Here is a 457,658-nt window from a genome sequence, read left to right as displayed (position 1 = left end):
ACGACACCACGCCCGTCGGGCACGGAGTGCACGCCGCCGCGGTAGAACTCCAGCCAGTACAGCACCAGTTGGAGGTAGTCCCGGGAGTAGTTGTAGCTGAGGACCGCCCGCTCCAGACCGGCCGGGGTGGCGAGGTCGCGGTCGCCCGCGCAGAGGTAGCGCCCGGCGCCGAGGGCGGCGTCGAAGATGTTGTTGGGGTCGGAGCGGCCGTCGCCGTTGCCGTCGGCGCCCCAGCGGCGCCAAGTGCCGGGGAGGAACTGCATCGGCCCGACGGCCCGGTCGTAGACGGCGTCGCCGTCCCAGGCGCCGTTCTCGGTGTCGCGGATGAGGGCGAACCCGTCGCCGTTCAGGGCGGGCCCGGTGATGCGGTGGCGTGTGGTGCCGTGCGCGTCGACGTCACCGCCGCGCGCCTGCCCCGACTCGACCTTGCCGATCGCCGCCAGCAACTGCCACGGCAGGCGGCACCCCGGATCGCTGCGGGCGATCGAGGACTCGGCGCGGCGGTAGGCGGCCAGGACGGTGGCCGGGATGCCGGACTGGGCGCGCAACCGCTGCACCGGGTACGCCATGTTCGGCACCGGCGGGCTGTCCAGGGGCGGCAGCTCGGTGTGGTACGAGCCGTCGCCCTGGGAGGGGACGGTCGGCAGCGGCCCGGCGGCGTTGCCGACCGGCTCCCCGTCCAGGGCGGTCGTCGGCGCCCTCTTCCCCTGTAACTCCCGTACGACGTCGGGTGCTTGGGAGGCGGTCAGGAGCGCGGTCGCGGCGACGGCCACGGCGGTGCCGCGCAGGCGGCGGCGCATTCGTTGACGCGGGGTTCGCATGGGGCCCTTTCTGTCCGGTCGGTCCGCCGGCGGGTCAGCCGCCGCCGAAGGTGTCGATCGCGGAGACGAGCCAGCGGCCGTCCCGGCGGACGAGGTCGACGGCGAGCATCGCGCCCGCGTAGTTGGCGGCTTCCTGTGCCTTCGCGGCGGTGCTGGTGCTGCTCTGGTCGGCGAAGACCAGGACGCGGGCGCGGTCGCCGTCGATGCGCTCGACCGCGCTGTCGGTGACGGTCGTCGTGACGACCGTCTTCTGCTTCGCCGCCTGGGCGAGCACGGGCGCGAGGAGCGTCCGGTGCTGGCCGACGGCCTTGCCGGTCAGGTAGGTGGCGGCGGCCTTGCGCTCGGCCCCGGGGTTCGCGTGGTCGTAGGAGAAGAGGGCGTTCACGGCCTTCGCGGCCTGCCCCTTGACCTCGCTGGTGCGGGCGGCGTCGGTGAGCGCGGTGTTGCTCGTGGCCGCGTCGTCCCGCAGGCTCCGCGTCTCGGCGTAGGCCCAGCCGGCGAAGGCGCCGAGGAGAAGGGTGAGGAGACAGAGGGCGACGAGGAGGGGGCGGCCGGTGCGTGCCGGGGCCTCGGGCGCGTCCTGCCCGGCGACCGGGACGGGGCGGGGCCGGGCCCGGAGCTCCGGCGCGGGCGGCTCCGCGGTCCTGGTCTCCTCCTCGCTCGCCTCGTCTGCGACGGAGGCGGGCGGGACCGGGGTCGCAGCGGGTCTCGCCGCCAGCCGGCGCTGGCGGTTGAGGTGGTGGCGGGTCGTCGTCGACATCCCTCGGTCCTTTCCGGTCAGTCGGTGGTCGCGGTGGAGCCGACCGGGGCCTGGCCGAGGGCGCTGAGCTTCCAGTGGCCGTCGGTGCGCGTGAGTTCGCCGAGCATCCGGCTGTCCTTGTCGGTGGCCTTCTGGCCCGACGCCCGTACGGTGACGCGGAGCGCGACCATCACGCGGGCGCGGCCCGCGCGTTCGTCGAGCTCGGTGACCGCGCCGGACAGCACCTTCGCCGTGCTGACCGTCTTCGCGCCCCGCACCTGCTCGGTGAACGCCGCCCGGCCCTTGACCAGCTGGCTGTGCAGGTCACCGGTGGTGGAGGTCTCCCAGAGGTCGAGCCCCGGCTCAAGGTCGCGGTGATCGAGGGTGTTGAGGTTCTGCACGGCCTGCTCACCGGCCTCCAGGGCGTCGTCGCGGGCGGCGGCGTAGCTCGCGGTGTCGTCGTGGGCGGCCCCGTACCAGGACCAGCCGGCCCACGCGGCGACACCGGCCGCGAGGAGGGCGAGGGCCAGCGCGGCGACGGTCAGCGGCTGGGTGAGCCGGTGCATGGACGCCCCTTTCGTTCAGTGCGGTGCTTCATCGGGTGCGGTGCTTCATCGGGTGCGGTGCTTCAACGGGCCTTGAGGTCGACGATCTGCCAGACGTCGTCGTGGAGCCGGGCGGTGACGGACAACTGCGCGGCGGACGTGGTCGGCTTCTTGCCGCCGCGCCGGGCGGTCTGGTCGAGGAAGACGAGCAGGTGCGCGGTGTCGCCCTGGAGACTGACGGTGCCGACCCGCACGGTCTGCGTGGTGAGGGTGACGTGCTGCCCGCGCGCGTTCGCCCGGACCTGCTCGAAGAGCGCGGTGTACTGGCGCGCGGCCTTCCCGGACAGAACGGTGCGGGCCGACCGTTCGGTGGCGTCGGTACCGTCCGGCGTGTACGAGAACACCTTGGCGAGAGCACTGCTCACGTCACCGTTGAGCCGGGTGGTGGCCTCGACATCGGTCAGGGCGGAGTTCCGCGCGGCGGCGGTGTCCCGCAGTTGCTGGCCCTGATAGAAGAGCCCGCCCCCGGCAAGAGCCACGAGAACGGCCCCACCGATGACCCCACCGACCACCCACCGCTGCCGCCGGACGCGGGACGGATCCGCAGCCTCCTTCACCTCTGTGTCCGTGTCCCGGGCGGTGTCCGTGTCCGGGGCCGCGTCTCCGGGCGACGTCGGCTCCGGTTCGGTCCTGGTGTCCGTCTCGCTGGTCATCCGGACACCTCCGCCACCGGTACCGCGCTGAGCGCCTTCACTTTCCAGGTGTCGCCGGAGGCTTTCGTCAGGGTGGCCTCCAGGCGTTTGCGGTCCGTCGTGGGGGACTCGGCGTTCTTCGGGGTCGTCTCGACGCGGACCGTCGCGATGAGCTTGGCCGTGCCCGCCCGGTCGTCGAGGGCGGTGAGCGCCGCGTCGGTGACGACGCCGCGTGTGGACGCCCCGACGGACGGGGCTGCCGCGCGGCCGAGTTCGGCGCGCAGGGGGCCGGAACTGACCGACCTCCAGGCGGCCACGTCGGCCTTCGCGCGGGCCGCCGTCGACGCGTCCAGGGTGGTCAGCGTCGCGACGGCCGCGCGCCCGTCGGCGAGCGCGGCGTCCCGCGCCCGCCCGTAGGCGAGGTCGTCGTCCCCGCGCGCCTGCGCGTACGACCAGGCGCCCGCGCCGCCGAGAGCGACGGCGACGGCGACGGCGAGCCCCACCCCCGCGAGGGCCCGCCGCGTCATGAGGTGCTCCCGAGTCCCAGGAGGTCCCCCATGCCGGAGGACGAGGACGACGCCCCGGACTCCGCGACCGAGGGCAGCGAGAGCGCGCCCGGCCGCGCCGGTTCGGGGACCGCGCCGCTGCCCGGCGCGTGCGCGGAGCCGCGTACGTTGATCCCGCTGGACGCGGGCGCCGTGCAGCGCGCCCCGGTGTTGAGGGCGGGCGCGGGGCTCAGGTCCGTACCGAGGCGGTACCGCGTGCCGGAGTAGCCCGCCGTGCAGGGCAGGGGCTTGAAGAAGGTGACCGCCATACCGAGGTTGATCTTCTTTCCGTCGATGGCCGTGGCGCCCGCCGCGACGGCCTGGGGGAGCTTGACGAGGAGTTCCTCGGTGCCGCGCTGCCGGGTGACGGCGACCTCGGAGGTGGTGAGGAGGTTGGCGAGGACGACGCCGAGTTCGGGGTTCATGTCGCGCAGGACGCCGCTGAGCTGGGTGGCGGCGTCGGGCGCGGCCATGATGAGACGCCGCAGGTCGCTGTCGGAGGACTTGAGCGTCGCCGCGAGGTCCTTGGCGCCGGAGGCGAAGCCCTTGATGGCCGCGCTCTCCTCGGCCTGGGTGCGCAGGACGATCTGCCCGTCGTTGATGAGCCGTGTGGTCTCGGGCAGGGCCCGGTCGGCGGCCTGGACGAACTGGGTGCCGTTGTCCAGGAGGAGCTGGAGGTCCTCGCCGCGCCCTTCGAAGGCTTTGCCGAACTCGTCGACGACCGTGCGCAGCGAGTCGAGCGGCACGGAGGTCGTGAGGTCGTCGACGCTCGCGAGGACGTCGGTGACGGGCCGCGGCACGCTGGCCGCGGTGACGTCGATGCGGGCGCCGTCGTCGAGGTAGGGGCCTTCGTCGCGGTCGGGGCGCAGGTCGATGTACTGCTCGCCGACGGCCGAGAGGCTGGCGACGACGGCCTTGGCGTCGTCGGGGATGCGCGGCGCGGAGTTCTTGATGCGCAGGGACGCCTCGACCCCGTCGGGGGTGAGGTCGAGGTCTCCTACGCGGCCGACGGAGACTCCGCGGTATGTGACGTCCGAGTGGGTGAAGAGGCCGCCCGTACGCGGGAGTTGGACCTTCACCGTGTAGTAGTCGGCCGCGCCCACGAACCGGCCGAGGTCCGCGTACCGGATGCCGAGGAACGCGAGCACGACGACGGCGATGATCAGGAACGCGAGGTTCTTGAGCCGCACGGCGAGAGTGATCATCGCGCACCCCCGCTCGACGGCAGGGGCAGCGGCGACGTGCCCTTCGTGGACCCGGGCCCGGCCCCCTTCCGCAGCGTCGTCCCCTCCTCCTGCGCGGTCGGCGCCGGTGTCGGCGAGGGCGTCCCGGTGGATTCGGTGAGCGGCGGGATCAGCGTCGTCCCCTTCTCGGCGGTGAGGTCGAGGTAGGTGTTGAGGTAGTCGCCCTTGACGCCGCGCAGCACCTCGTCGGTGAACGGGTAGGTGAGCAGTACCTGGAGCGAGTCGGGGAGGTCCTTGCCGGAGTCGGCGAGCGCCTTGACGGTCGGGGCGATGGCCTTGAGGTCGGCGACCATGTCGGCCTGCCCGGTGTCGATGGTCTCGACGGCGACGCCCTTGAGCCGGTCGAGGGAGCGCAGCATCGTCATGAGCGAGCCGCGCTGCTTCTCCAGGGTCTTGAGGCCGGGCGAGAGGTCGGTGAGCACGGTCCCGACGTCCTCCTTGCGGTGCGCGAGCGTGGCCGACAGGCGGTTGACGCCGTCGAGTGCGGCGGTGATGTCGCCGCGGTGGTCGTCGAGGTCGGTGACGAGGGTGTTGACCCGGCGCAGGGTGGAGCGGACCTGGCTCTCGCGGCCGCCGAGGGCGGAGTTGAGTTCGCTGGTGATGGTCTTGAGCTGGTTGACGCCGCCGCCGTTGAGGAGGAGGGAGAGGGCGCCGAAGACCTCTTCGACCTCGGAGTTGCGGCCGGTGCGCGAGATCGGGATGCGGTCCCCGGCGGCGAGGGCGCCGGTGCCGTCCTTGGGTGCGACGAGCTGGACGTACTTCTCGCCGAGGAGGCTGGACTGTTCGAGCCGTGCGCTGGTTCCGGCGGGCAGTTTGACGTCACCGTTGACCTTCATGGTGACGCGGGCGGCCCATTGGCCGCCGCCGGCGAGCCGGATGTCGGTGACGCGGCCGACGGCGACGTCGTTGACCTTCACCGCGGACTGCGGGACGAGGCTGAGCACGTCCTTCATGTCGGCGGTGATCGTGTACGGGTGGGCGCCGAGGTCGGCGCCGCCGGGCAGCGGCAGGTCCTCGACGCCGCCGAAGGACGGGGTCGGCACGGTGACGACGCCGATGGTCCACAGGAAGGCCGTCGTGACGGTGACGGCGGCGACGGCGGCGGCGCCGACCCGGGCTCCGGTGCGCATCACTGATCACCGCCGACCGCGGGCAGCGGGAGGAGCGGGCCGCCCATGCTGATCTCGTTGAGGTTGGCGCGGCCCGCGATCATGCGGGTCTTCGGGTCGTAGGCGTTGATGAGGTTGCCCGCGGCGAGCGGCGCCGTGTCCAGCGCCTCGGCCAGGGAGGCGCGTTGGTCGACGAGGGTCTGGGTGAGCGGCACGAGCCGTTCGACGTTGGCCTTCAGTTCGCCGCGGTTGTCTGCGATGAACGTCTTGACCTGTCCGAGGGCGGCGCCGAGCTGTTTGAGGGCGCCCGCGAGGTCGTCCTTGTTGTCGGCGAAGTAGCTGGTGACGTCGTCGAGGTTCTCCTGCGCGGTGCGCACGCCGCCGTCCTTCTCCTTGAGCATCGTGGTGAAGGTCTGGAGCTGGGAGAGGGTGGTGAACAGGTCGTCGCTGCTGCCGTTGAGCGTCTTGGCGGCTTTGCCGAACTGCTCGATGCTGTCGCCCATCGCGGTCCCGTTGCCCTTGAGGTTCTTCGCGCCGGTGTCGAGCAGTCCGGACAGGGCGCCCTCGGCGTTGGCGCCGCCGGGCCCGAGCGCCTTGCTCAGTTCGGTGACGCTGTCGTAGAGCTGGTCGATCTCGACGGGGGTGCGGTTGCGGGACGCTTCCAGCTCGGCCCCGTCCTTGAGCGTGGGGCCGCTGGTGTAGGCGGGCGTGAGCTGTACGTACCGGTCGGCGACGACACTGGGGGCGACGGCGACCGCGCGGGCGCCGGCCGGGACCTTCACCCCGTCGTCGATGCCGAGGGTGACCTTCACGCGGGTGCCCTCGGGCCGCACCGACTCGACCTTGCCGACCCGGACCCCGAGGACGCGTAGGTCGGATCCTTCGTAGATGCCGACGGCCCGGTCGAAGTACGCGGTGACGCGCGTGCCCTCGGAGCCCGCGGCGCGGACGCCGACGATCCCGGCGGCGATCAGCAGGGCCAGCGCGACCCCGCCGACTAGGAGTTTCCTGCGCACGGTCATGTCATCCACCGGCCTTCACGTCGTACGTCCCGTTCTTCGGTGGCATGCAGGAGGTCTTGGGCAGCGAGGACGCGGGCAGGTAGTTCCGGGGCACGACACCGCACAGGTAGCTGTCGAACCAGCGGCCGTTGCCGAGGGAGTTGCCGACGAGCCGGTAGTAGGGGCCGACGAGCGCGAGGGTCTTGTCGAGCTTGCCCTGGTTCTTCTCCAGGACGTCGGTGACCCGGCCGAGCGCCTGGAGCGTCGGCTTCAGCTGCTTCTCGTTGTCGTCGACGAGCCCGCCCAGCTCACGGCCGAGCGCCTCACTGCCGCTGAGCAGCGCCTTGATGGCGGCGCGCCGCTGCTTCAGCTCGCCGAGGAGCGAGCCGCCGTCGTCGATGAGCGTCTCGAAGCTGGACTGCTTCGTCTGGAGCGTCTTGGTCAGCTTCTTGCTGCCCGCGAGGAGCTGCGCGAGTTCGGTGTCGCGCGAGGACACGGTCTTGGAGAGGGCGGAGAGCCCCTTCACGGCCGCCCGCACGTCCGGCGGCGAGTCCTTGAACGTCTCGGAGATCGTCTCGAAGCTCGTAGCGAGCTGCTTGGTGTCGATCTGGTCGATGGTGCCGCTGAGATCCTGGAACGCCTCGGTCACGTCGTACGGGGAGGTCGTGCGGGAGGCCGGGATGCGGGCGCCCGGGTCCTGCCGCTCACCTCCCACCGGGTCGAGGGCGACGTACTTCTCGCCGAGCAGCGTCTTGATGGCGATGGCGGCGGTGGTGCGGTCGCCGATCCAGGTGGAGTCGTCCTCGATGTCGAAGGAGACCTTGACCTTGTTGCCGTCGAGGCTCACTCCGGTGACCTCGCCGACCTTGACGCCCGCGATCCGCACCTCGTCGCCGTCGCCGAGCCCGGCGGCCTCGGTGAAGTCGGCGGTGTACCCGGTGCCGCCGCCGATGACGGGCAGGCTGGTCGCGTTGACCGCGGCGAGCCCGAGCAGCGCGAGCACCACGAGGCCGGCGACGGCGACGGCGACGGGGTTGCGCTCCTTGACCGGCTTGAGCCGCGGCCTTCTCAGCGCCTTGGTCGGCATCACTGGCACCTCGCTTCGGTGACGGCGATGCCGGTCGGCGGCTTCGACCCGTCGGACATCTTCAGACCGCCGACCTTCGCCTCGCACAGGTAGAGGTTGAACCAGGAGCCGTACGAGGAGAGCCGGGACAGGGCGGTCAGCTTGGCGGGGGTCTTGTCGAGGAAGTTCTCGATCTGCGGGATGCCGTCGCCGAGGGAGTCCGACAGGCGGCCGAGCTGGTGGATGTCGTCCTTCAGCGGCTTGCGAGCGTCCTGCAGGAACCCGGCGGTGACGGTGGTGAGGTCCCCCATCGCCTCGACGGCGTCGCCGAGCGGCTTGCGGTCCTCGTCGAACCCGGAGACGAGCTCCTGGAGGGTGGTGACGAGATCGTCGAACTGCGCCTCCCGGTCGTTGATGGTGGTCAGCACGTCCGTGAGGTTCCCGACGACCTCGCCGATCACCTGGTCCTTGGCGGCGACGGTCGACGACAGCGAGCCGACGTGCTCGATGAGGCTGTCGACGGTGCCGCCCTCGCCCTGGAGGACCTTGACGATGGACGTGGCGAGATCGTTGACGTCGTGCGGCGACAGGCCCTCGAAGAGCGGCTTGAAGCCGTTGAAGAGGAGGGTCAGGTCGAGCGCGGGCGCGGTCCGGTCGAGCGGGATGGTGTCCCCGGACTGCAGGTCTCCCGTCCCCTCCCCCGTGCCGCGCTCCAGGGACACGTACCGCTGCCCGACCATGTTGAGGTACTTCACGGCGGCCGTCGTCGTGCTCGGCAGGTGGCGGTCGTCGGCGACGGTGAAGGTGACCTGGGCGGTGCGCCGGTCGACGACGCGGACGTCCGTCACCTCGCCGACCTTGACCCCGGCGATCCGGACGCCGTCCCCGTCGATGAGCCCGGTGACATCGGTGAACAGGGCTTTGTACGAGCGCGTGTCGGTCCCGACGCCCGTGTTGGCGATACTCAGGCCGAGCACGGTGGTGGTCAGCGCGGTGACGACGACGAAGATCAGCGACTTGACGAGCGGCCCGGCGAGCGAGCGCCGCTTGACATGCGCGAACTGCGGCTCCGGTGCGGTCACTTGAGCTTCACCTCCGTCCCCCGGTACAGCGGCCCGACGAGCGTGCTCGACCAGTCGGGCAGGTCGTCGGGCGCCGCCTTGGCGGAGGGCGCGATCAGCTCGTTCACCAGGTCGTTCTCCTGCGGCGAGTTGGCCGGGCCGAGGTCCTGCGCGGCGGAGGCGGGGGTGGCGGCGGCCTTGGCCGCGGTGCCGCTCGCCGCGCCCAGGTACGGCACCGAGTAGCAGTGCGGCCCGCCGCCGGACCCGTACGACGGGGTGTCGCGCCCGGCGGTGTAGGCGCCCTTCGACGGCACGGTGGTCACCTGCACGTGCAGCCCCGGCTGGTCGGTGCCCTTGCCGAGGACCTTGTCCATGCGCGGCACGAACTCGGTGAGCGCGCGCAGGGTGCACGGGAAGGAGGACGCGTATGTGGCGAGGAGCTGGAGGGTGGGCCGTGAGGTGGCGGAGAGCCGGATGATGTTGTCCTGGTTGGCCCGCAGGAAGGCGTCGAGGTCCTCGGCGGCGCGGGTGGTGGAGCCGTAGGCGCCGGCCAGGTCCCCCTCCTTCTCGGCGATCGTGGCGCTGGTGGTCGTGAGGTCGGTGAGCGCGTCGATGATGCCGGGCGCGGCGTCGGCGTACACGTGCGAGACCTCGACGAGCTGCTTCAGGTCCTCGTTGAGGGCGGGCAGCTGCGGATTGAACTTCCGCAGATGGGCGTCGAGCGTGGTGAGCGTGGAACCCAGCTCGCTGCCGCGCCCTTCGAGCGCCTGCGAGACGGCCGACAGCGTGGACGACAGCTTCTGCGGCTGCACGGCGGTCAGCATCGGCAGCACGTCGTCGAGGACCTGCTGCAGTTCGACGGCGTTGGCGGACCGGTCCTGCGGGATGGTCGCCCCGGCCGCGAGCGTCCGCGCACTGGGCCGGCTCGGCGGTACGAGGGCGACGTACCGCTCGCCGAAGAGGGTGGTCGGCAGCATCTGCGCGCGGACGTCGTCCGGGACGCTGTCGAGGGCGCCGGGCTTCAGCGCGAGGGTGAGCCGGGCCCCGGTGGGCGTGGCGTCGATGTCCCGGACCTCGCCGACGACGACACCGCGCAGCTTCACCTCGGCGCCGAGGTGCATCTCGTTGCCGACGGTGCCGGTCTCGACGACGACATCGTCGGAGTCGACGAAGTCCTTGTTGTAGACGGCGACGGCGAGCCAGATGAGGAGCGCGGGCACGACGAGGAAGACGAGCCCGGCGAATCTGCGGCGAAGGGTCTCCATGTCACCCCGCCACCTTCACGGTCGTGGTGGCGCCCCACAGGGCGAGGGAGAGGAAGAAGTCGGTGACGGAGATCAGCACGATGGCGTTGCGCACGGACCGCCCGACGGCGACCCCCACCCCGGCGGGCCCGCCGGTGGCCCGGTACCCGTAATAACAATGGGCGACGATCACCATGACGCTGAAGATGAGCACTTTCAGGACGGAGAGCAGCACGTCCGTCGGCGACAGGAAGAGATTGAAGTAGTGGTCGTACGTTCCTTGCGACTGCCCGTTGAAGACGACGGTGACCAGGCGCGAGGCGAGGTACGAGGAGAGCAGGCCGATCGCGTAGAGCGGGATGATGGCGACGACGCCGGCGATGATGCGCGTGGTGACGAGGTACGGCATCGACCGCACACCCATGCCCTCCAGCGCGTCGACCTCTTCGTTGATCCGCATGGCGCCGAGCTGCGCGGTGAACCCGGCGCCGACGGTGGCGGACAGGGCGAGTCCGGCGACCAGCGGGGCGATCTCGCGGGTGTTGAAGTACGCGGAGACGAACCCGGTGAAGGCGGCGGTGCCGATCTGGTCGAGGGCGGCGTACCCCTGGAGGCCGACGACAGTACCGGTGGCAGCGGTCATGGCGATCATCACGCCGATGGTGCCGCCGATGACACCGAGCCCGCCGGAGCCGAAGGCGACCTCGGCGAGCAGCCGCTGCACCTCCTTGGTGTACCGGACGAGGGTGCGGGGCACCCACAGCAACGCCCGCAGGTAGAAGAGGAGTTGGTCGCCACCGCGGTCGAGCCAGACGAGGGGGGAGGTCATGACGGTTTCAGCCTCCCTTCGGCGGAACGATCTGGAGGTAGATGCCGGTCATCACCATGTTCACGAAGAAGAGCAGGATGAAGGTGATGACGACGGACTGGTTGACGGCGTCGCCGACGCCCTTCGGCCCGCCGCGCGGGTTGAGCCCGCGATAGGCGGCGACGATCCCGGCGATGAACCCGAAGATGAGGGCTTTCAGCTCACTGATGTAGAGGTCGGGAAGCTGCGCGAGAGCGGAGAAGCTCTGCAAGTACGCACCCGGGGTGCCGTGTTGCAGCACGACATTGAAGAAGTAGCCGCCGAGGGTGCCGACGACGGACACCATGCCGTTCAGCAGCAGCGCCACCGACATCGTGGCCAGCACGCGCGGCACGACCAGGCGCTGGACCGGCGAGACGCCCATGACCTCCATCGCGTCCAGCTCCTCGCGGATCTTGCGCGAGCCGAGGTCGGCGCAGATGGCGGAGCCGCCCGCACCCGCGATGAGCAGCGCCACGATGAGCGGGCTGGCCTGCTGGATGACGGCGAGGACGCTGGCACCCCCGGTGAAGGACTGAGCACCCAATTGCTGGGTGAGCGAGCCGACTTGCAGGGCGATGACAGCACCGAACGGAATCGAGACGAGCGCGGCGGGCAGGATCGTCACACTGGCGATGAACCAGAACTGCTCCACGAACTCCCGGAACTGGAACGGCCGCCGGAACACGGCCCGCGCCACTTCCAGCCCGAGCGCGAAGAGCCTGCCGGTCTGGCGGAGGGGGCCGAGGAGAGGGTTGGGCGTGCGGGGCGCTGCCCGCTTGCCCTTGTCCAGGGGGACGGGCGGGGGCGCCTGGGGCGGGGGCGGCGGCACGGTCGGCCGGGAGTCGATGCTCATATGCTCACTCGCCGGGTGCGGAGCGCCCCGTAGGGGCGCGGGGAACGGCGCGACCGGCCACGACGGATGCCGCACCCGACGACGAGACCGTCCATGACAGCCCCTCCGGCGATTGAGGGGCGGGGGCCGGGGCGGAGCCCCTGGGGCGCACGGTGGCGCGGGGTGCCGTTCACAGGACACCGCCGGAGGTCCGGGGCAACACCGCGGTCGGGGCCATCGCCTCGGCGCCGTACGTGGCCCGGATCGCGGCGGCGGCGGACGGCGGCAGGGTGTCGAGCATCCCGAGCACCCGCGCCCGGCGCCGGGCAACGGCGGCCCGCTCCCCCAAGCCCGGCGAGGGCTGGAGCTGCGGCACGAGCGCCCGGGGCTCGACCACCGGCTGCGAAGCCTCGGCGGCCAGCGTCGCCGCGTCCTTCTCCTCCGACATGCCGATGGGCCCCGCCTTGCTGGCGGTGAGGAACTGCGCCACGACCGGCTCCCGGCTGGTCAGCAGCACTTCACGCGGCCCGAACGTCACGAGGTTCCGCCGGAACAGCATCCCCATGTTGTCCGGCACGGTCGCCGCGATGTCGAGGTTGTGCGTGACGATGAGCATCGTCGCGTCGATCTGCGTGTTGAGGTCGATGAGGAGCTGCGAGATGAACGCCGTACGGACCGGGTCGAGGCCGGAGTCCGGCTCGTCGCACAGAATGATCTGCGGATCGAGGACGAGAGCCCGCGCGAGACCGGCCCGCTTGCGCATACCTCCACTGATCTCGCCGGGCAGCTTCCCCTCGGCGCCGAGGAGGCCGACGACCTCGATCCGCTCCATGACGATGCGGCGGATCTCCGACTCCTTCTTGCGCGTGTGCTCGCGCAGCGGGAAGGCGATGTTGTCGAAGAGGTTCATCGACCCGAAGAGGGCGCCGTCCTGGAACATGAGCCCGAACAGCTTCCGGGCCTCCATGATGTCCCGCTCCGGGCTGCGCGCCATGTCGACGCCGTCGACGAGGACGCGGCCCCGCTCGGGCTTGAGCAGACCGATCAGCGACTTCAGGAAGACGGTCTTGCCGGTACCGGACGGACCGAGCATGACGCTCACCTCGCCGGCGGGCAGGGTGAGACTGACGTCCTGCCAGATCTGCTGCTTGCCGAAGGACTTGGTGAGCCCTTCGACCTTCACTTCGATTCCCATCGCCTCTCACCTTCAGCGAGCGAGCTCGGCAGCGCACGGTAATTCGCTTTGTACGCGCCGGACAAGATCTCGGAGCGGCCGCCCCGAATCTTTCTGAAAACTTGTCATCCGATGACAAGAGACCGATTCGCCTCTGTCGGAGGATGAGTGAAACCACCGGTTCGCGGCGGGGCCCCGCCCCGCCGGGGGTACGACGAGGAAACGGGGCCCCAGCACGGAGACGCCGACCGGAAAGGAGGATTCCGCCCGCACCTCATGCGACTCCTGGCCAGCGGGAGTGCCGTCCGGGAGTGGAGGACTTTCACCGACGTTACGGCCGAGTAACCTCGGCGAGCAAGAGCAATTCGCCAAGTTTTCGACCCGAAGGCCGCTCATTCATTTATCACTTGCCGACAATGCGGTCAGGCGGGTGGGGTGATCGGTTGCCCGGGGATAAGGGTGCGCGTCACTTGACCGCCGAGTGCCAGTACTCGGAGAACACCTTGCCCTGGTTGGGCGCGGTGGCGGTCGGGTCGTTCAGGGTGGCCAGGTAGGTGGAGGCGCTGTTGAGGGTGAGGCTGTTGGTGCCCGAGGCCGCGGGGAGGGCGGACTTGAGGTTGACGGCCCAGTTGAAGGCGCCGAGCCCCAGGGGACCGCAGCCGCTCGCGCCCGGCGCGGCGAAGGTGGTGTCCTGCTGGTTGGCGCCGGTCAGGGCGAGCCGGCCGACCGGCCCCGTCTCGTCGGGCGTGCCGTTGGCGGCGGAACTCTCCGCGCCGACGGTGGGCAGCGCGGCGTTCCCCGGACGCAGGATGACGGGCGCGGACTTGGTGCCGATGTAGCAGTTGTTGCCGATCAGCGGGTTCTGCAGATGGATGCGGACCGGAATGGAGATGATCGGCTGGCCTTCGGAGACCCCGGCGAGCAGCTGGAAGTCGGACGGCGTGCCCACGGACTCGACCGTCGCGACGACCTTGTTGACCGTGCTGTCGGTGATCTTCCCGCAGACGGCGCTGACCACGGGGATGTCGCTGGGACACATCAGTCCGAGCAGGCCCCCCGGCAGGTTGGCGGGGTCGGCCACCAGCGCGCCGCCCGCGGGCGCGATCACCGTGTTGGTGCCGTCGTCGTGCGTGACGACGCCGACCTGGAGGTCGGTCTTCCCCGTCGGGACGACCGAGCTGCCGATCTTGATGACGCCACTGGCGGAGCTGGAGGAGATGCACGTCGCCTGGTGGGTGATGCCGTCGGCGCCCAGCATGGCGGCGTTGTCGACCGGGCAGCGGTTGAACGGCGCCCAGTTCCCGTTCAACTGGGTACCGGCCGCGCTGGACGTACCGATGGAGGCGATCGTCGCCAGGGCGGCCGTCGCGCCGAGGACGGACATGCGTCTGAGGGTGGCCATGCCGGTTTTCCCTTCTGATAGGGGAATGCGAGCCCGGACGTTACTCACCGGAAACCTTTCGCACAATGCCCCTTGCTGACACTTCTTCCACTACTCGCGCGTTTAGCAGGAAGTGAGCATTCGTGGACGCCGATTGCTCGGCAGGTGAGTAGTTTTCGGGACGAGCCGCAAATTCGTCACTCCCGGACAAGGAAAGTCACGCAACCTGTCCCTGCACAGACAAGAAAAACTGCGCGTTTCGATCCTTCCGAGGAACCTGGGGCTTTCTTATTGCGGCCTCCGGTTACTAGCTCGTAACGTCCGTCTGGAAGGCGACGAGATTCGGCCCGCAGGCTGATCCATCGCGTTGCGTTGCGTTGCCTGAAGTTGCGACACGGTCGCGTCGCCGCGAAGCGGTCACGCTCCCCCTTCAATTCACCCCACGATTACGCGGAGGAACCACTGTGCGCAGATTCGCCCGTAACACCGCCATCGCCGCTGCCGCGCTCGCCTCGGCCTTCGGCCTCTCGGTCTCCTCGGCCTCGGCCGGCGCGCAGGCCACGTACACGGTCACGCCCGGCGGGGCGTTCACGGCCAACGCCACCAAGCCCACGATGAAGGTCGGCTCCGCCACCCTCTCCTGTGCCTCCTCGCAGGCGCAGGGCACCCTGAAGTCCGGGTCCGGCCTGGCGGGGGCCCAGATCGGCTCCATCACCAAGCTGACCTTCGCCACCTGCACCGTCGCCGGCATCCCGTTCACGGTCACCACCACGGCCTCGACCGCGACGCCGTTCTATGTCAACGCCACGGGCACGACGGCGAACCACATCGACGGCAACATCAGCAACATCAAGGCCACCATCACCGGTGTCGGCTGCAACGCCACCTTCCAGGGCACGACCAACGGCTGGTACGAGAACACCACGAAGACCCTGCACGTCACCGGCGGCGGCTCCCTCGCCGCGCAGGCCGGCGCCAGCTGCCTCGGCCTGTTCACCGCGGGCGCGCACGCCGACTTCGTGGGCAACTACGTCATGACCGCGCAGCAGACGATCACCTCCCCGTGATCGCGTAGCACCGCCCAGCCCGCCGCCGAGTCCACTCGGCGGCGGGCGCGCGCGTGTTTTCACGTCAGGACCGGCATCGGGTGAGGAAAGACGACCACAGGAGGCATGAGCGGATGAGAGCGAGCGCAAGGCGGACCGGACCTCGGATGCGACGCACGGTACGAGTGGCGTCCGTCGCCTCGGCCGCGCTGGTCGCCGGGCTGTTGTCCGGTTCTGGTTCCCGCGCCGATGAACAACCGCCTGCCTTGGTGGAGTTGGCCTACGAGTGCGCGCTGCCCGCGGCGGCGAACGCGGACGCGAGTCCGGACCCGAGCCAGGACACCACAGCGACGGGCGCGGACACCACGAAGGCGGCGGCGAAGCTGGCCGCCACCGTGAAGGTGACGACCCGGTTGCCGACGACGGCCGTCACGGGGCAACCGATCGAGGCCGGCCCCGTCCAGGTGGAGACCGCGCTGCCGCGTGCCGAGCTCGCCGACCGGCTTCCCGCCGGGGACGAGCTGGCGAGTGAGGCGACCCTCGCGGTCGAGGTCCGGCAGAACGGAGAAAAGGCGGCTGCCACCTGGTCCGGTCTCAGCGGCCGGGCCGACATGCCCGCCGACGGCACGGATCTGGCCCTGCCGCACACCGGGGACGTCCCCTCCATCACGGTCGGCTCCCCCGGTGAGATCGAGCTGATCGCCGGTGATCTCACGCTGACGGTCACCCCTGCCTCCGGCACACCCGTCACCGCCACGTGCTCGCCGGCCCAGGGCGCGGATCGGGGCCTGGCGAAGGTTGCCGTCCCTGACGAGCAGGGGACGGAACCGGAGCAGTCCCCCTCCCAGGACGCCTCACCCGACGAGGGGAGCGAACAGCCCCGCGACGGTGTCACGGTGAATCCCGGGGACGAGCCGAAGGTGGCGCCCGAGGTGACGTGCGGTCCGAAGCCCACCGGCGACCTCGACACCAGCCAGGCCCCGCCGCCGCCCGTACCCCCGGACGTCTCGCAACTGCCGGGGTTCCAGGCGTGCGCGTATGCCGTGGGTCTTGCCACGGTACGCAAGCAGAACGGGTCGATGGTCATCAACGACCCGTCGGCGACCCCGGCGCTCATGGACGTCGCCGCCAATGTCCAGGTCGGGTCGGCCACGGACCCGGTGACCGGCGAGAATTGGTCGCGCTTCGACTCCCTGGGAAGACTCGTGCTGCCAGAGGCCGATTCGACCTTCCTCGGCTTCGGCTTCATGCCCGTGTCGGCCAGGGTCGCCTTCGACACCGGCCCCATCACCATCTCCACCGGTGACACGCGCACCCTGGGCGGAAGCTTCGCCGTCGCGACGTTCTTCCAGACGCTCCGCATCCGCTCGGTCAAGGTGAATGGCACCACACTCCCCGTCGGACCCGACTGCCGCACGGAGAAGGCCTTCCGCGTGACCCTGCGCGGCACCATCAACGACGACGGCAGCGGCTCCTACACGAACGTCCTCGCCGGTGGCCTCCTGACCGGCAAGGTCGACATTCCCGCCTTCACCGGCTGCGGAACCGGCGGCGAGAACCTCAACCGCCTCTTCACCGCCGCCATCAGCGGCCCCGACAACCTGATCGCCATGAATCAGGCCCCGGTCTGCTCACCGGAGCTCCAGTTCGGCTGCCCCCCGGTCGTCCCACCTCTCCCGCCGATCAAGTTGTCGGCCCCCTGACCCCACCCGTCACTTCTCAGCCACATCCCCTACCGAGGGATCATTCTCTGCGCAACTGATGTACAACCCACAGTAGTTGGCCTAACTTCAAAGGCCCCATTGGTACGCACCTGGCGGGCGGAACCGCACACCCTGCGTGGTCCCGCCCGGCCCCCACCCGGCGCTCGGACAAGCGAGGAAAGCGGCTATGCCCCTGCCCGCGCACACGGCGGATGTCGAGGACCCCCTGGGGCCGCTGCCCCGGGAGTTCGCCCGCATCATGCGTCCCGAACTCCCCGGTCTGATCAAGGAGATCGGGGTCGAGGTCACGCGCGCGTTCCCGGAGTACGCCGCACTCCTGAGCGGGCCGAACGAGGCGACGATCCGGCAGGGCGTCGAGCAGAGCCTGAAGGCCTTCGTGGACCGCGTCGCCGACCCCGCCGCCTCCACCGCGATCCGTGACGAACTGCTCCGCAAGTTCGGCCGGGTCGAGGCGTACGAGGGCCGGGACCTCAACACGCTCCAGGGCGCCTACCGTCTCGGCGCCCGCGTCGCGTTACGCCGCGCGAAGGACCTCGGCCGCCGCTTCGACCTCTCCCCGACCCTCCTGCTGACCTTCGCCGAGGCCCTCTTCGCCTACGTGGGCGAGCTGGAGGCCCTCTCGCACGAGGGGTACATGGAGGTGCAGTCGAGGACGGGCGCGACCGGCGAGGTGCTGCGCAGACGATTGCTCCATCTCCTGCTCGCCGGGACCCCGCTGAACCACACCACCATCAGCGAACTGTGCGAGCAGGCCGGCTGGCCGCTCCCGGACCAGGTGACCCTGATCGCCCTGCGCACTCCCGGACCCGAGCACATCCGCGCCGGGCTCGCCCCCGACGTCCTCACCGACCTCGGCGTCCCCCAGCCCCACCTACTGATCCCCGGCCCGCTCACCGACGAACGCCGGACCATGCTGAAGTCGGCCGCCTACGGCACGTCGTACGCGATCGGCCTGACCGTGCCGACCGCGCAGGCCGCCGATTCGCTGCGCTGGGCCCGCCGGGTGCTTCAGCTCGTCGACGACGACATCGTTGCCGACGCTCAAGTCCTGGACTGCGCCGACCACCTGGTGACGCTCTGGTTACTGAGCGACCCCGCGCTCGTCGCGGAGATCGCCCGCCGGGAACTGGCCCCGCTCGACAAGTCCTCCGGAACCCGCCGCGCCCGGCTCATGGAGACTTTGCACGCCTGGCTGACGACGCGCGGCACGGCGGACCATGTCGGCGAGGCGCTGGGCGTCCACGCCCAGACCGTCCGCTACCGGCTGCGCAATCTGGAGGCCCACTTCGGCGACCAACTGGAGTCCCCGGAGCGCCGGTTCGCGATGGAAGCGGCGCTCCGGGCTTTGCAGTTGCACGGCGAGATCACGGCCGGCTGACGAGCCCGTCCCGCAGGAACCGGCCGAACGCCTCCGGCGAGAACGAGATGCTGGGCCCCGCCGGATTCTTGGAGTCCCGCACGGCGACGGCGGCGCACGGGGTCCCGGCGACCTCTACGCAAGAACCGCCCTGGTCGCCGCTGTAGGAGGACGTGCGCCAGGCGAGCGGCCCCAGCGGCGCGCACTCGACGCACTCCCCGCCTTGGTCGCCGCTGTAACTGGACTTACGCCACTGGACGTTCGTCGACTTCGGCATAATGCTCCTCCATCACGTACCGGATCAGCTCCGCCGAGTCCCGTACGGACAGGGCAGTGGCTTGCAGGTGATCGTAACGGAGCGAACAGTCCCTGACGGTGGGCGGATTGGCCGTCATATGCCCCTGCCCATACCCCTCGGTGTACACGATGTCCGGATCGGAGGGGAAGCGGAACAAATCGAACGACCCCTGCACACCCGCATGTGGCCCCACCGGAAACGGCAGCACCTGCACATTCACCCGCGGGTTCAACTCGTACGACAGCAGCCTCTCCAACTGCTCCCGCATCACGCCCCGCTCGCCCCTCCCCATGTCCTGATAGAGCACCGCCTCCCCCAGGACGAGCCACAGCATCGGCGGCTCGTCCTTCTCCAGGATGCGCTGCCGGGCGAGCCGGACCTCCGTGCGGTCGTCCAGGTTCTCCTGGTTCAGCGCGCCGAGCACGGCACGCGCGTAGGCCGGGGTCTGGAGCAGCCCGTGCACCAGGTGCGTGTGGAAGGCGCAGATCTCCACGGAGCGCGCCTCCAACTCCGCCACCTGCTGAAACCAGGCGGGAAGCTGTGACCGCATGACGAGCCCCACGAGGCGCGAGAAGAAGCCGTCGGTGCAGAGCCCGGCGTCGACGCGTTCGCTGAACTCCCGGGTCGGCAGTCTGCGGCCCGTCTCGACCTGGCCCACAAGGGAGCCCGTGTAGCTGATGATGCCGCCGAGCTGCTCCTGGGTCAGGCCGACGGCCTCCCGTTGTCGGCGCAGCTCGTAGCCGTAGTAGTCGAGCGGTGAGGCGCTCGGGTCGAGGACGTTCGCGTTGGCCATGCAGCCCCCTCAGTTGGGCTGCACAGCGTAATCAACTGGCTACCGAAGCACTGGACTTGTCGCCGGATTCCACCTGTGCGGGTGGTTCTTTCGCTGTACGCGCGCGTGGGCCCTGAAGCGCGTACGTCAGGAAGAAGCCGAGCGAGACGACGGCGGCGCCGCCCACCGCGTCGAGCACCCAGTGGTTGCCGGTACCGACGATCGCGGAGACCGTGCACAGGGGGTGGATGAGGCCGAGCGCCTTCACCCACTTGCGGCGTGCCAGGACGACGATGACGATGCCGCACCACAGGGACCAGCCGAAGTGCAGCGAGGGCATGGCCGCGTACTGGTTGGTCAGCTCGGTCAGCGTGCCGTAGTTGGGCTTGGAGAAGTCCTGGGCGCCGTGGACCGTGTCGATGAAGCCGAGGCCCGGCATCAGGCGCGGCGGCGCGAGCGGGTAGGCCCAGAAGCCGATGAGGGCGAGCAGCGTGGCGAAGCCGAGCGCGGAGCGGGCCCAGCGGTACTCGGCGGGGCGGCGCACGTACATGAGGGCGAGCAGGCTGAGCGGGACCACGAAGTGGAACGACGTGTAGTAGAAGTTGAAGAAGTCCTTCAGCCAGGTCGCGTGGTGGACGACGCCGTGGTTGACCCAGTGCTCGATGTCGATGCGCAGGAACTTCTCGATCGAGTGGATCTGCGCGCCGTGGTGCTCGGCGGTGGCCCGGCCCCCGGAGATCGTGCCGCCCGTCGCGGCGAGCCTGACCTGCTGGTAGGCGGAGTAGCCGACGCGGATGAGGAGCAGTTCGAGGATGAGGTTCGGGCGGGTGAGGACGCGGCGCCAGACCGGGACGAGCGGCACCCACTTCCAGCGGGCGGGTACGGGCGCCGCGTAGTCCGTCGGGATCGGCGCCTGGTAGAGCGGGGACTCGCGGGAGAGGAAGGGGACGACGCAGGCCGCCGCGAGCGCCGCGATGAGCACGACGTTGTCCCGGAGCGGCTCCAGGGACGGCATGTTCGGCAGCATCATCTTCGACGGCAGGGTCAGCGCGAGGACGACGAGGACGGGCCACATGTAGCGGTCCGAGGCGCGTCTGCCGACGCGGCCGACGACCGCGAGGAGCACCCAGAGCAGCTGGTGCTGCCAGGTGGTCGGGGAGACGGCGACCGCCACGCAGCCCGTGACCGCCACCGCGAGCAGGAGCTGGCCGTCGCGCGCGTACCTGACGGCGCGGCGCAGGCCGAGGAAGGCGACGCCCGCGCCGAGGACGAGGAACAGCGTCTTCTCCGCGGGCCCCTCCAGACCGAAGCGGAGCAACATGCCGTGCAGCGACTGGTTGGCGTTGGCGGCCGGGTCGGTGGCGAGGCCCGCGCCCGCCAGGTGGTGGACCCAGTACGTCCATGAGTCGTGCGGCATCGCGGCCCAGGCGAGGGCGGTCGCGGCGACGAAGGTGGCGCCGGTGGAGAGCGCGGCGCGTCTGCGGCCCGTGAACCAGAGCAGCGGCGCGAACAGCAGCACCGTCGGCTGCAGCGCCGCGGCGACGCCCACGAGGGCGCCGGATGTCTTCTCCCCCCGTACGGCGAAGCAGCCGAGCAGGACGAGGAGGACCGGCAGGATGCTGGTCTGGCCGAGCGTGAACGCGTTGCGCACCGGCAGGGACAGCATGAGCAGGCTGATCGCGACCGGCGCCGCGAACAGGGACGTCCGGCGGGAGACGGGCTGCGGCAGGGCGCGGGCGGCGACCACGCCGAGCGCGACGACCAGGGCGAGCGAGCCGAAGGTCCAGCCCCAGCCGAGCGCCTGCTCGGCGGCGCGGGAGAACGGTTTGAGGACGAGCCCGGCGAACGGGGTGCCGGTGAACCGGTCGGGCGCGTCGTAGAGCGATCCGTTGACGTGCAGGACGCCTTCGGGGCCGATCCACGTCTCCAGGTCGGTCAGGCGCTCACCGCGCGGTGTGCTGAGCACGACCACCAGTTGACGTACGGCGAGGACGGCGGCGATCAGCCACAAGCCGGCGCGCACGGCACTCACGCGCCCTGTCGCCGTGCCCACCGGTCCGCTCATCGGCCCTCCGTGCTCCACGTTCGCCACGCGCTCTCCCAGCCCGTTCCACAGCTTCTTCGCAGTTCGTCCCCGGGTCCTTCTCGTAGAGGTTCGCACCGCCCCCCGGGTGAGACGCACGCAACCCCTACTTCACCTCCCTGTCCACCCGGTTTTGACCGGAAGACGGCGCCCGGTTCCGCGACAAAGATCACAAAATCGCCGGACCGGAGCGCGCGGGACGCCCGATGTTTGCGCAGGTTAAAGCAGCTTTACCCACGCAGCGCAGGCAATCGGACACTTTACGTCACCTTTGCAAACGCACCTATGGTCGTTTTGAGGCCGTTCCCGCGGGGACGGCCTCTGCCCTTGTCCCCCACGAAAGGCAGGCGAGCGGAGCCTTGGCCAGTGCCACGTCCATCGCAGTCAGTACCGGCAAGGTCTCGGCCCCTCCGCGGGAACGAAACCGCGGACGGACCTCGTCCGACGTCACCGTCACCGACCCCTCGCTGGTCAAGCGCGCGGTGAAGGCCGCAGCGCTCGGCAACGCGATGGAGTGGTTCGACTTCGGCGTCTACGGCTATCTGACCGCGACGCTCGGCCACGTCTTCTTCCCGACGGCGTCCAGCACGGCGCAGGTCCTGTCCACGCTCGGCACGTTCGCCGCCGCCTTCCTCGTGCGCCCCATCGGCGGCGCCTTCTTCGGCCCGCTCGGCGACCGCATCGGCCGTCAGCGCGTCCTCGCCATCACCATGATCATGATGGCGGCGGGCACGTTCGCGATCGGCCTGATCCCGTCCTACAACGCCATCGGCGTATGGGCGCCGGTCCTGCTGATCGTGGCACGCATGCTCCAGGGCTTCTCGACCGGGGGCGAGTACGGCGGCGCCTGCACCTTCATCGCCGAGTACGCCCCGGACAAGCGGCGCGGCTTCTTCGGCTCCTTCCTGGAGTTCGGCACGCTCATCGGCTACGTGGCCGGCGCGGGCCTCGCGACGGCCCTGACCACCCTCCTCTCCGACGGCGACCTCTACAGCTGGGGCTGGCGCCTGCCGTTCCTCATCGCCGGACCGATCGGCCTCGTCGGCCTGTACGTGCGGATGAAGCTGGAGGAGACCCCCGCCTTCCAGAAGCTGACCGAGGAGGCGGAGAGCGCGCAGAAGGCGCGGCCGAAGCCGAAGCTGAAGGAGATGTTCGCCGGCAACGGCAACGCGATGGCGCTGTGCATCGCCCTCGTCCTCGTCTTCAACGTCACCGACTACATGCTCCTCTCCTACATGCCGACCTTCCTGAGCGAGGAACTGGGCTACGACGCCACGCACGGCACGCTCATCCTCATCGGCGTGATGGTCCTCATGATGTGCGTGCAGATCCCGATGGGCCGGGCCAACGACCGCTACGGCCACCGGGCCGTGATCGGCGCCGCCTGCGCCGGCTTCGTCGTCCTCTCCGTCCCCGCGGTGCTGCTGATCCGCGCGGGCTCCACCTGGGCCATCGCCCTGGGCCTCGCCGCGCTCGGCCTGCTCCTGGTCGGCTTCACGTCGTCGATGCCCTCGACGCTCCCGGCGCTCTTCCCGACGAAGGTCCGCTACGGCTCCCTGTCCGTCGGCTTCAACCTCTCGGTGTCCCTGTTCGGCGGCACCACCCCGCTCGTCGCCGCCGCGCTCATCGCCGCCACCGGCGACCTGATGATCCCGGCCTACTACATGATGGCCGCGGCCGTCGTCGGCGGCGTCGCCGCCTGGCGCATGAGGGAGTCGGCGGGCCGGCCGCTGCCGGGGTCACCGCCGGCCGTCTGAGCGCGGCGAGCCGTCGGGCGCGGGGACCGGGGCCGTGTGCCGCCCCGGTCCCCGCGCCTACGCTGATGACCATGAGCACTCAACCCGGCGCCCCGCAGCCCGACCCCGCAGCCGTCGACGCCTACCTCAGTGATCTGCTCGCCCCCGCCGACGAGGCCCTCGCCGGCGCCCTCGCGGACAGCGAGGAGGCGGGGCTGCCCAGCATCGCCGTCTCCGCCACCAACGGGAAACTGCTGAACCTCCTCGCCCGCCTCCAGGGCGCCCGCCGCATCCTGGAGATCGGCACACTCGGCGGCTACAGCACCATCTGGCTGGGCCGCGCCCTGCCCGCCGACGGATCGCTGATCACCCTGGAGTACAGCCCGGTCCACGCCGAGGTGGCCCGCGCCAACCTCGCCCGCGCGGGCCTGGACAAGGTCGTCGAGGTGCGGGTCGGCGCCGCCCTGGACTCGCTGCCGGCGCTCGCCGACGAGGGGCACGTCTTCGACCTCGTCTTCATCGACGCCGACAAGGTGAACAACCCGCACTACCTGGAGTGGGCCGTGCGGATGACGCGCCCCGGCAGCGTCATCGTCCTGGACAACGTGGTGCGCGAGGGCCGCGTCGCGCAGGCCGACGACGACCGGCCCGACGTCACAGGCACCCGCGCCGCGCTCCGGCTCATGGCCGACCACCCCAAGCTGGACGCCACCGCCATCCAGACGGTGGGCGCCAAGGGGTACGACGGCTTCGCGGTGGCGTACGTCCAGGCCTGACCTTCCCCGCCGCCGTCGTTCACTCCTCCGCCGGCGTTCACTCCTCCGCCGGCGTTCACTCCTCGTGGTAGAAGCCCACGTGCACGCTGCGCGGTCCGCTCCGGTCGAGGACGACGACCTCGCCGGAGGCGCCGCGCGGCAGCCGGTACGCCCCGCCGTACGCGAGCGGGTGTCCCGGCCCGGCGCCCGCGCCGAGCCGCACCCGCACCTCGGCGGCGGGGTCGCCCTGGGAGCCCCGCAGCCACAGGACGCTCCACTCGCCCTCGGGCCCGCACCGGAACTCCAGGTGCGCCCGTGACACGAACAGCCAGTCCTCCGGGGTCATGAGGCGGCACACCGCGGCGTCGCGGCCCACCCGCAGCACGGCGCCCGGCGCGCTCGCCGCCTCCGCCATCACCATCCCGGCGGTGGCGCCCTCGTCGCCGCCGCCCACCGCGGCCATGGTCAGTTCGAGCACCGCACACTCCCCCAGCGTCCGTCCGGGCCCAAGCGGACCGTTGGGGCCGCATCCTAGGCGTCCGCACCCGTCCGCCGGGGCGCTCTGCGGGACATCTGCGGGACAATCGACCCCATGACAGCGGCCCACGGCGGTGCGGCAGGATGAACTCCATGAGCATCGTCAAGATCAACGTCCTGAACGTCCCGGCCGAGCAGCGCGAGGTCCTGGAGCAGCGCTTCGCGTCCCGCGCGGGCGCCGTCGAGAACTCGGACGGCTTCGAATGGTTCGAGCTGCTCCGCCCCGTCGAGGGCACCGACGACTACCTCGTCTACACGCGCTGGCGCGACGAGGAGTCGTTCCAGGCGTGGATGGAGGGCCCGATGAAGGCCGCGCACCAGGGCGGCGGCGACCGTCCGAAGCCCGCCGCGAGCGGCTCCTCGGTGTGGTCCTTCGAGGTCGTGCAGCAGGCCGCGCCGAAGACCGCCTGACCCGCGGACACCGCTACGGCGATGCGGCCGGCCCCTTGTGTGGGGCCGGCCGCATCGCCGTGTCCGGGGCGGGCGGGGCGTCAGAGCTTCAGCAGGCGCTCCGCCGTCTCGCGGTAGTCGCGCAGCGCGAGGCGCAGCCGCTCCGTGTCCTCGCCCGAGTCCTGCCAGGACGTGCGCAGGGTGCGGCGGTGGCCCGCCAGCGTCTCGGTGAGGCGGGCCGTCAGGTCCTCCAGGACGTGGTCGGCCTCCTCGACGGCAGCGCGGGGCTGGTCCACGAAACCGGCGACCGCGTGCTTGAGGCGGCCCGTCATGTCCTCGCGCAGGTCGTGCGCGACGAGCGTCGAGTGACCCTCGTGGCGGCCCTGGCCGGTGGTCTCCCCGACGTGGTGGTCACCCGTACCGACCCCGCCGACTGCCCCGTGCGTGCCATGGGTGTCGGGCGTGGCGGGGGTGCCATGGGTGTCGGGCGCGGCGGGCGTGCCGTGTGTGGTGTGGGTGTCGGGCGTGCCGTGCCCGGTGAGCGGGTCCGTGCCGGCCGGGGCTCCCACGCCGGGGGCCTGCTCGCGCGGCTCGTGCCCGGGTTCGTGCCGGGGCTCACGCGGGGCGTGCGCCGCCGGGTCGGTCACCGGCTCCTTGAACGGTTCCTTCGGCCGCTCGTTCAGCGGCGACTCGTTCAGCGGGGCCGCGCCCGGCGCCGTACCGTCCTGTCGCGTGCGTCCGATCTCCGCCATCCTCGATCAACTCCCCTTCGCAAGGCGCCCCTTGAGGGGGCTGTTCGTCCGGTTGTGCCGCGTGTGCGCGTCGTCCGTCACAGCGGTGTCGTCGCCCCGGCCGTCCCGGTGCGCGACGCGCCCGCCCGTACCGGTCAGGTCGTCGAAGAGGGCCCGCGCCTCGACCATCGCCTCGCGCAGCTCCTCCGTACCGGCGCCGATGCCGGTGTGCGCCGCCTCGTGGACGCGCCGGTAGCCGTGCACGTGGTGGCCGTGGTGGACGGAGAGCGCCTCGAACTGCTCGTCGTAGCGGGTGCCGTCCGGGAAGCCGCGCTCCTTCGCGAGGTCCGCGATGAGGGCGTCCGCCTCGGCGACTGCCTCCGCGGGCGACTCGACGAAGCGCTCCTGGGCGGCGGCCCAGCGCGCCCGGTACCGCTCCCGCGCGTCGGGCCGCAGGTCGTGCGTGCGCAGTTCCCCGTGCCGCCGCACCCGCTCCGTCAGCTCGTGCTCAGCGGCTTTCGTGTCGCCGTCGTGCCGGGCGACGACCCGCTCGTACTCGGGCCCGAAGCGGCTCTTGAGGCTCCGCCCGCCGCGGGGCTTGGTCCGCGCGGCGAACACGCCCGCCGCGACGACGACCACGACCCCCACCACGATCAGAGCGATGATCACGCCTGTGGACATGGCTGTCTTCCCGACCTTCCCGGTGTCCGTCGTATCTGGGTCAACTGTCAACCGTGCTTACGATGAACCGGGTTGCCCGCGCCCGCGGGCTCAAACAGGCCGCTCCGACGGCGGTGCCGGGCGACGAAATCCAGTTGCCGCAGCACGCCCCACGGGCCCCACAATGCGCCATGCGCACCCGCTGGACCATCGCCCCCGAGCCGTACGACTCCGCCGTGGCCGCCGCCCTGTGGCGCGCCTACTACACGGAGGTCAGCGACCGCTGGTACCTGCTGCACGAGGGGCACGCCACCGACCCGGCGGACCTGGAACGCGGGATCGCCTCGGAGTCGGGCGCCCAACTGGCCGCACCAAGCGGCGAGTTGCTGATCGGTCGATACGACGGTGAACCCGCCGGAAGCGCCGGGGTGCGGCTCGTGGCGCCCGGGGTGGCCGAGCTGACCCGCGTCTACGTGGCCAGGGAGGCGCGCGGCACCGGCGGCGCGGCGCTGCTCGTGGCGGCCGCCGAGGGAGCGGCCCGCGCGCTCGGCGCCACCCGCGTCCGGCTCGACACCCGCGCCGACCTGGTCGAGGCGCGGGCCCTGTACGCGCGGCTCGGCTACGCGGAGACGGCGCCGCACAACGACGACATGTACGCCGAGCACTGGTTCGGCAAGGACCTGACCTCGTAGCCGCCGGCCGGGCGGCGACGTCCCGCCGGTTGCTGCCCCATGTCGAGGCCGCCCTCGGTGACGACCCAGGAGAGATGCTCCGGACCGCCCAGGTCGCTCTCGGCCCCGGCCCGATCCGTCCGGTCGACTTCGAGCCCACCACTGCGCTCCCGCTCCCCGGGTCTGCATAATGCGCTGCAGTTCTCGGGGAGGGGGCCGCGCATGAGTCTCGGGGAGGGGACCAGGTGGTGAGTGAGGAGACGCGTTCGCTGGGCGGGGAGGGGTCGTCGCCGGGCGGGAAGAAGACTCCGCCGGGCGGGACGCATCCGCCCGCGGGTGAAACGGCCCCGCCGGACGCGGAAGGGCCACCGTCCGGCGGGGATCACTCGGTGGGCGGCCAAGCAGCCCCGCCGGACGCGGAAGGGCCACCGTCCGGCGGGGAGCACCCGGTGGGCGGCCAGACGGCCCCGCCGGACGCGGAAGGGCCACCGTCGGGCGGGGATCACCCGCGCGGCGACGGGAGCCCGCCGGGCGGGGAAGCGCAGGGCCCGGGTGGGGGCGCGCTTACGCCGGTCACCGGGGAAGCGGAGCGGGTGTGCGCGGGGTGCGGGGCCCTGGTCGGGGGTGGTGGGGGGACCGGTTGTACGTGTGAGGCGGAGGGGTTCGGGCCGTTGCGGGTGCGGCCCTATGTCACGCTGCCGGAGCCGTCCCAGCCCCCGCCGCCGCGCGTCCCGGACCCGTACGCGCACCCCCCGCTGCCGCCGGAGCGGCCGGTGCCAGATGACGGCGCCGACGGGAACCCGCACCCCGGGGACGGTGCGCGTCGCACTCCGGTGCTGCTGCTCGCCGCGATCGCGGGGGTGCTGAGCGTGGCGGCGCTGGTGACGGTCCTCATCTCGGCGGGCGACGGCGACACGAGCGTCGCCGCGCAGGAGGCGGGCACCCCGCTGGCCGCCACCTCGACGCCGTCGGGTACACCGTCGACCCCGTCCGCGTCGCCGACGGCACGCTCGGCACCGCCTTCGTCGTCGCAGGTGTCGCGCGCGGCATCGGCCCCCGTGGCGCCCTCCACGTCGGGACCGGCGAGCACGAAGCCCCCCTCCCCGACGCGCTCGGCGTCCACGTCAGCGTCCCCCTCCGCCTCGGCCCCCGCCTCCCCGACACCGCGCCCGTCGCAGCCGCAGGAGCCGCAGGAGCCGCAGGTGTTGCGCCGGGGCGACCGCGGCCCGGCGGTGAGCGAGCTGCAGTACCGGCTGCGCAAGGTGAACCTGTACCCGGCGGACCCGGACGGCAGCTTCGACGGCCGTACGGAGTTCGCCGTGCGCACCTATCAGATGGCGCGCGGGGTCCAGGAGGACGCGCCGGGCATGTACGGCCCGGCGACGCGGCGGCTTCTGGAGGCGGAGACGCGGTGAGCGCCCGCGCCGGGAGGCCACCGCGTCCCGGTCAGCCGATGTGCAGCAGGATCTCCCCGTCGGCGCCGGCCTCGACCCGTACGGCGGTCAGGTCGGGCACGTGCACCGTGGGCCCGTGCTCGCCCGCGCGCGGGCCGACCCCGATCACCCGCATCCCGGCGGCGAGCCCCGCCGTGATGCCCGCGCCGGAGTCCTCGAAGACGACGCAGTCGGCGGGGTCGACGCCCAGCTCGGCGGCGCCCTTGAGGAAGCCCTCGGGATCGGGCTTGCTGGCGCCGACGTTCTCGGCGGTGACGCGGACGGCCGGGTAGGGCAGTCCGGCGGCGGCCATCCGGCCGGTCGACAGGGCGAGGTCCGCCGAGGTGACGAGGGCGTGCGCGACACCGCCGGAGAGCAGCGACTCCAGGAACGCCGCGGCGCCGGGGACGGGCACGACCCCGTCCATGTCGGCGGTCTCCGCGGCGAGCATCCGGGCGTTGTCGGCGTGGTTCTCCGCCATGGGCCGCTCGGGCAGCAGGAGGGCCATGGAGGCGTAGCCCTGACGCCCGTGCACGACGCCCATCACCGTGTCGCCGTCGAGTCCGTGCTCGGCGGCCCAGCGCCGCCAGATGCGTTCGACGACGGCGTCGGAGTTGACGAGGGTGCCGTCCATGTCGAGCAGGAGGGCACGCGCGGGGAGAACGGTCATCGGCGGGCTCCAGAGAAGATGTGACGGCCAGAACGTGTGACACCCGATACGTGTGACGGCCGGCACGTGCGCCGGCCCCTACGTGCGACGGCTGAAACGTGTGAGTGCTCCGCGCGTCGGTCGGGGACAAGGCGGCCCCGCCCACCGGTCAGGGTACGCGGGCGGGGACCACTTTGTTCCTTCACGGTACAAAACGCGAACGGGTCCGCGCCACCCGCCTCCCCCTGACACCCCGCCCGCACAGGGGCCCGCCACCCCCAAGGCGATACGCCTCCCCCAGGGCGCCCCACCTCCCCCACAGAGCGACCCGCCACCCCCAAGGCGACCCGGCGCACCGTCACACCCCCGGGCGCACCTCAGAGAGCCGAACGGCTCAAATTCCGGGCATATCGGCGGAGTTGCCGCGTGGCCCCTTGTCCCGCCCACCACTTTGACGCGACCCTGTCACCAGCAACACACCCCCGCGCAACCTCTTCCCCCCACCATGGCCGCACGCACCCCCCACCGTTCGGCCAACAGCACCCCGCCACAAGGGAGTTCACATGCCCCGCCTTCGCATGTCCAGCCTCCGCACGCCCAGCCTCTACGCGCGTCGATCCCGCGCCGCGGCCCTCGGCACCGGCGCCGCCGCCCTCACCGCGCTCACCCTCCTCACGACCGCCCCCGCCGCGCAGGCGGCCCCGCCCACCCCGGTCAGCGCCGCCACGGCCCGTACGTACCTCGCCGAGCTGACCGTCAAGGCCGAGGGCTCCTCCGACGGCTACAGCCGCGACAAGTTCCCGCACTGGATCACCCAGTCCGGCACCTGCAACACCCGCGAGGTCGTCCTCAAGCGCGACGGCACGAACGTGCAGACCGGCTCCGACTGCGCCGCCACGTCCGGGAGTTGGTACTCCGCGTACGACGGCGCCACCTGGACCGCGTCGGGCGACGTCGACATCGACCACGTCGTGCCGCTGTCCGAGGCGTGGAAGTCCGGCGCGAGCGGCTGGACGACGGCGCAGCGCCAGTCGCTCGCCAACGACCTCACCCGCCCCCAGCTCATAGCGGTCACCGACAACGTGAACCAGTCCAAGGGCGACAAGGACCCCGCCGAGTGGATGCCGCCGCGCACCGCCTACGCCTGCACCTACCTGCGGATGTACGTCCAGGTGAAGCACTACTACGACCTCTCGGTGGACTCGGCGGAGAAGTCCGCGATCCAGTCGAAGCTGAGCGGCTGCTGAGCGGCTGCTGAGCGGCTGCTGAACGGTCGCCGAGCCCTGCTCCCCCACTCGCCCCCGGTGTTCCGTACCGTACGGACGACTACGCAACACCGGCCGAGCGGAAGCGGAGGAGGCGACGTGGCGAAGCTGCGCCTGGGACCCGTGCTGAGGTACGTGGACGAGAAGGCGGCGACGGTCTGGGTCGAGGCGAGCCGGCCCTGTGTCGCCGAGGTGCGGTGCGCGGACGGCGCGTCCGGCACCGCGGAGACCTTCCAGATCGACGGCCACCACTACGCGCTGGTCCCGGTCGGCGGCCTGACGCCCGGCACCGAGACCGCGTACGAAGTGGTCCTGGACGGCGGCACCGTCTGGCCCGAGCCGGAATCCCGCTTCCCGGCGAGCACCCTCCGCACCCCGGCCTACGAGGCTGAGGACGCGCAGGTCCGCGTCACCTTCGGCTCCTGCCGCTGGGCCGCGCCGCCCGCCTCCGGCTCCTCCTGGCGCGAGCGCGGCCGGGAGCTGGGCGGCGAGCACGACCCGGTCGGCCCGGACGCCCTCGACACGCTGGCCGCGCGGCTCGCCGCCGACCCGTCGGCCGAACGCCCCGACGTCCTCGTCCTCCTCGGCGACCAGGTCTACGCGGACGAGACCTCCCCCGCGACACAGGAGTGGCTGGCCCGCCGCCGCGACCTGGAGGAGCCGCCCGGCACACAGGTCGCGGACTACGAGGAGTACACCCACCTCTACTACGAGTCCTGGCTCGACCCGGAGATCCGCTGGCTGCTCTCCACGGTCCCCAGCCTGATGCTCTTCGACGACCACGACGTGATCGACGACTGGAACACGAGCGCCGCCTGGCTGCGCGACATGCGCGCGACACCCTGGTGGCAGGAGCGCATCCTGAGCGGCCTCATGTCGTACTGGGTGCACCAGCACATAGGCAACCTGCGCCCGTCCGAACTCGCCGACGACCCCGTCTACGCGGCGGTGCGCGCGACCCCCGACGGCACGGACGCGCTGCGCGAGTTCGCCGCCCGCGCCGACGCCGACCCGACCTGCGCCCGCTGGAGCTACCGGCGTGACTTCGGCCGCGTACGCCTGGTCATGATCGACACCAGGGCCGCCCGCGTCCTCGACGAGGAGAACCGGGCGATGCTCGACCCGGACGAGGAGCGCTGGGTGCGCGAGCAGGTCCTCGACGGGCAGGACAGCGCGCCCGGCGCCTACGACCACCTCCTCATCGGCTCGTCGCTGCCCTGGCTCCTGCCGCACCTCATCCACGACGCGGAGAACTGGAACGCGGCGATGTGCCACGGCGAGCGCGGCGCCCGCTGGGCCAAGCGCGGCGAGAAGCTGCGCAGGCAGGCGGATCTGGAGCACTGGCCCGCGTTCCCGAAGTCGTTCGACACGCTCACGGACCTGGTGGCGGACGCGGGCCGGGGCCCGGCCGCACCCGCGACGATCTCGGTCCTCGGTGGCGACGTGCACCACGCGTACATCGCGGAACCGACCTGGCCGGCCCCGCCGAAGGACACCGCGGAGGGCGCGGCGGGCCGACCGGCGCCGACCTCGCGCATCCTCCAGCTCACCTGCTCCCCCGTGCACAACTCGATCCCCGGCTACATGCGCCTGGCGTTCCGCTTCGGCTGGAGCCGATGGGGACGGGCCATCGGGCGCGGCCTCGCCCGGCACGCGCGCGCGGCGGCCCCCCGGGTCCACTGGCGCAGGTCGGGCGGCCCCTGGTTCGGCAACCACCTGATGACGCTGACGTTGCGCGGACGCGCCGCCGACCTTTGTCTGGACCAGGCCGACGCGGAGCAGGGCCTGGTCAGGAGGGATCAGCGCAAGATCACGTAAGTCCTGACGGCCTGCCGCAAACGGAACCGGAACTTGGCCGAATGTTGAACTTGCAAGCTCTAGTTAGGCGCACCTAACCTGTGGCTCTTCCATGCCGGTGGCAACGGCGGCGGCGTTGGCGCCGACTCCATCGGTGACATCGGTTCGTCCCCAACCGACCGAAGGAGCCCCACCATGACTGGACGTCTCAACAGCGCCCAGCCCTATGCCCTCGGCCTGTTCCGCATCGTCATCGGCCTGCTCTTCGCCTGCCACGGCGCCGCCTCGCTCTTCGGCGTCCTCGGCGGTTCGGCGGGCGGCGGCACGGTCGACGCGGGCACCTGGCCCAGCTGGTACGCCGCCGTGATCCAGCTCGTCGGCGGCGGTCTGGTCCTGCTGGGCCTCGGCACCCGCGCCGCCGCGCTGATCTCGTCCGGCTCGATGGCCTACGCGTACTTCAAGGTCCACCAGCCCGAATCGCTGTGGCCGCTGCAGAACGGCGGCGAGGCGTCGGCGGTCTTCTGCTGGACCATGCTGCTGCTCGTGTTCACCGGCTCGGGCGCGTTCGGCCTCGACCGGCTGTTCGCGGGACGCGGCGAACGCCAGGAGGAGGCGCAACCGGAGCGGGCGACGGTAGCGGCCTGAGCGAGCCGCTCGCGCGCACCGTGCCGAACGGCCCGGCCTGCCAACGGCCCGGCCTGCCAACGGCCCGGCCGGGCCGGCGAACGGTCGGGCCGTTCGGCACGCACGCACCGCTTCGGCACTCCTAGAACAGCGGCCCCACGGTCCCCAGCGCCATGTTCCGCATCGGCTGGTCGCCGAAGGGCACGGTGAAGCACGCCACCCGCTTCCCGGCGTTGCCCGGCGCGTCGTGGATCACGATCGACCCGGCCTCGCCGTCGCGCAGCCCCCAGTCCTTGTGGACGACGGCCTTGCCCGCGCCCTCGGCGTCGGTCGTGAAGTCGAGCCACACCTCGTTCTCGGCGTTCGCCTTCTCCGGGTCGGCCACGTGCTGGTAGTGCCCGCCCGCCGCCTCCGGGTCCGCGCCGCACGCGCTCTCGTGCACGTGGGCGCCGAAGGCGTGCCCGTGGGCCAGGCCCTCGACGTCCAGGCGCACCGTCATCCGGTCCCCGCTACCGCTCTGCGTGACCTTGACCGACGCGCCCGCGGGCACGAGCTTCGTGTCGTAGGTCATCGCGGGCGACGGCAGGAAGGCGGTGGGCGGCGAGAACGTGGCCTCGCTCTCCACCCAGTACGACCCGCTCCCCGCGGCGGCCCCGCTGACCGCACCGACCGCGCTGACCGCGCCGACCGCGGCGCTCCCCGTCATGTCCGCGGTCCCCGCAACTCCCGTGGCTTCCGCGGCTCCGCCGCCGCCCGCTGCCAGTACGGCCGCCGCGAGCGCGCCGGTCACCATTGCTGCCACCATCGCCAGTCCTCCGCATACGTCGTCTCGTCTTCGCGCTGCATCTCTGCATCTCTGCATCTCTGCTTCTTGCTTCTCTGCTTCTGTACGCGAGGAGTGAGCGAAGCGCCGCCCGGGACGGCGCACCTGGGTTAAGGAGCACCGGGCGCGGCGGAGCCCAAGGGTGAACGTGAGATGGGGAACATCTGTACCCCTTGCGTACCTCCGGCGACACACCAGGCGTACGCTGTACAGCTGTTATGACGCCGCTCCCGCCTGGAGGAACGGTTCCGGGGGAACGTTTCGTACGGGAGTTGGCTAGCAGTGCTGGAGAGCGTGGGGTCGCTGACCGGAAGTCCATGGATCTACGCGATCGTGGCGCTCTCCGTACTCTTCGACGTCTTCGTGCCCGTGCTGCCGAGCGGAGTCCTCGTGATCACCGCGGCGACCGCGGCCGCGGCGGGTTCCGGCGCGGCGACCGGCGCGGTCCCGCACGGCGTGCCCGACCTGCTGGTCCTCACGCTGAGCGCGGCCACGGCCTCCGTCCTCGGCGACCTGGTGGCGTACCGGCTCGCCTGGCTCGGCGGGGAGCGCCTCGACCGTGCCATCGCCCGTTCCCGGCGCCTGACGACCGCGCAGGAACGCCTCGGCGGGGCGCTCGCCCGGTCCAGCGGCGGCCTGCTCGTGATCATCGCCCGCTTCGCGCCCGCGGGCCGCTCCGTGGTCTCCTTCGCGGCCGGCTCCGCGCACCGCAAGGTCCGCGAGTTCCTCCCCTGGTCGGCGGCGGCGGGCGTGGCCTGGGCGGCGTACAGCGTCGCCCTCGGCTACTTCGGCGCGCAGTGGCTCGGCGCGAGCTGGCTCTCTACGGTGGTGTCCCTGCTGGCACTGGTGGGCGCGGGCGTGCTGGCGGCCTACGTGATGCGCCGCCCGCCCAGGGACCCGCAAGAGGCCACCTGACCCGGAGTCCGCTCCGGGGAACGTGGGCCCGCCGGGGAGTGCCGCACGAAGTGCGCATCCCAGGGGCGCGGGGAACCGCGCGCCCAGCCACGACGAGCCCGCATCCGGCCACACTCCCAGCAGGCCGCCTCAGGCCCTCGCCCCGCGCGCGGCAGCGCCCCGCACCTCAAGGCCGTCGAGCAGCGCCGCCGTGGCCCGCGCGATCTCCTCGACGGCCTGTTCGAACACCTCCCGGTTGTGCGCGGCGGGCGCCCGGAACCCGGACACCTTCCGCACGTACTGCAGGGCCGCGGCCCTGATCTCGTCCTCCGTGGCTTCCTCCGGGAGGACTGGCGGGCGAAGGGTCTTGATGCTTCGGCACATACCCCCAGTCTGCTCCGCGGCGGACCCCGCCGTCCCGCACCCGCCCGATCACACGTTCGCGTGAATGGCCCGTAGCCGCTCGCACACCAAATTCGAACAGACGTACCATTGCCGGGTGGCAGCGACCGAAGATTCCGAGTTCGATTTCCCGAGCGACCTCCGCGCCGGCCAGGAGGAGCTGCACCAGATCCGGGCCGAACTCCTGGCCCTCCTCAAGCGGCTCCCCTGGTCCGTGGCGCCCCATGACGCGATCAGCGACACCCAGGGCTGGCGCAAGCTGGAGCGCCCCGCCTCCCCCGGCTGGACGGAGGACGAACAGGCCGAGGTCGAGAAACTCCGCCGACGCGAACTGGAGCTGGCAGTCTTCGTCACGTGCCACCGCTACTGGCGGGACCTGTCGGGCCAGGACTCGGTACGAGCACGGGCCGGCCTCAAGCACGTACACGGGCAGGGGTAGGGGCAGGGGCAGGGACAGACCCGCGCCGCCGAAGCCCCGCACCCGACCCGGCCGCAAAAAAGGCCCCCGGCACACTCGCCGGGAGCCACGACCTGCTGCTTGCCCCTACTTCACCACTGGTGGGCGCGGACGGTTTCGAACCGCCGACATCCTGCTTGTAAGGCAGTACATCTTCCCGGCCAGGGTTTCCGAGTCTCGCCGAGACTCGCCGAGCCCTGATCACGCACCCTCGGTACCGCGCTTTCGAACAACTCCGAGACTCGCCGAGACTCACCGAGGGGGGTGTGTGGACTCCAAGTGGACTCCACCCCCTTCCGATCACTCAACGGCCCGGAGTCCACTACCTTCGCCGCCCTCCCTGGTCAGCGCCGTACGCACACGCTCCTGCGCACCCTCGCTCCCGTGGGTGTAGATCCACGTGACCTTCCCCCCGCGCTTCTGGCCGAGGAACGCCTGCGTATCCACCTCCGCCACACCCGCGTGATGCAGACGGCTCGCGACGTCATGCCGGTACTCGTACAGCCGCGGCCACCACTCGGTGCGTCCCGTCTCCGGGTCGGTCACCTTGCGCGCCACACCGGCCTGCTCGGTCGCCCGCTTCCACGGACGCTGAAGGTTGTTCATGTTCAGCGCCCCGCCCTTCGGGCCGCGGAACACCAGCTCCTCCACGTGCAGGTCGTAGCCGTCACCGATCCCCGAACGCGTGCGCTTGGGCTGCCACTTGGCGACCATGTAGCGGACGGCCTCCATCGCCGTTGGCGTCAGCGGGACCGTGCGGAACCCGGCCTCCGTCTTGGGCGCCTCCTGACGGCACAGCCGCCCCTTGTCGAGAACGAGGATCTCCTTCACCTGAACGGTCATGGCGTCCTCGTCCACGCAGTGCAGCCGCAGGCCCGCGTACTCGCCGGGCCGCATGCCCGTCTCGTACGCGAAGTCCCGCAACACGCGCTGGTAGTACTCCGGCAGCGCCGCGTGGATGAGCGCGTACTGCGCCTCCGTCGGCGGCTTCAGCTCGTCCGGATGCTTGGCCGGCTTCTTCGCGGTGACCTCCAGATGGGCCGCCGGGTTGTCCTTGATCCGCTCCCCATCCTTGATCGCCGCGTCGAGGAGCGAGATGAGGAGACGCCGCACCTGACACTGCGTCCGGTACCCCTTCACCTCATGAGTGAGCCAACGCTGGAGCTCCATGTACTCCAGGTCGATCAGCTTGTACGCGGCCCACTTCGGTTTGATGTGCGCGGTCCACAGACTCAGCTTGCGGTTCCGCGTCTTGACCTTGCCCTTCTTGCCCTGCACTCCCCAGTACTCGTCCCACCACTTCCCGACGAGAACCTTCCCTCGCTCCGGGTCGCGGTAGGTCCGCTGCCGCACGGAGGTGCGGACGTCGTCGAGGAAGGCCTCGGCGGCGCGCTTCCCACCGTCCTTGATGGGGAAGTTGCGGGCCTTCTGCCGTCCGGTGGGGTCGCGGTAGCGGGCCTGCCATGCGCCGACGCAGTCGCGGCGGGGTTTGCGTTCGCCGTGCTCGGCGGGCGGATACGCCTCCATGCAGAGGCCGCACCCGCAGGTCTTCGAGCGGATCTGGCGTGGGTTATTGGCCGGTTTACGCGGCATGCCCTGCCCCCCTTTGGCCTTGCGCGTGGCTGCCACCCTCGCGCGGCTCCTGGCGGGTGCCGTAGCTCGGTTGGTGATGATCGGCACGGAACGCCGCAGTTCGGCTGTTCCTCCGTGGATTAGGCGCCAAGGTTGATCACCTCGTCACTCCTTCGCTGCTGTGGAATGAGAGTGAGGAACCGGATCGGCTCCCCACACCAGCAGCGTGCACCGAACGCGTCTTGTTCTACGTCGAGTTGGCGAAGAACCGCCCGGACCGCGAGATGCGCATAGAGCACGCTTCCGGCCAGCACATCCGGGATTGTGATCAACCGGCGGTCAGCGTCGTACGGTTCGCGAATGAGGTCGCGAGGCGCGTACTGGACACGAATGCACATGGACACTCCCCCGTAATACAGGTGTGGCTGATGCCAACCAGTGGGGGAGGGCACCGGTCGTGTGATCGACCGTACCCCGCGTTGAGTGAATATGCGACCACTCTATGCACAGAAAATCCGCGCCAGTACACGGGGAGTAACTGAGTCCATTTAGCTCAGACTCGCGACTGCCCGCGACGGTTGCACAGGATTCAACGCCGGTTGCTTCAGGGCCGGTTCTTGTTGCTGTCGGCAACGGCGCCAGCCTGGATCATCAGCAGCTTCTGCTGCTCCTTCGTGAGCTGGTCGAAGATTTCCAGCATGGCGGCTCGGTCGTCCGGGTTGGGCGGGGCGGGCGCCTTCCGGCCGACGGCCGCGAAGAGCCGCTCCTCGGTGAACTTCGGGAACTCCCGGGCGAGGGCGCGGATTGCGGCCGGCCGGGGGTTGGCGTCGCCGTTTACCCAGTTGCTGACCGTGGAGTGGTGAGTGCCGATACGCGCTGCGATCTTGCTGGCGTTCGTCTGGTACTCGCTCATGAGGGAGGCAAGTACCTGCGCGAACGTCTCGCGCGCGCTGGCGTCTGGCTCAGATGTCTCCACGCACGCAAGAGTGCCCGCGCCTTCTACATTTCGCAAGTAAAAGTAGAAGCGTGGCGCAAAACCTTGCGGCGCGCGACCTCCCCGCTACGCGCCGTCGCACGACCCTGCATGCACCCACCATAGAACACTCATTCGAACGGCGAGCGCCACCCTCTCAATCTCGGCGAGTCTCGGCGAGACTGTTGACGAACTTCGACTTTCGAATATAGAAATGTCGAAGACGCCCACCCAGGGCGCCAGAGCCCCACAGGCACGAGGTCCCTCCATGCCAAAACTGCACCGCAGACGCGACGGCCAGCCCCTCAGGGACGCCATGACCCGCGCCGGACTCTCCATCACCGCACTCGCCGAGGCGACCAAGAGGGTGGATCCGGCAGGGAAAGGCATCTCAGCCGCGGCAGTCGGCCGACTCGCGGGGCAGGGCAAGACGGCTCGCGAAAGCTGCGAGCTGCGCACGGCCTGGCTCGTCGCCGAAGCACTACACATGGAGACGAGCGCCCCCCTCCAGGACCTCTTTGCCATGCCCACACCTTCGACTTCGAATATCGAAAGGTCAATCCCCGATGCCGAAGAAGAGTGACCGCCAGGTCGGCGCCCTCCCGGCCGGCCTCGTCCCCCTCCTGAGCCAGCGCGAGATCGAGACGTACTACGGGGTCTCGGACTGGCAGATCCTCCAGTGGATCAAGGCAGGTATGCCCACCGTCCCCTACGCCGGGCGCGGTCGGCGCTTCAACCTCCCCGACTGCGAGGCGTGGCACGCCGCGAACGCCGCGCCGGACCCGCAGCTCGCCGCGACCGGCTGAGCAACTCCCCCTGAACGCGCCGAAGGGCCGCCCGCTTCCCGGCCTGGCGACCCCTCGACTACGGCGCCCCACCCCAGAACAAAGAGAGGCCCCGATGGCTCAACAGCTTACGGAACGCCCGCCCATCAGCCCGACCTCCCTCCCCCGGATCTTCCGCAGCGCCGCGCGGATCATCGCCGCGAACGGCCTGCACCAGGGCGACTTCGTCCAGGACGGTTTCGACCGGCAGATGAGGACCCCGCACGCCACGCGGCCCATGTCGATCGTGGCCGCGCTGAACTGCGCGGTGACCGGCGACCCGCACCGGCCGGCGGCCGAGTCCCGTGAGGCGATCCGGGTGCTCGCGCTCCGGCTGACCGTCCGTGGCTCGGACCCGTACGGGGAGGACGAGCGGGCGCTGGCGTTCCACGTGGACGAGTGGGGTGACGTCGAGGACCGCACGACGGAGTCGGCGGTCGCGGTGCTGGAGGCGGCGGCGGACGCGTGCGAGGTGTCGGCATGAGCGCGCTGACCGTGGCGGCCGCCCTGGACGCGCTGCTCAATGAGGCTCCTGCGTGGCTCCCCCCGGTGACGTCGTGGGAGGTCGCGGAGGACGGCGACCACTGGATCCTGTCCGGCGGTATCCCGGACAGCGTCGGTTCGATGACCGCCGCGAAGGCGCTCGGCCTGGTGGCCGGTGAGCACGGCGTCGAGGTCAACGACGACGGCCGGATGATGACGGTGCTGTTCACCTGGCGCGAGGCGCGGGTGCAGCTCTACTACTTCCGCCCGGCGCGGTGGACGGCGCCCGAGCGCTGCGCGACGTGCCCGACGAAGTTGGGTGCGGAGGGTGTGGCGTACGTGCGGCTCGGTGAGGGCCATGAGGCTCCCGTCGTGTGTGTCGCGTGCCGAGACCGGATGCACGCCGCGTGGCTGGCGACGCAACGGCTGCGCGAGCAGCGGGGCTGTGCCCCGTACCCGGCCGAGGCGTCGGCGGACGCGCTGACGGCGATGCTCGCCCCGACGCAGGCACTCACCGTCGACGAGACCGGCGGTGCGTCGTGAACGCGCCCGCCGCGATCTGCCTCGCCACCTCCGCCTACGCGGCCCCCCTGGTCCCGTTCTTCCTCCTCGTCGACGCCGAGCACCTGACGCCCCGCGCTGTCCGCGAGGCCCCGGCCACCGCCCGCGCCGCCGCCGAGCGCGCCGCGCTGACGATCGCCGCTCTCCTCCTCATCCTCACCGCACCGACGGGGGCCACCCGATGAACCGCATCCGCCTGATCCTCCACCGCCTGTTCCGCCGCCCCGCCATCACCCAGCCGTTCCCCATCTACCTGCGGCGCGTCCCCGTCGGCGTCTTCCTCGACCTGGAGGCGTACTTCGAGCACGTCATCACCACGATCGCCGACGACCCCGACCTCCTCGACCTCCTCCTGGAGTTCGCCGAGGACCGTGGGACGAGCGGCCAGTACGACGGGCACGCCCCGGAGAAGCTCCTCGTCGAGCGACTCGGCTCGGCGGTGGGTTACGAGATCCCGCTGTACGGGGACAAGGCGGCGAAGTTCGCTGACCGGCTGCGCGCCGCGGCCCCGGCCCCGGCTGTCGTGGTTCCGGCGCAGCGCGAGGGCGGTGCCGCCGCGTGAGCGCGCCCAACGGCCCGTTGGGCGCCGGCCGCCGCGCCCGCCTCACGGTCCTTCGTCGCGCCGTCACCGACTACCAGGGCGAATGGAACGTCGCCCGCGCCGCGCACCTCTACGCCGGGATCTTCGGCCGCTACCAGTGGCGCGCCATTGCCCGCCGCGACCTCGCGCAGCTCTGCACCGAGGGCCTCCTCGCCCTCCACGACGAGCCGACCAACCGGCACTACAGCCTCGCCACCCGGCCGAGCACCAGAGAGGACGGACAGTCGTGAGTCGTCTCCCACTCCGCAAGTTCATTGACCACGCCTCCGTAGCCGCAGCGGCGCAGGCCCGCCCCGGGGTCTGGCACCTCGTCGGTGAGTACCGGTCGTCGATGTCCGCGAAGGGCACGGCCTCCTGCATCCGCAACGCAGGCGGCAACCAGCTCCGGGCCGCGAAGTACCACTACGGGCCCGCCGGATCGTTCGAGGCCACCACCAAGCTCACCGAGTTCGGCTGCGAAGTCCTCACCCGCTACGTCGGGCCGCCCGACTCCCTCGACGAGGACGCCGCGTGGGCCGACGCGGTCGCCGACCTCGTGCACTCCAGGAAGGACACCGCCTGATGTTCGTCACCCGCCGACGCCACGCCGAGGAACTCGCCGCGGCGCGCGCCGAGACCACCCGCCAGCGCGAGCGCGCCGACAAGGCCCAAGCCATCGCCCGCACCGAGGTCAACGCGCGCCGCCACATCGGCGAGCAGAACGCGGCGCTCCACGCGGCGAACGCCCTTCTCACCGGGAGAAACCGGGCTCTGTCCGACCAGCTCGCTGCGGCGCAGGTCGAGTCCGGGGTCGACGTGGCGAAGGCCAAGAAGACCGCCGGCCGGATCGTCCGCCTCCAGAGGGCCGTCGCCACCGCCCGCGCGGAAGCCGCGGCGGCCCCGGCCAAGGCGCGGGCCGCCGTCGCCGGGGAGCTGTACCGCAGCAAGCAGGCGCGGGGCGCGCTCGAGGAGCAGCTCCTCATCGTGCAGCGGTCCAACGAAGTCCAGGCCGCGCAGCTCCTCGACCGGTCCGACAAGACGTGGGAGACCGTGTGATCGCCACGGGGAACGACGAGTTCAGCCAGACCCTGGCCGAGCGCATCGGCCAGTTCATCATCGACGCGGACGCGAACTCTGCCCGCACCGTGCAGAAGGCCATCGGGCCGAGCGAGGTCGGGGAGCCCTGCGAGCGGCAGCTCGCCTACAAGATCGCCGACTGGCCCGAGTCGAACGAGGGCCGCGACCCGATCGCCGCGATCATCGGCACCGGATTCCACCTGTGGATCGGGGAGAAGTTCGAGGCCCGCAACACCGCACTCGGCGGGCAGCCCTCCCGCTACAAGGTCGAAACCCGCGTCACCGTACGGGACAGCCCCATCGAGACCGCACGGCTCGCCGGGAGCGCGGACCTGTACGACCGGCTCATCCGCGCCAACCTCGACTGGAAACTCGTCGGGACCAGCAGCCACGACAAGTACCGCAGGCAGGGCCCTGGAGAGAAGTACCGCATCCAGGCCCACCTCTACGGGCTCGGCCAGGAGAACGCCGGTGAGCACGTCGACCGCGTCGTCATCGTGTTCATCGCCCGGTACCACGAGCTGAAGGTCCACGTGTGGTCCGAGCCCTACGACCGGAGCATCGCCGAGGCCGCGCTCGCCCGCCTCGACCGCATCCGGGACAAGCTGCTCGCCCTCGACCCCGAGGCCCACCCGGAGCGCTGGCAGCAGTTCCCCACCCCGGAGAAGCCGAACTGCCGGTTCTGCCCCTACCTCAAGCCCGGGAGCACCGACCTCGCGGCCGGATGCCCTGGCGTGCAGAGCAGCGGCGCCGGGGCCTCCCTCCAGGCGCTCATCGCCTGACACCCCACAGATCCGTCGGCCAACAAGCCGACGCGCACCACACCAGCCAAGAGCAACCAGCTCGAAGCACTCAACGCATAGGAGCACCACCGCAATGACGACCCCTCAGCAGTACCAGGCCCCGAGCGCCGACGACTTCCTCATGGGCGGAGGCGTCCCCTCGGCGAAGTTCCCCACCCTCGGAACCACCGTCTCCGGGCGGATCACCGAGCGCCCCAGTGTCGAGCAGCAGCGCGACTTCACCACCGGCGAGCTGAAGTTCTGGGACGACGGGAAGCCGCAGATGCAGCTCGTCGTCACCCTCGCCACCAACGAGCGCGACCCGGAGAACCCGGAAGACGACGGGACTCGGCGCCTGTACGTCAAGGGCCAGATGAAGAACGCGGTCGCCTCCGCAGTCCGCAGCGCCGGAGCCCGCGGCCTGGAGGTCGGCGGCACCCTCACCGTGACCTACTCCCGCGACGGGCAGAAGTCCAACCCCCGCTTCAACGCGCCGAAGAACTTCGACGCGCAGTACGTCGCCGCTGCGGCCAATGAACTGCACACGCCGGACCCGAGCACGCCGGCCGCTGCGGCACCGCAGCCCGCGCCGGTCGCGCAGGTCGCGCAGGTCCCCGGGCTCACCCCGGAGCAGTTGCAGGCCGCGATGGCCAACCCGGCCACGGCGGCGCTCCTCCAGCAGCAGCAGGCGGCCGCGGCGGGCCAGGCGCCCGCGCCGGTCGCGGCGGCTGACGTCCCGCAGTTTTAGCCCACCACCCCACCGAGCACCGCCCGCGGGCGCGCGCCGCTTCCCCTGAGAAGCCGCGCCCGCGGGCGGGCCAACCCCCAACAGAAGGACCAGCACATGAGCACAGCAGCACAGCCCGCGGAGTTCGCCGCGTTCTTCGTCCAGCACTCCCGCGGCGAGGCCCACGAGCAGGCCAGCAACGAGTTCCACGAGCTGCTCGCCGCCGTCCAGGAGCACGGGAAGAAGGGGACGCTCACCCTCACCGTCACCGTCGAGCCCCCCAAGGGCGGCATGGACGGCGCCCCCGTCGCGATCTCCATCGACAGCGTCCTCAAGGCCCCGAAGGCGACCGCGCCCCCGTCCATCTACTTCGTCGACGACGCCGGTCACGCCACCCGCAACGACCCGAGGCAGACGCAGGCCTTCGACGTCCGCGACCTGCCCACCACCACCGAGATCAAGGACATCTGACCGTGACCACCAACGACACCACCACCGTCGCGACCCTCGCGCAGCAGGCCCTCGCCCCGCAGAAGGTCGAGCCGGGCAACATCTACCTCGTCGCCACCGCCCACGGGCTCGTCGAGCGCGTCGACCTCACCGGGCCCGAGTACACCGGCCGCCTGGAGCGGAAGACCGGCACCACCACCGTCCGCGACAGCGACAGCTTCCTCACCTACTACGGGAAGCACCACGACGCGAACACCGAGGTGTACGCCGACGTCGAGAAGCTGTCCGTCACCGCGGTCCTCGACGCGCACACCGACAACACCCCGCGGTTCGGCGGCCACCGCCTCCACCTCGCGCTGCGGCAGACGAAGGCATGGGCCGACTGGCTCCGCCACGACGGGAAGCTCCTCGACCAGGACACCTTCGCGAACTTCCTGGAGGACCAGCTCCCGTACCTGGACACCCCGGACGCCGCGACCATGCTCGAGATCGCGCAGTCGATCAGGGCAACGACGAAAGCGGAGTTCCAGAGCAGCAGCCGACTCCAGTCCGGTGAGCGGAAGCTCGCCTACACCGAGGACACCAAGGCGTCCGCGGGCAGCAAGGGTGACATCGCGATCCCCGAGGTCTTCACCATCGCCGTCCCCCCGTTCGAGGGCGCCGACGCCTACCGGATGACCGCCCGGTTCAAGTACCGCATCGACCGCGGCACCCTCCTCCTCGGCTACAAGCTCGAGCAGCCCGAGGAGCGCGCCAAGGCCGCGTTCGCCGACGTCCTCGCCGCGATCAACACGGACATCGACACGCCGATTCTCAACGGCACCCCCGCGTAGCACCCCCGCCCGCCCCGGTATCCACGCCGGCGGCCCTGGTGCAACGCCACGGCGCGGGCCTCCCCCTCTCTGCTTCACCGCACGGCGGCACACGATCAAGGAGCAACATTGAGAGCCACCACGGACACCCTCGCCGCAGCACTCACGCTGCACGCGGCCGGCTGCTCCGTCGTCGCAGTCCGCGCCGACGGAAGCAAACGCCCCCAGGGGTCCTGGCAGGCTGCCCAAACCGAACGCGCCACCGAAGCGCAGCTCCGCACCACCTTTGCCCACGGGCACCCCGGGGTGGGCATCATCTGCGGCGCCGTCTCCGGGAACCTGGAGATGCTCGAACTCGAAGGCCGCGCCGTCGACGAGGGCATCCTCAACCGGCTCGCCGAGATCTTCCTCGGCTCCGGCCTCGGAGACCTCTGGCAGCGCATCGCCACCGGATGGCTCGAGCGCAGCCCCAGCGGCGGACTCCACTTCCACTACCGCCTCGACGGGACCCCCGTCCCCGGGAACACCAAGCTCGCCTCCCGGCTCGCCCGCGAAGACGAGTACACCGACGACGAGAAAGCCCTGAAGGAGCGCCACCCCCACAAGAAGATCCTCCGCGGGTGGATCGAAACCCGCGGCGAAGGCGGCTTCGTCGTCACCGCACCCAGCCACGGCACTGTCCACCCCAGCGGGAAGCCGTACGAGCTGCTCTCCGGGGGCCCGGAGTCCATGCCCGTACTCAGCGCGGACGAGCACCAGGCCGTGCACGCGATCTGCCGCATGGTCGACGCGGTGCCCGCAGACGAACCGCCCGAGACCCACACCCCGCTCCCCGGGGCCCCGAGTCTCGAGCCCCTCGACGACGCGGCCGCGTTCCTCTTCTCCGGGAGCAGCGGCGACATGGCCCCCGGAGGGGTCAGCCCGGGGGACGACTTCGAGCAGAAGACCTCGTGGGCGGACATCCTCCAGCCCCACGGGTGGAAGCTGATGTTCGTCTCCGGGCAGACCTCGTACTGGCAGCGCCCCGGAAAAACCGGCCGCGAACCCTCAGCCACCACAGGCCGGGCCATGGACCGCGACCGGCTCTACGTCTTCACCACCAGCACCGAGTTCACCCCGGAGAAGCCGTACACGAAGTTCGGCGCCTACGCGCTGCTCAACCACGGAGGCGACCACTCCGCCGCGGCGAGTGCCCTACGTCGACGGAAGTTCGGCCAGCCCGCGCCCGAGCCGGTCCGTCACCTCTCCGCTGTCCCCAACCCGACCCCACACCCTGTGGACGGAACGGCAGCACTCAACGTCGTACAGCACCCGGCCAGTGAGCCCGACACCCCGAACACCTACACGCGCACCGACGACGGAAACGCCCTCCGCCTCGTCGACAAGCACGAGCAGGAGATCCGCTACGTCCCCCAGCGCGGGAAGTGGCTGCGCTGGGACGGGCACCGGTGGGCGTGGGACGACGCGGGCGAGATCCGCGAGATGGCCCGCACCATCGCACGCGCCCTCCCCAACGGGGAAGGCGAGGCCAAGCACCGGGCACGCAGCCTCTCCCACGCGGGCATCAGCGCCATGATCGGCATGGCGCAGACCGACCCGCGCACCGTCGCCCTCGTCGACACCCTTGACGCGCACCCCCTGCACCTCAACACCCCGGCCGGCGTCGTCGACCTCACCACCGGGAAGATCAGCCCGTCCGACCCGGCAGCCATGCACACCCGCACCACCAGCGTCGCCCCCGAGTTCGAACTCCCCACCCCACGCTGGACGCAATTCCTCACCGACACCTTCGGCGAAGACTCCGACATCGCGGTCTTCGTGCAGCGCCTCGCCGGATACTCCGCCTCCGGAGACACCCGATTCCACGTCCTCCCCTTCCTCAACGGGCCCGGCGGCAACGGCAAGTCCGTGTTCCTCGACGTGCTGCGCATCCTCCTCGGCGACTACGCGGCCAGCGCGCCCAACACCTTCCTCATGGCCGGCCAGCAGCAGCACGAGACCGAAGTCGCCCGGCTCCAGGGCCTGCGCCTCGTCGTCGTCTCCGAGGTCAACCAGGACGCCCGCTTCGACGAGGCGAAGATGAAGCTCCTCACCGGAGGCGACGCGCTCACCGCGCGCTTCATGCGGCAGGACCACTTCACCTTCGAGCCCACCCACCACCTGTGGCTCATGGGCAACCACCTCCCCGCGGTGAAGGCCGGAGGCGACAGCTTCTGGCGGCGGCTACGCCTCATCCCGTTCACCCGCAGCGTCCCGCCCGAGCGAAAGATCGAGGGCCTCGCTCGCATCCTCGCCGACGAGGAAGGCCCTGGGATCCTCGCCTGGATCGTCAACGGAGCCGTCGACGTATTCGCCGCAGGGCTCCGCGAGCCGGCCGCAGTCATGGCGTTCACCGAGACCTACGCGGAGGAGGAGGACTCCCTCGCACGGTTCATGAGCGACTGCTGCCACCTCGGCGGCGGCACCCACGTCACCATCAACACCTCCAAGCTCCGCAGCGCTTACGACGACTGGTGCCGCGCCGAAGGCGAGACCCCGCTCAAGCCTCAGGTCTTCGGCCGCGAACTCCGCACCCGCTTCAACGTCGAGCAGATCCGCTCCAACGGGCGCCGCTTCTACGTCGGAGTCGCTCTCCTCACCCGCCCCGGGGACGACGAGGAGGACGACGAATGATCACCGCAATCAGTGACCGCAGTGACAGCCCAGTGACCGTACCCACACCCCTACGGTCACTGCCAAAAACCATCCATGACCAGCGACTTCGTGCGGCCAGTGACCGCAGTGACCGTAAATCCCTAGTTCCAGCCCCGTGCGCACGCAAGACGTTCAATGCCAGAAACCCCCTGATCGGTCACTGCTGTCACTGCCTGCGCCACAGGCCCACCAAGAGCAGCCGCTCATGAACACGCCTGACCAGCCGAAATGGCTCGCAGACCGCATCGATCAAAGCAGTGACCGTACCCGCGAAGGCACCTGCCCGCGCTGTCACTCACCCGTACTCCGCGCCCGCGTCGGCCGCGTCGCCGCACTCGACGTGACCGCCGACCCCACCCCGCTGGACCCGCTCGGCGAACTCCTCGCCCGCCTCGACGGACGACTCACCTGGCACCTCACCACCAGCGCCCTCGGAGCCCAACGCATCACCTGGCGCGACCAGTTCCACATCCGCGCCGGACCCGCCAAACACCCCGTCATCGCCGACCACCGCTGCCCGCCCCGCCCCGTACAAGGAGTCCTCCTGTGACCACCACGGCCACCCGCACCTTCACCCTCACGCTGCCGCGAGGGCTGAAACTCCTCAACGCGAACCAGCGCGTACACCACCGAGTCCGCGCCGACCTCACCCACGAGATCCGCTCAGCCGCCCACACCGCCTGCTCGGAGAACGAGCACATGCGAGCAGCGCTCGCCGCGGCCAACCCCCACCCCGTCCTCCAACAGGCCTACATCCTCGGCGTCCTCCACCCCGGATCCCGCAGGCGCATCGACCCCGCGAACTTCTACCCGTCCTTCAAGGCCGCCGTCGACGGGCTCGTGGACGCGGGCGTCCTCGAGGACGACGACCACACCCACGTCGTCGGACCCGACATGCGCATCGGCCCCATCGTCAAAGGCGGCCAACTCACCCTCGTCATCCAAGAGATCACCCCGGCCACCCACGCCGCGTTCCAGTGGGCCGCGCACCAGCCCGCGACGGCGGTGAACGCGTGATGCCCCGACACGACAACGATGCGCTCACCGTCATGGACTGGTTCTGCGGCGCCGGAGGCTCCTCGCAAGGCGTGCACGCCGTCCCCGGAGTCCGGGTTACCCGCGCGGCGAACCATTGGAAGCTGGCCATCGAGTCGCACGCCGAGAACTTCCCCACGACCAGCCACTACCAGGGCGACATCCGTAAGGCGCCTGTCTGGGACTGGCCGGTGACAGACATCTTCTGGGCGTCCCCGGAGTGCACCAACTGGTCCGTGGCCAAGGGCAAGAAGCGGGACTTCCACAGCGCCATGCAGGGCAGCCTCCTCGACCTTCTCGCCAGCCTTGACGAGGAGGAGAACGAGCCGACCGCAGAGGAGGAATCCCGCGCGCTGATGGAAGAGGTCCCGCTGTACCTGCGCGGCGTCATCGAGCGCGGTGGCCTGGTCAAGGCGGGCATCGTCGAGAACGTCGTTGACGTCAGAGCCTGGGATCAGTGGGACCGGTGGATCGGTGAGATTCACAAGCTGGGCTACCGGACGCGGATCATCGCGCTGAACTCGATGCACGCGAACCCGCGGGCAGTACACCAGGCGCCGCAGTCCAGGGACCGGCTGTACGTCGGGTACTGGCACGAGTCGCTGGGGCGTACCCCGGACTGGGACAAGTGGCTGCGGCCGCGAGCCTGGTGCTCGGGCTGCGACGAGTACGTGCAGGCGATGCAGGTGTTCAAGGACCCGAAGCGGGACATGGGCCGCTACCGGCAGCAGTACGTCTACCGGTGCCCGCACGCGAGATGCCGGAACCAGATCGTCGAGCCGGAAGCCCTGCCCGCGGCGGCGGCCATCGACTGGTCGATTCCGGGACAGCGGATCGGGGACCGGGCCAAGCCGCTCGCGGAGAAGACACTGCGACGCATCGAGGCGGGGCTGAAGAAGTTCGCCCGCCCGGTCCCGATGATGGTGCCCGCCGGCGGCACCTGGCGCGACGCCGCAGTCAGCGTCGACGAGCCGATGCCCGCGCGGACGACCCGCGAGAACGACGCCCTGATGGTGCCGCCGCTGATGATCCCGGTCGAGGGCCGCGACGGCAAGGATGCCGCGTCGGCGAACGGACCGCTGCGCACGATGACGACACGGAACGAGACCGGGCTCGCATGGTTGCCGTTCATCGCAGAGCTCCGCGGCGGCGGCAGCATCGCCCGATCAGTCACCGAGTCCCTGGCCACGGTGACCGCGTCCGGGAACCACCACGGGCTGGTGACCCCGGCGGCGATGGTGATGCGGAACAACGGCAGCAAGGGCGACGGGGGCGAGCACTGCACCTCCCCGGCCGAGCCGTTCCGCACGATGACGACAGCCGGCCACCAGTCACTCCTCACGTGGGAGCACATGCTGGTCCCGTACTACGGCAACGGGGCACCCCGTTCGGTGAACGAGCCGATCGGCGCGCTGACGACCCGCGACCGGTACGCCCTCGTCAAGGGCGACATCAACATCGACGACGTGCTTTTCCGAATGCTCGAGCCGCACGAGATCGGCCGCGCCATGAGCTTCGCCGACGACTACATCGTCCTCGGGAACAAGCGGGAGAAGGTCCGCCAGTACGGCAACGCCGTCACCCCGAACGCCGCCGAGGTCCTGGTCTGCGCCCTCGTCGAGGCGATCACAGGCGAGGAGATCACCCGGCACGAGCACGCACAGGCCGCGGCATGACCGGCCCGGTCCTCATCACCGGAATCCGGCCAGGCCTCCACATCCGCGGCCTCGACCGAGGTGAAACCCCTGTCGCCGACTACCTGTGCGGCCAATGCGGCGCCCACAAACGCGTCGAAGGCCGCGACGACGTCGCCGAGTTCACCGCGACCGACCCGGCAGCCGACCACGCGGGACGTTGCGACCCCGCCACCGGCAGCCACCCACCCACCGCAGACGACGCACCCCACGACGCCGCCTGACCACGCGCGCATCCGGTTAACCCGGCCCTCGCGCGCACAGCCCACACCACCAAAACGCCCTGCCAACCAAGGAGCACCATGACCGACCGCCCCGACGACGAGACCGTCACCCGCATGTACGACGCGATCGAGCAGGCCCACTGGCAGGACCTCGCCGACGCCCTCAACCGCCTCACCGCCTGGGGCGCCGACCCCCTGCTCACCCTGGCTCGCCAGCTCGGCACCAACAAGGTCGTCGCCCTCGACCCCGCCGAGGAGCACCAGACGTACCGGCTGCGCTACCGGCCGCCGTTCAGCGAGGAGCGCGGCGACGGGGACGGCTGGGTCGTGGAGCGCCGCGACGGCATCCCGATCACGTGAGCAGCAGCACGGCCGCTCCTGTTGGAGCCAGGAGCGGCCGGCCCCGCAAGTCCATCACACCGACCCCGGAGACGACCATGACCACCGACCCCACCGCAGCCATCGAGGTGTGGGCGCGCATGCTCTGCGCCGCCGACGTCTACGTGCACGGCACCGATCACCCGACCTGGGAGCAGCTCGGCCGCCTGCCCGGGAATGTGCAGGAGGACTACCGGAAGGCGGCCAGGTGGCTGTTGCCCCGGCTGACGGTCGGGCAGCCCGCCGCACCGTCCGCGCCCTCCGCTGACAACCTCCGCGACCGCATTGCTGCCGCCATCGCCGAGTCCGACGGGGTGCCGTCCTTCAAGTTCGCCGCCAAGCTCCACCGTGCCGCTTGCCTGCGTGAGGCCGACGCTGTGATGGCAGTCCTCCCCGTGACCGTCCGTCGCCACACCGTGCTGCGCGAGACCACCACCTTCATCCACAACGCCTACTTCGAGGACGGCTGGTCCGTCGAGCGGATCGTCACGGTGCTGCGGCAGGCCGCCGACGCCGCCGAGGAGGCCGACCGTGGCTGACACCTCGCGCACCAACACCGACCTCCTCGTCGAACTCGGCCAGCTCCGCGCCCTCATCGCCGACAAGATCGCCACCACCCCCGTACGCCTCGGCCCCGGCGGCACCGACCGGCTGGCCAACGAACTCACCCTCGCAGTCGCCGTGTACGTCGGCCGCCACGTCCTCCCCGCCGACGCCCTCGCACTCGCCAACCCGCCACGCCCCGCCGAGACCCAGTGGGTCGTCGAGACCCGCTGGAACGACGGCCCATGGAGGCCGTACGGCGCCCCGTGGCCGGACCGCGAGGAAGCGCGCAGCGACTTCCACGAGACCGTCCATGCCGCTGGGGGGCGAATGCGGCAGCGCAGCCGGGAGTACCGGCTCGTCCGCCGGTCGACCACGTACGCCGTCGAGGCCGAACACACCCCGGAGCAGCAGGACGAGCCCAAGACGTCCTGGACGCCCGGCCCGGTCGGGCTCGCCCGCGCGGCCGAGATCGCCCACCGGCCGCCCGCACAGGAGCAGCGGGCCGAGCCCGAGAACCCGCGCGCCGTCTGCACCTGCGGCCACACCCGCGGCGAACACGTCACCGTCAGCGGCCGCCTCCTCTGCGACGTCTGCGACCCCGACAGCACCGACAACCTCGTCTGCAAGGAGTTCGAGGAGCTGTGATCGTCGACTTCGCCACCGCCCTTCCCACCGTCATCGGCCGCGCCATCCTCACCGTCGCCATGACGACCGGCCTCGGCGCCGTCGTCCTCGTCCTCGCCGTCGTCCTCCTCACCACCGCGGCGACCGGCGCCTGGCCCGCCCGACGCCGGCGCACCGCCGAGGAGCCCGCCGCCGAATACGACGAAGCCGCGTAACACCCACCACCTGGAGACACCGTGTCCGACACCGAACCCCGCATCGTCGACGTCCGCTACTTCATCCAGTCCCGCCCCGCCCCGGGCCAGCCGTGGCAGCGCCCGCCCGGGGTCGCCACGAAGTGGGCCGACAAGCGCACCTCGTTGCAGCGGCTCGCCGCGCGCCGCGAGCAGCAGCCGTCGTGGGAGCACCGGCTGATGCAGCACGTGACCACCGAGAGCCCGGCCGACGAGACGTAGTGGCCGCCACCCTCGGCGTCGCGCTGCTCGTCTGGCCCGTCGCCTCCGCGCTCCTGCTCACCATCCGGTGGGCAGGGCGCGCCCTCTACCGCCTCCGCAGGCGCCGCTCACGAATCCGCTGGCCCAACAGCGGACCGATCAGCACCCCGCCCGCCACGAACCCCATCCCAGACGGATCACCCGCCTGGAACACCCAGCGCGCAACCACCCACACGAGCACGCCCCACACCAGCGCAAGCCCGAGCACCATCGCCGACCACCGGATCCAGCCCATGACGCGCAACTACCCGCGAACGGAGCCCAGATGACACCGCACCTTCGCCCCGCCCTCGCCCTCACCACGGCCGCCGTCCTCACCAGCGCCGCCGCCGCGTACCTCGCCACCACCAGCGCGCCCTGGTGGGCCGCCCTCGTCGTTCCCGTCGCCGTCGCCCTCGGCTGGTGCGCGGCCTGCGAGTGGACCCGACACCGGGCGGTCCTCGACGACCAGGCCCGCGCCCGCCGCGCTGCCCGCGCCGAGGTGCTCGCCGTCACCCCGTGCTGCCGCGCCGCCGAGCACACCGCCGGCGCCGCGCACACCACCGACTGCCCGACCCGCACGAGGAGCCACACCTCGTGACCGGCCCGAGCAGCACGCCCCGGGGCGAGCACACGCCCCGCCCCGGGGCCACGTGGGAGCAGCACCTCGTCCGCACCGAGCAGCACGTCGACGACACCGCCACCGACCCGGCCCCGCCCAACCGGGCCACACGGCGCGCCATGCAGCGCGCAGCACGGAGGAAGAAATGACCGAACTCCCCGACCTCCACACGATCCTCAGGGCGCAGCTCGGCCGCCCGCTCGTCGACGCACTCAACCGGCACCTGGCGAACGGGCAGCGCGCCGAGGACGCCATCGAGCGGGTGCGTGCCCTGCACAAGACTTGGATCTACAGGGGCCAGCGGATCTGCGGGGCCTGTTCGGACCTCGCCACCTCCACGAATTGCACCGACAGCGCGCCCGTGCCGTACGACCAGTGCCCTACGCTCCGGGCCATCGACGGGCCCGGCCCGGCAGCGACCGAGCAGCAGCTCGACGAGACCGCCCGCAAGCTGTCCGCATCCGAACTCTTGGGACACCGGCTGTTGCAGCGCGCCGAGCGGGCCGAGGCGGAACTCACCGCCGCCCGCGTCCAGCTCACCCGCAGCGAGAACCTTTGCGAGGCCCTCACGTACCGCCTGAACAGCGCACAGAATGCGGCCTCGCTGCTCCGTCGCGGGCTCATCCGCGCCGAGGAGCTGTATGCCGTCGTGGAGGCCGGGTTCGAGCCCAGCCCGGCAGCTACCGAAGCGACCGAAGCCGAGCCCCGCCGGCCCGCCTACGACGCCGCATTCGCGTTCATCCGCAACCGCGCCTTCTACTCCGCCGCCGAGCTGGCCCGGTTCGACGCCCAACTCACGCCGCAGACCGCCGACCAGACCAAGAAGAACCCCATGGACGTTCAGCAGGAGCAGGCCGCGCCCGTCGACTGGCGGGCCCTCGCTGAGCGGCGCGAGCGAGAGTTGAAGGCTGCGGGAGAAGCGCGGTACGCCGCCGGGCAGGAGCGCGACGGCGCGTACCGCGAGCGCGCCCACCTCATCGCCCTCCTCGCCGCCATGACCGACGGTGCCGTCATCGCGCCCGCGCTCGACCTTCCCGAGCCGGGCTGGTGGATCGCCTACCTCCGCATCGGCGGCCGACAGGCCTCGTGGCACATCAGCCCTCGTGACGCGCTGCTCTTCGCCGACGTCGAGCACGTCACCGTGGACGACCCGCGCGCGCAGTGGGACGGCCACACCGCCGAGCAGAAGTACGCCGGGATCGCCGCGCACACGGCCGAGCTGGCGGCGCGCTGCGGGCCCGAGTGCTCCGAGCAGCACACCGAGACCGGACGCTGCGAGATCGCGAGGAACCGATGACCCGCGTGCAGTTCATGGGCGACGACGGCAAATGGCACGACCTCACCGGCTTCCTCTCCTTCGAGGTCCACCACCCCACCGGGCCCGACTTCACCGACGAGGAATGGCGACGCCACGACTCCCTCGACGCCCTGCACTACGCGATGAGCGCGCGCGCCGACGCCGCCCGGCCGCGCGTCATCGACCAGAACGGCAACCCGGTCAGCCCGCGCCCGGACCGGCCCGCCTGGCAGTCCACGTACGGCCCGCCGAGACGGCACTGAACAGCACGAAGGGGCGTCCCCTCAGTCTCCCCAGACCAGGACGCCCCTACCGGTGAGATCACCGTACAGCCCCACGCACCACAGGAGCGCACGATGAACACCACTGCCACCACCGCCCAGCACCTCCGCACAATCGCCCTCCACTGGGGCGACCTCCGCGACGCCCTCGGCCAGCCCGCCATCGCCGGCGCGTTCGGCCTCGGCCTCCGCGGCTACCTCGCCGCCCTCGACGAGGCAGACAACGAGCCCCACGCGCAGCTCCTCGTGACCATCCGCGACGAGGCCGGCCGCACCACCGGCTACCGCTGCGTCCACTGTGGCGACCTCGACCCCGGCCACGCCCACCCGGTCGGAGAGGAACGTGACCCCGGGCAGCTCGGCCAGCGGCCCGTGCCGATCCGGCTGTTCATCGCCGACACCATGCGCGCCGTCGAGGCCGCGCTCCACACCACCGCCGACCAGATCGCCGACTCCGTGCAGCGCCAGCCCATTCGGCCCGCCCCCGCGGCATGGCCGACCGCCGATCGGGCCCGCCGCAACGCGGTCGCCCGCGGGGACGCGCTGGACCCGCGACGCTGGCGGTGGTCTGGCACCCGCCGCCCCGTCCCGTACACGGCGCTGTGGCTCCTGGCCCGGGTCGAGGACCGTCCGGGCCCGTTCCGGAAGCTGACGGTGCGCGAGGTGGAGCAGATCGGCGTGGTCGCGGCCGGGGCCGCCGACCGGATCGAGCGGGCCCTCGACATTGCGGCGCAGCGGCGGACGCTGGCGCAGCGGCACGAGTGCGGTGGAGAGATCGAGATGCACGGCGGTGAGGGCAAGCCGCCGGTCGCTCGCTGCGGAGGGTGCGGGCGGATCTGGACGGAGGGCGGTCTCCTTGCCGCTTAGAAGTCTCCAGCGCCGATGATCTCCGAAGCCTCGGCGTGCCACGAGTCCGTCGGCCAGAATGCACCCATGGATGCAGGTCTGGCGGCGGTACTCGGGGCCGCAGTAGGAGCGATCGGAACGGGCGGAGCGGCGGTCCTCACATCGTGGTGGTCAACGGCCTCACAGGAACGCCAGTCGAATCGGCAACTCCGATTCGAGCACCTACGAGAACGCCGCGAGCCTCGCAGTAAGGCGTACGCCGATGTCGTCGCGCACGTTCAGAGGATGGGCAGACGTCTTGACGCGTTCAATCACAGCCGTTCGTTCCCGGATGAACGACCCGAGGAATATCCAGACCCGGAAGAGCTCGACACGCTAGCGGACCTCTGCGCTCGTGTCGCCGTGGAGGGACCCGCTGAAGTGGCAGAGCAAGTCGCCTTGCTACTGGCATGCGCCCGTGAGGCATGCGAGGCAGCCGCAGTCGTAGACGTGAGCTACGCATTTCGCAACGATGATCAGGAAGACCGGGTGGAACGAAGCTTGTCTGTGACCGCTGCCCTCAGCGAGGCACTCGGCCGTTTCATGGCGCATGCTCGGCTTGCCCTCGACGATGACGGGAGCACCGCACCTCCAGTCAGGCGGCAAGGGACAGCCTCGGCAGGTGCTCACACACGCGGATGACTCTCTCCTTGTCAGTGGACCTCGATACCCTTCGCAACCATGACGGTCAAAGGCACATTCACGATCAACCTTTCAGGCCCGTACGACCGGCGCGCTGAACTTCTAGAAGCCCTCGCCGATGCCTCGATAGCAGCGCAGCCCACAGCTCCAGCAGTCGCAGGTGTCGAGGAGGAGACGAAGGGATGGGTCCAAGCCGAGTTCCACGACGGGACCGACTCGCCGGACTCTGACTTCCAGCAGTCCTGCATGGACAGGATTGCGGTAGTAAGTTCGCAGTTCGGCTACGAGCGCCGTAGCCACGGGGTAGTGCTCGGAGGGGCTGCGGAGTTCCGGGAAATTGTGGATACGCGCACGGGCGAGGTGCTCATGAAGGGGTGGGGATTCCCACCAAATGCGGCCCGCATTTATGCCGAGGAGATGGGCATGCCGATGGAGTTCTTGGAACTGCGCGAGCGCCCCGGTACATGGGATGTGCCCGAGCGCTGAGGCGCAACCGCCGTTACGCCGCTTCGTACTGGTGAGCCCGGCCTCCACGCCACGTCACCCACGATGGGTCGTCGAGGATCCGCTCGGCGTCCGGGAGCCCGGCCCTGCGCAGGAACTCGACGACATCACGATCGGAATGCGCGAGGCCGAGGATCTGGTCGCGCGCGGTGACACGCCGGCCGCCCGACGGGGACGGCGGGTGCACGACTATCGGAGCGGTTGCCACACCTCCAGGGTGCGACGCACGATCACTCCCGGCATGTCGATCATTCACCCGGGCACCTGGGCCATGACTGCAGGGAGGGTGTCGTGATCATCGCCGTGTTCGCAGGGCTGGGCTACAGGGACATGCCGCTGTGGGGCTGGCTCGTCGTCATCGCAGCATTCGCCGTGGTGCTCGTTGCGATGGCTCGCCGCCGCTAGTCCAGGACACCTAGCGCCGTGTCCGGTCGGCAGTGCGGGCAGGCGTCCGTACCGTTCGCGAGCGCGCGCCGCGCCTCATCCTGCTCCGCCCTCCGCGAGCGCTTGCCCGCCATGTGGCAGCCGCCGACGTGCACGTACACGGAGTGGCGGCCCTGGAGGCCGCGCTCGATGAGCCACTCTGGTTCAGGCGGCCTGGCCGCTGCGCCGCGGGCCCGTTCCTGCTCGCGGCGTTCCTCGTCCGCGATCCACCGCTCGGTGCGCGCCAGGTCCCGCTCCTGAACGCGCCGCAGGAACCGCAGCAGGTCGAGGCGGTTAACTGGATCGGACACACGTTCGATTCTATGCTCGGAGTTCACCCCGAGCACGCGAGCCCCAGGAGACCCGGCATGGACGACCCGCTCGCCCGCCTCGGCCTCGACCCCGCCCACCTAGACCCGGCCCCCTCCGCCCGGCCGCCATCCTTGATGAGCCGCGCACGCCTCGCCCCACCCACACCTGCACCCTGCTCCGCATGCGGAGAACCAGCGATCGCCACCCGGATCGTCACCCTCGACGACGAACCCCGCTGGCTCGACCTATGTCGCGAACACCTACTCACGGCCGCGGGACAATCCTGATGAGTGTGACCCCGCCCGGCCGCTACCACGTCACCCTCACCATCGACGGCAAGCCTGTCCTCGACGGCTGGTGGGACGACCCAGACACCGCTGAACGCAAGGCGACCGGGCTCGCCACCGAGCACGAGGACAACCCAGGCGCCCGCGTCACCCTCACCGAGTGGCACGGCGGGCAGGAGTGGCCCCTCCAGGAGTGGCCCACTCCTCCGGCCGCGGAAGCCGAGTGAGCTGACAGCCGGCCGCCGACCCCGACGAGGGGTGATCACCACTACGGGCACGCCGTGGATCAGACCTCCAACACCAGGGAGTACGGCGCAGGGCGCACCTCACTGCCCCGCCGAGGCCCTCCTGTGCGGCCCCGCAATGACGCGTACCGTCGGAATATGACTGAGCCCCGCACGACCCTCGCACAACGCGCGGAACAGGCCGAGGAGCACGGGGCCTACAGCGAGGCCAGAGCGCAACGTCACGAGAACATGGGCAGAGCACGCGACACTGCTCTGCACGCGAGGATGGCCGAGCTACATCACCGGGTCGCCGCGACCCATCGCGCGGCCGCAGCATCGCACCGGCGCGCCGCCGACCTCTGCTGACAACTGCGCCTACTCCTCAACTTGCGGCGGATGCCGGACGAGTTGCCGGAGCGCCTTCTCCACCTCGTACCGGTTGAGGCCCTCGGCCGTGGCGTACTCGGTCACGGCCTTGTGGGCGCGGGCGGCGGCATCGAACCAGATGCTTCGCTGCTGCTCGCGTTCTCCGTTGTCGAGGTGTTCGATCTTGCGTCCCTCGTCGTCGGCCGTCCGCTGCAATTCGATCAGAGATTCTGGTAGGTCCACGAGCGGATCTTAAGCACGACGGTGACGCGAGGGATGACGGGCACGGCGAAGCCCCCGGCCTTGATGGGCCGGGGGCTCGTTCGTGTGCGGCTACGCCTCCCAATCGGCGGACACTTCATGTACAGCCTGCACGACCGCCTCCGCTGCCTGCCGAGCCTGCTCCGCGGAGAGGCCGATCTTCTGTGCCGCGATCCCCGTCTGAAACGACAGCACGTTCGCGAGTCGCTCCCCCTTGGTGAAGTCCGCGTCATCGCTATCGGATGGGCGTAGCTCCGTAACGTTCATGGACGTTCCTTCGTCTCGTGAGGCCAGGTCCGTGCGCTTACCCGGGCTCGGCGGGTTCGCCGCGAAGAACGCGGCCACCTCATCAGCTCGGAATCGGGGCCGCGTGCTGCCCTCGCCCTCGACGGGCTTCGGGAAGGCTCCGCGCTTTCGGTGCGCGTGCACCGTCTGTCGCGTGACCCCGTGCTCTGCCGCGATCTCGGTGGTGGTCATCAAGCGCGGGCTCCCCTCTGTGTCAGGGCTCTTGGGCACGGCAACATCCTTCCCGAACCCCTTGACGTTGTAAAGAGGTTCCTGCCAGTCTGGCACTGCACCAACAAGGAAGCCCCGGCCCGGAGTTGCACCTCCATTGGGCCGGGGCGGACCCACCCACAACGCGAGAAGGAGCAGGTCCGTGGACCACGGTATCGGCCTCATGACCAACCGCGAAGCCTCCGGCAGGAGCGCCCTCGTCGCCCGCGCCCTCGGCTTCCGCCCCGGCTGGACGCCGGACGAGCACCTCGGCGAGACCCTCCACTTCATCACCGCCTGGGACCAGCACGAGCTGAACAGCATCTACGTCCGCGCCGGCGGGACCGTCACCACCCAGCTCGTCACCCGCACCACCAGCAACGGGCAGGCCACGTGGCCCGCCACCGAGATCACCCTCACCATCCCGGTGCCCGGCATCGGCGACGTCCAGGTCGTCACCGACTGGCACGCCGACAACGGCGGCCTCGACCTCCCGATCATGCAGGCCGTCCCGAACGCCGAGCTGATCGCATGAGCGCCGAACACGAGCGCACCAAGCCGCCGCTCCCCGTCCGTCCGCCGCGCCCCCACCCCCAAGGCGTCGCCGCCGCCCTGCACCGCCTGGCCGACCGCCTCGACACCCAGCCCAACCGGCCGGCCGCCATCTACGTCATCCGCGGCTACGGACGGGCGTACGGCCTCACGAGCGACTGGCTCGACCTCCTGCCCACCCCGGACGGCGCCCCGCACTCCGAGTACGCCACCCGCCTGCGGGAGATCGCCGGAGGGGAGCAGCCCCGATGACCTGCTGCGGAAAGCCCATGAGTTGGCAGGGCGGCAAGTGGGTGTGCGGCAAGTGCGGCGCCTGGATCATCCCCGGCGTCACCTTTGTCGCCCGGAAGGTCGGTGCCTGATGGACGCCTTCGACCCCTGGCAGCACCCCCTCGTCACCGGCATCGACGAGGCCGACCAGTACACCGCCGTCCTCAGCGACGACGGCGGCACCACCTGGCGCGAGGACCCCCACCCCCACCCCGTCTGCGGCGGACACGTCCAGATCGAGGCGGGGCAGACCCTCCGCGCCCTGGCCAGCGGAGCGTCCGGCTACCACGTCCGCTCCGAGGACAACGCGGCGACCGTGACCATCCAGCGCGGCGACGCCGTCGTCAAGTGGGCGAGGAGGGACGCCTGATGCGCCTCTTCCCTCGCCGCGAGCAGACGACGCGCACCTACCCCGCCGCCGGTGTCAGCGTCACCGGTGATGCCGGTCGCTTCCGCCGGGCCAAGACGAGCGAGGCCCGCGACGCCGACCGCAAAGCCGAGAAGTGGGAGCAGCAGCACCGCCGCCGCTTCGGCTAGCTCACGCCCCACCACCGACCGGCCGGGCCCCGCGCCCTGCCCCCGCCACCGGGGCCCGGCCCTCTCCGCTCCCGGAGGAGCACCGTGAAGACCCGCCGCATCACCCGGGCGCGCCTCGTCCCACACACCGTCGACGGCAAGACCCGCATGGTCCCCGACGACGAGATCATCGAGGTGCCGCTCCCCCCGCGCGACTGGGACCAGATCGCGCTCAACACGGTCACGGTCATCGTCACCGCCCTCGTCCTCGCTTGCGTGGTGTGGTCCACCGTCTCTATCGGCGACCTCCTCTCACGCGTCGTCATCGAGCCGGCCGCGTACGGGGCCGCCGCCGTCTTCGACCTCGCCTGGATCGCCCTCATGATCATTGAGTGGCTGGCCCGCTACACCCCGGCCCGCGCCCGCGCGGCCCGCTACGGCGGATACGCCGCACTCCTCGTCGCCATGGGCGCGGTCGGAGCGCACGGCTGGCTCGCTGGAGACGCGGCCACCGGCATGGTCGGCGCCGTCGTCTCCGGCCTGGCCAAGGGCACGTGGACGATCCTCCTCGCCTTCCAGGCGGTCCCCCTCGACAAGCGCACCGCCGCGTTCCTGGAGCAGGAACTCAGCGAGGCCGCCGCCGAGTTGTCCCGGATCCCCGTGGACCGACGCGTCAACCGGGCCCGCGCACTGCGCAACGCCGAGCGCCGCGCCCTCGAAGCGGACGCCGGATCCGTCGATCCGGACCGTCCGGACGACGACGCGGACGATCCGGACCCCAACGTCCTGCCGATCAACCCCGGCGCTCCGACCTTGAAGGACGCCGTCCGGACGGCATGGGACAGCGGATTCCGCGACAAGGATTCCGTCGCCCGCTACGTCGGCAAGGCCACCGGTAAGGCGGCCTCCCCGGAGACCGTCGAGCGCTACCTCCGCGCGCTCCGCGTGGGCGCCTAATGGTTGCCGTCGGCGGCCTCCTGCTCGCCCTCGTCTGCCTCGCGATCGTCGGCGCGGGCCTCGCCCTCGCCGTCATCGCCTGGCGCCCGAGCCACCCCGCGCAGCTGCTCGCCGTGTCCGGGGCCGCCGCCGTCGGCGCCTTCGCTTTCCTCCTCGCCGCCCTGCACTGGCTCGCCAACCTCCTGACCTGAAAGCCGCCGTCATGTTGCTGCTCGCCGCTATCTGCCTGGCCGGACTCGCGCCCGGCGTCGCCACCGCATGGCTCCTACGCGGACGCGGCTGGCCGCTCGCCATCGCCGCGGGGCTCGGCGTCACCCTGGTCCTGCCCGCCAGCCTCATCGCCGCGATGATCCTCTGCCCGCCGCTCGGCCTGGCCGTCGCCCTCGCCGCAATCGCCGAGGCCCTCCACGCGTACGACGACGGCCGCATCTGGATCGCCACCGCCTGGGCTGGCACCGCAGCCCTGGCCCTTGCCTGCACGGGGGTGGCCTGGTGAGCACACCGTCCCGCCGCCCGATCACCCCGACCGGCGTCTACAAAGCGGGCACCCCGCTGCCCGCCCCCGCCTCGCCACCACCGCCCGCTCCTCCCGCGCCGCCGGCCTTTCCCCCGGCGGGGCCGGACTGGTGGAGCGTCGGGTCCGGACCGTCCGGACCGCCGCCCCCCGTGCCCGTCGACATCCACGTCACCGTGACCGTTGACCAGGGCGGATGGCTGGCCGTACCGGATCCGGAGCCCCTTCCGCGCTGGTGGCAGCGCGTCCGCATCGGCTACAACATTGCGCTCGCCGTCCTGTCCCTCACCGTCGCCGGACCATGGGCCGCGCTGCTCACCAAGGTGCGCGAGGAGGGCACCCTCGCCGGGGCCTGGGTCATGGCCCTGATCCCGCTCGTCGTCCTCGGCTTCATCGACAACGTCCGCCGCGTCGAGGCCGCGGGCGCCGACCCCGACCTGTGGCCCCCGAAGCTGCGCGCCGCCGCCGCGCGCCTCGCCCTGTGGGCCGCCGTCATCGGCACCGGCCTCGCCCTGCCGGTCGCCACCGCCGTCCAGATCCTCACCGGAGTGAAACCCGCATGAACACCGTCACCCTGGCCGCAGCCAGCCAGTACACGACCATGACCATCTCCACCGCCGGGTTCGCCCTCGGCCTGGCCCTCCTCGGCACCGAGCTCTGGCGCTGGCACAAGGGCGGCGCCAAAGCGCCCGCCGGCGGCCCGCCCGCAGCTGGCGGAGGCGGCGGCGCCAAGGACCCCAAGGCCCTGATCCCGCTCGGCTTCGGGATCTTCTGCGGCATCCTGATGATCGCCTGCCCCGCCGGAATCCTCGGCACCCTCGCCCAGTTCCTGCGCTGGGGCGGCAACTCCGTCGGCGACATGGCCATGCGCTGGACGACCGGTGTCCCCAGCCAGACCCTCGGCACCGCCGCCGCCCCCCGCATCGACGGGTACGGCGCCATCGTCGTCGCCGCCCTGGCCGTCTCCCTGTGGATCCTGCGCAAGACCATCGCGAAAGCGGTCCGCGGCAAGTGGTGGAAGGGCGTCCTCGTCGGCGTCCTGCTCTGCGTGAGCACCGGCACCGCCGCCATGATCGCCGAACAGATCGTGACCGGCGTCAACGGGTTCGGCGCCTGGGCGATCGGCAGCATCGCCGAGGGGAAGCTGACATGAAAGCAGCCCCCACCACGGTGCAGTGGCTGCGCACAGCCGTCCGCCGCATCTCCACCGGATCCGGCCGCCGCGCCACCTACCTCACCACCTGGACCGTGCACCGCGCGCGCCGCATCTGGAAGGGCGGCCGCGACTGGCTGGCCAAGGGGAGCGGCTTCGAGTGGTGGGTGCGCGCCGCGCTGCTCCTCGCCGCTGCGTTCATCGTCCGGAAGATCGCCACCGCTGTCGGCGGCGGCCTGTATCGCCGGATCGAGGACGCCGAGACGCCCTGGCTGCTGTGGGCCGCGGCCGCCTGGTGGATCGTCTCCGCCTACCGAGCCGGAGCCAAGGACTGGAAGCCGAAGCGCCCGGCCATCCCCCCGGAGCCAGCCGAATCGCAGGCCGAACCGGAGGCCGAACCGGAGGCCAAGGCCGAGGAGAAGGACGGCGAGCAGCCCGCCGCCGACGGCGCCCAGGAGAAGGCCGAGCCCGCCGCCGGGGCAGCCCCCGCCGACCCGCCCCGGCCGATCCTGTCCGACCTCCGGATCGCCCTCGCGCGGATCGGCACACCGCACGCCCATCTGGCCGCTCTCGCTGCCGACATCGGCACCACCCCGGAGCGCGTCCGGGAGGAGTTGGACAAGCACCAGGTCCCCGTCGAGGCGGTGCGGATGCAGGGCCGGGGCACGTCGACCGGCGTGAAGGGCGGCGACGCCATCCACCCCGCTCTCGTCCCGGCCCCCGAAGATCTCGCCGTTGTTGCCGCAGGTCAGACCGCCAACAACAACAGCAACAACACGTTCACGACTCTGCCGAGCAAGGAGAAGCCGGAGCACACACGGGTGCTCTGGCACGACTGGAAGGGGTCCGCCATGGAGACCGAGCACCAATCCGTCCGGGACTACATCGCCGCCCGGCAGCGCGGCGACCGAGCCGAGACCGACCGCCTGCGGCGCGAGGCGATCGCCCGTTTCGAGACCCGGCAGACCGACGGCACCGAGCTGCGGGACATGACCGAGGCCTCGATGACCGTCCCCTTCGGCCCGCAGGACTGACCGCCACCCGCCCACCGTCTACAGAACAGGAGTCCACATGTCGTTCCTCGATGACCAGCGCGCCGCCGCCAAGGCCGCCGTTGAAGCAGGCAATCCCGAAGGCGCCGCCGAGATCACCATGCACGCCCTCCTCGAAGGGCCCGGCACGTTCGAGGAGAACCTGACCGAGATGAGCCAGGGCACACCGCCCGAGACCGCCTGACGCGCATCCCGGGGCGGTCGCCCGCCTGGCAGCTGACCGACCGCCCCGGTTCCCCATCCCGAACACGAGACAGGACCGCCATCATGGCATTTTGGAACCGCGGCCAGACCACGTCCGAGACGGAGACCCGCCCCCGTACCCCTTCGGAGCAGGCCCTGTCCGCCACGGTGGACAAGCTGCCGAAGAACGTGAGCGACTGGACCCCCGAGCAGCGCGCCGAGTACGCCGAGAAGTCGAACACCGTCATGCGCGAGCAGCACGGGACGCCCCGCGCCCTTGGGCGCCGCCAGTAGCATTCGGTACCCGGCCCCGTTGCACACCCCCCGGTGCGGCGGGGCCGGCTTCGTTGGAGAGGACTGACGCATGAAGCTCTGGCCGCGAGGCTCAGCCTCCGTGCCCGTCCGCCCGCGCGCGGACCGCGTACGGATCGCCGTTCTCGAGCACGACCTCCTCGGCATCGCGCCCGAGCCCGGGACGGCGGCCGCGCTCACTATCGCCCTGCGCCGCGCCGGCACCTGCTTCGAGCACGACCCTGTGGAGACAACGGACTTCGGTGACACCCGGGCCCACGGCCTATGCGGGCGCTGCGGGGTGACGATGCTCTTGAGCGAAGACGGGGAGTGGCACGCCGTCCGCGCGTGAACCTCAACCTTGCTTGACGTTCCGGCTGATCATGCCCCACACTGGGCCGCAGATTTGGCGTGCCCGAAAACAGCAACCGTCACAGGTTGGCCACAGGAGCACACCCTTCCCTCACACATCACCGATGATGGCCCCTCAGCTCAAGTCCTTGGGGGGACCATGCGTCATCGCCACGCCATCGCCGTTCTGCTCGCCGCTGCGGCCCTTACGCTCACCGCCTGCACGAGCGACAACACCGTCGACGCCAAGCCCAAAGAGACGGCTACCAAGGCTCCGTCACCCGACTGGAGTTCCGCTCGGAAGGCCGCCGGCATGCCGCAGGACCCGACCGGGGCGAAGCGCACCAACCTGCTGAAGGCCCTCAGCGCGGTCAACCCGGACATCGTGAAGTACGAGGACAAGGCCGTCGATGCGGCCGTGAACCAGTGCAGCGCGATCAACGGCGGGGGCAAGCGACAGGACTGGACGGCGTCGCAGCGCTTCACGTACAAGGACGTGACGACGACAGAGGCACAGGGCAAGCAGATCAACGAGGCCCTGAAGAACCTGAAGTTCTGCGAGGTCTGACCCGCAGATTCGAGCCCGGCCGTACGCCGATGCGGCCGGGCTTTTGCATGTCCTGAGGAGGCCCCGATGACGAAGCCGAAGGTCTCCAAGGGGGGCCTCGTCGGTGACGAGGAACGCGCCGAGATCATCCGCCTCCACGGGGAAGGCCTCGGCCGCAACGAGATCGCCCGAGCCACTCAGCGGTCGCAGCGCACCGTGTCCCTTATCTGTGCCGAGGAGGGCCTGGAGTTCGACGTCACCATGACCGAGGACGCCACCCGGCACCGCGTCGCTCAACTCGCCGCCCGCCGGGCCGTCCTCGCTGAGGCCCTTCAGGGCGACGCCGAGCGGCTCACGGAGCAGATGTGGGCGCCCACCGTCGCCTTCAGCTTCGGTGGGAAGGACAACGTCTACCGCGAGAAGCACTTCGATGAGGCGCCGTCCGCCGACAAGCGCAACCTCATGGCCGCCGCGAACGTGGCCATCGAGAAGTCCCTGAAGCTCATCCCACCGAGCGACGACAACGGGGCCGGAGACGCTCGCTCCATGCTCGGCCAGCTGATGGCAGGGCTGAAGGCGGCGTACGACGAGGCCACCAGCGAGGAGGCCGCCAGCGAGGAGGCGGCAGGTGAGTCTCCTTGATGCGCTGCCGCTGTCCCGGAAGCAGATCATCTCTGTCGTCGAGGCAGAGGCGCGCATCAACGCCTGGGAAGGCAGTGTTCGTTCCGGGAAGACGATCGCCTCGCTGATCTGCTGGCTCGCCTTCGTGGCCGAAGCGCCGACCGGCGGCGAGCTGGTGATGGTGGGCCGCACCCGCGACTCGCTGTACCGCAACGTCATCCAGCCGCTGACCAACCCGGAGATCTTCGGCCCGCTCGCGAAGCAGGTCTCGTACAACCCGGGCGCACCGATCGCCTACATCATGGGGCGGATCGTCCACGTCCTCGGCGCCAACGACGCGAAGGCCGAGCCGAAGGTACGCGGCATGACCTGTGCCGGGGCCTACGTGGACGAGGCGACCACGCTTCCGAAGCTGTTCTTCGACCAGCTCGTTGCGCGGTGCTCCGTCAAGGGTGCACGGATCTTCACGACGACCAACCCGGACAACCCAGCGCACTGGTTCCGCAAGGAGTACCTGAAGCGGCCAGCCGAGACCGGGCTGCGGAGTTGGCAGTTCACGCTGGACGACAATCCGTACCTCGACGCGGAGTATGTGGCCTTCCTGAAGACCACGTACACCGGTCTGTTCTACCGGCGGAACATCCTCGGGCACTGGGTGCAGGCCGAGGGTGCGATCTACGAAAGCTTCGACCCCGCCAGGCACGTCGTCACCGAGCTGCCGAGGATCGACCGCTGGCTGTGCGACGCGATCGACTACGGCACGACGAACCCGTACGCCGACCTGCTGATCGGGCTCGGCTCGGACCAACGGCTGTACGTGGTGTCGGAGTACCGGTGGGACTCGCGGGTTGAGCGGCGGAAGATGACCGACACCGAGTACAGCGCGGCCCGGCGCCGCTGGCTGGCGTCGGTAGCGCAGCCGCAGACGAACGTGCTCGGGGTGCAGCCGGAGTGGACGATCGTCGACCCGTCGGCGGCGTCGTACATCGAGCAGCTGCACCGCGACGGCGTGAGTGGTGTGACGGCCGCGGACAACGCGGTCGTCGACGGGATCCGTACAGTCAGCTCGCTCTTCGCGGGCGACCGGCTGCGGATCCATCCCTCGGCCGCCGGGCTGATCGAGGAGATCCCCGGTTACTCCTGGGACGACGACGCCGCTGAGAAGGGCGACGACAAGCCGATCAAGCAGGACGACCACTCCTGTGACGCGCTGCGCTACGGCGTCCGTACGACCGAGGCCCTGTGGCGCCCCTATCTACCGACGCGATTGGAGGTGGCTGCCTGATGCCGCTGCCCACGGGGGACATCGCCTGGCCGCCCCCACACCTCAACCCCGCCCTCGACGCCATGCACACCTGGGACTCCTGGTGGTCCGGCGACCCCGACCGGCTGGAGACCCTCTACGGCGGCAGCACCGGCGGCGGCCCCGACCCGAAACGCATGCAGTACTCGGGCGGCGTCGTCGGCAGGCTCGCCCGCTGGTGGTGGGGCACTCCGACCGGCCCCGGCGAGCGCCGCACCAAGATGCACGTGCCGATCGCAGGCGACCTGTGCGGCGGAAGCGCCGACCTCCTGTTCTCCGAGCCGCCCAAGCTCACCGTTGACGACGACACGACACAGACCCGGCTCGACCTCCTCACCGATGACGGGATGCTCGCCACCCTCCAGACCGCGGCCGAGGTCGGCGCCGCGCTCGGCGGCGTGTACCTGCGGCCCGTCTACGACATCGAGATCGCAGACCGGCCGTGGCTCGTCGCCGAGCACGCCGACAGGGCCGTCCCCGAGTTCACGTGGGGCCGCCTGTCCGCCGTCACCTTCTGGCGCGTCGTGCGCGAGGAAGACGGGCAGGTGTGGCGCCACCTGGAACGGCACGAGCCCGGCGCCATCCTCCACGGCCTGTACCAAGGGACGCGGGAAAAGCTCGGCCGGCCGGTGCCGCTGGAAGACAGCGAAGCCACCGAGGGGTACGCGTCGATCGTCTCCGACGAGGGTGCGATCAAGACCGGGTACCAAGGGCTCGACGTCTCGTACATCCCGAATCAGGTGTCCCGCCGCTGGCGGTGCAAGCCCCGCCTCGCCGACCTCGGCCGCTCCGACCTTGACGGTGTCGAGCCGCTCATGGACGCGCTCGACGAGACGTACTCGTCGTGGATGCGGGACATCCGCCTCGGCAAGGGCCGCATCCTCGTCCCGAACGCCTACCTCCAGTCGAGCGGCCCGGGACGCGGCGCCGCATGGAACCCGGACCGGGAGGCCTACGCGGGCCTGGAGATGCTGGCCCGCGGTGACACCGGCCTTCAGCTCACGGTGGCGCAGTTCCAGATCCGGGTGCAGGAGCACCGGGACACGGCCGAAGATCTCGTGAACCAGATCCTCCGCTCGGCCGGGTACAGCGGGCAGACGTTCGGGCTCGGCGGGGACATCGCCGTCACCGCGACGGAGACCGTGGCCAAGGAACGCCGCAGCATGACGACGCGTGGCCGGAAGATCCTGCGGTGGCGCCCGGCGCTCGCGCACGCTGTCGAGGCGCTCCTCGCGGTCGACGCGTACGTGTTCGGCGGCGGCATCCGACCGCAGCGGCCGACGGTCGAGTTCGAGGATTCCGTCCAGGAGGACCCGCTCAGCCTGGCCAACACGGCGGACGTGCTGCGCCGGGCGCAGGCAGCGTCTACCGACACTCTCGTCCGCATGGGCCACCCCGAGTGGGACGAGGCCATGGTGGCGGCCGAGGTCGCCCGCATCAACGCCGAGTCCGGGCGGACCGTCGAGGATCCGTTCCAGTCCGGAGCCATGCCGTAAGGGGGTACGCACCGTGCCCGTCTCACCGGCCATGGCCGAGGATCTCGCCACCGCCATCGCGGACCTGTACGAAGCCGCGCAGGGCGTCCTCCTGGAGCGAGTCCAGCAGGCGCTCGTCGAAGGCATCGACAGCCCTATCTGGGTCCAGCTGAAGCTCTCGGCGGTCGGCCACCTTCAGACCGCGATCGAGGACGTCATCGCCGCACTCCAGGCCAACTCGGCCGGGGCGATCCAGGGTGCGGTGGCTGAGGCGTACGACCGTGGCGCGCAGGCCGCCGTGGTCGAGCTCGGCGCGCTCGCTCCGACCGTGGCCGCCATCCCCGCGGGGACACAGGCTGTGGACCGGCTCGCGGCCGCGCTGATCGGCGACACGGGGCCAGTGCATCTGCGGATGCTGCGGCAGACGATGGACGTGTACCGCGACGTGGTCGCTCACGCTGCGGCGGCGCCGCTGCTCGGTGCGCAGACCCGGCGGCAGGCCGCGCAGTCCGCGCTCGACCAGTTTGCCACCCGTGGCGTCACCGGATTCGTGGACCGGGCGGGGCGGGCGTGGGATCTGCGGTCGTACGTCGAGATGGCGACCCGCTCGGCGGTGGGCCGGGCCGCGATCGAGGCGCACACGGACCGGCTCGGCGCGGCCGGTGTCGAGTTGGTGATCGTGTCGCAGGCGCCGGAGGAGTGCCCGGTGTGCAGGCCGTGGGAGCGGAAGATCCTCGCCCGCACGGGCGCGCCCGGGGCACGGGATGTGCAGGTTGAGCACGCCACCGATGACGGCGAGATGGTCACCGTGCGCGTGGCCGGGACATTGGAGGAGGCGCGGGGTGCAGGTCTTCTGCACCCCAACTTAGCTGCCGTCACAACGTCTCCGCTTACCTCCCCGGCCTCTCCCGCGTCCCGAAGGAACAGGCGTCACGCGGCACCTACGAGGACACGCAGAAGCAGCGCTATCTCGAGCGTCAGGTCCGCAAGTGGAAGCGACACGCTGCGGTCGCCCTCGACGACGACCAGCGGCGTGCGGCCAACGCGAAGGTTCGCGCCTACCAGGCCCGCATCCGCGAGCTAACCGCAGACACCGGGCTGCCCCGCAAGAGCCGCCGCGAACAGGTTGCAACGGCTCGTTGATCAGGCGTCGGGCTGTTCGGCGTGTTCGCGGTCCCAGGCATCGAGTTGCTGACGGGTGCAGCCGTTCGCGCAGTACGGCGCCGACGGCTTCCGAATGTCGGGGCCGCCCCAAGAGCCCCGAACGATCACTTTGCGACTCATGGGCCCATTGCAGCGGCGGCAGCTACCGGGGACTCGCTCTATCTCAACTGGCATTCCCGCACCGTACTGCCACGCACTGACAAAGGACTTCCGCCCGCCAGGCGCGGGCCGGATTGCACAACCCCCGCCAGGCGCGGGGCCTTTCCCTACGCGCACCAGGAGTGCACGCATGAACAAGCGAACCCTCGCCCGCCAGCGCCTCAGCACCGGATGGGCTCACCCCTACGCCACGGGCCCTTTCGACCCGTACCTGTACGCCGACGGCGGGGACGGAGACGACTCCGGATCCGACAGCGGCGACACAGGTGACGACGGGGCGGACGACGCGGGAGACGCCGACGCCGGCGGGACCGGCGATGACGACTCGGACGACGGGGCGGGCAAGGACGACAAGCCCAAGCCCAAGGCCCCGGCGCGGAAGCCCGCGGACGAGGACCCGGCCGCGACGATCGCCCGGCTCCAGAAGGACTTGAAGACGGCGAACGGAGAGGCCGCGAAGGCGCGTACGTCCGCGAAGAAGGCCGCGGCTGACGAGGCCCGCACGGAGATCGTGCAGGAACTCGGCAAGGCACTCGGCCTGATCAAGGACGACAAGGACGCGCCGCCGGACCCTGCCGCGCTTACCGCGCAGATCGAGAAGGCGACGGCCGCGCATCGGTCGACTGCTCTCGAACTCGCGGTGTACCGGGGTGCGGCCAAGGCGGGCGTCGACCCGGACGCGATCACCGACAGCCGGGCGTTCATGGCGTCGATCACGGATCTCGATCCGGCCGACGACGGGTTCGCGAAGGCAGTGACGGCCGCCATGAAGAAGGCGGCCGAGGACAACCCCAAGCTCAAGGCCGCGAGCCAGGCGCCCGCGCGCAGCAGCAGCGACTTCTCCGGCGGCACCGGGGGTCGCGGCCGCAACGACGACTCCATCGAAGCCCACCGCGAGAAACGACGGAAGAACCGCGGCGGCTGACCCCGTAGAGAGAGGGCCCCATGGCCAACACGTTCCTTTCCCCTGACACCATTGCCCGCCGTGCGCTGGCCACCCTGTACGAGTCCACGCACATGGCGCAGCTCGTCCACCGCGACTACGAGGCGGATTTCGCGGGCCGTGTCGGTGACACGATCACCGTCCGCAAGCCCGCCGTCTTCACGGCCAACGAGTTCAACCGGACGACCGGCATCGTCCCCCAGAACGCGACCGAGTCCGGTATCGCGGTGGTCCTGAACCACCTGCCCGACGTGTCGTTCACCGTCACGACCGAGCAGCTCAACCTGGAGATCGACGACTTCGGCGAGCAGCTCCTCGACCCGGCCATGGAGGCGGTCGCGCAGAAGATCGACCGCGACCTCCTCGCGCTGCGCAACGACGTCTCCCAGGTCGTCGGTGAGGTCTCGGAGAACACAGCCGGCGAGGACTACAACTACCCCGACGGCGAGTACCCGTGGTCTGACTCGCGTGTCCTCATCGAGGCTGGTGCGCTCCTGGACACGAAGAACGTGCCGCAGGCGGACCGCAACGTCGTGGTCGGCCCGCGCACCAAGGCGCGGTGGATGGCGGAGAAGATCTGGCGCGCCTCGAACGAGCGCGGCAGCACCGTCGGTCTGACGGAGGCGCAGTTCGGCGCGAACGCGTCCGGCTTCACGCCGTACATGTCGCAGAACATCGCGGGCCCGGCCGCGACCCCGGCGGCCGGTCAGCCGACCACCGAGGAGAGCGTGGCGTTCCACCGGACCGCGTTCGCGCTGGTCACCCGCACGCTGGAGGTTCCTCCGGGCGCGCAGGACGCCACGATCATGAACTACAAGGGGTTCGCCCTGCGCGTCGTCTACGACTACGACATCAAGTACAAGCAGACCGTGGTCAGCGTCGACTGCCTCTACGGCACGAAGACCCTCGACGCCAACCGTGCCGTCATCATCAAGGGAGCTGACGCCGCATGATCCGTTACCGCAACCACAACACCGGCGACGTCGTCGAGCGCAGCCAGAAGGACGCTCGCCTGGAGATGCTGCCGAACTGGGAGCGCCTCGGCAAGGACGAGAAGGCCGACGCGCCCGTCGAGCGGGACGGCGTCCTCACCCGCCCGCAGGCATCCCCTGGTACGGCGCCGACCGACCCGGACAGCCCGCAGGCCGAGACGGAGGCCGAGTTCAAGGCGCAGCAGGAGGAGGCCGGGGACCCGCCCGCCAAGTCCGCGTCCAAGGACGAGTGGGTCTCCTACGCCGAGAAGCGTGCCGTGTCCGATCAGGAGCGGGAGGAGATCCCGGGGCTGACCAAGGACATGCTGATCGCCAAGTACGGCGAATCGTCCGCCTGACCAGCCCGCCGCGTACGAGGGAGGCCCACCGTGGCCTCCCTCACGCATGTCAGCAGGGGAGGTGCGAGGGATGCCCGCACCCGTGTACGCGACCGTCACGGACCTGGCCGACTATCTCGGCACGGCCGCGCCCGACGACGCGGAGCGGCTCCTGGCGTCCGCGTCCCGGATGCTCGACGCCAGGGTCCTGGCCTACTGCCGATACGACGTCGACACGGCGGGCCTGCCCACTGATCCGGACGTCGCGGCAGCAATCAGCCGGGCTGTGTGCGCGCAGGTCGCCTGGTGGGGCGAGATCGGCGACAGTACGGGCGCGGCCGGCGTCGGCTATGGGTCGGTGTCGATCGGCTCGGTCAGTCTCGGCCGGTCGGTGACGTCGGTGTCCGGCGAGGACTCGGCGGCCCGGCAGATCGCCCCGCAGGTGTGGGACGAACTCCAGGCCCCGCACCTGCACGACAAGATCGTCATCGGCGCTGTAGCGGTGACGTGGTGAGCGCGGTGCCCGGCTGGCTGCTCCGGCACCGCATCACCGTCGAGCCGTACCTCGGCGACTCCAGCACCGGCCCCCTGTACGGGCCGCCGGTCTCGGTGCGCTGCTTTGTCGACGAGCAGACCCGCGCGGTCCGTACGCCCGGCGGCGAGGAGGTCACCTCCTCGTCCACGGCGTACGCCAAGCCCGGCACCGACGTGCCGCCACTGTCCCGCGTGACGCTGCCCTCCGGCCGCACCACCACCGTCATCGCCGCACTGCCCCGCGACGGCGGCGGACTCCCCACGCCCGACCACGTCGAGATTCAACTCCAGTAGAAGGGGGACGCCGTGGCGCTCACCTTCCGCCTCCACTTCAACGGAGCTCCCGCCGAACGGGCCATCCGCCAAGCGGCAGCACACGGCCTGCAACTCGCCGCCGAACACGTCCTCACCGAATCACAGGACGTCGTCCCCCTCGACGAGGGCGAACTCCAGCGTTCCGGGACCGCGACAGTCGACGAGGGCGACCTCACTGCCGCTGTCTCCTACGACACCCGGTACGCCGTCCGGCAGCATGAGGAACTCGACTTCCAGCACGCGCCCGGGCGCCAGGCCAAGTACCTGGAGCAGCCGCTCAACGCGAACCGCGGCCCGGTGCAGCGGATCATCGCCGCCGAGATCAGGCGGGCGCTGCGGTGAGCTACACGAGCAACCTCCTTGACGGCGTCACCGGTCTCCTCGCTGGAGCCGGCGTCGGTGTCTTCCGGCCCGATGCGGTGATCAGCGATCCGGAGACGGGGATCTTCCTCGGTGTCCTGCCGACGGCGCCGGACCGGGCGATCGGCCTGACCGCCTATCCGGTCGAGGACACCGGCCTGACCGACACCACGACCGGAGTGCAGTTCCGCATGCGGGCGGGCCGCGACACGACAGCGGTGGACGATCTCGCCGATCTGGTGCGGGACGTCCTGCACATGCGCGAGCACTACACCGCGGGCGGCGTGCACGTGGCGCTGTCGTGGCGGCAGTCGCAGGCGTGGATCGGGCAGGACGCGCACGGCCGCATGGAGCTGACCAGCAACTTCTACTTCCGGACCGTACGGCCGGGCCCCTTCCAGCACGAATAGGAGCACTCATGTCCACACCTGTGGAGACAAACGTCACCGCTCTGGCCCGCCGGTGGCGGCTGGAGGTCAACGTCGGCACGACCGCGACACCGGACTGGAAACTCTGCCCGGGAATCACGGAGTTCCAGCCCGCGTCGGAGCCGAACATCGAGGACAGTTCGGACTACGACTCCGACGGCTGGGCGGGGAACACGAAGACCGGCCAGAGCTGGGAACTCGGCGTCACGATCAACCGGAAGACCAACGACCAGGTGAAGGTCTTCAACCCCGTTCACGAGGCGATCAGGCTCGCCCACTTCGCCTACGGCTCCGCCAACCTGGTCCACCTGCGCTACATGGACCGCAACGGCCTCCCCGAGGCCTACGAGGGCCACGCCATCCCCACGTGGGAGGAGTCTGGCGGCGAGACCACCGACCTCGGTCAGGTCGAGATCACGTTCACCGGGGACGGTCCGCTCACCCCGATCGACAACCCGCTCGCGGAGGAAACTCCCTGATGGCCGAGGAGTTCAAGCCGCTCAGCCGGTTCCTCGACGACGCGCTCATCCTGCCCGTGCCCTGCCGCGACGGCGAGGAGCGCCGCTTCCGCATCCCCTCGCCCCCGGCCGAGGACGGGCTCCGCGTTGAGATGCTCACCATGGCCGCCGCCCGCCTCGCCCTCGGCGGCTCACCCGGTGACGAGGAAGTCCTGAACGACGAGGACGAGCGGCACATCTACCGACTGTCGCTCGGCGAGATGCACGACGAGATTCTCAAACACGTCGAGTGGACGCTGTTCAAGCACGTCGCGTTGACGGCGATGGTGTGGATCACCCAGGACCGTGACCGGGCCGAGCAGTACTGGAACTCGGCCGGCGACCCTTCTCTCCTAGCCCCGAATCGGGCGGATCGACGGTCGCAGCAACGCGCCTCCTCGGCGTCGGCTGCGGCGAACTCGACCCCGAAACGGGGCTCTACGAATGGTACGAAGGCGGCCTCACGCCGCGGCGGACGCGGCAGGCAGGGACGCAGGTAACCCGCGTCGCCCTGCTCGAACAGTGGCCGCTCGTCGAGGCCGACATGCACGAGGTGTACGGCCTCGACCTGTCCTCTGGCGTCATGCGCGAGCGCACGTGGCGCTGGTTCCTCATCCGCCTGTACGGGCTCCTCTCCGCCGACTCCCGGGTCTCGCGGCACTTCGCGCCTCCTGAACCGTCCCCCAGCACCCCCAGGAGGTAGCCGTGGCGCTCACCGTCGGCGAACTGACCGGGCTCATCACCCTCGACGCGTCCGGCGTCGGTGACGGGCTCCGCGACGCTGAGCGGCTCATGCAGCGCGGCGGACAGCAGATGGGCGACGACGCGGGCCGGGCCGGGCAGCAGGCCGGGCAGCAGCTCGGCGACGGCATCACGCAGGGCGCCACGCAGGGGCTGCGGGATCTGCGCCGCGACATGCAAACCGCAGGACAGCAGGCGGGACAGCAGCTCGGTGACGGCGCCACCCAGGGAGCAACCCAGGGCACGCGGGACCTGCGCCGCCACATGATGACTGCCGGACAGCAGGCCGGGGAGGGCCTCGGCGACGGTGTCCGCCGCGCCGCCCCGGACGTCGGCGACGCTGCGGGCGACGCGGGCGACACCGGCGGCGAGTCGTTCATGCAGCGCATGCGCGGCCGCGCCTCGTCCGGCATCGGGGAACTCGCGGGCAACATCCGCGAAGGCCTCGCCGGGAAGCTGGCACTCGCCTCGGTGGGGGCGGCGGCCGGCGCGATGCTGATGCAGGGCATGGCCGAGGCGATGGACCAGTCCCGCATCGTCGGACGGCTCGGGGCGCAGCTCGGCACCACCGGTCCAGAGATGCAGCGGTACGGGCACATCGCGGGCCGCCTGTTCGCTGATGCCGTCACCGAGGACTTCCAGGGCGCCGCGGACGCGATCAAGGCCGTGGCGTCGTCAGGCCTGATCCCGCCGAAGGCGACGAACCAGCAGATCGAATCGATTGCGACGAACGCGGCGGACCTCGCCAACATCATGGAGGTCGATGTCGGGCAGGCCGCGCAGGCGGCCGGGTCGATGGTGCGCAACGGCCTGGCCCGGAACGGCAAGGAAGCGTTTGACATCCTCACCAAGGGCTCGCGTGGCCTTGGTATCGCGGCCGAGGACGTGATGGAGACGTTCGTCGAGTACGGGCCGATCTTCAAGAGCGCGGGTATCTCCGGGCAGACCGCAATGGGCCTGATCCGGCAGGCGATCAAGGGTGGCTGGTCGAAGGACACCGACAAGATCGCGGACGCCTTCAAAGAGCTGGGAATCCGCGCGACGGACATGTCCACGGGCAGCGTCACCGCGCTGGAGCAGCTTGGTCTCAGCGCGCAGCAGACGGCGGACGACGTCGCGGCGGGCGGAGCGCGCGGCGAGAAGGCGATGGGCCTGATCCTGGAGAAGATCCAGAAGCTGGGACCGGACTCGGCGGAGGCCAAGCAGATCATCTCGGCGCTGTTCGGTGGCCCGGGTGAGGACTTGGGCGCCGCCCTCTTCTCCCTGAACTTGGGCAAGGCGTCCAAGAGCATGGGCGACACCGCGGGCGCCGCAGACGGGCTCGGCGACGCGCTCCGGGACAATGCGGGCACGAAGGTCGAGCAGTTCCGCCGCGGTATTCAGCAGGGGGTCGTGGACTTCCTCGGCACCTACGTGATCCCGTCGATCACGAACTTCAAGTCGGTCATCAGCGGCGCGTTCGGCACCATGTGGGCCGACGCGGGCAAGGGTGGGCAGCAGGGAGTCGACCGGATCATCGCGTTCTTTGGGCTCCTCGGCCCGAAGATCGTGGAGAAGATCAAGGCTCTCGCGCCTCGGGCGGTCGAGGGCCTCATGAGCCTCGGCCAGTCCATGGGTGCATGGATGGCCGCAAACCCCGACAAAATGTTCAAGATCAGCCTGATTGCCGGGGCCATCATCATCGGCCTGGCGGCGCTCCCGCTCCTCATCGCAGGCGCCCTGATCGCCGCCGTCGGCATGATCCTCGTAAACCTCGGGCGGGGCCTCGTCGAGGGCATCCCCGGCCAGCTCAGCAAGCTCGGCGGGGCCATCAGCCGATGGTTCGGCGGACTCTGGTCCCGATACATCTCCGGGCCGCTCGGCCGCCAGTTCGCGTCCCTCGTGCAGTACGTGAGCGGCCTGCCCGGGCGCACGACGAGGGCCCTCTCCTCGCTCGGGTCGACTCTCTCCACCATCGCGTCCACCAGCTGGCAGCGGTTCAAGGACGGCGCCCGCCGCAAGGGCGACGAGTTCGTCTCGTGGGTCCGCGGCCTCCCAGGCCGGGCGGCTCGCGGCATGGGGTCGCTCGGCTCGCTGCTGTACGGGAAGGGCCAGGACATCGTCCGCGGCCTGTACAACGGCGTCCGCTCGATGGGCGGATGGCTCCGCGACAGCCTGATGGGCTTCGCGAGGTCCATGGTTCCTGGCCCGATCGCGCGAGCGCTGGGCATCGCGTCACCGTCCCGGGTGATGGCCGACCAGATCGGCCGGTGGATCCCGGCCGGTATCGCGCAGGGCGTCGAGCAGCATTCCGGCGTCCTCGACAAGACCATGGCGAACTTGGTCGACACTCCGTCGCCGTCCGCGTCGATGGCGTCGACCGTCGGTGCCGCGGTGGCCGGCGGCACGGTGAGCGGCGGGGGCGGCAGTTCTGTGGTGACGCTCCGGTCGGACGGGTCGGCGTACTCCGAGTTCCTCATCGGCGAGCTCCGCAAGGCGATCGCCAGCAAGGGCGGCAACGTCCAGTTCGTACTCGGGAGGGGGTAGACGTGGCGTTCCCGGAAGATGCGCTGCCGCTACGGGTGGAGATCAAGACCGGCTCGGTGTGGGTCGACATCACCAAGGACGTGAAGACCTCGGATCCGATCGTCCACTCGCGCGGCATCCGCAATCGGGGCGTTGTCGCCGAGCCCGCCACCATGCCCATGCGGATCAACAACGCGGGCGGCAAGTACTCGCCCCGCAACCCGATGGGCCCCTACTACGGCTTCATCGGCCGCAACACGCCCGTCCGCATGTCCCTGCACCACGGTCCGACCTACCTGGCCGTGAACGGCACCGGCTTCGGTAACACCGGGGCTTCCACCCCGGACACGGCGGCCCTCGACATCGTCGGGGACATCGACATCCGCTTCGAGGCAACCCTCGACAACTGGCTCGCCGCCGGAACCGTCGAACTGTGCGGCAAGGGCCTTGGCTCCGGGAACCAGCGCTCATGGATGCTGATGATGACCGATCAGCGGCTGCGGCTGCGCTGGTCCACCGACGGCACCGCGTTCACCTTCCGGGACTCCACCGAGCTGCTGACCATGCCGTCACCGACGCTTGCCGTGCGGGCCACCCTGGACGTCAACAACGGCGCCAGCGGGCACACCGTCGTCTTCTACACCGCCCCCTCCATGGCAGGGCCCTGGACGCAGCTCGGCGCCCCCGTCGTCACCTCCGGCACGACCAGCATCTTCAACAGCTCGGCCCCGGTCCGCGCCGGAGACGGCTGGGGCGACGTGGGGTTTCCCAGCGCCAGCGGCCGGGTGACCCGCTTCGAACTGCGTAACGGCATCGGCGGCACCGTCGTGGCCAACCCCAATTTCACTATCCTCACGCCGGGGACGACGACGTTCACAGACCCTGCCGGCCGTACCTGGACGGTCGGTTTCGACACCGAGATCACCAACCGGCGCCCAAGGTTCGTGGGCGAGATCTCCTCGTGGCCCCGCCAGTGGACGCCGTCCGCCGCGATGGCGTGGGTGCAGGTCGAGGCCGCCGGAGTCCTGCGCCGCTACAGCCAAGGGCAGAAGCCCTTGGAGTCGACGCTGCGGCGCCGCCTGCCCTCGCAGGGCCCGATCGCGTACTGGCCGATGGAGGAGGGCGAGAACGCAACGCAGGCCGCGAGTCCGATCGCGGGCGTGCGGCCGCTGAATGTGAGCGGGTTCCGTATGGCCGCCACCGACACCCTGCCCGGCTCGAAGGCCCTGCCGCAGGTGCAGGGCGGCGCGACTCTGTCCGGGCTCGTACCGACCCCTCCGGCGGGCGCCGCCGCAGAGTGGCACACCGAGTTCGTGTGCTTCATCGACAGTCCACCGCCAGCGCCACGGACCATCCTGCAATGGCTGTCCACGGGCACGGTCAAACGCTGGCGGCTCATGATCACTGCGGGCGGCGTCGACCTGCATGGCTACGGCGACAACGACGTGGAGGTGACCTACATCCTGTCCGTACTGCCGCAGATCTTCGGCAGATGGACCCGATGGAAACTGTTCGCCACACAGAGCGGCAACACGGTCACCTACACCATCGCCTGGGTTTTCGTCGGGGCCGGCAGTCTGGCCAGTTCCAACTCGTACACCGGCAGCGTCGGCCGTATCTCCGGCGTCATCGATCCCGGCCCCTACTCGGGGGATCTGTCGAGCGCCACGATCGGGCACCTCGCCGTCTTCCCGACCGCGGACACCTATGCCTTCAACGATGGCGACCACGGATTCAACGGGGAGTCGGCGGCGGCCCGCATGATCCGGCTGTGCCAGGAAGAATCCGCACCCCTGCAAATCACGGGTGCGGCGGCTGACACCCTGCGCGTGGGACCGCAGCGGCCATCGGATCTGCTGACGCTGCTGGCCGACGCGGCAGCTGCCGACGGCGGCGTGTTCGGCGAGGACCAGGGCAGCGCCTCGCTGTGGTACCGGACCCGGGCCAGCCTCTACAGCCAGACTCCGGCCCTGACGCTGCCGTTCGGGTCGCTGAGCCCGCCGTTCGAGCCCGTCGAGGACGACGAGGTCCGCAACGACCGCACGGTGGTCCGCGAGGGCGGCTCATCAGCCCGCGCCGCCCTCACCTCGGGCCGCCTGTCCGTGCAGCCACCCCCGGCCGGGATCGGCATGTACGACGACTCCACCACCCTCAACCTGTACACGGACGGGCAAACCGAGCTGGTCGCCGGGTGGATGCTCCACCTCGGCACGTGGGACGAGGACCGCTACCCGGAGATCACCCTCCTACTGCACCGGCACCCCGAGCTGATCGACGCCGTCCTCGCGCTCCGGGTCGGCGACGTCATCCGCATCACCGACGTCCCCACCTGGGTGGCGACGGGCGACATCCTGCTGCGGGTGGACGGCTGGTCGGAGACGCTGCTGCCCCGCACGTGGGCCATTCGGTTCGCCTGCTCACCGGCCGGGCCGTGGACGGTCGGCGTATACGGGAGCGCGCGCAGGGACAGCGGGGGCAGCGCGCTCGCGGCCGGCGTATCGGCGACGGCCACGTCCCTGTCCGTGGCGACGACGTCCGGCCCGCTGTGGACCACGACCGCCTCCGACTTCCCCTTCGACATCCTCGTCGGTGGGGAGCGGATGCGCGTCACCGGTGTCACCGGGGCCAGCTCGCCGCAGACCATGACTGTGGTCCGCTCCGTCAACGGCATCGCGAAGGCGCAGAGTTCGGGAGCCGCTGTCGGCCTGTTCCAGCCCGCGGTGCGGGCCCTGTAAACGAAGGAGGGCCGTGTGCCTGATCTGACCGCGGGCAGCCGCGTGAACGCGCTGGATGCCCCGCCGACGGTGTACGTGCAGGACACCACGGCGCAGACGAACATCGCTTCCACGAGCTACTCCGTCGGTTCGCCCGAGGTGGGCGTGACGTTCACGGCGCCGACGACGGGCCGCGTGTGTATCAAGGTGGGCGCGAGCATGAGGAACGACGCTGCGAACTCTGACCGCGTCGCGGTGACGGTCGAGGTGTTCCTGGGTACCAGCGGCTCCGGAACCCAGGTAGTGGCGCCGACGGTGTTCCGGGGCGTGGCCTCGCCGGGCACCGCGTCGCCCGGCGACTACGCCACCTACGGCAACGAAACGATGGTGACCGGTCTGACGCCAGGGGCGACGTACTACGCGAGGTGCATGCACATCAAGTACGGGTCCGGCGGCACCACGGTGGACCTCGCGATGCGGGATCTCCTGATCAAGCCCGCCACCTGAGCCCGTTCCGCCCCTGCCCCGAGCCGTCCGGCCGGGGCCTTTCTCATGTCTGGAGACCCATGCAACCCGCTGACATCGAGCACCGGTTCGCCTTCCACGCTGCGACGACGCAGGAGAAGCGCGACGAGCACACGAGCGTCCGGCAGGCGTGCCGACGGCTCGCCGACGAGATGAACGAGCGGCTCCCGGAGGGCCGTGAGAAGGCGCTCGTCGTGACCAAGCTGGAAGAGGTCATGTTCTGGGCGAACGCGGCGATCGCGCGCGCCGGTGCGGACGACCGCTGATGGCCACCTGCCGCGGCATCGACGTGTCCTCCTACCAGGGCGCTCAGGACTGGGCTGCTCATGCGAGGGAGGGCATCGTCTTCGCCTTCGCCAAGGCGTCCGAGGGGCAGCAGACGCACGATGCCCGGTTCGCCACCCACATCAAGGGCATCAAGGCCGCGGGCCTAGTGCCGGGCGCCTACCACTTCGCGTGGCCGAACCAGGACGCCGCGCGGGAGGCGTCGAACTACATCAGCGCCGTCCGGCCGTACGCCGGGAAGGGCTTCACGCACTGGCTCGACTTGGAGCGCTACAGCGACGGCCGGAACTACGCCGGGCGTACGGCCGCGCAGATCAAGGCGTGGGTGGCCCGCTGGGTCGCCCTCGTGCAGGAGGCATTCCCGGGGCAGCGCGTCGGGATCTACACGAGCGGCGATGACATCGCGGCCGGACGCGTGCCCGCGGGGCTGCCGCTCTGGTACCCGGCGTACCCGTGGGGCGCTGCCGCGTACAGCAGGGCCGAGGCTGCCGCGCAGCCGAAAGCTTCCGGGCGGACGCCGCTCATCTGGCAGTTCACCAGCCAGCCCATCGATCGATCCATCGCCTACCTGTCCGCGAGCGAATTCCGCGCGTGGGCGGCTGGTACTGACGTGGAGGAGGACCCCTTGGCGGGACTGAGCAAGCAGGACATCTACGACGCGGTGTGGAAGACGGATGCCGTCCCCGCGCCCAAGACGTCGACCACCATCAAGACGAACCCGACGTGGGCTGCCGTGTCGGTGCTCTCCGACATCGCAAACCGCGTCCGGTCGACCGAGACCACCGTCACCGCGCAGGCCGCCACGATCAAAACGCTCGTCCAGGCCCTCGCCGACCGGGACGACGCGGTCGACGTGGACGCGCTGGTGCAGCGCATCACCGACGCCATCGAATCCGTGACCGTCCGCCTGGACGTCGACCCGAAGAACTGAGGTACCGAGCATGATGACTGCTGCCTTCTGGAAGGCCACCGCCGAGCGGATGATCCGCACCTTCGCGCAGGCGGAATTGGCGCTCGTCAGCGGGGACGGCCTCGGCCTCCTCGATGTCGACTGGGGGTCCGCGCTGTCCGTGGGCGGACTCGCCGCGGTGGCCGCGCTGCTGACCGCGATCGGGACGAGCGGCGGCACCACCGGCCCCGGCATCACCGAGACCGTGGCGACGCCGGACACCCCGCGCGGCCCGACCAGCCTGTAACCCGCACGACCGTGATGGAGGCAGTACGTGGACGCTGCGACGCTCGGCGCCGTCGGAACCATCGTCGTCGGGCTCGCGGTGGCCACGGCCTCCCTGATCGGCCAGCGAGGCGCCAACAGGGCGAACCAGTCCGGGGCCGTGCTCGGCGGCTACAGCTCGCTGGTGGACAACCTCCAGGAAGAGCGCGACAAGCTCCGCTCGCAGCTCGCCGAGAACGAGGTCAAACTCGCGGCGGCCTACGCCGAACTGGCCAGTGAGCGCGCTGAGAAGGCGCGGCTCCTCACAGAAATCTCGGCCCTCTCCGACGAGAACAGCCGACTACGCCGCGAACTCGCTGACCTGGGAGGCCAACCGACGTGAGTGGACGCCACACAGAGCCGCTGCTCGCCCGCCGCTGGCGCTCCCTCATGCTGACCGCGGTCCTTCTCGTCCTGTCCGGGGCGGTGGTTCTGGTCTGGCTGCGGATCGATGCGGAGGCCCGCCGCGCGGATGCGTACGGGGCGGAGGCCGTACGGCGCGGGAATGCGGTCACGACGCTGGCCGAGGATGTACGGATCCTGCGGACGCAGATCAAGGCGAAGGGCGGGACGCCGGCGGCTCCGGATCCGTCCTCGGCCGTCGAGGATCTGCCGGATCGGGTGCGGGTGCCGGTGGTGGTGTCGGGCCCGCGCGGGGAGCGCGGTCCGTCCGGTAAGCCTGCGCCGACGCTCACGCCGTCTCCTGGGGCGAAGGGTGAGCAGGGTGCGCGTGGGGAGCAGGGCGTACCGGGCGCGGATTCGACTGTGTCGGGTCCGGCGGGTGCGGACTCTACGGTGCCTGGCCCGTCCGGGCCGCCTGGTCCTGCCGGGCGGGACGGGACGAACGGGACTGATGGGAAGGACGGTCGAGACGGGACGACCGAGTGCCCTGACGGCTACAGCTGGCAGGTACCGCCCGACGATCCTGACGCTCTGGTGTGCCGCAAGACCGGGGTATCTCCCCCGGAGCAGCCGGGTCCTGGGGAGAGCGTTCCTCCGCTGGCGGCGGCGCTTGATCCTCAGCGTCGGCAGTATGCGCTTCGGCGCGGACGGCGTGCGCCCACGCGGTGACGAGCTGCTCGTACTCGGTGCGCTGCTCTGTGGACAGGAAACCGCCCGAGCGCAGCATGAGTTGCCGGATCTGCTCGTTCAGCTCGTCGGCGGTGGCGGACACGGGCAGGACCGTAGCCTCCTTCGCTGGATCTCGACCAGAGGATAACTGGACAAGCGCGCTCCGCTACGCCCCTGCCGCCCCTTGCCGGGGCGGTGGGGGCCGTTTCGTCATGCCTGGACGCCGCCGAGCCGCTGCGCGTGCAGCATGAGCAGCGCAGCGACTGCGTTCGCCGACCGGATCTCACCGCTCGCAATCAGCGCTGGGACCTTGGCCAGCGGCACCCACTCGCGGCGCGACGACTCGAAGTCATCCTCCGGGACTTCGCGGACCTGGACGGCCGAGTCGGACACGTACACACGATGGTGGGATGTCGAGATACCCGGCATCGGGTCGACGGCGAGGAGCAGCCGCATCGGGCCCGGCCGCCACCCGGTCTCTTCCTCGAACTCCCGGGCCGCTGCCGCCGCTACGTCCTCACCCTCGCCGGTCCCGCCGGACGGCAGCTCGTAGCCCCACGCGTCGGTGATGAACCGGTGCCGCCACAGGAGCAGCACCTCGTTGGCGTCGTTGACAACGGTGGCCACGGCGACCGGACGGAGCCGGATGACGGTGTGATCGAGGTGCCGGCCGTCGGGTAGCTCGACGTCCGCCATGTTCACGGTGCACCACCGGTTCTCGTACACGGTGCGCTCGGACAGGGTGCGCCACACGGACACGGGATTCCTCTCGTCGGGGACAGCATCCATCCGACCACACCGGCTACAGCGGGATGCGGAGGGTGTCGTCGATGCGGGCGACGACGTCCCGAACGCTGGTGCTGCGGGTGGCTGCGAGGCTGCGGCGAACCCCGGCAAGACGGTCATACAACCGGTGGGACTCCATGCCCTGCACGGTGTCGAGCATCCGCTCGGCGGTCCCGCCCGCCAGGTCAACGGCGCCGGCGCGGAGTTCGCAGTCGGCGAGGGTGGCGAGGCGGTGGACGCGGCCGCGGGCATGGGCCTGGATCTCGACGGCCTCGGCCGCGTACCGCTGGGCGGGCCCGGTGTCACCGAGCCGCATGAGGGTGTCGGCGAGCGCGTTCTCCAGGAGGCCGGGCTGCACATAGCCCGTCTCGGCGGGCTCCTCGTCGGGCCGGATCAGCCCGGCGGCAAGTTCGGCCTGCCGCATGGCCTGACGCGCCCCGGCATGATCGCCCATCCTTGAGAACGCCTTCGCCTGCATCGCGTTCAGGTCACAGGCGAGGGCCGGTGAGATGGCGTGCCCTGCGGCCCGTAGTCCGGCCTCGGCGAACGCGACGGCTTGACGGTGCTCGCCAAGGAAGAGGCTGTGATTCACGAGCAGCGCGATCACGTACCCGCCGAACGCCCGGTCCCCGGACGCCTTCGCGAGGCGGAGCGCCTGGTGGTAGTAGCGCTGCGCGAGGCCTTGCGCGTTCGAGTCGTACGCACAGATCCCGGCGACGGCGACGAGCCCGCCGACAGCGCGGTGCAGCTCGCGGCCGGTGCGGTCGGTGTAGGTGCCGCGCATGAGCGGCGCCGTGTCCTGCACAAGGAACCGGAGCACGCGGCCGCGCGTGGCGACACCGCCGGCCTTGCGGTACATCTGCTCGTAGTGGGAGCGGGCCGTGCGCAGCTGCTCAACATCGGGGAGACCCACCTGGATCGCGCCCCTGCTGCTCACGTCTCGGTCTTCTGGCGGGTTCTCCCACTCCCACACGGGCCCGACCGCAGGCAGTCCGGTGATGACCGGCGCCGTTTGCAGATCCTCGCGGTGCTGATGGTCGCCGCGCCACAGTGCGGTCGCCTTGCCGAGGAAGCCGTCCAGCGGTGCGCTGACCGGCTGCGCGTTCTGTGCGCCCATGCCGAGGTCGTCGAGGGTGACTGTGCGGCCGAGACGGCGTCCGAGGATCTCGGCAATGAGGTCCGGCACGACGCCGCGCGGGCGCTCGCCCTTGAGCCAGCGAATCACTGAGCTGTGGTCGTACTTCATCGTCCGTCCTCGCGCGGCCGCGGCCGCGTTGATGTAGGCGGCCAGCCCTTTGCGGGACATCCCCGCCTCGGCGAGCAGCGCGTCGAGCAGCGTGTTGGGTTCCATGTCGTGCCCCCGGGGGTTTCGCTGCTGTAAGCGTAGAGAGATCCGCTTCACACAGTGTGTGAACAGCCCAACGCGGGCAGCCCCTTGCACACACTCCCGCACCCGACTGCGGGGAGCGAAGGATGGTCGTAGATCAAAGCCAACCCGTCCACGCCGGAGGCCCGCATGCCCACCACCACCCCGCCCACCGGCACACCGGAACGCACGATCCCCGAACTGTTAGAGGCCGCGTTCTCGGCAGCCCGCGAACACCCGGACAAGGCGGAGCGTGAAGCGTGCTGCTACGGGCTCAGCGCGGAGATCCACCGGTTGCTGCCGATCGTGCAGGCGCAGATGGATGCGCTGCCGCCTCGGACACGCGACTGGTACGCCCGTGACACGGCGATCCACGACGCGAAGGAAGAGCTGAGGAAAGGCCTCAGCCCGAGCCCGATGGGCGCGTACCTGACGCTCGCCGAACTCGCCCGGCGCCTGACCGCTCTCACCGAACTCGCGGATGAGTCATGAGTTTCGAGGGCGCACGCTTCTGCGCACACTGCGATCAACCACTCCGGTCCGGCGAGCCGGTCGACAGAATGACCGTCTTCAGCGCATCCGGCCCGGGCACGCTGGTCGAACTACACAAGGTGTGCCTGGTCGCTCCACTGCTGACCGCGCGCGGGGTACAAGGCGGACCCACCGCGCTGTGGTTTCGGTAGCTGCCAGAGACTCCCGCGGCCGCGGGCAACGGCGGCGGGTAGCGCGGTCGCTCGGAACCTGCATTCCGGGCGGCCGCTGTAGTTCCCCGCCGCCGTGAGTCCCGTCCCGGCGGCGGGCCACACCCGGCTCGTACCTCGGCAAGGACCCGAGCCGGAGGGGGCGGCCTCGTCCAGTCGACTCGACGGGCCGCCCCTGCGAACGGCCCGCAGACTCGCGACTGCGGGCGGAGGAGGGCGGCGGCGCGACGCGCGAAGGGGCGCCGCCGCCCGACTCAAACCAGGTCTCGGAGCGGAACCTTCAGCGCGTCGGCGATGCGAATCAGGTTGTCGACGACCGCCGCTTGGTGACCTTGCTCGATTCTGTTGATCGCCTGCCGGTCGAGGCCGGCCAGTTCAGCGAGCTTCTCCTGGGTGAGGTTCTGGTGCAGGCGCTCGGCCCTGATGTGGTCTCCGATGGCTCGCCGGGCGGCGAGGATTCGGGGCGTCGGCGGGGCGGGCGGCACCCGCTCAACGCTGGTCGGGTCATGATCGACTGTCTGTATCGTCGACCGTACATTTTCTGATCACTATCCGGCCACGGGCGCAAGCCGTCGTGCGATTACGACGCACGTTCGAGTGAATGCCCGCCCTTGAACGGGCGCCCGAGGCAACGATCCGACACGGTGCATATGACAAGCACCTGCACCCTGGACGGCCCTCATCGCGAGGTGGGGGCCCGCGTCCCCTGCCGATGTACGCGCATCCGTCGAAGGGGACGCAGTAGCTCTGATTCGGTCAGAGCTGGCGCCCTGCCCCATGACCCCGGGTAGGGCGTCTACGTTTTTCGCGTGGCCCCCGTCGATCTGTACGACGGGGGCCACGGCCTGGGGGTGAAGCCTCCCCGCCTCGACACCCCAGGAAAGAACGAGCGCGCATCTGGCGCGCGTGGGGAGACGCACCAGCCCTCGTCAAACAGCGACTCTACGTACTGTCGCCGCATGATCAATACCTCGAACAGGTGATACACGAGGAAGATCGCGTGGCGTTGTGGACTCTATGTGGACTTCGACCACAGGAGAGGCCCCCCGACGATCACGCCGAGGGGCCTCTGACCTGCTACTTAGTACCTGTGGGCGCGGACGGTTTCGAACCGCCGACATCCTGCTTGTAAGGCAGGCGCTCTACCCCTGAGCTACGCACCCCTGCGCCCCCCGCTCACGCGACCAGGACGAGTCGACAGCCTACCTTGCCGCAGACAGTGCACCGCAAACGCGTAACGGGCCGGGTCGCCGCGGGGGTTAACCCCACCCGCGATCCGGTGGCCGGCCGCATCCCGTGGGGGCCTCGCGCCGCCGTACGTTCATGGGGTGCCGGCCACCGGCCCCGCATCACGGGAGCCGGGCGGCAGCAGAGCACGAGCCGAGGCAAGACCAGCCGCCGCAGGGGGAGTTAGCCATGACCGCCCGACCGTCCCGCACCACCCGGGGCACCCGTACGGCCCGGGGCGCCCGTACCGCCCCTGGCACCCGTGCCGCCCGCGGTCTCGCCGCCGCAGCAGCCGTCGCCGCCCTCGCCGCCACGGCCACGGCCTGCGGAGCCGACGCCTCCGACGACGACCACCCGGACCACCGCGCCTTCGCATTGCAGGGCCGCACTCTCACCGTCGACTCGGACGACGCCGCCCTCGAACTGGTCCCGGGCGACAGCGACAAGGTCGAGGTGACCCGCTGGTTCAAGGGCTCCACGGTGATCGGCTCCGATCCGAAGGTGACGTGGAGGTGGCAGGCGGACGAGGACCGGCTGACCCTGCGCCTGCACTGCGGCGGCTTCATCGCCGACTGCTCGGCGCGCCACCGCGTGGAGGTGCCGCGCGGCGTCGCCGTGGTCGTCCGCAACGACGACGGCCGCGTCCGCGCGAGCGGCTTCGACCAGGGCCTCGACATCGCGACGAAGGACGGTTCGGTGCGCGTGGAGAACGTCTCCGGGCCGCTGCGGCTGCGCGGCGACGACGGGTCGCTGCGCGCCTCGGGCGTGGACGCACGGCAGGTCTCGTTGCACACGAAGGACGGTTCCGCGCACCTCGCCCTGCGCACGGCCCCCGACCGGCTCGACGCCACCAGTGACGACGGGTCGCTGACGGTCGAACTGCCCGGCTCCGCGACGTACCGGGTGGACACGCACACCGACGACGGCCGCGTCGACGTGTCGGTCCCCCGCGACGCGGCCAGCGCGCACCGGATCACGGCCCGCACCCAGGACGCGAGGATCACGCTGCGCACCGCGGACTGACCGGCTCGTGTGTTCGCCCTTGACCGGTGGGAGAATGGACATCGGTCAGGGCGGACGACGGCACGGGCAGCACGGGGAGTGGTTGGTGACGACGGCGAAGAACGAGCGCCCCGGCAAGGTGCGCCCGACCATGACCGGGGCCGATCCGCGCGACCGGCGCGACACCCGCCCCCGTTCCCACCCCCGCCCGCGCCCGCGCCCCCTGCACGATCTTCTTGTCCTGACGCTGCTGCCGCTGCCCCTGCTCGCGGCGGCGACGCTCGGCGCCTTCGCCGGTGGCGGCACCCGTAAGTGGTTCGGCGGCCGTGCCGAGTCCCAGCGGGCGGAGGCGCAGGCGGCGAAGGACGCCGCGGCGGCCGCGTTCTACGACCTCGACACCGCCCAGCGGGACCTGCGCATCTCGATAGAGACGATCACCGCGGTCGACGACTCCCCCGCCGCGCGCCGCGCCGTCGGCGACTTCCAGCGGCTGGGGACCCGGATCGACGAGGTCAGCGCGCAGTACATCAGCGCGGTCGACGCCCATGACCTGGACCGGGACGATCTGGAGGCGAGCGTCGCGGCGCGTGCGCGGGCCGATCTGACGCAGGCCAAGGACCAGCTGACCCGGACCAGGCAGGACCTGGACCGGTTCGCGCAGGGGCTCGGCCCGCTGCTCGGCAAGGCGGAGACGCAGCTGGCGCGGCTCGCCCCGTCCGTGGAGCGCGCCCGGCAGGCACTGCTCGCCGCGACGACGGCCCTGGACACGGTCCGCGCGGCCGGGCTCAAGGCCGACGACCTCGCGGGCCGGCTCGCCGCGCTCGGCCCCGAGCTGACCAAGCTGAACCAGGGGGCGGGCCGGCACGGTGTGCCGGAGACGCTGGAGCGTGCCGAGCGGGTCGCGCGGGACGCCGAGTCCGTGCGGGCCGAGGCCGAGCGGCTGCCCGAGCGGGCCGCCGAGATCGACCGGCGCCTCGTCTCGCTGCGCACCCGGGCGCAGGCGCTCACGACGCGCGCGGGGCAGGTCGAGCCGGTCCTCAGCGAGCTGCGGCGCCGGTTCACCGCGGCGTGCTGGCAGGACCTCCAGCGCGTACCGGACCTGGCCGCGGAGAACGTGCGGCAGGCCGAGACCAAGCTCGCCGAGGCCCGCGCCGCGCGCGACGAGCAGCGCTGGCCCGACGCCACGTCACTGCTGTCCACCGTGCGGGCGCTGCTCAACACGACGGACGAGTCGGTCTCCGCCGCCTCCGACCGGCTGCACCGGCTGAACGCGGTGTCCAAGGACCCGCAGCAGGAGATCGAGCGCACCCGGTTCGCGATCCGGGACGCGCAGCGCCTCGCCATGGCGGGCCGCTCCACACCGGACCCGCGCCACGCCCGCCCGCTCGACGACGCCGTGGCCCGCCTCGACCGTGCCGTCGAGGGCCTGGAGGGCCGCCACCCCGACTACTGGCACTTCCTCACGGAGACGGAGGCGGTGCGGGAGACGGCGGCCCGGGTCGTGACGCGGATCCGCGAGGAGCGCGGCGGGGCCTGACCCGGGCGCACCGCCTCCCGGCCAACCAGGCGCTCTCCAGGGCGAATTGATCTCACCCGGGCAGCCGTGCGAGCCTGCTCCGCATGACCAGCTCCCCGCCGCTGCCGCACGGGCACGACGTGCACCGCGCCGCGGTCGAGACGCTGGCCCGCCGCATCACGGACGGTGCGTACGATGTCGGGCGCCGTCTGCGGCCACCGTCGCTCGCCGCCGAGCTGGACTTCATCGAACCGGTCCTCGGCGAGGCGGTACGGGTCCTCGCGGCGAAGGGCGTCGTGGACGCCGCGCACCGGGTCCTGCCCCGCGCCGAGTGGAACGTCCTGGACGCCGACGTCCTGCGCTGGACCCTGACCCACGAGCCGCTCGGCCCCGTCGGCCTCTTCCCCGACCTGTACGAGCTGCGCCGCGCCGTCGAGCCGTCCGCCGCCGCGCTCGCCGCGCAGTTCCGCTCCCCCGACGACCTGGCCGCGCTGGAGGCGTCGCTCGCGGCGATGGCCGAGGCGGAGCGCCTGGCGCAGCCCGCGCACGCGCGGCTGGCCGCGCGCGCCGACGTCGCGTTCCACACCGCGCTCCTCACGGCCTCGGGCAACCGTTTCTTCGCCCGGTTGTCCCAGGTCCTGGCCCCGCCCCTCACCGCCCGCGGCGCACGGGTCCACGCGGGCCCGCACCCCCACCCGCTCCCCGCCCACGCCGAGGTCGCGGCGCGCGTACGGGACCGGGACGCGGACGGCGCCTACACGGCGATGCTGGAACTCCTCGACCTCTCGCTGCGGGCCGACCCGACCCCGTAACCTCGACCCATGCCTCGCTACGAATACCGCTGCCGCACCTGCGGCGACACGTTCGAACTCCGTCGCCCCATGTCCCAGTCCTCGGCCCCGACGCCCTGTCCGGCAGGCCACGAGGACACGGTGAAACTCCTGTCGACGGTGGCGGTGACGGGCGCCGCGACCCCGTCCCCGGCCCCTTCGCCGGGGGGCGGCGGTGGCGGTGGCTGCTGCGGGGGCGGCTGCTGCGGCTAGCCTCCGGCGCACGGGAACCCGGGGCCGGCCCGTACGGCACCCGGGTTCACCTCACAGCTCCGTCAGGAACCCGGGGCCGGTCCGTACGGCACCCGGGTTCACCTCACAGCTCCGCCAGGAACCCGCGCAGCACCGCCTCCCCCGCCAGCACCCCGCTCTCCGCGAGCACCGTCAGGCCGGGCATCGTCCAGCCCACCTCCGCCAGTTCGCCGTGGGCGGGGCGCCAGGCCCGGGTCACCGCTCGCAGCAGGTCCGCGTCCAGGAGGGAATCGCCCGCGCCCAGGGTGCGCTCCGCGCCGGTTCTGCGGGCCACTTCCCGCACCGCCGCGCCCTTGGTCAGCGGCTTCGGGACGGCGTAGACCTTGCGGCCCTGGAGGGAGACGCTCCAGCCGACCCCGTCCGCCCACGCGGCGAGTTCCTTGACCCAGCCGGGCGGCAGCAGGGCCCGGTCGACCACGAGGTAGGCGAAGAGATCCTCGGCGACGCGTTCCTTCAGCAGCCACGCCGGGTCCGCCGAGGCGACCATCCGCGCCCGCACCTCGGCCAGCGGCGCGCACCCCGCCTCGATCCGCGCGGCGACCGCCGCACTCCACTCCGGGTCGGACACCCCGTCGACGAGGAGGTGTCCCCCGTTGGCGCAGATCGCGTACCGGGGCACCGGCCCCGGCAGCCGCACCCGCCCGTACTGTTCCCGCGTCCGCGTGGTCGTCGGCACGAACACCGCCCGGCGCGCCAGCTCCACGAGCAGCGCGGCCGCGTCCTCGGTGACGTACGACAGGGGCCTGGACTCGTACACCTCGACGCAGAGCAGCCGGGGGGCGAGCGCGTCGGGCATGGTCAGGCCGAGCGCGCCGGCCGAGTAGATGAGGGTGCGGTCGAGGTCGCTCGCGACGACCGTCCGCGCGGGGGCAGCACTCACTTCGCCGCCACCGCCTTGCCGTCCCCGCCCGTCGCCCCGCGCGTGTAGCGCGGGTGGATCAGTCCGACGCAGGTGTACGGGAGTTCGGCGACCTCCTCGACCGGCACCCCGCGCTGTTCCGCGAGCAGCCGTACGTGCGCGAGGTCGGCTCCGGCGCCGGCGCGCGCCAGGATCTTCCACGGGACGCGGCGCAGCAGCACCCGCGTGGTCTCGCCGACCCCGGGCTTGACGAGGTTGACGTCGTGGATGCCGTACTCCTCGCTGATCCGCTCGACGGCGGCCCAGCCCTCCCAGGTCGGCGCGCGGTCGGCGCCGAGCATGTCCTTGACGTCGGCGTCGACGGCGTCGCGCACGGCCTCGAAGCGCTCCTCGACCACGTCGAGGAAGTGCCGCGACACGTCCGCACCGGCCAGCTCCGCGTAGAACTTGGCGCCGTGGAAGTCATCGGGGCCGACGAGGTCGGAGCGCAGGACGGTGCGCGATATCAGCCCGGAGACGGTCGAGTTGAGGCAGGCCGAGGGTATGAGGAAGTCCTCGCGCGTCCCGTACGTCCGTACGCAGGAACCGGGGTCGGCGAGCACGGCGATCTCGGGATCGAAGCCCTCGAACCCGGCGACCGCCGCCGCCAGTTCGCGGGTGATCGCCCCCTTCCCCGTCCATCCGTCGACGAAGACGACGTCGGCCGGGTCGTGGTGCGCGGCGAGCCAGCGCAGCGCGTTCGCGTCGATGCCCCGGCCGCGCACGATGGAGACCGCGTAGTGCGGCAGCTCCAGGCCGTGGCGCCGCAGTGCCCAGCGCCGCATGAGCACCCCGACCGGCGTCCCGGCGCGGGCGAGCGAGACCAGGACCGGGCGCGGCGACCGCTCGGCGAGCACGGTCTCCGTGACGACGCCCACCGCGCGGGCGATCCGCTCGGCGGACGCGTCGAGCGCGGCGTGGAACAACTCCTGGTACCGCGGGCTGGGCTGGTACTCGACCGGCAGCGACTCCGCGTAGTGCGCGCCCCCGCTCTGGATGGCCTCCTCGCGCTCCTCGGTCGGCGCCTCCAGGGTCACGTCCGAGAGGTCCTGCAGCAGCCAGCCGACCTCCTCGGGCGCGTACGAGGAGAAGGCGGGGCCGCGCAGCGGCTCGGGCAACGACATCGGGGTCCTTTCCTGCACAGCCGCGTCGGCTGCGCCGGTTCCGCTCGGCACGTACGAGGGCAGCACGACCACGACCACCCGGTCCGCGTGCTCGGCCACCCGCTCCAACAGGCCGCCGGGCGCGCCGAGTTCGGCCCGGTCGCCGACCGAGTCGAGCACGACGACGACCGTGTCGAAGCCGCCGCCCGCCACGTTGTACGCGTACCGTTCGCCGGGCCCGTCGGCCGGCGCGTCGTGTGCCGGGAAGACGAGGCGGGTGCGGATCGCGTACCCGGGGTCGTCGACGGCGAGGACCGGCGAGCGGGTCGTCGTGGAGCAGGAGACGTCGGCACCGGTCGCCTCGAGCGCGGTGGCGAGGCGCAGCGGCGCGTACATCAACTCCTCGTTGCCCAGGACGAGTACGCGGCCGCGCGCGTGCGGCGCGAGCCGTTCGGCCAGGGCGGGCAGCGCCGCTTCGAGGCGGGCCCGGTGGGCCGGGGTGAAACCGTGGCGTCCGCCGTCCGGCACCCCGGCCGGCCAGCCGAGGTCGCCGACGCGGACGATCTCGCCCCGCTCGCGCCGGGCCGCGGGCACGTCCGCCCCTTCATGGGCGGCGACGAGCGCCTGCCCCTTCTCCAGGACGCCCTCGGGCAGCCGCACCGAGCCCTGCGCCCCGACCACCAGGTCGACGCGGGCGCCGATCTCCTCCGCGAAGGCGTCGAGCCGCCCCTGGTCGCCGGGCGAGCGCATGTCGACGAGCGCGACGATGACGTAGTGCGCGCGGGCGTGCAGCCCGTGCAGAGCCCGGATGGTGTTCAGGACCGTGTTGCCGGTGGAGAACTCGTCGTCGACGAGGACCAGCGGCCCGTCCCCGGCGAGCAGCTCCGGGTCCTCGGGCAGCAGCAGATGGGAGGTGGCGTGCGAGTGGGACTCCTCGAAGCCGCCCGCGCAGGCCACCCCGTCGACGGGGCGGCGCGTGGAGTGCAGGTACGGCGCGAGCGCGAGGCCGTCGGCGACCGAGTGGCCGAGGCCCGTCGCGGTCTCGGCGTACCCGAGGACGACGGCGCGGGCCGCCGCCTCCTCACCCAGCAACTCCCTTACCCGCAGGCCCAGTTCACGCCCCGCGTGCCATATCACCGAGGGGCGCTGCGGCACATGCTTGCCGAGGACGTTCGACACGAGCAGATGCGCGCGCTTGGGGTTGCGGCGCAGGGCGAGCCCGAGAAGTTCGGTCAGCCCCTGGTCACCGGCCAGCTCGACGCCGAGCCGCTCGGCGACCCACGTACCCGACCACACGGTGTTCACTTTGTTTTCTATGTCCCTTGCTTCCCTTGCTTCACTTGCTGCTCTCGCTGCCTTTGCTGCCCTTGCCGCCTTTGCTGCCCTTGCTTCACTTGCTGCCCTTGCCTGAATGACGCCCTCGCTCATGCGGGCAGCCCCGCCGTGAGCAGCTCCACGAACCCGACGTCCTCGCGCGCCACCCCGAACGCCTCCGCGCGCTGCAGCGTCCGCTCGGCCCAGGCGCGGTGCGGCTTCACCTCGTTCATCTTGTTCGTGTACGCCGACCTGAGGACCCCGCCGCCGCCCCGCTCGGGCCGCAGGATGTCCTGGGCGTCGCTGTACTCCTCGTGGCTGACGACGGAGAGCGCGTGCACGGGCAGGACATGGGTGGGGTGGATGCAGGTCTTGCCGAGCAGCCCGTTGGCCCGGTCCATCTCGATCTCGCGCAGCAGTCCGTCCAGGTCGTGCTGGATCAGCGCCTCGCGCAGCGGTTCGGCGCCCTCCTCGAGGAAGGGGCTGCGGCGCAGCTGCGGTTTGAACATGCGTTCCTGGTGGCGGAAGTACTCCCAGACGGGGCCGGTCACGGTGAAGCCGGTGCCGTCGGCCCGGCCGAGGCGGTTGACGACGTCGCCGATGACGGAGGCGACGATCTGGACGTCGTACGCGGTCATGTCGGGCGGCCTGCGCAGTCCGTACGCCGAACAGAAGTCGGTGACGCCGAGGCGCAGCGCGAGGACCCGGTCGCGGTACTTGTCGACGGTGCGGGCGATCCCGTCGAGGGTCTCGGTGCGCGTCTCAAGGTGCAGCAGCTCGGGCGACTCCAGGACGGGCATGGCGAAGAGCCTGCGTCCGGCGGCGGCCTCGGCGGCGGTGAGCGCCTCCAGGAACGGAACGCCCCGCTCCTCCGTGAACTTCGGCAGTACGAATCCGGACAGCAGCGCGACGGCGGGGCCGAGGCGGTGGGCCAGGTCGGTGATCTGCCGCGGTTCGCGGACGCGGATGAAGAGCAGCGGCGTCTCGGTCTCCCGCGCGGCGAGGTCGGTGAACTGGCGCACCAGGTTGTCCTCGGCGCCGCTCACCTCCCCGTCGCCGATCGAGTCCTCCAGGCACAGCACCATGGAGACGACGCCGCGCCGGGCCTGCTTGAGCACGTCGTCGGCGAGGCGGGGCCGGGTGGCGGGGCTGTAGAGGGTGGCGCCGAGCGCTGCGGAGAGCAGGCGGGGCGGGGAGTCCGCACCGAAGAGCTGCGGCTCCTGGTGGAACAGGCGTTCCCGCACCTCAGGCGCAATGTGCCCGAAATGACGCATAAGTTCCCCCTGTGATCCCTGGGCCGCCCGGCTTGATGTGGCCGGTAATAGTACGTACAAACGTGTGTCAACAGTTCCCGGGTGCAATGAAATCCTGGTAACCCGTGGATGTCGGACGCCGTGCCGCCCGGCCCGTGCCCTCCCAGGGGCGCGAGAACGCCCCGCACACGCGAGTACCCCGCGTTGTCCCGGCCCACCGCGGGAAGGCAGGATGACCGTATGACGCACGCGATGCTCAAGGGGGCGAACGTCCCGCTCGACGCCACGGCGGTACGCGCCGTGCTCCGCTGGACCCCCGGGCAGGGCGTACCCGCGGTGGACGCCTCCGCGCTGCTCCTCGGCGCCGACGGCAAGGTCCGCTCCGACGAGGACTTCGTCTTCTACAACCAGCCGCGCCACCCCTCGGGCAAGGTCTGGCGGCTCGGCCAGAAGCGCGTGCCCGAGGGCATGACGGACACCCTCCAGGCGGACCTCGCGGGGATGCCGCACGAAATCACCCGCATCCTCTTCACGGCCTCCGCCGACGAGGTCGCGTTCGAGCACGTGCAGGCGCTGCGGATGTTCGTGTACGACGCCACGGCCGAGGGCGCCGAACCGCTCGCCCACTTCGACATCAAGCCGGAGACGGGCGCGGAGACCGCGATGATCTGCGGCGAGCTGTACCGGCGCGGCGACGGCTGGCGGCTGCGCGCCGTCGGCGAGGGCTACTCGAACGGCCTGGTCGGGCTCGCCACGGACTTCGGCATCTCGGTCGACGAGTCGGCCGCCGCGGAGCCCGCGCCGAACCCGCCCGTGCCGAACCCGCCCGCACCGGGCCCGCACCCGCCGACCGGCTCCGCACCGGCCTCCTCCGGCCCCGACACGACCGCGCCGACCGTGCCCGCGGCCCACCCCGCGCAGGCGGCCCCCGCCCCGTCGTTCCCGTTGCCGCCCCAGCAGCCGCCGTCGTACGGGTATCCGCCGCAGCCCGCGGCGCAGCCGGCCCCGCCCTCCCAGCCCGCGTACGGCTATCCGCAGCCGGTCGCGGCCCAGCCCGACCCGGAGTTCCGGCTGCCGCCGCAGGGCCCGCAGTTCATCGGGCGCTGAGCAGCTACGGGTGCCGGGTCGGCGCGACGGGCGCGCGGACGGCTAGCTCTCCCCCACCTTGGACTTGTAGCCGCGGCCCCACTGCAGCCCCCAGCCGTACAGCCGGTCCAGCTCGGCCTGGAACCCGTAGACGAACTTGACCTCGCGCCGCACCACCAGGTCGCCCTTGACGTTCTCGATGGAGACGACGGCGCAGGAGCGGGCCTGCGGCGCGCGCTCGTCGAGGCTGATCTCGATGCGCGGGCCGTTGCTCGGGTACAGCGTCACGATCGCGTGCGTACGGTCGAAGGCCGGGGTCTGGTCGTAGATGTAGACGAAGATCAGCAGCCGTTTGATGGCGTCGCGGTGGTCGAGGTTGACGTAGATGGTCTCGCCGGACGCCGAGCCGAACCGGTCGTCCCCGCTGAGCTTCACGTACGGCGGCGCGTTGAGCGAGCCGAAGAAACTGCCGAGCGGCTGTACGACCCCTTTGTCGCCGTCGGCCAGCTCGTAGAGGCAGCCGAGGTCCAGGTCGACGTTGACCATGGACTGGGTGTGCGCCTGCACGACGTCCGGTTTGAACATGCTGAACGGATGCCGTATCAGGCTGTTCTTCTCGAACCCGCCGATGTCCGAGGTCCGCATCCGCCAGGACAGGTTGACCCGGAGGTTGCCGGTCTCCGCGCCCTGCTTGGAGAGCGAGACGACCGGATGTCGTTTGGTGAGTTCGATGGAATTGGTCGCCGCGCTGCCCGAATCGAAATCGAACTGCGCGGAACCGCCCCGCCAGATCTTGTCCCACAAGGACATGCCGCCCCCAACTGCCGATGCCGCGTCGCCTGTTCATGCCGATCATGCCGTTCACGCCGAACGGGGCGGTCGCGGGAGGACCTTGCCTCGTGCGACCGCCCCGTTCAGAGCGTTCCAGGATTGTGCCCGGACTAAAACCCCGGGCTCATCGTCCCAGGTCAGGGCCGTCTTCTCAGACCCCTGAGGAGACCTCGCTCTTGTCCGGACTGCCCGCGGTGCCCTCCTCGGCCGCGAGGCGCTGGTTGCGGCGCACCGAGGAGAAGAACGACCAGGCGATGAGGACGACGCCGATGAGGCCGGTGATGATCTCGTTGATCTCGTAGCGGATCGTGACGAGCAGGATCACGGCCAGGGCGCCGATCGCGTAGTGCGCGCCGTGCTCCAGATAGACGTAGTCGTCGAGCGTGCCCTGGCGGACCAGGTAGACGGTGAGCGAACGGACGTACATGGCGCCGATGCCGAGGCCGAGCGCCATGATGACGATGTCGTTGCTGATGGCGAAGGCGCCGATCACGCCGTCGAAGGAGAACGACGCGTCCAGGACCTCCAGGTAGAGGAACATGAAGAACGCGGCCTTGCCGGCGAGGACCACCGCCGACTTGGGCTTGCCCTCACGGGCGGCCCGTTCCTCCTCCTCGTGCTCGCGCTCCTCCTCTTCCTCCAGACGGTTCTCGAAGAAGCTGGAGAGCCCGCCGACGACGAGGTACGTGATCAGACCGGCGACACCGGAGATGAGCACCGTGGACTGCTTGTCGGCGTGCACGCCACCGTGCTGGTGGGCGTGGATCGCGAAGGTCATGGAGCAGATCAGGAGCACGATCAGCGCGATGCAGACCGACAGCATGTCGACCTTGCCGAGCTTGGCGAGCGGGCGCTCCAGCCAGCCGAGCCACTTGATGTCCCGGTCCTCGAAGATGAAGTCGAGGAAGATCATGAGCAGGAACATGCCACCGAAGGCGGCGATGGACGGGTGCGCGTCGGTGACCAGCTGCTGGTAGCGGTCCGGCTGGTTGAACGCGAGGTCGACGGCCTCGACCGGGCCCATCTTCGCGCTGATCGCGACGATCACGACGGGGAAGATCAACCTCATGCCGAAGACGGCGATGAGCACACCGATCGTGAGGAAGATCTTCTGCCAGAAGGCATTCATCTTCTTCAGGATTCCGGCGTTGACCACCGCGTTGTCGAAGGAGAGCGAGATCTCCATGATCGCCAGGATCGCGACGAGGCCGAGCGCCGTCCATCCGTCGTAGAACACCGCGGCGATCAATCCGAGCACGGTGATCGCGAACGACCAGCCGAAGGTTTTCAGAACCACTGACTACCCCATCGTGTGTACGGGTTTCCCCGTGCTGGTTGTACGGGGCTCCCCCGCTCCGTGCACGGCTTTATCAACGCTTTAGGAAACGTTGACTCCGAAGTCTAGAGCGATGCCGCGCAGTCCGGACGCGTACCCCTGGCCCACTGCACGGAACTTCCACTCGCCGCCGTACCGGTAGAGCTCGCCGAAGATCATCGCGGTCTCGGTGGAGGCGTCCTCGGAGAGGTCGTAGCGGGCGAGCTCCTGGCCGTCCGCCTGGTTGACCACGCGGATGAACGCGTTGCTCACCTGGCCGAAGGTCTGTCCGCGGTTGTCCGCGTCGTGGATCGAGACCGGAAAAATGATCTTGTCGCAGGTGGCCGGGACCTTGGACAGGTCCACGATGAGCGACTCGTCGTCACCCTCGCCCTCACCCGTCAGGTTGTCCCCGGTGTGCTCGACCGAGCCGTCCGGGCTCGTGAGCTGGTTGTAGAAGATGAACCATTCGTCGCCCATCACCCGGCCGCCGCTGCACAGCAGCGCACTGGCGTCCAGGTCGAAATCGGCCCCGGTGGTGGAACGTGCGTCCCAGCCGAGCCCGACCAGGACCTGCGTGAGGTTCGGTGCGGCCTTGGAGAGGGAGACATTGCCTCCCTTGGCGAGCGTGACGCCCATGATCCCTGGTCCTCCCCGCGTGTATGACGGTGCTGTGGTCGAGCGCGTCCGGCGCCGCACTGCTGGAGTGCGGCGCCGGACGGGTGAGCGTGGTGCGACCGCCCGGGCGGTGACTGCCCGTACGGCGATCGCCCGTGGGGCTGCTGTCGGCTCAGACGTTGACGCCGAAGTCCTGCGCGATGCCGCGCAGGCCCGAGGCGTAGCCCTGGCCGACGGCGCGGAACTTCCACTCCGCCCCGTTCCGGTACAGCTCGCCGAAGACCATCGCGGTCTCGGTCGAGGCGTCCTCGGACAGGTCGTAGCGGGCGATCTCGGCGCCGCCCGTCTGGTTCACGACGCGGATGAAGGCGTTGCGCACCTGGCCGAAGGACTGCTGCCGGTTCTCGGCGTCGTAGATCGAGACCGGGAACACGATCTTGTCCACGTCGGCCGGGACCGCCGAAAGGTCGACCTTGACCTGCTCGTCGTCGCCCTCGCCCTCACCGGTCAGGTTGTCGCCGGTGTGCTCGACCGAGCCGTCCGCGCTCTTCAGGTTGTTGAAGAACACGAAGTCCTTGTCGTTGCGGACCTTGCCCTCGGCGCTGGTCAGGATGGCGCTGGCGTCCAGGTCGAAGTCCGTACCGGTGGTGGTGCGGACGTCCCAACCCAGGCCCACGACGACCGCTGTGAGGCCAGGGGCCTCCTTGCTCAGCGATACGTTGCCGCCCTTGCTGAGGCTGACTCCCACGAGTCCTCCCTATGGTCTGTAGGGGCGGGGAGCCCCGTAGTGCGTCTTGTATCGGATCAACGTCTGGATCCTAGTGAGGGGTTCCCGCCCCGGCGAGGTTCCCACCGGGTGTCGTACCCCGAGAATCCGGAAGAACCGCTTTACAGGGCTTCGAGCGCCTTCGCGTACTCGTTCAGGTCACGGGCGTCCGGGAGGCCGTTCACGACGGTCCAGCGGACCACGCCCTCCTTGTCGATGATGAAGGTGCCGCGCACCGCGCAGCCCTTCTCCTCGTCGAAGACGCCGTACGCGCGCGACGCCTCGCCGTGCGGCCAGAAGTCGCTCAGGAGCGGGTACTCCAGGCCCTCCTGCTCGGCGAAGACCCGCAGCGTGAACGGGGAGTCGTTCGACACCGCGAGCAGCTGCACGTCGTCGTTGACGAACTTCGGCAGCTCGTCGCGCAGGGCGCACAGCTCGCCGGTGCAGACCCCGGTGAAAGCGAACGGGTAGAAGAGCAGCACCACGCTCTTCTCTCCGCGGAAGTCCGAGAGCTTCACGGTCTCGCCGTGCTGGTTCTTGAGCTCGAAGTCCGGGGCCTTGCTGCCGACCTCGATCGCCATGGTGAAGCTTCCCTTCGATGGGGCTGTTCGGGTGGCTTCACCCTAGTTGGCGGGGCCCGACACCGTTCACGACGGCCCGGAGGTCTGGGGATATCTGGGTACGGAGGGCGGGTCCGGAAGGCCGGGTCCGGAAGGTTGGGCATGGAAGGCCGGGCATGGAAGCCGGATACGGAAGGCCCCATGCGGAGGCCGGAGCCGGGAGCCGCGCATGCGGGAGGCCCCGCGGGCGCACGTGTGTGCCCGCGGGGCCTCCTCTGGGGTCTCCCGGGTCCTTCCGGTCCCGCCGGGACGGTCTACCGCTTCTTGGCGGCCGTCTTGGGCGTCACCAGCCTGCTCCCGGTCCAGTCCTTGCCCACGCTGACGCCCTTGGTCTGCGAGAGCCCGGCGGTCGTGGCGGCCTCACCGATCTCGCTCGGCTCGACGTACCCGTCCCGCCCGGTCTTCGGCGTCAGAAGCAGGATGTAACCGCCGTCTTCGATGTACGTGGTGGTGTCCACCAGCGCATCAGTAAGGTCCCCGTCGTCCTCACGGAACCAGAGCACCACGGCATCAGCCACGTCGTCATAGTCCTCGTCGACGAGCTCTGTGGCGGTTGTGGCCTCGATGGCCTCACGGAGCTCCTGATCGACGTCCTCGTCGTAGCCGATCTCCTGGACCACCATGTCGGTCTGGAAACCAAGCCTTGCGGCAAGGTTCGTCTCCGCGTGGTCCGCGGTCGCGCTCACGGATTGCCTCCTGATCATGTTTACGAAGTTGTCTTAGCTTCGCGCACGCGCGAAGCGTTGGCCGTAGTCCACACGTGCGCGACGGATCGCGCAAGTACCCGGCCGTCGAGACCGCCGAAACGGTGACGTTCCAGGCTGTGCCACCACAACTCCTGTCAAGGATTCCCGCAGGCCGGTGATGTACGCCACAGCATTCTGCCGGGTTTGCCCGCCCTGCGCCGACACCGAGCGTAACCGCCCCGCCGATTTGCTTCGCACAGAGATGACGATTCCGATTCCGAGGTACACGATGGACCAGGGTGTACCCCGACGGCGTACGCGACAGTGGGCGACGCACGACCGACCGTGGACGGCCGACCGTGCACCGCCCGAAGCACCGCCCCCGGTGGTGCCGGCAGTGGCATCGTCGGCAGTGCACCACCGAGAGCGGCATCACCGACAGTGAAGGAACAGCGTGGTTTCCGGATCCGATCGCAACCCGATCATCATTGGCGGTCTTCCCAGTCAGGTCCCGGACTTCGATCCGGAGGAGACACAGGAGTGGCTCGACTCCCTCGACGCCGCGGTCGACCAGCGCGGCCGCGAGCGAGCCCGCTACCTGATGCTCCGACTGATCGAGCGGGCCCGCGAGAAGCGCGTGGCCGTGCCCGAGATGCGCAGCACGGACTACATCAACACGATCGCCACCAAGGACGAGCCCTTCTTCCCCGGCAACGAGGAGATCGAGCGCAAGGTCCTCAACGCCACCCGCTGGAACGCCGCGGTGATGGTCTCCCGCGCGCAGCGCCCCGGCATCGGCGTCGGTGGCCACATCGCCACGTTCGCGTCCTCGGCGTCGCTGTACGACGTCGGCTTCAACCACTTCTTCCGCGGCAAGGACGACGGCCGCGGCGGCGACCAGATCTTCTTCCAAGGGCACGCCTCGCCCGGCATCTACGCCCGCGCCTACCTCCTGGACCGCCTCACCGAGGACCAGCTCGACGCCTTCCGCCAGGAGAAGTCGAAGGCGCCGAACGGACTCTCCTCGTATCCGCACCCGCGCCTCATGCCGGACTTCTGGGAATTCCCGACCGTCTCCATGGGCCTCGGCCCGCTGGGCGCGATCTTCCAGGCCCGGATGAACCGCTACATGGAGGCGCGCGGCGTCGCGGACACCTCCGCCTCGCACGTGTGGGCGTTCCTCGGCGACGGCGAGATGGACGAGCCCGAGTCGCTCGGCCAGCTCTCCATCGCCGCCCGTGAGGGCCTGGACAACCTCACCTTCGTCGTCAACTGCAACCTGCAGCGGCTCGACGGCCCGGTGCGCGGCAACGGAAAGATCATCCAGGAGCTGGAGTCCCAGTTCCGCGGCGCCGGCTGGAACGTCATCAAGCTGGTCTGGGACCGCAGTTGGGACCCGCTGCTCGCGCAGGACCGCGACGGCGTCCTGGTCAACAAGTTGAACACCACGCCCGACGGCCAGTTCCAGACCTACGCCACCGAGCCCGGCTCGTACATCCGCGAGCACTTCTTCGGCGACGACCACCGGCTGCGCGCCATGGTCGAGAACATGACCGACGACCAGATCCTCCACCTGGGCCGCGGCGGTCACGACCACAAGAAGATCTTCGCCGCGTTCACGGCGGCCAAGGAGCACAAGGGCCAGCCGACGGTCATCCTCGCGCAGACGGTCAAGGGGTGGACCCTCGGCCCGAACTTCGAGGGGCGCAACGCCACGCACCAGATGAAGAAGCTGACCGTCGACGACCTCAAGGGCTTCCGCGACCGGCTGCACATCCCGATCTCCGACGCGCAGCTGGAGGGCGGCGCCCCGCCGTACTACCACCCCGGCCGCGACAGCGAGGAGATCCAGTACATGCACGACCGCCGCAAGGCATGTGGCGGCTACGTGCCGACCCGCGTCGTGCGCGCGAAACCGCTCCAGCTGCCGGAGGACAAGGCGTACGCCACGGTCAAGAAGGGCTCCGGGCAGCAGTCGATCGCCACCACCATGGCGTTCGTCCGGCTCCTGAAGGACCTCATGCGGGACAAGGAGATCGGCAAGCGCTTCGTGCTGATCGCGCCCGACGAGTACCGCACCTTCGGCATGGACTCCTTCTTCCCGAGCGCGAAGATCTACAACCCGCTCGGCCAGCAGTACGAGTCCGTCGACCGCGACCTCCTCCTCGCCTACAAGGAGTCGCCGACCGGCCAGATGCTCCACGACGGCATCTCCGAGGCGGGCTGCACGGCTTCGCTGATCGCGGCCGGTTCCGCATACGCGACGCATGGCGAACCCCTCATCCCTGTCTACGTCTTCTATTCGATGTTCGGTTTCCAGCGGACCGGCGACCAGTTCTGGCAGATGTCCGACCAGCTGGCGCGCGGTTTCGTCCTCGGCGCGACCGCCGGCCGAACGACCCTGACCGGCGAGGGCCTCCAGCACGCCGACGGCCACTCCCAGCTCCTGGCCTCGACCAACCCCGCCTGCGTCGCCTACGACCCGGCGTACGGCTACGAGATCGCCCACATCGTCAAGGACGGCCTGCGCCGCATGTACGGCCCGACGGCCGACGGCAAGCCCGGCGAGGACGTCTTCTACTACCTCACCGTCTACAACGAGCCGATCCAGCACCCCGCGGAACCCGCCGACGTCGACGTCGAGGGCATCCTCAAGGGCATCCACCGCATCAGCACGGGCACCTCCGGTGAGATCCCCGCGCAGATCATGGCCTCGGGCGTCGGCGTCCCCTGGGCGATCGAGGCCCAGCAGATCCTCGCCCAGGAATGGAACGTGCGGGCCGACGTCTGGTCCGCCACCTCCTGGAACGAACTGCGCCGCGAGGCCGTGGAGGTGGAGCGCCACAACCTGCTCCACCCCGAGGAGGAGCAGCGCACGCCGTACATCACGCGGAAGCTGTCCGGCGCCCAAGGCCCCTTCGTCGCGGTCTCCGACTGGATGCGGTCCGTGCCCGACCAGATCTCCCGCTGGGTCCCCGGCACGTACCAGTCGCTCGGAGCCGATGGCTTCGGCTTCGCCGACACCCGGGGCGCCGCCCGCCGCTTCTTCCACATCGACGCCCAGTCGGTCGTCGTCGGGGTCCTCACGGAGCTGGCCCGCGAGGGCAAGGTCGACCGCTCGGTCCTCAAGCAGGCCATCGACCGCTACCAGCTGCTGGACGTGGCCTCGGCCGACCCCGGGGCCGCGGGGGGCGATGCGTAGGGGTTAGCGGGTTGGTGCCGGGGGCGGGCCGCACGGCTTCGGCCGGGTGGAGCCGAGCGGTTCGCCTCCGGCGAGCGGGTTGGGGCTGGGGCGGGCCGCACGGCTTCGGCCGGGTGGAGCCGAGCGGTTCGCCTCCGGCGAGCGGATTGGTGCCGGGGGCGGGCCGCACGGCTTCGGCCGGGTAGGGCCGAGCGGTTCGCCTCCGGCGAGCGGGTTGGGGCTGGGGCGGGCCGCACGGCTTCGGCCGGGTAGGGCCGAGCGGTTCGCCTCCGGCGAGCGGATTGGGGCTGGGGCAGCCGCTCGACATCGGCCGAACCCGGTTACCCGAACCCGGTCGCCCGACCCCGCCGTTCAGCGCGGCGCGGGCCCCGGCAAGGTGGTCGGGGTCGCGTCGAGCTGGTCGTCGGGAGCGGTCAGTCGGTCGTGCTCGGGGTCAGAACAGTCCGCCCGCGGCGGAGCCGGTCGCCGAGGCGAGCCATACGACCGCGAGCAGCGTGTCGATGGCGCCGAGGACGACGGCGACCAGCGCCGGCACGGACTGCGTGCCGGTCCAGCGACGCCCCATGGCCAGCCAACCGCAGACCAGGGCGACCGGACCCAGCAGGATGCCCAGAGCGAAGAATCCGGCGATCGCGCTGACGAGGCCGATGATCGCGAGCGACGCGCGGTCCGGCCCGCTCCGCGATCCTGTGCGGCCGCGTGAACGGGGGTACTTGCGCGTGCTGTGGCTGAAGCCCGCCATCATCACTCCTCGAGCTCGTCCGGACTCGGGCGATGCTTCGAGTACCCCGTCTGCCCCCGTCAATCACCGGCGCCCCGGTGTCGTCATCTCTCCCACACCTTGAACGCGCGGGCCCGGTACGGCGATTCCGGTTCCCAGGTACCACTGCCGGGGTAGGTCTGGAACTCCCCGGTCTCCCCGCACTCCGCGGACTGGTAGGTGGTGACGGGGCGGCCGGTGCGATTCGCGAGCGACGCCGCGCTGCTCCCCTCCGGCAGCGCGACGCAGCTCTCGATGTCGATCCCGGACAGCTCGTAGGTGTGCCGGGCGCCCTTGAACTGGGTCTTCCCCCAGAGGCAGAGCTCCCCCGCCCCGCAGGCGCCGAGCGTCGGTGGCGCCGCCGCGGCCGGAGCGGCCGGCAGGGCCATGGCCCCGAGCACCGCCGCGGCGACGCCGACGGTGAAGGCGATTGGCATGGTCGTAGGACTGTGCATGAACGTACGCATGTGCTTGAACCCCCGTGTCGTGCCGACCAGTTGCGTTCGCGACTGATCGCCTGACACCCACCTTGGCCCGGAGGATCCGGTTCCGGGAAGGGCTTCCGAGCGACGTCACCCGGATAAGCGAAAGCCCCCGGAAGGTTCCCGGGGGCTTCCCCCACACGAGCGGTTTCAGCGCCCTGTCGACGGCTGAGGGCGGTACTGCCCGACCCCATGAGCTGGGGTCATGGGCACCGGGACCGCCTGCGGATCAGATGTGCGCGGCACCCGCCGCCGCGTCCGCGTTGTCACCCCTCTTGGTGAGCATCGCGACGAGGATCGCGACGACGGCGACACCGGAAGCGACCAGGCAGGCCAGGCTCATGCCGGAGATGAAGGTGTCGTGCGCGACACCCGTGATCTTCTCCGCGAGCGCGGCCGGCGTGCCGGGCGGCACCGGCGCGGCACCGACCTGGACGGCCTCGGACGCCTGGTCCAGCTGCGTCGGGGACAGCGGCGGAAGCTTGGCGTCGGTCCAGTTGCCCGCGAGGTCGCTGTCCACCTTCGACGCCATCACGGCGCCGAGGACGGCCGTGCCGAGGCTGCCGCCGATCTGCATCGCGGCCTGCTGGAGTCCGCCGGCGACACCGGACAGCTCCATCGGCGCGTTGCCCACGATGACCTCGGTGGCGCCGACCATGACGGGTGCGAGGCCGAGGCCGAGGAGCCCGAACCAGACGGACATGATGCCGCTGCCGGTGCCCGCCTCCAGCGTGGACATGCCGTACATGGCGATGGCCGTGCACGCCATGCCGCCCGCGAGCGGGATGCGCGGCCCGACCTTCGTGATCATCGCGCCGGCCAGCGGCGAGGCGACGATCATCATGCCGGTCAGCGGCAACAGGTGCAGACCGCTGTCGATCGGGCTCATGCCGTGCACGTTCTGCAGGTAGAAGGTGACGAAGAACAGGCCGCCCATGAACGCGATCGCCATGAGCACCATCAGCACCACACCGGCCGACAGCGGCACCGAGCGGAACAGACCGAGCGGGATGAGCGGCTCGGCGACCCGGGTCTCCCACAGCGCGAACACCACGAAGCAGAGCACCGCCGCGGCGAGGAACGTCCAGGTCAGGCCGTCGCCCCAGCCCCACTCGGGCGCCTTGATGAGGGCCCAGACGAGACAGAACATCGCGCCGGACAGCAGCGCGATGCCGGGTATGTCGAAGGACCGCGGCGCGTTCTCGGCGCGGTGGTCGAGGAGGATGACGAGCCCGAGGACGAGCGCGAGGACGCCCACGGGGACGTTGATGAAGAAGACGGACTGCCAGCTGACGTGCTCCACGAGCACGCCGCCGAGGATCGGTCCGCCCGCGGTCGACGCGCCGATGACCATGCCCCAGATACCGATCGCCATGTTCAGCTTCTCGGCGGGGAAGGTGGCGCGCAGCAGGCCGAGCGCGGCGGGCATGAGGAGCGCACCGAACAGGCCCTGGAAGACACGGAAGGTGACGACGAGCGCGATGCTGTCGGACAGGCCGATGGCTCCCGAGGCGGCGGCGAACCCGACCACACCGATGAGGAAGGTCTGCCGGTGTCCGAACCGGTCGCCGAGCTTGCCCGCGGTGATGAGCGTGACCGCGAGGGCGAGGAAGTAGCCGTTGGTGATCCACTGGACGTCGGCGAAGCTCGCGCCGAGGTCCTTCTGGATGGCCGGGTTGGCGATGGCGACGATGGTGCCGTCGAGGGCGACCATCATCACGCCGATCGCGACGGAGAAGAGGGTCAGCCAGGGGTGGCCGCGCAGCCCCTTGGCCGGTGCCGGGACGGGGTCGGGTCCCGGAACCCGGTCCGCCTTGTCGACAGTGGTCTGACTAGTCATACGTTCGAGGCTAGTGACAGCGCCTGACAGTTGACAAAGTATTTCACAAGTCGGTAACTGTCACGTCGCTCACACTACGCTGGGCTGCACAAACAGCCCGAAAGAGGATCATGACGACTCGGTTGAACCTGCGTGAACTCAAGAAGCAGCGCACTCGAAACGCCCTGTTGCGCGCCGCACTTGAGCTCTTCACGTCCCAGGGGTTCGAGTCCACCACCGTCGATGAGATCGCCGAGGCCTGCGAGGTCTCCCAGCGGACCTTCTTCCGCTATTTCGCCAACAAGGAGGAGGCCGCGTTCGCCGTCCAGGAGATGGTGGAGTCCCGCTTCGTCGCCGCCTTGCGCGAACGACCCGCAGGAGAGAGTCCGTTCGAGGCGCTGCGCCATTCCGTCCTCGGCACCTGGGAGGCGCTGAGCCGCTCGGTCGAGGAAGTCATCCCGGTCGAACTGCACATGCGGACCTACCAGATGATCGAGTCGACTCCGGCGCTCCTTGCCGCGCATCTGCGCCGCTCCATCGAGCTGGAGGAGGAGATCGCGCGCGTCATCGCGGAACGCGAGGGGCTCGACGTGGACACCGACCCGCGCCCGCGCGTCGCGGTGGCCGCGTTCAGCGGAGTGATGCGGATGACGGGCCGCCTGTGGGGCGCGGGCGAGGACGCGAGCCTCGACGCCATCCGCGCACTCACCGAGTCCTACCTCGACCACTTGAAGCCGTCCCTGGGCGAGCGGTGGGGCCGCGCCGGAGCGTGAGCGGTCGCCACACCGGAGGGAGAGCGGTGGGGCCGCGCCGGAGCGTGAGCGGTCGCCACACCGGAGGTTGAGCGTGAGGCCGCGCGGAGCGCGAGCGCCCTCACGTGGCGCCAGTCGCACGTACGCGCGCGTGGCCAGCCCAAGTCCTCACGCAGCGTGAAGGCAGGCCCGTGACTGCGTCTGCTTTTGCCCAAATCCGCCGATGAAAACGTGATCTGCCTCACCCGTGGTACGGAGCGGTCCGGGCTTCTCCTAGGGTGTCCCGCAGTGACTTCCTTCGACTCCTCCCCCCAGCTCAACGTGTGGCGCGCGCTGCTTGCGCTGGCCGTCGTGTTCATCATGCTGGCGACCACCGGGTGGACCGCGGTGCGGCATCACCGGGGCGCATCGTCGCCGCTCCAGGCCGCGCTCACCTCGTGGGAGCACGGCAGACTCGACGGTCACGCCCTGCCGAGGCCAGACGGCTCCCCGGCCCGCCTCGCGCGCTTCTTCGCCTCGCTCTCCCAACACCAGCGCGGCACGCTCGTCGCGCGCTACCCCCTCGCGGTCGGCAACATGAACGGCGCCCCCGTCGAACTGCGCTACCGCGCCAATCGCCGCGCGCTCGACCAGGCCCGCAAGGTCGAGGCGAAACGCGTGCACGACGTACGACTGTCCTCGGTCGGCCAGGCCAACGCCGAGCAGCGCATGAAGCGCTTCGCGCTCCTGGCCAACCCCGACCGCAAGATCTTCGCCTTCGACCCCATGGGCTCCGGCCGGGTGGCCGAGGTCTTCGGCGACCTCGACAAGGCGGAGCGTGTCTCCGTCGTGGTGCCGGGCGTCGACACGAACGTCCTGACCTTCCAGCGGACCTTCCGCAAGTACTCGGCGCCCGTGGGCATGGCCCGCTCCTTGTACGCCGCCGAGCGCGCGGCGAGCCCGCGGACCCGCACCGCCGTCATCGCGTGGGCCGACTACACGGCACCGGCCGGTCTCGGCGTGGACGCCGCCACGTCGATGCGGGCCGACGACGGCGCGGTCCGGCTCAACGCGATGCTGCGCGGCCTGCCCGGCCGCTCCCCCGTCGCCTTGTACTGCCACAGCTACGGCTCCGTGGTCTGCGGTGTCGCGGCGCACCACATGCCCGCGCGGGTCAGCGACATCGCGGTGGCGGGCAGCCCGGGGATGCGGACCGAGAACGTCGCCGGTCTCGGCACCCACGCGCGCGTGTGGGCCACCCGCGACAAGGACGACTGGATCCAGGACGTCCCCTACATGGAGGTGGGCGGTCTCGGGCACGGCGCCGACCCGGTCTCCGCCGGCTTCGGCGCACGGGTCGTCTCCTCAGCAGACTCCAAGGGCCACACCGGTTACTTCGAACCGGGCACCGAAAGTCTCGGCAACTTCGCCGAGATCGGGACTGGCTCGTACCGATCGGTGCGCTGCGCGGGAGCGGATACGCAGTGCCGGAAAGGATTTTCCGGTAGTACCTCTGCCTGACGCGCGTAGAAATCGGTGAAACAGTGGTCCGACGCAACAGGCGACGGAGGCGCGCATGCCGCATACGATGAGCCGCATGGGTGACGTACTGGCCGGATTTCATGCCGCCTGGGAGTTCGAGTCCGACTCCGTGCTCATCCGCTTCGAACGGGGGATCCGCACACCGAAGCTCCTGCAGGCGCTCGGTGAACGCCGCATCCCTCTGGAAGCGATCGCGGCGGTGACCTTGACTCCTGGTAAGCGCGGGACCGTGGTGCTGCACGCGGAACCGAGACCCGGCGTGGATCCATTGATGGATGCCGCGGCGGGCCAGCTCAAAGATGCTTGCGACCCTTACCGCCTAGTGCTGCCGGCCGAGCGGGAGGCGCTCGCCGAGTACTACGCCGACGAACTGCGCGCCATGCTCGACACCGACAAGGACATGCGGCCGGACGGCTACCTGGTCGCCCCGCCCGAGGCGCCGAAGCAGTTCAAGGCGTACGACGGCAAGGCCTCTTTCGATGGAACCTCGGTGTCCTTCCGCTGGTTCTGGACGGGAGCCTCGTCGGCGAAGTGGAAAGCCGGGGACAAGACCTTCCCCATCGCCGACCTCAGCGGCGTGGAGTGGCGCTCCCCCGAACTGTTCGAGGGCTACCTGCGCCTCGTGCACCGGGCGTCGGCCGAGGAACAGCCCGGGCAGGCCGACCAGGACCCGGCCGCCGTCGTCTTCGGGCTCGGCTACGGGCCCGTGCACGAGTCCCTGCCCTTCGCCGCCTCGGTGCTCGCCGCCGTACGGTCCACGAGTCCCGCGCCCGCGTCGGCCGGGGCGCTGCGCGCCGATTCCGCGGCCGCCGGGCGCCGTGACCCGGCGGACATCGCGGACCGCATCCGCCACCTCGGCGAACTGCATCAGGCGGGGCTGGTGACGGACGCGGAGTTCACGACGAAGAAGGCCGAACTCCTCGCGGAGCTCTGACAGTCGGGCCGCCGCTGGTGATACCTGGGTATGAGGCGGCATTGAGCACCTCGGTATGACGGCACGCCCGGTGCCCTGTGCCTACGCTGAACGGGCGATGAGCACTCCACCGCCCCGATTCGAGTACGCCCCCCGGCCACCGGACGAAGAGTCCGGCCGAGGGGGCCGAGGCCTTGCCCTGGGCCGATGGCTGCGCCGCACCGGCGAAAGGCTGGCCGCGGCCGCTTCGGCGCTCACCACCGCTGTGGGCGGGGAGCGCTCCGAGCCGTTGCTGGCCCAGGCACCCAAGCGCTGGATGCGGCTGCTGCCCTACCTGATCGCACTCGGATTCGTCGCGGCGCTCATCCCGGTCACGACGCAGGTGCTGTCGCACGAATACGGAGTGGACGGCGGCCTCGCAGGTGCCATCGGCGTGGCGCAGGCCGCTCCCCTGCTGCTCGCGGTCAGCCGCCCGCTGGCCGCCTGGTACATCGTGATCGTCGCCGCCACGCTCGGGGCGATCCCCCTGTTCCAGGGCGACGCACACCATCCGTCGCCCTGGACACCCATGGTCGTCGTCGGGTACGTGCTGCTGTGCGTAGCCCTGGCGCTGCGGGAGACCCGCCGCAGACTCATCGCCATCTGGCTGGTCACGGTCGTCGTCAGCATCGTCCTCGGCATGTTCCGCGACGAGTCCAGCCAGGACACGAGCGTCCTGCTCATCGTCCTGAGCGGCGGAGTGCTGCTCCTCGGCGCCCTGCTGAGAGAGCGCGGCGAGACCCAGCGCAAGCTCGTCGAGCAGGAGACGATCAGCGAGGCCGAGCGGACCCGGCGCACACTGCTCGAGGAACGGGCGAGGATCGCCCGGGAGTTGCACGACGTCGTCGCGCACCACATGTCGGTGATCACGGTGCAGGCGGACTCCGCGCCGTACCGGCTGGACGGCCTGACCGGGGAGACCCGCGAGGAGTTCGCCTCCATCGCCGCGGGCGCACGGGCTTCGCTGACCGAGATGCGGCGCCTCCTGGCCGTCCTGCGCAGCGAGGGCACACAAAGCGATCTGACGCCTCAGCCCGGCCTCGCACACCTGGGAGAGCTGGTTGAGGCGACCATACGGGGCGGGGTACCGGCCGAGTTGTCGTATCTGGAGCTGACGCTCGTCGATCAACTGGCCGATGTGCCACCCGCGGTGGACCTCTCCGCGTACCGGATCGTGCAGGAGGCTCTCGCAAACGTGGTGCGGCATGCTCCTGGCGCACAAACTCAGATTTCGATCGGTCTGGACGAGGACGCCTTGCTGGTGATCGTGGTCAACGGTCCGGCCGCCGAACCCGTCTCTCCCATCGAGTCCACCGGTACGGGTCACGGCCTGGTCGGGATGCGCGAGCGCGTACGGTTGGTCGGCGGCACGCTCGACGTGGGGCCGCTGCCCGCCGGAGGTTTCCGTGTCGCGGCCCGGCTCCCGCTGACCCCGCCAGAATCCCCTTCGGCGTAAAGGATCCCCGCACGCATGACCATCCGCGTGATCATCGTCGACGACCAGAGCATGGTGCGGGCGGGGTTCGCCGCCCTGCTGTCCGCGCAGAGCGACATCGACGTGGTGGGTGAGGCGCCTGACGGCAGGCAGGGCGTCGACGTCAGCCGGTCCACACACCCCGATGTGGTGCTCATGGACGTCCGCATGCCCGAGATGGACGGACTGGCGGCGACGCGCGAGCTGCTGACTCCGCCGCCGGGCGTGGTGCACCGTCCCAAGGTGCTCATGCTGACCACCTTCGACGTGGACGACTATGTGTATGCCGCGCTGCGGGCGGGCGCCTCCGGCTTCCTGCTCAAGGACGCGCCGCCGGCGGATCTGATCGGTGCGGTGCGGATCGTCGCGGCCGGGGAGGCGTTGCTCGCGCCGACCGTCACCAAGCGCCTCATCGAGGACTTCGCCAAGACCCGGCCGGCGCGCAGGGACCGTTCACCGCGGCTCAAGTCCCTGACGCCACGCGAGCTCGAGGTGCTCGAGCTGATCGCGCGCGGCCTGTCCAACCAGGAGATCGCCCGGAAGCTGGTGCTGGCCGAGCAGACTGTGAAGACCCACATCGGCCGCGTGCTCGCGAAGTTGGATCTGCGGGACCGCGCACAGGCCGTGATCTTCGCTTACGAGTCGGGCCTCGTCACGCCCGGCGATCAATAGGACCCACGACCCGGGTATGACCGCACCCTGGCGCACGGTGTCCGCCGGGACGTCTCCGCGAGGACCAACGCCCGCGGTATGACGACGACTTCCGAGACCAGCGGACTACGGCCACCTCACCCCCTACTGCGGTATCAGGCACGGATACCCAGGTAGCAGCCGCTAGTTGGCTCCTCGGTGTGACGTGTCGGCCGAGGCCGTCTCCCTACCTTCCCCTCGTCACACCAACGGAGGGGAGACGGGCGATGGGCCTGGGTTCTTGGAAACGACGCGGCCGCCGCACTCTGGTCGCCGCCGCGCTCACGACGACGATCGTCGCGGGCACAGCGGGCTGGGCCTCGGGCCACGAGCAGCGCCCGCTCACCGGCCCGCCGCCCGGCACCGCGTCCTGGATCGCGGACGACATGCTGGGGACTCCCCTGCCCGACCCGGGGACGGCGAGCCCGGCGCACGTGGCCGCCTTCTTCCGCGGGTTGAGTACGAAGGCACAGCATGAGCTGGCGGTCCGGCACCCTTCGGTCGTCGGCAATCTGGACGGTGCGCCGATCCCGTTGCGCTACGAGGCGAACGCGCTGGCGTTGCGGGCGGAGAGGACCCGAGCCTTGGCCGATGCGCGGGACACCACCCTGACCGCGCACACCCGGGCGGCGGCTCAGGCCCTCGCCGACCGGTGCGCGCAGCTGCTCGCTCCCGAGCGGCGGATACTTGCCTTCGACCCGCGCGGCCGAGGACAAGTGGCCGAGGTGTACGGCGACTTGCAGGCCGCCCGCCATGTCTCCGTGGTCGTTCCCGGCTCGGACATGGACCTGGGTTCGTTCGACCGGGCCAAGGACGTGTACGGGACGCCCACCGGGATGGCGAAGTCCCTGTACGCGGCGGCACGGGGCCGGACGGCGGTCGTGGCGTGGGTCGGGTACACCACGCCGGTCGGGCTCGGCCCGGACGCCGCCACCGGCCGACTGGCCGAGGCGGGGGCGCCTCGTCTCACCCGCTTCGTGCAAGGACTGGTCGCGGCGGGCGGCCCGAGACCAGTCGTCTTCTGTCACAGCTACGGCTCGGTGGTGTGCGGGCTCGCCGCCTCCCGGCTGATCGCCTCCGACCTGGTGGTCTTCGCATCCCCCGGAGTACGCGCGGACAGCGTCTCCGCTCTGCGCACCAGCGCCCGCGTGTGGGCGGCGCGGGACGACAGCGACTGGATCGCCAAGGTCCCGCACGTCGAACTGCTCGGCCTGGGACACGGGACCGACCCTGTCGACCCGTCCTTCGGAGCCCGCCGCATCCCGGCCGAGCGGGCCCACGGCCACACCGGCTATTTCGCACCCGGCACGGACTCGCTGCGTGCCTTCACCCGTATCGCCACCGGAGCGTCCACATGACCCTCACCACCCTGCGGGCGTCCGCCGCCTCGGCGGTCGCCGCGATCGACGCGAAGACCCCGGCCCACCGGGACCGGGCGGTCGACGGACTGCGTGCCATGGCCCTGCTCGCCGTTCCCACCGGGCACTGGCTCCTCGGCGGATTCACCCTGGACGACCACGGCGCCCTGCACAATGCGAGCCCGCTGTCCGCGTTCGGCTTCTTCGCGCCCGTGAGCTGGATCCTGCAGATGCTCGGCGTCTTCTTCCTCGTGGGTGGATACGCCTCGGCGCTTTCCTACCGGCGAGCCCGGGAGCGCGGCACTTCGACAGCTCGCTGGCTGCAGGGCCGGCTGGCACGACTCGGCCGTCCGGTGCTGGGAGTGATGGCGGTGTGGGCCGCGCTGATCCCGGTGCTGTATGCCGTCGGCGTACCGGCCACGACTCTGCGGACCGGGTCCACTCTGGTGATACAGCCGCTCTGGTTCGTCGGGATCTACACGTTGATCACCGCGCTCACCCCGTACTGCATCCGGGCTTCCGACCGGTTCGGTGCCTGGGCCGCCGCGCCTCTGCTCTGCGCGGTCGCCGTGGTCGACTTCCTCAGGTACGGGCCCTGCGCATCGGCGATGCCGTCGTGGCTGAGTCTGCTGAACCTTCTGCCGGGTTGGATGTTCGCCTACCAACTGGGCGTCGGCTGGGCCGGGAAGAGGCTCGGCAAGCGGAGCGCCTGGGTACTGCTGGCGGGTGGGATCGCACTGTTCGCGATGCTCCTGCTCGTCTTCCACTACCCGGTGTCGATGGTCGGGGTGCCGGGCGAGACGCGGACCAATTCGCACCCGCCGTCGCTTCTGGTCCTGGCTCTGGCCGCCGCACAGAGCGGCGCCGCGATACTCCTGCGGGAGCGTATCGGCCGCCTGCTGCGTCGCCCCGCTCTGTGGGCACCGGTCGTCGTGATCAACCTTTCGGCCATGACGATCCTGTGCTGGCACCAGACGGCGATGCTCGCGGCGGCGGTCCCCGCGTCCTTCGCCGGAGCGATACCGGGCCTGACCACCGCGCCCGACTCTCCGGTCTGGATAGCCGCTCGCATCGCGTGGCTGCCACTGTTCGCGGCGCTGCTCGTCTTGGTAGGCCGCCGGACGCGGGGGTTCGAGGCACCGTGGACCCGGGTCGGCCGGCACCGCCGGGCGCTGGCCGGACTGCTCGCCGCCGGGTTCACGGTGTTCGCACTGGGGCTGGCATGAGGGGCAGGACAAGGTCCCCGGGCCTCGCAGCGCTCTCCCCTGCCGCCTGCCCGCCCGCTCCGACGCCAGCCGGTCGCCGGGGCGGGGAGGCACCGGTCCCGTGGCTACTCGCGCCCCGCCGAGGTGAAGCTCATGTCGGCGTAGCGCTCACCCGAGACCCGGGAGGCGATCGGTTCCAGGAGCGCCAGGTCCTCATCGGTGAGGCGGATCCGGGTCGCGGCGGTGTTCTCCTCGACCCGGCTGCGCTTGCGGGTGCCGGGGATCGGGACGACGGGGAGGCCGAAGGTCTCCGACTGCCGCTGTACCCAGGCCAGGGCGATCTGCCCGAGGGAGGCGCCATGGCGGTCGGCGACCTGGCGGACGGGTTCGAGCAGGGCCGCGTTGGCGGCGGCGTTGTCGCCGGTGAACCGGGGCTGCTGGCGGCGGAAGTCGTCCTCGGACAACTCCTTGTCGGCACTGACGAAGGCACCGGTGAGGAACCCGCGGCCGAGCGGCGAATAGGGGACCAGCGCGACACCGAGCTCGGCGGCGGCCGGCACCACCGACCGCTCGATGTCCCGGCTGAACAGTGACCACTCGGACTGGACGGCCGCGATCGGGTGGACGGAGTGCGCGGCGCGCAGTTCGGCGGCGGTGACCTCACTGAGGCCGAGGTGCTTGACCTTGCCGGCAGCGACGAGTTCGGCCATCGCGCCGACCGTCTCCTCGATGGGGACCGCGGGGTCCCGGCGGTGCATGTAGTACAGGTCGACCGAGTCGGCGTCCAGGCGCTGGAGGCTGGCGTCGATGCAGGTCCTGATGTAGGCGGGGTCGTTGCGGATGGTGCGCTTGTAGGGGTCGTCGGGATCGGAGCCGATGGCGAACTTGGTGGCGAGGGCGATCTCGTCCCGGTGCGCCTTGACGAAAGGAGCAAGGAACTTCTCGTTCTCACCGGCGCCATAGACGTCGGCGGTGTCGAACAAGGTGACGCCGAGTTCGAGCGACCGCTCCAGGGTGGCTCGTGCCTCCTCGGCGTCGGTCGGACCGTAGGCCCAGCTCATCCCCATGCAGCCGAGGCCCTGAACGCCCACCACGGGCCCGTTGTTTCCCAACTCAACAGTGGAGAGAAGTACTTCGTCGGCCGACGGCGTCCGTTCGGTGTGGGCCATGTGGTTCAGGTCCTTTCCGACGCCTGCTGGGCGCCCGCATAGAAGTGGATCTTGTGGTCGAGCACCGCGAGGGTGTCCTGCAGCTCGGCCATCCGGTTCAGGACGTCGCGGCGGGTCGATTCGAGGAGTTCACGGCGCTCGTCGAAGGTGTCCTCGCCCAGGCGAACCAGTTCGGCGTAGCGAACCATGTGGGCGACCGGCATGCCGGTCAGTCGCAGTTTGCCGACGAAGGCGAGCCAGTCCAGGTCGCGGTTGCTGTAGCGGCGCTGGCCGGTGTGCGAGCGGTCGACATCGGGCATCAGCCCGATCCGCTCGTACCACCGCAAGGTGTGCGCGGTCAGTCCGGTGAAGGCGACGACCTCGCTGATCGTGTACCGGTCCTGGCCGTCGGGGCGTGGGTGCGCGCTCGGCGCCGAGGCGCAGGCGTCGGCCTTGGTCCGCTCGGGCTCGGTCCGGTTGGGTGCGGGCGTGGTCTCCATCACCGTCATGGCCCCCACGCTAGAACCTTGGAGTGCGCTCCAAGCAAGCATCGTGGGGGAAATCTCCGGCGACGTCACGGCGGTGCTCGCGCTACGGTCCGGATCATGAGCCTCGTCCGCCGCGCCGTCCCCGAGGATGCCGAAGAGCTGGTCCGGCTGCGCAAGATCATGCTCGATTCGATGCGCCCCAGCACCGACGTGAGCTGGCAGCCTGCGACGATCGCGGCCCTGCGCGCGTATCTCGCCGAGCCTGAGGGGGAGTTGACCGCGTTCGTCATCGACGCCCCGTTGCCGGGGGCCGGGCTCGCGGCCTGTGCCACGGGGGCGATCCATCGCGGTCTGGGCGGTCCGGGCAACCCCTCCGGCAGCTCCGGGCACGTCTTCAATGTGTGCACCGACCCGGAGCACCGGCGCAAGGGCTACTCGCGGGCCTGCGTGGAAGCGCTCCTGGCCTGGTACCGGGCGCGTGACGTGCGCCGGATCGACCTGCACGCGACGGCGCAGGGTGAGCCGCTGTACGCCTCGCTGGGGTTCACCCGCACCCCCTCACCCGCGATGCGGCTGACGTTCTAGGCTCGTGCACATGCAGAGCCTCGCCTTGATCGAGAACTGGCCGGTCCCGACCGCCGCCGCAGCCGTCGTCCGAGCGGACGGCACGGTACTGGGCGCGCACGGTCCCACGGCCCACCGTTTCCCGCTGGCCTCGGTCACCAAGCCGCTCGCCGCCTACGCGGTGCTCGTCGCCTACGAGGAGGGGGCGGTCGAGCTGGACGAGCCGGCCGGGCCGGAGGGGTCGACGGTGCGGCACCTGCTCGCGCACACCAGCGGCCTCGCCTTCGACGAGCACCGGACGACGTCGGAACCCGGGACCCGGCGGCTGTACTCGAACGCGGGCTTCGAGGTGCTCGGGGACCACATCGAGAAGGCGACGGACATCCCGTTCGCCGAGTATCTGCGGCAGGCCGTGCTCGAGCCGCTCGGGATGACCGCCACGTCGCTGGACGGCTCGCCCGCCAAGGACGGGGTGTCCACGGTGGACGACCTGGTGCGGTTCGCCGCGGAGCTGCAGGCGCCCCGGTTGCTCGATCCGCGCACCGTGGCCGAGGCGATGACGGTGCAGTACCCGGGTACGAAGGGGGTGCTCCCGGGGTACGGGCACCAGAATCCGAACGACTGGGGGCTCGGGTTCGAGATCCGCGACCACAAGTCGCCGCACTGGACGGGGAGCCAGTCGTCCCCGCGCACGTTCGGCCACTTCGGTCAGTCCGGCACATTCCTGTGGGTAGACCCGGCGGCGGGCGTGGCCTGTGTCGCGCTGGCTGACCGGGCGTTCGGCCCGTGGGCGGCGGAGGCATGGCCGCCCTTCACCGACGCGGTGCTCTCCGAGCTGTGACCGGCAGCGAGTGAGGGGCGCTGCACACCTCGCCGGGTCCGGTCCGCAGGGGTGTGCGGCGCCTCCCCAGCCCGAAGCGGGTCCGACATGGACCCGGTCCGACCCGGCACCGGCCCAGTCCGGACCCGCTACCGCCCCAGTCCGGGCCCGACACCTGGCCCAGCCCGAACCCGTAACCGGCCCGGCGCGGGGCCAGTCCTGACCCGGCCGTCTGGAGCCCAGCGCCGACCACGCCTCAGAGCGGCTGCTCAAGGCTCCCCGGGCCGCCCTCATTCAACTGCCCGCCCTCACCCGTGATGCCGACCCGGTACCGCCCGCCCGGGGCGCCCCACCCCGCACCACTGCCACCCCGAGTCACCCCTCAGCCCCGCCCCGTCCCGGCAGGGCCCCCGTTCCCATGTCCCATCTCCCAGATCAGCAGATGCGTCCCCTTGAGCGCGACTAGCTCGACGGCCGATTCCTCCGTGACGCGGACGGCGTCGCCCTGACGCAACTCCGTGGTGTGCAGCCGTGCTTCGCCGCGGAGCACGTGGACGTAGACGTGGGGCGCGGAGGGGAGTTCGGTTCGTTCGCCGTCGGCCAGGCGGCGGATGTGGAGGGTGGCGTCCGCCGCGGGGACGTCGTAGGGGGTGGAGTCGGCGATGCCGTGGACGACGTCGTAGGCGGGGTCGCCGCCCGGGGCGCGGGGGGCGAGCCACATCTGGAGGAAGACGAGGGGCTTGGTGCCGTCGTTGCGTTCGACGTGGCGGACGCCCCCGCCGGAGCTCAGGTGCTGGACATCGCCGGGGTGGACGACGGACTCGTGGCCGGTGGAGTCCCGGTGCGTGAGTTCGCCGGAGATGACCCAGGTGACGATCTCGGTGTGGCTGTGGGGGTGTTCGGCGAAGCCGGCGCCGGGGGCGAGGTGCTCCTCGTTGCAGGCGAGGATGGAGCCGAAGCGCAGGTTGTCCGGGTCGTAGTGCGGGCCGAAGGAGAAGGCGTGGAAGGACTCGATCCCGGCGTCGGGTTCACCGCCCGGATAGCGGTCGGCGGAGCGGCGGACATCAATCACAGCATCCACGGTAGCTGTCGGTAGCCGCTGGCAGCCGCCGTTTCCGGCCGTCCCGGGCGCCCGGCGCGGACCCTCCACTCCGCCGAGCCGTCCCGGTAAGGCAGTCTTGTCCCCGTGCCCCAATCGGAATCAGCGCAGACTTCAGCGAACGAACCGGCGGACCGCCGCCCGAACCCCCGTGCGGACCCGCACCCGCACTCGGCGACCCTGAAGCGCCTGGAGAAGTCATCCGGGGCGCTCGCCGCGCAGGCGATCACGCGCATGGACGAGACGCTGTCCTGGTACCGGGCCATGCCGCCGGAGAACCGGTCGTGGATCGGGCTGGTGGCGCAGGCGGGTATCGCGGCGTTCACCGAGTGGTTCCGGCACCCGGACACGCCGCAGGCGATCTCGACGGACGTGTTCGGCACGGCGCCGCGGGAGCTGACCCGGGCGATCACGCTGCGTCAGACCGTGGAGATGGTACGGACCACGATCGAGGTCATGGAGTCGGCCATCGACGAGGTGGCCGCGCCGGGTGACGAGAGCGTGCTGCGGGAGGCGCTGCTCGTGTACGCGCGGGAGATCGCGTTCGCGACCGCCCAGGTGTACGCGCAGGCGGCGGAGGCGCGGGGTGCGTGGGACGCGCGCCTGGAGTCGCTCGTGGTGAACGCGGTGCTGTCCGGGGAGGCCGACGAGGGCGCGATCAGCCGGGCCGCGGCGCTGGGGTGGAACTCGCCGGAGCATGTGTGCGTGGTGCTCGGGACGGCGCCCGACGGGGACAGCGAGCTGACCGTGGAGGCGATCCGGCGGGCGTCGCGCCACGCCAAGCTGCAGGTGCTGACCGGGGTACTCGGGGACCGGCTCGTGGTGATCGCGGGCGGCAGCGACAATCCGCTGGCGGTGGCGAAGTCGCTGATCGGGCCGTTCGCGGCGGGGGCCGTGGTCGCGGGGCCCGTGGTGCCGGACCTGCTGGCGGCGACCCGTTCCGCGCAGGCTGCGGCGGCCGGGCTCAAGGCGTGCGGTGCCTGGCAGGACGCTCCGCGTCCGGTTCTGGCGGACGATCTGCTTCCGGAGCGCGCGATCGCGGGCGACCCCTCCGCGCGGGAGCAGTTGGTGGAGGAGATCTACAGACCGTTGGAGGAAGCGGGTTCGGCTCTGCTCGAGACGCTCAGCGTCTATCTGGAGCAGGCGAGCAGTCTGGAGGGCGCGGCCCGGATGCTCTTCGTGCACCCGAACACCGTCCGCTACCGGCTCCGACGTGTGACGGACGTCACCGGGTGGTCGCCGTCGGACGTCCGCTCGGCGTTCACGTTGCGCATCGCCCTCATCCTGGGACGCCTGGCCGACGCGGATCCCCAGTCCTAGCCTTTTGTCGGGGGTCTACAATTCCCCTTCGGGTTCTTCGTCCCTGTCCCCACGGGCGGCCAGCACCGTCCTCAAGAGAGAGTGTGAGAGTGCTCGTACTCGTCGCTCCCGGCCAAGGCGCCCAGACGCCCGGCTTCCTGACTCCCTGGCTCGACCTCCCCGGCGCGTCGGACCGCATCGCCGCATGGTCCGACGCCATCGGACTCGACCTTGCCCACTACGGCACGCAGGCCGACGCGGACGCGATCCGCGACACGGCCGTGGCCCAGCCGCTCCTTGTCGCGGCCGGGCTGCTCTCCGCGTCCGCGCTCGGCGACGTCACGCCCGGCGCTGTGGCGGGGCACAGTGTCGGCGAGATCACCGCGGCCGCGTTCGCGGGCGTGCTCGACGACGCGGCGGCTCTGCGGCTCGTGCGCCGTCGTGGTCTGGCCATGGCCGAGGCCGCGGCGATCACGGAGACCGGTATGGCGGCGCTGCTCGGCGGCGACCCCGAGACCACCGTGGCGCACCTGGAGAAGCTGGGCCTGACCCCGGCGAACGTGAACGGCGCGGGCCAGATCGTGGCCGCCGGCACGCTCGAGGAGCTGGCCGCGCTCGCGGAGGACAAGCCCGAGGGCGTGCGGCGCGTGGTGCCGTTGAAGGTGGCGGGCGCGTTCCACACCCGGCACATGGCCCCCGCGGTGGCGAAGCTGGAGGAGGCCGCGAAGGAGCTGACCCCGGCCGACCCCACGGTCACGTACGTCTCGAACAAGGACGGCAAGACGGTCGCGACGGGCGACGAGGTGCTGGCGCGCCTGGTCGGCCAGGTCGCGAACCCGGTCCGCTGGGACCTGTGCATGGAGACGTTCCAGGAGCTCGGCGTGAGCGCGCTGATCGAGGTCTGCCCCGGCGGCACCCTCACCGGCATCGCCAAGCGGGCCCTGCCCGGCGTCAAGACCCTCGCCCTGAAGACCCCCGACGACCTCGACGCAGCCCGCGCCCTGATCGCCGAAGCAAGCGCCACGGCCTGACAAGGAGATCCGAGCAGCATGTCGAAGATCAAGCCCAGCAAGGGTGCCCCGTACGCGCGCATCCTCGGTGTCGGTGGCTACCGGCCGACGCGGGTCGTGCCGAACGAGGTGATCCTCGAGAAGATCGACTCGTCCGACGAGTGGATCCGTTCGCGCTCCGGCATCTCCACCCGGCACTGGGCGAGCGACGAGGAGACCGTCGCGATGATGTCCGTCGAGGCGTCCGGCAAGGCTGTCGCCGACGCGGGCATCCGGCCCGAGCAGATCGGTGCCGTCGTCGTGTCGACCGTCTCGCACTTCGCGCAGACGCCGGCCATCGCGACGGAGATCGCGGACAAGCTGGGCACGCAGAAGGCGGCGGCGTTCGACATCTCCGCCGGCTGCGCGGGGTTCGGTTACGGACTGACGCTGGCCAAGGGCATGATCGTCGAGGGCAGCGCGGAATATGTGCTGGTCATCGGCGTGGAGCGGCTGTCGGACCTGACCGACCTGGAGGACCGGGCGACGGCCTTCCTGTTCGGTGACGGTGCCGGCGCGGTGATCGTCGGTCCGTCCCAGGAGCCCGCGATCGGCCCCACGGTGTGGGGTTCCGAGGGCGACAAGGCCGGGACGATCAAGCAGACCGTGCCGTGGGACCAGTACCGGGTCGGCGGCGACGTGTCGCAGCTGGCACTCGACTCCGCGGGCAACGTCAAGTTCCCCGCGATCACACAGGAGGGCCAGGCGGTCTTCCGCTGGGCCGTGTTCGAGATGGCGAAGGTCGCCCAGCAGGCGCTGGACGCGGCCGGGATCAGCCCGGACGACCTGGACGTCTTCATTCCGCACCAGGCCAACGAGCGGATCATCGACTCGATGGTGAAGACTCTGAAGCTGCCGGAGCACGTCACGGTCGCCCGTGACGTACGCACCACCGGCAACACGTCGGCCGCCTCGATTCCGCTCGCGATGGAGCGGCTCCTGGCGACCGGCGAGGCGAAGAGCGGCGACACCGCGCTCGTCATCGGCTTCGGGGCGGGTCTCGTGTACGCCGCGACGGTCGTTACCCTCCCCTAGGCATCCCCGTCCGGATCACCCTGATCCGGACGGTCGTCAACCTGCCGCTGACGCGGCGGGCGCCACACCCTCTGGATACACACCGAAGGAGCGCCACAATGGCCGCCACTCAGGAAGAGATCGTCGCCGGTCTCGCCGAGATCGTGAACGAGATTGCCGGGATCCCCACCGAGGACGTCCAGGAGGACAAGTCCTTCACCGATGACCTGGACGTCGACTCGCTGTCGATGGTCGAGGTCGTCGTCGCCGCCGAAGAGCGCTTCGACGTCAAGATCCCGGACGACGACGTCAAGAACCTCAAGACCGTCGGCGACGCCACGAAGTACATCCTCGACCACCAGAGCTGAGCCACAAGCGCAGCCTGAAGGTCAGTCGCTCCGCCACCCGGCGGTGGCGCCGCTGAATCCCTCGCATCCGTTGGAGAAAGAATTCCTGTGAGCTCGACCAATCGCACCGTGGTCGTCACCGGTATCGGCGCAACCTCACCGCTGGGTGGCGACGCGACAACCACCTGGGAGGGTCTGGTCGCCGGACGTTCCGGTGTCAAGCCCCTGGAGCAGGAGTGGGCCGCCGAGCAGGCGGTCCGCATCGCGGCGACGGCCGCTGTGGACCCGAGCGAGGTCATTCCTCGCCCGCAGGCCCGCAAGCTGGACCGCTCGGCCCAGTTCGCGCTGATCGCCGCCAAGGAAGCCTGGGCCGACGCCGGTTTCACCGGTAAGGCAGGCGAGGACACGGCCGTCGAGCCCGAGCGGCTCGGCGCCGTCATCGCGTCCGGCATCGGCGGCGTCACGACGCTGCTCGACCAGTACGACGTGCTGAAGGAGAAGGGCGTCCGCCGCGTCTCCCCGCACACCGTGCCGATGCTGATGCCCAACGGCCCGTCCGCCAACGTGGGCCTTGCGGTGAACGCCCGCGCGGGCGTGCACACCCCGGTCTCCGCGTGCGCGTCCGGCGCCGAGGCCATCGGCTACGGCATCGAGATGATCCGCACCGGCCGCGCCGACGTCGTCGTCTGCGGTGGCACCGAGGCGGCCATCCACCCGCTGCCCATCGCCGCGTTCGGCAACATGATGGCGATGTCCAAGAACAACGACGACCCGCAGGGCGCCTCGCGCCCCTACGACACCGCGCGGGACGGCTTCGTCCTCGGTGAGGGCGCCGGCGTGATCGTTCTGGAGTCGGCCGAGCACGCCGCCGCGCGCGGTGCCCGCGTCTACGCGGAAGCCGTCGGCCAGGGCATCTCCGCCGACAGCCACGACATCGTGCAGCCGGAGCCGGAGGGCCGCGGCATCGCGCAGGCCCTGCGCAACCTGCTGGCCAACACCGACCTGGACCCGGCGGAGATCGTGCACGTGAACGCGCACGCGACGTCGACGCCCGCCGGTGACGTGGCCGAGCTGAAGGCGCTGCGCAAGGTGTTCGGTGACGACACCGACCACATCGCCGTCTCCGCGACGAAGTCGATGACCGGGCATCTGCTCGGTGGCGCCGGCGGCGTCGAGACCGTGGCGTCCGTCCTCGCCCTGTACCACCGGGTGGCTCCGCCGACGATCAACGTGGAGAACCTGGACCCCGAGGCCGAGGCCGCCGCGGACATCGTCCGCGGGGAGGCGCGCAAGCTGCCCGTCGAGGGCCGCATCGCCGCGCTGAACGACTCGTTCGGCTTCGGTGGGCACAACGTGGTGCTGGCGTTCCGCACGGTCTGAGCCAGGCGCCCTGGGGCCCGCGCCTCGGGGCAGCCGCCCCCTGAACGAACGAGGGGCCCGCCCGGGATATCCCGGGCGGGCCCCTCGCGCATCACCTGACCAGGTCAGACCACCTGGTGCAGCCAGCGGACGGGGGCGCCCTCCCCGGCGTAGCGGAAGGGCTCCAGTTCGTCGTCCCAGGGCTTGCCGAGGAGCTTGTTGACCTCGGTCTCCAGGTTCGTCTCGCCGTCGATGGAGCGGGCCAGTGCGGCGCGCAGCCGGTCCTCGGGGATGAGGATGTCGCCGTGGATACCGGTGACGGCGTGGAAGATGCCGAGTTCGGGGGTGGCGCTGTAGCGCTCGCCCTCGGCGTTGGCACACGGTTCGGCCGTCACCTCGAAGCGGAGCAGCTGCCAGCCGCGCAGCGCGGAGGCCAGCTTCGCGGCCGTGCCCGCCTCGCCGCGCCAGGAGAACTCGGATCTCCAGGTGCCAGGCGCCGCGGGCTGCCTGATCCAGTCGAGGCTGACGCGCGCGCCGAGTACGCCCGCTACCGCCCATTCGACGTGCGGGCACAGCGCGCGCGGCGCGGAGTGCACGTACAGAACTCCACGTGTCGTCACCGGACCTCCAGTGTGGGTCGAGGTTCGCCTTCCCCAGCGGCCTCGCGCCCGTGCCGAGCCTTCTTCCCTTCGCGACCGGACCAACGAGCCCAGACAAAAAGGGACACATCTGACGTGTTGTAATTTAGCGGAACCGGTACAGCGGGGTCTCACCGGGTCGACCGGGGACCCCGGGGCGAGGCTATCGCGCAGTGCTGCAAGGAGTGTGTCGTACTGTCGGTCCCGGGGCGTACAAACGCCGACCTTTCACCCGGCGGGGCGCAACCCCGGCCCCGCGTACGGTGGGCGCGGGGGCCGCAGTGGACGACGGAGGGGAGCACGGGATGCGTGAGCGGAGCCATCGGCGGGTCGGTGTCCGGCCCCTCGTCGCCACCGTGTCGGCCGCCGTGCTGGGCATCGGCGCGCTCACCGCGTGTGACGCCTCCGGGGGCAACTCCCCCGGTCCCCGCGGGTCGACGGCCGCCGTGAAGCCGTCGCCGACGCCGGTGTGGGACAAGAGCCCGCGCTCCCTCGCCGCCGTGGGGGACTCGATCACGCGCGGGTTCGACGCCTGCTCGGTGCTCTCCGACTGCCCGGAGGTGTCGTGGGCGACGGGCACGGACGCGCAGGTCAAGAGCCTGGCGGTACGGCTGCTCGGGAAGAGCCGGGCCAAGACGCACAGTTGGAACTACGCGCGGACCGGGGCGCGGATGGCCGATCTGCCGGCGCAGATGGAACAGGCCGGCGCGGAGCGGCCCGAGCTGGTGACGGTGATGGCCGGGGCGAACGACGCGTGCCGTCCGACGGTCGGCGCGATGACGCCGGTGGCCGACTTCCGGGCCGACTTCGAGGAGTCGCTGCGGCAGTTGCGGCAGGCGGCCCCGAAGGCGCAGGTGTACGTGTTGAGCGTGCCGGATCTGAAGCGGCTCTGGTCGCAGGGGCGGATGAACCCGCTGGGCAAGCAGGTGTGGAAGCTGGGCATCTGCGCGTCGATGCTGGCCGATCCGGACGCGATGGACGCGGCGGCGACCGCGCGCCGTGACGAGGTGCAGCGGCGCGTGGAGGCGTACAACGAGGTGCTGAAGGACGTGTGCGCGAAGGACCGGCGGTGCCGCTCCGACGACGGCGCGGTCTTCGGGTACCGGTTCGACGGCGATCAGTTGAGCCAGTGGGACTGGTTCCACCCCAGCAAGAACGGGCAGGCGCGGCTCGCGGCGCTCGCGTTCCGCGGGGTGACCACCGCCGAATGAGACGGCCGTGACGCCGAATGAGACGGCCGTGACCACCGCCGAATGAGGCGGATCGGCAGGGCGTAGGGTCTCGATCATGCGCAGCGAACTCTTCGACGCCCTCCCCGACGGCACCGACGTCCACCGCTGGACCCTGGAACGGGACGGGGTGCGGGTACGCGTCCTGACGTACGGCTCCATCCTGCAGTCGGTCGAGGTGCCCGACCGTGAGGGGGCCCGCACGTCCGTCTCCCTCGGTTTCGACGATCTGGCCGGCTATCTGGCGCACCCGGAGCCCTACTTGGGCGCCCTGGTCGGCCGGTACGCGAACCGGATCGCGGGCGGCCGGTTCGAGCTGGACGGACAGGTGCACCGGCTGGCGCAGACCAACGGGCCGAACTCACTGCACGGCGGCGAGCGCGGCTTCGACAAGCGGGTGTGGGACGCGGAACCGGTCGGGGAGCACGCGCTGCGGCTCACCCTCGTCTCCGCCGACGGCGAGGAGGGGTTCCCCGGGCGGCTCGCGGTCACGGCGACGTACGCGCTGGAGGAGGGCGGGGTGCTGCGCCTGTCGTACGAGGCGGTGACCGACGCGCCGACCGTCGTGAACCTCACCAACCACACCTACTGGAACCTGGGCGGGGCCGCGTCCGGGACCGCGGTGGGCGGGCACGAGCTGCGGATCGCCGCCGGGCGGGTGACCGCCGTGGACGCCGATCTGATCCCGGCCGGTGCGCCGCAGGAGGTCGACGGCACGCGGTTCGACTTCCGGGAGAGCCGGAAGGTCGGCGCCGGGTACGACCACAACTACGTGCTCGACAAGGGCGTCACCGGCGCCCCCGAGGAGATCGCGGAGCTGCACGACCCCGCGTCCGGCCGGGTCCTGACCATCGCGACGACCGAGCCGGGCATCCAGCTCTACACCTCGGACGGCTTCGCCGAGGGCCTGCCGTTCGCGCCGGGCGACGGGATCGCGCTGGAGACGCAGCACTTCCCGGACTCGCCGAACCGGCCCGACTTCCCGTCCACCGTGCTGCGGCCGGGCGAGGTGTACCGGTCGCAGACGGTGTACGGATTCGGCGTGCGGGCCTGATCACGCCTTCGCAGGCCGGGCCCGTGCGGTCCTGACCGCCCCCCGTGGCTCAGGCCACGATCGTCTCGCTCACGCGCCCGTCGGTGAGCGAGCGGCCGGCCGTCAGCTCGTACCGGCCCGCCCGGTACGCCCACGCGTCCGCGTCCTCGTCCCAGATCTCGAAGGCGCGGCGCGGGAGTTCGACGACGGCCTCGACGGTCTCGCCGGGGGCGGCCGTGACGCTCGCGAAGCCGACCAGCCAGCGGGCGGGCCGGTCCTGGTCGGGCTCGCTCGGCGCCAGGTAGAGCTGGACGACCTCGCGGCCGGGCCGGGGACCGCTGTTGCGGACGCGGACGGTGGCCGTCATGCCTCCCTCGTCGTCGCCGGTGACGTCCAGCGTCTCGTAGGTCCAGTCGGTGTAGCCGAGACCGTGTCCGAACGGGTAGGAGGGCGTGGCGCCCGCCTTGTCCCAGGCGCGGTAGCCGATGAACACGCCCTCGGCGTAGTCGAGTCGGCCGTCGGCCGGGGTGACCCGGGTGACCGGGGCGTCGGCGAACGCGCCCCAGGTCGTGGGCAGTCGGCCGCCCGGCTCCTCCGCGCCGAGGAGCACGTCGGCGAGGGCGTCGCCGCCTTCCTGGCCGGGGAACCAGGACAGCAGGACCGCCGCCACGTCGTCGCGCCACGGAAGCTCCACCGGGGAGCCGGAGTTGACGACCACGACGGTGTTCGGGTTGGCGGCGGCGACGGCGCGGACGAGGTCGTCCTGGCGGCCGGGCAGGCGCAGGTCGGCGCGGTCGAAGCCCTCGGACTCGACACGTTCGGTGGTGGCGACCACGACGACGGCGACCTCGGCGTCACGCGCGGCCTCGACCGCCTCCGCGATGAGCGCGTCCGCGTCGCGACGCGGTTCGAGGTGGGTGAGGCTGAAGATCACGGCGGGCAGCGGCAGGACGAGGGACTTGTCCAGCGGGTGGAACAGGGAGACCTCGACCGGCTGCCCCTCGGTGAGCGTGACCTTGCCGCGCTCCAGCGGGGCGCCGAAGAACGCCTCGAAGGGGTCGGACTCGTCACTCATGGCCTGGACGCCGTCGTAGAGGACGGTGCCGTCGACGGTGAGGGTGAACGCGCCGAGGCCGCGGGTGCCGAAGGCGTGGTCGCCGCTGACGCGCGGGGTGAACGTGCCCTGGATCTCGATGCTGTGCAGCGCCTCGTGGGTGACCCCGGCGGGCAGGTCGTCGCCCATCCACTGGAGCTGGCCGCTGGGCAGGGAGCCCTCGCCGATGACGGTGCCGTCGGCGTCGCGGCAGACGGCGCGCAGCTCGAACCCCTTGTCGGCGGCGGCGAGTTCGTCGCTCGGGTCGGCGCCGAGGGCGTACGTGACGGAGTGCGTCGCGGCGCGCAGGCCGTCGAGCGGGGAGACGACGCGCTCGGGGAAGACGGTGGCGGAGCCGCCGCCGAGGACGCGGGCGTCGCGGGCGGCGGCGCCGATGAGCGCGATCCTCGCGTCGGGGCGCAGCGGCAGGGCACCGCCGGAGTTGCGTACGAGGACGAAGGCGCGGCGGGCGACCTCGCGGGCCAGTGCCACACCGTCGATCTCGGCCGGGCGCCTCGAAGCGGACACGGCGGGTTCGGCACCGTCCAGGGCGCCGACGCGGGCGGCGAGGCGCAGCACGCGGCGCACGGCGTCGTCGACCTCGGACTCCTCGGCCTCCCCGGCGCGTACGGCGGCGGCGAGCGCGGGCCCGTACACGGTCTGCGGGCCGGGCATGGCGACGTCGAGGCCGCCCTTGAGGGCGCCGGTGGTGGAGCGGGCGGCCATCCAGTCGGAGACGTTGAAGCCGTCGAAGCCCCATTCACCGCGCAGGATCTCGTGCACGAGGTGGCGGTGCTCGGTCATCGTCGTGCCGTTGACCGTGTTGTAGGCGGTCATGATCCCCCACGGGTGGGCGCCCGCGACGATGGTCTCGAACGGCGCCAGGTACAGCTCGCGCAGGGCGCGCGCGGAGACCAGGTTGTCCACGGTGAAGCGGTCGGTCTCGGCGTCGTTGGCGACGAAGTGCTTGACGGTGGTGCCGACGCCGCCCGACTGGACGCCCCGCACGTAACCGGTGCCGATGGCGCCCGTGAGCAGCGGGTCCTCGCTGTAGGCCTCGAAGTGGCGGCCGCCGAGCGGCGAACGGTGCAGGTTCACGGTCGGGGCGAGCAGCACGTGGACGCCCTTGCGGCGGGCCTCCTGGGCGAGGAGCGCGCCTGCCCGGCGGGCGAGCGCGGGGTCCCAGGTCGCGGCGAGCGCGGTCGGGGAGGGCAGGGCGATCGACGGGTCGTCGGCGGTCCAGCGCACGCCGCGCACCCCGATCGGGCCGTCGGACATGACAAGCGAGGCGAGGCCGATCTCGGGGAGCGCGGGCAGCGACCACATGTCCTGTCCGGCGAGGAGTCGCGCCTTGGCGTCGAGGTCGAGCTTGCCGAGCGCGGCCTCGACCACCGCCTCGCGGGCCTCGGCCCCCGTGTCGTCACCGGTGAAACCGTCTGCCTGGGTGGCCATGCCGGCCCTCCTCATCGAGTCATCGATCCATCGAGATCGCGGTCGAGAACACGGTCGCCTTCGAGAACGCGGTCGCGGCCACGGTCGTCGCGTACGTGGCTGTGCCTGAGCGCGTCCATCCTGCACCCGTATACCTGTAGAGCGGTAGGTTTCGTAACCTTGCCGTTATCCAGACTACCCAGCAGGGCCCTGACCATGTCGTACGGTGACCGCATGAGCAGCACCAGAGCCGCCCGCGGCGAGGAGCGACGGGCCGAGATCCTGCGCGCCGCGCTCGAAGTGATCGCCGAGCGCGGCTACCGGGGCGCGAGCCTCGCCGCCGTCGCGGAGCGCGTCGGGCTCACCCAGCAGGGGCTGCTGCACCACTTCCCGACGAAGGAGGCGCTGCTCGTCGCCGTCCTCGCGGACCGGGACCGGTGGGACGCGGTGCCGGACAGCCAGTGGCGTCTCGACCTGCTCGGCTCACTCGTCGAGTACAACGCGATGCGGCCCGGCATCGTGCAGACGTTCTCGGCGCTGCTCGGCGAGTCCGTCACCGAGGGGCATCCGGCGCGTGACTTCTTCACCCGGCGCTACGGCGACGTCCGCGCGTCGATGGCGGAGGTGCTGCGCGCGGAGTACGGCGAGCGGCTGCCGAACGGGCTGACGCCGGAGCGGGCGGCGCCGCTGCTCGTCGCCGTGATGGACGGGCTGCAGTACCAGTGGCTGCTGGACCCGGGGGCGGTGGACATGGCGACGGCGTTCCGGGACTTCCTGGCGCTGCTGGGCGAACCCGAACCCGAACCCGGATCCGAGCCCCGGCCCACACCCGGGCCCGGCCCTCAGAACTGAGCCGCAGCCCTGGCCTCGGCCCCGGGATACTGCTGCCAGCGCACCGCCAGCGCCTTGCTCACCGCGCACACCGCCGCGAAGACGGCCGCCCAGACGTACGCGCCGGAGAGCGCCAGCGCCGCGACGCCCGCGCCGAACCAGACGGTCTCGAAGGCGACGCGCGCGGCCCCGCGCGTCCCGTAGCGGGCCTTGGGCGACCCGAGAAGGGCCCAGGCCGTGATCATGACGGCCAGGCCGAGGACACCGTAGAGCCAGGCGAGCGGCGCGGCCACGTCGCGGGTGAAGCCGTAGGCGCCCACGGCGCCCAGGGCGACGAGTTCGACGGCGAAGAGGACGGCGGCGTTGGCGGTCTTCATGCGGTCATCCCCCGCGGGCTCTGGTCCGCCGCGCCGCCGCCACCCGCCGCGCCGCCGCCACCCGCCGCGCCGCCGCCGCCCGCCGCCGGAAGCGGCCCGCCGGCGTCGAAGTCCGCATCGGCATCGGCGTCGGCATCAGGCGCCTGCGCGAGCTCGCCCCGAAGGTCCCGCACCATCAACGTGGCCCCGGCGACCGCCCCCGGCATCAGGAACACCGCCACCACCGGCACCAGGAACGCCACCGCGAGCGGCGCCCCGAACCCCCACGCGAGGCCCTTGCGGGAGCGCAGCAGGGCCAGCCGTTCCCGGAGGTCGACGCCTCGCCGCTGCAGGGCGACCCCCGTCAGTTCCTCCGTGAGGAAGAAGCCGGTGACGAAGAAGCCGAGGACCGGGATCACCGTCTGGCCGACGAAGGGGAGGAAGCCGAGCGCGAAGAGCAGGATGCCCCACAGGGCGGCGCGGACGAGGATGCGCAGGCTGTCACGGGCGGAGATCCACAGCTCCCGCCAGAGCGGCAGGCCGGACTCCGGGGCGTGGCCGCCCTCGGCGATGTCGACCTGTTCGGAGAGGGCGTCGTAGAACGGCTGGCCGATCAGGAGCGTCACCGCGGTGAAGGTCAGGACGGCGAGGAGCAGGGCCAGGGCGAAGAGGACGGCCGTGAGGAAGCCGCGGAAGAGCCCGCGCCAGGGCGACGACCAGTCGTCGGCGAACGGCGTCGACCAGCCGACGAAGTCCTGGCCCCAGACGGCGAGGCAGACGAGGGCCGCCGCGTACAGGACGAGGGTGATGAGGCCGGGCAGCAGGCTCCAGCCGTACTTCTTGCCGTGCCGGGCAACCCAGCGCTGCCCCTTCATCAGATAGCCGAAGCCCGCCCCGAGATCACGCATGGCGCAAACCTTACGGGACGGGCCTGGGCCGCGAAGATGGTCAGACCGAGAGCGTGACCGTGATGTTGCCGCGGGTCGCCTTGGAGTAGGGGCAGACCTGGTGGGCCTTCTCGACCAGGGACTTGGCGGTGGCCGCGTCCGTGTTCGGGATGGCCGCCGAGATGTCGACGATGAGGCCGAAGCCGTCGTCGTTCTTGCCGATGCCGACCTTCGCGGTGACGGTCGAGCCGGTGATGTCGATGCCCTCCTGGCGGGCGACGACGGCGAGGGCGCCCTGGAAGCAGGCGCTGTAACCGGCCGCGAAGAGCTGCTCCGGGTTGGTGCCGGCGCCGGAGCCGCCCTGCTCCTTGGGCGGGTTGACGACGACGTCGAGCTTGCCGTCGTCGGTGGAGACGCGGCCGTCGCGGCCGTTCTCGGCGGTGGCTACGGCGGTGTAGACGACGTCGGACTGCGTGATGGCCATGGCTCGTACTCCCTCATTCGTTTCCGGCAAGCGGAGTTTTAGATCCGCAGAACGGAAACAGGCTATCGGATGCCGAAAATCACCGGGCGCCCCGCACCGGGCACCCGGCCGCCGGAGGTCAGAGCTTCACGACCATCTTTCCGGTGTTGTCGCCGCGCAGGACCCCGAGGAACGCCTCCAGGTTGTTCTCGATGCCCTCGACGACCGTCTCGCGGTACTTCAGCTCGCCCGAGCGGACCCAGGCGCCGACCTCCTGCACGAACTGCGGCTGCAGGTCGTAGTGGTCGCCGACGAGGAAGCCCTCGATGCGGCCGCGGGTCTGGATGAGGCGGGAGAGGTTGCGCGGGCCGGGCGCCGGCTCGGTGTTGTTGTAGACGGAGATCGCGCCGCAGATGGCGATGCGGCCGTCGCGGTTGAGGCGGGCGATGGCGGCCTCCAGGTGGTCGCCGCCGACGTTGTCGAAGTACGTGTCGATGCCGTCCGGGGCCGCCTCCTTCAGCAGCTCGTGCACGTTGCCCGACTTGTAGTTGAACGCGGCGTCGAAGCCGTACTCGTCGAGGAGCAGCTTGACCTTCTCGTCCGAGCCGGCCGAGCCGATGACCCGCGAGGCGCCCTTGAGCTTGGCGATCTGGCCGACCTGGCCGCCGACCGCGCCCGCGGCGCCGGAGACGAAGACGCTGTCGCCCTCCTTGAAGGAGAGGGTGCGCAGCAGCCCCGCGTACGCGGTGAGGCCCGTCATGCCGAGCACGCCGAGGTAGGTCGAGAGCGGCGCGGCGTCCGGGTCGACCTTGACGGCCTGCTTGGCGTCGAACGTCGCGTACTCGCGCCAGCCGAAGAAGTGCAGCACGTGGTCGCCGACCGCGATGCCCTCGTCGTTCGAGGCGATGACCTCGCCGACGGCACCGGCCTGCATGGGCTTGCCCAGCTCGTACGGGGCCACGTACGACTTCGCGGCGCTCATGCGGCCGCGCATGTACGGGTCGACGGAGACGTACAGGTTCTTGACGAGGACCTGGCCGGGGCCGGGCTCGGAGACCGGGGCTTCGCGCAGCTCGAAGTCCTTCGGCTCGGGCCAGCCGACGGGACGGTCGAGCAGGACCCATTCGCGGCCGGTGGCGGGGATCTGGGGGGTGTCGGCGGACATGCGGTGATCCTTACGTCGCTAGTACTTCAGTATGTGAAACAACCATGCTTCTGAATATTTCATGATGTCAAGCAACTGGGTACCCTGGACCCATGACCGCCACCCGTCCGCACCGTTCCGCCGATCCGCTCACCCTTGAGGTGGTGGAGCTGATCGGCGCCGTCGTCGCGCGCTACCACCAGGAGTACGAGGACGCGGCCGCGCGGCACGGGCTGACCGGGGCACAGGCACGGGTGCTCAGTCTGCTGGCGCTCGAACCTCTTCCCATGCGGCAGATCGCGCACCGGCTGAAGTGCGAGCCGTCGAACATCACGGGGATCGTGGACCGCCTGGAGGCGCGGGAGCTGGTGGAGCGGCGGCCCTCGCCCGGTGACCGGCGCGTGAAGGTGGCCGCGCCCACGCAGGAGGGCGCGGCGGTGGCGCGGAGCCTGCGGGAGTCGCTCGATTTCGCGCGGGAGCCGCTGGCCCGGCTCGACCGGGACCAGCGGCTCGCGCTGCGGGACATGCTGAGGACGATGATCGGGGCGGATTGATCCCGCTCGCCGCGTCCGGTCAGGTGCACCACCACAGGAAGCGGTCGCACGTCTTCGTCGGGGTCGGCTCGGGCGTCGGGGACGCGGCGGTGGGCTGCGGGTCGGCGCTGGTCGTGGGCGCGTCGGACGGGGAGTCCGCGGGTGAACCCGCGCTGTCGGAGGGCGGGTTGTCCGGGGTGCCGCTCTCGTCGTCCGCCCGCGCCGAGGACGCGTCGGCGCTCTCCGTCGCGCTCGGCGACGCGGACACGGACGCCGAGGCGCTCGCCGTGGCCGTTCCCGTGGCCGTCGGGGACCCGGACGCCCCGGGCGAGGCGCTGGAGGCCGGTGCCGGAGCGTCCGCGGGCGGGGCCTCGTCCGCCGAGGACGCGCCGTCCGCCTGCATGTCGGCCGTGTCCGGCGCCGCCTGCGCGTCGCCCCCGCCCGACGACTCCATACCGAGTTCCGCGAGGCTGAGCCCGCCCGCCGCGAGCGCGATGCCCGCCGTGATCAGCAGGATGCGTCTGCGCCGTCTGCGGTGCGCCCGGCGGGTGCGCGGGCGGCGTCTGCCGCGCGGGCGGCCGGGTTCGCCGTCGCCGCTCTCCTCCACCGCCGCTTCCTCGGCCTCCCCCTGCGCGGCGAGCGCCTCCGCGTAGGTGCGCACGGCGTCGGCGGGGGTGCCGCACCCCGGGCAGGCGAGGGCTCCGTTGAGGTGCCTGCGGCACGGGTGGCAGTAGTCCATGACGTAGGGAGGCTAAGGGCCCGGGCGGTAACGGAGAAAGCCGGTGCTGTGAAACTTCTGTGCGAAACACGGCGGAGCGAACCTCTACGAAGCCCGGCCAACCTCTGCGCAGACCATTGACACCCTTGTACGGCCGTCCTTACTGTCACGCCAGCATTTCGAACGAGTGACGAAATATCGAACGGCACCAATCGGCACAGGGGGCAATTGCCTTGCGCATCACGGGAATCAGCACGCATGTGGTCGGGACGCCCTGGCGGAACCTGACCTACGTCCAGGTGCACACCGACGAGGGCATCACGGGCGTCGGCGAGACCCGCATGCTGGGCCACACCGACGCGCTCATCGGCTACTTGAACGAGGCGCTGGCCAACCACATCGTGGGGTCCGACCCGTTCGCCGTCGAGGACCTCGTACGCCGCATGAAGTACGGCGACTACGGGCGCGCGGGCGAGATCGTCATGTCCGGCATCGCCGTCGTCGAGATGGCCTGCTGGGACATCAAGGGCAAGGCGCTCGGCGTCCCGGTGTGGCAGCTGCTCGGGGGCAAGGTCACCGACAAGGTGAAGGCGTACGCCAACGGCTGGTACACCACCGAGCGGACCCCGGAGGCGTACCACAAGGCCGCGCAGACGGTGATGGAGCGCGGGTACAAGGCGCTGAAGATCGACCCGTTCGGCACCGGGCACTTCGAGCTGGACCATGAGCAGTCGCTGTACGCCGTCTCGCTGATCGAGGCCGTGCGGGACGCGATCGGGCCCGACGCCGAGCTGATGCTGGAGATGCACGGCCGCTTCTCCCCCGCCACGGCGGTCCGGCTCGCCCGCGATCTCGCGCCGTTCAAGCCCGCGTGGCTGGAGGAGCCGGTGCCGCCGGAGAACCTCAAGGCGCTGGAGAAGGTCGCCGCGAAGGTGGACATGCCGGTCGCGACCGGTGAGCGGATCCACGACCGGATCGAGTTCCGGGAGCTGTTCGAGAGCCAGGCCGTCGACATCATCCAGCCCGACGTCGGCCACCTCGGCGGCATCTGGGAGACGCGCAAGCTCGCCGCCACCGCCGAGACCCACTACATGCTGGTCGCACCGCACAACGTGGGCGGTCCCGTCCTGACGGCCGCCTCGCTCCAGGTCGGCTTCACCACCCCCAACTTCAAGATCCTGGAGCACTTCAACGACTTCGCGGACGCCGAGATCAAGAAGGTGGTCAAGGGCGCGCCGCAGGTCGTGGACGGCTACTTCGAGCTGTCGCACGAGCCCGGTCTCGGGGTCGAGCTGGACGTGGACGCCGCCGCCGAGTTCCCGCAGCAGCAGGCCCGGTTCGACCTGTGGGCCGAGGGCTGGGAGAAGCGCGCGCCAAAGGGCACCCAGTGAGCTCCGCGGTCGTCGTCGACGGGCCCGGCGCGCACCGGGTCGTGGAGCACGAGCCCGCGCCGCCATGGCCGGGCGAGGCCCGGGTGCGGGTGCACGCCGTGGGGATCTGCGGCAGCGACCGCGAGGTCTACCAGGGCAACCGGCCCGAGGGGTATGTCCGTTACCCGCTCACCCCGGGCCACGAGTGGTCCGGGACCGTGGAGGCCGTCGGCGCCGGGGTGCCGGACGGGCTCGTCGGCCGCAAGGTCGTCGGCGAGGGCTTCCGGAACTGTCAGGTGTGCGACCGGTGCCACGCCGGTGAGACGACGCTGTGCACCGCCGGGTACGAGGAGACCGGCTTCACGCAGCCGGGGGCCATGGCCGCCACGCTCGTCCTGCCCGCCCGGCTCCTGCACGTCCTGCCCGGCGACGCCGATCTGAGCGCCGCCGCCCTCCTGGAACCGGCCGCGTGCATCGCCGCCGCCGCGCTCAAGGCCGAGGCGCGGCCAGGGCAGCGGGTCGCGGTGGTCGGGACCGGGACGCTCGGGATGTTCGCCGTGCAGTTCCTCGCCGCGAACTCCCCGGCCGAGCTGCTCGTCGTCGGCACGCGGGACGACCGGGAGGCTCTGTCGCGTCGGTTCGGGGCGACGGACTTCCGGCTGCGGAGCGGACCCCTCCCCTCCGACATCGATGTCGTGATCGAGACGGCGGGCTCCGCCTCGGCCGCACGGACCGCCGCCTCGCTCCTTCGGCGCGGCGGACGCCTCGTGCTCACCGGCATCCCGGCGGCGGGCGCCGACGGCCTCGACCCGACCGACCTGGTGGTGCGCCAGCTGGAGGTGCGGACCGTCTTCGGGGCCGCGCCCGACGCGTGGGCGCACGCGGTGCGGATGTTCGGGGCGGGGCTGCTCGATCCCCTGCCGCTCGTGACGCACGAGGTGGAGCTCGAGCGGTTCGCCGAGGCCATCGAATGGGTCGGGTCCGGCGACCCGAAGGTCGGGAAGGTGCTGCTGCGGCCCTAGGACCTGTCCTGGAGCCCGCGCCCTCGCCGGACACATACCTCAGCGACTTCGTACAAGACAAAGGACGAGCGTGACCGACTCACCCCGCCGCCCCGGCGAACCCGCCCTCTCCGCCCTCGGTCTGAGCGCTCCCGCGCCCGACCCGGCGGACGCCTCCCCGCACACGTTCCCCGACGGCGGGACGTGGCGCGTGGAGATCCCCTCCGTCGAGGGCCCGGAGGCCGTCGGCGTCGTACTGAAGGAGGCCTCGCGGCTCGACGTGCCGATCCACCGGATCAGCCAGGGCAGCGGCGTCTGGATGCTGCGGGACACCGAGATCGTGGAGATGGTCGAGGCGACCGCCGAGCGCGACATCGAGCTGTGCCTGTTCACCGGGCCGCGCGGCACCTGGGACACCGGCGCCTCGGTCCGCACCGACTCGCGCGGGGCCGGGCTGCGCGCCCGAGGCCACGACGCGGTCGCCGGCTGCGTCGAGGACGCCGTACGCGCGACGGAGCTGGGCGTGAAGTGCCTGCTCGTCGCCGACGAGGGGGTGCTGTGGACGCTGCACAGGGCGCGCGCGAAGGGCGTGATACCGGCCGACACCACGCTGAAGGTCTCCGCGCTCATCGGCCCGGTGAACCCGGCCTCGTACGCCGTCTACGAGGGGCTCGGCGCCGACTCGCTGAACGTGCCGTCCGACCTGACCCTCGCGCACCTCACCGAGATCCGGCGGCTCTCGGCGGCGCCGATGGACATGTACGTCGAGGCGCCCGACGACCTCGGCGGCTACATCCGGATGTACGAGATCGCCGAACTGGTGCGCCGCGGCGCCCCGTTGTACCTGAAGTTCGGGCTCGCCAAGGCGCCCGCCATCTATCCGTACGGCACGCATCTGCGGGACGTCACCCTCGACACCGCCCGTGAGCGGGTGCGCCGGGGCCGTCTCGCGCTCGACCTGCTCGCGCGGCACGGAGCCGGTGGCGGCATGTCGCCGCTGGGCTCGCGGCTGCCGGGGACACTGCGGCGCTTCAGCACGGGCCAATAACGTTCTGGCCACGCAACTTCACAGAACACGACAGAGCCGCGCACAATCCAACGCACTTCGGTTCTCGGTCAACCCCCGCACTCCGCACGGGACTTCGCTCCTCCCGACCGGGCCCGGCACTCACACATCAAGGATGATGACCATGCGAAACCGCCGCACCGCTGCAGCCGCGATAGCCGCGACCGTCTCCCTCGCGCTCACCCTGACCGCCTGCGGCCAGGACAGCGAGGGCGGCAAGGAAGAGGGCAAGAAGGACGTCAAGGGCTCCACGGTCGGCGTCGCGATGCCTACCAAGTCCTCGGAGCGCTGGATCGCCGACGGCAACAACGTCGTGAAGGCCCTGGAGTCGAAGGGGTACAAGACCAAGCTGGTCTACGGCGAGGACGACCCGGACCAGCAGGTCTCGCAGATCGAGAACATGATCACGCAGGGCGTCTCCGCGCTCATCGTCGCCGCGATCGACAACAAGTCGCTGAACTCGGTGCTCCAGCAGGCCGCCGACGCCGACATCCCCGTCATCTCCTACGACCGGCTCATCCTCGACACCAAGAACGTCAGCTACTACGCGACGTTCGACAACGAGAAGGTCGGCCGGCTCCAGGCCACGTCCCTGGTGGACAAGCTGGGGCTGAGCAAGGGCGAGAAGGGCCCGTTCAACGTCGAGCTGTTCGCCGGCTCCAACGACGACAACAACACGCGGTACTTCTTCGACGGCGCGATGAAGGTGCTCCAGCCCTACATCGACAAGAAGCAGCTCGTCGTCAAGTCCGGGCAGACCAAGCTCAACCAGATCACCACGCTGCGCTGGGACGGCGCCACCGCCCAGAAGCGCATGGACGACATCCTGACCTCGACGTACAAGGGCAGCAACCGCGTGGACGCGGTGCTCTCCCCGTACGACGGCATCTCCATCGGCATCATCTCGGCGCTGAAGTCGGACGGCTACGGCTCGGGCTCCAAGCCGCTGCCCGCCATCTCCGGACAGGACGCCGAGGTCGCCTCGGTGAAGTCGATCATCGACGGCCAGCAGTACTCGACCGTCTACAAGGACCTGCGCAAGCTCGCCAAGGTCGCCTCGACCATGGTCGACGACGTGCTGCACGACAAGAAGCCCGAGGTGAACGACGTCAAGAGCTACGACAACGGCGCGAAGGTCGTCCCCTCGTACCTGCTCAACCCGGTCCTCGTCACCAAGGAGAACTACGAGAAGGAGCTCGTCGACAGCGGCTTCTACTCCAAGTCCGACCTGGGCCAGTAAGCACCCCTGCGGGAACGACCAGCACCGAACCACTAGCTGAAGGGCACGACCATGGCGGGACCCGTCCTGGAAATGCGCTCGATCGTCAAGACCTTTCCCGGTGTGAAAGCGCTCTCGGACGTCAACCTGGCGGTACGTCAGGGCGAGGTCCACGCCATCTGCGGGGAGAACGGCGCCGGCAAATCCACCCTGATGAAGGTTCTCTCCGGCCTCCATCCGCACGGCAGCTACGAGGGGGAGATCCTCTTCGAGGGGCAGTCCTGCCAGTTCAAGGACATCAACGCGTCCGAGAAGCGCGGCATCGTCATCATCCACCAGGAGCTGGCGCTCGTCCCCTACCTGTCGATCGCCGAGAACATGTTCCTCGGCAACGAACACGCCACCCGCGGCTTCATCGACTGGCGCGAGACCTTGATGCACGCCACCCGGCAGCTGCGCCGGGTGGGCCTCGCGGAGAACCCCAACACCCGGATCTCCGACATCGGCGTCGGCAAGCAGCAGCTCGTCGAGATCGCCAAGGCGCTCGCCAAGGACGTGAAGCTGCTGATCCTGGACGAGCCGACCGCGTCGCTCAACGACGAGGACTCCGGCAAACTCCTCGACCTGATCCTGGAGCTGAAGGGTCAGGGCATCACCTCGATCATCATCTCCCACAAGCTGAACGAGATCCGCCGCGTCGCCGACTCGGTGACGATCCTGCGGGACGGCCGCACCATCGAGACCCTCGACGTGCACGCCCCGGAGACCACCGAGGACCGGATCATCTCCGGCATGGTCGGCCGCGACCTGGAGCACCGCTTCCCCGAGCGCACCCCGCACCACGCCGAGGAGGGCGCGGCGCCCGCCCTGGAGATCCGCAACTGGACGGTGCACCACCCCCTGGACCGCGAACGCAAGGTCGTGGACGACGTCTCCCTGCACGTACGGCGCGGGGAGATCGTCGGGATCGCGGGCCTGATGGGCGCGGGCCGCACCGAACTCGCGATGAACGTCTTCGGGCGGACCTACGGCCGGTACGCGGCCGGCACCGTGCTGAAGGACGGCACCGAGATCCGGACGAAGTCGGTCGCGGAGGCCGTCGGGCACGGCATCGCCTACGCGACCGAGGACCGCAAGCACTACGGCCTCAACCTCCTCGACACCATCAACCGCAACATCTCCCTCGCGGCGCTCGGCAAGGTCGCGCGGCGCGGCGTGGTCGACGAACACGGGGAGCGGCAGGTCGCCGAGGAGTACCGCAAGTCGATGAACATCAAGGCCCCGACGGTCTTCGAACCGGTGGGCAAGCTGTCGGGCGGCAACCAGCAGAAGGTCGTCCTCAGCAAATGGATCTTCGCGGGGCCCGAGGTGCTGATCCTCGACGAGCCGACCCGCGGGATCGACGTCGGTGCCAAGTACGAGATCTACACGGTCATCGACAAGCTCGCGGCCGAGGGCAAGGCGGTGGTGTTCATCTCCTCCGAACTGCCCGAGCTGCTCGGCATGTGCGACCGCATCTACACGATGAGCGCGGGCCGGCTGACCGGTGAGGTCACCCGCGCGGAGGCGACGCAGGAGTCCCTGATGCGCCTGATGACCAAGGACAAGAACGGGACAGAAGAGGTAACGCGATGAGCACGGACGTGATGGACAAGTCCCCGGCCCCCGCGCCGCCGGGCAAGGACGGAGCCGCCGGCGACGGCGGGCTGCTGCGCCTCGTGCTCGACGGGATGCGCCGCAACATGCGCCAGTACGGCATGTTGCTCGCGCTCGGCCTCCTCGTGATCGTCTTCGCCGTCTGGACCAACGGCGACCTGATCCTGCCGCGCAACGTCTCCAACCTGGTGCTGCAGAACAGCTACATCCTGATCCTCGCGATCGGCATGATGCTGGTCATCATCGCGGGCCACATCGACCTTTCCGTGGGATCACTGACCGCGTTCGTCGGCTCGACGGCCGCCGTCCTCATGGTCAGCCACGACCTGCCCTGGCCCCTCGCGGCGGTGATCTGCCTCGCGATGGGCGGCGCGGCCGGATGCATCCAGGGCTGGCTGATCGCCTACGGCGGCATACCGTCCTTCATCGTGACCCTCGCGGGCATGCTGGTCTGGCGCGGCCTGACGGAGATCCTGCTGAAGGGGCAGACCCTCGGCCCGTTCCCCGAGGGCCTCGGCAAGCTCGGCAACGGCTTCCTGCCCGAGGTCGGCCCGGACACGAATTACCACAACCTCACCCTGCTGCTCGGTGTCGTCCTCGCCGCCGCCGTCGTCATCCAGGAGCTGCGGGACCGGCGCCGCCAGCAGGAGTTCGCCCTCGACCTGCCGCCGTTCAACCTGTTCATCCTGAAGCTCATCGCGATCGTCGCCGCCATCGCCGTGGTGACGATGCTCCTCGCCAGCTACAAGGGCGCCCCGATCGTCCTGCTCATCCTCGGCGTCCTCGTCGTCGGCTACGGCTACCTGATGCGCAACTCGATCTTCGGCCGCCACATCTACGCCATCGGCGGCAACCTGCCCGCCGCCAAGCTCTCCGGCGTCAAGGACAAGAAGGTCTCCTTCTACGTCTTCCTGAACATGGGCGTCCTCGCGGCCCTGGCCGGTCTGGTCGTGGCCGCCCGGCTGAACGCGGCCTCGCCGAAGGCCGGACTCAACTTCGAGTTGGAGGCCATCGCCGCGTCCTTCATCGGCGGCGCCTCCATGAGCGGCGGTGTCGGCACCGTCCTCGGCGCCATCATCGGCGGTCTCGTCCTCGGTGTGCTGAACAACGGCATGAACCTGCTCGGCGTCGGCTCCGACTGGCAGTCGGTGATCAAGGGTCTCGCCCTGCTCGCCGCGGTCGGCTTCGACGTGTGGAACAAGCGCCGCGCCGGTTCCTGACGGCGCCCGCTCCCCACCCGTACCTCGCACGTCGCACGTCGCACGTCATCAGGCACCACTCCCCGCATTAGGAGCGTCAGATGGACACGACCAGACGTACGGTGCTCGCGGCGACCGCCGCCGCGGGCATCGCCGCCACGACCCCGGTCACCGCCCGTGCCTCGGCGGGGCGGGGGGCCAGAAAGGAACTGTTCGGCAAGCTCGCCGACGGGACGAAGATCTACCGCTGGTCCCTGTCGAACGGCGGGACCCGCCTGAAGGTCCTCTCCTACGGCGGCATCGTGCAGTCCCTGGAGCTCCCGGACCGGCGCGGCCGGTACGTGAACGTCTCCCTCGGCTACGACCACATCGAGGGCTACGTCACCGGGACGACGTTCTTCGGCGCGACCATCGGCCGGTACGGGAACCGCATCGCGAACGGCCGCTTCACCCTGGACGGCACGACGTACCAGCTCTCCGTGAACGACGGCGCCAACTCGCTGCACGGCGGCGCGAAGGGCTTCAACACACGGGTCTGGGACGTCGAGCCGTTCACGGCCGGTTCCGACACCGGCCTCCACCTGCACTACACGTCGATCGACGGCGAGATGGGCTACCCCGGCACGCTCAAGGTGACGGTCACGTACACGCTCACCGCGCGCGGCGACTGGCGCATCGACTACAAGGCGACGACGGACAAGGCGACCGTCGTCAACCTCACCAACCACACCTACTACAACCTGGCGGGCGAGGGCAGCGGCGGCGTCTACGACCACGAGCTGACCCTCGCCGCCTCCCGCTACACGCCCACGGACGCCGGGCTGATCCCGACCGGTGAGCTGGCGAAGGTCGGGGGCACGCCGTTCGACTTCCGCCGCCCGAAGCCGATCGGCGACGACATCCGCGCCGGTCACCCCCAGCTCATCACGGCGAAGGGCTTCGACCACAACTGGGTCCTCGACAAGGGCCTCACCTCCCGCCCGGTGCACTTCGCGACCCTGCGCGACCCGGGCTCGGGCCGCACGCTGAAGATCGCCACGGACCAGCCCGGGGTGCAGTTCTACTCGGGCAACTTCCTCGACGGCACGCTCGTCGGCCCGTCCGGCCGCACCTACCGCCAGGGCGACGGCCTCTGCCTGGAGACCCAGCACTTCCCGGACTCCCCGAACCATCCGGCGTTCCCCTCGACGGTGCTGCGGCCCGGGGAGACGTACCGGTCGACGACGGTGCACTCGTTCGGCGTGTGAGGTTCAGCCGCTTCAGCGGTTGCGGGCGAGGCCCCCACGCACTGCGCCCATCGCGTCCCGGCAGGCCGAGCGCAGGCCGGGAACTCACGCCAGCCGGATCACGTTCCAGGACAGCGGTTCCAGGGTCGCCCGCAAGGTGCCGTCGGCGATCGTCGCCCCCGTCCCCTCATGCGGCTTCACCCGGTCGGGGTCGGTCAGCGTGTTGCGGGCGTCCGGGTCCGTGTCGGAGAGGACCGAGTGCTCGGCGATCTCGCTCAGGCGCAAGCCTCGCAGGGCGACTTCGAGCGGCAGCGGCCGCGTCTGGCCGCGGTTCACCGCGAACACCGTCACCGTGCCGTCCGCCGCTCGGACCGCCGTCGCGTGCAGCAGGGGCGCCGTGCCGTGGCGCCGGGTCTCGTACGTCGGGCCCGACACCCGTACGTCCAGGACCTCGCCGCGGCCGTACTTCGACGCCTGGGCGAACGGGTGGAACGTCGTCTGGCGCCAGGCCGGGCCGCCGGGCTCGGTCATGATCGGGGCGATGACGTTGACGAGTTGGGCGAGGCAGGCCACCGTGACGCGGTCCGCGTGGCGGAGCAGGGCGATGAGGAGGGAGCCGAGGACGACCGCGTCGGTGACGGAGTAGACGTCCTCCAGAAGGCGTGGCGCCTGCGGCCAGTCCAGGGCCGAGACCTGGGCCTCGGTGCGGGACATGTACCAGACGTTCCACTCGTCGAAGGAGAGGTTGATCTTCTTCGGGGACTTGAGGCGGGCCCCCACGTGGTCGCAGGTCGCCACGACGTTCTCGATGAACGACTCCATGTCCACCGCGGAGGCGAGGAAGGAGTCCCGGTCGCCGTCGTGCTCCTCGTAGTAGGCGTGGAGGGAGATGTGGTCGACGAGGTCGTAGGTCTCGGCGAGGACCTTGGCCTCCCACTCCGCGAAGGTCTCCATCGCCTGGCTGGAGCTGCCGCACGCGACCAGTTCCACCGTGTTGTCGATCTGGCGCATCGCCCGCGCCGTCTCCGCCGCGAGCCGCCCGTACTCCTCGGCCGTCTTGTGGCCGGTCTGCCAGGGCCCGTCCATCTCGTTGCCCAGGCACCAGAGCTTGATGCCGAAGGGGTCCTTGTCGCCGTGGGCGACCCGCAGGTCCGAAAGGGCGGTCCCGTGGGGGTGGTTCGCGTACTCCTGGAGTTCTATCGCCTCGGCCACGCCGCGCGTGCCCAGGTTCACCGCCATCATCGGCTCCGCCTGCGGGCCGAGCTTCTTGACGAACGCGATGTACTCGGAGAGGCCGAAACGGTTCGACTCCGTCGTGCGCCAGGCCAGGTCCAGGCGGCGGGGGCGGTCCTCGACCGGGCCGACCGAGTCCTCCCACTTGTAGCCCGAGACGAAGTTGCCGCCGGGGTAGCGGATCGTCGTCACGCCCAGTTCCCGGATCAGGTCGAGGACGTCCGTGCGCAGGCCGGCCTCGTCCGCCGCCGGGTGGTCCGGTTCGTGGATGCCGGTGTAGACGCAGCGGCCGAGGTGCTCGACGAAGGAGCCGAAGAGGCGCGGGCTGACCTTGCCGACAGTGAACGCAGGGTCGAGTGTGAAGCGTGCGGTGTGCAATGTGCCCCCTTCTAAGCGGTGTGCCGTGCTCCGGTCCGTCGCGAGTGCGGCTTGTTCGTGGTTGCGCGCGCAGTTCCCCGCGCCCCTAGCGGGGCTGTCCGAAGGGAGGCTGGGACACTCCCTGGCCCGCTCCTCTCAGCACCAGCAGTGAACCCGCCAGCGGTGACGGGGTGTTCAGGCCCACCCTTGCCGTCGTCACGTACAGGTCCGTCATGTCGCGGCCCCCGAACGCGCACGCCGTCGGGCGCTGGACCGGGAGCCGCACCACACGGTCCAGGGCGCCGGTCGGCGTGTAGCGGCGCAGGGCCGCGCCGTCCCACAGGGCCACCCAGATACAGCCCTCGGCGTCGACGGTCAGGCCGTCGGGGAAGCCCGCGCCCTCTTCGATCGTCGCCAACTCCCGGCGCCCGACGACGCCTTCGCCGGTCACGTCGAAGACGTCGATGCGGCACGTCGGCGTGTCCACGTAGTACATGAGCGTGCCGTCGGGGCTCCAGCCGGTGCCGTTGGAGACGGTCACATCGTCGAGGACGGTGGTCACCGTCGTCCCGTCCGCCGCCACGCGGATCAGGTTGCCCGCGCCGGGCGTCTCGTCGTACGCCATCGAGCCCGCCCACAGCGCGCCGTCCGGGGCGACGGCCGCGTCGTTGCCGCGTCGTCCGGCGACCGGCTCGCGGTGCAGCCATGTGAAGGTGCCGTCGGGGGCGTAACTCCCCACGCCGTCGCGGAGGTTGACCACCAGGCCGCCGCCCGCGCGCGGTTTCGCCGCGCCCACGTGCTGCTCGGTGGCCATGACCGTACGGCGGCCGCTCTCCGGCTCGTAGGTGTGGACGCGCGAGCCGAGTATGTCGACCCAGATCAGCCGGTCGCCCTCCGCGTCCCAGGTCGGGCCCTCGCCGAGCAGCGCCGACTCCCGTACGGCCACCTCGACGGCGCTCATATCGTGCCCCGGTGGCCGAGCCGCTCCGACAGGTCGGCGGCGCCCTTGGCGGCGAGCTGGGTGAGTTCGTCCAGGCGGTCGTCGCTCCAGCGGATCATCGGTACGGAGATGGAGAGCGCGGCGACGACCCGGTTGGTGCGGTCGCGGACGGGGGCGGCGACGCACGACACGTCCGTGTTGGACTCGCGGCTCTCGACGGCGATGCCGCGGCGGCGGATCTCGGCCAGGTGGGCGAGGAGGGCGGCCGGTTCCGTGATGCTGTTCTCCGTCATGGCGATCAGCTCGGCGTCGGCCGGGATACGGGCCGCCAGCTCGGCCTCGGGCAGGGAGGCGAGGAGCATCTTGCCGACCGAGGTGCAGTGCGCGGGCAGCCTGCGGCCGGCGGCGGAGACCATGCGCACGGCGTGGGTGGAGTCGACCTTGGCGATGTAGATGACGTCGGTGCCCTCCAGGATCGCCACGTGCACCGTCTCGTCGCAGGTCTCGGCGACGCTGCGGGCGACCTGCTGGCCCTCGGCCGCGAGGTCGAGCTGTTCCGCGTACCGGCTGCCGAGCTGGTAGGGGCGGACGCCGAGGCGGTAGCGGCCGGGCTGGCCCGGGACCTGCACGATGTACGAGCGGGCGGCGAGCGTCGTCACCAGCTCGTGGACCGTGGTGCGGGGCAGCTGTAGCTTGCGGACGATGTCGGGTGCGGACAGCGTGCCGTCCCCGTCCAGGAAGAGCTCCAGTATGTCCAGAGCCCGTGTCACGGCGGGTACGAGACGTCCCACGACCGGCCCCCTCCCATGCTCGGCAAGTTCCACGTGTTCGACATTTCAACTGTCGGTCGGTATCGCGAACATAGGCTACGCATAGCCCGTCGGGCCGGGCAATAGGGGTCGGAGGCCGCCTCAGGCGCCCAGTTCGCCGCGCAGGCGCCGGGCCCTGAGCACCAGTTCCAGTTCGAAGCGGCGGTCCGGGTCGTCGACCTCGGCGCCCCACAGTTCACGGATCTGGCGCAGGCGGTAGCGGACCGTCTGCGGGTGGACGCCCAGGCGGGCGGCGACCTCGGGGGCGCCGCCGCGCGTCTCCAGCCAGGCGAGCAGCGTCTCCGCGAGGCGCCGGGCGTGCGTCGGCCCGCAGTGGGCGAGCGGGGCGAGGGCGCGCCGGGTGAGGTCGTCGACGAGTTCCTCGGGCTGGAGCAGGACGAGGGCCTGGGTGTGCTCGGTGCAGTGCAGGACCTCGTCGGCCGGGAGCAGCCCGCGCTCCATCAGGGCCACCGCGGACTCGGCCCAGCGCAGCGACTTCGCGGCGGCGGGCGGGGCGACGGGCGGTCCGATCGCGCCGCTCCAGCCGGTGAGGGCGCGGCGCAGCAGGTCGGGGCGGCCGGCCGCGTCGGGGTCCGGGACGACGAGGCGGGGCCGTTCGGTCTCCATGTCGAGCAGTACGTCGGGGCCGACGGCCGGGGCGACGGCGTCACGGGCGGGGCGCACGAGGACGCCGACGGCGACGCGCTCGGGCACCGGCCAGCCGATGCGGGCGGCGCGTTCGGTGAGCGCCTCGACGGGGTCGGGCGGCGCCGCGGTCCGCCCTTCGAGCATGAGGTCCATGAGCTTGCGCTCCAGGCGGAGACGTTCTCCGGCCTGCCGTGCGGCGGCCTCGGCGTAGCCGCGGACCGACTGGTCGACGAGGCCGTCGAGGTACTCGTAGCCCGCTTCGGCGAGTTCGTACATGGCCGGGGGCGGGATGCGCAGGCGGGTGCCGAGGTCGGCGAGGCGGCGCCAGGCGAGTTTCACGCCGAGCCGGTACATGGCCTGGAGGGAGTCGAGGCTGCGGCCGTGCAGGCTCTGGCCGCGGCCGAACTCCTGGAAGACGGAGGGCGGGCGGCCGTCCGGGGCAGGTCCCGTGCCGGTGGGCGAGACGTCGGCGAGGCGGCGTACGAAGCCCTCGATGGCGCGACGGATGCCGACCAGGGCGAGGGGTTCGCCGGACGCGTCGTGGACGAGCGGCAGGTGGGGGAACTCGCGGCGGATCTCGTCGAAGATGTCCTGGGCGAGCCGGGGCGCCTCCTCCATGGCGAGCGCGGCGAACTGTTTGACCTGCAGGCGCGGTACGTCGCACCAGGCGGAGCGGGTGGCGGCCGGCACGGGTCAGCGCCCTTGACCGGGGGTTTCGGGGGTCTCGTAGGTCACCAGCGGGGTGTTGGGCTGGTCCGGTGTCGCGTTGATCAGCGCGAGCGCGCCGAAGGAGGCGGCGACGGCGAGCGCCGCTCCGGCGGCCGCGGTGAGCGCGGCGGCGAGCAGTCGGTTCATCGCAGGGTCAGCCCTTCGTCGATGGCCGGGTCCCCACCCTGTGCGTACCGTCAACTCCCCAGTTTTGACGTGTGATTGACACTCCGTCAAGGCGCGTCTACGGTTCCCGGCCCATGAAGAGCCCGAAGAACCCTCCCGCGAAGTCACCCTTCGTCTGTGTGGGTCTCGGCACGTTCCTGCTCGTCCTCGCGGGGATGCTCGCCTGGTACGTGGAGCCGCGCGCCGAGCGCACCAGCATCGACACCGACGTGACGACCGTGTTCACCGGGACCGGCAGTTACTTCGACACCGACCGGATCAGAACCGTCGGCGACCGGCGGCTGACGATCACCCGGCAGGTCCGCGGCGACGTCGCCGAGAGCGAACGCAGCGGCCGGGCCGTGTGGGACGTGGTGACGTCCGTCGACACCGACGGAACGCTGCCCGCCGCCGATCCGCACGACGCGCTGCAGTGGACCAAGGAGCGCTGGGTCACCGACCGCGCGACCAACGCCCCGGTGCACTGCTGCGGCGAGGATCCGGAGTTCGCGGGCGAGGCCTACCTGAAGTTCCCCTTCCGCGTCGAGAAACGCACCTACACCTGGTGGGACAACACGCTCGGCGCGACCGTGCCGCTCCGCTACAGCGGTGAGGCGCGGATCCAGGGCCACAAGGGCTACCGGTTCACGGGCAGCGTCGCCGCCACCAGGACCGGTTCGCGGCAGGTGCCGGGGCGCATCGTCGGGCAGCCCGACAAGGGGCAGGTGCTCGCCGAGGAGTGGTACGCCAATCACCGCGTCGACCTGGTCGCGGACCCGCGCACCGGCCGGGTCGTCTACGCGGCCGTCGGCCCCCGCCTGACGCTGCGCGCGCCCGGCACGGCGCGGGACGCGGCGGTGCTCCTGGACAGCCGGAAGATCGCCTTCACCCCACGGACGCAGCGGGCCCAGGTGGCGCTCGCCCGGGACGACAACGACCTCCTGCGCCTGGTCGGCACCGTGCTGCCCGTCGTGGCGGGAGCGCTGGGCGCGTTCCTCGTGGTGGCCGGGGCGGTGTTCGTCGTACGGGGCGGCAGGGGCAGGCGTGAGCCGGACGGACAACCGGGACGGCCCGGACCCGGCGCGTCGCCGACAGCGCTGGAGAAAAACATGATGTGACGGCATGTCAGCTCGGATCGGGGTCAAACTTGTCACGCGCGTGAGTAGCCGCGGCGCACAGCGCGGCGAAAACTGTCGAACCCCACTTGTGCAACCCGTCGAACGCCACCTGTGCAACCGGCAAGTTCTTGTGCAACGGACAAGTACGGCCCCGCTCGGCCGACCGCACCCCGCCGAGCGTCCCCCCGCACGCGTTCGGAGACGTACGGGCCCAAGGACGTACGCGCTCGCGGACGCACGCATCTTGAGACGAGTTGGAGCACCCATGCCCCAGCACGTACCGCGCCGCATCGTCTTCCTCGCCCACCGCGACCTCGGCAACCCGGCGGCGGGCGGCTCCGAACTGCTCGTGGACCGCCTCGCCGACGGGCTCACCGGGCTCGGCCACCAGGTGACGCTGTTGTGCGGCGGACCGGCCGGGTACGGCGCCTTCCGCGACTACCGGGTGGTGTCGGCGGGCGGACAGACCGCCCACTACCTGCGGGCCCGCTCGGCCTTCGCCCGCCAGGTGGGCGACTGCGACCTCCTGGTCGAGGTCTGCAACGGCATGCCGTACCTGACACCGCTCTGGCACCACGGGCCCACGCTCTGCCTGGTCAACCACGTCCACACGGACCTGTGGCGGATGCGCCTGCGCGGCCCTCTCGCGCCCGCCGCGCACGTCGGCCGAAGACTCGAACAGTGGGCGCTGTCCGGCGCCCAGCGCCGCAACCTGCTCGTCACCGTCTCCCCCTCCACGGCGCACGCCCTGCACACCCTCGGCGTCGACCAGGACCGTATCCGGCTCGTCCCGAACGGCGTCGAGGAGCCGGGGCCACGCGCCGACCGCTCCCCCGACCCGCTGTTCCTGGCGATGGGCCGCCTCGTCGAGTACAAGCGGATCGATCTGCTCCTGCGCCTGTGGGAGCGGGTGCGGCCGGTCACCGGCGGGCGGCTCGTGATCGTCGGCGACGGCCCGGAGGGCGCGCGCCTGCGCCGCCTCGCGGGCCCCGGCACCGAGTTCACCGGCCACGTGTCCGAGGCCGAGAAGCACCGGCTGCTCTGCGAGGCGTGGCTGCTCCTGCACCCCTCGGCGGTCGAGGGGTGGGGCCTGGTCGTCACCGAGGCGGCGGCGCGCGGCACCCCCGCGGTCGGCTTCGACGTGCCCGGCGTCCGCGACTCCGTCGAGAACGGCGCCACCGGCCTCCTCGCCGACAGCCCGTCCTCCTTCGCGGCGGCCTGGTGCACCCTCGCCCTCTCCACCCACCGCCGCGAACTGATGGGCAAGGAGGCGGAGGAGCGCGCCTCCGCCTACCGCTGGACGCAGACGGTCCGCCAGTTCAGGGCGGTGGCGGCGGAGGCGGTGAGAGGCCGTGGCTGAACGCCGGTGCGGGGGCGCGGGGCCATGACGCCGACCGGGTTCCGGGACCCGTCGCCGGTCCGGTCCCTCACGCTGCTGCGGGCCTTCCTGCACGAGCGGGAGGACCCGGCGGCCTGCTACGCGCTGCTCGCCCGGGACGCCGCCGACCAGGTCGAGGCGTACGGGAAGGTCGCGGGGAAGATCGTCGTGGATGTGGGCGGCGGCAGCGGGTACTTCACGCGGGAGTTCCGGGAGCGCGGCGCCCAGGGCATCCTCTTCGAGCCCGACCCGCGCGAGTTCGGCCCCGACCCGCCGCCGTGCACGGTCGTCGCCGACGGCTATCTGCTGCCGCTCGCCGACGCGGCGGCGGACGTCACGTTCTCCTCGAACGTCCTGGAGCACGTCGCCGACCGCGACACCTTCCTCGGCGAACTCGTCCGCGTCACCCGCCCCGGCGGCCTCATCTACGTCTCGTTCACCAACTGGCTCTCCCCCTGGGGCGGCCACGAGTGGGCGCCCTGGCACTACCTCGGCGCCCGCCGGGCGCAGGCCCGCTACCGGCGCCGCACAGGCCGGGCCCCCAAGCACACCCTCGGCGTGAACCTCTTCGTCCACCACGTCGGCCCGACGCTGCGCCACGTCCGCGCCCGCGACGACGTGACGGTCGTCACCGCGCGCTCCCGCTACTGGCCGTTCCTCACCGAGGCGGTCGCGCGGGTGCCGGGGGTGCGCGAGTTCGTCACCTGGAACCTCCTCCTCATCCTCCGGCGGTGCCCCTCATGACGACCACGGCCTTGGCCCCACCCGCCGCGCCGGCGCACCCGGACCCCGGGCCGGGCCCGCGCTCGCGCCGCTGGCTGCTGTCCTTCTGGGCCGTGCTGTTCGTCCTGTTCTGCGCGGTGCACCCGGGCCGGACGACGTTCGAGACGAAGCTCGGCGTCGTCCTCGACCCGTGGCGGTTCATCGGGGACCTGGGCCAGCTGTGGCACGACCGCGCCGGGTTCGGCGGCATCACGGACCAGTACATCGGCTACGCGTTCCCGATGCTGCCGTACTACGGCCTCGCGGACCTGGTGCGCCTGCCGGTCTGGCTGGCCGAACGCCTGTGGATGTCGCTCGTCGTGACGGCCGCGTTCTGGGGCGCCCTCAGACTCATGGAGCGGCTCGGCGCCGGCTCCTCGCGCGGCCGTCTCCTGGCGGCGGTGGTGTACGCGCTGTGGCCGACGTACACGATCGTCATCGGCTCGACGTCGGCGGCGGCGCTGCCCGGCGCGTTCCTGCCGTGGGTCCTGCTCCCGCTGACCAACCCCCGTAAGTCCCCGCGCGTCTCGGCGGTCCACTCGGCGCTCCTCATCCCGTTCATGGGCGGGGTGAACGCGGCGGCGACCCTCGCCTCGCTCCTCCCGGTGGGCCTCTACCTCCTCTCCCGCGCCCCGTCCCCGCGCAAGCGGCGGCAGATCGCCTGGTGGTTCCCTTCGATGGTGGCGGCGACCCTCTGGTGGACGGTCCCGCTCCTCCTCCTCGGCGTGTACGGGGAGAACTTCCTGCCCTACATCGAGGACGCGCGGACCACGACCGACACCATGGCGGCGACGGAGAGTCTGCGCGGCGCGGGCAACTGGGTCGCCTATCTGCGTCTCGGCGAGGCGTGGCTGCCGGCGGGCTGGACCGTGGCGACCTCCGCCGTCGTGATCGTCTGCTCGGCGCTCGCGGCGGCGTTCGGCCTCGCGGGGCTCGCCCGCCGCGATCTGCCGGAGCGCCGCTGGCTGCTGCTCACCGTGATGGCGGCCGCGCTCGTCACGCTCGCCGGGTACGGGGGCGCGGCGGGCGCCCCCTTCCACGCCACGGTCCAGTCGTGGCTGGACGGCGGCCTGGCCCCGTTCCGCAACATCTACAAGTTCCAGACGGGCCTCGCCCTGGCCCTGGTCATCGGCCTCGCGCACCTCGTGGGCGTCGCCACGCGGACGCGCGGCGCCAGACCCCTGCGCGGGCGCCGGTTCGCGCCCCTCGTCGTCGCGGTCCTGATCCTGCCGGGCCTCGCCTGGCCGTACCTGAACGGCTCGATCCTCCAGCCCGGCTCGTTCCGGAAGCTGCCCACGTACTGGCAGACGACGGCGGACTGGCTGCACACGTACTCCCCCGACTCGCGCGCCCTCGTCGTCCCGGCCACCGCGCACGGCATCTACACCTGGGGCTCCCCCATCGACCAGCCGCTCGACGTGCTCGCGGACTCCCGCTGGGCACAGCGCGACTACGTCCCGTTCGGGACGCCGGGCAACCGCCGCGCCCTGGACGCGATCGAGCAGGCGCTCATGTCGGGCGGTGAAGTCCCCGGCCTGCAGGACTACTTGTCGCGCAACGGCCTCTACTACGTGGTGGTCCGCAACGACCTGGACCCGGACCAGTTCGGCTACGTCCCCACCGCCACGGTCAAACGGGCGCTGACCGAGTCCGGCTACCACCGCGTCACCGGCTTCGGCCCGGCCGTCACCGGCGGCCGGATCGCCGAGAACACCCCGGTCCAGGTCGAGGGCGTCTACCCGCGCTCCCGGGCGGTCGAGATCTACGCGCCCGCCGCCGACGCCCGCCGCCCCCGGCAGGCGGGCCTGTTCCCGGCCGACGCCACGGTGGAGGTCAGCGGCGGCCCGGAGGCCCTGCTGCCGCTCTCCTCGGACCCGGCGCTCCGCAACCGCCCGGCGGTCCTGGCCGGCGACAACCACCCCGGCACCGGAACGCCCGCCGCCCGCATGGCCGTCGACGGTCTGCGCCGCGCCGACACCCGGTTCGGCCTGGTCAACACCAACACCTCGTACCCGTACACGCCGACGGAGCGCAACAGCCCCTACGCCGAACAGAACCCGGGCGAGAAACCGAAGCAGATCCTCCCCACCCGGGGCCTCACCCATCAGACCACCGCCCGGATCGAGGGGGCCCGCTCGGTCACCGCGTCCTCCAGCGGCAACTGGCTCCTCCACCTCCCGCAGTTCGACCCGGTGAACGCGTTCGACGGCGACCCGGACACCGCGTGGACCGCGGGCACCCCGGACGCGGCGGACGCCGCATGGGTCCGCGTCGACTTCACCCGCCCCACCCGTGTCCCGCCGACGCTCCGCGTGACACCGCTCCCGCAGGAACAGGTGCGGGCGGCGCCCACCCGCGTCCGGATCGAGACGGACAAGGGCAGCACGACGTCCGACATCCTCCCGAACGGCAAGCGCCAACGCGTCGGAGCGCCCGCGGGGGAGGCGAAATGGCTGCGGGTCGAGATCCTGGACACGCAGGCCCGGCGCCCCTCCCTGACCGGCGCGGGCTTCGCCGAGATCAGCGTTCCCGGCGTACGGGTCGTGCGCGCGTTGCAGATGCCGACGGACTCCGACGAAGCCGACCGGTACACGTTCCGCCGGGCGACCGGCGACGGCTCCCTCACCCTCACCGACCTGGCCCCGTCGATCCACCGCGCCTTCACCACGTCCACCGCCGCGCCCTACACGTTCGAGGCGACGGCGGTCCCGGCCCCGACGGAGGCCCTCGACGAACTCCTCTACTCCATCGCCCCCGACCAGCGCCGCGCCATCACGGCCACCGCCGACTCCACGGCCCGGATCGGCCCCAACACCACGGCCCGCAACCTCACGGACGGGGACCTCACCACCGCCTGGATCGCGGGCGATGAACCGACGATCCATCTCCGCTGGCCCGACAAGCAGCCTGTCTCCCAGCTGGTCCTGCCCGCCGCCGGCGGCCTGTCCAGCCGCCCCGAGAGAATCGAGATCAGCTCCCCCGACGGCGCCGCGGTCGCCGGCGTGGACGAGAACGGGGTCGCCGACTTCGACCCCATCACCACCGACCGCCTCAACATCACCATCACCGAGACCGCCCCGCTGACACTGCACAACCCGGTCGCGGACGAGGACCTCCAGCTCCCCGTGGGCCTCACCGAGGCGTACATCCCCTCGCTCGACACGTACCGGGTACGGCAGCCCACACCCGAGCGGCCGTTCAGCCTGCCCTGCGGCGAGGGCCCGGCGGTCACGATCGACGGCGTCCGCCACCGCACGTCGGCCCGCGGCACCCTCGCGGACCTCACCGAGCGCCGCCCCGTCACCCTGACCCTGTGCGACCGGCTCACCCTCGACGCCGGACCGCACACCCTCGGCACGGACACGGCGGGACCCCTCGCGCCGACCAGCGTCACGCTGACCCGCGCGGGCGCCGACACGGACGCCGTCCCGCCCGCCGCGCGCGACCTCACCGTCGAGGACTGGCTCGGCGACCACCGCGCGGTGCGGGTGAGCGCGGGCCAGGCCGCGTACCTGACGACGTACGAGAACGCCAACGACGGCTGGCGGGCGACCCTCGACGGCAAGAAGCTCTCCAGCCTCCGCCTCGACGGCTGGCAGCAGGCGTGGCTGATCCCGGAGGGGGCGGCGGGCACGGTCAAGCTGTCCTACCAGCCCGGGACCAGCTACGACGTGGGCCTGATCGTCAGCGCGGCGGCGCTGGTCCTGCTCATCGCCCTGGCCCTGTGGCGCCGCGAGCCCACCGACCCCGAGGAACAGCCCGAGCCTCCGCCCCCGCCCGGCCGGATCCTCGGCACGCTGTCCCTCACGGCCGTCGCCGTCGTGATCGCGGGCCCCTGGGCGGCCCTGGTCCCCGCCCTGGCCCTCCTCGCCTGGAAACGCCACGCACTCCTCGTACCGCTCGCGTTCCTGGCGATGACGGCGGCGGGCGCGGTGGCGGCGACGGGAGCGGGGGTTCCGGTGCGGGACGGGGAGGGGGCGTTCAGCGGGGCGGCGCAGGTGCTGGCGCTCCTGGCGTTGTTCGCGGCGCTGGTGACAACCCAAGCCCCTCCAGCGCCTGAGCAACGAAATCCGGAGCAGAGCCCAGCCCCACCAGCGCCCGAGGAACGAAACCCGGAGCAGAGCCCAGTTCCTCCGGCGCCCGAGGAACGAAACCCGGAGCAGAGCCCAGTTCCTCCGGCGCCCGAGGAACGGAATCCGGAGCAGAGCCCCGCTCCTCCAGCCCCTCCGGCGTTTGAGGAGCGGGGTCCGGGGCGGAGCCCCGGGACGGCCACCATTGCCCAGAGTGCCAAGAAAGCGGGGCCCCAGCCATGACGGCCACGACAACCCCGGGCCCGGGCGCCAGAGAAACACACCCCTTCCCGACCGTCGACGAGATCGCCCGCCACTGCGAACAACACGACGAACCCGAAACGGTCCACATAGAGGTACACCTCACCGGCCACCTGGACCCGCCCCGACTGACCACCGCCTTCGACCGGGCCCTGCGCAGACACCCCCGCATCCTCATGCGCGAGTCCCCCCGCCACTGGTACACGCGCCGCTACACGTGGGAGCTGACGGACACCCCGGACGTCCCCCCGGTGTCATTCCCCGAGCCGGGCCCGAACGCGCTGAAGCGGGCCCGCACCCGGGCCCTGACCGAGGCCCCGCCGCTGACCGCGTCCCCACCCGTACGCCTGGAGTGCGTACCGCACCCCGAGACCGGCAACTCGGTCCTCTTCCTCACCATCAACCACACCGCGCTGGACGGCCCGGCCTGCCTCCGCGTCCTGGCGACGGCGGCGGACCTGTACGGCGGCCGGGACAACAGCCCACCGCCCCCGCCCGCACCGCCGACGCGCAGACCGCCCCTGCCCGACCTGCCGCCTTCCTGGGCGTGCCCGGCGCGGGTCGCCCCGGGCAAGCCCGAGCCGCGCCCCGGCAACGGCATGCTGGTCTGCGAGCTGGCGGTGCCGCGCCGCCCGAAGGGCGCCCCGTACACGGTGAACGACCAGCTCATGGTGGTGACGGCCCGTACGGTCGCGGACTGGAACGACGAACACGGCGCACTGCGGCCCCGCCGCCCCCTGCGCATCACGATGCCGGTCGACGACCGTCCGAGGGACGCGACGATGCCGATCGGCAATGGAACCCGCTTGGTCGAAGTCCCGCTGACCGCCGCAGAGTTGCAGCTCCCCACCCCGACCCTCCTCCGCCTCACGGCCGACCGCACCGCCGCCCTGAGATCCCTCGTACGCCCCCAACTCGGCCACGGCGCAGCCCTGTTGACCGCCCCCTACGCCCCCGTGGCGTGGCGCGCCGCCGCCACCCGCGCCCTGCGTACGGCAGCCGCCCCCTGGACCTCGACGACGCTGCTCAGCAACATCGGCCGGGTCCCCTACCCCCTGGACTTCGGCGACGGCGGCCGGGCCAGCGCCGTCTGGTTCTCGGCACCGGCCCGTATGCCGCGCGGCCTGACCGTCACGACGGCGTCCACGGCGGGCCGTCTGCACCTGGCCCTGCGCTGGTCGCGCACGCTCCTGAGCCACGGCGACGGAGTGCGCCTGCGCGACCTGTTCGAGCACCACCTCCACGCGACACAGGAGGAAGCATGACGACGACGATGCCGCCCCCGCTGGACGGCCTCCGGGACTTCTACGAGAACCCGGCCGTCCCCGTGGCCTCGGGTGCGCCTCGCACCCTGCGCCAGACCCGCGCCCTGGCCGCCGCCCTCTCGGGCACCCACGGCGCCACCGTCCTGGACGTGGGCTGCGGTGACGGCAGCGCGGCGGCGACGGCGGCCCGCCTGCTGCCGGGACACCACCTGATCGGCGTCGACTGGTCCCAGGACGCCCTGCGCCGCGCGGCAAGGCGGCTGCCCGATGTCGTACGGGGCGAACTGACGGGCGGCGGCCTGCCTTTCGCGACCGGAGCGGCGGACGCGGTCCTCTTCTCCGAAGTCCTGGAACACCTCGTCGACCCCGACGCCGCCCTCGACGAACTCCGCCGGGTCCTGCGCCCCGGCGGCCATCTGATGCTGTCCACCCCGAACCTCGCCGCCTGGTACAACCGGGCGCTGCTCCTGGCCGGCGTGCAGCCCGTCTTCTCGGAGGTGAGCCTGCGCGCGGTGCACGGCCGCCCCGGCAGCGAGGTGGTGGGCCACCTGCGCCTGTACACGCGGCGCGCGTTGTGCGCGTTCGTCGCGGCGTCGGGCTTCGGGGTCGTACGGGTGACGGGCGCCCCCTTCCACGGTGTGCCCCGCGCCCTGCGCCCGCTGGACCGTCTGGCCTGCGGGGCCCCGTCGCTCGCCTCGATCCTCCTCCTGCACGCCCGAAGGACGTGAGGCGCGATGCCCGCCGTGGCATGGGGAGTCGGCGCGGCCCTGCTCGCCAACACGCTGTACAGCGTCGGCTTCGTCCTGGAGAAGCGGGCCCTCACCCGCCTCCCGGAGGTCAGCGTGCGCCGCCCGGCGCAGTTGCTCCGCCACGTGGTGACGAGCCCGTTGTGGCTGGCCGGTTCGATCGCCCTGGCCTCGGGGTTCGGCGCCCAGCTGGTGGTGTACCGGACCCTGCCGATCGCGGCGGCGCAGGGCATCTTCATCGCGGGCCTGGTGCTCCTCCTGCTGCTCTCCTCCCGGATGCTCGGCGAACGCACGTCCGTCCGGGAGCGGTACGCCATCGCGGGCATCCTGCTCGCGCTGCTCATGGTGGTGCTCTCCCTGCGCGACACCGGCCACGGCCAGGACACGGTCGGCGGCGGCGCCCCGGCTCCGCTGATCCTGACGGTCAGCCTCCCGTCGCTCGCGGCGGGCCTCTACCTGTACGCGGCGGCGGAACGCAGGGCGGGGCACCGGCACCGGCACCGGCAGCCGACGTCGGGCGTCGAGTACGGCGTGGCGGTGGGGCTGCTCTACGGGGTCAGCTCCCTGGCGATCAAGGGCGTCTCCGGAGCCCTTCCGCACCTCCCGGCACTGTTCCGCACTCCGTACCCGTACCTGCTGCTGTGCACGGGCGCGTTCGGGTTGGTGATGTCGCAGGCGGCGCTGCAACGCTGCCGGGCGTCGCTGATCGTGCCGGTGTGCACGACGGTGACCTGCGTGTTCACGGCGGTTCTCGGCACGGTGGCGTTCGGCGAGTCACTGCCGTCGGAGCCACTGCGGCTCGGTCTGCGGGTGGCGGGGACGGCGCTCGCGGTGGCCGTGCTCCTGCTGATGCCCAAACACGACCCGCAGCCCGTCGTCACTCCATCCACCCCACCCCCGAGAGAGTTGCTGCCTCATGTGCCCCACGAACCCGAAGAACCGCATGAGCCCTGACGACCCGCTCCTGCGCATCCTCGTCTGCCCCCTCGACAAGGGCCCGCTGGCGCTGCTCCCCGACGGGTCCGCGCTCTACAACCCGCGCCTGCACCGCCGCTACCCGATCGTCGACGGCATCCCGCAACTGCTGCCGTCGTCGGGCGAGCAGGTACCGGAGGACGAGCACGAGCGGCTCTTGAAGGACCTTCAGACATGACCACGCTCGCGGCCCGCCTCGGCCCGTACCTCCCGCCCCGCCTGACCGCCGCGACGGCGAGAGCCCTCTACCCGCGCTTCGAACCGGAACTGGCCCGCCTCGCAGACATGCTGCCCGCCCCGCGCGGCCGGTGCGGCACGGCGATCGACGTGGGCGGCTGGTACGGCCCGTGGACCCACCGCTTGGCGACCCGCGCGAGACGCGTGGTCACTCTCGAACCGGTCCCGCACCTGGCCCGTACGCTGGCCGCATCGGCACCGCCGAACGTCCGGGTCGTCCGCGCCGCCGCCAGCGACCGCCCCGGAGCCGCGCCGCTGTGGCAGCCCCCCGACGACGAACGCGGTGAACGCGGTGTCTCGTCGCTGGTCCGCAGGGAGGGCCTGCACGCGCGGATCCCGCACACGGTGCCGTGCGTCACGCTGGACGCGTTGTCGCTGCGCGAGGTCGACTTCATCAAAATAGACGTGGACGGAGCGGAGCTGCCCGTCCTGCGAGGCGCCGATGAACTGCTGCGCCGCGACCGCCCGGCCCTCTTCGTCGAGCTGGAGACCCGCATCCAGCCGGTCGCCCCGGTAGTGGCCCACCTACGCGCGCAGGGCTACGAGGGCTGGGTCCTCCCCGCCACCCACTGGCTCCCCCTCTCCGGCTTCGACCTCCAGGCCCACCAGCGCGCCACGTCCCACATCGCCTCGCAAGGACTCCTCCGCCGCGCCCTCACCCCGACGGCACGCCGCCCGCGCTACGTGAACTCGGTCCTGTTCCTGCCGGAAGGGCGTCGCCCGGGACCTGGACCGGTGCGCAACCATGGAGAACATGCCAGCCGCTGACCCGTTCACGCCCCTCGACTTCCAACTGGTCCTGCTGCGCCGCATGGCCGATCACAACCCGGAACGGGTGGAAACGGCCCGCGCTGACCTCGGCGTCTCCGTGGCCGACATGCGTGAGGCGAATCGCCGCTGGCAGGCGATGCGGCATGCCCGGGGCGGGCGTTCCGGGGTATCCCAGTACCGCTCGGTCCTGGGCGCCCCCGAACAACGCCTCGTACGCAAGATCGGCGACCTGACCTGCGAGGCCCTGCTCTGGCCTGTCCCCCTCTGGCCCGACCTCCGCTTCGAGGTCCTCCTGGCCCCGACCGGCTCGGTCTGGAACGAGTGGCTGATCCGCACGCCGGGCGTCCCGCCGCCGCCCCTCCACACCCTGGCCGACCTGACCCCGTGGTCCTGCACGGTCGACGAGGCGACCCGAGCGTTCGCCCCGGCCCGCCCCCTGGAGGGCTCGGCGCCGACGCGCTGGGGGTTGGAGTTCATGGCCCCGGACGACGTCTCCGGTACGCCGCGCCGGGTACGGGCCGAGTTCACATGGGGCTTGCTTCAGCGCTGGCAGGAGGTATGACCTTGAGGTCTTCGAGGAGCGCGGTGAAGGCGCCGTGGGGGATGGTCAGGGTGTCGCGCCCCGGGTTCTTCGAGTCGCGGATGCCCATGTGAGTGGGGAAGACGGCGATCTCGACACAGTTGTTGCCGTCTCCGCCGCCGGAGTAGGACGACTTCCGCCAGATGCCGGAGCAGCCCATGGCATGCCTCCCTCAGCTGGTCGGTACGGTCCGCGTCTTGAGCCCCTCGACGAAGGCTCCGAAGACGGCACACGGAACGGTAAGGAATCCACCGTCCGGGGCCTTCGAGTCGCGGACGGCTACGCGAGTGGGGAGCGCAGCAACCTCGACACAGTTGTTGCCCTCGGCGCCGCCGGAGTATGACGACTTCCGCCAAGTGTAGGTGCGGGCCATTACTTACCTCACAGTTCCTTCGCCAGGGCGTGGATGAAGTCACGGGAACGCTCAGGTTCGAGCGCCACTGCCTCCACCTTACGCAAGAGGGTTCTGAAGGCGCCGAGTTGAGCCTCAGAGTCGATGAACGCTGTGCCGTTCGACGAGTCACAGACGGCAGTGTCCAGTTTCGGTACGGCACCACCCACGTACATCATGGCGCTCCAGGCACCGGCGAACCCGTCGATGTCGAACGGGATGACACGCACCGTGATGTGGTCAGCCTCAGAGAGTTCCAGCACGCGGTTGAGCTGCGCCCGCGCAGCAGGGCGGTCGGCCACACGTATACGCAGAGCCGCTTCGTGGATCACGGCCCTGTACGTGATGGGGTCGGGCCCCTCGATGACCACGCGGCGATGCACCCGATGCCGAGCGCGCAACTCGACGTCGTCCACGGCCAGGGGCGGGACCTGGTACGAGAAGACCGCGCGGGCGTAGTCCTCCGTTTGAAGCAGCCCGGGAATGTGCAGGAACTCTGCGTCGTGCCGGTAGACGGCGTGGTGCTCCACCTCTGCGAGGTCCAGATACATCGTGGGCAGGAGGCCGCGATACTCCTCCCACCAGCCATTCGTCCGGTCTGTCGCCATCGCCACCAGCGCTTCGACCAACCGCTCGTCCTCGCAGGCGTATTGCGTCGCCATACGCCGTAGGCGTGCCTCACTCAGGCCCGCAAGACCGGCCTCGGTCTGGCTCACCTGCGCGGAGTCCGTACCTAGCAGCGCGGCAGCCTCCCGGCCCTTCAGCCCTGCCGCCTCGCGCAGTTTCCGCAGCTCGGCGCCTAGCCGCTCCTGGCGTGCGCTCGCCTGGCGTCTGCGTGGCATGACGTGCTCCTCGGCTTCAACCGCTGAGCCGGAACGGCTCGTTCGGGGGACAGATAACGCACCGGCTTGCGCGGGCCCAAATTTGGCCCCTACCTTCGGTGACGCGCCGCACACTCTACGGCTTCGCGGCGTGTGACCCAATGCCTCCCCATGTCATCGAACGGAGCGGCCACATGCCCGAATGCGAACCCTGGGAGTACTCCCTCTACATCCCCAACGACCTGCGCGCGGTGACGGTCAGCCGTCGCACTCTGCGCCTGATCCTGACCATGCACGGCCTGATCCGCCTGGTGGACGTCGCGGAGCTGCTCGCCGCCGAGCTGGTGGGCAACGCCGTACGGCACACGAAGGGCCCGGCCGCGCTGAGGGTGCGATGGTCCGTCGGAGTACTGCGCATCGGCGCATGGGACACCGCCCCGGAACCACCCGACCCGCCCTGCGCGAACGCGTGGACCGCTGACGCGGAGGAGGGCCGGGGCCTGATGCTGGTCAAGGCATGTGCCAACGACTGGGGTTGGCATGCCCTGGGGAGCGGGGCGAACCGGGGCAAGTACGTGTGGTGCGAGCTGGCAGCCGCCTGAGAAAAACAGTCAGCCCGCAGCCTTCAAGATCGCGGTAGCCACAACCGGCAGCGACGCCGGATGCACAGCCTTCAAGAACAGGTTCGGCTCGACCAGCTCCAGCTCCATCACACAGGGCTGTCCATCCACCCCGTCCACCAAGTCGACCCGCGCATAGAGAAGCTGCTCCACCCCACCCGGCACCGCATCCAACGCCGCCCGCGCCACCGCGAACTCCGCGTCGGTCGGCTGCCAGGCCTCAAGCGCCGGGTGGGCCACCTTCTTCTCGTCGTAGGGAACTCCCGCCGCAAGGACGGCTCCCTTGCGGATCGAGTGCAGGAAGTCGCCGCCGTAGAAGAGCACGGCCCGCTCCCCCGTCGCCTCTATCCCGGCGACGTAAGGCTGGATCATCGCCGTGAGCCCCTCGGCGTGCATCCGGGCCAGATGGCGCAGGGCCGTATCCCGCTCGGCGTCCGTATAACGCGCCGCATACCTGGCCCCCGCGCCCGAGGCAGGCTTGATCACATACTCGCCGTCGACCGGCAGCTCGGGCACCTCGCCGGGCGCGATGTACCGGGTCGGCACCGTAGGCACCCCCGCCCGGAGCAGATCCCCGAGATACCGCTTGTCGGTGTTCCAGCGCAGGACCTCGACCGGGTTCGCGAGCCGCGTCTCGGCGGCGCACCGCACGGCCCAGTCGAGGAACTCGTCGCGCCGCCAGCTGTAGTCCCAGGTGGAGCGGATGACGGCGAGATCGTAGGAGCCCCAGTCGACCTCCGGGTCATCCCAACAGGCCACCGTGACGTCCGCCCCGCCCCGCTCCAGCTCCTCGGCGATCAGGGGCAGATCGAGATCAACGGATATCTGGGGTGCGGGTCGGCAGGTGACGAGGGCTATGCGGGACATTCGGGTTCACTCCTTCGGCCTTCGGGCTCCTCACGTGCCCCGAGGCTAACTCGACACCCTCAGCCCCCTTCCGCGCCCCGCGAGCACCACCATCCCCAGCGTCGCCACCGCCCCCACCGCGAACCCGGCGTGCGGCCCCGCCCCGTCCACCGCCCGCCCGGCAAGGGCCGCCGCCCCCGCGCTCCCGGCGGCGCTCGCGGAGCCGAGCCACGTGAACGCCTGGGTGAGGACGGCCCGCTCCACGGTGTTCTCGGCCAGGACGGAGAAGACGACCAGCAGCACCGGCACCGCGAGACCCGTCAGCGCGAGACAGACCGCCACCGCCGGCACACCCTCCACGACCGTCAACGGCGCACACGACAACGCCAGCCCGATCGCCGCCACCGCCCGCTGCCGCTCAGGCGACGCACCACCCCAGGACCGCGCTCCGTACACCCAGCCGCCCACCAAATTCGTGCAGTTGGACACCGCGTACAGCAGTGGGGCGACGTCCGGCGTCCCGCGTCCGACCGCGTACGCCGTCACCGACACCTGCATGGCGCCGAAGAAGACGCCGAGCGCGGCATTGAGCGCGACGAGCCGTACGAAGGCGGGGCGCAACAGGCTGCGCCCGGCTCCTCGGCGCTCGGCGCGCCCCACCACTGGCGGCGCCGTGGCGCGCTGCGCCGCGAGCGCGAGGCCGCCGCCGACCACGAGGGCCGCCGCGAGCAGGCTGCCGAGGCGCGGATGCCCGGCGGCGCCGACCGCGCTGACGAGCGCCGGTCCGGCGAGGAAGGAAACCCCGTTGGCGAGCGCTTCGAGGGTGTAGGCGCGGGGCAGCTCGGATTCGTGCGGAGTACCTCGCAGCAGGGCGGACCAGCGGGCCGCCGAGACCGCACTGAGCTGCGGAAGGCTGGCGCCCGCGAGCGTCGCCCCGACAACGGTCAAGAGGTCGCCGCCCGCGAACAGCAGCCCGACCGCCCCCGCGTGCACGGCCGGCGCGCACACCAGTACCCGCGCCTGCCCGAACCGGTCGACAAGGCGCCCGACCTGCGGCCCGCCCAGCGCCTCCGCGACGGCGAAACAGCCCGCCACCACGCCCGCGTCGCCGAACGACCCGGTCCGCGCGTGCACCAGCCACACGATGCCGACCCCGGTCATCGCGAGCCCGATACGCCCTACGACGCCGGAGAGGAAGAAGGCAGCCGCACCCGGAATGCGGAGAAGTGCCTGATAAGTACGTCGATTCGCCGTCGCCACGGCGCGTCCCTTTCGCCGCCCGGCGGGGCGCGCTCACCCGGGGTCGCCGGCGTCCGGAGTGTGCCGACCCGTGAGCGCGCCAGTAGCCGTCCAGTGCGGGCGGGAGGCGGGGACGCGCGCCTGCCGCCGACTCTGTCACCGGGCAGAAGTGTGAGTACCAGCAAGGATGATGCCGTCAGACCTTAACGCACGGGACACGGAAAAGCACCGGCGAAGAATGCGCGCGATCCCCACGCGCATTTCTCGCCGGTGCTTTTCGTTCCGTTTCGCTCCCGACCGGCAATCCCGCCGGCCTGGGGTCATCCGCCGACGTACCAGCTGAATCCGCCATTGGCCGCGACAATCATCAGCACGATGAAGAGGACCACGTCGATGATGCCGAGGATGAGGCCCGCCTTCGCCATGCCCGCACCGCCGCTGGCGGCCTTCTGCTTGAGGGCGAGCGCGCCGAAGATGATCGCGAGCGGGCCGAGAACGAAGCTGAGGAAGAACAGTCCGACGATGCCGCATACGAGTCCGGCTATCGCGAGGCCATTCGTCCGGGTACCGGAAGAAGCAGCAGGACGGCTACCGTAGGCCGACATGGTCCACACCCCTCAGATCGTTTCGCACGACGTCTTTACGATCCTCCGGGTGCCCCGGAATTCCGCGCACACGCTGCCCGAATTCCGAGATTAAGCGGAACCACCTACTCCGGCGTACCTTCTCCGGGCTCCGGTTCCCACTCGAGCAGCCGCACCTTCGCCACCGACCGCACATGCCTGCGCATCGCCGCCGCGGCCCCGCGCCCCTGCCCCGCCTCGATCGCGTCGAGGATCGCCCGGTGCTGGGCGAGCGAACGGCCCGGCCGGCGCGGCTGGCGCAGCGACTCCGTACGGGACTCCGCGATCGGCTCGTCGATCTCCCGCATGAACGCGGCGAGCAGCGCACTGTGCGCGGCCGCCGTCACCGCCGCGTGGAACAGCCGGTCGCCCTCGATGCCGAGGCCGCCCGCCTCGATGTCGCGCGCCATGGTGTCGAGCGCCGTACGCAGCGCGGCGAGGTCGGCGTCCGTCCTGCGCTCCGCCGCCAGTTCCGCGAGCTTCGTCTCCAGCGCCTCGCGCGCCTCAAGGACGTCCGGGAGCCGCTTCCTGCGGGCGACGAGGCTCTCCACCGGTTCGACGACGACCGTGTCGAGGCTGTCCCGCATCAGATACGTGCCGCCGCCGTGCCGCGCCTCCACCAGGCCCTGCACCTCAAGGACGACGATGGCCTGCTTGACCGAGGCGCGGCTCACCCCGAGCCGTGCGGCGAGGTCGCGCTCGGTGGGCAGCCGGTCGCCCGCGCGCAGGCCGCCCTCGGCGACGTAGGCGCGCAGCCGGTCGAGCACCTGCTCGTACAGGCGCGGGCGCGCCGCCATCGGCCGCAGTGCGTCGCCCATCCCGGCCCGCCCCCCTTTTCGCCCTGGTCGTGTGCCGGGCAGCGTACGTCCTTGACGTGGGCGCCTGCCAGACGGCACGCTCGGATTGGCTCAGCCACTGAACCAATCGCAGCCCTTAACTCATCGCAGCCCTGAGCCCATCGCAGCCCTGAAGCAATCCGCCGCAGATCAGGAGTGTTCACGTGCCCCGACTCCTCCCGGCCCTGGCCGACACCCCCGACCGTCCGGCCCTGCGCTTCGGCGACCGCTCCCTGACCTACGGCGAACTGGCGGCGGTGGCCGCGCCCCTGGCGTCCCGGCTGAGCGGTTCGGCGCGGGTCGCCGTGTGGGCGACGCCGACCCTGGAGACCGCGGTGGGCGTGGTCGCGGCGCTGCTGGCCGGGGTCGCCGCCGTTCCGGTCAATCCGAAGTCGGGCGGGAGCGAGCTGGGGCACATCGTGGCCGACAGCGCACCCGACGCGGTCCTCGCGGCGCCGGGCGCGGAACTGCCGCCCGCGCTGGCCGAGTTGGACCGCGTCGACATCACCGTAGGCACGGAGGCGGACCAGCCGGTCCCCCTCCCCGACGAACCCGCCGACCCGGCCACCCCCGCCTTCATCGTCTACACCTCCGGCACCACGGGACCGCCGAAGGGCGCCGTGCTCCCCCGCCGCGCCGTCTCCGCCACCCTCGACGCGCTACGGGACGCCTGGCAGTGGACGGAGCGGGACACCCTCGTGCACGGGCTTCCGCTGTTCCACGTGCACGGGCTGATCCTGGGCGTCATCGGCCCGCTGCGCAGGGGCGGCGCGGTGCGCCACCTCGGCCGGTTCGACACGGACGGGGTGACGCGCGAGCTGGCGTCCGGGGCGACGATGCTGTTCGGCGTGCCGACGATGTACCACCGCATCGCCGAGGCGCTGCCCACGGACCCGGCGCTCGCGAAGGCCCTCGCCTCGGCCCGGCTCCTCGTCTCCGGCTCCGCCGCGCTGCCCGTCCACGACCACGAGCGGATCACCGCCGCCACCGGCCGGCGCGTCGTCGAGCGGTACGGGATGACCGAGACCCTGATGAACACCAGCGTCCGCGCCGACGGCGAGCCGCGCCCCGGCACGGTCGGCGTCCCGCTGCCGGGCGTCGAGCTGCGGCTCACCGAGGACGACGGCACGACCGAGGTCCCGGCCGGTGATCCGGAGGCCGTCGGGGAGATCCAGGTGCGCGGGCCCAACCTGTTCCTGGAGTACCTGAACCGGCCCGACGCGACGGCTGCGGCGTTCGCGCCGGGCGGCTGGTTCCGCACCGGCGACATGGCCGTACGGGACCCCGACGGCTACGTCCGCATCATCGGCCGCAAGGCCACCGACCTCATCAAGAGCGGCGGCTACAAGATCGGCGCGGGCGAGATCGAGAACGCCCTCCTCGAACACCCCGGCGTCAAGGAGGCCGCGGTCACCGGCGCCCCCGACGCCGACCTGGGCGAACGCGTCGTCGCCTGGATCGTCCCCGCCGACCCCGCCGACCCGCCGGGCGCCGACGCCCTGGCCGACCACGTCGCCGCCCGCCTCTCCCCGCACAAGCGGCCCCGCGCGGTCCGCTACCTCGACGCGCTCCCCCGCAACGACATGGGCAAGATCCTCAAGCGGGCCCTCCCCGATGGCTGACGGCGCCCGCGCGCGCGACGTCCTCGCCGCCGTCTGCGACCCCGGCACCTTCCGTGAACTCCCGCCCCCGGCACCGCCCGCACGCCCCGACCCGCTCCGCTGGCCCGGCTACGGCGACGCCAGGGCGCGCGCCGCCGAGCGCACCGGCGAGGCCGAGTCCGTCGTCACCGGCAGCGCCGAGATCGACGGGGCGCCCGCCGTCGTGCTCGCCTTCGAGTTCGGCTACCTCGGCGGCTCCCTCGGCCAGGAGACCGGCGACCGCATCGAGGCCGCGCACGTCCACGCCCGCGCCCACCGCCTCCCCGTCGTCCCGCTCATCGCCACGGGCGGCAGCCGGATGCAGGAAGGCATGATCGCCCTCACTCAACTCCAGCGCGTGGCGCAGCAGTCGGCGCTCACGCGGGCCGCCGGGCTGCCCCAGATCGCCGTCGTACGGGACCCGACGACCGGTGGCGGCTGGGCGACCCTGGGCGCGGGCGCCGACCTGACCCTCGCGCTGCCGGGGGCGCAGACCGGGTTCGCCGGGTCCCGGGTACGGCCGCCGGACGCGGACCCGGCGGCGTACACCGCACAGGCGCAGTGGGCGGCGGGCTCCGTCGACACGCTCGTGGCGCCGGACGAGCTGCGCGCCGCGCTCGGCCGCCGCCTGCGCCTGCTGACCCGGCCGTCCGCGGCCCCGGCACCCGTGCCGTACGCCCTGGGCCGCACGGACCTGCCCGCGACCGGCTGGGACGCGGTCGGCCGGGCCCGCGCCCCCGAACGGCCGCGCGCCGACGCCTACTTGGACGCCTATTTCGGTGACCGCGTCGAGCTGCGCGGCGACCGCGCGGGCGGCACGGACGACGGCATGATCTGCGGCTTCGGCGACCTCGCGGCCCGGGGCGGGGCCGAGGGCGGCGGGGGCGCGGGGGGAACGGTCACCGCCGCAGCGCGGGGCGCGTCGCGGACCATCGCCTACGCCGCCCAGTGCGGCACCGCCACCACCCCGGCCGGCTACCGCACGGCGACCCGGCTCGTCCGGCTCGCGGGCCGCCTCGGCATCCCCGTACTCACGCTCGTGGACACACCCGGCGCGGCGAGCGGGGACGCCGCCGAACGCGCGGGAGCGGGCGCCGCCATCGCCGAACTGTTCCTGGCGCTCGCGGAGTCGCCGGTGCCGGTCACCACCCTGGTGATCGGCGAGGGCGGTTCGGGCGGCGCGCTGGCACTGGCCGCGCCCGGCAGCACGTGGGTGGCGCCGGACGCGTACTTCTCGGTGATCGCCCCCGAGCTCGCCGCCGCGATCCTCAAGCGCCCGGCCGGCCGGGCACCGGAGACCGCCGGACAACTTCGCGTCCGGCCGCAGGACTTGGTGGAGCTGGGCGTCGTCCGGGGCATCGCCGAGCCGCCACCGACCGCCGCGGCCCCATGATCTGAAACGAACAGGCGCGCAGTTGTTCCCACGAACAGGTGATCGTCCCGCCAAAAATTGCATGAGGCACGAGTGACCAACGATGCTTACGGTGCGCAAGCAACGGGCTGCAGACCGTAGTTGGCGCACCCGGTCCATGTCCCAACAGGGCCGGGGTGTTTGTCCCACACACATGCACCATCGCAAGGAGAACGTTTCACCATGAACCTGCTCACCGACATCCTCGCCGGCCTCGTCCACTTCGTCGGCTGGCTCGTGTAACTCAGTCGGACACCAGCGCGGCGCCGCCTCCCCCGGTCCCACGGGGAGGCGGCGCCGCCGCGTTTCCCTGGTCCTCGGCGAGCAACTCCCGCAGCCTCGGGACCACTTCCTCCCCCACCCGCAGGGCGTCGTCCGCGTCCGGCCCTCCCGAGAGCACGAACTCGTCGACGCCCGCGCGACAGTAGGCGTGCAGGCGCCGGGCTGCCGCCTCGTAATCCCGGCCCGCCTCATGGTCCCGGCCCGCCTCGACGGGCAGCCGCAGCGCGAACCGCAGCGCCGGATTCCGGTCCCGCACCCGGGCGATCCGCGCCGCGACCTCCGCCGGGGACGGCTCGGACTCGCCCGACAGCAGATGGACATCGGCCCGCCGCGCGGCAAGGTTCTCCGCGGCCCCCGACACACCCCCCAGATACAGCGGCACCTTGTGCTCGACGGCCGGATCGGTCAGCCGCGCACCCTCGACCTGCACATGCTGCCCCTGGAAGTCGATGCGCCGGCCGTCGAGCAGGTCCCGCACCACCGCCATCACCTCATCGGTACGGCCGTAGCGCTGGTCGTGCGCCAACTGCTCGCCCGCGGAACGCCGTTCGGCCCGGTCGTCGGCCGTGACGACGTTCAGCCGCAGCCGCCCGCCCGTGAACCGGCGGAACGCGTCGGCCTGTTGCGCGAGCAGCGTCGGGCTGACCGACCCGGCTCGCACCCCGACCAGGAACCCGATCCGCTCGGTCCGCCCGGCGAGCACGGACGCCAGGTGCCACGGGTCGGCGCGCCCGCGCCCCACCGCGGCGGACAAGGACGCGAACCCGGCCCGCTCGGCGGCGCGCGCGACCCGCACGGGCCCGGCGGTGTCGCCCCGGTCGCCTCCGGCGGTGGGCAGGAACCAATGCAGCAACGGCACGTTCTGGGACATGGGCACCTCGGGCCTACGACAGGGGTGGCAGGGTCAGGGCGGCGCCGCCCCGGGAGAGGAAGGGGCGCGAACGCCGGAAGTCGCCGCTACGGGCGGGGCGAGCCCGGCCGGAACCCGGGCGACCGGCGAAGGTCCTCGGCCGGGAAGGGACCGACGAGACGGCTCGCGGCGAGGCCGCTGTTCAGCAGCCGGCCGTACGGCGACGCGCGGAGGCCCGACAGAGCATCGTCGCGACACGCAGCAGATCCACGTGTCGGCGGGAGACGAGTACGGGGGCCATGCGGGCATCCTTTCCGGGCCCCGCCCCCACCACAACCCAGGGTCCGCATCCCGGACGTCGACGTATCACCCCTTGACACGCCGACGACATGCCGGAGCCCGGCGCGGCAGCACGCCGCACCGGGCTCCCGCCCACGAACGCGCTACTTGATCCCGACCGCCCGGATGATCTCCTGCGTCACGGACCCGCCCTTGTCGTCCTTGGCCGACGCCCGCAGCGACACGTACTCCGCGTGGCGCGGAACGCTCAGGCTGCCCTTCCACGAGGCGCCGCGCCCGCTCAGCGCCACCGGCCGCCAGGTCTTGCCGTCGTCGTAGGACACGTCGAGCCGGCCCCCGCCGATCGTCCCCGTACCGGCCGCGTCCTTCACGTACTCGCCGAAGATCCCGACCGGAACGCGCGAGCCGCCCCGTACGTCACCCGCCAGATCGGTGTCGAGGTCGAAACCGAGGTTGATCAGCGGCAGGTACGTCCACCGGTCGTCCGGCGTCTCCGCCGACCTGAACGTCCACGCGGCGTGGCCCTCGGTCGACAGTTCCCAGCGTGCGGGGTCGAGCGTGGTGTCCGTCTCGACCTTGTACGTGTGCGCCGCCGGATCGGCGTCCCACACGTACACACCCGAGCTCTTCTTGCGGTCGACCTCCACCCCGTCCACGGACACCGACGTGTACTGGTCGATGCCGTTGGTCCCGCTGCTCCACGCGTCGCCGAAGCCGGTGTGGTCGGGCCCCGAGTCGCCCCAGCCGGGCGTGTTGAACTGCAGCGTGGAGCCGGAGCGCTGCTGCCCCCAGCCGAGCCCGGTGCCCAGCCACGGATGCCAGACCGGCTTGAACCAGTCGAGGTCCGTCCGCGTCCCGCCCTCGTACGTGACCAGGCCGCTGCGCTGCTCCAGGTCGGTCGGGCCGGTCTGCACGGACTCGTGCCAGGTCTGTCCGGCGCCCGTGGAGACGTACTCCGTGCGCTCGGCCGGATAGGCGATCTGCTCCAGGAAGCCGAGCCCGACCGGGAACGTGTCGGTGATCGAGTACCGGAACTCGCCCCCGTCCTGCGGCTTCACGGCATGGAACTTGGTGTCGAGGACCGCCAGTTCGCGCTTGCCCGGCCGGTACTCCAGGCTCCCCTTCGGCACGCCGCCCTTGTGCTCGTCCGTGAGGTCGTACACCCAGGGCGTGTACCGGGTGCCCGTCATCGAAAGGGTGCGGCCCTTCTTCGCCAGCCCGGCCAGCGCGGCGCCGCCCGCCGCGTCGACGGAGGCGATCTGCAACGGCCGGTCGCTGCCGTCCTCGGGGCCGAACCAGGCGCTGAGCCGGCCCGGCGCGTCGTCCGTCACGAACAGCGCCTTGGCGCCCGCGTCCTGCGCGGCCTGGGCCAGCTGGTCGGGGGCGACGGCGTCGGTGCGGCGCACGAGAACGGCCTTGCCGCGCACGTTCCTGCCCGCGTAGTCGGCGGGCGCGCCGTCCCCCGCGTCCACGACGCCCAGCCGGCTGCGGCCCTCGATCAGCGTGCCGCCCGCCTGCACGGTGGCCTCGCGCACCCCGTCGACCTGGAGCGTCGGCTTCCCGAGACGCCACACCGTGCGGTACTCGAAGCTGCCCTCGCTCACCTTGCGGGTGGGCGCGGCGAAGACACTGTCGTACGTGATGGGCAACTGCACGGCGCTCATGTAGTCGGCGCCGCCCGCCTTGCGGTCGGCCTCCATGACGAGTTGCCGGGTCTGCGTGGTCCGCCCGACGTCGGCGGTGATCTCCTTCAGCTGCCGCCCGTCGAGCGTGATCTCCCGGTCGCGGTCCAGCTTCACCTCCGGCTCGGCGAGGTAGCCGAGCCCGAGCGAGTCCGCACCGTGGCTGCCGCGCACGTCGAGGTAGGACTCCAGGTGGTAGGAGCCCGGCTTCAGCCGCAACGTCAGCGTGCCGGACGCGTCGACGGCGGCCGGGAACGGGTCCGTGTTCGCCGTGAGTCGCTGCACCGCCAGGTCGGCGGCGGTCGGCGCCCCCGACCGGTCCTTCACATGGACGGTCAGCGTGTACCGCTCCTCCTCCTTCACCAGGCCGAACACCGTGTGCGCGACGGCCTTGCCGCCCGCGCTCGCGACGATCTGCCCGCTGAGGTCGCCCACCGGCGCCTTCGCGCCGTCGCCGGTGACGGTGGTGGAGGCGGTGCCGTGCGCCGGAACGGTCAGCGTGGAGTCGGCGAGCGCGGCGACACCGTCACCACCGCCCTGCACGGCGAGGTCCAGCCGCACGGCCTCATCGCCGGAGTTGGTGTAGGTGACGGTCCGCGTGACCGGCTTGTTCTCCTCGTACGGCCACGCGTAATAACCGAGGTCCGCGCTGCCGGTGGCGGTGATGCGCGCGCCGATCGCGTCCGGCACGCTGACCCGCCCGGCGCCCAGCACGTAGGCGGAGGCGTCGGTCAACTCCTTGCTGCTGGACATCAGCGCGTCCTTGAGCTGCCCGCCGGTCCAGTCCGGGTGCTCCTGGGCGAGCAGCGCGGCGACACCCGCGACGTGCGGCGTCGCCATCGACGTACCGCTCATCTCCGTGTACGCGCCCTCGCCCTCGGACAGCGAGGAGCGCGCGGCCAGGATGTTCACGCCGGGCGCCGAGACGTCGGGCTTGAGGGCGTTGTCGCCGAGGCGCGGGCCCTGGCCGGTGAAGTAGGCGGCCTGGTCGGCGGAGTCGACGGCGCCGACGGTCAGCGCGGAGTCGGCGGCGCCGGGCGCGCCGATGGAGCCGGGCGCGCCGGTGTTCCCGGCGGCGATCACGAAGAGCGCGCCGGTCTCAGCGAAGAGGGTGTTCACGGCGGCGGACATCGGATCGGTGCCGTCGCTCGCCACGTCCGAGCCGAGGCTCATCGAGACGACCTTGGCCCCGATGTCCTTGGCGGCCCACTCCATACCGGCGATGATCTGCGACTCGGTGCCGGAGCCCGCGTCGCCGAGCACCTTGCCGACGGCGAGCGTGGCGTCCGGGGCGACCCCCTTCTCCTTGCCGTCCGACGCGGCGCCGGAGCCGCCGACGGTCGAGGCCACGTGCGTGCCGTGCCCGTGCCGGTCGGCGACCTCCTCGCCCTCGATGAACGACCTGGACTCGCTCACCCGCGTCGCGAGATCGGGGTGGGAGGCGTCGTACCCGGTGTCGAGGACGGCGACCTTCACGCCCTTGCCGGTGAGCCCCGCCTCCCACGCCTGCGGGGTGCCGATCTGCTCGTTGCTCCCGGCCATGTCGGCCTCGACGCGGCCGTCGAGCCACACCTTGCGGATGCCGTCACCGAAGCCCGCCCCGGTGGTGGCGGCGTCCCAGAAGGTCCGTCCCTTGGCGGCGGCGAGAGCGGCGCCGCGGACGCTGGGCAGCGCGCGCGTCCGCTCGGCGCCCCGGGGAACGGCGTGTGCGCCGAGGGCCGCCTTGCCGTTCCCGTAGGTCACGATGAGGGGCGTCGCGTCGGCCTTGCCGTCCGCGAGGCCCTGCCGTATCAGCTCGCTGACGTCGAACAGGCGGGCGTCGAGGGTGCCCGCCGCCAGGAAGGGCCGGGCCTCGTCGGGTACGACGCTGATGTCGCCGCCCGCCACCCGCGTACGGACGGCGCCGCTCGCGCCCTCGGCCCGCTCCACGGTGACGGTCCGCTTGCCGCCGCCCAGCTCCGTCACGGTCACCTTGTCACCGGTCACCAGGGTGACGGTGTGCGCGGCGTCCGCGGCCCTCGCCGCCTTCGTGTGCGCTGCGGGCACGGGGGCGGCCTGCGCGCCACCGGCGGGCAGCAGCGCGCACGCGATGCCGGCCGACAGCAGGGCCGCGCCGCGTCTCGTGGCAGGTCCTCTGGTCATCGTCGCCTCTCTCCACAGGGCTCGGACCGGGGGTCACCCGAGCGCTCAGAAGAGTCTCAAGCTCCGTACGTCACAGGGGAGTTAACGGGAGCTGGCGGAAATCTGCCCTGGCACGTTCCCGCCACGGACCGGTGCACCGGAGGCCCGGCCGGTCGGCTCATCGAACTTTTCACCCGTTCGGCTCCGCCCCGGCCGGCCCAGTCCAGCGCGCGGAATCGCGATCTTGCCCGCACGCTGCCAAAAGGGCCGCGCCCGCGGCCCCGTCCACGGTCTGCGCTCTCGGGAGGAACTGCCATGACCGTCAGTCTGGAGCAGCTGTATCGCTGCCACTTCGCCGTCGATCTGGGTGCCGCGCGCACCCGCGTCTACGTGAAGGGCCTCGGCCTCGCCGTCGACGAGCCGAGCGCCGCCGCGGTCAACACCCGCACCGGCGCCCTCATCGCGGTCGGCGAACTCGCGGAGAAGATGACGGGCCGCACGCCCGAGCACATCCGCGTCGTCCGCCCGATCTGCGGCGGCAGCGTCGTCGACATCGAGATGGCCCAGCGGATGCTGCGCCACCTCCTCGGCGACAAGCTCCGCCGCGCCCTGCGCCGCAAGCCCCGGCTGCGCGCCGCGATCTGCACGCCGCACGACGCGGACCCGCTGGCGCGGCGCGCGGCGGTCGAGACGCTGGTCGGGCTCGGCGCACGGCGCGTCGAGATGGTCGACACGCTCATCGCGGCGGCCGTCGGCTGCGGGCTCCCGGTCGAGCAGCCCGAGGCCACGATGGTCATCGTGTGCGGCACGTCGTCCACGCAGATCGCGGTGCTCTCCCTCGGCGCGATCGTGACGTCCCTCCGCGTCCCCGTGGGCGGCGAAGCGGTCGACGCGGCGGTGGTTCAGCACCTGCGCCAGCAGCACGCGCTCCTGCTCCCCTCCCAGACCGTACGGCCCCTGCAACTCGCCCTCAGCGGCAACGGCCTGACCCCGCACGGCCCCGAGCACGCCGAGATCCACGGCCGCGACGTGACGACGGGCCTCGCCCGCTCGGTCCAGGTCGAGACGGCGGCGGTCCGCGACGCCATCCACACCCCGCTCACCGCCGTGCTCGACGGCATCAGCAAGGTGCTCCGCGACTGCCCGCCCGACCTCGTCGCCGACCTCGCGGAACGCGGCATCATGATGGTCGGCGGCTCGGCCCGCCTCCCCGGCCTCGACGCCATGCTCAGCGAGGCCACCGGCATGCCGGTCCACACGGCGGAACGCCCCGACGTGTGCGCGGTGCAGGGCCTCGGCGCGATGATGGAGGGCAAGATCCAGCCCATGGTCCTGGACCCGACGGGCAGCTGACCCGAACCTCTACGGCGAGGCGTCGGCACGAGAAGAGCACGCCACCAGAAGGCCCTGAGCACCCGCCCCGCTCAGGGGCGCGAGGAACTGCGCCCCCAGCCACGCACACACCGCGCCCACAGCCCAGCCCCCTCACCAACCGCCCCGCTCAGGGGCGCGAGGAACTGCGCGCCCAGCCACACACAACCCGCACCCGCCATACGACCGCACGAGGCAGACGCGCCTGCGCCCCGCGGGGGCCCGAGCGCACGACTCCCCGCGCCCCGCCCCCGGGAAGCCATGACCCCAGACCCCGACCCCCCGACCCCCGACACCGGCCTGACCCTCCTCCTGGACGCGGTCCTCGACGTCGGCTCGGAGCTCGAGCTGCGCCCCACCCTCCAACACCTAGTGGACAGCGCCGTCACCCTGACCGGCGCCCACCACGGAGTGCTCGGCGTACTCGACCCGGCCCACGGCGGCCTGGTCGAGGCGATCGGCACGGGGGACGTCCACCCCGCCCTGCCCGCCGAAGAGGCCCCGGACGCGGTCATCCACACCCCCCACACCCTCGCCGTCCCGGTCCACGTACAGCAAACGGTCTTCGGCCGCCTCCGCCTGACCAGAGAACCCCCGGGCGAGGGCCACCCCGGATTCACCGCCGACGACCTCGCCCTGCTGCGCATCCTGGCCACCCAGGCGGGCATCGCCCTCGGCAACGCCCGCCTGTACGACACCGCCAGGCAGCGCGAACGCTGGATCGAGGGCGCCGCCGCCGTCACCACGGAGTTGCTCACCGGCCGCGCGGGCGACGCCCTGACGACGGTCGCGGAGCAGGCGCGGCTCCTCGCGGGGGCCGTCGCCGGGGTCGTGCTGCAGCCGACGGAGGCGGGCGGCATGGAGATCGTCGCGGCGGCCACGACGGACGACCCGGAGGCGTTGCTCGGCGCGACGATCCTGCCCGGCAGCGCGGTCCTGGAGCAGCTCCTGACCGGTGAGCCCGTCTTCATCGAGGACTCGGCGACGGACCCGCGCATGACGACGGAGGTGCGGGTCCGGTTCGGCCCGAGCATGATGCTGCCGCTGAAGGCCGACGGGAAGCTGATCGGCACGCTGGCCCTGCCCCGCTCCCCCGGCGCCCGCCCGTACACCTCGGTGGACCATCTCCTGGCCACCCAGTTCGCCACGCAGGCGGCGCTCGCCCTGGTCCTGGCGGAGGCGCAGGAGGGCCGCGAGCGCCTCGCCGTCTACGAGGACCGCGACCGGATCGCCCGGGACCTGCACGACCTCGTCGTCCAGCGCCTTTTCGCGACGGGCATGATGCTGGAATCGACGCAGCGCCGCACCCGGGCCGAGGACGTCCGTTCGACGCTGGCGCACGCCGTGGACGAGCTGGAGTCGACGATCCAGGAGGTCCGCACGACCATCTTCGCGCTGCAACAGCCCCCGGCGGACGCCCCGACGACGTTCCGCGGCAAGGTGCTGCGCGAGACGGCGGGCGCCGCGGCGATCCTGGGCTTCACCCCGTCTGTGCACTTCCTGGGCGCGGTCGAGGCGGCACTCGCCGACCCGGTGCAGTCCCGTCTCCTGTCGCACCTGCGCCGCGCCCTGGCCACGTCGTCCCGCCGCCCGGGGGTCTCGCGCGTCGATGTGACGATCGACACCCGCACGCCGCTGCCGGACGGCCGCGCCGGGGTCCGCCTCACGGTCTCGGACGACGGCACCCGCGAGGACACCGAACCGGCAACGCTGGTGTGGCACGCGCCCCGCTGATCGGCCGCTGCGGGCGGCCGTCGCGCTGATCGGGTGACGAAAAGGCCGCCACGGTTTCCGTGACGGCCCATCAGGTTACGTACGTCCTGGTCGCATCGTTTCTGCGCCAGGATGGTGGTGGGGCGGGTGGGACTCGAACCCACGGCCGACGGATTATGAGTCCGCTGCTCTAACCGGCTGAGCTACCGCCCCGTAACGGCGCGCCGCGCACATATGTGCGCGCCGTCTGCCGCAGCATAGCCGCTCATACGATCTCCTGCCTCGAATGGTCCGGCTCTGCACGACCTTGAGGACTCCGCGCACGCGCGCATGGTTCCCCGGGGTGCGAAAAAGCCCTCCGGAGTGTCTCCGAAGGGCTTGTTCCGCAGCTCTCCCGACTGGACTCGAACCAGTAACCTGCCGGTTAACAGCCGGCTGCTCTGCCAATTGAGCTACAGGAGATCGAGCTCCCCCGACTGGACTCGAACCAGTAACCTGCCGGTTAACAGCCGGCTGCTCTGCCAATTGAGCTACAGGGGAATGCTTCATCTGCTTCGAACGCACCTACCTGGGTACTTGCCAGGCGGCGGGCGCTCGCTGCGACACATACATTAGCGCAAGCAGGGGGGTGCTCCGCCAATCGGTATCCCCTCAGTGATCACGACGAGCTACGGAAGGGTGGCCGCCATGCGCTACCGGCTCACATTCATCGCCGGTCTGGCCCTCGGTTACGTGCTGGGTACGCGCGCCGGGCGCGAGCGGTACGAGAAGCTGAAGAAGACCGCGCGCGAGGTCGCCCAGAACCCCGCAGTGCGCAACACCGCGGAGTCCGCGGCGCAGCAGACGCGCACCTACGCGGGCAAGGCGTTCAGCACGGTCAGCGAGAAGGTCGAGGGCCGGGTGCCGGACGCGGTGGCCGACCGGGTCCGTTCGCTGCGCGAGCGCACGGGGGCGACCGGCGAGGACGACTGGGGCACCAGCAACACCTAGGCCCTGCGAGAGCCCCGGCGCGGAAGCGTCCCGGGGTGCGGCAGAATTTCTGTCATGGGGATAGTCGCAGGGCTGGACAGTTCGCCCGATTTCACGCGCATTGTGGTTTGTGACGCCGACACCGGGGCCGTACTGCGGCAGGGCTACGCCCCGCACCCGCTGGACCCGGTGGAGGGCGGCGGCCGCTCGTCGGACGTCGATCCCCAGGCCTGGCTGCTCTCGCTCGGCGAGGCCGCGGGCGGCGGGCTGCTCGAAGGCGTGCAGGCCATCGGCGTCTCCGCCCAGCAGAACGCGCTGGTGCCGCTCGACAACCAGGGCAACACGGTGCGTCCGGCGCTGGTCGGCGGCGACAAGCGGGCGCAGTCGGCCGCCGCGGACCTGATCGACCGGTTCGGCTCGCGCGGGGCGTGGGCCGACGCGGTCGGCTGTGTCCCCCAAGCGGCGCATCCGGTCACCAAGCTGCGCTGGCTGGCCCGCGCCGAACCGGAGAACGCCCAGCGGGTGGCGCTCCTTCTCCAGGCCCACGACTGGCTGGTGTGGCAGCTCCTCGGCCGGCCCGCGCGCCGCACGACGGACCGCGGTGGCGCCTCGGGCACCGGTTACTGGTCCGCCGCCGCCGGTTCCTGGCGCCCCGATCTCGTGGAGCTGGCGCTCGGCCGGCAGGCGATGCTGCCGGAGGTGCTCGGCCCCGGTGACGCGGCGGGCACGACCCCGGAGGGTCTGATCATCTCGGCCGGGACCGGCGAGACCATGGCCGCCGCCTTCGGGCTCGGCGTGCGGGCCGGGGACGCCGTGGTCTCGCTCGGCGCGTCCGGTTCCGTGATGGCCGTGCACCACGAGGCGCTGGTCGACTCCAGCGGCGCCATCACCTCCCTCGCCGACGCGACGGGCATGCATCTGCCCGTCGTCCACACGTCGAACGCCGTACGGGCGCTGCGCGGCACCGCCGAGATGCTGGGCCTGGACGGAGGGCTCGATGAGCTGTCCGAGCTGGCCATGAAGTCGACGCCGGGCGCCCACGGACTCGTACTCCTGCCGTATCTGGAGGGCGAGAAGACCCCGAATCTGCCGCACACCGCCGGGACGCTCAGCGGCCTTCGGCGGGAGTCCATGCGGCCCGAGCACCTGGCGCGGGCCGCGTTCGAGGGCATGGTGTGCGGGCTCGCGGACGCCATGGACGTGCTGCGCGGCCGGGGCGTGGAGATCCGGCGGGTGTTCCTGCTCGGCGCCGCCGCCGAGCTGCACGCCGTGCAGGCCGTGGCGCCGATGCTGTTCGGGGCGCAGGTCGTGGTGCCGCAGCCGGCGGACTACGCGGCGATCGGCGCGGCGCGGCAGGCCGCGTGGGCGCTGAACGGGCAGCTGCCGCAGTGGCAGGGCGCGGCGGCGCAGGTCTTCGAGGCGGGCGAGGAGGCCCCGGTCGGGCAGGCGGTGCGCCAGCAGTACCGGTCGGTGCGGGAGCAGATTCACCCGGGCGCGTTCGCGTAGGCACACGCGTACGAGGCCCGGTCTTTGGCTCTTCTTGGGTTAATCGGTTGAGGTAACGCGGGTGGAGTGTCGGACGATGAGGGTCCATGCGTCCGCACTCCGGTGCGGGCGCGACACTCCCCGCCCCACCGCTCACACTCAACGACCGCCGACACCGAGAGACCGAGCGTGCTCATACGACTCCTGCGGACCCATCTCCGTCCGTACAAGAAATCCATCGGGCTGCTGGTGCTGCTGCAGTTCCTGCAGACCTGCGCCGCGCTGTACCTGCCCACTCTGAACGCGGACATCATCGACAACGGTGTCGTGAACGGCGACACCGGCTACATCCTCCAGTTCGGCGCCCTGATGCTGGGCGTCACCGTCGTCCAGGTGGTGTGCAACACGGGGGCCGTCTTCTTCGGCGCCCGGACCGCCGCCGCCCTCGGCCGGGACGTGCGCGGCGCCGTCTTCGACCGGGTGCAGTCCTTCTCCGCGCGCGAGCTGGGCCAGTTCGGCGCCCCCTCGCTGATCACCCGGACCACCAACGACGTCCAGCAGGTCCAGATGCTGGCGCTGCTCTCCTTCACGCTGATGGTGTCGGCGCCGATCATGTGCGTCGGCGGTGTGGTGATGGCCCTCGGGCTCGACGTGCCGCTGTCCGGCGTGCTGCTCGCGGTGCTGCCGGTCATGACGCTCGTCCTGTCGCTGATCATCCGCAGGCTGCGGCCGCTGTTCCGGTCCATGCAGACCAAGCTGGACACCGTGAACCGGGTGCTGCGCGAGCAGATCACCGGCAACCGTGTGATCCGCGCCTTCGTCCGGGACGACTTCGAGAAGGGCCGCTTCGGTGAGGCGAACCTCGACCTGACCGAGACGTCCCTCGCGACCGGCCGGACCATGGCACTGATGTTCCCGTTCGTCATGACGATCGTGAACATCGCCTCCATCGCCGTCGTCTGGTTCGGCGCGCACCGCATCGACAGCGGCCACATGCAGATCGGCGACCTGACCGCGTTCCTCGCGTACCTCATGCAGATCGTGATGAGTGTGATGATGGCCACCTTCATGTTCATGCAGGTGCCGCGCGCCGAGGTCTGCGCCGAGCGCATCCAGGAAGTCCTCGCCACCGAGTCGAGCGTCGTCCCGCCGAGCGCGAAGGCGGCCGTACGGGAGCTGCGCCGCCGCGGCCACCTGGAGATCCGGGGCGCCGACTTCGGCTACCCGGGCGCCGAGGAGCCGGTCCTGCGCGCCATCGACCTGACCGCGCTGCCCGGCGAGACCACCGCGATCATCGGCTCGACCGGCAGCGGCAAGTCGACGCTGCTCGGCCTGGTGCCGCGCCTCTACGACACCACCGCGGGCGCCGTGTACGTGGACGGCGAGGACGTCCGCACGATCGACCCCGAACTGATGGCGAGAACCGTCGGACTCGTTCCGCAGAAGCCGTACCTGTTCTCCGGAACAGTCGCCTCCAACCTGCGTTACGGGCGGCCCGACGCGAGCGACGAGGAGTTGTGGCACGCGCTCGAAGTGGCGCAGGCCAAGGACTTCGTCGGCAAGCTGGAAGGCGGCCTCGAAGCGCCCATCACCCAGGGCGGCACCAACGTCTCCGGCGGTCAGCGCCAGCGCCTGGCCATCGCGCGCACCCTGGTGCAGCAACCGGAGATCTACCTCTTCGACGACTCGTTCTCGGCGCTCGACTACGCCACCGACGCCGCCCTGCGCCGGGCGCTCGGCAACGAGACGGCCGACTCGACCGTGGTGATCGTCGCCCAGCGCGTCGCCACCATCCGCGACGCCGACCGGATCATCGTCCTCGACGAGGGCCGGGTCGTCGGCGAGGGCCGCCATCACGCGCTGATGGCCGACAACGAGACATACCGGGAGATCGTCCTCTCCCAGCTGACGGAAGCGGAGGCCGCCTGATGAGCGGGCCGATGGCGGCACGAATGGCGGCCGGTGGCCCCAATTCGCGGTCGATGGACTTCAAGAACTCCGGAAAACGGCTGCTCAAGCGGATGGCGGCGCACCGCTCGGCGGTCGCCGCCGTGCTCGGCGCGGTCGTGGTCAGCGTAGGTCTCTCGGTGGTCGGGCCGAAGATCCTCGGCCACGCGACCGACCTGCTCTTCGGCGGGATCATCGGCGGCTCGCTGCCCGCCGGGCAGACCAAGGACCAGGTCATCGAGGGCCTGCGGGCCAAGGGCGACAACGGCATGGCCGACATGCTCGGCGGCGTCGACTTCACCCCGGGCCAGGGCGTCGACTTCGACGCGATCGGCCGGGTCCTGCTGCTCGCCCTCGCCGTGTTCGCGGTGGCCGGCTTCGCCATGACGATCGGCACCCGCCTCGCCAACCGGGTCATCAACCTGGCGGTGTCCCAGCTCCGCAAGGAGATGCAGGCGAAGCTGGCCCGGCTGCCCCTGTCGTACTACGACAAGCAGAAGCGCGGCGAGGTGCTGAGCCGGGCGACCAACGACATCGACAACATAGGGCAGACCCTCCAGCAGACGATGGGCCAGATGCTCAACTCGCTGCTGACCATCGTCGGCGTCCTCGTGATGATGTTCTGGATCTCGTGGCTGCTCGCCCTGGTCGCGCTCGTGACGGTGCCGCTCTCGGTGTTCGTCGCGGCGAAGGTCGGCAAGCGCTCGCAGCCGCAGTTCGTGCAGCAGTGGCGGACGACCGGCGTGCTCAACGCGCACATCGAGGAGATGTACACCGGCCACAACCTGGTGAAGGTCTTCGGCCGCCAGAAGGAGTCGGCGGAGCAGTTCGCCGAGCAGAACGAGGCGCTGTACGAGGCGTCGTTCAAGGCGCAGTTCAACAGCGGCATCATGCAGCCGCTGATGTTCTTCATCTCGAACCTGAACTACGTGCTCGTGGCCGTGGTCGGCGGCCTGCGGGTCGCCTCCGGCTCCCTCTCCATCGGCGACGTGCAGGCGTTCATCCAGTACTCGCGCCAGTTCTCCATGCCGCTGACGCAGGTCGCGTCGATGGCGAACCTCGTGCAGTCCGGCGTCGCCTCCGCCGAGCGGATCTTCGAACTGCTCGACGCCGAGGAACAGTCCGCCGACCCCGTACCCGGGGAGAAGCCGGCCGACCTGCGCGGCCGCGTCCAGTTCGAGCACGTCGCCTTCCGCTACGAGAAGGACAAGCCCCTCATCGAGGACCTGTCCCTGACGGCGGAGCCCGGCCACACCGTCGCCATCGTCGGCCCGACCGGGGCGGGCAAGACCACGCTCGTCAACCTGCTCCTGCGGTTCTACGAGGTCACCGGCGGGCGGATCACGCTCGACGGGGTCGACATCGCGAAGATGGACCGGGACGAACTGCGCGCCGGGATCGGCATGGTCCTCCAGGACACCTGGCTGTTCGGCGGGACCATCGCGGACAACATCGCGTACGGCGCGGCGAAGGACGTCTCGCGGGCCGATGTCGAGGAGGCGGCGAAGGCCGCGCACGCCGACCGGTTCATCCGGACCCTGCCCGACGGGTACGACACCGTCATCGACGACGAGGGCACGGGGGTCAGCGCCGGTGAGAAGCAGCTCATCACCATCGCGCGGGCGTTCCTGTCGGACCCGGTGATCCTCGTGCTCGACGAGGCGACCTCCTCCGTCGACACCCGGACCGAGGTGCTGATCCAGAAAGCGATGGCGCGGCTTGCCTCCGGGCGGACCTCGTTCGTCATCGCGCATCGTCTTTCGACGATCCGCGATGCGGACACGATCCTCGTGATGGAGAACGGGGCGATCGTCGAGCAGGGCTCGCATGAGGTGCTGGTTGCCTCCGGCGGGGCGTATCAGCGGTTGTACGAGGCGCAGTTCGCGCAGGCTGTCGCCGAGGTCGACTAGGCGCCGTGGGGGGCGTGGGGTCGTTCGTCGTGTGCCGGTCCCGTGGTGGCTGGTCGCGCAGTTCCCCGCGCCCCTGGCGGGGTCCTAGTCCAGGTAGCCCCTCAGTTGGTCTGCGAAGGCGTGGTCGCGCAGTTTGTTGAGGGTCTTCGACTCGATCTGGCGGATGCGTTCTCGGGTGACGCCGAAGATGCGGCCGATCTCCTCCAGGGTGCGGGGCCGGCCGTCCGCCAGGCCGTAGCGGAGCTGGACCACTTTGCGTTCGCGTTCGCCGAGGGTGGAGAGCACGGCTTCCAGGTGCTCCCTGAGCAGGAGGAACGCCGCCGATTCGACGGGGCTCGTGGCGTCGCCGTCCTCGATGAGGTCGCCGAGGGCGACGTCGTCCTCCTCCCCCACCGGGGCGTGCAGCGAGACCGGCTCCTGGGCGAGGCGCAGCACTTCGCTGACGCGCTCGTGCGGCAGGTCGAGGTGGGCCGCCACCTCCTCCGGGGTCGGCTCGTAGCCGCGCTCCTGGAGCATCCGGCGCTGGACGCGGACGACCCGGTTGATGAGTTCGACGACGTGCACGGGGACGCGGATGGTCCGGGCCTGGTCGGCGAGGGCCCGGCTCATGGCCTGGCGGATCCACCAGGTCGCGTACGTGGAGAACTTGTAGCCGCGGGCGTAGTCGAACTTCTCGACGGCGCGGATCAGGCCCAGGTTGCCCTCCTGGACGAGGTCGAGCATGGTGAGGCCGCGTCCCACGTAGCGCTTGGCGACGGAGACGACGAGGCGCAGGTTCGCCTCGATGAGGCGGCGCTTGGCCATCCGCCCCATGACCACCAACTTGTCGAGGTCGAGCGCGAGTTGGGAGTCCAGGTCGGGCGCGTGGGTGAGCTTCTCCTCGGCGAACAGGCCCGCCTCGACGCGCCGCGCCAGCTCCACCTCCTCGGCGGCGGTGAGCAGCGGGATGCGACCGATCTCGCGCAGGTACTGGCGGAACAGGTCGGAAGAGGGGTTCCCGGTCTCCGTACGGGTGCCGCGCACGGGCTCGGGCGGCTCGACCGACTCCGCGTGTTCGGTGGGCTCGGGTTCCTCCGGCGTCTCGGCGTGGTGCGGCGCGCGGGCCTGCGGCGGCACCGTGGCGAGAGCCTCCCCGTCCGTGGCGTCGGGGTCGGCGGGAGCCTGCGCTGTGCTGTCGCTCTGGGTGAGGGTCTGGGTCTGCACGGGGGCGACCTCCATAGTGATCGCTGCTGAGGCGTGCGGCTGGGGGGCGGGAGCGGCGGCCGCGCCGCTGTCCGTCCCGTACGCGATGAGCGGAACCGCGGGGGTGTCGGACCCGGTGTCCGGGCTCCGGCCGCGCTCCGAGGACTCAGGCACCGCAACCCAGTGTGGAGTACGACACAGCGCCGCTACGAGGGGCGTGCGTTGACTTTTTGAGTCCGGTGCGTGACCGAGCGGTTACCGAGCTGTACGAGTGCCCGCTCTTCCCGCGCCCGAACACCGCGAAACGGCGCGCGGCAGTACGGTTCGGCGCTCGGGCCCGTCCTAGAGCGCGCCCGCGCCCCGCTCGCGCAGGGCCTGGTCGTACTGCTGGAGCACCCACAACTCGTTCTGCACGGCTGCCAGTTGGGCGGGGTCGCCGCCGGAGCCGAGGCGGGTGAAGGTGCCCTGCATGTCGCGGATGCGGCGCTCGACGGCGCGCCTGCGGACGGTGACGAGCTGGTCGCCCGCGTACACCTCGTCGACCGTCTTGCGGTGGATCGCCTCGACGGCCAGCTCGGTGACCATGGCGCGCACGGCGTCGTCCGGCGCCGCGTCACGGACGCGGACCAGGTACTCGTGCGGGTCGCTCGTACCCTGCTCGGCACCGCCCGCCTCCAGGATCGCGAGGCGTACGGCGGCGTAGGGCGGGGCGGTGAACTCGTCGACCCCGTACGCGTCGAACGCCGGGGAGACCAGGTGGGGGTGTTGCAGGGCGAGCTTGAGCAGTTCGCGCTCGGTGGCGAAGACGGGGTTGCGCAGGGTGAGCGCGGGGCCGCCGAAAGCGGGGGCGGCCGGGGCGGCCATCTCGGGCGCGGGGCGTCCGCGCCCGGCCGGGGCCGGGCCCTTGCCGCCGCGGTCGCGGGCCCAGCGGGCGAGCTGGCCGACGCGCTTGACGACGAACTGGGTGTCGAGGATGCCGAGCATCCCGGCGAGCTGCACGGCGACCTCGTGCTGGGAGGCGCTGTTCTTGATGCGGGCGACGACGGGCGCGGCCTCGTCGAGCGCGGCGGCGCGCCCCGCCGGGGTCTCCAGGTCGTACCGGCTCACGATCTGGCGCAGCGCGAACTCGAAGAGCGGGGTGCGCGGCTCGACCAGCTCGGCGACGGCCTCGTCCCCCTTGGCCAGGCGCAGGTCGCAGGGGTCCATGTTGTCCGGCGCGATGGCGATGTACGTCTCGGCGGCGAACTTCTGGTCGTCCTCGAAGGCGCGCAGGGCGGCCTTCTGCCCGGCGGCGTCGCCGTCGAAGGTGAAGATGACCCGTGCGGAGCCGTTGTCCATGAGGAGCCGGCGGAGGATCTTGATGTGGTCGCCGCCGAAGGCGGTGCCGCAGGTGGCGATGGCGGTGGTGATCCCGGCCAGATGGCACGCCATGACGTCGGTGTACCCCTCGACCACGACGGCCCGCGAGGTCTTGGCGATCTCCTTCTTGGCGAGGTCGATGCCGTAGAGGACCTGCGACTTCTTGTAGATGGGGGTCTCGGGGGTGTTCAGGTACTTCGGCCCGTTGTCGTCCTCGCGCAGGCGGCGGGCGCCGAAGCCGACGACCTCGCCGCCGATGTCGCGGATCGGCCACATGAGCCGCCCGCGGAACCGGTCGATGGGCCCGCGGCGGCCTTCCTGGGAGAGCCCGGAGAGGGTCAGCTCCTTGTCGGTGAAGCCCTTGCCGCGCAGGAAGCGGGTCAGATGGTCCCAGCCGGCCGGGCTGTAGCCGACGCCGAAGTGCGCGGCGGCGGCCTGGTCGAAGCCGCGCTCGGCGAGGAAGGCGCGGCCGATCTCGGCCTCCGGGGACTCCAGCTGATCGACGTAGAACTGGGCGGCGATCTTGTGGGCCTCGACCAGGCGGATGCGTTCGCCGCGCTGGTGGGAGGGGTTGTAGCCGCCCTCCTCGTAGCGAAGGGTGATGCCCGCCTGGCCGGCCAGGCGCTCGACCGCCTCGGAGAAGGTGAGGTGGTCGATCTTCATCACGAACGTGATGGTGTCGCCGCCTTCCTGGCAGCCGAAGCAGTGGAAGAACCCCTTGCTCGGGCTGACCTGGAAGGACGGTGACTTCTCGTCGTGGAACGGGCAGAGGCCCTTCAGGTTCCCGCCGCCCGCGTTGCGCAACTGGAGGTACTCGGAGACCACGGCGTCGATCGGGACCGCGTCCCGAACAGCCTTCACGTCCTCGTCGTTGATCCTGCCAGCCACGGATGAATTCTACGGCCCGCCACTGACACCCTCGTCACTCCGGCGCCCCGCGGAGCGGAGATCACAGAAGGTCGCCGAGGGGGACGGTCGGGTCGGAGAGCCGCTCGGTGCCGGGCCGTACGCCGGAGCGGATGAGCCGCTGGATGTCCTCCGTGACATCCCACACATTCACGTTCATCCCGGCCAGGACCTGCCCGTCCTTCAGCCAGAAGGCGATGAACTCGCGCTTGCCCGCGTCACCGCGCAGCACGACCTGGTCGTACGAGCCCGGGGGCGCCCAGCCCGAGTACTCCAGGCCGACGTCGTACTGGTCGGAGAAGAAGTAGGGCACACGGTCGTAGGTGACGTCCTGGCCGAGCATGGCGCGGGCGGCGGCGGGGCCACCGTTCAGCGCGTTGGCCCAGTGCTCGACGCGCAGCCGCTCCCGGTAGAGGGGGTGCTCCAGGGCGGCCACGTCACCGGCGGCGTAGATGTCGGGGTCGGAGGTGCGCAGGGAGGTGTCGACAGCGATGCCGCCGCCGTGCTCCCTGCCGACCAGGGTCAGACCGGCGTTCTCGGCGAGGGCCGTGCGCGGGGCGGCGCCGATCGCGGCGAGGACGTCGTGCGCCGGGTGCTCCTCACCGTCGTCGGTGTGGGCGGCGAGAACAAGCCCGTCCTGGCCGCTGATCTCGGTGAGCCGGGCACCGAAGTGGAAGCGGACGCCGTGGTCGCTGTGGAGCTCGGTGAAGATCTGTCCGACCTCGGGCCCGAGCACGGCGTGCAGCGGGGTGGCCTCCGGCTCGACGACGGTCACCTCGGCGCCGAACTCGCGCGCGGCGGCGGCGACCTCCAGGCCGATCCAGCCGGCGCCCGCGATCACGAGGTGCCCGTTGTCACGGCCGAGCGAGCCGAGCACGTTCTTCAGCCGCTCGGCGTGGGCGAGGCGGCGCAGGTGGTGGACGCCGACGAGGCCCGTACCGGGGATGTCGAGGCGGCGCGGTTCGGCGCCGGTGGCGAGGAGGAGCTTGTCGTAGCGGATGACGGTGGAGTCGCCGAGCCGGACCGTCTTCACGTCGCGGTCTATGGCGGTGACCGTCTGCCCGAGGTGCAGCTCGACGTCGTTGCTCGCGTACCAGGCGGGCTCGTGGACGTAGACGCTCTCCCGCTCCTCCTTGCCCTGGAGGTACCCCTTGGACAGGGGCGGGCGTTCGTAGGGGTGGTCCAGCTCGTCACCGATGAGGATCACCCGCCCGGTGAACCCTTCCGCGCGGAGCGTCTCGGCGGCCTTCGCGCCGGCGAGCCCTCCTCCGACGATGACGAACGTCTGGTCCGCGTCGACCACTTGATGCCTCCTCGTTGCGCTGCCGTCATATGCGAGCGTCCCGCACGCAGCGTGATGCGGGAAGGGGGCGTGACCCGATCAGGGCACTTGGACCCGGTGCCCCGCGATCGGTCCGTCACACCCCGTGTCCGACCGACAATCGGGCGTGCAGGGAGCGCGCCGACGCGTCCGTCAGGGACGCGATCTGGTCGACGATGACGCGCTTGCGCGTACGGTCGTCGGGCGCGTCGTCGAACAGGGCGCGGAACTGCGGGTCGAGCCCGTCCGGCGCCCGCGCCGTCAGCGCCTCGGCCAGCTCGGCGACGACGACGCGCTGGTCGGCGCGGAGCCGCTCCTGCTGGGGCCGCTGCATCACATACCGGTCGGCGACCGCCTTGAGGACGGCGCACTCGTACCGGGCGGCGCGCGGCACGACCAGCTCGGCGGCGTACCGGGTGAGGCGCCCGGTGCCGTACCGCGCGCGGGTCGCGGTCTCGGCGGCGAGGCAGAACCGCCCGATGAGCTGGCTGGTGGCGTCCTTGAGCCGGGCCTGGGAGACGGCGGTGCCGTCGTACCCGTGCGGCCACCACTCCTGGTCGAGGAGGCGGTCGAGGGCGGCGGCGAGCTCGGCCGGGTCGGTGTCGGCGGGCACGTACCGGCCGAGGGCGACGGTGAACACGTCGGCGCGCTCGGGCTCGGCGTGCAGCATGTTCGGGTCGAGGTGCCCGGCGTGCAGCCCGTCCTCCAGGTCGTGCACGGAGTACGCGACATCGTCGGACCAGTCCATGACCTGCGCCTCGAAGCAGGTGCGGCGCCCGGGCGCGTCCTTTCTCACCCAGTCGAAGACGGCCCGGTCGTCCTCGTAGACACCGAACTTGACCGACCCTGGATCGCTCGGATGCCCACCGCGCGGCCACGGGTACTTGGTGGCGGCGTCGAGGGCGGCCCGGGTCAGATTGAGCCCGACGCTGACCAGCTCCCCGCTCTCGGCGGAGCGCACGAAGCGCTTGGGCTCGATCCGGGTGAGCAGCCGCAGGGACTGCGCATTGCCCTCGAACCCGCCGCAGTCCTCGGCCACTTCATTGAGAGCCTGCTCCCCGTTGTGCCCGAAGGGCGGATGCCCCATGTCATGGGAGAGGCAAGCGGTCTCCACCAGATCCGGATCACACCCCAGAGCCGCCCCCAGCTCCCGCCCCACCTGCGCGCACTCCAGAGAATGCGTGAGCCGTGTCCGCGGGCTGGCGTCCCAGTGCAGGCTGCGGGTGCCCGGCGTGACGACCTGCGTCTTGCCCGCGAGCCTGCGCAGCGCCGAGGAGTGCAGGACGCGGGCCCGGTCGCGCTGGAACGCGGTGCGCCCCGGGCGCTTGTCGGGCTCGGCGGCCCAGCGCTCGACGTCCGCCTCGCCGTACGTACCGGGGCCTTCGTCCGTGGTGTTCATGCCCCGACATTAAGGCCAGGCACCGACAAAGGTCGGGTGACCGGCGAGGTCAGGCGGGCGCGAGCTGCCGCAGGGGGCGCGCGGGCCCGAGCAGGGCGCGGTCGTAGCGGTGCAGGACGAGCCGGGCGAGAGCGGGGTGGGCCCCGAGCGGCGCGGCGACGCACCCGCCCCCGAACGCCTCCGCCGCCTCGGTGGCGAACCGCCCGGGAGCGGTGAAGTAGGAGGCGAGGGCGGACGGATGACACCCGCGCCCGGCGAGCTCCCGCCGAGCGGCGACCACACCGTCCCCGCCCCCGGACGCGTAAGCGGGCACGACGGGCACCCCGAGCCGCGACCCGAGCGAAGTGGCGACCCGCCGCACGTCCACATCGGCGTCGGGGTCCCGCGACCCGGAGGCGGCGAGCACGATGCCGCCGCGCCCGTCCCACCCGCTCTCCACCAGCCGGTCGCGCAGGACGTCGACGAGCAGCGGATGCGGCCCGAGCGGTCCCGCGACGCGGGTGACCACATGCCCGGCGGCGTCGGCGGCGCGGGGCAGATCGGACTTCACGTGATGGCCGCGCGACAACAACAAGGGCACAAGGACGGCGCGTCCGGCCAACTTGCCCAGCACGTCCCCGACCAGAGGCTCGTTCAGCTCGATGTGGGCGAGGCGGACGTCGAGGAGCGGCCGCTGCTCCCGTACACGGGCGACGAGTTCACGGACGGTGGCCAGGGCGCGCGGATCACGGCTGCCGTGCGCGACCAGGACCAGGGTGGGGCTGAGATCCGTCATAAAGCGATCGTGCAGGGGCGTGGTTGCGCCCCCGTTGCGCACAGGATGACGCCCCGTTGCACCGACATCACGCCACAGGACATTCAGCGGTGAGCACGAACAGCGCACCGTTGGCGAACCGTTCCGCCCCGGCCACCGTCTTGCACCACGGACGGACACCAATCTCCTCCGCGCCCCCTCTGCCACGCCTCTGCCATCCCTCTGCCACCGGGAACTCCATGCGCCTGCACCACCCGTTCCGCCTCCGCACCCGCCGGGCCCGGCGGCGCGCCCTGCAAGCACTCATGGCGCTCTGCGCGCTGGCGCTGCTGCCCTCGGCGTGGCTGTTCACGACGACCGGCGACCGGCTGCGCTCGGCGGCGGACGTGCCCGGCACCGAGGTGGCGATGGTGTTCGGGGCGGGCCTGTGGAAGGGCGAACCGTCCCCGTACCTGGCGCACCGCCTGGACGCGGCGGCCGAGCTGTACCGGGCGGGCAAGGTCCGCGCGGTCCTGGTCACGGGCGACAACAGCCGCACGGACTACGACGAGCCGGACGCGATGCGCACCTACCTGACGGAGCACGGAGTGCCGGACAAGGCGGTGGTCAGCGATTACGCGGGCTTCGACACGTGGGACTCCTGCGTACGGGCGCGGAAGATCTTCGGGGTGCGGGAAGCGATCCTGCTGAGCCAGGACTTCCACATCCGCCGGGCGGTGGCCCTGTGCAGGGCGGCGGGGGTCAGCTCGTACGGCGTAGGGGTGGCCGAGAGACGCGACGTGACCTGGTACGCGGGCGGAGCGCGCGAGGTGCTGGCGGCGAGCAAGGCGGCGCTGGACGCGCTGCTCCACCCGGACCCGCACTTCCTGGGCCCGAGGGAGAGGGGAATGGACGCGGCCCTGACCGCGCACCCGTGATCTCACACGGCTGCCGGAGCCCGTGCGAGATGTGCGTACCGCCGACGTAACGAGGCCCGCCCGCACCGCGTAACAAGCACGACGGACCCTTCGGGTATGCACCCGCACACCGCGCCTCCGGCGACCCCGACCCACTGCCCGTACTGCGCGCTGCAGTGCGGGATGACGCTCACGCCGGACGGAACGGGCGTGACGGTGGCCGGCCGGGAGGACTTCCCGGTGAACAAGGGCGCCCTGTGCGGGAAGGGCCAGAACGCGGCAGCGGTCCTGGCGCCCGGGGCCCGCCTGACGACGCCGCTGATCCGCTCGTCGGCAGGCACCCTGGAACCGGCCACCTGGGACGAAGCACTCGACGCGATAGCCGCGAACCTGACCCGGGTCCGCACGGAGCACGGCAACGACGCCTGCGCGCTGTTCGGCGGCGGGGGCCTGACGAACGAGAAGGCGTACGCGCTGGGCAAGTTCGCCCGCACGGTGCTGCGCACGTCGCAGATCGACTACAACGGCCGTTTCTGCATGTCGTCGGCGGCGGCCGCGAACCAGAAGGCCTTCGGCCTGGACCGCGGTCTGCCGTTCCCGCTGGAGGACATCGCGCACACGGGCTGCGTGATCCTGGTGGGCTCCAACCCGGCGGAGACGATGCCGCCGGCGATGCGCTACCTGACCGAGCTGAAGGCCAACGGCGGCAAGCTGATAGTGATCGACCCGCGCCGCACCCGCACGGCGGACCAGGCGGACCTGCACCTGGCCCCGCGCCCCGGCACCGACCTGGCCCTGGCGCTGGGGATGCTGCACCTGGTGGTGGCGGAAGGCAAGGTGGACGAGGAGTACGTACGAACCCGCACGCAAGGCTGGGAAGAGGCACGTGCAGCGGCGATGGCGCACTGGCCGGAGTACGTGGAGCGAGTGACAGGAGTCCCCCTCCCCCACATACGAGAAGCGGTGAGCCTCTTCACCACACCCGCCCACGCGATGATCCTGACGGCGCGCGGCCCGGAACAACAGTCCAAGGGCACGGACACGGTGGGCGCCTGGATCAATCTGGCCCTGGCCACGGGCCGCCCGGGCCGCCCGTTGTCCGGCTACGGCTGCCTGACGGGCCAGGGCAACGGGCAGGGCGGCCGCGAACACGGCCAGAAGGCGGACCAGCTCCCCGGCTACCGCAAACTGACGGACCCGGCGGCGCGGGCCCATGTGGCGGCGGTCTGGAACGTACCCCCGGAATCCCTCCCCGCCCCCGGCCGCTCCGCGTACGAACTGCTGGACGCCCTGGGCACGGACATCCACGCCTTGCTGGTCATGGCGTCGAACCCGGTGGTGTCGGCGCCAAGGGCGGCCCACATCGAGGAGCGCCTGCGCAGCCTCGACTTCCTGGCGGTGGCGGACGTGGTCCTCTCGGAGACGGCGGAACTGGCGGACGTAGTGGTCCCGGTGACCCAGTGGGCGGAGGAGACAGGAACGACGACGAACCTGGAAGGCCGGGTCCTGCTCCGCCGACAAGCACTGACGCCCCCCGAGAACGTCCACTCGGACCTGCACGTACTCCACGCCCTGACAGCCCGTCTGTCCCCGGACCCGAAGCCCGACTTCCCCACCTCCCCCGAGGAGGTCTTCGACGAGCTGCGCCGCGCGTCGGCGGGCGGCCCGGCGGACTACGCGGGCATCAGCTACGACCGCCTGGCACGGGGCGAGGCCCTGCACTGGCCGTGCCCGGAGACGGACCACCCGGGCACTCCCCGCCTCTTCCTGGACCGCTTCGCGACCGAGGACGGCAGGGCCCGCTTCACCCCGGTGACACACCGCCCGGCAGCGGAGGAGCCGGACGCGGACTACCCCCTTTATCTGACGACGGGGCGGGTGGTGGCGCAGTACCAGTCCGGAGCACAGACGCGCCGCGTACCGGAGCTGAACAGGGCGTCCCCATCCCCGTACGTGGAACTGCACCCCCGCCTGGCAGCACGTCTGGGCATCACCGAGGGGGCTCCGGTGACGGTCACCTCACGCCGCGGCACAGCACAGGCACCGGCCCGTCTCTCCCCGGCCATCCGCCCGGACACGGTGTTCATGCCGTTCCACTGGCCGGGCAAGGGCAGAGCGAACACGTTGACCAACCCGGCACTCGACCCGACGTCCCGTATGCCGGAGTTCAAGGTGTGCGCGGTGAAAGTGCGGAGGGCCACGTGACCCGACCACCGTCGATCAGCCGCGTACGAGACGGGAGGGGCCGTCCGGGGCATGTGCGCGCGCAGCACGGTGCACGCGGTGGCGGCACCGAAGCGAGCGGCGATGCCCTCAAGATGGCGAGCACGGACATGCCCCGGGCGGCCCCGTACCCACCCACGCACCTGCCACATCGAAGAAGAGGCCGCTGACGGGTCCTCAGACACCCACCCTCCATTCAGGCGTACTCAGCATGCGAAGACCCCGCCCTGCCACTTACCTCGTCCTTGCAGGGGCGCACCCGACGCCCGCGAAGGAGCGAGGACGATGCGCACAGGCCGATCCCTGGCAGCCGCCGCGTTCGCCGTGATGGCAGCCGCGTTCACGGCATCACCCGCCACAGCGTCGCAGGGCGGCCTGGAGGTGTACCCGGCGACGGCGGCCCCCGGCACGACGGTCACCCTCTCCACGACGGCCTGCGGCGCACAGGGCACGGCGGCCGCGGACGCGGGTGCGGTGGGCCCCGGCCCGTTCACGCTGGCCCCGGACCGATCGGCCGGACAGGCGACGGCCCACTTCGAGGTGCCCGCGTCGGCACAGCCGGGCACGTACGAGATCAGGGCCCGCTGCTCGGGCGGCACGGTGGTGACCGGCGACGTGATCGTGTCGATGGCGCAACAGGCGGCGGCCCCGGCGCCGGGAGCGCAGATGCCGCGCGGCCACGTACCGACGGGCGTGGGCGGCGCGCTGGGCCCGGACCCGGTGAAGACGACGGCGGGCGTGGCGGCGCTGGCCGTGGCGGCGGCGGGCGGGACGTGGCTGCTGCACCGCAGGACGAGGGACGGCAGGCTCTGAGGCGGTGCGAGTGAAGCCGGTCAACACGGTCAACGCGGCCATAGGCGTGATGACGCTGCTGGCGTCGGCGACGGGCGCGTGGCTGCTCGCGGGCGGCGCGGCGGGCCACCCGCCGCCCCAGCCGCCCCCGGACCAGGCGGGCGCGGCGAGCGGGCACGCCCGGAGGGCGGAGGCGCCGCCGATGCGGAAGTCACCCCCGACCCGGATCCGTATCCCCTCGCTGGGCGTGGACGCCGAGCTGACGGGCCTGGGCCTGTCCCGGAGCGGAAGCCTGGAGGTGCCGCCGCCGCAGAAGGAGAACGTGGCGGGCTGGTACGAGGCGGGAACGAACCCGGGTGAGCGGGGCACGGCGGTGGTGGCGGGCCATGTGGACAACGCGGAGGGCCCGGCGGTCTTCTACGGGCTGGGCGCGCTGAAGCGCGGCGGGACGGTGGAGATCGACCGGCGGGACGGTTCGGTGGCGGTGTTCACGGTGGACGCGGTGCGGATGTACGCGGCGAAGGATTTCCCGGACGAGGAGGTGTACGGCCCGGCGGACCGCGCGGAGCTGCGGGTGATCACGTGCGGGGGCCCGTTCTCGAGGCGTACGGGTTACGAGGGCAACGTGGTGGTGTTCGCACACCTGTCGAGGACCGCCAGCCCCTGAGCCCGCTCAGGCAACCCACTGCTCATAGGCCATCTTCAGCACCAGAGCACACACCACACTCAGCAGAACGACCCGCACGAACGAGGCCCCCCGCTTCAACGCGGTGTGCGCCCCGATCATCCCGCCGGCGAGGTTGAAGACGGCCATGAGCCCGGCGAGCTGCCAGTACACGGTGCCTTTGAGGCCGAACGTGATGAGCGCCCCCGCGTTGGTGCAGCAGTTGACGATCTTCGCGGTGGCGGAGGCGACGACAAGATCAAGATGCAGGAGGGCAGTAAGAGCGAGAACAAGGAAGGTGCCGGTGCCGGGCCCGATGAGTCCGTCGTAGAACCCGATGCCGAGCCCGGCGAACCCGATGGCGGCGAGGATGCGCCGGGGCGGGAGCGGCTCGGCGGTGGGGGCGGTGCCGAAGGCGGGCCGGAAGAGGACGAAGGCGCCGACGCACACGAGTACGACCATGACGACGGGTTTGAGGACGTCGGTGCTGAGCCCGGCGGCGAGCAGGGCACCCAGGGTGGACCCGGCGAGGGCGGCGACGCCGATGCGGGCGGCGAGGCGTACGTCGACGGGGGCTTTGCGGGCGTAGGTGATCGCGGCGCCGGTGGTGCCGACGATGGAGACGGCTTTGTTGGTGCCGAGGGCGTAGGGCCCGGCGCCGGCGGTGTTGGGAAGGCCGAGCAGGAGGGCGGGGAGAAGAAGGAGTCCGCCACCGCCGACGACGGCGTCGACCCAGCCGGCGGCGAGGGCGGCGAGGCAGAGGACGACGAGGGCGGTCAGGGATATGTCAGGCATGCACATGACTTTATGAGCCAAAAGATGGGTGGCTAACCACACTTGGCTCCCACCACAGCGCACCCTCACACCACAACGCACTCGCACCCGCACCCGCACCCGCACCCCACAGCGCACCCTCACACCGCCCCCCACCCCCCGCTGAGCCCACCGTTCCCCCGGGGAAACGGACGGGACGCCACGGAGAAACACCGCCCCCGCACGCTACGAGGCATGAAGCGCGTCGTGGTCATAGGCACCGGCCTGGCCGGCATCAGGGTCGCCGCCCGTCTGGGCGGGGACGCGGTGCTGATCGGGGAGGAACCGCACGCCCCGTACAACAGGGTCCTGTTGGCGGAGGTCCTGGCGGGCAGCTACGGCCCGGAGGTCATCGCACTGCCGGCGCCGCGGGGCCGCCGGCTGCACACGAGGGCGGTCCGGGTGGACCGCGCCGACCATGTGGTGCGGTGCGAGAACGGCGCGGAGGTGGAGTACGACGCGCTGGTCCTGGCGACGGGCGCGAACCCGGTGCTCCCCCCGCTCCGGGGCCTGTTCGAGCCGGGAGCGACGGACCTGCCCGGCGGGGTGCACGCGTTCCGCACGATGGACGACTGCGTGGCGCTGTCGGCGGCGGTACGGGAGGGCACGCGGGCGGTGGTGATCGGCGGCGGCCTGCTCGGCGTCTCGGCGGCGCGGGCGCTGGCCCGCCGCGGGGCGCAGGTGGTGTTGGTGCAGCAGGCGGAACGCTTGATGGAACGCCACTTGGACCCGAAGTCCTCAGCATTGGTGGAACGCCACCTGGCGTCGCTCGGCGTGGAGATCCACACGGAGTGCAGAGTCAAGGCGCTCAGAACAGCGAACGCGCAGGTCAGCCACGTAGAACTGCACGACGGCTACGTACTGGACACGGACGTGACGGTCCTGGCCTGCGGAGCCCGCCCCCGCACGGGCCTGGCGAAGGCGGCGGGCCTGGAGGTGCGCCGCGGCGTCGTCGTGGACGACGAACTGCGCACGAGTGACCCGCACATCTACGCCGTGGGCGACTGCGCCGAACACGCGGAGAAGGTCTACGGCCTGGCGACCCCGGCGCTGGAACAGGCCGACGCGCTGGCGAACGCCCTGACCGGCACCGGCGCCCCGAAGACCTACACCGGCACCCGGACCCTGACCCGCCTGACGCTGCCGCACGCGGCGGACCCCCTGGACCTGGCCGCGTTCGGCGAGACGGAACCGCTCCCCGGCGACGACGTGGTGCAGCTGACGGACGCGACGCGGGGCACGTACCGCAGGGTCGTCGTCCGCGGCGACCGCCTGGTCGGCGGGGTCCTGGTGGGGGCGCTCGGCGGCGTCGGCGCGCTGGCGCACGCCTGGGAATCGAACGAAGCGCTGCCCGCCGACGACGGCGCGCCGCTGCTGCATCTGCTCACCCACGACGGAGGCCTCTGACATGGCGACCTCGAAACCCACCCTCGTCCTCGTCGGCCACGGCATGGTCGGCCAGCGCTTCCTCGAAGCGGCGGCCGAGCGCGGCCTGACCGGGACGCACCGCGTGGTCGTCCTGTGCGAGGAACCCCGCCCCGCCTACGACCGGGTCCATCTGACCTCGTACTTCTCGGGGACGACGCCCGAGGAACTGTCGATGACGGAACCGGAGTTCATCGAGCGGCACGGCATCGAGCTGCACGTGGGCGACCCGGCGCTGGCGGTGGACAGGACGACCCGGACGGTGACCGCCCGCTCGGGCCTGACGGTGGAGTACGACACGCTGGTCCTGGCGACGGGCTCGTACCCCTTCGTCCCCCCGGTCCCGGGCAAGGACACGACGGGCTGCTTCGTCTACCGCACGATCGAGGACCTGTACGCGATCGAGGAGTACGCGAAGAACCACGCGACGGTCGGCGCGGTGGTGGGCGGCGGCCTGCTCGGCCTGGAAGCGGCGGGCGCGCTCCAGGGCCTGGGCCTGACGACGCACATCGTGGAGTTCGCCCCGCGCCTGATGCCGGTGCAGGTGGACGAGGGCGGCGGCGCGGCGCTGCTGCGCACGATCACGGAGATGGGCCTGACGGTGCACACGGGCGTGGGCACGCAGGAGATCCTGTCGGACGGGGCCGAGGAGAACGCCGTACGAGGGATGAGGCTGTCGAACGGCGCGGAACTGGAGACGGACCTGGTCGTCTTCTCGGCGGGGGTCCGCCCCCGCGACCAGCTGGCCCGCGACATGGGCCTGGAGGTCGGCGAGCGCGGCGGCGTCAAGGTGGACGAGGTGTGCCGTACCAGCGACCCGGCGGTGTTCGCGATCGGCGAGTGCGCGCTGGCGGCGGACGGCAGGGTCTACGGCCTGGTGGCGCCGGGCTACGAGATGGCGCTGACGGCGGCGGCGGCGATAGACCGCGCCGAGACGAACAAGACGAACGAGACGGACGGACGGACGGGACGGACGGGACGGACGGGACGGACGGGACGGACGGGACGGACGGGACGGACGGGACGGACGGGACGGACGGGACGGGCACGACGACGTTCACCGGCGCGGACCTCTCCACAAAGCTGAAGCTCCTCGGCGTGGACGTGGCGTCGTTCGGCGACGCGCACGGGGCGACCGAAGGCTGCCTGGACGTCGTCTACTCGGATTCGCGCTCGGGCACGTACAAGAAGCTGGTGATGGGCGCCGGGGGCGAGTTGCTCGGCGGCATCCTCGTGGGCGACGCGGAGGCGTACGGGACGCTGCGCGCGCTGACCGGGACGGTGCCGCCGCTCGCCCCGGAACAGCTGGTCCTGCCGGCGGGCGCGGGCGCCCCGGCGCAGCTCGGCCCGGACGCGCTCCCCGCCGACGCGGTCGTCTGCTCGTGCCACAACGTGACGAAGGGCGAGATCTGCGCGCACCCGACCCTGCCCGAGGTCAAGAAGTGCACGAAGGCGGGCACGGGCTGCGGGAGCTGCGTCAAGCTCATCACCCAGCTCCTCCCGGCGTCCGGCGACGACGGCCTGTGCGGCTGCTTCGGCCACACGCGCCAGGAGCTGTACGAGATCGTGCGCGTCAAGCGGATCACCACGTTCACCCGTCTCCTGGACGAGCACGGCCGCGAGGAGGCGCGCGGCGGCGAGGGCTGTGAGGTCTGCAAGCCGACGGTGGGTTCGATCATCGCCTCGCTGGCCCCGTCGATCGGCGCGGACGGCTACGTCCTGGAGGGCGAGCAGTCGGCGCTGCAGGACACCAACGACCACTTCCTCGCCAACTTGCAGAAGAACGGCTCGTACTCGGTGGTGCCGCGCATCCCGGGCGGCGAGATCACCCCGGAGAAGCTGATAGTGATCGGCGAGGTGGCCCGCGACTTCCACCTCTACACGAAGATCACGGGCGGTCAGCGCATCGACCTGTTCGGCGCACGGGTCGACCAACTCCCCTCGATCTGGGCACGGTTGGTGGACGCGGGCTTCGAGTCGGGCCACGCGTACGGCAAGTCGCTGCGCACGGTGAAGTCGTGCGTGGGGCAGACGTGGTGCAGGTACGGCGTACAGGACTCGGTCCGCATGGCGATCGATCTGGAGCTGCGCTATCGCGGGCTGCGGGCGCCGCACAAGCTGAAGTCGGCGGTGTCCGGGTGCGCCCGCGAGTGCGCGGAGGCCCAGTCGAAGGACTTCGGCGTCATCGCCACGGCCAACGGCTGGAACCTGTACGTCGGCGGCAACGGCGGCATGACCCCGCGCCACGCCGACCTCCTCGCCCAGGACCTGAGCGACGCGGAGCTGATCCGCCTGATCGACCGCTTCCTGATGTTCTACATCCGCACCGGCGACCGCCTGGAACGGACGGCGGCCTGGCTGGAGCGGATCGACGGCGGCCTCGACCACGTACGGGATGTCGTCGTGCACGACTCGCTCGGCATCTGCGACGAACTGGAGGCGCTGATGGCCGCGCACGTGGCGCACTACCGCGACGAGTGGTCCGAGACGATCGAGGACCCGGAGCGCCTGGCCCGCTTCGTCTCGTTCGTGAACGCGCCCGGCACCCCCGATCCGACGGTCCGCTTCGTGCCGGAGCGCGACCAGATCAAGCCCGAACCGCCCCTGATCCCGATGCCCTCCCTGGAAGGACTGGCTGTCCGATGACGACCTTCGCCCCGGAGCAGACGAAGCAGACGAAGCTGCTGGTGCGGCTCGACGTACAGGACGGCTGGTTCACGGTCTGCGACCTGGACCGGCTGACGCCGGGCCGCGGGGTCGCCGCGCTGCTCCCGGACGGCGGCCAGGCGGCGGTCTTCCTCGACCGCGCGGGCCGGGTGTACGCGGTGGACAACACGGACCCGTTCACGGGGGCGGCGGTGCTCTCGCGCGGCCTGCTCGGCTCGGCGCGGGGCCGCCCGTTCGTGGCGTCGCCGCTGCTGAAGCAGCGCTTCGACCTGGAGACGGGCCGCTGCCTCGACGACGAGACGGTGGCGGTACGGACGTACGAGGTACGGACCGCCTGAGGTCGGCGGTACCGGAGGTCGGCGGTACTGGACGAACGGCGATCACTGCGCCAGGGCGTCGTACCGCACCCCGGTCGCCTGTTCGGACGCCGCCCACAGCCGCTCCCCCGCCACGTCGTGCCGCGTCCACGAGGCACGCCAGGACCGGGCGGGCGCCCCGCGCCACATGAGCACGCGCGGCCCGTAGAAGTCGTCGGGCCGGACACCCGGCGCGGTCGCCGCGTACAGCGTGGGCAGCGCGCCCGCCTCGGCGGACTGCCCGAAGAACCGGTTGCCGATCTCGTAGAACCGCTGGACCCCCGTGCGCCCCTCCATGAGCGCCTTGCGCGTCTGCAGGGACGTGGCGGCGTACCCGGGGTGCGCGGCGGCGGCGACGAGGAGGACGCCCGCGGCGGCGGCGCGCCGGGCCAGTTCGTGGACGAAGAGCAGGTTGGCGGTCTTGGAGCGGGCGTAGGCCGCCCAGGGCCGGTAGCGCCGTTCGTTGTTGAGGTCGGCGATGTCGATGTCGGCGAAGATGTGCACCATGCTGGAGACGGTGACGACGCGGGCGGCGGGCGCGGCGAGCAGGCTCGGCAGGAGCAGCCCGGTCAGCGCGAAGTGCCCGAGGTGGTTGATCCCGAACTGGTTCTCGAACCCGTCGGCGGTGCGGCCGAACGGCATCGCCATGATCCCGGCGTTGTTGACGAGGAGATCGAGGGGGCACCCCTGCCAGCCGGCGGCGAACTCGTGGACGGAGTCGAGACAGCCGAGGTCGAGGGAGAGGAACTCGACGGCTGCGCCCGGCAGTTCGGCCCGGATCCGGTCGAGCGCGGCGGCGGCCCGCCCCGCGTCACGGCAGGCGAGCACGGTACGGGCGCCGGCGCGGGCCAGGGCGCGGGCGGTGGCGTAGCCGATGCCGCTGTTGGCGCCGGTCACCACGGCGGTGCGGCCGCGCAGTCCCGGCATGTCGCGGACGCTCCAGCCGCTCATCGTGGATCCCCCTGCGCGCGTTCGGTTCCCTGCGGGTCGGGCCGCCCGGCCGGAGCGGGGCGGGTCGCCCGACAGTAGAACGGTCACCCACATACCGAAAGAGCGGCACCCCCCGCACAGGGGTGCCGCTCCTCCGTCTCGCGCCGGAGCCGCCGCCGATCGGTGAGGGTCGGGGACCGACGGCGACTCCGAGTACCGGGGGGTGTCAGCGGTGGTCGCTGCCCGCCGAGGTGGACGCGGCGCGCCCCGCCTCAAGGCGGGCCACCGGGATACGGAACGGCGAGCAGGACACGTAGTCGAGCCCGACCTCGTGGAAGAAGTGGACGGACTCGGGGTCGCCGCCGTGCTCACCGCAGACACCGAGCTTCAGGTCGGGCCGCGTGGCCCGCCCCGCCTCGACGGCGTTGCGCACCAGGGAGCCCACGCCGTCCTTGTCGATCGTCTCGAACGGCGACACCCCGAAGATGCCCTTCTCCAGGTACGCGGTGAAGAACGAGGCCTCGACGTCGTCGCGGCTGAAGCCCCAGACGGTCTGCGTGAGGTCGTTCGTGCCGAACGAGAAGAACTGGGCGGCCTCGGCGATCTGCCCGGCCGTGAGGGCGGCGCGGGGCAGCTCGATCATGGTGCCGATGGCGAGCTTCAGCTGGACGCCGGTCTGCTCCTGGACCTCGGCGATGACCCGGTCGGCCTCCTCGCGGACGATCTCCAGCTCCTGGACGGTGCCGACGAGCGGGATCATGACCTCGGCGCGCGGGTCGCCCTTGGCGGTCTTGCGGGCGGCGGCGGCCTCGGCGATGGCGCGGACCTGCATGGCGAACAGGCCGGGGATGACGAGCCCGAGCCGCACACCGCGGAGCCCCAGCATGGGGTTCTGCTCGTGCAGCCGGTGCACGGCCTGGAGCAGCCGCAGATCGTTCTCGTTGCTGTCCTGCCGGGACTCGGCGAGGGCGACGCGCACCGACAACTCGGTGATGTCGGGCAGGAACTCGTGCAGCGGCGGGTCGAGCAGGCGGATGGTGACCGGGAGGCCGTCCATCGCCTCGAACAGCTCGACGAAGTCCTGCTTCTGGAGCGGCAGGAGCTGCTTGAGGGACTCCTCGCGCTCGGTGTCCGTGTCGGCGAGGATCAGCTTCTCGACCATCTCGCGCCGCTCGCCGAGGAACATGTGCTCCGTGCGGCACAGGCCGATGCCCTGGGCGCCGAACCGGCGGGCGCGCAGCGCGTCCTCGGCGTTGTCGGCGTTGGCCCGTACGCGCAGGCGGCGTACGCGGTCCGCGTAGGCCATGACCCGGTGGACGGCGCCGACCAGCTCGTCGGCGTCGTCGGCCCCGGCGTGCATGCGCCCCTCGAAGTACTCGACGACCGGGGACGGCACGACGGGCACCTCGCCGAGGTACACCTTGCCGGTGGAGCCGTCGATGGAGACGACGTCCCCTTCCTCGACCACCACGCTCCCGGCGGTGAGCCGCCGCCGCTTGGTGTCGACTTCGAGATCCTCGGCGCCGCAGACACAGGTCTTGCCCATGCCGCGCGCGACGACGGCCGCGTGCGAGGTCTTGCCGCCGCGCGAGGTCAGGATGCCCTCGGCGGCGATCATGCCGTCGAGGTCGTCGGGGTTGGTCTCACGGCGGATCAGGATGACCTTCTCGCCGGAGCGCGACCACTTGATGGCGGTGTACGAGTCGAAGACGGCCTTGCCGACAGCGGCACCCGGCGACGCGGCGATACCGCGCCCGAGCTGCTCGGTCTTGGCCTCGTCGTCGAAGCGGGGAAACATCAACTGGGCGAGCTGGGCGCCCGTGACCCGCTGAAGAGCCTCGGCCTCGTCGATGAGCCCCTGGTCGACGAGTTGCGTGGCGATGCGGAAGGCGGCACCGGCGGTGCGCTTGCCGACCCGCGTCTGGAGCATCCACAACTGCCCGCGCTCGATGGTGAACTCGATGTCGCAGAGATCCTTGTAGTGGTTCTCCAGGGTCTCCATGATCTGCATGAGCTGGTCGTACGACTTCTTGTCGATCTGCTCAAGCTCGGCGAGCGGCACCGTGTTGCGGATACCGGCGACGACGTCCTCGCCCTGCGCGTTCTGCAAGTAGTCGCCGTAGACGCCCTGGTGGCCCGAGGCGGGGTCGCGGGTGAAGGCGACGCCGGTGCCGGAGTCGGGGCCGAGGTTGCCGAAGACCATGGAACAGACGTTGACGGCGGTGCCGAGGTCGCCGGGGATGCGCTCCTGGCGGCGGTAGAGCTTGGCGCGGTCGGTGTTCCACGAGTCGAAGACCGCGTGGATCGCGAGGTCCATCTGCTCACGCGGGTCCTGCGGGAAGTCGCGCCCCGCCTCCGACTTGACGATCTTCTTGAACCGGGTGACCAGCTTCTTGAGGTCGGCGGCGTCGAGATCGGTGTCGACCGCGACCTTCTTCGCGCGCTTGGCCTTCTCGAGCTCTTCCTCGAAAAGGTCGCCGTCGACGTCGAGGACGGTCTTGCCGAACATCTGGATGAGGCGGCGGTAGGAGTCCCACGCGAAGCGCTCGTCGCCGGCCTGCTTGGCGAGGCCCTGCACCGACTTGTCGGAGAGACCGATGTTGAGAACGGTGTCCATCATGCCGGGCATCGAGAACTTGGCGCCCGAACGGACCGACACGAGGAGGGGGTTGTCGGCCTGCCCGAGCTTCTTGCCCATCTTCTTCTCGAGCGCGTCGAGGTGTGCACCGACCTCGTCACGCAGTGCCACCGGCTCGGCGCCGCTGTCGAGGTAGACCTTGCAGGCCTCGGTGGTGATCGTGAAGCCCGGCGGGACGGGAAGGCCCAGGTTGGTCATCTCGGCGAGGTTGGCGCCCTTGCCGCCGAGGAGGTCCTTGAGGTCCTTGTTGCCCTCGGTGAAGTCATAGACGAACTTCACGCCCTGCTCGGTGGCCTGATCGGTTACCTGAGGATCTTTGTTTTCCGACACGGGTCTCGACTCCTCGAGGCTCGGTGGCTGCCCTGACGGCGAGGAACATACCCAGATCCAAGGCACCTGGGTACGTCCACTTTGCCGTCATGGGGCCGTAACCACCCGTCCGCCAGGAGATCGAAAGTGACTGCGGGGTACGGGGATCGGGGTGTGTGCGTTCACTTCGTGAAGCGGGAGCGTTTAGGGCTGGCAAAATACGCTCACATGAGCGGGCAGTGCTCTCATGTGCGTTCAACTCGTAAATGATCGAGCGATGGCACTGAGTGCCACGTCTTGAAGGGGTGCAATCGCGCTGGCCGCGCTCGTTTGAGCGTGAGGGTGATCAGGGGTGGCGAGAATCACGCCGGTGCGCGGGGTGTGTGAACGGGCAGATGTCACCATGCGGACACCCTCCGGGGGTTGACCGGGGGATTCGGGCGCGGCGACGGAATGATTCGGGCCATCTTCGGACCCCGACCATCCGCGCCACCGTCGTGGCTGGTCGCGCAGTTCCCCGCGCCCCTGAGACGCGCACTCCGTGCGCCCATCTCAGGGTCGCCAGCACGAGCAAGGAAGGCGCGGCGCAGCCGCAGGCCTCCAGGGGCGCGGGGAACGGCGCGAGCAACCACGACGAGACGGGCACCCGCCAACGCACACCAGGCCATCGCGGCGCAGCCGCGTGCCTTCAGGGGCGCGGGGAACTGCGCGAGCAGCCACGACGAGACGCGTGCCCGGCGACGTGACAACAGGGCATCGCGGCGCAGCCGCATGGCTCAGGGGCGCGGGGAACTGCGCGAGCAGCCACGGCGGAGGGCGCGCCCGGCGATGCGAGGGTCAGCCGCCGGAGGTGTCCTGTTCCGCGTCCTCGGAGAGCCCCGCACAGTCGTAGGGGTCACGAAGCCACCCGTCCGGCAGAACGACCCGGTTGTTGCCGGACGTCCGCCCCCGGGGCCCGTCCGCGCCCGCGGGCCAGTCCTGGTCCAGGTCCAGTTCGTCGAGCCCCGCCCGAAGCTCGTCCAGCGACGACGTGACGGCCAGCCGCTTGCGCATCTCGGACCCGACCGAGAACCCCTTGAGGTACCAGGCGACGTGCTTCCGGAAGTCGATGACCCCGCGCGTCTCGTCCCCGATCCACTCCCCGAGCAGCGCGGCATGCCGCACCATCGCGTCGGCGACGACCCGCAGGGTGGGCCGGACCCGGTCGGGCCGCCCCTCGAACGCCGCGACCAGATCGGCGAAGAGCCAGGGCCGCCCGAGGCAGCCCCGTCCGACGACGACTCCGTCGCACCCGGTCTCGCGGACCATGCGCAGCGCGTCGTCGGCCGACCAGATGTCGCCGTTGCCGAGGACGGGGATCTCGGGGACGTGTTCCTTGAGCCGGGCGATGGCGTCCCAGTCGGCGGTGCCGCCGTAGTGCTGGGCGGCGGTGCGCCCGTGCAGCGCGATCGCGGTGACGCCTTCCTCGACGGCGATGCGGCCGGCGTCGAGGAAGGTGATGTGGTCGTCGTCGATGCCCTTGCGCATCTTCATCGTGACGGGCAGGTCACCGGCCCCGGTGACGGCTTCGCGCAGGATGGCGCGGAGCAGCGGCCGCTTGTAGGGGAGGGCGGAGCCGCCGCCCTTGCGGGTCACCTTGGGGACGGGGCAGCCGAAGTTGAGGTCGATGTGGTCGGCGAGGTCCTCCTCCGCGATCATGCGGACGGCCTTGCCGACGGTGGCGGGGTCGACCCCGTACAGCTGGATCGAGCGGGGCTTCTCGCTCGCGTCGAAGTGGATCAGCTGCATGGTCTTCTCGTTGCGCTCGACCAGGGCGCGGGTCGTGATCATCTCGCTGACGAAGAGACCTTTGCCGCCGGAGAACTCCCTGCACAGGGTGCGGAAGGGCGCGTTCGTGATCCCGGCCATGGGCGCGAGGACCACGGGAGGGACGACGGTGTGCGGTCCGATGGCGAGGGGGGTGGTCGTAGCGGTCATGCCCCCTATTGTCGCGTACGCCGAACGGGGGTCCGCACGGATTACGCTGCGGCCATGACCGCCGACACCCCCGCCGACACCCCCGCCGCACAGCCCGACCCGGACCAGGAGAGCGCCCGGGAGGACACCCGCACCCTCGACACCCGCAGCCTGCGCGCCCTGGCCCACCCGCTCCGCATCAAGATCATGGATTCACTGCGCGGCGACGGTCCGGCGACCTCGGCGGTCCTCGCCGCCCGTTTCGGCGAGAGCACGGGCACGCTGAGCTGGCACCTGCGCCTTCTCGCGGAGAACGGGTTCATCGTGGAGGACGAGGAGCGGGGTACGAAGCGCGAGCGCTGGTGGAAGGCGGCCCACAAGACGCACGTGCTGCCGACGTCCAAGCTCCGCAAGGACCCGGAGGCCCGCGCCTCCCTGGACGTCTACCTGGGGCAGATGGTCCAGGACATGTCGGACCAGGTCGGCGCGTACCTGGCCGGTGATTTCGGTGAGGAGTGGGAGGGCGCCTCGCTGCTCGGCAACTGGAACGACCTGCGGCTGACGCCCGCCGCTCTCACCTCCCTGCGCGAGGAGCTGATGGCGGTGATCGACCGCTACGCCGAGGCCTCGCAGGAGCCCGGCGCCCTCCCTGTGACGGCCCAGATCCAGGTGTTCCCGCGCCACGATCGCCCCTGAGCCCTGCCGCCTGCCTCCCCCTCTCACAGCAATGCAGAGGAGTCTCTGCAGATACCACTTTGCAGAGACTCCTCTGCAAGCTACGCTCGTTCCATGCCTGCCTTGCTGCGCCACCATGCAGATTTCCGAAGCCTGTGGATCGCCTCCACCACCGGCCGCACCGGCGCCTCCGTCTCCTCGGTGGCTCTGCCGCTGACCGCGCTCACGCTGCTCGACGCCTCCCCGCTCCAGGTGTCGCTGCTGACCGCCGCCGCCTGGCTGCCGTGGCTCCTGATCGGTCTCGTCGCGGGCGCGTGGGTGGACCGGCTGCCGCGCCGGCCGCTGATGCTGGTGTGCGACGCGCTGTCCCTCACCGCGATCGCCGCGATCCCCGTGGCGGCGGCGATGAACGCCCTCACGTACTCGCAACTCCTGGTGACAGCGCTGGTCACCGGGGCGTCCACCGTCTTCTTCAAGACCTCGTACGAGGTGCTGCTCCCCCGCATCGTCGACGGCGCCGACCGTGCCGAGGCCAACTCGACGCTGCACGCCAGTGAGCAGGCCGGGCACCTCGCCGGGTACAGCGGCGGCGGCGCGCTCGTGACGCTGCTCGGCGCGGCGGGCGCGATGTGGGCGCAGGCGGCGGCGTTCGCGGTCTCGTTCCTCGCGGTGCTCGGTCTGCGCCACCGCGAACGGCCCGCCGCGCGGCCGGTGACCGGGGGCACGAGCATGGTCCAGGAGATCCGGGAGGGGCTGTCCTTCACGTTCCGCGACGGCTACATACGGGCGTTCGTGCTGTGCGGCGCCGCCGCCAACCTCTCCCTGATGGCCTACCAGTCGATCCTGGTCGCCTTCCTGGCCCGCGAGGTCCATCTCGCCGGGGGCGCCATCGGCCTACTGATGGGCGTGGGCGGGCTCGGCGGGATCGCGGGCGCGTTCGCCGCGCGGCGGCTCGGGGCGCGGTTCGGCACGGCCCGTTCGGTCTATCTGCTGACCCTGGGCACCCCGTGTCTGGCGCTGCTGATGCCGCTCGCCTCGCCCGCGCCGCTCGGGGTCGTCCTGTTCGCCGCCGGTCACACGGCCGTCGTCTTCTCGGTGGTCGCGGAGAACACGCTGACCGCGACGTTCCAGCAGGACTACACCCCGCCCGCGCTGTACGGCCGCTCCCGCACGGCGTCCTCGTTCGTCAACTACGGCACGATCCCGCTCGGCGCGCTGCTCGGCGGCGTCCTCGCCGAGGCCCTGGGCCTTCGCCCCGCGATGTGGGTGGCCGTGGCGCTGCTTCCGCTGTGCGGCCTGATCCTGCTGGCCTCGCCGATGCGCCGCCGTCGCGACCTGCCCACGGTGACCGCCGATGCCGGGCCCGTACCCGGGCCGGTCGTCACGTCAGTGCGTGGCTGAGGCCGCCAGCCGCTCCAGGCGGGTCTCCGTCTCGTCGTCCGCGGGGACGTACACGACGACGCGGTACGCGTCCATGTCCGGGGCCAGCCACATGTGCCGGTGTTCCAGGTTCAGCAGGCCGATCACGGGGTCCACGTGCTCGTAGCGCTTGACGTGCGAGACCATCGACGCGACCTCGCGCCGCTCCCACAGTGCGCGGAACTCCGGTGAGACGGTGAGGAGTTCGTCGACGGGGGCTTTCCAGGCCGGGTCGGCGACGTGTGCGGCCATCGCCTTGCGGTACTTGGCGATCAGCTCGGGCAGCATCACGTCGCGGTCGAGGAACCGGACGCGCCAGCGGTCGTTCATGAACATCATCCACAGGGCGTTGCGGTGCGCGGGGGCGAGTTCGGCGGGGTCGCCGAAGACGTCGACGTAGGCCCGGTTGTGGGCGAGGACGTCGTAGCGCGCGCTCTTCACCTCGGCCGGGTACGGCTCCAGGCGCTTCAGCAGGCGCAGGACCGTGGGCGTGACGACCGGGGACAGCGTCTCGGCGCGCGGGTCGGCCGCCCCGGCGAGGGCGAAGGCGTGGGCGCGTTCGGTGGGGTCCATGAGGAGGGCGCGGGCGATGGCGTCGAGGACACCGGCGGAGACGTTGATGGCGCGGCCCTGTTCCAGCCACGTGTACCAGGTGATGCCGACGGAGGCGAGGTGGGCGACCTCCTCGCGGCGCAGTCCCGGGGTGCGGCGGCGGGCGGTGGGCGGGAGGCCGACCTGGTCCGGGGTGATGCGCTCGCGGCGGCTGCGCAGGAACGCGGCCAGTTCGGCGCGGCGCGCCTCGGCGCCCGGCACGGTCCCCGTTCCGCTGCTCATGCCTCCAGGATGCCCGCGTCCGCAGCCTGGTGCCAGGTACTGCCTGTAACACGATAAGGAGACTCTGGTACCCGGCTGAGCCGCGGACGACGCTGAGGGCATGAGTTCACGTGCCCGCCCCCGCCCCGCTCCGGTTACCGTCGATCACATGCCCGAAGCACCAGAAGGCCCGACCCATCGCCGGCGCATGCTCGTCCTGGCGATCTGCTGCATGAGCCTGTTGATCGTCAGCCTCGACAACACCGTCCTGAACGTCGCCCTGCCCTCCATGGCGAAGGACTTCGACGCCACGCTCTCGGGCATGCAGTGGACGATCGACGCCTACACGCTGGTGCTCGCCGCGCTGCTGATGCTGGCCGGTTCGACCGCCGACCGGATCGGACGGCGCAAGGTCTTCATGACCGGCCTCATCGTCTTCACGGCGGCGTCGGTGGCCTGCTCCCTCGCGCCGAACCTGGAGTTGCTCGTCGTCTTCCGGATGGTGCAGGCGGTCGGCGGCTCGATGCTGAACCCGGTCGCGATGTCGATCATCACGAACACCTTCACCGACCCGCGCGAGCGGGCCCGCGCCATCGGCGTGTGGGGCGGTGTCGTCGGCATCTCGATGGCCGCGGGGCCGCTGGTGGGCGGCCTGCTCGTGGATTCGGTGGGCTGGCGCTCGATCTTCTGGATCAACCTGCCCGTCGGCCTCGCCGCGCTCCTGCTGACCTTCCGCTACGTCCCCGAGTCCCGCGCCCCGAAGGCCCGCCGCCCGGACCCGGTCGGCCAGGTCCTGGTCATCGCGCTGCTCGGCTCCCTGACGTACGCGATCATCGAGGCGCCCTCGGCGGGCTGGACCTCGGCCCGGACCCTCGCCTGCGCGGCGGTCGCGGTCGCCGCGCTCATCGGCATCCTGCGCTACGAGCCGCGCCGCACCGAACCCCTCATCGACCTGCGCTTCTTCCACTCGGCGCCGTTCAGCGGGGCGACGGCCATCGCGGTCAGCGCGTTCGCGGCGCTCGGCGGCTTCCTGTTCCTGTCCACGCTCTACCTCCAGGACGTACGGGGCCTGGACGCGCTCCACGCGGGCCTGTGGATGCTGCCGATGGCGGCGATGACGTTCCTGTGCGCGCCCCTGTCCGGGCGGCTCGTCGGCAACCGGGGCCCGCGCCTGCCCCTGCTGATCGCGGGGGTGTCGATGACGGTGAGCGGCGTGCTGTTCGCGGCGTTCGACGCGGAGACCTCCAACGTGACGCTGTTCCTCGGCTACGTCCTGTTCGGCCTGGGCTTCGGCTTCGTGAACGCGCCCATCACCAACACCGCCGTCTCCGGGATGCCGCGCGCGCAGGCCGGTGTCGCGGCGGCCGTCGCCTCCACCAGCCGACAGATCGGGCAGACCATGGGCGTCGCCGTGATCGGCGCGGTCCTCGCCTCGGGCGTCGCCGGATCCTCGTACGCGCGCAGCTTCGTCGAGGCGGGGCGGGCCTGCTGGTGGATCATCGCCGGGTGCGGGCTCGCGGTGCTGCTGCTCGGCGCGCTGACCAGCGGACGCTGGGCGCGGGAGACGGCGCGGCGCACGGCCGAGCGCCTGGAGGAGCCGGAGGACGCGGAGGCGGCACGCGCGGCGGCCGGCTCGTAGGGTTCACAGGGCGCCACTGAGCACCAGCTCTTGGAGCCGCTCGAGCCGCTCCCGCGACACGTCGTCCGCCGCCGTGTACGTCACGAGGCGCGCCCCGCTGTCCCGCCCCAGCCACAGATCGGTGTGCACGACGCGGACGAGACCGACGTGCGGGTTGAGGAACTCCTTGACGTTGCTGGTCTGCGACCGCACCACCTCGTGCCGCTCCCAGACCTCCCGGAACTCGGCCGACTCGTCGAGCAGCCGGTTGAGCACCAGCTTCCAGGCGGGCTCGGCGAGGTGGGCGGCCATGTTCGCGCGGAACTTGGCCGCCATCAGCCGCAGCACCTCGTCGCGCTGGACGATGGCGGACCGCCACGGCTCGTGGGTGAACGCCAGGAACATCATGTTGCGGTCCTCGGCCGGTACCGCGTCGAGGTCGCAGAGCAACCGCCCGTAGGTGCGGTTGTAGGCGAGGATGTCGTACCGGCTGTTCTGCACGCAGGCCGGCATCGGCTCCAGCTTGTCGAGCATCTCCCGCAGTTCGGGGGTGAGCGTGGGGCAGGTCGCCGCCGGCGTCGGGTCGACCGCCCCGGCCAGGCCGAAGAGGTGGGCGCGTTCGCTCCCGTCGAGCCGCAGGGTGCGGGCGAGGGCGTCGAGGACCTGCGCGGAGACCTGGATGTCGCGGCCCTGCTCCAGCCACGTGTACCAGGTGACGCCGACCGCGGAGAGCTGCGCGACCTCCTCGCGGCGCAGCCCGGGAGTGCGGCGGCGCCTGCCGCGCGGCAGCCCGACCTCCTCGGGCGCGATGCGCTCGCGGCGGCTGCGCAGGAACCCGGCCAGCTCGTGGCGGCGGATCTCGGCGGGCCGCGCCTCCGGCGTCAAGGTCGTCATGAGACCGGCCCCGCATTCGTGGTCATGGGTCCAGCCTGTACCCATGTGCGGCCCCCCGCCAAGCTGTTTCCGGGTAGCGGTTCTACCAGGATAAGAAGACTCTGGTACCAGCCTGAGCGGCGGCGGACGCTCGGTGCCATGACCACCCACACGCAGTCCCCGCCGGTCGCCCGCACCCCGGCGCCCGGCCACTCGCTCGGCGGCGCGGGTCTGTTCACCGTGCTGCTCGGCGCCGCCCTGCCCCTCATCGACTTCTTCATCGTCAACGTCGCCCTGCCGACGATGGCCCGCGACCTGTCGGCGAGCGAGCCGGTCCTCGAACTCGTCGTCGCCGGGTACGGCATCGCGTACGCCGTCCTGCTCGTCCTGGGCGGCAGGCTCGGCGACCAGCTCGGCCGCCGCCGGATGTTCGTCGGCGGCATGGCGGCGTTCGGCCTCACCTCCCTGGCCTGCGGCCTGGCGCCCACCGCCGGGACGCTCGTGGTGGCGCGGATCGCACAGGGCGCGGCGTCGGCGGCGATGCTCCCGCAGGTGCTCGCCACGATCCAGGCGACGACGGCGGGCCCGCACCGCGCCAAGGCCATGAGCATGTACGGGGCGACGGCGGGCCTGTCGATGGTGGCGGGCCAGGTGCTCGGCGGTGTCCTCGTCTCGGCGGACCTGTTCGGCTCGGGCTGGCGCTCGGTGTTCCTGGTCAACGTGCCGGTCGTCGTCGTGGCCCTCGTCCTCGCGGTGCGGACGGTCCCGGAGACCCGCTCGGCGCACCCCGAGCGTGTCGACGTGCCCGGCACCCTGCTCCTCGCCCTCGCGCTGATCGCACTCCTCGCCCCGCTGACCGAGGGCCGCGCGGCGGGCTGGCCGCTGTGGACGTGGCTGTCCCTCGCCGCGTTCCCGCTCCTCGCGTACGCCTTCTACGAGGTCGAGCGCCGGGCGGACCGGTCGGGCGGCGCCCCGCTGATCCCGCCGTCCCTCTTCGCGCTCCTCTCCCTGCGCCGGGGGCTCGCCCTGGTCGTCCCCTTCTCCATCGGCTTCAGCGGGTTCATGTTCGTGATCGCGGTCGCGCTCCAGCAGGGCGAAGGGCTCGGCGCGACCTCGGCGGGCCTGGCCCTGGCCCCGATGGCGGCGGTCTTCTTCGCGACCTCGCTCGCCGGTCCGCGTCTGGTGGCCCGCTGGGGCACGCGGGTCGTCACGGCGGGCGGTCTGGTGCAGGCGGCCGGGGTGGCGCTGATCGCGCTGGCCGCACACGCGACGTGGCCGCACTTCGACGTGCTGCCGCTCCTGCCGGGCGCGGCGCTCGCGGGCGCGGGCCAGGCGCTCCAGCTGCCCATCCTGTTCCGGATCATCCTCTCCGAGGTCCCGGCGGCACGGGCGGGCGTCGGCAGCGGTGTGATGACGACGCTCCAGCAGGCGTCGCTGGCCCTGGGCGTGGCCACGCTCGGCACGCTCTTCCTCTCCCTGATCCCGTCGCTCGGGACGCGGGACGCGCTGGTCACGACGTTGCTGGTGCAGCTCGGGGCGGTGGCGCTGACGGTGGGTCTCAGCCTGCGACTACCGCGCAAGGTGGCCTAGGGGCACGGGGCAATGACACATGACAGGTGACAAGTAACAAGTGACAGGTAACAGATATTGAAATCTGTCACCTGTCATGCCAAGGTGGAGGACATGAACCTCCCCACCGCTACGCAGCGCACCCTCGGCACCACCGGCCCCCGCGTCTCCGCCCTCGGCCTCGGCTGCATGGGCATGTCCGCCCTGTACGGAGAAGCCGACCGCGCCGAGTCGATCGCCACCATCCACGCCGCGCTCGACGCGGGCGTCACCCTCCTCGACACCGGCGACTTCTACGCCATGGGGCACAACGAGATGCTGATCGGCGAGGCTCTGCGCAGCGCCCCCGCAGCAGCCCGCGCATCGGCCCTGACCAGCGTGAAGTTCGGCGCCCTGCGCGACCCGGACGGCGGCTGGAGCGGCTACGACGGGCGCCCGGCGGCGGTGAAGAACTTCGCCGCGTACAGCCTCCAGCGCCTCGGCGTCGACCACATCGACGTGTACCGGATCGCCCGCCTCGACCCGGACGTGCCGATCGAGGAGACGGTCGGCGCCATCGCCGAACTGATCGAGAAGGGCCACGTCCGCCACATCGGCCTGTCCGAGGTGGGCGCGGAGACGATCCGCCGGGCCGCCGCCACGGCCCCGATCTCCGACCTCCAGATCGAGTACTCGCTCATCTCGCGCGGGATCGAGGAGTCGATCCTGCCGACCGTCGGCGAACTCGGCATCGGCATCACGGCCTACGGCGTCCTGTCGCGCGGCCTGATCTCCGGCCACTTCACCGAGGACCGCACCCTCGGCGCGGGCGACTTCCGCGCCATGAGCCCCCGCTTCCAGGGCGACAACCTGCGCCACAACCTCGGCCTCGTCGAGCAGCTCCGCAAGATCGCCGAGCAGAAGGGCGTCAGCGTCGCGCAGATCGCCATCGCCTGGGTCCTCGCCCAGGGCGAGCGGCACGACGCCGCCATCGTCCCGCTGGTCGGCGCCCGCACCCGGACCCGCCTGACCGAGGCGCTCGGCGCGGTCGACGTCACGCTCGACGCCGGCGACCTCGCCGCCATCGAGCAGGCCGTGCCCGCCGACGCCGCGGCCGGCGAGCGCTACCCGGCGGCCCAGATGGCACACCTCGACAGCGAACGCCGCTGACCCGCCCGGTACGGTCACGTACATGGCAGCGACCGAGACCCTGACCCCCGAGCGCATCCTCGCCGCGACCGAGGAGGTGCTGCGCCGCCACGGTGCCGCGAAGGCGACCGTGGTCGACGTGGCCCGCGCGCTCGGCGTCAGCCACGGCTCGGTCTACCGCCACTTCCGCACCAAGGCCGAGCTGCGCGGCGCGGTCACCAGGCGCTGGCTGGAGCGCACGACGGGCGTCCTCGCCGAGGTCGTCGCGGGCGACGAGGCGCCCCCGGCCAAGCTGCGGCACTGGCTGGCGGCGCTGTTCGAGGCCAAGCAGCACAAGGCGGGCGACGACCCCGAGCTGTTCGCCACGTACACGGTCCTGACGACCGAGAACAGCGACGTGGTCGACGAACACCTCGACGAGCTGCTCAGCCAGATCGGCGCGATCCTCCAAGAGGGCGTGGAACAGGGCGAGTTCGAGGCGCCGGACGTCCCCGTGACGGCCCGAGCGGTCCTGGAGGCCACCGCCCACTTCCACGACCCGGTGCACGCGCCGGAGTGGTCGAAGCCGGACAGCGAGGCGTCGTTCGACGCGGTGGTGACACTGGTCCTACGCGGCATTGAGGCACGCTGACCCCTCTGCAAGCCCCGCCTATCAAGCCCCTCCGGCGATTGAGGAGCGGGGTCCGGGGCGGAGCCGCCTTCAAGCCCCTCCGGCGATTGAGGAGCGGGGTCCGGGGCAGAGCCCCGTGACCAGCACAAAGGCCCCGGCCCACCGGAAACCGGCGAACCAGGGCCTCAGCGACGTAGCCGACTACACCGACGTCAGCAACCGATCAGGCGGCTGGCCAGGTACCCCTCGATCTGGTCGAGAGACACCCGCTCCTGCTTCATGGTGTCGCGCTCGCGCACCGTCACCGCGTTGTCCTCAAGCGTGTCGAAGTCGACCGTGACACAGAACGGCGTGCCGATCTCGTCCTGGCGGCGGTAGCGGCGGCCGATGGCACCGGCGTCGTCGAAGTCGATGTTCCAGTGCTGGCGCAGCGCCTGCGCGAGCCCCTTCGCCTTCGGGGACAGCTCCGGGTTGCGGGACAGCGGCAGAACGGCGACCTTCACCGGGGCGATGCGCGGGTCGAACCGCATGACCGTGCGCTTCTCCATCTTGCCCTTGGCGTTGGGCGCCTCGTCCTCGAAGTAAGAGTCGAGCATGAAGGCGAGCATGGTGCGGCCGACACCGGCCGCGGGCTCGATGACGTACGGCGTGTAGCGCTCGCCCTTCTCCTGGTCGAAGTAGGAGAGGTCCTGGCCGGACGCCTTGGAGTGCGCGGAGAGGTCGTAGTCCGTGCGGTTGGCGACGCCCTCCAGCTCACCCCACTCGCTGCCGCCGAAGCGGAAGCGGTACTCGATGTCGGCGGTGCGCTTGGAGTAGTGGGAGAGCTTCTCCTTCGGGTGCTCGAACCAGCGCATGTTCTCCTCGCGCAGGCCCAGGCCGGTGTACCAGTTCCAGCGCTGCTCCATCCAGTACTCCTGCCACTGCTCGTCCTCGCCCGGCTTGACGAAGAACTCCATCTCCATCTGCTCGAACTCGCGGGTGCGGAAGATGAAGTTGCCGGGCGTGATCTCGTTGCGGAAGGACTTGCCCATCTGGGCGATGCCGAACGGGGGCTTGCGCCGCGAAGTCGTCTGGACCTGGCTGAAGTTGGTGAAGATGCCCTGCGCGGTCTCAGGGCGCAGGTAGGCGACGGAGCCGCTGTCCTGCGTCGGGCCGAGGTGCGTGGAGAGCAGGCCGGAGAACTGCTTGGGCTCGGTGAACGTGCCCTTGTTGCCGCAGTTCGGGCAGGTGAGGTCGGCGAGGCCGTTCTCGGGCGCGCGGCCCTTCTTCTCCTCGTACGCCTCTTCCAGGTGGTCCGCGCGGTAGCGCTTGTGGCAGGAGGTGCACTCGGTGAGCGGGTCGGTGAACGTGGCGACGTGGCCCGACGCCTGCCAGACCTCGGTGGCCAGGATCACCGACGAGTCGATACCGACGACGTCCTCGCGCGAAGTGACCATGTAGCGCCACCACTGGCGCTTGAGGTTCTCCTTCAGCTCCACACCCAGCGGACCGTAGTCCCAGGCGGCGCGCTGACCACCGTAGATCTCGCTGCAGGGGTAGACGAAGCCACGGCGCTTGCTGAGGCTGACGATGGTGTCGATCTTGTCGGCGGCCACGGTGCTCTCTTCATTACGACGACGTTGAAGCTCGCTGGATACGCGCTCCGGGAGCGAATGCCTCAGGTTACCGGCGGGCCCACCCCTGCGACCAAATCGGTTTGGGGGTACAGAGCGGGACCGAGCATGACGAACTCGTTGTTGACAATCGTTTCCAGTTTTGTTGAAAATGACTGTCATGAACGTACGCAACGCCCGTCGCCCCCGCCGCCGCCTCATATCCACCGCCGCCACCGTCGCCGCCACGGCGGTCGGCCTGGTCGGCCTCTCCGCCTGCTCCTCCTCGGACGCGGCGGACGGCAAGGGCGGTGGGAACGGCGGCAAGCTCGACGTCGTCGCGTCGTTCTACCCGATGCAGTACCTCGCCGAGCAGATCGGCGGCGACCACGTCTCCGTGCGCAACCTCACCGAGCCCGGCCAGGAGCCGCACGACCTGGAGGTCAGCGCCAAGCAGCGCGCCCAGCTCGAGGAGTCCGACGTCGCGGTCTACCTCAAGGGGCTCCAGCCCTCCGTCGACGAGGCGATCGACCAGTCCGGGATCTCCACCAAGGTCGACGCGGCCTCCCTGACCGAGCTGGAGAAGCACGGCAGCGAGGTCGGCGGCCACGCCGATGAGCACGACGACCACGATCACGACCACGGCGGCGAAGAGGGCACCGACCCGCACATCTGGCTCGACCCGGTGAAGTACACCGAGGTCGCCGAGGGCGTCGGCAAGGCCCTGGAGAAGGCCGACCCGGACCACGCGGCCGACTACAAGAAGAACACCGCGGCCCTGGTGGCGAAGCTGGACGCCCTGAACACGAAGTTCGAGGACGGCCTGAAGAACACGGACAGCAAGGTCTTCATCACCACCCACGCCGCCTTCGGCTACCTCGCCGAGCGCTACGGCCTCACCGAGGAGGCCATCAGCGGCCTCGACCCGGAGAGCGAGCCCAGCGCCGCCCGCGTGAAGGACCTGCAGAAGATGGCGAAGGCCGACGGGGTCACCACCGTCTTCTACGAGACCCTCGTCAGCGACAAGACGGCGAAGACCCTGGCGGGCGACGCGAAGTTGAAGACTGATGTACTCGACCCCATCGAGGGCATCACCGAGAAGTCCAAGGGCACGGACTACCTCCAGGTCATGGAGGCGAACCTGAGCGCCCTGCAGAAGGCGCTCGGCGCCAAGTGACGTATGCAGTACCTGAGTTGAAGGGCGGCAGTGAGATGACCGAACCCGTCATCACCCTGCGCAAGGTGACGGCCGAGCTGGGCTCGCGCCCCGTGCTGCGCGGCATCGACCTGACCGTGGGCCGCGGCGAGGTCGTCGCCCTGCTCGGCGCCAACGGCTCCGGCAAGTCGACCGCCGTGCGCTCGATCATCGGCCAGGTGCCGGTCACGAGCGGCGAGATCGAGCTGTTCGGTACCCCACGCCGCCGCTTCAAGCAGTGGGCCCGCGTCGGCTACGTGCCGCAGCGCACCACCGCCGCGGGCGGCGTGCCCGCCACGGTCGCGGAGATCGTCGCCTCCGGGCGGCTCTCCCGCTCCCGCTTCGGCATCCTGCGCGCCGCCGACAAGGACGCGGTGCGCCGCGCCCTGGACCTCGTCGGCCTCGCCGACCGCGCCAAGGACTCGGTCAACACGCTCTCCGGCGGCCAGCACCAGCGCGTGCTCATCGCCCGCGCGCTGGCCGCCGAACCCGAGCTGCTGATCATGGACGAGCCGATGGCCGGCGTCGACCTCGCCAGCCAGGAGATCCTCGCCGCGACCCTGCGCGAGCAGGTCGCGGCGGGCGCCTCCGTCCTCCTCGTCCTGCACGAACTCGGCCCCCTGGAGCCGCTGATCGACCGCGCCGTGGTGCTCCGCGACGGCTGCGTCCTGCACGACGGGCCGCCCCCGAAGGCCGTCGGCCAGCACGCGCTGCCCGGCCACGACCACGTCCACCCGCACGCCGCCGTGGACGCCGAACCCCTGCGCACGGGACTGCTGAGCTGATGGAAATCCTGAGCTACGAATTCATGCAGCGGGCGCTGCTCGCCGCCGTCCTCGTCGGCATCACCGCGCCGGCCATCGGCATCTACCTGGTCCAGCGCCGCCAGGCCCTCATGGGCGACGGCATCGGCCACGTGGCGATGACCGGCGTCGGCCTCGGCTTCCTGCTGTCCGCGTCCCCGGTGTGGATGGCGACGCTGGTCTCCGTGCTCGGCGCCGTCGTCATGGAGCTGATCCGCTGGTACGGCAAGACGCGCGGCGACATCGCGCTCGCCATGCTCTTCTACGGGGGCATGGCGGGCGGCGTCATGTTCACCAGCCTCGCCCCGGGCGGCTCGACGGCCAACCTCACCTCGTACCTCTTCGGCTCGCTGTCCACCGTCTCCTCCGAGGACGTCACCGCGATCTGTCTGCTCGCGGCGTTCGTGGTCCTGGTCACGGTCGGCCTGCGCCGCCAGCTGTTCGCGGTGAGCCAGGACGAGGAGTTCGCCCGCGTCACCGGGCTTCCCGTGCGCGCCCTGAACCTCCTGACCGCCGTCACCGCCGCGGTCACGGTCACGGTCGCGATGCGCGTCGTCGGGCTGCTCCTGGTGTCGGCCCTGATGGTCGTCCCCGTCGCGGCGGCGCAGCAGCTCACCCGCAGCTTCAAGGCGACCTTCGTCATCGCCGTCGCCATCGGCGTCGCGGTCACCCTCGGCGGCACCGTCACGTCCTACTACCAGGACGTGCCGCCCGGCGCGACGATCGTCCTCCTGACCATCGGCGTCTTCATCGTCCTCACGCTCCTCGCCACCCCGCTGGCCAGGCGCAGGGCGCGAGCGGCGGCGGCGACGGTGCCGGGCGATCCGGCGGAGTGCGCGATCCCCGGGCAGGCCCCCGCCAAGGTCTGACCCGGGCCCACTGCCGCCTGGCACAATGGCGGCGGTACGTACGTGGCAGGGATGTGAGGAGAAACCCGTGGCAGCCCCGGTTCGAGGCAGGTCGACCCGCCAGCGCGCGGCCGTGGCGGCAGCGCTCGACGAGGTGGACGAGTTCCGCAGCGCGCAGGAGCTGCACGACGTCCTCAAGCACAAGGGTGACTCCGTCGGCCTGACCACGGTGTACCGCACGCTGCAGTCCCTCGCGGACGCCGGTGAGGTGGATGTGCTGCGCACGTCCGAGGGCGAGGCGGTGTACCGGCGGTGCTCCACCGGTGACCATCACCATCACCTGGTGTGCCGGATGTGCGGCAAGGCCGTTGAGGTCGAGGGACCGGCTGTCGAGTCCTGGGCGGAGACGATCGCCTCCGAGCACGGGTATGTGAACGTGGCCCACACCGTGGAGATCTTCGGCACCTGTGCGGATTGCGCTGCCGCTGTGTGAGCCCCTTGTCGTGCGTTGCCGGGTGCGGCGTACGTCGTGGCTGGTCGCGCAGTTCCCCGCGCCCCTGAAATGCGCACTGCGTGCGCCATTTCAGGGGCGCGCCCTCATGGAGCTGCGGCGAAGCCGCATGCTCCAGGGGCGCGGGGAACTGCGCGACCAGCCCCCGCCGGCCTGCGGACGTAACGGCGCCTTCGTCAGGCCTTGCCCTCAAGCTGCAGCAGGACCTCGTTCGGGGTGGCACCGCCGAAGCGCCGGTCGCGGGAGGCGTACTCCACGCACGCCCGCCACAGATCCCGCCGGTCGAAGTCCGGCCACAGGACGTCCTGGAAGACCATCTCCGCGTACGCGCTCTGCCAGAGCAGGTAGTTGGACGTGCGCTGCTCACCGCTGGGCCGCAGGAACAGGTCGACGTCCGGCATGTCCGGGTAGTACAGGTACTTCGCGAACGTCTTCTCGCTGACCTTCGACGGATCCAGGCGGCCCGCCTTCACGTCCTCGGCGAGAGCGAGCGCCGCGTCGGCGATCTCGGCCCGCCCCCCGTAGTTCATGCAGAAGTACAGCGTGAGCCTGTCGTTGTCCTTGGTCTGCTCCTGGGAGATCTCCAGCTCCCTGGCGACCGACTTCCACAGCTTGGGCATACGGCCGACCCAGCGCACCCGGATGCCGAGCGCGTCGAGCTGGTCGCGGGTCTTGCGGATGAAGTCCCGGTTGAAGTTCATGAGGAAGCGGACCTCGTCGGGCGACCGCTTCCAGTTCTCGGTGGAGAAGGCGTAGAGCGAGATCGCGCCGACGCCCATCTCGACGGCGCCCTGGAGCACGTCGAGGACGCGTTCGGCGCCCACCTTGTGCCCCTCGGTGCGGGGAAGCCCGCGCTCCTTGGCCCACCGCCCGTTGCCGTCCATGACGATGGCGACGTGATTCGGCACCAGCTCGCCCGGGATCTTCGGCGGCCGCGCGCCCGACGGGTGCGGTTCGGGCGTGACGTACTCCCGGCGGGACCGTCCGAGGATTCCGCGACGTGCCATGTTTCCGGCCTCTCCCCTAGCTCAGTTGCAGCTCGCCGGCGCTGTCGCCGGCGTTTGTCAGCTCTTCTCGACGTAGCGCAAGGACCGCAGTCCGCGCTCAAGGTGCCAGTGCAGGTAGGCGGAGACCAGGCCGCTGCCCTCCCGCACGAAACGTGGCTCGCTCGCGTCGGCCGTCGCCCAGTCCCCGGTCAGGAGCGCGCCGAGGAGGGTGAGGGCCTGCGGTGAGGGTACGACGCTGCCGGGCACCCGGCAGTCGACGCAGACGGAGCCGCCCGCGCCGACCGAGAAGAACCGGTTGGGTCCGGGCAGGCCGCACTTGGCGCAGTCGCCGAAGGTGGGCGCGTACCCGTTCACCGCGAGGGAGCGGAGCAGGAACGCGTCGAGGACGAGATGCGGCTCGTGCTCGCCGCGGGCGAGGGTGCGCAGGGCGCCGACGAGCAGCAGGTACTGCTGGACGGCGGGTTCGCCCTCATGGTCGGTGAACCGTTCCGCCGTCTCCAGCATCGCGGTGCCCGCGGTGTAGCGGGCGTAGTCGGTGACGATGCCGCCGCCGTACGCGGCGATCGTCTCGCTCTGCGTGCACAGCGGCAGGCCGCGGCCGATCAGTTCGCTGCCGCGTGCGAAGAACTGCACGTCGACGTGGGAGAACGGTTCGAGCCGCGCCCCGAACTTGGACTTGGTGCGGCGTACGCCGCGGGCCACCGCGCGGACCCGGCCGTGGCCGCGCGTGAGGAGCGTGATGATGCGGTCGGCCTCGCCGAGTTTCTGGGTCCGCAGGACGATCCCGTCGTCCCTGAAGAGACTCATCGCACACCCCCGGGGGCGGCGGCGTCGTCTTCACGGGGCAGGGTCATGTCCTCCATTCTGCCTTGCCCCGGCGACTGCCCGGTGCCCGGTCAGGGGACCTCGCCCCGGCTCCTTCTGTTCGCGTACGCCGTGGCCGCGCGCAGCCGCTCCGTGGTGGTGGCCTCCCGCACTATGTCGGGCGCGCAGTCCCATTCCCGGCCGCCGCCGAACGGTCGCAGCTGTACGTACGGGCCCTCGTGCCCCATCACCCGTCCCACCCGGCCGGTGCTCATGTCGACCGCGTACGTACCGATCGCTGGCTTCATCGGGTGGCGCTCCTGTCCGGTAGTGCGTCCTGCCGCGCGGGGTGCGGCGGCCACGGCGACCAGGGGGCGCGCCGCGCGTCAACCGGACAACGCCACGGTTCCACCGATGGACACGGGGCAGGCCCGGCGACCTGCGACCGGCACTCCGTTCGCCTCATGCGCGGGCCGGCGGGCACAGGTCCCGGGCGGTCGCTTCGAGGCGGCGGCGCCGGCCCGCGGCGACCCGGTGGAGCACGATGCCGGCGGCGCCGAGCGCGAGCCCGAGGAGGAGGCCGAGCCCGCCCGCGGTGAGCAGCAGCGGGTTCAGCCCTTGCGCGCCCTCCGTGACGAGGACCCGGCGCAATGCCTCGCCCGTCTCCCCCGACGGCGTCCCGCGCAGCGCCGCGGCGGCGCCGCGCGCGAGCGGGAGCACCGTGGCGAGGGCGGCGAGGTGCAGCACCAGGGAGGCCGCGAGCAGCCGGCGGGCTCCTCGCCGGGTGGCCCGGATGTCGTGGAGCAGGGTGTCGCGTGCGCGGCGGACCTGCTCGACGCAGAGGGCGTGGAGTTCGTACGCGGGGTCCTGCGGCAGCCGCGCCGCGGCCGAGGGCAGGGCCGTGACCGTCTGGAGGGAGGCGTTGCGGGCGGCCTCGTCCTGTTCGTAGCGGGCCTCGACGGTGCCGAAGGCGATGATGTCGCCGTGGCGGAGCGGGCGGGCCGCGGTGACGGGGGCGCCGTTGACGCGGGTGCCGTTGCGGGAGCGCAGGTCCTCGACGACGACCCGGCCCTCGACGGGCCTGAGCACCGCGTGCCGCCCGCTGACGCACGGGTCGTCGAGGCGCAGCCCGCACGCGTCCGCGCGGCCGACCACGAGCGGGCCGCCAACGACGTCGACGACCGCGCCGCGCAGGGGCTCGGGACCGAGGAGGGTCAGACGGTGGGCGCTGCTCGGCGTGCTCATGGTCGGTGCCTCCCCGTCGGCACTGCTGCTTCTCTGCGCCCAGGACGTACCGGTGACGGCGCCCGGTTTCGGCGGGTTGACACGGGGCCTCGATGTGTCGGGCGCCGGAACCGTCCGGTGACGAAGGCCGGGAGGCCGGCAGGAGGGACGGCTCACCCGGACTCGTGCCGCTCGGGCCCTAGGTCTGCGTCCACCCGGTGGCGGCGGGGGTGCCCGTCCGGGTGGGGACCGGCTCCGGTGGCGGGGTCGGCCTGCTGGCACAGGACGAGTGCCACGTCGTCCAGGAGCGGCGCGCCGGTGTGGGCGGTCACCGCCTCGTACAGGGCGTTGAGCGCGTCGCTGGGCAGGATGGCCGAGAGCGGCTCGGCGCACCGTTCGAGGAGCGGGAACTCCGTGCCGTCGGCGTCCCGCGCCTCGGTCAGGCCGTCGGTGTAGAACAGGATCCGGTCGCCCGGCTGCAGCCAGCACCGGCGACTGACGGGCCGGGCGCCGAGCCCCAGCGGCAGCGCGGGCTCGACCGGCTGGAGCAGCTTGGGCGAGGAGCCCGTACGCAGTGGCGGCGGGTGGCCGCAGTTGACCAGGCGGACCTCGCCCGGGGCGAACTCGGCGAACAGCGCGGTGACGAAGTTCTCGGGGCCCAGCTCCATGGCGAGGAGATCGTCGAGGCGCGCGGCGACGTCGGTGAGGTCGGGGGTCACGTAGGCGAGGTCGCGGAATCCCGCGAGGGCGGAGGCGGCGGTCTGCACGGCGTCCAGGTCGTGTCCGCGGACATCGCCTATGAACACCCGCGTGCCGTACGGGGTGTTGACGATCTCGAAGACGTCGCCGCCGACCGTCGCGGGTTCGAGGGGGCAGTGGTGGCGGGTGCAGACGTCGATCTCGCCGACCCGCGCGGCCAGCGGGCGCATGAGCGCGCCCTGGGCGACCTGCGCCACCTCGGTCGCGTGCTGGAGCGCGACGGTGCGCGCGGTCTTCTCCCCGGCGATACGGACGGCCACGGCGCCGCCGGCGAGGAGCACCAGGTACTCCACGATGAACGGGGACGTGCCCATCAGGTGTCGTACGGCTCCGGTGGACAGGGCGAGGACCGCGCTCCACCCGACGACGGTGAGCGTGCCGCGGACGCCGAGCCGGGAGCAGGCCAGGACCGGCCCGATCAGCAGCGCCGTCACCGCGGGCCGCCATCCGGCCTGAAGTCCGCCCAGGACGGCGAGCAGGAGACTGACCCCCGCCGGCAGCAGCAGGTCGCCCGCCCTCGCCCAGCGCATCCGCCTACTTTCCCGCACCGTCATGCGGGAGCCTCCCGCCTGCTCCGCCCCGCTCCGCCCCGCGCGCTGAACGGTCCACTCTGGCCGAACGTCCGTCGCCTTCCGGGCGGTTGGCCGCTTCGCACATCCGGGTGACCGCAATCGCCTCCTGCTGCCCCCTTCTGTTCGCGCGGGCGGGTCGGGTGCGCGGGCCGCGCTCAACTTGTGTCATCGGGCGGCGCGCGGCGCGCGGCGGAGCAGACTGTCCCATCGACGCCGCGAGCGCGCGGCGGACGAGGCCGGGAGGGCGGTGCGGGTGGAGAACTTCCCCGCTGAGACGACGAGCTTCATCGGGCGCGACCGGGAACTCGACCTGCTCGGCGAGGCGGTGGCCCGGCACCGCCTCGTCACCCTCACCGGGGTCGGCGGCGTCGGGAAGTCCCGGCTCGGGCTACGGGCCGCCCGCCGCGCGGCCGGGCTCTTCGGCGACGGTGTGCGCCTGGTCCCGTTGTCCCCGCTGCGCGAGCCCTCCCTGCTCGGCCATGTCCTGTTCGAGGAGCTGGGCCTGGTCGACCAGTCGGCCAGGGCCCCCGAGGACCTCATCGCCGAATGGCTCGCCCCCCGCCATCTGCTGCTCGTCCTGGACACCTGTGAGCATCTGATCGGGGAGTGCGCGCGCCTGGTGTCCCGGCTGCTCGGCGCGGCCCCCGGGCTGCACATCCTGGTGACGAGCAGGGAGCCGCTCGGCGCGCCCGGCGAGTGGTGTCTGGAGGTGGAGCCGTTGCCGGTGCCGCCCGACGCCGGGGCGGCCGAGGCGGCGTGGGCCGGCCGCGGTGACGCCCTCGCCCTGTTCGCGGACCGGGCGGCCGCCGCCGTCGACGGGTTCCGGCTCGGCCCGGCGGAGCGGGAACCGGCGCTCGCCGTGTGCCGCCGCCTCGACGGGATCCCGCTGGCCATCGAACTCGCCGCGGCCCAGCTGCCGGGGCTGTCCCTGCGCCAGCTCGACGAGCGTCTGCTGCACCGGTTCGACACCCTGGTCGCGCCGGCCGTGCCGGGGTCCCCGGCCGCGCCCCGCCACCGTACGCTGCGCACCACGATCGGCTGGAGCCATGAACTGTGCGCCCCGCTGGAGCGGTTGCTGTGGGCGCGGCTGTCCGTCTTCGCGGCGGGTTTCGACCTGGCCGACGCCCAGGCGGTGACCGCGGGCGGCCCGCTGTCCGCCGACGCCGTGCCCGGCCTCGTCGACAAGCTGGTGGCGAAGTCCCTCGTGCGTCCGGTCGCGGGCACGACGGGGCCGACCCGCTACCGGCTGCTCGACACCGTCCGGGAGTACGGGGCGCACTGGCTGGGCGAGCTGGGCGAGGAGACGGTGGTGCGCCGGGCCCATCTGGAGCGCTACCGCGACCTGGCGGTGCAGGCCGACCGCGAGTGGCTGACCGACCGGCAGACGGCGTGGGGCGCGCGCGTCAACGCCGAGCACGCCAACATCCGCGCGGCCCTCGACTTCGCGCTCCGCGACGGCGCCCGCCGTACGGCACTGGAGATGACCGGCGCCCTGTGGTTCTTCTGGTTCGCGTGCGGGTTCGCCCGCGAGGGCTGCCACTACCTGGACCGGGCGCTGTCCGGCGGCCCGGAGCCGGGGCCCGGTTACGCCAAGGCCCTGTGGGCCCGCGCCCTCGTGGCCGTCGGGCAGGGCGGTCTGGAGACGGCGTCGCGGTGCGGCGACGAGTTCCGCGCGGTGACCGCGGCGTCGGCCGACCCGACCGCGCGCGTGGCGGCGGACTATCTCGCGGGGACGATCCTCACTCAGCGGGGCGAGCACGAGCGGGCGCTCGTCGTCTTCGACGCGACCGCGTCCGAGACCCGCCAGGGCGCCTACGAGGCCGCGTGCTTCCTGCACCGGCTCTCCTGCTCGTTCTCCCGGGTGTACCTCGGTGACCTGCGTCCGGCGAAGGGCATCGCGTACGGCGTCTCCACCGAGCTGGCCGCGCGGGGCGAGTGCTGGGGCCGGGCGTACGGCGACTACTTGCAGGCGCTGGCCGAACTGGGGCTCGAGAACTGGACCGAGGCCGCCGGGCACGCCCGCGCGAGCCTGCGGGGCAAGGCCGAGCTGCACGACACGCTGGGGGTCGCCCTCGCCGTCGATGTGCTGGCCGCCGCGACCGTGGCCGGCGGGCAGGGCGAGGCGGGGGCCCGGCTGCTCGGCTCGGCGCAGCGCCTGTGGCAGGCCTTCGGCCGTCCGCAGATGGGCAACCCGGCGCTGATCGCGGTTCGCGTGAACGCCGAACAGTGCAGCCGCGCGGCGCTCGGCTCGGCCGCGTACAAAGAGGCGTACGAGGGCGGCCTGCACGACGAGAGGGTGGACGGGATCGTCTACAGCCTCGACACCGGCATCGGCTCGTAGGTCCCGCTCGGCGGCGGGCGGGAGTTCACCCGACGCCGCGGGTCTCCTGCTCCGCCCGTTTCCCGATGCCCCGGAAGTGGGTGGCCATGGCCCGCTGCGCGGCGTCGGCGTCCCCGGCGCGCAGGGCGGTGACGATGGCGCGGTGCCGGTCGACGGTGACGTCGGGCGCCGGGTCGCCGGCCCATGCGCGGACCCCGGCGACGCGGTCGAAGACGTTCCAGAACGCGCGGAGGAGCTGGGGTATCAGCTCGTTGCCGAGCGAGCGGCAGAGCGTCTCGTGGAACTCGCGGTCCAGGTCGGCGAAGGGTTCACCGGCCTCGCCCGCCTCGCTCATCCGCCGTACGAGCGTGTCGAGCCGGTCCAGGGTGTCGGTGTCGGGCGGGGCGGTCGCGAGGCGGCGGACGAGCCCTTCCTCCAGGATCTCGCGGACCTGGAGGATCTCGGCGAGGGCGTGCGCGTCGTCGGCGGGGCGCAGCAGGGTGCGGAAGGTGAGGCCGTCGGCGAGCGGGGTCAGTGAGGCGTGGCCGACGTAGGTGCCGTAGCCGTGTCTGATCTCGACGATGTCGAGCGCCTGGAGGGCCTTGAGCGCTTCGCGCACGGAGTTCCTGCTGACGCCGAGCGAGTCCATCAGCTCGGTCTCGGTGGGCAGGAGTTCGCCGGGCCGCAGCCCGGCGTCGAGGATCTGCTGCGTCACCGCGTGCTGCACCTGCCGGCTGACACGGCGGTGGCGGACGGCCGGATTCGTGGGCTCCTCTGACATGCGCCGCATCGTAGGCGCCCTGGACATCCCACGTCCCACGTCCGGGCGAAAGTCCCTGCGCGATCTCTTGACCGCCCCTCCCTGTCCTCTTATGGTCGCGTCGCTGCCCAAGACGTAGGACGTTGGATCTCCGGGATACAGAGGTCATGTGAAGTCACCACAGCCACGTTGCGAGTCATTGGAGGCACCATGAGCGACCACGACGCGACCGGCCGCCGTTCCTTCCTCAAGTACACCGGCGCGCTTGGCGCGGCGGCCGCCGTCTCCGCGTCCCTGTCGGCCTGCTCCTCCGGGCCGAAGTCGACGAACGACACCGGGGACGACGACGGGAGCGGCTCGGCCTCCCTGACCGCCGTCATCGGCTACGGCAACGACGGGAGCTGGGACCCGACGCAGACGGCGTCCGCGTTCGCGATGGCGGCCAACCACCACATCTACGAGGGGCTCGTCGACACCGACCCGATCACCCGGGCCCCGTACGCGGCGCTCGCGACCGAGGTGCCCGACGCAGCGCAGCTCAAGGGCACGACCTGGAGATTCACCCTGCGCCGGGGCGCCACATGGCACGACGGAAAGCCGGTCACCGCCGACGACGTGGTCTTCGTCTTCGACCGCATCCTCGACCCGAAGACGCAGACGCTCGCGAAGGGCTTCTTCGAGAGCTGGCTGAAGGAGGTCAGGAAGACCGGGGACTCCTCGGTCGAGCTGGTCCTCAGGTTCCCCTTCCCCGAGGGCGTCGCGCGGCTGACGCTCGCGAAGATCATGCCGAAGCACGTCTTCTCACAGCCCGGCGCCTGGGACGACGCGACGAAGGGCAAGGCCGTCGGCTCGGGACCGTACCGGCAGACCTCGCACCAGCCGAAGACGAACACCACCTTCGCCGCGTTCGACGACTACAACGGGCCGCGCAAGCCGGCCTTCAAGAAGATGAACTGGCTGACCATCGTGGACGCGGCGCCGCGCGTCGCGAAGATCTCCGGGGGCAGCGCGGACGCGCAGATCTCCGACAACATCCCCTACGCCAACATCCAGCGCCTGAAGCAGGACGGGCTCACCGTCGAGGGCGGCGCCGGGATGAACAACCTGTTCCTGATGTTCAACACCGCGCACAAACCGTTCGACGACGTGCGCGTGCGACAGGCGCTGCACTACGCGATCGACACGAAGAAGATGATCGAGGTCGCGCTCAAGGGCCATGGCAAGGCGGCCCGTTCGTTCCTCAACGAGGGCAATCCGGCGTTCCGCCCCGCGAAGACCGTCTACGACTACGACCCCGAGAAGGCGAAGAAGCTCCTGAGGGAAGCGGGCGTCAGCGGTCTGCGCGTCAACCTCATGGCCGTCAACGTGTCGTGGATCGTCGACTGCCTGCCGACCGTCAAGGCATCCTGGGACGCGATCGGCGTCCGGACCACGCTCGACCCGCAGGAGACCACCGCCGTCTTCACCAAGATGGACCAGAAGAAGGACTACCAGGTGGTGGCGGCCGCCTCGAACCCGAACCAGTTCGGCCTCGACGCGGACCTCATCATGCGCTACAACTACGGCCCCGAGAACCTGTGGATGGGCTACGCCCGCTGGGCCGACGACCCCACCGCCAAGCAGCTCTTCCGGCAGATGGACCAGGCCACCCGGGAGCCCGACGCCGCCCGCAAAAAGACGATGATCCAGGACTACCTCGACACCGTCGCGGCGCAGGCCGTCATCTACCCCGTCGTGCACAACGAGCTGATGACCGCGTGGGACGCCCACAAGATCACCGGCGTACAGGCGCAGCCGTACCCCGGCATCAACGTCCTCAAGGCGCACCCCGCGTAAGCACCCCGTGTAAGCACCCCGCGTGAGCACCCCGCGCAAGGCCCCTCCCCGCTCTAGGAGTTCATGCCCGTGGCAGTGATCGCCAGAATTCTCGCCCGGCGGCTCGTGCTGCTCGTGCCGCTGCTGCTCGGCATCGCCGCGTTCGTGTTCCTCGTGATGCGCTTCGCCGACATCGACCCGGCGTCCGCGTACTTCCAGGGCGCCAACCCGACACCGCAGCAGCTGCACGAGTTCCGCGAGCGCAACGGGCTCCTCGACCCGCTGCCCCTGCGCTACCTGCACTTCGTCGGGGACCTGCTCCAGGGCGACCTGGGCATCAGCGTCCTGACCCGGCAGCCGGTCGTGGAGCAGGTGACGACGGCGCTGCCGCTCACCCTGCAACTGACCTTCCTCGGCCTGGGCATCGCCGTGATCGTCTCCCTGGTGCTCGGGATCAGCGCCGCCATCCACCGCGACCGGGCCTGGGACCAGATCGTCCGCGTCGTGTCGCTGACCGGTGTCGCCGCGCCCGGCTTCTGGCTGGCCCTGCTCATGATCCAGTACCTGGCGGTGGACCGGGGCTGGTTCCCGACCGGCGGCTACATCAACCCGGCCGACTCCTTCACCGGCTGGCTGCGGTGCATGACGCTGCCCGCGCTCGCCCTGTCGCTGCCGGTCGCCGCGCAACTCACCCGCATCGTGCGGACGGCGGTCGTGGAGGAGCTCGACAAGGACTACGTGCGCACGGCCGTCGGCAGCGGACTGCCACCGGTCGTCGTGGTCGGCCGCAACGTCCTGCGCAACGCCCTGATCAACCCGCTCACCGTGCTCGGCCTGCGCGTGGGCTATCTGCTGGGCGGGGCGGTGGTCGTGGAGACGATCTTCTCTCTTCCCGGGATGGGAAAGCTGATGATCGACGCGGTGAAGAACGGTGACCCGGCGGTGGTCCAGGGGGTCGTGCTGACCACGGCCGTCGGGTTCGTCGTGATCAACCTGGTGATCGACGTGCTGTACCTGCTGGTCAACCCCCGGCTGCGGGCGACGTCATGACCGGTCCCCTCGACGTCCTCACCAAGGTGCGCGGGCTGCGCCGCCTGCCCGTCCTCTCGCGGCTCGCCCTCGGCGTCCTCACCGTCGTCGTCCTCATGGCGGTGTTCGCCCCGCTGCTCGCGCCGCACGACCCGCTCGACCAGCAGCCGCAGGTGGATGGCGTCGGCCACCCCTCCGCCCAGCACTGGATGGGCCAGGACAGCCTCGGCCGCGACATCCTCAGCCGGCTGATGTACGGCGCGCGCTGGTCCCTCGCCATCGGGCTCGGGGCGACGCTGCTCGCGCTCGTCGTCGGCGCGGTCCTCGGCGCCGTCGCCGCGACCTCCCGCAAGGCGGCCGACGAGACGGTGATGCGCTGCCTCGACGTCGTCATGGCGTTCCCGGGCATCGCCCTCGCGGCCGTCCTCGTCGCCGTGTTCGGCGGCGGCATCCCCGTCCTGATCTGCGCGCTCGCCTTCCTCTTCACGCCGCCCATCGCCCGAGTCGTCCGCGCCAACGTCCTGGACCAGTACGGCGAGGACTACGTCACCGCCGAGCGGGTCATCGGCGCCCGCACCCCGCACATCGTGCTCCGGCACGTCGCCGTCAACTGCGCGGCCCCGATCCTCGTCTTCTGCACCGTGCAGGTCGCGGAGGCCATCGTCTTCGAGGCGTCGCTGTCCTTCATCGGCGCGGGCGTGCGGCCACCGGACCCGTCGTGGGGCAGCGTCATCGCCGACGGCAAGAACATGGTGCTGATCGGCGGCTGGTGGGCGACCGTCTTCCCCGGCCTCCTGATGCTGGTCACCGTCCTGTCCCTGAACGTCCTCAGCGAGGGCGTCTCCGACGCCTGGGCGGCACCGGCCGCGCGCGACGTCCCCACGACGAAGGAGCCCGACCGCCTGGAGACGGCGGCGCCCGGCACCGGCAAGGTCCTCGAACTCCCCGGCCTCACCGAGGCGGCGGCCCGCCTGCGCGCCCGGGCCCGCCCCCTGCCGGACGGCGCGCCCGTCCTCTGCGTACGGGACCTCGCCATCGGCTTCGACGGACGGCACGGCGGGGTCGACATCGTCGACGGCATCAGCTTCGACGTCCGCCCCGGCGAAGTCCTCGGCCTGGTCGGCGAGTCCGGCTGCGGCAAGTCGCTGACCGCGCTGACCGTGATGGGCCTGCACCCCGCCGGCGCCCGGATCGGCGGCCACGTCACCTTCGACGGCCGTGAACTCGTCGGCCTCCCGCCGGGCGCCCGGCGCCGCCTCCTCGGGCACGACATGGCGATGATCTACCAGGACGCGCTGTCGTCCCTGAACCCGGCGATGACGGTACGGGCCCAGCTCAAACAGGTCGTCCGGCGCGGCGGCCACCGCTCCCCCGCCGCACTCCTCGACCTCGTCGGCCTCGACCCGGCCCGCACCCTGCGCAGCTACCCGCACGAACTCTCCGGCGGCCAGCGCCAGCGCGTCCTCATCGCCATGGCGCTCTCCCGCGACCCGAAGCTGATCATCGCCGACGAGCCGACGACGGCGCTCGACGTGACGGTGCAGGCCCAGGTCATCGAGTTGCTGCTGCGGCTCCGCGCCGAACTGGGCTTCGCGCTCGTCCTCGTCTCGCACGACCTGGCGCTCGTCGCCGACGTCACGGACCGCGTCGCCGTCATGTACGGCGGCCAGATCGTGGAGACCGGCGTGACGGCGGACCTGGTCGGGGCCCCGCACCACCACTACACGCGCGGCCTCCTCGGCTCGGTCCTCTCCCTGGAGGCGTCGGCGGACCGCCTGACCCAGATCAGGGGCGTCGTCCCGTCCCCGGCGGACTTCCCCCCGGGCTGCCGCTTCACGGACCGCTGCCCGCTGGCTTCGCAGGTGTGCAGGGAGCAGGTTCCCGCGCTGGCAGGCGGCCCCGCGCACGCGACAGCCTGCCACCACCCGGTCTTCGCCAGGGGCGCGGGGAACTGCGCGACCAGCCACGACGAGCCGGTGGCCGTCGACGCATCCTCCGTCCCCACGGCGCGCCGTGCGACCCCCACGAACACGGAGCCGGAATGAAGCCCCCCATCCTCGAACTGACAGACGTACACGTCGTGCACAAGGCCCGCTCAGGCGGCCTCTTCACACCCGACCACGTCTACGCCCTCACGTCGGCGGACCTGAGGATCACCCCCGGCGAAACACTGGGCGTCGTGGGCGAATCCGGCTGCGGCAAGTCGACCCTGGCCAAGGTCCTCGTGGGCGTCCAGCCCCCGACGACCGGCACGGTGACCTACCGGGGCGACGACCTCTGGACCATGCCCCCCGCGGAGCGCCGCGCAGCGCTCGGCACCGGCGTGGGCATGATCTTCCAGGACCCGTCGACGGCCCTGAACCGCCGGCTGACCGTACGCCAGATCATCCGCGACCCGCTGGACGTGCACCGCCGCGGCACTGCGAGCGAACGGGCCGACCGCGTAGCGGAGTTGCTCTCCCTGGTGGGCCTGCCGAGAGCCCTGGCGGACGTGCTCCCCGGCCAGCTCTCCGGCGGCCAGCGGCAACGCGTCGCCATCGCCCGCGCGCTGGCCCTGGAACCGGACCTCGTGGTGGCCGACGAACCGACGAGCGCCCTCGACGTGTCCGTACGCGCCCAGATCCTCAACCTCCTCCTCGACCTCAAGGAGCGCCTCGGTCTCGCCCTGGTCTTCGTCTCGCACGACATCCAGACGGTGCGGAGGATGAGCGACCGGGTCATCACCATGTACCTGGGCCGCATCGTGGAGGAGACCCCCGCGGCCGACGTCCTCGACCGCTCCCGCCACCCCTACACCCGCGCCCTGTTCTCCGCCACGCCCGGCCTCCTGGACCCCATCGACCCGATCCCGCTGACCGGCCCGGTCCCCTCGGCCACGCACCCGCCGTCCGGCTGCCCGTTCCGCACCCGCTGCTGGCGGGCGGACGTGACGTGCGCGACGACGATGCCAGAGGCGCGGGGCGCGCACGACCACGTCTTCCGCTGCCACCACCCGGTGGACGCGGACCAGTCGACGCACGACTTGGTACACGAGGCGTAGCGCCCCCGACGCCGGGGGCTGAGCCCACGGTTCCCCACCCGCCTGGGCACCCCAAGCCCCTCCGGCGCTTGAGGAGCGGGGGCCGGGGCGGAGCCCCGGGGCCGGGCGCCATCGCCGGGTGCGACACCGTCGTGGCTGAGCGCGCAGTTCCCCGCGCCCCTAGGCCGATCAAGCCCCTCCGGCGCTTGAGGAGCGGGGGCCGGGGCGGAGCCCCGGGGCTGGGCGGCGTCGCCGGGTGCGGGACCGTCGTGGCTGAGCGCGCGGTTTCCCGCGCCCGCGCCCCTGGGTCGGCGATCGCGTCAGCTGGGGGTGCGCGCGGCCACCGCCAGCAGCCGGCTCACCTCGTCCGTACACATCGTCAGCGCAGCGCCCACCGTCCCCAGAACATCCCGCTCGGCGGCCGAGTAGGGCCCGTCGGCCAGGGCGATCCGGGCGCCTTGCAGCAGGATCGATTCGCGTCCGGCCGGGGCGAGGTGCTGGGCGAGCGGGTCGAGGGCCTCGTGCAGCTCTATGGCGAGCCCGGCACCGGGCCCGCAGTGCTCGGGAAGCCGCCCGGCGTCGGTGACCAGCCCTTCGACGAGTGCGGCGAGTTGCACATCGGAGCAGTCCTCGAACCCGGCTGTGCGCAGCACCCCGACGGCGCACTCGAGCGCGGGACGCGACGTGGCGCCGCCGGCCGCGAGCACGGCGAGGACAACCGTGTGCACGGCGTCGCGCAGCATCCCGGAGAAGCGGTGCGTGGTCGGGTGGTCGAGCGCGTCCGTGCCGAACCGGCCCTCGCAGGCGGCGCACTGGACGACGGGCCCGGTCTCACCGCGCGGCACCACGGGGACGCCGAGCACGGTGAAGCGGCGGCGGCCCGTGCACCGCTGGAAGTTGCGGTCGCCACCGCAGCCGGGGCAGAAGAACTCCCCGTCCCCCACGGTGGTCCATGTGGTGTGCACGCCCAGAACCCGAGAAGTCCCGGTTCGTCGCATACGTCCCCAGATCGGCAGCACGTCGCACACCTCCTTCATGGCGCCGCAACATCGCGGCGTTGGCGTGATGTTAGCCACATTGCCCGCGTGGCGTCAGCACCTTGGTCACGCCGAGGTCACGAAGAGGCGGCCCGCTGGCCGAGACATGACGCGGCCCCGCACACCCCCAAAAGGCGTACGGGGCCGCGAAAGAGCAGCTCAGCCGGTTCAGCGGGCGGCGCGGTTGACCGCGGAGACGACGGCCTTCAGCGACGCACGTGTCGTATTCGCGTCGATGCCGATACCCCACAGAACCTTGTCGCCGATGGCGACCTCGATGTACGAGGCGGCGACGGCGGAGGCGCCCTCGCTCATCGTGTGCTCCTGGTAGTCCAGCAGGCGGGCGTCGATGCCGATGCCCTGCAGCGCGTGGAAGAACGCGGAGATCGGGCCGTTGCCGGTGCCGACCAGGACCTGCTCGACGCCGTCGACCTCGGCCTCGACGGTCAGGGTGTCGACGCCGTCGGTGTCCGTGGTCGTCTGCCCGGCCCTGACCTGGATGCGGCCCCACGGGTTCTCGGGGTTCGGCAGGTACTCGTCGCGGAAGATGTTCCAGATGTCCTTGGGCGTGACCTCGCCGCCCTCGGCGTCCGTCTTCACCTGGATGACCTTGGAGAACTCGACCTGCATCCGGCGCGGCAGGTCCAGGCTGTGGTCGTTCTTCAGGACGTAGGCGATACCGCCCTTGCCGGACTGCGAGTTGACGCGGATGACGGCCTCGTAGGAGCGGCCGACGTCCTTGGGGTCGATCGGCAGGTACGGGACGGCCCACTCGATGTCGTCGACGGTCTTGCCGGCCTTCGCGGCGCGGTTCTCCATCGCCTCGAAGCCCTTCTTGATGGCGTCCTGGTGGGAGCCGGAGAAGGCGGTGTAGACCAGGTCGCCCGCGTAGGGGTGGCGCGGGTGGACCTCCATCTGGGTGCAGTACTCGGCGGTGCGGCGGATCTCGTCGATCTGGGAGAAGTCGATCTGCGGGTCGACGCCCTGCGAGAACAGGTTCATGCCCAGCGTCACCAGGTCGACGTTGCCGGTGCGCTCGCCCTGGCCGAACAGGCAGCCCTCGATGCGGTCGGCGCCGGCCATCAGGGCCAGCTCGGCGGCGGCGACGGCGGTGCCCCGGTCGTTGTGCGGGTGCACGGACAGGCAGACGTACTCACGGCGCGTCAGGTTGCGGCTCATCCACTCGAAGCGGTCCGCGTGCGTGGACGGCGTGGAGCGCTCGACGGTGGCGGGCAGGTTCAGGATGATCTCGCGGTCCGGGCCCGGCTGCCACGTGTCGCAGACGGCCTCGCAGACCTCCAGGGCGAAGTCCAGCTCGGTGTCGGTGAAGATCTCCGGGCTGTACTGGTAGCCGAAGACCGTCTCGGGGCCGAGCAGCTTCTCCGCGTACTCCATGACCAGCCGCGTGCCGTCGACGGCGATCTGCTTGACGGCGTCCTTGGAGCCGCGGAAGACGACCTCGCGCCAGACCGGCGCCGTCGCGTTGTACAGGTGGACCGTGGCGCGCTTGGCGCCGACCAGGGACTCCACGGTCCGCGCGATCAGCTCCTCGCGGGCCTGGGTCAGTACGGAGATCGTGACGTCGTCCGGGATGGCGTCCGGGTCCTCGATGATCGACCGTACGAAGTCGAAGTCGGTCTGCCCGGAGCTCGGGAAGCCGACCTCGATCTCCTTGTAGCCCATGCGGACCAGCAGGTCGAACATCTCGCGCTTGCGCGCCGGGGACATCGGGTCGATCAGCGCCTGGTTGCCGTCGCGCAGGTCGGTGGAGAGCCAGCGGGGCGCCTCGGTGATCCGGTTCCGCGGCCAGGTGCGGTCGGCGATGTCCACCTGCTCGTACTGGCCGTACTTGTGGACCGGCATAGAGGTGGGGCGCTGGAAGTTCGGCATGATGCGTGGGCTCCTCGAGGGTGGCCTTGGAAGGCGGCCGACGGCGCAACGCCGAACTCCGCGGGGAGGGGGTCGGCCTCGACTACAGGCCCTCGCCGCGGCAGCTAAGGAGAAGCAACCCGAAACGCATGATGCTCCGCACTCTAACCGAGACGCGCCGGACGCGAAGACCCGTTCCAGTATGCGGGACCGGCCATAGCGGAGATCGGCGCCGAGTGTCGGTTAAGGGGTGATCCATACCTCTATTTCGCTAATCATGGTGGCAGGTAGTGACAGCGGCATGACCCAGTGCCACATTGCTGCGCATGACCGCCAACCCGACGGGGAACCCGAAGGGGTTCGAGCCCGTCTTCTGCACGATCGTGCCGCCCCACCTCCAGGACCAGCTGGCCCGGTCCGACAACCGCGCGGTCGCGGCCAAGGCCCGCAAGAGCCTCGAGCGCGACGCCTTCGAGCGCACCCACCGCCGGATGACCACCGTCCTCGGTGCCCCCACCGTGGCCCCGCCGCCCACCGCGGGCGCCGACCAGTCACCGCGCCGCACCCTCTACGACGCCCAGCACCGCACGGACCTGCCCGGCCGCAAGGTCCGCGGCGAGGGGGACCAGCCGGGCCAGGACGCGACCGTCAACCGCGCGTACGCGGGTCTCGGCGCGACCTTCGAGCTCTATCTCCAGAAGTACGGCCGCTTCTCCATCGACGGCGACGGCCTGCCGCTGAACGCGACGGTCCACTACGACCGGGACTACAACAACGCGTTCTGGAACGGCGAGCAGATGGTGTTCGGCGACGGGGACGGGGAGATCTTCCTCGACTTCACCATCCCCATCGACGTCATCGGCCACGAACTGACCCACGGCGTCACGCAGTACACGGCGAACCTGACGTACTTCGGGCAGCCCGGCGCCCTCAACGAGTCGATGTCGGACGTCTTCGGCTCCCTCATCAAGCAGTACTCGCTCGGCCAGACCACCGCCGAGGCCGACTGGCTGATCGGCGCGGGTCTGCTCGCCCCGGACGTCACCGGCGTCGCCCTGCGCTCGATGAAGGCCCCGGGCACGGCCTACGACGACGACGTGCTCGGCAAGGACCCGCAACCCGCCGACATGGCCCACTACGTGCGGACAGGCCGGGACAACGGCGGCGTGCACATCAACTCCGGCATCCCCAACCACGCCTTCTACATCCTCGCCGAGACCCTCGGCGGCAACGCGTGGGAGCGGGCCGGACAGATCTGGTTCGACACCCTGACCGGCGGCGGACTGAAGCAGGACGCCCTCTTCCCCGACTTCGCGAAGGCGACGGTGAAGAGCGCGCAGGCCCGCTTCGGCGGCGGCGAGGAGTACCAGGCCGTCCTGAAGGCGTGGGAGCAGGTGGGCGTCCCCACCCACTGACCGGCCGGGCGGATATGGAGTAGACAGGGATCCATGCGTATCCACGTCTCACGCACGGGTGGCTTCGCCGGGATCGACCGCCACGCGGAGGTCGACACGGCCGGCCGCGCCGACGCCCATGAGTGGCATGTCCTGGCCGAGAAGGCGCTGGCCGCGGGCCGGGGCACGCCGCCCATAGGGGTTCCCGACGGGTTCAGCTACACCCTCACCGTGGACGGGCGGACCGTGTACTGCGCGGATCCCCGGCTCACCGACGAACAGCGCAGGCTGATCACGCGCGTACTCAAAGAAGGAGCGTAAGTCCCGTATCCCGCCTGGGCGTTGACTTCGTACTGACCGGTACGGATGATCGCGCCCATGGCAGCTACCGCAGGCGCGCTCCCTTCCTTCCCGCCCGGCTTCCAGTGGGGCGTCTCCACCTCCGCCCACCAGATCGAGGGCGCCGCCGACCGGCGCGCACCCTCGATCTGGGACCGGTTCACCGCCGGGCCGGGCCGCATCAAGGACGGCTCGACGGCGGAGACGGCCTGCGACCACGTGACCCGCTACCAGGAGGACGTGGCGCTCCTCCACGACCTGGGCGTGGACGCCTACCGCTTCTCGGTCAGCTGGCCGCGCGTACTGTCCCCCGGCGGCCTCGACTTCTACGACCGTCTCGTCGACGAGCTGTGCGCGCGGGGCATCCGCCCGGTGCCGACCCTCTTCCACTGGGACCTGCCGGTGAGCGTGGCGGAGGCGGGCGGCTGGCTGGAGCGGTCGACGGCGACACGTTTCGCCGAGTACGTCACCACGGTCGCGGCCCGCCTCGGCGACCGCGTCGAGCAGTGGATCACCCTCAACGAACCGGCCGAACACACCCTGCTCGGCCACGCGCTCGGCGAGCACGCCCCCGGCGAGAAACTCCTCTTCGACGCCCTGCCGGTCGCCCACCACCAGCTCCTCGCCCACGGGCTCGCGGCGCGGGCGCTGCGCGCGGCGGGCGCCCGGTCGATCGGCATCGCCAACTCGCACGGCCCGACCTGGCCCGCCTCCGACGACCCGGCCGACACGGCGGCGGCCGACCTGTACGACACGATCCTCAACCGGCTCTTCGCCGACCCGCTGCTGCTCGGCACCTACCCGGAGGGCTTCACGGAGCTGATGCCGGGCGACGACGTGGCGGCCGACCTGGAGGTGATCTCCGGGTCCACACTCGACTGGTACGGGATCAACTTCTACCAGCCGACGAAGGTGGGCGCCCCGGCCGCGACGGAGACGGAGTTCTCCGGCCTGACCCTCCCCGCCGAACTCCCTTCTCCGTACGGGAGATCACCGGACACCCGGTGACGGACTTCGGCTGGCCGGTCGTCCCGGAGGCGCTCACCTCCCTCCTCACCGGCTTCCGCGACCGCTACGGGGACCGGCTCCCGCCCGTGATCATCACCGAGAACGGCTGCGCGTACGAGGGCATCGACGACCAGGAGCGGATCGCGTACCTGGACGGCCACCTCCGGGCGCTGCACCGGGCGGTCGAGGCGGGCGTGGACGTCCGCGGCTACTTCGTCTGGTCGCTCCTGGACAACTGGGAGTGGGCCGAGGGCTACAGCAAGCGGTTCGGGCTCGTGCACGTCGACTTCGCCACGCTGACGCGCACCCCGAAGGCGTCGTACGGCTGGCTGCGGGACGCGCTCCGCGCCCAGCGGGCATGACGGACGCGGGCGGCGAGGCGCTGAGAGAACCCGTCGACCGGGTCGGACCCGGCTGGACGACGGCCCTCTCCCTCGCCAACGTCGCGATCTGGGTCGGCTGGTACGGCCCGCTGCAGATCCTGCTCGCCAGACAGTCCGAGCACTTCGCGCCCGGCACGGGCATGTCGAAGGAGTCGCTGCTCGCCTGGGTGACGGGGGCCGGAGCGGCGATCTCCCTGGTGGCCAGCCCCCTGTTCGGCGCCCTCTCCGACCGCACGGTCGCCCGCCACGGGCGGCGTACACCGTGGATCGTGGCGGGCACGGCGGGCGGCGCGCTCTCGCTCCTGCTCCTCGGCGGCGCGGACACGGTAGGGGGCCTCTTCGCGGGCTGGTGCCTGGTGCAGCTGACGCTGAACGCGGCGTTCGCGGCGGTCACGGCGGCCGTCCCCGACCGGGTGCCCCGGCTGCAACGGGGCGCGATCGGCGGCTGGATCGGGGCGGCGCAGCTCCTGGGCGCGGTCGTCGGCACGGGGCTCGCGACCGTGGCGGGCGGGGTGGGGGCCGGATACGCGGCGTGCGCGGTGTTCGCCGTGGCGGGCGTGGCCCCGTACGTGCTGCTCCACCGGGACCCGCGCCTGGACCGGGCCGACCGCCCGGCATGGTCGTGGCGCGGCTTCGCGGCGGGCTTCCGGCTGAGCCCGCGCCGCCATCCCGACCTGGCCTGGGCCTGGCTGACCCGCTTCCTGATCAACCTCGGGAACACGCTCGTCCTGCTCTACCTCTTCTACTACCTGCGCGACCGCCTCCACCACGACGACCCCGACACCGGCGTGCTGATCCTGACCGGCGTGAACGGGGTGACACTGCTCGCCACCGTCGTCGTCGCCGGTATCCGCTCCGACCGGGCCGGCCGCCGCAAACCGTTCGTCCTCTGGTCCGGCGTGCTGATCGCGGTGGCGACGGCGCTCCTCGCCGGCTGGCAGACCTGGCACGGGGCGATCGTCGCGGCGGCCCTCCTCGGCGTCGGCTTCGGCGTCTTCACCTCCGTCGATTTCGCGCTGATGACCGACGTCCTGCCGACGGCCCTCGACCGCGGCAAGGACCTGGGCGTCATCAACGTCGCGAACTCCCTCCCCCAGGTCGCCGCGCCCGCCCTAGCGGCACCCCTCGTGAACCATCTCGGCGGCTACCGGACGCTGTATCTGGTGGCGGCGGCGGTCGGTCTGCTCGGGGCACTCCTGGTCCGGAAAATCCAGTCGGTGGATTGACGGGTTTCGCGTACTGTCCGCGCTCATGACCGAAGCCGACACACCTCACCCCGCCCTCCTCGGCCGCCTGGAGCGGTACTACGACACCGTGCCGCGCGCCGCCGCCCGCGTCGAGGAGCACGGCTCCCTCACCCTCTTCGTCCGCGAAGGCCCCGGCTGGCCGTACTACGCGCGGCCCGCACTCCGCCCCGACGCGCCACCGCCGAACGCCGCCGACGTACGCGCCGTACGCGCGCGGCAACGGGAACTCGGGGTGCCCGAGGCGTTCGAATGGGTGGCGGAGACGACGCCCGCCATGCGGGCCGCCGTCGAGGAGGCCGGACTGACGGTCAGCGCGCATCCGCTGATGGCGCGGGACGCGCACGCTCCGCTGCCCGACCCGCACCCGCTGGTCCGGGTCCTCGGCGCGCGGGACCCCTTCCTCGCCGCCGCGCTCGCGCTGCCGTACGTGGCGTTCGCGCACCCCGGCACGGCGGTGGGCGCCGCCGGGGCCGCGGAGCTCTCGGCGCTGGTCGCGGAGCGCGCCGGGGACGGCAGCGTCCCCGCACACCAGGACCGCATCCGCACCGGCCGCCTCGCCCTCGCCGCCGCCGTCGAGGACGGGGTCGTCCTCAGCTCCGGCATGCACGTGCCGGTCGGCGACGTCACGGAGGTCGCGGGCGTCGGAACCTTGCCCGCGGCGCGGCGGCGGGGCCTCGGTCTGGCGGTGACGGCGGCCCTGGTCACCGACGCGGTGGCCTCCGGCGTCTCTACGGTGTTCCTCTCGGCCGGGGATGATGAGGTGGCCCGGGTGTATGCGCGGCTGGGTTTCGCCCCTGTCGGCACAGCGCTGATCGCATCCGCGTCTGTCCCCAGCCCCTCCGGCGATTGAGGAGCGGGGGCCGGGGCAGAGCCCCGGGGCCGGGCGCCGTCGCCGGGTGCGGCACCGTCGTGGCTGGCCGCGCAGTTCCCCGCGCCCCTAGGGGCGCCGAGCCACTTCGGCACCCCCAGCCCCTCCGGCGATTGAGGAGCGGGGGCCGGGGCAGAGCCCCGGGGCCGGGCGCCGTCGCCGGGTGCGGCACCGTCGTGGCTGGCCGCGCAGTTCCCCGCGCCCCTAGGGGCGCCGAGCCACTTCGGCACCCCCAGCCCCTCCGGCGATTGAGGAGCGGGGGCCGGGGCGGAGCCCCGGGGCCGGGCGCCGTCGCCGGGTGCGGCACCGTCGTGGCTGGCCGCGCAGTTCCCCGCGCCCCTAAGGACCCCGAGCCACTTCGGCACCCCAAGCCCCTCCGGCGATTGAGGAGCGGGGGCCGGGGCGGAGCCCCGGGGCCGGGCGCCATCGCCGGGTGCGGCACCGTCGTGGCTGAGCGCGCAGTTCCCCGCGCCCCTACGCGCCCCGGGCCTTACAGCGCGCCCATGTCGCGGGCGACCCAGACCGAGGGGTAGAACGGCCGGTACCCCAGTTCGCGCCGGATACGGGACGTGGAAAGCACCGCCCGCCACGGATCCGGATCCACCTTCTCGTACAGCTCACCCGGCACCGGAACACCGTTCAGGCCGTACACATCAACGGTAGTGAGCGGAGCGTCATCCGCGATGTTGTAGACGCCCTGAGCCCCCGGCGCGTAAAGAAGCCGCTGAAGCGCCTGGGACACGTCCGCGTGGTGTCCCATGTGGAGCCGCTGGGTGGCGGGCCAGTGCGGGGCCCATTCCATGGCGTTGGCGAGGTGCGGGTCGCCGTCGCCGTAGACGAAGGGGAGCCGCCCGATGCGGAGGTCGGAGAGGCCGTCCAGCGCGGCCAGTGCCTGTTCCGCCTGCCACTTCGACTCGGGGTAGGCGCCCCACATGGCCCCGCCCGGCACGGTCTCGTCGGACTCGATGAGGGGCCTGCCCCGCCCGGCCCCGTACACGAGCCCCGTGCTGACCTGCACGAAGCGCCGCACGCCCGAGGCCACCGCGGCGCGGCCGAGTTCGATCGCCGCGTCCCGGTTGACGGCGCGGGCCTCCTCGTCCGGCACTCCGCGGAACGCCGCGGCGACGTTGATCACCGCGTCCGCCCCGGCCGTCGCTTTGCCGAGCACCTCGGCGTCCCGCAGATCGCCGAGCACGACCTGCGCGCCCAGTTCGGCGAAGCGTTCGGCGCGGGCGGCGTCCCGCACCAGGACCCGGACCTCGTCGCCGGGCGCCGCGCTCTGCAGCAGCCGGGGCACGAACCGCTTCCCGACCTGCCCTGTCGCGCCTGTCACCAATGTCAGCATGGCCGCCTCCTCGTCGTCGTAGCCATGCACACCACCTTCGGCGCGGCGGCGCTCACGTGGGAGAGACGCGTTTATCCAGGGAGCGGCGCGCCCTGGATAAGCCGGGCGCCGCGCGCGACCCTGGAGAGGTGAACCGTGATGAGCTGGCCGATTTCCTGCGCCGCGCCCGCACCCGCCTGACCCCGTCGGACGTGGGCCTGACGCCGGGCGCCCGGCGCCGCACGCCGGGCCTGCGCCGCGAGGAGGTGGCGCAGCTGGCGGGGATGTCGGTGGACTACTACACGCGCCTGGAGCAGCGGCGCGGCTCGCACCCGTCCCGCCAGATGCTGACCGCGCTCGCACGGGCGCTGCGTCTGACGGCGGACGAGCGCGACCACCTCTTCCATCTGGCGGGCGAGGAGCCTCCGCGCGCGGGCGGTTCCTCGGCGCACGTACGCCCTGGCCTGCTGTTGATCCTGGACCGGCTGCACGACCTGCCGGCGCAGGTGCTGAGCGACTGGGGCGAGGTCCTCGCGCAGAACACGATGGCGGTGGCGCTGTCGGGCGAGCACACGGGCGAGAACCTGGTCCGCCGCTATTTCACGGATCCGGCGTTGCGCGCCATGATCCCGCCGGAGGACTACGCGACGCACGCCCGCGCGCACGTGGCGCACCTGCGGGCGGTCGTCGGGGCCCGTCCGGACGATCCGGGCCCGGCCGCGCTGGTGGCCGAACTTCGCGCGAGCAGCGCCCGGTTCGAGGAGTTGTGGGCGTCGCACGTCGTGGCGGTGCGGCACGCGTCGACGAAGCGTTTCCTGCATCCGGTGGTCGGCGTCCTCGACCTGGACTGCGAGGTGCTCCTGAGCGACGGCCACGACCAGCAGCTCGTGGTGCATTCGGCGCGGCCGGGCACGGACGCGTACGAGCGCCTGGAGCTGTTGAGGGTGATAGGCCTCCAGGACCTCACCCCCACGAGCGGCTAGAAGCCGAGCTTGCGGAGCTGGCGCGGGTCGCGCTGCCAGTCCTTGGCGACCTTCACGTGCAGGTCGAGGTAGACGGGCGTGCCGAGGAGCGCCTCGATCTGCTTGCGGGACTTGATGCCGACGTCCTTGAGGCGCTTGCCCTTGGGGCCGATGATGATGCCCTTCTGGCTGGGCCGCTCGATGTAGACGAAGGCGTGGATGTCGAGGAGCGGCTTGTCGGCGGGCCGGTCCTCGCGCGGCAGCATCTCCTCGACGACGACGGCGATGGAGTGCGGCAGCTCGTCGCGTACGCCTTCGAGCGCGGCCTCGCGGATCAGCTCGGCGACCATGACCTGCTCGGGCTCGTCGGTGAGGTCGCCCTCGGGGTAGAGGGCCGGGCCCTCGGGGAGGAGCGGCACGATGAGGTCGGCGAGCAGGTCGACCTGCTGGTCGGCGACGGCCGAGACGGGGATGATCTCCGCCCATTCGAAGCCCAGCTCCTTGCCGAGCTGGTCGATGGCGATGAGCTGCTCGGCGAGGGCCTTGCTGTCGACGAGGTCGGTCTTGGTGACGATGGCGATCTTCGGCGTCTTCTTGATGGACGCGAGTTCCTTGGCGATGAACCGGTCGCCGGGGCCGAGCTTCTCGTTCGCGGGCAGGCAGAACCCGATGACGTCGACCTCGGCCCAGGTGGTGCGCACCACGTCGTTGAGCCGCTCGCCGAGGAGCGTGCGCGGCTTGTGGAGCCCGGGGGTGTCCACGAGGATCAGCTGCGCGTCCTCGCGGTGCACGATGCCGCGCACGGTGTGCCGCGTGGTCTGCGGCTGGTCTGCGGTGATCGCCACCTTCTTGCCGACCAGAGCGTTCGTGAGGGTGGACTTGCCCGCGTTGGGACGGCCGACGAAGCAGGCGAAACCGGCGCGATGGGCGGATCCGGCGGCGGGGGTGTGAACGCTCATGGCGCCCATTGTCCCTGATCCGGAACGCGGGCGAGCACCGAGAGGTCCCGGTAACACTCAGGCAACACGAAACACGGCGGAAACCCCGGGGTACGGATTACGAAACGCGCAGCGGTGACGCTGAGGCGCATGCCTGCCACGCCTGCCATGTCTGGCCCCCTCGCGGCTCCCGCCCTGGACACCGGCGACACCGCCTGGCTGCTCGCCGCCACGGCCCTGGTGCTCCTGATGACGCCCGGCCTCGCCCTCTTCTACGGCGGCATGGTCCGCGCGAAGAGCGTCCTCAACATGCTCATGATGAGCTTCGTCTCGATCGCCCTGGTGACGGTGGTCTGGCTGGTGGCGGGCTATTCGCTCGCCTTCGGCGACGACACGTTCGCGGGCCTGATCGGCGGCCTGGAGCACGCGGGCATGGCGGGGATCGGCCCGCAGTCCCTCACCGGCACGGTCCCCACGTTCCTCTTCACCACCTTCCAGCTGACGTTCGCGATCATCACGGCGGCGCTGATCAGCGGCGCCGTGGCGGACCGGACGAAGTTCGCCGCCTGGCTCGTCTTCGTCCCGGTGTGGGCGCTGCTCGTATACGTCCCGGTGGCGCACTGGGTCTGGGGCCCCGGCGGCTGGATCGGGCAGCACCTGGGCACGCTCGACTTCGCGGGCGGCCTGGTCGTGGAGATCGCGTCGGGCGCGTCGGGCCTCGCCCTGTGCCTGGTGCTCGGCCCGCGTGCGGGTTTCAAGAAGGACGCGATGCGCCCGCACAACCTGCCGATGGTCGTCATGGGCGCGGGCCTCCTCTGGTTCGGCTGGCTCGGCTTCAACGGCGGCTCGGCGCTCGGCGCGAACGGCCTGGCCGCCGCCTCCCTCTTCAACACCCTGATCGCGGGCTGCACGGGCCTGCTCGGCTGGCTGTTCGTGGAGCAGCGGCGGGACGGCCACCCCACCACGTTCGGCGCCGCGTCCGGCGCGGTGGCGGGCCTGGTGGCGATCACCCCGGCGTGCGGCGTGGTGGGCGTCGTGGGCGCGGCGGTGGTCGGCCTCGCGGCGGGTGTCATCTGCTCGTACGCGGTGGCCTGGAAGCTCAGGCTGCACTACGACGACTCGCTGGACGTCGTAGGCGTCCACTTCGTCGGCGGAGTCGTGGGCACCCTGCTGATCGGCCTGTTCGCCACGTCGGCGATGACGGGCTCGGCGGCGAAGGAGGGCCTGCTGTACGGCGGCGGCCTCGGCCAGCTCGGGAAGCAGCTCGTGGCCGTCCTGGTGGTGGCGGCGTACACCTTCCTCGTCACGTACGGGATCGGGAAGGCGCTGCACAAGCTGATGGGCTTCCGGGCGTCGGCGGAGGAGGAGCTGACGGGCCTGGACCAGACGGTGCACGCGGAGAGTGCGTACGATCACGGCGTCCTGGGCGCCACGGTCCACCCCGCGTCCGCCCCCGCCGCCCGAAAGGTCGCGCCATGAAGCTGATCACCGCGGTCGTCAAACCGTTCCGCCTGGACGAGGTCAAGACGGCGCTGCAGGAGCTGGGCGTGGACGGTCTGACGGTGACGGAGGCCAGCGGCTACGGGCGCCAGCGCGGGCACACCGAGGTGTACCGGGGCGCCGAGTACCAGGTCGACCTCGTGCCGAAGGTGCGGATCGAGGTCGTGGTCGACGACGCGGACGCCGAACCGGCGATGGACGCGATCGTCCGCGCCGCCCGCACGGGCAAGATCGGCGACGGCAAGGTGTGGGCGGTGCCGGTGGACAGCGTGATCCGCGTCCGGACAGGCGAAAGGGGCCCAGACGCGGTCTGAGCCCCTCTGCCGAAACGGTCGCTTACAGGCTGGCGCCACAGACCGGCCAGGCGTTCTGGCCCTGGGCGGCGAGCACCTTCTCGGCGACGGAGATCTGCTCGGCCTTGGTGGCGAGGTGCGCGGACGCCGCGTACTGGGTGCCGCCGTACGCGGCCCAGGTGGACGGCGTGAACTGCAGGCCGCCGGAGAAGCCGTTGCCGGTGTCGGCTGCCCAGTTGCCGGTGGACTCGCACTGCGCGACGGCGTCCCAGTTGTGCGCGGGGGCGCTCGTCGCCGCGGAGGCCGAGCTCGTACCCGCGAGCACCATGGCACCGGCGGCGCCGGCGAGCGCACCGGTGGCGGCGAGACGGCGGACGCGGGAGGTACGGGCAGCGGAGTGACGGGCGGAGAAGATCACGAGAAACCTTTGCTTCGGGGACGGTGAGGGCCACGGCGCACTCCCCGGACCGGGGACGCTGTCGAGCGCTTGCTGCGCCGGGCGACTGCTCCACCATGGCCCGTGCACCGGGCCCGTTCCCAGGGGTCGCAGGCCCTGCGGAAGGGACCTCCGCCCTCACTTCGGCCCCGCCCCTCGCGGGGCCGGAAGCCCCGGGCCGAACGTCCTGTCAGCCCCTCATGGCGCCCCGGGACGGAAGCGCCCCCCGTCACCGCGGGCCATGACCGAGGCCCCGGCCCGCGGCGCGTGTGAGGGTCGCCACAGTTCTCAGCGGGAGTAAACGGTCTCCCGCACGGTCCCGTCGGTCCCGGCCAGGAAGACCGGCGTCCCCGCGCCCCCCAGATCGCGCACGGCGGCGACGTCCTCCTCGGGCAGGGCGTCCGCGCCGGAGACGACGGCGGCGGCCTCCAGGGACTGCGCGCCGGACGCGACGGCCATGGCGACGGCGGTGCGCAGCGCGCTGAGCTTCAGCGAGTCGAGGGCGACGGTGCCGGCGACGTAGGTACGCCCGGTCTCGTCGCGGACGGCGGCGCCCTCGGGCACACCGTTGCGGGCCCGCGCGGAACGGGCCAGGGTGACGATCTTGCGGTCCTCGGGGCCGAGGTCGGTGCTCTCAGTCATGGGGTGAGCATAAGGAGAAGCACGTGGCCGGTGACGCTCAGGGCCGGTCGAGCCGGAGCCGCTCGGCGCGCGGCAGCCCGGCGACGACGAGATCGTAGGAGTCCTCGACGAGCTCCCGCACGAACGCGTCCGGGAGCCGGCCCACCGCCACGGTGTTCCAGTGCCGCTTGTTCATGTGCCAGCCGGGCACGATGACGCCGTCGTACTCGTCGCGCAGCCGGACGGCGTCCTCGGGATCACATTTGAGGTTGACGGTGAGCGGGTCCCCGTCGAGGGAGCTGAGCGCGAAGACTTTCCCGAGCACTTTGAAGACGGACGTCTCGGGGTTGAAGGGAAAGTCCTCGACGGCCGCGTTGAACGACAGGCACAAGGCGCGCAGCTCCCGGGCGTTCATTCCGCGCCCGCCTCCTTCTCGTCCTCCGCCGGAACGGGCTCCACCAGGACGGTCACGATCTTGTTCCGCCGACCGGCGGCGGCCTCGGCAGTGAGCCGCAGCCGCCGCTCGTCGGGCAGCGTGACCACCGACGAGGCCCCGGCGATGGGAACCCGCCCGAGCGCCTTGGCGAGCAGGCCGCCGACGGTCTCCACGTCCTCGTCGTCGTACTCCTCGATGCCGTACAGCTCGCCGAGGTCACCGATGTCGAGCCGGGCGGTGACCCGGAACCGGTCGTCGCCCAGCTCCTCGACGGGCGGCAGCTCACGGTCGTACTCGTCGGTGATCTCGCCGACGATCTCTTCGAGGATGTCCTCGATGGTGACGATGCCGGCGGTGCCGCCGTACTCGTCGATGACGACGGCGACGTGGTTGCGGAGCTGCTGCATCTCCCGCAGCAGATCACCGGCGTTCTTCGTGTCGGGCACGAAGGTGGCGGGCCGCATGGCACTGGAGACGAGCTCGGCCTCGGAATCCCGATTGATATGGGTCTTCCGGACAAGGTCCTTCAGATAAACAATTCCAACGACGTCATCCTCACTCTCTCCCACCACCGGAATCCGGGAGAACCCGGACCGGAGGGCGAGCGTGAGAGCCTGCCGAATGGTCTTGTACCGCTCGATGACGACGAGATCGGTACGGGGCACCATGACCTCGCGCACCAGGGTGTCGCCCAGCTCGAAGACGGAATGCACCATGCGGCGCTCCTCGTCCTCGATGAGGGACTCCGCCTCGGCGAGATCGACCATGGCCCGCAGCTCGGCCTCGGAGGCGAAGGGCCCGCGCCGGAACCCCTTACCGGGCGTGAGCGCATTACCGATGAGAATGAGCAGCGGCGGAATGGGCCCCATGACGCGAGCGAGCGGCAGCAGCACATAAGCGGCAGCGGTAGCGGTGTTGAGCGGATGCTGCCGCCCGATGGTCCGCGGCGAAACACCGACGGCCACATAGGAGACGAGCACCATCACACCGATGGCGACGAGCAGCGCCTGCCAGGTAGCGGCGAACTCTTCGAGGCACGCATAAGTGACCAGAGAAGCAGCGGCCATCTCACAGGCGACGCGCACCAGCAACGCGACGTTGAGATAGCGCGTCGGGTCGGCGGCGACCTGGGCGAGCTTGGCGCTGCCGCGCCGCCCGGACCGTACGGCTTCTTCGGCGCGGAAACTGGAGGTGCGGGCGATACCGGCCTCGGCGCACGCGGCGAGCCAGGCGACGACGACCAGGGCGACGGCGCCGGCGATCAGCGAAAGACTCATGACACGGTCGGCGCCGGGGACGGCCCGCTCAGCCCCTTCTCCGCACGCCAGCCGTCCACGATGGCGGCCTGAAGCCCGAACATCTCGGCCTTCTCGTCGGCCTCCTCATGGTCGTAGCCGAGCAGATGCAGCACCCCATGCACGGTAAGAAGCTGAAGCTCCTCGTCCATGGAGTGCTGCGTGGGCGCCTCCGCGCCCTGCCGGGTGGCCACCTCAGGACACAGCACAATGTCCCCGAGCAGCCCCTGCGGCGGCTCGTCGTCGTCCTTCATGGGCGGCCGGAGCTCGTCCATGGGGAAGGACATGACATCCGTCGGCCCCGGCAGGTCCATCCACTGCACATGCAGCTGCTCCATGGCGTCGGCGTCCACGACGATCACCGAGAGCTCGGAGAGCGGGTGGATACGCATCCGCGCGAGCGCGTAGCGGGCGATGTCGAGGATCGCCTGCTCGTCGACCTCGGTTCCGGACTCGTTGTTGACGTCGATCGACATGGGGCTCTCGAACTACTTTCCTTGGGTCCCTCTGGAGCGGCCCTTGTGGGCGCCGTTCTCCGTACCGTTCGCGGTGTCGTACTTCTCGTACGCGTCGACGATACGGCCGACCAGCTTGTGCCGGACGACATCCTGGGACGACAGCCGCGAGAAGTGGACGTCCTCGACGCCTTCCAGGATGTCCTGGACCTGACGCAGCCCGCTCCTCGTCCCGCTCGGCAGGTCGACCTGGGTGACGTCACCGGTGATGACGATCTTCGAGTCGAACCCGAGCCGGGTGAGGAACATCTTCATCTGCTCGGGGCTGGTGTTCTGCGCCTCGTCGAGAATGATGAAGGCGTCATTCAGAGTGCGCCCACGCATGTAGGCGAGCGGCGCCACCTCAATGGTCCCCGCGGCCATCAGCCGCGGAATGGAATCCGGATCGAGCATGTCGTGCAGGGCGTCGTAGAGCGGCCGCAGATAAGGATCGATCTTCTCGTACAAGGTCCCCGGCAGGAACCCGAGCCGCTCCCCGGCCTCGACGGCGGGCCGCGTCAGGATAATGCGGTTGACCTGCTTGGACTGAAGGGCCTGCACGGCCTTGGCCATGGCCAGATAGGTCTTGCCGGTACCGGCGGGCCCGATCCCGAAGACGATGGTGTGCTTGTCGATGGCGTCGACGTACCGCTTCTGATTCAGCGTCTTCGGCCGAATAGTGCGCCCCCGAGACGACAGAATATTCTGCGTGAGCACCTGAGCGGGCGTCTCGGTCCCGTCACCCTGACCACTCTCGGTGGCCTTCAACATGGCGATGGACCGCTCGACGGCGTCCTCTGTCATCGGTGCCCCTGTCCTCAGGACCAGCATCATCTCGTCGAACAGGCGCTGCACCAGGGCGACTTCCCCCGGCTCGCCCGTCGCGCTGATCTCATTGCCCCGGACATGAATATCGGCCTCCGGGAAAGCCTCCTCGATCACACGCAACAAAGCATCACCGGAGCCCAGTACCTCGACCATCGGGTGCTTGGCCGGGACGGTGAACTGCGCGCGTGCGCTGGATGGTGTCTGCGTCATGGGCGGGCTCTGAGGGCCGCATTCTCCTTGTGACAGCCGATGTCTGATGTGCCTCCCAGCGTACGACGCTCCGCTGGGTGACCCGAAGCGTTTTAGCGCCGCTGCTTATCGGTGCCCTGAGTACTTACCTGGCCGCCCGGCCTCGCTCCCGGCGCTGGGCATCAGCCCCGGGGCTCCGCCCCGGACCCCGCTCCTCAAGCGCCGGAGGGGCTTGATGGGGCCACCGGTCGTCGGTTGGTGTCGAGACGGGAGGGGGTGGGCGGGGTATGTGCGCGCGCAGCACCCGGACACGCGGTGGGGGAGTTCGAAGCAGGGGGCGATGCCATCAAGATGGCGAGCACGCACATGCCCCGACCGCCCCCGCACCCACCCCCGCACCTGTCGGATCGAAAGGGATGGCCGCCAAGACGCCCCCGGACGGCCACCCTCCCTTCAAGCGGATCACGCGGACCGCCCGAACCCGATGGTCGGTACCGCACGACGGAGCGGCCAGGGCCGCCCCACCTCCGGCAGCAACGGCTCGAGAAAGGCGTACCGCTCAAGCGCCGCAGGATCCTGCTCCCCCCGCTCCTCGTACGCATGGATCTGCCGCCACCACGCCGCCACCTCCGACCACCCGGGCGCCGACAACGACCCCCCGAACTCCTGCACGGACAGCGCCGCCGTCAGCCCCGCGAACGCGAGCCGGTCCGCCAGCGGCCACCCCGCGAGCGTCCCCGTCACGAACCCGGCGACGAACACGTCCCCCGCCCCGGTCGGATCGAGCGCGGCGACCTCGATGGCCGGCACGGACGCGGTCTCCCCGGTCCGCCCGTCCACGGCGTACGCCCCCTCCGCCCCGAGGGTGACGACGGCCAGCGGCACGTACTCGGTGAGAGCGTGCGCGGCATCCCGGGGACAGGACGTACGGGTGTACCGCATGGCCTCCTCGGCGTTGGGCAGGAACGCCTCGCACGACCGCAGGTCCCCGAGCGCGGCGAGATCCCACCGCCCGGTCTCGTCCCAGCCGACGTCGGCGAAGATCCGGGTCCCGTTCCGCGCCGCCTCCGCGACCCAGGGAGCCGCGACCCCGGGCACGAGCGAGGCCACGGCGGCCCGGGCCGGGGGCGGGCAGCGGGGCGCGGGTTCCTCGGGCGGCGGCTCGTGCCCGTGGCTGACCATGGTGCGTTCGCCTTCGTACGCCATGGAGACGGTGACGGGCGAGTGCCAGCCGGGCACGGACCGCGAGTAGCCCAGGTCGATCCCCTCGCCCCGCTCCAGGGTGTCCCAGCAGTACTCCCCGTAGTGGTCGTCCCCGAAGGCGGCGGCGAGCGACGTCCGCAGCCCGAGCCGGGCGAGCGCCGCCGCCATGTTGGCGACACCGCCGGGGCTGGACCCCATGCCGCGCGCCCAGGACTCGGTGCCGCGTACGGGCGCGCTGTCGAGCCCGGTGAAGACAATGTCGAGGAAGACGGTGCCGGTGAGGTACACGTCGCAGGCGGGGTCACCGGGCGCGCGAAGGGCCGCGAGAGGGTCCGTGTGCGCCGTGTCGGGCCGGGCCGGTTCGGGGTGGGTCACGTCCTTCTCCCTGCAGAGGTACGGGTCCGGACAGTGTGCACGAACGGACCCGTCACCAGGGCGGTCGACATGACGCGGCCGGGCCTACCGGCGGGCGCCTACCAACGCGGCACCGAGGGCGTCACCCACTCCGGATCGAGAACCCGCATGGCGGCGGCGTCGTCGCGGTCCCGCAGCCCGGAGAACCGCTCGTCGAGCCACCGCCGGTGCAAAACGCGCAGCTTCTCGGGGTCGAGCTCGACCCCGAGGCCGGGGGCGTCGGAGACAACGACCCGCCCGCCCTCGAAAACGAGCCGTTCGGTCAGCACGTCCTCGGACTGCCAGGGGTAGTGCGAGTCGCAGGCGTGGTGGAGATTCGGCACGGTGGCGGCGACGTGCGTCATGGCGGCGAGGCTGATGCCGAGGTGGGTGTTGGAGTGCATGGAGATGCCGACACCCCAGGTACGGCATATGGCGGCGAGGGCCTGGGTGTTGCGCAGCCCGCCCCAGTAGTGATGGTCGGAGAGAACGACCTGCACAGCACCGAGACGAAACGCCTCAGGAATCTCGTCGAAGGTGGTCACGCACATATTGGTGGCGAGCGGCACACCGGCACGGGCGGCGACCTCGGCCATGGCAGGAGTCCCGAGCGCGGGATCCTCCAGGTACTCCAGAACATGCCCGAGTTCCTCGGCGACCTTCACCGAGGTCTCGACGGACCAGGCCCCGTTGGGATCGAGCCGCAGCGGTTTCCCGGGAAACGCCTCGGCCAGCGCGAGCACGGCGGCTGTCTCTTCTTCGGGCGGAAAACATCCCCCCTTCAGCTTGAAGCTCTGGAACCCGTACCGCTCGTGGAAGAGACGGGCCTGGGCGACGACCCCGGCAGGATCGAGGGCGGCCCCCCAGTCGTCACGCTCCCCGACCGCACCGGGATGTTCGGCATGCTTGTAGAAGAGATAGGCGCTGTACTCCACGGAGTCCCGCACCTTCCCGCCCAACAGGGCGTGCACGGGAAGCCCGACCGCTTTGCCCAGCGCATCGAGGCAGGCGACCTCGAACCCGGAGACGACGGACAGCCGCAGTTTGTCGGCGGTCTGCACACCGCGCAGCCCTCCGACGTCGACCTGGTGGCTGACACGGGCGTCGTCGACGGCGACGGCGTCACTCAGGCCGGACAACCCGTTCACATCGCTGACCGACCGCCCGACGAGCCGCTCGGCGAGGGGCCGGGCGAGCTCCAGATACTTGGCGTCCCCGTAGGTCTCGCCCACACCGGTGACGCCGCCCGCGGTGACGACTTCGACGATGAGCCGGGGCGTATAGGGCTGGTGCAGCCCTTGCGTGTTCAGGAGCGGCGGATCCGCGACGAGGATCGGCGTGAGGCGGACGTCGGCGATGGTGAGGTCGGTCATCGGGCGGCTCCTGCGTCGACGGGACTCGGCACAACCTGACGTCCGAATACGTGGACGCCATCCACACATGTAGATGGAGATTAGGTAGGCGAACGGAAGCGCGTCAACGCGCCGGGGTGAAGAGAACCGGAACACCACGGCACCTCAGAACGAACACCACGGCACCGCGGAACGAACGCCACCGCACCCCAAAACAACGGCAGCTACCCGACACCCCCACCCACAAACCAAATGTGTCACAGGTCACACAGCCCCGACTTCTGTGGACCCCCCGCGCCTTGATACAAATTGGCCGCGCCCAACGTCCCCGGTTCGGTCCCGTTCGCAAAGACGTCGCGCCCCCAACCCCCTTTCCTTACCACCCCCTTGCCCGGAACCGGCCCAGCGCGGCGTCCGAAGGCAGGGGGGTCCGTTCACAGGACTGCCCGTGTCTTCGCGCGCTCCCCGGCCCGCACTGATCGCCCTCTTCACGGCCGGCTATCTCGCTGCATACCTGCTCCCCACCGTCGTCGGCCGACTCGCCGACAGCCTGCGGCTTTCCCCGACGCAGGCGGGCCTGATCGGCAGCGCGCTGCTGCTGAGCTCGGCCAGTGCGGGCTTCACGCTCGCCGCCCGCGTCGAACGGGTCGGCGCCCGCCGCGCCGCCCGCGCGGGCCTGCTCCTCGCGGCTGTCGGCTACGGCACGGCGGCGCTCTCCACGTCCATCCCCCTGGTCGTCGCGGGTGCGATGATCGGCGGCTTCGGCTCGGGCACGGCGACGGCGGTCGCCGCCACCGGGATCGCCGCGCAGAAGGATCCGCACCGCGCGTCCACGCTCGGCCTGCTGAGCGTGTCGGCGCTGGCGGGCGCCCTGTACCTGTCGATCCCGCGGATCAGCCCGACGGGCCACGCGCTGCCGTTCGCGGCGCTCGCGGTCACCGCACTCGCCGTGTGGCCGGCGACGCACCGCCTCTCCGCCCCCGCGGGCCCGGACACCACACAGACGCACACCCACACGAACCCGTCCCTGAAGAGCCCTCTCCCCTACGCGCGTTCGGGCGCGGCGCTCGCCGCCGTGATCGTCTGCTGGTCGATGGCGCAGAACTCGCTGTGGGGTGTGAGCAGCCGCATCGGCACCGTCCAGGCGGGCCTGAGCGAGGTGACCGTGGGCAGTGTGTTCGCGATCGCGCTCGGCACGGGCCTGCTCGGTGTGGTCGCCGCGGGCGCGCTCGGCACCCGTATGGGCCGGGCGCTGCCGATCGGCGTCGGCACGGCGGCGATCGCCTGCTGCATCGCGCTGAGCGCCCGCGCCGACGGTCTGGCCACCTTCGCGACGGGCGAGATCGCCTGGAACACGCTCTACCCGGTGGTGCTGTCGTACCTGCTCGGTCTCGCCGCCTCGCTCGACCCCCGGGGCCGCTGGGCGGTCCTGGTCGGTTCGGCGTCGTCGCTCGGCACGGCCTGCGGCCCGCTGGTGGGCAGCTCGCTCTCGCAGGCGGTGGGCTTCCCGGCGATGGGCGCGGCGCTGGCGGTCACGCTGCTGCTGCTCGCGCTGCCGCTGACGGCGGTGGCGCTGCACACGGGCGGCCGCCCGCTGTTCGCGGGTGCGGCACGGCGCCGCAGCGGCGCCCCGGTCGGGGCGATGGTCCCGCCGTCGGGCCTGCTGGAACAGCCGGTGGTCGAGGTGGAGCTCTACCCGCTGGAGACGCCCGCCGCCACCGTCCACACGAAGGACGAGTTCACGACGGCGGGCCCGGACGGCCTTCAGCCCGAGATGTCGTCCAGCGGATACGCCGCGACCTCGGCGAGGTAACGGGCGCGCCGCGCCTCGTCCTCCGCGCTGCCGTCGAGGAAGGACGCCACGAACGAGTTGCGGGCCAGCTCCCGCACTCGTTCGTGGTCAAGCGCCAGCGCCTCGTGGACGGCGTGGAAGGTGTCGCCGGCGTAGCCGCCGAAGTAGGCGGGGTCGTCGGAGTTGACGGTGCACAGCAGCCCGGCGTCCATCAGCTTGACGAGCGGATGCTCCTCCAGGATGTCGATGGCGCGCAGCCGCACGTTCGACAGCGGGCAGAGCGTCAGCGGAATCCGGTCCCGTACGAGACGCGCGACGAGCTCGGGGTCCTCCAGGGACCGCAGCCCGTGATCGACGCGCTCGACACCCAGCACGTCGAGGGCCTCCCACACGTACGACGGGTCGCCCTCCTCCCCCGCGTGCGCGACCTTGCGCAGCCCGAGCGCGCCCGCGGCCTCGTAGACCTCACGGAACTTCGCGGCGGGGTTGCCGACCTCGGCGGAGTCGAGGCCGACGCCCACGATCCGGTCGAGGTACGGCTTCGCGGCCTCCAGGGTCTCCATCGCCGACTCGGCGGACTGGTCGCGCAGGAAGCACATGATGAGCTTGGTGGAGATGCCGTGCCGCTCCTCGCTGCGGGCGAGCGCCCGGCCGAGGCCCTCGATCACGGTCCCGATGGCGACGCCGCGCGCGGTGTGCGCCTGCGGGTCGAAGAAGATCTCGGCGTGCCGGACGCCCTGGTCGGCGGCGCGCGCCAGATAGGCGTCGGCGAGCGCCTCGAAGTCGTCCTCGGTGAGGAGGACGGCCATCAGCTCGTAGTAGAGGTTCAGGAAGGACTGCAGGTCGTCGAAGAGGTAGGCCTTGCGCAGGGCCTCGGTGTCGGCGTACGGCAGGGTGATGCCGTTGCGGTCGGCGAGGGCGAAGGCCAGCTCGGGTTCGAGGGTGCCTTCGATGTGCAGGTGCAGCTCGGCCTTGGGGATGCGTGCGAGTGGTGCGAGGGACATCCGGGCATCGTACGCATCCCGTGCGGTTCCCCGAGGTCAGCGCCGCTTCGGCACCGGTACGCGGTCCAGGTCGCGGGCGACCGTCAGCTCGCCCTCGAACCCGGCGGCCCGCGCCTGCCGCGCGAACTCCTCCGGGTCGGTGTAGCGCTGGCTGAAGTGGGTCAGGACGAGGTGGCGCACGCCGCCGTCACGGGCGACGCGGGCGGCCTGACCGGCGGTCAGATGACCGTGATCGGAGGCGAGTTGACGGTCCTCGTCGAGAAAGGTCGACTCGATGACGAGCAGATCGCAGCCCTCGGCCAGCTCCGTCACGCCGTCGCACAAGCGGGTGTCCATGACGAACGCGACGCGCTGCCCGCGCCGCACCTCGCTGACGTCCTCGAGCGTGACGTCGCCGATCCTGCCCTCGCGCTGGATCCGGCCCACGTCCGGCCCCCCGATGCCGCGCGCGGCGAGCCGCTCGGGCAGCATCCGGCGCCCGTCCGGCTCGACGAGGCGGTACCCGTACGACTCGACGGGGTGCGACAGCCTCCGCGCCTCCAGGCGGTACGCGGGGGTGTCGGCCAGCACGGCGCCCTCGCCGCCGACCGGCTCCTCCGCGATGTCGACGGTCTCCCGGTAGGCGGTGGCGTACCGCAGCCGGTCGAAGAACCGCTGCCCGGACGCCGGGTAGTGGGCGGTCACGGGGTGCGGTACGCGGTCCAGGTTGATGCGCTGGACGACGCCCGCGAGCCCCAGCGAATGGTCACCGTGGAAGTGGGTGACGCAGATCCGGTTCAGGTCGTGCGCGGCGACGCCGGCGCGCAGCATCTGGCGCTGCGTGCCCTCGCCCGGGTCGAAGAGGATGCCCTCGGCGTCCCAGCGCAGCAGATAGCCGTTGTGGTTGCGGTGGCGTGTCGGCACCTGGCTGGCGGTGCCGAGCACGACGAACTCCCGTACGGACACGACGGGTTATCCGGGGGGCCACTGGAGGCCGCGGCCGCCCAGGACGTGGGCGTGCGCGTGGAAGACGGTCTGGCCGGCGCCGCTGCCCGTGTTGAACACCAGCCGGTAGCTGTCCAGCTTCTCCTCCTTCGCGACCTCGCCGGCCTCGCGCAGCACGTCTGCGGCCACCTCCGGTTCGGCGGCGGCCAGGGAGGCGGCGTCCGGGTGGTGGACGCGCGGGATCACCAGGACGTGCGTCGGGGCCTGGGGATTTATGTCCCGGAACGCGACGGTGGTCGGGGTCTCCCTCACCAGGGTGGCGGGTACGTCCCCCGCGACGATCTTGCAGAACAGGCAGTCCGCCTGGGGTTCGCCGGTCACGTCGGGCTCCTTTGCGGGTGGTTGCGTACGGCGCATCGTATCGATCACCCCGACAGGACTCCCCCACAAGGTCGCCCCCGGCACGGTCGTACCCGGGTGCGACACCGTCGTGGCTGGTCGCGCAGTTCCCCGCGCCCCTGGAATGCGCACTACGTGCACCATTCCCCCCAGTTCTCAGGCGCGACTCTCGTCGTGGCTGGTCGCGCCGTTCCCCGCGCCCCCGAGATGCGCACTTCGTGCGCCATCTCAAGGGGCGCGTCGCCCCGGGTGCGCCCCTATGGGGCTGCGGCGAAGCCGTATGCCTCAGGGGCGCGGGGAACTGCGCGAGCAACCACGACGCGACCCGCACGCGCAGACGACGCGAGGGGGCAGCCTCCCAGGGGCGCGGGGAACTGCGCGACCAGCCACGACGAAGCCCGCGCTCGGAGACGACGCCTGGGGGCACGGCGGTGCAGGCCGCGGCCCGCGACCCGCGGCCCGCGTCACCCCGTGGACGGGCGTGGCAGGGGCGGAGCCGACTTCGCCGGGGTCTCCTCCAGCGCGGCCAGCGCGATGCGGACCGCCTCCTCCAACTGCGGGTCACGCCCAGCGGCAGCGTCCTGCGGCGCGGCCACCACCTCCACGTCGGGGTCGACGCCGTAGTTCTCGACGCCCCACCCGGCCCCCTCCATCCAGGTCGCGTACTTCGGCTGGGTGACGAGCGTCCCGTCGACCAGCCGGTACCGGCTGTCGATCCCGATGACGCCGCCCCAGGTGCGCACCCCGACGACGGGCCCGATCCCGAGCGCCTTGATCGCCGCGGTGACGATGTCGCCGTCGGAGCCGGAGAACTCGTCGGCGACGGCGACGACGGGCCCGCGGGGCGCGTCCATCGGGTAGCTGAAGGGCCGGCTGCCGCGCGGAACGTCCCAGCCGACGATGCGCCGGGCGAGTTTCTCGACGACGAGCTGCGACGTGTGCCCGCCCCGGTTCTCCCGGATGTCGACGACGAGGCCCTCGCGCGCGACCTCGGCGGCGAAGTCGCGGTGGATCTGGGCCCAGCCGGGCGCCTGCATGTCGGGGACGTGGAGGTAGCCGAGCCGCCCGCCCGAGCGTTCGTCGACGTAGGCCCGCCGGTCGGCGACCCACGCGTGGTACCGCAGGGGTTCCTCGTCGGCGACGGGCACGACGACCACATGGCGTGGTTCGCCGCCGCCGGCCGGTGAGACGGTCAGCTCGACGGGGTGCCCGGCGGTGCCGACGAGCAGCGGCGCGGGCCCCGCCACCGGGTCGACGGGCCGCCCGCCGACCGCCACGATCGCGTCCCCGGCGCGCACGGCGACCCCGGGCGCGGCGAGCGGTGAGCGGGCGCGCGGGTCGGACGTCTCCGAGGGCAGCACCCGGTCGACGACCCAGCGGTGCGCACCGCCCGGCCCGTCCTCGTGCCGGGAGATGTCGGCGCCGAGGAGCCCCAGCCGGCGCGCGGCGGAGCCGCCTCCGCCGCCGGGGACGACGTAGGCGTGGGACGTCCCCAGTTCGCCCTGCACCTCCCACAGCAGGTCGACGAGGTCGTCGTGGGTGGCGACCTGGTCGAGGAGCGGGCGGTAGCGTTCGAGGACGCCGGCCCAGTCCACCCCGTCCATGTCGGGCCGCCAGAAGTTGTCCCGCATGAGGCGGCCGGCCTCGTCGTACATCTGACGCCATTCGGCGGCGGGTTCGACGCGCTGGCTGATCCGGGCGAGGTCGACGGTGATGTTGGTGTCGCTGTCGTCGTCGTGGGAGGGGCGCCGGTCGCTCGGTACGACCTTGAGGATCTCGCCGGTCCACAGGAGCAGCCGTTTGCCGTCGCCGGTGACCTCGAAGTGGTCGGCGTCGGAGCCGATCTCCTCGATGCGCTGCTGAGCGAGGTCGTAGCGTTCGAGGCGGGTCTTGGGGTCGGGGTCGCCGCGCTCCGCGCGGGAGTCGCCGAGGACGCCGCGGACGGGGTGACGCAGCCAGAGCACGCCGTCCTTGGCGGTGCGCAGCGTCGAGTAGCGGGCGGCCTCGACGGGGAAGGGCACGATCCGGTCGACGAGCCCTTCCAGGTCGACGCGGGTGACGGGGGTGCCCTCGCTGTCGGGGGTCTCGGCGCCCGCCGCGTCGGCCGCCTCGAAGGGCCGGCCGTGCCGCTGCGGCCCGAACGGTGAGGGGGTGGTCGCGGCGAGCGCGAGCAGATGCGGCCGCGAGCCGCTGAGGAACGCGAGGTCGAAGGCGTGCTCGTCGTAAACGGGGTCGAAGGAGCGGGCGGAGAGGAACACGAGGTGCTTGCCGTCGAGGGTGAACGCGGGCGCGTAGTCCTTGAAGCGCGGCGGGGTCGCCTCGGTGACGGTGAGGTCGGCGGTGTTGGCGAGCTTGAGCTGGCGCAGGCCGTGCGGTCCGGGGTGCGACCAGGCGAGCCAGGCCGAGTCGGGGGAGAAGGCGAGCCCGGTCGCGTGGCCGTCCTCGCTGCGGTCGACCTCGCGCACGTCGCCGCTGTCCCGTTCGACGAGCAGGATCCGCCCGTCGTGCGCGGCGACGGCGACCCGGCCGCCGTCCGGCGCGACGGTCAGCCCGAGGACGCGGCCGAGCCGCCCGGCGCCGAGCCGGCGTGGTGTGCCGCCCGGTGCGGCGCCGGTCGCGGGGGCGAACTCCAGGGCGTCGTCGCCCTCGGCGTCGGTCACCCAGACCACGTGTTCCTCGCCGTCGACGCGGAACGTGTGCGGGAGCCGGGCCCGTACGCCCGGCTCCGCCGCGAGCGCGCGCGCCGGGCCGCCGCGGTGGGTCACCCAGTGCACGGCCCCGCGCACGGCGACCGCGCTGCCGCGCCCGGTGTGGTCGGGCGAGGCGGCCCCGAACCAGTGCGCGGCGTCGACGGGGCGCGGTTGCAGGTGTGCCCGCTGTCCGCCGAGCCGTACGTCGACGGGGCGGGGTTCGGCCGCCTCCAGGTCGTCGACGACCCACAGCCGCCCGGCGCTCGCGTAGGTGACGCGGGTCCCGTCGGTGGCGGCGTGCCGTGCGTAGAAGCCGTCGAGGGGGGTGTGGCGCCGCAGGTCGGAGCCGTCGGGCAGGGAGGAGTACAGGGCGCCGGTGCCCTCGTGGTCGCAGAGGAACGCGATCCGCTCCCCGACCCACATCGGGTGCTCGATGTTCCCGGCGAGGTCGGCGTGGACCCGGCCGAAGTCGCCGCCGCCGTCCCGGTCGATCCACAGCTTGCCCGCGGTGCCGCCCCGGTACCGCTTCCAGTGGGCGGCCTCGCGGCCCATCGGCGCGGAGACGAGGAGCACGGCGGCGTCGGGCCCGTGGGCGACACCGCCGACGGGCCCGTACGGGAGGGTCTCGGCGGGGCCGCCGTCGAGCGGCACGGCCCGCGCCCAGCTGCGGCGCCCCGTGGCCTGTCCGTGCGCGCTGGTGGCGAGGACGCGCCCGTCGGGCGTCCAGCCGCGGACGCCGGTGGTCCAACTGCCCCAGTAGGTGAGGCGGTTGGACGCTCCGCCGTCGAGCGGGGCGACATGCGCCTCGGGCGCGCCGTCGCGCCGCGACGTCCAGGCGACGGTCGTGCCGTCCGGGGAGATCCGTGGGTGGCCGACCGGCACGTCGTCGGCGCTGACGCGCCAGGCGCGGCCGCCGTCGAGGGGCGCGGCCCACACGTCGTTCTCGGCGGTGAAGACGACCGTCTCACCGTGCGGATGCGGGAACCGGAGGTAGGCAGGGCTCGTCACCCGGCCCACTCTATTTGCCTGTCATCGCTCTTTGCCGGTCATTTCCCTTCAAAGCACGAGCAGTTGGGGTCGGGAACCCGGACCGTCCGGGTCGCCGTCGCCGTCTCGGTCACGGTGCGCGTCGCCCCCGGCTGCTGCGGCTGCGGCTTGTCCGACGGCTTCGTGTACGTGCCCGTCGGCTTCGTGTACGTGCCCGACGGCTTCGTGTACGTGTACGTGGGCTGCGAGCTGCTCATCGCCGCGCAGTTGCCGAGGACCTGAAGGCGGAACCACACCTTGTCGTCGACCCGGGCGATCGTCGTGCCGCGCACGCACTTGCCGGGCACGACCCCGTAGATCCACCCCTCGATCTTGATGTCCTTGCCGTCCTGGGTGCGGCCCCGGCAGTCGACCTTGACCTCGTCCGGTGTCGAACCGCCGGACGGGGAACGGCCGCTCCACGCCGCGGTGCAGCTGATCCAGGAGACTTTGGCGTGCGTCCGGTTCAGCTCCTGGGTGGCCTGCGCGTCGGTGGTGGCGGCGACGTCGGCCGGGTCGAGCTCGCCGTCGACCGGCTGGCACGCGAGAGCTCCCCCGGCCAGCACGGCCACCGCACCGCCCACGGCGAGCACACGCGGGGCCCGTAACCGCCCCAAACCCCTACTGATCCGTCTCAGATCCCCCATGGACGGCAGAATGCCACCGGCTCCCCCGCACGGGTAGAGCCGTTGCAGCCAGTGTCGGCGCGGGCGGCTACGCCCAGCGTCCGGTGCGGCCGAGCAGCAGCGCCACCGCCGCCGTCCCCGCCGTCGAGGTCCGCAGCACACTGCGTCCGAGCCGGTACGGGTGTGCTCCCGCGGCCGCGAACACGGCCAGCTCCTCCGGCGACACCCCGCCCTCCGGGCCCACGACCAGCACGATGTCGCCGTCCGTCGGCAGCTCGGCCGAGGCGAGGGCGGTGCTCGGCGCGTCCCGGTCCTCGTGCAGGACGACTGCCAGATCCGCGTCCGCGAGCAGTGCCGCGACCTCCTTGGTGGACGCCGCCTCCGCCACCTCGGGGAAGCGGACCCGGCGCGACTGCTTGCCCGCCTCGCGCGCGGTGGCCCGCCACTTGCCGAGGGCCTTCGTGCCGCGCTCGCCCCGCCACTGCGTGATGCAGCGCGACGCCGCCCACGGCACGATCGCGTCGACGCCCGTCTCGGTCATCGTCTCCACGGCCAGCTCCCCGCGGTCGCCCTTGGGCAGCGCCTGCACCACGGTGATCCGGGGCCGCTCGGCGGGCTCCGAGCGCACCGGGCCGACCTCCACGACCAGGCGGTCCTTGCCCTCGGCCGCGACGACGACGCCCTCGCTCCACTCCCCGCGCCCGTCCGTGAGGACGAGCGCCTCCCCGGCCCGCAGCCGCTTCACGGAGACGGCGTGCCGCCCCTCGGCGCCGTCGAGCACGTACGTGCGGTCGCCCGGCACCGGGCCCTCGACCACGAACACCGGGGCGGTCACGCGCCACCCCGCGATCCGCCCCGCTGCCCGAGCGTGGCCTCGGCGGCGCCCAGTTCGGCGGCGAGGACCTCGACGAGCTGCCCGGCGGGCAGTTCACGGGCGAGCCGGTGGCCCTGGCCCGCCCAGAGCGCCATGGCCTGCGGGTCACCCGCCTTGGCGGCGGCCTTGCGCAGCGGTGACGTCATGTGGTGGACCTCCGGGTACGCGGCGGGCGCGTACGGCCCGTGCTCGCGCATGAAGCGGTTGACGAGGCCGCGCGCGGGCCGCCCGGAGAAGGCCCGGGTCAGCTCGGTGCGGGTGAACAGCGGATCGGTCATGGCCTGTTTGTGGAGTGCGGGGGCGCCCGACTCGGGGGTCACGAGGAACGCGGTGCCGAGCTGGGCGAGGTCGGCCCCGGCCGCGAGCACGGCGGCGATCTGGGCGCCGCGCATGATGCCGCCGGCCGCGACGATCGGGAGCTGCACCGCTTCCCGTACCTGCGCGATCAGCGCGAGGAGGCCGATGCCGCTGCCGTCGGCCTCGGGGTTGTCGCGGTGGGTGCCCTGGTGGCCGCCCGCCTCGACGCCCTGGACGCAGACGGCGTCGGCGCCCGACCGCTGCGCGGCGAGCGCCTCCTCGACGGTGGTCACGGTGACGGCGGTCAGGGTGCCGACCTTGCGCAGCGCCTCGACGACCTCGCGGGTGGGGCAGCCGAACGTGAAGGTGACCAGCGGCACCGGCTCGTCGACGAGGACGGCGAGCTTGGCGTCGTAGCCGTCGTCGTGTCCGCTGTCGGGGTCGCCGAGCGGCGTCTGGTACCAGCCGGCCTCACCGGCGAGCTGGTGGCGGTAGACCTCGACCGCCGCGGGGTCCGCGACGTCGGGCTGCGGCATGAACACGTTGACCCCGAACGGCCGCCCCGTGAGCCCCCGCACCTGCTTGATCTCCTGGTACATCCCGTCGGCCGTCTTGTACCCGGCGGCGAGGAACCCGAGCCCGCCCGCATCGGACACGGCCGCCGCGAGCGCGGGCGAGGACCCGCCGCCCGCCATGGGGGCCTGCACGATCGGACAGGGGCAGAGAGCGGTCAGAGCGGAGGACATGACGGCATCGTGCCACGTACGGGACGGGCGGCCGAATCGGCGCTTCTGCCTGGCATGTGCCACCCCGGACGGGGTGGCACATGGGACACGCACTCGGGCGTCAGCGCCCTTTGAAGACGCGCCCGCCCTCTGCCGTCACCGCCCGTTGAAGGCGTCCTTCAGGCGCGAGAAAAGCCCCTGCTGCCCCGGCTGGAACTGGCCCGTGGGGCGTTCCTCGCCGCGGAGCTTGGCCAGTTCCCGGAGCAGGCGTTCCTGCTCGGGCTCCAGCTTCTGCGGGGTCATCACCTCGACGTGCACGATGAGGTCGCCGCGACCGCCGCCGCGCAGGTGCGTGATGCCGCGCCCGTGCAGCGGGACCGACTGCCCGGACTGGGTGCCGGGCCGGATGTCGACCTCCTCCATGCCGTCGAGCGTCTCCAGGGGCACCTTGGTGCCGAGGGCCGCCGCCGTCATGGGGATGGTGACCGTGCAGTGCAGGTCGTCGCCGCGCCGCTGGAAGACCGGGTGCGGCAGCTCGTGGATCTCCACGTACAGGTCACCGGCAGGGCCGCCGCCGGGGCCGACCTCGCCCTCGCCCGCGAGCTGGATCCGCGTCCCGTTGTCCACACCGGCCGGGATCTTCACCGTCAGGGTGCGGCGCGAACGGATCCGGCCGTCACCGGCGCACTCCGGGCACGGGGTCGGCACGACGGTGCCGAAGCCCTGGCACTGCGGGCACGGCCGCGAGGTCATGACCTGGCCGAGGAAGGAGCGCGTGACCTGCGAGACCTCACCGCGGCCGCGACACATGTCACAGGTCTGCGCGGAGGTCCCGGGCGCGGCGCCCTCACCGCTGCACGTCGAGCAGACGACAGCCGTGTCGACCTGGATGTCCTTGGTGGTGCCGAAGGCGGCCTCGTCCAGCTCGACCTCAAGACGGATCATGGCGTCCTGGCCGCGACGCGTGCGCGAGCGCGGCCCGCGCTGCGACGCCGTCCCGAAGAACGCGTCCATGATGTCCGAGAAGTTCCCGAACCCGCCGGCGCCGAAGCCACCGGCACCGCCGCCGCCCGACTGGGACAGCGGGTCGCCGCCGAGGTCGTAGACCTGCTTCTTCTGCGGGTCCGACAACACCTCGTACGCGGCGTTGATCTCCTTGAACCGCTCCTGTGTCTTCGGGTCCGGATTCACGTCCGGGTGAAGCTCACGGGCGAGCCTTCGGAAGGCCTTCTTGATCTCGTCCTGGGAAGCGTCGCGGCGCACGCCGAGTACGGCGTAGTAGTCCGTGGCCACTTACGACTCCGCCAGGATCTGTCCGACGTAACGTGCCACTGCGCGTACTGCTCCCATCGTTCCCGGGTAATCCATGCGGGTCGGTCCGACCACGCCGAGCTTGGCTACTGCCTCGCCGCCCGAACCGTAGCCGACCGACACGACGGACGTGGAGTTGAGTCCCTCGTGGGCGTTCTCGTGGCCGATGCGTACGGCCATGCCCGAATCGCCCACCTCACCGAGCAACTTGAGGAGCACGACCTGCTCCTCCAAGGCTTCCAGCACGGGCCGGATGGTGAGGGGAAAGTCATGTCCGAAGCGGGTGAGATTGGCGGTGCCGCCGATCATCAGCCGCTCCTCGGTCTCCTCGACGAGCGTCTCCAGGAGAGTGGAGAGCACCGTCGCGACCGTACCGCGGTCCTCCGCCTCGAAGGCCTCGGGCAGATCCTGCACCAACTGCGGCACATCGGCGAACTTGCGGCCCGCGACACGGCTGTTGAGCCGGGCCCGCAGATCCGCGAGGGACGGTTCGCCGAACGGCGCCGGGCAGTCGATCATCCGCTGCTCCACGCGCCCGGTGTCCGTGATCAGCACGAGCATCAGACGGGCGGGCGCGAGCGAGAGCAGCTCGACATGGCGCACGGTGGACCGGGTCAGGGACGGGTACTGGACGACCGCGACCTGCCGCGTCAGCTGCGCGAGCAGCCGCACGGTCCGGCCGACGACGTCGTCGAGGTCGACGGCGCCCTCGAGGAAGTTCTGGATGGCGCGCCGCTCCGGCCCCGTCATCGGCTTCACCGCGGTGAGCTTGTCGACGAAGAGGCGGTACCCCTTGTCGGTGGGGATGCGCCCGGCACTGGTGTGCGGCTGGGCGATGAACCCCTCGTCCTCCAGGGCGGCCATGTCGTTGCGCACCGTCGCCGGTGAGACGCCCAGGCTGTGCCGCTCGGTCAGCGCCTTGGAGCCGACGGGCTCCTCGGTGCCGACGTAGTCCTGGACGATGGCGCGCAGCACTTCGAGCCTGCGTTCACTGAGCATCGGGCGCACACCTCCAGCAACCGTCTCCGAGATCATCGCGATGGTCGTCGCGGTGATCGATGCGATCTTTCCGTTTTGGCACTCGCTGCGCGCGAGTGCCAGTCGTCCCCGGCTCAGTGTACGGCCGGTGGGTACGGACCAGGCAAGGCCGCTAGCGTCGACCCCATGAAAAGCACGGCGGACATCGACTGGCGGTCGGCGGGCTGGGAAGGGCTCGCGCCGCGCGTGGGCCGGGTCCGGCTGCCCGGCTGGGACTGCACGACCGGCCTGGTCGTGGGCGACGACGCGGCCCTGCTCATCGACACGGGCTCCTCCCTGTGCGAAGGGGCCCGGCTGCGCACGGACACCCGCCGCCTGCTCGGTTCGCGCGCGCGGGTGGCGCACATCGCGCTGACGCACCCCCACTTCGACCACGTCCTCGGCACGGCCGCCTTCGCGGGCGTCGAGGTGTACGGGGCCGCGGGCATCGACACCGTGTTCGCGCGGGACGGCGCGGACGCCCTGCGCGCCGACGCCGTACGCCACGGGGTCGATCCCGACGCGGCGGCCGAGGCGGCGGACCTCCTGGTCACCCCGGCCCACCGCATCTGCGGCGAACGCACGCTCGACCTGGGCGGCGGCGTCCAGGTCCTGCTCGCGAACATCGGCCCCGGCCACACGGCCCACGACCTGGCGGTTCTGGTCCCCGGGCCGGAGATCGTCTTCTGCGGCGACCTGGTCGAGGAGTCCGGCGAGCCCCAGGCGGGCACGGACGCGGCCCCACGCCTGTGGCCGCAGGCGCTGGACCGGCTCCTCGCCCTGGGCGGCGAGGACGCCCGCTACGTCCCCGGGCACGGATCAGTGGTGAATGCGGCGTTTGTCCGCGAGCAGCGCGCCACACTGGCGGCGCGATCCGGCGTGTCGTAGCCCGTACGCGACGGCTTCTCCTATCGTCGGCCGAATGCGCCAGTACAGCCCTGACCTCACGCCGCCGTGGAAGCGGAAGACCTCGGTGCCCGAGGTCCCGGCCGAGCCGGATCTCGTGGTCGAGGAGGTCACGACCGGCTTCTGCGGCGCGGTCGTCCGCGTCGAGAAGACGGCGCAGGGCCCGACGGTGACCCTGGAGGACCGCTTCGGCAAGCACCGCGCGTTCCCGATGGAACCCCGCGGCTTCCTCCTGGAGGGCAAGGTCGTCACCCTGGTCCGCCCCTCGGCGGGCGGCCCGGCGCGCCCCACCCGCACGGCATCCGGCTCACTCGCCGTCCCCGGCGCCCGCGCGCGCGTGGCCCGCGCGAGCCGCATCTACGTCGAGGGCAAGCACGACGCCGAGCTGATCGAACGGGTCTGGGGCGCCGACCTGCGCATCGAGGGCGTGGCGGTGGAATTCCTGGAGGGCGTCGACGACCTCCCGGCGATCGTGGCGGAGTTCGATCCCGGCCCCGACGCGCGCCTCGGCGTCCTGGTCGACCATCTGGTCCCCGGCACGAAGGAACACCGCATCGCCCAGTCGGTCACCAGCCCGCACGCCCTGGTCGTCGGCCACCCCTACATCGACATCTGGGAGGCCGTGAAACCGTCCTCCGTGGGCATCGACGCCTGGCCCCGCGTCCCCCACGGCCAGGACTGGAAGACGGGCGTCTGCCGAGCGCTGGGCTGGCGCGTCGCCAACACGGGCGAGGCCTGGCAGCACATCCTGTCCCGGGTCCACTCGTACAGGGACCTGGAACCGGCGCTGCTGGGCCGGGTGGAGGAGCTGATCGATTTTGTGACGGGCGGAGAAGCTTAGATCGCCGGACGAAACGCGCCCCGAGAGGGGCGCGGGGAACTGCGCGACCAGCCACGACGAAACCCGCACCCGCGGTGAAGAACACCACCCCTACGGCGCGTAGGCGCTGTCAGTCGACCAGATCCCGCACAACCCCGTCGGCCAGCAACCGCCCCCGCAGGGTCAGAACCGCCCGCCCCGCGTCGAACGGCCCCGCCTCAAGCAACCCGTCCCGCACAGCCTTCCGCGCAGCGCTAAGCCCGGCGGGCTTCAGCAAGGACACCGGGCACCCGTCCCGGAGCCGTAGCTCCAGCAGAATCCGCTCGACCCGCCGATCCTCATCGGCCAAGATCTCCCGCCCCGCGCCCGGCGAACGACCCTCCGCCAGCGCAGCGGCATACGCCCCGGGATGCTTGACGTTCCACCACCGCACCCCGCCCACATGCGAGTGCGCCCCGGGCCCGGCCCCCCACCAGTCGGCCCCGCGCCAGTACAGCTCGTTGTGCAGACACCGCCCCGCCTCGGACGTGGCCCAGTTCGACACCTCGTACCACTCGAACCCGGCGGAGCGCATCGCCTCGTCGGCGATGAGGTACCGGTCCGCGTGCACGTCGTCGTCGGTCATGGGCACCTCGCCGCGCCGGATGCGCCGGGCGAGCTGGGTGCCCTCCTCGACGATGAGCGCGTAGGCGGAGATGTGGTCGGGCCCGGCGCCGAGGGCGGCGTCGAGGGAGGCCCGCCAGTCGTCGTCGCTCTCGCCGGGGGTGCCGTAGATGAGGTCGAGGTTGACGTGGTCGAACCCGGCCGCCCGCGCCTCCGCGACGCACGCCTCGGGCCGCCCGGGGGTGTGCGTGCGGTCGAGGATCTTGAGGACGTGCTGCCGGGCGCTCTGCATCCCGAACGAGATCCGGTTGAACCCCCCGGCGCGCAGCTCGGCGAGGTAGGCGGGGTCGACGGACTCCGGATTCGCCTCCGTCGTCACCTCCGCGTCGTCCGCCAGCCCGAACTCCTCGCGGATGGCACCCAGCATCCGTACGAGGTCCGCGGCGGGCAGCAGCGTGGGCGTGCCGCCGCCGACGAAGACGGTCCGCACGGGGCGCGGGTCGTCGCCGAGCACCTTGCGGGCGAGCCGGACCTCCTCGATCAGGGTCTCGGCGTAGTTGTCGCGGGAGGCGAGCACGCCGCCGGTGGAGCGCAGCTCGGTCGCGGTGTAGGTGTTGAAGTCGCAGTAGCCGCAGCGGGTGGCGCAGTACGGGACGTGCAGGTAGAAGCCGAGGGGCCGGGTGGCGGCGCCGGCGAGGGCGGAGGCGGGCAGCGCCCCGTCGTCGGGCACGGGCTCACCATCGGGGAGGGCGGAAGGCATACCCCCATTGTCCAGCAGCCCGGCCCGAGCCGGGCCGCCCGCTCACATGGCCTGGAGCACGAGCAGCGCCAGATCGTCGTCCGGTGGCGCGTCCGCGTACGCGTGCACGAGCCGCCGGATGCGCTCGGCGAGCAGTTGCGCGGTGAGTCCGGCGCAGCCGGAGAGGGCCTGGGCGAGCCCGTCGTTGTCGTCGAACTGGCGGTGTCCCGAGCGGCGCTCGGTGACGCCGTCGGTGACGCAGAGCAGGGTGTCGCCGGTGAGCAGCTCGAACGTCTCGCTGGTGTAGTCGGGGTCCTCGACGACGCCGAGCAGCACTTGGGGGACGGCGGCGGTGAGGACCTCGCCGCCGGGCCGCATCAGGAGGGGCAGCGGGTGTCCGGCGGAGGCGAGGGTGCAGGTGACGGCGCGGCCGTCGTCGGACGGGGTGAGTTCGCCGTAGAGGAGCGAGAGGAAGCGGGAGCTGGAACCTTCCGCCGGAATGCCCTGGCCGCCCGCCGCGGCGAGGGCGCGGGCGGCGGCGTCGGCGGCCTCGGTGGCGTCGTCGAGCAGCAGCCGGTTGAGCCGGTCGAGGACCTGGGCGACGGGGTAGCCCTCGCGGGCGAGGAGCCGCAGCCAGGGCCGGACGAGGCCGATGACGACGGCCGCCTCCGGACCCTTGCCCTGGATGTCGCCGAGCGCGAAGCACCAGCGGCCGTCGCCCGCGGGGAAGACGTCGTAGAAGTCGCCGCCGGGGCCGCCCGCCTCCTTGGGTTCGTAGACGAGGGCGCTCTGGACGCCGGGGATCTCGGCGATGGCGGTCGGCAGCAGCCCGCGCTGGAGGATGCGGCTGATGGTGGCCTGCCGGGTGAAGCGGCGGGCGGCGCTGACGGCGAGGGCGACCCGGCGGGCGAAGTCCTCGACGAGCCCGGTGACCTCGTCGGGGAAGCGGAGCAGGTTGGCCCGCCCGATGACGAGGATGCCGAGGCTGCGGCCGCCGACCATGAGCCGGTAGGCGAGGGCGGACCCGGCGTCGTCGGGGCCGGTGTCGCCGCGGGACTCGAACGGCCAGTGCACGGGGACGGCGGCGGTGCGGGCGGCGGCGGGCAGCCGCGGGGGCTCCTTCTCCAGGCGTCCGCGCAGTTCGTCGGTGCGGTTCTCCTGGGCGTGCCAGACGCGGGCGAGCCGGGGCGTGGGCAGCGGGTCGCCGTCGCCGCGCGCGTCGGGGTCGGGGGTGCCGGGGGTGGAGCGGCCGTCGTCGTCGTAGAACCAGACCGCGCACCAGTCGGCGAGGCGGGGCACGAGGAGCTGGCCGACGAGGGTGGCGACCACGTCCTCGTCGAGCTGTCCCGCGAGCAGGTCGGAGGCCTCGGCGAGGAAGGAGAGCGCGCCGCGGTTGATCCAGTCGCGGTCCTGGGCGGCGCGCCGGGGCATGGGGGCGAGGAGGTCGGCGGCGCGCAGGCCGCGCTCCAGGGCGCGTACGGCGGACTGCACGGAGGGTTCGGCGGGGATCTCGCCGGCCTCGGCGCGTTCGGCGGGGAGCCGGGCCCACACCGTCTTGGTGCCGGGCCGGTAGGTGATGCCCCATGCCTCGGCGAGGGTCGCGACGAGGTGGAGGCCGCGCCCGTACTCGGGGGTCTCGACGGGGCGCGAGGGCTGGTGGCCGCGGACGGCGCGGGCCGGGTGCTGGTCGGTGACCTCGACGACGAGCCCGGCGGGGGTGCCGTCGGGGGTGCCGTCGGGGGCGGCCTCGTCGAGGCGGCACAGCAGGTCGACGCTGGTCCCGGCGTGCACGACGGCGTTGGTGACGAGTTCGCTGACGACGACCACGGCGTCATCGGTCAGCCGGTCGACGAGGTGGACGGCGCCGGGCAGGCCCTGCTCGGTCCAGTCGGTGAACGCCGCGCGGACGAAGCGGCGGGCGGCCGCGGGCGCGAGTGGGTTCCCCGGCAGCGAGGTGCGGACCATGACCGGTCCGACGAGCGGTTGGTCCGCTACGTCCCCGCCGCCGAAGGCGGTGTCCCGCTGGATAGGAATGGACCCCACGTTCGGCTCCTGAGCAGTTCGGGCAAAGACGCCTCAGGCGACACGAACAGAGTGACAGACTGACCACGCCCATAAGCACCGAGTTACCGAAGTGGGCCGCCATGAGTGAGAACAGTGCTATGCGTGTGCATCCAAGCGGGCCCGGCAGCGATGTGATCCGCCCGCCCGACCTCCGGCCGCTCCTCGCCGCGCTGTCGGCCGCCCGCGACGGGAACTTCACCCGCCTTCCCGACCGCGGGGAGGGCATGGTCGGTGAGCTGGGTGCCGTCTTCAACCAGCTCATAGACCGCAGTGTGCACTACAACGCCGAGCTGACGCGGGTACGCCGCGAGATCGTCCGGCACGGCCGGCTCGACGAGCGGCTGGAGGCGAGCCCGGGGCAAGGCGCGTGGGCGACGCGCACCGCCGACGTCAACACCATCATCGGCGCCCTGGTCGCACCCACCGCCAATGCCACGCGGGTGCTCGACGCGGTGGCGGGCGGCGACCTCACTCAGCGTGTCGACCTGCACGACGGGAACCGTCAACTACGGGGCGATCTGCGGCGGTTGGGCCGCGCGGTGAACAAGATGGTGGACCAGCTCTCCTTGTTCACCGGCGAGGTGACCCGGGTGGCCCGCGAGGTCGGCACCGAGGGCCGGCTCGGCGGCCGGGCCAAGGCGCAGGGTCTTTCGGGCAGCTGGCGGGACGTGACCGAGGCGGTCAACACGATGGCGTCCCGGCTTACGGCGCAGGTGCGGGACATCGCCCTGGTGACGACGGCGGTGGCGCGGGGCGACCTGACGCGTACGGTCACGATCGAGGCGACCGGCGAACTGCTCGAACTCAAGCTGACCGTCAACACGATGGTCGATCAGCTGTCCGCGTTCGCCGACGAGGTGACCCGGGTGGCGCGCGAGGTCGGCACCGAGGGCCAGCTCGGGGGCCGCGCCCAGGTCCGCGGTGTGTCGGGTGTCTGGAAGGACCTGACCGACAACGTCAACTTCATGGCGTCCAATCTCACCTCTCAGGTGCGCAACATCGCGCAGGTCACCACGGCCGTGGCCAACGGCGACCTGAGCCAGAAGATCATGGTCGACGCGCAGGGCGAGATCCTGGAACTCAAGTCGACGATCAACACGATGGTCGACCAGCTCTCCGCCTTCGCCGACGAGGTCACCCGCGTGGCGCGCGAGGTCGGCACCGAGGGCCAGCTGGGCGGGCGCGCCCAGGTCCGCGGCGTCTCCGGCGTCTGGAAGGACCTGACCGACAACGTCAACTTCATGGCGGACAACCTCACCTCCCAGGTCCGCAACATCGCGCTCGTCTCCACGGCGGTGGCCCAGGGCGACCTCGGCAAGAAGATCACCGTCGAGGCGAAGGGCGAGATCCTCGAACTCAAGTCGACGATCAACACGATGGTCGACCAGCTCTCCGCCTTCGCCGACGAGGTCACCCGCGTGGCCCGCGAGGTCGGCACCGAGGGCAACCTCGGCGGTCAGGCGCAGGTCCGCGGGGTCTCCGGGGTCTGGAAGGAACTCACCGACAACGTCAACTTCATGGCGTCGAACCTCACCTCCCAGGTGCGCAACATCGCCCAGGTCACCACGGCCGTCGCCCAGGGCGACCTGTCGAAGAAGATCTCGGTCGACGCGCGCGGCGAGATCCTCGAACTGAAGGACACCGTCAACACGATGGTGGAGCAGTTGCGCGGCTTCGCCGACGAGGTCACCCGGGTGGCCCGCGAGGTCGGCACGGACGGCCGGCTCGGCGGCCGCGCGACCGTGCACGGCGTCTCCGGCGTCTGGAAGGACCTGACGGACAACGTCAACTACATGGCGGACAACCTCACCTCGCAGGTCCGCAACATCGCCCAGGTCGCCACGGCGGTGGCCCAGGGCGACCTCTCCAAGAAGATCGACGTCGACGCGCGCGGCGAGATCCTCGAACTGAAGACGACCATCAACACGATGGTCGACACCCTGTCGTCGTTCTCCTCCGAGGTCACGCGCGTGGCCCGGGAGGTCGGCTCCGAGGGCCAGCTCGGCGGCCAGGCCCGGGTCGAGGGCGTCTACGGCACGTGGAAGCGCCTGACGACGAACGTGAACGAGCTGGCGTCGAACCTGACCACACAGGTCCGCGCGATCGCCGAGGTGGCGTCCGCGGTGACCCAGGGCGACATGTCACGGTCCATCACGGTGGAGACGCGCGGCGAGGTCGCCGAGCTGAAGGACAACATCAACCTGATGGTGGCCAACCTGCGCGAGACGACCCGCGCGAAGGACTGGCTGGAGTCGAACCTGGCGCGCCTCGCGGCCCTGATGCAGGGCCACCGGGACCTGATGGAGGTCGCCGATCTGATCCTGCGCGAGCTGACCCCGCTGGTGAACGCGCAGTACGGCGCCTTCTTCCTGGCGGAGCCGGACGAGGGCGACACCCCGATCCGTACGTCGATCCCGACCAAGGGGCTCGCCTACATCGCGGGCTACGGTTCGGCCGCCGCCCTGGTCGTGGACACCGGGGGTATGCCCGTCCACGGTCTCGTACGGCAGGCGGCCCTGGAGAAGAAACGCATCCTGGTGGAGGAGGCGCCGCCCGACTACATCAAGATCAACAGCGGGCTCGGGGAAGCCGCGCCCGCGTCCGTCGTCATCATCCCGATCCTGTTCGAGGACAAGCTGCTCGGCGTCATCGAACTGGCGTCGTTCTCCCGTTTCTCCGACGTCCACCTGGCCTTCTTCGACCAGTTCGTGAACACGATCGGCGTCGCGATCAACACCATCATCGCCAACTCCCGCACCGAGTCCCTGCTCGGCGAGTCCCAGCGCCTCGCCACCCAGCTCCAGGAGCGCTCGGACGAACTCCAGCGCCAGCAGGGCGAGCTGCAGCGCTCCAACGCCGAACTGGAGGAGAAGGCGGCGCTGCTCGCGACCAGCTCGCAGTACAAGTCGGAGTTCCTGGCGAACATGTCGCACGAGCTGCGCACCCCGCTGAACTCGCTGCTCATCCTCGCGCGGCTGCTCTCCGACAACCCGGACGGCCACCTGAACGAGCAGGAGGTGCAGTTCGCGACGACGATCCACCGTTCGGGCTCGGACCTGCTCCAGCTCATCAACGACATCCTCGACCTGTCGAAGATCGAGGCCGGGCGCATGGACGTACGCCCCAAGAAGCTCCCCCTCATCAAGCTCCTCGACTACGTGCACGCCACGTTCCGCCCGATCACCCTCGACCGGGGGCTCGCCTTCGACGTGTCGGTCGGCGAGGACGTGCCGCGCGAGGTGTTCTCCGACGAGCAGCGCATCCAGCAGATCCTGCGCAACCTGCTGTCGAACGCGATCAAGTTCACCGCGAGCGGCAAGGTCGAGCTGCGCGTCGAGCGGCTCAAGGATCCCGAGCACCAGTTCGTGCGCGACAGCGACGACCTGATCGCGTTCGCCGTCTCCGACACCGGCATCGGCATCGCCCGCGACAAGCTCCCCGTCATCTTCGAGGCGTTCCAGCAGGCCGACGGCACCACCAACCGCAAGTACGGCGGCACCGGGCTCGGCCTGTCCATCAGCCGGGAGATCGCCGGGCTGCTCGGCGGGCGCATCATCGCCGAGAGCGAGCCGGGCAAGGGCTCCACCTTCACCCTGTACGTCCCCGTCGCGCATCCAGGGCACGAGCCGCTGCCCGAGACGGTCCAGGCGCAACCGGCGCCCGTCGTCCCCGCGCAGCAGGGCGCGCGGCAGGACGGTGCCCCGGACTCGTACCCGCTGCACGAACAGGAGGACAACTGGCCGACGCCGACGAAGCTCGAGCGCTGGAAGACCGGCCTCGCGGGCCAGGTCCTGCCGGGGCGCCGCGTCCTCATCGTCGACGACGACATCCGCAACGTCTTCGCGCTCACCCATGTCCTCGGCCGCGTCGGCATGCCCGTCCTGTACGCGGAGAACGGCCGCGAGGGCATCGAGACCCTGGAGCGCAACCCCGACATCGGGCTCGTCCTGATGGACATCATGATGCCCGAGATGGACGGCTACGAGACGATCTCCGTCATCCGCGGGACCCCGCGCTGGGCCGGGCTGCCCATCGTGGCGCTCACCGCGAAGGCCATGCCCGGCGACCGGGAGAAGTCGATCGCCAAGGGTGCCAACGACTACGTGCCGAAGCCGGTGGACGTCGACCAGCTGCTGACCGTCGTCTGCGACCTCCTGGCCCCTGAGGCCCGCGACACGGACGAGCCCACCGCACCAGACGAGCCGGAGAGCGCGGCCGAACCCGTCGCCCCGCCGGCGACCGATTGAGGGACCGGCATCATGACCACTGCAGAGCTGACAGAGCCGACGTCGGACGAGCGGGCGAGCATCCTGCTCGTCGACGACATGGAGGACAACCTCGTCGCCCTCGAAGCCGTCCTCGGATCGCTCAACGAGCCGCTCGTACGGGCCCGCTCGGGCGAGGAGGCGATGAAGGCGATCCTCCGCCGCCGCTTCGCCGTCATCCTGCTCGACATCCGTATGCCGGGCATGGACGGCTTCGAGACGGCGACGAACATCAAGCGCCTCGACCAGACGAAGAACGTGCCGATCATCTTCCTCACCGGCACGGACTCCGACGACACCGGCTACGCCTTCCGCGGCTACGCGACGGGCGCCGCCGACTACCTCACTAAGCCCTTCGACCCCTGGGTGCTGCGCGCGAAGGTCACCGTCTTCCTCGACCTGCACCGCAAGAACCAGCAGCTGGAGCGGCTCCTCGCCCGCGAGCAGCAGCAGTTCGACGCGCTGGCGGCCCGGATGACGTCGATCGAGCGCATGCTGTCGCAGGCCACCGACCCGGACGTACGGGAGCTGCGCCACCACCTGACGCGGATGGAGGAGACGATGCGGACGATGAGGCGCCCCTGAGCCTGCCGCCCTCGCGACCTTCAGAGCCTGCTGGGCGCTCCGGGTCTTCGGGCTCTCGGCGGGGCGCCTCCCCGGGTCAGCCCTCGCGGGTCCCGGCGTACATCTCGTCGAGCAGCCCCTTGTACTCGCGCTCCACGACGGGCCGCTTCAGCTTGAGGCTCGGCGTCAGCTCGCCGTGCTCCACGTCGAGGTCGCGGGGCAGCAGCTTGAACTTCTTGATGGTCTGCCAGCGCTGCAGGCCCTCGTTCAGCTCGCGCACGTAGCCCTCGACGAGCCGCACGGTCGCGGGGGCGGCGACGACGTCGGCGTAGGACTTGCCGTCGAGCCCGTTCTCCTTCGCCCACTCCAGGATGGCGACCTCGTCGAGGGCGATGAGCGCGGTGCAGAAGTTGCGGTCGGCGCCGTGCACGAGGATGTTCGACACGTACGGGCAGACCGCCTTGAACTGGCCCTCGACCTCGGCCGGGGCGATGTACTTGCCGCCCGACGTCTTGATCAGGTCCTTCTTGCGGTCGGTGATGCGCAGGTAGCCGTCGACGGACAGCTCGCCGATGTCCCCGGTGTGGAACCAGCCGTCGCTCTCCAGGACCTCGGCGGTCTTCTCGGGCAGCTGGTGGTAGCCCTCCATGATGCCGGGGCCGCGCAGCAGGATCTCGCCGTCGTCCGCGATCCGCACCTCGGTGCCGGGCAGCGGCTTGCCGACCGTGCCGGTGCGGTACGCCTCGCCCGGATTGACGAAGGAGGCGGCCGAGGACTCGGTGAGGCCGTAGCCCTCCAGGATGTGGACGCCCGCGCCGGCGAAGAAGTAGCCGATCTCGGGGGCGAGCGCCGCCGAGCCGGAGATACAGGCGCGCAGCCGCCCGCCGAACGCCTCGCGGAGCTTGCTGTAGACAAGGGCGTCGGCGACCTTGTGCTTCGAGGAGAGGGCGAAGGGGACGGAGGCGACGCCGGTGCGGCGGAAGTTGTCCTGGCTGACCTTCGCGTACTCGCGGGCGACACCCACCGCCCACTGGAAGATCTTGAACTTGGCGTTGCCGCCGGCCCGCGCCTTGGCCGCGACCCCGTTGTAGACCTTCTCGAAGATGCGCGGCACGGCCGCCATGTAGGTCGGCTGCACGATCGGCAGATTCTCGATGATCTTGTCGACGCGGCCGTCGACCGCCGTCACGTGCCCGACCTCGATCTGGCCGCTGGTCAGCACCTTGCCGAAGACGTGCGCGAGCGGCAGCCACAGGTACTGCACGTCGTCCTCGCCGACGAGACCGGTCGCGGAGATCGCCTTCGCCATGTACGACCAGTTGTCGTGCGGAAGCCGGACCCCCTTGGGGCGGCCGGTCGTCCCGGACGTGTAGATGAGGGTGGCCAGCTGCTCCTTGCGGATCGCGGCGACGCGCTCCTTGACGACGTCCGGGTTCTTCTCCAGGTACGCCGTGCCGCGCGCCTCCAGGTCCTCCAGGGTGACCAGCCAGCCGTCGGGGTCGGACGCGTCGGGCTCGACCCCGGTCGCGTCGATCACCACGACGTGCTTCAGCTCGGGCAGGTCGGCGCGGCGCTCCCGCGCCTTGGCGAGCTGCGCCGCGTCCTCGGCGACCAGCACCTTCGACTCGGAGTCGGCCAGGATGAACGCCGACTCCTCCGCGTTGGTCTGCGGGTAGACCGTGGTGGTCGCCGCGCCGGCGCACATGATGCCGAGGTCGGCGAGGATCCACTCGACCCGCGTCGAGGAGGCGAGCGCCACCCGCTCCTCGGCCTTGATCCCCAGCTCCACGAGCCCGGCGGCGATGGCGTAGACCCGCTGCGCGGCCTGCGCCCAGCTCAGCGACTTCCAGTCGTCGGGGCCACTGCCCGCGGGCGCCGGTACGGGATAGCGGTAGGCCTCGGCGTCCGGTGTGGCCGCGACGCGCTCCAGGAAGAGAGACGCCACGGAGGGCGGACGGTTCTCGATCAGGGTCTGTGTGTCGCTCACGACGTCCTCCGGGCCCGCGACTGTTGAAACGCGGCTTGTTTAACTGGCGAGTAACCATTGAGCAGTGATCAGGGTAAAGCGCGCTCGCCCGGCGCGTAAGGGGCTCCGGCCTTCGACTTTGTCCTGGTCGCCCCCGTGGCCCCGGCACACACAGGGCCCACACAAAAGCGGTGGGCCCGCCACGCGTGTGCGTGCCGGGCCCACCGCTTTCGGGCCACCCGAGGTGTGTGCGACGGTCGCCCGGGGGTTACTTCTTGCCCTTGCCGCCGCCGCTGTCGTCGCTGGACAGGACCGCGATGAAGGCCTCCTGAGGCACCTCGACGGAGCCGACCATCTTCATCCGCTTCTTGCCCTCCTTCTGCTTCTCGAGCAGCTTCCGCTTACGCGAGATGTCACCGCCGTAGCACTTGGCGAGGACGTCCTTGCGGATGGCGCGGATCGTCTCGCGGGCGATCACCCGGGAGCCGATCGCCGCCTGGATCGGCACCTCGAACGCCTGGCGCGGGATCAGCTCGCGCAGCTTCGCGACGAGCCGCACACCGTACGCGTACGCCGCGTCCTTGTGCGTGATCGCCGAGAAGGCGTCCACCTTGTCGCCGTGGAGCAGGATGTCGACCTTGACGAGGCTGGAGGTCTGCTCGCCGGTGGGCTCGTAGTCGAGCGAGGCGTAACCGCGCGTCTTGGACTTCAGCTGGTCGAAGAAGTCGAAGACGATCTCGGCGAGCGGCAGCGTGTAGCGGATCTCGACGCGGTCCTCGGAGAGGTAGTCCATGCCGAGCAGCACACCGCGCCGGGTCTGGCACAGCTCCATGATCGAGCCGATGAACTCGGAGGGCGCGAGGATGGTGGCCCGCACGACCGGCTCGTAGACCTCGCCGATCTTGCCTTCCGGGAACTCGCTCGGGTTGGTGACGATGTGCTCGCCGCCGTCCTCCATCACCACCCGGTAGACCACGTTCGGCGCGGTCGCGATCAGGTCGAGCCCGAACTCTCGCTCGAGGCGCTCGCGGATCACGTCCAGGTGCAGCAGGCCGAGGAAGCCGACGCGGAAGCCGAAGCCGAGCGCGGCCGACGTCTCCGGCTCGTAGACCAGGGCGGCGTCGTTGAGCTGCAGCTTGTCCAGGGCGTCGCGCAGCTCCGGGTAGTCGGAGCCGTCCAGCGGATACAGACCGGAGAAGACCATCGGCTTCGGGTCCTTGTAGCCGCCGAGCGCCTCGGTCGCGCCCTTGTTCAGGCTGGTGATCGTGTCACCGACCTTGGACTGGCGGACGTCCTTCACGCCGGTGATCAGATAGCCCACCTCACCGACGCCGAGGCCGTCGGCCGGCAGCATCTCGGGCGAGTTGGTGCCGATCTCCAGCAGTTCGTGGGTGGCGCCCGTCGACATCATCCGGATCCGCTCACGCTTGTTGAGCTGACCGTCGACGACACGGACGTACGTGACGACACCGCGGTACGAGTCGTAGACCGAGTCGAAGATCATCGCGCGGGCCGGGGCGTCGGCGACGCCGACCGGCGCGGGGATCTCGGCGACGACCTTGTCGAGCAGCGCCTCGACGCCCATACCGGTCTTCGCGGAGACCTTGAGCACGTCGGAGGGGTCGCAGCCGATGAGGTTCGCCAGCTCCTCGGAGAACTTCTCGGGCTGCGCGGCCGGCAGGTCGATCTTGTTGAGCACCGGGATGATCTTGAGGTCGTTCTCCATCGCCAGGTACAGGTTGGCGAGGGTCTGGGCCTCGATGCCCTGGGCGGCGTCGACGAGCAGGACCGTGCCCTCGCACGCGGCGAGCGAGCGCGAGACCTCGTACGTGAAGTCCACGTGCCCCGGGGTGTCGATCATGTTGAGGATGTGGGTACTGCCCTGGTCCGGGCCCTCGGTGGGGGCCCAGGGCAGCCGCACCGCCTGGGACTTGATCGTGATGCCGCGCTCGCGCTCGATGTCCATCCGGTCGAGGTACTGAGCACGCATCTGCCGCTGTTCGACCACTCCGGTCAGCTGGAGCATCCGGTCGGCGAGCGTCGACTTGCCGTGGTCGATGTGCGCGATGATGCAGAAATTGCGGAGCAGCGCCGGGTCGGTACGGCTCGGCTCGGGCACATTGTTAGGGATCGCGGGCACGCAGGGTCCTGTCTCTTGAGGCGCCTTATGCCTCGGGTCGGATCGATACGTAGCTTCCATGGTCCCACGGCCGGGGTACCGGTACCGGTCTGGGCCGGTGAGGGGTGCGATCGGGCTGGCCGCCGGGATTGGTTTGGGCCGGTCGAGGGGGCGTATCGGTGCCCGTCCGGGGTGGTCGAGGGCGGGTATCGGTGTCCGTCCGGGGCGGTCGAGGGGGCGTACCGGTGTCCGTCCGGGCCAGCCGGTCGAGGGCGGGTATCGGTGTCCGTCCGGGGCGGTCGAGGGCGCGTATCGGTGTCCGTCCGGGCCGATCGAGGGCGGGTATCGGTGTCCGTCCGGGGCGGTGGGCGGTGTGCGTCGGGGCCGGTTTGGGCCGGTGGGCGGTGTGCGTCGGGACCGGTTTGGGCCGGTGGGACTGCGGCTGATACCGTGGGCAGCTGTGTCTCATGCCCTCTAAGCCGAGGCACACACTCAGTGAAAATCACCGGTACGGGACTGTCACAGGCCCCGTGCCAGAACCTGCAAAGGCTCATTTCGTGGCGAACATCAAGTCCCAGATCAAGCGGATCAAGACCAACGAGAAGGCGCGCCTGCGCAACAAGGCCGTCAAGTCTTCCCTGAAGACCGCGATCCGCAAGGCCCGCGAGGCCGCTGCCGCGGGTGACGTCGAGAAGGCCACCGAGTACCAGCGCGCTGCCGCGCGCCAGCTCGACAAGGCCGTCTCGAAGGGTGTCATCCACAAGAACCAGGCCGCCAACAAGAAGTCGGCGCTTGCTTCGAAGGTCGCCGGCCTCAAGGGCTGAACCTCTGTCTTGACCTGACGCCGGAAGGACCCGGGCGGGCCCTCTCTCATCCGCCCCCGACCGGCACCCCGAGCCCGCACGCGACTGCGTTCGCCACGCGGGTGTGGGCTCATCTGAGCGTGAACGAAACCCCGTCCTGATGTTGTCGATCAGGACGGGGTTTCGGCTTTCCAGCGCCTCCAGCGCCTCCAGCCCGTCCGGCGCTTGAGGACGAGGCCGAAGGCCGACGGGGGTCTGGGGGCGCAGCCCCCAGGGACGGGACGGGAAGGGGCGGCGGGGACGATTCCCTGCCGGGGGGTGGCGGACGATTGCCTGCCGGGGCGCGGCAGACGATTCCCTGCTGGGGCGCGGCAGACGCTTTGCTGCCGGGGCGCGGCGCGCCGTTCCCTGCCGGGGTGGGGCAGGCCATTCCCTGCGGGGTGCGGCAGGCCATTCCCTGCGGGGTGCGGCACCGGGGGCGCGATGGACCCGGGCGTCGCGGAGCGATCAGCCCCGCCCCCGGGACCGAGCGGCCCGCGCAATCGTGACGACGGCCTTCTCCAAGGCGTACTCCGGATCGTCACCGCCCCCCTTGACCCCCGCATCCGCCTCGGCCACGGCCCGCAGGGCCACAGAAACCCCGTCCGGGGTCCAGCCCCGCATCTGCTGCCGCACCCGATCGATCTTCCACGGCGGCATCCCCAGCTCCCGCGCCAGATCGGCGGGACGCCCCCCGCGCGCGGAGGACAGCTTCCCGATGGCCCGCACCCCCTGCGCGAGCGCGCTGGTGATCAGCACGGGCGCGACCCCGGTCGACAACGACCACCGCAGCGCCTCAAGCGCCTCCGCGGCCCGCCCCTCCACGGCCCGGTCCGCAACGGTGAAGCTGGACGCCTCGGCCCGCCCCGTGTAGTACCGCCCGACGACGGCCTCGTCGATGGTCCCCTCGATGTCGGCGGCGAGCTGCGTCACGGCCGACGCCAGCTCGCGCAGATCACTGCCGATGGCGTCGACGAGTGCCTGGCACGCCTCCGGCGTCGCGGACCGCCCGAGCGCCCGGAACTCCGCGCGCACGAACGCGAGCCGGTCCGCCGGCTTCGTCATCTTCGGGCAGGCGACCTCCCGGGCCCCGGCCTTGCGCGCGGCGTCGAGCAGCCCCTTGCCCTTGGCGCCCCCGGCGTGCAGCAGCACCAGCGTGATCTCCTCGACGGGCGAGCCGAGATACGCCTTCACGTCCTTGACGGTGTCCGCCGACAGATCCTGCGCGTTGCGCACGACGACGACCTTGCGCTCGGCGAACAACGACGGGCTCGTCAGCTCGGCCAGCGTGCCGGGCTGCAACTGGTCCGAGCTGAGATCGCGCACGTCCGTGTCCGCGTCAGCGGCCCGCGCGGCCGCCACCACCTCCTGCACGGCACGGTCGAGCAGGAGGTCCTCCTGGCCCACCGCGACGGTGACGGAGGCGAGAGGATCATCGTTTGCAGTCTTCCTGGCCATCGCGGACAAGCATCCCACGGGCCACTGACATCACGGCCGGGGCTGCCGCGCACCTTCCCGACCGGTGCGGGCGGCTACTGCTCCTCGCGCCAGCCGTCCCAGCCCGCCGCGAACTCGTCCAACTGCTCCGCGTCGAGCCGCCCCTGCGGGTCCTCGACGACGACGAGCCACTGCGCGTCCTCCGCGTCGTCCTCACCGGCCAGCGCATCCCGTACGAGCTGGGGCTCCTCGGCCACGCCGAACCGCTCCCCCAACGCCTCGGCGACCTCCTCCGCCGCGTCGCGGTCGGGCAGCACCAGTACGTGTCTCACATCGCTCACGCCCCTATTTTCCGACACCGGCGAAGTGCTGCCGCACCATGCCCACGCGGCTGGTGGCGTGCGCTCAGCCCTTGGGCACGATCGAGCTCAGCCCTTGGGCACGACGGCTCAGCCCTTGGGCACGATCTGCACGTCGAGGTCGATCCTGACGCTGGAGCCGACGACCGCGATGCCCCGCGCGAGCATGGTCTGCCAGCTGACGGTGAAGTCGTCCCGGTGCAACTCCGCCGTCGCGCGGCAGGCGGCACGGGTCTCACCCTCCATGCCGTTGCCGAGCCCCAGGTACTCCGCATCGAGCGTCACCGTGCGCGTGACGCCGTGCAACGACAGCGCCCCGGTGACCGCCCAGCGGTTGCCGCCCCGGTGCGCGAAACGGTCGCCGTAGAACTCCAGCGTCGGGAACCGGTCCACGTCGAGAAAGTCCGCCGACCTGAGGTGGTCGTCACGCATCTTCACGTTCGTGTCGATGGACGAGGCGTCGATCACGACGTGCATCGCGGACTCCTCGATCCGGTCGGCCAGCCGCAACGCCCCCGCGAAGCTGTTGAACCTGCCGTGGATCCGCGCCAACCCGATGTGCCGCGCCGTGAACGCGATCGAGGAATGCGTCGGCTCGATCTCCCAGTCCCCCGGCTCGGGCAGCTGCGGCGGCGGAGAGACCTGGAGCGCGACGTTCCCCATCGAGGCGTGCCCGCTCTCGGTGACCGTGGCACCGCCGTGGTGCGGCGCGTACCCCTCCGCCGAGACGGCGAGCCGGTACTCCCCCGCGGGCACGGTCGTCATGAACGAGCCGAACGGGTCGGTCCCCCCGCTCACCACCTTGCGCCCCATGGCGTCGCTCACCGCGAACTCCGCGTCCCGCACCGGCTCGCCGACCGGGTCGAGCACCCGGCCGCTCAGCACCCCCGCGCCGGTCGGCACGGTCACTGCCGCCAGAGGACTTGTCCGTTGAGCCCGGTTCGTACGGTTTCCCAGCAAGCGGCCGAACATGACCTACCCCACCCCAGTGCGCCTCGGCATCGACCGCCGACCGCGATCGTTGCTGCTTGAACGAAAGAGTATTCGATCACCGATGCGTCTTTTCAGGCAACATGAACCCTTCTTCTCAGAGAACACACAGCTGGGCGGTACGAGCGGTACGGGTGTGGGTTGTTCGGGCTCTTTGGGCGGGGCTGGTTGTGCGGGCGGGACTGCTTGGGCGGGTTGTGCGAGCGGGGCTGGTCGTGCGAGTTGTGCGGGTGGGGCGGGTTGCACGGGCGGTGCGGGCTGGTTGGCGTTGCCCGGCGGGGTGGCGTCCGGGGTTGACGCGCCCCGGCAAGGCAGCCCGGGTGCTCCTCCGCACCGGGTCAGCGCTTCAGGTGTGCTTCGTGTGCGCCACCTCCAGACCTGGCCCACCGGTTCCGTCCGGGCCGCCCGTCTTGCCCCGCCCCACCACAGCGACCGCCCCGTCCTGGTCCGTGCGGAGCACCGCCGCCCCGCCCTGCCGCAACGCCTCCACCGTGCGCGGCGCCGGGTGCCCGTACGGGTTGTCGGCCCCGCACGAGATGAGCGCGAGCCGGGGAGCGACCCTGCGCAACAACTCCGGGTCTTGAAACGCCGAGCCGTGATGGGCGACCTTGAGCACGTCCACCCGCGACAGCCGGGCCCCGTCGGCGGTTCTCAGCAGGGCGCGCTGCGCGGGCGGTTCGAGGTCCCCGAGCAGCAGCAGGGTCAGCCCAGCGGTGCGTACGAGCAGGGTGACGCTCGCGTCGTTCGGCCCGTCCGGTTCGGGAACCGGCCTCGGCGGCGGCCACAGCACCTCCCAGGTGAGCGGCCCGGCCCGGCGCCGCTCCCCCGCTGCCGCCCGCACCACCGGCACCCCGCGCCGCGCGGCGAGCCGCCGGACGAACGCCACTTGGTCCACCGGCTCCTGCAACCCGGTCGTCCCGATCGCCCCCACGGAACGACCCCGCAACACTCCGGGCAGACCCGCCACATGGTCCGCATGGAAGTGCGTGAACAGCAGCAGCGGCACCTTCGTGATGCCGAGCGCACGCAGACACCGGTCCACCGGCACCGGATCGGGCCCGGCGTCCACCACCACGCCCGTCCCGGCCCCCGCCGCGAGCACCAGCGCGTCCCCCTGCCCCACGTCGCACATCACCATGCGCCAGCCCGGCGGCGGCCACCCCGTGATGATCCGGGTGAGCGGAGGCGGCTGCACCACCGCCAGCAGCAACAACACCGCACAAGCGGCTACCAACCAGGCCGACTTCAGCACTCTGCGTCCCACCAGAACGGCCGCCACCGTGGCGACCGCGAGCAACGCCCCACCGCGCCAGCCACCCGGCCAGTCCACCCCATTGCCCGGCAGCGCGGCCCCCGTCCGTGCGATGCCCGCGATCCATCCCGCGGGCCAACCGGCGCACCACGCGAAGAACTCCGCGACCGGCATCGCCACCGGCGCCGCCGCCAGGGCGGCGAACCCGAGCACCGTCGCCGGTGCCACGGCGAACTCCGCCAGCAAGTTGCACGGCACCGCCACCAGGCTCACCCGCGCCGCCAGCACAGCGACGACCGGCGCGCACACCGCCTGCGCCGCCGCGGCGGCACCCAGCGCCTCGGCGAGCCGCGCCGGAACCCCACGGCGCCGCAGCCCCGCGCTCCACCTCGGGGCCAGCGTCAGCAGCGCCCCGGTGGCGAGCACCGACAGCAGGAACCCGTAACTCCGCGCCAGCCACGGGTCGTAGAGGACCAGCACCAGCACTGCCGTGGCCAGCGCCGGGATCAGCGATCTGCGGCGCCCCGTCGCGATGGCCAGCAACGCGACCGCCCCGCACGCCGCCGCCCGCAGCACGCTCGGCTCCGGTCGGCACACCACGGCGAACCCGAGCGTGAGCGCGCCGCCCAGCAACGCCGTCATCCGGAGCGACAGACCGATCCGGGGCGCGAGGCCCCGTCGCTCCACAAGGTGTGCGGTGCCCGGCGGTCCGATCAACAGGGCCAGCAAGATCGTAAAGTTCGCCCCGCTGACCGCCAGCAGGTGCAGCATGTCCGTCGCCTGGAACGCCGCGTGCAGCTCCGGTGTGACCCGGGCCGTATCACCGACCACCAGGCCGGGCAGCAGCGCCCGCGCGTCCTCCGGTAGCCCGGCCGTGGCCTCGCGCAGCCCCGCACGCAAGGTTGCGGCCAACCGCTGAGGACGGCTCGGCGGCGCCACGATCCGCGGCCCGTCCTGTTCCGCCTGTCCGGTTACCTCAGCCCGCCCGGTTGGACCAGCCTGCCCGGTCGGACCGGCCTGTCCAGTTAGATCAGCCCGCCCCGTTGGACCAGCCTGTCCGGTTGGATCAGCCTGCCCGGTCTGACTCGCCCGAGCTTCCTGTCCGGTCCACCACCTCCGCTCCCCCGCTCCCTCCTGCTGTCGGACCCGGAGCACCGCCGCGATCCGGTCCCCGTCCCTGAGCGGCGGCGCGAGGCTCCCCTCGACCCTGATCCGCGTGCTGGGCAGGAGCGACAGCCACGCGCTGCCGCGCCCCTCGACGAGTGCCAGGACCGGTGCCCGGGTCCGCTCGACCGTCCCGTCGGTCGCCGTCACCCGGACGAGATCCGCCTCGATAAGCACGATGGTCGGCGCCTGGTGATCCCCCGTGACCCGGGGCCGGCTGACCCGGGGGTCGGCGGTCACCTCCAGCTCCGCCTCCACCCGCGCATAGCGGTCGGCCAGCTCGGGCACGGGCCCGCGGCGCAGCTCGGCCCCGTGCAACCCCGCGGAAAGCGCCGCCGCGGCGACACAGAGCAGCAGCACCGCGGTGGATGGTCGCCGCCACGCGCGACGCCCTGGGCGGCCTGCCGTACGGCGCAACGGCACCAGCAGCGCTATTCCGGCGACCCCGCACGTCACCGCAAGCGCCACGACCCAGTGGCCCGGCACGGTCAGCGTCACCGCCGCTGTCAGCCACACCACCAGCGCGGGCGGCACCAGTCGCAGGTCCAGGGGTTCGGTCTGTTCCGCGCCCCGTGCCGGGTTCATGGCCGCACCAGGTCGTGCAGATCCTCGAAGCGGCGGTCCCCAATCCCGTTGACCTCGCGCAGTTCCTCGACGGAACGGAACCCACCGTGCTCCGTGCGGTAATCGACGATGTGCTGGGCCAGGACGGGGCCGACGCCAGGCAGCGTGTCGAGTTGTTCCAGCGTGGCGGTGTTGAGCCCGATCGGAGCCGCGGGCGCCGCCCCCACCGCCCCTCCCGCACCGGCACCGGCACCCGCACCCGCACCCGTCGGTCCGCTCGGCACTCCCGCGGCCGGGGCGGTCGGCGCTCCCACCAGCACCTGCTCCCCGTCCGTCAGGAGCCGCGCCCGGTTCAGCCCGGAGGTGTCCGCACCTGGGCGGACCCCGCCCGCCGCCCGCAGCGCGTCCGCCACCCGGGCCCCGGCCGGCAACCGGCGCACCCCGGGCCTGCGCACCTTGCCGCCGACATCGACAACGATCATGGCGGCCCCGCTCGACACCGCCGGGTCCGGTCCGGCCGGGCTGCCTACGGCCCCGGGCGGCTCCCCCACCGCGGACGGCACCGCCGCGCGGACCGTCTCCGGCGCCCGCACCGACTGCGTACGCCCCGCCCAGAAGTGCTGCACCGCGAAGAGCGCCACCACGCCGAGGACTACGACCAGGGCCAGCGCGCCCCGCCGCTCGATCCCGCACCGCTTCTGCAACCACAGCGGCAGCCGGTCACGCACGGCGGGCGCCGCCCGCTCGCGCCAGGTCCTGGCCCGCTCTCGGACGGGCTCAGCTCGGACGGGCTCAGCTCGGACGCGCTCGGCTCGGACGGGCTCGGTAGCAAACGCTGAAGGGCGTTCAGGCGCGGGCGGAGGCGGCGGTGGAGGTTCGGGCTCGGGCGCCGGACGTGCGGCGTACGGCCGGGGCGGCGCAAACAATGCCTCCGCCCGCGACCGTGTCCGCTCCGCCGCGAGCTGCCTGCGGCGGGCGCTCCGCCGCACGACGTGCCGGTGTCGGGCCCGACCGTCGGAGGCGGGGCCGCGGCCTGGCCCGCTGGATACGTGTGCTGTCCGTGACAGTGATCGAAGTGCCATGCCACGAGACGGTAGACATTCCGCGCCGCATCGGTGGATCTTGGTCAATTCCCGGGGACAGCCCCGCACTTGTGGAAAACCTGGTCACCCACACGAGGCACCCACACCAGCCGACGGACTCCGCCCAGCAACCCCGCCCCCGCCCAACGCCAAGCCGCAAGCCGCAAGCCGCAAGCCGCAAGCGCCCAGCCCCGCCTCACCCCCGAGGCGACACCACAGCCCCCACCAACCCGGGCCCGGTATGCGCCCCGATCACCGCCCCCACCTCGCTGACATGCAGCTCACCGAGGCCCGGCACCTGCTCGCGCAGCCAGCCGGACAGCGCCTCCGCCCGCTCCGGCGCCGCGAGGTGGTGCACGGCGATGTCGACCTGCCCGCTGCCCGCCCGCTCGGCGACGACCTCCCGCAGCCGCGCGATCGCCTTCGACGCGGTGCGGACCTTTTCCATGAGTTCGATGCGGCCGCCGTCCAGCTGAAGCAGCGGCTTGACGGCGAACGCGGAGCCGAGCAGCGCCTGCGCCGCCCCGATCCGCCCGCCGCGGCGCAGATAGTCCAGGGTGTCGACGTAGAAGTAGGCGGAGGTGCCCGCGGCCCGCTTCTCCGCCGCGGTGACCGCCTCGTCGACGGTGCCGCCCGCGTCGGCCGCCTCCGCCGCCGCGAGCGCGCAGAAGCCGAGGGCCATGGCCACCATCCCGGTGTCCACGACCCGCACCGGGATCGGCGCCTCCTTGGCGGCCAGTACCGCCGCGTCGTACGTCCCGGAGAACTCGGCGGACAGGTGCAGCGAGACGATGGCGCTCGCGCCGGACTCGGCGACCTTGCGGTAGGTCTCGGCGAACTGCTCGGGGCTCGGCCTCGACGTCGTCACCGAGCGGCGCTTGCGCAGTGCCTCCGCGACCGAGCGGGCGGAGATCTCCGTGCCCTCCTCGAGGGCCCGATCGCCCAGGACCACGGTCAGCGGCACCGCGGTGATGCCGTGGTCCTCCATCGTCCGCTGCGGCAGGTAGGCCGTTGAATCGGTGACGATCGTGACATGGCGGGACATGCACCGGAGGTTACCCGCCGGGGCCGCCCCGCGGCAGTCCGGGCCCCCGCCGCCTTCGTGGGGCCGGCGAGGTCAAGTCGTGCTCTCGGGGCGGGGATTCTTCTGCCACGGATAGGTGGGTCGCACACCTGGCGGCGTGATCGCGGGCCGTGCGGGCTCCTGGACCGGCGGTGCGGGCTCGGCGGCCGAGGACGACGGGGCCGACGACGAGGGAGCCGCCGAAGCCGAGGGAGCCTCCCCGGCCGGGGTCCAGTGCCGCAGCGCCCCCGTCTCCACGTCGATCTGCGCGCCGAGTACGTACAGGTCGTCGTCGGCGAAGTGCCCGGCCCGCTCCCGTGCCGCGTGCCGCAGGTCGTCGGCGGACGCCGTGATCTTCTCCGTGCGCGCCTTCAGCTGGGGCAGCAGGCCCCGGACATGCGCCTTGTCGGGCTCGCGCTCCAGGCGCTTGAGCTCGTCGTCCAGGGCGCGCCCGTGGACGCTCAGGCGCTCGAAGAGGCCGAGGGCCTCCTTGAGGGAGTCGTCCTCGCGCACGCGCGTATGGAGCGTGTCCTGGGTGGCCCGCATGGAGGTGCGCAGCTTGAGCCGCAACTGAGCCAGGTCCGCCGCAGCGCCGGGCTGCGCGAACGTCCTTGCGCGCAGGGTGGTGTCCTCCACCGCCCGCCGGGCTTGGTCGACCTTGCGGTCCACTCCGCGCTTGGCGGCGCCGACCGCCTTCACCGTCGCGTACACGCCGAGCACCAGGCACAGGATGAAGATCAGCGCCACGATCGTCAGCACAACTTCCACGGCGCTCCTCCAAGTCGTCGGCCCGCTCCCCTCCACCGTAAACGGAGCGGGCAGGCCGAGGGTTCCTGCGGAACCCCCAACCTGCCCGTAGGGAACAACCCTGAGCGCGTTTACGCGGGCACGATGTTCACCAGCTTCGGCGCCCGCACGATCACCTTGCGGATGCCGGCGCCGTCCAGTGCGGCGACGACCTTCTCGTCGGCCAGGGCGACCTTCTCCAGCTCCTCGTCGGAGATCGACGGGGAGACCTCCAGGCGCGCCTTGACCTTGCCCTTGATCTGCACGACGCAGGTCACGGACTCGTCGACGACGTACGCCGGGTCGGCGACCGGGAAGTCCTGGTGGACGACCGAGTCGGTGCGGCCCAGCTTGCGCCACAGCTCCTCGGCGACGTGCGGGGCCAGCGGCGCGATCAGCAGCACCAGGCGCTCGGCGACCGAGCGCGGCAGGGCGCTGCCCGCGTACGCCTTGACCAGGTGGTTGTTCAGCTCGGTGACCTTGGCGATGGCGGTGTTGAAGCGCATGCCCTCCAGGTCGCCGCGGACGCCGTCGATCGCCTTGTGCAGGGCGCGCAGGGTGGCGACGTCGATGTCCGCCTCGGCGACGTCCGCGACGGTGACCTCGCCGGTCGCCTCGTCGACGATGTTGCGCCACAGCCGCTGCAGCAGGCGGAACTGGCCCACCACCGCGCGCGTGTCCCACGGCCGCGAGACGTCCAGCGGGCCCATCGCCATCTCGTACAGGCGCAGGGTGTCCGCGCCGTACTCGGCGGCGATCTCATCGGGCGTGACGGCGTTCTTCAGGGACTTGCCCATCTTGCCCAGCAGGCGCGTGACCTTCTGGCCGTCGTAGTAGTAGGCGCCGTCGCGCTCCTCGACCTCGGCGGCCGGTACGGCGATCCCGCGCGCGTCCCGGTAGACGTAGGCCTGGATCATGCCCTGGTTGAACAGCTTGTGGAACGGTTCGGCCGACGAGATATGGCCCAGGTCGAACAGCACCTTCGACCAGAAGCGCGCGTACAGCAGGTGCAGCACGGCGTGCTCGGCGCCGCCCACGTACAGGTCGACGCCGCCGGTGGGCATGGTGTCGCGCGGGCCCATCCAGTACTGCTCGACCTCGGGGTCGACCAGCTTCTCGCTGTTGTGCGGGTCCAGGTAGCGCAGCTCGTACCAGCAGGAACCGGCCCAGTTGGGCATGGTGTTGGTCTCGCGGCGGAACTTGCGCGGGCCCTTGCCGTCACCCAGGTCCAGGGTGACGTTGACCCAGTCCTCGTTGCGCGACAGCGGGGTCTCGGGCTGCGTGTCGGCGTCGTCCGGGTCGAACGTGCGCGGGCTGTAGTCCTCGACCTCGGGCAGCTCCAGGGGCAGCATCGACTCGGGCAGCGCGTGGGCGACGCCGTCCTCGTCGTAGACGATCGGGAAGGGCTCGCCCCAGTAGCGCTGGCGGCTGAACAGCCAGTCGCGCAGCCGGAAGTTGACGGTGCCGTGGCCGATGCCCTTGCGCTCCAGCCACTCGGTCATCCGCGCCTTGGCGTCGGCGACGCCCAAGCCGTCCAGGCTGATGTCGTCGCCCGTCGAGTTGACCAGCTTCGCCTCGTACGCGACGAACGCGTCGTCCCAGGTCGACGGGTCGGTGCCGCGGTCGTCCGACGGCTCGACCACGCAGCGCATGGGCAGCTCGAAGGCGCGCGCGAACGCGAAGTCGCGCGCGTCGTGCGCCGGTACGGCCATGATCGCGCCGGTGCCGTAGCCCATCAGGACGTAGTCGGCGATGAAGACCGGGACCCGCTCGCCGCTGACCGGGTTGACCGCGTACGCGCCGGTGAAGACGCCGGTCTTGTCCTTGGCCTCGGCCTGGCGCTCGACGTCCGACTTCGAGGCGGCCTGCTTGCGGTAAGCGGCGACGGCCTCGGCCGGGGTCGCGTGCCCGCCCGTCCACACCTCGTGGGTGCCCTCGGGCCAGGCGGCCGGGACGATCCGCTCGACCAGGTCGTGCTCGGGCGCCAGGACCATGTAGGTGGCGCCGAACAGGGTGTCCTGGCGGGTCGAGAAGACGGTGATGGCCTCGGTGGCGTCACCGGAGCCCGTCGGGACCGCGAAGTCGATGCGGGCGCCCTCGGAGCGGCCGATCCAGTTGCGCTGCTGCAGCTTGATCGCGTCGGGCCAGTCCAGGCCGTCCAGGTCGTCAAGCAGGCGGTCGGCGTAGGCGGTGATGCGCATGTTCCACTGGCGCAGCTTGGCTTTGAAGACGGGGAAGTTGCCGCGCTCGGAGCGGCCGTCCGCGGTGACCTCCTCGTTGGCCAGGACGGTGCCCAGGCCCGGCGCCCAGTTGACCGGCGCGTCGGAGGCGTAGGCCAGGCGGTAGCCGCTCAGGACGTCGGCCCGCTCGGTCTCGCTCAGCTCGGCCCAGGCGCGGCCGCCGTCGACGGCGCGCTCACCGGACTCGAACTGCTTGACCAGGTCGGCGATGGGCCGCGCCTTCTTCAGGTCGTCGTCGTACCAGGAGTTGAAGATCTGCAGGAAGATCCACTGCGTCCACTTGTAGTACTCCGGGTCGATCGTGGCGAACGACCGGCGCTTGTCGTGGCCCAGGCCCAGGCGGCGCAGCTGCGCCTTCATGTTCTCCATGTTGGCCTCGGTCGACGTGCGCGGGTGCGTGCCCGTCTGCACGGCGTACTGCTCGGCGGGCAGGCCGAACGCGTCGAAGCCCAGGGTGTGCAGCACATTGTGCCCGGTCATGCGCTGGAAGCGGGCGTAGACGTCCGTGGCGATGTAGCCCAGCGGGTGTCCGACGTGCAGGCCCGCACCCGACGGGTACGGGAACATGTCCATGACGTACTTCTTGGGGCGTGCGGCCAGGCCGGAGTCGTCGGCCAGGTCACCGGTGGGGTTGGGCGCCTCGTAGGTGCCGTGCGTGTCCCAGAAGTCCTGCCAGCGTGCCTCGATGTCGGCAGCCATGGCCGCCGTGTAGCGGTGCGGCGCGACCGCCGCCTCGGAAGCGGCGGCGGTGTTCGTCTCGCTCATGATCCTCAAAGCTCCATCGATCGTCTCTGCCGGCGGCCCGTGCTCGAAAATGAAAAAGCCCCTCGCACAGGAGGGGACGCCGCGCCGATTCCGACCTCACGCCCAGGGGGCGGGTCGGGACTGATCAGCGCGGCTCACTAAGCAGAAGGCATACGGCACGCATGGCGTCAGGGTACCGCAGGGCCCGCGCGAGCCGCGACGGGCTTCCTCGCGCCCCAGCCATGACCAATGGTTACTCCGCGTACCGGCCGCTATCGGGGCAACACCCGTGCCGGATCGCCGCAAGATAACGGCGGGATAACTCAAACCTCGTACTGGCCGGTATGCGCCGACCTAGAGTGCGGGCTGTGGGTCCACTGTGCCGAACCTTTCGGAGTCGCCCCCATGTCTCCTCGAACCCCTCACACATTGAACTCCCCGCACTTCCCCGGGAGTTCGCGTCACTTCAGTCACAGCCGCCGCGCGAGAACGGGGGTGGTGAGCGCGGCGGCCATCCTCCTCATACCCGTGGTCGTGGTCACAGGGAGCGACGCCTTCCGCGCGGCGCTCGACTTCACCACGGGCGTGCTCTCCCTGGTCGCCCTCACGGCGTCCGTCGTCTGGGGCCTGGTCGCCTCCGACCGCCTGTTCCTGACCTCCAGGCAGCGCCTGCTCGCCCAGGGCGTCCACCGCGCCACCGCGGTCGCCTCGCTCGGCTTCCTGCTGCTGCACGTCAGCGTGAAGCTGGCCCTGGCCCACGTCACGCTCGTCGAGGCGCTGATCCCCTTCGGGGCGGGCGCCACCGGCAGCAGCGGGCTCATCGGCCTCGGCGTGCTCGCCGGTCTCCTCATGGTGGCCACCGGCGTCACCGGCGCCCTGCGCAGCTCCATGGCCTCCCCCGCCGCCCTCGCCGCCCGCTGGCGCGCGACCCACATGCTCGCCTACCCGGCATGGTGCCTGGCCCTGCTGCACGGCCTCTACGCGGGGCGCCAGCCCAAGACGTACGTGGTGGTCCTGTACGGCCTGTGCCTGCTCGGGGTCGCCGGAGCCGTGGCTCTGCGGGCGGCGCCGCGATCGGTCAAGCGCAAGGTCGCCGCCCGCATCCTCGCCTTCCTCGACCCGGGCCCGCGAGCACCGGGTGCGCCCGAGGGGGTGTTACGTAACACCCGGGCCGACTCGCGTGTGCCTGACGAGGTCATACGTAACACGCCGCCCGGCCCGCACGTGCCCGGCGAGGTCATACGTAACACGTACCCCGAGGCTCCGCCCCGCCCGGCACCACCGCCGCCCTCGGCACCCGCCTCCGCCGGCGTCGGCTTCTCGGCCGCCTATCGCGCCGTGTCCGCCGGCCCTCGCATCGAGACGCCGCCCGAGGTCGCGCCCGCGCACCGCTGGCCCGCGCCGTCACCGCCACCTCCGGCCCAGGCCCCGCGGTCCTCGTACAACCCTCTGCACGAGACCCCCTACGAGGGTGTCCCCGCCGTCCCCGCTTACGAGGAGCTCCCCTCCTACGAGGGCGGCGCCCCGCACAGCGTCTCGTACGGCGCTCCGCACAGCACCACCCACGACGTCTCGTACAGCACCACCCACGACGTCTCGTACGGCGCCCCGCACAGCACCGTGTATGAGCCCGACGCGGCCTACGAACCCCCCACCGAACCGCTCCCCGGCCCCTTTCAGGCCCCCGCGCCGGGTGAGCCGTGGACCACGCCCTACGGAGGCCCGCAGTGAACACGGCGCTGCCCGATGTGCCCGAGGTCCGCGTCGTCGGGCTTCCCCAGCTCACGTCGGGGTTCGACCTCGTGGACCGGCTCGACCTCGACATGCACCTCAAGGTCCACGGCCCGCTGAAACCCATGGCGGGCGAAGCGCTCGCGCAGCTGGCGCAGGCGGTGTCGCTGCGCGGCAGGGGCGGCGCGGGTTTCCCGTTCGCCAAGAAGCTGCGCGCCGTCGCCGAGTCCGCGATCCGGCGCGGCGTACGCCCGGTCGTCGTCGTCAACGGCAGTGAGGACGAGCCCGCCTGCCGCAAGGACACGGTGCTGCTCAACCGGGCCCCGCACCTGATCCTGGACGGCGCGCTGCTGGCCGCGGAGGCGCTCGGCGCGCGCACGCTCGTCGTGGGCGTGACCCGCGACTCCACGGAGGCGTCGATGCAGGCGGCCCTCGCCGAGCGCGGCCTGTCGAACCGGCGGAACGCGCCGCTACGCGCGCGTGTGCAGCGCAACCCCGTCCGCATGGTGACGGGTGAGTCCTCGGCCCTGATCCGCTCCGCGGACGGCGGCCCGCCGATGCCGCCAGGCCGCAAGGTGCGCGCCTCCGACACCGGGGTGGGCGGCGCCCCCACGCTGCTGTCGAACGCGGAGACGTTCGCCCAGCTCGCCGTCGCCGCCCGGACGGGCCCCGAGCGCTACTGCCGCACCGGCCTGCACGACGAGCCCGGCACGCTCCTGCTGACGCTCTCCGGCGCCGTCACCCGCCCGATGGTCCTCGAGGTGCCCTCCGGCGTCCCCCTGCGCTACGTGCTCCAGCTCGCGGGCGCTCCTCCGCTCCCCCAGGGCGTCCTCACGGGCGGCTATCACGGCAAGTGGCTGGACGGGGTCGGCGCGCAGGACGCCATCGTCTCCCGCGCCTCCCTGGAGGCGAGCGGCGGTGCGCTCGGCGCGGGCGCGATCCTGCCGATCGGCCCGGACACCTGCCCGCTCGGCGAAGCCCTCAAGGTGGCGCAATGGCTGGCCTCCGAGAGCGCGGGCCAGTGCGGCCCCTGCTACCTGGGGCTGCCCGCCGCCGCGCGCGGCCTGGAGGACGTCCTGAACGGCGGCGGCCCCACGGCCCTGGAGGCGCTGCGCGAGGTCACGCGCGCGGTGAAGCGGCGCGGGGCCTGCAAGCACCCCGACGGTTCGGCGGCGTTCATCGAGTCGACGATCTCCGCGTTCACCGACGACCTGGCGGCGCACGTGCTCGGCGCCGGGTGCGGCCGTCCGGTGCGCGGGGTGCTGCCGCTGCACACGCAGGCACCGGCCGGGGCGGCGCCGAGCGGCAGGCGGCTCGCGGTCGACTGGACGCTGTGCAAGGGGCACGGGCTGTGCGCGGACATCGTGCCGGAGCTGATCCAGCTCGGCCCGGACGGTTTCCCGGCGGTGGCGGACGTGGCGGTCCCGCGCTACTCGGAGGCGAACGCGGTACGCGCTGTGCGGCGGTGCCCCGCGCTCGCCCTGCGCCTGGAGGAGGACGGGTCGGCGCCGCCCCGGCCGGCGCTCCCGCCCGCCCTGCCGCCGGGCCGCAGCCGCGCCCGCAGGTGATCCCGCGCAGGTGACGTGCGCATACGAAAGCGGGCCATCCGATCGGATGGCCCGCTTTCTTACTGCTTCCAACTCTTGTGGAGCTAAGGAGAATTGAACTCCTGACCTCCTGCATGCCATGCAGGCGCTCTACCAACTGAGCTATAGCCCCTTGCGGTGTTCCGGCCGGTTCCCCTGGCGGTTTCCCCGGCGGCGACGCCAACATTACACGGTCACCCAGGTGCATCACCAAATCGTTTCCCTTCTGACCTGCTCTGGGCGGAAAGAGGCGGGTTGCTGCCGCTAGGGTCGCCTGACGTGACCGCGCTCGTCCTGTCCCGCGCCCCCCACCGTGTGCCCGTGGCTCTGGCCGTCTGCCTGCTCTCCTTCGGGGGCTTCTGGCTGGCCCAGCGCGCCGCCCACGTGTCGATGATCGACTTGATGGTCTACCGGGCGGAGGGCGCGACCGTACGGGCCGGCGGCGACCTGTACGCGCTGCGCACGACACACGCCCGGCTGCCCACCACGTACCCGCCGTTCGCGGCGCTCCTCTTCGCGCCGCTGACGCTCCTCGACGTCGCCGCCATACGCGCCGCCGCGACCGTCGCGAACCTCGCGCTCCTTGTCGCCTTCGCCCAGTTGTCCTTGCGGCTTGTGGGACGCCCCGCGCGCGTGGAGCACGCCCTGTGGGTGGCGGCGTTCGCCGTGTGGTGCGAACCGGTGTGGACGACGCTGCGCTACGGGCAGGTCAATCTGCTCCTGGCCGTGCTCGTCCTGTGGGACCTGACGCGGCGGCCCGGAAACCGCTGGGTGGGGGTGGGCATCGGGGTGGCCGCCGCGATCAAGCTGACGCCTGCCCTCTTCGTCGTCCTCCTGCTGGCCACGGGCGCCGCGCTGGCCCTCACCGGGCAGGGTGCCTGGCGGCCGTGGCTGCGGCACGCGTGCGTGGCGGTGGGTACGTTCCTCGGTGCCACGGCGCTGGCCGCCGCCGCGCTGCCGTCCGACTCCTGGCGGTTCTGGACCCGGATGATCTTCGACGCGGGCCGGGTCGGGCACGCCGAGAACACCGCGAACCAGTCGCTGCGCGGCGTCCTGGCCCGCCTCCTGCACACCGGCGACCCGGGCCCGTGGTGGGCGCTCGCCGCCGCCGTGACGGTCCTGCTGGGGCTCGCTGTCGCCGTCGCGGCGGCGCTGCGCGGACGGCGGGCCGAGGCGGTGGTGGCGTGCGCGACGACCGCGCTCCTGATCAGCCCGGTCTCCTGGTCGCACCACTGGGTGTGGTGCGTGCCGCTGGCCCTTCTGCTGTGGGAGGCGGGCCACCGACACGCCGTCGCGCTCCTTGCCGCGGTTTTCTGCTCGTACGCCCTGTGGTGGGTGCCGCACGGCAGTGGGCGACCCGAACTACGTCAAGGCGGAGCGCAGTTAGTACTGTCCGCGCTCTATGTGGGCGCGGGCTGCGCGTTCTTGGCGTACGCGGCATACGCCGTGAAGGCGCGCACGGCGGTCAGGCGCGGGCGAACGAATAGAACCGTTTGAGCGTGCAGTGCTCGTCGAGGAGGCGGCCGTAGATCGGCTCGCCCTCCAGCTCACGGTACGTCTCGATCGGGTCGCCTTTTATGATCAGCGCCCGCGCGCACTCCTCGCACCAGTACTGGTAGTTCGGGTTCGTCGGCTCCATGTCGCGCACGATCGGCGTACCGCTGCCGCACCAATCGCACTTCCGCCTGTGTGCACCCATGTCTATCCGCTCAGCTCCAGCTGTGGCCGCAGGCCGTGCACACGTACGAGATCCCGCCGTTGTCACCCAGCATCTGGGCGACATGGAGGGAACCGCAGGACGGACAGTCGAGGAGAACGTCCACGAAGGGGAAGGCGTCACCGGAGGATCGGGGCGGGAACCGCAGGGCCGACGCGGACTTCGCAGGTGACACGGGGACGCCGAGGAGACGGTCGGTCTCCTCGATGATGCTCAAGGGCATCGTGCGGTTCCTCCCCTCGGGCCGTTCTCACCGGTCGGACTCGGCCCCCTTCCGGCCGTCCGATTCTGCCACGGCCGGAGCAATACGGTCAGCGACGCCTGCGTACCAGTCCGGATACGGCGCCCAGGGCGGCCGCCCCCGCCAGCGCATAGGTGCACATCAGGAGCGCGTCCGCAGAGGTATACGCCCCGGGGGCGCCGCCCGTCTCAACGCGTTGCAGGAAAAGTGCGCCAAAAGCGGCCACCCCGAGAAGTTGGCCGAGTTGTGTCACTGTGGCGAGCAGTCCGCTGGCGTCGGCCGCCTCCTCCGGCCGCACCGTGGCGAGCGCCCGCGTGAGCGTCGGGCTGAATCCGAGGGACAGCCCGGCGCCGAGCGTCATGAAGGACACGTAGAGCCAGAGCCCGCCGTCCCCTCCGCCCCGCAGCGCGAACCCGGTGCCGAGCGCCCCTGCCGCCGCGAGCACGAACCCGCCCGGTGTCAGCACCCGCTGCCCCCGCGCGGGCCAGCGCCGCCAGGTCAGCCCGACCGCGCCGAACACGACAGCGGCGGGCGCGAACGTCAGGCCGCCGCGCAGCGCGCTGTACCCGAGGCCGCTCTGCAGGTGCAGCGTCAGCGTGAACAGGAAACCGGCGTTCACGGCCATCGCCGCGAAGATCTGGAGGACGGCCGGGCCCATGCCGGGCACGCGCAGCACCCGCGGCGCGATCAGCGGGGCGCCGCCGCGCCGGGCGAGAGCGGCCTCGTAGGCGCAGAACAGCGCGAAGACCACGACGGAGCCGGCCAGGCACAGCCAGGACCACAGCGGCCAGTCCGCCTCCTCGCCGAGCACGAGCGGCACCGTGAGCAGGCAGACGGCGCCGCCGAGCAGGACGAGTCCCGGCAGGTCGAGCGGGCGCGCCCGCTCCGCGCGGCGAGCGCCGTCGCGGGGCAGTTCGCGGTGGCCGAGGGCGAGCAGGGCTAGGCCGACCGGCACGTTCACCAGGAACACCGCGCGCCAGCCCGTGCCCAGGAGGTCGGCGCTGACCAGAACGCCGCCGAGCACCTGCCCGGCCGCCGCGCCGACGGCGAGGACCGCCGCATAGGCGCCGAGCGCGCGAGTGCGGGCCTCGCCTGCCGAGTGGCGCTGGATGAGGCTGAGCACCTGCGGGATCATCAGCGCCGACCCCGCGCCCTGCGCCATGCGGAACGCGATCAACTGGCCGCTGCTCCCCGCCAGTCCGCAGGCGAGCGAGGCGGCGGTGAACAGCGCGAGCCCGGCGAGCACGGCCCGCCGGTGCCCGAACAGGTCGCCGAGGCGCGCACCGGTGATCAGGAGCACCGCGTAGGTGATGGTGTAACCGGCGATGACCAGCTGCAACGCGGCGCCCGACGCGTGGAGTTCGGTGCGCAGGGTGGGGGCGGCGACGTTCACGATGAACACGTCGAGCACGGCCATGAACTGGGCGGTGAGGACCACCGCGAGCAGCCTGCCGCGGCGGCCCGCGGTGCCGTTGTCAGTGGCGGCGGCTTTACTGGAGTCGGAAGTGGGGGAGCGCGGACTTTCCGGGGTGGTTGTCGTCATGGTGCGAGCCTGGCGGCGGCCGGGGCCGGGTCGTGAGAGCCCGCTGATGCTGGTACCGGCAGCACCCGGTACGCGCCTTCCGGGGTGCGTGGCCGGCGCGCAGGATGGGGGATGTGAGGACGATGACCGCGACGGACCGCACAGCGAAGCCCGGGGCGGAGCACCCGGCGAGGGACACGGCCGGGCGCACGACCGACCGCCGCAGGCCCGAGCTGGCCGCTTTCCTGCGCAGCCGCCGCGCCAGAGTGAGCCCGCAGGACGTCGGCATGGCGCCGGGCCCGCGCAGGCGCACCCCGGGCCTTCGCCGCGAGGAGGTCGCCCAGCTCTCCGGCGTCGGCGTCACCTGGTACACGTGGCTGGAGCAGGGCCGCCCCATCAACGCGTCGCCGCAGGTCCTGGACGCGGTGGCGCGCACGCTGCGCCTGGAGCGGCCGGAGCGGGAGCACCTGTACCAGTTGGCGGGGGTGGCGTACGACGCGGCGCCGGAGGCCGTCGCGCAGGCGGTCGCGGCGGATGTGCAGGGCATTCTCGACGCCATGGACCCGCTCCCGGCGGTGGTGTACAACGCGCGGTACGACCTGCTGGCCACGAACCTCGCCTACCGCCTGCTCTTCCGGGTCCGCGAGGATCTGCGGGACAGCGGCACGGGGCGGGTGGCCAACGCCATGTGGACCTTGTTCGTGGCCCCGGAGGAGCTGTGCCCGCTGCTCATGCGGGAGGACGAGCTGCCCGTCATGGTGGGCATCCTGCGTTCGGCGTACGGGCGGCATGTGGGCGAGCCGGCCTGGGAGGAGTTCATCCGCGCCCTGTCCGGGGCGAGCGACTCCTTCGACGGGCTGTGGCGGGGCGGTGACGTCGCGCCGCCCGGCCGCTACGTCAAGACGTTCCGCCACCAGGCGCTCGACGGGGAGCTGCGCATGACCTCGACGTCCCTGTCGATCGACAACATGCCGGAGTGCCGCATCGTCGTCTATACGCCGGTGGACGAGGAGACCCGCGTGCTGCTCGGCACCTTGCGCGCGGACAACGAAAGATCCCGCCCCTGACGGGACGGGATCTTCGGTACCTCTGGGGTACTTGCTGTGGAGCTAAGGAGAATTGAACTCCTGACCTCCTGCATGCCATGCAGGCGCTCTACCAACTGAGCTATAGCCCCTTGCCGTGTTCTTTCCCCCGGTTGTTTTCCCGGCGGCCCGAACAAGAAGAACTTTAGCCTGCGACCTGCCGGAAAGTGAAATCCGGCCCCCGCTGCCGACGGGGACCGGCTCAGTCGTCGTCGCCGAGGACCGGCTCGGGCAGCGTGCCCGCGTTGTGCTCGAGCAGCCGCCAGCCGCGCGCGCCCTCGCCGAGGACGGACCAGCAGCAGTTCGACAGGCCCCCGAGCCCCTCCCAGTGGTGGGACTCCAGACCGAGGAGGCGACCGATGGTGGTGCGGATGGTGCCGCCGTGGCTGACCACGACGAGGAGGCCGTTCTCCGGGAGCTTGTCCGCGTGCCGCAGCACGACGGGGGCGGCCCGGTCGGCGACCTCGGTCTCCAGTTCGCCGCCGCCGCGGCGCACGGGCTCGCCGCGCTTCCACGCGGCGTACTGCTCGCCGTACCGGGCGATGATCTCGTCGTGCGTGAGGCCCTGCCACTCACCGGCGTACGTCTCGCGCAGGTTCTCGTCGTGCGTGACGTCGAGGGCGGTCAGGGCGGCCAGCTCGGCGGCGGTGGCCGCGGCCCGCTTGAGGTCGGAGGCGACGATGGCGTCCGGCCTCAGCGAGGCGAGCAGCCGGGCCGCGCGGCGGGCCTGGGCGACACCGGCCCCGGTCAGCTCGATGTCCGTGCTGCCCTGGAAGCGGCGCTCCAGGTTCCAGGACGTCTGGCCGTGCCGCCACAGGATGACGCGGCGGCCCCGGGTGGAGCCGCTGGTCAAAGCACCTCACCGCCGAGGTCGCGCATCTCCTCGGCCTCCGCCGCGGCCTGCTCGCGCTGGGAGTGCTCGGCGGCCTTGCCGCGGGTGGCCTTGGCGTCGGCGGGCAGCTCCAGCTCGGGGCAGTCCTTCCACAGCCGCTCCAGGGCGTAGAAGACGCGCTCCTCGCTGTGCTGGACGTGGACGACGATGTCGACGTAGTCGAGCAGGATCCAGCGGGCGTCGCGGTCGCCCTCGCGGCGAACCGGCTTGGTGCCGAGCTGCTTGTTCAGCTGCTCCTCGATCTCGTCGACGATCGACTTGACCTGGCGGTCGTTGGGCGCGGAGGCGAGCAGGAAGGCGTCCGTGATGGACAGCACGTCGCTGACGTCGTAGGCGATGATGTCGTGCGCGAGCTTGTCGGCGGCCGCCTGCGCGGCGACGTTGATGAGCTCAAGGGAACGGTCAGTGGCGGTCACTACATGGCTTTCGGTCGGCGGTCAGAGCCCCGGAGATGTCACGGCCGGGGGTACCTCAAGGGTCTCACGGACCGCCGGATGGCCTTACGGCTTTCCCCGCGGCCCCGGGCGGCCCCGGCCCGTACGGGTCACGGGGCCGCCCGGGAGGCGACATGAGCCGCGCGACACGGGCCGGACGTCACGGGCCGGGCGACACGGGCCGGACGCCACAGGCCGGACGTCACGGGCCGGGCGTCACGGGCCGGGCGTCAGCCGGTGTAGTCCTGGCCGAGGACGACGGTCACGTCGGCGTTGGCGGCGGCCTTGTCCTTCTTCACCGCCGAATCCGGCAGGCCGAGCGTCTTGGCGACCTCGACGGCGTCCTGCTTGCGGGCGTCGTCACCGTAGGTGACCTCGGAGGCGGCGACCGAGCTGCCGTTGCCGCCCGCGACGAAGGTGTAGCCGCCGTTGACCAGGGCGACGCGGGCCTTCTCGGTGCGGGAGTCGGCGCCGGTCGCGTTCTTGACGGCGACACGCAGCGAGTCGCCGGCGGCGGGCGCCTTGACGGTACCGCCGAGGACGTCCTTCACCACGGAGTCCGCGGTCGCATCGGAGAGGGTGCCATTGGCCTGGACGGGCAGCAGGGCGGTCTTGTAGTCGCCCTCCTTGGCGTGGTCGGCGAGCTTGGCGAGGAAGGCGCCGAGGTCCTTCTCGGTCAGCGACGGGTCGAGGATCTGCGCGAGGGTCTGCACCGTGGTCGTCGCGGCCTGCGGGTCGGACGACAGCTTGCGCAGCACGGCCTGCATGACCTGCCCGAACCGCATCAGCTGCGCCGTGTCGGCCTCGCCCTTGCCCCGGTAGGTGGCGTACGCGACGGCCATCGGGCCGCTGAGGGTCTGCGCCTCGCCCTGGTGGACGAGGGTGGTGCCCTTCTTGGCGGGGTCGGGCACGTCGGTGTTCGTGTCGACGTCGATGTTGCCGACGAGTTCGACGAGGTTGTTGAGGTAGGGGGTGTCGAGCCGCCAGGTGCCCTCGATCTCCGTGCCGAGCAGGGTGTCCACGGCGCCGCTGGTGCCGGAGGAACCGTCCTCGTCGACGGACTTGCCGAGGGTGGTGGCGGTGCCGTCGTCGCCGCTCAGGGCAAGGGAGTTGGGCAGCAGGACGGTGCTGCCCTGCTTCGTCGTGGTGTTGTTCACGAGCAGCGCCGACGAGGTGCCGCCGCCCTTGGTGTTGTGCAGGTGGACGACGATGACGTCACGGTTCTGCGGTCCTGTCGCGGCGGCGCCGCCCGACTTCGCGCCGTCCTTCGACATGAACGGCAGCTTGCCCGCGTAGGCGAGGTAGCCGACGCCGCCGACCAGGCACAGGGCGAGGACGACGATGAGCGCGATGACCCTGCCGCGGGCGCGGCGCCGCGCCTCCTCGCGCCGCTCGCTGCGCGACTCGGTGAACTTCAGCCAGTCGATGACGTCTTCGGAGTTCTCGTCCGGCTCCTCGACGAAGGAGAACTGCTCGGTGCGGTAATCCCGGTCGTCCCCGTGGACCCCCTGGCCCCGGTCGTCGAGGCCGTCCCGGCCCTGCGGCTGCCGCTGCCCCTGCCCTTGCCCCTGCCCCTGCCCCTGCCGCGGCTCGGGCTCCTGCGGGGGTGCGGCCTGCTGCGGGATGTAGGCGGTGGCCTGCTCGGTCTGCTGAGGCACCTGCTGCGCTTGCTGCGCCTGCGCCTGCGCCTGCGCCTGCGCCTGCGCCTGCGCCTGCCCATACGGGTCGTAGCCGCCGGCGGCCTGCTGCCCGCCCGCGGCGTACGGGTCCCCCGTCGCATAAGGGTCGTACGGCTGCACCGGCTGCTGGTGCACCGGCTGCTGCTGCCCCGTCGCGTACGGGTCGTAGCCGTACCCGTACCCGTAGCCCGCGTTCTGCGCGTTCTGCGCATTCTGCGTGCTCTGCGCGTTCTGCTCGTACGACGGCGGCTGCTGGGCCTGCCGGTACACCGGCCGGCCGAACTCGTCGTAGCCGACCAGCTCGTAGTTCTCGTCGCGCTGGTCGTAACCGTCGTAGCGGTCGTTCACCGATGCCCCTCTCGGCGGTGCAGGGTCATTCGCCTCGGTACAGCCGGCGTTTGTCGATGTAGCGCACCACACCGTCCGGCACCATGTACCAGATGGGGTCCCCCTTGGCGACCCTGTCCCGGCAGTCCGTGGACGAGATCGCGAGCGCGGGCACCTCGACGAGCGAGACACCGCCCTCGGGGAGCCCCGGGTCGGTGAGCGGGTGGCCGGGCCGGGTGACGCCGATGAAGTGTGCCAGGGAGAACAGCTCTTCGGTGTAACGCCAGGTGAGGATCTGGCCGAGGGCGTCGGCGCCCGTGATGAAGAAGAGGTCCGTGTCCGGGTTGAGCGCGCGCAGATCGCGCAGGGTGTCCGTGGTGTACGTCGGACCGCCGCGGTCGATGTCGATGCGGCTCACGGAGAACTGCGGGTTCTCGGCGGTCGCGATGACCGTCATCAGATAACGGTCCTCGGGCGGGGACACGTTCTTGTCGCTCTTCTGCCACGGCTGCCCGGTCGGTACGAAGACCACCTCGTCGAGGTGGAACTGCGCGGCGACCTCACTGGCCGCCACCAGGTGTCCGTGATGGATCGGGTCGAACGTTCCGCCCATGACGCCGAGGCGTCGTTTGACGGGCGTCTCCCGCTCGTGGTCCGGGCCGCCGGCCGGGCTGTTCACCGGGCCGGTAGGCATGTCCTGCGCTCCCATGCGTGCAGAGCCTACTGGCCCGGTCCGGGTGGTACGCGCCGTGGGCCTGAGCGGTCCGCTCAGCGGTCGCGGTTGAACCGGGTGGTGATCCACAGCAGGAGCATCAGGATGACGAAGGCGGCACCACCCGTCATGAGGGGGCTGATGCTCTCGTGGTTGCCGCCGTGCTCGCCGCCCTCGGCAGCGAGAGTGGCCAGCTGGGCAGCGGTGCTTTGGAGGCTCATCGTCAGCAGGACCTATCCGGTGTGGGATCGGGTGTGATCGGGATAAAGACTTCACGACCATCGTAAGCGGGGGCCCTCGCGGCGCTCACGCCGACTCTGCCGTACGGGTCCAAAACCCGCGAACCCGAACCCGAACCGGAGCCGGACCAGAACCAGAAGCCGGACCCGGGCGTCGCGGCTCAGTCGTCGCGCTTGTAGCCGCGCAGCAGGAACCAGGCCATGAAGACGGCACCGAGTATGGCCACGACGAGCACGATGCGCAGCAGGCTGCCGGGTCCCTGGTCGGACGCGGCGGCGACGGCGTGGCCGAGGCCCGCGCCGACTGAGTGGTGATCCATCACGGTTCGCTCCTTCTTGTGTGCTGCCCCGCCACGGTAACTCCGCCTAATGTGGATCCCGCCTCGGGGGCACAACCGAACACAGCGACATGCGCGTCCACATAGGCACAGAGCCATTCCGACACGCGCATCGACATGCCATCGACATGGGGGGCCGCATGCCCGACGTACCGAACGAGCAGAACGACCACGTACCCAGCAGGCAGCGCAGGCGCTTCCCCGGAATCTCCTCGCGCGCGTACGAGCACCCGGCGGACCGCTCGGCGCTGGTGGCGCTGCGCAAGCTGACCGGCTTCGACACCGTCTTCAAGGCGCTCAGCGGCCTGCTCCCGGAGCGCAGTCTGCGTCTGCTGTTCCTGTCGGACTCGGTCCGCGTCTCGGACGATCAGTTCGCGCACCTCAACTCGATGCTGCGGGACGCCTGTTACATCCTGGACCTGGAGAAGGTCCCGCCGATGTACGTGAACCAGGACCCCCAGCCGAACGCGATGTGCATCGGTCTGGACGAGCCGATCATCGTCGTCACCACCGGTCTGGTGGAGCTGCTCGACGAGGAGGAGATGCGGGCGGTCGTCGGCCACGAGGTGGGCCACGCGCTCTCCGGCCACTCGGTCTACCGGACGATATTGCTGTTCCTGACCACGCTCGCGCTGCGGGTGGCATGGATCCCGCTCGGCAACCTCGCGATCATGGCGATCGTGACGGCGCTGCGCGAGTGGTTCCGCAAGTCCGAACTCTCCGCGGACCGCGCGGGCCTCCTGGTCGGCCAGGACCTCCAGGCCTCCATGCGCGGCCTGATGAAGATCGCGGGCGGCAACCACCTGCACGAGATGAACGTGGACGCGTTCCTCAAGCAGGCCGAGGAGTACGAGGCCGGGGGCGATCTGCGCGACTCCGTCCTGAAGATCCTCAACGTGATGCCGCGCTCCCACCCCTTCACGACGGTGCGCGCCGCCGAGCTGAAGAAGTGGGCGGAGACCCGCGACTACCAGCGCCTCATGGACGGGCACTACCCGCGCCGCACGGAGGACAAGGACACCTCGGTGACCGACTCCTTCCGTGAGTCGGCCGCGCACTACACCGACCACGTGAAGAACTCGAAGGACCCGCTGATGAAGCTGGTCAGCGACATCGCGGGCGGCGCGGGCGACCTCGGCGGCCGGGTCCGGCGCGGCTTCGGCGGCTTCGGCGGCGGCAGCGGCGGCGGGGGCAACAACGGCAATCACGGCTCGGCGGACGACACCGAGAAGTAGCCGTAGCCCGTACAGCAACCCCAGCAGCCGTAGCCCGTACAGCAACCCCAGCAGTGGTCCGAGAGCGGCGACCCGATCGGCAGTCCGCGCAGCAGTCCGCGCGGCAGGCGGTTCAGACGGACGGCTGGGCGCTCGGTGCGAGCGCGCCGCACAGCGCGGTCGCACTGCCCGTCGCGTACGGGTCGGTGCCCGCCGGGCCGTCCTGGGCCGCCGTGTCGCCCGCCAGCAGCGGGTGCAGATGTTCGGACTGGTCCGTGGAGCAGGAGAGCGGGCCCGCCTGGACGTAGGAGACGAGCAGCTCGGTCTGGTGGTTGCGCAGGTCCTCGCGGTCGAAGCGGAAGTGCAGCGCTCGGCGGACGGTGAACAGGGAGGCTTGCGCCTCGTCGTCGACGGCGGCGCCGACCGGGCGCAGCGCGTAGACGAAGGTGTGGTCGGAGGTGACCTCCAGCGTCTCCGCGGTGGTCTCCTCCGCGTTCAGCGTGCCGTGTACGCGGATGTGCGGGTCGGCGAGTTCGGCCTCGGCCGGGTCGAAGCGGATCAGCCAGCCGGTCGCGGCGTGCCGTCCGTCCATGGCGGGCCGGTCGAAGCTCTGGTCGAACTGGTCGAGCTGGCCGGGGTCGACGAGCATACGGACGGGCCTGACCGCTCCCCCGGTGAGCACGTCGGGGTCGAGCGAGGAGTCGACGAGGTAGTCCTTGACGGTGGTCAGGGCGGTGACGACCTGGCTGTCGGAGAAGTGTGCGGTGCGCTGCCCCGCGGGCGGCAGGGTGATGCCGTCGGCGGCGGTGCCGAACCTGGCGGCCGGGCTGTGCCGGTACAGCTCGCGGGCGGAGGCGGCGCCGGGCACCTTGGCGCCCGGGGCGAGCGGGATCACCGTCATCCGCAGCTGTTCGGGGTCGCGGGCGGACGGGGTCCCGCGGTACGGGGTGCGGACGCCCATGTAGACCGCGGTGCCGAAGGCGACGACGATCAGGACGACGAGGATGACGGCCTGCCGGGTGAGGCCGCGGCGCAGCGCGGGCATGCGGCGCACGGCGGGCGCGTGGTCGGAGATGCGCTCCTGGGCGGAGAACTCCTGGAGCCGGGCGGCGCGGACGAAGGACTCGTCGAACACGACGGACCCGTACTCGTCCTCGCTTCCGCCGCCGCCGGCGGGGCCACCTTCCGGTGTCCCCTCCGGGGGGTCTCCAGGGCCGCCCATACCTTCAGGTTAGGTCCGCGGGTCGTTGCGTAAACGCCCTCGTGCGCGACAAGTTCCGCCGTCCGTGGACGACGCCGCTCAAGGGGTCCGCGGGACGGCCGAAACCGCAGGCCGGGAATGGTCCACCGAGGCGGAGGGCGGGCCGGGCAGCCCCTTCTCCAGTTCGGTCGTGGCGGGCGGCGGCACCTGCTCCTGGCGGCCCGAGGAGGCGCCCCGGTAGACGGCGGTGAAGGCGAGGGCGACCATGCCGACTCCCATGAGCAGGGCGAGCGCCCAGGCGACGGGCCTGCGCCAGCGGACCAGGCCCGGGTGCGGGCCGCCCCGTCCGTCCTGTTCCAGGCCCTCTTCGTACAGGGCGTCGGCGTCGTCGTGCAGGCGGCCGAATCCGGCCGCGCCGTACCCGTCGCCCGCTTCGTAGAGATCGTCGTCGTCGGGGCCGCGGCGGGTGCGGGCCCTGCGGGCCTCCGCCTCCTGGGCCTCGGCGCGCGCCTCGGCGGCGGCGAGCAGCCGCTCGACCGCGGTGGGCTCATGGACCTCGGCGGCCTGCACGAAGTCCTCGTCGAAGACCACGGAGGCGAACTCTTCGTCCCAGCCCCCGCGGTCGTGGTCGTCGTCGGGCTCTCCGCCGTCCGGGAACGGCGCGCCCCCCACGTCCTCCGGCACCTGTCCAGAGTAGACCTGAGGGGTCATTTTGGGCAGACGGTACGGAAATTCCCCGGGGAAGTGGCTGCTCAGCGGGTGTGACCGTCGCCGGTGACGATGTACTTGGTGCTGGTCAGCTCGGGCAGGCCCATGGGGCCGCGGGCGTGCAGCTTCTGGGTGGAGATGCCGATCTCCGCGCCGAAGCCGAACTGGCCGCCGTCGGTGAACCGGGTGGAGGCGTTCACGGCGACGGTGGTGGAGTCGACCAGTTGGGTGAAGCGGCGTGCCGCGCGCTGGTCGGTGGTGACGATGGCCTCGGTGTGCCCGGAGGACCAGAGCCGGATGTGTTCGACTGCCTTGTCGAGGTCGTCGACGACGGCGGCGGCGATGTCGTACGAGAGGTACTCGGTCTCCCAGTCCTCGTGCGTGGCCTCGACGACGGTGGCCTTGGAGCGGTCGGCGAAGGCGAGGATCCGCGGGTCGGCGTGGACGGTGACGCCGGCGTCGGCGAGGGCGTCCAGGGCGCGCGGCACGAAGGTCTCGGCGATGTCCTGGTGGACGAGGAGCGTCTCGGCGGCGTTGCAGACGGAGGGGCGCTGCGCCTTGGAGTTGATCAGGATGTCGACGGCCATGTCGATGTCGGCGTGGGCGTCGACGTAGACGTGGCAGTTGCCGGTGCCGGTCTCGATGACGGGGACGATCGAGTTCTCGACGACGTTCTTGATGAGGGAGGCGCCGCCGCGCGGGATGAGGACGTCGACGAGGCCGCGGGCGCGCATCAGCTCGGTGACCGAGTCGCGGCTCTCGCCGGGCACGAGCTGCACGGCGTCGGCCGGCAGGCCGCTGCCGCCGACGGCGTCGCGCAGGACGCGCACGAGCGCGGTGTTCGAGGCGTACGCGGAGGAGCTGCCGCGCAGCAGGACGGCGTTGCCGGACTTGAGGCAGAGGGCGGCGGCGTCGACGGTGACGTTGGGCCGGGCCTCGTAGATGATGCCGACGACGCCGAGCGGGACGCGGACCTGGCGCAGGTCGATGCCGTTGGGGAGGGTGTTGCCGCGGACGACGGTGCCGACCGGGTCGGGCAGGGCGATGACGTCGCGCACGTCGGAGGCGATGGCGCGGACCCGCTCGGGGGTGAGGGTGAGCCGGTCGACGATCGACTCGCTGGTGCCTGCCTCGCGGGCGCGGGCGATGTCCTCGGCGTTGGCCTCGACGATCTCCGCGGTGCGTACTTCGAGGGCGTCGGCGATCGCGGCGAGCGCGTCGTCCTTCTCCGCGCGCGGCAGCGGGGCGAGGTCGTTGGCGGCGCCGCGGGCGCGGTAGGCGGCCCGGGTGACGGGGGTCATCGAGTCGTACGGGTTGAGCGAAGGCGACGTCATGCACCGCAGGGTAGCGGGGCCCCGGCGGGCGTCCAGATCCTGTTCCGGGAGGTGAGACATGGCCGAAAAGGGGCAGGTCGGCGCCGGAGAGCCGTTTGAAACGGGTCGGTGCCCGAAATGTGGCGCCCGTCAAGAATGTGCACGTTCAACAGTCGGTCCGGGCCGGATCGCTCAGAACGGATGCACGCCCACCGGGGTCGCCGGGAGCGGACCGTGCCCCTCCGCGATGCGGAGGTGGTACGTCTCGCGGTCGATGACCTCCAGGCCGACGATCTCCCAGGGCGGCAGCTGCGAGGTCTGGCGGTGCTCGCCCCACAGGCGCAGCGCGACGGCCGCCGCGTCGTGCAGGTCCCGGGCCTCCTCCCAGTACCGGATCTCCGCGTGGTCGACGGCATAACGGCTGGTCAGGAGGAAGGGGTGATCGTGAGCGAGCTGTTCGAGACCGCGGCGGACCTCGGCGAGGGGGGTCTCGGCGCCGGAGACGGTGAGCGTGATGTGCCAGAGCCGGGGGCCTTCTTCGGCCACGCCCCTGCTGTCGGCCCCCGTCTCCCCCGCGGCCTCCTCCTCGTACGCGTCCCCGGCGGCCACGCTGGTCAGTGCCCGCTCCGCCGACGCTCGGGGCGTCGCCCCCGGGCGCGCTCGTCTCACGACGGCCTCCTTTGCGCAATGGTCGTGCGGAACTCTCCGCATGTCCGCGTGCGTGCGCACTGCGTGAACATGCTCTGCATGAACTGCCTGCATCAAGAGTTGAGCAGGACGCGAGTCGTCTTGGGGTGGTTTTACGGAAGGTCCCCCGCGGGTGGCAGGCTTTCGGCCGATTGCACAACGCTTTCGAAGGCGATCGACCCCCGGATCACGCCCGGAGGAGGACCAGATCGTCCGCGTGTACGACCTCGCGTTCGTAGGCGGGGCCGAGGGCGCGGGCCAGTTCGCGGGTGGAGCGGCCGATCAGTTGCGGGATCTCCTTGGCGTCGAAGTTGACGAGGCCGCGGGCGACGGCGCGGCCGTCCGCGTCGCGCAGCTCCACCGGGTCGCCCGCGCTGAACTCACCCTCCACGGCGGCGATCCCGGCCGGCAGCAGCGACGTACGGCGCTCGACCACGGCCCGCACGGCGCCGTCGTCCAGGGTGAGGGAGCCGCGCGGGGTGGAGGCGTGCTGGAGCCATAGCAGCCGGTCGGCGCTGCGCCGGCCGGTGCGGTGGAAGTAGGTGCCGGTGTCGCGGGCGGCGAGGGCGTCGGCGGCGTGGCTGGCGCTGGTGAGGACGACGGGGATGCCGGCCGCGGCGGCGATCGAGGCGGCCTCGACCTTGGTGACCATGCCGCCGGTGCCGACGCCCGCCTTCCCGGCGCTGCCGATCTTGACGTGCGCGATGTCGGCGGGGCCGCGCACCTCGGCGACGCGGGAGGTGCCGGGCTTGCTCGGATCGCCGTCGTAGAGGCCGTCGACGTCGGAGAGGAGGACGAGCAGGTCGGCGTGGACGAGGTGGGCGACGAGGGCGGCGAGCCGGTCGTTGTCGCCGAAGCGGATCTCGTCGGTGGCGACGGTGTCGTTCTCGTTGACGACCGGCAGGGCGCCCATGGTGAGGAGCTGGTCGACGGTGCGCGAGGCGTTGCGGTGGTGGGTGCGGCGGGCCATGTCGTCGCTGGTCAGGAGGATCTGACCGACGCGGACGCCGTAGCGCGCGAAGGAAGCGGTGTAGCGGGCGACCAGGAGGCCCTGGCCGACGCTGGCGGCGGCCTGCTGGCGCGCGAGGTCCTTGGGGCGCCGGGAAAGGCCGAGCGGGGCGAGTCCGGCGGCGATGGCGCCGGACGAGACGAGGACGATCTCCTTGCCCCCGCCGCCCGGGGCGCCGCCCGAGGCGCCGCCGTGGTGCTTGGCGAGGACGTCGACGAGGGCGTCCACCCGGTCGGCGTCCAGGCCCCCCGCGGCCGTGGTGAGCGAGGACGATCCGACCTTGACGACGATCCGGCGTGCTTCCGCCACGCCCTGCCGTACCGCACGCGTTGCCCCTGACATGGAGCGCAATCTACGTGACGTGACCACACGAGTGCCGCCGGGTTTCGAGGGGCGGACAGGGCGACGGACGGGGAGCGGTCGGGCAGCGGTCGGGCAGCGGGCGGGGGCCGACGGCCCCCGATGGGATCTTGGACCTCCGAGTTGCATGGCTTTTGACCCTATTTCGGGTGATTGCCGTCACGGAGGATTGCTACGGGACCGCTCGAAGTCATACGGTCAGTGGTCAGCCTTTTCACGGCCGACCCCTTACCGTTCCGCCCTGTTTCCCTCCTAGTCCCCTCCTATCTCTGCCAGGAGCCCAGCCCGTGCCCTCCGCCGGACTTGCCCCGCGCCGCATCGTGCAGCTCTCAGCGCTGCTGGCGATGTTCGCGCTCTTCGTGGCCCAGCTCGTCAGCGCGTCCCTCCCGAACGTCCCGGTGTTCGTCGCCGCGAGCGCGGCCGGACTCGCCCTCGACACCTATCTGCAGTACCGGCAGCCGGGCCTGCTGTCCCTCCTGGCCAAGGTGCGTTTCGACGTCACCGTGCGACAGCTGCTGCGCGACATGCTGATCTTCGTCGGCCTGCTGCGCATCGACGGGATCGACCCGACGGGCGAGCAGGCGCCGCTGCTCTTCGCGCTCCTCGCCGTCTACGTGCTGCACTTCGGATGCCAGGCCGCCGCGGTCCTCGTGCGCCGCACCCGTACGCTGCCGATCCTCACCCGCAACATCGACGCCTCGGCGCTGCGCCTTTCCGCCGCCCCGCCGCGCATCCTGGCCCGGCGCCCCAGCCACCGCCTCCTCGCCTTCTCGATCCCGGCCACCGCGGGCCTGCTGATCACGGCCGCGACGACCGACGCCTACTGGGGCGGCATCGGCATCGGCCTCTCGGTCGTCCTGTTCGGCGGCGGCATGCTCTACCTGGCCACCTGGCTGCTGCCCAGGAAGCGGTCGCTGACCGAGGCCAAGGTCATGGAGTGGCTCGACGCGTGGCTCGCCGAGTACAAGCCGACCGTCGCCATGTACTTCTCGGGCGGCACGACCTCCGCGTACCAGGCCAACATGTGGCTCCCCACCCTCGCCGAGGTGGAAGGCAAGCCGCTGATCGTGCTGCGCGAGCGCTTCATGGTCAACAAGATCGACGCCACCGACGTGCCGATCATCTGCTTCCCGAAGGTCGCCACGATGTTCTCCCTGGAGAACTCGACGCTGAAGATGATGCTGCACCCGGCGAACGCCGCGAAGACCTCGCAGGTGCTGCGCATCCCGACGATCAAGCACGCGTTCATCAACCACGGCGAGTCCGACAAGCTCTCGTCCTGCAACCCGTACGCCAAGGCCTACGACGAGGTGTGGGTGGCGGGCCCCGCCGCCCGCGACCGATACCAGCTGGCCGACGTCGGCGTCGAGGACAAGGACGTCGTCGAGGTGGGCCGCCCGCAGCTCTCCCCCATCAGGACCGCGTCCGGCCCCGCCACCAAGCCCTACACGACCGTCCTGTACGCCCCCACGTGGGAGGGCTGGGACGGCAACCCGGGCAACACCTCGGTGATCCTGGCCGGTGAGAACATCGTCCGCCACCTGCTCGCCGACGACCGTGTGCGCCTCGTCTACAAGCCGCACCCGATGACCGGTTCGCAGGTCCCCGCCGCGGGCGCCGCCAACGAGCGCATCATGGCGATGATCCGCGAGGCCAACACGCGCCGCTCCGGCGCCCGGCCCGGCCCCGAGGCCGCCGCCGAGCTGGCCCGCCGCACCGCCGCCCTGGACAAGCTGACCTCCACGGCGTTCCGCACCAGCGCCGACGACATGGAGAAGATGCTGCTCCAGGGCAGCCCCGACGGCGACCGGCAGGCGGCCGTGGCCGAGGCGACGGCGGCGTGGGAGGAGGCGTACTGGGCCTCGTTCCCCGAGTGGGAGCACCTCGTCGTCACCGAGGCCCGGCCCGCGATCTTCACCTGTTTCAACCAGGCCGACGTCCTCGTCTCCGATGTCTCCTCGGTCGTCTCCGACTGGCTGGCCAGCGAGAAGCCGTACGCCGTCGCGAACACCTCGGGGCTCACCGAGGCCGAGTTCCGCGCCGGTTTCCCGACGGTGAGCGCCGCGACGATCCTGGCGCCGGACGCGCACGAAGTGCCCGCCCTCCTCGCGGCCGTGCGCGGCGAGGAGCACGACGCGTACGGCACGGCCCGTCTGGAGCTCAAGGAGCAGCTCCTCGGCCCCTCGGACCCGCCCTCGATCGACCGCTTCAACGGCGCCGTGCGCGCCCTGTGCGAGCGGGCCGACGAGCGCCGCGCCCGGATGGCGGCGCGCGGCGAGACGGACATCCCCTCGCAGCGTGAGGACTCCGTCGAGGAGCAGGTGGCCGACGCGATCGCCTCGGAGGCGGCGCCGGAGTCGGAGGACGCGGACGCGCTGACGACGTGACCGCCGCCGCTCCACGCGGTTCACGCAGTCCGAGCAATGAGCGGTACGGGTGAGGGCCCGGGGAGATGATCTCCCCGGGCCCTCACCCGTACCGGCTCAAAGCCCTCAGAAGGGCTTGAACTCGTCGTACGCCTGCTCCGCCTCGTCCCGCTCCGCCTGCCGGTCGCGGCGGCGCTGGGCGGCCGGACGCGGCGCCTCCATGCGGTGGTCCTCGCCACGGCGGCCGAGCATCTCGGCGCCCGCCATCATGGTGGGCTCCCAGTCGAAGACGACCGCGTTCTCCTCGGGGCCGATGGCGACGCCGTCGCCGTTGCGCGCACCCGCCTTCATCAGCTGGTCCTCGACGCCGAGGCGGCTGAGCCGGTCGGCGAGGTAGCCGACGGCCTCGTCGTTGTTGAAGTCGGTCTGGCGGACCCAGCGCTCCGGCTTCTCGCCGCGCACGCGGAACAGCGGCTCGCCGTCGACCTCTTCGCGGGTGACGGTGAAGCCCGAGTCGTCCACGGCCTTCGGGCGGATGACGATGCGGGTCGCCTCCTCCTTCGGCTTCGCGGCGCGCGCGGTGCCCACCAGGTCGGCGAGGGCGAAGGACAACTCCTTGAGGCCCTTGTGTGCGACGGCGGAGACCTCGAAGACGCGGTAGCCGCGCTCCTCCAGGTCGGGCCTGACCATCTCGGCGAGGTCCTGGCCGTCGGGCACGTCGATCTTGTTGAGGACGACGAGGCGCGGCCGGTTCTCCAGGCCCGCGCCGTACTCGCGCAGCTCGGCCTCGATGGTGTCGAGGTCGGAGACGGGGTCGCGGTCGGACTCCAGGGTCGCCGTGTCCAGGACGTGCACGAGGACCGAGCAGCGCTCGACGTGGCGCAGGAACTCCAGGCCCAGGCCCTTGCCCTGGCTGGCGCCGGGGATGAGGCCGGGGACGTCGGCGATCGTGTAGACCGTCGCACCGGCCGTGACGACGCCGAGGTTCGGGACAAGCGTCGTGAACGGGTAGTCGGCGATCTTCGGCTTGGCGGCCGAGAGGACGGAGATGAGCGAGGACTTGCCGGCGCTCGGGTAGCCCACCAGGGCGACGTCGGCGACGGTCTTCAGCTCGAGGACGACGTCGCGCAGGTCGCCGGGGACGCCGAGGAGGGCGAAGCCGGGGGCCTTGCGGCGGGCCGAGGCCAGCGCCGCGTTGCCGAGGCCGCCGCGGCCGCCCTGGGCGGCGACGAAGGTCGTGCCCTCGCCGACGAGGTCCGCGAGGACATTGCCCTGCTTGTCGAGGACGACCGTGCCGTCGGGGACGGGCAGGACCAGGTCCTCGCCGTCCTTGCCGGAGCGGTTGCCGCCCTCGCCGGGCTTGCCCGCGGTGGCCTTGCGGTGCGGGGAGTGGTGGTAGTCGAGGAGCGTCGTCACCGACTGGTCCACGACCAGGATGACGTCGCCGCCACGGCCGCCGTTGCCGCCGTCCGGGCCGCCGAGCGGCTTGAACTTCTCACGGTGGACGGAGGCACAGCCGTGGCCTCCGCTACCCGCGGCGACATGCAGTTCGACGCGGTCCACGAAGGTGGTCATTGGTCAGTGCCTCCAGAAACGAACGGATGTTGCTGATACTGCTTCAGCGTGCTGTACCCAGGGACAACACGCGAAAGGCGGACCCGCTTCCCCAGGGGGAAGTGAGGTCCGCCTCGCGAAAAAAGAACTGGTCGGCTACGCCCGTCAGGCGGCGACCGGAACGATGTTCACGACCTTGCGGCCACGGTGGGTACCGAACTCCACCGCACCGGCGTCGAGCGCGAACAGCGTGTCGTCCTTGCCACGACCCACGCCGTTGCCCGGGTGGAAGTGGGTGCCGCGCTGGCGGACCAGGATCTCACCGGCGTTGACGGTCTGGCCGCCGAAGCGCTTCACGCCGAGCCGCTGAGCATTGGAGTCGCGCCCGTTCCGAGTGGACGATGCGCCCTTCTTGTGTGCCATGTCTCAGTCCCTACCCTTACTTCGCAGCCGCGGGGATCTCAGTGACCTTGATCGCCGTGTACTGCTGGCGGTGGCCCTGACGACGGCGGTAGCCGGTCTTGTTCTTGTAGCGAAGGATGTCGATCTTCGCACCCTTGTGGTGGTCCACGACCTCGGCCTGGACCTTGATCCCGGCCAGCACCCACGGGTCGCTGGTCACGGCGTCGCCGTCGACAACGAGCAGCGTAGAGAGCTCTACGGTGTCGCCAACCTTGGCGGTGGGAATCTTGTCAACCTCAACGATGTCGTCGACAGCAACCTTGTGCTGGCGACCACCGCTGCGCACGATGGCGTACACGCGGATCTCTCTTTCGCTCGGAACGGGACCCCCGCAGTCCAGCCGCACGGGTGCGGCCTCTCCGGTCGATCCCAGGGGGATGCGCCCGGAGGAAAAAGGTTTACGGGAGTGCGGCGTCTCGATGGACACGCCGACGGTCAAGATTACGGGTCCGCCCCGACAAGGGTCAAACCGGCCCTTCACGAAGCTCCGAGAAGCACGGCCGGAGGGGCGGGAGAAGGGCGGCGCCCCCGTACAGCGGTGTGCTGTACGGGGGCGCCGGTGCCTCGGACCTCGCCGGATCAGCCCTCGTCGGCCGACGCGGTGACGCCGGACGGCGGCTGCTGACCGGCCGCCGCGGTCTTCTTCGCGGCCGTCTTCTTGGCGGTGGTGGTCTTCGCCGCCTTCTTGGCCGTCGTCTTCTTCGCGGCCGTCTTCTTGGCCGCGGTCTTCTTGGTGGCGGCCTTCTTGGCCGTCGCCTTCTTGGCCGTCTTGCGGGCCGTCTTCTTGGCGGCGGGCGCCTCGTCGGCGGCCTCCGCCCCGGGCTCGGCCTCCGGCGCGTCCTCCGTGGCCGACGGGACGACCAGGACGGCCGCCTCCTCGGACGCGGTCGGCGCGGTGGCCTTGCGGACGGCACGGCGGCGCGGACGCGGCGCGGGAGCCTCCTGCTGCACGGGCTCGGCCTGCACGGGCGCCTCGGCGACCGGCTCCTCGGCCTGGACCGGCTTCGCCGGCTCCGTGACGGTCACCTCGGCGGCCTCCTCGGAGGACGCCTTCGGGGAACCGGCGGGCGCGGACGCCTTGCGCGTGGCACGACGACGCTGACGCGGCGCCGGGGCCTCCTCCTGAGCGGGCTCCGGCTGTACGGGCTCGGCCTCCTTCGGGGCCTCCGCCTCGACGGCCGGCTCCGGCGCGGGGGCCGGGGCGGGCGCCTCGGCGACCACCGGCTCCTTCGGCGCGCCCGCGGGGGCCGACGCCCGGCGCGTGGCGCGGCGGCGCGAACGGCCGCCACGGCTCGCCGCGGCCTCCGCCTCGGCGGCGCTGGAGTACAGCTCCTCGTCCGGGGCGAAGTCGGGCTCGGCCAGCGCCTTGGGGGCGGCGGCCTCGGCGGCGACCTCGGCCTCGGTCTCGACCGGCCCGGCGGTGGTCCGGGCCTCGTGGTCGTGACCCTGGTCGTGGCTGTGCTCGTGAGCGTGGTCGTGGCCGTGGTCGTGGCCCTGCTCGCCGCCGTTGCCACCGCGGCCGCGCTTCTTGCGCTTGCCGCCGGTCGAGCCGCCGGAGACCGGCTGCTCCATGTGGACGATGACGCCGCGCCCGTTGCAGTGCACGCAGGTCTCGGAGAAGGACTCCAGGAGGCCCTGGCCGACGCGCTTGCGGGTCATCTGGACGAGGCCGAGCGAGGTGACCTCGGCGACCTGGTGCTTGGTGCGGTCGCGGCCCAGGCATTCGAGCATGCGGCGCAGGACCAGGTCGCGGTTGGACTCCAGGACCATGTCGATGAAGTCGATGACGACGATGCCGCCCAGGTCGCGCAGGCGCAGCTGGCGCACGATCTCCTCGGCCGCTTCGAGGTTGTTCCTCGTCACGGTCTCTTCGAGGTTGCCGCCCTGACCGGTGAACTTGCCGGTGTTGACGTCGATGACGACCATCGCCTCGGTCTTGTCGATCACGAGGGAGCCGCCGGAGGGCAGCCACACCTTGCGGTCGAGCGCCTTGGCGAGCTGCTCGTCGATCCGGTACGTCGCGAAGACGTCGACCTCGCTGGTCCACCGCTGGAGGCGGTCGGCCAGGTCGGGCGCCACGTGGTTGACGTAGCCGTGGATGGTCTCCCAGGCGTCGTCACCGCTGACGATGACCTTGGAGAAGTCCTCGTTGAAGATGTCGCGCACGACGCGGACCGTCATGTCCGGCTCGCCGTACAGCAGGCTCGGCGACGACGTCGAGATCTGCTTGGACTTCTTCTGGATGTCCTCCCACTGGGCCTGCAGACGCTCGACGTCGCGGCGCAGCTCGTCCTCGCTCGCGCCCTCGGCGGCGGTGCGCACGATGACGCCCGCGTCCTCGGGGACGATCTTCTTGAGGATGGTCTTCAGACGCGCCCGCTCGGTGTCGGGCAGCTTGCGGCTGATGCCGGTCATCGAGCCCTCGGGCACGTAGACCAGGTAGCGGCCGGGCAGCGAGATCTGGCTGGTCAGGCGGGCGCCCTTGTGGCCGATCGGGTCCTTGGTGACCTGCACGAGGACGGACTGGCCGGACTTGAGGGCGGTCTCGATGCGGCGCGGCCCGTTGGCCATGCCGAGCGCCTCGAAGTTGACCTCACCGGCGTAGAGCACCGCATTGCGGCCCTTGCCGATGTCGATGAAGGCGGCCTCCATCGACGGCAGCACGTTCTGGACCTTGCCCAGGTAGACGTTGCCGACGTACGAGGTCGACTGCTCCTTGTTGACGTAGTGCTCGACAAGGATGTCGTCCTCGAGGACGCCGATCTGGGTGCGCTCGCCGTTCTGGCGGACGACCATCACGCGCTCGACGGCCTCGCGGCGCGCCAGGAACTCGGCCTCGGTGATGATCGGGACGCGGCGGCGCCCCTGCTCGCGGCCCTCGCGGCGGCGCTGCTTCTTGGCCTCCAGACGCGTGGAGCCCTTGATGGACTGCACCTCGTCCGAGGAGGTCGACGAGCGCTCACGCTCGGCGAAGCTGTCCTTCTTGCGGGGCTCACGGACCTTGACGACCGTACGCTCCGGGTCGTCGGAGCCGTGCTGCTCGCTCTCGGGCCCGGCGTCACCGGCGCGACGGCGACGACGACGGCGACGACGGCTGCTGCTCGAACCGGAGCCGGAGTTGTCGTCCCGGTCGTCGTGCCCGTGCTGCTCGTCCTGCTCGTCCCGGCCGTCGTGCTCGGCGCCGTCCGTGCTGTCGGCGGTGGCGTCGGCCGTGTCGGCCGCGTCCTGCTCGGCGTCGGCGTCCGGGTCACCGGACTCGTCCTGGTCGTTGTCGGCGTCGGCGGACTCGCCGCGACGACGGCGGCGGCCACCGCGACGGCGGCGGCGGGCCGGACGGTCGCCGTTCTCGTTGTCGTTCTCGTCCTGGTCGTCGCCCGGCTCGTCCGCCTCCGCGGGCTCCTCGGCCGCGACCTGCGCCTCGGCCTCGACGGGCTGCTCGACAGGCTGCTGCTCGTCGCTCGCGCGCCTGCGGCGGCGACGGCGCGGGGCCTGCTCCTCCTCGGCGGCGACGACGGCGGCACCGGCGGCGGGCTCGGCGGCCGCGGGCTTCTCCTCGGCGGCCTCGGCCGCGGCAGCGGCGGCGGCGCGCTCCGGCGTCTGGAACATCGGCTCGGTGAAGACCGGCGCCTGGAAGACGGCGACGGACGGCCGCTTCGGACGGCCCCCGCCCTCTTCCTCGCGGGCGGCCCTGGACGCGGACCGCTGGGCCTTCGGCTCGGCGAAACCGCCGGCGGCCTTGCGGGTGGCACGGCGACGGCCGCGCGGCGCGGCGGCCTCGGGCTGCTCGGCCTGCTCGGGCTGCGCCTCGGCGGGCGCGGCGGGCTCGGCAGCCTCGGCCACGGGCTCGGCGGCCTGGGCCTCCGGGGCGGCGACGGCGCGGGTGGCGCGGCGGCGGGAGCGGCGCGGGGCGGCGTCCTCGGCCGGCTCCCCGGCTGCGGGCTGCTCGGCGACAGGCGCCTCGACGGTCTCCTCGGCGGCCGGGGCCTCGGTGGAGGCGGCGGGCGCGGAGGCCGTACGGGTGGCACGGCGACGGCGGCGCGGCGCGGACTCCTCCGCGGCGGCCTCCGGCTCGGCGGCGGCCGGCGCGGCCTCGGCCGGGGCCTGCGCCTCGGTCTCGGCAGCGGGTGCGGCCGCGGCGCGGGTGGCGCGGCGGCGACGCGGCGCGGGCGCCTCGGCGGCCTCCGGCGCGGAAGCGGGGGCGGCGGGCGCGGCCTCGGTCTCGGCGGTCGGCGCGGCCGCGGCACGCGTGGCGCGGCGACGACGCGGCGCGGGCGCCTCGGCGGCGGGCTCGGCCTCGGCGGCCGGCTGCTCGGGTTCGGCGGCGGGCGCGGCCTGCTCGGTGCTCTGGCCCGGCTCGGCGACCGGCGTCGACACGGCGCGGGTGGCGCGGCGGCGGGAGCGGCGCGGGGCCGGCTCCTCGGCGGCGGGCTCGGCAAGTTCCTGGGCGGACGCGGCGGCGGCGACGGGCTGCACGGTCTCGGCCGTCGCGGTCGCCTCGTCCACCTCCTCCGTCTCGTCCGTCTCCTGCGTCTCGTCCGGCGCGGACGCGGCGGCGGGCGCACCGGCCGGTGCGGAGGCGCGGCGCGTGGCGCGGCGGCGCGGGCGGGCGGCGGGGGCGGCGTCCTGTGCGGGGGCCTCGGCGGCCGGGGACGCGGCGGGCTCGGACTCGGCGTCCGCGGCGGCGGCCGGTATGGCCGGCGCGTTCTCGACGGCGGCCTGTCCGGCGGGCGGGCCCGCGGGACGCGACGCGGCCCGGCGCCTACGGCGCGGGGGCAGGGTGTCGCTGGGGCTGTCCCACTCGGGGCTGGTGGCTTCGTTCTGCTCGGGCATGCGGGTGTGTCTCCCGTCGGCCCCCGGGCGCCGCGCCTCATCCGGATGACCGGTGACGCCTGCGGCTCGCGCGAGTGGCGCGGTGCCGCCGGTCCGGGGCGCGGGCGCCGCACGGGGGCTCTCTGTCTGTTCTCGCCGGTTCCGGTACGCGAGGTACGTACGGCCTGGCGAAAGTCCTTGGGTGGGTGCGCTGCCCGACCCAGGTGGCTCCCGAGTACGAGGGCGGCGCTACGACGACCGCCTTACGCGGGACCTTCCACGGCAGACGCCGTCGCGGCGGCAGCTCCGGCGGCCTCCGGTCGGGGGGCCTGGACTGCCTCGCGGTCGGGCGCGAGCGGGTCGGTCACCGTGCCGGTCTCTTCATCGAAAGGCCCCTGCGCCAGCCTGGTCACCGCTGCGGGGACCGGCGGCGCCAGGTCAGCCACGGCGCGGAGACCGGACAGGACGTCGTCGGGTCGTACGGCAGGCGTCACGTGCCGAACAACCAGCCGCAGTATCGCACAGGCCCGCTCACCGGGCCTATCGACCTGCGCGTCGGCGGCGTCGAGACTGACGACGGCCTCGCGGGCGTCGAACGTGCGGATGCCGTTCTTCGTCCGGCGCTGGACCTCGACGGTCTCCGCCGCGCGGAACGCCTCGGCGGCGCGCGCGGCCTCCTCGACGCTCACACCGTCGAGCCGCAGCTCCCACACGGAGGCGGCGAGCCGGTCGGCGAGGCCCGAGGTACGGGCCTCGACGGCGTCGACGATGTCGAGGCCGACGGGCATCGACTCGTCGAGCAGTTTCCGCAGCGTGTCGGGGTCCCGCTCCGCGGTGAGCGCGATCTCCAGGTACTCGGCCTCACTGCCCGTGCCGGTGGGTGCGGCATTGGCGTACGACACCTTCGGGTGCGGCGTGAACCCGGCCGAGTACGCCATGGGCACCTCGGCGCGGCGCAGGGCCCGCTCGAAGGCGCGCTGGAAGTCTCGGTGGCTGGTGAACCGGAGGCGGCCGCGCTTGGTGTAACGCAGTCGGATGCGCTGCACCGCGGGTGCGGGCGGCGGGCCTACGGGCTGTCGCTTGCCCAGTGTCCTGATCCTTCGTGAGTACGGTCGTGCTGCTTACCAAGACTACGTCCACGTCACTCGTCCGGTTCCCCCAGGACGGGCACTCATGGGCGTACATGGACGTTGACTCTCTCGAAAAGGCAAAATCAGCGCTGTCATCAGCGCCACTACGAGGGGGCTCCTCGCATGATCACGCTCACGAAGGAAGACGGCCCGGCGGACCTGAACGGGGTGACGCACCTGTCCATCGGGGTCTCGTGGGACCCCACCTCCGGGAGCAGCGGCGGCGTCCTGGGCGCACTGCGCCGCAAGCAGGGCACGGACCTGGACCTGATCGCCATCGCGATGCAGGGCGCCGACCCGGTGCGCCTCGCGGGCCTCGACTCGCTCGACCCGCTGGCCAACGGCTCGCTGGTGCACAGCGGTGACAACCAGACGGGCAAGGGCGACGGTGACGACGAGACGGTGACGGTCGAGTTCGCGCGGATCCCGCAGAACATCACGTCGATCGTCTTCATCGCGGCCGCGTTCAAGAAGGGCAGCTCCTTCCAGAAGGCGCGCAATGTCAGCATCAAGGTCTACGACGCGACGGGCGGCAGCAGCCAGCAGGTCGCCGACATCTGGCCCTCGATGCTGAGCACGGACAACGGGTGCGCGGTGGCGAAGGCGGTGCGCGCCCCGGGCGGCGCCTGGAAGCTGCAGGTCATCAATGAGACGGGCAAGATCAAGCAGGGTGACGAGGTCGCCCTGATGCGGTTCGCCGTGAGCAAGTAGCGCGCGGGCACAGGGCGTACGCCGAAGGGGCGGCCGGTTGTGGTCAACCGGCCGCCCCTTCGCGTGCGTAGGCCCTACTTACTTCACGACCGTCAGCGGCAGCAGCTTCTTGCCGGTCGGGCCGACCTGGATGGACGTGTCCATCGCCGGGCAGACACCGCAGTCGAAGCAGGGCGTCCAGCGGCAGTCGTCGACCTCGGTCTCGTCGAGCGAGTCCTGCCAGTCCTCCCAGAGCCAGTCCTTGTCGAGGCCGGAGTCCAGGTGGTCCCAGGGCAGGACCTCTTCGTAGGTGCGCTCGCGCGTCGTGTACCAGTCGACGTCCACGCCGTGCGCGGGCAGCGTCTTCGCGGCGCACTCCATCCAGCGGTCGTAGCTGAAGTGCTCGCGCCAGCCGTCGAAGCGGCCGCCGTCCTCGTAGACCGCGCGGATGACGTCGCCGATGCGGCGGTCGCCACGGGAGAGGAGGCCCTCGACGATGCCGGGCTTGCCGTCGTGGTAGCGGAAGCCGATGGAGCGGCCGTACTTCTTGTCGCCGCGGATCTTGTCGCGGAGCTTGGTGAGCCGGGCGTCCGTCTCCTCGGCGGAGAGCTGCGGCGCCCACTGGAACGGGGTGTGCGGCTTGGGCACGAAGCCGCCGATCGACACCGTGCAGCGGATGTCATTGGCGCCGGAGACCTCGCGGCCCTTCTGGATCACGTTCATCGCCATGTCGGCGATCTGGAGGACGTCCTCGTCGGTCTCGGTGGGCAGGCCGCACATGAAGTACAGCTTCACCTGACGCCATCCGTTGCCGTACGCCGTGGCGACGGTACGGATGAGGTCTTCCTCGCTGACCATCTTGTTGATGACCTTGCGCATGCGCTCACTGCCGCCCTCGGGGGCGAAGGTGAGGCCCGAGCGGCGGCCGTTGCGCGTCAGCTCGTTGGCCAGGTCGACATTGAAGGCGTCGACGCGGGTGGAGGGCAGCGAGAGGCCGATCTTGTCTTCCTCGTACCGGTCCGCGAGGCCCTTGGCGATGTCGCCGATCTCGGTGTGGTCGGCGGAGGAGAGCGAGAGCAGGCCGACCTCCTCGAAACCGGTCGCCTTCAGGCCCTTCTCGACCATTTCGCCGATGCCGGTGATGCTTCGCTCCCGCACGGGGCGCGTGATCATGCCGGCCTGGCAGAAGCGGCAGCCGCGGGTGCAGCCGCGGAAGATCTCGACGGACATCCGCTCGTGGACCGTCTCCGCGAGCGGCACGAGCGGCTGCTTCGGGTACGGCCATTCGTCGAGGTCCATGACGGTGTGCTTGGAGACCCGCCACGGCACGCCCGACTTGTTCGGCACGACGCGGCCGATCCGCCCGTCGGGCAGGTACTCGACGTCGTAGAACGCGGGGACGTAGATGTTGCCGGTCCTCGCGAGGCGGAACAGCACCTCCTCGCGGCCGCCGGGACGGCCCTCGGCCTTCCACGCGCGGATGATCTCGGTCATGTCGAGGACGGCCTGCTCGCCGTCGCCGATGACCGCCGCGTCGATGAAGTCCGCGATCGGCTCCGGGTTGAACGCCGCGTGGCCGCCCGCGAGGACGATCGGGTCGTCGAGCGTACGGTCCCTGGACTCCAGCGGAATGCCGGCCAGGTCGAGCGCGGTCAGCATGTTCGTGTAGCCGAGCTCGGTGGAGAAGCTCAGGCCGAAGACGTCGAACGCCTTGACCGGGCGGTGCGAGTCGACCGTGAACTGCGGCACCTTGTGCTCGCGCATCAGGGCTTCGAGGTCCGGCCAGACGCTGTAGGTGCGCTCGGCGAGGACGCCCTCGCGCTCGTTCAGGACCTCGTAGAGGATCATGACGCCCTGGTTGGGCAGACCGACCTCGTACGCGTCCGGGTACATCAGCGCCCAGCGGACATCGGCGGACTCCCACGGCTTCACCGTGGAGTTGAGTTCTCCGCCGACGTACTGGATCGGCTTCTGCACATGCGGGAGCAGCGCTTCGAGCTGCGGAAACACAGACTCGACCACTTGGGGTGCCGCGGCGGCGGCTTCGGCAGGCATAACCGTGGACCTTTGTGAGCTGGCAGGGGTGACCCTCAAGCCTAACCCGCCGACAAGCGCGGCTTCGCCGCCCGCTTCCACACCTCCGGCAGCGCGCGCTCCCCCTCGGTCGCCGCCGCCTGCTCCTGCCCGTACAGCACACCCCAGGCGAAGGCGGTCTCCCCCGCGGCGTGCGCCTGGATCGCCAGGTCGCGCAGCGCCTCGCGGGCGACGACGGAGTCCTGGTGGTCGCCGAGCAGCGACTGCACCTTCTTGACGCGCTTCGCAAACTTCTTCGACTGCTTGCCGAGCGCGGGGACACCGGTCTCCCCCGCGTAACGGGCTCGTTTGGCCGCCTTGCGGGCGTCGTGCAGGGCGTGGTCGCGGTCGGTGCCGGGTGCGAGGGAGAGGGCGTGCTCGATCCGGGCGGCGAGCCGGGCGTGATCCTTGCGAGCCGCCTTGACCAGCACCTTCGCGGCCGGGCGGTCGGCGGCGGGCAGCAGCGGCGGGTCGGCGAGCAGCGCGTCGAGCGTCTCCAGGAGCGTCAGATAGCGCCTGCCGTCGAGCACGGCGACGGTGCGCCGGCGCGAGCCGAGGCGGCGGGCGACGGCCCAGATCCGCAGCCGCCCGCGGACGGGGCCGAGCAGGAGGGTGCGGGGCAGCGCGTCGATCCGGGCGGTGAGCCGCTCGGTCAGGACCTCCCGGTCACGGTCGACGCCCAGCTCCCCGGCGAGCCATTTCAGCTCCTCCCCGACCGGCCCCGTCACGGCCGGGTCGAGGACCTTCTTGTACGTCTTGAACGCGCTGCGCAGGCGCCGGGTCGCGACCCGCATCTGGTGCACGGCGTCGGGCAGGTCGCGGCGGACGGCGGGGTCGAGGTCGACGAGGGCGTCACGCTGCGCGCGCAGCCGGGCGAGGACGTGCTCCCCGGCGGTGACGGGCTGTGCCTTCGCCGGGGTCTCCGGGCTGCGGATACCCGTCTCGTCCATGGCGCGGGACAGCTTCGACGCGGAGGCGGAGCGTTCGACCCCGGCCTTGCGGAGCCGCTTCTCGACCTTGCCGAGGAACGCCGGGTCGCCGTCGTCGGCCAGCTCGACCTCGATCTCCGTCCACTCGGTGGCCTGCTCGCCGCCGATCCGCTCCGCGCGGACGGCGTCGACGCAGACCTCGGCGAGTACGGTGCCGTCGGCGTCGGCCAGGTGGGTGACGTCGCGGGACGAGCGCAGCCGCACGACGGGGACGAGCTGCGCGCCCCGCACCCGGGACCGCACCAGGCCGGTGAGTGCGCGCGGCACCTCGTCGGAGAGCGGCGCCCGCACCTCGTCCCGCACCCCGTCGGCGACCCCGACCGGCAGCTTCAGATGCCAGCCCGCGTCGTCGCCGCCGGTGCGGCGCCGCAGCGTGATCCGCTGCGCGGCGAGCCGTTGGTCGGGCGTGTCGTAGTACACGGCGTCGAGTTCGACGACGCCTTTCTCGATGACCTCGGCCACGCCCGGCACCTTGTGCAGATCAGGCAGGTGAAAGTCCTCGTCGGGGGCGTCGTACTTCCGCTCGATCTCGCGCTTCGTCTCCGCCATGATTCGAATCTAGACGTCACGTGGGGCCCCGGATAGGGGGCGTGGCGGGGCCCCGGGCCGCGTTCGGTCCTTCGGGGGGCGGTTCTTCGGGTGCGGGTCACGTCGTGGCTGGTCGCGCAGTTCCCCGCGCCCCTGAGATGCGCACTTCGTGCGGCATCTCCCCGGGGAAAGGCTGCGCGCAGCGCATGCCTTCGGGGGCGCGGGGAACTGCGCGACCGGCCACGGTGAACGCGCACCCGCGAGAGAACGGCCACCCGCTACGGCGAAGAGGCGGACAGGGGCGCAGCCCCGTCCCGAAAAACCGGCTAAGCCGACAGCGGTCTTTGCACCCGGATCGACTGCAACAGCCCCACCGCCACCCACACCGCGAACATCGACGACCCTCCGTAGGAGACGAAGGGCAGCGGCAGGCCCGCCACGGGCATGATGCCCAGCGTCATGCCGATGTTCTCGAACGCCTGGAAGGCGAACCAGGCGATGATGCCGGCGGCGACGATCGTGCCGTACAGCTCCGTCGTCTCGCGGGCGATGCGGCAGGCGCGCCAGAGCACAATGCCGAGCAGCAGTATGATCGCGCCCGCTCCGACGAAGCCGAGCTCCTCACCGGCGACGGTGAAGACGAAGTCGGTCTGTTGTTCCGGGACGAACTGGCCCGTCGTCTGGGAGCCGTGGAAGAGGCCCGCGCCGGACAGGCCGCCCGACCCGATCGCGATGCGCGCCTGGTTCGTGTTGTAGCCGACGCCCGCCGGGTCGAGCGCCGGGTTGGCGAACGCGGCGAAGCGGGCGATCTGGTAGTCGTCGAGGACGCCGAGCTGCCATACGGCCACGGCACCCGCCGCGCCGACCCCGATGAGGCCGAGCACCCAGCGGTTGGACGCGCCGGAGGAGAGCAGCACGCCGAGCACGATCATCACCATGACCATGACGGACCCGAGGTCGGGCATCAGCATGACGACGGCCATGGGGACGGCGGCGAGCCCGAGCGCCTGGAGGACGGTCCGGTGGTCGGGGTGGTCCCGGTCACCGGCGTCGACGCGCGCCGCGAGCAGCATCGCCATGCCGAGGATGATCGTGATCTTCACGAACTCGGAGGGCTGGAGCGAGAAGCCGCCGCCGATGATGATCCAGGCGTGCGCCCCGTTGACGGTCGCGCCGAGCGGGGTGAGGACGAGCAGCACCAGGAGGACGGAGATGCCGTAGAGGATCGGGACCGCGCCGCGCAGGGTGCGGTGGCCGAGCCAGATCGTCCCCACCATCAGGGCGAGCCCTATGCCGGTGTTGAGCAGGTGCCGGAGCAGGAAGTAGTACGGGTCGCCCTGGTTGAGCTCGGTGCGGTTGCGCGTCGCCGAGTAGACGAGCGCGGCGCCGATCATCGACAGGGCGAGGGCGGAGAACAGTATCGGCCAGTCGAGGCGCCGCACCATGGAGTCGCGGGCGAGCAGCCGCGACATGGTGGAGCGCTGGGGACCGTACCCGGAGACGGAGAAGCCATTGGTGCCGGCCATGCGGGTCAGTCCCTTCTGCCGTACGCGCCCGCGGCGGGGGCGCCCGCCAGTTGCTGCTGCTCGGGCGGCACTTCCTTCTGCGGCTTGTACGGCTTGATCTCCGGGGCGTCGATCGAGCCGTCCCGGTCGATCTTCGGCAGCGCGGTCTGCGGCTGGGGAAGCAGCGCCTTCTTGAGGTCCTGCTTGCCGTTGCTGTCGAGCCCGTACATGGCGTCGTAGATCTTGCGGACGGCGGGCCCGGACGCGCCGGAGCCCGTACCGCCCTGGGAGATCGTCATGACGATCGAGTAGTCCTTGGTGTACGTGGCGAACCACGAGGTGGTCTGCTTGCCGTAGACCTCGGCCGTACCGGTCTTGGCGTGCATGGGGATCTTGTCCTGCGGCCAGTTCTGGAAGCGCCAGGCGGCGGTTCCGCGGGTCGCCACGCCCGCGAGGGCCGAGTCGATCTGGTCGCGGGTCTTGTGGCTCATGGGGAGCTTGCCGTTGGACTGCGGCTTGATCTCGCTGACCTGCTTGCCGTCGGCGCTGACGACGGCCTTGCCGACCTCGGGCCGGTGCAGGGTGCCGCCGTTGGAGATGGCGGCGTAGATCGACGCCATCTGTATCGGCGTGACGAGGGTGTCGCCCTGGCCGATGGAGTAGTTGACGGCGTCACCGGCGCGCATGAGGTTGCCTTCGAGGCAGTTCTCGTAGTTCAGCTTCTGGACGTAGTCGCCGTCCTTCTTGCCGGACTTGCACCAGGAGTCCTTGTTGGCCTTCCAGAACCGCTGCTTCCACTGGCGGTCGGGGACCCGGCCGGTGACCTCGTTGGGCAGGTCGATGCCGGTCTCCTTGCCGAGGCCGAACTGGTGGGCGGTCTTGTAGAACCAGTCCTGGGTGTCCTTGTTGCCCCGGAGGCCGCCGTCCTTCTTCCACTCGTTGTGCGCGAGGCCGTAGAAGACGGTGTCGCAGGAGACCTCCAGGGCGCGGCCCAGGCTGATCGACCCGTGGTCCGCCGACTCGAAGTTCTTGAAGACCTGGCCGCCGATCGAGTACGAGCTGGTGCACGGGTAGCTCCCGTTGAACTCGTAACCGGCCTTGACCGCCGCCGACGTCGAGACGACCTTGAAGATCGAGCCGGGGGCCGCCTGGCCCTGGATGGCCCGGTTCAGGAGCGGGTAGTTGGACTTCTTGCCGGTGAGGTCGGCGTAGTCCTTGCCGGAGATGCCGCCGACCCAGGCGTTCGGGTCGTAGGCCGGGTTGGAGGCCATGGCGACGACGCGGCCGGTCTTGGCCTCCAGGACCACGACGGCGCCGGAGTCGGCCTTGTAGTTCGTCCCGGTGTTCTTGTCGAACTCCTTGCGGGCGGTCTTCATCGCCTCGTTCAGCTCGTACTCGGCGACGGCCTGCACGCGTGCGTCTATCGACGTGACGACGTTCGCCCCGGCCTCCGCCTTGTCGCTGTCGGCGCGGCCGATGACGCGGCCGAGGTTGTCGACCTCGTACCGGGTGACGCCCGCCTTGCCGCGCAGCTCCTTGTCGTACGTGCGCTCGAGGCCGGAGCGGCCGACCTGGTCGGAGCGCAGGTACGGCGAGTCGGAGTCCTTGGCCTTCTCGATCTCCGCGTCGGTGACCGGGGAGAGGTAGCCGAGGACCTGTGCGGTGTTGGAGCCGCCGGGGCCCGCGTAGCGGCGTACGGCGGTCGGTTCGGCGGTGATGCCGGGGAAGTCCTCGCTGCGCTCGCGGATCTGCAGCGCCTGCTTGGGCGTGGCCTCGTCGGTGATCGGGATGGGCTGGTACGGGGACCCGTTCCAGCAGGGCTGCGGCGTCTTGGCGTCGCACAGCCGGACCTTCTCCTCGACCTCCTTGGCCTTGAGGCCGAGGACGGCGGCGAGCTTGGCGAGGACCGCCTTGCCGTCGTCCTTCATCTTCATGAGGTCGGTGCGGGAGGCGGAGACCACGAGCCGGGTCTCGTTGTCCGCGATGGGCACGCCGCGGGCGTCGAGGATCGAGCCGCGGGTGGCCGGGCTGACGACCTGCTGCACGTGGTTGCCGGAGGCTTCCTTCGCGTACTCGTCGCCGTTGCGGATCTGGAGGTACCAGAGGCGGCCGCCGAGGGTCAGCAGGAGGGAGAGGACGAGGATCTGAAGGACGATGAGCCGGATCTGGACGCGCGGCGTCCGGCCCGTCTCGGGGATGTTGGTCACGGTGGCGGGCTCCCCCTCTCAGTACGAGTACGAGTACGTGTACACCTGGAAGCTGTGCGCCAAGTGCCTGGGCGGCAGCGGGTTCACAGGCGCTTGACCCCCTTGATGCGCCCGGCACGGGCGGCGCGCGCCTTGGCGGTCTTCATGCGCAGCCCGCCGCGCTGGTTGCCGATGCGCAGCCCGGTGCCGGCGGAGAGCCAGCCGGCGGAGACGTCGGCGGTCTTGGCGGAGCCGCCGGAGGTCTCGGCGAGCGGATCGTGCTCGGCGCGTCTGGCGAGCGCCATCACGCCGGGGACGACGAAGGGCGCGAGCAGCAGGTCGTAGAGCGCGGCGGTGAACAGCAGGGAGCCGAGGCCGACGTGGCGGGCGGCGGTGTCGCCGACGAGGGCGCCGACGCCCGCGTACAGCAGGGTCGTGCCGATGGCGGCGCCGACGACGACGAGCATGGGGCCCGCGGCCGAGCGCAGCTTCCCGTTGTCCGGCTTGGCGAGGCCCGCGAGGTAGCCGATCACGCAGAGCACCAGGGCGTAGCGCCCGGCTGCGTGGTCGGCGGGCGGGGCGAGGTCGGCGAGCAGGCCGGCCCCGAAGCCGACGAGGGCGCCGCCCGTGTGCCCGTAGACCAGGGCGAGGCCGAGGACGGTCAGGAGCAGCAAGTCCGGTACGGCGCCGGGCAGTTGGAGCCGGGCCAGAACACAGACCTGGATGACGAGGGCGACGACGACGAGGCTGACGGAGAGCAGCATCCGGTTGAAGCGCATGGTTGTTGCTCCTCCTACTCGAAGCCGTTGCCGGCGGCGCCGTCCGCGGGCGCGGACGGGGTGACGGTGACGGTGACCGTCGGCGCGGGCTTGGGCTTGGCGGGCTTGGACGGCAGGACCGTGTCGCGCGGGTCGGAGCGCGGGGGCTGCACGACGACGCCGACGATGTCGAGTTTGGTGAACCCGACGTAGGGCTGCACGTAGACGGTACGGGTCAGGTCGCCGCCGGACGGATCGACGCGGACGACCGTGCCGACGGGCACGCCGGGCACGAACGGCTTGTCGGCCTGGGAGCCGAAGGTGACGAGCCGGTCGCCCTTCTTGACCTTGGCCTTGCCGTTGAGCAGCTGGACGCGGAGCGGGCGGTCGCCCTGCCCGGAGGTGAAGCCCAGCTCGTCGGTCTTCTCCATGCGGGTGCCGACGGTGAAGTCGGGGTCGTTGGCGAGCAGCACCGTGGCCGTGTCGGGGCCGACGGTGGTGACGCGGCCGACGAGCCCGTCCCCGTTGAGCACCGTCATGTCGCGCTTGAGGCCGTCGTTGGCTCCCGCGTCGATCGTGACGGTCCAGGAGAAGCCCTGCGCCGACCCTATGGCGATGACCTGGGCGCCCTTGATGCCGTACTGGCCGGCGCCCGCCGTCTTCAGCATGGTGTCGAGCTGGCGGATCTTGCTCCGGTTGCGGTCGTCGCTGCCGAGCTTGGCCTTCAACGCGGCGTTCTCGCGCTCCAGTTGGCTGATGCGGTCGTGCCGCTCGCCGGAGTCGCGGACCGCGCCGATGGCGTTGCCGATGGGGTCGACCGCACCGGCGACGCCGCTCTCCACCGGGCCGAAGACCTTGGCGGCGGCCTGGCGGGCACCGTCGACCGGCGAGTCCTCACCGCCGCGGATGTCCATCGTGATCAGTGCGAACGCGATGGCGACCAGCAGCACCAGGAGCAGCCGGCTCTCTCGTGTGTCCCTCACGTGCGGCGGCGTGCCTTCCTCGAGCGAATTCTGGGTGATTCTGCGGATTTATGCTCTGCCTATATATCAACGATCCGCCGCACGAAGTGGCAGGCACTCGTACGGCGGACCGCCCTTTCGGGTGTACGCACCCGGCTATCTGCGGGGCGAGGCGTCCAGCACCTGCTGGAGCGCCTCGAACTCCTCCACGCACTTGCCGGAGCCGAGCGCCACGCTGTCCAGCGGGTCCTCGGCGATGTGGATCGGCATGCCGGTCTCGCGGCGCAGCCGCTCGTCGAGGCCGCGCAGCAGGGCGCCGCCGCCGGTCAGCACGATGCCGCGGTCCATGACGTCGCCGGACAGCTCCGGCGGACACTTGTCGAGGGTGGTCTTGACCGCGTCCACGATCGCGTTGACCGGTTCCTCGATGGCCTTGCGGACCTCCGCCGCCGAGATGACGACGGTCTTGGGCAGCCCGGACACGAGGTCGCGGCCGCGGATCTCGGTGTGTTCGTCGGAGTCGAGGTCGTACGCGGAGCCGATGGTGATCTTGATCTGTTCGGCGGTGCGCTCACCGAGGAGGAGCGAGTACTCCTTCTTGATGTGCTGGATGATCGCGTTGTCCAGCTCGTCGCCCGCGACGCGGATGGACTGTGCCGTGACGATTCCGCCGAGCGAGATGACCGCGACCTCGGTGGTGCCGCCGCCGATGTCGACCACCATGTTGCCGGTGGCCTCGTGGACCGGGAGGCCGGAGCCGATGGCGGCCGCCATGGGCTCCTCGATGATGTGCACCTGGCGGGCACCGGCCTGCGAGGAGGCCTCGATGACCGCGCGGCGCTCGACGCCGGTGATGCCGGACGGCACGCACACGACCACCCGGGGGCGGGCGAGGTAGCGCCGCTTGTGGATCTTCAGGATGAAGTAGCGGAGCATCCGCTCGGTGATCTCGAAGTCGGCGATCACGCCGTCCTTCAGGGGACGCACCGCCACGATGTTGCCCGGCGTACGGCCGATCATCTTCTTGGCTTCGGCACCGACCGCGAGGATGCCACCGGTATTGGTGTTGATCGCGACCACGGACGGCTCGTTGAGCACGATTCCTCGACCCCTGACGTACACCAGCGTGTTGGCGGTCCCGAGGTCGACAGCCATGTCACGGCCGATGAACGACATTGAGTTCCCCATCAGGATTCGTCTGGCCTTCCCAAGTGGAGCGTTTGATTGCTTGTCAGGTAGGCGAGAGGTGGACGCGTGTGGCGTGGAGGCTTCCATCGTAGTCTCGCCTGCACGGGCACGGCGCGAGGGTCTTCGCCATTGTCAGCAGATGAACCCCCGCCCCGCTAATGGGGACGTGCCGATGGAGGGTTGCGTTCCCCCGATCGGGCCGCATATGCCAAAGAGCGGCCCAATTTCTCGGGCCGCTCCAGGTCAGTCGCGGCAGGCGACTGACGAGGCGTCAGAAAGTTGTTACGGGCCGTCTCAAGGGGCGAGACCGGACCGCCCGAACAGGGCTCAGACCAGGCCCGGGAAGAAAATCTTCAGCTCGCGCGCGGCGGACTCCTCCGAGTCCGAGGCGTGGATCAGGTTCTCCCGGACGATGACACCGAAGTCGCCGCGGATCGAACCCGGGGCCGCCGCGATCGGGTCCGTCGGACCCGCCAACTGGCGTACACCCTCGATCACGCGCTCACCCTCGACGACGAGGGCGACGACCGGGCCCGACGACATGAACGCGACCAGCGGCTCGTAGAACGGCTTGCCCTGGTGCTCGCCGTAGTGCTGCTCCAGCGTCTCCTGGCTCAGGCTGCGCAGCTCCAGGGCGCTGATCGTCCAGCCCGCCTTGCGCTCGATACGGCCGACGATCTCGCCGATCAGGCCGCGGCGGACCGCGTCGGGCTTGAGCAGGACGAGCGTGCGCTGGGTCATGTTGGCTGGACTCCTTGTGCGGCCTGTTGGTGCGGTGCGCCCGAGATTACAGGCCACGCGCCGTGCCCCTGCCGGGAGGTTGCCGGGTGCGGGTCTCGTTGAGGCTGGTCGCGCAGTTCCCCGCGCCCCTGGAGCATGCGGCTTCGCCGCAGCTCCCCAGGAGGAATGCCGCACGTAGTGCGCATTCCAGGGGCGCGGGGAACTGCGGGACCCGCCACGACGCAACCCGCACCCCGCGACGGACAGTCGCTACGCGGCGCTGGATCCCTGCTCTGCCCAGCGGGCCTTCGCCTCGTCGATCTTCCGACCGAAATGGACCGAGGCCCACCAAAGGGCGGCGAACACGACCCCCATGAAGAACATCAGCGGCACCCAGAACCCGCTCAGGACCAAGGCGACCTGAAGCGCCCACCCCGCCTGCACACCCCCGGGCCGCGACAGCACACCGCACAGCAGCACGCTCACCACCATGGCCACCCCGCACACCGTCCACACCACACCGGAGGACAGGTCAGGGTCCTTCATCGCCACGAGCCCGGCGAACCCGATGACGAAGAACTCACCGATCAGGGTCGAGGAACACAACGTACGCACAGCGGATCAGCCCTTCCCCAGCAACAGCCTGGCCTCGCCGACCGTGATCACGGACCCGGTGACGAGCACTCCCCCGCCCGCGAACTCGCCCTCTTCCTCGGCAAGAGTGATCGCGGCCTCCAACGCGTCGTCGAGCCGCGGCTCGACCTGCACCCGCTCGTCCCCGAAGACCTCCACGGCGATCCCGGCCAGCTCATCCGCGTCCATCGCCCGGTGGCTGGAGTTCCGCGTGACGACGATCTCCGCGAAGATCGGCTCGAACGCCTCCAGGAGCTCCCGTACGTTCTTGTCCGCGCTCGCCCCGACGACGCCGATGAGCCGGCTGAAGTCGAAGACCTCGCTGATCGCCTCGGCGGTGACCCGCGCCCCCGCGGGGTTGTGCGCGGCGTCGAGGACGACGGTCGGCGAGCGCCGCACGACCTCCAGGCGGCCCGGCGAGGTGACGGAGGCGAACGCCGTGCGGATCGTGTCGATGTCGAGCGGCCGCGCGTGCTGCGAGCCGATGCCGAAGAACGCCTCGACCGCGGCGAGCGCCACCGCCGCGTTGTGCGCCTGGTGCGCGCCGTGCAGGGGAAGGAAGATCTCCTCGTACTCCCCGCCGAGCCCGCGCAGGGTCACGAGCTGGCCGCCGACGGCGACCTGGCGCGCGACGACGCCGAACTCCAGGCCCTCGCGCGCGACCGTCGCGTCCTTCTCGACGGCCTTCTTGAGGATCACCTGCGCCGCGTCGACCGGCTGCTGCGCCATGATCACGGTCGCGTCCTGCTTGATGATCCCGGACTTCTCGCCCGCGATCTCGCCGGGCGTGGAGCCGAGCCGGTCCGTGTGGTCGAGGTCGATGGGGGTGATGACGGCGACGGAGCCGTCGATCACGTTCGTCGCGTCCCAGCTGCCGCCCATGCCGACCTCGACGACCGCGACGTCCACGGGCGCGTCGGCGAACGCCGCGTACGCCATGCCCGTCAGGACCTCGAAGAAGGAGAGCCGGTACTCCTGCTGCGCGTCGACCATCTCGACGTACGGCTTGATGTCGTCGAACGTCTCGATGAAGCGCTCGTACGGGATCGGGGCGCCGTCCAGGCTGATGCGCTCGGTGACCGACTGGACGTGCGGCGACGTGTAGCGGCCGGTGCGCAGGTCGAAGGCGGCGAGGAGCGCCTCGATCATGCGGGCCGTGGACGTCTTGCCGTTCGTGCCCGTGATGTGGATGGAGGGGTACGCGCGCTGCGGCTCGCCGAGCACGTCCATCAGGGCGGCGATCCGGGCGACGGACGGCTCCAGCTTCGTCTCGCCCCAACGGGTGGCGAGGTCGGCCTCGACGGCGCGCAGCGCCTTCTCCACCTCGGGGTCCTGCGGGCGCGCGGGAACGTCGTCGCCCTGCGGGGCGCCGCCCCGGGCGCGCAGGGTGCGGCTGCCCGCCTCGATCACCGCGAGGTCGGGGTCGCGGTCGGTCTCGGCGCCCACGATCTCCTCGAAGGCGTCCAAGGCGTCGGGGCCGGGCTCGCCGGCGGGCTCGTCGTCGCTGCTGTCGCGCGGGGGGAGGTCACTCACGTACGCCAGTCTACGGAGGCGTCGGCAGCGCCGACCGCACCACCCATGGCAAACTTGGCGATCATGGACATAGGCATTGATCTCGGCACCGCCAACACACTTGTCTACGTACGCGGTCAGGGCATCGTGCTGAACGAGCCCTCCGTCGTAGCCGTCAGGGAGGGCGGCCGCGGCGGCGTGCTCGCCGTCGGCAGCGAGGCGAAGGAGACCATCGGCCGGACCCCCGGCACGATCACCGCCATCCGGCCCCTGCGCTCCGGCGTCATCAGCGACTACGAGGCCGCCGAGGAGATGATCCGGCACCTGGTGCGCAAGGCCGTGCCGGGGCGCCGTCCGCGGACCCGGATGGTCGTGTGCGTGCCCAGCGGCGTCACGCCCGTCGAGCGGCGCGCCATCGTGCACGCCGCCCAGCGGTCCGGGGCGCGCGCCGTGCACCTGATCGAGGAGCCGATGGCGGCGGCGATCGGCGCGGGTCTGCCGGTGGCCGATCCGCGCGGCTCGATGGTCGTCGACATCGGCGGCGGCACGACCGAGGTCGCCGTCATCTCGCTGGGCGGCGTCGTCACCGCGCAGTCGCTGCGGGTCGGCGGCGACCGGCTCGACGAGGCCGTCACCGACCACGTACGCAAGGCGCACGGCCTGCTCATCGGGGAACGCACCGCCGAGGACGTCAAGGTCGCCATCGGTTCGGCGTGGCCCGTGCCCGGCGAGGAGGCGTTCGAGATGCGGGCGTTCACCGTGCGCGGGCGCGAGAAGGTCCGCGGGCTGCCGAAGACCGTCGACCTGAGCGTGCAGGAGGTGCGGGCCGCGCTCGACGAGCCGGTCGAGGCGATCATCGCCGCCGTCCGCGCCACCCTGGAGGAGTGCCCGCCCGAGCTGTCCGGCGACATCATGGAGCACGGCATCGTCCTGACCGGCGGCGGCGCCCTGCTGCCCGGCCTCGACCTGCGCCTGACGTCCGCGACCGGCATCCCCGTGTTCGTCGCGGAGGATCCGCTGCACAGCGTCGCCATGGGCTGCGGGCGCTGCGTCGACGACTTCGACGAGTTGCAGCGGGTGATGAGCGCGGCCTAGGCCCCCGCCGGGCGACGCGGGATCCGCCGGGCGACGCGGGTCCCGCCGGGCGGCGTAGGGCCCATCGGCGGATCTTCGCGCGGGCGTTCGGCGCGGTGACCCGTTCGGCCCGCGCGCCCGGTGTACCCATCGGGCCATGTGGTACGCACATCAACCCGGCCGCCGCGCACGGCAGATCATCGGCGACGGCGCGGCCCTGCTCTGGATCGCCCTGTGGGCGGGGGCCGCGGTGACCGCGCACCGGCTCATCAGCCTCCCCGACGGGCCCGCCCCGCACGACCGCGCCGAGCTCCCGCTGCTCGGGCCCCGGATGACCGGCACCCTGCACGAGGCAGGGGGCCGGCTCGCCGACGCCGCGCCGAGCGGGACCGCGCCCGTGCAGGCCCTCGCCGTGCTGGCGGCGGCCGCGCTGTTCGTCGTCCCGGTCGGGCTGCTGCTCGCGCTGTGGCTGCCCCGGCGCGTCCGCTGGACCCGGCAGGCCGCCGCCGCCCGCGAACTGGCCGCCACGGAGGACGGCCGGGAACTCCTCGCCCTGCGCGCCCTGGTCCGCCCCCTCGACGAACTAGCCCGCTTCACCGACGCGGGGCCCGGCCGCCTCGCCGAGGGGTGGCGGGAGGCGGACCCGGCGGTGCTCGCGGCCCTCGCGGACGTGGAGCTGCGGCGCCTGGGGCTGAGCACGGCCTGACGGCGGCACGGCACAGCCGAAGGCCCCGGAACGGTTCGGTTCCGGGGCCTTCGGTCACACAGCTACTTGTTACTTGTTACTTGTCACGTACTTGTTACTTGTTACTTGTCACGCCTGCGGCAGGCGCTCCAGCTGTGCCTGGATGCGGGCGATGTCCTCGTCCGCCTTGGCGAGGCGGGCGCGGATGCCCTCGACGACCTTCTCGGGGGCCTTGCCGAGGAACTTCTCGTTGCCCAGCTTGCCCTCGGCCTGCGCCTTGTCCTTCTCGGCGGCGGCGAGGTCCTTGGCGAGGCGCTTGCGCTCGGCGGCCACGTCGATGGCGCCGGACAGGTCGAGCGCCACCTCGGCACCGGCCACCGGCAGCGTCGCCGTCGCCTGGAACTCCTCGCCCTCGGGCTGGAGCTTGAGCAGCTGGCGGATGGCCGTCTCGTGCGAAGCGAGCGCCGTGCCGTCGAGCGTGAGCCGCGCCGGGACGCGCTGGCCCGCCTTGAGACCCTGCTCACCCTTGAAGCGGCGGACCTCGGTGACGACCCGCTGGAGCGTCTCGATCTCCCGCTCGGCGGCGTCGTCCCGGAAGCCACTGTCCTCGGGCCAGTCGGCGATCACGATGGACTCGCGGCCGGTCAGCGTCGTCCACAGCGTCTCGGTGACGAACGGCACGATCGGGTGGAGGAGGCGCAGCGTCACGTCCAGGACCTCGCCGAGGACCCGGCTCGACACCTTCGCCGGCTCGCCGCCCGCCATGAACGTCGTCTTCGACAGCTCGACGTACCAGTCGAAGACCTCGTCCCACGCGTAGTGGAACAGCGCGTCCGAGACCTTGGCGAACTGGTAGTCGTCGTAGAACGCGTCGACCTCGGCGACCGTCTTGTTCAGGCGCGACAGGATCCACCGGTCGGTGGCCGTCATCCGCTCCGGCTCGGGCAGCGGGCCCTCGATCGTCGCGCCGTTCATCATCGCGAAGCGCGTGGCGTTCCAGATCTTGTTGGCGAAGTTGCGGGACGCCTGGACCCAGTCCTCGCCGATCGGGACGTCGGTGCCCGGGTTGGCGCCGCGCGCGAGCGTGAAGCGCAGCGCGTCGGAGCCGTACTTGTCCATCCAGTCCAGCGGGTCCACCACGTTGCCGAACGACTTCGACATCTTCTTGCCGTTCTCGTCGCGGACGAGACCGGTCAGGGCGACCGTCTTGAACGGGACCTCGCCGTCCATCGCGTACAGGCCGAACATCATCATCCGGACGACCCAGAAGAAGATGATGTCGTGGCCGGTGAGCAGGACATCGGTCGAGTAGAACTTCTCCAGGTCCGGCGTCTGCTCGGGCCAGCCGAGCGTCGAGAACGGCCAGAGCCCGGAGGAGAACCAGGTGTCGAGGACGTCCTCGTCCTGCGTCCAGCCCTCGGCCTCGGTACCCGGCGGCTGCTCGTCGGGCCCGACGCAGACGACTTCACCCTCGGGCCCGTACCAGACCGGAATCCGGTGGCCCCACCACAGCTGGCGCGAGATGCACCAGTCGTTGAGGTTGTCGACCCAGTCGAAGTACCGCTTCTCCATCTCCTTGGGGTGGAGCGTGACACGGCCGTCGCGGACCGCGTCACCGGCGGCCTTCGCCAGCGTCTCGACCTTGACCCACCACTGCAGCGACAGGCGCGGCTCGATGGTGGTCCGGCAGCGCGAGCAGTGCCCCACGGAGTGGACGTACGGGCGCTTCTCGGCGACGACGCGGCCCTGCTGACGCATGGCGTCCACGATGGCCGAGCGCGCCTCGAACCGGTCGAGGCCCTGGAACGGGCCCGGGACCGTGATGACCCCGCGCTCGTCCATGATCGTCATGGTCTCGAGGTCGTGGCGCTGCCCGATCGCGAAGTCGTTCGGGTCGTGGGCGGGCGTCACCTTGACGGCGCCGGTCCCGAACTCCGGGTCGACGTGCTCGTCGGCGACGACCGGGATCGTGCGGTCCGTCAGCGGCAGCTTGATGCGCTTGCCGATGAGGTGCGCGTACCGCGCGTCGTCCGGGTGGACGGCCACCGCGGTGTCACCGAGCATCGTCTCGACCCGCGTGGTCGCGACGACGACGCTCTGGTCGCCCTCGCCGTACTTCAGCGAGACCAGCTCGCCGTCGTCGTCCTGGTAGTCCACCTCGATGTCCGAGATGGCGGTCAGACAGCGCGGGCACCAGTTGATGATGCGCTCGGCGCGGTAGATCAGCTCGTCGTCGAAGAGCCGCTTGAAGATGGTCTGGACGGCGCGCGACAGACCCTCGTCCATCGTGAACCGCTCACGCGACCAGTCGACGCCGTCTCCGAGGCGGCGCATCTGGCCGAGGATCTTCCCGCCGTACTCCTGCTTCCACTGCCAGACACGCTCGACGAACTCCTCGCGGCCCAGGTCCTGCCGCGACTTGCCCTCCTCGGCGAGCTGCTGCTCGACCTTGTTCTGCGTCGCGATACCGGCGTGGTCCATGCCCGGCAGCCACAGCGCCTCGAACCCCTGCATGCGCTTGCGGCGCGTCAGGGCGTCCATCAGCGTGTGCTGGAACGCGTGCCCGAGGTGGAGCGAGCCCGTCACGTTCGGCGGCGGGATGACGATCGTGTACGGCGGCTTCTCGCTCTTCGCGTCAGCGGTAAAGTAGCCGCGCTCTACCCAGCGCTCGTACAGCGCCCCCTCTACCTCGGCCGGCGCGTACTGGGTCGGCAGTTCGGTGGTGGGCGCTGGGTTCTGCTGCTGAGAGTTCTCGGTCACGGGGTCAGTTTAGAGGGGTCACAGTCCCGTACTGAAACCGATTCCGGGGGAACGAACCGCACGCGCGTACGTCAGGATGTCGGGAGCACATAAGCAGCGGGGAGGAACCCAGACGATGAGCTACAACCAGCCGGGCCCCTACGGAGGCCAGCCGCAGCAGCCCCAGCAGCCCGGGCCTTACGGCCAGCAGCCGCAACAGCCCGGACCGTACGGACAGCAGCCGCAGGCTCCGCAGCCCGGCTACGGGTACCCGCAGCAGGCACCGCAGCCGGGATACGGCTACCCGCAGCAGGCCCCGCCCGGGGTCCCGCCGCAGCAGCAGCCCTACAGCCAGCCGCAGCAGCCGGGCCCCTACGGGCAGCAGCCCGGCGACCCGTACGGCCAGTACCCGCCGGCCCCGCCGCAGGGCGGCGGCAACAAGAAGACGGGCCTGATCATCGGCGTGGTCGCGGTGGTCGCGGCGGTCGGCGTGGGCGCGTACTTCGTGTTCGGCGGGGGCGGTGGCAGTGGTGTCTCGGTCGCCGACGACGGCCCGCACAAGCTGACCGCTCCGGCGACGGTGCTGAGCGAGTACCAGAAGGACTCGTCCTCGTCGGGCGGTTTCGACGCGGACGACATGAAGGACGCCGAGAAGGACGGCCTGAAGAACGGCAAGCCGGTCGACGGCTCCTACACCGTCAAGGACGCCTCCAACCCGCTGGGCGGCAAGGTGCTGCAGTTCCGGGGCGCGTACGGCGAGATCGACGACCCGGGCAAGCTCGTCGACGGCATGTTCGAGAAGGGCGCGCTGGAGATCGCCAAGGGCAGTGGCGGCAAGGACGGCAAGGCCACGCTCGTCGGCAGCCCGACCAACTACAGCACGGACGACTACGTCCTGAAGTGCCAGGAGATGAAGTTCGAGCCCGGCGAGAATGCGGCCGCCGGTGCCGCGGCGCCCAAGGAGATGCGCATGCCCGTGTGCATCTGGAGCGACCACAGCACGCTGTCGACCGTCGTCTCGATGGAGATCGCGGACGTGATGAGCGGTAAGGCGCCCGACCTGAAGTCGTCCGCCGACATCGCCGCGAAGCTCCGCAAGGAGATCCGCGTCCCGGCGTGAAGCCGCTGAACGCGCAGAAGAGGGGCCCCGTCCGGGGCCCCTCTTCGCATGTCTGCCGGTGCGGCGGCTACGCCGACTTCTGCTCGCCGCTGCCGCCGCCCCGCGCATCCCGCGGAATCAGCGTCGGGTTCACGTTCGAGTGAACGGCGTCCGCGGTGATGACGACGCGGGCGACGTCCTTGCGGGACGGGACCTCGTACATCACCGACTGGAGGACTTCCTCCATGATGGCGCGGAGGCCACGCGCGCCCGTGCGGCGCAGGATCGCCTGGTCGGCGATGGCTTCCAGGGCCTCGCGCTCGAAGTCCAACTCGACGCCGTCGAGTTCGAAGAGGCGCTGGTACTGCTTGACCAGCGCGTTGCGCGGCTCGACGAGGATCTGGAGGAGCGCTTCGCGGTCGAGGTTGTGGACCGAGGTGATCACGGGGAGGCGGCCGATGAACTCGGGGATCATCCCGAACTTCACCAGGTCCTCCGGCATGACCTCCTGGAACTGGTCCTTCTCCTCCAGCTCGCGCTTGGAGTGGATGGTCGCGCCGAAGCCGATGCCCTTGGCGCCGGCCCGCGACTCGATGATCTTCTCCAGACCGGCGAAGGCGCCGCCGACGATGAACAGCACGTTCGTCGTGTCGATCTGGATGAACTCCTGGTGCGGGTGCTTGCGCCCGCCCTGCGGCGGCACCGAGGCCGTCGTGCCTTCGAGGATCTTGAGGAGGGCCTGCTGGACGCCCTCGCCGCTCACGTCGCGCGTGATCGACGGGTTCTCCGACTTGCGGGCCACCTTGTCGATCTCGTCGATGTAGATGATGCCCGTCTCGGCCTTCTTGACGTCGTAGTCGGCGGCCTGGATGAGCTTCAGGAGGATGTTCTCGACGTCCTCGCCGACATAGCCGGCCTCCGTCAGCGCGGTCGCGTCGGCGATGGCGAACGGCACGTTCAGCATCCGGGCGAGTGTCTGCGCGAGGAGCGTCTTGCCCGAGCCGGTCGGGCCGAGGAGCAGGATGTTGGACTTCGCGAGCTCGATCGCGTCGTCACGGCCCGCCGCCCCGCCGTTCTCGCCGGCCTGGACGCGCTTGTAGTGGTTGTAGACCGCCACGGAGAGCGCCTTCTTGGCGGCCTCCTGGCCTACGACGTAGCCCTCGAGGAACTCGTAGATCTCGCGCGGCTTGGGAAGTTCTTCCCAACGCACTTCGCTGGTCTCCGCGAGCTCTTCCTCGATGATCTCGTTGCAGAGGTCGATGCACTCGTCGCAGATGTATACACCGGGGCCTGCGATGAGCTTCTTGACCTGCTTCTGGCTCTTTCCGCAGAACGAGCACTTGAGCAGATCGCCGCCGTCACCGATGCGTGCCACGAGGTGCTTCCCCTTCGCCTGGGAGACGCCACGTTCAGCGGCTCCTGGTGCCTGTATCCGACGGTACCTTGCCGGGCCCCCCGTTCGGGCCCCCCTTGGCACGGTTCACTTCTTACGTGAACCGTGCCGGGGAGTGGCAGACGATACAACGCCTTGTCAGGCGATTGCCTCGTTGTTCATCTTGCGCGTCGAGATGATCTGGTCGACCAGGCCGTACGCGAGTGCGTCCTCGGCCGTGAGGATCTTGTCACGCTCGATGTCCTCGCTGATCTTCTCCAGCGGGGTCGTCGAGTGCTTGGCCAGCATCTCCTCCAGCTGCGTCCGCATCCGGAGGATCTCGTTGGCCGCGATCTCCAGGTCGGAGAGCTGCTCACGGCCTGTGCCGCCGGAGGGCTGGTGGATCAGCACGCGCGCGTTCGGCAGGGCCATGCGCTTGCCGGGGGTGCCCGCGGCGAGCAGCACGGCGGCGGCCGAGGCGGCCTGGCCCATGCAGACCGTCTGGATGTCCGGCTTCACGAACTGCATCGTGTCGTAGATGGCCGTGAGGGCCGTGAACGAGCCACCGGGGCTGTTGATGTAGATCGAGATGTCGCGGTCCGGGTCCATCGACTCCAGGCACAGGAGCTGCGCCATGACGTCGTTGGCGGACGCGTCGTCGATCTGCACGCCGAGGAAGATCACGCGCTCCTCGAAGAGCTTCGCGTACGGGTCGTACTCACGCACGCCCTGCGAGGTGCGCTCGACGAAGCGCGGGATCACATAGCGGTTGTCGACCTGCGGGCCGGTGTAGAGGCCGCTGCCGGGGATGTTGTTCATGTCTCGGTGTTCCGTCCTGGTGAGGGAGGCAGAGGGCTTGGGGGCCGGCGCTGAGTTCGGTCCGGACCGAATCAGGCGCCCGTGCCGCCGCCGCCCGGAACACCCGTAGCGGCAGAGATGATCTCGTCGATGAGGCCGTACTCCTTGGCCTCCTCGGTGGTGAACCAGCGGTCGCGGTCGCCGTCCCGGATGATCGCCTCGACCGTCTGGCCGGAGTGCCGGGCGGTGATCTCGGCCATCCGCTGCTTCGTGCGCAGCAGGTACTCGGCCTGGATCTTGACGTCCGAGGCCGTACCGCCGATGCCCGCGGAGCCCTGGTGCATCAGGATGTCGGTGTGCGGCAGCGCGAAGCGCTTGCCCGCCGTGCCGCCGGTCAGCAGGAACTGGCCCATCGAGGCGGCCATGCCCATGCCGATGGTGATGACGTCGTTCGGGATGTACTGCATGGTGTCGTAGATCGCCATGCCGGCCGTCACCGAGCCACCGGGGCTGTTGATGTAGAGGTAGATGTCCTTGTCCGGGTCGGCGGCAAGGAGCAGCATCTGGGCGGTGATCTTGTTCGCGATGTCGTCGTCGACCTGCTGGCCGAGGAAGATGATCCGCTCGCCGAGCAGTCGGTTGTAGACATGGTCGCCGAGGCCACCACCGATGGACGGCTCGCCGGCGGCGGAAGGCATCAGATTCGTCACGTATCCACCTGCTCGTCTCTGACGGCCTCGTGCCGTCTCGCGTCTCTTACTGAGGCCGGGGCCCTCGCTCGGGGACTCCCCTGCCCTCGTATTCATGGACCCTAACGCGCGGGGTCCTTCGGGGAATCCCGCGAAGTCAGCTGTTCGCTGTGAGCGCAGGGTGTACGTGCCCCGCCCGGGGCGCGGGGAACTGCGTGCTCAGCCCCCACCGGGCGCGCGGACGCGTCTGCCCCTCTGAGCGCCCACGGCGGGTGCGGGTTGTACGTGGCCGGTCGCGCAGTTCCCCGCGCCCCTGGCGGGGCGCGACAGGCCCCCGGGACCGATGTCCCGGGGGCCTGTCACATGGTGCTGGTGCGAAGATCAGGCCTCGGACTTCTCCTGGGCCTCACCGGAGGTCTCGGCGGCGGCCTCGGTGGCCTCAGCGGCCTCCGTGGTCTCCTCCTCGTCGTCCTCGAGGTCGACGACCTCGCCGTTGGTGTCCTTCACCGTGGCGGCCTCGACCACGACGGCCAGGGCCTTGCCGCGGGCGACCTCGCCGACGAGCATCGGGACCTGGCCACCCTCGACGACGGCCTGGGCGAACTGGTCGGGGGACATGCCGGAGGAGGCGGCGCGACGCATGAGGTGCTCGGTGAGCTCCTCCTGGTTCACGTTCAGCTTCTCCTTGTTGACGAGCTCGTCGAGGACGAACTGCGTCTTGATGCCCTTGACCGCCTGCTCGCGGGTCTCGGCGTCGAACTCCTCGGCCGTCTTGCCCTGGATCTCGAGGTACTTCTCGAGGTCGAGGCCCATCTGGCCGAGCTGGTGGTGCTCCAGGTTGTGCTTGCGGGTGTTGACCTCGTCCTCGAGCAGCTTCTCGGGGACGGGGACCTCGACCAGCTCGAGCAGCTTCTCCAGGACGCGCTCCTGGGCCTGCGTGGCCTGGTCGTACTGCTTCATGTTCTCGAGGCGCTTGCGGCTGTCGGCCTTCAGCTCGTCGAGGGTGTCGAACTCGGAGGCGAGCTGGGCGAACTCGTCGTCCAGGGCCGGGAGTTCGCGGGCGGCGACCTGGGTGACCTTGACGGTGACCTCGGCCTCCTTGCCCTCGGCGGAGCCGCCCTTCAGCTCGGAGGTGAAGGTGGCCTCGCCACCGGCCTCCAGGCCCTTGACGGCGTCGTCGATGCCGTCGAGGAGCTCGCCGGAGCCGATGGTGTAGGAGACGCCGGAGGCGACGCCGTCCTCGAGGACCTCGCCCTCGACCTTGGCCTCCAGGTCGATGGTGACGACGTCGCCGTCCTCGGCGGCGCGCTCGACCGGGGAGGTCGAGGCGAAGCGGTCGCGGAGCTGCTCCACGGACTTCTCGACGTCCTCGTCGGTGACCTCGACGGCGTCGACCTCGACCTCGATGCCGGAGTAGTCCGGGATCTCGATGGCCGGGCGGACGTCGACCTCGGCGGTGAAGTTCAGCGTCTCGCCGTCCTTCAGCTCCGTGATGTCGACCTCGGGCTGGCCCAGGACGTTGAGCTCCGCCTCGTTGACCGCGTCGGTGTAGAACTTCGGAAGCGCGTCGTTGACCGCCTCCTCCAGGACCGCACCGCGGCCGAACCGCTGGTCGATGACGCGGGCGGGGATCTTGCCCTTGCGGAAGCCCTTCACCGTGACCTGCTGGTTGATCTTCTTGTACGCCGCGTCGAGGCTGTCCTTGAGCTCCTCGAAGGGCACCTCAATGCTGAGCCGAACCCGGGTCGGGTTCAGGGTCTCGACGGCGCTCTTCACGGTTCGGTCTCCTTGGGGGCTGACTTTAGGGATCGTGCCCGGCTTAGAGACACACGGGCATGCAGCTTGCATAGTAACGGCACGCCGGAGCACACCCACAATGCGATCTTGGGGTTCGTTCCGGCGAGGACGCCCGTGGAGGATCCGCGGTCGTCGTGTCGCCGCGGCAACGCTGGTCGGGGTGGCGGGATTTGAACCCACGGCCTTCCGCTCCCAAAGCGGACGCGCTACCAAGCTGCGCCACACCCCGTCGGTGCGACACGTAGGGTACATGCCCGCAGGCAGTGCGGACGCCGTATTACGGCGCGCAGGGGGGTGTGCGCCGGTGCGCGGGAACGGGGTGTGCGGGAGGGTCCGCCGACCCGCTACGATGCCTGGTGTGCCGCGGGTCGACGACTTCGCCGACCTGGGTACGCGCTGTGCGGGCGTAGCTCAATGGTAGAGCACTAGTCTTCCAAACTAGCTACGCGGGTTCGATTCCCGTCGCCCGCTCTTCATGCTTCAGGGCCAGGTCAGAGATTCGCTCTCTGCCTGGCCTTGAGTGCTTTCCGGGATCCGCCGCCGGCGCTCAGAACTTTATGGCGCTGATGCTGCTCGCGACGGAGTTGAGGAAGTTGTTGATCGCGGGCGCCATTCCGGTCGAGGCCAGGAAGAAGCCGAAGAGGACCGCCACCACGGCGGGCCCCGCCTTGATCGAGCCGCCGCGCATCAGCACCACGAGGACGATCGCCAACAACAGCACCACTGACAGCGAAATGGCCACACTGATCACACCCTAGGTCGGTCCGCTCTCCCGGCCCGGGGGGCTCAGCCCCACACTCCCCCCGCCAGAACCATCGTGCCACCAACAGAGCTTCTGTATGCGGTCGGTGACGTAACGTCGGCCACGCGCGCGCGGGTGCGCGGGGCCGTACTGCCCTTGTGGCATATGAGCCGCGCACGTCGAGGGGGCTGCCGAGGGGGGTGGGGCGGCGCCGAAATCGGCTTGATCGTTTCCATGGCGGCGCGGGCGACGGGCGCCCGCCGTCCGCATATCGGTCCCGGTTCTCCCGCATTTCCTCCGCTTCGCGGTCACAGGAAATCCCAGGAGGGCGCGGCCGAATATGGACGTTGCGGGCGGGTCGTGAGTGCGTCGCATTCCGAGAGAGATCTCCGGATGCGGCCCTGGTCCGATTTGTGGTGCGGTCCGCAGTGCGATCCGTCCTTTTTCGCACTGCTCATCCCCTGTAAATGCCCGTAGGGGCCTAGCGGGCGTTCCGCAGGGCCACGCGCGCGGGCAGTGCCGTCGCCGCCAGGCCGAGGAGGAGGGCGGTGCCCGCGAAGGACGCGTACAGCAGGGGCGGGACGTACGGGTTCTCACCGGTGAGGCCGTTCATCATCGGGACGAGGGTGGCGAGGGCGATGCCCGTGCCGAGGACGATGCCCGCGCAGGCCACCAGGAGCGCCTCCCAGCGGATCATGCGGAGCACCTGGCGGCGGGTGGAGCCGATCAGGCGGAGGGTGCCGAGTTCGCGGCGCCGGTCGAGGACCGTCATGACCAGGGTGTTGACGGCGGCGATCGCCGCGAACCCGCCGAGAACGGCGGCCATGGTGGTGTTGGCCCAGGCATTGAGTTCCCGGTCCAGGGACTGGGCGGTCGTGTAGTCGGCGCGGGCGAGCGGGGTGCCGAGCGCGGCGAGCGCCCGGGTCGTGCCGCCCTTCGTCCAGACCTCGGTGTCGTAGGGGTTCGTGAGGTGCCCGGTCAGGGCCGCACGTCCCAGGGTGACCTGGGAGAAGCCGAGGCCGCGCTCGTACGTGGCCGAGACCTTCGGGGACGCCTTCGTGCCGTCGGGCAGGCGCAGGGCGAGGCGGTCGCCGACGTGGACGTGGGCGGAGCGCGCGAGGGAGGCGTCCAGGGCGACGGTGTCCGGGTCGGCGAGGTCGACCGCCCCGTCGGTGATCCTGAGGTCCTGGACGCGGGCGAGGTCGCGGGCCGTGCCGGTGACGGCCTGCGCCGACGCGGTCTCCAGCCAGCGGTCGCCGCCGGAGCCCGCCGGGACGAGGACCGAGGTCTTGAGCAGGCCGACGGCGGAGGTGACGCCGGGCGTCCTGGCGGCCCGGGCGACCGATCCCGGGGCCAGGCCCCCGTCCGCCGTGACGATGTGGTCGGCCGTGATGCCCGCCCTCTGCTGGCCCGCCGCCGCGTGGTCCTCGCTCGTGTGCATGAAGACCAGGACCGAGGCGAAGGCCATCGCGAGGACGATCGGGGTGATCGCGGAGGCGAGGCGGCGCGCGTTGCTGCGGGAGTTGGCGGCGGCGAGCGCGGCGGGCGCGCCGCCGCCGCGCAGCGGGAGGCCGAAGAGCGCGGCGGCGAGGCGGGCGACGAGCGGGCCGAGCAGCGCCACGGCGAGCATGAAGCACATGACGACGCCGAGCGCCGCGTTGGCCGCGTCGTCGCCGCTCAGACGGGCTGCGAGGAACGCGAGGAAGACGCCGCCGACCGCCGCCGCGACGCCGAGCGGCGTGCGGATCCAGCCGGGCCGCAGCCGCTCGACGGACGCCTCGGCCAGGGCCTGCCCCGGCTTGATGCGGGAGGGGCGGCGGGCCGCCATGTACCCGGCGAGCAGGCCCGTCAGGACGGCCGTGCCGACGGCGGTGACCAGCGGGATCCACGAGACGGAGAGCTGGACCGCGGCCGGCACCGCGCCCTTCGCCTGGAGCTGGCCGAACCACCAGCGGGCGAGCGCGGCACCGGGCAGGCAGCCGAGCGCGCCCGCGAGCGGGGCGACGAGGAGGGTCTCGGTGGCGATGGTGCGGCGGATCTGGCGCGGGGTGGTGCCGATGGCGCGCAGCAGGGCGTATTCGCGGGCGCGCTGGCCGACGGAGAGGGCGACCGTACCGGCGGCGGTGAACACGGCGACGGCCGTGGCGACGCCGCCGAACGAGCCGCCGAGGCCCATCAGCGCCTCCTTGCCGTAGGCGAGCGTGGCGTCCTCGGCGGCGCCGCGGTCGTCGCCGGTGTGCACCTGGGCGGCGGGGGTGCCGGCCAGGACCTTCGCCACCTGGGCTTTCAGTTCGGCGGCGGCGACGCCGTCCTCGGGCAGGACGGCGATGGCGTCGATGCGGCCCGGGTGTCCCGAGACGGCGAGGGCCTCGGCGTCCGTGAGCCAGACCGTCGCGCGGGCACCGCCGGTGGTGCCGGAGACGCGGTACGTGTGGGGCCCGGTGGGGGTGGTGAGGCTGACGCGGTCGCCGGGGCGGGCGTGCGTGCCCGCCATGACGATCTCGCCGGGGTGCGGGGCGCGGCCCGCCGTCAGCCGCTCGCCGGTGAAGGCGGTGGAGCCCCAGTTGTGGGCGGTGACGGCCGCGCCGTCGTGGTGCACGGGGTACGTCAGGTCGGCGACGGCCGTACGGGCGCCGGGCGCCGAGGCCGCCGTCGCCAGGAGGGAGTCGGCGAGACGGGCGTGGTCCGGCAGCGGAACCGCCTCGTCCGAGCGGTCCTCCCCGGAGCCGACGACGTAGTGGGCGCGCTGGTCGGCGGCGACCACGACGGGGGCGCCCGCGTACCGGTCGGCGGGGACCGAGGCGCGGATCCCCGTCTCCAGGAGGATGCCGCAGGCCGAGACGATCAGGGCGGACATCAGGAGGGCGACGAACGTGCCGGCGAACGCCGCCGGTTTGAAGCGGACGGCAGCGCGGGCGAGGCCGTTGGGACGGAACATCAGGCGGCCGCCTTCACCGGGGCGGGCCCGTGGGCGGGCGCCGCCAGGGTGCGCATACGGGCGGCGATGCGGTCGGCTCCGGCACCCTCCAGGTGGTCGACGAGCGCGCCGTCCGCGAGGAAGAGGACGCGGTCCGCGTGGGCGGCGGCCACCGGGTCGTGCGTGACCATGACGACGGTGGCGCCCATCCGGTCGACGGCGGAGCGCAGGAGGCCCAGGATCTCGGCGGCCGTGGTGGTGTCCAGGGCGCCGGTCGGCTCGTCGGCGAAGATCACGTCCGGCCTGGTGACCAGGGCGCGGGCGATGGCGACGCGCTGCTGCTGCCCGCCGGAGAGCTGGCCGGGGCGACGCCGCCCCAGGCCGTCGAGGCCGACCTGGGCGAGCACCTCGGCGGCGCGCCGCTTGTCGGGACGCAGGCCCGCGAGGCGCATCGGGAGCAGCACGTTCTGCTCGACGGTGAGGCTGGGCAGCAGGTTGAACGCCTGGAAGACGAAGCCGAGGCGGGTGCGGCGCAAGGCGGTGAGCCTGTTCTCGCTCATACCGGTGATCGTGGTGCCGCCGAGGGCGACGGTGCCGTCGGTGGGCCGGTCGAGCCCCGCCGCGCACTGCAGGAAGGTCGACTTGCCGGATCCGGAGGGACCCATCACGGCGGTGAACGTGCCGCTGGGCAGGGCGAGATCGATTCCGCGCAGCGCGTGGACGGCGCCCGCCCCGCGGCCGTACGTGCGGCGCACTCCGCGCAGCTCCACGGCCCGGTCCGGGGCGGTGGTCGCGGGGGCCGGGTCCGCCGGGGGCCGGTCGTGCCGCCGCTTCTTGCGCAGGCCCATGGGGTCCGCCCTTCGTTTCCTCGTCGCCGAGTGGATCGCTTCGGTGCTTCGACGCTACGGAGACGGGGCCTGCGGCGACCATGAGGGCGGCTGGCGGATCGGGGGTGGGGAGAACCCCACTCCGTCGATGGCGGAGACCCCGGAGAACTCTTTTGGTAAGCTAAGTATTGACGCTTTCTTGACCTTCCCTTTGCCCAATACCAAGAGAGGAACGGGCCCATCGGACACGCGGACACCCTGATAGCCATGGGCGGCGCCTTTCTCGCCGCCGCCGTCCTCGCGCGCCTCGGCGGGCGCATCGGACTCCCCACCATCCCCCTGTTCATCCTGGCCGGGATCCTCCTCGGCCCGCACACACCCGGCGTCGTGCTCGTCTCCGACCCGCACGAACTGGAGATGCTCTCCGCGCTCGGCCTGGTGTTGCTGCTCTTCTACCTCGGCCTCGAATTCCACCTCGACGATCTCAAGGCGGGCGGCCGCAAGATGGCCGTCGCCGGAGCGACGTACCTCGCGCTGAACGTCGGCGCCGGCCTCGGTTTCGGATTCGCCCTCGGCTGGGGCACCTCCGAAGCTCTGGTCCTCGCCGGGGTGCTCGGCATCTCCTCGTCCGCCATCGTCACCAAGGTCCTCGTGGACACCGGGCGGCTCGGCAACCCCGAGACGAAGCCGATCCTCGGCATCATCGTCGTCGAGGACATCTTCCTGGCGCTGTACCTCGCGGCGCTCCAGCCCATCCTGTCCGGCGCGGACTCGCTCGCCGCGGCGGTCATGGACGGCGGCAAGGCGTTCGGGTTCCTGCTGCTGCTCGCCCTCGCGGCGCGGTTCGGCACGCGCGTCGTCGGCACCCTCTTCAACACCCGGGACGACGAACTCCTCGTCATCTCCTTCCTCGGCGCGGCGGTCTTCGTCGCCGGTGTCTCGGAATGGTTCGGGGTCGCCGACGCCATCGGGGCGTTCATGGTCGGCCTCATGCTCGGCTCCACCACGTCCGGGGAGCGCATCCTCAAACTGGTGCACCCGCTGCGGGACGCCTTCGGCGCCATCTTCTTCTTCGCGTTCGGGCTCTCCATCGACCCCGGCGACCTGCCGACCGTCGTCTGGCCCGTGCTCGCCGCTGTCGCGGTGACGCTCGTGATGAACGTGCTGGCGGGGCTCGGGGCGGCCCGGGTGTACGGGTTCGGGGCCGGGCCCGCGGCCAACATCTCCACGACGCTTCTGGCGCGGGGGGAGTTCGCCCTGATCCTGGCCACCATGGCCGCCGGCGCGGGGCTCGACGAGCGGCTGTCGCCGTTCATCGCGGGGTATGTGCTGGTGCTTGCGGTGCTTGGGCCGCTGGCGGCGGGGCGCTCCGCTTGGTTGGCGCGGGTGTTGCCCGGGGGGCGGGAGGTTGCGGCCGAGCCGGAGCTTGACCCTGTCCGGGCGGGGGTGTGAACGGCCTCCCGCCGTGGGGGCGGGGTCTCGTTGCCGGGTGACGCGTGCGTCGTGGCTGGTCGCGCAGTTCCCCGCGCCCCTGGAGGCATGCGGCTTCGCCGCGCCTCCCCCGAGGACGCTCCCGCGCCCCTGAAATGGCGCACGCAGTGCGCATTTCAGGGGCGCGGGGAACTGCGCGACCAGCCACGACGCGACCCGCACCCGGCGACGGAGACGCACCCCCGCGGCGCTGTCAATCCCGGCAGATCAGCAGCAGCGCCCTGTCGTCGTTCACGTCCTTGGCGACCGCCTCGATCAGATGCCAGGCGGCGCCGTGGAAGCCGCCCTGGACGTACCGGTCGGCCTCGCCCGTCAGCCGGTCGATGCCCTCGGAGATGTCGCGGTCGGACGTCTCGACGAGGCCGTCGGTGAAGAGCATCAGGACGTCGCCGGGGCGCAGCGTGCCCTTGGTGGCGTCGAACTCCGCCCCGTCGTAGACGCCGAGAAGGGGGCCTTCCGCCGCCTTCTCCTCCCAGCGGCCCGTCCCGGCGCTGAGCTGGAGGCCCGGCGGGTGGCCCGCGGAGTACAGCTCGTAGTCGCCGGATTCGAGGTCCAGGACGAGGTGGATGGAGGTGGCGAAGCCCTCGTCCCAGTCCTGGCGGAGGAGGTACCCGTTGGCCGCCGGCAGGAACGCGTGCGGGGGCAGTGAGCCGAGCAGGCCGCTGAAGGCTCCGGCGAGAAGCAGGGCCCGCGACGCCGCGTCCATGCCCTTGCCGGAGACGTCGGTGAGGACGACTTCCAGGGTGCGCCCGTTGTGTGTGCGGGCGGCCACCACGAAGTCGCCGGAGAAGGACTGTCCGCCGGCCGGCCGCAGCGCCATCTCACGGTGCCAGCCGGCCGGCAGTTGCGGCAGGCGGCTCTGCGTGCGGATGCGTTCGCGGAGGTCGAAGAGCATGGTGCCGCCGCGCCGCCAGGGCACCCCGACCCGGCTGCGGAACTGCGCTATCAGGAGGCCGAAGAAGCCGCAGGCGGCGACCGTGAGCACGGTGCCGGGGGTGACGCCCGCCGCGCGCTGCGAGTACGGGCCGAGCTGGACGGACTCCACGATCAGCGCCGCCGCGGCGGCCGCGTACAGGCCGAGCAGGCTGGCCGGGCGGAGCACGAGGCCGCCCGCGACGATCGGCAGGACGAGGACGGTGGGCGTGCACCAGACCGGGTCGAGGATCGTGAAGAGGGTGATGAGAGGGATGGTGAGGAGCAGCCCGGCGAGGGCGATCCAGTCCGAGCCGTCGCCGCGGAAGTAGTCGACGCCGGATTTGCGCACGGCGGTGCGGACCCGGTGCACACGCATCTTCAACCGGGCCGGGAACGTCTCCGCCGCCGAGCGCTGTTCGCCCGCGCGCCGCTCTCTTCGTACGGCCATTGCTCGTGGACCTTATCCACCGGGCCCGGATCTGTGCACGGGTGGTCCCACTTGTCCCCCTTTTCGGGCACACCCGGGCACGGGTCACCAGCCGGGAAATTCGCTCGCTCCTGTCCGGCTCGTCCTGGTAGGGATGGCGCATGACGACGGACTTACGGGTGCTGCGCAAGGACGAGTTCGAGCGCTGGTACGGCCGCCTGGAGCTGGCTTTCGGCGGGGTCGCCGAGTCGCCGCCGGAGCGGCGGCTGTGGGAGGACCTGACCGTTGTGGACCGCTCGGTCGGGGTGTGGGACGGCGCGGAGTGCGTCGGTACGGCGGGCGCGTTCGCGTTCCGGGTCGCGGTGCCGGGCGGCGCGTTCGTGGACGCGGCGGGCGTGACGATGGTGAGCGTCGCGGCGACGCACCGCCGACGCGGCATCCTGACGTCGATGATGCGCCGCCAGCTCGACGACGTGCGGGCCTGGGGCGAGCCCCTCGCCGTGCTCACCGCGTCCGAGCCCGAGATCTACGGCCGGTTCGGTTACGGCGTCGGCACCCGGCAGGCGGCCCTGACCATCGATTCGACGCGGGTCCGGATCGAGGCCCCGGCCGGGGCCGACGACGTACGGCTGCGGTTCGTCGACGCCGCCGAGGCGGCCGAGCGGTGCGAGGCGGTGTACCTGCGCACGGTCGGCGCGCGGCCCGGCAACCTCGCCCGGAACCCCGGATGGGAGCGGTTGCCGCTGCTCGACGCGCCGGAGGAGCGCGGCGGGGCGTCGCCGCTGCTGTGCGTCGTCGCCGAGCGGGGCGGGGAGACCGTCGGTTACGCCCGGTTCCACAACAAGCCGGAGTCGCAGTGGGCGGGGCCGAAGGGCCGCGTCCGGGCCCGGGACGTCACGGCGCTCGACCCGGCGGCGTACGCGGCGCTGTGGCGGTTCCTGTGCGACATCGACCTGACGGTCGCGGTGGAGGCGCGCAACCGTCCCGTGGACGATCCGGTGTTCTCCCTCGTCTCCGACGTCCGGCGGTGCGAGGTACGGGTACGGGACTCGATGCACGTACGTCTGGTGGACGTCGGGGCCGCCCTCGAAGCGCGTACGTATCTCACGCCCGTGGACGTCGTGATCGAGGTCGAGGACCGCTTCTGTCCGTGGAACGGCGGACGGTGGCGGCTGTCCGGCGACGCGAAGGGCGCGTCCTGCGAGCGTACGGAGGAGACCGCCGATCTCGCCCTGTCCGTACGGGAGTTGGGCGCCGCCTACCTCGGCGACGTGTCCCTGGCCGAACTGGCCGGGGCCGGGCGGGTGCGCGAGCTGCGCGAGGGCGCGCTCGCGGAGGCGACGGTGGCCTTCGGGTCACCCGTCGCGCCCTGGCTCCAGCACGGGTTCTAGCCCCTGGCGGCGGGCGGCTGGCAGGCCGGGCACCAGAACAGGTTGCGGGCCGCCAGCTCCGCCGTGCGGATCTCCGCGCCGCACAGGTGGCAGGGCTGGGGCGCGCGGCGGTAGACGTAGACCTCGCCGCCGTGGTCGTCGACGCGGGGCGGGCGGTTCATCGCCTCGGGGGTGTGCTCCGGGCGGACCGTGTCGATGCGGTTGAGGCGGACGCCCTCGCGCATCAGCGTCTTCAAGTCGTCCCAGAGGGCGGCGAGTTGGGCCGGTGTGAGGTCCTTGCCCGGGGTGTACGGGTCGATGCCGTGGCGGAAGAGGACCTCGGCCCGGTAGACGTTGCCGACGCCCGCGATGACCTTCTGGTCCATCAGCAGCGCGGCGATCGTCGTACGGCTGCGGGAGATGCGGGCGTAGGCCCTGGCCGGGTCGGCGTCGGGGCGCAGCGGGTCCGGGCCCAGGCGGTCGTGTATCGCGTCCTTCTCCGCGTCCGTGATCAGGGCGCAGGCCGTGGGGCCGCGCAGGTCCGAGAAGGACGTGTCGGTGAGCAGGCGCAGGCGGACGGTGTCCGTGGGGGGCGGGGCGGGGGTGTCGCCGAGGGTGTACTTGCCGAAGAGGCCCAGGTGGATGTGGACCCAGTGGGCTCCGTCGCCGTCCCCGTCCGCGTCTCCTCCGCCGCCGAATCCCAGGAACAGGTGTTTGCCGTGGGCTTCCGTGCGGGTGAGCTCTTGGCCGGTGAGGAGTGCGGCAGCGTCGGAGAACTTGCCCTGCGGGCTGCTGACCTGGATTTTTCGTCCCGCGAAACGGGTGGCGTGGTCCTGGGCCAGGCGATGGATGGTGTGGCCCTCGGGCACGGCTTTCCTCTCGGGGCGGGCACTGCTGCCGGCGATTGAGGAGCAGGACACGGGGCTCCGCCCCGGACCCCGCTCCTCAATCGCCGGAGGGGCTTGGAGGTGTCTTCGGAGGGGCTATGCCTGCTTCGGGTGGTGCGGGGGGATCTCCGGGAGTTCGCCCGTCTGCTCGTAGCGCGACAGCATGTCGATGCGGCGCTGGTGGCGCTCCTCGTTGCTGTACGGGGTGGACAGGAAGATCTCGACGAACTTCGTCGCCTCGTCCTGGGTGTGCATCCGGCCGCCGATGGAGATCACGTTCGCGTCGTTGTGCTCGCGGCCGAGCGCGGCGGTCTGCTCGCTCCAGGCGAGCACCGCGCGGACGCCCTTGACCTTGTTCGCGGCGATCTGCTCACCGTTGCCCGAGCCGCCGATCACGATGCCGAGGGAGTCCGGGTCCGCCGCCGTCTTCTCCGCGGCGCGGAGGCAGAACGGGGGGTAGTCGTCCACCGCGTCGTAGATGTGGGGTCCACAGTCGACGGGCTCGTGGCCGTGGGCCGTGAGCCATTCGACCAGGTGGTTCTTGAGTTCGTAGCCGGCATGATCCGAGCCGAGGTACACGCGCATGGGTCCGAGTGTGGCACGCCGCGCGCCGGGTAGCGGTGACCGGGGGCACACCATGGCCGGCCGGGCCCGGCCGGTGCCGGGGTGCGCGTAACGAAGGCAACAATCCGGAGTCAGGTCTTCCGCGCCGAGCGGTTCTGCGCTTTGAATGCCAGGGCTCGTACCCCGAGAACCTAAGGATCCGTTCATGACTTCGCAGTCATCCCTTGCGACGGAAGACACTTCGCCCGGTGGCCCCGAAGGGTCAGGAGGTGGCGGTGGCGGCCTGCAAGCCGGGCTGAAGAACCGCCATCTCTCCATGATCGCCATTGGCGGCGTGATCGGCGCGGGGCTCTTCGTGGGCTCCGGCTCCGGCATCGCCGCGGCGGGACCCGCCATCCTCGTCTCGTACGCCCTGGTCGGCGCCATGGTCGTACTGGTCATGCGCATGCTCGGCGAGATGGCGGCGGCCCGGCCGACCTCCGGGTCCTTCTCCGCCTACGCCGACCAGGCGCTCGGCCGCTGGGCCGGGTTCTCCATCGGCTGGCTGTACTGGTTCTTCTGGGTCGTGGTGCTCGCCGTCGAGGCGACCGCCGGGGCCAAGATCCTGAACGGCTGGATACCGGGCGTGCCGCAATGGGGCTGGGCGCTGATCGTCATGGTCGTGCTCACCGCGGTGAACCTGGCGGCGGTCGGCAGCTACGGCGAGTTCGAGTTCTGGTTCGCGGGGATCAAGGTCGTCGCGATCGGCGCGTTCGTGATCGTCGGCCTGCTCGCCGTGTTCGGCGTGCTGCCCGGCTCGGACAACCCGGGCAACGGGTTCGGGCACCTCACCGACGCGGGCGGATTCTTCCCCGAAGGACCCGGCGCGATCCTCACCGGTGTGCTGATGGTCGTCTTCTCCTTCATGGGCAGCGAGATTGTCACGCTCGCCGCCGGTGAGTCCGAGGACCCGCAGAAGGCCGTCACCCGCGCCACCAACTCGGTCATCTGGCGCATCGGCATCTTCTACCTCGGCTCGATCTTCGTCGTCCTCACCCTGCTGCCGTGGAACGACGATTCGATCGTCAAGGACGGCTCCTACGTCGCCGCGCTCAACTCCATCGGCATCCCGCACGCCGGGCAGGTCATGGACGTCATCGTGCTCACCGCTGTCCTGTCGTGCCTGAACTCCGGGCTCTACACCGCCTCCCGCATGGCCTTCTCGCTCGGACAGCGCGGCGACGCGCCGAAGGCGTTCGCCCGGACCACGTCGCGGGGCGTGCCGCGCACCGCGATCCTCGGCTCCGTCGTCTTCGGGTTCCTCGCCGTCTGGTTCAACTACCAGTGGCCGGACACCGTCTTCGACTTCCTGCTCAACTCCTCCGGCGCCGTCGCCCTCTTCGTGTGGCTCGTCATCTGCTTCACGCAGCTCAAGATGCGCGGCATCATCCTGCGCGAGCAGCCCGAGAAGCTCGTCGTGAAGATGTGGCTGTTCCCGTACCTGACGTGGGCGACGATCGCGATGATCTCGTTCGTGCTCGTGTACATGCTGACGGACGACGCCGGGCGCGAGCAGGTGGTCCTCTCGCTGCTCGTGGCGGTCTTCGTGGTCGCGTTCTCGCTCGTACGGGAACGGGTGCGGCCCCGCGGCAAGTCCGCGCAGTAGGCGAGGCGCGCGGGGCCGTCAGGCGCCGGACGGGCCGAGCACCGTGAACGTCCGCTTCACCTGCTCGTACACCTTCCGCGCCGGGCCCTGCGTCCGCGGGCGGTACCAGGTGCCGATCTGGTAGGACCGCGAGCCCTGCTCGAACCCGAGCAGCTCGGCGTGCCAGCGCTCGCCCCGCAGGGTGAAGAGGTACTCCCAGACCACGGCCGGGCGGCCCCTGAACGTCGTCCGGTCGAGGCGGATCTTCCGGTAGTCCTGGCCCTGGTGGGCGCCCAGCTCCGCCTTCTTCCAGGTCGCGAGGAGGTCGTCCTTCGCCAGCGCCGACTGGGCGACGAGTTCCTGGGTGCCGTCCGGTGACGTGTAGTGCACCTCCGACGCCGTCTTCACCACCCGCTCCCACCCCTTCGGCGGCACCCACGCGTACCCGGCCTCCCGGCGCGCACCGGGCGGCAGCGACGGGCCGCCCGGGGGACGCGACGTGCCCTCGACGGTGGGCGCCTGCGCGGTCGCTGCCCCTCCCCCGCCGCCCTCGCCCTTTCCGCCGGACGAGTCGTTCCCCGGCAGCGTCAGCGCTAGGGCCACGACGACCCCGGCGGCCAGGACACCGACGAGGGCGACGAGGGGGGTGCGGCGCCGTGCCCTGGCGGGGGCGGGCGCCAGGGCGGGGGCGGGCTCCGGAGATGGGGCGGGCTCCGGAGCGGGAGCGGGCTCCGGAGCGGGAGCGGGCTTCTGGTGCTGCGGCGGCGCCACGGGCGGGGTCAGCGCCCGCACCACCGTGTCCAGGTCCGGGCGGTCCTGCGGGTCCTTGGACAGGAGGGCCGCCAGGAGGGGAGCGAGCCGGCCCGCCTCGGGCGGGAGGTGGGGCTCCTCGTACAGGACGGCGTGGAGCGTCGCCAGGGTCGTGTCGCGGCTGAACGGGGAGCGGCCGCCGAGCGCGGCGCACAGGGTCGTGCCCAGGGACCACAGGTCGGAGGGCGGGCCCTGCGGGCGCCCCGCAACCCGTTCGGGCGCCATGTAGTCGGGCGAGCCGACGAGCATCCCGACCATGGTCAGGGCCGTCTGGTCCTGGATCGCGGCGATCCCGAAGTCGGTGAGCATGACCCGGCGCCGCCCGCCCCGCTCCAGCATGACGTTGCCCGGTTTGATGTCCCGGTGCAGAATGCCGCCCGCGTGCACGGGCCGCAGCGCCTCGGCGAGGCCCCGCCCGATATCGGCGACCGCGTCGACACCGAGCGGGCCGTCCTCGACGAGCACCTGTTCCAGGGAGCGGCCGTCGACCAGCTCCATCACGATCCACAGGCGTTCGCCCTCGTCCACGACGTCGTAGACGCGCACCACGTTGGGGTGGTCGATGCGGGCCGTCGCGCGCGCCTCCCGCAGGGTCCGCTCGCGGCGGGTGCGCGCGTCCTCCGGGCCGAGCCCGTCGATGCGCATCTCCTTCACGGCGACGGGCCGGTCGAGTATCTCGTCGACCGCCCGCCACACCCGCCCCATTCCGCCCTGGCCTATGGACGCGTCCAGGCGATAGCGCGCCGCCACCATCAGCCCCTGAACGCCTCCGCTCGCATTCCCCGCATTCCCCGCACTCCCAGGCAATCGACTGCACCCCCGAAACACCCGACACAGAATCGACACTTCGCGCCGTCTCAGCATAGTGGCGAGAAATCTTGTGGTAACTCTTCATGTACTGCGAATCAGGGGGACGGATATGAATTCAGGGCGTCAGGCCACATTAGCCGCGACACTGTTGATCGCGACGATCTCGACGGTGATGGTCCTGCCTCTCACCGCCACCGCCACCACCAGCGCGTCCGCCTCTGCGGACCACGGCCCCGGCCCTGGCAGCAGCGAGGGCGGCAAGGTCGTGGACGAGGCGCCCGCGGGCGTGAAACTTTCCACGGGCCTCTCCGAGAAGATCTCGGTCGACAATGCGACCATGGAGACCAGTAATCTTGTCGCCGGCGTCAGCAATCAGGGCACCAAGGACAGCGGCAAGGTCGATCTTCTCGTCATCGGTTTCGGCGGAATGGCGATCAAGGAAGTGCCGGGCTGCACCGCGATCGGCACGGCCGATCTCCCGGAAGGCTCGAACAGCGGATTCGCCTGCGCGATCGACAATATCGCGGCAGGGAAATCGAGGTCGTACAAAGTCGCCGCGACATTCGATCTCACGAAAACGGGAAAGATCTGCCTGCCCATCGAGAGCGCGGACGGCAAGCAGAGGTTCTGGCAGCAGGGCCCGGTGCCGTTCGGTACGACGAGCCCTTCGCCGAACGCGCCCGTCACCCCGCTGCTCCTCGGCACCGAGAACAAGCCCGCGTCCCCGGCCGGGGACCAGGGCGGCGGGACGGGCAGCGGCAAGGGCGGCAGCGGCAAGGGCGGCGGCGAGAAGACGCTGCCGTCGACCGGTGCCGGGCGCGACGTGCTGCCGCTGGGTGCGACGGGCGCGGCACTGATCGCCGCGGGCGGGGCCGGGCTCTGGTGGACCTCCCGCAAACCGACCGCCTGAGCCGAGCACCCGCAGCGGAATCGGGAACGGAAGCGAAAACGGAAACAGAAGCGGAAGTGGAAGCGGAGAAGCAGGCCGTAGAAACCTGACGGCAGTTGTCATATTTCGCGGGGACAGTACGCGCCATGACGACGACGCGCCCCACCCCCGCGACCGGCCGCACACTCCGCCCCGGCGACCCCGGCTACGACGACGAACGCGCCGGGTTCCAGACGGGGTTCGCCCAGCGGCCCGCCGTCATCTACGCCGCGACCGGCCCCGGCGACGTACGGGACGCCGTGCGCCACGCGGCGGCCGAGGGGCTGCCCGTCGGGGTCCAGGCGACCGGCCACGGCCTGCCCGGCGACGCCGACGGCGGGGTCCTCATCAGCACGCGCCGGATGGCCGCGATCACCGTGGACCCGGTGGCCCGCACCGTACGGGTCGGCGCCGGGGCCCGCTGGGGCGCCGTCGCCGAGGCGGCCGCCGCGCACGGACTCGCCCCGCTCAACGGGTCGGCCCCGAGCGTCGGCGTCGTCGGCTACGTCCTCGGCGGCGGGCTCGGGATCCTCGGGCGGGAGTTCGGGTACACCGCCGACCACGTCCGCTCCGTCGACGTCGTGACCGCGGACGGCACCGCCCGGCACGTCACCGCCGCCACCGACCCCGAGCTGTTCTGGGGCCTGCTCGGCGGCGGCGCCCAGCTCGGCGCGGTCACCGCCCTGGAGATGGACCTCGTCCCCGTCACCCGCCTCTACGGGGGCTTCCTCGCGTACGACGGCCGGGCCACCGACCCCGCCGGCATCCTGCGCGCGTACGCCGACTGGACGGCGACCGTCCCGGAGACCCTGACCTCCTCGCTCGCCGCGCTCGTCCACCCCGACCTGCCGCAACTGCCGCCCCACCTGCGCGGGCGGTACATGGTCTCCGTGCGGGTCGCGTCGACCGGCGGCGCCGAGGAGGGCGAGCGGCTGGTGGCGCCGCTGCGGGCCGCGCTCGGGCCCGCCGTCACCGACACCCTGCGCGCGATGCCGTACGGGGAGAGCCACACGATCCACAACGATCCGGCCTTCCCGCACGCGTACTACGGGGACAGCGTGTTCCTGCGCGAGCTGGACGTCACCGCCGCCGCCGAACTGCTCGCCCTGTGCGGGCCCGCCGCCGACGCGATGCATGTCGTCCAGATCAACCATCTCGGCGGCGCCCTGTCCCGGCCGGCGCCGAACGCGGTGCCCTACCGGGAGGCGGGGTGGCTGGTGCGGGTCCTGTCGCCGCTCGACGGGTCGGCGTCGCCGCTCGACGGGTCGGCGAAGGAGGCGGCGCGGGATCGTCACGCCCGCGCCTTCGCCGCCGTCGCCCTCCACGCGCTCGGGCGCTCGCTCAACTTCGCCTTCGGCGGCGGCGACCGTACGGACGGGCTGTACGACCCGGGAACGCGAAAGAGGCTCGCCGAACTGAAGGCCGCGTACGACCCGGCGAACCTCTTCCGGAGGAACTACGGCGTGCTGGGGTGAGCCCTACTTGTCGGCCTTGTCGGCGAGCTTCCACGCCGTCGGCAGCGCGCCCATCGCCAGGGCCGCCTTCACCGCGTCGCCGATCAGGAACGGGGTGAGGCCCGCGGCGATCGCCGCCGTCAGGTTCATGCCGGTGGAGAGGGCCAGGTAGGGGACGCCGATCGCGTAGATGATCGCCTCGCCGAGCAGCATGGTGCCGACCGTGCGCAGCGCCGAACGGTCGCCGCCGCGCCGGGCCACGGCGCCGACGACGGTCGCGGCGAGCAGCATGCCGAGCACGTAGCCGAACGACGGCATCGAGGCGCCGGAGCCGCCCTCGGCGAACCACGGCATACCCGCCATGCCCGCGAGCGCGTACAGGGCGATCGAGAGGAAGCCGCGGCGGGCGCCGAGCGCGGTGCCGACGAGGAGCGCGGCGAAGGTCTGCCCGGTGACCGGCACCGGCGAGCCCGGCACGGGGACGGCTATCTGCGCGGCGATGCCGGTGAGCACGGCGCCGCCGACGACGAGCGCCGCGCTTTTCGCAGCACCGGCGGACTTGGTGCGGGACGCCGGGAGGAGGTCGGCCAGGACCTTGCCCGGCCGGGCGACTGCTGCGGTGGAGGTGGCGGTGCTCATGGGGGACTCCGCGTTCGTGAAGGCGCCTTGCGGGCGGGCAGGGTGGGACTCCGTGACGCTATCCCAGGGCGGTCGGGCCGATCACGGTCACCGGTCGACAAAGGCTCGGGGCGCGACTTGGTGGGCTCCGTACAAAGAGGCGCGCGTACACCTCGTGGGGGGTGACGCTCGTCACTGACGACACGGGCGCTCAGGGCCGCTTTGCGCGGGGAGGTGCCCGGCGGGGAGACTGTAGGTTCCCGCCAATTCATCTGTGAGTCCCGAGAGCCGGCCGATCACCTCATGCACGACCGAACCACCCCAGCCGAACCTGACGAACCTCTCGCCGGCGGGCTCAAGCAGCGCCATCTGACCATGCTCGGGCTCGGCGGCGTCATCGGCGCCGGTCTGTTCGTCGGCTCGGGCGCCGGGATCGCGGTCGCCGGGCCCGGGATCGTCGTCTCGTACCTGATCGCGGGCGCGCTGGCGATGTGCGTGATGCGGATGCTCGGCGAGATGTCGGCGGCGATGCCCGCGTCGGGCTCGTTCTCGGTGCACGCGGAGCGGGCGCTCGGGCGGTGGGCCGGGTTCAGCGCGGGCTGGCTGTACTGGTTCCTGCTGGTGGTCGTGCTCGCCGTGGAGGCGACGGGCGCCGCGCAGATCGCCCACGGCTGGGTGCCGGCGGTGCCGCAGTGGGCGTGGGTGCTGCTGTTCATGGTGGTGTTCACGGTGACGAACCTGGCCGCCGTGAAGAACTTCGGCGAGTTCGAGTTCTGGTTCGCCACGCTCAAGGTCGTCGCGATCATCGCGTTCCTGGCCCTCGGCACACTGGCGATCTTCGGGCTGCTCCCCGACACGGACGCCGTGGGCCTCTCCCATCTGACCGGCGACGGCGGGTTCCTGCCGCGGGGCTGGCAGGGCGTCGTCTCCGGGGTGCTCGCGGTCGTCTTCGCGTTCGGCGGTCTGGAGGTCGTCACGATCGCGGCGGCGGAGTCCGAGGATCCGGTGCGGTCGGTGGCGCGGGCGGTGCGCAGCGCGGTGTTCCGGATCCTGTTCTTCTACGTCGGCTCGATGCTGGTGATCGTGACGGTGCTGCCGTGGACGGCGCAGAAGGCGGGCATCAGCCCGTACGTGACCGTCCTCGACTCCGTCGGGGTGCCGTCGGCGGGGCAGATCATGAACATCGTCGTCTTCGTGGCGCTGCTCTCGGCCCTGAACGCCAACCTCTACGGCTCGTCCCGCATGATCTTCTCGCTCGCCGAGCGCGACGAGGCGCCGAAGGGGCTGCTGAAGGTGGCGGGCGGGGTGCCGCGCCGGGCGGTGCTCGCGTCGGTGGCGTTCGGTTTCGTCTCCGTGCTGCTCAATCTGGAGTGGCCGGACACGGTGTTCCTCTACATGCTCAACTCGGTCGGCGCGGTGCTCCTCTTCGTGTGGGCGCTGATCGCCGTGTCGCAGCTGCGGCTGCGGCGGCGCCTGGAGGCCGAGGCGCCCGAGCGGCTCGTGCTGAAGATGTGGGCGTATCCGTGGCTGACGTGGGCGGCGCTCGCCGCGATGGGCGTGGTGTTCGGGCTGATGCTGACCGACGACACGGCGCGCCCGCAGCTGCTGTGGTCGACGGGGGCGACGGCCCTCGTCCTCGCGGTCGCGGGCGTACGGGAACTGCGCGCGCGGCGCGCCTGAGTCCGGGTGTCCGGGGTCCGGGTGTCCGGGGTCCGGGTGTCCGGGCCGGCGGGTGGCCCAGAAGGGACAGGCGGACCGGAGCCCGTACGCCCCATGGCCCACAGAGGACATCGGGAGTCACGCGTCTTGACGGCTCAGGGGCCGTCGCAGAGCATCGAGCCTCACAGATCGTGAACGTGAACGTCGCAATGTGTGAGCTTCGTGTCCGTATAACGGAAACGTATTCCCACTGAGCGGCGCGTCCGCTCAGACTGTGGCCGCTTTACGTGGGCCTTATGAGGCCGACTCTCTCCCCGTCTCAGCTACTGAACAGGGCTTATCCATGTCTCGGACGTCCGCGCAGCCACCCGCAGAAGACACGGCCGCGTCGCCCGGCACCCAGCCGGCCGCCGACGCGTCGTCGCTCACGCCCGGTCTCAAGCAGCGCCATCTCTCCATGATCGCGCTCGGCGGCGTGATCGGTGCCGGTCTCTTCGTCGGCTCCGGCACCGCCATCGCGGCGGCCGGACCGTCGATCATCCTCGCGTACGCGATCTCCGGCGCCCTCGTCATGCTCGTGATGCGCATGCTGGGCGAGATGGCGGCCGCGTACCCGGCGTCGGGTTCGTTCTCCGTGCACTCCGAGCGGGCGATCGGGCCGTGGGCCGGGTTCACGGCGGGCTGGGCGTTCTGGTTCCTGCTCTGCGTCGCCGTCGGCCTGGAGGGGATCGGCGCGGCGGGCATCGTACACGGCTGGATACCCGGCGTGCCCGAGTGGGCCTGGGTCGCCGTGTTCATGGTGCTGTTCACGGGCACGAACCTCGCGGCGGTGAAGAACTTCGGCGAGTTCGAGTTCTGGTTCGCGGCGCTCAAGGTCGGCGCGATCGCGCTCTTCCTCGTCATCGGCGTCCTGGCGATCTGCGGCGTCCTGCCCGACGTCGACGCGCCCGGCATGTCCAACCTCACCGGCAACGGCGGGTTCATGCCGAACGGCACGGAAGGGCTGATCGTCGGCCTGCTCGCCTCCGTGTTCGCGTACGGCGGCCTGGAGACGGTCACCATCGCCGCCGCCGAGTCCGAGCACCCGATCCAGGGCGTCGCCAAGGCGGTCCGTACGGCGATGTGGCGCATCGCGCTGTTCTACGTCGGCTCGATGGCGGTCGTCGTGGTCCTCCTGCCGTGGACCGCGGAGGAGATCCCCACCAAGGGCCCCTACGTCGCGACCCTCGACCACCTGGGCATCCCGGGGGCCGGACAGATCATGAACGTGGTCGTCCTCGTCGCGCTGCTCTCCGCCATGAACGCCAACATCTACGGCTCCTCGCGCATGGCCTCCTCGCTGGTGGCCCGCGGCATGGGCCCGAAGGTGGTCGGGAAGGTCTCCGGCGGGGTGCCGCGCGTCGCCGTCCTGCTCTCGGCGGTCTTCGGCTTCGTGTGCGTACTGCTCAGCTACTGGCGCCCGGACGACGTCTTCGCCTGGCTGCTCAACACCATCGGCGCGATCATCCTCGTCGTCTGGTTCTTCATCGCCTTCTCGCAGCTGATCCTGCGGCGCAAGCTGGAGCGCGAGGCGCCCGAGAAGCTCGTCGTGAAGATGTGGGCGTACCCGTACCTGACGGTCGCGGCGCTCCTCGCGATGGTGGTCGTCTTCGTCCTCATGGCCCGCGAGCACGACACGCGGGTGCAGCTGTACTACACGGGCGGCCTGACCGTGGTCCTGGCGATCGTCGGGTACGTCCGGCAGAAGTCGGCGGAGAAGGCGGGCGTACGGCGGTAGCCCCGCTTCGCAGCTCCCGTGCAGGGCCCCGGCCCTAGGTCGAAGGGCTGATCAACTCCGGACCATTCCTGCTGTTAGCCTGCACTTGCACATTGATTGCAATAAGCTCTGCACTGCAGCACCTTCAGCCGGAGGACTCGGACGACATGGCGATCTACACGCTTCCTGAACTCCCGTACGACTACGCGGCTCTCGAACCGGTCATCAACCCGCAGATCATCGAGCTGCACCACGACAAGCACCACGCGGCGTACGTGAAGGGCGCGAACGACACCCTCGAACAGCTCGCGGAAGCCCGTGACAAGGAGGCGTGGGGCACGATCAACGGCCTGGAGAAGAACCTGGCCTTCCACCTCTCCGGCCACATCCTGCACAGCATCTACTGGCACAACATGAACAGCCCCAAGGACGGTGGCGGCGGCGAGCCGCTCGCCGCGGACGGGGTCGGCGACCTCGCCGACGCGATCACCGAGTCCTTCGGCTCCTTCGCCAAGTTCAAGGCGCAGCTCACCAAGGCGTCGGCGACGACGCAGGGGTCCGGCTGGGGCGTCCTCGCCTACGAGCCGCTCAGCGGGCGCCTCATCGTCGAGCAGGTCTACGACCACCAGGGCAACGTCGGGCAGGGCTCGACCCCGGTCCTCGTCTTCGACGCCTGGGAGCACGCGTTCTACCTGCAGTACAAGAACCAGAAGGTCGACTTCATCGAGGCCATGTGGCAGGTCGTCAACTGGCAGGACGTCGCCAAGCGGTACGCGGCCGCGAAGGAGCGCGTGAATTCCTTGCTGCTCGCCCCCTGAGGGGCGGCACCCCTACGTCCCGCCTCGTGATCGTCTTCTCAACCTTCACGCAGGGCGGGCGGCGAAAAGACAGACCCCCGTGAGGACGTGACTCACGGGGGTCTGTCGGTACGCGGGATTCCGGGGGACCGTGACCGGCATGGTTGCCAAGAACTGTCCCACGTGCCCGGGGCCGCGCCTGCAGGAGTTCGTTCCGCTGACCGAAGGGGAACTGGCCATCGCGGCGGCCCACCCAGACGTCGAACGCGGCATGGCAGGCCGCTACAAGAGGTGCAGCGGCGAGGGCTGCCGCCGGGTGCAGCGGCACTTCGACGGCTCCAAGGGCTTCAACCTCCCCGAAGAGCTCCGCTGGCCCCGGAGGGGGTAGGTGCCACGCCCGCCGGGCACGACTAGTCGAAGATCGGGCCCTGGGTCCGGGTGCGCTTGATTTCGTAGAAGCCCGGGACCGAGGCGACGAGAAGCGTGCCGTCCCAGAGCTTCGCCGCCTCCTCGCCCTTGGGCGCGGGCGTGACGACGGGGCCGAAGAAGGCGATCTGGTTGCCGTCCGCGCCGGGGACCGCGATGACCGGGGTGCCGACGTCCTGGCCGACCAGGTCGATGCCCTCCTTGTGGGAGGCGCGCAGCTCGTCCTCGTACTTGGTGGCGTCCCAGTGGTCGAGGAGCGACGCGGGCAGGCCGACCTCGTCGAGCGCGCCGGCGACGGCTTCCTTGGTCGGGCCCTGGCCCTGGTTGTGGATGCGGGTGCCGAGCGCCGTGTAGAGGTCGCCGAGGACGTCCGCGCCGTGCTCCTGCTGCGCGGCGATGACGACGCGGACCGGGCCCCAGGCCTGGGTGCGCATCATCTCCTGGTACTCCTCGGGGAGCTCCTCCAGGCGCGGCTCGTTCAGGACGGCGAGGCTCATCAGGTGCCAGCGGACCTTGATGTCGCGGACCTTCTCGACCTCCAGGACCCAGCGCGACGTCATCCAGGCCCAGGGGCAGAGCGGGTCGAACCAGAAGTCGACGGGGGTCTTCTCGTCCACAGTGGACATTGCTCTCCTCAGAAGTCGCGAAGTCACTAAGTCACGAAGTCACCGGGTGGTTGTGCCTGCGGCAACGCGACCGCGGCCGTGCGCATTCCCGGATACCCGGCACGGGGACCGCGTGCGAGGATCGTAGGCGTTCGAACAGCCCCACAAGGGCGCGGACAGGCCGTACAGGTCAGGCCATACGAGAACGTCACGAAGGAGTGCCGCCGTGCCCGGAGAGAATCTGTCCCGCGACGAGGCCCGCGAGCGGGCGGGTCTGCTGTCCGTCGACGGGTACGAGGTCGCGCTCGACCTGCGCTCCGCGGTCGGCGAGGCCACCGGCGACGGGCCGCGCACGTTCCGCTCGGTGACGACGATCCGGTTCCGCGCGAGCGAGCCGGGTGCCTCCACCTTCGTCGACCTGATCGCCCCGTCCGTCACCGCGCTGTCCCTGAACGGCGAGGACCTGGACCCGGCCGCCGTGTTCGACGGCAGCCGCATCCATCTGGAGAACCTGGCCGAGGAGAACGAGCTGGTCGTCGACGCCCAGTGCGCGTACTCCCGCACCGGCGAGGGCATGCACCGCTTCGTCGACCCCGAGGACGGCGAGGTCTACCTCTACACGCAGTACGAGCCGGCCGACGCCCGCCGCGTCTTCGCCAACTTCGAGCAGCCGGACCTGAAGGCCCCGTACCGCTTCAGCGCGCAGGCGCCCGAGGGCTGGACCGTCTGGTCGAACGGCGTCGGGGAGCTGGCCGACGGCGTCTGGCGGTTCGCCGAGACGAAGCCGATCTCCACGTACATCACGGCCGTGGTCGCGGGCCCGTACCACTACGTCACCGACTCCTACGAGCGCACCCTCGACGACGGCTCCCGGCTCGTCGTGCCGCTCGGCGCCATGTGCCGCAAGGGTCTCGCCCCCTACTTCGACGCCGACGACATCTTCCTCGTCACCAAGCAGGGGCTCGACTTCTTCCACGAGAACTTCGACTACCCGTACCCGTTCGGCAAGTACGACCAGGCGTTCGTGCCCGAGTACAACCTCGGCGCGATGGAGAACCCGGGCATGGTCACCTTCCGCGAGGAGTTCATCTTCCGCGGCAAGGTCACGCAGGCGTCGTACGAGCGCCGGGCCAATGTGATCCTGCACGAGATGGCCCACATGTGGTTCGGCGACCTCGTCACCATGCAGTGGTGGGACGACCTGTGGCTGAAGGAGTCCTTCGCGGACTTCATGGGCACCTTCTCGATGGTGGAGGCGACCCGGTTCACCAACGGCTGGATCACCTTCGCCAACAACCGCAAGGCATGGGCGTACCGCGCCGACCAGCTGCCGTCCACCCACCCGGTCACCGCGGACATCCGCGACCTGGAGGACGCGAAGCTCAACTTCGACGGCATCACCTACGCCAAGGGCGCGAGCGTCCTGAAGCAGCTCGTCGCCTACGTGGGCCGGGACGCGTTCCTCGAAGGCGCGCGCCGCTACTTCAAGCGCCACGCGTACGGGAACACGCGCCTCGGCGATCTGCTCTCGGTCCTGGAGGAGACGAGCGGACGCGACATGGGCACGTGGGCGCGGTCCTGGCTGCAGACGGCCGGGGTCAACTCCCTCACGCCGCAGGCGATCCTGAACGGCGAGGGGCGGATCACCGAGCTGGCCGTGGTCCAGGAGGCCGCCGAGTCGCACCCCGAGCTGCGCCCGCACCGCGTCGCCGTGGGCCTGTACCGCCGCTCCCCCGACGGCGCTCTGGAGCGCTACGCGCGCGCCGAGGTCGATGTGGAAGGGCCGCGCACCGTCGTCACCGAGCTGGCCGGGGCCGACGCCCCCGAGCTGATCCTCGTCAACGACGACGACCTCACCTACTGCAAGATCCGCTTCGACGAGAACTCCCTCGCCACCCTGCGCGAGCGGCTCGGCGACATCACCGACCCGCTGGCCCGCGCCCTGTGCTGGTCCGCCCTGTGGAACATGACGCGGGACGCGCTCATGCCCGCCCGCGACTTCGTCGACCTGGTGCTGCGGTTCGCGGGGCGCGAGTCGGACATCGGCGTGCTCCAGATGCTGCACGCCTGGGCCCGTTCCGCGCTCACCCACTACGCGGTCCCGGCCTGGCGCGAGGAGGGCGGGCGGCTGCTCGCCGAGGGGGCGCTGCGCGAGCTGCGCACCGCCGAGCCGGGCAGCCAGCACCAGCTGACCTGGGCGCGTTTCTTCACGTCGGTCGCGTCCGGCCCGTCCGATCTCCAGCTCCTCGAAGGGCTGCTCGCGGGCAGCGCGAAGATCGACGGCCTGGAGATCGACCAGGAGCTGCGCTGGTCGTTCCTGGACACGCTGGCCACGTACGGCGCCGCCGACGAGGCGCTGCTCAATGCCGAACTGGCCCGCGACGACACCGCGTCCGGCAAGCGCCACCAGGTGCGATGCCTGGCCGCGCGCCCCTCGCAGGCGGTGAAGGCGCAGGCGTGGGCGCAGGTCGTGGAGTCCGACGCGCTGTCGAACGCGCTGGTGGAGGCGGTCATCGCCGGGTTCCAGCAGCCGTCGCAGCGGGAGCTGACGGCGCCCTACGCGCAGAAGTACTTCGACGTCATCGAGCGCGTCTGGGAGGAGCGCTCGATCCAGATCGGCATGGACGTCGTACGCGGTCTGTTCCCTGCGCTCCAGGACTCCCCGGAGACCCTTGAGCGGACCGACGCGTGGCTCGCCGCGCACGAGGACGCGGCGCCCGCCCTGCGCCGTCTCGTCCTGGAGGCGCGGGACGACCTGGCGCGCGGGCTGCGCGGACAGGCGTGCGACGCGACGGCCGCCGGGCAGTAGGCGCATCACGGGTGAGGGGGTGGCGCCGGGTTGACGAAACCCCGGCGCCGCCCCGTCCGGCCGGTGTTACGGAATGCGGGTACGACTGCCCGTAACCCGTCTGCCGCCTGGCCCTTTCGGCATCCGAACACCCGGACTTTAGGGCGAACTTGTCCGGTTTTGTCGACGGCCTTGTAACAGCGGTTAGCGGAGGCGTTCGGTCCGGGAAGGTCCGGGTCATGAACCACGACACCACCCCCGCCACCCCGGGCACCCCCACCACCCCCGCCCCCCTCTCCCCGCGCCCCCTCGGCGACCTCGTCGACTCCCAGCGGCGCGTCATGAGCGCGGCGCAGCTCAAGGCCCACGGCGTCACCCACGCGGCCGCGCAGGGGCAGTGCCGCCCCGGCGGCCCCTGGCAGCGGGTCCTGCCGGGGGTGTTCCTGCTGCACCCGGGCCCGGCGACCGGCGAGGAACGGCTGCACGCGGTGCTCCTGTACGCGGGCCGCACCCAGGAGCAGCCGCGCCGCACGGGCGGTGTCCCGGCGCAGCCCCGTACCGGCGACCCGCACGCCGCGCCCGCCGTGGCGTACACCGAGGCCATGGTCACCGGCCTCGCGGCGCTCGCCCTGCACGGCTTCGTCTCCGCTCCCCCGCTGCTCTCGCTCGACCACGTCGACGTCCTCGTACCGCGCACCCGCCGGCTGCGCTCCACCGACTTCGCCCGTCTGGTCCGCACGACCGCGCTGCCGACGCCGGTCCAGCTGAGCGGAGTTCCGGTCGCGCCCGTGCCGCGCGCCCTCGCGGACGCCATCGGCCAGCTCTCCGACGCGTCCGCCGTACGCCTCCTGATGACGGAGGCGGTACGCGGCGGGCACTGCGAACCGGCAAGCGTGGTGCGGGAGTTGACGCAGGCCCGGCTGCTCACCCGGCCGCACGTCGTGGACGCCGTGGACTCGCTGCTCGCGGAGGGGCGGGCGATCGCCGAGGACCGGCTGTACCGCATGGTCGTCGAGTACGGGCTCCCCGACCCGCTGTGGAACGTGGACCTGCGCCTGCCCGGCGGCCCGCACCTCGGCGGCGTCGACGCGTACTGGCCCGAGCACGCCGTCGCCGTGGAGCTGGACACCCGCGCCCCGCGCCAGGACGAGGACGCGCTCTGGAGCGAGTACGCCCGTAAGCGCGAGTACCTGGAGCGGCTCGGCATCACCGTCGTCCACCTCACGCCGCGCAAGCTGCGCGAGGCCCTCGAACAGCAGGCGGCCGTGGTCCGCACGGCGCTGATGGCGGCGGACGACCGGGACCCGGCCGCCTATGTCGTGGTGCTGCCGCGCTAGCTCTTCTTGAGGACCAGCTCCGTGTTGCGGTCGCCCGGGGTGCCGGAGAGGGTCGCGCGGGAGCCGGGGGCGTTGAAGGCGAGTTCGCGGTAGAGGGCGGCGAGGCCGGTCTGGCTGAGGTCGGTGACGTCGGCGCGGTGGGGGGCGGCGGACTCGACGCAGGTGGTGAAGAGGGAGAGCGTGCCGTCGTGGTTGTCGGCGATCTCGATGACGCGGGCCAGCTGGGGGAAGTCCACGTGCGAGGCGGTGGAGACCTCCCAGTAGCCGCCGGTGCCGTGCTCGCCGGAGTGCGGGGTGATGGCGTTCTTGTGGCTGTGCCCGTTGACCCAGGCGAGCACCGGGCGGTGGCGGCCGAGGACGGCGGCCAGTTCCTTGCCGCCGTGGCGCTGCTCGCCGGGGTGGTGCGGGTCCTCGCGGAGGTTGCGCATCGACTTGCTGGTGTGGTGCGAGAAGACGACGACGTGGTCGCCGTTCCTCTCGGCTGCCTCCAACTGGGCCACTAGCCAGCGCAGTTGGGCGGTTCCGAGCGAGCCCTCGTAGTGGCCGCCGGGGTCGGTCGTGTCGAGGCTGATGCCGAGGACGTCACCGGAGATACGGAACGTGTAGTACTGGGTGACGGCGGCGAGATTGGCCTGCGTGTACCCGTGGCCGACCGGGCCAGGGCCGGTGTGCGCCGGGTCGAGGTGCGCGGCCAGGTACTCGGCGGGGGTGAACGGGGCGCGGGCCTCGTCCGGGGTGACCCGGCGCATGGCCCGCGTGTTGGCCTTCAGGAGGTCGCGGAAGGCGGTGCCCTTGGGGTCGCCGCCGTGCTTGACGTTGTCCCAGATCGCCTTGCCGGCCGATCCGGGCAGCTCCATCAACTTGCGCCCGCCGACGGCGAACTCGGCGAAGAAGGAGTCGCCGGGCGCGTAGCAGCCGCCGGGCAGCGCGTCGTGGTTGCCGACCGTGGAGTACCAGGGCAGGTTCAGTCCGGGGCTGCGCAGTTCGGCGATGGCCGCCGCGAGGAAGCCGGGGATGCGCGGGAAGCCGTGGCCCTGCTTGTCGGCGTCGCGCCGGTCACTGTCCGGCTGCCAGTAGAGCGGGACGCCGCTGTTCTGGACGCCCTCGTAGTGGCGGGGGTCGCCGCTGTTCGGCGTGATGCGGCCGCCGCTCATCGTCTTGAGGAACCAGTCGAGTTCGGTACGGGAGTTGTTGTCCGTGTTGTCGCCGGTCGTCATCACGAAGTGGAGCGGGGACGCGGTGACGGGTGCGCCGCGCAGCGCGTTGACCCGCTCGACCAGGGACACCGCGCCGGCCACCGACAGCGCCTCCTGGGGGCGCCAGGCGCTGGCGGTCTGGGCACGCAGGTACTCGTAGCGCAGCGGGTGTTGTACGTCGACCAGGTGCAGGTCGGTGAATTGCACGAAGGCGGCCAGCGCGGTGCGGCGGGCCGCGCGCCCCGAGCGGGCGGACGCGAGGTCGGCGCGGACGACGCGCTCCCAGGCCGGTCCGTCGCCGAGGTGGCGGTAGCCGGGCCCGGCCGGTCCGGTGGCGACGGAGCCGAGGGTCGTGCCGCGCGTGTACGGCATGAGGGGGGCCGCGGGCGCGCGGCGGGAGGTGAGGGTGCGGGCGGGTGCGGGCCCGGCGGCGGCGGCCGAGCCGTCCGGGGCGAGGGCGTAGCCGAGTCCGGCGGTGAGGGTCGCCGCGCCGGTCGCGGCCAGGAGCGTACGGCGGTCGAGTGCGGCGGCTGCTTTGGTGACAGAGCGTAGGCGCGACATGGCGCGGTCTCCCCGGGTGCGAACGCGTCGACAGTGGCGTACTGGATCGTTGGCAGCGGGGGTGGCGTGCGCGTGAACGGGGACGCAACGCGCAACGCCGATCGCGGTACGTGGATCACCGGCCGGGCGTGGGCACCCTGGGTTGTCATGCGCGGGGAGGAACTCACCCCCCGCACCGTCACCCTGAGTTCATCTTTCAGGGAAGCAAGTGCCCCGACGCCGGGCGCTCGCGCCACAGCCGCAGACCCACGTCGACGAGTTCGACGCGCGCCAGCTCCTCGACGGCGCCGAGGTCGTGCCACGCGGCCATGTCCGTGGAGCCGTTCTCCTCGTGGCGCAGGGTGCCGCCGGTGACGGTGGCCTCGTAGACGAGGCGCAGCCCGTGGAAGTCGGCGACCGAGCCGAGCTTGCGGGGGTAGCGGCGCAGGACGGAGTGGACGCCGAGGAAGGTGCCGGGGTCGACGGTGTAGCCGGTCTCCTCGTCGACCTCGCGGACGACCGTGTCGTAGGGGTCCTCGCCGTGGTCCATGCCGCCGCCGGGCAGGGTCCAGCGCTTGCTGCCGTCCCCGGCGACCCAGCGGGCGAGCAGGATCCGTCCGTCGCGCACGCACACGGCGTACGCCGCCACCCTCAGCTCTTTGTGCATCCCCCGACGCTAACGGAGAGTGCGAGCTCTCCACCGAGGGTTCGGGGACGGGCCGTACTACGTCCGGTTAGCGACTGGTTCGTCCCCGGTGGCGTATGGCGGAAGTACGCCATGGCTCCATCCCGCCCCGGGCAACTCTCCCCAAACTATGTCCTCTTAGATAAAGCTGAGCGGTCATCCGGCACCGAATTCCGGAGCCTTACGAACAAGTTGTACGCACGACACCCTCGTTGTCCCACTTCACGTACAGGGATGCTGATGACCCCCGATCCCCAGCGCGCACCCATATCCGGTGCGAGACGCGCGGCCCGGCTCGCGGCCGCCGCAGGTCTGGTGGCCGCGCTCACCGCGGCCGGGCCGATACCCATGGCCCTCGCCGCCGACGCGGACCCGGCAGGCACGACTCCGGCCGCCGACCCCGCCGTCAAGTCCGCCGGTGAGAAGCTCGGCGCGCACGACGCGCAGCTCCTCGCCGAGGCGAAGGCCGACGGCGAGAAGAACGTGACCCTCATGGTCGCGACCGCCCCGGGCGCCACCGAGCAGGTGGCCGAGCAGCTCGACGCGGTCAAGGGCGGCTCCGTGGGCCGCACCTACGACAAGCTCGGCTACGTCCGGGCGACCGTGCCGACGAGCCGCGCCGACGCCGCCATCAAGGCCGCCGCGAAGCTCTCCTCCGTGCACGGCATCGACCTGCGCCAGGAGATCCAGCTCGACGACCCGACCCCGGCGGGCGACACGGCCAAGGGCGCGGCGAAGAAGGGCAGCGGCTCCTACGGGGCGCCCGGCGCGAACACCCCGGCGAAGAACCCGTACAACCCGTCCTTCGAGACGGGCGCGGTCGACTTCGTGCAGGACAACCCGAAGGCCGACGGCCGCGGGGTCACCATCGGCATCCTCGACTCCGGCGTCGACCTCGGCCACCCCGCGCTGCAGAAGACCACGACCGGCGAGCGCAAGATCGTCGACTGGGTCACCTCGACCGACCCGATCGTGGACAGCGACGGCACCTGGCGCCCGATGGTCACCTCGGTGTCCGGGCCGACGTTCACCGCGGGCGGCCGTACGTACAAGTCGGCGGCGGGCACCTTCGGCTTCAGCACGTTCGCCGAGTCCACGACGGCCGGCGGCGACGCCAAGGGCGATCTGAACCGCGACGGCGACACCACCGACAAGTGGGGCGTCCTCTACGACGCGAAGGCCGGCACCGTCACCGTCGACCTGAACGACAACGGCGACTTCACCGACGACACCCCGATGAAGCCGTACAAGGACGGCTACCAGATCGGGTACTTCGGCAAGGACGACCCGAAGACCGATGTCGTCGAGCGCATCCCGTTCGTGGTGGAGATCCGCAAGGACGTCCCCATGGACCCGTACGGCGGTGACTGGGTCGGCCAGAAGCGCGACTTCGTCAACATCGGCGTCATCGAGTCCGAGCACGGCACGCACGTCGCGGGCATCACCGCCGCCAACGCGCTGTTCGGCAACAAGAAGATGAACGGTGCCGCGCCCGGCGCCAAGCTCGTCTCCTCGCGCGCCTGCACCTGGTCCGGCGGCTGCACCAACGTCGCGCTGACCGAGGGCATGATCGACCTCGTCGCCAACCGCGGCGTCGACATCGTCAACATGTCGATCGGCGGCCTGCCCGCGCTGAACGACGGCAACAACGCGCGCTCCGAGCTCTACACGCGTCTCATCGACACCTACGGCGTGCAGCTCGTGATCTCCGCGGGCAACTCGGGCCCCGGCGCCAACACCATCGGCGACCCCGGCCTCGCCGACAAGGTCATCTCGGTGGGCGCCTCCATCTCCAAGGAGACCTGGGCCGCCAACTACGGCTCCCAGGTCGAGAAGGAGTACGCGATGATGCCGTTCTCCTCGCGCGGCCCGCGTGAGGACGGCGGCTTCACCCCGACGATCACCGCGCCCGGCGCGGCGATCAACTCGACGCAGACCTGGCTGCCCGGCGGCCCGGTCGCCGAGGCGGGCTACTCGCTCCCGGCCGGCTACTCGATGCTCCAGGGCACGTCGATGGCGTCGCCGCAGGCCGCGGGCGCCTCGGCGCTGCTGCTCTCCGCCGCCAAGCAGAAGCACATCGCGCTGACCCCGGCGAAGCTGCGCACCGCGCTGACCTCGACCGCCAAGCACATCAAGGGCGAGCAGGCGTACGCCGAGGGCTCCGGCCTCATCGACATCGAGGACGCCTGGCGCTCCATCCGCCTCGGCGCGCTCGGCGCGGGCGCCCACACGTACACCGTGAAGGCGCCCGTCGACACCGCGATCGACTACGCGCTGAAGACGCCGGGCTTCGGCACCGGCATCTACGACCGCGAGGGCGGCCTCAAGGCCGGGCAGGCGAAGACCTACGACGTGACCCTCACGCGTACGTCGGGCTCGTCCGCGCCGCGGCTGCACACGCTGTCCCTGAAGAACAACTCGGGTGACACCTTCCGCATCGTCGGCTCGCGCCTCGTCCTGCTGCCGCTGAACAAGGCCGTCACCGTCAAGGTGCAGGCCAAGCCGGGCTCCGCCGGGCTGCACAGCGCCATCCTGGAGGTGAACGACCCGCTGACCGTCGGTGTCGACCAGCAGGTCCTGGCGACGGTCGTCGTCGCGAAGCCGCTGGCCAAGCCGTCGTACTCGGTCAGCGAGAAGGGCTCGGTGCAGCGCAACAGCACCAAGTCCTACTTCCTGACGGTGCCCGAGGGCGCCAAGGCGCTCCAGGTGCGGATGAGCGGGCTGAAGGCCACCAGCCAGACCCGCTTCATCTCCATCCACCCGTACGGCGTCCCGGTCGACGAGACGTCCACGCCGAGCTGCTACCCGAACTACGAGAACCCGGCCAACACCTGCCGCCCGGACCTGCGTTCGTACGCGGACCCGCAGGCCGGTGTCTGGGAGATCGAGGTCGAGTCGCGCCGTACGTCGCCGCTGCTCGACAACCCGTACACCCTCGACGCGTCGGTCCTCGGCGCCACCTTCGACCCGGCCGTGCAGACGCTGCCCGAGGCGAAGGTCGGCAGCCCCGCCACCGTGAACTGGAAGGTCACGAACAACTTCGCGGCCATCGACGGCGGCAAGCTGGAAGGCGGTCCGCTCGGCTCGTCGAAGTCGGCTCGTCCGTCCATCGCGGACGGTGCCACGCAGACCTCGACCGTCGAGGTGCCCGCGGGCGCCGAGAAGCTCGACGTCTCCATCGGCAACGTCTCCGACCAGGCCGCCGACCTCGACCTGACCGTCAAGAACGCGGCCGGTGCCGTCGTCGCGACGTCCGCCGACGGTGACTCCGAGGAGTCCGTCAGCATCGCGAAGCCGGCCGCCGGCACGTACACGATCGAGGTCGCGGGCTACTCGGTGCCGTCCGGCTCGACCGCGTACGACTACGTCGACGTGTTCTACTCGCCGGCGCTCGGCACGGTGAAGGTCGACGACACCAAGACCGTGACCCTGGCCAACGGCGCGTCCACGGACGTGGCCGCCCAGGTCACGGCCGCGGCCGCCGCGCCGGAGGGCCGTGAGTTCTTCGGCGAGGTGCGCCTGCTGAACGAGCGCGGCATCGCCGCGGGCGTCGGCAGCGTGAAGATCGAGAAGGTCACCGAGTAACCACTCGGAGGGCTTGAGCGCGGGGGCGGACGCCGGTGGCGTCCGCCCCCGCCGCCGTGTTCAGTCCGCGTGCGGGCCCGGACAGGTCAGGCCGCGGGCCTCGGGCAGCGCCGCGAGGATGTCCTTGCGGGCGTCGCCCACACCCCGCCCCGTCTCCCAGTCCTGCCGGTCCTGCGCGTGCAACGGGACCGCGATCAGCGTGTACGTGCCGGGCTTCAGGTCCGTGCGGGCCGCCCCGTCCAGCGTCACGCTGACCGTGGGATGCCGCGCCGCCGACCGCTCGGGCCGGTAGTACCGCTTCACCTCCAGGACCACCTGTACGTCGCCGTCGGCGCGCGGCGTCACACTCCGCACGGTGCCTTCGAACGACCAGCGCAGGCAGGCCAGGCGCTGGGCGCCCCGGTGCGCGCCGGACCCGTCCTGCGCCTTGGCGGCCGCGCTGTCGGACCCTGCGCTCTTGTCGCTCGCGCCGCCGGGCGCCTGCACCCCGAGCCACACCAGGCCACCGAGGACGGTGGCGGCGCAGGTGGCGACGAGGCCGCCGAAGGCGATCCGCAGCGGTCCGCGGCGGCGGACCGGGGCGGGCGAGGGCGCGGGTGCGCGTACGGGCTCCGGGGCGCGGTGGGTCGCCAGCGTGTCGCCGAGTGCCTGGATCCGCTCGCGCAGGAGCGTGACGTCCGCCACGACGGCCGCCGCGTCCGGACCGTCGTCGCCGGGCACCGGCTCACCCGTGATCGCGAGCATCAGGAGCCGGTCCTCGCGCGCGTCGTCCTCCACGTCACACCACCTCCTGTTCGCGCAGCCGCGCCCGCAGCAGGCGCACGGCCGTGTGCAGCCGGCTCTTGACGGTGCCCTCGGGCACGCCCAGCTCGGCCGCGATGTCCCGGACCGGCAGATCCGCGTAGAAGCGCAGCACGACCACCTGCCGCTGCTGGTCGGGCAGCTCGTCGAGGCCCTGGGCGACGGCGAGGGAGAGGACGCGGGTGTCGGCGGCGTCCCCGGTCTCCTCCTGGCGCAGCGAGGCGAGGCGCTCCCCGAGCCGCTCCTGGCGGCGGCGCGCCCGGTGCCAGTCCATGGCGAGGTTCGAGGCGACGACCGCCGCCCAGGCCGCGACGTCGCGCGGCGCGTCCTGCCCCTTCGCCGCCCGTTCGAGCAGCCGCAGCCGGACCTGCTGCACCCCGTCGGGCAGGTCCGCGTACGGCACCCCGCCCAGGGACAGGACGGCCCGCACCCGGTCCTCGACGGCGGCGTCCAGCGGGTCCGGCACGTCCTGTGACCGTCTCCATGGCTTTCCGCGCAGCAATGCCCCTCCCCTCCCGCGTCCGTCCTACGACGCGGCAGGAGCCCGGAACGTTCGACTCCGTCTGTGGGGAATCCCACGCGTCCCGTACCTCGGACAATCGATTGGACAAGGCGGCCCTGGACAGACACATCATGGACACACCCGCAGGCCGGATGGCCGCTCGCAAACTCGGAGGAACCCCTGTGAAGGTCGGAATCGTCGGAGCCACCGGTCAGGTCGGCACGGTCATGCGCAAGATCCTGGTCGAGCGTGCGTTCCCGGTCGACGAGCTGCGCCTGTTCGCCTCGGCGCGCAGCGCGGGCACGGTGGTGGACGGCGTGACGGTCGAGGACGCCTCGACGGCCGACTACACGGGCCTGGACATCGTCCTCTTCTCCGCCGGTGGCGCCACCTCCCGGGCGCTCGCCGAGAAGGTCGCCTCGCAGGGCGCCGTCGTGATCGACAACTCGTCGGCCTGGCGCAAGGACCCCGAGGTCCCGCTCGTCGTCTCCGAGGTGAACCCGCACGCGATCGCGGACCGCCCCAAGGGCATCATCGCCAACCCGAACTGCACGACGATGGCCGCCATGCCGGTCCTGCGCCCGCTGCACGACGAGGCCGGTCTGGAGGCGCTGGTCGTCGCCACCTACCAGGCCGTCTCCGGTTCGGGCCTCGCGGGCGTGGCCGAGCTGCACGGGCAGGCGCAGAAGGTCGTCGCCGACGCCGACAAGCTGACCCACGACGGCGAGGCCGTGGACTTCCCCGAGCCGAACGTCTACAAGCGCCCCATCGCCTTCAACGTGCTGCCGCTCGCGGGCAGCATCGTCGACGACGGCCTGAACGAGACGGACGAGGAGCAGAAGCTCCGCAACGAGTCCCGCAAGATCCTGGAGATCCCGGCCCTCAAGGTCTCCGGCACCTGTGTCCGCGTCCCGGTCTTCTCCGGCCACTCGCTCCAGGTCAACGCCCGCTTCGCCCGCCCGATCAGCGTCGAGCGCGCCACCGAGCTGCTCGCCGGCGCCCCCGGCGTCGAGCTGTCCGACATCCCGACGCCGCTCCAGGCCGCGGGCAAGGACGCCTCGTACGTGGGCCGCATCCGCGGGGACGAGACGGTCGAGAACGGCCTCTCCCTCTTCATCTCCAACGACAACCTCCGCAAGGGCGCCGCGCTGAACGCCGTGCAGATCGCCGAGCTGGTGGCGCGGGAGCTCAGCGCCAAGTAGGCGCCTCGGCGTCCGCGGGGTTCTCCGCCGCTGCCGGGTGCGGCGTGCGTCATGGCTGGTCGCGCAGTTCCCCGCGCCCCTGCGAGGCGCACTTCGTGCGCCGTCTCCGTCAAGGGCGCCGCACCTCGAAGTGCAGGCAGCCGTACTCGACCGCCCGGACGTGCACCAGCGCCACGTCCGGGTCGGCGAACGCCTCGTCCAGCGCCGCGTCGAAGGCGGCCGTCGCGTCGGCGGGGATCTCCAGGAGCCGCCCGCCCGCGATGCGCCCGCGCGCGTCGTAGCGGCGCAGGGTGCGCAGGGCGCCGGTCCGGTCGAAGGGGTAGCGGCCGGGGTCGGCCACGTAGCCCGCGCAGTCCCCGGCGTCGGCGTGCAGGAAGACCGGGCCCTGTTCGTCGTAGGCGCCCGGGTCCGCGCCCGTCGCGGCGGCCCAGCGGCGCAGCGGCGCGTACGAGACGAGCGCGATGCGCTCCCCCTCCCGGACCGGGGTCAGGCAGCAGCGCAGGGGGGAGCCCGCGTCGTCGGCGGTGGCGGTGTACGGGCGGCAGGGGCGGCCCGCGTCGTCGGTGGTGCGGAGTTCTTTCAGAGCGGCGTCCTCGACGGGGCGCGCGGTGTACCTGGTCATGGCCTCAGCCTCGTCCCGCGCGCGGGTGTTCACCGGCGGAAAACGGACATCGCGCTCGTACGCCCCCACGTGGAAGGATGACCGGAAACGTCACAAGCGTTGATCACGTATCCGCACTAGGACCGCACTAGGAGATGACCGCGTGCCTGGCACCAATCTGACCCGCGTAGAGGCGCAGCAGCGGGCGAAGCTGCTCACCGTTGACTCGTACGAGATCGATCTCGACCTCTCCGGCGCGCAGGAGGGCGGCACCTACCGTTCGGTGACGACCGTGCGCTTCGACAGCGCGGAGGCGGGCGCCGAGACGTTCATCGACCTCGTCGCGCCGACCGTGCACGAGGTGGTCCTCAACGGCCGCGCCCTCGACGCCGCCGCCGTCTTCCAGGACTCGCGCATCGCGCTGGCCGGTCTGGAGCAGGGGGCGAACGAGCTGCGGGTCGTCGCCGACTGCGCGTACACGAACACCGGCGAGGGCCTGCACCGCTTCGTCGACCCGGTCGACGAGCAGGCGTACCTGTACACGCAGTTCGAGGTGCCGGACGCGCGGCGCGTCTTCGCGAGCTTCGAGCAGCCGGACCTGAAGGCCACGTTCCAGTTCACCGTGAAGGCGCCGAGCGGCTGGACGGTCATCTCGAACTCGCCCACCCCGGAGCCGAAGGACGACCTCTGGTCCTTCGAGCCGACCCCGCGTATGTCGACGTACGTGACGGCCCTCATCGTCGGCCCGTACCACGCGGTCCACTCGACGTACGAGAACGCCGGGACCGGGCAGTCCGTCCCGCTCGGCATCTACTGCCGTCCCTCGCTCGCCGAGCACCTCGACTCGGACGCGATCTTCGAGGTGACGCGGCAGGGCTTCGACTGGTTCCAGGAGAAGTTCGACTACGCGTACCCGTTCGCCAAGTACGACCAGCTCTTCGTGCCGGAGTTCAACGCGGGCGCGATGGAGAACGCGGGCGCGGTCACCATCCGCGACCAGTACGTCTTCCGCTCGAAGGTGACGGACGCCGCCTACGAGGTGCGGGCCGCGACGATCCTGCACGAGCTGGCCCACATGTGGTTCGGCGACCTCGTCACCATGGAGTGGTGGAACGACCTGTGGCTGAACGAGTCGTTCGCCACCTACGCCGAGGCCGCCTGCCAGGCGTACGCGCCCGGCTCGAAGTGGCCGCACTCGTGGACGACGTTCGCCAACTCGATGAAGACGTGGGCCTACCGGCAGGACCAGTTGCCCTCCACCCACCCGATCATGGCCGAGATCAACGACCTCGACGACGTGCTCGTCAACTTCGACGGCATCACCTACGCCAAGGGCGCCTCCGTCCTCAAGCAGCTCGTCGCCTACGTCGGCGAGGACGAGTTCTTCCGGGGCGTACAGGCCTACTTCAAGCGCCACGCCTTCAAGAACACCCGCCTGTCCGACCTCCTCGGCGCCCTGGAGGAGACCAGCGGCCGCGACCTGAAGTCCTGGTCGAAGGCGTGGCTGGAGACGGCCGGCATCAACATCCTGCGCCCCGAGATCGAGACCGACGAGCACGGCGTCATCACGTCGTTCGCCGTCCGGCAGGAGGCCCCCGCCCTGCCCGAGGGCGCGAAGGGCGCGTCCACGCTGCGGCCGCACCGCATCGCGATCGGTTTCTACGACCTGGACGACGCGAGCGGCAAGCTCGTGCGCGTCGACCGGGTCGAACTCGACGTCACCGCGAGCGAGTCGACGACCGTGTCCGAGCTGGTCGGCAAGCGCCGCCCCGCCGTCGTCCTCCTCAACGACGACGACCTCTCCTACGCCAAGGTCCGCCTCGACGAGCAGTCCCTCGCCGTCGTCACCGAGCACCTCGGCGACTTCGAGTCCTCCCTGCCGCGCGCCCTGTGCTGGGCCTCCGCCTGGGACATGACCCGCGACGCGGAACTGTCCACCAGCGCCTACCTCGACCTCGTCCTCTCCGGCATCGCCAAGGAGTCCGACATCGGCGTCGTGCAGTCCCTGCACCGCCAGGTCAAGCTCGCCATCGACCTGTACGCGGCCCCGGCCCACCGCGACACCCTCCTCGGCCGCTGGACCGAGGCGGCGCTGACCCACCTCCGCACGGCCGAGGCGGGCAGCGACCACCAGCTCGCGTGGGCCCGCGCGTTCGCGGCGACGGCGCGTACGCCGCAGCAGCTCGACGTGCTGGTCGGGCTGCTCGAAGGCACGCAGACCATCGAAGGCCTCGCCGTCGACACCGAGCTGCGCTGGGCGTTCGTACAGCGGCTCGCGGCGGTCGGGCGGTTCGACGAGTCCGAGATCGCCGCCGAGTACGAGCGTGACCGCACCGCCGCGGGTGAGCGTCATGCGGCGACCGCGCGGGCGGCGCGGCCGACGCCCGAGGCGAAGGCGGAGGCGTGGGCCTCCGTCGTCGAGTCGGACAAGCTGCCCAACGCCGTGCAGGAAGCGGTGATCGGCGGGTTCGTGCAGACCGATCAGCGGGAGCTGCTGGCGCCCTACGCGGAGAAGTACTTCTCCGTGCTGCGTGACGTGTGGGACGCGCGGTCCCACGAGATGGCCCAGCAGATCGCGGTGGGTCTGTACCCGGCGGTCCAGGTCTCCGAGTCGACGCTCGCCCGCACGGACGAGTGGCTGGCGTCCGCGTCGCCGAGCGCGGCGCTGCGCAGGCTGGTCTCGGAGTCCCGCGCCGGGGTCGAGCGGGCGCTGCGCGCGCAGGCGGCGGACGAGTAGGCACATCGCCGACCGCGGGTGAGTCGTGGCTGGTCGCGCAGTTCCCCGCGCCCCTGAGATGCGCACTGCGTGCGACACCTCCCCGGTTTCGTCGGGTGCGACGCCGTCGTGGTTGCTCGCGCCGTTCCCCGCGCCCCTGAGGTGCGCACTTCGTGCGGCATCTCGGGGGCGCGGGCGCCCGGCGGGGGAGAAGGCGCGGCGGAGCCGCTGGCCTTCAGGGGCGCGGGGAACTGCGCGACCGGCCACGACGGCGCCGCGCCCGGCAACGCACGTTCCAGGACCGCGGCGCGGGGAACCGCGCGACCAGCCACGGTGAGAGCCGCCCCGTGTGACACTCCCCCTATGGACGGCATGACAGAGCGCGAATCCCGCTGGGAAAAAGACGCCATGACGGTCGAGATCGGCTTCGCGCTGTTCACCGGCGCCCTGCTCGGCGGCGCCCTGTGCGCCCTGATCGCGGGCCCCACCTGGATCTGGCACCTGCCCCCGGGCGCGGAGGACCTCCTGCGCATGGCCGGATCCGTACTGGGCTGCGGGGCGGGCGTATGGCGGGCCGTGACCGTGCTGGTCCGCTTCGACCGGGCCCGCCGCCTGGGCCGCTGAGAGTCTGTGTCATATCCCCGGTCGGGCGTGCCAGGCGTCGCGCGCCCGACCGGGGATATGACACAGGCTCTGAAACCCCGGGCCGCGGCTACCCCGCGAACCGCTCCCGCAGCACCGTCCGCCCCGCCTCCGTCAACACGCCGTGCAAGCGCATCCGGGCCACACCCCCGTCGGGGAACGCGTCGAGCCGCACATGCGTGGCCACCGCCCGCTCCCCCAGCGGGAACCGGTGCAGGGTGTCGGGCTGGAGCCGCGTACGCGGGATGATCTCGAACCAGTCGCCGGACTCGCCGTCGCGCCCGCTCAGCGCGATCCACCCCGCCGAATTGCCCTTCAAGTACGCCGTGTCGATCTCGACCGCGCGGATCTCCCCCTGCGCGGCGAGCCGGAAGCGGACCCAGTCGTTGGTGCCGTGGACGCGGCGGCGCCGGTTCTCCCAGCCGTCGTCCATCTTGCGGGAGGTGCCGGGCAGGATGATCTGCGTCGGCGAGGAGTAGAAGCGGTCCGACGCGTCCTCGTACACACCCCCGTTGAGTACGGAGACCAGGTCGAACGTGCCGAGCAGGCCGAGCCACTCGGGGTCGGGCACGACCTCGCCGTGCACGCGGAGGCGGGCGATGCCGCCGTCGGGGTGCTGGCAGACCCGCAGGTGCGTGAAGCGCCGCTCGCTGGTGACGGCGAAGGCGTTGGCGGCGTGCCCGCGGACCTGGCTCGGCGCGATCAGCTCCTCCCACTTCACGTCGTCGGCGAGGAGTTCCCCGGGGGACGGCGCCCCCGGTACCGCCGCCGCCTGGACGCTGACGCGCTGCGGGTAGTTGCCGCGGAAGTGCGCCGTGTCGACGACGATGCCGCGGATCACGCCGGGCGCCCCGAGCCGGACGATCGCCCAGTCGTGGTCCTCCGGCGCGGGGAACGGGGAGTCGGCCGTGCCCCGGCGGCGCCGTGTCTCCCAGCCGTCCATGATCTTGCCCTTGTGCCCGAAGTGCTCGGGGTCGAAGACGGCCCGCTCGCGGACGAGGAGGTTCTCGCGCTGGGCGAAGAACTCGTCGTTGGCGGCGACGACCCCGGCGCCGAGCCGCCGGTCGGCGAGGTCGACGAGCTGGTCGAATCCGGCGGGGTCGCCGAAGGTGCGGTAGTCGGCGTAGGGGTCGCCTCCGGCGTAGGGGGCGGCGTCGTTGGCGTGCGGGTCCTCATGGGCGGGAGTCGTGGTCATGCGAGTACTGTCGCCCGCGCGGACCGCACAGGTCCATCGAAAGTTTTCGGGGTACGTGTTCAGCTCAGCTGAACGATTACGGCCGCAGCGCGTCCAGCACCCTGCGCACCGCCGCCCCCTCCTCCGCCCCCTTGCGCACCGCCGCCACCACATGCCGTACGGGCCGGTCGGCCCCGAGCGCGCACATCGCGACGCCGTCCCGCCGCGCCGCCGCCATCCGGGGCACGAGGGCGACCCCCATCCCGGCCTCGACCATGGCGAGGATCGCCGTCCATCCGGCCGCGCTGTGCGCCTGCTCGGGGACGAACCCTGCGGCCTCGCACGCGGCGATCGTGATCTCGGACCAGGGGCCCGAGCCGCCGAAGATCCACGGTTCGCCCGCGAGGTCGGCGAGGCGCAGGCCCGGCTCGGCCGCCAGCGGATGGCCGACCGGCAGGGCCACGTCCAGGGGGTCGGCGAGCAGCGGCACCCGGGTGAACTTCGGGTCGCGGGCGGTCGGCGCGTGCGCGGCGAGGGAGAGGGCGAGGTCCACGTCGCCGGAGGCGAGCAGTTCGTACGCCTCCCCCGCCTCGGCCTCGCGGACGCGGACGGTGATCCCGGGGTGCGCGGTGCGCAGCGCCCGTACGGCGGGTACGACGAGGGCGGGCACGGCGGTGGAGAACGCCGCGACCCGCACCTCTCCGGCGTCCCCGTGCACGTACTGCTCCAACGCGGCGTCGGCGCGCTCCAGTTGGGCAAGGACGGCGTCCGCGTGCGCCAGGACGAGGTGGGCGGCGTCGGTGAGCCGGACCCGCCGCCCGTGCGCCTGGAGGAGGGGGACGCCGAGCTGTTTGGCGAGGTTGGTGAGCTGCTGCGAGACGGCGGACGGCGTCATGAGGAGCGCCTGCGCGGTGGCGGTGACGGTGCCGCGCTCGCGCAGAGTCCGCAGGATCACCAGCTTCTTGACGTCCCACCGGTCGGGCGTTCTCGGCACTGCCCTCCGTGCGGGCCCCGGCTCGTTCTCGCTCATGCGCCACAACGTAACGCGACGGCCTACGCTGGCGTCATGCGGCAGACGGTACGGACGGTGGAGACGGCGGGGCCGGTACGGATCCGGGCGGCCCGCCCCGACGAGGCGGCGGAGCTGAGCGCGCTGGCGCTGCGCTCGAAGGCGCACTGGGGGTACGACGAGGCGTTCATGACGGCCTGCGTCGACGAACTGACACTGCGGGCGGAGGAGGTGGAGGCGCGCAGGACCGTGGTGGCGCAGGCCGCTGACGGGCGCCTTCTCGGCTTCGCGACGCTGGAGGGGCAGCCGCCGCGCGGTGAGTTGGGCCTGATGTTCGTCGACCCTGCCGCGATCGGCGGCGGCGTGGGCCGGCTCCTCTTCGACCATGTGCGGGAGGCGGGCCGCGCCGCCGGTTTCGCCCGGTTCGGCTGGGCCGCGGACCCGCACGCGGTCCCGTTCTACGAGGCGATGGGCGGCCGCCGGGTCGGCACGGTCCCCTCCGGTTCGCTGCCGGGCCGGGTGCTGCCGCTGATGGAGCTGGCTCTGTAGGCCCCGGACGCCGACGCGAGAACCACGCCGGCCAGGATCAGCCCCATGCACCCGACCTGCGCCGGGGCCATCGCCTCGCCGAGCACGGCGTACGACAGCAGCGCCACGCAGACCGGTTGCAGGTAGTAGACGGCCCCGGCACGGGCCGCCCCGACGAGCGCGATCGCCTTGTTCCACGCGAAGAAGGCGAGCGCCGAGGAGACCACGCCGACGTAGAGCAGCGGCCCCACCGTGCCCGGCCGCACCTCGAAGCCGCCCTGCACCGCCACGCTCACCGCGTACGCGGGCAGCAGCATCAGCGCGCCGAGCACGAACGTCGCGAACAGGAACGCCACCCCGCCGATCTCCGGCGGCCTGCGCCGCAGCAGCGCGCTGTACGAGCCGAAGCAGACGGCGGCGCCGACCACCCAGAGGTCACCGGCCGCGAAACCGGGGCCCACCGACCCCTTGCCGACGAGCAGGACGACGCCCGCGCAGGCGACGAGCGTCCCGGTGACGCGACGGGCGCCGAGGCGGGCGCCGCCGAGCCGTTCGTACAGCGCCATGAGGACCGGCGACGCCGCCATGATCATGCCCATGGTGCCGGCGGAGGTGGTCAGGCCCGCCTGGTTGACGAGCGTGTTGTAGACGGTGACGCCGAGGAGCGCGGCGAGCGTGAGGTGGCCCGAGTGGCGCCGCAGCAGCGCCCGTTCACGCCAGGCGGCCCGTGCCCCGAGCGGGGCGAGCGCCGCGATCGCGACGATCCACCGCCAGAACGCGTGCTGCACCGGCGGCACGCTGTCGTGCAGCGCCCGCGCGGTGACGAAGCTGCCGGACCAGACGACGGTGGCGAGCGCGGCGAGGGCGAGCCCGGCCCCGAGAACGCGCCCTGGCGCGCTCGGCTCGGCCGACGTACGGGGGCGGGAGCGGTCCAGGGCCGTGGCGGTAGGCATGGGGCCAACGTGACAGGGTCCGACCCATCACGTCCATCGAAAGTTTTCGGCATCCGTGTTCAGCTGAGCTGAACTCTCAGCCTTCCAGGTACGCCAGCACCGCGAGCACCCGCCGGTTGTCGCTCTCCCCTGGCAGCAGCCCGAGCTTGGTGAAGATGTTGCCGATGTGCTTGGCGACCGCCTTCTCGGTGACGAAGAGCGCCTCCGCGACCCCCGCGTTCGAGCGTCCCTGCGCCAGCATCCCGAGGACCTCGCGTTCGCGCGCCGTCAGCGATCCGAGCCGGCGGTCGCGGACCTTGCGGGCAAGCAGCTTCGAGACGACCTCGGGGTCCATCACGGTGCCGCCGTCCGCGACCTGCCCGATGGTGCGCAGGAACGCGGCGCCGTCGGTGACCCGGTCCTTGAGGACGTAGCCCACCGCGCCCGCCCCGTCCGCCAGCAACTCATGCGCGTACAGGGGCTCCACGTACTGGGAGAGCAGCAGCACGGGAAGGCCCGGGACCCGTTCGCGGGCGGCGAGGGCCGCGCGCAGGCCCTCGTCGCTGAAGCCGGGCGGCAGCCGTACATCGACCACGGCCACGTCGGGCCGTTCGTCGACGAGGACCTTGCGCAGTTCGTCGCCGTTGTCGACGGCGGCGACGACCTCGTGGCCGTAGGCGCCGAGGAGCCGTACGAGACCGTCCCTCAGCAGGAAGTGGTCTTCGGCGACGACAATGCGCACGGCACCTCCAGCGAGATCTGGGTCGGGCCGCCGGCCGGGCTGTTCACGGCGAGCACCCCGTCGAAGGTGGCGAGGCGGCGCTCGATGCCGGCCAGGCCGCTGCCCAGGGCGGGGTCCGCGCCGCCGCGCCCGTCGTCGGTGACGCTGACGCGCAGGACGGCGCGGGCGGGATCGTGGCCGATGTCGATCCACAGCCGTTCGGCGTCGGCGTGCTTGGCGGCGTTCGTCACGGCCTCGGCGACGGCGAAGTACACGGCGGACTCGACGGGCGCGTCGGGGCGGCCGTCCAGGTCGACCGTGACTTCCGCGTCCAAGGGGCTGAGCAGCGCCAACGACCGTACGGCGTCGGCGAGTCCGCGGTCGGCGAGGACCGGCGGATGGATGCCGCGCACGAGGTCGCGCAGTTCCTGGAGCGCGGCGACGGAGGAGGCGCGGGCCTCCGCGAGCAGGGCGCGCACGGCCTCCGGGTCGTCGGCGAGCCGGTGCTCGGCCGCGTCGAGGGTCATGCCCATCGCGACGAGCCGGGCCTGCGCGCCGTCGTGCAGGTCGCGTTCGATGCGCCGCAGTTCGGCCGCCGAGGTGTCGACGGCGTCGGAGCGCGTCGCCGACAGGTGCGCGATGCGGGCGGCCATCAGCTCCTGCTCGCTTGGGGCGAGCGTGGCCCGCACGAAGCGGGCGTGCCGGTCGACGGCGCCGGGCGCGAGATACAGCCCGGCGCGCGCGACGGCGAGCCCGAGCAGGCCCGCGAGCACGCCCGTCGGCAGGTTGCGGACCGGGACGAACCCGTACCAGAGGCCGTCCCAGCCGGCGTCCCGCGACAGGTCGGGGCCGAACACGGCGAGGAACAGGCCCCACGCCCCGTACAGCAGGAGCGCGCCGGGGACGCAGGCGATGAGGCCGCCGACGAACGAGTACATCGTCGTCCAGCGCCACTCGCGGAACCGCTGCGCGTCACCGAACAGCCACCGGTAGCGGGCGAGGAGGCCCCGGCTCTCCTTGTCGCGCGCGGCCGGGGCGGGCGTCGCCTCCACGGTGATACCCGACCATGCGGCGGCGAGCGCCCGTTCCCGGTCGACGAGGCGGCGCATCCCTCCGGCGGCGCGCGGCAGCAGCCCCGGGACGGGGGTCCACACCGCGAGGTGCACCATCGTCGACCAGTGCACCGCCACAAGAGAGAGCCACCACAGGCGCGTGCTGCGCCGCACCGCCTCCAGCTGCCGTCCGATGTCCCCCGTGCCCGCCATGTCCCCCAGCTCCCCTGCTCGTCCGGCTACCGCAACGAGTATGAGGCGAAGTCCCCGGGCATGTCGGTGGACTTATCTCCCCCATTCCCCAGCTCCCCGGGCACGTCCCGCGCCGCCCACGCCGCGTATCCGTCGGGCCGCACGAGCAGCGCGGTGCGCCGGTCGCTCGCCCAGTGCGCGACGCGCAGCCCGTCGTTCTTGTACGCGGTCCCCTGCGGCAGGATCAGCACGAACTGGCCCGCGCGCAACGCCTCGTAGAGCCGGGTGCCGCCCGCGAGGGCCACGTCGGGCACGCGCCTGCCGACCAGCGGGTGGGCGCCCCTGGGCGCCGGGTAGGCGACGCCGAGGCCGGTGATCTGGCCGGTCGCGCGGGCGCGGGCGGGGCCGACCCGGCCGAGGACGCCGGTGGCGGCGGCCCGCGCGGCGAGCGTCCAGGGCCGCTTCGCCATCGCCATCCGGACGATGCCGCCGCTGCTGCGCAGCACCGCCTTGCCGACGGGGTGGCGTTCGGCCTCGTACGTGTCCAACAGGGCGTCCCGCGCCCGGCCGTTGACGACCGCCGCGAGCTTCCAGCCCAGGTTGGCGGCGTCCTGGAGGCCGACGTTCATGCCCTGGCCGCCCGCCGGGGTGTGCACGTGCGCGGCGTCGCCCGCGAGCAGGACGCGGCCCACGCGGTAGGCGGGGGCCTGCCGTTCGTCGCTGTGGAAGCGGGACATCCAGCGGGCGTCGTACATGACGTAGTCGCGGCCGAGGGCGAGCCGGGTGATCTCCTTGATCTCGTCGAGTTCGAGGGGTTCGCCGTCGGGCACGTTGCGCGCCCGGTGCCAGCCGATGACGCGGTGGTAGCCGTCGCCGAAGGGGGCGATGAAGGCGAAGGCGTCCCCGACCGCGTTCACGGTGAGCAGGTTCTCCGGCTGCTCGGCCAGGCGGACGTCGGCGAGGACGACGGAGCGGATCACGGACCTGCCCGGGAACGGCAGCCCCACGGCGCCCCGTACGACACTGCGCATCCCGTCGGCGCCGACGACGTAGGCGGCGCTCATCTCCGCCCGCTGCCCGCCTTTGCCGCGCACCTGGAGCGTGACCCCGTCCGCGCCCTGGACCAGGCCGAGCACCTCCGTCTCGTACGCGAAGGCGACCCCCGCGTCGACGGCGCGCCGCTCCAGCGCCCTCTCGACCTCGTACTGCGGGACGACGAGGAGGTGCCGGAAGCGGGAGTGGAGCCGGTCCAGGTCGACGGAGAGGCTGCCGAACAGGCGGAGCCGGTCGAGCGGCCGCCCCTTCTCCTCGATCCCGTCGGCCAGGGCGCGCGCGTCGAGCTGCTCCAGGGTGCGGGCGTGCACGACGAAGGCGCGGGAGAGGTTGCTGATCTCGTGGCCGCGCCGCTCCACGAGGGTCACGGAGACCCCGGCGGCGGCCAGGTCACCGGCGAGCAGCAGCCCGGTGGGGCCCGCGCCGACGACGATGACGGAACGGTCGTACGGGGTGCCGTGCGGTGCGGAGCCGGTGCCCTGGTGCGCGGTGCCGTTCATGGTGGCCTCCTGCGAGTCTCCGGGTGGTGCCCGTAGCGGCTAGCGGCCCGTCCATGGTGGGGTGCCGGGGCCGGGTCGAGGAAGGCCCGTTCGCCGCGCGAACGCGTCGAGGGCACCCGCCGCGCCTGCGCGACGGGTGCCCTCGACGGGGAGACTCTGCGGGTCAGCCCTGCTTCGGCTGCTTGCGCGACTTGTCGCCGAGCGCCACGAGGCCGGCGATCACCAGGAAGATGACGATCGGGGCGGCCACGTAGAGGCCGAGCGTCTCGATCACGCTCAGGCCCTTACCCGGGTCGTCGCCGTCGTCGCGCGTCAGGGCGAGCGCGGGGGACGACATGAGCAGCATCATCAGCGTCGTACCGGAGGCCAGGGCGCCGGCGCGCAGGGCGTTCTTCTTGTCCACGATGCCAACGTAGCGAACGCTTCCGCGCCCCGCGCGCCCGGGGGCCTGTTAGGGCCCGCCGGGCGCTGTCCGGGAGGGGGGCTCCTCCTCCGTGAAGACGGACAGCAGCGCGTGCGCGCGCGGCGAGGCGGTCAGCTGCTCCAGGGTGACGGGGCGTCCGGTGGCGTCGGCGAGGGGGAGCCGCCAGTTGGGGTACTCGGCCCAGGTGCCGGGCAGGTTCTGCGGCCGCCGGTCGCCCACGAGGTCGGGCAGCCAGACGCCGACGAGCCGGGCCGGGGTGCGCAGCAGGAAGCGGTGCACCGCCCGCACGGCCTCCTCCTCGTCGTCCTGGCAGCCGCGCGGCAGCAGGCCGAGCCGCGCGAACAGGGCGAGCCACTCGGCGACTTCCGCCGCCGCCTCGGCGGGCGTCGCCGTGGACAGCGCGAGCCGCTCGCGCAGGCGTACGTCGTCGCCGGAGAGCCGGGCCGCGGTCGACGGCAGGTCGTGGGTGGTGGCCGTGGCGACGCAGTCGGTGCGCCACTCCTCGGCCGGGACGGGGCTGCCGTCGCCGGCGGGCGGGTAGTCCCGCTCGAACCAGAGCACCGACGTGCCCATCACCCCGCCCTCGCGCAGCCGCTCCCGCACGCCGGGCTCGACCGTGCCCAGGTCCTCCCCGATGACGTACGTGCCCGACCGCGACGCCTCCAGGAGCAGCACCGCGAGCATCGCCTCGGCGTCGTAGTGGACGTACGTGCCCTCGGTCGGCTCCTCGCCCTCGGGGATCCACCAGAGCCGGAACAGGCCCATCACGTGGTCGATGCGGACGGCGCCCGCGTACCGCATCAGGTTGTTCAGGAGGTCGCGGAAGGGCGCGTAGCCGGTCTCGGCGAGCCGGTCGGGGCGCCAGGGCGGCAGGCCCCAGTCCTGGCCGCGCGCGTTGAACGCGTCCGGCGGCGCGCCCACGCTCATGCCCTGCGCGAAGACGTCGCGCTGCGCCCAGGCGTCGGCGCCGCCCGGGTGCACCCCGACCGCGAGGTCGTGGACGAGCCCGACCGGCATGCCCGCGTCACGGGCGGCCCGCTGGGCGGCGACTAGCTGCGTGTCCGTCAGCCAGGCCAGCCAGGTGTGGAAGTCGACGCGGTCCATCAGTTCGCGGCGCGCCCGTGCCGTCTCGGGGGACCGCGGGTCCTGGAGCGCGGCCGGCCAGGTGCGCCGGTCGGGTCCGTGCACCTCGGTGAGCGCGTTGTAGGTGGCGTGGTCCTCCAGGGCTGTTCCCTGCGCGGCGAGGAAGTCCCAGTAGGCGGCGCGGCGGCCGGGCGTGAGCGGAACGGCGTGCACCGCTTCGAGCGCCTGCCGCTTCAGCGCCCAGACGGCGTCCCGGTCGACGAGCCCGTCCTCGCCGCGCAGCACGGCGTCGCGCAGGCGGGTGGCCTCGGCCGCGTACGACGGCACGTACGCGTACTCGGGGATGTCCTCGATCCGCAGGTGCACGGGGTCGGGGAAGCGGCGTGACGACGGCCGGTACGGGGAGGGGTCGGTGCCGAGGTCCGGGCCGCCTGGCACGGCCGCGTGCAACGGGTTGACCTGGAGGAATCCGGTGCCGTGCGTGCGCCCCGACCAGGACGCCAGATCGGCGAGGTCGGCGAGGTCGCCCATGCCCCAGGAGCGGCTGGAGAGTACGGAGTAGAGCTGGACGAGCAGCCCGTGCGTCCGCCCGGGCGGCAGCGGGGCCTTGCGCGGGGCGGCGATCAGATGGGCCGTGGCGGTGGCGCCGGCCGGGGTCTCGGCGGTGAGGGTGTGCACGCCGGGCGGGGGTTCCTGCGGGGCGTCGCTGTCGGGCCGGTAGGTCCAGCCGCCCGGCGCCGTGCCGGGGCCGAGGGTCAGCCGGGTGCCCCGCGGAAGCCCCTCCAGCCACTCCGGGCTCCGCGGCCCGGGGCGGCCCAGCCACCACACCACGGTCGGCGGCAGCAGGCGCGCCGCGGTCTCCGCCTCCCGTGCGGCCAGGGCGCCCCGCACCGCGTCCGGCGTGCCCGCGTCGACGCCGAGGGCGGCGAGCGCGGCGGTGACCGCCTTGTCGGAGGCGCGGACGGTGGTGCCGGGTGCCGGGGAGTAGGAGGTGGCGACGCCGTACAGCTCGGCGAGCCGGGCCAGGCTCATCCCGCGGCCAGGCCGCTCGGCGTGGGCTCGGAGGTCAGCGGGGCCGCGTCGGTGAGGGGCGGCTCGGAGGTCAGCGGCGCGTAGTCGGCGAAGGGCGGTTCGCTGGTCAGCGGGGGCTCGGCGGAGCAGGTGGTGGTGTCGGCACCGGTCATGGTGGTGTCCGCCTGTTTGGAGAGGGCCGAGAGCAGAAGGTGTGCCGATGCGGCCACGAGGGCCTCCTTCGGTAGAGGGCTGCTGAGTCCGGAGTCCTACCCAAAGGACACGGACGCAGACCTGTACGGGCGGACAACGTGTTGCTGCTCACATTGTGGGCGGCGAGAAGAAGTTGACCAGGGGGCACGGAAAACCGGAAGAACTTCACCCACTCCATCGGGCTATGTCCGCAGTACTGACGTAGCTGCGTGACAGCTATGTACTCAGTACCTATATGCAGTACATACTGAGCCGCATGAGCACCCGTCACGTTCTGCTCGGTCTGCTCGTCGCCGGTCCACGCCATGGCTACGACCTGAAGCGACGCCACGACGAGCGGTTCCCGCAGGCCCGCCCCCTGGCCTACGCGCAGGTCTACACGACACTGCAGCGGCTGGTCCGCGACGGCCTCGTGGAGGTCGACGGCACCGACTCCGGCAGCGGCCCCGAGCGCACCCTGTACCGCGCCACGGACCGCGGCCGCGACGAACTCCTCGGCTGGGCCGGTGAGGTCACGCCCCCCGCCCCGCACATCACCAACGAGATCTTCGCCAAGGTCGTCGTGTCGATCCTCGTGGCGGGACAGGGCTCCGGCCCGCACCCCGTCGACCCCGCCGCCCATCTGCTGGCCCAGCGCGCCGCGCACATGGCGCGGATGCGGGAGCTGACCGCCGTGAAGAGCGCGCCCGGCGCCGACCTCACCACCGTCCTCTCCGCCGACTACGCCCTTGCCCACCTCGACGCCGACCTGCGCTGGATGACCACCACCGCGGCCCGGCTCGCCACTCTGACCGCGGAGGTCACCGGCACATGAGCACCCTCACGTCCCCCCTGCTGAGCGCCGAAGGGCTCACCAAGTCCTACGGGAGCACGCCCGCCCTGCGCGGCGCGAGCGTCGACGTGCGCGGCGGCGAGATCCTCGCCGTCACGGGCGCCAGCGGCAGCGGCAAGTCGACGCTGCTGCACTGCCTGGCCGGCATCGTCCGCCCGGACGCGGGCACGGTCGCCTACGAAGGACGCGGCCTGGACCGGCTCGACGAGGAAGCGCTGAGCGAACTGCGCCGCACCGACTTCGGCATCGTCTTCCAGTTCGGGCAGCTCGTCCCCGAGCTGACGGCCCTGGACAACGTCGCCCTGCCGCTGCTCCTCGCGGGCCGCCCCCGCGTGGCGGCGCGCGACGAGGCCGATGCCTGGCTCGAACGGTTCGGAGTACGCGGCCGCCGCGAGCTGCGGCCCGGCGAGATGAGCGGCGGCCAGGCCCAGCGGGTCGCCCTCGCACGCGCCCTGGTCACCGGCCCGAAGGTGGTCTTCGCCGACGAGCCGACCGGCGCGCTCGACTCCCTCGCGACCGAGCAGGTGATGACCTCCCTGGTCCACACCGCGCGCGAGACCCACACCGCGGTGGTCCTGGTGACGCACGAGGCACAGGTGGCGGCCTACGCGGACCGGGAGGTGAGCCTGTGCGACGGGGGTGTGCGGGACGCCTCCGGCGGTTTCGCGTTCCCGGCTCCCGCCGCCGCGTCCGCGGAGGTGGCGCGATGAGGCCCGGCCGGCTCCGCTCCGACCTGCGCCTCGCCTGGCTGCTGACCCGCGGCGCCGACCGGCTGGAGCGGCGGCGGGCCGCGCTCACCGCGCTCGGGGCGGCCGTCGCGACAGGGTTCGCCTCGCTCGCCGTCGCCCTCCTCGGCATCCGGGGCGGGCACTCCTTCTCGTACGGCCACGGCCTCCTCGACCAGCCGGGGACCCGGCGCGGGATCGTCGCCGGGCTGCTGCTCCTCCTCGTCCCGGTGCTCGGCTTCCTCGGGCAGTGCGCCCGGATCGGCGCCGTCCACCGCGACCGGCGCCTGGCGGGCCTGCGGCTCGCGGGCGCCGGGCCGCGGCAGGTGCGGCGGATCGCGGCCCTGGAGGCGGGGCTCGCGTGCCTGGCGGGGACCCTGGCCGGGTCCGCCGCGTTCGCCGTGGCGCTGCCGGTCGTGGGCTGGACGCCGCCGGGCGTCGTCTGGCCGCTCCTCGCCGCCGTCGTCGTGCTGATCCCCGTGCTGGCCGCGCTGGTGAGCGAGGTCGCGCTGCACCGGGTCATCGCCTCGCCGCTCGGCCACGTCCGCCGGGAGCGGCCCCGGCGCGGGCCCCGGCCGCTGACCGCGCTGGTCCTGCCCGCGCTCGTCGTCGTCCTCGGCGTCGTGGCGCTCATGACCGGCGGTGCCCGTGCCGGTGTCGCGGGGCTCCCGCTGTTCGTGCTCGGCGCGGTCGTGCTGAGCGGGGCGGGCGCCATCTGGGTCGCGGGCGCTTCGGCGCGGGCCGTCGGCCGTCGCCTCACCGGCCGCACGGACGACCCCGCCGTGCTGCTCGCCGCGGCCCGCCTCCAGGAGGACCCGTGGGCGGCGGCCCGCAGCCATGCCGCCGTCGTCCTCGTCACGGTCGTCGGCGTCGCCCTCGTCGGTGTCCGCCTGGTCCTCCTGGCCGACCTGCGCCGGATCGCGCGCGAGGGCGAGACCGCCGCGCCGATGGACTACTACGCCTTCGGCCTCGACCTCACCGCGGCGGCCGTCCTGATCGCCCTGCTGATCAGCGTGGCCGCGGTCGCCGTGGGCACGGCCGAGTCCCTGTCGACCCGGCGCCGTGCGCTCGCCGCGCAGGTCGCCGCCGGGGTGCCGCGCAAGGTCCTGACCCGCGCGCTGCTCCTGGAGACGGGGCTGCCGCTGGCGCCCGCCCTGGTCCTGGCCACGATCGGCGGCACGGCCGTCCACGCGGCGTACGCCGTCGCCTCGGACCAGGCCGTCCCCTGGGCACCGCCCCTCCTCGTCCCGTGCGCGGTGTACGCGGTCTGCCTCCTGGCGGCGGCGACGGCGCTGCCGCTGCTGCGCCGCTCGGTGCGGCCGGAGCGGCTGCGGACCGCCTGACCGGCGGCCCCGCCCGGGGCTGCCCCGGGGCTACTTCGCCAGGTTGGTCGGCGGTATCGGGGAGGCGGCGAGGGACTGCGGTGAGGTGGTGGAGGCGTAGGCGGAGGGCGCCGACATGCCCGCGGTCGGATCGGCGACCGGCGGCTCGCCGTCCACCTGGACCGGGACGCCGCCGACGATCCGGATGCCCGCCTCGTCGAAGGCCCGCTTGATCCGCCAGCGCAGTTCGCGTTCGACGGTCAGGGACTTGCCGGGCATGGTCTTGGCGGTGACGCGGACGACCATCGAGTCGAGCAGCACGCTGTCGAGGCCGAGTACCTCGATGGGGCCCCACAGCATCTCGTTCCACGGTTCGGCCTTGCTCATCGCCTCGCCGGCCTCCGCGAGCACCGCCTTCACCCGGTCCAGGTCCTCCTCGGCGCGGACGGTGACGTCGACACCGGCGGTGGCCCAGCCCTGGGAGAGGTTGCCGATGCGCTTGACCTCGCCGTTGCGCACGTACCAGATCTCGCCCTTGTCGCCGCGCAGCTTGGTGACGCGCAGGCCCACCTCGATGACCTCGCCGGAGGCGACACCGGCGTCGATGGTGTCCCCGACGCCGTACTGGTCCTCCAGGATCATGAAGACGCCGGAGAGGAAGTCGGTGACGAGGTTGCGGGCGCCGAAGCCGATGGCGACGCCCGCGACACCGGCGGACGCGAGCAGCGGCGCCAGGTTGATCTCGAAGGTGCCGAGGATCATCAGCGCGGCCGTGCCCATGATCAGGAACGACGCGACCGAACGGAGTACGGAGCCGATCGCGTGCGAGCGCTGTCTGCGGCGCTCCACGTTCACGAGCAGGCCGCCGAGCGCGGTGCCGTCGACGGCCTGCGCGGTCCGGTTCATCCGGTCGATGAGCTTAGTTATGGTGCGCCGGATCACGACGCGCAGCACGCACGCGATGACCACGATCAGCAGCACGCGCAGGCCGATGCCCAGCCAGGTCGACCAGTTCTGCTCGACCCAGCTGGCGGCCTGTCCGGCCTGTTCCTGGGCGTCCTCGAAAGTGGGTTGCGGGGAGTCGGACGAGGAGTCGCTCGCCCCCACGGCCGGCAGGACGGACAAGATCACGGCAGGTACCTCCAGATGTAGCCATCCGCCCGCCGCTCGGGACGGCTCTGGGACAGGAGCGGGCAGACCCACCACACTAACGGGGCATTGTGTGGGGATCGTTGTGATGTTCGAGGGAGAGACGGTGCTCACCGGGGGATGAAGGACGTGTGGTCGAAAACACTCCAAGGCCGTTACGTGGAGATGGTGGCGCCACGACCAGCCAGGAGGGGAGACTGGCTACGAGATCGTCCCGGCGCGAGCCACGCGCCGCCGGCGTACAAGGAGGCATCCGTGCCGCATGTCCTGGTCCTCAACGCGTCGTACGAGCCACTCGGCGTCGTACCGCTCCGCCGCGCGCTCGTACTCGTCCTCGAGAACAAGGCCACGTGCCTCGAGGAGTCCGGCGCCTTCATGCACAGCGCGACACGCACCGTCCCCGCTCCCAGCGTGGTCCGGCTCAAGCGGTTCGTCAGGGTCCCCTACCGGGGGCCCGTTCCTCTGACCCGGCGTGCACTGTTCGCCCGTGACGGCGGCCGGTGCATGTACTGCGGTGGCGTCGCAACCAGCGTCGACCACGTGATCCCGCGCTCCCGCGGGGGTCTGCACGCCTGGGACAACGTGGTGGCGTCGTGCCGCCGCTGCAATCACACCAAGGCCGACCGCCACCTCGTGGAGATCGGCTGGCGCCTGCGCCACAAACCGGCCCCGCCGTCCGGTCTCGCCTGGCGCATCATCGGGACCGGACATCGCGATCCGCGCTGGCTGCCGTACTTGCAGCCGTTCGGCGCGGACGAGGCCCTGGCCCGGATCGAAGGCGTGTCCGCCTGATCTTCGATCCGGGTTTTTGCGGTCTTGGAGGGGTTCTCGCAGTGCGTGAGGGGGCGGCCGTACGCCGAGGGCGGGCCGCCCCTTCGGCGTACGGGCCGCCGGCCACCGCCCGATAACGACTTGGCCCCCTCGCGTCCTCCCCCTATTGACGCCCCCGTCACCCGGGACTTACGTTCCTCGCACCCGATAGGAAAGTTTCCTAACAGTGCTGCGAGGAGGCAGAGCGGCGATGGTGACGACCCCCGGCGGCCCCGGCATCCCCGGCACCCCCAGCGTGCTGCGCGTCATGAACGACCGTGCCGCGCTCGACCTCCTCGTCGCCCACGGCCCGCTCACCCGCACCCGGATCGGCGAACTCACCGGCCTCTCCAAGCCGACCACCTCGCAGATCCTCGGGCGGCTCGAAGCCGCCGGGCTCGTGCGCACCACCGGGAGCCAGACCGGGCGGCCGGGGCCGAACGCCCTGCTCTACGAGATCGACCCCGGCGCCGCCCATGTCGCCGCGCTCTCCGCCGACCCCACCGGCATCACGGCCGTCGTCGCCGACGTCACCGGCGCCGAGCGCGGCCGGTGCCGGATCGAGGCGCACGCCGTCGCCGAGGACGTGCGGCACCGCACCGCGCAGCTCGTCGCCGAAGCGGTGGACGGGGCTCTCGGCCAGGCAGGGCTCGGGCACGACGATCTCACCGCCACCGTCATCGGCACGCCGGGCGCGATCGACCCCGGCACGGGACAGCTCCGGTACGCGCCCCACCTGCCGGGCTGGCACTCGCGCACCCTGCGCGCCGAACTCGCCGAAGTGCTCGGCACCCCCGTCTCCATCGAGAACGACGTCAACCTCGCCGCCCTCGCCGAGCAGTACGAAGGCGCCGCGCAGGACCATGACGACTTCGTCCTCGCCTACGTGGACGAAGGCGTCGGCGCCGCCATCGTCCTCGGCGGTGTCCTGCTGCGCGGCGCCACCGGCGGTGCCGGGGAGATCGGGTACATGCCGCTGCCCGGTGCCCCGCTGGCCCGTGGCGGTGACGCCGTCGCCGCCCGTACCGACGCGGGCGGCGGGTTCCAGAGCCTCGTCGCCGCCCCGGCCGTGCGGCAACTCGCCCCGGACGCGCCCGATCTCGCCGGTGCGCTCGCGCGACCGCTCGTCCTCGACGAGGTCGCCCGGCGCCTCGCCACCGGCCTCGCCGCCGTCGTCGCCGTCGTCGACCCCGAACTCGTCGTCCTGTCCGGGCAGGTCGCCCAGGCCGGCGGCGACGCCCTGCGCGAGCGCGTCGAGGCCGAACTGACCGGACTCGCCCTCCCCCGGCCCCAGTTGCGCATCAGCGAACTCGACGGCGACCCCATCCTCACCGGCGCCCTGCGCACCGCCCTCACCCAGGCCCGCGACACCGTCTTCGACACCAGCGACGCCTGACGCCCACCCGCCCCAGAAGTCACCTCCCCGACCCCCGTACACGTAAAGGACGTTCGCCATGCCCCGATGGCGTATACCCCTGCGCGCCCCCGTCGTGCTCGCCGCCGCCGGGCTGCTGCTCGCCGGCTGTGCCAACCCGAGCACCGGCAGCGCCGACGACGATCCGACCGAGCCGGTGACCATCAAGTTCTGGCACGGCTGGTCGGCGCCCGGCGAGGTGAAGGCGATCAACGACTCGATCGCCCGCTTCGAGAAGGCCCACCCGAACATCCACGTGCAGGCCACGGGCAACGTCTCCGACGCCACCGTCAACCAGGCGCTGCGCGCGGGCGGCGACGAGGCGCCCGACGTCGTGTCGTCCTTCACCACCAACAACGTCGGCCAGTACTGCGACTCCGGCATGTGGGTCGACCTCGACCCCTTCATGAAGAAGACCGGGCTCGACAAGAAGAAGGTCTTCCCGCAGTCCCTTCTCGACTACACGAGCTACAACGGCAATCAGTGCGCCCTGCCGCTCCTCGCCGACGCCTTCGGGATGTACTACAACAAGGACGCCTTCGAGGAAGCGGGCATCACGCATCCGCCGAAGACGATGTCCGAGTTCATCGCCGACTCCAAGAAGCTCACGCGGAAGGACGGGAACTCCTACAAGCGGGTCGGGTTCATGCCCAACTTCCGGCTCTACCAGAACAGCCCCGACCGGCTCTTCTCCCAGTGGGGTCCCACGTATTTCGACAAGGACGGGAAGGCGCGGCTCTCCGACGAACCGGCCACGTACGCGTTCTTCGACACCGCGAAGAAGCTGATGGACGCGCAGGGCGGATACAACGCTCTTGAGCGGTTCCGGACCTCCTTCGGTGACGAGATGTCCAATCAGAACGCCTTCCTCAGCGGAAAGCTCGCCATGCATCTCGACGGTGAATGGCGCGGCCTGATGCTCAATGATTCCAAGGCGAAATTCACCTGGGACGTCGCGCCGCTGCCCGTCCCCGACGATCAGGTCGAGACGTACGGGCGCGGGTATCTGACCGGCACCGTCGCCGGTATCGCGCACAGCAGCAAGCACCAGAACGCCGCCTGGGAGCTGGTGAGGTTCCTGACCGCCGACACGGACCAGGTCGTCGCTTTCGCCAATGCCATTCACAACGTGCCGTCGACGAAAGCCGCGCTCACCTCGCCGAAGCTCGACGCCGATCCGACGTTCCGCACGTTCCTGGACATCGCCAAGAACAAGTACAGCCAGGCGCTGCCTCCGTCGACCAACGGCGGCATGTACGTAGTCCAGCTCCAGGACTTCTCGTACACCGAGGAGGCGGGGAAGGTCCCGGATCTGAAGAAGGGGCTGCAACGCCTCGACAAGCTCATCGACGCCGACACCCTGCAGTCGCAGAACTGAGGACCCGCGCATGGCACTCACCCTCTCCCGGCCCGCGCGGCGCAGACTGCGCACCCTGGGCTTCCTGTCCCCCTGGCTGATCGGGTTCAGCGTCTTCTTCGCTTATCCGCTCCTGGCCACCGTCTATTTCTCGTTCATGCACTACAACCAGATCAAGGCGCCCACGTTCGTGGGGCTGCGGAACTGGAAGTACGTGTTCCAGGACATGCCGCTGTTCGGCCCCGCGCTGTGGAACACGCTGTGGCTCGTCGTGGTGATGGTGGCGTTGCGGGTCGTCTTCGGGCTCTCGCTCGGGCTGCTCGTCACGAAGATCAAGAGCGGGGTCGGGTTCTTCCGGACCGCGTTCTACCTGCCGTACCTCGCGCCCCCTGTGGCCGCCACCGTCGCCTTCGTCTTCCTGCTCAACCCGGCGACCGGGCCCGTCAACGAGGTCCTCAGCAAGATCGGCATCGAAGGGCCCAACTGGTTCAACGACGCCGCCTGGGCCAAGCCCTCCCTCGTCATGCTCTCGCTCTGGGGCATCGGCGACCTCATGGTCATCTTCATGGCCGCGCTCCTCGACGTACCGAAGGAGCAGTACGAGGCCGCCGAGCTGGACGGGGCGGGCGCCTGGAGCAAGTTCCGGTTCGTGACCTGGCCGTCGATCACGCCGATCGTGATGTTCGCCGTGGTGACGGGCGTCGTGCAGACCATGCAGTACTACACGCAGGCGCTGGTCGCCGGAAAGATCGCCTCCGGTGTCTCCATCGGCCCGGGATCGGTGATCCAGCCCGGCTACCCCGACCACTCGACCCTGACCGTCCCCCAGCTCGTCTACTCGATGGGCTTCCAGAACTTCAACACCGGCGCGGCGTGCGTGCTCTCGCTCGTCCTGTTCGTCATCGCGATGGCCGTGACCATGCTGCTCATGCGCAAGCGCTCGGGCCTGCTCTCGGCGGAGGACTGATCACCCATGACCACCACGACCCTGCGCCCGGCGGCCACCACGGCCGGTGCCGCCGCCCCCGGGAGAGGCCCGGCCGGCGCCCGCGCCCGCCGCAAGCGCATCCTGCACTGGATCGCCGTGCACAGCATCGCGATCGCCGTCGCGCTGCTCTTCGTCCTGCCGTTCGTCTTCGTCTTCCTGACGTCCGTGATGAGCGACGACCAGGCCATGAGCGGCGACCTGTGGCCCGCCTCCTGGCACTGGGAGAACTACACGACCGTCTTCCGGACCGACGGCTTCCTGGACTGGTGGAAGAACTCCCTCATCTACGCGGGCCTCGGCACCCTCTTCACCGTCTGCTCGGCGATCCCCGTCGCCTACGCCCTCGCCAAGTTCCGCTTCCGCGGGCGGCGTACGGCGATGCTCCTCGTCATCTCGACGATGATGCTGCCGCCGCAGGTCATCGTCATCCCGATGTACCTGGTCTGGGCGCAGCAGTTCCACCTCTCCGGGACGCTGTGGCCGCTGATCATCCCGATGGCGTTCGGCGACGCGTACTCGATCTTCCTGCTCCGTCAGTTCCTGCTGACGATCCCCAAGGAGTACATCGAGTCGGCGAAGGTCGACGGCTGCGGTGAGCTGCGCACCCTGCTGAAGATCGTGGTGCCGATGGCCAAGCCGGGCATCGCCGCGATCGCGCTGTTCCAGTTCTTCTACTGCTGGAACGACTACTTCGGGCCGCAGATCTACGCGGCCCAGAACCCGGCGTCCTGGACGCTCAGTTACGGGCTCGAATCCTTCAAGTCCGCGCACAGCGTCAACTGGAACCTGACGATGGCCGCGACGCTCCTCGTGATGGCGCCGGTCTGCATCGTCTTCTTCTTCGCACAGAAAGCCTTCGTCGAAGGCGTCACCCTCACCGGGGTCAAGGGCTAAGGCCAAGGACTAAGGACGGTTATTCGCTCATGAAGCTCGCAGTGGTCGGCGGAGGATCGACCTACACCCCCGAACTCATCGACGGTTTCGCGCGGCTGAGGGACACGCTGCCGATCGAGGAGCTCGTGCTCGTCGACCCCGCCGCCGACCGCCTGGAACTGGTGGGCGGCCTCGCCCGCCGCATCTTCGCCAAGCAGGGCCACCCCGGCGCCATCCGTACGACGTCCGACGTGGACGCGGGCGTCGCCGACGCCGACGCGGTACTGCTCCAGCTGCGCGTCGGCGGCCAGGCCGCGCGCAACCAGGACGAGACCTGGCCCCTGGAGTGCGGCTGCGTAGGCCAGGAGACGACAGGGGCGGGCGGTCTCGCGAAGGCGCTGCGCACCGTGCCCGTCGTGCTCGACATCGCCGAGCGCGTGCGCCGCGCCAACCCGAACGCCTGGATCATCGACTTCACCAACCCCGTCGGCATCGTCACGCGCGCGTTGCTGCGAGCCGGGCACAAGGCCGTCGGGCTGTGCAACGTGGCCATCGGCTTCCAGCGCAAGTTCGCCAAGCTGCTCGACGTGGCGCCGGGTGACGTGCACCTCGACCACGTCGGCCTCAACCACCTCACCTGGGAACTGGGCGTCCGCCTCGGCGGCCCGGACGGCGACAACCAGCTGCCCCGGCTCATCGCCGAACACGGCGACACCATCGCCGAGGACCTGCACATGCCGCGTGCGATCGTCGACCGGCTCGGCGTCGTGCCCTCGTACTACCTGCGCTACTACTACCAGCACGACGCCGTCGTACGAGAGCTGCGCACCAAGCCGTCCCGCGCCGCGCAGGTCGCCGAGATGGAGCGCGAACTGCTGGCCATGTACGGCGACCCGACGCTCGACGAGAAGCCCGAACTGCTCGCCAAGCGCGGCGGCGCCTTCTACAGCGAGGCCGCCGTGGACCTCGCCGCGTCGCTGCTCGGCGGGGGCGGCTCCGCCCACCAGGTCGTCAACACGTACAACAACGGCACCCTGCCCTTCCTCCCCGACGACGCCGTCATCGAGGTGCAGGCCGCCGTCGACGGCAAGGGCGCGCGCCCGCTGCCCGTACCGCGCCTCGACCCGCTGTACGCGGGCCTCATCGCCAACGTCACCGCCTACGAGGACCTCGCCCTGGACGCTGCTTTGCGCGGCGGACGGGACCGCGTCTTCAAGGCGCTGCTCGCCCATACGCTGGTCGGCCAGATCGAGTACGCCGAGCAGCTCACGGACCAGCTGATCGCGCACAACCGGGAGCATCTCGCGTGGGCATGACCGTCCTTGCCATCGACGCGGGGAACAGCAAGACCGACGTCGCGGTGGTCGCGGCCGACGGCAGTGTCGTCGCCATGGCCCGCGGCGGCGGGTTCCAACCGCCCTACGTGGGCGTCGAGACGGCCGTCGACGTCCTCGCCGAGGCGGTCGGCCGGGCGTTCGCGCAGGCGGGCATCGACACCGTCGACCACGTCTCGGCCTGCCTCGCCAACGCGGACCTTCCCGTCGAGGAGGAGCAACTGGCGCGGGCCGTACGCGCGCGCGGCTGGTCCGGGTCCGCGAGCGTCGACGTACGCAACGACACGTTCGCCGTGCTGCGGGCCGGGCTCCTTGAGGACGCCGAGCCGCGCGGGGTCGCCGTCGTGTGCGGCGCCGGGATCAACTGCGCGGGGATGCTGCCCGACGGGCGGACCGCGCGCTTCCCCGCGATCGGGAAGATATCCGGGGACTGGGGCGGTGGCGGCGGCCTGGCCGACGAAGCCCTCTGGTACGCGGCGCGGGCCGAGGACGGGCGGGGCGAACCCACCGCCCTGATGCGCACGCTCCCCGAACACTTCGGGCTTTCGTCCATGTACGCGCTGATCGAGGCGCTGCACCTCGGGCGGCTGCCCGCTGCGCGGCGGCACGAGTGCGCGCCGGTTCTCTTCGCCACGGCGGCGGACGGGGACCCGGTCGCGCGGAGGGTGGTCGACCGGATGGCCGAGGAAGTGGTGGCCATGTCCACGGTCGCCCTGCGGCGGCTCGACCTCCTTGCGGAGGAGGTGCCCGTGCTGCTCGGCGGCAGTGTGCTAGCGGCGCGCCATCCTCAGCTGGACACCCGTATCGCGGAGCTGCTCGCGGTGCGGGCGCCCAAGGCGGTGATCCGGGTGGTGTCCGAGCGGCCTGTGCTGGGGGCGGGACTGCTGGGCCTCGACGCGATCGGGGCTCCCCCCGAGGCCCACGCGAGGCTGCGCCGGGCTTTCGCGGGGGTGGGGGTCGCGCCGTAGACCTGGCGGACCATCGCCGACTGCGGCTCCCGTCGTGGCTGGTCGCGCAGTTCCCCGCGCCCCTGGAGCGCCCCGGGCGAAACGGACGCTCGGGAACCGAACACTTCCCCAGTTCGTGTTCAAGTAAGGGGCCGTAGAACAAGATCAGGGCAATGGCTGTGCGGATGTCCGGCGCGGCAGCGATACTTGCGGCCGACGTACGACTCCATGGGGGAGGGTCGAGTGACATACCCGCCGAACGGGGGCGCCGCGCCGCCGAGGCCGAGCGTGCCTCCGCAGCAGCAGCACCAACCGCAGCCGCCCGGGCCCGCCGAAGCCGCGCCCGCACACCCCGCACCCGCACCCACCCCCACGCCGGCAAGGCGCACCGCCTGGGCGGAGGGTGTGGACCGCCTCCGCGCGGCGGCCACCACGGAACCGGGCCGCCTGCGGATCATCGGCGCGCTCCTCGCGCTGCTGGTCGTCGCGTTCGGGGCGACGACGGCGTGGCAGATGACGGACCGGGCGGCGGCGGCGGACGACGTGCTGCGTTCCAGCCAGCCGCTGAGCGCGGACGCGGCCGACATCTACCGTTCCCTGGCGGACGCCAACACCGCCGCGTCGAGCGGATTCCTGGCGGGGGGCCAGGAACCGGCGGCGGTGCGCGACCGGTACGAGAGGGACATCCGCAGGGCCGCGGACAAGCTGGTGACGGCCGCCACGAGCACCGATCCGGGCTCGCCCTCCGCCAAGACGATCGCGAAGCTGAACACGCTGCTGCCGCAGTACAAGGGCCTCATCGAGCGGGCCCGCGCCAACAACCGGCAGGGTTTCCCGCTGGGCGGCGCCTATCTGCGGTACGCGAACGAGAAGATGCAGACGGAGATGCTCCCCGAGGCGGAGAACCTCTACACGACGGAGAACCAGCGGCTGCGCGACGACTACGACGCGGCGACCCCGTATCCGTGGATCGCGATCGCGCTCGGCGTGCTCGCGCTGGGTGTCCTGGTCTGGGCCCAGCGGCGCAACTACCGGCGCACCAACCGGGTGTTCAACCACGGGATGCTCGCCGCCACGGCCGCCTCCGTCGTCGTCCTGCTGTGGCTCGCCGTGGGACACACGGTCGCGCGGAGCGGGCTCAACGCCTCGTACGACCACGGCGTGCGGTCGTTGAACGTGCTGCACGACGCGTCCATCGCCTCGCTGAAGGCGCGTGGGAACGAGAATCTGACGCTGGTCAGCCGGGGCGCGGAGACGACGACCGTCAAGGGCGTGTCCAAGGACAAGTACGACGTCGACTTCCAGAAGCAGATGGACGTGCTGGCGACGAAGCTGACGGCGGCGGACGGGCTGGCGGACGACGCGGCGGGGCGTACGCCCGTCGGCGGGGCGAATGCCAGCATGAAGGAGTGGCTCAAGCGCCACACGGACGCGCGCGAGCAGGACGACGCGGGTAACTATCAGGGCGCACTCGACAAGATCATCGGGTCGAAGCAGTCCAAGCCGACGGGTGAATGCTTCGATCTGGTGGACCAGAATCTCGACAAGGCGCTCGCGCACGAGCAGCGTCAGTTCAGCAGCGAGGCGGGCGGCGGCCGTGACGCGATGACGGGGCTGCCCGTCGGCGCGGCCCTGCTGGCGGTGCTCGCCGCGGTGGGCGCGGTGCTCGGCATCGGGCGCAGGCTGTCGGAGTACCGGTGAGAGGGGGTGCGGCGATGAGGGACCGAGGGGCACGGGAGCGTCGGGCCGTCCGCGGGGTGAGTCTGCGCGGCTGGGGCGGCGTGGCGTCGATGGCGGTGGCCTGCGCTCTGACGGTGGTGTTCGCGCTGCTGCTCCCCCTGGCGCAGCGCGGCGCGGGCGGCGTCGGGCACGGCGGGGCGGGCGCGGACGCGGGGGCCGGTGGTGTCGCCACGGGCGTCCAGGCGGCGGCCGGCGACTGCGATCCGAATGTGCCGGGCAAGGAGCCGGAGCGCAGTGTGAGCCGGTCCGGCAGTGACAGCGGCGGCGCGGTGCGGGACATCGAGGACCGGGGCTATGTGTCGGTCGGCGTCGACCAGAACAGCTACCGCTGGGGCTACCGGGACCCGAACAACACGGACGAGTCGAGCGAGCTGGAGGGCTTCGACATCGATCTCGCGCACGAGATCGCCAAGGAGATCCTGGGCAGCCCGGACAAGATCCGCTTCAAGGCCATCCCGACGAACCAGCGCATTCCGGCGATCCGGCGCGGCGACGTCGACATGGTGGTGCGCACGATGACGATCAGCTGCGACCGCCTGGACGACGTGGACTTCTCCACGGCCTACTTCCAGACCGGCCAGCAGGTGCTCGCCCCGAAGGCGTCGAAGATCGACGGGTTCGACGACACGCTCGGCGGCAAGCGGGTCTGCTCGGCGGCCGGTTCGACCGCCGAGTCCGCGCTGAAGCTGGGCCGGGAGGACCACAGGATCCCCGGGGACACGGACATCTCCACGACGGTGCCGAACCAGCTGGACTGCCTGGTCCGCCTCCAGCTCGGCGAGGTCGACGCGGTGGTCACCGACGGCGCCCTCGCGGCGAGCCAGGCCGCGCAGGACCCGACGGTGCAGCTGAAGGGCGAACCGTTCACGAAGGAGTACTACGGCGTCGCCATGAAGAAAGGTTCGGACGACCTGGTTCGCCGGGTCAACGAGGTCCTGGAGGACTACCGCAAGCCGGGCGGCGGCTGGCAGACGTCGTACGACCGCTGGCTGAAGCCGGCGCTCGGCCCGTCCGAGGGGCCGCCCGCACCCAAGTACAAGTGACAGGACCGGCACCGCCGGCCGTGGTGGATCCGTGGGAACCGAAAGAAGCGAGAGGTGATCGATGGGCGTCGCGGGACCCCCTGGTCCGGTGATGGACCGGGACGAGGTGGACCGTGCCCTGGCCCGGCTCGGTGCCGAGCACGAGGCGATCGAGACGTCGCTGCTCGCGCTCCAGGACCACGCCGGGCGACGCCTGCTCGAAGGCGCGCGGCTGACCGGGGCGACCCGGGAGCGCTGGGCCGCCGCCGAGCAGGCGATCACACTGCTCTGGACGTACTTCGACGCGTACACGGGCGCGCTGCGCACCGCGCGTGAGGTCCGTTCCCGGCGCAAGTGGCCGAACCGGGAGGACCTGACACAGCTGACGGAGGTGTTGCGCGGCGAGGCCGTCACGGTCGCCCCGGGCGCGGGCACCGACGGCGGGGCGCAGTCGATCACCGGCCCCGCCAAGCTGTCCGAGCACTTCACGCTCGCCGCGCTGGTGGAGCGGATGAACGAGCTGTACGCGTCGTCCCTCGACATGGTCGTGGCCGCCGACGCGGTCTGGTCGGCGCTGCCCGCCCGCATCGACCTGCTCGCCGCCGAGCTGCACCGCACCCGCCGCCTCGCGCACAGCGTGGGGGTACGGCCCGGCGAGCATCCGTCGGGGGACGACCTGGAACGGATCACGTCCGCGCTGACCCGGCTGCGCGAGGAAGTGGTGTCGGACCCGCTCACGTACTGGCGCAAGGCCGAGGGGAGTTCGGCCCCGGGCGGCGGGCGCCCCGACACGACGGCGTACGACCGGCAGGCGCGCGCCCTGGAAGAGGTGCGGCGCGAGATCGAGGCCGTGCTGACGGTGCGGCAGGACGCGGAGGCGCGGCTCGGCCGGCTGCGGGACGTGCTCTCACGCGCGGACCGTACGCTCGCCGAGGCGAGATCGGCGCGCGGCGAGGTCCTCGCCAAGATCGCCGCGTCGGAGGTGCCCGCGGTGTCGGGGCCGCCGATCGCCCTTCAGGAGCAGTTGGCGCGGGCCGCCGAGTACCGCAGGCACGGCCAGTGGCACCGGCTCTCCCCGCTCCTCGAATCCCTGGAGACGAAGGCCGACGACGAACTGCTGCGCGCCCGCGAGTCGTTGACGGCGGTGACGGCGCCCCTGGCCGTCCGCGCCGAGCTGCGCGGCCGCCTCGACGCGTACAAGGCGAAGGTGGCCCGGCTCGGTTTCGCGGAGGACCCGTTCCTCGTCGAGCGGTACGACGCGGCGCGCCGCATGTTGTGGAGCGCGCCCTGCGATCTGCGGGTGGCGGGTGAGGCGGTGCTGCGCTATCAGCGGGCGGCCGCCGAGGTGGTGGCGGCGGGCAGCCCGGAGCGGGCGGCGCCCACCGACCGGAGGGGGGAGGCGTAGGCATGGCCGAGGGACAGAAGTGCACGCGGCCCGGGTGTTCCGGGTCCTACGAGGACATGGGCGGGGAGCTGTACTGCGACACCTGCGGCCTGAAGCCGCAGGGCGCACCCGTGCGGGTGCCCGCACAGCCGGCGAACAGCGGCACGGCCAAAAGCGGCACGGCCAACGGCGGCACGGCCAACGGCGGCACGGCGAACAGCGGCACGGCGAACGGGTCCGCCGCACAGGCCGCGACGGGGAGCGCGGCGGACCGCACCTGTCAGCGCCCCGGCTGCACCGGCTCCTACGAGGACGTCGGCGGCGGCGAGCTGTACTGCGACACGTGCGGGCTCGCCCCGGTCGTGTCGCCGACCGGCATGGTGGTGTCGCCCGCGACCGGCATCGCGGGCGGCGGCTCGCGCGGCTCGCAGAGTTCGGCGAGTTCCCGGGCGTCGTCGCGGGCCTCGTCGCGGTCGTCGCAGTCGCGCCGGTCGGTGTCGGGGCGCCTGTCGCGCTCCCTCTCCGGGAGTGCGACGTCGCGGTCGGTGTCGGTGCGCAGTTCGGGCACGTCGGCGAGCGGTTCGGGCCGGGCCCGGCTCGGCGCGGGCCTGGTGCGGGTGCCGGACGTGCCGCGCCCCGACCCGCGCGTGATGGTGCAGGAGAACCCGGAGGTCCCCGAGCGGAAGCGGTTCTGCTCGCGCTCGGACTGCAACGCCCCGGTGGGCCGCGCGCGCGGCGGGCGCCCGGGCCGCACCGAGGGGTTCTGCACGAAGTGCGGGCACCCCTACTCGTTCGTGCCGAAGCTGGGCCCCGGTGACGTGGTGCACGGCCAGTACGAGGTCGTGGGCTGTCTGGCGCACGGCGGGCTCGGCTGGGTCTACCTCGCCATAGACCGGGCCGTCTCCGACCGCTGGGTCGTCCTGAAGGGCCTGCTCGACACGGGCGACCAGGACGCGATGGCGGCGGCCATATCGGAGCGCCGGTTCCTCGCGGAGATCGAGCACTCCAACATCGTCCGGATCTACAACTTCGTCGAACACCTCGACCAGCGCACCGGCTCCATGGACGGCTACATCGTCATGGAGTACGTCGGCGGCAAGTCGCTCAAGGAGATCGCCAACGAGCGGCGCACCCCGGACGGCAAGCGGGACCCGCTCGCGGTCGAGCAGGCGTGCGCGTACGGCATCGAGGCTCTTGAGGCGCTCGGCCATCTGCACAGCCGCAACCTGCTGTACTGCGACTTCAAGGTCGACAACGCGATCCAGACCGAGGACCAGCTCAAGCTCATCGACATGGGCGCGGTCCGGCGGATGGACGACGACGAGTCCGCGATCTACGGCACGGTCGGCTACCAGGCGCCCGAGGTCGCCGAGGTCGGCCCGTCCGTCGCCTCCGACCTCTACACCGTCGCCCGTACGCTCGCGGTCCTGACCTTCGACTTCCAGGGCTACACGAACGTCTTCGCGGACTCCCTGCCCGACCCGGACACCATCGAGGTCTTCCGCCGCTACGAGTCGTTCTACCGGCTCCTCGTGCGCGCCACCGACCCCGACCCGGCGCGCCGGTTCGCCTCCGCGCAGGAGATGAGCGAGCAGCTGACGGGCGTGTTGCGGGAGGTCGTCGCGTTGCAGACGAACCGGCCGCGCCCCGCCCTGTCGACGCTGTTCGGGCCGGAAGTGAAGGTCACCGACACGGAGTTGTTCGGCCGCCTCGACGGCGAGGTGTCGCGCCTGGGGGCGCGGGCCGTCCCGGTCCGCGCCGCGAAGCCCGGACGGACCCGGCAGAAGGCCGCCGCGCTCACCGCGCCGGTCGTCCCCGCGCTGCCGCCGTCGCCGACAGCGCTGGTCAAGCGGTTGCAGGCGCCGCTGACCGCGCTCGCCCTGCCGGTGCCGAGAGTGGACCCGGGCGATCCGAACGCCGGGTTCCTCGCGGGCCTGATGGCGTCCGCGCCCGCCGAGCTGATCGCCGCCCTGCACGCCGCGCCGACCGGGTCCCTGGAGCTGCGCCTGCGCGAGCTGCGGGCCCGTCTGGAGATGGGCGAACTGGACTCCGCCGTGCGGGGTCTGGCCGCTCTGGAGGCCGACCGCCCCGACGACTGGCGGGTGGTCTGGTACCGGGGCGTCGCGGCGCTCGCGACCGGCGACCACGAGAGCGCGGCCCTGTCGTTCGACGCGGTCTACGACGCGTTCCCCGGCGAGCCCGCGCCGAAGCTGGCGCTCGGCGTGTGCGCGGAGGTCCTCGGCCAGCTGGACAACGCGGCGGAGTACTACCGCCTCGTCTGGTCCACCGACCCGAGCTACGTCAGCGCCGCGTTCGGGCTCGCCCGGGTGCAGCTCGCGGCGGGCGACCGGGGCGGCGCGGTGCGCACCCTGGAGTCGGTCCCGGAGTCGTCGATCCACTACACGGCCGCCCGCGTCGCCTCGGTACGGGCGCGCCTGCGGGGACGTATGACCGAAGGGGTCAACGGGGACCCACTGCTGCACGATCTGACCGCGGCGGCCGGACAGGTGGAGGCGCTCGACTCGTTCGGGCTCGACGCGGTGCGTCGCGAGCAGTTGTCCACCGAGGTCCTCGGCACGGCCCTGGACTGGGTACTCTCCGGTAGGCAGGGTTCCGGTCAGCCTCAGGGTCCCGGGCGCGCGGTGGTGCTCGGCAATGATCTGGACGAGCGCGGTCTGCGTCTCGGCCTGGAGCGCTCGTACCGGACACTGGCCAGGCTCGCTCAGCGCGGCGAGGAGAGGATCGAACTGGTGGAGCGGGCCAACCGCTACCGCCCCCGGACGTGGGTGTGAGTTGATGGCGCAGACGCACAAGGCGGCCGCTATGTCCGTGTGTCCCAGCTGCGAGGAGCCGCTCGACGAGGGCGACCGCTTCTGTGGCGCGTGTGGATACGACCTGTCCACGGCGGCCCCGGCCCCCGCCGACCATCCGACGCTGACCATGGCCGCCCCGCGCCCGGCGGAGGAGGCCCGGGCCGCCGAGGTGGAGTGGCCCGACGCGCCCGAGCCGGGCAGCTCGGACACGCCCGCCCCGGTGCACCTGCCGGCCGAGATCCCCGGCATCGAGTCCGGCGGCGCCGAACTGCCCGCCGCCGTACGGCTCGACGACCCGGTGGACGCGGGCGGTGACTTCGAGCTGGCCGCGCCCGATCCGCGGACCGTGCCGCCGGAGGTCCTGGAGGCGGCGACACCGCCCGCGGGCACGAAGGTGTGCGTGGCGTGCCGCGCCGGGCAGGTCGACGCGGACGGCTACTGCGAGAACTGCGGGCACGCCCAGCCGCGCGAACGCGACCACATGGAGCAGGAGTTGGACGCGGTCGCCGCCGTCAGCGACCGGGGCCTTCGCCACCATCGCAACGAGGACGCGTTCGCGATCTCCTCGGCGGCGCTGCCCGACGGCTCCCCCGCGGTCGTCGCCGTCGTCTGCGACGGCGTGTCCTCGGCGACCCGCCCCGACGACGCCTCGCTCGCCGCGTCCCGCGCCGCCAACGAGGCGCTGCACGCGTCGCTGCCCCGCGGCACGCACCCGCAGCAGGCCATGCACGAGGCGATCGTCGCGGCGGCCGAGGCGGTCAACGCGCTCGCCGAGGAGCCCGAGACGGCCCGCGAGCACCAGCCGCACCAGAACGCCCCGGCGTGCACGATCGTCGGCTCGATCATCACGCGCGAGCTGCTCATCGTCGGCTGGATCGGCGACTCGCGCGCCTACTGGGTCCCCGACGACCGCGGCGCGCCCGCCGCCCGGCTCACCGAGGACGACTCGTGGGCCGCGCAGATGGTCGCCGCGGGCCTGATGAGCGAGGCGGAGGCGTACGCCGACGAGCGCGCCCACGCGATCACCGGCTGGCTCGGCGCGGACGCCTACGAACTGGAGCCGCACACCGCTTCCTTCAAGCCCGACCGGCCTGGTGTGGTGGTGGTGTGCACCGACGGGCTGTGGAACTACGCGGAAGGCGCGCAGGAGATGGCGCGGGTCGTACCCGTGGACGCGGCGCGGCGCCCGCTGCACAGCGCCCAGGTGCTCGTCGGCCACGCGCTCGACGGCGGGGGCCACGACAACGTAACAGTGGCGGTGCTGCCGTTCCCGGTTCCGGGACAAGGGGCAGGATCGGCCTAGACCGGGCGACACCGTCCGGTCGTTCGGTTCAAACGGTGGTTTGGTTCAGGGGGGACTTACCGTCATGGCGAACTTCTCGAAGTCGAACGTCCCGCAGTTCTCGGTCGAGGTGTACCAGAACGAGTATTTGCCCGAGGGCGGCCGCGAGGTCAACGCGATCGTCACGGTGACCTCCACGGGGGGCGGCACCATCGGCACCGCCGTGGGCGCCCCGCACCTGTACAGCGCGGGCGCCGGCCCGGACGCGGCGGTGGCGCTCATGGTCGACTGCTCCGGATCCATGGACTACCCGCCGACGAAGATGCGCGGCGCCCGTGACGCCTCGGCGGCCGCGATCGACACCCTGCGGGACGGCGTCCACTTCGCGGTGATCGCGGGCACGCACGTCGCCAAGGAGGTCTATCCGGGCGCCGGGCGGCTCGCGATCGCCGACGCCACCACCCGCGACCAGGCCAAACAGGCGCTGCGCAAGCTCACCGCGGGCGGCGGCACCGCCATCGGCACCTGGCTGCGCCTGGCCGACCGCCTCCTGTCCTCCGCGGACGTCTCCATCCGCCACGGCATCCTGCTCACCGACGGGCGCAACGAGCACGAGTCGCCCGAGGACCTGCGCGCCACGCTCGACGCGTGCGCGGGCCGCTTCACCTGTGACGCGCGGGGCGTCGGCACGGACTGGGAGGTGAAGGAGGTCACGGGCGTCGCCTCGGCGCTGCTCGGCACCGCCGACATCGTCGCCGACCCCGCACATCTGGCGTCCGACTTCACGCAGATGATGGAGACGGCGATGGGCAAGGAAGTGGCCGATGTCTCGCTCCGTCTGTGGACGCCGCTCGGCTCCGAGATCAAGTTCGTCAAGCAGGTGGCGCCCACGGTCGGCGACCTGACCGGCCGCCGCAGCGAGGCGGGCCCCCGCGCGGGCGACTACCCGACCGGCTCGTGGGGCGACGAGTCCCGCGACTACCACGTCTGCGTCCAGGTGCCGAACGCCGAGGTCGGCCAGGAGATGCTCGCCGCCCGCGTCTCCCTGGTGATCCCGCAGCCGGACGGCACGGCGCAGACCCTCTCGCAGGGCCTCGTCCGCGCCGTGTGGACGGACGACATGGCCGCCTCCACCTCGATCAACCCGCAGGTCGCGCACTACACCGGGCAGGCCGAACTGGCGCAGGTCATCCAGCAGGGCCTGGACGCGCGCAAGGCCGGGGACGCGGACGGGGCGACGGCGAAACTCGGCCGCGCGGTCCAGCTCGCGGCCCTGTCCGGCAACGCGGATACGGCGAAACTGCTTTCGAAGGTGGTGGACGTGGTCGATGCCGCGGAAGGTACTGTTCGATTGAAGGCGAAGGTCGCGGAAGCCGACGAGATGACTCTCGAAACTCGGTCCACCAAGACGGTTCGCGTGAAGAAGTAGCAGCTCGAACCACGTAACAGCGCAGACTGAACGTACGGATACGAACGGATACGAGTACGTGCGAAGGAGAGGGGGAAGCGCCGACATGCCGACCTGCCCGAACGGACACCAGTCGGGTTCCGACGACTGGTGCGAGGTCTGCGGTCACCGCATGACCGGTGCCGTGCCCCCGCCCCCGCCGCCACCGGCCGCCGGTTACGGATATCCCGGACCGTCCGTGCCGCCGGCGCCGGGGAGCGCGGGCGGCGCGCCCGAACTGTGCCCGCAGTGCCGTACGCCGCGTGAGGGCGGCGCACCGTTCTGCGAGGAGTGCCGCTGGAACTTCCTCACGAACACGGCGACGTCGTACACCCCGGCGGCCCCGAACCCGCCGCTGCCCACGCAGGGCGGTCCCGGTGGCCCCGGGGGGCATGGTGGACCTGGTGGACCTGGTGGTCCGAACCCGGCGCTGCGGTTCCAGCAGCCGCCGCAGGGCCCGGACCCGTACGAGTACCAGGGCTCGCGCCCCTCGCAGATGAACCGGCCCGCCGAACCGATCCCGCCGAGCCCGTTCGGCAACGAGCCGTCGGGCCCGTCCCCGTTCCCGCCGCCGCCCGGTCCGAACGGGGCGGGGGGCGGTGTCCCGCAGGCGTTCCAGCAGCAGCCGCCGGCCCCCGCGCCGCCGCAACGGCCTGGCCCGCCGCAGCCGTTCCCCGACTTCGGGCGGCCGCAGTCGCCGCAAGGGCCTCCGCAGGGGTCGCCGCAGGGGCCTCCGCAAGGTCCGCCTCAGGGTCCGTCGCAGGGCCAGGCGCCCGCGCGGCCGGGTCCGCCGGGCCCCGGGGGTACCAACGGGGACGACTGGGTGATCTCGCCCCCGTCCTCCGGGCCCGCGCCTGCCCCGTCGACGACGGCACCACCGTTCCAGCAGCAGCCGCCGCAGGCACCTGAGCAGCAGCGACCGCAGTACGCGGTGAGCTGGTCGGCGACGATCGGCCCGGACCGCGAGTACTTCATGGCGATGATGCACCGCAGCGGACCCGAGGCGTCGGGCCTCAACCTGCCCGCGTACTCGCCCGAGCAGCAGCGCCAGCTCACCGGCAACCAGGTCACGATCGGCCGCCGCCGCCACTCCACCGGCGACACCCCCGACATCGACCTGTCGGTGCCGCCGGAGGACCCGGGCGTCTCGCACTCCCACGCGGTGCTCGTGCAGCAGCCGGACGGCACGTGGGCGGTCGTCGACCAGAACTCGACGAACGGCACGACGGTCAACGGCGGCGAGGAGCCCATCCAGCCCTTCGTCCCGGTCCCGCTCCAGGACGGCGACCGCGTCCACGTCGGGGCCTGGACCACGATCACCATTCACCGGATCTAGGCGCTCGGGCGGTCATTGAGTCGTCTGCGGCCCGGTGGGGGCTGGTCGCGCAGTTCCCCGCGCCCCTGAGACGCGCACTGCGTGCGCCGTCTCAGGGGCCGCGCCATCCTCGATGGAGGCCGCGGCGCAGCCGCATGCCTCCAGGGGCGCGGGGAACTGCGCGACCAGCCACGACGAGACCCGCACCCGGCGACGGACACGCCCCCTACGGCGCGCCCCCCAGCCCCCACACATACGGCCCCGAGGGATCATCCAGCCACGCCCACTCCCGCCCCCCGCTCACGGTCACCCCGAACCGCTCCCGCCCCGGCCGCCCCTCCCGCTCGAACAACGCAAGCGCCTCCCCCGCATCCATGGCCCCGGCCGTGAGCGTCACCAGGAACCGGAACAGCTCGTCCCGCAGAGCCCGCCGAGGCAACCCCCCGACCTGCTGAACGGGCGGAGCCCCCTCGCCGCGCAGGGCGACGAAGTACGCCGGGGTGTGCAGGAAGCGGCCTTCCGCGTGCGCCGCGTCCCGCACGCTCAGGGCGAGCAGCCCGGTCGACAGCGGGGCAAGGATCCGCGCCCCGGGCGCACATTGCCCCAGCCACGCCACGGGCACCGACCGCAGCGCGCAGGTCACCAGGATCCGGTCGTACGGGGCCCGTTCGGGGCAGCCGCGCGTCCCGTCCCCGGTGACGACGGCGGGCCGGTACCCGGCGGCGGCGAGATGGTTGCGGGCGGATTCGGTGATCTCGGGGTCGAGGTCGACGGTGGTGACGTGGTCGTCGCCGAGCCGGTGCGAGAGGAGCGCCGCGTTGTAGCCGGTGCCCGCGCCGATCTCCAGGACCCGGTCCCCGTCCCGTACGTCGAGGTCGGCGAGCATGCGGGCCATGAGCGATGGCTGGCTGCTGGAGGAGACGAGTTCGCCGTCGCGCAGCCGGGTGGCCAGGGGCTGGTCGGCGTAGACGCCGCGCAGCCAGCGGGCCCGCCGCTCGGGGTCGGGGTGCTCGCCCCAGAGCCGTTCGTAGCCGCCGGGTACGCCGAGGAAGTAGTACGGCACGAAGAGGTGGCGCGGCACCTCCTCGAACGCGGCGCGCCAGCGGGAGCCCGGGTCCCCGCTCGCGTCCCACACCCCGCTGCGCGCGATCTCGCGCGCGAGCGCGGCCCGCGCCCGTGCGGCGGGCAGGTCGGGGTCGCCGACGTCGTCCGGTCCCATATGTCCACTGTGCTGCGGCGGCGCCGGATCGGCGAGACCTAAGCCCCGAGTCCTCGGTCCGGCCGTCTGAGAGCATGGACGGGTGACTGAGATCCCGCGCGACACGCTTCAGGAGCAGACGTTCTACGAGCAGGTGGGCGGCGAGGAGACGTTCCGCCGTCTGGTGCACCGCTTCTACGAGGGCGTCGCCCAGGACCCGCTGCTCCGCCCCATGTACCCGGAGGAGGACCTGGGCCCCGCGGAGGAGCGTTTCGCCCTGTTCCTCATGCAGTACTGGGGCGGCCCGCGCACGTACAGCGACAACCGGGGGCACCCGCGGCTGCGGATGCGGCACGCCCCGTTCCAGGTGGACCGGGCGGCGCACGACGCGTGGCTGGGCCACATGCGGGACGCGGTGGACAGCCTGGGGCTCAGCGAGGAGCACGAGCGGACGCTGTGGAACTACCTGACGTACGCGGCGGCGTCGATGGTGAACACACCCGGCTGACCTGCGCCCCCGTAGGACGGTGAGCGCACCGCCGACCGTGCGCCCGGGCCCGGCGACCGGTCCAGACCTCTTCCCCAATCCCGCCTCCTTCTGACAGCATCCGGACAGACTTTCGGGGGAGCACGACCAGCGCGTGCAACATGAACGGGGATGCGGGGGCGGCACGGGTGTGGGGTTTTGTCCTCCTACGGGTACGGGCGCACCGCCTGCTGCTGACCGCGGCGGTGCTCGCCGTCCTCCTGGCGACCTCGGTGCTCGCCATGCTCAGCTCCTTCTCGGCGGCGATCGGCGACGCCTCGCTGCGCCACTCCCTGCGCACCCGGGACGCGGCGACGACCGCGCTCGTGGTCCGCGCCGACGTCCCCGCCGAGGGGCGGGAAGCTGCCGTCGCCGCGCTCGACAAGGGCGCCCGGCACACCTTCGACGGGCTGCCCGTACACCGTGCGTCGTTCCTCACCTCCGGCCCGTACGCACTGCCGCACACCCCGCGCGGCCGGCAGCCCGACCTGACGAAGTTCGCGGCGGCCGAGCGCGCGGAGGTGCGGATCACCGAGGGCCGGATGCCGCGCGCGCCCCGCGGGGCGGTGATCGAGGCGGCGCTGCCGGTCGTCGCGGCGCGGCAGTTGGGGCTGGAGCCGGGCGACCGGCTCGCGCTCACCGACCGGCTCGGCGGGCCGGGGGTCACCGTCGTCCTGACCGGGATCTACCGCCCGGCCCGGCCGCAGTCCCCGTACTGGACGCTCGACGAGCTCGGCGGGCGCGGGGTGCAGAAGCTGAGCTACACGACGTACGGGCCGCTGCTCGCCGACGCGTCGGTCCTGACGGGCGGCAGGGTCAGCGACGGGACGTCGGCGTGGCTGGCGTCGGCGGACTTCCGGACGGTGACGACCGGGCGGATCGACGCGTTGCGCGAGGCCGCCCGCTCCGGCACGCGTGAGCTGCTGCGCAGCAAGGCCCTCGCGGGTACGACCGCGGTCGGCACGGGTCTGCCGGACGTGCTGGACCGGGCCGAGCGGGCGCTGCTCGTGGCGCGTTCGACGCTGCTGATCGTCGCCCTGCAGCTGGTGCTGCTGGCCGGGTACACGCTGCTGCTCGTCGCGCGGCTGCTCAGTGCCGAACGGGCGGGCGAGACCTGGACGTTGCGGGCGCGCGGCGCCTCCCGGGCCCGGGTCACCGGGCTCGCGGCGGCCGAGGCGCTGCTCCTGGCGCTGCCCGCCGCGCTGGTCGCCCCGCTCCTCGCGGGCCCGCTGACCCGGCTTGTCGCCTCGCAGGGCGCCCTGTCGCGGATCGGCCTCCGCCTGGACGGGGCCGGTACGGGCGGTGCGGTGTGGCTGGTCGGCGCGGCCGTCGCGGTGGGCTGCGCGCTCGTCGTGACCGTGCCCGCACTGACCTCGCAGGCCCCCGAGCGCGGCCGGGCCCGCGCGCTGCCCGCGCCGCTGCGGGCCGGGGCCGATGTGGGGCTGCTCGTCCTCGCCGGTGTCGCGTACTGGCAGCTGGACCGGCAGACCGGTGGCTCGGGCGCGATCAGCACCGACCGCGGCGGCCATCTCGGTATCGACCCGCTCCTGGTGGTGGCCCCGGCGCTGGCCCTGCTCGCGGGCACCGTGCTCACGCTGCGGCTCCTGCCGCCGGTGGCGCGGCTCGCGGAGCGGCGGGCGGCGGGCGGGCGCGGGCTGCCCGCGGCGCTCGCGGGCTGGCAGTTCAGCCGGCGTCCGATGCGCGGCGCGGGACCGGTCCTGCTGCTCGTCCTCGCCGTCGCCCTGGGCATGCTGGCGATCGGGCAGGGCGCCTCGTGGGACCGTTCGCAGGAGGACCAGGCGGACTTCCGCTCCGGCGCCCCGGTCCGCGTCCTGGAGACGGAACCCGGCATGGACCAGGCCGCCCGGTACGCCAGGACGCCCGGGGTCCGTGACGCGGCGCCCGGCTACCGGCTCCCGGTCTCCCTCGGCGACGGCAGCGTCGCGACCGTCCTCGCCCTCGACACGGCCCACCTCGGGGACGATCTGCTGCTGCGCGACGACCTCACCGGCGCGTCGCCGCGCGAGGTCGTCGCGGCGGTCCGGCCGAAGGACGCGGCGGACCCGGGCATCCGCCTCCCGGCGAACGCCTCGCGCGCCCACTTCGCCCTGCGCGCGACGGACGCGTCCGGCTCACGCCCCCGCTGGACCACCTCGGTCTCCGTGACCCTCCAGGACCGCTACGGGTTCGGCTACCGGCTGCACGTCGGCGACCTCCCGGTGGACGGCCGTGTCCACCGGCTCGGCCTGGACCTCGGTCCCGCGGCGGGCCCGCTCGCCGTGACGGGCCTCGACTTCGACACGGACGAACGCGTCGGCAAGGGCGCGCGGCACCGCATCGCGCTGGAGGGCCTGAGCACCTCAGGACCCGGCACGCGGGCAAGGGCGGTGGACCTGGAGGGCACCAGGTGGACGACGTCCATGACGGAGCGCCGCACCTCCCCGGCGGGCAGTTTGGGCGCGCCGACCCAGCCGGAGCTGGACGAGAACCGGCCCGGGAACACGATCGCCCTCGTCTACGGCACCGGCTTCGTGCCTCCGGAGGACGAGTCCGGGGGCGCCCCGCCCGGCGTGAACGTCCGCCTCGACCTCCTCCGGCCCGAGGTCACGGAGGTCACCGCGGTGGCCACCGACCGCTACCTCGACGCCGCGAACACCCGCGCAGGGCAGCGCGTCGACGTGAACCTGAGCGGCGCCACCGTACGGGTGCGCATCGTGGACAGCGTCCGCGCGCTGCCGACGACGGGCCCCGAAGCCGGTGCCGCCGCCACCGGCACGGACCCGGCCGCGGGCGGGACGAAGGACGGCGGCGCGCTCCTGCTCGACCTGCGCGCCCTCAACAGGGCCCTCGCCACCAGCGGCAGCGACCAGGTCGCCCCGAACGAGTGGTGGCTGTCCACCGTCCCCGGCGGCGCCGAGAAGGCCGCCGCCTCCTTGCGCGCCCGGCCCGACACCGATCCCTCGCAGGTCGTGGTGCGCGCGGAGACCGCCGAGCAGTTGCGGGACGACCCGCTGGGCGCGGGCCCGCAGTCGGCGCTGGTCGCGGCCGCGCTCGTGGCGGCGCTGCTCGCGGCGGTCGGCTTCGCGGTGAACACGGCGGGGTCCTTGCGGGAGCGGACCGCGGAGTTCGCGATCCTCGGCGCGCTCGGAACGTCGCGCCGCCGCCTGGCCCGCCTGGTCGCGGCGGAACAGGGCGTCCTCGTCGCGCTCGCGCTGCTGGTGGGGGCGGCGCTCGGCACGTTCCTGACCCGGGCCGTGGTGCCGCTGATCGTGCTGACCGGCGAGGCGACCAAGCCCGTACCGGAGGTGCTCGTGCACGTGCCCGCGCACCAGGTGGCGTTGTTGCTCGCGGGCATGGCCTGCGCCCCCGTACTGATCACGGCGGGGCTCGCGCTGCGGCGGCCGCCGCGCGCCGCGATCACGCTGCGCGTCCAGGGAGGCGAGTGAGATGGCCGCTGCGACGAGAGCCGTGGCGCCCTGGGTGCGGACCCGGCTGCGGACCGCGCCGGGCGCGGCGGCGGGCCTGTTCCTGCTCGTGCTGCTCACGTCGTGCCTGGCGGCGGCGTTCCCGCGGGCCGTGGACCGCTACGAGGACCGCGGGCTGCGGCAGGCCGTCGCCGACGAGGCGCCGGCCGGCATGGTCCTCGGCATCACCACGAACGAGCCGGGCATCGACCTGCCGCCCGACCAGCGGGGCGCCACCCTCACCGGGGCCCTCACCCGGGCCGCCCACCGGAAGATCGCCGCCACGCTCCCGGAGCCGTTCGTCACCGACCCGCGCGAATCGTCGTCCGGGCTGCGCACCATCGCGGAGGAACTGCCCGCCAGGGACGGGTGGCTGCCCCGACCGGGCGGCCTGGAGCCGCAGATCGAGCTGTACGCGCAGAACGGGATCGCCGGCCACGCGAAGGTCGCCGCGGGCCGGCTTCCGGGCCCCCGCTGGACGGCCACCCGGATGGAGGCGGCCGTCACCCGGGAGACCGCGCGGGCCCTGCGCCTGAAGCCGGGCTCGGTCGTGCACGTGCAGGGACTGAACGCGCGGCTGATCGCCGTGCACATCACCGGCATCGTCGTCCCCCGCCACGCCTCGGGCGCGTACTGGTCGGCGTCGCCGCTCCTGCGCACGCCGCAGGAGCGCCTCACGAAGGAGATGCCGCCGTCGCGGTTCTGGGCCGCCGCGTTCCTGCTGCACCCGGACGCCGCCCCGGCGCTCCTGAACGCGGGCCCGGTCGAGCAGTACTGGCAGATGTCCCCGGACACGTCGGCGCTCAAGGCGCGTCAACTGCCCGGCCTGCGGGCCATGCTGGCGTACACGGAGGACGGCCCCGGCCTCGTCGACCTGCGGGCGGCGACGGGGAACGCGACCACGACCGTCAGCAGCGGCCTCGTCGACGTCATCGACCGGTTCGACGCGCTGCGCTCCGGCATCACCCCGGTCGTCTCCGTCGCCGCGTACGGCACCGGCACCGTCGCCTGCGTCGTCCTGTTCATGGCGGCCGGGCTGACCGCGGACCGGCGGCGCGGCGAACTCGCGCTGCTGCGGGCGCGCGGCGCTTCGCTGCGCGGCATCGGCGGACGGCTGCTCGCCGAGACGGCCGTGACCGCCGTGCCCGCGGGGGCGCTCGGCTGCCTCCTCGCGGTCGCGGCCCTGCCGGGCGGGCGCCTGTCCCCCGCGCTCTGGGCCACCGGTGCGGTGGTGCTCGTGGCGTGCGCGGCGCTGCCCCTTCGCGCGATGGCCGCGCACCGCCGCGCGCGGCTGCACAGCGCCCGCGACGACGTGGCGACGGCCCGCCCCACCGCCCGCCGCACGGTCGCCGAACTGACCGTCCTGGTCCTCGCCGTCGGCGCCGTCGTGGCGCTGCGCCGCCGGGGCGCGACGGACGGCGGCGACAGCCTCGTCGCCCTCGCGCCCGTCCTGGTCGGCGTGGTCGCGGCGTTCGTCCTCGTCCGGGTGTACCCCCTGGCGCTGCGCCGCCTCGTCGGTCCCGCCGGCCGGCTGCGCGGCGCCGTCGGCCACCTGTCGCTCGCCCGCGCGGCCCGCGCCGAGGCAGGCACGGGGACCACCGTCCTGCCGCTGCTCGCGCTGCTCACGGCGCTGACGACGGCGGCGTTCGGCGGCAGCGTGCTCGCCGGGATCGACGCCACCCGCGACCACGCGGCGCTCCTCGCGACGGGCGCGGACGCGCGCGTGGACGGCGACGCCCCGCTCTCCGCGGCGCGTGTCACCCAGGTCCGGCGGGTCCCCGGCGTCACCACCGTCACCCCGGCCACGCTGCGCGACGCGGAGGTCAGGGAGGGCTCCCGCCGCCTGCCGCTCGCGGCGGTGGACCCGGAGTCGTACGCGCGCCTGTCGCAGCGGACGGGCCTCGGCGCCTTCCCGGCACGGCAGTTGAAGGCGCCGAGGGGCGACGAGGCGCTCCCGGCCGTCGTCTCCCCCTCCATGGCGGCGCTCTTCACGGACGGCCGCCTCGGCCTGTGGATGAACGGTGAGGACGTGACCCTGCGCGTGGCCGCCGTCCGCACCACGACCCCCGCGCTCCCCGACGACTTCCTGATCGTGGACCGCACGGCGCTCTCCCGCGCGACGGGCGCCCCGAACCACCCGACGACCCTGCTCCTCACCGGGGCGGGCACCGGCGCGGGGATCGACGCGGCGGCCCTGCGCGCGGCGGCCGCCCCCGACCGGCTCTCCGTCACCCTGCGCGCCACCGAACGCGCCCGCTACGTCGGCTCCCCCCTCCAGACCGGCGCCACCGGCATCTACGTGGCCGCCGTCGCCGCCAGCGCGGGCTTCGCCGCCCTGGCCCTGCTCCTCGCCCTCGCCCGCGCCGCGCCGGAACGCCTCGCGCTCCTGGCCCGCCTGCGCACCATGGGCCTCACCCGCCGCCAGGCCCGCCGCCTGCTGATCCTGGAGGCGCTGCCGCAGGCCCTGCTCGCGGCGGCGGGCGGCGCCCTGACCGGCTGGGCCGCGATCCGCCTGCTCTCCCCCGGCCTGGACCTCACGAGCCTGGCGCTGGCCCAGGCCCCGGGCGCGACGGCGCACCACCTCGCCACGGACCCGCTGTCGCTGCTCCTGCCCGCCGCGGCCGTGGTGCTGCTCGCGGTGGCAGTGGCGTCGGGGCAGGCGTGGTGGGCGGGCCGGGCGGGGTCCGTACGGGAGCTGCGGGCGGGTGAGGGGGCGTGAGCACTCCGACGCACACCGGCGACGGCGAACGCACCACCTCGGGAGAGAGGACGTCATGACGACCGAACACACCGGCACCCCGACCCTCGCGGAGCTGGAGGCACGGGCGTCCGCCCACCGGGACCGCCCCGCCTACGGCCACTCCGCGCTGATCAGCTGCGACCGCCTGGTCCGCGTCTTCACGACGGACGGCGTCGAGGTGCAGGCGCTCCAGGGCCTGGACCTCCTCGTGCAGGAGGGCGAGCTGATGGCACTGGTGGGCGCGTCGGGCAGCGGCAAGTCGACGCTGATGAACATCCTCGCGGGCCTGGACGAACCCACGGCCGGCGCCGCCAAGGTCGCGGGCTACGACCTGCTCACCATGGGCGCGAAGGACCGCCTCCGCTACCGCCGTGAGGCCGTCGCCTTCGTCTGGCAGCAGACCGCCCGCAACCTGCTCCCCTACCTGACGGCCGCTCAGAACGTGGCGCTGCCCATGCAGTTGCGCGGCCGTACCCGCCGCGCGAAGAAGGCGGAGCGCGCCACGGAGCTGCTCGGCCTCCTCGGCGTCGCCGACTGCCGCGACCGCCGCCCCCAGCAGATGTCCGGCGGCCAGCAACAGCGCGTCGCCATCGCCGTGGCCCTGGCCAACGAGCCGAAGGTGCTGCTCGCCGACGAACCCACCGGCGAACTCGACTCCCACACCGGGGAACAGATCTTCGCCGCGTTCCGCACGGCCAACGAGGAACTGGGCACGACCGTCGTCATCGTCACGCACGACCAGACGGTCGCGAACGAGGTGCGCCGCACGGTCGCCATCCGCGACGGCCGCACCTCGACGGAGGTCCTGCGCCGCACCCATGTGGACGCGGCGACCGGCCAGGAGTCCCTGGTCTCCCGCGAGTACGCGATGCTCGACCGCGCGGGCCGCCTGCAACTCCCCACGGAGTACACGGAGTCACTGGGGATGCGGGACCGGGTCCTGCTCGAACTGGAGGAGGACCACATCCAGATCTGGCCTGACGACCAGGAGAGGTAGGCGGCGGTCTTCGGGGGACTGGGCGGCCTTCGCGGGCGGGGTGGTTTCTGGGGGGCGGGGCTGCTCAGACAGGTGTGACGAACAGCCCGCCGAGCCCTCCGGAGGTACCCCGGCGCAGCGCCACCGACCCGTACGGCGTGCGCAGCCGCACCCACGGCCCCGCCGCGAGGACGTCGACGAGGTCGCCGCGGAGGAAGCCGAGCGAGGCCGCCGCGTGGGCGAGCCGGACCGGGACCCCGGTGGCGCCGATCTCGCGGGACCAGATCTCCCGGCCGAGCCCGTCGAGCCCGGCCCGGGTCCGCGCCTGCGGCGCCAACTCCTCGACCCGAACCTTGAACTCCCGTACGGCGGCCCGCACGAGGCCGCGCAACGCCTCGGCCCCCGGGAATCCGGCGAGCCGCTCCCAGCCGCCGCGCGGCGGCAGCATCCCGGCCCACGGCGGACCGGTGACGGCCGCCGGGACGCGGGCCGTGGCCTCGCCCTCGTCGACGGATTCGAGGAGTTCACCGGCCGAGACGGTCACGTCGAGCACGTCGTCGATCCCGTTCTCGTACGGCTTGAGGAGCCGCGCCGTACGGATCGCGAGGACCTCGAACGACGGCGGGCGCCCGAACACGGCGAGCGCCTGCCCGCCGGCCTGGGCCTGCAGCCGTACGGCGGCCGCCTTGTCGTAGTGCACGAGCCGGCCGAGGAAGGCGGCGACGTCCGCCGCCTCCCCCGCGTCGGCGAAGTGCAGTACCGCGGAGGGTGCGGGCGCGCTCATGCGGCGAGCGCCTCCGCGCCGTCGTCGAGGTACTCCCGCAGGAAGGACTTCTCGTCGTCGGTGATCCGGCGGGGCCGCTGGGCCTCGAAGTCGAACGGCACGATGACCGTCGACGCCCGGACATACACGGCGTCCGCGTCCTTCACCTCGTAGGTGAGGGTGAAGGAGGCGGCCCTTATCTCGGAGACCCACAGCTCGATGTCGACCGGCGCGTGCCGGTGGACGAGCTGCCGCTTGTAGTCGATCTCATGACGCGCCACGACAGACCCCTGCTGGAAGTCCTTGTCCGGGCGGAACAGGAAGTCGATACGGGCTTCTTCGAGGTAGCGAAGAAAGACCACATTGTTGACGTGGCCGTACGCGTCCATGTCCGCCCAGCGCAGGGGGCAGGCGTATACGTGGCGAGCCATCAGCCGCGGGTCAGCTTCTTGTACGTGGCCCGGTGCGGGCGGGCGGCGTCGGCGCCGAGCCGCTCGACCTTGTTCTTCTCGTACGACTCGAAGTTGCCCTCGAACCAGAACCACTTGGAGTCACCCTCGTAGGCGAGGATGTGCGTGGCGACCCGGTCGAGGAACCAGCGGTCGTGGGAGACGACGACGGCGCAGCCGGGGAACTCCAGGAGCGCGTTCTCCAGGCTGGAGAGCGTCTCGACGTCGAGGTCGTTGGTCGGCTCGTCGAGGAGCAGCAGGTTGCCGCCCTGCTTGAGGGTGAGTGCGAGGTTGAGGCGGTTGCGCTCACCGCCGGAGAGCACACCGGCCGGCTTCTGCTGGTCCGGGCCCTTGAAGCCGAAGGCGGACACGTACGCGCGCGACGGCATCTCGACCTGGCCGACGTTGATGTAGTCAAGCTCGTCGGAGACGACGGCCCACAGCGTCTTCTTCGGGTCGATGTTGGCGCGGTTCTGGTCGACGTAGCTGATCTTGACGGTGTCGCCGACCTTGATGGAGCCGGAGTCCGCCTCCTCCAGGCCCTGGATCATCTTGAACAGGGTGGTCTTGCCGGCGCCGTTCGGGCCGATGACACCCACGATGCCGTTACGGGGCAGGGTGAAGCTGAGGTCGTCGATGAGGACCTTGTCGCCGAACGCCTTGCTGAGGTGCTCGACCTCGACGACGATGCTGCCGAGGCGCGGGCCCGGCGGAATCTGGATCTCCTCGAAGTCCAGCTTGCGCATCTTGTCCGCCTCGGCGGCCATCTCCTCGTAGCGGGCGAGACGCGCCTTGGACTTGGCCTGACGCCCCTTGGCGTTGGACCGCACCCACTCCAGCTCTTCCTTGAGCCGCTTCTGCCGCTTCTCGTCCTTCTTGCCCTCGACCTTGAGCCGCTCGGACTTCTTGGTGAGGTAGGTCGAGTAGTTGCCCTCGTAGGGGATGGCGCGACCGCGGTCGAGCTCCAGGATCCACTCGGCGACGTTGTCGAGGAAGTACCGGTCGTGGGTGACGGCCACGACGGCGCCCTTGTACTGGGCCAGGTGCTGCTCCAGCCAGTTCACGGACTCGGCGTCGAGGTGGTTGGTGGGCTCGTCGAGGAGGAGCAGGTCGGGCGCCTCGATGAGGAGCTTGCAGAGCGCGACGCGGCGCTTCTCACCACCGGAGAGGTTGGTGACGGGCCAGTCGCCGGGCGGGCAGCCCAGGGCGTCCATGGCCTGCTCCAGCTGACCGTCGAGGTCCCACGCGTCGGCGTGGTCGAGGTCCTCCTGGAGCTTGCCCATCTCCTCCATCAGCGCGTCCGAGTAGTCGGTCGCCATCAGCTCGGCGACCTCGTTGAAGCGCTTGAGCTTGCCCATGATCTCGGCGGCGCCGTCCTGCACGTTCTCCAGGACCGTCTTCGACTCGTCGAGCTTCGGCTCCTGCATGAGGATGCCGACGCTGTAGCCGGGCGAGAGGAACGCGTCACCGTTCGACGGCTGCTCCAGGCCCGCCATGATCTTCAGGACGGTCGACTTACCGGCACCGTTCGGACCGACGACGCCGATCTTCGCCCCCGGCAGGAAGTTCAAGGTGACGTCGTCGAGGATCACCTTGTCGCCGTGCGCCTTACGCGCCTTGCGCATGGTGTAGATGAACTCAGCCAAGAGAAACCGTCCGGCAGTCGAGTGTGGCAGCGAGGGGCCCGCGAAAAGCGGCTCCACCGCGTGAGGGCAGATACACCCCATCTTGCCGCATCGCCAGTGCTGGGCGGAAACCCGTATCGAGGGGCGGGCTTGAGCTGGGGGTTCTGTGCGGGTGTGGGGGCCGGCGGCGGGGCGGACTCTGGGTGTGGGGGCCGACGGCGGGGCGGGCCTGCGTCCGGGTGAGCGGCTGAAGGGCCGGACCCGCGCCGGGGAGGCGGCGGGGCGGCCCTTCAGGTGGCTGGTGCGGCCTGGTCAGTCCGTGCCGAACTCCATCGCGGCGCGGTCGAGCAGCTCCGCGTCGGCGTCGGAGACGTCGCCGCGGGAGGCGATGGCCTCGGCGCCGCCCTCGGGCATGGTGCCGATGAGGCCCGTCGCGGCGGCCTGGGCGGCGCCGATCGCCGGGCCCGCGGTACCGATGAGGCCGATGCCGGCGTACTGCTCCAGCTTGGCGCGCGAGTCGGCGATGTCGAGGTTGCGCATGGTGAGCTGGCCGATGCGGTCCACGGGGCCGAACGCCGAGTCCTCGGTGCGCTCCATGGACAGCTTGTCCGGGTGGTAGCTGAAGGCCGGGCCGGTCGTGTCGAGGATCGAGTAGTCCTCGCCGCGCCGCAGCCGCAGGGTGACCTCGCCGGTGACGGCGGCGCCGACCCAGCGCTGGAGGGACTCGCGGACCATGAGGGCCTGCGGGTCGAGCCAGCGGCCCTCGTACATCAGGCGGCCGAGGCGACGGCCCTCGTTGTGGTACTGGGCGAGGGTGTCCTCGTTGTGGATCGCGTTGACCAGGCGCTCGTAGGCGGCGTGCAGGAGGGCCATGCCGGGCGCCTCGTAGATGCCGCGGCTCTTGGCCTCGATGATCCGGTTCTCGATCTGGTCGGACATGCCGAGTCCGTGGCGGCCGCCGATCGCGTTGGCCTCCATCACCAGGTCGACGGCGGAGGCGAACTCCTTGCCGTTGATCGTCACCGGGCGGCCCTGCTCGAAGCCGATCGTGACGTCCTCGGTGGGGATCTCGACCGACGGGTCCCAGAAGCGGACGCCCATGATCGGCTCGACCGTCTCCACGCCCGTGTCCAGGTGCTCCAGGGTCTTCGCCTCGTGGGTGGCGCCCCAGATGTTGGCGTCGGTGGAGTACGCCTTCTCCGTGGAGTCCCGGTAGGGCAGGTCGTGCGCGACCAGCCACTCCGACATCTCCTTGCGGCCACCCAGCTCGGTCACGAAGTCCGCGTCGAGCCACGGCTTGTAGATCCGCAGGTTGGGGTTGGCGAGCAGGCCGTAGCGGTAGAACCGCTCGATGTCGTTGCCCTTGAACGTCGAGCCGTCGCCCCAGATCTGGACGTTGTCCTCGAGCATGGCGCGGACGAGCAGCGTGCCGGTGACGGCGCGGCCGAGCGGCGTCGTGTTGAAGTAGGCGCGGCCGCCCGAGCGGATGTGGAACGCCCCGCAGGTCAGCGCCGCGAGCCCTTCCTCGACGAGCGCCTCGCGGCAGTCGACCAGGCGGGCCACCTCGGCACCGTAGGCCTGCGCGCGGCCGGGGACCGAGTCGATGTCGGGCTCGTCGTACTGGCCGATGTTCGCCGTGTAGGTGCAGGGGACGGCGCCCTTGTCACGCATCCACGCGACCGCGACAGAGGTGTCGAGGCCGCCCGAGAAGGCGATGCCGACGCGCTCGCCGACGGGGAGAGAGGTGAGGACCTTGGACATAGGAAGAGTATGCATGATTACGCATGACCATGCAATGGGGGTGGGGGGAAGGAACGGCGAACAAGACGGGGGGACCGGCAGACAAAAGCGTCCCCGCCCCGCTCATCGGCGGGACGGGGACGCGGGCGCAGCCGCACGGCTGCGTCCAGGCAGTGCGCCTGGCGCCTGACTACTTACCGACGCTCGGCTTCTTCTTGCGGACGAGCACGACGGCGACGCCGCCGAGCAGGACCAGCACGATGGCGACGCCCGCGATCACCGGGGTGGCGTTCGAGCCACCGGTCGCGGCGAGGTCCTGGTCCGAACCGGAACCGCTGCCGGTGCCGCCGACCGAGGCCGGGCTCGGCTGCGTGCCGGTCTGCGGGGTCACTCCCTCGTCGTCACCCTTGGGGGCCGTCTCGGCGGCCGTCTTGCAGTCGAGGACCCCGCGCAGACGCGTCTCGAAGCCGTTGGGCCCCGTGATCGTGAAGTCGTACGCCTGGTCCTCCTTCAGCGGGATCGTGACCGTGCGGGACTCGCCCGCCGGGGTCGTGTACTCGGTGCCCATCAGCGTGTACGTGAAGGGCTCGTCGCCCGTGTTCGTCGCCGTGATGTCCACGCCGCCCTTGGCGCAGTTCTTCTGCGCGGACACCGCGGGCACCGGGCCCGTCTTCGCCCAGTGCGCCGTCGCGGTGGCGGAGACCGTGGACTCGCTGGAGCCCGCCAGGATCTGCGTCTGGCTGCGGCTCTCGGAGGCGAAGGCGCGGCCGACCGGCACGGTCGTCGACGCCTGGACCGTCAGCGCGGCCGAACCCGGCTCCGCGTCCTTCGGCACGTCGAAGTAGACCTGGCTGCCGTCGGCGGCGGTGGTGACCGGCTTGCCGTCCTTGTCGACGACCTTCACACCGTCGGCGCCGACCGAGGCCGACGGCGCGACCGAGACGGACTGCGCGTTGGTGTGCACGGTGACCGGGCCGAGCCGCTCGCCCGGCGCGCCGGACACGGCGTTCGGCGACAGGGTCAGCGACGCGCCCGGCTCGGTCAGCTGGCCGGCGCTCTTCTGCAGGTAGTCGGCGAGCTTCTCGGCGGCGGGGCTCACCGCGTCGACGTCGGCCTTGTCGGAGTAGCGCCAGATGGCGACCTGGGTGCCGGCCGCGGCCTCCTTCTCGGTGAGGCTGCCCGCACCGGCCTTGCTCGCGAGCGCGGCCAGGTCGTTGACCTGCGGGTAGGAGTTCTGCAGGATCCAGCGGATCCGGCCCGCGTCCGCGTTGCCGCTCAGGGACGTGCCGCTCCAGGGCGTCTCCTGGTACTTGGCTTCCGTCTGGGTCGGGTTGTGGATGTCGATGCAGTACGTCTGCAGCGTGCCGCCGCCGTCCACCGTCATCTTGAAGAGGCCGGCGGAGACCTCCTTGTCCTTCCCGCCCTCGTGGATCACGGCGGTCCCGAACGTCTCCAGACCACCCAGCGTGGCGCTCGCGCCGCCCGGCTGCTTGGCGACGTCGTCCGCGTGGGCCGTCCCGGTGGTGGCTATCGCGCCGGTCATCGCGAGACCCGACACCAGGGCCGCCGCTGCGAGGCGAGCGGTGCCTCGGTCACGGCGCCCGGTCCGTGAGAACAGAGAAAACACGTAATCCCCTTCAGGCAGGACGTGATGGCACTGGGGGCGTCCCGCCGACAGAATCGCTGAGTCTGTGGAGCCGCTGGGGCTTCCAAGCTCGTGACGGCCATGCGCTTCTGAGGGCCCGTCAACCTCAGGAATCCCTCGAAGCTCATGGAGCTACGCCCGGCATCCTAAGGAAACGGCTCATCTCGGTGCCCGGAGCTGCGCCCCGGCAACCGATCCGAATCGCAATCGTTATCGCCAATACCGTTCATGAACTGGGCTTATCGACAAATCACCGGAACGCAGCCGTCGATAAGCCACACTTCGGTCACCGCCTCATCCCACCGGCTCCGGCTCCGGCTGGCCCGCCCCCACGTCCGGCTCGATCTCGAACGAGGGCTCCTGCGCGCCCTGTTGCCGGGCGCTCTCCTGTGCCGCAGGCGGGGCACCGCCCCGCGTGCGCCGGAACGCCGAGGTCCCGCGCGACAGGTCGTGCCCCACCGACGTCGCCTGGATGTCCGCCGACGTCCAGTGCTGGCCGCCCCGCTCCTCGTCGCGCACCTTCAACCGGCCCTGCACGATGACCGGTTCGCCGATCGACACCGACCCCTGCACATTCGCCCCGAGCATCCCCTTGGCCCAGACCGTGAAGAAGTTGGTGTGCCCGTCCACCCACGTGTTCTGCACCGCGTCGAACCGGCGCGGGGTCACCGCGAGCCGGAACCGGGCCACCGGCCCCGTCGGCAGTTCCCGGTAGACCGGCGTCGTCGCCACATTTCCCACAACCGTCAGCAGCGTCTCGTTCATCTCGTGCATCCCTCCCCGTCCGCACAGCGGCTCGGGCCTCCCCGTCCGCATCGCGGCCCGGGCCCTTCCCCGAACCGCGATCCCAGACTGCACCCGCACCGCGCACCCCGCTGACGGCTGTGTCCTACCGGCCGGTTGTGGAAAACCCGGCCACTCGTGCGTACTGCTCGCGCACCTCCCGGTACCGCAGCAGCTCGGCCGCCACGGGGTCCAGGACCCGGGCCCGGCCGCAGGCCGCTGCCGCGTCCCGCAGGCGCCTCTCCGCCTCCTGCCCGTACCGGCGCGCCGGGCCCTTCGCCGCGAGGCGGCAGGACCATTCGACGCACGGGCCGCCGACGATCCCGACCAGCACCATCAGCGCGGGCACCCACCAGTTGGACGGCAGCGCGCCGGTCGCCTGCGTCACCAGCCACACCACGCCGAGCACTTGGAGCGCCGTCATCGCCGTCTGGGTGAACACGGCGAGGGGCCACCATCCGGGCCGCGGCGGCCTGCCACCGCCGCCCTGCACCGCGCCGGGGGCTTGCCTGCCGTGCCGGCCGCCGTCCAGCACCACGTCGCTCTCCGGCGTGATCTCGTCCAGCGCCTCCGGCAGCCCGCTCGCGCCCCGCGTCGCGGCCTCCCGTACGGCCAGCCCCCACGCGGTGGGCAGCCCCGTCGCGGCGGCCTCGCCGACGGCGCGCACGGCGTGCTCGACGCGCTGGCGCGCCGTGACCTGCTCCTCGTCGCCGGGCTCGGTGGACGCGGGAACCGCCGACGAGAGGGTGCGCTGCGTCTCGTACCAGCGCCAGAGCCGGAGCCAGGGGGTGCCGCAGGCCCGGTTCGCGGAGCGGGACCAGGCGCGTTCGGCGGCCTGTCCCGCGGCGGCCGCGCCCACCGCGTCGGCGAGCCGGTCGGCGAACTCCTCACGGGCCTCCTCGCTCAGCCCGGTCTGCCGCCCGGCGCCGTACACGGGCCGCAGATTCTCGGCGGCGGCGTCGACGTCGGCGGCGATCCGGCGGGCGGCGGCCTGCCGTTCCGCGGTGAACCGGCCGAGCGCGTGCCGGAGTTCGCCGACGCCTTCGCCGCTCAGGGCCGACAGGGACAGCACGGTGGCGCCGAGTTCACCGTGCTCGCCGAGCGCGACGCCGTCCTCGTCGAGCAGGCGCCGCAGATCGTCGAGGACCTGGTCGGCGGCGTCACCGGGCAGCCGGTCGACCTGGTTGAGGACGACGAACATGACCTCGGCGTGCCCGGCCATGGGCCGCAGGTACCGCTCGTGCAGCATGGCGTCGGCGTACTTCTCCGGGTCGACGACCCAGATGACGGCGTCCACCAGGGCGAGCACCCGGTCGACCTGTTCGCGGTGGGCGGGCGCCGCGGAGTCGTGGTCGGGCAGGTCGACGAGGACGAGCCCGTCCAGGGGCGCCTCCTCCTGCTGCCGTTGCAGGGGGCGGCGCCGGGAGCGGCCAGGGATGCCGAGCCGGTCGAGCAGCCCGGCCGCTCCGTCCGTCCAGCTGCAGGCGATCGGCGCCGAGGTGGTCGGGCGGCGCAGTCCGGTCTCCGAGAGCGGCACCCCGGCGAGGGCGTTGAACAGTGTCGACTTGCCGCTGCCGGTCGCCCCGGCGACGGCGACGACGGTGTGCCTTGCGGAGAGCCGCCGCCGCGCTGCGGCCTCGTCGAGTACGTGCCCTGCCTCGGCCAGCGTCTTCCCGTCGAGCCGGGTGCGCGAGAGGCCGACGAGTTCGCGCAGCGCGTCGAGCCGCTGCGTGAGGTCCTGGTGCAGCTGCCGGTCGGTCAGCGCGTCGGGGCGCGGGGTGAGCCGCGGCGCGGGGGGCGCGGTCGAGGGCGGGGCGGGCTCCGCCGGGGGCGGCGCCATGGTGCGGTGGTGGTCGTAGGCTGCCGGGGCCGTCTCCGGCGCCTGGGCGGGCAGTCCGGCGGCGCGGCGGGCGATGAGGCCGTCGTCCCAGGGGGCGGTGCGTTCGTCCGGTGCGGCGCTGTGCGCGTCTCCCGCGCGCGCGGGGCGTTCGGCGTGGGCCGTGCGCTCCGCCTGGTCGGTCCGACCGGCGCGACGGGCCGCTGGACGCGCGTCGCCGGGGCGGCCCGTGTCGTCGGGACGGTGGCCGGTGTCGTCGGGGTGGGGTCCGGTGTCCTTGGTGTGATCCGTGACGGCGGTCATGCCCTTCCTCACCTCTCCTTCTGCAGCAGCGACAAGGCCGCGATCAGTGCGGCCTGGGGTTCGGGTCCGATGCCGAGGGCGTCCACGGGCGCGAGGCGGCGGTCGCGCTCCGCGTCGAGGACGGTGTCCAGGTACTCGCCGAGCAGCCGTCCGCCGCGGTCCTGGAGGCGCAGGGCGCCCTGCGCGCCGATCCGCTCGGCCAGCGTCTCCCCCGCGGCCCTCGCCCGCCGTCCGCCGAGCAGGGCGGCGGCCACGAGGGCGGCAACGATCTCCGGGTCGGGGGGCGACGCGCCTTGCGCCTCGCCGGCGGCCCGCACCTCGTCCTCGGCGTACTCCTCCAGGACGCGCCGCCAGCGCCGTACGGCCATCCCGATCCGGTGCTCGGCACTGTGCGGCTCCGGGGCGGCGGCGGTGAGTTCGGGGGCGCTGCCGGCCGGTTCGCGTCGCCATGTCTCGTCGATGCGTTCCTCGGCGGCGGTCACCGCGCACAGCAGGAGCGCGCCCAGGCTCTCGACCAGGGCGTCGAGCAGTTCGCCCGCCGAACAGTCCAGCGGGTAGCTCTGCCAGCGCTTCAGGGCGTCGCCGGTCAGCACGGCGCCGCCTTCGAGCCTGGCGCCCACGCGCGCGTGCTCGCTGTCGTAGGCGTCCTCGACGGCGGCGGTGAGCCGGACCGCGGCGGAGTACTGGGCGGCGAGCGCGGCGGCCAGTTCCGGCATCCGGGCGCGCAGCGAGTCGAGCACGCCGCGCGCGGTGCGCGCCATGACGCGGGTACGGGCGTCGCGGTCCTGCGCGCGGTGGCCGAGCCAGGCCCGCAGCGGCGCGACGGCGGTGGAGGGCAGCAGGCCGCCGTTGCCCGTCGATTCGGGCAGCTCGGGCACGGTGAACCGGGGCACGTCGCCGAGGCCGGCCTTGGAGAGCAGGGCGCCGTACTGGCGCGACACCTCGGCGAGGACCTGGTGGGGCACGCGGTCGAGCACGGTGACCAGGGAGGCGTCGTGCTCCTTGGCGGTGCGCAGCAGGTGCCAGGGCACGGCGTCGGCGTACCGGGACGCGGTGGTGACCATCACCCACACGTCCGCGGCGCTGATCAGCCGGGCGGCCAGCGACCGGTTCTCGGCGACGAGCGAGTCGACGTCCGGCGCGTCGAGGAGCGCGAGGCCGCGCGGCAGCGTGTCGGCGGTCTCGATGCGCAGCGCCCGTTCCTCGTCCTCCAGGAGGGGCGTCAGGGGGTCGTCCTCGTCGCCTTCGCACTCGTCCGTCCCGCTGTCCGCCTGGCGGGGGACCCACACGCGCGTGAGGTCGGGCAGGACGCGCATCCCGGCGAACCAGTGGTGGTCGTCGGGGTGGCAGACGAGGACGGGGGTGCGCGTCGTCGGCCGCAGCACTCCCGCCTCGCTCACCACACGCCCGACGAGCGAGTTCACGAGGGTCGACTTGCCGGCTCCGGTGGAGCCGCCGACCACGGCGAGCAGCGGCGCTTCGGGGGCGCGCAGGCGGGGCACCAGATAGTCGTCGAGCTGTGCGAGCAACTCGTCGCGATTGGCACGCGCGCGTGGAGCCCCCGCGAGCGGGAGCGGAAAGCGCGCGGCGGCGACACGGTCGCGCAGCGCGGTAAGTGCGTCGAGCAGCTGAGGCCGTACGTCCAAGGTCACCACATGCGAAGAATGCCCAATTTTGGTGGCTTTCTGAAGCATATGACCACCCCTGCGCGCCGATAACACACCCTTCGGCAGGCACGGGACCCCGAACAAGGTGTCCGATACCGCACAGGAAGCACACAGCGGGACGGAAGGGGAGGCAGGGGGCGCAGGCATAACGAGTGCACAACACCCGGGGCGTGAGACGCCAAAAGCGCTGCAGGATTCGCACCTGCCTGCGATTATCGGGATCGCTTCACTGAACCTCCACATCGTGGCGCGGAGGCGAAGCAACAAGGACGGGGAGTCGGGAGCCCTATCCTTGTCCCCGGCAAGGTCACGGATCACCCACCCCCTCATCCGTCCAAGCCACCGGCCACACACCGGCCCCCGTAGCTCAGTGGATAGAGCAGGCGCCTTCTAAGCGCTTGGCCGCAGGTTCGAGTCCTGCCGGGGGCGCCTCCGATCGGCTCCGCTTCGGCGGGGCCTTTTTGCTGCCCCCATGCGCGCGTGGCCCTCCCGCGCGGGCGCCCGGACATGACGAAGCCCCGGGGGCTTCCCGGGGCTGTCTCGCTCGCTGGGCGCGAGTGTCAGAGTTTGTCCATGTGGGTGTACGGGCTGCTGATGCGGGCCTGGCGGGAGCCGAAGTCGACGAGCATCGCGACGCCGTTCTCGACGCCGATGATCCTTCCCAGGCCGTACCGGTCGTGCGTGACGCGGTCCCCGAGGTCGAAGTGCTTGGGGGGAGCGGCGGACGGAGCGTTGAAGGGGCTTGTCGGCAGGTGGCGCCGCGGCGCGGAGGGCTTCGTCATCGTGCTGCCAGTATGCGCCCCCCGGGCCGCGAAATGTCAGTCGTAAGAAACCAGTAAGGCAACGAAACAGGTCTCGCCGGGAGCGCCCCCTCGACACGTCCCGGATCCTCGCGGGGAAGATGGGGCACCGGCGCGCGCGGGCCGCCGGCCCGGCGATCAGGGGGAGAGCATGACGGCGCAGGTACCAGGCGGCATCCACGACCAGGGCGGCTCCGAAGCCGTCGACCAGGAGCTCATCGACGCCGCCGCCCATGTCGCCCGCACCCACAGCCGCGACGACAACCACACCGTCGCCGCCGCCGCCCGTGCGCGAGACGGCCGGATCGTCACCGGCATGAACGCGTACCACTTCACGGGCGGCCCCTGCGCCGAACTGGTCGTCATCGGCGCCGCCGCCGCCCAGGGCGTGTACGAACTGGACACCATCGTCGCCGTCGGCGACCGCGAGCGGGGCGTCGTCCCGCCGTGCGGACGCTGCCGCCAAGCGCTGCTCGACTACTTCCCCGAGATGCGCGTCATCGTGCGCGGTGACGGTGGACGCGCGCGGGCCGTCCCGGTCAGGGAGCTGCTTCCCTTCACGTACGTGTGGGCCGATCACCAGCTGGAGGAGTGACGGCGCGCCGCAGCTCGCCGAACGCGCCCTTCGGGACCGCGGGAGCCTTCGGAGGCACCGGTTCCAGGCGGCGGTAGGCCGCTCCCTGCGGCGGGCGCGGATCCTCCTCCCCGAGGTTCGGCCAGTACGACATCGCGCGTTCGGCCTGGGCCGTGATGGTCAGGGACGGGTTGACGCCGAGGTTCGCGGAGACGGCCGAACCGTCGACCACCGAGATGCCCGGGTACCCGTACAGCCGGTGGTAGGGGTCGACGACGCCGCGCTCGGGGCTGTCGCCGATGGCGCAGCCGCCGAGGAAGTGGGCGGTGAGGGGCTTGCCGAGGAGTTCGCCGAGGTTCGTGCCCGCGAAGCCGTTCAGGGACTCGGCGATCAGCCCCGCGGCCTGCCAGCCCTCCGGGATGTGGACGGGGTTCGGGCTGCCGTGGCCCTGTTCGGCGGTGAGGCGGCCGCGCCGGGTCAGGCTCGTCGTCAGCGAGTTGTCGTGGGTCTGCATGACGAGCCCGATGATGGTCCGCTCCGACCAGCGGCGCAGGAGGGCGGTCCGGGCGACGAGGACCGGGTGGGAGGCGAAGGCGAGCACGGCGGCGACCGGTTTCGGCAGGTTCTGCCTGTATTGCGGTACGCAGATCAGGGCCATGAGATTGGAGCCCTTGCCGTAACGCACGTTCTCGATGTGGGTCGTGGGGTTCGGGTGGATGGACGACGTGATGGCGATGCCGCGCGTGAAGTCGATGTCCTTGCGGCCCAGGCGACGCGGCCACGTCAGGGCGCCGACCAGCGCCTCCGAGTTGGTACGGGTGAGCACGCCGAGCCGGTCCGAGAGGCGGGGCAGGGTGCCGTCGGCCTTCATGCGGTGCAGGAGGGTCTGGGTGCCGTACGTGCCCGCCGCCAGGACGACGCGGCGGGCACGCAGCACGGTGCGCGGGCCGCGCCGGAGACGGTTCGTGGGGACGGTCGTCACTTCGTAACCGGCCTCCCCAGCGTGCCTGGTCTCGCCCTCGTGGCCGGTCTCCCCCGCGTGCCCGGTCTCCCTCTCGTAGCCGGTCTCCCCCGCGTGCCCGGTCTCCCCCTCGTAGCCGGTCTCCCCCGCGTGCCCGGTCTCCCCCTCGTAACCGGTCTCTCCCGCGTGGTCGTCCGCCTCGCGCACCGACGTCACCGTGGTCATGGCACGTACCTCGGCGCCCGCGCGTTCGGCCAGGTAGAGGTAGTTCTCCGTGAGGGCGTTCTTGGCGCCGACCCGGCAGCCGGTCATGCACGAGCCGCACTCCGTGCACGCGGCACGGGCCGGTCCCGCGCCGCCGAAGTACGGATCGGGAACTTCCTTGCCGGGCTCGGCCGTTGTACTGCCGTCGGCGTCCCGCCCGTCGCCGAAGAACACCCCCACGGGGGTCAGCCGGAAGATGTCCGCCGCACCCATCCGTCCGGCCGCCGCCCGCAGCAGCTCGTCGGCCTCGGTGGTCGTCGGGTTGGTGCGTACGCCGAGCATGCGCCGCGCCTGGTCGTAGTGCGGGGCGAGTTCGGCCTGCCAGTCGGTGATGTCCGCCCACTGGCGGTCCCGGAAGAAGGCCGGTGGCGGGACGTAGAGCGTGTTGGCGTAGTTCAGCGAGCCGCCGCCCACCCCCGCGCCCGCCAGCACCATCACCTTCTTCATCAGGTGGATGCGCTGGATGCCGTACATGCCGAGGCGGGGCGCCCACAGGTACGCGCGCAGTTTCAGGGACGTACGGGGAAGGGTGGCGCGGGTGTGGCGGCGGCCCGCCTCGATGACCGCGACCCGGTAGCCCTTCTCCGTCAGGCGGAGCGCCGAGACGGAGCCGCCGAACCCGGAGCCGATGATGATGACGTCGTAGTCGAAGGCGTCACCGGAGTCTGCGGCAGGGACGGTTTCACGCACCGTACAGCTCCTCGATCTCCCGTTCGTACGCCGCCATGACCGCCTGCCGTTTGATCTTCAGGGACGGGGTCAGCAACCCGTTGTCCTCCGTGAACTCGCCCTCGACCAGCGAGAACTTACGGATGGACTCGGCGCGCGAGACAGCCTCGTTGGCGAAGTCGACGGCCTTCTGCACAGCCGCGATCATGCGCGGGTCGCGGATGACGTCGGACAGCGGGGTGTCGGCGGGCAGCTTGCGCACGCTCAGCCAGTGGGCGACGGACTCCGGTTCGAGGGTGATGAGGGCGGCGACGTAGGAGCGGTTGTCGCCGACGACGATGCACTGGCCGACCGGCGACCGGCTGCGCAGGCGGTCCTCCAGGACGGCGGGCGAGACGTTCTTGCCGCCGCTGGTGACGAGGATGTCCTTCTTGCGGCCGGTGATCGTGAGGTAGCCGTCGTCGTCGAGGGCGCCGAGGTCGCCGGTGCGGAACCAGCCGTCGGCGTCGAGCGCCTCGCCGGTCGCGGCGGTGTTCTGCCAGTACGAGCCGAACACGATCGCCCCCTTGACCAGGACTTCTCCGTCGTCCGCGATGCGGATCGCGGTGCCCGGGACCGGCAGGCCCACGGTGCCGGGGCGGGGCCGCAGCGGCGGGGTGATGGTGGCGGCGGCGGTCGTCTCGGTCAGGCCGTAGCCCTCGTAGACGACGATGCCGGCGGTGTAGAAGAAGAGGTTGAGGCCGCGGTCGAGAGGGGAGCCGCCGCTGATCGCGTAGCGCAGACGGCCGCCGAGCTCCTTGCGGACGCGGCGGTATACGAGGAGGTCGTAGAGGCCGGTGGCGAGGGTGAGCCCGAGCCCGGGGCCCTTCTCGCCCGCCCCCTTCCCGCTCTCCAGGAACTTCGCCAGGCTGCGTTCGCCGAACCGCACCGCGATCCGGTCGGCCCGGTCGAAGGACGCGCCGCGCCCGATCTTCTCCGCCGTGGCCCGCCCCGTGTCGTGGATCTTCTCGAAGAGATACGGCACGCCGACCACGAACGTCGGCCGGAACGAACGCAGTTCGGGCCGCAGTTCGTCCGGCTTGATGCTCGGGCAGTGGCCGAGTTCGATCCGGGCGAGCAGGCAGGCGATCTGGATGGTGCGGCCCAGGATGTGGGCGAGGGGGAGGAAGAGAAGGGTGGAGGCGGTCTGGCCGGTGATCGCCTTGAAGATGGGGTGCAGCAGTTCGACGGTGTTGGCGGCCTCCGCGTGGAGGTTGCCGTGCGTGAGGACGCAGCCCTTGGGGCGGCCGGTGGTGCCGGAGGTGTAACAGATGGTGGCGATGGTGTCGGGGGTGAGGGCGGCGCGGCGCTTGGTGACCTCGTCGTCCGGTATCTCCCGGCCGAGCGCGGCGAGTTCGGCCATCGCGCCGCCCGCGGCCTCGGCGGCCGGGGTGGGCGCGGGGGCCGGGGTGGGCGCGGGGGCCGGGGTGAGCTGCCAGACGCGGGGCCGCTCCGCGTCGGGGAGCGCGGCGAGTCCGGCCTCGGCGGTGACCGCGTTCTCCAGGGTCTCGACGATCAGCAGCCGGGCGCCCGAGTCCCGCACGATCCATTCGATCTGCTCGGGCGAGGAGGTCGCGTAGATCGGCACGGTCTGGCCGCCGGCCGCCCAGATCGCGAAGTCGAGCACCTCCCACTCGTAGCGGGTGCGGGACATCAGGGCGACGCGGCCGCCCGGTTCGAGGCCGGCGGCCAGCAGGCCCTTCGCGGCCGCGGTGACTTCCCGGGCGAACTGCGCCGCGGTGACCGGCCGCCACTCCCCCGCGCCGGGCCCCGTCTGACCCGTCTGACCCGTCTGACCCGTCTTACGCCGGAGGACCACGGCGTCCGGCGCCTCCGTCGCGTTCACGAACGGGATGTCGGCGGGCGTCGAACCGTCCGACGGGGGCGTGGCGAGGGGCGCGGTGCGGGCCTCGCGGACGACGCCCCGTTCGTCCCTGACGAGTTCGGGCTTCGCGCGGTCGGCCAGGTCGCTGCGTTTCCTGGCCCGTTTCAGATCCTTGCGTACGCCCATGACGGCTCCCGGTCGCGCGGCGGCTGGCGGTCGGTGCAGGTGCTGTGCAGGTGCTGGTGCTGGCGGTCGGTGCAGGTACTGGTGCTGGTGCTCGCGCAGGTGGTGGTGCTCGTGCTGGTGCTGGTTCCGCGGCGAGCTGTACTTACTCGGGAGTCAACTTACCCACGCGTAACCAAAAATCAATGGGTCGCGCAAAGATCGCCGCGCTCACTCCTCCGGCAGCCACACCCCGCCGTCGAGGACGTCCCTCATGCCCATCCACACCATGTTCATCAGCCGCAACGCCATGCTTTCCGGCCCCTGACCAGGGTTGCGCTCCATCCAGTCGGTGAGCGAATCGGCCGCGCCGACCAGCGCGTGCGCCACGAAATCGGCGTCCTCCGCGCCGAGCCGGCCGCCCCTGCCGCTGTCCGAGATGCCGTCCCTGACCAGACCCGCGACCTCTGCCATGACCGCGCGCCGCGCCTCCGCGACCGCCCCGGCGATCGTCTCGGTCAGCTCGGAGGCCTGCCGGTGCAGGACGACCCAGCTGTCACGGTGTTCGGCGACGAAGGCGAAGAACGCCGACAGGCCCGCGTAGAGACGCAGTTCGGGCGCGGCGCCCGCACCCCGCGCCGCCTCCTGGAACGCGACGACCAGGCGCTCGGCCTCGCGGCGCAGGCAGGCGAGGAAGAGACCTTCCTTGGATTCCAGGTACAGATAGACCATCGGCTTGGAGATGCCGGCGAGTTCGGCGATCTCGTCGACGGACGCGGCGTGGTAGCCCCGCTTGGCGAAGACCCCTACCGCCACGTCGATGATCTGCTGCTCGCGCACGGGGCGCGGCACACGCTTGCGACGTGCTCCCGTGTTGCCTGGTGTCCCCGTCACTCTTGTCAGCCTACCTACGTAGCCGTAACCTTACCAAGAAGTAATCTTACCCTTCAGTAAGTTGAGTGCGTCAGCACGCAAGGGCAGCCCCGACCCCAGGCAGAACTAGGAGAGTTCCATGAGCGGTGCCGACGACATCGCGGCCCTCGACTTCGCGAGCGTCACGCCCGAGGAGTTCGCGCGGCTCGTGAAAGGCCTGTCGACCAAGGAGATCAACGAGATCGCCCAGGACGCCGCCTTGCGCGCCCGCGTCCTGAAGGAGGTCTTCGGGCGCATGGAACGGCAGTTCAAGCCCGACGTCGCCGGATCGCTCGAGGCGCTCATCCGCTGGAAGGTCACCGGCCAGGGCGACGTGCCCGACGCCGTCTACGAGACGAAGATCAGCGGCGGTACGTGCACGGTGACCGAGGGCCGCTCCGACGCCGAGCCGCGCACCACCCTCGTCATGAGCGACCCCGACTTCCTCAAGCTCGTCTCCGGCAACTCCTCGCCCGTCACCATGTTCATGCTCCGCAAGGTGAAGATCGCGGGCGATGTCGCGCTCGCGGCGGGCCTGACCCGCTACTTCGACATACCGAAGGCATAGGGGCGGCGACGACATGGCTTTCTCTCTGGAACTGGACCAGGACCAGCGCGATCTGCGCGACTGGGTGCACGGGTTCGCCGTCGACGTGGTGCGGCCCGCCGCCGCCGAGTGGGACGAGCGCGAGGAGACGCCCTGGCCCGTGATCCGGGAGGCCGCGAAGATCGGCCTCTACGGGTTCGAGTCCCTGGCCGAACTCTTCGGCGACCCGAGCGGCATCTCGTTGCAGATCGCCAACGAGGAGCTCTTCTGGGGCGACGCGGGCATCGGCATGGCCCTGTTCGGCACCTCCCTGGCCGTCGCCGGGATCTTCTCCTCCGGCACCCCCGACCAGCTGGCCGAATGGGTGCCGCAGTGCTTCGGCGACGCGGACGACCCGAAGGTCGCGGCGTTCTGCGTGTCGGAGCCGCAGGCCGGATCCGACGTGGCGGCGATGCGCACACGGGCCCGCTACGACGAGGCCAAGGACGAATGGGTGCTCAGCGGCCAGAAGGCCTGGATCACCAACGGCGGCATCGCGAACGTGCACGTCGTCGTCGCCTCCGTCGACCCCGGGCTGGGTTCCCGCGGGCAGGCCGCGTTCATCGTGCCGCCCGGGACGCCCGGTCTCGAAGGCGCCAAGAAGATCCGGAAGCTGGGGCTGCGGGCCTCGCACACCGCGGACGTCTTCCTCGACGACGTCCGGGTCCCGGGACACTGCCTCCTCGGCGGAAAGGAGAAGCTCGACGCGCGGCTGGCGCGGGCCCGCGAGGGTTCGAGCGGAGGTGGCCGCGGTCAGGCCGCGATGTCGACCTTCGAGGTCAGCCGGCCGACCGTGGGCGCACAGGCGCTCGGCATCGCGCGCGCCGCATACGAGTACGCCCTCGAATACGCCGGTGACCGGGAGGCGTTCGGCCGCCCGATCATCGAGAACCAGGCGATCGCGTTCGCCCTCGCGGACCTCCGTACGGAGATCGAGGCGTGCCGGCTGCTGATCTGGCAGGCGTCCTGGATGGCCCGCAACGACAAGGTCTTCGACGCCGGGCAGGGCTCGATGTCGAAGCTCCGGGCCGGTGAACTCGCCGTCGCCGCCAGCGAGAAGGCGATCCAGGTCCTCGGCGGCGCCGGATACAGCAGGGAGCATCCGGTCGAGCGGATGTACCGGGACGCGAAGATCTACACCATCTTCGAGGGGACGAGCGAGATCCAGCGGCTCGTCATCGCGCGGGCGATCTCGGGGCGCCAGATCCGCTGAACCGCTGAACCGCTGAACCGCCGAACCGCTGAACCGCTGAACCGCTGTAGCGCCGCCGGGCTGCCGGGTTGCCGGGTTGCCGGGCGGGCCTGCGCCGGAGCGGGCCCGCGTCGCGCCGGGGCGGGGCCGCCCGGCCTCGAGCGCTCCCGCCCCGGCTCGACGCGCTACCCCTCGCTCCGCAACCCGGCCGCCTCCCGTACCGCCTCCCCCAGCGCCCGTACGTCGCTGTCCTCCGTGGTCGTCGTCAACGTCCGGGCGTGGCGCGCCAATGCGGGGAGGTCCGGTTCGCCCGGCCAGCGGTCCGCCGGATCGCTGCCCAGGCGGTGGGCGAGGTACGCGGCGATCGCCGCCACCCGCAGCCGGGGCGGTGTGCCGGTGGACCAGAGGGGGCGGGCCGACAGGGCCGCGGCCGTGATGGTGCCGGAGGTCTCGCGCGGCGCCCGGCTCTCCGGGTCGAGCCAGCGCACCGTCGCCCTGGCCACCCGGCCCTCGGCGCCTTCGCGGAGCTTGACCGCGTAGAGCGCCGTCACCGTGTGGCCGGGGCCGACCTCGCCGCCGTCGACGCGGTCGTCCCGGAAGTCGTCGTCGGCGACGCGGCGGTTGTCGTAGCCGAGGAGCCGGAAGTCGGACACCGCGTCCTCGTCGAAGGTGACCTGCGCCTTCGCGTCCCGCGCGCGCAGCCCGACGTTGGCCGGGAGTTGTCGCACGAAGACCTTGCGGGCGTCGGCGGACGTGGAGACGTAGCTGGTGTGGCCGTCGCCCTTGTCGGCGAGGCGTTCCATGAGCGCGTCGCCGTAGTCACTGCCGACCCCGACCCCGAAGAGGGTGATGCCGTGGTCGCGGCGGGCGTCCGCGATGCGTTCGAGGAGGGCGTCGGCGGAGGTCTCCCCGTTGTTGGCGAGGGCGTCGGACAGGAGCACGACGCGGTTGGTGGCGCCGGGCCGCACGCCCCCGACCGCCGTCGCGTAACCGGTGCGGATGCCCGCCTCCAGGTTGGTGGAGTCGGTGGGTTCGAGGGTGTCGACGGCGTCGTGGACCTCGGCGCGCACCTCGCCGCCGCGCGCCCCGAGCCGGGTCATCGGCAGCACCGTCTCCGCCTCGTCGCTGAAGGTGACCAGGGCGATCGAGTCGTCGGGGCGGAGCTGGTCGGTGAGCGTGGCCAGGGATTCCCTGACCAGGTCGAGGCGGCCTGGCTCTCCCATGGAGCCGGAGATGTCGACGACGAACGTCAGCGCCGCGGGCGCCCGTTCGCCGCTCGTGGGGGCCTGCGCCGTCGCGAGGCCGACCCGCATCAGGCGCCAGCCGCCCCCGCCGCCGCTGTCGTCCCCGTCACCGATGTCGTCCCCGCCGCCGCTGCCGTCCCTGCCGCCGCTGTCGTCCCTGCCGCCGGTGCGGGCGCCGTCCACCGTCACCGAGAAGCCGTTGCCCTCCGGGCGCGGGTAGCCCTGGCGGAAGCTGTTGACGAACTCCTCGGGGCGCACCGACGTGGGGTCCGGCAGCCGCCCCTCGGCGAGGGTGCGGCGCGCGTAACCGTAGGAGGCGGTGTCGACGTCGAGGGCGAAGGTGGAGCGATAGTCCGCGCCGCCGTCCCGTTCGCCGCCGTCGCGGTCGTCGCGGTCGGCGCCGTCCGGCGCCACGGACGCGGCCGGGCCGTTCGCCGATCCGCCCCCGCCCGTGAACCCCTGGCCGCCGCGCGGTGCCCTCTTCTGCGAGGCGTCCGACGCCGTACCGTCCGCACCGCACCCGGTGAGCAACAGCCCCCCGGCGAGGACCGCGGCCACCCACATCCCTCCCCCTCGGCGTGTACCGCTCCGGCCACCTCGCATGATCGCCCTCCCGTTTCTCCCGCGTCCATGTCCTGGAACTGTGACGCGGGAGGCGGGCGGAATGTTCGTCCCGGGCGATTGCGCCTTGGCCTCAAAGGGGTTACGGCGGGCGGCGGTTGTGACCGGTGGGTAATCCTCCGGAGACCCCCGCGCCATCTACGAAGCCATCTACGACGCCACCTGTGACGCTGTCTGCAACGCCCACCTGTGACGCTGTCTGCGACGCCACCTGTGACGCTGCCTGCGACGCCGTCTACGACACCACGTCCTTCCGCGCGAACCCCCGGAACGCCAGCGCGAACAGCACCACCGCGTACGCCACCGACACCGACGCCCCCTGCACCATGCCGCTCCACTCGGGCTGCGCCTGGAACAGGTCGGCCCAGGCGAACTGCCAGTGCGCGGGCAGGAAGTCGCGCCAGTGGCCGAGGGCGGTGACCGCGTCCAGGACATTGCCCACGATGGTCAGGAAGACCGCGCCGCCGACCGCGCCCAGCGGGTTGTCCGTCTTCGTCGACAGCCAGAACGCGAGGCCCGCGGTGACCAGCTGCGACACGAAGATGTACGCGATCACGACGAGCAGCCGCTGCGCCGCCGTCCCGGACGGCAGGGCCCCGCCGGTCGGTATGTCCAGGGGACCCCAGCCGTACGCGACCGCGCCCACGCCGAGTGCGACGACCGGCAGCAGCAGCATCGCGCCGAGGCTCATCCCGAGCGCGACGGCCAGCTTCGACCAGAGCAGGCGGGCGCGCGGCACGGGGGCGGCGAGCAGATAGCGCAGGCTCGACCAGTTCGCCTCGGAGGCCACCGTGTCGCCGCAGAACAGGGCGACGGGGATGACCAGCAGGAAACCGGCGGACACGAACAGGCACGTCGCCGCGAAGTTCGCCGCCGACGCGGTGGCCGTGTCCATCAGCGTCACCCGGCCGTCGCGGCCCTCCGGCTGCCCGCCGATCGCGAACGCGGCGACCAGCACGAACGGCAGCAGCGCGAGCACCGCGCCCATGACGAGGGTGCGTCGCCGCTTCACCTGCCGGGCGAGTTCGACCCGCAGGGGGAGGGTGCGGCCGGGCCGGTAGCCGTCGGCGTGCCCGGCGACGGGCGGGACCTCCGGGGGCGGGGCGGGCGCGGTGGCCCCGGTGCTCGTCCTGCTCATGCGGAGCCTCCGATCAGCGTGAGGAACGCGTCCTCGAGTCGCCGGTGCGGGCCGAGCGCCTTGACGGGCACGTCGAGCCGGACCAGGTCGGCGAGGAGGCGGGCGGCGGGGTCGGTGCCGGGATCACCGGAACCCCCGGGAAGCGGGGGCGCGGGCGCGAGCCGCACCAGCAGCCCCTCCTCCGCGTGGACCACCGACTCCACCCCGTCAAGCGCCGCCACCTTCTCCAGGAGCGGGTCGGAGATGTCGGCGGCGAGGCCCACGAGCACCGTGTCGCCGGAGCCGACGATGTCCTCGACCCGGCCCGCCTCCACGAGCCGGCCGCGGTCCATGACGACGAGGTGCGTGCAGGACTGCTCGACCTCGGCAAGGAGGTGGCTGGAGACGATGACGGTGCGGCCGCCGCGCGCGTACCGGATCATGACCTCGCGCATCTCGCGGATCTGCGGCGGGTCGAGCCCGTTCGTCGGCTCGTCGAGGATCAGCAGGTCCGGCAGGCCGAGCATGGCCTGGGCGATGGCGAGGCGCTGCCGCATGCCCTGCGAGTAGGTGCGGACCGCGCGGGCGAGCGCGTCGCCGAGACCGGCGATCTCCAGCGCCTCGTCCACATGGGCGTCGCCGGGCGGGCGGCCGGTGGCCCGCCAGTACAGCTCCAGGTTCTCCCGGCCCGACAGGTGCGGCAGGAAGCCCGCGCCCTCCACGAAGGCGCCGACCCGGGAGAGGACGGGGGCGCCGGGGCGGATCGCGTGGCCGAAGACCCGGATCTCGCCCTCGTCGGGGCGGATGAGGCCCATGAGCATGCGCAGGGTGGTCGTCTTGCCCGCCCCGTTCGGCCCGAGCAGGCCGAGGACCTGGCCCTTCTCGACGCGGAAGGACAGGTCCCGGACGGCGTACCGGTCCGTCGACTTGGCGTACCGCTTGCTCAAGTCCGTGATCTGGAGCGGCACGTCGGCGAGCGCCGGGTCGGGCGCGGGCGCCGTCGTCCGCCTGCGGGCGGTCAGCAGCAGCGCCGCCGCGACGACGGCCGCGGCGAGCGGCAGCCACCACACCCAGGCGGGCAGCGACGCGGACGCGGTCTCGACGGCGGGCGCCGTCGGCAGGCTCAGCGGACCCTTGACCGAGACCTGGTAGGTCGCGGGCTCGGCCGGGGACGCGTAGCCGAGGTCGGTCGCGGACAGGACGAGGCGCAGCGTGTGCCCCTTCTGCACCTGGTGGTCGACGGCCGGGAGCGTGAAGGTGACGTCCTTGCCCGCGCCGCCCGCGCCCGTCACCCGTACCGGCGCGACCAGTTGGGAGGGCAGCACCTGGCGGGCGCCGCCGGGCCCGGCGTCGTAGACCTTCGCGAAGAGGACGGCGGTGCCGGTGGAGGACTTCACGTGCGCCGTGACCGTGGGCGAGCCGGTGACGCGCACCGACTTCTTCAGCGGCGCCGATGCGAACCGGGCGAACTGCCCCGGGAAGTCCAGCGAGAGCCCGACGCCGAGGGACGACGACAGCTGCGACGCGCTGCCGAGACCCGGTACGGAGGAGATCGACGGCGGGGCGCCGCCCGGCGGGTTCTGGAACGTCTCCGTCGCGGACTTCAGCGGCACGGACACCCGCTGCTCGCCGCGCAGCCCCGGGTACGTGTCGCCGCTCGCGCCGCGCAGGGTGGCCGCGCCGTCCGTGGAGTCGACGCCGCCGGTGCGGGACACGCGGAACGCGGGCCCCGTGTCGACGTCCTCGTCTTTCAGGTACCGGTCGAACCATGACGTCACACGGGCCGCGGTGCGGTCCGACTCCATGGCGCCGCCGTCGTGGCCGCCCGCGATCCAGTCGACGTCGACAGGAGCGCCGTTGGCCTTGATCTGCTTCGCCATCGCGTCGCTGTGGCTCAGCGGGAACAGGGAGTCGGTCTGCCCCTGCGAGATGAGCGTGGGCACCTTGATGCGGTCGCCGACGGCCGACGGGCTGCGCTCCTCAAGGAGCTTGCGCGCCTGCGCGTCCGGCTTCCCGGCGACGGCGACCCGCTGGTACATGTCGCACAGCTCGTCCTCGAAGCGGCCGCAGTGCAGCCCGGCCTCGCTGGTGCGCGCGCCGATGTCCGCGGAGCCCGTGGTGAAGAAGATGCCGGTCCACAGCTTCTTGAAGACACCGTCGGGGAACAGGGCGTCCGCCAGGTTCCAGTAGGTGATGTGCGGGGCTATCGCGTCGACCCTCTTGTCGTACGCGGCCGCGAGCAGCGAGACGGCGCCGCCGTACGACGCGCCCGTGACGCCCACGCGCGGGTCGCCCGCCTTGTCGAGCCGTACCTCGGGCCGGGTCGCCAGCCAGTCGATGAGACGGGACACGTCGGCGACCTCGCCGCGCCTGTCGTTCAGCCCGATCTTGCCCGTGGAGCCGCCGAAGCCGCGCGCGGACCAGGTCAGTACCGCGTACCCGTGCCGGGCCAGCTTCTCCGCCTCGCCCCGCACGTCCTCCTTGCTGCCGCCGAAGCCGTGCGCGAGGAGGACCGCGGGCCGCTTCCCTCTCTCGTCACCGGCCGTGAAGTACGAGGTTTTGATCCGGACGCCGCCGCCCATCGGCATCGTCCGGTCCTGCCGGTGCACGGCCGGTCCGTCCCCGCCATCCGTCGCCGCGGCGACGGACCAGCTCCCGGCCCCGACCAGCACGGCCAGGACCGCCACGACGGCCGCCCACCGCCACGGCCTCCCGCGTACCCGCTCGCGCCATCCGCGCCATCCGCGCCCTGGGCGCCCTCGCAGCTCCATGACACCCACCGTAAGCGCCGCCACTGACAGTCACCGCACCCCCCGGTCGGAACTGGCACCCCTCCTCCGGGAGTACGCGGCGCGACCCGCGTACCGCAGGCGTGGTACGACACCCACATGCCTGTCCCTGCCGAGCCTCCTGTCGAACCCCCTGCCGAGATCCGCCGCGCACGCTCCGTCACCGAACTCCTTGCCGCGGCCCCGCTGTTCGACACCCCGCCCCGCCCGGAGGTGGCCCGCGACTTCCTGACCGCACCGGGCCACCACCTCTACCTGGCCTACGCCGACGCCACCCCCGTCGGCTTCGTCAGCGGCGTCGAGACCGTCCACCCCGACAAGGGCCGCGAGATGTTCCTCTACGAACTCGCGGTGGCCGAGCCGTACCGCCGCCGCGGGATCGCTCGCGCTCTGATCCGTACGCTGGCCGACCTCGCGGCCGAGCTGGGCTGCTACGACATGTGGGTCGCGGTGGACGCGGACAATGACGTGGCGCTGTCGGCGTACCGGAGCGCGGGCGGCACTGATGAGGGGGTGTGCGCGGTGCTCACGTGGGACTTCAGCTGACGATCAGCTCGGCTGGTCGAGCCCGTCGATGAACGCGGAGAAGGAGCGGGCGCTCAGCACCAGGACATCACCGCCCGGGTTCTTCGAATCGCGGACGCCCACCCCCGCCCGCACGCGCACGACCTCGACGCACTCGTTGTCGGCGGCGCTGTAGCTGCTCTTGAACCAGCCGGTGGCCATCGCCTGCTCGAAGACCTGTATCTCGCTCATTCGACGAACTCCCGTCGTGCCGCTGCCAGCAGGTCAAGACTTGCCGAGGTGTCGGCAGCCTGAGATCTGAGGTAGTCAAACATGAGCTTGTAGCTCTGCACCTCCGCGGGGGCGTCCAGGTACAGGCCACGCTTGTGGAGTTCCAGGTACACCACGTTCATGCTGCTGAGCGGGTCGCCCTCGTCCTCGCGGCCGAGGAGAAGGAAGTGGCCGCCCGACCCTGCCGCGTGAGCGCCCGCGTCGAAACGCAACACCTGTACATCCACATTGGGGCGCTGCGCCACAGTGCGGAGATGATCGATCTGCTCGACCATCACGGCTGCGCCTCCCACCGGCCTTCGCAGCACCGCCTCGTCGAGGACGACCCAGAGGTGCAGGGCCGGAGTCCTCTCCAGGATGGCTTGGCGCCTGATGCGGGCATCCACCTTGTCCGCGATCACATCCGGTCCGGTGCGGCTGTCCTGTGCCTCGTGCAGAGCGAGTGCGTAGCCGGGTGTCTGCAGCAGGCCCGGGACCAGGGCATTGGCGAAGACATGCTCGTACGTGGCGACGTCCTCGAACGACATGAGTGGGTCCATCACTTCAGGCACGGCGGGGTGATCCATCCACCAGCCGTTCTCCTGATTGCGGACGAGCTGGACCAGGGTGTCCTGTTCCTCCGGCGTGGCGCCGCACGTGTCGGCCAGGGCGCGGACCGTGGGGACCCTGAGCTTCGCCCGGTCCTGCCAGGTCTCGTACCGGTTCACGGTGCCCACCGAGACGCCGGCGCGTCTGGCCACCTCGGACTGGGTGAGCTCCGCCCTGGAGCGAAGCACCCTGAGTCCGCGTGCGATCTGCATACGTCCGGCGGGCCCCGCCGATCCTCGGACTGTCACTGGTTCGTCTCCAACTGGGCTGAGATAGCGATGCGTTGCCTGTCGCTCGCTCGCGCCGCCTCGCGCTTGAGCCAGGACTGCTTGAGCCAGGACGAGCGTACGCAGCGCATGCGCCGTCACCCCCTCCACGCGGGTCACTCGTTCGGAGGGCGGCACCCCTAGCGACTACCAACCATTGAAATTCAATGGCAGCGTACTCGATGGCCTCCCGGGGGCTGAGCGGACACCGATGGGGTGCGCCGCGGCCCCCGGTAAGAGCCATGGAGGAGTTCCATGCCCTCACGCTCGCCGAGGAACTCGCCGCAGCGTCGTCGCGCCGAGCCCCGCGCCCTGCTTCGCCGGATCGTCGACTGGCTGCACGAGTTCGCGGCACCGTCCGGGCGGCACAGGTCCGGACCGCACAGCCTCGCTCCCGCACCTTCTTTGCTTTCATCCGCCCCGCAAGGGCCGTGTAGCCCGCACCACACCGTCCGCCCCCACCACACCCCCATCGACGGCTCCACCAGCCCTCTCGTGCGCCCCTACCTCCGCGACGACGTTCTTGGAAGGGCGGCGTGATGACGCGCAACCTCATCGAGCGGCACACCGACCGCATCGACGACGTACAACTCGGCCTGGCCGCCCTGCTCTTCGACCGGGTGTGCAGCCGTCTCAGCCATGAACAGCAGGGGCAGGGGCAGGACCCGGTCGTACGGGATCTGGTCACCGCCCTGGGTGACGTGCTGCTGATCGCCAGGTCTCGCGGGACTCGGCTCGACACGGGGCGCACGCCCGACGACGAGGGAGCCGAGCTGCGCACTTTCCCCGGAGACACGTTCGCCTCCGCACAAGACGCGCGCCGCTTCGTACGGGACGTCGCCGTCTCCTGGGCGCTACCGGCGCAGGCGGTGCACGACTTGGAGGTCGTCGCCGGTGAGCTGGCCGGTAATGCCGTGGTCCACGGCGGCGACGATGTCGTGGCCGTCTCGGTCACCCGCCGGACGGGCTTCGTGACGGTATGCGTGACGGATGGTGGGGGCAGGGTCGGCGACCCCGTTCAGCCCGTTGCCGCCCGGGACGACGACGAGTCCGGGCGCGGGCTCGTCATCGTGGAGGCCCTGGCGGAACGGTGGGGGTGGCGGCGTACCGGCCGGGGCGGGCTCGCCGTGTGGGCCCGGGTCGCGGCCGCCGCGCCGAGCCGGTGACGGGGCGCCCGGCCCGTGTCGGCCCGGGTCGCGGCCCCCGCGCCGAGCCGGTGACGGGGCGCCCGGCCCGTCACTCAGGAGACTCGCGAGCCCCGGTCAGGCAGCCGCCTCCTCGTCCTCCGGGATCGAGATCACCCAGCGCTCCTCCGGGCGCGGGCGCAGGTACAGCGCCCAGTACGCCGTCGCCGCCGCGGTGATGCCGCCCGTCCACAGCAGGTACGACACCTCTTGCTGGCTGAGGACGTAGGCGAGGACCACGATCAGGAGGACGGGGACCGCCGGCCACAGGGGCATGCGCCAGGCCGCGCGGTGGCGGTGGGCGCCTCGGCGGGCCAGGAGGGCGGCGATCGCGACCAGGATGTACATGCCGGTCACCGAGACGCCGGTCACGCCGTACAGGGTGTCGAGGTTGACGAAGCAGAGGGCCGCGCCGGGGACGCCGACGACCAGCGTCGCGACCCACGGGGAGCCGAAGCGGCCGAGCCGGGCGAGGCCGCGGTTGACCGGGCCCGGCCACGCCTTGTCGCGGGCCGAGGCGAACAGGACGCGGGAGTTCTGGATGACCATGACGATGCCCGCGTTGATGATCGCGAGGGCGACGCAGAGGGAGACGAACGTGCCGACAGCGGAGTTCGACCATGCCTCGACCATGGCGCCGATGTCGCCCGAGGTGAGCGCCGCGAGGTCCGGGGCGCCCATGGTGATCGCCACGACCGGGACGAGGATGATGACCGTGGAGATGGCGAGCGTCGCCAGGACCGTGCGGGAGACGGACGTACGGGGGTTCTCCAGCTCCTCGGAGAGGTAGACGGCCGTCGAGAAGCCCTGGGTGACGAAGAGGGCGATGGCCAGGCCGGAGACGATCAGCATCGCCGTCACCGTGTCGGGGTGGGCGGCCCCTCCGCTGCCCGCCACCTGCATCGAGACCAGGGAGCCCGCGCCGCGTTCGGCGTGGGTGAAGCCCAGGATCGCCACGACCGCCGCCGCTATGACCTCCAGGACCAGGAAGACGCCCGTGATCCACGCGTTGGCGCGCAGGTCCAGGAGGCCCGCCAGGGTCGCCAGGATCATGACCGCCGCGCCCGCCACCGACGGGTCCAGGTGGACGAGCGGGGCCAGGTAGTCGGCCGTGCCCATCGCGATCACCGGCGGGACGATCATCACGACGAGGAGCGAGAGGACGAAGACCAGCCAGCCGGCGAGGCGGCCCGCGAGCGTGGAGACCATGGCGTACTCGCCGCCCGCGCTGGGGATGAGCGTGCCCAGCTCCGAGTAGCAGAACGCCACGCCGATACAGAGCAGCGAGCCGATCGCGATGGTAAGGGCCGTCGCCGTGCCCAGGCTGCCGAAGAGGTCGGGGACCACGACGAAGAGCGTCGAGGCCGGGGTCACGCAGGACAGCGTGAGCAAGGTGCCGCCGACGACGCCGATGGAACGCTTGAGCGCTTGGGGAGAGCCGAGGCCCTGGGCCGCCGCGGCCGGGTCCGGGGACGGATCCGCCGCCGCGGGGGCGTGGGCGGAGGCATCGGCGGTCGGTGGGCGAAGCGTGTCGGTCATCCAGTGGTTCCGATCGGCTCGTGCGGCAGAGGGTTCTCGGGCGGGAGCGCTATCGCCTCCGAGGGCTGGTCGATGGGGGTGTGCATCCGCTCCTGGCGCGTCATCGAACCCCGTGCGTATCCGGAACGTCAACGCCCGTTTTCCTGCGGATTCCGTAGCTGACAGGCCGTCCAACTACCGGCGCATCTTTAGCCGTTCGACTCGGCGGCCGAGTTCACTACACCGAGTGCGCATGATGACCTTGGATTGATAGGTCGCAGCCGCACATTACCTTCGGCGCCCGTTTCATCCTCTACGTACGGGAACCGCAGCGCCGCCTCCGAACTTCGCCGAAAAATAATGCGCCCCGGCCCGCCGGGAGGGATGGCGGACCGGGGCACTCACCCGGACAGAGGGGGCGACGGGCTCAGTGGTTGCGCGGGAAGCCCAGATCGACGCCGGCGGGGGCGTCCGCCGGGTCGGGCCAGCGGGTCGTGACGACCTTGCCGCGTGTGTAGAAGTGCGTGCCGTCGTTGCCGTAGATGTGGTGGTCGCCGAAGAGGCTGTCCTTCCAGCCGCCGAAGGAGTGGTAGCCCACCGGGACCGGGATCGGGACGTTGACTCCGACCATGCCCGCCTCGACCTCCAGCTGGAAGCGGCGCGCGGCGCCGCCGTCCCGGGTGAAGATCGCCGTGCCGTTGCCGTAGGGCGAGTTGTTGATCAGCGCCACGCCCTCGTCGTACGTGTCCACGCGCAGCACGCAGAGGACCGGGCCGAAGATCTCGTCCTGGTACGCCTTGGCCGACGTCGGCACGTTGTCGAGCAGCGAGAGGCCGATCCAGTGGCCGTTCTCGTGACCGTCGACCGTGTAGCCGGTGCCGTCGAGGACGACCTCACAGCCCTCCGCCGCCGCGCCCGTCACGTACGAGGCGACCTTGTCGCGGTGCGCGGCCGTGATGAGCGGGCCCATCTCCGACGACGGGTCGTTGCCCGGACCGATCTTGATCTTCTCGGCGCGGTCCTTGATCTTCGCGACGAGCTCGTCGGCGACCGAACCGACCGCGACCACGGCCGAGATCGCCATGCAGCGCTCGCCCGCCGAGCCGTACGCCGCCGAGACCGCCGCGTCCGCCGCCGCGTCCAGGTCGGCGTCGGGCAGCACCAGCATGTGGTTCTTGGCGCCGCCGAGCGCCTGCACGCGCTTGCCGTTCGCCGAGGCCGTCGTGTGGATGTGGCGGGCGATCGGCGTCGAGCCGACGAAGGAGACCGCCGCGACGTCCGGGTGCTCAAGCAGTCGGTCCACCGCCACCTTGTCGCCGTGGACGACGTTGAAGACGCCGTCCGGGAGGCCCGCCTCGGCGAGCAGCTCCGCGATCTTGATGGAGGCCGACGGGTCCTTCTCCGACGGCTTCAGGACGAACGTGTTGCCGCACGCGATGGCGATCGGGAACATCCACATCGGCACCATCGCCGGGAAGTTGAACGGCGTGATGCCCGCGACGACCCCGACCGGCTGGCGGATCGACGCCACGTCCACCCGGCTCGCCACCTCCGTCGACAGCTCGCCCTTCAGCTGCACGTTGATCCCGCAGGCCAGATCGACGATCTCCAGGCCGCGCGCCACCTCGCCGAGCGCGTCCGAGTGCACCTTGCCGTGCTCGGCCGTGATCAGCTCGGCGACCGCGTCGCGGTTGGCGTCGAGCAGCGCGCGGAACCGGAACAGGATCTCCGTGCGCTTCGCGAGCGACGACGTGCCCCAGCTCGCGAACGCCTCCTTCGCGGCGGCGACCGCGGCGTCCACCTCCTCGACGCTCGCGAAGTCGACGTGCGTCGTGACGGCGCCGGTCGCCGGGTCCGTCACCGGGCCGTGGTTGCCCGAGACGCCCTCGACGGTCTTGCCGCCGATCCAGTGGTGGACGGACTTCGTGTCAGACATGGGCAACTCCTGTTACATCCTGATACGTCTTGATACGTCTTGGCTCAGGCTGATACGGCTCGGTTCAGACTGGTACATCGCGGCTCAGAGGTGGCGGCGCCGGGTGGCGGCCTGCCGGTCGTACTCCTCGCGGGCCTTCGCCGCCGACGGCGTCGCCCCGGCGTCCGCCGTCTCGGCCACGGGCACATCCCACCACGCCTGAGCCGGAGGCGGGCCCGACACTGTGTCTGCGGTTTCTGTCTCCACATAGACACATGTGGGGCGGGTCGCCGCGCGTGCCACGGCGAGCGCCGCGCGCAGTTCCGCGATCGTCCTCGCCCGGTGTACGTCCATGCCGAGGCTCGCCGCGTTCGCCGCGAGATCCACGGGGAGCGGCGGGCCTGTGTACGGGCGGCCGTCCGCGTCCGGGAGGCGGTACTGGGTGGCGAAGCCCTCCGCGCCGACCGATGCGGACAGCCCGCCGATCGACGCGTATCCGTGGTTCTGCAACAGCACCATCTTGATCGGCACGTTCTCCTGCACCGCCGTCACGATCTCCGTCGGCAGCATCAGGTATGTGCCGTCGCCGACCAGCGCCCACACGGGGCGGCCCGGCGCGGCCAGGGACACGCCGATCGCGGCCGGGATCTCGTAGCCCATGCAGGAGTAGCCGTACTCGACGTGGTACTGGTCGCGTGACCGGGTCCGCCAC

415 protein-coding genes, 10 tRNA genes and 4 pseudogenes (2 of these 429 only partly in view) are annotated in these 457,658 nt (G+C 71.7%); 222 read left to right on the top strand and 207 right to left on the bottom strand.

Annotated features, from left to right (window positions below):
• From C1N81_RS31175 to C1N81_RS31105, 15 genes are all read right to left on the bottom strand, one after another.
• Nucleotides 1–821 carry the 5' portion of a lytic transglycosylase domain-containing protein gene (locus tag C1N81_RS31175; protein WP_394434627.1) on the bottom strand. 409 nt of this gene lie to the left of the window's left edge, so the window shows 821 of its 1,230 coding nt (coding positions 1–821); its start codon is at nt 819–821; the stop codon falls past the left edge of the window.
• A 34-nt stretch (nt 822–855) separates the two neighbouring features.
• A complete protein-coding gene (locus C1N81_RS31170) occupies nt 856–1,581 on the bottom strand; it encodes a hypothetical protein (protein ID WP_394434626.1) in 726 nt (241 codons plus the stop codon).
• A 17-nt stretch (nt 1,582–1,598) separates the two neighbouring features.
• Nucleotides 1,599–2,126 carry a nuclear transport factor 2 family protein gene (locus C1N81_RS31165; RefSeq protein ID WP_394434624.1) on the bottom strand — a complete coding sequence of 176 codons (528 nt, stop codon included), beginning with the start codon at nt 2,124–2,126 and terminating at the stop codon, nt 1,599–1,601.
• A gap of 62 nt (nt 2,127–2,188) precedes the next feature.
• Nucleotides 2,189–2,818, bottom strand: a complete 630-nt coding sequence (locus tag C1N81_RS31160; RefSeq protein ID WP_394434622.1) for a hypothetical protein — start codon at nt 2,816–2,818, stop codon at nt 2,189–2,191.
• Entirely contained in the window at nt 2,815–3,324 is a 510-nt protein-coding gene (locus tag C1N81_RS31155; protein WP_394434620.1) for a hypothetical protein, read from the bottom strand. The genes C1N81_RS31160 and C1N81_RS31155 overlap by 4 nt, the downstream gene beginning before the upstream one ends.
• The gene (locus tag C1N81_RS31150) at nt 3,321–4,547 is read right to left on the bottom strand and encodes an MCE family protein (protein ID WP_394434619.1); all 1,227 of its coding nucleotides are present in this window, start codon (nt 4,545–4,547) and stop codon (nt 3,321–3,323) included. The genes C1N81_RS31155 and C1N81_RS31150 overlap by 4 nt, the downstream gene beginning before the upstream one ends.
• Nucleotides 4,544–5,716, bottom strand: a complete 1,173-nt coding sequence (locus C1N81_RS31145; protein WP_394434617.1) for an MCE family protein — start codon at nt 5,714–5,716, stop codon at nt 4,544–4,546. Before C1N81_RS31145 ends, C1N81_RS31150 begins: the two co-directional genes overlap by 4 nt.
• A complete protein-coding gene (locus C1N81_RS31140; RefSeq protein ID WP_394434615.1) occupies nt 5,716–6,717 on the bottom strand; it encodes an MCE family protein in 1,002 nt (333 codons plus the stop codon). Before C1N81_RS31140 ends, C1N81_RS31145 begins: the two co-directional genes overlap by 1 nt.
• Before the next feature lies 1 nt (nt 6,718).
• The gene (locus tag C1N81_RS31135) at nt 6,719–7,783 is read right to left on the bottom strand and encodes an MCE family protein (RefSeq protein WP_394434613.1); all 1,065 of its coding nucleotides are present in this window, start codon (nt 7,781–7,783) and stop codon (nt 6,719–6,721) included.
• The gene (locus tag C1N81_RS31130) at nt 7,783–8,844 is read right to left on the bottom strand and encodes an MCE family protein (protein WP_394434611.1); all 1,062 of its coding nucleotides are present in this window, start codon (nt 8,842–8,844) and stop codon (nt 7,783–7,785) included. Before C1N81_RS31130 ends, C1N81_RS31135 begins: the two co-directional genes overlap by 1 nt.
• Nucleotides 8,841–10,088, bottom strand: a complete 1,248-nt coding sequence (locus tag C1N81_RS31125) for an MCE family protein (protein ID WP_394434609.1) — start codon at nt 10,086–10,088, stop codon at nt 8,841–8,843. Before C1N81_RS31125 ends, C1N81_RS31130 begins: the two co-directional genes overlap by 4 nt.
• Nucleotide 10,089: 1 nt before the next feature.
• A complete protein-coding gene (locus tag C1N81_RS31120) occupies nt 10,090–10,896 on the bottom strand; it encodes an MlaE family ABC transporter permease (RefSeq protein WP_361074043.1) in 807 nt (268 codons plus the stop codon).
• A gap of 7 nt (nt 10,897–10,903) precedes the next feature.
• Nucleotides 10,904–11,770: an MlaE family ABC transporter permease gene (locus tag C1N81_RS31115; RefSeq protein WP_394434607.1), complete on the bottom strand. Its 867-nt coding sequence runs from the start codon at nt 11,768–11,770 to the stop codon at nt 10,904–10,906.
• Between the two features lie 169 nt (nt 11,771–11,939).
• Nucleotides 11,940–12,944 (bottom strand): ABC transporter ATP-binding protein, encoded by a 1,005-nt coding sequence (locus tag C1N81_RS31110; protein WP_394434605.1) that lies wholly within the window; start codon nt 12,942–12,944, stop codon nt 11,940–11,942.
• Nucleotides 12,945–13,389: 445 nt separating this feature from the next.
• On the bottom strand, nt 13,390–14,325 hold the full coding sequence (locus tag C1N81_RS31105) for a hypothetical protein (protein ID WP_394434603.1): 936 nt from the start codon (nt 14,323–14,325) through the stop codon (nt 13,390–13,392).
• A gap of 443 nt (nt 14,326–14,768) precedes the next feature.
• Here C1N81_RS31105 and C1N81_RS31100 point away from each other — a divergent pair, with 443 nt between their 5' ends.
• The 3 genes from C1N81_RS31100 to C1N81_RS31090 all read left to right on the top strand — a co-directional run bounded on the left by C1N81_RS31100 (nt 14,769) and on the right by C1N81_RS31090 (nt 18,452).
• On the top strand, nt 14,769–15,371 hold the full coding sequence (locus C1N81_RS31100; RefSeq protein ID WP_394434601.1) for a hypothetical protein: 603 nt from the start codon (nt 14,769–14,771) through the stop codon (nt 15,369–15,371).
• Between the two features lie 146 nt (nt 15,372–15,517).
• Nucleotides 15,518–17,053: a DUF6801 domain-containing protein gene (locus C1N81_RS31095; protein WP_394434599.1), complete on the top strand. Its 1,536-nt coding sequence runs from the start codon at nt 15,518–15,520 to the stop codon at nt 17,051–17,053.
• 187 nt (nt 17,054–17,240) lie between these two features.
• Entirely contained in the window at nt 17,241–18,452 is a 1,212-nt protein-coding gene (locus C1N81_RS31090) for a helix-turn-helix domain-containing protein (protein ID WP_394434597.1), read from the top strand.
• On the opposite strand, the gene C1N81_RS31085 is transcribed toward C1N81_RS31090, so the two are convergent.
• From C1N81_RS31085 to C1N81_RS31075, 3 genes are read right to left on the bottom strand one after another with little or no spacing between them, the layout of a single operon-like run.
• On the bottom strand, nt 18,439–18,708 hold the full coding sequence (locus C1N81_RS31085) for a DUF397 domain-containing protein (protein ID WP_394434595.1): 270 nt from the start codon (nt 18,706–18,708) through the stop codon (nt 18,439–18,441). The two genes, C1N81_RS31090 and C1N81_RS31085, sit on opposite strands and share 14 nt — an antisense overlap.
• On the bottom strand, nt 18,677–19,522 hold the full coding sequence (locus C1N81_RS31080; RefSeq protein ID WP_394434593.1) for a helix-turn-helix domain-containing protein: 846 nt from the start codon (nt 19,520–19,522) through the stop codon (nt 18,677–18,679). The genes C1N81_RS31085 and C1N81_RS31080 overlap by 32 nt, the downstream gene beginning before the upstream one ends.
• 31 nt (nt 19,523–19,553) lie before the next feature.
• Entirely contained in the window at nt 19,554–21,593 is a 2,040-nt protein-coding gene (locus C1N81_RS31075) for a bifunctional glycosyltransferase 87/phosphatase PAP2 family protein (RefSeq protein ID WP_394434591.1), read from the bottom strand.
• A 350-nt stretch (nt 21,594–21,943) separates the two neighbouring features.
• Here C1N81_RS31075 and C1N81_RS31070 point away from each other — a divergent pair, with 350 nt between their 5' ends.
• Together C1N81_RS31070 and C1N81_RS31065 are read left to right on the top strand one after the other, a co-directional pair.
• Nucleotides 21,944–23,341: an MFS transporter gene (locus tag C1N81_RS31070; RefSeq protein WP_394434589.1), complete on the top strand. Its 1,398-nt coding sequence runs from the start codon at nt 21,944–21,946 to the stop codon at nt 23,339–23,341.
• Nucleotides 23,342–23,412: 71 nt separating this feature from the next.
• Entirely contained in the window at nt 23,413–24,096 is a 684-nt protein-coding gene (locus tag C1N81_RS31065; RefSeq protein ID WP_394434587.1) for an O-methyltransferase, read from the top strand.
• A 55-nt stretch (nt 24,097–24,151) separates the two neighbouring features.
• On the opposite strand, the gene C1N81_RS31060 is transcribed toward C1N81_RS31065, so the two are convergent.
• Entirely contained in the window at nt 24,152–24,553 is a 402-nt protein-coding gene (locus tag C1N81_RS31060; protein WP_394434585.1) for a hypothetical protein, read from the bottom strand.
• A 152-nt stretch (nt 24,554–24,705) separates the two neighbouring features.
• On the opposite strand from C1N81_RS31060, the gene C1N81_RS31055 reads away from it, so the two are divergent.
• Nucleotides 24,706–25,023 (top strand): antibiotic biosynthesis monooxygenase family protein, encoded by a 318-nt coding sequence (locus C1N81_RS31055; protein ID WP_394434583.1) that lies wholly within the window; start codon nt 24,706–24,708, stop codon nt 25,021–25,023.
• Between the two features lie 80 nt (nt 25,024–25,103).
• Here C1N81_RS31055 and C1N81_RS31050 read toward each other — a convergent pair whose 3' ends face one another.
• Together C1N81_RS31050 and C1N81_RS31045 are read right to left on the bottom strand one after the other, a co-directional pair.
• Nucleotides 25,104–25,754: a hypothetical protein gene (locus C1N81_RS31050; RefSeq protein ID WP_394434581.1), complete on the bottom strand. Its 651-nt coding sequence runs from the start codon at nt 25,752–25,754 to the stop codon at nt 25,104–25,106.
• A gap of 6 nt (nt 25,755–25,760) precedes the next feature.
• Entirely contained in the window at nt 25,761–26,414 is a 654-nt protein-coding gene (locus C1N81_RS31045) for a hypothetical protein (protein ID WP_394434579.1), read from the bottom strand.
• A 170-nt stretch (nt 26,415–26,584) separates the two neighbouring features.
• Between C1N81_RS31045 and C1N81_RS31040 the strand changes: the two genes are divergently transcribed.
• Both C1N81_RS31040 and C1N81_RS31035 read left to right on the top strand, forming a co-directional pair.
• Nucleotides 26,585–27,085 (top strand): GNAT family N-acetyltransferase, encoded by a 501-nt coding sequence (locus tag C1N81_RS31040; protein ID WP_394438330.1) that lies wholly within the window; start codon nt 26,585–26,587, stop codon nt 27,083–27,085.
• 752 nt (nt 27,086–27,837) lie between these two features.
• Complete coding sequence (locus tag C1N81_RS31035) at nt 27,838–28,479, top strand: peptidoglycan-binding protein (protein WP_394434578.1); 642 nt, start codon at nt 27,838–27,840, stop codon at nt 28,477–28,479.
• Nucleotides 28,480–28,510: 31 nt separating this feature from the next.
• Here the strand turns inward: C1N81_RS31035 and C1N81_RS31030 are convergent, their stop codons facing one another.
• Nucleotides 28,511–29,167 carry an HAD family hydrolase gene (locus C1N81_RS31030; RefSeq protein WP_394434576.1) on the bottom strand — a complete coding sequence of 219 codons (657 nt, stop codon included), beginning with the start codon at nt 29,165–29,167 and terminating at the stop codon, nt 28,511–28,513.
• A 542-nt stretch (nt 29,168–29,709) separates the two neighbouring features.
• On the opposite strand from C1N81_RS31030, the gene C1N81_RS31025 reads away from it, so the two are divergent.
• The 3 genes from C1N81_RS31025 to C1N81_RS31015 all read left to right on the top strand — a co-directional run bounded on the left by C1N81_RS31025 (nt 29,710) and on the right by C1N81_RS31015 (nt 32,853).
• Nucleotides 29,710–30,393: an HNH endonuclease family protein gene (locus tag C1N81_RS31025; RefSeq protein WP_394434575.1), complete on the top strand. Its 684-nt coding sequence runs from the start codon at nt 29,710–29,712 to the stop codon at nt 30,391–30,393.
• A 117-nt stretch (nt 30,394–30,510) separates the two neighbouring features.
• Nucleotides 30,511–32,229: an alkaline phosphatase D family protein gene (locus tag C1N81_RS31020; RefSeq protein ID WP_394434573.1), complete on the top strand. Its 1,719-nt coding sequence runs from the start codon at nt 30,511–30,513 to the stop codon at nt 32,227–32,229.
• 174 nt (nt 32,230–32,403) lie between these two features.
• On the top strand, nt 32,404–32,853 hold the full coding sequence (locus tag C1N81_RS31015) for a DoxX family protein (protein WP_394434571.1): 450 nt from the start codon (nt 32,404–32,406) through the stop codon (nt 32,851–32,853).
• Between the two features lie 121 nt (nt 32,854–32,974).
• On the opposite strand, the gene C1N81_RS31010 is transcribed toward C1N81_RS31015, so the two are convergent.
• On the bottom strand, nt 32,975–33,637 hold the full coding sequence (locus C1N81_RS31010; protein ID WP_394434569.1) for a superoxide dismutase family protein: 663 nt from the start codon (nt 33,635–33,637) through the stop codon (nt 32,975–32,977).
• A 300-nt stretch (nt 33,638–33,937) separates the two neighbouring features.
• Here C1N81_RS31010 and C1N81_RS31005 point away from each other — a divergent pair, with 300 nt between their 5' ends.
• Complete coding sequence (locus tag C1N81_RS31005; protein ID WP_394434567.1) at nt 33,938–34,570, top strand: DedA family protein; 633 nt, start codon at nt 33,938–33,940, stop codon at nt 34,568–34,570.
• Nucleotides 34,571–34,699: 129 nt separating this feature from the next.
• Here C1N81_RS31005 and C1N81_RS31000 read toward each other — a convergent pair whose 3' ends face one another.
• A complete protein-coding gene (locus C1N81_RS31000; RefSeq protein ID WP_394434565.1) occupies nt 34,700–34,933 on the bottom strand; it encodes a DUF2277 domain-containing protein in 234 nt (77 codons plus the stop codon).
• A 115-nt stretch (nt 34,934–35,048) separates the two neighbouring features.
• Between C1N81_RS31000 and C1N81_RS30995 the strand changes: the two genes are divergently transcribed.
• Nucleotides 35,049–35,390, top strand: a complete 342-nt coding sequence (locus C1N81_RS30995; RefSeq protein WP_394434563.1) for a hypothetical protein — start codon at nt 35,049–35,051, stop codon at nt 35,388–35,390.
• Between the two features lie 117 nt (nt 35,391–35,507).
• Here the strand turns inward: C1N81_RS30995 and C1N81_RS30990 are convergent.
• From C1N81_RS30990 to C1N81_RS30980, 3 genes are all read right to left on the bottom strand, one after another.
• A tRNA-Val gene (locus tag C1N81_RS30990) sits at nt 35,508–35,619 on the bottom strand.
• 89 nt (nt 35,620–35,708) lie between these two features.
• Nucleotides 35,709–37,001 carry a tyrosine-type recombinase/integrase gene (locus tag C1N81_RS30985; RefSeq protein WP_394425536.1) on the bottom strand — a complete coding sequence of 431 codons (1,293 nt, stop codon included), beginning with the start codon at nt 36,999–37,001 and terminating at the stop codon, nt 35,709–35,711.
• A gap of 583 nt (nt 37,002–37,584) precedes the next feature.
• Entirely contained in the window at nt 37,585–37,893 is a 309-nt protein-coding gene (locus C1N81_RS30980; RefSeq protein ID WP_394425534.1) for a helix-turn-helix domain-containing protein, read from the bottom strand.
• Nucleotides 37,894–38,221: 328 nt separating this feature from the next.
• Between C1N81_RS30980 and C1N81_RS30975 the strand changes: the two genes are divergently transcribed.
• From C1N81_RS30975 to C1N81_RS30830, 30 genes are all read left to right on the top strand, one after another.
• Nucleotides 38,222–38,536: an XRE family transcriptional regulator gene (locus tag C1N81_RS30975; protein ID WP_394425532.1), complete on the top strand. Its 315-nt coding sequence runs from the start codon at nt 38,222–38,224 to the stop codon at nt 38,534–38,536.
• Complete coding sequence (locus C1N81_RS30970) at nt 38,520–38,759, top strand: hypothetical protein (RefSeq protein WP_394425530.1); 240 nt, start codon at nt 38,520–38,522, stop codon at nt 38,757–38,759. The genes C1N81_RS30975 and C1N81_RS30970 overlap by 17 nt, the downstream gene beginning before the upstream one ends.
• 94 nt (nt 38,760–38,853) lie before the next feature.
• Nucleotides 38,854–39,261, top strand: coding sequence for a DUF6197 family protein (locus C1N81_RS30965; protein ID WP_394425528.1), 408 nt, complete (start codon nt 38,854–38,856; stop codon nt 39,259–39,261).
• Nucleotides 39,258–39,803, top strand: a complete 546-nt coding sequence (locus C1N81_RS30960; protein WP_394425526.1) for a hypothetical protein — start codon at nt 39,258–39,260, stop codon at nt 39,801–39,803. Before C1N81_RS30965 ends, C1N81_RS30960 begins: the two co-directional genes overlap by 4 nt.
• Nucleotides 39,800–40,006, top strand: a complete 207-nt coding sequence (locus C1N81_RS30955; RefSeq protein WP_394425524.1) for a hypothetical protein — start codon at nt 39,800–39,802, stop codon at nt 40,004–40,006. The genes C1N81_RS30960 and C1N81_RS30955 overlap by 4 nt, the downstream gene beginning before the upstream one ends.
• Nucleotides 40,003–40,383, top strand: coding sequence for a hypothetical protein (locus tag C1N81_RS30950; protein WP_394425522.1), 381 nt, complete (start codon nt 40,003–40,005; stop codon nt 40,381–40,383). The genes C1N81_RS30955 and C1N81_RS30950 overlap by 4 nt, the downstream gene beginning before the upstream one ends.
• Nucleotides 40,380–40,652, top strand: a complete 273-nt coding sequence (locus C1N81_RS30945) for a hypothetical protein (RefSeq protein ID WP_394425520.1) — start codon at nt 40,380–40,382, stop codon at nt 40,650–40,652. The genes C1N81_RS30950 and C1N81_RS30945 overlap by 4 nt, the downstream gene beginning before the upstream one ends.
• Nucleotides 40,649–40,984 carry a hypothetical protein gene (locus tag C1N81_RS30940; RefSeq protein ID WP_394425518.1) on the top strand — a complete coding sequence of 112 codons (336 nt, stop codon included), beginning with the start codon at nt 40,649–40,651 and terminating at the stop codon, nt 40,982–40,984. The genes C1N81_RS30945 and C1N81_RS30940 overlap by 4 nt, the downstream gene beginning before the upstream one ends.
• Nucleotides 40,984–41,457, top strand: coding sequence for a hypothetical protein (locus C1N81_RS30935; RefSeq protein ID WP_394425516.1), 474 nt, complete (start codon nt 40,984–40,986; stop codon nt 41,455–41,457). Before C1N81_RS30940 ends, C1N81_RS30935 begins: the two co-directional genes overlap by 1 nt.
• Nucleotides 41,454–42,260, top strand: coding sequence for a PD-(D/E)XK nuclease family protein (locus tag C1N81_RS30930; protein ID WP_394425514.1), 807 nt, complete (start codon nt 41,454–41,456; stop codon nt 42,258–42,260). The genes C1N81_RS30935 and C1N81_RS30930 overlap by 4 nt, the downstream gene beginning before the upstream one ends.
• A 94-nt stretch (nt 42,261–42,354) precedes the next feature.
• Entirely contained in the window at nt 42,355–43,008 is a 654-nt protein-coding gene (locus C1N81_RS30925; RefSeq protein WP_394425512.1) for a hypothetical protein, read from the top strand.
• Nucleotides 43,009–43,104: 96 nt separating this feature from the next.
• Nucleotides 43,105–43,458, top strand: coding sequence for a hypothetical protein (locus tag C1N81_RS30920; protein WP_394425510.1), 354 nt, complete (start codon nt 43,105–43,107; stop codon nt 43,456–43,458).
• A gap of 2 nt (nt 43,459–43,460) precedes the next feature.
• The gene (locus tag C1N81_RS30915; RefSeq protein WP_394425508.1) at nt 43,461–44,270 is read left to right on the top strand and encodes a DUF2303 family protein; all 810 of its coding nucleotides are present in this window, start codon (nt 43,461–43,463) and stop codon (nt 44,268–44,270) included.
• Nucleotides 44,271–44,378: 108 nt separating this feature from the next.
• Nucleotides 44,379–46,922, top strand: a complete 2,544-nt coding sequence (locus C1N81_RS30910) for a phage/plasmid primase, P4 family (protein WP_394425506.1) — start codon at nt 44,379–44,381, stop codon at nt 46,920–46,922.
• Nucleotides 46,923–47,148: 226 nt separating this feature from the next.
• Nucleotides 47,149–47,493, top strand: coding sequence for a hypothetical protein (locus tag C1N81_RS30905; RefSeq protein WP_394425504.1), 345 nt, complete (start codon nt 47,149–47,151; stop codon nt 47,491–47,493).
• The gene (locus C1N81_RS30900; protein WP_394425502.1) at nt 47,490–47,960 is read left to right on the top strand and encodes a RusA family crossover junction endodeoxyribonuclease; all 471 of its coding nucleotides are present in this window, start codon (nt 47,490–47,492) and stop codon (nt 47,958–47,960) included. Before C1N81_RS30905 ends, C1N81_RS30900 begins: the two co-directional genes overlap by 4 nt.
• A complete protein-coding gene (locus tag C1N81_RS30895) occupies nt 47,960–49,654 on the top strand; it encodes a DNA cytosine methyltransferase (RefSeq protein WP_394434561.1) in 1,695 nt (564 codons plus the stop codon). The genes C1N81_RS30900 and C1N81_RS30895 overlap by 1 nt, the downstream gene beginning before the upstream one ends.
• Entirely contained in the window at nt 49,651–49,896 is a 246-nt protein-coding gene (locus C1N81_RS30890) for a transcription factor WhiB (protein WP_394434559.1), read from the top strand. The genes C1N81_RS30895 and C1N81_RS30890 overlap by 4 nt, the downstream gene beginning before the upstream one ends.
• Before the next feature lie 78 nt (nt 49,897–49,974).
• Nucleotides 49,975–50,256 carry a hypothetical protein gene (locus C1N81_RS30885; RefSeq protein WP_394425497.1) on the top strand — a complete coding sequence of 94 codons (282 nt, stop codon included), beginning with the start codon at nt 49,975–49,977 and terminating at the stop codon, nt 50,254–50,256.
• Nucleotides 50,253–50,813: a hypothetical protein gene (locus C1N81_RS30880; RefSeq protein ID WP_394425496.1), complete on the top strand. Its 561-nt coding sequence runs from the start codon at nt 50,253–50,255 to the stop codon at nt 50,811–50,813. Before C1N81_RS30885 ends, C1N81_RS30880 begins: the two co-directional genes overlap by 4 nt.
• A complete protein-coding gene (locus tag C1N81_RS30875; protein WP_394434557.1) occupies nt 50,806–51,465 on the top strand; it encodes a hypothetical protein in 660 nt (219 codons plus the stop codon). Before C1N81_RS30880 ends, C1N81_RS30875 begins: the two co-directional genes overlap by 8 nt.
• Nucleotides 51,462–51,659, top strand: coding sequence for a hypothetical protein (locus tag C1N81_RS30870; RefSeq protein ID WP_394434555.1), 198 nt, complete (start codon nt 51,462–51,464; stop codon nt 51,657–51,659). The genes C1N81_RS30875 and C1N81_RS30870 overlap by 4 nt, the downstream gene beginning before the upstream one ends.
• 21 nt (nt 51,660–51,680) lie before the next feature.
• A complete protein-coding gene (locus tag C1N81_RS30865) occupies nt 51,681–51,899 on the top strand; it encodes a hypothetical protein (protein WP_394434553.1) in 219 nt (72 codons plus the stop codon).
• A complete protein-coding gene (locus C1N81_RS30860; RefSeq protein ID WP_394425489.1) occupies nt 51,899–52,207 on the top strand; it encodes a hypothetical protein in 309 nt (102 codons plus the stop codon). The genes C1N81_RS30865 and C1N81_RS30860 overlap by 1 nt, the downstream gene beginning before the upstream one ends.
• Nucleotides 52,204–52,518 carry a hypothetical protein gene (locus C1N81_RS30855; protein ID WP_394434552.1) on the top strand — a complete coding sequence of 105 codons (315 nt, stop codon included), beginning with the start codon at nt 52,204–52,206 and terminating at the stop codon, nt 52,516–52,518. The genes C1N81_RS30860 and C1N81_RS30855 overlap by 4 nt, the downstream gene beginning before the upstream one ends.
• Nucleotides 52,515–52,688: a hypothetical protein gene (locus tag C1N81_RS30850; RefSeq protein ID WP_394434550.1), complete on the top strand. Its 174-nt coding sequence runs from the start codon at nt 52,515–52,517 to the stop codon at nt 52,686–52,688. The genes C1N81_RS30855 and C1N81_RS30850 overlap by 4 nt, the downstream gene beginning before the upstream one ends.
• Nucleotides 52,685–53,836, top strand: a complete 1,152-nt coding sequence (locus C1N81_RS30845; RefSeq protein ID WP_394434548.1) for a hypothetical protein — start codon at nt 52,685–52,687, stop codon at nt 53,834–53,836. The genes C1N81_RS30850 and C1N81_RS30845 overlap by 4 nt, the downstream gene beginning before the upstream one ends.
• Nucleotides 53,833–54,099, top strand: coding sequence for a hypothetical protein (locus tag C1N81_RS30840; RefSeq protein WP_394425482.1), 267 nt, complete (start codon nt 53,833–53,835; stop codon nt 54,097–54,099). The genes C1N81_RS30845 and C1N81_RS30840 overlap by 4 nt, the downstream gene beginning before the upstream one ends.
• Before the next feature lie 93 nt (nt 54,100–54,192).
• The gene (locus tag C1N81_RS30835; protein WP_394434546.1) at nt 54,193–54,984 is read left to right on the top strand and encodes a hypothetical protein; all 792 of its coding nucleotides are present in this window, start codon (nt 54,193–54,195) and stop codon (nt 54,982–54,984) included.
• 699 nt (nt 54,985–55,683) lie between these two features.
• Nucleotides 55,684–56,130 (top strand): hypothetical protein, encoded by a 447-nt coding sequence (locus tag C1N81_RS30830; protein WP_394425477.1) that lies wholly within the window; start codon nt 55,684–55,686, stop codon nt 56,128–56,130.
• A 13-nt stretch (nt 56,131–56,143) separates the two neighbouring features.
• Here the strand turns inward: C1N81_RS30830 and C1N81_RS30825 are convergent, their stop codons facing one another.
• Nucleotides 56,144–56,356 carry a hypothetical protein gene (locus C1N81_RS30825; RefSeq protein ID WP_394425475.1) on the bottom strand — a complete coding sequence of 71 codons (213 nt, stop codon included), beginning with the start codon at nt 56,354–56,356 and terminating at the stop codon, nt 56,144–56,146.
• 193 nt (nt 56,357–56,549) lie between these two features.
• Nucleotides 56,550–56,882: a DUF6233 domain-containing protein gene (locus tag C1N81_RS30820; protein ID WP_394434544.1), complete on the bottom strand. Its 333-nt coding sequence runs from the start codon at nt 56,880–56,882 to the stop codon at nt 56,550–56,552.
• 287 nt (nt 56,883–57,169) lie between these two features.
• On the opposite strand from C1N81_RS30820, the gene C1N81_RS30815 reads away from it, so the two are divergent.
• Both C1N81_RS30815 and C1N81_RS30810 read left to right on the top strand, forming a co-directional pair.
• A complete protein-coding gene (locus tag C1N81_RS30815) occupies nt 57,170–57,397 on the top strand; it encodes a hypothetical protein (protein WP_394434542.1) in 228 nt (75 codons plus the stop codon).
• 156 nt (nt 57,398–57,553) lie between these two features.
• Nucleotides 57,554–57,763 carry a hypothetical protein gene (locus C1N81_RS30810; protein WP_394434540.1) on the top strand — a complete coding sequence of 70 codons (210 nt, stop codon included), beginning with the start codon at nt 57,554–57,556 and terminating at the stop codon, nt 57,761–57,763.
• 9 nt (nt 57,764–57,772) lie between these two features.
• On the opposite strand, the gene C1N81_RS30805 is transcribed toward C1N81_RS30810, so the two are convergent.
• Together C1N81_RS30805 and C1N81_RS30800 are read right to left on the bottom strand one after the other, a co-directional pair.
• Nucleotides 57,773–58,006, bottom strand: a complete 234-nt coding sequence (locus C1N81_RS30805; protein ID WP_394434538.1) for a hypothetical protein — start codon at nt 58,004–58,006, stop codon at nt 57,773–57,775.
• A gap of 90 nt (nt 58,007–58,096) precedes the next feature.
• Nucleotides 58,097–58,501: a helix-turn-helix transcriptional regulator gene (locus C1N81_RS30800; RefSeq protein ID WP_394434536.1), complete on the bottom strand. Its 405-nt coding sequence runs from the start codon at nt 58,499–58,501 to the stop codon at nt 58,097–58,099.
• A 181-nt stretch (nt 58,502–58,682) separates the two neighbouring features.
• Between C1N81_RS30800 and C1N81_RS30795 the strand changes: the two genes are divergently transcribed.
• The 36 genes and pseudogenes from C1N81_RS30795 to C1N81_RS30620 all read left to right on the top strand — a co-directional run bounded on the left by C1N81_RS30795 (nt 58,683) and on the right by C1N81_RS30620 (nt 82,339).
• Entirely contained in the window at nt 58,683–59,054 is a 372-nt protein-coding gene (locus C1N81_RS30795) for a hypothetical protein (RefSeq protein ID WP_394425469.1), read from the top strand.
• Nucleotides 59,051–59,323 carry a hypothetical protein gene (locus C1N81_RS30790; protein ID WP_394434534.1) on the top strand — a complete coding sequence of 91 codons (273 nt, stop codon included), beginning with the start codon at nt 59,051–59,053 and terminating at the stop codon, nt 59,321–59,323. Before C1N81_RS30795 ends, C1N81_RS30790 begins: the two co-directional genes overlap by 4 nt.
• Nucleotides 59,324–59,432: 109 nt before the next feature.
• Nucleotides 59,433–59,711 (top strand): hypothetical protein, encoded by a 279-nt coding sequence (locus C1N81_RS30785; protein ID WP_394425467.1) that lies wholly within the window; start codon nt 59,433–59,435, stop codon nt 59,709–59,711.
• A complete protein-coding gene (locus tag C1N81_RS30780) occupies nt 59,711–59,878 on the top strand; it encodes a hypothetical protein (protein ID WP_394425466.1) in 168 nt (55 codons plus the stop codon). Before C1N81_RS30785 ends, C1N81_RS30780 begins: the two co-directional genes overlap by 1 nt.
• Before the next feature lie 84 nt (nt 59,879–59,962).
• Nucleotides 59,963–60,814 carry a protein transporter Sec31 gene (locus C1N81_RS30775; protein ID WP_394434532.1) on the top strand — a complete coding sequence of 284 codons (852 nt, stop codon included), beginning with the start codon at nt 59,963–59,965 and terminating at the stop codon, nt 60,812–60,814.
• Nucleotides 60,814–61,005, top strand: coding sequence for a hypothetical protein (locus C1N81_RS30770; protein ID WP_394434530.1), 192 nt, complete (start codon nt 60,814–60,816; stop codon nt 61,003–61,005). The genes C1N81_RS30775 and C1N81_RS30770 overlap by 1 nt, the downstream gene beginning before the upstream one ends.
• A gap of 11 nt (nt 61,006–61,016) precedes the next feature.
• Complete coding sequence (locus tag C1N81_RS30765) at nt 61,017–61,310, top strand: hypothetical protein (protein ID WP_394434529.1); 294 nt, start codon at nt 61,017–61,019, stop codon at nt 61,308–61,310.
• The gene (locus C1N81_RS30760; RefSeq protein ID WP_394434528.1) at nt 61,307–61,891 is read left to right on the top strand and encodes a hypothetical protein; all 585 of its coding nucleotides are present in this window, start codon (nt 61,307–61,309) and stop codon (nt 61,889–61,891) included. The genes C1N81_RS30765 and C1N81_RS30760 overlap by 4 nt, the downstream gene beginning before the upstream one ends.
• Complete coding sequence (locus tag C1N81_RS30755) at nt 61,888–62,481, top strand: hypothetical protein (protein WP_394434527.1); 594 nt, start codon at nt 61,888–61,890, stop codon at nt 62,479–62,481. Before C1N81_RS30760 ends, C1N81_RS30755 begins: the two co-directional genes overlap by 4 nt.
• Entirely contained in the window at nt 62,478–63,515 is a 1,038-nt protein-coding gene (locus tag C1N81_RS30750; RefSeq protein WP_394434526.1) for a hypothetical protein, read from the top strand. The genes C1N81_RS30755 and C1N81_RS30750 overlap by 4 nt, the downstream gene beginning before the upstream one ends.
• A gap of 37 nt (nt 63,516–63,552) precedes the next feature.
• Nucleotides 63,553–63,717: a hypothetical protein gene (locus tag C1N81_RS30745; protein WP_394425456.1), complete on the top strand. Its 165-nt coding sequence runs from the start codon at nt 63,553–63,555 to the stop codon at nt 63,715–63,717.
• Nucleotides 63,718–63,800: 83 nt separating this feature from the next.
• Complete coding sequence (locus C1N81_RS30740; protein ID WP_394434525.1) at nt 63,801–64,010, top strand: hypothetical protein; 210 nt, start codon at nt 63,801–63,803, stop codon at nt 64,008–64,010.
• Between the two features lie 70 nt (nt 64,011–64,080).
• Nucleotides 64,081–64,359, top strand: a complete 279-nt coding sequence (locus C1N81_RS30735; RefSeq protein WP_394434523.1) for a hypothetical protein — start codon at nt 64,081–64,083, stop codon at nt 64,357–64,359.
• A gap of 159 nt (nt 64,360–64,518) precedes the next feature.
• Nucleotides 64,519–64,926 (top strand): hypothetical protein, encoded by a 408-nt coding sequence (locus C1N81_RS30730; RefSeq protein ID WP_394434522.1) that lies wholly within the window; start codon nt 64,519–64,521, stop codon nt 64,924–64,926.
• 66 nt (nt 64,927–64,992) lie between these two features.
• Nucleotides 64,993–65,547 (top strand): helix-turn-helix domain-containing protein, encoded by a 555-nt coding sequence (locus tag C1N81_RS30725; protein ID WP_394434521.1) that lies wholly within the window; start codon nt 64,993–64,995, stop codon nt 65,545–65,547.
• The gene (locus C1N81_RS30720) at nt 65,534–66,811 is read left to right on the top strand and encodes a PBSX family phage terminase large subunit (RefSeq protein WP_394434520.1); all 1,278 of its coding nucleotides are present in this window, start codon (nt 65,534–65,536) and stop codon (nt 66,809–66,811) included. The genes C1N81_RS30725 and C1N81_RS30720 overlap by 14 nt, the downstream gene beginning before the upstream one ends.
• On the top strand, nt 66,811–68,325 hold the full coding sequence (locus C1N81_RS30715; RefSeq protein ID WP_394434518.1) for a phage portal protein: 1,515 nt from the start codon (nt 66,811–66,813) through the stop codon (nt 68,323–68,325). Before C1N81_RS30720 ends, C1N81_RS30715 begins: the two co-directional genes overlap by 1 nt.
• 31 nt (nt 68,326–68,356) lie before the next feature.
• Nucleotides 68,357–69,109 (top strand): annotated as a pseudogene (locus C1N81_RS30710) (phage minor capsid protein); the annotation flags it as partial.
• Between the two features lie 20 nt (nt 69,110–69,129).
• On the top strand, nt 69,130–69,447 hold the full coding sequence (locus tag C1N81_RS30705) for a phage minor capsid protein (protein WP_394438329.1): 318 nt from the start codon (nt 69,130–69,132) through the stop codon (nt 69,445–69,447).
• 310 nt (nt 69,448–69,757) lie between these two features.
• The gene (locus tag C1N81_RS30700; RefSeq protein WP_394434517.1) at nt 69,758–70,552 is read left to right on the top strand and encodes a hypothetical protein; all 795 of its coding nucleotides are present in this window, start codon (nt 69,758–69,760) and stop codon (nt 70,550–70,552) included.
• Nucleotides 70,553–70,572: 20 nt separating this feature from the next.
• Complete coding sequence (locus C1N81_RS30695) at nt 70,573–71,523, top strand: P22 phage major capsid protein family protein (protein ID WP_394434515.1); 951 nt, start codon at nt 70,573–70,575, stop codon at nt 71,521–71,523.
• On the top strand, nt 71,520–71,900 hold the full coding sequence (locus C1N81_RS30690) for a hypothetical protein (protein ID WP_394434513.1): 381 nt from the start codon (nt 71,520–71,522) through the stop codon (nt 71,898–71,900). The genes C1N81_RS30695 and C1N81_RS30690 overlap by 4 nt, the downstream gene beginning before the upstream one ends.
• Before the next feature lie 70 nt (nt 71,901–71,970).
• The gene (locus tag C1N81_RS30685) at nt 71,971–72,393 is read left to right on the top strand and encodes a hypothetical protein (RefSeq protein ID WP_394425564.1); all 423 of its coding nucleotides are present in this window, start codon (nt 71,971–71,973) and stop codon (nt 72,391–72,393) included.
• On the top strand, nt 72,390–72,707 hold the full coding sequence (locus C1N81_RS30680) for a hypothetical protein (RefSeq protein ID WP_394434512.1): 318 nt from the start codon (nt 72,390–72,392) through the stop codon (nt 72,705–72,707). The genes C1N81_RS30685 and C1N81_RS30680 overlap by 4 nt, the downstream gene beginning before the upstream one ends.
• Nucleotides 72,708–72,719: 12 nt before the next feature.
• Entirely contained in the window at nt 72,720–73,070 is a 351-nt protein-coding gene (locus C1N81_RS30675; protein WP_394434510.1) for a minor capsid protein, read from the top strand.
• Nucleotides 73,067–73,498, top strand: coding sequence for a minor capsid protein (locus C1N81_RS30670; RefSeq protein WP_394434508.1), 432 nt, complete (start codon nt 73,067–73,069; stop codon nt 73,496–73,498). Before C1N81_RS30675 ends, C1N81_RS30670 begins: the two co-directional genes overlap by 4 nt.
• 8 nt (nt 73,499–73,506) lie before the next feature.
• Complete coding sequence (locus C1N81_RS30665) at nt 73,507–73,995, top strand: phage tail tube protein (protein WP_394434506.1); 489 nt, start codon at nt 73,507–73,509, stop codon at nt 73,993–73,995.
• Nucleotides 73,995–74,513 (top strand): DUF7426 family protein, encoded by a 519-nt coding sequence (locus tag C1N81_RS30660; RefSeq protein ID WP_394434504.1) that lies wholly within the window; start codon nt 73,995–73,997, stop codon nt 74,511–74,513. The genes C1N81_RS30665 and C1N81_RS30660 overlap by 1 nt, the downstream gene beginning before the upstream one ends.
• Nucleotides 74,514–74,557: 44 nt before the next feature.
• Complete coding sequence (locus C1N81_RS30655; protein ID WP_394434502.1) at nt 74,558–74,716, top strand: hypothetical protein; 159 nt, start codon at nt 74,558–74,560, stop codon at nt 74,714–74,716.
• Between the two features lie 2 nt (nt 74,717–74,718).
• Nucleotides 74,719–77,280: a phage tail tape measure protein gene (locus C1N81_RS30650; RefSeq protein ID WP_394434500.1), complete on the top strand. Its 2,562-nt coding sequence runs from the start codon at nt 74,719–74,721 to the stop codon at nt 77,278–77,280.
• Between the two features lie 2 nt (nt 77,281–77,282).
• On the top strand, nt 77,283–79,994 hold the full coding sequence (locus C1N81_RS30645) for a hypothetical protein (RefSeq protein WP_394425553.1): 2,712 nt from the start codon (nt 77,283–77,285) through the stop codon (nt 79,992–79,994).
• Between the two features lie 15 nt (nt 79,995–80,009).
• The gene (locus tag C1N81_RS30640; protein ID WP_394425551.1) at nt 80,010–80,480 is read left to right on the top strand and encodes a hypothetical protein; all 471 of its coding nucleotides are present in this window, start codon (nt 80,010–80,012) and stop codon (nt 80,478–80,480) included.
• Between the two features lie 59 nt (nt 80,481–80,539).
• The gene (locus C1N81_RS30635) at nt 80,540–80,764 is read left to right on the top strand and encodes an Acb2/Tad1 domain-containing protein (protein WP_394425550.1); all 225 of its coding nucleotides are present in this window, start codon (nt 80,540–80,542) and stop codon (nt 80,762–80,764) included.
• The gene (locus C1N81_RS30630) at nt 80,764–81,714 is read left to right on the top strand and encodes a glycoside hydrolase family 25 protein (RefSeq protein ID WP_394425548.1); all 951 of its coding nucleotides are present in this window, start codon (nt 80,764–80,766) and stop codon (nt 81,712–81,714) included. Before C1N81_RS30635 ends, C1N81_RS30630 begins: the two co-directional genes overlap by 1 nt.
• A 10-nt stretch (nt 81,715–81,724) precedes the next feature.
• Complete coding sequence (locus C1N81_RS30625; protein ID WP_394425546.1) at nt 81,725–81,979, top strand: holin; 255 nt, start codon at nt 81,725–81,727, stop codon at nt 81,977–81,979.
• A gap of 27 nt (nt 81,980–82,006) precedes the next feature.
• Nucleotides 82,007–82,339: a hypothetical protein gene (locus C1N81_RS30620; protein ID WP_394425545.1), complete on the top strand. Its 333-nt coding sequence runs from the start codon at nt 82,007–82,009 to the stop codon at nt 82,337–82,339.
• A 938-nt stretch (nt 82,340–83,277) separates the two neighbouring features.
• Here C1N81_RS30620 and C1N81_RS30615 read toward each other — a convergent pair.
• Both C1N81_RS30615 and C1N81_RS30610 read right to left on the bottom strand, forming a co-directional pair.
• Complete coding sequence (locus C1N81_RS30615) at nt 83,278–83,856, bottom strand: NUDIX domain-containing protein (RefSeq protein ID WP_394425544.1); 579 nt, start codon at nt 83,854–83,856, stop codon at nt 83,278–83,280.
• A 13-nt stretch (nt 83,857–83,869) separates the two neighbouring features.
• Nucleotides 83,870–85,204, bottom strand: coding sequence for a transcriptional regulator (locus C1N81_RS30610; protein WP_394425542.1), 1,335 nt, complete (start codon nt 85,202–85,204; stop codon nt 83,870–83,872).
• 165 nt (nt 85,205–85,369) lie between these two features.
• On the opposite strand from C1N81_RS30610, the gene C1N81_RS30605 reads away from it, so the two are divergent.
• Nucleotides 85,370–85,711, top strand: a complete 342-nt coding sequence (locus C1N81_RS30605; RefSeq protein WP_394425540.1) for a DUF6415 family natural product biosynthesis protein — start codon at nt 85,370–85,372, stop codon at nt 85,709–85,711.
• 463 nt (nt 85,712–86,174) lie between these two features.
• On the opposite strand, the gene C1N81_RS30600 is transcribed toward C1N81_RS30605, so the two are convergent.
• Together C1N81_RS30600 and C1N81_RS30595 are read right to left on the bottom strand one after the other, a co-directional pair.
• Complete coding sequence (locus C1N81_RS30600; protein WP_394425538.1) at nt 86,175–86,405, bottom strand: helix-turn-helix domain-containing protein; 231 nt, start codon at nt 86,403–86,405, stop codon at nt 86,175–86,177.
• A gap of 606 nt (nt 86,406–87,011) precedes the next feature.
• A tRNA-Val gene (locus C1N81_RS30595) sits at nt 87,012–87,083 on the bottom strand.
• 253 nt (nt 87,084–87,336) lie between these two features.
• Here C1N81_RS30595 and C1N81_RS30590 point away from each other — a divergent pair.
• The 4 genes from C1N81_RS30590 to C1N81_RS30575 all read left to right on the top strand — a co-directional run bounded on the left by C1N81_RS30590 (nt 87,337) and on the right by C1N81_RS30575 (nt 90,708).
• Nucleotides 87,337–88,170 (top strand): DUF4097 family beta strand repeat-containing protein, encoded by an 834-nt coding sequence (locus C1N81_RS30590; RefSeq protein ID WP_394434498.1) that lies wholly within the window; start codon nt 87,337–87,339, stop codon nt 88,168–88,170.
• 130 nt (nt 88,171–88,300) lie between these two features.
• Complete coding sequence (locus tag C1N81_RS30585; RefSeq protein ID WP_394438327.1) at nt 88,301–89,686, top strand: coiled-coil domain-containing protein; 1,386 nt, start codon at nt 88,301–88,303, stop codon at nt 89,684–89,686.
• Between the two features lie 83 nt (nt 89,687–89,769).
• Entirely contained in the window at nt 89,770–90,477 is a 708-nt protein-coding gene (locus C1N81_RS30580) for a FadR/GntR family transcriptional regulator (RefSeq protein ID WP_394434496.1), read from the top strand.
• A 9-nt stretch (nt 90,478–90,486) separates the two neighbouring features.
• Complete coding sequence (locus C1N81_RS30575) at nt 90,487–90,708, top strand: FmdB family zinc ribbon protein (RefSeq protein WP_394434494.1); 222 nt, start codon at nt 90,487–90,489, stop codon at nt 90,706–90,708.
• A 103-nt stretch (nt 90,709–90,811) separates the two neighbouring features.
• On the opposite strand, the gene C1N81_RS30570 is transcribed toward C1N81_RS30575, so the two are convergent.
• The 3 genes from C1N81_RS30570 to C1N81_RS30560 form a co-directional block, all read right to left on the bottom strand.
• Nucleotides 90,812–91,543 carry an HAD family hydrolase gene (locus tag C1N81_RS30570; protein WP_394438325.1) on the bottom strand — a complete coding sequence of 244 codons (732 nt, stop codon included), beginning with the start codon at nt 91,541–91,543 and terminating at the stop codon, nt 90,812–90,814.
• A gap of 80 nt (nt 91,544–91,623) precedes the next feature.
• Complete coding sequence (locus tag C1N81_RS30565; RefSeq protein WP_394434492.1) at nt 91,624–94,053, bottom strand: phosphoribosyltransferase; 2,430 nt, start codon at nt 94,051–94,053, stop codon at nt 91,624–91,626.
• Between the two features lie 119 nt (nt 94,054–94,172).
• On the bottom strand, nt 94,173–95,336 hold the full coding sequence (locus C1N81_RS30560; protein ID WP_394434490.1) for an HpcH/HpaI aldolase/citrate lyase family protein: 1,164 nt from the start codon (nt 95,334–95,336) through the stop codon (nt 94,173–94,175).
• Nucleotides 95,337–95,555: 219 nt separating this feature from the next.
• Between C1N81_RS30560 and C1N81_RS30555 the strand changes: the two genes are divergently transcribed.
• Entirely contained in the window at nt 95,556–96,422 is an 867-nt protein-coding gene (locus C1N81_RS30555) for a TerD family protein (RefSeq protein WP_394434488.1), read from the top strand.
• Nucleotides 96,423–96,464: 42 nt separating this feature from the next.
• Here the strand turns inward: C1N81_RS30555 and C1N81_RS30550 are convergent, their stop codons facing one another.
• The 6 genes from C1N81_RS30550 to C1N81_RS30525 all read right to left on the bottom strand — a co-directional run bounded on the left by C1N81_RS30550 (nt 96,465) and on the right by C1N81_RS30525 (nt 101,237).
• On the bottom strand, nt 96,465–97,211 hold the full coding sequence (locus C1N81_RS30550; RefSeq protein WP_394434486.1) for a TerD family protein: 747 nt from the start codon (nt 97,209–97,211) through the stop codon (nt 96,465–96,467).
• Between the two features lie 172 nt (nt 97,212–97,383).
• Entirely contained in the window at nt 97,384–98,529 is a 1,146-nt protein-coding gene (locus tag C1N81_RS30545; protein WP_394434484.1) for a DUF475 domain-containing protein, read from the bottom strand.
• An 81-nt stretch (nt 98,530–98,610) separates the two neighbouring features.
• Complete coding sequence (locus C1N81_RS30540; RefSeq protein ID WP_363191440.1) at nt 98,611–99,186, bottom strand: TerD family protein; 576 nt, start codon at nt 99,184–99,186, stop codon at nt 98,611–98,613.
• A 151-nt stretch (nt 99,187–99,337) separates the two neighbouring features.
• Nucleotides 99,338–99,913 carry a TerD family protein gene (locus C1N81_RS30535; RefSeq protein ID WP_394434481.1) on the bottom strand — a complete coding sequence of 192 codons (576 nt, stop codon included), beginning with the start codon at nt 99,911–99,913 and terminating at the stop codon, nt 99,338–99,340.
• A 140-nt stretch (nt 99,914–100,053) separates the two neighbouring features.
• Nucleotides 100,054–100,512 (bottom strand): peroxiredoxin, encoded by a 459-nt coding sequence (locus C1N81_RS30530; RefSeq protein ID WP_394434479.1) that lies wholly within the window; start codon nt 100,510–100,512, stop codon nt 100,054–100,056.
• Between the two features lie 293 nt (nt 100,513–100,805).
• On the bottom strand, nt 100,806–101,237 hold the full coding sequence (locus tag C1N81_RS30525; protein WP_394434478.1) for a DUF3052 domain-containing protein: 432 nt from the start codon (nt 101,235–101,237) through the stop codon (nt 100,806–100,808).
• A gap of 454 nt (nt 101,238–101,691) precedes the next feature.
• On the opposite strand from C1N81_RS30525, the gene aceE reads away from it, so the two are divergent.
• Nucleotides 101,692–104,439 (top strand): pyruvate dehydrogenase (acetyl-transferring), homodimeric type, encoded by a 2,748-nt coding sequence (aceE, locus tag C1N81_RS30520; RefSeq protein ID WP_394434476.1) that lies wholly within the window; start codon nt 101,692–101,694, stop codon nt 104,437–104,439.
• Between the two features lie 433 nt (nt 104,440–104,872).
• Here the strand turns inward: aceE and C1N81_RS30515 are convergent, their stop codons facing one another.
• From C1N81_RS30515 to C1N81_RS30505, 3 genes are all read right to left on the bottom strand, one after another.
• A complete protein-coding gene (locus tag C1N81_RS30515; RefSeq protein WP_394438323.1) occupies nt 104,873–105,181 on the bottom strand; it encodes a small hydrophobic protein in 309 nt (102 codons plus the stop codon).
• 83 nt (nt 105,182–105,264) lie between these two features.
• Nucleotides 105,265–105,636, bottom strand: coding sequence for a peptidase inhibitor family I36 protein (locus tag C1N81_RS30510; protein WP_394434474.1), 372 nt, complete (start codon nt 105,634–105,636; stop codon nt 105,265–105,267).
• A 274-nt stretch (nt 105,637–105,910) separates the two neighbouring features.
• Nucleotides 105,911–107,521, bottom strand: coding sequence for an MFS transporter (locus C1N81_RS30505; protein ID WP_394434472.1), 1,611 nt, complete (start codon nt 107,519–107,521; stop codon nt 105,911–105,913).
• 110 nt (nt 107,522–107,631) lie between these two features.
• Between C1N81_RS30505 and C1N81_RS30500 the strand changes: the two genes are divergently transcribed.
• The 7 genes from C1N81_RS30500 (at nt 107,632) to C1N81_RS30470 (ending at nt 115,473) form a co-directional block, all read left to right on the top strand.
• Nucleotides 107,632–108,273 carry a TetR family transcriptional regulator gene (locus tag C1N81_RS30500; RefSeq protein ID WP_394434470.1) on the top strand — a complete coding sequence of 214 codons (642 nt, stop codon included), beginning with the start codon at nt 107,632–107,634 and terminating at the stop codon, nt 108,271–108,273.
• 267 nt (nt 108,274–108,540) lie between these two features.
• Nucleotides 108,541–109,752, top strand: coding sequence for an alpha/beta hydrolase (locus tag C1N81_RS30495; RefSeq protein ID WP_394434468.1), 1,212 nt, complete (start codon nt 108,541–108,543; stop codon nt 109,750–109,752).
• Between the two features lie 76 nt (nt 109,753–109,828).
• A complete protein-coding gene (locus C1N81_RS30490; protein ID WP_394434466.1) occupies nt 109,829–110,707 on the top strand; it encodes a DUF4429 domain-containing protein in 879 nt (292 codons plus the stop codon).
• A gap of 97 nt (nt 110,708–110,804) precedes the next feature.
• On the top strand, nt 110,805–112,181 hold the full coding sequence (locus C1N81_RS30485; RefSeq protein ID WP_394434465.1) for a sensor histidine kinase: 1,377 nt from the start codon (nt 110,805–110,807) through the stop codon (nt 112,179–112,181).
• A 15-nt stretch (nt 112,182–112,196) separates the two neighbouring features.
• Nucleotides 112,197–112,871, top strand: coding sequence for a response regulator (locus tag C1N81_RS30480; protein ID WP_394434464.1), 675 nt, complete (start codon nt 112,197–112,199; stop codon nt 112,869–112,871).
• A 245-nt stretch (nt 112,872–113,116) separates the two neighbouring features.
• Complete coding sequence (locus C1N81_RS30475) at nt 113,117–114,247, top strand: alpha/beta hydrolase (protein WP_394434462.1); 1,131 nt, start codon at nt 113,117–113,119, stop codon at nt 114,245–114,247.
• Entirely contained in the window at nt 114,244–115,473 is a 1,230-nt protein-coding gene (locus C1N81_RS30470) for an acyltransferase family protein (protein WP_394434460.1), read from the top strand. The genes C1N81_RS30475 and C1N81_RS30470 overlap by 4 nt, the downstream gene beginning before the upstream one ends.
• Before the next feature lie 104 nt (nt 115,474–115,577).
• Here C1N81_RS30470 and C1N81_RS30465 read toward each other — a convergent pair whose 3' ends face one another.
• On the bottom strand, nt 115,578–116,621 hold the full coding sequence (locus C1N81_RS30465; RefSeq protein WP_394434458.1) for an aldo/keto reductase: 1,044 nt from the start codon (nt 116,619–116,621) through the stop codon (nt 115,578–115,580).
• A gap of 5 nt (nt 116,622–116,626) precedes the next feature.
• Nucleotides 116,627–117,109, bottom strand: coding sequence for a MerR family transcriptional regulator (locus C1N81_RS30460; RefSeq protein ID WP_394434456.1), 483 nt, complete (start codon nt 117,107–117,109; stop codon nt 116,627–116,629).
• A gap of 96 nt (nt 117,110–117,205) precedes the next feature.
• On the opposite strand from C1N81_RS30460, the gene C1N81_RS30455 reads away from it, so the two are divergent.
• Both C1N81_RS30455 and C1N81_RS30450 read left to right on the top strand, forming a co-directional pair.
• Entirely contained in the window at nt 117,206–117,673 is a 468-nt protein-coding gene (locus C1N81_RS30455) for a GNAT family N-acetyltransferase (protein WP_394434454.1), read from the top strand.
• Nucleotides 117,674–117,677: 4 nt separating this feature from the next.
• Nucleotides 117,678–118,493 (top strand): serine hydrolase domain-containing protein, encoded by an 816-nt coding sequence (locus C1N81_RS30450; protein WP_394434452.1) that lies wholly within the window; start codon nt 117,678–117,680, stop codon nt 118,491–118,493.
• 361 nt (nt 118,494–118,854) lie between these two features.
• On the opposite strand, the gene C1N81_RS30445 is transcribed toward C1N81_RS30450, so the two are convergent.
• On the bottom strand, nt 118,855–119,541 hold the full coding sequence (locus tag C1N81_RS30445; protein WP_394438321.1) for a pirin family protein: 687 nt from the start codon (nt 119,539–119,541) through the stop codon (nt 118,855–118,857).
• Between the two features lie 210 nt (nt 119,542–119,751).
• On the opposite strand from C1N81_RS30445, the gene fasR reads away from it, so the two are divergent.
• The 5 genes from fasR to C1N81_RS30420 all read left to right on the top strand — a co-directional run bounded on the left by fasR (nt 119,752) and on the right by C1N81_RS30420 (nt 124,660).
• Entirely contained in the window at nt 119,752–120,891 is a 1,140-nt protein-coding gene (gene fasR / locus C1N81_RS30440; protein WP_394438319.1) for a fatty acid biosynthesis transcriptional regulator FasR, read from the top strand.
• A gap of 89 nt (nt 120,892–120,980) precedes the next feature.
• Nucleotides 120,981–121,901 (top strand): ACP S-malonyltransferase, encoded by a 921-nt coding sequence (locus C1N81_RS30435; protein WP_394434450.1) that lies wholly within the window; start codon nt 120,981–120,983, stop codon nt 121,899–121,901.
• Nucleotides 121,902–121,919: 18 nt separating this feature from the next.
• Entirely contained in the window at nt 121,920–122,954 is a 1,035-nt protein-coding gene (locus C1N81_RS30430; RefSeq protein WP_394434448.1) for a ketoacyl-ACP synthase III, read from the top strand.
• A 98-nt stretch (nt 122,955–123,052) separates the two neighbouring features.
• Complete coding sequence (locus C1N81_RS30425) at nt 123,053–123,301, top strand: acyl carrier protein (protein ID WP_394434446.1); 249 nt, start codon at nt 123,053–123,055, stop codon at nt 123,299–123,301.
• Nucleotides 123,302–123,388: 87 nt separating this feature from the next.
• Entirely contained in the window at nt 123,389–124,660 is a 1,272-nt protein-coding gene (locus C1N81_RS30420; RefSeq protein ID WP_394434444.1) for a beta-ketoacyl-[acyl-carrier-protein] synthase family protein, read from the top strand.
• Nucleotides 124,661–124,764: 104 nt separating this feature from the next.
• Here C1N81_RS30420 and C1N81_RS30415 read toward each other — a convergent pair whose 3' ends face one another.
• Nucleotides 124,765–125,259: a DUF3145 domain-containing protein gene (locus C1N81_RS30415; protein ID WP_394434442.1), complete on the bottom strand. Its 495-nt coding sequence runs from the start codon at nt 125,257–125,259 to the stop codon at nt 124,765–124,767.
• A 323-nt stretch (nt 125,260–125,582) separates the two neighbouring features.
• On the opposite strand from C1N81_RS30415, the gene C1N81_RS30410 reads away from it, so the two are divergent.
• The gene (locus tag C1N81_RS30410; protein ID WP_394434440.1) at nt 125,583–126,488 is read left to right on the top strand and encodes an SGNH/GDSL hydrolase family protein; all 906 of its coding nucleotides are present in this window, start codon (nt 125,583–125,585) and stop codon (nt 126,486–126,488) included.
• Nucleotides 126,489–126,564: 76 nt separating this feature from the next.
• Nucleotides 126,565–127,560 carry an aldose epimerase family protein gene (locus C1N81_RS30405; RefSeq protein ID WP_394434439.1) on the top strand — a complete coding sequence of 332 codons (996 nt, stop codon included), beginning with the start codon at nt 126,565–126,567 and terminating at the stop codon, nt 127,558–127,560.
• Between the two features lie 49 nt (nt 127,561–127,609).
• Here C1N81_RS30405 and C1N81_RS30400 read toward each other — a convergent pair whose 3' ends face one another.
• Nucleotides 127,610–130,084, bottom strand: a complete 2,475-nt coding sequence (locus C1N81_RS30400) for a beta-glucosidase (RefSeq protein WP_394434437.1) — start codon at nt 130,082–130,084, stop codon at nt 127,610–127,612.
• A 195-nt stretch (nt 130,085–130,279) separates the two neighbouring features.
• On the opposite strand from C1N81_RS30400, the gene C1N81_RS30395 reads away from it, so the two are divergent.
• Nucleotides 130,280–130,915, top strand: coding sequence for a TetR/AcrR family transcriptional regulator (locus C1N81_RS30395; RefSeq protein ID WP_394434435.1), 636 nt, complete (start codon nt 130,280–130,282; stop codon nt 130,913–130,915).
• Here C1N81_RS30395 and C1N81_RS30390 read toward each other — a convergent pair.
• The 4 genes from C1N81_RS30390 to C1N81_RS30375 all read right to left on the bottom strand — a co-directional run bounded on the left by C1N81_RS30390 (nt 130,906) and on the right by C1N81_RS30375 (nt 133,765).
• On the bottom strand, nt 130,906–131,271 hold the full coding sequence (locus C1N81_RS30390) for a YrdB family protein (protein WP_394434433.1): 366 nt from the start codon (nt 131,269–131,271) through the stop codon (nt 130,906–130,908). The genes C1N81_RS30395 and C1N81_RS30390 overlap by 10 nt on opposite strands.
• Entirely contained in the window at nt 131,268–132,158 is an 891-nt protein-coding gene (locus tag C1N81_RS30385) for an EI24 domain-containing protein (protein WP_394434431.1), read from the bottom strand. Before C1N81_RS30385 ends, C1N81_RS30390 begins: the two co-directional genes overlap by 4 nt.
• 40 nt (nt 132,159–132,198) lie before the next feature.
• Nucleotides 132,199–132,621: an organic hydroperoxide resistance protein gene (locus tag C1N81_RS30380; RefSeq protein WP_394434429.1), complete on the bottom strand. Its 423-nt coding sequence runs from the start codon at nt 132,619–132,621 to the stop codon at nt 132,199–132,201.
• Nucleotides 132,622–132,739: 118 nt separating this feature from the next.
• Nucleotides 132,740–133,765 carry an NADP-dependent oxidoreductase gene (locus C1N81_RS30375; RefSeq protein ID WP_394434427.1) on the bottom strand — a complete coding sequence of 342 codons (1,026 nt, stop codon included), beginning with the start codon at nt 133,763–133,765 and terminating at the stop codon, nt 132,740–132,742.
• Between the two features lie 92 nt (nt 133,766–133,857).
• Between C1N81_RS30375 and C1N81_RS30370 the strand changes: the two genes are divergently transcribed.
• Nucleotides 133,858–134,298, top strand: a complete 441-nt coding sequence (locus C1N81_RS30370) for a MarR family winged helix-turn-helix transcriptional regulator (protein WP_394434425.1) — start codon at nt 133,858–133,860, stop codon at nt 134,296–134,298.
• Between the two features lie 19 nt (nt 134,299–134,317).
• Here the strand turns inward: C1N81_RS30370 and C1N81_RS30365 are convergent, their stop codons facing one another.
• A complete protein-coding gene (locus C1N81_RS30365; RefSeq protein WP_394434423.1) occupies nt 134,318–135,016 on the bottom strand; it encodes an SCO2400 family protein in 699 nt (232 codons plus the stop codon).
• Between the two features lie 212 nt (nt 135,017–135,228).
• Between C1N81_RS30365 and C1N81_RS30360 the strand changes: the two genes are divergently transcribed.
• From C1N81_RS30360 to C1N81_RS30330, 7 genes are all read left to right on the top strand, one after another.
• Entirely contained in the window at nt 135,229–136,386 is a 1,158-nt protein-coding gene (locus C1N81_RS30360; RefSeq protein WP_394434422.1) for a mandelate racemase/muconate lactonizing enzyme family protein, read from the top strand.
• The gene (locus C1N81_RS30355; RefSeq protein WP_394434421.1) at nt 136,383–137,387 is read left to right on the top strand and encodes a zinc-dependent alcohol dehydrogenase; all 1,005 of its coding nucleotides are present in this window, start codon (nt 136,383–136,385) and stop codon (nt 137,385–137,387) included. Before C1N81_RS30360 ends, C1N81_RS30355 begins: the two co-directional genes overlap by 4 nt.
• Nucleotides 137,388–137,457: 70 nt before the next feature.
• Nucleotides 137,458–138,414 carry a hypothetical protein gene (locus tag C1N81_RS30350; RefSeq protein WP_394434419.1) on the top strand — a complete coding sequence of 319 codons (957 nt, stop codon included), beginning with the start codon at nt 137,458–137,460 and terminating at the stop codon, nt 138,412–138,414.
• Nucleotides 138,415–138,556: 142 nt separating this feature from the next.
• On the top strand, nt 138,557–139,672 hold the full coding sequence (chvE, locus tag C1N81_RS30345) for a multiple monosaccharide ABC transporter substrate-binding protein (protein WP_394434417.1): 1,116 nt from the start codon (nt 138,557–138,559) through the stop codon (nt 139,670–139,672).
• 51 nt (nt 139,673–139,723) lie between these two features.
• Complete coding sequence (gene mmsA, locus C1N81_RS30340; RefSeq protein ID WP_394434416.1) at nt 139,724–141,286, top strand: multiple monosaccharide ABC transporter ATP-binding protein; 1,563 nt, start codon at nt 139,724–139,726, stop codon at nt 141,284–141,286.
• Nucleotides 141,283–142,527 (top strand): multiple monosaccharide ABC transporter permease, encoded by a 1,245-nt coding sequence (mmsB, locus tag C1N81_RS30335; protein WP_394434414.1) that lies wholly within the window; start codon nt 141,283–141,285, stop codon nt 142,525–142,527. Before mmsA (C1N81_RS30340) ends, mmsB begins: the two co-directional genes overlap by 4 nt.
• 80 nt (nt 142,528–142,607) lie before the next feature.
• Nucleotides 142,608–143,753, top strand: a complete 1,146-nt coding sequence (locus C1N81_RS30330; RefSeq protein WP_394434411.1) for an aldose epimerase family protein — start codon at nt 142,608–142,610, stop codon at nt 143,751–143,753.
• Between the two features lie 84 nt (nt 143,754–143,837).
• On the opposite strand, the gene C1N81_RS30325 is transcribed toward C1N81_RS30330, so the two are convergent.
• The 5 genes from C1N81_RS30325 to C1N81_RS30305 form a co-directional block, all read right to left on the bottom strand.
• The gene (locus C1N81_RS30325; protein ID WP_394434410.1) at nt 143,838–145,343 is read right to left on the bottom strand and encodes an arabinosylfuranosidase ArfA; all 1,506 of its coding nucleotides are present in this window, start codon (nt 145,341–145,343) and stop codon (nt 143,838–143,840) included.
• Between the two features lie 85 nt (nt 145,344–145,428).
• The gene (locus C1N81_RS30320) at nt 145,429–146,283 is read right to left on the bottom strand and encodes an SMP-30/gluconolactonase/LRE family protein (RefSeq protein WP_394434409.1); all 855 of its coding nucleotides are present in this window, start codon (nt 146,281–146,283) and stop codon (nt 145,429–145,431) included.
• A complete protein-coding gene (locus C1N81_RS30315; RefSeq protein WP_394434408.1) occupies nt 146,280–147,053 on the bottom strand; it encodes an IclR family transcriptional regulator in 774 nt (257 codons plus the stop codon). The genes C1N81_RS30320 and C1N81_RS30315 overlap by 4 nt, the downstream gene beginning before the upstream one ends.
• A 120-nt stretch (nt 147,054–147,173) precedes the next feature.
• A complete protein-coding gene (locus C1N81_RS30310; RefSeq protein WP_394434407.1) occupies nt 147,174–148,409 on the bottom strand; it encodes a helix-turn-helix domain-containing protein in 1,236 nt (411 codons plus the stop codon).
• Nucleotides 148,410–148,412: 3 nt separating this feature from the next.
• Entirely contained in the window at nt 148,413–148,574 is a 162-nt protein-coding gene (locus C1N81_RS30305) for a hypothetical protein (RefSeq protein ID WP_394434405.1), read from the bottom strand.
• 113 nt (nt 148,575–148,687) lie between these two features.
• On the opposite strand from C1N81_RS30305, the gene C1N81_RS30300 reads away from it, so the two are divergent.
• The 10 genes from C1N81_RS30300 to C1N81_RS30255 all read left to right on the top strand — a co-directional run bounded on the left by C1N81_RS30300 (nt 148,688) and on the right by C1N81_RS30255 (nt 160,737).
• Nucleotides 148,688–149,710: a DUF3068 domain-containing protein gene (locus C1N81_RS30300; protein WP_394434404.1), complete on the top strand. Its 1,023-nt coding sequence runs from the start codon at nt 148,688–148,690 to the stop codon at nt 149,708–149,710.
• 265 nt (nt 149,711–149,975) lie between these two features.
• Nucleotides 149,976–151,070 (top strand): glycosyltransferase family 4 protein, encoded by a 1,095-nt coding sequence (locus tag C1N81_RS30295; protein WP_394434402.1) that lies wholly within the window; start codon nt 149,976–149,978, stop codon nt 151,068–151,070.
• 24 nt (nt 151,071–151,094) lie between these two features.
• Entirely contained in the window at nt 151,095–151,832 is a 738-nt protein-coding gene (locus C1N81_RS30290; protein WP_394434400.1) for a class I SAM-dependent methyltransferase, read from the top strand.
• Nucleotides 151,829–156,163, top strand: a complete 4,335-nt coding sequence (locus C1N81_RS30285; RefSeq protein WP_394434398.1) for an alpha-(1->3)-arabinofuranosyltransferase — start codon at nt 151,829–151,831, stop codon at nt 156,161–156,163. Before C1N81_RS30290 ends, C1N81_RS30285 begins: the two co-directional genes overlap by 4 nt.
• Nucleotides 156,160–157,446, top strand: a complete 1,287-nt coding sequence (locus C1N81_RS30280) for a condensation protein (RefSeq protein ID WP_394434396.1) — start codon at nt 156,160–156,162, stop codon at nt 157,444–157,446. Before C1N81_RS30285 ends, C1N81_RS30280 begins: the two co-directional genes overlap by 4 nt.
• Nucleotides 157,443–158,174, top strand: a complete 732-nt coding sequence (locus C1N81_RS30275; RefSeq protein WP_394434394.1) for a class I SAM-dependent methyltransferase — start codon at nt 157,443–157,445, stop codon at nt 158,172–158,174. Before C1N81_RS30280 ends, C1N81_RS30275 begins: the two co-directional genes overlap by 4 nt.
• 6 nt (nt 158,175–158,180) lie before the next feature.
• Nucleotides 158,181–159,146, top strand: a complete 966-nt coding sequence (locus C1N81_RS30270; RefSeq protein WP_394434392.1) for a DMT family transporter — start codon at nt 158,181–158,183, stop codon at nt 159,144–159,146.
• Nucleotides 159,136–159,345 (top strand): Trm112 family protein, encoded by a 210-nt coding sequence (locus C1N81_RS30265; RefSeq protein ID WP_394434390.1) that lies wholly within the window; start codon nt 159,136–159,138, stop codon nt 159,343–159,345. Before C1N81_RS30270 ends, C1N81_RS30265 begins: the two co-directional genes overlap by 11 nt.
• Nucleotides 159,342–160,172, top strand: a complete 831-nt coding sequence (locus C1N81_RS30260; RefSeq protein ID WP_394434388.1) for an FkbM family methyltransferase — start codon at nt 159,342–159,344, stop codon at nt 160,170–160,172. Before C1N81_RS30265 ends, C1N81_RS30260 begins: the two co-directional genes overlap by 4 nt.
• Nucleotides 160,159–160,737, top strand: a complete 579-nt coding sequence (locus C1N81_RS30255; RefSeq protein ID WP_394434386.1) for a hypothetical protein — start codon at nt 160,159–160,161, stop codon at nt 160,735–160,737. The genes C1N81_RS30260 and C1N81_RS30255 overlap by 14 nt, the downstream gene beginning before the upstream one ends.
• Here C1N81_RS30255 and C1N81_RS30250 read toward each other — a convergent pair.
• From C1N81_RS30250 to C1N81_RS30240, 3 genes are read right to left on the bottom strand one after another with little or no spacing between them, the layout of a single operon-like run.
• Nucleotides 160,700–160,915, bottom strand: a complete 216-nt coding sequence (locus C1N81_RS30250) for a DUF397 domain-containing protein (protein ID WP_394434384.1) — start codon at nt 160,913–160,915, stop codon at nt 160,700–160,702. The genes C1N81_RS30255 and C1N81_RS30250 overlap by 38 nt on opposite strands.
• Nucleotides 160,916–160,927: 12 nt before the next feature.
• Entirely contained in the window at nt 160,928–161,128 is a 201-nt protein-coding gene (locus C1N81_RS30245) for a DUF397 domain-containing protein (protein ID WP_394434382.1), read from the bottom strand.
• A gap of 8 nt (nt 161,129–161,136) precedes the next feature.
• Nucleotides 161,137–161,988 (bottom strand): helix-turn-helix domain-containing protein, encoded by an 852-nt coding sequence (locus C1N81_RS30240; protein ID WP_394434381.1) that lies wholly within the window; start codon nt 161,986–161,988, stop codon nt 161,137–161,139.
• 173 nt (nt 161,989–162,161) lie between these two features.
• On the opposite strand from C1N81_RS30240, the gene C1N81_RS30235 reads away from it, so the two are divergent.
• The gene (locus tag C1N81_RS30235) at nt 162,162–162,569 is read left to right on the top strand and encodes an ATP-binding protein (protein WP_394434379.1); all 408 of its coding nucleotides are present in this window, start codon (nt 162,162–162,164) and stop codon (nt 162,567–162,569) included.
• Between the two features lie 9 nt (nt 162,570–162,578).
• Here the strand turns inward: C1N81_RS30235 and C1N81_RS30230 are convergent, their stop codons facing one another.
• The 4 genes from C1N81_RS30230 to C1N81_RS30215 all read right to left on the bottom strand — a co-directional run bounded on the left by C1N81_RS30230 (nt 162,579) and on the right by C1N81_RS30215 (nt 166,113).
• The gene (locus C1N81_RS30230; protein ID WP_394434377.1) at nt 162,579–163,454 is read right to left on the bottom strand and encodes an ATP-grasp domain-containing protein; all 876 of its coding nucleotides are present in this window, start codon (nt 163,452–163,454) and stop codon (nt 162,579–162,581) included.
• 45 nt (nt 163,455–163,499) lie between these two features.
• Nucleotides 163,500–164,693: an MFS transporter gene (locus C1N81_RS30225; RefSeq protein ID WP_394434375.1), complete on the bottom strand. Its 1,194-nt coding sequence runs from the start codon at nt 164,691–164,693 to the stop codon at nt 163,500–163,502.
• Nucleotides 164,694–164,992: 299 nt separating this feature from the next.
• A complete protein-coding gene (locus tag C1N81_RS30220; protein WP_394434373.1) occupies nt 164,993–165,277 on the bottom strand; it encodes a DUF4190 domain-containing protein in 285 nt (94 codons plus the stop codon).
• A 104-nt stretch (nt 165,278–165,381) separates the two neighbouring features.
• A complete protein-coding gene (locus C1N81_RS30215) occupies nt 165,382–166,113 on the bottom strand; it encodes a FadR/GntR family transcriptional regulator (RefSeq protein ID WP_394434371.1) in 732 nt (243 codons plus the stop codon).
• A gap of 182 nt (nt 166,114–166,295) precedes the next feature.
• On the opposite strand from C1N81_RS30215, the gene C1N81_RS30210 reads away from it, so the two are divergent.
• Both C1N81_RS30210 and C1N81_RS30205 read left to right on the top strand, forming a co-directional pair.
• Nucleotides 166,296–167,753, top strand: a complete 1,458-nt coding sequence (locus C1N81_RS30210) for an acyl-CoA synthetase (RefSeq protein WP_394434369.1) — start codon at nt 166,296–166,298, stop codon at nt 167,751–167,753.
• Nucleotides 167,746–169,164: a carboxyl transferase domain-containing protein gene (locus tag C1N81_RS30205; protein ID WP_394434367.1), complete on the top strand. Its 1,419-nt coding sequence runs from the start codon at nt 167,746–167,748 to the stop codon at nt 169,162–169,164. Before C1N81_RS30210 ends, C1N81_RS30205 begins: the two co-directional genes overlap by 8 nt.
• 262 nt (nt 169,165–169,426) lie before the next feature.
• On the opposite strand, the gene C1N81_RS30200 is transcribed toward C1N81_RS30205, so the two are convergent.
• Together C1N81_RS30200 and C1N81_RS30195 are read right to left on the bottom strand one after the other, a co-directional pair.
• Nucleotides 169,427–170,335, bottom strand: a complete 909-nt coding sequence (locus C1N81_RS30200; protein WP_394434365.1) for an LLM class flavin-dependent oxidoreductase — start codon at nt 170,333–170,335, stop codon at nt 169,427–169,429.
• A gap of 422 nt (nt 170,336–170,757) precedes the next feature.
• The gene (locus C1N81_RS30195) at nt 170,758–174,438 is read right to left on the bottom strand and encodes a S8 family serine peptidase (RefSeq protein WP_394434363.1); all 3,681 of its coding nucleotides are present in this window, start codon (nt 174,436–174,438) and stop codon (nt 170,758–170,760) included.
• A gap of 294 nt (nt 174,439–174,732) precedes the next feature.
• Between C1N81_RS30195 and C1N81_RS30190 the strand changes: the two genes are divergently transcribed.
• Both C1N81_RS30190 and C1N81_RS30185 read left to right on the top strand, forming a co-directional pair.
• On the top strand, nt 174,733–175,770 hold the full coding sequence (locus C1N81_RS30190) for a rod shape-determining protein (protein WP_394434362.1): 1,038 nt from the start codon (nt 174,733–174,735) through the stop codon (nt 175,768–175,770).
• A 279-nt stretch (nt 175,771–176,049) separates the two neighbouring features.
• Nucleotides 176,050–177,522 (top strand): sensor histidine kinase, encoded by a 1,473-nt coding sequence (locus tag C1N81_RS30185; RefSeq protein WP_394434360.1) that lies wholly within the window; start codon nt 176,050–176,052, stop codon nt 177,520–177,522.
• Nucleotides 177,523–177,637: 115 nt separating this feature from the next.
• On the opposite strand, the gene C1N81_RS30180 is transcribed toward C1N81_RS30185, so the two are convergent.
• The 3 genes from C1N81_RS30180 to C1N81_RS30170 form a co-directional block, all read right to left on the bottom strand.
• Nucleotides 177,638–177,714: transfer RNA gene (locus tag C1N81_RS30180), tRNA-Ile, on the bottom strand.
• Nucleotides 177,715–177,890: 176 nt separating this feature from the next.
• Nucleotides 177,891–177,963, bottom strand: a tRNA-Asn gene (locus tag C1N81_RS30175).
• Nucleotides 177,964–177,968: 5 nt separating this feature from the next.
• A tRNA-Asn gene (locus tag C1N81_RS30170) sits at nt 177,969–178,041 on the bottom strand.
• Nucleotides 178,042–178,188: 147 nt separating this feature from the next.
• On the opposite strand from C1N81_RS30170, the gene C1N81_RS30165 reads away from it, so the two are divergent.
• The 4 genes from C1N81_RS30165 to C1N81_RS30150 all read left to right on the top strand — a co-directional run bounded on the left by C1N81_RS30165 (nt 178,189) and on the right by C1N81_RS30150 (nt 183,812).
• Entirely contained in the window at nt 178,189–178,491 is a 303-nt protein-coding gene (locus C1N81_RS30165) for a YtxH domain-containing protein (protein ID WP_394434358.1), read from the top strand.
• 54 nt (nt 178,492–178,545) lie between these two features.
• Nucleotides 178,546–179,976, top strand: coding sequence for an FGGY family carbohydrate kinase (locus C1N81_RS30160; protein WP_394434356.1), 1,431 nt, complete (start codon nt 178,546–178,548; stop codon nt 179,974–179,976).
• Between the two features lie 168 nt (nt 179,977–180,144).
• Entirely contained in the window at nt 180,145–181,884 is a 1,740-nt protein-coding gene (locus C1N81_RS30155; RefSeq protein ID WP_394434354.1) for an ABC transporter ATP-binding protein, read from the top strand.
• On the top strand, nt 181,884–183,812 hold the full coding sequence (locus C1N81_RS30150; RefSeq protein ID WP_394434352.1) for an ABC transporter ATP-binding protein: 1,929 nt from the start codon (nt 181,884–181,886) through the stop codon (nt 183,810–183,812). The genes C1N81_RS30155 and C1N81_RS30150 overlap by 1 nt, the downstream gene beginning before the upstream one ends.
• Before the next feature lie 84 nt (nt 183,813–183,896).
• Here the strand turns inward: C1N81_RS30150 and C1N81_RS30145 are convergent, their stop codons facing one another.
• The 5 genes from C1N81_RS30145 to C1N81_RS30125 all read right to left on the bottom strand — a co-directional run bounded on the left by C1N81_RS30145 (nt 183,897) and on the right by C1N81_RS30125 (nt 190,796).
• Nucleotides 183,897–185,168, bottom strand: coding sequence for an RNA polymerase sigma factor (locus C1N81_RS30145; RefSeq protein ID WP_394434350.1), 1,272 nt, complete (start codon nt 185,166–185,168; stop codon nt 183,897–183,899).
• A gap of 168 nt (nt 185,169–185,336) precedes the next feature.
• The gene (dnaG, locus tag C1N81_RS30140) at nt 185,337–187,241 is read right to left on the bottom strand and encodes a DNA primase (protein ID WP_394434348.1); all 1,905 of its coding nucleotides are present in this window, start codon (nt 187,239–187,241) and stop codon (nt 185,337–185,339) included.
• Between the two features lie 61 nt (nt 187,242–187,302).
• The gene (locus C1N81_RS30135) at nt 187,303–188,562 is read right to left on the bottom strand and encodes an NAD(P)/FAD-dependent oxidoreductase (RefSeq protein ID WP_394434346.1); all 1,260 of its coding nucleotides are present in this window, start codon (nt 188,560–188,562) and stop codon (nt 187,303–187,305) included.
• A 115-nt stretch (nt 188,563–188,677) separates the two neighbouring features.
• The gene (locus tag C1N81_RS30130; protein ID WP_394434345.1) at nt 188,678–189,979 is read right to left on the bottom strand and encodes a deoxyguanosinetriphosphate triphosphohydrolase; all 1,302 of its coding nucleotides are present in this window, start codon (nt 189,977–189,979) and stop codon (nt 188,678–188,680) included.
• A 49-nt stretch (nt 189,980–190,028) separates the two neighbouring features.
• Entirely contained in the window at nt 190,029–190,796 is a 768-nt protein-coding gene (locus tag C1N81_RS30125; protein WP_394434343.1) for a sirohydrochlorin chelatase, read from the bottom strand.
• Between the two features lie 176 nt (nt 190,797–190,972).
• Between C1N81_RS30125 and C1N81_RS30120 the strand changes: the two genes are divergently transcribed.
• The 4 genes from C1N81_RS30120 to C1N81_RS30105 all read left to right on the top strand — a co-directional run bounded on the left by C1N81_RS30120 (nt 190,973) and on the right by C1N81_RS30105 (nt 195,311).
• A complete protein-coding gene (locus C1N81_RS30120; RefSeq protein WP_394434341.1) occupies nt 190,973–191,650 on the top strand; it encodes a SanA/YdcF family protein in 678 nt (225 codons plus the stop codon).
• A 96-nt stretch (nt 191,651–191,746) separates the two neighbouring features.
• Nucleotides 191,747–193,834 (top strand): molybdopterin oxidoreductase family protein, encoded by a 2,088-nt coding sequence (locus tag C1N81_RS30115; protein WP_394434339.1) that lies wholly within the window; start codon nt 191,747–191,749, stop codon nt 193,832–193,834.
• A gap of 303 nt (nt 193,835–194,137) precedes the next feature.
• Nucleotides 194,138–194,665, top strand: coding sequence for a hypothetical protein (locus C1N81_RS30110; RefSeq protein WP_394434337.1), 528 nt, complete (start codon nt 194,138–194,140; stop codon nt 194,663–194,665).
• 49 nt (nt 194,666–194,714) lie between these two features.
• The gene (locus C1N81_RS30105; RefSeq protein ID WP_394438317.1) at nt 194,715–195,311 is read left to right on the top strand and encodes a class F sortase; all 597 of its coding nucleotides are present in this window, start codon (nt 194,715–194,717) and stop codon (nt 195,309–195,311) included.
• Nucleotides 195,312–195,317: 6 nt separating this feature from the next.
• Here the strand turns inward: C1N81_RS30105 and C1N81_RS30100 are convergent, their stop codons facing one another.
• Nucleotides 195,318–196,103: a sulfite exporter TauE/SafE family protein gene (locus tag C1N81_RS30100; protein WP_394434335.1), complete on the bottom strand. Its 786-nt coding sequence runs from the start codon at nt 196,101–196,103 to the stop codon at nt 195,318–195,320.
• A gap of 213 nt (nt 196,104–196,316) precedes the next feature.
• On the opposite strand from C1N81_RS30100, the gene C1N81_RS30095 reads away from it, so the two are divergent.
• The 3 genes and pseudogenes from C1N81_RS30095 to nirD all read left to right on the top strand — a co-directional run bounded on the left by C1N81_RS30095 (nt 196,317) and on the right by nirD (nt 200,551).
• Entirely contained in the window at nt 196,317–197,528 is a 1,212-nt protein-coding gene (locus C1N81_RS30095) for an NAD(P)/FAD-dependent oxidoreductase (protein ID WP_394434334.1), read from the top strand.
• A 16-nt stretch (nt 197,529–197,544) separates the two neighbouring features.
• Nucleotides 197,545–200,189 (top strand): annotated as a pseudogene (locus C1N81_RS30090) (FAD-dependent oxidoreductase); the annotation flags it as partial.
• Complete coding sequence (gene nirD, locus C1N81_RS30085; RefSeq protein WP_394434332.1) at nt 200,189–200,551, top strand: nitrite reductase small subunit NirD; 363 nt, start codon at nt 200,189–200,191, stop codon at nt 200,549–200,551. The pseudogene C1N81_RS30090 and the gene nirD, both read left to right, overlap by 1 nt.
• A 42-nt stretch (nt 200,552–200,593) precedes the next feature.
• On the opposite strand, the gene C1N81_RS30080 is transcribed toward nirD, so the two are convergent.
• The 3 genes from C1N81_RS30080 to dusB form a co-directional block, all read right to left on the bottom strand.
• Nucleotides 200,594–201,520, bottom strand: a complete 927-nt coding sequence (locus C1N81_RS30080) for an oxidoreductase (protein WP_394434330.1) — start codon at nt 201,518–201,520, stop codon at nt 200,594–200,596.
• Between the two features lie 205 nt (nt 201,521–201,725).
• Nucleotides 201,726–204,467 carry a pyruvate, phosphate dikinase gene (gene ppdK / locus C1N81_RS30075; protein ID WP_394434328.1) on the bottom strand — a complete coding sequence of 914 codons (2,742 nt, stop codon included), beginning with the start codon at nt 204,465–204,467 and terminating at the stop codon, nt 201,726–201,728.
• Nucleotides 204,468–205,283: 816 nt separating this feature from the next.
• Nucleotides 205,284–206,423, bottom strand: a complete 1,140-nt coding sequence (gene dusB, locus C1N81_RS30070) for a tRNA dihydrouridine synthase DusB (protein WP_394434326.1) — start codon at nt 206,421–206,423, stop codon at nt 205,284–205,286.
• A gap of 54 nt (nt 206,424–206,477) precedes the next feature.
• Here dusB and C1N81_RS30065 point away from each other — a divergent pair, with 54 nt between their 5' ends.
• Together C1N81_RS30065 and C1N81_RS30060 are read left to right on the top strand one after the other, a co-directional pair.
• Entirely contained in the window at nt 206,478–207,098 is a 621-nt protein-coding gene (locus tag C1N81_RS30065; protein WP_394434325.1) for a winged helix-turn-helix domain-containing protein, read from the top strand.
• Between the two features lie 93 nt (nt 207,099–207,191).
• Nucleotides 207,192–208,478, top strand: a complete 1,287-nt coding sequence (locus C1N81_RS30060; protein WP_394434323.1) for an MFS transporter — start codon at nt 207,192–207,194, stop codon at nt 208,476–208,478.
• Here the strand turns inward: C1N81_RS30060 and C1N81_RS30055 are convergent.
• Nucleotides 208,464–209,330, bottom strand: coding sequence for a helix-turn-helix transcriptional regulator (locus tag C1N81_RS30055; protein ID WP_394434321.1), 867 nt, complete (start codon nt 209,328–209,330; stop codon nt 208,464–208,466). The genes C1N81_RS30060 and C1N81_RS30055 overlap by 15 nt on opposite strands.
• Nucleotides 209,331–209,478: 148 nt before the next feature.
• Here C1N81_RS30055 and C1N81_RS30050 point away from each other — a divergent pair, with 148 nt between their 5' ends.
• Complete coding sequence (locus tag C1N81_RS30050) at nt 209,479–210,948, top strand: MFS transporter (protein WP_394434319.1); 1,470 nt, start codon at nt 209,479–209,481, stop codon at nt 210,946–210,948.
• A 3-nt stretch (nt 210,949–210,951) separates the two neighbouring features.
• On the opposite strand, the gene C1N81_RS30045 is transcribed toward C1N81_RS30050, so the two are convergent.
• Nucleotides 210,952–211,821 (bottom strand): helix-turn-helix transcriptional regulator, encoded by an 870-nt coding sequence (locus C1N81_RS30045; protein ID WP_394434317.1) that lies wholly within the window; start codon nt 211,819–211,821, stop codon nt 210,952–210,954.
• A gap of 138 nt (nt 211,822–211,959) precedes the next feature.
• On the opposite strand from C1N81_RS30045, the gene C1N81_RS30040 reads away from it, so the two are divergent.
• The 3 genes from C1N81_RS30040 (at nt 211,960) to C1N81_RS30030 (ending at nt 215,128) form a co-directional block, all read left to right on the top strand.
• The gene (locus C1N81_RS30040; RefSeq protein WP_394434315.1) at nt 211,960–213,390 is read left to right on the top strand and encodes an MFS transporter; all 1,431 of its coding nucleotides are present in this window, start codon (nt 211,960–211,962) and stop codon (nt 213,388–213,390) included.
• Nucleotides 213,391–213,483: 93 nt separating this feature from the next.
• Complete coding sequence (locus C1N81_RS30035; RefSeq protein ID WP_394434313.1) at nt 213,484–214,518, top strand: aldo/keto reductase; 1,035 nt, start codon at nt 213,484–213,486, stop codon at nt 214,516–214,518.
• 22 nt (nt 214,519–214,540) lie between these two features.
• On the top strand, nt 214,541–215,128 hold the full coding sequence (locus C1N81_RS30030) for a TetR family transcriptional regulator (RefSeq protein WP_394434311.1): 588 nt from the start codon (nt 214,541–214,543) through the stop codon (nt 215,126–215,128).
• A gap of 191 nt (nt 215,129–215,319) precedes the next feature.
• On the opposite strand, the gene C1N81_RS30025 is transcribed toward C1N81_RS30030, so the two are convergent.
• Entirely contained in the window at nt 215,320–216,702 is a 1,383-nt protein-coding gene (locus tag C1N81_RS30025; protein WP_356492881.1) for a glycine--tRNA ligase, read from the bottom strand.
• Nucleotides 216,703–216,871: 169 nt separating this feature from the next.
• On the opposite strand from C1N81_RS30025, the gene C1N81_RS30020 reads away from it, so the two are divergent.
• The 4 genes from C1N81_RS30020 (at nt 216,872) to C1N81_RS30005 (ending at nt 220,038) form a co-directional block, all read left to right on the top strand.
• Complete coding sequence (locus tag C1N81_RS30020) at nt 216,872–217,876, top strand: metal ABC transporter substrate-binding protein (RefSeq protein ID WP_394434309.1); 1,005 nt, start codon at nt 216,872–216,874, stop codon at nt 217,874–217,876.
• 35 nt (nt 217,877–217,911) lie between these two features.
• Complete coding sequence (locus C1N81_RS30015) at nt 217,912–218,679, top strand: metal ABC transporter ATP-binding protein (RefSeq protein WP_394434307.1); 768 nt, start codon at nt 217,912–217,914, stop codon at nt 218,677–218,679.
• Nucleotides 218,679–219,566 (top strand): metal ABC transporter permease, encoded by an 888-nt coding sequence (locus tag C1N81_RS30010; RefSeq protein WP_394434305.1) that lies wholly within the window; start codon nt 218,679–218,681, stop codon nt 219,564–219,566. The genes C1N81_RS30015 and C1N81_RS30010 overlap by 1 nt, the downstream gene beginning before the upstream one ends.
• Before the next feature lie 67 nt (nt 219,567–219,633).
• Complete coding sequence (locus C1N81_RS30005; protein WP_394434303.1) at nt 219,634–220,038, top strand: Fur family transcriptional regulator; 405 nt, start codon at nt 219,634–219,636, stop codon at nt 220,036–220,038.
• Between the two features lie 194 nt (nt 220,039–220,232).
• Here C1N81_RS30005 and C1N81_RS30000 read toward each other — a convergent pair whose 3' ends face one another.
• From C1N81_RS30000 to C1N81_RS29980, 5 genes are all read right to left on the bottom strand, one after another.
• Nucleotides 220,233–221,063, bottom strand: a complete 831-nt coding sequence (locus C1N81_RS30000; protein WP_394434301.1) for an isoprenyl transferase — start codon at nt 221,061–221,063, stop codon at nt 220,233–220,235.
• A 57-nt stretch (nt 221,064–221,120) separates the two neighbouring features.
• The gene (gene recO / locus C1N81_RS29995) at nt 221,121–221,870 is read right to left on the bottom strand and encodes a DNA repair protein RecO (RefSeq protein WP_394434299.1); all 750 of its coding nucleotides are present in this window, start codon (nt 221,868–221,870) and stop codon (nt 221,121–221,123) included.
• 89 nt (nt 221,871–221,959) lie between these two features.
• Nucleotides 221,960–222,175: a hypothetical protein gene (locus C1N81_RS29990; RefSeq protein ID WP_394434298.1), complete on the bottom strand. Its 216-nt coding sequence runs from the start codon at nt 222,173–222,175 to the stop codon at nt 221,960–221,962.
• 154 nt (nt 222,176–222,329) lie between these two features.
• Entirely contained in the window at nt 222,330–223,112 is a 783-nt protein-coding gene (locus C1N81_RS29985; RefSeq protein WP_394434296.1) for an FHA domain-containing protein, read from the bottom strand.
• Nucleotides 223,113–223,264: 152 nt separating this feature from the next.
• A complete protein-coding gene (locus C1N81_RS29980; RefSeq protein WP_394434294.1) occupies nt 223,265–224,380 on the bottom strand; it encodes a PP2C family protein-serine/threonine phosphatase in 1,116 nt (371 codons plus the stop codon).
• Nucleotides 224,381–224,675: 295 nt separating this feature from the next.
• Between C1N81_RS29980 and C1N81_RS29975 the strand changes: the two genes are divergently transcribed.
• Complete coding sequence (locus tag C1N81_RS29975) at nt 224,676–226,763, top strand: ATP-binding protein (protein WP_394434292.1); 2,088 nt, start codon at nt 224,676–224,678, stop codon at nt 226,761–226,763.
• Nucleotides 226,764–226,788: 25 nt separating this feature from the next.
• Here the strand turns inward: C1N81_RS29975 and C1N81_RS29970 are convergent, their stop codons facing one another.
• Nucleotides 226,789–227,532, bottom strand: coding sequence for a FadR/GntR family transcriptional regulator (locus C1N81_RS29970; RefSeq protein WP_394434290.1), 744 nt, complete (start codon nt 227,530–227,532; stop codon nt 226,789–226,791).
• Between the two features lie 180 nt (nt 227,533–227,712).
• On the opposite strand from C1N81_RS29970, the gene C1N81_RS29965 reads away from it, so the two are divergent.
• From C1N81_RS29965 to C1N81_RS29950, 4 genes are all read left to right on the top strand, one after another.
• On the top strand, nt 227,713–229,338 hold the full coding sequence (locus C1N81_RS29965) for an ABC transporter substrate-binding protein (protein WP_394434288.1): 1,626 nt from the start codon (nt 227,713–227,715) through the stop codon (nt 229,336–229,338).
• 69 nt (nt 229,339–229,407) lie between these two features.
• Nucleotides 229,408–230,367 (top strand): ABC transporter permease, encoded by a 960-nt coding sequence (locus tag C1N81_RS29960; protein WP_394434286.1) that lies wholly within the window; start codon nt 229,408–229,410, stop codon nt 230,365–230,367.
• Nucleotides 230,364–232,391, top strand: coding sequence for a dipeptide/oligopeptide/nickel ABC transporter permease/ATP-binding protein (locus C1N81_RS29955; RefSeq protein ID WP_394434284.1), 2,028 nt, complete (start codon nt 230,364–230,366; stop codon nt 232,389–232,391). The genes C1N81_RS29960 and C1N81_RS29955 overlap by 4 nt, the downstream gene beginning before the upstream one ends.
• Nucleotides 232,388–233,386, top strand: a complete 999-nt coding sequence (locus tag C1N81_RS29950) for an oligopeptide/dipeptide ABC transporter ATP-binding protein (protein ID WP_394434282.1) — start codon at nt 232,388–232,390, stop codon at nt 233,384–233,386. Before C1N81_RS29955 ends, C1N81_RS29950 begins: the two co-directional genes overlap by 4 nt.
• A gap of 299 nt (nt 233,387–233,685) precedes the next feature.
• Here the strand turns inward: C1N81_RS29950 and C1N81_RS29945 are convergent, their stop codons facing one another.
• On the bottom strand, nt 233,686–234,402 hold the full coding sequence (locus C1N81_RS29945) for a tellurite resistance TerB family protein (RefSeq protein ID WP_394434280.1): 717 nt from the start codon (nt 234,400–234,402) through the stop codon (nt 233,686–233,688).
• A 168-nt stretch (nt 234,403–234,570) separates the two neighbouring features.
• The gene (leuA, locus tag C1N81_RS29940) at nt 234,571–236,292 is read right to left on the bottom strand and encodes a 2-isopropylmalate synthase (protein WP_394434278.1); all 1,722 of its coding nucleotides are present in this window, start codon (nt 236,290–236,292) and stop codon (nt 234,571–234,573) included.
• A 305-nt stretch (nt 236,293–236,597) separates the two neighbouring features.
• Here leuA and C1N81_RS29935 point away from each other — a divergent pair, with 305 nt between their 5' ends.
• The 5 genes and pseudogenes from C1N81_RS29935 (at nt 236,598) to C1N81_RS29915 (ending at nt 241,492) form a co-directional block, all read left to right on the top strand.
• The gene (locus tag C1N81_RS29935; protein ID WP_394434276.1) at nt 236,598–237,686 is read left to right on the top strand and encodes a M4 family metallopeptidase; all 1,089 of its coding nucleotides are present in this window, start codon (nt 236,598–236,600) and stop codon (nt 237,684–237,686) included.
• A gap of 33 nt (nt 237,687–237,719) precedes the next feature.
• A complete protein-coding gene (locus C1N81_RS29930; protein WP_394434274.1) occupies nt 237,720–237,986 on the top strand; it encodes a protealysin inhibitor emfourin in 267 nt (88 codons plus the stop codon).
• Nucleotides 237,987–238,031: 45 nt separating this feature from the next.
• Nucleotides 238,032–239,374, top strand: a pseudogene (locus C1N81_RS29925) (GH1 family beta-glucosidase).
• Nucleotides 239,371–240,621: an MFS transporter gene (locus C1N81_RS29920; protein WP_394434272.1), complete on the top strand. Its 1,251-nt coding sequence runs from the start codon at nt 239,371–239,373 to the stop codon at nt 240,619–240,621. The pseudogene C1N81_RS29925 and the gene C1N81_RS29920 overlap by 4 nt, the downstream one beginning before the upstream one ends.
• Before the next feature lie 25 nt (nt 240,622–240,646).
• Nucleotides 240,647–241,492: a GNAT family N-acetyltransferase gene (locus C1N81_RS29915; RefSeq protein ID WP_394434270.1), complete on the top strand. Its 846-nt coding sequence runs from the start codon at nt 240,647–240,649 to the stop codon at nt 241,490–241,492.
• Between the two features lie 508 nt (nt 241,493–242,000).
• On the opposite strand, the gene C1N81_RS29910 is transcribed toward C1N81_RS29915, so the two are convergent.
• A complete protein-coding gene (locus tag C1N81_RS29910) occupies nt 242,001–242,855 on the bottom strand; it encodes an NAD-dependent epimerase/dehydratase family protein (RefSeq protein WP_394438315.1) in 855 nt (284 codons plus the stop codon).
• A gap of 128 nt (nt 242,856–242,983) precedes the next feature.
• On the opposite strand from C1N81_RS29910, the gene C1N81_RS29905 reads away from it, so the two are divergent.
• Nucleotides 242,984–243,817 (top strand): helix-turn-helix transcriptional regulator, encoded by an 834-nt coding sequence (locus C1N81_RS29905; protein ID WP_394434268.1) that lies wholly within the window; start codon nt 242,984–242,986, stop codon nt 243,815–243,817.
• Here the strand turns inward: C1N81_RS29905 and era are convergent.
• Nucleotides 243,814–244,764, bottom strand: a complete 951-nt coding sequence (gene era / locus C1N81_RS29900) for a GTPase Era (RefSeq protein WP_394434266.1) — start codon at nt 244,762–244,764, stop codon at nt 243,814–243,816. The two genes, C1N81_RS29905 and era, sit on opposite strands and share 4 nt — an antisense overlap.
• A 120-nt stretch (nt 244,765–244,884) precedes the next feature.
• Between era and C1N81_RS29895 the strand changes: the two genes are divergently transcribed.
• Together C1N81_RS29895 and C1N81_RS29890 are read left to right on the top strand one after the other, a co-directional pair.
• Nucleotides 244,885–246,213: an ammonium transporter gene (locus C1N81_RS29895; protein WP_394434264.1), complete on the top strand. Its 1,329-nt coding sequence runs from the start codon at nt 244,885–244,887 to the stop codon at nt 246,211–246,213.
• A complete protein-coding gene (locus C1N81_RS29890) occupies nt 246,210–246,548 on the top strand; it encodes a P-II family nitrogen regulator (protein ID WP_394434262.1) in 339 nt (112 codons plus the stop codon). Before C1N81_RS29895 ends, C1N81_RS29890 begins: the two co-directional genes overlap by 4 nt.
• A 25-nt stretch (nt 246,549–246,573) precedes the next feature.
• On the opposite strand, the pseudogene C1N81_RS29885 reads toward C1N81_RS29890, so the two are convergent.
• The 8 genes and pseudogenes from C1N81_RS29885 to C1N81_RS29850 all read right to left on the bottom strand — a co-directional run.
• A pseudogene (locus tag C1N81_RS29885) lies at nt 246,574–246,945 on the bottom strand (transglycosylase family protein); the annotation flags it as partial.
• Between the two features lie 306 nt (nt 246,946–247,251).
• The gene (locus tag C1N81_RS29880) at nt 247,252–247,605 is read right to left on the bottom strand and encodes a cytidine deaminase (RefSeq protein WP_394434260.1); all 354 of its coding nucleotides are present in this window, start codon (nt 247,603–247,605) and stop codon (nt 247,252–247,254) included.
• 37 nt (nt 247,606–247,642) lie between these two features.
• Nucleotides 247,643–247,999 (bottom strand): MmcQ/YjbR family DNA-binding protein, encoded by a 357-nt coding sequence (locus C1N81_RS29875; RefSeq protein ID WP_394434258.1) that lies wholly within the window; start codon nt 247,997–247,999, stop codon nt 247,643–247,645.
• A complete protein-coding gene (locus C1N81_RS29870; protein ID WP_394434256.1) occupies nt 247,996–249,297 on the bottom strand; it encodes a hemolysin family protein in 1,302 nt (433 codons plus the stop codon). The genes C1N81_RS29875 and C1N81_RS29870 overlap by 4 nt, the downstream gene beginning before the upstream one ends.
• The gene (gene ybeY, locus C1N81_RS29865; RefSeq protein ID WP_394434254.1) at nt 249,294–249,791 is read right to left on the bottom strand and encodes an rRNA maturation RNase YbeY; all 498 of its coding nucleotides are present in this window, start codon (nt 249,789–249,791) and stop codon (nt 249,294–249,296) included. Before ybeY ends, C1N81_RS29870 begins: the two co-directional genes overlap by 4 nt.
• A 12-nt stretch (nt 249,792–249,803) precedes the next feature.
• Nucleotides 249,804–250,847, bottom strand: a complete 1,044-nt coding sequence (locus C1N81_RS29860) for a PhoH family protein (protein ID WP_394434252.1) — start codon at nt 250,845–250,847, stop codon at nt 249,804–249,806.
• 441 nt (nt 250,848–251,288) lie between these two features.
• Nucleotides 251,289–252,404 (bottom strand): carbohydrate kinase family protein, encoded by a 1,116-nt coding sequence (locus tag C1N81_RS29855; protein WP_394434250.1) that lies wholly within the window; start codon nt 252,402–252,404, stop codon nt 251,289–251,291.
• 98 nt (nt 252,405–252,502) lie between these two features.
• Nucleotides 252,503–253,795, bottom strand: a complete 1,293-nt coding sequence (locus C1N81_RS29850) for a glucarate dehydratase family protein (RefSeq protein WP_394434248.1) — start codon at nt 253,793–253,795, stop codon at nt 252,503–252,505.
• Nucleotides 253,796–254,222: 427 nt separating this feature from the next.
• On the opposite strand from C1N81_RS29850, the gene C1N81_RS29845 reads away from it, so the two are divergent.
• Nucleotides 254,223–255,587, top strand: a complete 1,365-nt coding sequence (locus C1N81_RS29845; RefSeq protein WP_394434246.1) for an MFS transporter — start codon at nt 254,223–254,225, stop codon at nt 255,585–255,587.
• Here the strand turns inward: C1N81_RS29845 and C1N81_RS29840 are convergent.
• From C1N81_RS29840 to hrcA, 9 genes are all read right to left on the bottom strand, one after another.
• Nucleotides 255,539–256,570: an adenosine deaminase gene (locus tag C1N81_RS29840; RefSeq protein ID WP_394434244.1), complete on the bottom strand. Its 1,032-nt coding sequence runs from the start codon at nt 256,568–256,570 to the stop codon at nt 255,539–255,541. The two genes, C1N81_RS29845 and C1N81_RS29840, sit on opposite strands and share 49 nt — an antisense overlap.
• A gap of 36 nt (nt 256,571–256,606) precedes the next feature.
• Nucleotides 256,607–257,515: a ribonuclease Z gene (locus C1N81_RS29835; protein ID WP_394434242.1), complete on the bottom strand. Its 909-nt coding sequence runs from the start codon at nt 257,513–257,515 to the stop codon at nt 256,607–256,609.
• 6 nt (nt 257,516–257,521) lie between these two features.
• Complete coding sequence (locus tag C1N81_RS29830) at nt 257,522–257,875, bottom strand: histidine triad nucleotide-binding protein (RefSeq protein ID WP_394434240.1); 354 nt, start codon at nt 257,873–257,875, stop codon at nt 257,522–257,524.
• Between the two features lie 482 nt (nt 257,876–258,357).
• Entirely contained in the window at nt 258,358–261,591 is a 3,234-nt protein-coding gene (locus C1N81_RS29825) for a S41 family peptidase (protein ID WP_394434239.1), read from the bottom strand.
• Between the two features lie 38 nt (nt 261,592–261,629).
• Nucleotides 261,630–262,202 carry a hypothetical protein gene (locus C1N81_RS29820; RefSeq protein WP_394434237.1) on the bottom strand — a complete coding sequence of 191 codons (573 nt, stop codon included), beginning with the start codon at nt 262,200–262,202 and terminating at the stop codon, nt 261,630–261,632.
• Nucleotides 262,203–262,323: 121 nt separating this feature from the next.
• Nucleotides 262,324–263,070, bottom strand: a complete 747-nt coding sequence (locus C1N81_RS29815) for a 16S rRNA (uracil(1498)-N(3))-methyltransferase (protein ID WP_394434235.1) — start codon at nt 263,068–263,070, stop codon at nt 262,324–262,326.
• Nucleotides 263,067–264,152 carry a nitronate monooxygenase gene (locus C1N81_RS29810; RefSeq protein ID WP_394434233.1) on the bottom strand — a complete coding sequence of 362 codons (1,086 nt, stop codon included), beginning with the start codon at nt 264,150–264,152 and terminating at the stop codon, nt 263,067–263,069. Before C1N81_RS29810 ends, C1N81_RS29815 begins: the two co-directional genes overlap by 4 nt.
• Before the next feature lie 135 nt (nt 264,153–264,287).
• Complete coding sequence (gene dnaJ, locus C1N81_RS29805) at nt 264,288–265,424, bottom strand: molecular chaperone DnaJ (RefSeq protein ID WP_394434231.1); 1,137 nt, start codon at nt 265,422–265,424, stop codon at nt 264,288–264,290.
• Nucleotides 265,425–266,441: a heat-inducible transcriptional repressor HrcA gene (gene hrcA / locus C1N81_RS29800; RefSeq protein ID WP_394434230.1), complete on the bottom strand. Its 1,017-nt coding sequence runs from the start codon at nt 266,439–266,441 to the stop codon at nt 265,425–265,427.
• 165 nt (nt 266,442–266,606) lie between these two features.
• Between hrcA and C1N81_RS29795 the strand changes: the two genes are divergently transcribed.
• Together C1N81_RS29795 and C1N81_RS29790 are read left to right on the top strand one after the other, a co-directional pair.
• On the top strand, nt 266,607–267,347 hold the full coding sequence (locus C1N81_RS29795; RefSeq protein ID WP_394434228.1) for an MBL fold metallo-hydrolase: 741 nt from the start codon (nt 266,607–266,609) through the stop codon (nt 267,345–267,347).
• Between the two features lie 34 nt (nt 267,348–267,381).
• Entirely contained in the window at nt 267,382–268,206 is an 825-nt protein-coding gene (locus C1N81_RS29790) for a DUF3097 domain-containing protein (protein ID WP_394434226.1), read from the top strand.
• Nucleotides 268,207–268,315: 109 nt separating this feature from the next.
• On the opposite strand, the gene hemW is transcribed toward C1N81_RS29790, so the two are convergent.
• Nucleotides 268,316–269,548, bottom strand: coding sequence for a radical SAM family heme chaperone HemW (hemW, locus tag C1N81_RS29785; protein ID WP_394434224.1), 1,233 nt, complete (start codon nt 269,546–269,548; stop codon nt 268,316–268,318).
• A 42-nt stretch (nt 269,549–269,590) separates the two neighbouring features.
• Entirely contained in the window at nt 269,591–271,570 is a 1,980-nt protein-coding gene (locus C1N81_RS29780; protein ID WP_394434223.1) for a SpoIIE family protein phosphatase, read from the bottom strand.
• Nucleotides 271,571–271,671: 101 nt separating this feature from the next.
• Between C1N81_RS29780 and C1N81_RS29775 the strand changes: the two genes are divergently transcribed.
• A complete protein-coding gene (locus C1N81_RS29775) occupies nt 271,672–275,838 on the top strand; it encodes a HAMP domain-containing protein (RefSeq protein WP_394434221.1) in 4,167 nt (1,388 codons plus the stop codon).
• Between the two features lie 12 nt (nt 275,839–275,850).
• On the top strand, nt 275,851–276,441 hold the full coding sequence (locus C1N81_RS29770; protein WP_394434219.1) for a response regulator: 591 nt from the start codon (nt 275,851–275,853) through the stop codon (nt 276,439–276,441).
• Nucleotides 276,442–276,517: 76 nt separating this feature from the next.
• Here the strand turns inward: C1N81_RS29770 and C1N81_RS29765 are convergent, their stop codons facing one another.
• Nucleotides 276,518–278,407 carry an AMP-dependent synthetase/ligase gene (locus C1N81_RS29765; protein ID WP_394434217.1) on the bottom strand — a complete coding sequence of 630 codons (1,890 nt, stop codon included), beginning with the start codon at nt 278,405–278,407 and terminating at the stop codon, nt 276,518–276,520.
• 247 nt (nt 278,408–278,654) lie between these two features.
• Nucleotides 278,655–280,526, bottom strand: a complete 1,872-nt coding sequence (gene lepA, locus C1N81_RS29760; protein WP_394434215.1) for a translation elongation factor 4 — start codon at nt 280,524–280,526, stop codon at nt 278,655–278,657.
• Nucleotides 280,527–281,062: 536 nt separating this feature from the next.
• Between lepA and rpsT the strand changes: the two genes are divergently transcribed.
• A complete protein-coding gene (rpsT, locus tag C1N81_RS29755) occupies nt 281,063–281,329 on the top strand; it encodes a 30S ribosomal protein S20 (RefSeq protein WP_394434214.1) in 267 nt (88 codons plus the stop codon).
• Between the two features lie 486 nt (nt 281,330–281,815).
• Here rpsT and holA read toward each other — a convergent pair whose 3' ends face one another.
• The 8 genes from holA to leuS form a co-directional block, all read right to left on the bottom strand.
• A complete protein-coding gene (gene holA, locus C1N81_RS29750) occupies nt 281,816–282,805 on the bottom strand; it encodes a DNA polymerase III subunit delta (protein ID WP_394434212.1) in 990 nt (329 codons plus the stop codon).
• A gap of 74 nt (nt 282,806–282,879) precedes the next feature.
• Complete coding sequence (locus tag C1N81_RS29745) at nt 282,880–283,125, bottom strand: hypothetical protein (RefSeq protein ID WP_394434210.1); 246 nt, start codon at nt 283,123–283,125, stop codon at nt 282,880–282,882.
• A gap of 108 nt (nt 283,126–283,233) precedes the next feature.
• Nucleotides 283,234–284,115 carry a YceI family protein gene (locus tag C1N81_RS29740; protein WP_394434208.1) on the bottom strand — a complete coding sequence of 294 codons (882 nt, stop codon included), beginning with the start codon at nt 284,113–284,115 and terminating at the stop codon, nt 283,234–283,236.
• A gap of 364 nt (nt 284,116–284,479) precedes the next feature.
• Nucleotides 284,480–287,134 (bottom strand): ComEC/Rec2 family competence protein, encoded by a 2,655-nt coding sequence (locus tag C1N81_RS29735; RefSeq protein ID WP_394434207.1) that lies wholly within the window; start codon nt 287,132–287,134, stop codon nt 284,480–284,482.
• Nucleotides 287,131–287,841, bottom strand: coding sequence for a helix-hairpin-helix domain-containing protein (locus C1N81_RS29730; RefSeq protein WP_394434205.1), 711 nt, complete (start codon nt 287,839–287,841; stop codon nt 287,131–287,133). Before C1N81_RS29730 ends, C1N81_RS29735 begins: the two co-directional genes overlap by 4 nt.
• 550 nt (nt 287,842–288,391) lie before the next feature.
• Nucleotides 288,392–289,240 carry a DegV family protein gene (locus C1N81_RS29725; protein WP_394434203.1) on the bottom strand — a complete coding sequence of 283 codons (849 nt, stop codon included), beginning with the start codon at nt 289,238–289,240 and terminating at the stop codon, nt 288,392–288,394.
• A 72-nt stretch (nt 289,241–289,312) separates the two neighbouring features.
• Complete coding sequence (locus C1N81_RS29720; RefSeq protein ID WP_394434201.1) at nt 289,313–290,026, bottom strand: hypothetical protein; 714 nt, start codon at nt 290,024–290,026, stop codon at nt 289,313–289,315.
• Nucleotides 290,027–290,136: 110 nt separating this feature from the next.
• Entirely contained in the window at nt 290,137–293,049 is a 2,913-nt protein-coding gene (gene leuS / locus C1N81_RS29715; RefSeq protein ID WP_394434199.1) for a leucine--tRNA ligase, read from the bottom strand.
• Between the two features lie 477 nt (nt 293,050–293,526).
• On the opposite strand from leuS, the gene C1N81_RS29710 reads away from it, so the two are divergent.
• Nucleotides 293,527–294,759: a cytochrome b/b6 domain-containing protein gene (locus C1N81_RS29710; RefSeq protein ID WP_394434198.1), complete on the top strand. Its 1,233-nt coding sequence runs from the start codon at nt 293,527–293,529 to the stop codon at nt 294,757–294,759.
• Entirely contained in the window at nt 294,756–296,327 is a 1,572-nt protein-coding gene (locus C1N81_RS29705) for an NADH-ubiquinone oxidoreductase-F iron-sulfur binding region domain-containing protein (protein ID WP_394434196.1), read from the top strand. Before C1N81_RS29710 ends, C1N81_RS29705 begins: the two co-directional genes overlap by 4 nt.
• A 78-nt stretch (nt 296,328–296,405) precedes the next feature.
• Here C1N81_RS29705 and C1N81_RS29700 read toward each other — a convergent pair.
• Nucleotides 296,406–296,478: transfer RNA gene (locus tag C1N81_RS29700), tRNA-Ala, on the bottom strand.
• 146 nt (nt 296,479–296,624) lie between these two features.
• Between C1N81_RS29700 and C1N81_RS29695 the strand changes: the two genes are divergently transcribed.
• Entirely contained in the window at nt 296,625–297,842 is a 1,218-nt protein-coding gene (locus C1N81_RS29695; protein WP_394434194.1) for a glycosyltransferase 87 family protein, read from the top strand.
• On the opposite strand, the gene C1N81_RS29690 is transcribed toward C1N81_RS29695, so the two are convergent.
• The 3 genes from C1N81_RS29690 to C1N81_RS29680 form a co-directional block, all read right to left on the bottom strand.
• Nucleotides 297,811–298,044 carry a hypothetical protein gene (locus C1N81_RS29690; protein ID WP_394434192.1) on the bottom strand — a complete coding sequence of 78 codons (234 nt, stop codon included), beginning with the start codon at nt 298,042–298,044 and terminating at the stop codon, nt 297,811–297,813. The genes C1N81_RS29695 and C1N81_RS29690 overlap by 32 nt on opposite strands.
• A 10-nt stretch (nt 298,045–298,054) precedes the next feature.
• Complete coding sequence (locus C1N81_RS29685) at nt 298,055–298,285, bottom strand: hypothetical protein (protein ID WP_394434190.1); 231 nt, start codon at nt 298,283–298,285, stop codon at nt 298,055–298,057.
• Nucleotides 298,286–298,373: 88 nt separating this feature from the next.
• Nucleotides 298,374–299,846 (bottom strand): MFS transporter, encoded by a 1,473-nt coding sequence (locus C1N81_RS29680; RefSeq protein ID WP_394434188.1) that lies wholly within the window; start codon nt 299,844–299,846, stop codon nt 298,374–298,376.
• 122 nt (nt 299,847–299,968) lie between these two features.
• Here C1N81_RS29680 and C1N81_RS29675 point away from each other — a divergent pair, with 122 nt between their 5' ends.
• Complete coding sequence (locus tag C1N81_RS29675; protein WP_394434186.1) at nt 299,969–300,892, top strand: helix-turn-helix transcriptional regulator; 924 nt, start codon at nt 299,969–299,971, stop codon at nt 300,890–300,892.
• Between the two features lie 37 nt (nt 300,893–300,929).
• On the opposite strand, the gene C1N81_RS29670 is transcribed toward C1N81_RS29675, so the two are convergent.
• The 7 genes from C1N81_RS29670 to C1N81_RS29640 all read right to left on the bottom strand — a co-directional run bounded on the left by C1N81_RS29670 (nt 300,930) and on the right by C1N81_RS29640 (nt 305,513).
• Nucleotides 300,930–301,002: transfer RNA gene (locus C1N81_RS29670), tRNA-Ala, on the bottom strand.
• A gap of 110 nt (nt 301,003–301,112) precedes the next feature.
• Nucleotides 301,113–301,763 carry a histidine phosphatase family protein gene (locus tag C1N81_RS29665; protein WP_394434185.1) on the bottom strand — a complete coding sequence of 217 codons (651 nt, stop codon included), beginning with the start codon at nt 301,761–301,763 and terminating at the stop codon, nt 301,113–301,115.
• Complete coding sequence (gene rsfS / locus C1N81_RS29660) at nt 301,760–302,218, bottom strand: ribosome silencing factor (RefSeq protein ID WP_394434183.1); 459 nt, start codon at nt 302,216–302,218, stop codon at nt 301,760–301,762. Before rsfS ends, C1N81_RS29665 begins: the two co-directional genes overlap by 4 nt.
• Nucleotides 302,219–302,466: 248 nt before the next feature.
• Nucleotides 302,467–304,263: an LCP family protein gene (locus tag C1N81_RS29655; RefSeq protein WP_394434182.1), complete on the bottom strand. Its 1,797-nt coding sequence runs from the start codon at nt 304,261–304,263 to the stop codon at nt 302,467–302,469.
• A 25-nt stretch (nt 304,264–304,288) separates the two neighbouring features.
• Nucleotides 304,289–304,951: a nicotinate-nucleotide adenylyltransferase gene (nadD, locus tag C1N81_RS29650; protein WP_394434180.1), complete on the bottom strand. Its 663-nt coding sequence runs from the start codon at nt 304,949–304,951 to the stop codon at nt 304,289–304,291.
• 59 nt (nt 304,952–305,010) lie between these two features.
• Nucleotides 305,011–305,175 carry a hypothetical protein gene (locus C1N81_RS29645; protein WP_394434178.1) on the bottom strand — a complete coding sequence of 55 codons (165 nt, stop codon included), beginning with the start codon at nt 305,173–305,175 and terminating at the stop codon, nt 305,011–305,013.
• 179 nt (nt 305,176–305,354) lie between these two features.
• A complete protein-coding gene (locus C1N81_RS29640) occupies nt 305,355–305,513 on the bottom strand; it encodes a hypothetical protein (RefSeq protein ID WP_394434177.1) in 159 nt (52 codons plus the stop codon).
• Between the two features lie 158 nt (nt 305,514–305,671).
• On the opposite strand from C1N81_RS29640, the gene C1N81_RS29635 reads away from it, so the two are divergent.
• The gene (locus C1N81_RS29635) at nt 305,672–306,766 is read left to right on the top strand and encodes a M48 family metallopeptidase (protein WP_394434174.1); all 1,095 of its coding nucleotides are present in this window, start codon (nt 305,672–305,674) and stop codon (nt 306,764–306,766) included.
• 112 nt (nt 306,767–306,878) lie between these two features.
• Here the strand turns inward: C1N81_RS29635 and C1N81_RS29630 are convergent, their stop codons facing one another.
• From C1N81_RS29630 to proB, 5 genes are all read right to left on the bottom strand, one after another.
• Nucleotides 306,879–307,967 (bottom strand): SCO2583 family membrane protein, encoded by a 1,089-nt coding sequence (locus C1N81_RS29630; RefSeq protein WP_394434172.1) that lies wholly within the window; start codon nt 307,965–307,967, stop codon nt 306,879–306,881.
• A gap of 78 nt (nt 307,968–308,045) precedes the next feature.
• A complete protein-coding gene (locus C1N81_RS29625) occupies nt 308,046–308,657 on the bottom strand; it encodes an SCO2584 family spore wall biosynthesis protein (protein WP_394434170.1) in 612 nt (203 codons plus the stop codon).
• A gap of 41 nt (nt 308,658–308,698) precedes the next feature.
• On the bottom strand, nt 308,699–309,988 hold the full coding sequence (locus tag C1N81_RS29620) for a glutamate-5-semialdehyde dehydrogenase (RefSeq protein ID WP_394434168.1): 1,290 nt from the start codon (nt 309,986–309,988) through the stop codon (nt 308,699–308,701).
• A gap of 171 nt (nt 309,989–310,159) precedes the next feature.
• On the bottom strand, nt 310,160–310,636 hold the full coding sequence (locus C1N81_RS29615; RefSeq protein WP_394434166.1) for a hypothetical protein: 477 nt from the start codon (nt 310,634–310,636) through the stop codon (nt 310,160–310,162).
• Nucleotides 310,637–310,841: 205 nt separating this feature from the next.
• Nucleotides 310,842–312,005, bottom strand: coding sequence for a glutamate 5-kinase (gene proB / locus C1N81_RS29610; protein ID WP_394434165.1), 1,164 nt, complete (start codon nt 312,003–312,005; stop codon nt 310,842–310,844).
• A gap of 305 nt (nt 312,006–312,310) precedes the next feature.
• On the opposite strand from proB, the gene C1N81_RS29605 reads away from it, so the two are divergent.
• Nucleotides 312,311–314,410 carry a hypothetical protein gene (locus tag C1N81_RS29605; protein WP_394434163.1) on the top strand — a complete coding sequence of 700 codons (2,100 nt, stop codon included), beginning with the start codon at nt 312,311–312,313 and terminating at the stop codon, nt 314,408–314,410.
• A gap of 105 nt (nt 314,411–314,515) precedes the next feature.
• Here C1N81_RS29605 and obgE read toward each other — a convergent pair whose 3' ends face one another.
• The 5 genes from obgE to C1N81_RS29580 all read right to left on the bottom strand — a co-directional run bounded on the left by obgE (nt 314,516) and on the right by C1N81_RS29580 (nt 322,260).
• Nucleotides 314,516–315,964 (bottom strand): GTPase ObgE, encoded by a 1,449-nt coding sequence (gene obgE / locus C1N81_RS29600; RefSeq protein ID WP_394434161.1) that lies wholly within the window; start codon nt 315,962–315,964, stop codon nt 314,516–314,518.
• 144 nt (nt 315,965–316,108) lie between these two features.
• Entirely contained in the window at nt 316,109–316,366 is a 258-nt protein-coding gene (gene rpmA, locus C1N81_RS29595; RefSeq protein WP_026245994.1) for a 50S ribosomal protein L27, read from the bottom strand.
• Between the two features lie 16 nt (nt 316,367–316,382).
• Nucleotides 316,383–316,703: a 50S ribosomal protein L21 gene (gene rplU / locus C1N81_RS29590; RefSeq protein WP_361075264.1), complete on the bottom strand. Its 321-nt coding sequence runs from the start codon at nt 316,701–316,703 to the stop codon at nt 316,383–316,385.
• 281 nt (nt 316,704–316,984) lie between these two features.
• Nucleotides 316,985–321,235 carry an Rne/Rng family ribonuclease gene (locus tag C1N81_RS29585; protein WP_394434159.1) on the bottom strand — a complete coding sequence of 1,417 codons (4,251 nt, stop codon included), beginning with the start codon at nt 321,233–321,235 and terminating at the stop codon, nt 316,985–316,987.
• Nucleotides 321,236–321,477: 242 nt separating this feature from the next.
• Entirely contained in the window at nt 321,478–322,260 is a 783-nt protein-coding gene (locus tag C1N81_RS29580; RefSeq protein WP_394434157.1) for a TIGR03936 family radical SAM-associated protein, read from the bottom strand.
• Nucleotides 322,261–322,467: 207 nt separating this feature from the next.
• Between C1N81_RS29580 and C1N81_RS29575 the strand changes: the two genes are divergently transcribed.
• A complete protein-coding gene (locus C1N81_RS29575; RefSeq protein ID WP_394434155.1) occupies nt 322,468–323,055 on the top strand; it encodes a TerD family protein in 588 nt (195 codons plus the stop codon).
• Between the two features lie 78 nt (nt 323,056–323,133).
• On the opposite strand, the gene C1N81_RS29570 is transcribed toward C1N81_RS29575, so the two are convergent.
• From C1N81_RS29570 to C1N81_RS29525, 10 genes are all read right to left on the bottom strand, one after another.
• On the bottom strand, nt 323,134–325,089 hold the full coding sequence (locus C1N81_RS29570) for a TIGR03960 family B12-binding radical SAM protein (RefSeq protein WP_394434153.1): 1,956 nt from the start codon (nt 325,087–325,089) through the stop codon (nt 323,134–323,136).
• A gap of 41 nt (nt 325,090–325,130) precedes the next feature.
• Nucleotides 325,131–326,645 (bottom strand): CYTH and CHAD domain-containing protein, encoded by a 1,515-nt coding sequence (locus tag C1N81_RS29565; RefSeq protein WP_394434151.1) that lies wholly within the window; start codon nt 326,643–326,645, stop codon nt 325,131–325,133.
• A gap of 305 nt (nt 326,646–326,950) precedes the next feature.
• Nucleotides 326,951–328,150 (bottom strand): rod shape-determining protein RodA, encoded by a 1,200-nt coding sequence (gene rodA, locus C1N81_RS29560; RefSeq protein ID WP_394434149.1) that lies wholly within the window; start codon nt 328,148–328,150, stop codon nt 326,951–326,953.
• A 5-nt stretch (nt 328,151–328,155) separates the two neighbouring features.
• The gene (gene mrdA, locus C1N81_RS29555) at nt 328,156–330,336 is read right to left on the bottom strand and encodes a penicillin-binding protein 2 (protein ID WP_394434147.1); all 2,181 of its coding nucleotides are present in this window, start codon (nt 330,334–330,336) and stop codon (nt 328,156–328,158) included.
• Nucleotides 330,337–330,419: 83 nt separating this feature from the next.
• On the bottom strand, nt 330,420–331,094 hold the full coding sequence (gene mreD, locus C1N81_RS29550) for a rod shape-determining protein MreD (protein WP_394434145.1): 675 nt from the start codon (nt 331,092–331,094) through the stop codon (nt 330,420–330,422).
• 14 nt (nt 331,095–331,108) lie between these two features.
• Nucleotides 331,109–332,056 carry a rod shape-determining protein MreC gene (mreC, locus tag C1N81_RS29545; RefSeq protein WP_394434143.1) on the bottom strand — a complete coding sequence of 316 codons (948 nt, stop codon included), beginning with the start codon at nt 332,054–332,056 and terminating at the stop codon, nt 331,109–331,111.
• A gap of 135 nt (nt 332,057–332,191) precedes the next feature.
• Nucleotides 332,192–333,211: a rod shape-determining protein gene (locus C1N81_RS29540; protein WP_018531437.1), complete on the bottom strand. Its 1,020-nt coding sequence runs from the start codon at nt 333,209–333,211 to the stop codon at nt 332,192–332,194.
• Nucleotides 333,212–333,550: 339 nt separating this feature from the next.
• Complete coding sequence (ndk, locus tag C1N81_RS29535; protein WP_394434141.1) at nt 333,551–333,964, bottom strand: nucleoside-diphosphate kinase; 414 nt, start codon at nt 333,962–333,964, stop codon at nt 333,551–333,553.
• Nucleotides 333,965–334,213: 249 nt separating this feature from the next.
• Nucleotides 334,214–334,558, bottom strand: coding sequence for a DUF4233 domain-containing protein (locus C1N81_RS29530; protein WP_394434139.1), 345 nt, complete (start codon nt 334,556–334,558; stop codon nt 334,214–334,216).
• Nucleotides 334,559–334,564: 6 nt separating this feature from the next.
• On the bottom strand, nt 334,565–336,109 hold the full coding sequence (locus C1N81_RS29525; protein ID WP_394434136.1) for a bifunctional tetrahydrofolate synthase/dihydrofolate synthase: 1,545 nt from the start codon (nt 336,107–336,109) through the stop codon (nt 334,565–334,567).
• A 63-nt stretch (nt 336,110–336,172) separates the two neighbouring features.
• On the opposite strand from C1N81_RS29525, the gene C1N81_RS29520 reads away from it, so the two are divergent.
• Nucleotides 336,173–337,183 (top strand): rod shape-determining protein, encoded by a 1,011-nt coding sequence (locus C1N81_RS29520; protein ID WP_394434133.1) that lies wholly within the window; start codon nt 336,173–336,175, stop codon nt 337,181–337,183.
• A gap of 136 nt (nt 337,184–337,319) precedes the next feature.
• Complete coding sequence (locus C1N81_RS29515) at nt 337,320–337,868, top strand: hypothetical protein (RefSeq protein WP_394434131.1); 549 nt, start codon at nt 337,320–337,322, stop codon at nt 337,866–337,868.
• Between the two features lie 108 nt (nt 337,869–337,976).
• On the opposite strand, the gene C1N81_RS29510 is transcribed toward C1N81_RS29515, so the two are convergent.
• Entirely contained in the window at nt 337,977–340,607 is a 2,631-nt protein-coding gene (locus tag C1N81_RS29510; RefSeq protein WP_394434129.1) for a valine--tRNA ligase, read from the bottom strand.
• 115 nt (nt 340,608–340,722) lie between these two features.
• On the opposite strand from C1N81_RS29510, the gene C1N81_RS29505 reads away from it, so the two are divergent.
• Nucleotides 340,723–341,706: a hypothetical protein gene (locus C1N81_RS29505; protein ID WP_394434127.1), complete on the top strand. Its 984-nt coding sequence runs from the start codon at nt 340,723–340,725 to the stop codon at nt 341,704–341,706.
• 67 nt (nt 341,707–341,773) lie between these two features.
• On the opposite strand, the gene clpX is transcribed toward C1N81_RS29505, so the two are convergent.
• The 5 genes from clpX to C1N81_RS29480 form a co-directional block, all read right to left on the bottom strand.
• Nucleotides 341,774–343,060, bottom strand: a complete 1,287-nt coding sequence (gene clpX, locus C1N81_RS29500; RefSeq protein WP_394434125.1) for an ATP-dependent Clp protease ATP-binding subunit ClpX — start codon at nt 343,058–343,060, stop codon at nt 341,774–341,776.
• 156 nt (nt 343,061–343,216) lie between these two features.
• Nucleotides 343,217–343,876 (bottom strand): ATP-dependent Clp protease proteolytic subunit, encoded by a 660-nt coding sequence (locus tag C1N81_RS29495; protein WP_164303251.1) that lies wholly within the window; start codon nt 343,874–343,876, stop codon nt 343,217–343,219.
• Between the two features lie 71 nt (nt 343,877–343,947).
• Complete coding sequence (locus C1N81_RS29490; protein ID WP_394438312.1) at nt 343,948–344,553, bottom strand: ATP-dependent Clp protease proteolytic subunit; 606 nt, start codon at nt 344,551–344,553, stop codon at nt 343,948–343,950.
• 372 nt (nt 344,554–344,925) lie between these two features.
• Entirely contained in the window at nt 344,926–346,320 is a 1,395-nt protein-coding gene (gene tig / locus C1N81_RS29485) for a trigger factor (protein ID WP_394434124.1), read from the bottom strand.
• Nucleotides 346,321–346,493: 173 nt separating this feature from the next.
• Nucleotides 346,494–346,570: transfer RNA gene (locus C1N81_RS29480), tRNA-Pro, on the bottom strand.
• A gap of 171 nt (nt 346,571–346,741) precedes the next feature.
• Here C1N81_RS29480 and C1N81_RS29475 point away from each other — a divergent pair.
• Nucleotides 346,742–346,812, top strand: a tRNA-Gly gene (locus tag C1N81_RS29475).
• Between the two features lie 76 nt (nt 346,813–346,888).
• On the opposite strand, the gene C1N81_RS29470 is transcribed toward C1N81_RS29475, so the two are convergent.
• From C1N81_RS29470 to C1N81_RS29460, 3 genes are all read right to left on the bottom strand, one after another.
• Entirely contained in the window at nt 346,889–347,083 is a 195-nt protein-coding gene (locus C1N81_RS29470; RefSeq protein ID WP_394434122.1) for a hypothetical protein, read from the bottom strand.
• A 481-nt stretch (nt 347,084–347,564) separates the two neighbouring features.
• Nucleotides 347,565–350,021, bottom strand: a complete 2,457-nt coding sequence (locus C1N81_RS29465; protein ID WP_394434120.1) for an FtsX-like permease family protein — start codon at nt 350,019–350,021, stop codon at nt 347,565–347,567.
• A complete protein-coding gene (locus tag C1N81_RS29460; RefSeq protein WP_394434118.1) occupies nt 350,021–350,848 on the bottom strand; it encodes an ABC transporter ATP-binding protein in 828 nt (275 codons plus the stop codon). Before C1N81_RS29460 ends, C1N81_RS29465 begins: the two co-directional genes overlap by 1 nt.
• 246 nt (nt 350,849–351,094) lie before the next feature.
• Here C1N81_RS29460 and C1N81_RS29455 point away from each other — a divergent pair, with 246 nt between their 5' ends.
• Nucleotides 351,095–352,279, top strand: a complete 1,185-nt coding sequence (locus tag C1N81_RS29455) for a cation:proton antiporter (protein WP_394434116.1) — start codon at nt 351,095–351,097, stop codon at nt 352,277–352,279.
• A gap of 232 nt (nt 352,280–352,511) precedes the next feature.
• On the opposite strand, the gene C1N81_RS29450 is transcribed toward C1N81_RS29455, so the two are convergent.
• Nucleotides 352,512–353,681: a PP2C family protein-serine/threonine phosphatase gene (locus tag C1N81_RS29450; RefSeq protein ID WP_394434114.1), complete on the bottom strand. Its 1,170-nt coding sequence runs from the start codon at nt 353,679–353,681 to the stop codon at nt 352,512–352,514.
• A gap of 140 nt (nt 353,682–353,821) precedes the next feature.
• Here C1N81_RS29450 and C1N81_RS29445 point away from each other — a divergent pair, with 140 nt between their 5' ends.
• Nucleotides 353,822–355,051, top strand: a complete 1,230-nt coding sequence (locus tag C1N81_RS29445) for a GNAT family N-acetyltransferase (RefSeq protein ID WP_394434112.1) — start codon at nt 353,822–353,824, stop codon at nt 355,049–355,051.
• Here the strand turns inward: C1N81_RS29445 and C1N81_RS29440 are convergent.
• Nucleotides 355,048–355,899: an Fpg/Nei family DNA glycosylase gene (locus C1N81_RS29440; protein WP_394434110.1), complete on the bottom strand. Its 852-nt coding sequence runs from the start codon at nt 355,897–355,899 to the stop codon at nt 355,048–355,050. The two genes, C1N81_RS29445 and C1N81_RS29440, sit on opposite strands and share 4 nt — an antisense overlap.
• 114 nt (nt 355,900–356,013) lie before the next feature.
• Complete coding sequence (locus tag C1N81_RS29435) at nt 356,014–356,502, bottom strand: ribose-5-phosphate isomerase (protein WP_394434108.1); 489 nt, start codon at nt 356,500–356,502, stop codon at nt 356,014–356,016.
• 184 nt (nt 356,503–356,686) lie between these two features.
• On the opposite strand from C1N81_RS29435, the gene C1N81_RS29430 reads away from it, so the two are divergent.
• A complete protein-coding gene (locus C1N81_RS29430) occupies nt 356,687–358,126 on the top strand; it encodes an amino acid permease (RefSeq protein ID WP_394434106.1) in 1,440 nt (479 codons plus the stop codon).
• Between the two features lie 18 nt (nt 358,127–358,144).
• Here the strand turns inward: C1N81_RS29430 and C1N81_RS29425 are convergent, their stop codons facing one another.
• Nucleotides 358,145–359,668, bottom strand: coding sequence for a serine/threonine-protein kinase (locus C1N81_RS29425; protein WP_394434104.1), 1,524 nt, complete (start codon nt 359,666–359,668; stop codon nt 358,145–358,147).
• A 166-nt stretch (nt 359,669–359,834) separates the two neighbouring features.
• Here C1N81_RS29425 and C1N81_RS29420 point away from each other — a divergent pair, with 166 nt between their 5' ends.
• Together C1N81_RS29420 and C1N81_RS29415 are read left to right on the top strand one after the other, a co-directional pair.
• A complete protein-coding gene (locus C1N81_RS29420; protein WP_394434102.1) occupies nt 359,835–360,635 on the top strand; it encodes a hypothetical protein in 801 nt (266 codons plus the stop codon).
• A 125-nt stretch (nt 360,636–360,760) separates the two neighbouring features.
• A complete protein-coding gene (locus tag C1N81_RS29415) occupies nt 360,761–362,128 on the top strand; it encodes an FAD-binding oxidoreductase (RefSeq protein WP_394434100.1) in 1,368 nt (455 codons plus the stop codon).
• 3 nt (nt 362,129–362,131) lie between these two features.
• Here C1N81_RS29415 and C1N81_RS29410 read toward each other — a convergent pair whose 3' ends face one another.
• Nucleotides 362,132–362,746: a biotin transporter BioY gene (locus C1N81_RS29410; protein WP_394434098.1), complete on the bottom strand. Its 615-nt coding sequence runs from the start codon at nt 362,744–362,746 to the stop codon at nt 362,132–362,134.
• A gap of 282 nt (nt 362,747–363,028) precedes the next feature.
• Here C1N81_RS29410 and C1N81_RS29405 point away from each other — a divergent pair, with 282 nt between their 5' ends.
• The 4 genes from C1N81_RS29405 to C1N81_RS29390 all read left to right on the top strand — a co-directional run bounded on the left by C1N81_RS29405 (nt 363,029) and on the right by C1N81_RS29390 (nt 367,325).
• Nucleotides 363,029–364,405 carry an amino acid permease gene (locus C1N81_RS29405; protein ID WP_394434095.1) on the top strand — a complete coding sequence of 459 codons (1,377 nt, stop codon included), beginning with the start codon at nt 363,029–363,031 and terminating at the stop codon, nt 364,403–364,405.
• 322 nt (nt 364,406–364,727) lie between these two features.
• Nucleotides 364,728–366,161: an amino acid permease gene (locus tag C1N81_RS29400; protein WP_394434093.1), complete on the top strand. Its 1,434-nt coding sequence runs from the start codon at nt 364,728–364,730 to the stop codon at nt 366,159–366,161.
• 146 nt (nt 366,162–366,307) lie between these two features.
• The gene (locus C1N81_RS29395; protein ID WP_394434091.1) at nt 366,308–366,958 is read left to right on the top strand and encodes a superoxide dismutase; all 651 of its coding nucleotides are present in this window, start codon (nt 366,308–366,310) and stop codon (nt 366,956–366,958) included.
• Nucleotides 366,959–367,097: 139 nt separating this feature from the next.
• Complete coding sequence (locus tag C1N81_RS29390) at nt 367,098–367,325, top strand: hypothetical protein (protein WP_394434089.1); 228 nt, start codon at nt 367,098–367,100, stop codon at nt 367,323–367,325.
• 22 nt (nt 367,326–367,347) lie between these two features.
• On the opposite strand, the gene C1N81_RS29385 is transcribed toward C1N81_RS29390, so the two are convergent.
• Nucleotides 367,348–367,989 carry a mycothiol-dependent nitroreductase Rv2466c family protein gene (locus tag C1N81_RS29385; protein WP_394434087.1) on the bottom strand — a complete coding sequence of 214 codons (642 nt, stop codon included), beginning with the start codon at nt 367,987–367,989 and terminating at the stop codon, nt 367,348–367,350.
• 205 nt (nt 367,990–368,194) lie between these two features.
• Between C1N81_RS29385 and pepN (C1N81_RS29380) the strand changes: the two genes are divergently transcribed.
• Both pepN (C1N81_RS29380) and C1N81_RS29375 read left to right on the top strand, forming a co-directional pair.
• Complete coding sequence (pepN, locus tag C1N81_RS29380; protein WP_394434085.1) at nt 368,195–370,777, top strand: aminopeptidase N; 2,583 nt, start codon at nt 368,195–368,197, stop codon at nt 370,775–370,777.
• Between the two features lie 218 nt (nt 370,778–370,995).
• The gene (locus C1N81_RS29375) at nt 370,996–372,093 is read left to right on the top strand and encodes a hypothetical protein (RefSeq protein ID WP_394434083.1); all 1,098 of its coding nucleotides are present in this window, start codon (nt 370,996–370,998) and stop codon (nt 372,091–372,093) included.
• Here C1N81_RS29375 and C1N81_RS29370 read toward each other — a convergent pair.
• Nucleotides 372,090–373,850 (bottom strand): TIGR03767 family metallophosphoesterase, encoded by a 1,761-nt coding sequence (locus C1N81_RS29370; protein ID WP_394434081.1) that lies wholly within the window; start codon nt 373,848–373,850, stop codon nt 372,090–372,092. The two genes, C1N81_RS29375 and C1N81_RS29370, sit on opposite strands and share 4 nt — an antisense overlap.
• A gap of 196 nt (nt 373,851–374,046) precedes the next feature.
• Nucleotides 374,047–374,496, bottom strand: coding sequence for an NUDIX hydrolase (locus tag C1N81_RS29365; protein ID WP_394434079.1), 450 nt, complete (start codon nt 374,494–374,496; stop codon nt 374,047–374,049).
• Between the two features lie 258 nt (nt 374,497–374,754).
• Between C1N81_RS29365 and C1N81_RS29360 the strand changes: the two genes are divergently transcribed.
• Entirely contained in the window at nt 374,755–378,099 is a 3,345-nt protein-coding gene (locus C1N81_RS29360; RefSeq protein WP_394434077.1) for a S8 family serine peptidase, read from the top strand.
• Between the two features lie 60 nt (nt 378,100–378,159).
• Here C1N81_RS29360 and C1N81_RS29355 read toward each other — a convergent pair whose 3' ends face one another.
• Nucleotides 378,160–378,876 carry a hypothetical protein gene (locus C1N81_RS29355; protein ID WP_394434075.1) on the bottom strand — a complete coding sequence of 239 codons (717 nt, stop codon included), beginning with the start codon at nt 378,874–378,876 and terminating at the stop codon, nt 378,160–378,162.
• Between the two features lies 1 nt (nt 378,877).
• Complete coding sequence (locus tag C1N81_RS29350; protein WP_394434074.1) at nt 378,878–379,402, bottom strand: RNA polymerase sigma factor; 525 nt, start codon at nt 379,400–379,402, stop codon at nt 378,878–378,880.
• A gap of 182 nt (nt 379,403–379,584) precedes the next feature.
• On the opposite strand from C1N81_RS29350, the gene C1N81_RS29345 reads away from it, so the two are divergent.
• Nucleotides 379,585–380,604, top strand: a complete 1,020-nt coding sequence (locus tag C1N81_RS29345) for an aspartate-semialdehyde dehydrogenase (protein WP_394434072.1) — start codon at nt 379,585–379,587, stop codon at nt 380,602–380,604.
• A 109-nt stretch (nt 380,605–380,713) separates the two neighbouring features.
• Here C1N81_RS29345 and C1N81_RS29340 read toward each other — a convergent pair whose 3' ends face one another.
• Entirely contained in the window at nt 380,714–381,226 is a 513-nt protein-coding gene (locus C1N81_RS29340; protein ID WP_394434070.1) for a DUF1203 domain-containing protein, read from the bottom strand.
• A gap of 142 nt (nt 381,227–381,368) precedes the next feature.
• Here C1N81_RS29340 and pepN (C1N81_RS29335) point away from each other — a divergent pair, with 142 nt between their 5' ends.
• Both pepN (C1N81_RS29335) and C1N81_RS29330 read left to right on the top strand, forming a co-directional pair.
• Entirely contained in the window at nt 381,369–383,942 is a 2,574-nt protein-coding gene (gene pepN / locus C1N81_RS29335) for an aminopeptidase N (protein ID WP_394434068.1), read from the top strand.
• 342 nt (nt 383,943–384,284) lie between these two features.
• Nucleotides 384,285–384,545, top strand: a complete 261-nt coding sequence (locus C1N81_RS29330; RefSeq protein WP_394434066.1) for a DUF6332 family protein — start codon at nt 384,285–384,287, stop codon at nt 384,543–384,545.
• Nucleotides 384,546–384,633: 88 nt separating this feature from the next.
• On the opposite strand, the gene alc is transcribed toward C1N81_RS29330, so the two are convergent.
• Both alc and C1N81_RS29320 read right to left on the bottom strand, forming a co-directional pair.
• Nucleotides 384,634–385,758, bottom strand: a complete 1,125-nt coding sequence (gene alc, locus C1N81_RS29325; RefSeq protein ID WP_394434064.1) for an allantoicase — start codon at nt 385,756–385,758, stop codon at nt 384,634–384,636.
• Nucleotides 385,759–385,834: 76 nt separating this feature from the next.
• The gene (locus C1N81_RS29320; protein WP_394434062.1) at nt 385,835–386,767 is read right to left on the bottom strand and encodes a LysR family transcriptional regulator; all 933 of its coding nucleotides are present in this window, start codon (nt 386,765–386,767) and stop codon (nt 385,835–385,837) included.
• 36 nt (nt 386,768–386,803) lie between these two features.
• Between C1N81_RS29320 and C1N81_RS29315 the strand changes: the two genes are divergently transcribed.
• A complete protein-coding gene (locus tag C1N81_RS29315; protein ID WP_394434060.1) occupies nt 386,804–387,295 on the top strand; it encodes a GNAT family N-acetyltransferase in 492 nt (163 codons plus the stop codon).
• On the opposite strand, the gene C1N81_RS29310 is transcribed toward C1N81_RS29315, so the two are convergent.
• The 7 genes from C1N81_RS29310 to C1N81_RS29280 all read right to left on the bottom strand — a co-directional run bounded on the left by C1N81_RS29310 (nt 387,205) and on the right by C1N81_RS29280 (nt 394,472).
• Nucleotides 387,205–388,227 carry a DMT family transporter gene (locus C1N81_RS29310; RefSeq protein ID WP_394434058.1) on the bottom strand — a complete coding sequence of 341 codons (1,023 nt, stop codon included), beginning with the start codon at nt 388,225–388,227 and terminating at the stop codon, nt 387,205–387,207. The genes C1N81_RS29315 and C1N81_RS29310 overlap by 91 nt on opposite strands.
• A 76-nt stretch (nt 388,228–388,303) precedes the next feature.
• Nucleotides 388,304–388,948, bottom strand: a complete 645-nt coding sequence (locus C1N81_RS29305) for a LuxR C-terminal-related transcriptional regulator (RefSeq protein WP_394434056.1) — start codon at nt 388,946–388,948, stop codon at nt 388,304–388,306.
• Nucleotides 388,912–390,192, bottom strand: a complete 1,281-nt coding sequence (locus C1N81_RS29300) for a sensor histidine kinase (protein ID WP_394434054.1) — start codon at nt 390,190–390,192, stop codon at nt 388,912–388,914. The genes C1N81_RS29305 and C1N81_RS29300 overlap by 37 nt, the downstream gene beginning before the upstream one ends.
• A 26-nt stretch (nt 390,193–390,218) precedes the next feature.
• The gene (locus C1N81_RS29295; protein WP_394434052.1) at nt 390,219–391,724 is read right to left on the bottom strand and encodes an FAD-dependent monooxygenase; all 1,506 of its coding nucleotides are present in this window, start codon (nt 391,722–391,724) and stop codon (nt 390,219–390,221) included.
• A gap of 163 nt (nt 391,725–391,887) precedes the next feature.
• Nucleotides 391,888–392,127, bottom strand: a complete 240-nt coding sequence (locus tag C1N81_RS29290) for a hypothetical protein (RefSeq protein WP_394434050.1) — start codon at nt 392,125–392,127, stop codon at nt 391,888–391,890.
• A gap of 48 nt (nt 392,128–392,175) precedes the next feature.
• Nucleotides 392,176–394,263 carry a 4-alpha-glucanotransferase gene (gene malQ, locus C1N81_RS29285; RefSeq protein WP_394434048.1) on the bottom strand — a complete coding sequence of 696 codons (2,088 nt, stop codon included), beginning with the start codon at nt 394,261–394,263 and terminating at the stop codon, nt 392,176–392,178.
• Nucleotides 394,260–394,472, bottom strand: coding sequence for a hypothetical protein (locus C1N81_RS29280; RefSeq protein ID WP_394434046.1), 213 nt, complete (start codon nt 394,470–394,472; stop codon nt 394,260–394,262). The genes malQ and C1N81_RS29280 overlap by 4 nt, the downstream gene beginning before the upstream one ends.
• Nucleotides 394,473–394,711: 239 nt before the next feature.
• On the opposite strand from C1N81_RS29280, the gene C1N81_RS29275 reads away from it, so the two are divergent.
• From C1N81_RS29275 to C1N81_RS29265, 3 genes are read left to right on the top strand one after another with little or no spacing between them, the layout of a single operon-like run.
• A complete protein-coding gene (locus tag C1N81_RS29275) occupies nt 394,712–395,269 on the top strand; it encodes a PadR family transcriptional regulator (protein WP_394434044.1) in 558 nt (185 codons plus the stop codon).
• Nucleotides 395,266–395,997 (top strand): ABC transporter ATP-binding protein, encoded by a 732-nt coding sequence (locus C1N81_RS29270; protein WP_394434042.1) that lies wholly within the window; start codon nt 395,266–395,268, stop codon nt 395,995–395,997. The genes C1N81_RS29275 and C1N81_RS29270 overlap by 4 nt, the downstream gene beginning before the upstream one ends.
• A complete protein-coding gene (locus C1N81_RS29265; protein ID WP_394434040.1) occupies nt 395,994–397,355 on the top strand; it encodes an FtsX-like permease family protein in 1,362 nt (453 codons plus the stop codon). The genes C1N81_RS29270 and C1N81_RS29265 overlap by 4 nt, the downstream gene beginning before the upstream one ends.
• Nucleotides 397,356–397,385: 30 nt before the next feature.
• Here the strand turns inward: C1N81_RS29265 and C1N81_RS29260 are convergent, their stop codons facing one another.
• Nucleotides 397,386–398,465, bottom strand: a complete 1,080-nt coding sequence (locus tag C1N81_RS29260) for a mechanosensitive ion channel family protein (protein WP_394434038.1) — start codon at nt 398,463–398,465, stop codon at nt 397,386–397,388.
• 273 nt (nt 398,466–398,738) lie between these two features.
• On the opposite strand from C1N81_RS29260, the gene C1N81_RS29255 reads away from it, so the two are divergent.
• The 14 genes from C1N81_RS29255 (at nt 398,739) to C1N81_RS29190 (ending at nt 417,230) form a co-directional block, all read left to right on the top strand.
• The gene (locus tag C1N81_RS29255; protein ID WP_324769927.1) at nt 398,739–399,275 is read left to right on the top strand and encodes an HNH endonuclease; all 537 of its coding nucleotides are present in this window, start codon (nt 398,739–398,741) and stop codon (nt 399,273–399,275) included.
• Between the two features lie 229 nt (nt 399,276–399,504).
• Nucleotides 399,505–400,689, top strand: coding sequence for an ROK family transcriptional regulator (locus tag C1N81_RS29250; RefSeq protein ID WP_394434036.1), 1,185 nt, complete (start codon nt 399,505–399,507; stop codon nt 400,687–400,689).
• A gap of 58 nt (nt 400,690–400,747) precedes the next feature.
• On the top strand, nt 400,748–402,085 hold the full coding sequence (locus C1N81_RS29245) for an ABC transporter substrate-binding protein (RefSeq protein ID WP_394434034.1): 1,338 nt from the start codon (nt 400,748–400,750) through the stop codon (nt 402,083–402,085).
• Nucleotides 402,086–402,095: 10 nt separating this feature from the next.
• Nucleotides 402,096–403,031: a carbohydrate ABC transporter permease gene (locus tag C1N81_RS29240; RefSeq protein WP_394434033.1), complete on the top strand. Its 936-nt coding sequence runs from the start codon at nt 402,096–402,098 to the stop codon at nt 403,029–403,031.
• Between the two features lie 6 nt (nt 403,032–403,037).
• The gene (locus C1N81_RS29235) at nt 403,038–403,946 is read left to right on the top strand and encodes a carbohydrate ABC transporter permease (protein ID WP_394434031.1); all 909 of its coding nucleotides are present in this window, start codon (nt 403,038–403,040) and stop codon (nt 403,944–403,946) included.
• Nucleotides 403,947–403,975: 29 nt separating this feature from the next.
• Complete coding sequence (locus C1N81_RS29230) at nt 403,976–405,241, top strand: 6-phospho-beta-glucosidase (protein WP_394434029.1); 1,266 nt, start codon at nt 403,976–403,978, stop codon at nt 405,239–405,241.
• Complete coding sequence (locus C1N81_RS29225; RefSeq protein ID WP_394434027.1) at nt 405,238–406,227, top strand: N-acetylglucosamine kinase; 990 nt, start codon at nt 405,238–405,240, stop codon at nt 406,225–406,227. The genes C1N81_RS29230 and C1N81_RS29225 overlap by 4 nt, the downstream gene beginning before the upstream one ends.
• Before the next feature lie 207 nt (nt 406,228–406,434).
• Complete coding sequence (locus tag C1N81_RS29220; protein WP_394434025.1) at nt 406,435–407,907, top strand: hypothetical protein; 1,473 nt, start codon at nt 406,435–406,437, stop codon at nt 407,905–407,907.
• Nucleotides 407,908–407,921: 14 nt separating this feature from the next.
• Entirely contained in the window at nt 407,922–408,989 is a 1,068-nt protein-coding gene (locus tag C1N81_RS29215; RefSeq protein ID WP_394434023.1) for a glutamate ABC transporter substrate-binding protein, read from the top strand.
• A 61-nt stretch (nt 408,990–409,050) separates the two neighbouring features.
• Nucleotides 409,051–410,373 (top strand): coiled-coil domain-containing protein, encoded by a 1,323-nt coding sequence (locus tag C1N81_RS29210; RefSeq protein WP_394434021.1) that lies wholly within the window; start codon nt 409,051–409,053, stop codon nt 410,371–410,373.
• A gap of 2 nt (nt 410,374–410,375) precedes the next feature.
• Nucleotides 410,376–413,144 carry a tetratricopeptide repeat protein gene (locus C1N81_RS29205; RefSeq protein ID WP_394434019.1) on the top strand — a complete coding sequence of 923 codons (2,769 nt, stop codon included), beginning with the start codon at nt 410,376–410,378 and terminating at the stop codon, nt 413,142–413,144.
• A gap of 4 nt (nt 413,145–413,148) precedes the next feature.
• Nucleotides 413,149–414,468, top strand: coding sequence for a PP2C family serine/threonine-protein phosphatase (locus tag C1N81_RS29200; protein ID WP_394434017.1), 1,320 nt, complete (start codon nt 413,149–413,151; stop codon nt 414,466–414,468).
• Nucleotides 414,469–414,532: 64 nt separating this feature from the next.
• Nucleotides 414,533–415,876 (top strand): vWA domain-containing protein, encoded by a 1,344-nt coding sequence (locus C1N81_RS29195; RefSeq protein ID WP_394434015.1) that lies wholly within the window; start codon nt 414,533–414,535, stop codon nt 415,874–415,876.
• Between the two features lie 85 nt (nt 415,877–415,961).
• Nucleotides 415,962–417,230, top strand: coding sequence for an FHA domain-containing protein (locus C1N81_RS29190; RefSeq protein WP_394434013.1), 1,269 nt, complete (start codon nt 415,962–415,964; stop codon nt 417,228–417,230).
• Nucleotides 417,231–417,435: 205 nt separating this feature from the next.
• Here the strand turns inward: C1N81_RS29190 and C1N81_RS29185 are convergent, their stop codons facing one another.
• Nucleotides 417,436–418,428: a methyltransferase domain-containing protein gene (locus C1N81_RS29185; RefSeq protein WP_394434011.1), complete on the bottom strand. Its 993-nt coding sequence runs from the start codon at nt 418,426–418,428 to the stop codon at nt 417,436–417,438.
• A gap of 82 nt (nt 418,429–418,510) precedes the next feature.
• Between C1N81_RS29185 and C1N81_RS29180 the strand changes: the two genes are divergently transcribed.
• From C1N81_RS29180 to C1N81_RS29165, 4 genes are all read left to right on the top strand, one after another.
• The gene (locus C1N81_RS29180; protein ID WP_394434009.1) at nt 418,511–418,915 is read left to right on the top strand and encodes a globin; all 405 of its coding nucleotides are present in this window, start codon (nt 418,511–418,513) and stop codon (nt 418,913–418,915) included.
• 140 nt (nt 418,916–419,055) lie between these two features.
• A complete protein-coding gene (locus tag C1N81_RS29175; RefSeq protein ID WP_394434008.1) occupies nt 419,056–422,379 on the top strand; it encodes an FtsX-like permease family protein in 3,324 nt (1,107 codons plus the stop codon).
• 1 nt (nt 422,380) lies between these two features.
• A complete protein-coding gene (locus tag C1N81_RS29170; protein ID WP_394434006.1) occupies nt 422,381–425,116 on the top strand; it encodes an FtsX-like permease family protein in 2,736 nt (911 codons plus the stop codon).
• Nucleotides 425,117–425,171: 55 nt separating this feature from the next.
• Nucleotides 425,172–426,134: an ABC transporter ATP-binding protein gene (locus C1N81_RS29165; RefSeq protein ID WP_394434004.1), complete on the top strand. Its 963-nt coding sequence runs from the start codon at nt 425,172–425,174 to the stop codon at nt 426,132–426,134.
• 64 nt (nt 426,135–426,198) lie between these two features.
• Here C1N81_RS29165 and C1N81_RS29160 read toward each other — a convergent pair whose 3' ends face one another.
• The 8 genes from C1N81_RS29160 to C1N81_RS29125 form a co-directional block, all read right to left on the bottom strand.
• Nucleotides 426,199–426,897 carry a hypothetical protein gene (locus C1N81_RS29160; protein WP_394434002.1) on the bottom strand — a complete coding sequence of 233 codons (699 nt, stop codon included), beginning with the start codon at nt 426,895–426,897 and terminating at the stop codon, nt 426,199–426,201.
• Nucleotides 426,894–427,307, bottom strand: a complete 414-nt coding sequence (locus tag C1N81_RS29155) for an acyl-CoA thioesterase (RefSeq protein ID WP_394434000.1) — start codon at nt 427,305–427,307, stop codon at nt 426,894–426,896. The genes C1N81_RS29160 and C1N81_RS29155 overlap by 4 nt, the downstream gene beginning before the upstream one ends.
• On the bottom strand, nt 427,307–428,971 hold the full coding sequence (ettA, locus tag C1N81_RS29150) for an energy-dependent translational throttle protein EttA (protein ID WP_394433998.1): 1,665 nt from the start codon (nt 428,969–428,971) through the stop codon (nt 427,307–427,309). Before ettA ends, C1N81_RS29155 begins: the two co-directional genes overlap by 1 nt.
• Before the next feature lie 291 nt (nt 428,972–429,262).
• The gene (gene argG / locus C1N81_RS29145) at nt 429,263–430,711 is read right to left on the bottom strand and encodes an argininosuccinate synthase (RefSeq protein WP_394433996.1); all 1,449 of its coding nucleotides are present in this window, start codon (nt 430,709–430,711) and stop codon (nt 429,263–429,265) included.
• Nucleotides 430,712–430,880: 169 nt separating this feature from the next.
• Nucleotides 430,881–432,233: a Cys-Gln thioester bond-forming surface protein gene (locus C1N81_RS29140; protein ID WP_394433995.1), complete on the bottom strand. Its 1,353-nt coding sequence runs from the start codon at nt 432,231–432,233 to the stop codon at nt 430,881–430,883.
• Nucleotides 432,234–432,629: 396 nt separating this feature from the next.
• Entirely contained in the window at nt 432,630–433,100 is a 471-nt protein-coding gene (locus C1N81_RS29135; protein WP_394433993.1) for a single-stranded DNA-binding protein, read from the bottom strand.
• Nucleotides 433,101–433,224: 124 nt separating this feature from the next.
• The gene (locus tag C1N81_RS29130) at nt 433,225–435,258 is read right to left on the bottom strand and encodes a GTPase (RefSeq protein ID WP_394433991.1); all 2,034 of its coding nucleotides are present in this window, start codon (nt 435,256–435,258) and stop codon (nt 433,225–433,227) included.
• 8 nt (nt 435,259–435,266) lie between these two features.
• On the bottom strand, nt 435,267–436,913 hold the full coding sequence (locus C1N81_RS29125; protein WP_394433989.1) for a dynamin family protein: 1,647 nt from the start codon (nt 436,911–436,913) through the stop codon (nt 435,267–435,269).
• 368 nt (nt 436,914–437,281) lie between these two features.
• Between C1N81_RS29125 and C1N81_RS29120 the strand changes: the two genes are divergently transcribed.
• Nucleotides 437,282–437,354, top strand: a tRNA-Arg gene (locus tag C1N81_RS29120).
• 131 nt (nt 437,355–437,485) lie between these two features.
• Here C1N81_RS29120 and C1N81_RS29115 read toward each other — a convergent pair.
• On the bottom strand, nt 437,486–437,707 hold the full coding sequence (locus C1N81_RS29115) for a hypothetical protein (protein WP_356494882.1): 222 nt from the start codon (nt 437,705–437,707) through the stop codon (nt 437,486–437,488).
• Nucleotides 437,708–437,876: 169 nt separating this feature from the next.
• Here C1N81_RS29115 and C1N81_RS29110 point away from each other — a divergent pair, with 169 nt between their 5' ends.
• Nucleotides 437,877–438,320, top strand: coding sequence for a cytidine deaminase family protein (locus C1N81_RS29110; RefSeq protein WP_394433986.1), 444 nt, complete (start codon nt 437,877–437,879; stop codon nt 438,318–438,320).
• On the opposite strand, the gene C1N81_RS29105 is transcribed toward C1N81_RS29110, so the two are convergent.
• From C1N81_RS29105 to C1N81_RS29095, 3 genes are all read right to left on the bottom strand, one after another.
• A complete protein-coding gene (locus tag C1N81_RS29105) occupies nt 438,283–440,214 on the bottom strand; it encodes a GMC oxidoreductase (RefSeq protein WP_394433984.1) in 1,932 nt (643 codons plus the stop codon). The two genes, C1N81_RS29110 and C1N81_RS29105, sit on opposite strands and share 38 nt — an antisense overlap.
• Nucleotides 440,207–442,243, bottom strand: a complete 2,037-nt coding sequence (locus C1N81_RS29100; RefSeq protein ID WP_394433982.1) for an AMP-dependent synthetase/ligase — start codon at nt 442,241–442,243, stop codon at nt 440,207–440,209. Before C1N81_RS29100 ends, C1N81_RS29105 begins: the two co-directional genes overlap by 8 nt.
• A 207-nt stretch (nt 442,244–442,450) precedes the next feature.
• On the bottom strand, nt 442,451–443,113 hold the full coding sequence (locus C1N81_RS29095; RefSeq protein WP_394433980.1) for a TetR/AcrR family transcriptional regulator: 663 nt from the start codon (nt 443,111–443,113) through the stop codon (nt 442,451–442,453).
• A gap of 118 nt (nt 443,114–443,231) precedes the next feature.
• On the opposite strand from C1N81_RS29095, the gene C1N81_RS29090 reads away from it, so the two are divergent.
• Nucleotides 443,232–443,699: an SCP2 sterol-binding domain-containing protein gene (locus tag C1N81_RS29090; protein WP_394433978.1), complete on the top strand. Its 468-nt coding sequence runs from the start codon at nt 443,232–443,234 to the stop codon at nt 443,697–443,699.
• 13 nt (nt 443,700–443,712) lie between these two features.
• Nucleotides 443,713–444,930 carry an acyl-CoA dehydrogenase family protein gene (locus C1N81_RS29085; protein WP_394433976.1) on the top strand — a complete coding sequence of 406 codons (1,218 nt, stop codon included), beginning with the start codon at nt 443,713–443,715 and terminating at the stop codon, nt 444,928–444,930.
• 164 nt (nt 444,931–445,094) lie between these two features.
• On the opposite strand, the gene C1N81_RS29080 is transcribed toward C1N81_RS29085, so the two are convergent.
• The 3 genes from C1N81_RS29080 to C1N81_RS29070 form a co-directional block, all read right to left on the bottom strand.
• Nucleotides 445,095–446,717 (bottom strand): vWA domain-containing protein, encoded by a 1,623-nt coding sequence (locus C1N81_RS29080; RefSeq protein WP_394433974.1) that lies wholly within the window; start codon nt 446,715–446,717, stop codon nt 445,095–445,097.
• Between the two features lie 292 nt (nt 446,718–447,009).
• Nucleotides 447,010–447,912, bottom strand: coding sequence for an ABC transporter permease (locus C1N81_RS29075; RefSeq protein ID WP_394433972.1), 903 nt, complete (start codon nt 447,910–447,912; stop codon nt 447,010–447,012).
• Nucleotides 447,909–450,662, bottom strand: a complete 2,754-nt coding sequence (locus C1N81_RS29070; RefSeq protein ID WP_394433970.1) for an alpha/beta fold hydrolase — start codon at nt 450,660–450,662, stop codon at nt 447,909–447,911. The genes C1N81_RS29075 and C1N81_RS29070 overlap by 4 nt, the downstream gene beginning before the upstream one ends.
• 117 nt (nt 450,663–450,779) lie before the next feature.
• Between C1N81_RS29070 and C1N81_RS29065 the strand changes: the two genes are divergently transcribed.
• Nucleotides 450,780–451,226, top strand: a complete 447-nt coding sequence (locus C1N81_RS29065; protein ID WP_394433968.1) for a GNAT family N-acetyltransferase — start codon at nt 450,780–450,782, stop codon at nt 451,224–451,226.
• A gap of 3 nt (nt 451,227–451,229) precedes the next feature.
• On the opposite strand, the gene C1N81_RS29060 is transcribed toward C1N81_RS29065, so the two are convergent.
• Both C1N81_RS29060 and C1N81_RS29055 read right to left on the bottom strand, forming a co-directional pair.
• Entirely contained in the window at nt 451,230–451,436 is a 207-nt protein-coding gene (locus tag C1N81_RS29060; protein ID WP_394433966.1) for a DUF397 domain-containing protein, read from the bottom strand.
• On the bottom strand, nt 451,433–452,275 hold the full coding sequence (locus C1N81_RS29055; protein WP_394433964.1) for a helix-turn-helix domain-containing protein: 843 nt from the start codon (nt 452,273–452,275) through the stop codon (nt 451,433–451,435). Before C1N81_RS29055 ends, C1N81_RS29060 begins: the two co-directional genes overlap by 4 nt.
• Before the next feature lie 593 nt (nt 452,276–452,868).
• On the opposite strand from C1N81_RS29055, the gene C1N81_RS29050 reads away from it, so the two are divergent.
• Complete coding sequence (locus tag C1N81_RS29050; protein ID WP_394433962.1) at nt 452,869–453,495, top strand: ATP-binding protein; 627 nt, start codon at nt 452,869–452,871, stop codon at nt 453,493–453,495.
• Between the two features lie 96 nt (nt 453,496–453,591).
• On the opposite strand, the gene C1N81_RS29045 is transcribed toward C1N81_RS29050, so the two are convergent.
• The 3 genes from C1N81_RS29045 to iolD all read right to left on the bottom strand — a co-directional run.
• Nucleotides 453,592–455,052, bottom strand: coding sequence for an APC family permease (locus tag C1N81_RS29045; protein ID WP_394433960.1), 1,461 nt, complete (start codon nt 455,050–455,052; stop codon nt 453,592–453,594).
• Between the two features lie 406 nt (nt 455,053–455,458).
• On the bottom strand, nt 455,459–456,967 hold the full coding sequence (gene mmsA / locus C1N81_RS29040) for a CoA-acylating methylmalonate-semialdehyde dehydrogenase (RefSeq protein ID WP_394433958.1): 1,509 nt from the start codon (nt 456,965–456,967) through the stop codon (nt 455,459–455,461).
• A gap of 84 nt (nt 456,968–457,051) precedes the next feature.
• A protein-coding gene (gene iolD / locus C1N81_RS29035; RefSeq protein ID WP_394433956.1) for a 3D-(3,5/4)-trihydroxycyclohexane-1,2-dione acylhydrolase (decyclizing) crosses the window boundary here: on the bottom strand, nt 457,052–457,658 show its final stretch. Its footprint extends 1,319 nt past the window's final position; only the last 607 of its 1,926 coding nucleotides appear in the window; its start codon lies beyond the right edge, outside the window — the gene reads right to left on this strand; the stop codon is at nt 457,052–457,054.

Source organism: Streptomyces sp. SGAir0957 (assembly GCF_043523415.1).
This window is presented reverse-complemented; position numbering and strand designations above follow the sequence as displayed.

Bases quoted from the DNA above. Each gene is read 5' to 3' on its own strand.
- C1N81_RS30965 (WP_394425528.1), top strand. From the start codon at position 38,854: ATGGCTCAACAGCTTACGGAACGCCCGCCCATCAGCCCGACCTCCCTC.
- C1N81_RS29400 (WP_394434093.1), top strand. From the start codon at position 364,728: ATGTCTCGGACGTCCGCGCAGCCACCCGCAGAAGACACGGCCGCGTCG.
- C1N81_RS29515 (WP_394434131.1), top strand. From the start codon at position 337,320: ATGTGGTACGCACATCAACCCGGCCGCCGCGCACGGCAGATCATCGGC.
- C1N81_RS30165 (WP_394434358.1), top strand. From the start codon at position 178,189: ATGCGCTACCGGCTCACATTCATCGCCGGTCTGGCCCTCGGTTACGTG.
- C1N81_RS30920 (WP_394425510.1), top strand. From the start codon at position 43,105: ATGAGCACAGCAGCACAGCCCGCGGAGTTCGCCGCGTTCTTCGTCCAG.
- C1N81_RS30840 (WP_394425482.1), top strand. From the start codon at position 53,833: ATGACCCGCGTGCAGTTCATGGGCGACGACGGCAAATGGCACGACCTC.
- C1N81_RS30970 (WP_394425530.1), top strand. From the start codon at position 38,520: ATGCCGAAGAAGAGTGACCGCCAGGTCGGCGCCCTCCCGGCCGGCCTC.
- ndk (WP_394434141.1), bottom strand. From the start codon at position 333,964: ATGACCCAGCGCACGCTCGTCCTGCTCAAGCCCGACGCGGTCCGCCGC.
- C1N81_RS30800 (WP_394434536.1), bottom strand. From the start codon at position 58,501: ATGACCACCACCGAGATCGCGGCAGAGCACGGGGTCACGCGACAGACG.
- C1N81_RS29270 (WP_394434042.1), top strand. From the start codon at position 395,266: ATGAGCACCCTCACGTCCCCCCTGCTGAGCGCCGAAGGGCTCACCAAG.
- C1N81_RS29625 (WP_394434170.1), bottom strand. From the start codon at position 308,657: ATGACCCCTCAGGTCTACTCTGGACAGGTGCCGGAGGACGTGGGGGGC.
- C1N81_RS30700 (WP_394434517.1), top strand. From the start codon at position 69,758: ATGAACAAGCGAACCCTCGCCCGCCAGCGCCTCAGCACCGGATGGGCT.
- C1N81_RS30530 (WP_394434479.1), bottom strand. From the start codon at position 100,512: ATGGCGATCGAGGTCGGCAGCAAGGCCCCGGACTTCGAGCTCAAGAAC.
- C1N81_RS30270 (WP_394434392.1), top strand. From the start codon at position 158,181: ATGCCCGCCGTGGCATGGGGAGTCGGCGCGGCCCTGCTCGCCAACACG.
- C1N81_RS30260 (WP_394434388.1), top strand. From the start codon at position 159,342: ATGACCACGCTCGCGGCCCGCCTCGGCCCGTACCTCCCGCCCCGCCTG.
- C1N81_RS30605 (WP_394425540.1), top strand. From the start codon at position 85,370: ATGCCCACCACCACCCCGCCCACCGGCACACCGGAACGCACGATCCCC.
- C1N81_RS29935 (WP_394434276.1), top strand. From the start codon at position 236,598: ATGACCGCCAACCCGACGGGGAACCCGAAGGGGTTCGAGCCCGTCTTC.
- C1N81_RS30550 (WP_394434486.1), bottom strand. From the start codon at position 97,211: ATGTCCTTGTGGGACAAGATCTGGCGGGGCGGTTCCGCGCAGTTCGAT.
- C1N81_RS29230 (WP_394434029.1), top strand. From the start codon at position 403,976: ATGAAGCTCGCAGTGGTCGGCGGAGGATCGACCTACACCCCCGAACTC.
- C1N81_RS30280 (WP_394434396.1), top strand. From the start codon at position 156,160: ATGACGGCCACGACAACCCCGGGCCCGGGCGCCAGAGAAACACACCCC.
- C1N81_RS31105 (WP_394434603.1), bottom strand. From the start codon at position 14,325: ATGGCCACCCTCAGACGCATGTCCGTCCTCGGCGCGACGGCCGCCCTG.
- C1N81_RS29110 (WP_394433986.1), top strand. From the start codon at position 437,877: ATGACGGCGCAGGTACCAGGCGGCATCCACGACCAGGGCGGCTCCGAA.
- C1N81_RS30255 (WP_394434386.1), top strand. From the start codon at position 160,159: ATGCCAGCCGCTGACCCGTTCACGCCCCTCGACTTCCAACTGGTCCTG.
- C1N81_RS30195 (WP_394434363.1), bottom strand. From the start codon at position 174,438: ATGACCAGAGGACCTGCCACGAGACGCGGCGCGGCCCTGCTGTCGGCC.
- C1N81_RS30320 (WP_394434409.1), bottom strand. From the start codon at position 146,283: ATGAGCGCCGTCGAGGTGGCCGTACGGGAGTCGGCGCTGCTCGGCGAG.
- C1N81_RS29685 (WP_394434190.1), bottom strand. From the start codon at position 298,285: ATGCCCTTGAGCATCATCGAGGAGACCGACCGTCTCCTCGGCGTCCCC.
- C1N81_RS29310 (WP_394434058.1), bottom strand. From the start codon at position 388,227: ATGCCTACCGCCACGGCCCTGGACCGCTCCCGCCCCCGTACGTCGGCC.
- C1N81_RS29065 (WP_394433968.1), top strand. From the start codon at position 450,780: ATGCCTGTCCCTGCCGAGCCTCCTGTCGAACCCCCTGCCGAGATCCGC.
- C1N81_RS29460 (WP_394434118.1), bottom strand. From the start codon at position 350,848: ATGGGCCTGCGCAAGAAGCGGCGGCACGACCGGCCCCCGGCGGACCCG.
- C1N81_RS30020 (WP_394434309.1), top strand. From the start codon at position 216,872: ATGACTGTCATGAACGTACGCAACGCCCGTCGCCCCCGCCGCCGCCTC.
- C1N81_RS29565 (WP_394434151.1), bottom strand. From the start codon at position 326,645: ATGGCGGAGACGAAGCGCGAGATCGAGCGGAAGTACGACGCCCCCGAC.
- argG (WP_394433996.1), bottom strand. From the start codon at position 430,711: ATGTCCAAGGTCCTCACCTCTCTCCCCGTCGGCGAGCGCGTCGGCATC.
- C1N81_RS29100 (WP_394433982.1), bottom strand. From the start codon at position 442,243: ATGGGCGTACGCAAGGATCTGAAACGGGCCAGGAAACGCAGCGACCTG.
- C1N81_RS30750 (WP_394434526.1), top strand. From the start codon at position 62,478: ATGAAAGCAGCCCCCACCACGGTGCAGTGGCTGCGCACAGCCGTCCGC.
- C1N81_RS30890 (WP_394434559.1), top strand. From the start codon at position 49,651: ATGACCGGCCCGGTCCTCATCACCGGAATCCGGCCAGGCCTCCACATC.
- C1N81_RS30855 (WP_394434552.1), top strand. From the start codon at position 52,204: ATGACACCGCACCTTCGCCCCGCCCTCGCCCTCACCACGGCCGCCGTC.
- C1N81_RS30540 (WP_363191440.1), bottom strand. From the start codon at position 99,186: ATGGGCGTCACGCTCGCCAAGGGAGGCAATGTCTCCCTCTCCAAGGCC.
- C1N81_RS30365 (WP_394434423.1), bottom strand. From the start codon at position 135,016: ATGGACTACTGCCACCCGTGCCGCAGGCACCTCAACGGAGCCCTCGCC.
- C1N81_RS30590 (WP_394434498.1), top strand. From the start codon at position 87,337: ATGACCGCCCGACCGTCCCGCACCACCCGGGGCACCCGTACGGCCCGG.
- C1N81_RS30150 (WP_394434352.1), top strand. From the start codon at position 181,884: ATGAGCGGGCCGATGGCGGCACGAATGGCGGCCGGTGGCCCCAATTCG.
- C1N81_RS30505 (WP_394434472.1), bottom strand. From the start codon at position 107,521: ATGACTAGTCAGACCACTGTCGACAAGGCGGACCGGGTTCCGGGACCC.
- C1N81_RS29445 (WP_394434112.1), top strand. From the start codon at position 353,822: ATGACGACGGACTTACGGGTGCTGCGCAAGGACGAGTTCGAGCGCTGG.
- C1N81_RS30400 (WP_394434437.1), bottom strand. From the start codon at position 130,084: ATGGCCACCCAGGCAGACGGTTTCACCGGTGACGACACGGGGGCCGAG.
- hrcA (WP_394434230.1), bottom strand. From the start codon at position 266,441: ATGCTCAGTGAACGCAGGCTCGAAGTGCTGCGCGCCATCGTCCAGGAC.
- C1N81_RS31055 (WP_394434583.1), top strand. From the start codon at position 24,706: ATGAGCATCGTCAAGATCAACGTCCTGAACGTCCCGGCCGAGCAGCGC.
- hemW (WP_394434224.1), bottom strand. From the start codon at position 269,548: ATGCCTTCCGCCCTCCCCGATGGTGAGCCCGTGCCCGACGACGGGGCG.
- C1N81_RS29205 (WP_394434019.1), top strand. From the start codon at position 410,376: ATGGCCGAGGGACAGAAGTGCACGCGGCCCGGGTGTTCCGGGTCCTAC.
- C1N81_RS31125 (WP_394434609.1), bottom strand. From the start codon at position 10,088: ATGGAGACCCTTCGCCGCAGATTCGCCGGGCTCGTCTTCCTCGTCGTG.
- C1N81_RS29420 (WP_394434102.1), top strand. From the start codon at position 359,835: ATGAATTCAGGGCGTCAGGCCACATTAGCCGCGACACTGTTGATCGCG.
- C1N81_RS29435 (WP_394434108.1), bottom strand. From the start codon at position 356,502: ATGCGCGTGTACCTCGGCTCGGATCATGCCGGCTACGAACTCAAGAAC.
- C1N81_RS30885 (WP_394425497.1), top strand. From the start codon at position 49,975: ATGACCGACCGCCCCGACGACGAGACCGTCACCCGCATGTACGACGCG.
- C1N81_RS29210 (WP_394434021.1), top strand. From the start codon at position 409,051: ATGGGCGTCGCGGGACCCCCTGGTCCGGTGATGGACCGGGACGAGGTG.
- proB (WP_394434165.1), bottom strand. From the start codon at position 312,005: ATGTCAGGGGCAACGCGTGCGGTACGGCAGGGCGTGGCGGAAGCACGC.
- C1N81_RS30480 (WP_394434464.1), top strand. From the start codon at position 112,197: ATGACCATCCGCGTGATCATCGTCGACGACCAGAGCATGGTGCGGGCG.
- C1N81_RS31145 (WP_394434617.1), bottom strand. From the start codon at position 5,716: ATGCGCACCGGAGCCCGGGTCGGCGCCGCCGCCGTCGCCGCCGTCACC.
- C1N81_RS29245 (WP_394434034.1), top strand. From the start codon at position 400,748: ATGCCCCGATGGCGTATACCCCTGCGCGCCCCCGTCGTGCTCGCCGCC.
- C1N81_RS31135 (WP_394434613.1), bottom strand. From the start codon at position 7,783: ATGCCGACCAAGGCGCTGAGAAGGCCGCGGCTCAAGCCGGTCAAGGAG.
- C1N81_RS29505 (WP_394434127.1), top strand. From the start codon at position 340,723: ATGAGCTACAACCAGCCGGGCCCCTACGGAGGCCAGCCGCAGCAGCCC.
- C1N81_RS31085 (WP_394434595.1), bottom strand. From the start codon at position 18,708: ATGCCGAAGTCGACGAACGTCCAGTGGCGTAAGTCCAGTTACAGCGGC.
- holA (WP_394434212.1), bottom strand. From the start codon at position 282,805: ATGGCCAGGAAGACTGCAAACGATGATCCTCTCGCCTCCGTCACCGTC.
- C1N81_RS31090 (WP_394434597.1), top strand. From the start codon at position 17,241: ATGCCCCTGCCCGCGCACACGGCGGATGTCGAGGACCCCCTGGGGCCG.
- C1N81_RS30405 (WP_394434439.1), top strand. From the start codon at position 126,565: ATGCGCAGCGAACTCTTCGACGCCCTCCCCGACGGCACCGACGTCCAC.
- C1N81_RS29235 (WP_394434031.1), top strand. From the start codon at position 403,038: ATGACCACCACGACCCTGCGCCCGGCGGCCACCACGGCCGGTGCCGCC.
- C1N81_RS30240 (WP_394434381.1), bottom strand. From the start codon at position 161,988: ATGCCACGCAGACGCCAGGCGAGCGCACGCCAGGAGCGGCTAGGCGCC.
- C1N81_RS30470 (WP_394434460.1), top strand. From the start codon at position 114,244: ATGACCCTCACCACCCTGCGGGCGTCCGCCGCCTCGGCGGTCGCCGCG.
- C1N81_RS31050 (WP_394434581.1), bottom strand. From the start codon at position 25,754: ATGGCGGAGATCGGACGCACGCGACAGGACGGTACGGCGCCGGGCGCG.
- C1N81_RS30285 (WP_394434398.1), top strand. From the start codon at position 151,829: ATGACGACCACGGCCTTGGCCCCACCCGCCGCGCCGGCGCACCCGGAC.
- C1N81_RS29980 (WP_394434294.1), bottom strand. From the start codon at position 224,380: ATGCGCTGGGCGAGGGCGGGCGACCTGCTGCTGCCGGCGGGGGTCAGT.
- C1N81_RS29415 (WP_394434100.1), top strand. From the start codon at position 360,761: ATGACGACGACGCGCCCCACCCCCGCGACCGGCCGCACACTCCGCCCC.
- C1N81_RS31110 (WP_394434605.1), bottom strand. From the start codon at position 12,944: ATGGGAATCGAAGTGAAGGTCGAAGGGCTCACCAAGTCCTTCGGCAAG.
- C1N81_RS30515 (WP_394438323.1), bottom strand. From the start codon at position 105,181: ATGGCGGGCTTCAGCCACAGCACGCGCAAGTACCCCCGTTCACGCGGC.
- C1N81_RS30905 (WP_394425504.1), top strand. From the start codon at position 47,149: ATGAACACGCCTGACCAGCCGAAATGGCTCGCAGACCGCATCGATCAA.
- C1N81_RS29840 (WP_394434244.1), bottom strand. From the start codon at position 256,570: ATGTCCCTCGCACCACTCGCACGCATCCCCAAGGCCGAGCTGCACCTG.
- C1N81_RS30465 (WP_394434458.1), bottom strand. From the start codon at position 116,621: ATGGCCCACACCGAACGGACGCCGTCGGCCGACGAAGTACTTCTCTCC.
- C1N81_RS30925 (WP_394425512.1), top strand. From the start codon at position 42,355: ATGACGACCCCTCAGCAGTACCAGGCCCCGAGCGCCGACGACTTCCTC.
- C1N81_RS30895 (WP_394434561.1), top strand. From the start codon at position 47,960: ATGCCCCGACACGACAACGATGCGCTCACCGTCATGGACTGGTTCTGC.
- dusB (WP_394434326.1), bottom strand. From the start codon at position 206,423: ATGACCGCTACGACCACCCCCCTCGCCATCGGACCGCACACCGTCGTC.
- C1N81_RS29620 (WP_394434168.1), bottom strand. From the start codon at position 309,988: ATGACGTCGCCTTCGCTCAACCCGTACGACTCGATGACCCCCGTCACC.
- C1N81_RS30810 (WP_394434540.1), top strand. From the start codon at position 57,554: ATGACTGAGCCCCGCACGACCCTCGCACAACGCGCGGAACAGGCCGAG.
- C1N81_RS29070 (WP_394433970.1), bottom strand. From the start codon at position 450,662: ATGGAGCTGCGAGGGCGCCCAGGGCGCGGATGGCGCGGATGGCGCGAG.
- C1N81_RS30500 (WP_394434470.1), top strand. From the start codon at position 107,632: ATGACGACTCGGTTGAACCTGCGTGAACTCAAGAAGCAGCGCACTCGA.
- C1N81_RS29080 (WP_394433974.1), bottom strand. From the start codon at position 446,717: ATGTGGGTGGCCGCGGTCCTCGCCGGGGGGCTGTTGCTCACCGGGTGC.
- C1N81_RS29465 (WP_394434120.1), bottom strand. From the start codon at position 350,021: ATGTTCCGTCCCAACGGCCTCGCCCGCGCTGCCGTCCGCTTCAAACCG.
- C1N81_RS30220 (WP_394434373.1), bottom strand. From the start codon at position 165,277: ATGTCGGCCTACGGTAGCCGTCCTGCTGCTTCTTCCGGTACCCGGACG.
- C1N81_RS29190 (WP_394434013.1), top strand. From the start codon at position 415,962: ATGCCGACCTGCCCGAACGGACACCAGTCGGGTTCCGACGACTGGTGC.
- C1N81_RS30430 (WP_394434448.1), top strand. From the start codon at position 121,920: ATGTCGAAGATCAAGCCCAGCAAGGGTGCCCCGTACGCGCGCATCCTC.
- C1N81_RS30235 (WP_394434379.1), top strand. From the start codon at position 162,162: ATGCCCGAATGCGAACCCTGGGAGTACTCCCTCTACATCCCCAACGAC.
- C1N81_RS29085 (WP_394433976.1), top strand. From the start codon at position 443,713: ATGGCTTTCTCTCTGGAACTGGACCAGGACCAGCGCGATCTGCGCGAC.
- C1N81_RS30245 (WP_394434382.1), bottom strand. From the start codon at position 161,128: ATGGCCCGCACCTACACTTGGCGGAAGTCGTCATACTCCGGCGGCGCC.
- C1N81_RS30665 (WP_394434506.1), top strand. From the start codon at position 73,507: ATGTCCACACCTGTGGAGACAAACGTCACCGCTCTGGCCCGCCGGTGG.
- C1N81_RS29910 (WP_394438315.1), bottom strand. From the start codon at position 242,855: ATGCTGACATTGGTGACAGGCGCGACAGGGCAGGTCGGGAAGCGGTTC.
- C1N81_RS29365 (WP_394434079.1), bottom strand. From the start codon at position 374,496: ATGCACAAAGAGCTGAGGGTGGCGGCGTACGCCGTGTGCGTGCGCGAC.
- C1N81_RS29405 (WP_394434095.1), top strand. From the start codon at position 363,029: ATGCACGACCGAACCACCCCAGCCGAACCTGACGAACCTCTCGCCGGC.
- C1N81_RS29450 (WP_394434114.1), bottom strand. From the start codon at position 353,681: ATGGCCGTACGAAGAGAGCGGCGCGCGGGCGAACAGCGCTCGGCGGCG.
- C1N81_RS30730 (WP_394434522.1), top strand. From the start codon at position 64,519: ATGCGTCATCGCCACGCCATCGCCGTTCTGCTCGCCGCTGCGGCCCTT.
- C1N81_RS30295 (WP_394434402.1), top strand. From the start codon at position 149,976: ATGCCCCAGCACGTACCGCGCCGCATCGTCTTCCTCGCCCACCGCGAC.
- malQ (WP_394434048.1), bottom strand. From the start codon at position 394,263: ATGAGCCTGGCCCGGCTCGCCGAGCTGTACGGCGTCGCCACCTCCTAC.
- C1N81_RS29810 (WP_394434233.1), bottom strand. From the start codon at position 264,152: ATGTCCTCCGCTCTGACCGCTCTCTGCCCCTGTCCGATCGTGCAGGCC.
- mmsA (WP_394433958.1), bottom strand. From the start codon at position 456,967: ATGTCTGACACGAAGTCCGTCCACCACTGGATCGGCGGCAAGACCGTC.
- C1N81_RS29965 (WP_394434288.1), top strand. From the start codon at position 227,713: ATGAGCGACCACGACGCGACCGGCCGCCGTTCCTTCCTCAAGTACACC.
- C1N81_RS31025 (WP_394434575.1), top strand. From the start codon at position 29,710: ATGCCCCGCCTTCGCATGTCCAGCCTCCGCACGCCCAGCCTCTACGCG.
- C1N81_RS29115 (WP_356494882.1), bottom strand. From the start codon at position 437,707: ATGACGAAGCCCTCCGCGCCGCGGCGCCACCTGCCGACAAGCCCCTTC.
- C1N81_RS31040 (WP_394438330.1), top strand. From the start codon at position 26,585: ATGCGCACCCGCTGGACCATCGCCCCCGAGCCGTACGACTCCGCCGTG.
- C1N81_RS30040 (WP_394434315.1), top strand. From the start codon at position 211,960: ATGACCACCCACACGCAGTCCCCGCCGGTCGCCCGCACCCCGGCGCCC.
- C1N81_RS30655 (WP_394434502.1), top strand. From the start codon at position 74,558: ATGCACGAGGTGTACGGCCTCGACCTGTCCTCTGGCGTCATGCGCGAG.
- C1N81_RS30265 (WP_394434390.1), top strand. From the start codon at position 159,136: ATGAGCCCTGACGACCCGCTCCTGCGCATCCTCGTCTGCCCCCTCGAC.
- C1N81_RS30950 (WP_394425522.1), top strand. From the start codon at position 40,003: ATGAACCGCATCCGCCTGATCCTCCACCGCCTGTTCCGCCGCCCCGCC.
- nirD (WP_394434332.1), top strand. From the start codon at position 200,189: ATGACGACCTTCGCCCCGGAGCAGACGAAGCAGACGAAGCTGCTGGTG.
- C1N81_RS30275 (WP_394434394.1), top strand. From the start codon at position 157,443: ATGACGACGACGATGCCGCCCCCGCTGGACGGCCTCCGGGACTTCTAC.
- C1N81_RS29265 (WP_394434040.1), top strand. From the start codon at position 395,994: ATGAGGCCCGGCCGGCTCCGCTCCGACCTGCGCCTCGCCTGGCTGCTG.
- C1N81_RS30555 (WP_394434488.1), top strand. From the start codon at position 95,556: ATGACGCACGCGATGCTCAAGGGGGCGAACGTCCCGCTCGACGCCACG.
- C1N81_RS30835 (WP_394434546.1), top strand. From the start codon at position 54,193: ATGAACACCACTGCCACCACCGCCCAGCACCTCCGCACAATCGCCCTC.
- C1N81_RS30845 (WP_394434548.1), top strand. From the start codon at position 52,685: ATGACCGAACTCCCCGACCTCCACACGATCCTCAGGGCGCAGCTCGGC.
- C1N81_RS29540 (WP_018531437.1), bottom strand. From the start codon at position 333,211: ATGTCGTTCATCGGCCGTGACATGGCTGTCGACCTCGGGACCGCCAAC.
- C1N81_RS30060 (WP_394434323.1), top strand. From the start codon at position 207,192: ATGCCTGCCTTGCTGCGCCACCATGCAGATTTCCGAAGCCTGTGGATC.
- C1N81_RS29295 (WP_394434052.1), bottom strand. From the start codon at position 391,724: ATGAACGGCACCGCGCACCAGGGCACCGGCTCCGCACCGCACGGCACC.
- C1N81_RS29155 (WP_394434000.1), bottom strand. From the start codon at position 427,307: ATGGCTCGCCACGTATACGCCTGCCCCCTGCGCTGGGCGGACATGGAC.
- C1N81_RS30485 (WP_394434465.1), top strand. From the start codon at position 110,805: ATGAGCACTCCACCGCCCCGATTCGAGTACGCCCCCCGGCCACCGGAC.
- C1N81_RS30185 (WP_394434360.1), top strand. From the start codon at position 176,050: ATGACCCCAGACCCCGACCCCCCGACCCCCGACACCGGCCTGACCCTC.
- C1N81_RS29930 (WP_394434274.1), top strand. From the start codon at position 237,720: ATGCGTATCCACGTCTCACGCACGGGTGGCTTCGCCGGGATCGACCGC.
- C1N81_RS29300 (WP_394434054.1), bottom strand. From the start codon at position 390,192: ATGGCGGGCACGGGGGACATCGGACGGCAGCTGGAGGCGGTGCGGCGC.
- C1N81_RS30030 (WP_394434311.1), top strand. From the start codon at position 214,541: ATGGCAGCGACCGAGACCCTGACCCCCGAGCGCATCCTCGCCGCGACC.
- C1N81_RS30475 (WP_394434462.1), top strand. From the start codon at position 113,117: ATGGGCCTGGGTTCTTGGAAACGACGCGGCCGCCGCACTCTGGTCGCC.
- C1N81_RS29360 (WP_394434077.1), top strand. From the start codon at position 374,755: ATGACCCCCGATCCCCAGCGCGCACCCATATCCGGTGCGAGACGCGCG.
- C1N81_RS30190 (WP_394434362.1), top strand. From the start codon at position 174,733: ATGACCGTCAGTCTGGAGCAGCTGTATCGCTGCCACTTCGCCGTCGAT.
- C1N81_RS30685 (WP_394425564.1), top strand. From the start codon at position 71,971: ATGCCCGCACCCGTGTACGCGACCGTCACGGACCTGGCCGACTATCTC.
- C1N81_RS30735 (WP_394434523.1), top strand. From the start codon at position 64,081: ATGAAGCTCTGGCCGCGAGGCTCAGCCTCCGTGCCCGTCCGCCCGCGC.
- C1N81_RS29410 (WP_394434098.1), bottom strand. From the start codon at position 362,746: ATGAGCACCGCCACCTCCACCGCAGCAGTCGCCCGGCCGGGCAAGGTC.
- C1N81_RS30975 (WP_394425532.1), top strand. From the start codon at position 38,222: ATGCCAAAACTGCACCGCAGACGCGACGGCCAGCCCCTCAGGGACGCC.
- C1N81_RS29055 (WP_394433964.1), bottom strand. From the start codon at position 452,275: ATGCAGATCGCACGCGGACTCAGGGTGCTTCGCTCCAGGGCGGAGCTC.
- C1N81_RS29690 (WP_394434192.1), bottom strand. From the start codon at position 298,044: ATGGGTGCACACAGGCGGAAGTGCGATTGGTGCGGCAGCGGTACGCCG.
- C1N81_RS30610 (WP_394425542.1), bottom strand. From the start codon at position 85,204: ATGGAACCCAACACGCTGCTCGACGCGCTGCTCGCCGAGGCGGGGATG.
- C1N81_RS29370 (WP_394434081.1), bottom strand. From the start codon at position 373,850: ATGTCGCGCCTACGCTCTGTCACCAAAGCAGCCGCCGCACTCGACCGC.
- C1N81_RS29165 (WP_394434004.1), top strand. From the start codon at position 425,172: ATGACGACCGAACACACCGGCACCCCGACCCTCGCGGAGCTGGAGGCA.
- C1N81_RS30080 (WP_394434330.1), bottom strand. From the start codon at position 201,520: ATGAGCGGCTGGAGCGTCCGCGACATGCCGGGACTGCGCGGCCGCACC.
- leuS (WP_394434199.1), bottom strand. From the start codon at position 293,049: ATGAGCGAGACGAACACCGCCGCCGCTTCCGAGGCGGCGGTCGCGCCG.
- C1N81_RS30305 (WP_394434405.1), bottom strand. From the start codon at position 148,574: ATGAACCGACTGCTCGCCGCCGCGCTCACCGCGGCCGCCGGAGCGGCG.
- C1N81_RS30830 (WP_394425477.1), top strand. From the start codon at position 55,684: ATGACGGTCAAAGGCACATTCACGATCAACCTTTCAGGCCCGTACGAC.
- C1N81_RS29220 (WP_394434025.1), top strand. From the start codon at position 406,435: ATGGGGGAGGGTCGAGTGACATACCCGCCGAACGGGGGCGCCGCGCCG.
- C1N81_RS31160 (WP_394434622.1), bottom strand. From the start codon at position 2,818: ATGACCAGCGAGACGGACACCAGGACCGAACCGGAGCCGACGTCGCCC.
- alc (WP_394434064.1), bottom strand. From the start codon at position 385,758: ATGACCACGACTCCCGCCCATGAGGACCCGCACGCCAACGACGCCGCC.
- C1N81_RS30780 (WP_394425466.1), top strand. From the start codon at position 59,711: ATGCGCCTCTTCCCTCGCCGCGAGCAGACGACGCGCACCTACCCCGCC.
- C1N81_RS29950 (WP_394434282.1), top strand. From the start codon at position 232,388: ATGAAGCCCCCCATCCTCGAACTGACAGACGTACACGTCGTGCACAAG.
- obgE (WP_394434161.1), bottom strand. From the start codon at position 315,964: ATGACCACCTTCGTGGACCGCGTCGAACTGCATGTCGCCGCGGGTAGC.
- C1N81_RS29455 (WP_394434116.1), top strand. From the start codon at position 351,095: ATGGGCGGCGCCTTTCTCGCCGCCGCCGTCCTCGCGCGCCTCGGCGGG.
- C1N81_RS30695 (WP_394434515.1), top strand. From the start codon at position 70,573: ATGGCCAACACGTTCCTTTCCCCTGACACCATTGCCCGCCGTGCGCTG.
- C1N81_RS30490 (WP_394434466.1), top strand. From the start codon at position 109,829: ATGGGTGACGTACTGGCCGGATTTCATGCCGCCTGGGAGTTCGAGTCC.
- C1N81_RS29955 (WP_394434284.1), top strand. From the start codon at position 230,364: ATGACCGGTCCCCTCGACGTCCTCACCAAGGTGCGCGGGCTGCGCCGC.
- C1N81_RS30935 (WP_394425516.1), top strand. From the start codon at position 40,984: ATGTTCGTCACCCGCCGACGCCACGCCGAGGAACTCGCCGCGGCGCGC.
- C1N81_RS30425 (WP_394434446.1), top strand. From the start codon at position 123,053: ATGGCCGCCACTCAGGAAGAGATCGTCGCCGGTCTCGCCGAGATCGTG.
- leuA (WP_394434278.1), bottom strand. From the start codon at position 236,292: ATGCCGAACTTCCAGCGCCCCACCTCTATGCCGGTCCACAAGTACGGC.
- C1N81_RS31150 (WP_394434619.1), bottom strand. From the start codon at position 4,547: ATGATCACTCTCGCCGTGCGGCTCAAGAACCTCGCGTTCCTGATCATC.
- C1N81_RS30790 (WP_394434534.1), top strand. From the start codon at position 59,051: ATGAGCGCCGAACACGAGCGCACCAAGCCGCCGCTCCCCGTCCGTCCG.
- ybeY (WP_394434254.1), bottom strand. From the start codon at position 249,791: ATGTCGATCGACGTCAACAACGAGTCCGGAACCGAGGTCGACGAGCAG.
- C1N81_RS31030 (WP_394434576.1), bottom strand. From the start codon at position 29,167: ATGACCGTTCTCCCCGCGCGTGCCCTCCTGCTCGACATGGACGGCACC.
- C1N81_RS30130 (WP_394434345.1), bottom strand. From the start codon at position 189,979: ATGAACACCACGGACGAAGGCCCCGGTACGTACGGCGAGGCGGACGTC.
- C1N81_RS29160 (WP_394434002.1), bottom strand. From the start codon at position 426,897: ATGAGCGCGCCCGCACCCTCCGCGGTACTGCACTTCGCCGACGCGGGG.
- C1N81_RS29045 (WP_394433960.1), bottom strand. From the start codon at position 455,052: ATGACCGACACGCTTCGCCCACCGACCGCCGATGCCTCCGCCCACGCC.
- C1N81_RS30615 (WP_394425544.1), bottom strand. From the start codon at position 83,856: ATGGATGCTGTCCCCGACGAGAGGAATCCCGTGTCCGTGTGGCGCACC.
- C1N81_RS30050 (WP_394434319.1), top strand. From the start codon at position 209,479: ATGCCCGAAGCACCAGAAGGCCCGACCCATCGCCGGCGCATGCTCGTC.
- C1N81_RS29770 (WP_394434219.1), top strand. From the start codon at position 275,851: ATGACCACTGCAGAGCTGACAGAGCCGACGTCGGACGAGCGGGCGAGC.
- C1N81_RS29640 (WP_394434177.1), bottom strand. From the start codon at position 305,513: ATGGATCACCACTCAGTCGGCGCGGGCCTCGGCCACGCCGTCGCCGCC.
- C1N81_RS29225 (WP_394434027.1), top strand. From the start codon at position 405,238: ATGACCGTCCTTGCCATCGACGCGGGGAACAGCAAGACCGACGTCGCG.
- C1N81_RS30385 (WP_394434431.1), bottom strand. From the start codon at position 132,158: ATGCGTGATCTCGGGGCGGGCTTCGGCTATCTGATGAAGGGGCAGCGC.
- C1N81_RS29520 (WP_394434133.1), top strand. From the start codon at position 336,173: ATGGACATAGGCATTGATCTCGGCACCGCCAACACACTTGTCTACGTA.
- C1N81_RS31080 (WP_394434593.1), bottom strand. From the start codon at position 19,522: ATGGCCAACGCGAACGTCCTCGACCCGAGCGCCTCACCGCTCGACTAC.
- C1N81_RS30215 (WP_394434371.1), bottom strand. From the start codon at position 166,113: ATGGGCGACGCACTGCGGCCGATGGCGGCGCGCCCGCGCCTGTACGAG.
- C1N81_RS29985 (WP_394434296.1), bottom strand. From the start codon at position 223,112: ATGAGCACGCCGAGCAGCGCCCACCGTCTGACCCTCCTCGGTCCCGAG.
- C1N81_RS29430 (WP_394434106.1), top strand. From the start codon at position 356,687: ATGACTTCGCAGTCATCCCTTGCGACGGAAGACACTTCGCCCGGTGGC.
- C1N81_RS30160 (WP_394434356.1), top strand. From the start codon at position 178,546: ATGGGGATAGTCGCAGGGCTGGACAGTTCGCCCGATTTCACGCGCATT.
- C1N81_RS29240 (WP_394434033.1), top strand. From the start codon at position 402,096: ATGGCACTCACCCTCTCCCGGCCCGCGCGGCGCAGACTGCGCACCCTG.
- C1N81_RS29490 (WP_394438312.1), bottom strand. From the start codon at position 344,553: ATGCCTTCCGCCGCCGGCGAGCCGTCCATCGGTGGTGGCCTCGGCGAC.
- C1N81_RS30985 (WP_394425536.1), bottom strand. From the start codon at position 37,001: ATGCCGCGTAAACCGGCCAATAACCCACGCCAGATCCGCTCGAAGACC.
- C1N81_RS30065 (WP_394434325.1), top strand. From the start codon at position 206,478: ATGACCGCCGACACCCCCGCCGACACCCCCGCCGCACAGCCCGACCCG.
- C1N81_RS31045 (WP_394434579.1), bottom strand. From the start codon at position 26,414: ATGTCCACAGGCGTGATCATCGCTCTGATCGTGGTGGGGGTCGTGGTC.
- C1N81_RS29495 (WP_164303251.1), bottom strand. From the start codon at position 343,876: ATGAACAACATCCCCGGCAGCGGCCTCTACACCGGCCCGCAGGTCGAC.
- C1N81_RS31140 (WP_394434615.1), bottom strand. From the start codon at position 6,717: ATGACCGTGCGCAGGAAACTCCTAGTCGGCGGGGTCGCGCTGGCCCTG.
- C1N81_RS30715 (WP_394434518.1), top strand. From the start codon at position 66,811: ATGCCGCTGCCCACGGGGGACATCGCCTGGCCGCCCCCACACCTCAAC.
- C1N81_RS30785 (WP_394425467.1), top strand. From the start codon at position 59,433: ATGGACGCCTTCGACCCCTGGCAGCACCCCCTCGTCACCGGCATCGAC.
- C1N81_RS30410 (WP_394434440.1), top strand. From the start codon at position 125,583: ATGCGTGAGCGGAGCCATCGGCGGGTCGGTGTCCGGCCCCTCGTCGCC.
- C1N81_RS29140 (WP_394433995.1), bottom strand. From the start codon at position 432,233: ATGACCGGCGCGATAGCCACCACCGGGACGGCCCACGCGGACGACGTC.
- C1N81_RS30120 (WP_394434341.1), top strand. From the start codon at position 190,973: ATGCGCCTGCACCACCCGTTCCGCCTCCGCACCCGCCGGGCCCGGCGG.
- C1N81_RS31010 (WP_394434569.1), bottom strand. From the start codon at position 33,637: ATGGTGGCAGCAATGGTGACCGGCGCGCTCGCGGCGGCCGTACTGGCA.
- C1N81_RS30015 (WP_394434307.1), top strand. From the start codon at position 217,912: ATGACCGAACCCGTCATCACCCTGCGCAAGGTGACGGCCGAGCTGGGC.
- C1N81_RS29200 (WP_394434017.1), top strand. From the start codon at position 413,149: ATGGCGCAGACGCACAAGGCGGCCGCTATGTCCGTGTGTCCCAGCTGC.
- C1N81_RS30375 (WP_394434427.1), bottom strand. From the start codon at position 133,765: ATGTCCGCCGACACCCCCCAGATCCCCGCCACCGGCCGCGAATGGGTC.
- C1N81_RS29860 (WP_394434252.1), bottom strand. From the start codon at position 250,847: ATGACGCAGACACCATCCAGCGCACGCGCGCAGTTCACCGTCCCGGCC.
- C1N81_RS29170 (WP_394434006.1), top strand. From the start codon at position 422,381: ATGGCCGCTGCGACGAGAGCCGTGGCGCCCTGGGTGCGGACCCGGCTG.
- C1N81_RS30110 (WP_394434337.1), top strand. From the start codon at position 194,138: ATGCGCACAGGCCGATCCCTGGCAGCCGCCGCGTTCGCCGTGATGGCA.
- C1N81_RS30625 (WP_394425546.1), top strand. From the start codon at position 81,725: ATGATGACTGCTGCCTTCTGGAAGGCCACCGCCGAGCGGATGATCCGC.
- C1N81_RS29680 (WP_394434188.1), bottom strand. From the start codon at position 299,846: ATGACGACAACCACCCCGGAAAGTCCGCGCTCCCCCACTTCCGACTCC.
- C1N81_RS29570 (WP_394434153.1), bottom strand. From the start codon at position 325,089: ATGCCTGCCGAAGCCGCCGCCGCGGCACCCCAAGTGGTCGAGTCTGTG.
- C1N81_RS29135 (WP_394433993.1), bottom strand. From the start codon at position 433,100: ATGAACGAGACGCTGCTGACGGTTGTGGGAAATGTGGCGACGACGCCG.
- C1N81_RS29130 (WP_394433991.1), bottom strand. From the start codon at position 435,258: ATGACCGCCGTCACGGATCACACCAAGGACACCGGACCCCACCCCGAC.
- C1N81_RS29215 (WP_394434023.1), top strand. From the start codon at position 407,922: ATGAGGGACCGAGGGGCACGGGAGCGTCGGGCCGTCCGCGGGGTGAGT.
- C1N81_RS29790 (WP_394434226.1), top strand. From the start codon at position 267,382: ATGCGCCAGTACAGCCCTGACCTCACGCCGCCGTGGAAGCGGAAGACC.
- era (WP_394434266.1), bottom strand. From the start codon at position 244,764: ATGGGCGCCATGAGCGTTCACACCCCCGCCGCCGGATCCGCCCATCGC.
- C1N81_RS29645 (WP_394434178.1), bottom strand. From the start codon at position 305,175: ATGAGCCTCCAAAGCACCGCTGCCCAGCTGGCCACTCTCGCTGCCGAG.
- C1N81_RS29870 (WP_394434256.1), bottom strand. From the start codon at position 249,297: ATGAGTCTTTCGCTGATCGCCGGCGCCGTCGCCCTGGTCGTCGTCGCC.
- C1N81_RS30390 (WP_394434433.1), bottom strand. From the start codon at position 131,271: ATGAAGACCGCCAACGCCGCCGTCCTCTTCGCCGTCGAACTCGTCGCC.
- C1N81_RS29330 (WP_394434066.1), top strand. From the start codon at position 384,285: ATGGACGGCATGACAGAGCGCGAATCCCGCTGGGAAAAAGACGCCATG.
- mmsB (WP_394434414.1), top strand. From the start codon at position 141,283: ATGAGCACGGACGTGATGGACAAGTCCCCGGCCCCCGCGCCGCCGGGC.
- nadD (WP_394434180.1), bottom strand. From the start codon at position 304,951: ATGGGAGCGCAGGACATGCCTACCGGCCCGGTGAACAGCCCGGCCGGC.
- C1N81_RS29315 (WP_394434060.1), top strand. From the start codon at position 386,804: ATGCGGCAGACGGTACGGACGGTGGAGACGGCGGGGCCGGTACGGATC.
- C1N81_RS29425 (WP_394434104.1), bottom strand. From the start codon at position 359,668: ATGGTGGCGGCGCGCTATCGCCTGGACGCGTCCATAGGCCAGGGCGGA.
- C1N81_RS30045 (WP_394434317.1), bottom strand. From the start codon at position 211,821: ATGACGACCTTGACGCCGGAGGCGCGGCCCGCCGAGATCCGCCGCCAC.
- C1N81_RS29735 (WP_394434207.1), bottom strand. From the start codon at position 287,134: ATGAACCCGGCACGGGGCGCGGAACAGACCGAACCCCTGGACCTGCGA.
- C1N81_RS31170 (WP_394434626.1), bottom strand. From the start codon at position 1,581: ATGTCGACGACGACCCGCCACCACCTCAACCGCCAGCGCCGGCTGGCG.
- C1N81_RS30765 (WP_394434529.1), top strand. From the start codon at position 61,017: ATGTTGCTGCTCGCCGCTATCTGCCTGGCCGGACTCGCGCCCGGCGTC.
- C1N81_RS29875 (WP_394434258.1), bottom strand. From the start codon at position 247,999: ATGAACGCCCGGGAGCTGCGCGCCTTGTGCCTGTCGTTCAACGCGGCC.
- C1N81_RS31000 (WP_394434565.1), bottom strand. From the start codon at position 34,933: ATGTGCCGAAGCATCAAGACCCTTCGCCCGCCAGTCCTCCCGGAGGAA.
- C1N81_RS30455 (WP_394434454.1), top strand. From the start codon at position 117,206: ATGAGCCTCGTCCGCCGCGCCGTCCCCGAGGATGCCGAAGAGCTGGTC.
- C1N81_RS30460 (WP_394434456.1), bottom strand. From the start codon at position 117,109: ATGACGGTGATGGAGACCACGCCCGCACCCAACCGGACCGAGCCCGAG.
- chvE (WP_394434417.1), top strand. From the start codon at position 138,557: ATGCGAAACCGCCGCACCGCTGCAGCCGCGATAGCCGCGACCGTCTCC.
- C1N81_RS29250 (WP_394434036.1), top strand. From the start codon at position 399,505: ATGGTGACGACCCCCGGCGGCCCCGGCATCCCCGGCACCCCCAGCGTG.
- C1N81_RS29395 (WP_394434091.1), top strand. From the start codon at position 366,308: ATGGCGATCTACACGCTTCCTGAACTCCCGTACGACTACGCGGCTCTC.
- C1N81_RS29575 (WP_394434155.1), top strand. From the start codon at position 322,468: ATGATCACGCTCACGAAGGAAGACGGCCCGGCGGACCTGAACGGGGTG.
- C1N81_RS30290 (WP_394434400.1), top strand. From the start codon at position 151,095: ATGACGCCGACCGGGTTCCGGGACCCGTCGCCGGTCCGGTCCCTCACG.
- C1N81_RS29890 (WP_394434262.1), top strand. From the start codon at position 246,210: ATGAAGCTGATCACCGCGGTCGTCAAACCGTTCCGCCTGGACGAGGTC.
- C1N81_RS29990 (WP_394434298.1), bottom strand. From the start codon at position 222,175: ATGAAGCCAGCGATCGGTACGTACGCGGTCGACATGAGCACCGGCCGG.
- C1N81_RS30250 (WP_394434384.1), bottom strand. From the start codon at position 160,915: ATGGGCTGCTCCGGCATCTGGCGGAAGTCGTCCTACTCCGGCGGCGGA.
- C1N81_RS30115 (WP_394434339.1), top strand. From the start codon at position 191,747: ATGCACCCGCACACCGCGCCTCCGGCGACCCCGACCCACTGCCCGTAC.
- C1N81_RS29390 (WP_394434089.1), top strand. From the start codon at position 367,098: ATGGTTGCCAAGAACTGTCCCACGTGCCCGGGGCCGCGCCTGCAGGAG.
- C1N81_RS30630 (WP_394425548.1), top strand. From the start codon at position 80,764: ATGGCCACCTGCCGCGGCATCGACGTGTCCTCCTACCAGGGCGCTCAG.
- C1N81_RS30330 (WP_394434411.1), top strand. From the start codon at position 142,608: ATGGACACGACCAGACGTACGGTGCTCGCGGCGACCGCCGCCGCGGGC.
- C1N81_RS29880 (WP_394434260.1), bottom strand. From the start codon at position 247,605: ATGACTGAGAGCACCGACCTCGGCCCCGAGGACCGCAAGATCGTCACC.
- C1N81_RS30635 (WP_394425550.1), top strand. From the start codon at position 80,540: ATGCAACCCGCTGACATCGAGCACCGGTTCGCCTTCCACGCTGCGACG.
- C1N81_RS30755 (WP_394434527.1), top strand. From the start codon at position 61,888: ATGAACACCGTCACCCTGGCCGCAGCCAGCCAGTACACGACCATGACC.
- C1N81_RS31015 (WP_394434571.1), top strand. From the start codon at position 32,404: ATGACTGGACGTCTCAACAGCGCCCAGCCCTATGCCCTCGGCCTGTTC.
- C1N81_RS30585 (WP_394438327.1), top strand. From the start codon at position 88,301: ATGACCGGGGCCGATCCGCGCGACCGGCGCGACACCCGCCCCCGTTCC.
- C1N81_RS29050 (WP_394433962.1), top strand. From the start codon at position 452,869: ATGACGCGCAACCTCATCGAGCGGCACACCGACCGCATCGACGACGTA.
- C1N81_RS31155 (WP_394434620.1), bottom strand. From the start codon at position 3,324: ATGACGCGGCGGGCCCTCGCGGGGGTGGGGCTCGCCGTCGCCGTCGCC.
- C1N81_RS31115 (WP_394434607.1), bottom strand. From the start codon at position 11,770: ATGAGCATCGACTCCCGGCCGACCGTGCCGCCGCCCCCGCCCCAGGCG.
- C1N81_RS29185 (WP_394434011.1), bottom strand. From the start codon at position 418,428: ATGGGACCGGACGACGTCGGCGACCCCGACCTGCCCGCCGCACGGGCG.
- C1N81_RS29385 (WP_394434087.1), bottom strand. From the start codon at position 367,989: ATGTCCACTGTGGACGAGAAGACCCCCGTCGACTTCTGGTTCGACCCG.
- C1N81_RS29945 (WP_394434280.1), bottom strand. From the start codon at position 234,402: ATGAAGGAGGTGTGCGACGTGCTGCCGATCTGGGGACGTATGCGACGA.
- C1N81_RS30095 (WP_394434334.1), top strand. From the start codon at position 196,317: ATGAAGCGCGTCGTGGTCATAGGCACCGGCCTGGCCGGCATCAGGGTC.
- C1N81_RS29320 (WP_394434062.1), bottom strand. From the start codon at position 386,767: ATGAGCGAGAACGAGCCGGGGCCCGCACGGAGGGCAGTGCCGAGAACG.
- C1N81_RS29725 (WP_394434203.1), bottom strand. From the start codon at position 289,240: ATGTCCCGCCATGTCACGATCGTCACCGATTCAACGGCCTACCTGCCG.
- rodA (WP_394434149.1), bottom strand. From the start codon at position 328,150: ATGGCCGGCACCAATGGCTTCTCCGTCTCCGGGTACGGTCCCCAGCGC.
- C1N81_RS29740 (WP_394434208.1), bottom strand. From the start codon at position 284,115: ATGTTCGGCCGCTTGCTGGGAAACCGTACGAACCGGGCTCAACGGACA.
- C1N81_RS30740 (WP_394434525.1), top strand. From the start codon at position 63,801: ATGGCATTTTGGAACCGCGGCCAGACCACGTCCGAGACGGAGACCCGC.
- C1N81_RS29795 (WP_394434228.1), top strand. From the start codon at position 266,607: ATGAAAAGCACGGCGGACATCGACTGGCGGTCGGCGGGCTGGGAAGGG.
- C1N81_RS30580 (WP_394434496.1), top strand. From the start codon at position 89,770: ATGACCAGCTCCCCGCCGCTGCCGCACGGGCACGACGTGCACCGCGCC.
- C1N81_RS29630 (WP_394434172.1), bottom strand. From the start codon at position 307,967: ATGGGCGGCCCTGGAGACCCCCCGGAGGGGACACCGGAAGGTGGCCCC.
- C1N81_RS29915 (WP_394434270.1), top strand. From the start codon at position 240,647: ATGACCGAAGCCGACACACCTCACCCCGCCCTCCTCGGCCGCCTGGAG.
- C1N81_RS29060 (WP_394433966.1), bottom strand. From the start codon at position 451,436: ATGAGCGAGATACAGGTCTTCGAGCAGGCGATGGCCACCGGCTGGTTC.
- C1N81_RS30380 (WP_394434429.1), bottom strand. From the start codon at position 132,621: ATGGCCATCACGCAGTCCGACGTCGTCTACACCGCCGTAGCCACCGCC.
- C1N81_RS30570 (WP_394438325.1), bottom strand. From the start codon at position 91,543: ATGCCCGACGCGCTCGCCCCCCGGCTGCTCTGCGTCGAGGTGTACGAG.
- C1N81_RS30300 (WP_394434404.1), top strand. From the start codon at position 148,688: ATGAAGAGCCCGAAGAACCCTCCCGCGAAGTCACCCTTCGTCTGTGTG.
- C1N81_RS30980 (WP_394425534.1), bottom strand. From the start codon at position 37,893: ATGAGCGAGTACCAGACGAACGCCAGCAAGATCGCAGCGCGTATCGGC.
- C1N81_RS30560 (WP_394434490.1), bottom strand. From the start codon at position 95,336: ATGCGTCATTTCGGGCACATTGCGCCTGAGGTGCGGGAACGCCTGTTC.
- C1N81_RS30230 (WP_394434377.1), bottom strand. From the start codon at position 163,454: ATGTCCCGCATAGCCCTCGTCACCTGCCGACCCGCACCCCAGATATCC.
- C1N81_RS30770 (WP_394434530.1), top strand. From the start codon at position 60,814: ATGGTTGCCGTCGGCGGCCTCCTGCTCGCCCTCGTCTGCCTCGCGATC.
- C1N81_RS31165 (WP_394434624.1), bottom strand. From the start codon at position 2,126: ATGCACCGGCTCACCCAGCCGCTGACCGTCGCCGCGCTGGCCCTCGCC.
- C1N81_RS30010 (WP_394434305.1), top strand. From the start codon at position 218,679: ATGGAAATCCTGAGCTACGAATTCATGCAGCGGGCGCTGCTCGCCGCC.
- C1N81_RS30960 (WP_394425526.1), top strand. From the start codon at position 39,258: ATGAGCGCGCTGACCGTGGCGGCCGCCCTGGACGCGCTGCTCAATGAG.
- C1N81_RS30725 (WP_394434521.1), top strand. From the start codon at position 64,993: ATGACGAAGCCGAAGGTCTCCAAGGGGGGCCTCGTCGGTGACGAGGAA.
- recO (WP_394434299.1), bottom strand. From the start codon at position 221,870: ATGAGTCTCTTCAGGGACGACGGGATCGTCCTGCGGACCCAGAAACTC.
- C1N81_RS29375 (WP_394434083.1), top strand. From the start codon at position 370,996: ATGAACCACGACACCACCCCCGCCACCCCGGGCACCCCCACCACCCCC.
- C1N81_RS29175 (WP_394434008.1), top strand. From the start codon at position 419,056: ATGAACGGGGATGCGGGGGCGGCACGGGTGTGGGGTTTTGTCCTCCTA.
- C1N81_RS30690 (WP_394434513.1), top strand. From the start codon at position 71,520: ATGATCCGTTACCGCAACCACAACACCGGCGACGTCGTCGAGCGCAGC.
- C1N81_RS30575 (WP_394434494.1), top strand. From the start codon at position 90,487: ATGCCTCGCTACGAATACCGCTGCCGCACCTGCGGCGACACGTTCGAA.
- rpmA (WP_026245994.1), bottom strand. From the start codon at position 316,366: ATGGCACACAAGAAGGGCGCATCGTCCACTCGGAACGGGCGCGACTCC.
- C1N81_RS31120 (WP_361074043.1), bottom strand. From the start codon at position 10,896: ATGACCTCCCCCCTCGTCTGGCTCGACCGCGGTGGCGACCAACTCCTC.
- C1N81_RS30370 (WP_394434425.1), top strand. From the start codon at position 133,858: ATGACCGCCACCCGTCCGCACCGTTCCGCCGATCCGCTCACCCTTGAG.
- mreD (WP_394434145.1), bottom strand. From the start codon at position 331,094: ATGCGCTTCAACCGGATGCTGCTCTCCGTCAGCCTCGTCGTCGTCGCC.
- C1N81_RS30510 (WP_394434474.1), bottom strand. From the start codon at position 105,636: ATGCCAATCGCCTTCACCGTCGGCGTCGCCGCGGCGGTGCTCGGGGCC.
- C1N81_RS30205 (WP_394434367.1), top strand. From the start codon at position 167,746: ATGGCTGACGGCGCCCGCGCGCGCGACGTCCTCGCCGCCGTCTGCGAC.
- C1N81_RS29920 (WP_394434272.1), top strand. From the start codon at position 239,371: ATGACGGACGCGGGCGGCGAGGCGCTGAGAGAACCCGTCGACCGGGTC.
- C1N81_RS30660 (WP_394434504.1), top strand. From the start codon at position 73,995: ATGGCCGAGGAGTTCAAGCCGCTCAGCCGGTTCCTCGACGACGCGCTC.
- C1N81_RS29195 (WP_394434015.1), top strand. From the start codon at position 414,533: ATGGCGAACTTCTCGAAGTCGAACGTCCCGCAGTTCTCGGTCGAGGTG.
- C1N81_RS29675 (WP_394434186.1), top strand. From the start codon at position 299,969: ATGACCGCGACGGACCGCACAGCGAAGCCCGGGGCGGAGCACCCGGCG.
- C1N81_RS29090 (WP_394433978.1), top strand. From the start codon at position 443,232: ATGAGCGGTGCCGACGACATCGCGGCCCTCGACTTCGCGAGCGTCACG.
- C1N81_RS29775 (WP_394434221.1), top strand. From the start codon at position 271,672: ATGAGTGAGAACAGTGCTATGCGTGTGCATCCAAGCGGGCCCGGCAGC.
- C1N81_RS31095 (WP_394434599.1), top strand. From the start codon at position 15,518: ATGCGACGCACGGTACGAGTGGCGTCCGTCGCCTCGGCCGCGCTGGTC.
- C1N81_RS29970 (WP_394434290.1), bottom strand. From the start codon at position 227,532: ATGCGGCGCATGTCAGAGGAGCCCACGAATCCGGCCGTCCGCCACCGC.
- mmsA (WP_394434416.1), top strand. From the start codon at position 139,724: ATGGCGGGACCCGTCCTGGAAATGCGCTCGATCGTCAAGACCTTTCCC.
- C1N81_RS30100 (WP_394434335.1), bottom strand. From the start codon at position 196,103: ATGCCTGACATATCCCTGACCGCCCTCGTCGTCCTCTGCCTCGCCGCC.
- C1N81_RS29275 (WP_394434044.1), top strand. From the start codon at position 394,712: ATGAGCACCCGTCACGTTCTGCTCGGTCTGCTCGTCGCCGGTCCACGC.
- C1N81_RS30815 (WP_394434542.1), top strand. From the start codon at position 57,170: ATGAGTGTGACCCCGCCCGGCCGCTACCACGTCACCCTCACCATCGAC.
- C1N81_RS31065 (WP_394434587.1), top strand. From the start codon at position 23,413: ATGAGCACTCAACCCGGCGCCCCGCAGCCCGACCCCGCAGCCGTCGAC.
- C1N81_RS30105 (WP_394438317.1), top strand. From the start codon at position 194,715: ATGACGCTGCTGGCGTCGGCGACGGGCGCGTGGCTGCTCGCGGGCGGC.
- C1N81_RS30035 (WP_394434313.1), top strand. From the start codon at position 213,484: ATGAACCTCCCCACCGCTACGCAGCGCACCCTCGGCACCACCGGCCCC.
- C1N81_RS30745 (WP_394425456.1), top strand. From the start codon at position 63,553: ATGTCGTTCCTCGATGACCAGCGCGCCGCCGCCAAGGCCGCCGTTGAA.
- C1N81_RS30055 (WP_394434321.1), bottom strand. From the start codon at position 209,330: ATGAGCAGCGGAACGGGGACCGTGCCGGGCGCCGAGGCGCGCCGCGCC.
- C1N81_RS30395 (WP_394434435.1), top strand. From the start codon at position 130,280: ATGTCGTACGGTGACCGCATGAGCAGCACCAGAGCCGCCCGCGGCGAG.
- C1N81_RS29895 (WP_394434264.1), top strand. From the start codon at position 244,885: ATGCCTGCCACGCCTGCCATGTCTGGCCCCCTCGCGGCTCCCGCCCTG.
- C1N81_RS29585 (WP_394434159.1), bottom strand. From the start codon at position 321,235: ATGCCCGAGCAGAACGAAGCCACCAGCCCCGAGTGGGACAGCCCCAGC.
- C1N81_RS29850 (WP_394434248.1), bottom strand. From the start codon at position 253,795: ATGACCGACCTCACCATCGCCGACGTCCGCCTCACGCCGATCCTCGTC.
- C1N81_RS29635 (WP_394434174.1), top strand. From the start codon at position 305,672: ATGCCCGACGTACCGAACGAGCAGAACGACCACGTACCCAGCAGGCAG.
- C1N81_RS30200 (WP_394434365.1), bottom strand. From the start codon at position 170,335: ATGTCCCAGAACGTGCCGTTGCTGCATTGGTTCCTGCCCACCGCCGGA.
- C1N81_RS29075 (WP_394433972.1), bottom strand. From the start codon at position 447,912: ATGAGCAGGACGAGCACCGGGGCCACCGCGCCCGCCCCGCCCCCGGAG.
- C1N81_RS30000 (WP_394434301.1), bottom strand. From the start codon at position 221,063: ATGGCACGTCGCGGAATCCTCGGACGGTCCCGCCGGGAGTACGTCACG.
- C1N81_RS29340 (WP_394434070.1), bottom strand. From the start codon at position 381,226: ATGACCAGGTACACCGCGCGCCCCGTCGAGGACGCCGCTCTGAAAGAA.